This window comes from Thioclava marina (genome assembly GCF_002020135.1).
Classification (GTDB): Bacteria; Pseudomonadota; Alphaproteobacteria; order Rhodobacterales; family Rhodobacteraceae; genus Thioclava; species Thioclava marina.
The window spans coordinates 225,564-626,739 of the sequence record NZ_MPZS01000003.1 but is presented as its reverse complement, the minus strand read 5'-3'; the positions used below and the strand labels follow the sequence as shown (position 1 = coordinate 626,739).

353 protein-coding genes, 6 tRNA genes and 1 riboswitch (1 of these 360 running past the window's edge) are annotated in these 401,176 nt (G+C 64.4%); of the genes, 150 read left to right on the top strand and 209 right to left on the bottom strand.

From position 1 onward, the window contains the following. From BMG00_RS17150 to BMG00_RS17125, 6 genes are all read right to left on the bottom strand, one after another. Window positions 1-77 (bottom strand) — tRNA-Asp (locus BMG00_RS17150). 313 nt (window positions 78-390) lie between these two features. Beyond that, entirely contained in the window at window positions 391-1,332 is a 942-nt protein-coding gene (locus tag BMG00_RS17145) for a pirin family protein (RefSeq protein WP_078575254.1), read from the bottom strand. 143 nt (window positions 1,333-1,475) lie between these two features. After that, window positions 1,476-1,551 (bottom strand) — tRNA-Val (locus BMG00_RS17140). Between the two features lie 136 nt (window positions 1,552-1,687). Then, window positions 1,688-2,638: a lipoyl synthase gene (gene lipA, locus BMG00_RS17135; RefSeq protein ID WP_078575253.1), complete on the bottom strand. Its 951-nt coding sequence runs from the start codon at window positions 2,636-2,638 to the stop codon at window positions 1,688-1,690. Window positions 2,639-2,704: 66 nt separating this feature from the next. Further along, window positions 2,705-3,598: a hydrogen peroxide-inducible genes activator gene (locus BMG00_RS17130; protein WP_078575251.1), complete on the bottom strand. Its 894-nt coding sequence runs from the start codon at window positions 3,596-3,598 to the stop codon at window positions 2,705-2,707. 238 nt (window positions 3,599-3,836) lie between these two features. Continuing rightward, window positions 3,837-4,964 carry a DUF6456 domain-containing protein gene (locus BMG00_RS17125; protein WP_078575250.1) on the bottom strand — a complete coding sequence of 376 codons (1,128 nt, stop codon included), beginning with the start codon at window positions 4,962-4,964 and terminating at the stop codon, window positions 3,837-3,839. 218 nt (window positions 4,965-5,182) lie between these two features. Between BMG00_RS17125 and BMG00_RS17120 the strand changes: the two genes are divergently transcribed. Further along, on the top strand, window positions 5,183-5,491 hold the full coding sequence (locus BMG00_RS17120) for a DUF6477 family protein (protein ID WP_078530500.1): 309 nt from the start codon (window positions 5,183-5,185) through the stop codon (window positions 5,489-5,491). Here BMG00_RS17120 and BMG00_RS17115 read toward each other — a convergent pair. Then, window positions 5,478-7,058, bottom strand: a complete 1,581-nt coding sequence (locus BMG00_RS17115; protein WP_078575299.1) for a helicase HerA-like domain-containing protein — start codon at window positions 7,056-7,058, stop codon at window positions 5,478-5,480. The genes BMG00_RS17120 and BMG00_RS17115 overlap by 14 nt on opposite strands. Window positions 7,059-7,555: 497 nt before the next feature. Here BMG00_RS17115 and BMG00_RS17110 point away from each other — a divergent pair, with 497 nt between their 5' ends. After that, window positions 7,556-8,281 carry an invasion associated locus B family protein gene (locus tag BMG00_RS17110; protein ID WP_078575249.1) on the top strand — a complete coding sequence of 242 codons (726 nt, stop codon included), beginning with the start codon at window positions 7,556-7,558 and terminating at the stop codon, window positions 8,279-8,281. 68 nt (window positions 8,282-8,349) lie between these two features. Here BMG00_RS17110 and BMG00_RS17105 read toward each other — a convergent pair whose 3' ends face one another. Genes BMG00_RS17105 through BMG00_RS17090 form a run of 4 tightly spaced genes read right to left on the bottom strand, consistent with a single transcriptional unit; the run spans window position 8,350 to window position 12,636 of the window. Further along, complete coding sequence (locus BMG00_RS17105; protein WP_078575248.1) at window positions 8,350-9,555, bottom strand: beta-ketoacyl-[acyl-carrier-protein] synthase family protein; 1,206 nt, start codon at window positions 9,553-9,555, stop codon at window positions 8,350-8,352. Next, window positions 9,555-9,836 (bottom strand): acyl carrier protein, encoded by a 282-nt coding sequence (locus tag BMG00_RS17100; RefSeq protein WP_078530503.1) that lies wholly within the window; start codon window positions 9,834-9,836, stop codon window positions 9,555-9,557. Before BMG00_RS17100 ends, BMG00_RS17105 begins: the two co-directional genes overlap by 1 nt. A gap of 8 nt (window positions 9,837-9,844) precedes the next feature. Beyond that, the gene (locus tag BMG00_RS17095; protein ID WP_078575247.1) at window positions 9,845-10,945 is read right to left on the bottom strand and encodes a UDP-3-O-(3-hydroxymyristoyl)glucosamine N-acyltransferase; all 1,101 of its coding nucleotides are present in this window, start codon (window positions 10,943-10,945) and stop codon (window positions 9,845-9,847) included. A gap of 50 nt (window positions 10,946-10,995) precedes the next feature. Further along, window positions 10,996-12,636 carry a L,D-transpeptidase family protein gene (locus BMG00_RS17090; RefSeq protein ID WP_078575246.1) on the bottom strand — a complete coding sequence of 547 codons (1,641 nt, stop codon included), beginning with the start codon at window positions 12,634-12,636 and terminating at the stop codon, window positions 10,996-10,998. A 343-nt stretch (window positions 12,637-12,979) separates the two neighbouring features. On the opposite strand from BMG00_RS17090, the gene mepK reads away from it, so the two are divergent. After that, the gene (mepK, locus tag BMG00_RS17085; RefSeq protein ID WP_078530506.1) at window positions 12,980-13,534 is read left to right on the top strand and encodes a peptidoglycan L,D-endopeptidase MepK; all 555 of its coding nucleotides are present in this window, start codon (window positions 12,980-12,982) and stop codon (window positions 13,532-13,534) included. A 360-nt stretch (window positions 13,535-13,894) separates the two neighbouring features. On the opposite strand, the gene BMG00_RS17080 is transcribed toward mepK, so the two are convergent. From BMG00_RS17080 to hemA, 4 genes are all read right to left on the bottom strand, one after another. Further along, the gene (locus tag BMG00_RS17080) at window positions 13,895-14,593 is read right to left on the bottom strand and encodes a DUF1236 domain-containing protein (RefSeq protein ID WP_078530507.1); all 699 of its coding nucleotides are present in this window, start codon (window positions 14,591-14,593) and stop codon (window positions 13,895-13,897) included. Window positions 14,594-14,746: 153 nt separating this feature from the next. After that, window positions 14,747-15,868, bottom strand: a complete 1,122-nt coding sequence (ispG, locus tag BMG00_RS17075) for a flavodoxin-dependent (E)-4-hydroxy-3-methylbut-2-enyl-diphosphate synthase (RefSeq protein WP_078575245.1) — start codon at window positions 15,866-15,868, stop codon at window positions 14,747-14,749. 101 nt (window positions 15,869-15,969) lie between these two features. Further along, a complete protein-coding gene (locus BMG00_RS17070; protein WP_078575243.1) occupies window positions 15,970-17,223 on the bottom strand; it encodes a helix-turn-helix domain-containing protein in 1,254 nt (417 codons plus the stop codon). A gap of 107 nt (window positions 17,224-17,330) precedes the next feature. Beyond that, window positions 17,331-18,560, bottom strand: coding sequence for a 5-aminolevulinate synthase (hemA, locus tag BMG00_RS17065; RefSeq protein ID WP_078575241.1), 1,230 nt, complete (start codon window positions 18,558-18,560; stop codon window positions 17,331-17,333). Between the two features lie 223 nt (window positions 18,561-18,783). Between hemA and BMG00_RS17060 the strand changes: the two genes are divergently transcribed. Beyond that, window positions 18,784-20,160: a dipeptidase gene (locus BMG00_RS17060; protein ID WP_078575239.1), complete on the top strand. Its 1,377-nt coding sequence runs from the start codon at window positions 18,784-18,786 to the stop codon at window positions 20,158-20,160. Window positions 20,161-20,533: 373 nt separating this feature from the next. On the opposite strand, the gene BMG00_RS17055 is transcribed toward BMG00_RS17060, so the two are convergent. The 8 genes from BMG00_RS17055 to BMG00_RS17020 all read right to left on the bottom strand — a co-directional run bounded on the left by BMG00_RS17055 (window position 20,534) and on the right by BMG00_RS17020 (window position 29,174). Beyond that, window positions 20,534-21,184: a cytochrome b/b6 domain-containing protein gene (locus tag BMG00_RS17055; protein WP_078575238.1), complete on the bottom strand. Its 651-nt coding sequence runs from the start codon at window positions 21,182-21,184 to the stop codon at window positions 20,534-20,536. Continuing rightward, window positions 21,177-22,889 carry a tetrathionate reductase family octaheme c-type cytochrome gene (locus BMG00_RS17050; protein ID WP_078530583.1) on the bottom strand — a complete coding sequence of 571 codons (1,713 nt, stop codon included), beginning with the start codon at window positions 22,887-22,889 and terminating at the stop codon, window positions 21,177-21,179. The genes BMG00_RS17055 and BMG00_RS17050 overlap by 8 nt, the downstream gene beginning before the upstream one ends. A 502-nt stretch (window positions 22,890-23,391) precedes the next feature. Beyond that, window positions 23,392-23,754, bottom strand: a complete 363-nt coding sequence (locus BMG00_RS17045) for a cytochrome o ubiquinol oxidase subunit IV (protein WP_078530513.1) — start codon at window positions 23,752-23,754, stop codon at window positions 23,392-23,394. Further along, window positions 23,751-24,383, bottom strand: a complete 633-nt coding sequence (locus BMG00_RS17040) for a cytochrome c oxidase subunit 3 (RefSeq protein WP_245795075.1) — start codon at window positions 24,381-24,383, stop codon at window positions 23,751-23,753. The genes BMG00_RS17045 and BMG00_RS17040 overlap by 4 nt, the downstream gene beginning before the upstream one ends. Continuing rightward, window positions 24,380-26,443, bottom strand: coding sequence for a cbb3-type cytochrome c oxidase subunit I (locus BMG00_RS17035; RefSeq protein WP_078575236.1), 2,064 nt, complete (start codon window positions 26,441-26,443; stop codon window positions 24,380-24,382). Before BMG00_RS17035 ends, BMG00_RS17040 begins: the two co-directional genes overlap by 4 nt. Continuing rightward, window positions 26,440-27,390, bottom strand: a complete 951-nt coding sequence (locus tag BMG00_RS17030; protein WP_146642688.1) for a cytochrome ubiquinol oxidase subunit II family protein — start codon at window positions 27,388-27,390, stop codon at window positions 26,440-26,442. The genes BMG00_RS17035 and BMG00_RS17030 overlap by 4 nt, the downstream gene beginning before the upstream one ends. Before the next feature lie 363 nt (window positions 27,391-27,753). Beyond that, window positions 27,754-28,413, bottom strand: coding sequence for a Crp/Fnr family transcriptional regulator (locus BMG00_RS17025; RefSeq protein ID WP_078575231.1), 660 nt, complete (start codon window positions 28,411-28,413; stop codon window positions 27,754-27,756). A 134-nt stretch (window positions 28,414-28,547) separates the two neighbouring features. Further along, window positions 28,548-29,174, bottom strand: coding sequence for a Crp/Fnr family transcriptional regulator (locus BMG00_RS17020; protein WP_245795078.1), 627 nt, complete (start codon window positions 29,172-29,174; stop codon window positions 28,548-28,550). Window positions 29,175-29,613: 439 nt separating this feature from the next. On the opposite strand from BMG00_RS17020, the gene BMG00_RS17015 reads away from it, so the two are divergent. Continuing rightward, window positions 29,614-30,000, top strand: coding sequence for a response regulator (locus BMG00_RS17015; RefSeq protein WP_078530518.1), 387 nt, complete (start codon window positions 29,614-29,616; stop codon window positions 29,998-30,000). A 207-nt stretch (window positions 30,001-30,207) separates the two neighbouring features. Continuing rightward, window positions 30,208-31,725: a succinyl-CoA:acetate CoA-transferase ScpC gene (gene scpC, locus BMG00_RS17010; RefSeq protein WP_281251076.1), complete on the top strand. Its 1,518-nt coding sequence runs from the start codon at window positions 30,208-30,210 to the stop codon at window positions 31,723-31,725. A 266-nt stretch (window positions 31,726-31,991) separates the two neighbouring features. Here scpC and BMG00_RS17005 read toward each other — a convergent pair whose 3' ends face one another. Both BMG00_RS17005 and BMG00_RS17000 read right to left on the bottom strand, forming a co-directional pair. Beyond that, entirely contained in the window at window positions 31,992-32,912 is a 921-nt protein-coding gene (locus BMG00_RS17005; RefSeq protein ID WP_078530519.1) for a manganese-dependent inorganic pyrophosphatase, read from the bottom strand. A 305-nt stretch (window positions 32,913-33,217) separates the two neighbouring features. Then, window positions 33,218-34,219, bottom strand: a complete 1,002-nt coding sequence (locus BMG00_RS17000; protein WP_078575226.1) for a TraB/GumN family protein — start codon at window positions 34,217-34,219, stop codon at window positions 33,218-33,220. 201 nt (window positions 34,220-34,420) lie between these two features. Here BMG00_RS17000 and BMG00_RS16995 point away from each other — a divergent pair, with 201 nt between their 5' ends. The 12 genes from BMG00_RS16995 (at window position 34,421) to BMG00_RS16940 (ending at window position 44,378) form a co-directional block, all read left to right on the top strand. Beyond that, window positions 34,421-35,164 (top strand): amidohydrolase family protein, encoded by a 744-nt coding sequence (locus tag BMG00_RS16995; protein WP_078530521.1) that lies wholly within the window; start codon window positions 34,421-34,423, stop codon window positions 35,162-35,164. Between the two features lie 29 nt (window positions 35,165-35,193). Beyond that, window positions 35,194-35,940 carry a hypothetical protein gene (locus tag BMG00_RS16990; protein WP_078575224.1) on the top strand — a complete coding sequence of 249 codons (747 nt, stop codon included), beginning with the start codon at window positions 35,194-35,196 and terminating at the stop codon, window positions 35,938-35,940. A gap of 230 nt (window positions 35,941-36,170) precedes the next feature. Continuing rightward, on the top strand, window positions 36,171-36,458 hold the full coding sequence (groES, locus tag BMG00_RS16985; protein WP_038078462.1) for a co-chaperone GroES: 288 nt from the start codon (window positions 36,171-36,173) through the stop codon (window positions 36,456-36,458). Between the two features lie 67 nt (window positions 36,459-36,525). Then, window positions 36,526-38,169 (top strand): chaperonin GroEL, encoded by a 1,644-nt coding sequence (gene groL / locus BMG00_RS16980; protein ID WP_078575222.1) that lies wholly within the window; start codon window positions 36,526-36,528, stop codon window positions 38,167-38,169. 190 nt (window positions 38,170-38,359) lie between these two features. Beyond that, window positions 38,360-39,115, top strand: a complete 756-nt coding sequence (locus BMG00_RS16975) for an SDR family NAD(P)-dependent oxidoreductase (RefSeq protein WP_078575219.1) — start codon at window positions 38,360-38,362, stop codon at window positions 39,113-39,115. A 90-nt stretch (window positions 39,116-39,205) separates the two neighbouring features. Then, window positions 39,206-40,351, top strand: a complete 1,146-nt coding sequence (locus BMG00_RS16970; RefSeq protein ID WP_078575217.1) for an acyl-CoA dehydrogenase family protein — start codon at window positions 39,206-39,208, stop codon at window positions 40,349-40,351. Continuing rightward, window positions 40,351-41,397 (top strand): enoyl-CoA hydratase/isomerase family protein, encoded by a 1,047-nt coding sequence (locus BMG00_RS16965; RefSeq protein WP_078530528.1) that lies wholly within the window; start codon window positions 40,351-40,353, stop codon window positions 41,395-41,397. The genes BMG00_RS16970 and BMG00_RS16965 overlap by 1 nt, the downstream gene beginning before the upstream one ends. Next, a complete protein-coding gene (mmsB, locus tag BMG00_RS16960; protein WP_078575215.1) occupies window positions 41,394-42,266 on the top strand; it encodes a 3-hydroxyisobutyrate dehydrogenase in 873 nt (290 codons plus the stop codon). Before BMG00_RS16965 ends, mmsB begins: the two co-directional genes overlap by 4 nt. 149 nt (window positions 42,267-42,415) lie before the next feature. Beyond that, on the top strand, window positions 42,416-42,613 hold the full coding sequence (locus BMG00_RS16955) for a YgaP family membrane protein (protein WP_078530530.1): 198 nt from the start codon (window positions 42,416-42,418) through the stop codon (window positions 42,611-42,613). A 171-nt stretch (window positions 42,614-42,784) separates the two neighbouring features. Beyond that, on the top strand, window positions 42,785-43,201 hold the full coding sequence (locus tag BMG00_RS16950; RefSeq protein ID WP_245795074.1) for an excinuclease ABC subunit A: 417 nt from the start codon (window positions 42,785-42,787) through the stop codon (window positions 43,199-43,201). 240 nt (window positions 43,202-43,441) lie between these two features. Continuing rightward, window positions 43,442-43,795 carry a hypothetical protein gene (locus tag BMG00_RS16945; protein WP_078530531.1) on the top strand — a complete coding sequence of 118 codons (354 nt, stop codon included), beginning with the start codon at window positions 43,442-43,444 and terminating at the stop codon, window positions 43,793-43,795. A gap of 91 nt (window positions 43,796-43,886) precedes the next feature. After that, window positions 43,887-44,378, top strand: a complete 492-nt coding sequence (locus BMG00_RS16940) for a hypothetical protein (RefSeq protein ID WP_146642686.1) — start codon at window positions 43,887-43,889, stop codon at window positions 44,376-44,378. A gap of 3 nt (window positions 44,379-44,381) precedes the next feature. On the opposite strand, the gene uvrA is transcribed toward BMG00_RS16940, so the two are convergent. Next, window positions 44,382-47,237 (bottom strand): excinuclease ABC subunit UvrA, encoded by a 2,856-nt coding sequence (uvrA, locus tag BMG00_RS16935; protein WP_078575213.1) that lies wholly within the window; start codon window positions 47,235-47,237, stop codon window positions 44,382-44,384. Window positions 47,238-47,594: 357 nt separating this feature from the next. Between uvrA and BMG00_RS16930 the strand changes: the two genes are divergently transcribed. Further along, the gene (locus BMG00_RS16930) at window positions 47,595-47,966 is read left to right on the top strand and encodes a rhodanese-like domain-containing protein (protein WP_078575211.1); all 372 of its coding nucleotides are present in this window, start codon (window positions 47,595-47,597) and stop codon (window positions 47,964-47,966) included. A gap of 82 nt (window positions 47,967-48,048) precedes the next feature. Here the strand turns inward: BMG00_RS16930 and lpdA are convergent, their stop codons facing one another. From lpdA to BMG00_RS16905, 5 genes are all read right to left on the bottom strand, one after another. Further along, window positions 48,049-49,443, bottom strand: coding sequence for a dihydrolipoyl dehydrogenase (lpdA, locus tag BMG00_RS16925; RefSeq protein WP_078575210.1), 1,395 nt, complete (start codon window positions 49,441-49,443; stop codon window positions 48,049-48,051). Between the two features lie 36 nt (window positions 49,444-49,479). Next, on the bottom strand, window positions 49,480-50,064 hold the full coding sequence (locus BMG00_RS16920; protein ID WP_078575208.1) for a DUF924 family protein: 585 nt from the start codon (window positions 50,062-50,064) through the stop codon (window positions 49,480-49,482). Between the two features lie 75 nt (window positions 50,065-50,139). Then, a complete protein-coding gene (locus tag BMG00_RS16915; protein ID WP_078530537.1) occupies window positions 50,140-51,408 on the bottom strand; it encodes an MFS transporter in 1,269 nt (422 codons plus the stop codon). A gap of 106 nt (window positions 51,409-51,514) precedes the next feature. After that, complete coding sequence (gene queA / locus BMG00_RS16910; RefSeq protein WP_078575206.1) at window positions 51,515-52,576, bottom strand: tRNA preQ1(34) S-adenosylmethionine ribosyltransferase-isomerase QueA; 1,062 nt, start codon at window positions 52,574-52,576, stop codon at window positions 51,515-51,517. Window positions 52,577-52,587: 11 nt separating this feature from the next. After that, a complete protein-coding gene (locus tag BMG00_RS16905) occupies window positions 52,588-56,019 on the bottom strand; it encodes a YhdP family protein (RefSeq protein WP_078575205.1) in 3,432 nt (1,143 codons plus the stop codon). A gap of 146 nt (window positions 56,020-56,165) precedes the next feature. Between BMG00_RS16905 and BMG00_RS16900 the strand changes: the two genes are divergently transcribed. The 3 genes from BMG00_RS16900 (at window position 56,166) to BMG00_RS16890 (ending at window position 58,796) form a co-directional block, all read left to right on the top strand. After that, window positions 56,166-56,669 carry a peroxiredoxin gene (locus BMG00_RS16900; RefSeq protein WP_078575204.1) on the top strand — a complete coding sequence of 168 codons (504 nt, stop codon included), beginning with the start codon at window positions 56,166-56,168 and terminating at the stop codon, window positions 56,667-56,669. Between the two features lie 296 nt (window positions 56,670-56,965). Continuing rightward, entirely contained in the window at window positions 56,966-58,282 is a 1,317-nt protein-coding gene (locus tag BMG00_RS16895) for a M23 family metallopeptidase (protein WP_093470181.1), read from the top strand. Next, complete coding sequence (locus BMG00_RS16890) at window positions 58,272-58,796, top strand: bactofilin family protein (RefSeq protein WP_078530542.1); 525 nt, start codon at window positions 58,272-58,274, stop codon at window positions 58,794-58,796. Before BMG00_RS16895 ends, BMG00_RS16890 begins: the two co-directional genes overlap by 11 nt. A 97-nt stretch (window positions 58,797-58,893) precedes the next feature. On the opposite strand, the gene mfd is transcribed toward BMG00_RS16890, so the two are convergent. Together mfd and BMG00_RS16880 are read right to left on the bottom strand one after the other, a co-directional pair. Beyond that, window positions 58,894-62,346: a transcription-repair coupling factor gene (mfd, locus tag BMG00_RS16885; protein WP_078575203.1), complete on the bottom strand. Its 3,453-nt coding sequence runs from the start codon at window positions 62,344-62,346 to the stop codon at window positions 58,894-58,896. Between the two features lie 42 nt (window positions 62,347-62,388). Further along, complete coding sequence (locus BMG00_RS16880) at window positions 62,389-62,922, bottom strand: hypothetical protein (protein WP_078530544.1); 534 nt, start codon at window positions 62,920-62,922, stop codon at window positions 62,389-62,391. Window positions 62,923-63,071: 149 nt separating this feature from the next. On the opposite strand from BMG00_RS16880, the gene hemB reads away from it, so the two are divergent. Both hemB and BMG00_RS16870 read left to right on the top strand, forming a co-directional pair. Beyond that, entirely contained in the window at window positions 63,072-64,073 is a 1,002-nt protein-coding gene (gene hemB / locus BMG00_RS16875; RefSeq protein WP_078530545.1) for a porphobilinogen synthase, read from the top strand. Between the two features lie 169 nt (window positions 64,074-64,242). Further along, complete coding sequence (locus tag BMG00_RS16870) at window positions 64,243-64,800, top strand: lipid-binding SYLF domain-containing protein (RefSeq protein ID WP_078530546.1); 558 nt, start codon at window positions 64,243-64,245, stop codon at window positions 64,798-64,800. A gap of 105 nt (window positions 64,801-64,905) precedes the next feature. Here the strand turns inward: BMG00_RS16870 and BMG00_RS16865 are convergent, their stop codons facing one another. The 4 genes from BMG00_RS16865 to BMG00_RS16850 form a co-directional block, all read right to left on the bottom strand. Next, on the bottom strand, window positions 64,906-65,517 hold the full coding sequence (locus BMG00_RS16865) for a lytic transglycosylase domain-containing protein (protein ID WP_078575201.1): 612 nt from the start codon (window positions 65,515-65,517) through the stop codon (window positions 64,906-64,908). A gap of 118 nt (window positions 65,518-65,635) precedes the next feature. Next, entirely contained in the window at window positions 65,636-66,175 is a 540-nt protein-coding gene (locus BMG00_RS16860) for a helix-turn-helix transcriptional regulator (RefSeq protein WP_078530548.1), read from the bottom strand. Between the two features lie 6 nt (window positions 66,176-66,181). Beyond that, window positions 66,182-66,775, bottom strand: a complete 594-nt coding sequence (locus tag BMG00_RS16855; RefSeq protein ID WP_078530549.1) for a cytochrome b/b6 domain-containing protein — start codon at window positions 66,773-66,775, stop codon at window positions 66,182-66,184. Between the two features lie 87 nt (window positions 66,776-66,862). Then, window positions 66,863-67,120 (bottom strand): PepSY domain-containing protein, encoded by a 258-nt coding sequence (locus BMG00_RS16850; protein ID WP_158521760.1) that lies wholly within the window; start codon window positions 67,118-67,120, stop codon window positions 66,863-66,865. A 258-nt stretch (window positions 67,121-67,378) separates the two neighbouring features. On the opposite strand from BMG00_RS16850, the gene ssb reads away from it, so the two are divergent. Further along, window positions 67,379-67,897: a single-stranded DNA-binding protein gene (gene ssb / locus BMG00_RS16845; RefSeq protein WP_078530551.1), complete on the top strand. Its 519-nt coding sequence runs from the start codon at window positions 67,379-67,381 to the stop codon at window positions 67,895-67,897. A 281-nt stretch (window positions 67,898-68,178) separates the two neighbouring features. On the opposite strand, the gene BMG00_RS16840 is transcribed toward ssb, so the two are convergent. Beyond that, entirely contained in the window at window positions 68,179-69,090 is a 912-nt protein-coding gene (locus BMG00_RS16840; protein ID WP_273072672.1) for an NAD(P)-dependent oxidoreductase, read from the bottom strand. Window positions 69,091-69,188: 98 nt separating this feature from the next. Between BMG00_RS16840 and BMG00_RS16835 the strand changes: the two genes are divergently transcribed. Continuing rightward, entirely contained in the window at window positions 69,189-71,669 is a 2,481-nt protein-coding gene (locus BMG00_RS16835) for a penicillin acylase family protein (RefSeq protein ID WP_078575198.1), read from the top strand. Between the two features lie 414 nt (window positions 71,670-72,083). Here BMG00_RS16835 and BMG00_RS16830 read toward each other — a convergent pair whose 3' ends face one another. The 3 genes from BMG00_RS16830 to BMG00_RS16820 form a co-directional block, all read right to left on the bottom strand. Beyond that, window positions 72,084-74,648: a penicillin-binding protein 1A gene (locus tag BMG00_RS16830; protein WP_078575197.1), complete on the bottom strand. Its 2,565-nt coding sequence runs from the start codon at window positions 74,646-74,648 to the stop codon at window positions 72,084-72,086. Between the two features lie 173 nt (window positions 74,649-74,821). Beyond that, complete coding sequence (locus BMG00_RS16825; RefSeq protein WP_078575195.1) at window positions 74,822-76,036, bottom strand: N-acetylmuramoyl-L-alanine amidase; 1,215 nt, start codon at window positions 76,034-76,036, stop codon at window positions 74,822-74,824. 144 nt (window positions 76,037-76,180) lie between these two features. Beyond that, window positions 76,181-77,326 carry a pyridoxal phosphate-dependent aminotransferase gene (locus BMG00_RS16820; protein WP_078575193.1) on the bottom strand — a complete coding sequence of 382 codons (1,146 nt, stop codon included), beginning with the start codon at window positions 77,324-77,326 and terminating at the stop codon, window positions 76,181-76,183. Between the two features lie 166 nt (window positions 77,327-77,492). Between BMG00_RS16820 and BMG00_RS16815 the strand changes: the two genes are divergently transcribed. After that, window positions 77,493-78,248: a DsbA family protein gene (locus BMG00_RS16815; RefSeq protein ID WP_078530557.1), complete on the top strand. Its 756-nt coding sequence runs from the start codon at window positions 77,493-77,495 to the stop codon at window positions 78,246-78,248. Between the two features lie 75 nt (window positions 78,249-78,323). Here the strand turns inward: BMG00_RS16815 and BMG00_RS16810 are convergent, their stop codons facing one another. Further along, complete coding sequence (locus BMG00_RS16810) at window positions 78,324-79,217, bottom strand: GNAT family N-acetyltransferase (protein WP_146642684.1); 894 nt, start codon at window positions 79,215-79,217, stop codon at window positions 78,324-78,326. Between the two features lie 420 nt (window positions 79,218-79,637). On the opposite strand from BMG00_RS16810, the gene BMG00_RS16805 reads away from it, so the two are divergent. The 8 genes from BMG00_RS16805 (at window position 79,638) to BMG00_RS16770 (ending at window position 87,098) form a co-directional block, all read left to right on the top strand. Next, window positions 79,638-80,729 (top strand): OmpP1/FadL family transporter, encoded by a 1,092-nt coding sequence (locus tag BMG00_RS16805; RefSeq protein ID WP_078575190.1) that lies wholly within the window; start codon window positions 79,638-79,640, stop codon window positions 80,727-80,729. A 114-nt stretch (window positions 80,730-80,843) separates the two neighbouring features. Further along, a complete protein-coding gene (locus BMG00_RS16800; RefSeq protein ID WP_078575188.1) occupies window positions 80,844-81,770 on the top strand; it encodes a DMT family transporter in 927 nt (308 codons plus the stop codon). A 51-nt stretch (window positions 81,771-81,821) separates the two neighbouring features. Then, complete coding sequence (locus BMG00_RS16795) at window positions 81,822-82,676, top strand: ATPase (protein WP_078575186.1); 855 nt, start codon at window positions 81,822-81,824, stop codon at window positions 82,674-82,676. Between the two features lie 52 nt (window positions 82,677-82,728). Continuing rightward, complete coding sequence (locus BMG00_RS16790; RefSeq protein ID WP_078575184.1) at window positions 82,729-83,649, top strand: homoserine O-succinyltransferase; 921 nt, start codon at window positions 82,729-82,731, stop codon at window positions 83,647-83,649. Next, window positions 83,624-84,577, top strand: coding sequence for an alpha/beta fold hydrolase (locus BMG00_RS16785; protein WP_078575182.1), 954 nt, complete (start codon window positions 83,624-83,626; stop codon window positions 84,575-84,577). The genes BMG00_RS16790 and BMG00_RS16785 overlap by 26 nt, the downstream gene beginning before the upstream one ends. Window positions 84,578-84,733: 156 nt before the next feature. Then, a complete protein-coding gene (gene ppk2, locus BMG00_RS16780; protein ID WP_078575180.1) occupies window positions 84,734-85,630 on the top strand; it encodes a polyphosphate kinase 2 in 897 nt (298 codons plus the stop codon). Further along, window positions 85,623-86,231, top strand: coding sequence for a TetR/AcrR family transcriptional regulator (locus BMG00_RS16775; protein WP_078530565.1), 609 nt, complete (start codon window positions 85,623-85,625; stop codon window positions 86,229-86,231). Before ppk2 ends, BMG00_RS16775 begins: the two co-directional genes overlap by 8 nt. 24 nt (window positions 86,232-86,255) lie before the next feature. Next, on the top strand, window positions 86,256-87,098 hold the full coding sequence (locus BMG00_RS16770; protein ID WP_078530566.1) for a TPM domain-containing protein: 843 nt from the start codon (window positions 86,256-86,258) through the stop codon (window positions 87,096-87,098). 66 nt (window positions 87,099-87,164) lie between these two features. Here BMG00_RS16770 and BMG00_RS16765 read toward each other — a convergent pair whose 3' ends face one another. Then, a complete protein-coding gene (locus BMG00_RS16765) occupies window positions 87,165-87,773 on the bottom strand; it encodes an outer membrane protein (RefSeq protein ID WP_158521759.1) in 609 nt (202 codons plus the stop codon). Between the two features lie 238 nt (window positions 87,774-88,011). Between BMG00_RS16765 and BMG00_RS16760 the strand changes: the two genes are divergently transcribed. The 3 genes from BMG00_RS16760 (at window position 88,012) to BMG00_RS16750 (ending at window position 90,164) form a co-directional block, all read left to right on the top strand. Continuing rightward, entirely contained in the window at window positions 88,012-88,758 is a 747-nt protein-coding gene (locus tag BMG00_RS16760) for an SDR family NAD(P)-dependent oxidoreductase (RefSeq protein WP_078575179.1), read from the top strand. Window positions 88,759-88,868: 110 nt separating this feature from the next. After that, window positions 88,869-88,958 (top strand) — tRNA-Ser (locus tag BMG00_RS16755). Between the two features lie 411 nt (window positions 88,959-89,369). Continuing rightward, window positions 89,370-90,164: a glycosyl hydrolase gene (locus BMG00_RS16750; protein ID WP_245795073.1), complete on the top strand. Its 795-nt coding sequence runs from the start codon at window positions 89,370-89,372 to the stop codon at window positions 90,162-90,164. A gap of 108 nt (window positions 90,165-90,272) precedes the next feature. On the opposite strand, the gene BMG00_RS16745 is transcribed toward BMG00_RS16750, so the two are convergent. From BMG00_RS16745 to BMG00_RS16730, 4 genes are all read right to left on the bottom strand, one after another. Continuing rightward, a tRNA-Val gene (locus BMG00_RS16745) sits at window positions 90,273-90,347 on the bottom strand. 15 nt (window positions 90,348-90,362) lie between these two features. Beyond that, window positions 90,363-90,725 (bottom strand): HU family DNA-binding protein, encoded by a 363-nt coding sequence (locus BMG00_RS16740; protein WP_078575293.1) that lies wholly within the window; start codon window positions 90,723-90,725, stop codon window positions 90,363-90,365. 182 nt (window positions 90,726-90,907) lie between these two features. Next, entirely contained in the window at window positions 90,908-93,322 is a 2,415-nt protein-coding gene (gene lon, locus BMG00_RS16735) for an endopeptidase La (protein ID WP_078530577.1), read from the bottom strand. A gap of 221 nt (window positions 93,323-93,543) precedes the next feature. After that, window positions 93,544-94,878 carry an ATP-binding protein gene (locus tag BMG00_RS16730; RefSeq protein ID WP_078575174.1) on the bottom strand — a complete coding sequence of 445 codons (1,335 nt, stop codon included), beginning with the start codon at window positions 94,876-94,878 and terminating at the stop codon, window positions 93,544-93,546. A gap of 36 nt (window positions 94,879-94,914) precedes the next feature. On the opposite strand from BMG00_RS16730, the gene BMG00_RS16725 reads away from it, so the two are divergent. Together BMG00_RS16725 and BMG00_RS16720 are read left to right on the top strand one after the other, a co-directional pair. Continuing rightward, entirely contained in the window at window positions 94,915-95,787 is an 873-nt protein-coding gene (locus BMG00_RS16725) for an MBL fold metallo-hydrolase (protein WP_078575172.1), read from the top strand. 71 nt (window positions 95,788-95,858) lie between these two features. Then, window positions 95,859-95,933 (top strand) — tRNA-Asn (locus tag BMG00_RS16720). A 649-nt stretch (window positions 95,934-96,582) separates the two neighbouring features. Here BMG00_RS16720 and BMG00_RS16715 read toward each other — a convergent pair. The 7 genes from BMG00_RS16715 to BMG00_RS16685 all read right to left on the bottom strand — a co-directional run bounded on the left by BMG00_RS16715 (window position 96,583) and on the right by BMG00_RS16685 (window position 101,572). Further along, window positions 96,583-96,783 carry a hypothetical protein gene (locus BMG00_RS16715; protein WP_078575171.1) on the bottom strand — a complete coding sequence of 67 codons (201 nt, stop codon included), beginning with the start codon at window positions 96,781-96,783 and terminating at the stop codon, window positions 96,583-96,585. Beyond that, the gene (locus tag BMG00_RS16710; protein WP_146642682.1) at window positions 96,776-97,078 is read right to left on the bottom strand and encodes a hypothetical protein; all 303 of its coding nucleotides are present in this window, start codon (window positions 97,076-97,078) and stop codon (window positions 96,776-96,778) included. The genes BMG00_RS16715 and BMG00_RS16710 overlap by 8 nt, the downstream gene beginning before the upstream one ends. Beyond that, window positions 97,075-97,464 carry a hypothetical protein gene (locus BMG00_RS16705; protein ID WP_146642680.1) on the bottom strand — a complete coding sequence of 130 codons (390 nt, stop codon included), beginning with the start codon at window positions 97,462-97,464 and terminating at the stop codon, window positions 97,075-97,077. Before BMG00_RS16705 ends, BMG00_RS16710 begins: the two co-directional genes overlap by 4 nt. Beyond that, complete coding sequence (locus BMG00_RS16700; RefSeq protein WP_211274154.1) at window positions 97,461-97,910, bottom strand: DUF5681 domain-containing protein; 450 nt, start codon at window positions 97,908-97,910, stop codon at window positions 97,461-97,463. The genes BMG00_RS16705 and BMG00_RS16700 overlap by 4 nt, the downstream gene beginning before the upstream one ends. Window positions 97,911-97,935: 25 nt before the next feature. Then, a complete protein-coding gene (locus tag BMG00_RS16695) occupies window positions 97,936-98,682 on the bottom strand; it encodes a hypothetical protein (RefSeq protein ID WP_078575166.1) in 747 nt (248 codons plus the stop codon). A 342-nt stretch (window positions 98,683-99,024) separates the two neighbouring features. Continuing rightward, window positions 99,025-101,106: an AAA family ATPase gene (locus BMG00_RS16690; RefSeq protein ID WP_078575164.1), complete on the bottom strand. Its 2,082-nt coding sequence runs from the start codon at window positions 101,104-101,106 to the stop codon at window positions 99,025-99,027. A gap of 142 nt (window positions 101,107-101,248) precedes the next feature. Next, on the bottom strand, window positions 101,249-101,572 hold the full coding sequence (locus tag BMG00_RS16685; RefSeq protein WP_078575162.1) for a helix-turn-helix transcriptional regulator: 324 nt from the start codon (window positions 101,570-101,572) through the stop codon (window positions 101,249-101,251). Window positions 101,573-101,918: 346 nt separating this feature from the next. Here BMG00_RS16685 and BMG00_RS16680 point away from each other — a divergent pair, with 346 nt between their 5' ends. Beyond that, complete coding sequence (locus BMG00_RS16680; RefSeq protein WP_078575161.1) at window positions 101,919-102,656, top strand: type II restriction endonuclease; 738 nt, start codon at window positions 101,919-101,921, stop codon at window positions 102,654-102,656. Here the strand turns inward: BMG00_RS16680 and BMG00_RS16675 are convergent. Then, the gene (locus tag BMG00_RS16675) at window positions 102,618-103,550 is read right to left on the bottom strand and encodes a DNA adenine methylase (RefSeq protein ID WP_245795072.1); all 933 of its coding nucleotides are present in this window, start codon (window positions 103,548-103,550) and stop codon (window positions 102,618-102,620) included. The two genes, BMG00_RS16680 and BMG00_RS16675, sit on opposite strands and share 39 nt — an antisense overlap. Before the next feature lie 91 nt (window positions 103,551-103,641). After that, entirely contained in the window at window positions 103,642-104,955 is a 1,314-nt protein-coding gene (locus tag BMG00_RS16670; RefSeq protein WP_078575159.1) for a tyrosine-type recombinase/integrase, read from the bottom strand. A gap of 839 nt (window positions 104,956-105,794) precedes the next feature. Between BMG00_RS16670 and BMG00_RS17760 the strand changes: the two genes are divergently transcribed. After that, a complete protein-coding gene (locus BMG00_RS17760; RefSeq protein WP_281251078.1) occupies window positions 105,795-106,103 on the top strand; it encodes a DUF4145 domain-containing protein in 309 nt (102 codons plus the stop codon). A 390-nt stretch (window positions 106,104-106,493) separates the two neighbouring features. On the opposite strand, the gene BMG00_RS16660 is transcribed toward BMG00_RS17760, so the two are convergent. From BMG00_RS16660 to pcaD, 10 genes are read right to left on the bottom strand one after another with little or no spacing between them, the layout of a single operon-like run. Continuing rightward, window positions 106,494-107,852, bottom strand: coding sequence for a TRAP transporter large permease (locus BMG00_RS16660; RefSeq protein WP_078530347.1), 1,359 nt, complete (start codon window positions 107,850-107,852; stop codon window positions 106,494-106,496). After that, the gene (locus BMG00_RS16655) at window positions 107,852-108,334 is read right to left on the bottom strand and encodes a TRAP transporter small permease (RefSeq protein ID WP_078575158.1); all 483 of its coding nucleotides are present in this window, start codon (window positions 108,332-108,334) and stop codon (window positions 107,852-107,854) included. Before BMG00_RS16655 ends, BMG00_RS16660 begins: the two co-directional genes overlap by 1 nt. 18 nt (window positions 108,335-108,352) lie before the next feature. Then, window positions 108,353-109,402 carry a TRAP transporter substrate-binding protein gene (locus tag BMG00_RS16650; RefSeq protein WP_078575157.1) on the bottom strand — a complete coding sequence of 350 codons (1,050 nt, stop codon included), beginning with the start codon at window positions 109,400-109,402 and terminating at the stop codon, window positions 108,353-108,355. Between the two features lie 48 nt (window positions 109,403-109,450). Further along, window positions 109,451-110,620, bottom strand: a complete 1,170-nt coding sequence (pobA, locus tag BMG00_RS16645) for a 4-hydroxybenzoate 3-monooxygenase (RefSeq protein ID WP_078575155.1) — start codon at window positions 110,618-110,620, stop codon at window positions 109,451-109,453. Next, window positions 110,617-111,939: a lyase family protein gene (locus BMG00_RS16640; protein WP_078575154.1), complete on the bottom strand. Its 1,323-nt coding sequence runs from the start codon at window positions 111,937-111,939 to the stop codon at window positions 110,617-110,619. The genes pobA and BMG00_RS16640 overlap by 4 nt, the downstream gene beginning before the upstream one ends. After that, window positions 111,936-112,778, bottom strand: a complete 843-nt coding sequence (locus BMG00_RS16635) for a 3-oxoadipate:acetyl-CoA acetyltransferase (RefSeq protein ID WP_078575153.1) — start codon at window positions 112,776-112,778, stop codon at window positions 111,936-111,938. The genes BMG00_RS16640 and BMG00_RS16635 overlap by 4 nt, the downstream gene beginning before the upstream one ends. Window positions 112,779-112,781: 3 nt before the next feature. Then, complete coding sequence (pcaG, locus tag BMG00_RS16630; RefSeq protein ID WP_078575152.1) at window positions 112,782-113,381, bottom strand: protocatechuate 3,4-dioxygenase subunit alpha; 600 nt, start codon at window positions 113,379-113,381, stop codon at window positions 112,782-112,784. Further along, window positions 113,381-114,103, bottom strand: coding sequence for a protocatechuate 3,4-dioxygenase subunit beta (pcaH, locus tag BMG00_RS16625; protein ID WP_078530340.1), 723 nt, complete (start codon window positions 114,101-114,103; stop codon window positions 113,381-113,383). Before pcaH ends, pcaG begins: the two co-directional genes overlap by 1 nt. Further along, a complete protein-coding gene (gene pcaC / locus BMG00_RS16620) occupies window positions 114,100-114,474 on the bottom strand; it encodes a 4-carboxymuconolactone decarboxylase (protein WP_210401966.1) in 375 nt (124 codons plus the stop codon). The genes pcaH and pcaC overlap by 4 nt, the downstream gene beginning before the upstream one ends. Beyond that, a complete protein-coding gene (pcaD, locus tag BMG00_RS16615) occupies window positions 114,467-115,252 on the bottom strand; it encodes a 3-oxoadipate enol-lactonase (protein ID WP_078575151.1) in 786 nt (261 codons plus the stop codon). The genes pcaC and pcaD overlap by 8 nt, the downstream gene beginning before the upstream one ends. A gap of 76 nt (window positions 115,253-115,328) precedes the next feature. Here pcaD and BMG00_RS16610 point away from each other — a divergent pair, with 76 nt between their 5' ends. Beyond that, entirely contained in the window at window positions 115,329-116,246 is a 918-nt protein-coding gene (locus BMG00_RS16610) for a LysR substrate-binding domain-containing protein (RefSeq protein WP_078575150.1), read from the top strand. A 92-nt stretch (window positions 116,247-116,338) separates the two neighbouring features. On the opposite strand, the gene BMG00_RS16605 is transcribed toward BMG00_RS16610, so the two are convergent. Further along, window positions 116,339-117,010, bottom strand: coding sequence for a response regulator transcription factor (locus tag BMG00_RS16605; RefSeq protein WP_078575149.1), 672 nt, complete (start codon window positions 117,008-117,010; stop codon window positions 116,339-116,341). A 205-nt stretch (window positions 117,011-117,215) separates the two neighbouring features. Then, on the bottom strand, window positions 117,216-118,694 hold the full coding sequence (locus BMG00_RS16600) for a sensor histidine kinase (protein ID WP_158521758.1): 1,479 nt from the start codon (window positions 118,692-118,694) through the stop codon (window positions 117,216-117,218). Window positions 118,695-118,945: 251 nt separating this feature from the next. Here BMG00_RS16600 and BMG00_RS16595 point away from each other — a divergent pair, with 251 nt between their 5' ends. The 4 genes from BMG00_RS16595 (at window position 118,946) to BMG00_RS16580 (ending at window position 130,841) form a co-directional block, all read left to right on the top strand. Continuing rightward, window positions 118,946-125,755, top strand: coding sequence for a peroxidase family protein (locus tag BMG00_RS16595; RefSeq protein ID WP_078575147.1), 6,810 nt, complete (start codon window positions 118,946-118,948; stop codon window positions 125,753-125,755). 72 nt (window positions 125,756-125,827) lie between these two features. Next, complete coding sequence (locus BMG00_RS16590) at window positions 125,828-127,606, top strand: type I secretion system permease/ATPase (RefSeq protein ID WP_078575145.1); 1,779 nt, start codon at window positions 125,828-125,830, stop codon at window positions 127,604-127,606. A 3-nt stretch (window positions 127,607-127,609) separates the two neighbouring features. Then, window positions 127,610-129,511, top strand: a complete 1,902-nt coding sequence (locus BMG00_RS16585) for a cadherin-like domain-containing protein (RefSeq protein WP_078575144.1) — start codon at window positions 127,610-127,612, stop codon at window positions 129,509-129,511. A 34-nt stretch (window positions 129,512-129,545) separates the two neighbouring features. Continuing rightward, on the top strand, window positions 129,546-130,841 hold the full coding sequence (locus BMG00_RS16580; RefSeq protein ID WP_078575143.1) for an HlyD family type I secretion periplasmic adaptor subunit: 1,296 nt from the start codon (window positions 129,546-129,548) through the stop codon (window positions 130,839-130,841). 181 nt (window positions 130,842-131,022) lie between these two features. On the opposite strand, the gene BMG00_RS17895 is transcribed toward BMG00_RS16580, so the two are convergent. Continuing rightward, a complete protein-coding gene (locus BMG00_RS17895) occupies window positions 131,023-131,151 on the bottom strand; it encodes a hypothetical protein (protein WP_281251075.1) in 129 nt (42 codons plus the stop codon). A gap of 632 nt (window positions 131,152-131,783) precedes the next feature. Here BMG00_RS17895 and BMG00_RS17680 point away from each other — a divergent pair. Continuing rightward, window positions 131,784-131,960 carry a hypothetical protein gene (locus tag BMG00_RS17680; protein WP_158521757.1) on the top strand — a complete coding sequence of 59 codons (177 nt, stop codon included), beginning with the start codon at window positions 131,784-131,786 and terminating at the stop codon, window positions 131,958-131,960. 91 nt (window positions 131,961-132,051) lie between these two features. On the opposite strand, the gene BMG00_RS16570 is transcribed toward BMG00_RS17680, so the two are convergent. Next, window positions 132,052-132,465 (bottom strand): RrF2 family transcriptional regulator, encoded by a 414-nt coding sequence (locus BMG00_RS16570; RefSeq protein WP_078530329.1) that lies wholly within the window; start codon window positions 132,463-132,465, stop codon window positions 132,052-132,054. A gap of 295 nt (window positions 132,466-132,760) precedes the next feature. Here BMG00_RS16570 and ubiT point away from each other — a divergent pair, with 295 nt between their 5' ends. The 3 genes from ubiT to ubiV are packed head-to-tail and all read left to right on the top strand — an operon-like array spanning window position 132,761 to window position 135,202. Then, the gene (gene ubiT, locus BMG00_RS16565) at window positions 132,761-133,267 is read left to right on the top strand and encodes a ubiquinone anaerobic biosynthesis accessory factor UbiT (RefSeq protein WP_078575140.1); all 507 of its coding nucleotides are present in this window, start codon (window positions 132,761-132,763) and stop codon (window positions 133,265-133,267) included. Between the two features lie 19 nt (window positions 133,268-133,286). Then, window positions 133,287-134,285 carry a ubiquinone anaerobic biosynthesis protein UbiU gene (gene ubiU / locus BMG00_RS16560; RefSeq protein ID WP_078575138.1) on the top strand — a complete coding sequence of 333 codons (999 nt, stop codon included), beginning with the start codon at window positions 133,287-133,289 and terminating at the stop codon, window positions 134,283-134,285. A gap of 5 nt (window positions 134,286-134,290) precedes the next feature. Beyond that, window positions 134,291-135,202 (top strand): ubiquinone anaerobic biosynthesis protein UbiV, encoded by a 912-nt coding sequence (gene ubiV, locus BMG00_RS16555; protein WP_245795071.1) that lies wholly within the window; start codon window positions 134,291-134,293, stop codon window positions 135,200-135,202. Window positions 135,203-135,384: 182 nt separating this feature from the next. On the opposite strand, the gene BMG00_RS16550 is transcribed toward ubiV, so the two are convergent. The 5 genes from BMG00_RS16550 to BMG00_RS16530 all read right to left on the bottom strand — a co-directional run bounded on the left by BMG00_RS16550 (window position 135,385) and on the right by BMG00_RS16530 (window position 143,301). Beyond that, a complete protein-coding gene (locus BMG00_RS16550; protein ID WP_078575136.1) occupies window positions 135,385-135,627 on the bottom strand; it encodes an acyl carrier protein in 243 nt (80 codons plus the stop codon). After that, window positions 135,624-136,805 carry a dihydrolipoamide acetyltransferase family protein gene (locus tag BMG00_RS16545; protein WP_078575134.1) on the bottom strand — a complete coding sequence of 394 codons (1,182 nt, stop codon included), beginning with the start codon at window positions 136,803-136,805 and terminating at the stop codon, window positions 135,624-135,626. The genes BMG00_RS16550 and BMG00_RS16545 overlap by 4 nt, the downstream gene beginning before the upstream one ends. A gap of 6 nt (window positions 136,806-136,811) precedes the next feature. Beyond that, complete coding sequence (gene pdhA / locus BMG00_RS16540) at window positions 136,812-138,809, bottom strand: pyruvate dehydrogenase (acetyl-transferring) E1 component subunit alpha (protein ID WP_078575130.1); 1,998 nt, start codon at window positions 138,807-138,809, stop codon at window positions 136,812-136,814. After that, the gene (gene acsA, locus BMG00_RS16535; RefSeq protein ID WP_078530322.1) at window positions 138,806-140,545 is read right to left on the bottom strand and encodes an acetate--CoA ligase; all 1,740 of its coding nucleotides are present in this window, start codon (window positions 140,543-140,545) and stop codon (window positions 138,806-138,808) included. The genes pdhA and acsA overlap by 4 nt, the downstream gene beginning before the upstream one ends. Before the next feature lie 119 nt (window positions 140,546-140,664). Further along, the gene (locus BMG00_RS16530) at window positions 140,665-143,301 is read right to left on the bottom strand and encodes a cation-translocating P-type ATPase (protein ID WP_078575128.1); all 2,637 of its coding nucleotides are present in this window, start codon (window positions 143,299-143,301) and stop codon (window positions 140,665-140,667) included. A gap of 528 nt (window positions 143,302-143,829) precedes the next feature. On the opposite strand from BMG00_RS16530, the gene BMG00_RS16520 reads away from it, so the two are divergent. Then, window positions 143,830-144,375 carry a cysteine hydrolase family protein gene (locus tag BMG00_RS16520; RefSeq protein ID WP_245795070.1) on the top strand — a complete coding sequence of 182 codons (546 nt, stop codon included), beginning with the start codon at window positions 143,830-143,832 and terminating at the stop codon, window positions 144,373-144,375. Between the two features lie 123 nt (window positions 144,376-144,498). Here BMG00_RS16520 and BMG00_RS16515 read toward each other — a convergent pair whose 3' ends face one another. Further along, window positions 144,499-145,041 carry a flavin reductase family protein gene (locus BMG00_RS16515; RefSeq protein WP_078575124.1) on the bottom strand — a complete coding sequence of 181 codons (543 nt, stop codon included), beginning with the start codon at window positions 145,039-145,041 and terminating at the stop codon, window positions 144,499-144,501. A gap of 584 nt (window positions 145,042-145,625) precedes the next feature. Here BMG00_RS16515 and BMG00_RS16510 point away from each other — a divergent pair. From BMG00_RS16510 to BMG00_RS17735, 3 genes are read left to right on the top strand one after another with little or no spacing between them, the layout of a single operon-like run. Continuing rightward, a complete protein-coding gene (locus BMG00_RS16510; RefSeq protein ID WP_078575123.1) occupies window positions 145,626-146,567 on the top strand; it encodes a sulfurtransferase in 942 nt (313 codons plus the stop codon). A 1-nt stretch (window position 146,568) separates the two neighbouring features. Then, window positions 146,569-147,699 carry a YeeE/YedE thiosulfate transporter family protein gene (locus tag BMG00_RS16505; RefSeq protein WP_078575122.1) on the top strand — a complete coding sequence of 377 codons (1,131 nt, stop codon included), beginning with the start codon at window positions 146,569-146,571 and terminating at the stop codon, window positions 147,697-147,699. Continuing rightward, on the top strand, window positions 147,696-147,860 hold the full coding sequence (locus BMG00_RS17735) for a hypothetical protein (protein WP_169836829.1): 165 nt from the start codon (window positions 147,696-147,698) through the stop codon (window positions 147,858-147,860). Before BMG00_RS16505 ends, BMG00_RS17735 begins: the two co-directional genes overlap by 4 nt. 7 nt (window positions 147,861-147,867) lie before the next feature. On the opposite strand, the gene BMG00_RS16500 is transcribed toward BMG00_RS17735, so the two are convergent. The 8 genes from BMG00_RS16500 to BMG00_RS16465 form a co-directional block, all read right to left on the bottom strand. After that, window positions 147,868-148,665 (bottom strand): COG3904 family protein, encoded by a 798-nt coding sequence (locus BMG00_RS16500; protein WP_078575121.1) that lies wholly within the window; start codon window positions 148,663-148,665, stop codon window positions 147,868-147,870. A 3-nt stretch (window positions 148,666-148,668) separates the two neighbouring features. Beyond that, entirely contained in the window at window positions 148,669-149,991 is a 1,323-nt protein-coding gene (locus tag BMG00_RS17840; RefSeq protein ID WP_245795069.1) for a hypothetical protein, read from the bottom strand. A 557-nt stretch (window positions 149,992-150,548) separates the two neighbouring features. Continuing rightward, window positions 150,549-151,607 (bottom strand): ABC transporter ATP-binding protein, encoded by a 1,059-nt coding sequence (locus BMG00_RS16490; RefSeq protein ID WP_078575120.1) that lies wholly within the window; start codon window positions 151,605-151,607, stop codon window positions 150,549-150,551. Between the two features lie 3 nt (window positions 151,608-151,610). Continuing rightward, window positions 151,611-152,399: an ABC transporter permease gene (locus tag BMG00_RS16485; RefSeq protein ID WP_078530314.1), complete on the bottom strand. Its 789-nt coding sequence runs from the start codon at window positions 152,397-152,399 to the stop codon at window positions 151,611-151,613. Continuing rightward, a complete protein-coding gene (locus tag BMG00_RS16480) occupies window positions 152,396-153,250 on the bottom strand; it encodes an ABC transporter permease (protein WP_078530313.1) in 855 nt (284 codons plus the stop codon). The genes BMG00_RS16485 and BMG00_RS16480 overlap by 4 nt, the downstream gene beginning before the upstream one ends. A 73-nt stretch (window positions 153,251-153,323) precedes the next feature. Further along, on the bottom strand, window positions 153,324-154,430 hold the full coding sequence (locus BMG00_RS16475) for an ABC transporter substrate-binding protein (RefSeq protein ID WP_078575119.1): 1,107 nt from the start codon (window positions 154,428-154,430) through the stop codon (window positions 153,324-153,326). Window positions 154,431-154,785: 355 nt separating this feature from the next. Further along, window positions 154,786-156,129, bottom strand: a complete 1,344-nt coding sequence (locus tag BMG00_RS16470; RefSeq protein ID WP_078575118.1) for an ATP-binding protein — start codon at window positions 156,127-156,129, stop codon at window positions 154,786-154,788. Next, window positions 156,126-156,785, bottom strand: coding sequence for a response regulator transcription factor (locus BMG00_RS16465; RefSeq protein WP_078575116.1), 660 nt, complete (start codon window positions 156,783-156,785; stop codon window positions 156,126-156,128). Before BMG00_RS16465 ends, BMG00_RS16470 begins: the two co-directional genes overlap by 4 nt. A gap of 144 nt (window positions 156,786-156,929) precedes the next feature. On the opposite strand from BMG00_RS16465, the gene BMG00_RS16460 reads away from it, so the two are divergent. The 6 genes from BMG00_RS16460 (at window position 156,930) to BMG00_RS16435 (ending at window position 162,190) form a co-directional block, all read left to right on the top strand. After that, window positions 156,930-157,247 (top strand): PepSY domain-containing protein, encoded by a 318-nt coding sequence (locus tag BMG00_RS16460; protein ID WP_078530309.1) that lies wholly within the window; start codon window positions 156,930-156,932, stop codon window positions 157,245-157,247. After that, window positions 157,240-157,917: a cytochrome b/b6 domain-containing protein gene (locus tag BMG00_RS16455; protein ID WP_078530360.1), complete on the top strand. Its 678-nt coding sequence runs from the start codon at window positions 157,240-157,242 to the stop codon at window positions 157,915-157,917. The genes BMG00_RS16460 and BMG00_RS16455 overlap by 8 nt, the downstream gene beginning before the upstream one ends. 175 nt (window positions 157,918-158,092) lie before the next feature. Continuing rightward, on the top strand, window positions 158,093-158,482 hold the full coding sequence (locus tag BMG00_RS16450) for a PepSY domain-containing protein (protein WP_078530308.1): 390 nt from the start codon (window positions 158,093-158,095) through the stop codon (window positions 158,480-158,482). 38 nt (window positions 158,483-158,520) lie between these two features. Beyond that, window positions 158,521-158,991: a DUF2271 domain-containing protein gene (locus tag BMG00_RS16445; RefSeq protein WP_078530307.1), complete on the top strand. Its 471-nt coding sequence runs from the start codon at window positions 158,521-158,523 to the stop codon at window positions 158,989-158,991. A gap of 12 nt (window positions 158,992-159,003) precedes the next feature. Continuing rightward, window positions 159,004-161,211: a PepSY domain-containing protein gene (locus tag BMG00_RS16440; protein WP_078575114.1), complete on the top strand. Its 2,208-nt coding sequence runs from the start codon at window positions 159,004-159,006 to the stop codon at window positions 161,209-161,211. Beyond that, on the top strand, window positions 161,192-162,190 hold the full coding sequence (locus BMG00_RS16435; protein WP_078530305.1) for an FAD:protein FMN transferase: 999 nt from the start codon (window positions 161,192-161,194) through the stop codon (window positions 162,188-162,190). The genes BMG00_RS16440 and BMG00_RS16435 overlap by 20 nt, the downstream gene beginning before the upstream one ends. Before the next feature lie 153 nt (window positions 162,191-162,343). On the opposite strand, the gene BMG00_RS16430 is transcribed toward BMG00_RS16435, so the two are convergent. Further along, window positions 162,344-162,565, bottom strand: a complete 222-nt coding sequence (locus BMG00_RS16430; protein WP_146642678.1) for a hypothetical protein — start codon at window positions 162,563-162,565, stop codon at window positions 162,344-162,346. Window positions 162,566-163,052: 487 nt separating this feature from the next. On the opposite strand from BMG00_RS16430, the gene BMG00_RS16425 reads away from it, so the two are divergent. After that, window positions 163,053-164,126, top strand: a complete 1,074-nt coding sequence (locus tag BMG00_RS16425) for a site-2 protease family protein (RefSeq protein ID WP_078575112.1) — start codon at window positions 163,053-163,055, stop codon at window positions 164,124-164,126. A 7-nt stretch (window positions 164,127-164,133) separates the two neighbouring features. Here BMG00_RS16425 and BMG00_RS16420 read toward each other — a convergent pair whose 3' ends face one another. Continuing rightward, entirely contained in the window at window positions 164,134-165,810 is a 1,677-nt protein-coding gene (locus tag BMG00_RS16420; RefSeq protein ID WP_078575110.1) for a thiamine pyrophosphate-binding protein, read from the bottom strand. 267 nt (window positions 165,811-166,077) lie between these two features. Here BMG00_RS16420 and BMG00_RS16415 point away from each other — a divergent pair, with 267 nt between their 5' ends. Beyond that, window positions 166,078-168,372, top strand: a complete 2,295-nt coding sequence (locus tag BMG00_RS16415; RefSeq protein ID WP_078575108.1) for an arginine/lysine/ornithine decarboxylase — start codon at window positions 166,078-166,080, stop codon at window positions 168,370-168,372. 39 nt (window positions 168,373-168,411) lie between these two features. On the opposite strand, the gene pstB is transcribed toward BMG00_RS16415, so the two are convergent. The 4 genes from pstB to pstS all read right to left on the bottom strand — a co-directional run bounded on the left by pstB (window position 168,412) and on the right by pstS (window position 172,161). Next, window positions 168,412-169,221, bottom strand: coding sequence for a phosphate ABC transporter ATP-binding protein PstB (gene pstB, locus BMG00_RS16410; protein WP_078575107.1), 810 nt, complete (start codon window positions 169,219-169,221; stop codon window positions 168,412-168,414). Next, entirely contained in the window at window positions 169,221-170,051 is an 831-nt protein-coding gene (gene pstA / locus BMG00_RS16405) for a phosphate ABC transporter permease PstA (RefSeq protein WP_245795068.1), read from the bottom strand. The genes pstB and pstA overlap by 1 nt, the downstream gene beginning before the upstream one ends. 12 nt (window positions 170,052-170,063) lie before the next feature. Next, window positions 170,064-171,032, bottom strand: a complete 969-nt coding sequence (pstC, locus tag BMG00_RS16400) for a phosphate ABC transporter permease subunit PstC (RefSeq protein ID WP_078575103.1) — start codon at window positions 171,030-171,032, stop codon at window positions 170,064-170,066. A 76-nt stretch (window positions 171,033-171,108) separates the two neighbouring features. Then, the gene (pstS, locus tag BMG00_RS16395; RefSeq protein ID WP_078575102.1) at window positions 171,109-172,161 is read right to left on the bottom strand and encodes a phosphate ABC transporter substrate-binding protein PstS; all 1,053 of its coding nucleotides are present in this window, start codon (window positions 172,159-172,161) and stop codon (window positions 171,109-171,111) included. A 503-nt stretch (window positions 172,162-172,664) separates the two neighbouring features. On the opposite strand from pstS, the gene BMG00_RS16390 reads away from it, so the two are divergent. Next, window positions 172,665-174,227, top strand: coding sequence for a PhoX family protein (locus BMG00_RS16390; protein ID WP_078575100.1), 1,563 nt, complete (start codon window positions 172,665-172,667; stop codon window positions 174,225-174,227). A 75-nt stretch (window positions 174,228-174,302) separates the two neighbouring features. Then, window positions 174,303-175,916 carry a hypothetical protein gene (locus BMG00_RS16385; RefSeq protein ID WP_078575097.1) on the top strand — a complete coding sequence of 538 codons (1,614 nt, stop codon included), beginning with the start codon at window positions 174,303-174,305 and terminating at the stop codon, window positions 175,914-175,916. A 30-nt stretch (window positions 175,917-175,946) separates the two neighbouring features. Here the strand turns inward: BMG00_RS16385 and BMG00_RS16380 are convergent, their stop codons facing one another. The 3 genes from BMG00_RS16380 to BMG00_RS16370 are packed head-to-tail and all read right to left on the bottom strand — an operon-like array spanning window position 175,947 to window position 179,418. Further along, window positions 175,947-176,750 carry a 3-hydroxybutyrate dehydrogenase gene (locus tag BMG00_RS16380; RefSeq protein ID WP_078530295.1) on the bottom strand — a complete coding sequence of 268 codons (804 nt, stop codon included), beginning with the start codon at window positions 176,748-176,750 and terminating at the stop codon, window positions 175,947-175,949. Further along, entirely contained in the window at window positions 176,747-178,255 is a 1,509-nt protein-coding gene (locus BMG00_RS16375) for a class I adenylate-forming enzyme family protein (RefSeq protein ID WP_078575095.1), read from the bottom strand. Before BMG00_RS16375 ends, BMG00_RS16380 begins: the two co-directional genes overlap by 4 nt. Beyond that, entirely contained in the window at window positions 178,252-179,418 is a 1,167-nt protein-coding gene (locus BMG00_RS16370) for an acetyl-CoA acetyltransferase (RefSeq protein WP_078575094.1), read from the bottom strand. Before BMG00_RS16370 ends, BMG00_RS16375 begins: the two co-directional genes overlap by 4 nt. Before the next feature lie 92 nt (window positions 179,419-179,510). On the opposite strand from BMG00_RS16370, the gene BMG00_RS16365 reads away from it, so the two are divergent. The 5 genes from BMG00_RS16365 (at window position 179,511) to BMG00_RS16345 (ending at window position 185,775) form a co-directional block, all read left to right on the top strand. Further along, window positions 179,511-180,071 (top strand): PAS and helix-turn-helix domain-containing protein, encoded by a 561-nt coding sequence (locus tag BMG00_RS16365; protein ID WP_078530292.1) that lies wholly within the window; start codon window positions 179,511-179,513, stop codon window positions 180,069-180,071. A gap of 81 nt (window positions 180,072-180,152) precedes the next feature. Further along, window positions 180,153-180,827, top strand: coding sequence for a TetR/AcrR family transcriptional regulator (locus BMG00_RS16360; RefSeq protein ID WP_078575092.1), 675 nt, complete (start codon window positions 180,153-180,155; stop codon window positions 180,825-180,827). Next, entirely contained in the window at window positions 180,824-182,128 is a 1,305-nt protein-coding gene (locus tag BMG00_RS16355) for a phenylacetate--CoA ligase family protein (RefSeq protein ID WP_078575090.1), read from the top strand. Before BMG00_RS16360 ends, BMG00_RS16355 begins: the two co-directional genes overlap by 4 nt. Beyond that, window positions 182,125-182,886: an enoyl-CoA hydratase/isomerase family protein gene (locus tag BMG00_RS16350; RefSeq protein WP_078575089.1), complete on the top strand. Its 762-nt coding sequence runs from the start codon at window positions 182,125-182,127 to the stop codon at window positions 182,884-182,886. Before BMG00_RS16355 ends, BMG00_RS16350 begins: the two co-directional genes overlap by 4 nt. A gap of 195 nt (window positions 182,887-183,081) precedes the next feature. Next, complete coding sequence (locus BMG00_RS16345; protein WP_158521756.1) at window positions 183,082-185,775, top strand: DUF2339 domain-containing protein; 2,694 nt, start codon at window positions 183,082-183,084, stop codon at window positions 185,773-185,775. Between the two features lie 119 nt (window positions 185,776-185,894). Here the strand turns inward: BMG00_RS16345 and BMG00_RS16340 are convergent, their stop codons facing one another. The 5 genes from BMG00_RS16340 to BMG00_RS16320 all read right to left on the bottom strand — a co-directional run bounded on the left by BMG00_RS16340 (window position 185,895) and on the right by BMG00_RS16320 (window position 190,626). Continuing rightward, window positions 185,895-186,878 (bottom strand): branched-chain amino acid ABC transporter permease, encoded by a 984-nt coding sequence (locus BMG00_RS16340; RefSeq protein ID WP_093470174.1) that lies wholly within the window; start codon window positions 186,876-186,878, stop codon window positions 185,895-185,897. Between the two features lie 12 nt (window positions 186,879-186,890). Continuing rightward, complete coding sequence (locus tag BMG00_RS16335) at window positions 186,891-187,796, bottom strand: branched-chain amino acid ABC transporter permease (RefSeq protein ID WP_078530287.1); 906 nt, start codon at window positions 187,794-187,796, stop codon at window positions 186,891-186,893. Window positions 187,797-187,843: 47 nt separating this feature from the next. Continuing rightward, window positions 187,844-188,566, bottom strand: coding sequence for an ABC transporter ATP-binding protein (locus BMG00_RS16330; protein ID WP_078575087.1), 723 nt, complete (start codon window positions 188,564-188,566; stop codon window positions 187,844-187,846). Continuing rightward, window positions 188,563-189,333 carry an ABC transporter ATP-binding protein gene (locus BMG00_RS16325; protein ID WP_078530285.1) on the bottom strand — a complete coding sequence of 257 codons (771 nt, stop codon included), beginning with the start codon at window positions 189,331-189,333 and terminating at the stop codon, window positions 188,563-188,565. Before BMG00_RS16325 ends, BMG00_RS16330 begins: the two co-directional genes overlap by 4 nt. A 75-nt stretch (window positions 189,334-189,408) precedes the next feature. Further along, window positions 189,409-190,626 carry an ABC transporter substrate-binding protein gene (locus tag BMG00_RS16320; RefSeq protein WP_078530284.1) on the bottom strand — a complete coding sequence of 406 codons (1,218 nt, stop codon included), beginning with the start codon at window positions 190,624-190,626 and terminating at the stop codon, window positions 189,409-189,411. Window positions 190,627-190,990: 364 nt separating this feature from the next. Between BMG00_RS16320 and BMG00_RS16315 the strand changes: the two genes are divergently transcribed. Continuing rightward, window positions 190,991-192,328 carry a Glu/Leu/Phe/Val family dehydrogenase gene (locus tag BMG00_RS16315; protein WP_211274152.1) on the top strand — a complete coding sequence of 446 codons (1,338 nt, stop codon included), beginning with the start codon at window positions 190,991-190,993 and terminating at the stop codon, window positions 192,326-192,328. A gap of 7 nt (window positions 192,329-192,335) precedes the next feature. Here the strand turns inward: BMG00_RS16315 and BMG00_RS16310 are convergent, their stop codons facing one another. Continuing rightward, window positions 192,336-193,949, bottom strand: a complete 1,614-nt coding sequence (locus BMG00_RS16310; RefSeq protein ID WP_078575086.1) for a Na/Pi cotransporter family protein — start codon at window positions 193,947-193,949, stop codon at window positions 192,336-192,338. A gap of 510 nt (window positions 193,950-194,459) precedes the next feature. On the opposite strand from BMG00_RS16310, the gene BMG00_RS16305 reads away from it, so the two are divergent. Together BMG00_RS16305 and katG are read left to right on the top strand one after the other, a co-directional pair. Continuing rightward, window positions 194,460-196,316, top strand: coding sequence for a heavy metal translocating P-type ATPase (locus BMG00_RS16305; RefSeq protein ID WP_078575085.1), 1,857 nt, complete (start codon window positions 194,460-194,462; stop codon window positions 196,314-196,316). A gap of 305 nt (window positions 196,317-196,621) precedes the next feature. Next, window positions 196,622-198,796 carry a catalase/peroxidase HPI gene (katG, locus tag BMG00_RS16300; protein WP_078575083.1) on the top strand — a complete coding sequence of 725 codons (2,175 nt, stop codon included), beginning with the start codon at window positions 196,622-196,624 and terminating at the stop codon, window positions 198,794-198,796. A 119-nt stretch (window positions 198,797-198,915) separates the two neighbouring features. Here katG and BMG00_RS16295 read toward each other — a convergent pair whose 3' ends face one another. Then, complete coding sequence (locus tag BMG00_RS16295; protein ID WP_078575082.1) at window positions 198,916-199,785, bottom strand: MurR/RpiR family transcriptional regulator; 870 nt, start codon at window positions 199,783-199,785, stop codon at window positions 198,916-198,918. Between the two features lie 98 nt (window positions 199,786-199,883). On the opposite strand from BMG00_RS16295, the gene BMG00_RS16290 reads away from it, so the two are divergent. The 6 genes from BMG00_RS16290 (at window position 199,884) to BMG00_RS16265 (ending at window position 206,229) form a co-directional block, all read left to right on the top strand. Then, window positions 199,884-200,414: a TRAP transporter small permease gene (locus tag BMG00_RS16290; RefSeq protein ID WP_245795067.1), complete on the top strand. Its 531-nt coding sequence runs from the start codon at window positions 199,884-199,886 to the stop codon at window positions 200,412-200,414. Continuing rightward, a complete protein-coding gene (locus tag BMG00_RS16285; RefSeq protein ID WP_093470172.1) occupies window positions 200,414-201,697 on the top strand; it encodes a TRAP transporter large permease in 1,284 nt (427 codons plus the stop codon). The genes BMG00_RS16290 and BMG00_RS16285 overlap by 1 nt, the downstream gene beginning before the upstream one ends. 40 nt (window positions 201,698-201,737) lie before the next feature. Next, window positions 201,738-202,775, top strand: coding sequence for a TRAP transporter substrate-binding protein (locus BMG00_RS16280; protein ID WP_245795066.1), 1,038 nt, complete (start codon window positions 201,738-201,740; stop codon window positions 202,773-202,775). Between the two features lie 87 nt (window positions 202,776-202,862). Continuing rightward, window positions 202,863-204,098, top strand: coding sequence for a diaminopropionate ammonia-lyase (locus BMG00_RS16275; RefSeq protein WP_078575080.1), 1,236 nt, complete (start codon window positions 202,863-202,865; stop codon window positions 204,096-204,098). Then, window positions 204,095-205,327, top strand: a complete 1,233-nt coding sequence (locus tag BMG00_RS16270; protein ID WP_078575077.1) for a Zn-dependent hydrolase — start codon at window positions 204,095-204,097, stop codon at window positions 205,325-205,327. The genes BMG00_RS16275 and BMG00_RS16270 overlap by 4 nt, the downstream gene beginning before the upstream one ends. Beyond that, the gene (locus tag BMG00_RS16265; RefSeq protein ID WP_078575075.1) at window positions 205,324-206,229 is read left to right on the top strand and encodes an N-carbamoyl-D-amino-acid hydrolase; all 906 of its coding nucleotides are present in this window, start codon (window positions 205,324-205,326) and stop codon (window positions 206,227-206,229) included. The genes BMG00_RS16270 and BMG00_RS16265 overlap by 4 nt, the downstream gene beginning before the upstream one ends. Window positions 206,230-206,478: 249 nt before the next feature. Here the strand turns inward: BMG00_RS16265 and BMG00_RS16260 are convergent, their stop codons facing one another. From BMG00_RS16260 to BMG00_RS16215, 10 genes are all read right to left on the bottom strand, one after another. After that, on the bottom strand, window positions 206,479-206,712 hold the full coding sequence (locus BMG00_RS16260) for a hypothetical protein (RefSeq protein WP_146642677.1): 234 nt from the start codon (window positions 206,710-206,712) through the stop codon (window positions 206,479-206,481). An 81-nt stretch (window positions 206,713-206,793) separates the two neighbouring features. Next, window positions 206,794-208,149: a TRAP transporter large permease gene (locus BMG00_RS16255; RefSeq protein WP_078530275.1), complete on the bottom strand. Its 1,356-nt coding sequence runs from the start codon at window positions 208,147-208,149 to the stop codon at window positions 206,794-206,796. Window positions 208,150-208,152: 3 nt separating this feature from the next. Then, entirely contained in the window at window positions 208,153-209,475 is a 1,323-nt protein-coding gene (locus BMG00_RS16250) for a TRAP transporter small permease subunit (RefSeq protein WP_078530274.1), read from the bottom strand. Between the two features lie 92 nt (window positions 209,476-209,567). Then, the gene (dctP, locus tag BMG00_RS16245; protein ID WP_078530273.1) at window positions 209,568-210,665 is read right to left on the bottom strand and encodes a TRAP transporter substrate-binding protein DctP; all 1,098 of its coding nucleotides are present in this window, start codon (window positions 210,663-210,665) and stop codon (window positions 209,568-209,570) included. 308 nt (window positions 210,666-210,973) lie between these two features. Further along, complete coding sequence (locus BMG00_RS16240) at window positions 210,974-212,176, bottom strand: M24 family metallopeptidase (protein ID WP_078575069.1); 1,203 nt, start codon at window positions 212,174-212,176, stop codon at window positions 210,974-210,976. Window positions 212,177-212,366: 190 nt separating this feature from the next. Next, window positions 212,367-213,644 carry an amidohydrolase family protein gene (locus BMG00_RS16235; protein ID WP_078575067.1) on the bottom strand — a complete coding sequence of 426 codons (1,278 nt, stop codon included), beginning with the start codon at window positions 213,642-213,644 and terminating at the stop codon, window positions 212,367-212,369. Then, window positions 213,644-214,588 (bottom strand): ABC transporter permease, encoded by a 945-nt coding sequence (locus tag BMG00_RS16230; RefSeq protein WP_078575065.1) that lies wholly within the window; start codon window positions 214,586-214,588, stop codon window positions 213,644-213,646. The genes BMG00_RS16235 and BMG00_RS16230 overlap by 1 nt, the downstream gene beginning before the upstream one ends. Then, on the bottom strand, window positions 214,588-215,637 hold the full coding sequence (locus BMG00_RS16225) for an ABC transporter permease (protein ID WP_078575061.1): 1,050 nt from the start codon (window positions 215,635-215,637) through the stop codon (window positions 214,588-214,590). The genes BMG00_RS16230 and BMG00_RS16225 overlap by 1 nt, the downstream gene beginning before the upstream one ends. Then, the gene (locus tag BMG00_RS16220) at window positions 215,627-217,177 is read right to left on the bottom strand and encodes an ABC transporter ATP-binding protein (protein ID WP_078575059.1); all 1,551 of its coding nucleotides are present in this window, start codon (window positions 217,175-217,177) and stop codon (window positions 215,627-215,629) included. The genes BMG00_RS16225 and BMG00_RS16220 overlap by 11 nt, the downstream gene beginning before the upstream one ends. A 3-nt stretch (window positions 217,178-217,180) precedes the next feature. Further along, the gene (locus BMG00_RS16215; RefSeq protein WP_078530267.1) at window positions 217,181-218,209 is read right to left on the bottom strand and encodes a BMP family protein; all 1,029 of its coding nucleotides are present in this window, start codon (window positions 218,207-218,209) and stop codon (window positions 217,181-217,183) included. Here BMG00_RS16215 and BMG00_RS16210 point away from each other — a divergent pair. Further along, on the top strand, window positions 218,208-218,396 hold the full coding sequence (locus BMG00_RS16210; protein WP_078530266.1) for a hypothetical protein: 189 nt from the start codon (window positions 218,208-218,210) through the stop codon (window positions 218,394-218,396). The genes BMG00_RS16215 and BMG00_RS16210 overlap by 2 nt on opposite strands. 63 nt (window positions 218,397-218,459) lie before the next feature. Here the strand turns inward: BMG00_RS16210 and BMG00_RS16205 are convergent, their stop codons facing one another. The 8 genes from BMG00_RS16205 to BMG00_RS16170 all read right to left on the bottom strand — a co-directional run bounded on the left by BMG00_RS16205 (window position 218,460) and on the right by BMG00_RS16170 (window position 225,559). After that, the gene (locus tag BMG00_RS16205) at window positions 218,460-219,680 is read right to left on the bottom strand and encodes a 3-hydroxybenzoate 6-monooxygenase (RefSeq protein ID WP_078575058.1); all 1,221 of its coding nucleotides are present in this window, start codon (window positions 219,678-219,680) and stop codon (window positions 218,460-218,462) included. Window positions 219,681-219,753: 73 nt separating this feature from the next. Beyond that, a complete protein-coding gene (locus BMG00_RS16200; RefSeq protein WP_078575057.1) occupies window positions 219,754-221,016 on the bottom strand; it encodes a TRAP transporter large permease in 1,263 nt (420 codons plus the stop codon). Then, window positions 221,013-221,507: a TRAP transporter small permease gene (locus BMG00_RS16195; protein WP_078575056.1), complete on the bottom strand. Its 495-nt coding sequence runs from the start codon at window positions 221,505-221,507 to the stop codon at window positions 221,013-221,015. The genes BMG00_RS16200 and BMG00_RS16195 overlap by 4 nt, the downstream gene beginning before the upstream one ends. Next, on the bottom strand, window positions 221,504-222,493 hold the full coding sequence (locus tag BMG00_RS16190) for a TRAP transporter substrate-binding protein (RefSeq protein WP_211274151.1): 990 nt from the start codon (window positions 222,491-222,493) through the stop codon (window positions 221,504-221,506). Before BMG00_RS16190 ends, BMG00_RS16195 begins: the two co-directional genes overlap by 4 nt. Before the next feature lie 46 nt (window positions 222,494-222,539). After that, complete coding sequence (gene maiA / locus BMG00_RS16185) at window positions 222,540-223,187, bottom strand: maleylacetoacetate isomerase (protein ID WP_211274150.1); 648 nt, start codon at window positions 223,185-223,187, stop codon at window positions 222,540-222,542. Further along, a complete protein-coding gene (locus BMG00_RS16180) occupies window positions 223,184-223,879 on the bottom strand; it encodes a fumarylacetoacetate hydrolase family protein (RefSeq protein ID WP_078575055.1) in 696 nt (231 codons plus the stop codon). Before BMG00_RS16180 ends, maiA begins: the two co-directional genes overlap by 4 nt. 35 nt (window positions 223,880-223,914) lie before the next feature. Next, on the bottom strand, window positions 223,915-224,478 hold the full coding sequence (locus tag BMG00_RS16175; protein WP_158521755.1) for a maleylpyruvate isomerase N-terminal domain-containing protein: 564 nt from the start codon (window positions 224,476-224,478) through the stop codon (window positions 223,915-223,917). 1 nt (window position 224,479) lies between these two features. Further along, entirely contained in the window at window positions 224,480-225,559 is a 1,080-nt protein-coding gene (locus tag BMG00_RS16170; RefSeq protein ID WP_078575053.1) for a cupin domain-containing protein, read from the bottom strand. 147 nt (window positions 225,560-225,706) lie between these two features. On the opposite strand from BMG00_RS16170, the gene BMG00_RS16165 reads away from it, so the two are divergent. Next, the gene (locus BMG00_RS16165) at window positions 225,707-226,186 is read left to right on the top strand and encodes a MarR family winged helix-turn-helix transcriptional regulator (protein WP_078530259.1); all 480 of its coding nucleotides are present in this window, start codon (window positions 225,707-225,709) and stop codon (window positions 226,184-226,186) included. Here the strand turns inward: BMG00_RS16165 and BMG00_RS16160 are convergent. After that, on the bottom strand, window positions 226,183-226,731 hold the full coding sequence (locus BMG00_RS16160; protein WP_078575052.1) for a flavodoxin domain-containing protein: 549 nt from the start codon (window positions 226,729-226,731) through the stop codon (window positions 226,183-226,185). The two genes, BMG00_RS16165 and BMG00_RS16160, sit on opposite strands and share 4 nt — an antisense overlap. 127 nt (window positions 226,732-226,858) lie before the next feature. On the opposite strand from BMG00_RS16160, the gene BMG00_RS16155 reads away from it, so the two are divergent. Next, window positions 226,859-227,779 (top strand): endonuclease/exonuclease/phosphatase family protein, encoded by a 921-nt coding sequence (locus BMG00_RS16155; RefSeq protein ID WP_078575051.1) that lies wholly within the window; start codon window positions 226,859-226,861, stop codon window positions 227,777-227,779. A gap of 5 nt (window positions 227,780-227,784) precedes the next feature. Here the strand turns inward: BMG00_RS16155 and BMG00_RS17435 are convergent, their stop codons facing one another. From BMG00_RS17435 to atpD, 17 genes are all read right to left on the bottom strand, one after another. After that, window positions 227,785-227,949, bottom strand: coding sequence for a peptidase M23 (locus BMG00_RS17435; protein WP_096349015.1), 165 nt, complete (start codon window positions 227,947-227,949; stop codon window positions 227,785-227,787). Further along, complete coding sequence (locus BMG00_RS16150; protein WP_078575050.1) at window positions 227,946-228,446, bottom strand: hypothetical protein; 501 nt, start codon at window positions 228,444-228,446, stop codon at window positions 227,946-227,948. The genes BMG00_RS17435 and BMG00_RS16150 overlap by 4 nt, the downstream gene beginning before the upstream one ends. A gap of 3 nt (window positions 228,447-228,449) precedes the next feature. Further along, window positions 228,450-229,724, bottom strand: a complete 1,275-nt coding sequence (locus BMG00_RS16145; protein ID WP_093470170.1) for an agmatinase family protein — start codon at window positions 229,722-229,724, stop codon at window positions 228,450-228,452. 103 nt (window positions 229,725-229,827) lie between these two features. Continuing rightward, on the bottom strand, window positions 229,828-230,613 hold the full coding sequence (locus BMG00_RS16140) for an ABC transporter ATP-binding protein (protein WP_078575049.1): 786 nt from the start codon (window positions 230,611-230,613) through the stop codon (window positions 229,828-229,830). After that, a complete protein-coding gene (locus tag BMG00_RS16135; RefSeq protein WP_078575048.1) occupies window positions 230,610-231,422 on the bottom strand; it encodes an ABC transporter permease in 813 nt (270 codons plus the stop codon). The genes BMG00_RS16140 and BMG00_RS16135 overlap by 4 nt, the downstream gene beginning before the upstream one ends. A 55-nt stretch (window positions 231,423-231,477) precedes the next feature. Then, window positions 231,478-232,545 carry a putative urea ABC transporter substrate-binding protein gene (locus BMG00_RS16130; RefSeq protein ID WP_078575047.1) on the bottom strand — a complete coding sequence of 356 codons (1,068 nt, stop codon included), beginning with the start codon at window positions 232,543-232,545 and terminating at the stop codon, window positions 231,478-231,480. A 96-nt stretch (window positions 232,546-232,641) separates the two neighbouring features. Beyond that, window positions 232,642-232,751: riboswitch (guanidine-I (ykkC/yxkD leader) on the bottom strand. A gap of 254 nt (window positions 232,752-233,005) precedes the next feature. After that, window positions 233,006-234,385 (bottom strand): MBL fold metallo-hydrolase, encoded by a 1,380-nt coding sequence (locus BMG00_RS16125; protein WP_078575046.1) that lies wholly within the window; start codon window positions 234,383-234,385, stop codon window positions 233,006-233,008. Then, window positions 234,354-235,358, bottom strand: a complete 1,005-nt coding sequence (locus tag BMG00_RS16120) for an LOG family protein (protein WP_078530250.1) — start codon at window positions 235,356-235,358, stop codon at window positions 234,354-234,356. Before BMG00_RS16120 ends, BMG00_RS16125 begins: the two co-directional genes overlap by 32 nt. A gap of 16 nt (window positions 235,359-235,374) precedes the next feature. Then, on the bottom strand, window positions 235,375-236,223 hold the full coding sequence (locus BMG00_RS16115; protein WP_078575045.1) for a F0F1 ATP synthase subunit gamma: 849 nt from the start codon (window positions 236,221-236,223) through the stop codon (window positions 235,375-235,377). Next, window positions 236,220-237,758 carry a F0F1 ATP synthase subunit alpha gene (locus BMG00_RS16110; protein ID WP_078575044.1) on the bottom strand — a complete coding sequence of 513 codons (1,539 nt, stop codon included), beginning with the start codon at window positions 237,756-237,758 and terminating at the stop codon, window positions 236,220-236,222. The genes BMG00_RS16115 and BMG00_RS16110 overlap by 4 nt, the downstream gene beginning before the upstream one ends. Further along, window positions 237,751-238,485, bottom strand: a complete 735-nt coding sequence (locus BMG00_RS16105; protein ID WP_078530247.1) for a F0F1 ATP synthase subunit B family protein — start codon at window positions 238,483-238,485, stop codon at window positions 237,751-237,753. Before BMG00_RS16105 ends, BMG00_RS16110 begins: the two co-directional genes overlap by 8 nt. Before the next feature lie 10 nt (window positions 238,486-238,495). Then, complete coding sequence (locus tag BMG00_RS16100) at window positions 238,496-238,744, bottom strand: F0F1 ATP synthase subunit C (protein ID WP_078530246.1); 249 nt, start codon at window positions 238,742-238,744, stop codon at window positions 238,496-238,498. Continuing rightward, entirely contained in the window at window positions 238,741-239,448 is a 708-nt protein-coding gene (locus tag BMG00_RS16095) for a F0F1 ATP synthase subunit A (RefSeq protein WP_245795065.1), read from the bottom strand. Before BMG00_RS16095 ends, BMG00_RS16100 begins: the two co-directional genes overlap by 4 nt. Continuing rightward, complete coding sequence (locus BMG00_RS16090; RefSeq protein ID WP_158521754.1) at window positions 239,448-239,717, bottom strand: N-ATPase subunit AtpR; 270 nt, start codon at window positions 239,715-239,717, stop codon at window positions 239,448-239,450. The genes BMG00_RS16095 and BMG00_RS16090 overlap by 1 nt, the downstream gene beginning before the upstream one ends. Next, window positions 239,714-239,998 (bottom strand): AtpZ/AtpI family protein, encoded by a 285-nt coding sequence (locus tag BMG00_RS16085; protein ID WP_078575043.1) that lies wholly within the window; start codon window positions 239,996-239,998, stop codon window positions 239,714-239,716. Before BMG00_RS16085 ends, BMG00_RS16090 begins: the two co-directional genes overlap by 4 nt. Further along, window positions 239,988-240,464 (bottom strand): F0F1 ATP synthase subunit epsilon, encoded by a 477-nt coding sequence (locus BMG00_RS16080; protein ID WP_078530243.1) that lies wholly within the window; start codon window positions 240,462-240,464, stop codon window positions 239,988-239,990. The genes BMG00_RS16085 and BMG00_RS16080 overlap by 11 nt, the downstream gene beginning before the upstream one ends. Further along, a complete protein-coding gene (gene atpD / locus BMG00_RS16075) occupies window positions 240,461-241,903 on the bottom strand; it encodes a F0F1 ATP synthase subunit beta (RefSeq protein WP_078575042.1) in 1,443 nt (480 codons plus the stop codon). The genes BMG00_RS16080 and atpD overlap by 4 nt, the downstream gene beginning before the upstream one ends. Window positions 241,904-242,148: 245 nt before the next feature. Here atpD and ppsA point away from each other — a divergent pair, with 245 nt between their 5' ends. Further along, window positions 242,149-244,542: a phosphoenolpyruvate synthase gene (ppsA, locus tag BMG00_RS16070; RefSeq protein WP_078575041.1), complete on the top strand. Its 2,394-nt coding sequence runs from the start codon at window positions 242,149-242,151 to the stop codon at window positions 244,540-244,542. A gap of 67 nt (window positions 244,543-244,609) precedes the next feature. Here the strand turns inward: ppsA and BMG00_RS16065 are convergent, their stop codons facing one another. The 6 genes from BMG00_RS16065 to BMG00_RS16045 are packed head-to-tail and all read right to left on the bottom strand — an operon-like array spanning window position 244,610 to window position 252,066. Then, window positions 244,610-245,650, bottom strand: a complete 1,041-nt coding sequence (locus tag BMG00_RS16065; protein WP_078575040.1) for a sugar-transfer associated ATP-grasp domain-containing protein — start codon at window positions 245,648-245,650, stop codon at window positions 244,610-244,612. A gap of 3 nt (window positions 245,651-245,653) precedes the next feature. Then, window positions 245,654-246,952: a lipopolysaccharide biosynthesis protein gene (locus BMG00_RS16060; protein ID WP_078575039.1), complete on the bottom strand. Its 1,299-nt coding sequence runs from the start codon at window positions 246,950-246,952 to the stop codon at window positions 245,654-245,656. Then, window positions 246,949-247,779, bottom strand: a complete 831-nt coding sequence (locus BMG00_RS16055; protein ID WP_158521753.1) for a sulfotransferase family 2 domain-containing protein — start codon at window positions 247,777-247,779, stop codon at window positions 246,949-246,951. The genes BMG00_RS16060 and BMG00_RS16055 overlap by 4 nt, the downstream gene beginning before the upstream one ends. Continuing rightward, window positions 247,776-249,119: a hypothetical protein gene (locus BMG00_RS17675; protein ID WP_158521752.1), complete on the bottom strand. Its 1,344-nt coding sequence runs from the start codon at window positions 249,117-249,119 to the stop codon at window positions 247,776-247,778. The genes BMG00_RS16055 and BMG00_RS17675 overlap by 4 nt, the downstream gene beginning before the upstream one ends. Next, the gene (locus BMG00_RS16050) at window positions 249,116-251,386 is read right to left on the bottom strand and encodes a GumC family protein (protein ID WP_078575037.1); all 2,271 of its coding nucleotides are present in this window, start codon (window positions 251,384-251,386) and stop codon (window positions 249,116-249,118) included. Before BMG00_RS16050 ends, BMG00_RS17675 begins: the two co-directional genes overlap by 4 nt. Then, complete coding sequence (locus BMG00_RS16045; protein WP_078530235.1) at window positions 251,383-252,066, bottom strand: sugar transferase; 684 nt, start codon at window positions 252,064-252,066, stop codon at window positions 251,383-251,385. Before BMG00_RS16045 ends, BMG00_RS16050 begins: the two co-directional genes overlap by 4 nt. A gap of 94 nt (window positions 252,067-252,160) precedes the next feature. Between BMG00_RS16045 and BMG00_RS16040 the strand changes: the two genes are divergently transcribed. Continuing rightward, window positions 252,161-253,426 (top strand): glycosyltransferase family 4 protein, encoded by a 1,266-nt coding sequence (locus BMG00_RS16040; RefSeq protein WP_078575036.1) that lies wholly within the window; start codon window positions 252,161-252,163, stop codon window positions 253,424-253,426. After that, entirely contained in the window at window positions 253,423-254,304 is an 882-nt protein-coding gene (locus BMG00_RS16035) for a sulfotransferase domain-containing protein (protein ID WP_078575035.1), read from the top strand. The genes BMG00_RS16040 and BMG00_RS16035 overlap by 4 nt, the downstream gene beginning before the upstream one ends. Here the strand turns inward: BMG00_RS16035 and BMG00_RS16030 are convergent. Continuing rightward, window positions 254,287-255,516, bottom strand: a complete 1,230-nt coding sequence (locus BMG00_RS16030; RefSeq protein ID WP_078575034.1) for a glycosyltransferase family 4 protein — start codon at window positions 255,514-255,516, stop codon at window positions 254,287-254,289. The two genes, BMG00_RS16035 and BMG00_RS16030, sit on opposite strands and share 18 nt — an antisense overlap. A gap of 151 nt (window positions 255,517-255,667) precedes the next feature. On the opposite strand from BMG00_RS16030, the gene BMG00_RS16025 reads away from it, so the two are divergent. Together BMG00_RS16025 and BMG00_RS16020 are read left to right on the top strand one after the other, a co-directional pair. Further along, window positions 255,668-256,771, top strand: a complete 1,104-nt coding sequence (locus BMG00_RS16025) for a glycosyltransferase family 4 protein (RefSeq protein WP_078575033.1) — start codon at window positions 255,668-255,670, stop codon at window positions 256,769-256,771. Then, complete coding sequence (locus BMG00_RS16020; protein WP_078575032.1) at window positions 256,768-258,243, top strand: hypothetical protein; 1,476 nt, start codon at window positions 256,768-256,770, stop codon at window positions 258,241-258,243. Before BMG00_RS16025 ends, BMG00_RS16020 begins: the two co-directional genes overlap by 4 nt. Window positions 258,244-258,246: 3 nt before the next feature. On the opposite strand, the gene BMG00_RS16015 is transcribed toward BMG00_RS16020, so the two are convergent. After that, on the bottom strand, window positions 258,247-259,011 hold the full coding sequence (locus tag BMG00_RS16015) for a DeoR/GlpR family DNA-binding transcription regulator (protein WP_078530229.1): 765 nt from the start codon (window positions 259,009-259,011) through the stop codon (window positions 258,247-258,249). A 372-nt stretch (window positions 259,012-259,383) separates the two neighbouring features. On the opposite strand from BMG00_RS16015, the gene BMG00_RS16010 reads away from it, so the two are divergent. From BMG00_RS16010 to BMG00_RS15985, 6 genes are all read left to right on the top strand, one after another. Then, window positions 259,384-260,643 (top strand): imelysin family protein, encoded by a 1,260-nt coding sequence (locus BMG00_RS16010; protein WP_245795064.1) that lies wholly within the window; start codon window positions 259,384-259,386, stop codon window positions 260,641-260,643. Window positions 260,644-260,702: 59 nt separating this feature from the next. Continuing rightward, window positions 260,703-262,262 (top strand): di-heme oxidoreductase family protein, encoded by a 1,560-nt coding sequence (locus BMG00_RS16005; protein WP_078575031.1) that lies wholly within the window; start codon window positions 260,703-260,705, stop codon window positions 262,260-262,262. Then, entirely contained in the window at window positions 262,262-263,242 is a 981-nt protein-coding gene (locus BMG00_RS16000; protein WP_078575030.1) for an imelysin family protein, read from the top strand. Before BMG00_RS16005 ends, BMG00_RS16000 begins: the two co-directional genes overlap by 1 nt. 4 nt (window positions 263,243-263,246) lie before the next feature. After that, entirely contained in the window at window positions 263,247-264,323 is a 1,077-nt protein-coding gene (locus tag BMG00_RS15995; RefSeq protein ID WP_078530226.1) for a DUF1513 domain-containing protein, read from the top strand. Window positions 264,324-264,405: 82 nt separating this feature from the next. Beyond that, the gene (locus BMG00_RS15990) at window positions 264,406-265,095 is read left to right on the top strand and encodes a DUF2927 domain-containing protein (RefSeq protein ID WP_078575029.1); all 690 of its coding nucleotides are present in this window, start codon (window positions 264,406-264,408) and stop codon (window positions 265,093-265,095) included. A gap of 245 nt (window positions 265,096-265,340) precedes the next feature. Then, the gene (locus BMG00_RS15985; RefSeq protein ID WP_078575028.1) at window positions 265,341-267,170 is read left to right on the top strand and encodes an SLC13 family permease; all 1,830 of its coding nucleotides are present in this window, start codon (window positions 265,341-265,343) and stop codon (window positions 267,168-267,170) included. Between the two features lie 398 nt (window positions 267,171-267,568). Here the strand turns inward: BMG00_RS15985 and BMG00_RS15980 are convergent, their stop codons facing one another. Beyond that, window positions 267,569-267,880 carry an ETC complex I subunit gene (locus BMG00_RS15980; RefSeq protein ID WP_078530223.1) on the bottom strand — a complete coding sequence of 104 codons (312 nt, stop codon included), beginning with the start codon at window positions 267,878-267,880 and terminating at the stop codon, window positions 267,569-267,571. Between the two features lie 353 nt (window positions 267,881-268,233). Between BMG00_RS15980 and uvrB the strand changes: the two genes are divergently transcribed. After that, window positions 268,234-270,417, top strand: a complete 2,184-nt coding sequence (gene uvrB / locus BMG00_RS15975; RefSeq protein WP_078575027.1) for an excinuclease ABC subunit UvrB — start codon at window positions 268,234-268,236, stop codon at window positions 270,415-270,417. Between the two features lie 462 nt (window positions 270,418-270,879). Here the strand turns inward: uvrB and BMG00_RS15965 are convergent, their stop codons facing one another. Continuing rightward, window positions 270,880-271,461 carry a rhodanese-like domain-containing protein gene (locus BMG00_RS15965; protein WP_078575025.1) on the bottom strand — a complete coding sequence of 194 codons (582 nt, stop codon included), beginning with the start codon at window positions 271,459-271,461 and terminating at the stop codon, window positions 270,880-270,882. Between the two features lie 77 nt (window positions 271,462-271,538). Here BMG00_RS15965 and BMG00_RS15960 point away from each other — a divergent pair, with 77 nt between their 5' ends. Next, a complete protein-coding gene (locus tag BMG00_RS15960; RefSeq protein ID WP_078530219.1) occupies window positions 271,539-272,003 on the top strand; it encodes a YdcF family protein in 465 nt (154 codons plus the stop codon). Window positions 272,004-272,016: 13 nt separating this feature from the next. Here the strand turns inward: BMG00_RS15960 and BMG00_RS15955 are convergent, their stop codons facing one another. The 3 genes from BMG00_RS15955 to BMG00_RS15945 all read right to left on the bottom strand — a co-directional run bounded on the left by BMG00_RS15955 (window position 272,017) and on the right by BMG00_RS15945 (window position 273,885). Then, window positions 272,017-272,289: a hypothetical protein gene (locus tag BMG00_RS15955; RefSeq protein ID WP_078575024.1), complete on the bottom strand. Its 273-nt coding sequence runs from the start codon at window positions 272,287-272,289 to the stop codon at window positions 272,017-272,019. Between the two features lie 104 nt (window positions 272,290-272,393). Next, the gene (locus BMG00_RS15950) at window positions 272,394-272,711 is read right to left on the bottom strand and encodes an antibiotic biosynthesis monooxygenase family protein (protein ID WP_078530217.1); all 318 of its coding nucleotides are present in this window, start codon (window positions 272,709-272,711) and stop codon (window positions 272,394-272,396) included. Window positions 272,712-273,015: 304 nt separating this feature from the next. Beyond that, window positions 273,016-273,885, bottom strand: coding sequence for a MurR/RpiR family transcriptional regulator (locus BMG00_RS15945; protein WP_078530216.1), 870 nt, complete (start codon window positions 273,883-273,885; stop codon window positions 273,016-273,018). A 129-nt stretch (window positions 273,886-274,014) separates the two neighbouring features. Here BMG00_RS15945 and BMG00_RS15940 point away from each other — a divergent pair, with 129 nt between their 5' ends. From BMG00_RS15940 to BMG00_RS15910, 7 genes are all read left to right on the top strand, one after another. Continuing rightward, entirely contained in the window at window positions 274,015-274,785 is a 771-nt protein-coding gene (locus BMG00_RS15940) for an N-formylglutamate amidohydrolase (protein WP_078575022.1), read from the top strand. Further along, window positions 274,785-275,291 carry a TRAP transporter small permease subunit gene (locus tag BMG00_RS15935; RefSeq protein ID WP_078530214.1) on the top strand — a complete coding sequence of 169 codons (507 nt, stop codon included), beginning with the start codon at window positions 274,785-274,787 and terminating at the stop codon, window positions 275,289-275,291. The genes BMG00_RS15940 and BMG00_RS15935 overlap by 1 nt, the downstream gene beginning before the upstream one ends. Next, window positions 275,291-276,616, top strand: coding sequence for a TRAP transporter large permease (locus BMG00_RS15930; protein WP_078575021.1), 1,326 nt, complete (start codon window positions 275,291-275,293; stop codon window positions 276,614-276,616). The genes BMG00_RS15935 and BMG00_RS15930 overlap by 1 nt, the downstream gene beginning before the upstream one ends. A 49-nt stretch (window positions 276,617-276,665) precedes the next feature. After that, window positions 276,666-277,700: a TRAP transporter substrate-binding protein gene (locus BMG00_RS15925; RefSeq protein ID WP_078530212.1), complete on the top strand. Its 1,035-nt coding sequence runs from the start codon at window positions 276,666-276,668 to the stop codon at window positions 277,698-277,700. Window positions 277,701-277,820: 120 nt separating this feature from the next. Beyond that, window positions 277,821-279,185 (top strand): glutamine synthetase family protein, encoded by a 1,365-nt coding sequence (locus BMG00_RS15920; RefSeq protein ID WP_078575020.1) that lies wholly within the window; start codon window positions 277,821-277,823, stop codon window positions 279,183-279,185. Window positions 279,186-279,233: 48 nt separating this feature from the next. Then, window positions 279,234-280,622 (top strand): aldehyde dehydrogenase family protein, encoded by a 1,389-nt coding sequence (locus tag BMG00_RS15915; protein ID WP_078575019.1) that lies wholly within the window; start codon window positions 279,234-279,236, stop codon window positions 280,620-280,622. After that, window positions 280,619-281,767: an iron-containing alcohol dehydrogenase gene (locus BMG00_RS15910; RefSeq protein ID WP_078530209.1), complete on the top strand. Its 1,149-nt coding sequence runs from the start codon at window positions 280,619-280,621 to the stop codon at window positions 281,765-281,767. The genes BMG00_RS15915 and BMG00_RS15910 overlap by 4 nt, the downstream gene beginning before the upstream one ends. A gap of 52 nt (window positions 281,768-281,819) precedes the next feature. On the opposite strand, the gene BMG00_RS15905 is transcribed toward BMG00_RS15910, so the two are convergent. Then, window positions 281,820-282,329 (bottom strand): hypothetical protein, encoded by a 510-nt coding sequence (locus BMG00_RS15905; RefSeq protein WP_210401961.1) that lies wholly within the window; start codon window positions 282,327-282,329, stop codon window positions 281,820-281,822. 357 nt (window positions 282,330-282,686) lie between these two features. Between BMG00_RS15905 and BMG00_RS15900 the strand changes: the two genes are divergently transcribed. Then, the gene (locus BMG00_RS15900) at window positions 282,687-284,777 is read left to right on the top strand and encodes a YjbH domain-containing protein (RefSeq protein ID WP_078575018.1); all 2,091 of its coding nucleotides are present in this window, start codon (window positions 282,687-282,689) and stop codon (window positions 284,775-284,777) included. Then, window positions 284,774-285,469 (top strand): YjbF family lipoprotein, encoded by a 696-nt coding sequence (locus BMG00_RS15895; protein ID WP_078575017.1) that lies wholly within the window; start codon window positions 284,774-284,776, stop codon window positions 285,467-285,469. The genes BMG00_RS15900 and BMG00_RS15895 overlap by 4 nt, the downstream gene beginning before the upstream one ends. Before the next feature lie 155 nt (window positions 285,470-285,624). Here BMG00_RS15895 and BMG00_RS15890 read toward each other — a convergent pair whose 3' ends face one another. Next, window positions 285,625-285,813, bottom strand: coding sequence for a hypothetical protein (locus tag BMG00_RS15890; RefSeq protein ID WP_206198354.1), 189 nt, complete (start codon window positions 285,811-285,813; stop codon window positions 285,625-285,627). A 310-nt stretch (window positions 285,814-286,123) separates the two neighbouring features. Between BMG00_RS15890 and BMG00_RS15885 the strand changes: the two genes are divergently transcribed. Next, on the top strand, window positions 286,124-287,428 hold the full coding sequence (locus BMG00_RS15885; RefSeq protein ID WP_078575016.1) for a UDP-glucose dehydrogenase family protein: 1,305 nt from the start codon (window positions 286,124-286,126) through the stop codon (window positions 287,426-287,428). Window positions 287,429-287,540: 112 nt separating this feature from the next. Here BMG00_RS15885 and BMG00_RS15880 read toward each other — a convergent pair whose 3' ends face one another. Then, a complete protein-coding gene (locus BMG00_RS15880) occupies window positions 287,541-288,731 on the bottom strand; it encodes a BaiN/RdsA family NAD(P)/FAD-dependent oxidoreductase (RefSeq protein ID WP_078575015.1) in 1,191 nt (396 codons plus the stop codon). Window positions 288,732-288,831: 100 nt separating this feature from the next. Here BMG00_RS15880 and BMG00_RS15875 point away from each other — a divergent pair. Then, window positions 288,832-288,906 (top strand) — tRNA-Gln (locus BMG00_RS15875). Between the two features lie 214 nt (window positions 288,907-289,120). On the opposite strand, the gene BMG00_RS15870 is transcribed toward BMG00_RS15875, so the two are convergent. The 3 genes from BMG00_RS15870 to secG form a co-directional block, all read right to left on the bottom strand. Continuing rightward, window positions 289,121-289,318 (bottom strand): hypothetical protein, encoded by a 198-nt coding sequence (locus BMG00_RS15870; protein ID WP_078575014.1) that lies wholly within the window; start codon window positions 289,316-289,318, stop codon window positions 289,121-289,123. A gap of 503 nt (window positions 289,319-289,821) precedes the next feature. Beyond that, window positions 289,822-291,465, bottom strand: coding sequence for a CTP synthase (locus BMG00_RS15865; protein ID WP_078575013.1), 1,644 nt, complete (start codon window positions 291,463-291,465; stop codon window positions 289,822-289,824). Window positions 291,466-291,634: 169 nt separating this feature from the next. Then, a complete protein-coding gene (secG, locus tag BMG00_RS15860; protein WP_078530763.1) occupies window positions 291,635-292,093 on the bottom strand; it encodes a preprotein translocase subunit SecG in 459 nt (152 codons plus the stop codon). A 295-nt stretch (window positions 292,094-292,388) separates the two neighbouring features. Here secG and BMG00_RS15855 point away from each other — a divergent pair, with 295 nt between their 5' ends. Together BMG00_RS15855 and BMG00_RS15850 are read left to right on the top strand one after the other, a co-directional pair. Beyond that, window positions 292,389-293,684, top strand: coding sequence for an adenylosuccinate synthase (locus BMG00_RS15855; protein ID WP_078530762.1), 1,296 nt, complete (start codon window positions 292,389-292,391; stop codon window positions 293,682-293,684). A gap of 4 nt (window positions 293,685-293,688) precedes the next feature. Further along, on the top strand, window positions 293,689-293,925 hold the full coding sequence (locus tag BMG00_RS15850) for a DUF2842 domain-containing protein (RefSeq protein ID WP_078575012.1): 237 nt from the start codon (window positions 293,689-293,691) through the stop codon (window positions 293,923-293,925). A 171-nt stretch (window positions 293,926-294,096) separates the two neighbouring features. Here BMG00_RS15850 and BMG00_RS15845 read toward each other — a convergent pair whose 3' ends face one another. Beyond that, the gene (locus BMG00_RS15845) at window positions 294,097-296,970 is read right to left on the bottom strand and encodes a hypothetical protein (protein WP_078575011.1); all 2,874 of its coding nucleotides are present in this window, start codon (window positions 296,968-296,970) and stop codon (window positions 294,097-294,099) included. Between the two features lie 141 nt (window positions 296,971-297,111). Here BMG00_RS15845 and BMG00_RS15840 point away from each other — a divergent pair, with 141 nt between their 5' ends. Next, window positions 297,112-297,765, top strand: coding sequence for a thiamine diphosphokinase (locus BMG00_RS15840; RefSeq protein ID WP_078530776.1), 654 nt, complete (start codon window positions 297,112-297,114; stop codon window positions 297,763-297,765). Window positions 297,766-297,774: 9 nt separating this feature from the next. Here BMG00_RS15840 and BMG00_RS15835 read toward each other — a convergent pair whose 3' ends face one another. Then, window positions 297,775-298,725: a LysR family transcriptional regulator gene (locus BMG00_RS15835; protein ID WP_078575010.1), complete on the bottom strand. Its 951-nt coding sequence runs from the start codon at window positions 298,723-298,725 to the stop codon at window positions 297,775-297,777. Window positions 298,726-298,871: 146 nt separating this feature from the next. Between BMG00_RS15835 and BMG00_RS15830 the strand changes: the two genes are divergently transcribed. Then, entirely contained in the window at window positions 298,872-300,230 is a 1,359-nt protein-coding gene (locus BMG00_RS15830; RefSeq protein WP_078575009.1) for an aminotransferase, read from the top strand. A 25-nt stretch (window positions 300,231-300,255) separates the two neighbouring features. Next, window positions 300,256-301,155 (top strand): HNH endonuclease, encoded by a 900-nt coding sequence (locus tag BMG00_RS15825; protein ID WP_078530757.1) that lies wholly within the window; start codon window positions 300,256-300,258, stop codon window positions 301,153-301,155. Window positions 301,156-301,206: 51 nt separating this feature from the next. Here BMG00_RS15825 and BMG00_RS15820 read toward each other — a convergent pair whose 3' ends face one another. Both BMG00_RS15820 and BMG00_RS15815 read right to left on the bottom strand, forming a co-directional pair. Continuing rightward, window positions 301,207-302,580, bottom strand: a complete 1,374-nt coding sequence (locus tag BMG00_RS15820; protein WP_078575008.1) for a DEAD/DEAH box helicase — start codon at window positions 302,578-302,580, stop codon at window positions 301,207-301,209. 474 nt (window positions 302,581-303,054) lie between these two features. Next, window positions 303,055-304,434 carry an L-serine ammonia-lyase gene (locus BMG00_RS15815; protein ID WP_078575007.1) on the bottom strand — a complete coding sequence of 460 codons (1,380 nt, stop codon included), beginning with the start codon at window positions 304,432-304,434 and terminating at the stop codon, window positions 303,055-303,057. Between the two features lie 149 nt (window positions 304,435-304,583). On the opposite strand from BMG00_RS15815, the gene BMG00_RS17945 reads away from it, so the two are divergent. The 7 genes from BMG00_RS17945 to BMG00_RS15780 all read left to right on the top strand — a co-directional run bounded on the left by BMG00_RS17945 (window position 304,584) and on the right by BMG00_RS15780 (window position 312,164). Next, on the top strand, window positions 304,584-305,279 hold the full coding sequence (locus BMG00_RS17945) for a Hint domain-containing protein (protein ID WP_078575006.1): 696 nt from the start codon (window positions 304,584-304,586) through the stop codon (window positions 305,277-305,279). Between the two features lie 139 nt (window positions 305,280-305,418). Further along, complete coding sequence (gene rpiA, locus BMG00_RS15805; protein ID WP_078530753.1) at window positions 305,419-306,204, top strand: ribose-5-phosphate isomerase RpiA; 786 nt, start codon at window positions 305,419-305,421, stop codon at window positions 306,202-306,204. 696 nt (window positions 306,205-306,900) lie between these two features. Further along, window positions 306,901-308,253, top strand: a complete 1,353-nt coding sequence (gene gorA, locus BMG00_RS15795) for a glutathione-disulfide reductase (RefSeq protein WP_078575004.1) — start codon at window positions 306,901-306,903, stop codon at window positions 308,251-308,253. Between the two features lie 55 nt (window positions 308,254-308,308). Beyond that, window positions 308,309-309,466, top strand: coding sequence for an FtsH protease activity modulator HflK (gene hflK, locus BMG00_RS15790; RefSeq protein ID WP_078530751.1), 1,158 nt, complete (start codon window positions 308,309-308,311; stop codon window positions 309,464-309,466). Further along, window positions 309,463-310,374 (top strand): protease modulator HflC, encoded by a 912-nt coding sequence (gene hflC / locus BMG00_RS15785; RefSeq protein WP_078530750.1) that lies wholly within the window; start codon window positions 309,463-309,465, stop codon window positions 310,372-310,374. Before hflK ends, hflC begins: the two co-directional genes overlap by 4 nt. After that, the gene (locus BMG00_RS17420) at window positions 310,374-310,565 is read left to right on the top strand and encodes a DUF2065 family protein (RefSeq protein WP_093470167.1); all 192 of its coding nucleotides are present in this window, start codon (window positions 310,374-310,376) and stop codon (window positions 310,563-310,565) included. Before hflC ends, BMG00_RS17420 begins: the two co-directional genes overlap by 1 nt. A gap of 135 nt (window positions 310,566-310,700) precedes the next feature. Beyond that, window positions 310,701-312,164 carry a DegQ family serine endoprotease gene (locus BMG00_RS15780; protein ID WP_078575003.1) on the top strand — a complete coding sequence of 488 codons (1,464 nt, stop codon included), beginning with the start codon at window positions 310,701-310,703 and terminating at the stop codon, window positions 312,162-312,164. 47 nt (window positions 312,165-312,211) lie between these two features. Here the strand turns inward: BMG00_RS15780 and BMG00_RS15775 are convergent, their stop codons facing one another. Then, window positions 312,212-313,450, bottom strand: coding sequence for an MFS transporter (locus BMG00_RS15775; RefSeq protein WP_078575002.1), 1,239 nt, complete (start codon window positions 313,448-313,450; stop codon window positions 312,212-312,214). Between the two features lie 106 nt (window positions 313,451-313,556). Next, complete coding sequence (locus BMG00_RS15770; protein ID WP_146642675.1) at window positions 313,557-314,117, bottom strand: peptidoglycan-binding domain-containing protein; 561 nt, start codon at window positions 314,115-314,117, stop codon at window positions 313,557-313,559. Between the two features lie 157 nt (window positions 314,118-314,274). Here BMG00_RS15770 and BMG00_RS15765 point away from each other — a divergent pair, with 157 nt between their 5' ends. Further along, complete coding sequence (locus tag BMG00_RS15765) at window positions 314,275-314,598, top strand: 2Fe-2S iron-sulfur cluster-binding protein (RefSeq protein ID WP_078530745.1); 324 nt, start codon at window positions 314,275-314,277, stop codon at window positions 314,596-314,598. Beyond that, window positions 314,598-315,356 (top strand): FG-GAP repeat domain-containing protein, encoded by a 759-nt coding sequence (locus tag BMG00_RS15760; protein WP_078575000.1) that lies wholly within the window; start codon window positions 314,598-314,600, stop codon window positions 315,354-315,356. Before BMG00_RS15765 ends, BMG00_RS15760 begins: the two co-directional genes overlap by 1 nt. Here the strand turns inward: BMG00_RS15760 and BMG00_RS15755 are convergent, their stop codons facing one another. After that, the gene (locus BMG00_RS15755) at window positions 315,357-315,626 is read right to left on the bottom strand and encodes a DksA/TraR family C4-type zinc finger protein (RefSeq protein ID WP_078574999.1); all 270 of its coding nucleotides are present in this window, start codon (window positions 315,624-315,626) and stop codon (window positions 315,357-315,359) included. 196 nt (window positions 315,627-315,822) lie between these two features. Here BMG00_RS15755 and purU point away from each other — a divergent pair, with 196 nt between their 5' ends. Continuing rightward, the gene (gene purU / locus BMG00_RS15750) at window positions 315,823-316,719 is read left to right on the top strand and encodes a formyltetrahydrofolate deformylase (RefSeq protein ID WP_078530742.1); all 897 of its coding nucleotides are present in this window, start codon (window positions 315,823-315,825) and stop codon (window positions 316,717-316,719) included. Here the strand turns inward: purU and BMG00_RS15745 are convergent, their stop codons facing one another. Both BMG00_RS15745 and mgtE read right to left on the bottom strand, forming a co-directional pair. Further along, complete coding sequence (locus tag BMG00_RS15745) at window positions 316,720-317,256, bottom strand: 5-formyltetrahydrofolate cyclo-ligase (RefSeq protein WP_078530741.1); 537 nt, start codon at window positions 317,254-317,256, stop codon at window positions 316,720-316,722. Continuing rightward, complete coding sequence (mgtE, locus tag BMG00_RS15740; RefSeq protein ID WP_078574998.1) at window positions 317,253-318,638, bottom strand: magnesium transporter; 1,386 nt, start codon at window positions 318,636-318,638, stop codon at window positions 317,253-317,255. The genes BMG00_RS15745 and mgtE overlap by 4 nt, the downstream gene beginning before the upstream one ends. Before the next feature lie 144 nt (window positions 318,639-318,782). On the opposite strand from mgtE, the gene guaD reads away from it, so the two are divergent. Next, window positions 318,783-320,066: a guanine deaminase gene (guaD, locus tag BMG00_RS15735; protein ID WP_078574997.1), complete on the top strand. Its 1,284-nt coding sequence runs from the start codon at window positions 318,783-318,785 to the stop codon at window positions 320,064-320,066. Between the two features lie 9 nt (window positions 320,067-320,075). Here the strand turns inward: guaD and BMG00_RS15730 are convergent, their stop codons facing one another. From BMG00_RS15730 to BMG00_RS15715, 4 genes are all read right to left on the bottom strand, one after another. Next, a complete protein-coding gene (locus BMG00_RS15730) occupies window positions 320,076-321,281 on the bottom strand; it encodes an ABC transporter permease (protein ID WP_078530738.1) in 1,206 nt (401 codons plus the stop codon). Then, window positions 321,281-321,985, bottom strand: coding sequence for an ABC transporter ATP-binding protein (locus tag BMG00_RS15725; protein WP_078530737.1), 705 nt, complete (start codon window positions 321,983-321,985; stop codon window positions 321,281-321,283). The genes BMG00_RS15730 and BMG00_RS15725 overlap by 1 nt, the downstream gene beginning before the upstream one ends. Next, window positions 321,982-323,232: an efflux RND transporter periplasmic adaptor subunit gene (locus BMG00_RS15720; RefSeq protein WP_078574996.1), complete on the bottom strand. Its 1,251-nt coding sequence runs from the start codon at window positions 323,230-323,232 to the stop codon at window positions 321,982-321,984. The genes BMG00_RS15725 and BMG00_RS15720 overlap by 4 nt, the downstream gene beginning before the upstream one ends. 161 nt (window positions 323,233-323,393) lie before the next feature. Next, window positions 323,394-324,584 (bottom strand): MFS transporter, encoded by a 1,191-nt coding sequence (locus tag BMG00_RS15715; protein ID WP_245795061.1) that lies wholly within the window; start codon window positions 324,582-324,584, stop codon window positions 323,394-323,396. Between the two features lie 220 nt (window positions 324,585-324,804). Here BMG00_RS15715 and BMG00_RS15710 point away from each other — a divergent pair, with 220 nt between their 5' ends. The 3 genes from BMG00_RS15710 to BMG00_RS15700 all read left to right on the top strand — a co-directional run bounded on the left by BMG00_RS15710 (window position 324,805) and on the right by BMG00_RS15700 (window position 327,464). Continuing rightward, window positions 324,805-325,971, top strand: coding sequence for a M24 family metallopeptidase (locus BMG00_RS15710; RefSeq protein WP_078574995.1), 1,167 nt, complete (start codon window positions 324,805-324,807; stop codon window positions 325,969-325,971). Beyond that, complete coding sequence (locus BMG00_RS15705) at window positions 325,968-326,708, top strand: maleate cis-trans isomerase family protein (RefSeq protein ID WP_078574994.1); 741 nt, start codon at window positions 325,968-325,970, stop codon at window positions 326,706-326,708. Before BMG00_RS15710 ends, BMG00_RS15705 begins: the two co-directional genes overlap by 4 nt. Window positions 326,709-326,789: 81 nt before the next feature. Continuing rightward, the gene (locus BMG00_RS15700; protein ID WP_078574993.1) at window positions 326,790-327,464 is read left to right on the top strand and encodes a class I SAM-dependent methyltransferase; all 675 of its coding nucleotides are present in this window, start codon (window positions 326,790-326,792) and stop codon (window positions 327,462-327,464) included. An 85-nt stretch (window positions 327,465-327,549) separates the two neighbouring features. Here the strand turns inward: BMG00_RS15700 and BMG00_RS15695 are convergent, their stop codons facing one another. The 10 genes from BMG00_RS15695 to BMG00_RS15645 form a co-directional block, all read right to left on the bottom strand. Beyond that, window positions 327,550-329,373 carry a dipeptide ABC transporter ATP-binding protein gene (locus tag BMG00_RS15695; protein ID WP_078574992.1) on the bottom strand — a complete coding sequence of 608 codons (1,824 nt, stop codon included), beginning with the start codon at window positions 329,371-329,373 and terminating at the stop codon, window positions 327,550-327,552. After that, the gene (locus tag BMG00_RS15690; protein ID WP_078574991.1) at window positions 329,370-330,329 is read right to left on the bottom strand and encodes an acetamidase/formamidase family protein; all 960 of its coding nucleotides are present in this window, start codon (window positions 330,327-330,329) and stop codon (window positions 329,370-329,372) included. Before BMG00_RS15690 ends, BMG00_RS15695 begins: the two co-directional genes overlap by 4 nt. Window positions 330,330-330,335: 6 nt before the next feature. After that, window positions 330,336-331,967 (bottom strand): ABC transporter substrate-binding protein, encoded by a 1,632-nt coding sequence (locus BMG00_RS15685; RefSeq protein ID WP_078575275.1) that lies wholly within the window; start codon window positions 331,965-331,967, stop codon window positions 330,336-330,338. 83 nt (window positions 331,968-332,050) lie between these two features. After that, window positions 332,051-332,971 carry an ABC transporter permease gene (locus tag BMG00_RS15680; protein ID WP_078574990.1) on the bottom strand — a complete coding sequence of 307 codons (921 nt, stop codon included), beginning with the start codon at window positions 332,969-332,971 and terminating at the stop codon, window positions 332,051-332,053. After that, window positions 332,971-333,858 (bottom strand): ABC transporter permease, encoded by an 888-nt coding sequence (locus tag BMG00_RS15675; protein ID WP_078530729.1) that lies wholly within the window; start codon window positions 333,856-333,858, stop codon window positions 332,971-332,973. The genes BMG00_RS15680 and BMG00_RS15675 overlap by 1 nt, the downstream gene beginning before the upstream one ends. After that, complete coding sequence (locus BMG00_RS15670) at window positions 333,836-334,444, bottom strand: ANTAR domain-containing response regulator (RefSeq protein ID WP_078530728.1); 609 nt, start codon at window positions 334,442-334,444, stop codon at window positions 333,836-333,838. Before BMG00_RS15670 ends, BMG00_RS15675 begins: the two co-directional genes overlap by 23 nt. Next, the gene (locus tag BMG00_RS15665; RefSeq protein ID WP_078574989.1) at window positions 334,441-335,547 is read right to left on the bottom strand and encodes a transporter substrate-binding protein; all 1,107 of its coding nucleotides are present in this window, start codon (window positions 335,545-335,547) and stop codon (window positions 334,441-334,443) included. Before BMG00_RS15665 ends, BMG00_RS15670 begins: the two co-directional genes overlap by 4 nt. A 528-nt stretch (window positions 335,548-336,075) precedes the next feature. After that, window positions 336,076-338,298, bottom strand: coding sequence for a choice-of-anchor F family protein (locus tag BMG00_RS15660; protein ID WP_078574988.1), 2,223 nt, complete (start codon window positions 338,296-338,298; stop codon window positions 336,076-336,078). Window positions 338,299-339,787: 1,489 nt separating this feature from the next. Further along, complete coding sequence (locus BMG00_RS15650) at window positions 339,788-340,414, bottom strand: hypothetical protein (protein ID WP_078574987.1); 627 nt, start codon at window positions 340,412-340,414, stop codon at window positions 339,788-339,790. A gap of 47 nt (window positions 340,415-340,461) precedes the next feature. Further along, window positions 340,462-342,930, bottom strand: a complete 2,469-nt coding sequence (locus tag BMG00_RS15645; protein WP_078574986.1) for a heavy metal translocating P-type ATPase — start codon at window positions 342,928-342,930, stop codon at window positions 340,462-340,464. Between the two features lie 184 nt (window positions 342,931-343,114). On the opposite strand from BMG00_RS15645, the gene BMG00_RS15640 reads away from it, so the two are divergent. From BMG00_RS15640 to BMG00_RS15620, 5 genes are all read left to right on the top strand, one after another. Next, window positions 343,115-343,510, top strand: a complete 396-nt coding sequence (locus tag BMG00_RS15640) for a MerR family DNA-binding protein (protein ID WP_078530723.1) — start codon at window positions 343,115-343,117, stop codon at window positions 343,508-343,510. Between the two features lie 50 nt (window positions 343,511-343,560). Continuing rightward, a complete protein-coding gene (locus BMG00_RS15635; protein ID WP_078574985.1) occupies window positions 343,561-343,893 on the top strand; it encodes a hypothetical protein in 333 nt (110 codons plus the stop codon). Window positions 343,894-343,984: 91 nt separating this feature from the next. Further along, window positions 343,985-344,419 (top strand): c-type cytochrome, encoded by a 435-nt coding sequence (locus tag BMG00_RS15630; protein ID WP_078575274.1) that lies wholly within the window; start codon window positions 343,985-343,987, stop codon window positions 344,417-344,419. Between the two features lies 1 nt (window position 344,420). Then, window positions 344,421-345,785 carry a multicopper oxidase family protein gene (locus BMG00_RS15625; RefSeq protein ID WP_078574984.1) on the top strand — a complete coding sequence of 455 codons (1,365 nt, stop codon included), beginning with the start codon at window positions 344,421-344,423 and terminating at the stop codon, window positions 345,783-345,785. Continuing rightward, complete coding sequence (locus tag BMG00_RS15620; RefSeq protein ID WP_078574983.1) at window positions 345,785-346,219, top strand: c-type cytochrome; 435 nt, start codon at window positions 345,785-345,787, stop codon at window positions 346,217-346,219. The genes BMG00_RS15625 and BMG00_RS15620 overlap by 1 nt, the downstream gene beginning before the upstream one ends. Window positions 346,220-346,401: 182 nt before the next feature. Here the strand turns inward: BMG00_RS15620 and BMG00_RS15615 are convergent, their stop codons facing one another. The 3 genes from BMG00_RS15615 to capB form a co-directional block, all read right to left on the bottom strand. Next, a complete protein-coding gene (locus BMG00_RS15615) occupies window positions 346,402-347,748 on the bottom strand; it encodes a purine-cytosine permease family protein (RefSeq protein WP_078574982.1) in 1,347 nt (448 codons plus the stop codon). 84 nt (window positions 347,749-347,832) lie between these two features. After that, window positions 347,833-349,959: a caprolactamase subunit alpha gene (capA, locus tag BMG00_RS15610; RefSeq protein WP_078574981.1), complete on the bottom strand. Its 2,127-nt coding sequence runs from the start codon at window positions 349,957-349,959 to the stop codon at window positions 347,833-347,835. A gap of 77 nt (window positions 349,960-350,036) precedes the next feature. Beyond that, on the bottom strand, window positions 350,037-351,785 hold the full coding sequence (gene capB / locus BMG00_RS15605) for a caprolactamase subunit beta (protein WP_078574980.1): 1,749 nt from the start codon (window positions 351,783-351,785) through the stop codon (window positions 350,037-350,039). Between the two features lie 133 nt (window positions 351,786-351,918). On the opposite strand from capB, the gene BMG00_RS15600 reads away from it, so the two are divergent. Then, entirely contained in the window at window positions 351,919-353,061 is a 1,143-nt protein-coding gene (locus tag BMG00_RS15600) for an AraC-like ligand-binding domain-containing protein (RefSeq protein ID WP_245795060.1), read from the top strand. Window positions 353,062-353,528: 467 nt separating this feature from the next. After that, the gene (locus BMG00_RS15590) at window positions 353,529-354,050 is read left to right on the top strand and encodes a hypothetical protein (protein ID WP_078574977.1); all 522 of its coding nucleotides are present in this window, start codon (window positions 353,529-353,531) and stop codon (window positions 354,048-354,050) included. 214 nt (window positions 354,051-354,264) lie between these two features. On the opposite strand, the gene BMG00_RS15585 is transcribed toward BMG00_RS15590, so the two are convergent. Next, entirely contained in the window at window positions 354,265-355,170 is a 906-nt protein-coding gene (locus BMG00_RS15585) for a LysR family transcriptional regulator (protein ID WP_078574976.1), read from the bottom strand. A 225-nt stretch (window positions 355,171-355,395) separates the two neighbouring features. Here BMG00_RS15585 and BMG00_RS15580 point away from each other — a divergent pair, with 225 nt between their 5' ends. The 8 genes from BMG00_RS15580 to BMG00_RS15545 all read left to right on the top strand — a co-directional run bounded on the left by BMG00_RS15580 (window position 355,396) and on the right by BMG00_RS15545 (window position 363,394). Continuing rightward, entirely contained in the window at window positions 355,396-356,184 is a 789-nt protein-coding gene (locus tag BMG00_RS15580) for a 5-oxoprolinase subunit PxpA (protein WP_078574975.1), read from the top strand. Between the two features lie 12 nt (window positions 356,185-356,196). Next, window positions 356,197-356,430, top strand: a complete 234-nt coding sequence (locus tag BMG00_RS15575; protein WP_078574974.1) for an acetyl-CoA carboxylase — start codon at window positions 356,197-356,199, stop codon at window positions 356,428-356,430. 4 nt (window positions 356,431-356,434) lie between these two features. After that, window positions 356,435-357,808, top strand: a complete 1,374-nt coding sequence (locus tag BMG00_RS15570) for an acetyl-CoA carboxylase biotin carboxylase subunit (RefSeq protein ID WP_078574973.1) — start codon at window positions 356,435-356,437, stop codon at window positions 357,806-357,808. A 9-nt stretch (window positions 357,809-357,817) separates the two neighbouring features. Then, on the top strand, window positions 357,818-358,693 hold the full coding sequence (locus BMG00_RS15565; RefSeq protein ID WP_078574972.1) for a 5-oxoprolinase subunit B family protein: 876 nt from the start codon (window positions 357,818-357,820) through the stop codon (window positions 358,691-358,693). Continuing rightward, window positions 358,683-359,651 carry a 5-oxoprolinase subunit C family protein gene (locus tag BMG00_RS15560; RefSeq protein WP_078574971.1) on the top strand — a complete coding sequence of 323 codons (969 nt, stop codon included), beginning with the start codon at window positions 358,683-358,685 and terminating at the stop codon, window positions 359,649-359,651. The genes BMG00_RS15565 and BMG00_RS15560 overlap by 11 nt, the downstream gene beginning before the upstream one ends. Window positions 359,652-359,732: 81 nt before the next feature. Continuing rightward, a complete protein-coding gene (gene torT / locus BMG00_RS15555) occupies window positions 359,733-360,803 on the top strand; it encodes a TMAO reductase system periplasmic protein TorT (RefSeq protein WP_078574970.1) in 1,071 nt (356 codons plus the stop codon). A 60-nt stretch (window positions 360,804-360,863) separates the two neighbouring features. Then, a complete protein-coding gene (locus BMG00_RS15550; RefSeq protein ID WP_078574969.1) occupies window positions 360,864-362,390 on the top strand; it encodes a sugar ABC transporter ATP-binding protein in 1,527 nt (508 codons plus the stop codon). Then, window positions 362,387-363,394: an ABC transporter permease gene (locus BMG00_RS15545; protein ID WP_245795059.1), complete on the top strand. Its 1,008-nt coding sequence runs from the start codon at window positions 362,387-362,389 to the stop codon at window positions 363,392-363,394. Before BMG00_RS15550 ends, BMG00_RS15545 begins: the two co-directional genes overlap by 4 nt. A 326-nt stretch (window positions 363,395-363,720) precedes the next feature. Here BMG00_RS15545 and fsa read toward each other — a convergent pair whose 3' ends face one another. The 5 genes from fsa to BMG00_RS15520 form a co-directional block, all read right to left on the bottom strand. Beyond that, window positions 363,721-364,377, bottom strand: a complete 657-nt coding sequence (gene fsa, locus BMG00_RS15540; RefSeq protein WP_078574968.1) for a fructose-6-phosphate aldolase — start codon at window positions 364,375-364,377, stop codon at window positions 363,721-363,723. Then, entirely contained in the window at window positions 364,374-365,060 is a 687-nt protein-coding gene (locus BMG00_RS15535; protein WP_078574967.1) for a nucleoside/nucleotide kinase family protein, read from the bottom strand. Before BMG00_RS15535 ends, fsa begins: the two co-directional genes overlap by 4 nt. 2 nt (window positions 365,061-365,062) lie before the next feature. After that, on the bottom strand, window positions 365,063-365,845 hold the full coding sequence (locus tag BMG00_RS15530) for an ATP-binding cassette domain-containing protein (RefSeq protein ID WP_078574966.1): 783 nt from the start codon (window positions 365,843-365,845) through the stop codon (window positions 365,063-365,065). Next, window positions 365,842-366,918, bottom strand: a complete 1,077-nt coding sequence (locus BMG00_RS15525; RefSeq protein ID WP_078574965.1) for an ABC transporter permease — start codon at window positions 366,916-366,918, stop codon at window positions 365,842-365,844. Before BMG00_RS15525 ends, BMG00_RS15530 begins: the two co-directional genes overlap by 4 nt. A 98-nt stretch (window positions 366,919-367,016) precedes the next feature. Then, the gene (locus BMG00_RS15520) at window positions 367,017-368,042 is read right to left on the bottom strand and encodes a sugar ABC transporter substrate-binding protein (protein WP_078574964.1); all 1,026 of its coding nucleotides are present in this window, start codon (window positions 368,040-368,042) and stop codon (window positions 367,017-367,019) included. Between the two features lie 318 nt (window positions 368,043-368,360). Here BMG00_RS15520 and BMG00_RS15515 point away from each other — a divergent pair, with 318 nt between their 5' ends. Further along, entirely contained in the window at window positions 368,361-369,590 is a 1,230-nt protein-coding gene (locus BMG00_RS15515; RefSeq protein ID WP_078574963.1) for an ROK family transcriptional regulator, read from the top strand. A 347-nt stretch (window positions 369,591-369,937) separates the two neighbouring features. On the opposite strand, the gene BMG00_RS15510 is transcribed toward BMG00_RS15515, so the two are convergent. The 9 genes from BMG00_RS15510 to BMG00_RS15470 form a co-directional block, all read right to left on the bottom strand. Then, window positions 369,938-370,261: a 2Fe-2S iron-sulfur cluster-binding protein gene (locus BMG00_RS15510; RefSeq protein WP_078574962.1), complete on the bottom strand. Its 324-nt coding sequence runs from the start codon at window positions 370,259-370,261 to the stop codon at window positions 369,938-369,940. Then, on the bottom strand, window positions 370,258-371,505 hold the full coding sequence (locus tag BMG00_RS15505) for an NAD(P)/FAD-dependent oxidoreductase (RefSeq protein WP_078574961.1): 1,248 nt from the start codon (window positions 371,503-371,505) through the stop codon (window positions 370,258-370,260). Before BMG00_RS15505 ends, BMG00_RS15510 begins: the two co-directional genes overlap by 4 nt. A gap of 58 nt (window positions 371,506-371,563) precedes the next feature. Continuing rightward, the gene (gene cynS / locus BMG00_RS15500) at window positions 371,564-372,016 is read right to left on the bottom strand and encodes a cyanase (protein ID WP_078574960.1); all 453 of its coding nucleotides are present in this window, start codon (window positions 372,014-372,016) and stop codon (window positions 371,564-371,566) included. A 37-nt stretch (window positions 372,017-372,053) separates the two neighbouring features. Further along, window positions 372,054-372,911: a sulfurtransferase gene (locus tag BMG00_RS15495; RefSeq protein WP_078574959.1), complete on the bottom strand. Its 858-nt coding sequence runs from the start codon at window positions 372,909-372,911 to the stop codon at window positions 372,054-372,056. Window positions 372,912-373,025: 114 nt separating this feature from the next. Further along, complete coding sequence (locus tag BMG00_RS15490) at window positions 373,026-374,135, bottom strand: acyl-CoA dehydrogenase family protein (protein WP_078574958.1); 1,110 nt, start codon at window positions 374,133-374,135, stop codon at window positions 373,026-373,028. Window positions 374,136-374,226: 91 nt separating this feature from the next. Continuing rightward, complete coding sequence (locus tag BMG00_RS15485; RefSeq protein ID WP_038074067.1) at window positions 374,227-374,790, bottom strand: OsmC family protein; 564 nt, start codon at window positions 374,788-374,790, stop codon at window positions 374,227-374,229. 35 nt (window positions 374,791-374,825) lie between these two features. Continuing rightward, window positions 374,826-375,647: an ABC transporter permease gene (locus tag BMG00_RS15480; RefSeq protein WP_078574957.1), complete on the bottom strand. Its 822-nt coding sequence runs from the start codon at window positions 375,645-375,647 to the stop codon at window positions 374,826-374,828. Then, on the bottom strand, window positions 375,644-376,918 hold the full coding sequence (locus BMG00_RS15475) for an ABC transporter substrate-binding protein (RefSeq protein ID WP_078574956.1): 1,275 nt from the start codon (window positions 376,916-376,918) through the stop codon (window positions 375,644-375,646). The genes BMG00_RS15480 and BMG00_RS15475 overlap by 4 nt, the downstream gene beginning before the upstream one ends. Before the next feature lie 15 nt (window positions 376,919-376,933). Further along, window positions 376,934-377,803, bottom strand: a complete 870-nt coding sequence (locus BMG00_RS15470) for an ABC transporter ATP-binding protein (RefSeq protein WP_245795058.1) — start codon at window positions 377,801-377,803, stop codon at window positions 376,934-376,936. Between the two features lie 389 nt (window positions 377,804-378,192). Between BMG00_RS15470 and BMG00_RS15465 the strand changes: the two genes are divergently transcribed. Further along, window positions 378,193-378,747, top strand: coding sequence for a TetR/AcrR family transcriptional regulator (locus BMG00_RS15465; RefSeq protein WP_158521749.1), 555 nt, complete (start codon window positions 378,193-378,195; stop codon window positions 378,745-378,747). A gap of 383 nt (window positions 378,748-379,130) precedes the next feature. Here BMG00_RS15465 and BMG00_RS15460 read toward each other — a convergent pair whose 3' ends face one another. Beyond that, window positions 379,131-381,395 (bottom strand): adenosylcobalamin-dependent ribonucleoside-diphosphate reductase, encoded by a 2,265-nt coding sequence (locus BMG00_RS15460; protein WP_078529982.1) that lies wholly within the window; start codon window positions 381,393-381,395, stop codon window positions 379,131-379,133. Between the two features lie 160 nt (window positions 381,396-381,555). Here BMG00_RS15460 and BMG00_RS15455 point away from each other — a divergent pair, with 160 nt between their 5' ends. Further along, a complete protein-coding gene (locus BMG00_RS15455; protein ID WP_075777174.1) occupies window positions 381,556-381,984 on the top strand; it encodes a DUF1489 family protein in 429 nt (142 codons plus the stop codon). On the opposite strand, the gene BMG00_RS15450 is transcribed toward BMG00_RS15455, so the two are convergent. The 7 genes from BMG00_RS15450 to BMG00_RS15420 form a co-directional block, all read right to left on the bottom strand. Further along, on the bottom strand, window positions 381,981-382,301 hold the full coding sequence (locus BMG00_RS15450; RefSeq protein WP_075777173.1) for a hypothetical protein: 321 nt from the start codon (window positions 382,299-382,301) through the stop codon (window positions 381,981-381,983). The two genes, BMG00_RS15455 and BMG00_RS15450, sit on opposite strands and share 4 nt — an antisense overlap. Before the next feature lie 81 nt (window positions 382,302-382,382). Continuing rightward, complete coding sequence (gene pgi, locus BMG00_RS15445; RefSeq protein ID WP_078574954.1) at window positions 382,383-383,990, bottom strand: glucose-6-phosphate isomerase; 1,608 nt, start codon at window positions 383,988-383,990, stop codon at window positions 382,383-382,385. 3 nt (window positions 383,991-383,993) lie between these two features. Next, on the bottom strand, window positions 383,994-384,665 hold the full coding sequence (gene pgl / locus BMG00_RS15440) for a 6-phosphogluconolactonase (protein WP_078529985.1): 672 nt from the start codon (window positions 384,663-384,665) through the stop codon (window positions 383,994-383,996). Then, window positions 384,662-386,116, bottom strand: a complete 1,455-nt coding sequence (gene zwf, locus BMG00_RS15435) for a glucose-6-phosphate dehydrogenase (RefSeq protein WP_078574953.1) — start codon at window positions 386,114-386,116, stop codon at window positions 384,662-384,664. Before zwf ends, pgl begins: the two co-directional genes overlap by 4 nt. Before the next feature lie 106 nt (window positions 386,117-386,222). Continuing rightward, entirely contained in the window at window positions 386,223-386,723 is a 501-nt protein-coding gene (locus tag BMG00_RS15430; RefSeq protein WP_078529987.1) for a DUF2478 domain-containing protein, read from the bottom strand. A 229-nt stretch (window positions 386,724-386,952) separates the two neighbouring features. Beyond that, a complete protein-coding gene (locus tag BMG00_RS15425; RefSeq protein ID WP_078574952.1) occupies window positions 386,953-387,498 on the bottom strand; it encodes an RSP_2648 family PIN domain-containing protein in 546 nt (181 codons plus the stop codon). Beyond that, entirely contained in the window at window positions 387,498-388,691 is a 1,194-nt protein-coding gene (locus tag BMG00_RS15420; RefSeq protein WP_078529989.1) for an RSP_2647 family RNA methyltransferase, read from the bottom strand. The genes BMG00_RS15425 and BMG00_RS15420 overlap by 1 nt, the downstream gene beginning before the upstream one ends. Before the next feature lie 212 nt (window positions 388,692-388,903). Between BMG00_RS15420 and edd the strand changes: the two genes are divergently transcribed. Together edd and eda are read left to right on the top strand one after the other, a co-directional pair. Then, the gene (gene edd / locus BMG00_RS15415) at window positions 388,904-390,709 is read left to right on the top strand and encodes a phosphogluconate dehydratase (RefSeq protein ID WP_078529990.1); all 1,806 of its coding nucleotides are present in this window, start codon (window positions 388,904-388,906) and stop codon (window positions 390,707-390,709) included. Window positions 390,710-390,838: 129 nt separating this feature from the next. Further along, on the top strand, window positions 390,839-391,480 hold the full coding sequence (gene eda / locus BMG00_RS15410; protein WP_078529991.1) for a bifunctional 4-hydroxy-2-oxoglutarate aldolase/2-dehydro-3-deoxy-phosphogluconate aldolase: 642 nt from the start codon (window positions 390,839-390,841) through the stop codon (window positions 391,478-391,480). A gap of 6 nt (window positions 391,481-391,486) precedes the next feature. Here the strand turns inward: eda and BMG00_RS15405 are convergent, their stop codons facing one another. Further along, window positions 391,487-391,753 carry a hypothetical protein gene (locus BMG00_RS15405; RefSeq protein ID WP_078575269.1) on the bottom strand — a complete coding sequence of 89 codons (267 nt, stop codon included), beginning with the start codon at window positions 391,751-391,753 and terminating at the stop codon, window positions 391,487-391,489. A 15-nt stretch (window positions 391,754-391,768) separates the two neighbouring features. Beyond that, window positions 391,769-394,543, bottom strand: a complete 2,775-nt coding sequence (locus tag BMG00_RS15400; RefSeq protein ID WP_078574951.1) for a bifunctional [glutamate--ammonia ligase]-adenylyl-L-tyrosine phosphorylase/[glutamate--ammonia-ligase] adenylyltransferase — start codon at window positions 394,541-394,543, stop codon at window positions 391,769-391,771. 144 nt (window positions 394,544-394,687) lie between these two features. Here BMG00_RS15400 and BMG00_RS15395 point away from each other — a divergent pair, with 144 nt between their 5' ends. The 5 genes from BMG00_RS15395 to BMG00_RS15375 all read left to right on the top strand — a co-directional run bounded on the left by BMG00_RS15395 (window position 394,688) and on the right by BMG00_RS15375 (window position 399,449). Next, window positions 394,688-395,155, top strand: coding sequence for a YbaK/EbsC family protein (locus BMG00_RS15395; protein WP_078529993.1), 468 nt, complete (start codon window positions 394,688-394,690; stop codon window positions 395,153-395,155). A gap of 127 nt (window positions 395,156-395,282) precedes the next feature. Continuing rightward, on the top strand, window positions 395,283-395,738 hold the full coding sequence (locus BMG00_RS15390) for a DUF2852 domain-containing protein (RefSeq protein ID WP_078574950.1): 456 nt from the start codon (window positions 395,283-395,285) through the stop codon (window positions 395,736-395,738). Between the two features lie 138 nt (window positions 395,739-395,876). Continuing rightward, window positions 395,877-396,707 (top strand): arginyltransferase, encoded by an 831-nt coding sequence (locus tag BMG00_RS15385; RefSeq protein ID WP_078529995.1) that lies wholly within the window; start codon window positions 395,877-395,879, stop codon window positions 396,705-396,707. 243 nt (window positions 396,708-396,950) lie between these two features. Then, the gene (locus tag BMG00_RS15380) at window positions 396,951-398,048 is read left to right on the top strand and encodes a TRAP transporter substrate-binding protein (RefSeq protein ID WP_078529996.1); all 1,098 of its coding nucleotides are present in this window, start codon (window positions 396,951-396,953) and stop codon (window positions 398,046-398,048) included. A 288-nt stretch (window positions 398,049-398,336) separates the two neighbouring features. After that, window positions 398,337-399,449: a TRAP transporter substrate-binding protein gene (locus tag BMG00_RS15375; RefSeq protein WP_078529997.1), complete on the top strand. Its 1,113-nt coding sequence runs from the start codon at window positions 398,337-398,339 to the stop codon at window positions 399,447-399,449. Window positions 399,450-399,565: 116 nt separating this feature from the next. On the opposite strand, the gene BMG00_RS17730 is transcribed toward BMG00_RS15375, so the two are convergent. The 3 genes from BMG00_RS17730 to BMG00_RS15370 all read right to left on the bottom strand — a co-directional run. After that, complete coding sequence (locus BMG00_RS17730) at window positions 399,566-399,733, bottom strand: hypothetical protein (protein WP_093470165.1); 168 nt, start codon at window positions 399,731-399,733, stop codon at window positions 399,566-399,568. 89 nt (window positions 399,734-399,822) lie between these two features. Then, the gene (locus tag BMG00_RS17725) at window positions 399,823-399,993 is read right to left on the bottom strand and encodes a hypothetical protein (protein WP_169836825.1); all 171 of its coding nucleotides are present in this window, start codon (window positions 399,991-399,993) and stop codon (window positions 399,823-399,825) included. Between the two features lie 56 nt (window positions 399,994-400,049). Then, window positions 400,050-401,176 carry the 3' portion of a TRAP transporter large permease gene (locus tag BMG00_RS15370; protein ID WP_078529998.1) on the bottom strand. Its footprint extends 619 nt past the window's final position, so 1,127 of the gene's 1,746 nt are visible here — the last part of the coding sequence; its start codon lies off the right edge, out of view; the stop codon is at window positions 400,050-400,052.

The following is a 401,176-nucleotide window of genomic DNA, read 5'->3' as shown; positions in this document are numbered from 1 at the left end:
TGGCGCGGTTGACGGGGCTCGAACCCGCGACCCCCGGCGTGACAGGCCGGTACTCTAACCAACTGAGCTACAACCGCTCGCATCATCTTCCCGGATCGCCATCCGAGCGTGGGGAGCGTATTACGCGGGCCACCTGCCCCCGTCAAGCGGCACGAGACGAAAAAGTTTGACGTTTTTTCACCCGCCGTAGCGGCAAGGAAATCGCCGATGCTCGGGCGGCAAGGGTGCATGCCTCCGGCGGGGATATTTGGAGCTGTTGGAGGCGAAGGTTTCGCTTATTCGAACCGCATCAAATATCCCGGGCGAGACCACAGGGCGGGGACGGCGCCCCCTGCCCAGACAACATTCGTCGCCCTCCGGCGACGAGGCAGCGCCCCTGCCCGCTCGGGTTCAGCGCTCCGGTGCGGGAATGAACTCGGAATCATCGGCGGGCGGCAGGCGGAAGCGCCCATGTGCCCAATCGCCCGCACGCCAGGCCTCTTTCGCGGCCTCGATCCGGTCGCGCGAGGAAGCGACGAAATTCCACCAGATATAGCGCGGGCCGCCCATCGTGGCGCCTCCCAGCACCATCAGGCGCGCGCCCTGCCCACCTGCCTTGAGCGAAATCCGGTCTCCGGGGCGAAACACCAGCATCTGCCCCGCCTCATAGGTTTCGCCCGCAACGGAAACCGCGCCTTGCAATACATAGACGCCGCGATCCTCGTGGTTGTCGGGAAGCGGCAGTTGCGCACCGGGTTCGAGCCGGGCATCGGCGTAAAACATCTCGGAGGGCAGATCGAGCGGCGCGCGCGCACCCCAGGCGTCGCCCAGAACGAGTCGTACCGATTTCCCCTCGGCTTCAAGGTCGGGCAGTGCCTCGGCCCCGACATGCTCGAAGCCAGCCGCGCCCTCTTCCAACTCCTCGGGCAGCGCCACCCAGGTCTGGATGCCCGAGAGCAGCTGGCCACTCTCGCGCACGGCACCGTCGGTGCGCTCGGAATGGGTAATTCCATAGCCCGCATTCATCCAGTTCACCGCACCGGGTGTGATCCACTGATCCGTGCCGAGAGAATCGCGGTGATGCAGCCGCCCTTGCAGGAGATAGGTGACGGTCGCGAGGCCGATATGCGGATGAGGCCGGATGTCGATGCCGCGTTGGCCAGAGAGAAACTCCACCGGGCCGATCTGGTCGAAAAAGATGAACGGACCGACCATCTGGCGTTTCGCCGAAGGCAAGGCACGGCGCACCTCGAACCCGCCAAGGTCGCGGGCCCGCGGGGCGATGACGGTTTCGATCGCGTCGACCGCGTCGCCGATCGGGATCTCTGGGTCGAGGGCGGGGTTCCAGCTCATGGGGCGCTCCTTCCGTTGAGGTCAGGAGATAGCGCGGGGCAGCGGCGATCACAGCCCCAACCCGCGCGCAGAGTCCCTGCGAAAACTCACAGAGCCATGGTTGCGTGGCGCAAGAACCTGATAACAAATACATTTCAGGGAGGTGGTGGGCGGTGAGGGACTCGAACCCCCGACATTCTCGGTGTAAACGAGACGCTCTACCAACTGAGCTAACCGCCCCCGGACCCTCCTCTAGCCGGGGCACGCCGCCCGATCAAGAGGCATTGCGTACATGTCTCGTCCTCATCCACCCGCATCAGCGAAACGAAAAACCCGGCCGCGGGGCCGGGTCTGTCGGTAATCTCGCAGGTTCGGGTCAGATGCGGCCCAGTTTCTTAAGGCGGTTCTCGCGCAGACGGGCGAAATCGTCGCCTGCATGATAGCTCGACCGCGTCAGCGGCGTCGCGGAAACCATCAGGAAACCTTTGCCATAGGCGGCCTTCTCGTAATCCTTGAACTCTTCGGGCGTCACGAAACGTTCAACCGCGTGGTGCTTCGGCGTGGGCTGCAGATATTGGCCGATGGTCAGGAAATCGATATCGGCCGAGCGCATGTCGTCCATTACCTGGCGCACCTGCTCGCCGGTTTCGCCCAGGCCCACCATGATGCCGGATTTGGTGAACATCGCGGGATCGAGTTCTTTCACACGCTGCAAAAGGCGCAGCGAGTGGAAGTAGCGCGCACCCGGGCGCACGCTCGGATAAAGGCCGGGCACGGTTTCGAGATTGTGGTTGAACACGTCGGGACGCGCCTCGACGACCTTCTCCAGCGCTTCGGGCGCGCATTTCAGGAAGTCCGGGGTGAGGATCTCGATCGTGGTTTCGGGCGAACGGTGGCGCACGGCGCGGATGGTCTGCGCGAAATGCTCCGCCCCGCCATCCTCGAGATCGTCGCGGTCCACCGAGGTGATCACCACATGGTTCAGCCCCAGCGTCTCGACCGCATGGGCGACGCGGCCGGGTTCGAACACGTCGAGCGCATCGGGACGACCCGTCGCCACGTTGCAGAAGGAACAGCCGCGGGTACAGATCTCGCCCATGATCATCATGGTCGCGTGGCCGTGGCTCCAGCATTCGCCCACATTGGGACAGCCCGCCTCTTCGCAGACTGTCACCAGCTTGTTCGTCTTGAGGATCTCACGGGTCTGCTTGTAGCCCTCCGAGACCGGCGCCTTGACGCGGATCCAGCTCGGTTTCTTGGGCTGAGCATTATCGGCGCGATGCGCCTTCTCGGGGTGGCGTTCACCGGGGATCTTGAGATCGCGCATGATTGACCTTTCGGAATGCGGTTGACCGTCACATAGGCCGATTGCGCACGGGATGCAAATTTTCGCTCAGAACCGTTTGCGCGCCTGTGTGATCAGCCCCTCGCCCGCCGCCTTGAGAACCCGGACGAGCGGGTCGAACCATGCCTCGGGGTCAGAAGCTTCGCGGGCGCGCACGAGCCGTACCTGACGCGCCGGCTCATCGGCAAAGCGCAGAAGTGCGAGCGTCGGAAACGCGCGGCTCTCCTGCATCGCGGCGATCTCGGGCACGAGCGTCAGCCCCATCGCCTGCCCCGCCAGTGCGCAGAGCGTTGTCAGCGAGGAGGCCCCAAGATCGATCCTCTGCGCCGCCCGCGTGAGCCCACACAGCGCAAGCGCCTGATCGGCCAGGCAATGCCCCTCGTCGAGCAAAAGCAACTGATCGGGATTGATCGCCTGCGGCGCAAGTCCGCGATTCATCGCAAGCTGATCGGGCGTGCCTGCTAGCAGGAAACGATCCTCGAAAAGCGGAGCCTCGAAAAACTCGGGCGCGGGCGTTGCGATGATCGCGGCATCGAGCGTGCCCTGACCGACCTCCTCGATCAGTTCCTCGGTCGTGGCCTCGCGCAGTCGCAAAACGCCTTGCGCGCGCAGACCCGGAAGGGCCGCGGGCAGAAGATAGGGCGCGATGGTCGGAATGACGCCAAGATTGACCTGACCGAGCCCGCGCCGCGCCTCGGCCTGCAAAGAGCGCAGCTCAGCGGCGACCCGCTCGGCGGTCTCGAGTACCCGCCGCCCCGCCCGTGTCAGGCGCACATCGCGCGGACGGCGCTCGACCAGTGGCTGGCCGATCTGATCCTCGAGCTCGCGGATCTGAACCGAAAGCGCGGGCTGCGAGACGTGAACCATCTCCGCCGCACGCGAGAAGGAGCGCGCATGACCGAGCGCGCGCAGATAGGACAGTTGGCGCAAGGTGACATTCATAACGGCAGGTTATTCCGATCATAGAGTTTTACAATTTCCTTTTATGGCGCGGAAAAGGCATTTTCCACTCAAACGCCGCGGCGCAGAGCGCGACGGGATGACACACCCCGACGTCCGCCGCCGGGACGAGAGATCCGTTCACTCCCAGGAAACGCGCGAACGGAAAAAAGGCGCGAGGGGTTTCCCTCGCGCCTTCCATTTTCCCCAGCGAGCGCCCGGAGCGTCGCTCCCTACCCGTTCAGCCGATCATCGGGCTCGCCCCGCCATAGGTGTCGTCATAGTGGCGCTTGAGCCTCTGAAGCGCGATGCGCAGAACGATCTTGCCAGACCGCGCCGACCAGCCGAGCCGTTTCTCGGCCGTCTCCAACCCTTCGAGAAAACAGCAGCAGCGCAGCGCCATATCACCCAGTCCGGGACCGAGATCACGCAGCGCCAACGCCACACGCTCGCGCGCGCTTTCCGAGCCGCCACCCTGCGTCAGATCAGGGCGATACTGGCCGCGCCCGCCGCCGCCGGTCATGAAGCGCTCCCAGTTCTGCGCCACGCGCGGACCCATCTGCGCCAACTCGAAATCCTCGCGCAGCCGCTCTCCCGCCGCGACGAGATCGGCGCAGAGAAACGGAGCCCCGTCCTTGTCGCGCCGCCGTGCGAGCACCGCCAGCGGGCTTTCGGCAAGATTGGCGCGGATACGGCGCTGGCGCCCCTCGCTGTCCTCAAGATCCCGCTCCACGAATTCGCCATGCTGGGCGGCGAAAGGTTGGGGCTCATGCGCGCCACGGGCTGCGAGATCTGCCTCGAGGATACGCTTGAGCGCCGCACGCCCGGCCTGCGTGATCCGATAGCTCGTGACGCGGCCGGAATGGGCGACCTCGATCCAGTCCTTGAGCGCGAAAGCCTGCGCGACGGCGCGTTCGAGCACGGCGGTGCGCACCGTGCCGCGCAGCACCACCGCTTTCTCCATTTCGGAGGCGACGATCAGCAATGCCGCCGGCTCGGCCAGTCGGCGCAGGATGCGGCGCGCCTCGGCCTCGAGCAGGTGATCGTCTGCAGGAATTTCGGCGGTGCGGAAAGGTGCGGTCATGGCTGGCGTGTCCTCTTGGGGCACGGGCGCATCCGGTGCGAGGGGCGCATTGGCGACGACCTGCCCGGCCGCGCGGCCGAGATACTCGAGCGCCTCATCGATCAGCGGATCGTCCCGCCGCGCCTCGATCCGGCGCACGCGGCGCAGGATCGTCGAGGCCGCGCACCCTTCCGCCCTCGCCAATGCCCGGATCGGGATGCCCTGCTCCACATGGTGCAGGTAGAGTCGGGTATGGTCAGGCAGCCAGGCGGGCAACCCCGCCGTGACCGGTGCGATCGAAGTCATTTTGTCCCCCAGATGGCGCCGCACAGCGACGGCGAGTCTGTCCGAATACAACCGTGAGTTGGTTTGGTTACCCGTTCGTTAATAAACGGGACGCCAGCAAGATTTCCTTAAACTTCCTAAACAAACCTTTGGCGGGCGCGCGCATCTTCGGGACCGCGCGCAACACCCGCTTTGGTTGAATAATGATCGAGGCCTTCAATTCAACGGAGGTTTTCGTCATGCTGCATTCCCTGCCCGCCCCGACCATCGACCTTTCGCATATCAAGCGCCCGCGCCTGCTGGTGCGCGCGGCCCGGTTCGGGTTGGAGGGTTACAGCCGAAAGCGAGACCTCAAGCGCGTGCTGCGTTGCGCGGACCTTCCGCGCCCGGGCGCCGCGCTGCCGCTCCTGCTCGCCGAGGAGGAAATTCTCGATCACGCGCGACGCGACGGCGAAGCCACCTATAGCGTCGCGCGTCATGTCGAGATCCTGATTGCGGTGATGGCCGAGGCGCGGCTGCTGCCCCGGCCCGTTCTCAGCGCGATTTGAAGAGCGAGCCCAGTACGCCGCGCACCAGCGCCTGCCCGGTCTTCGTGCCGAGCTGGCGTGCGAGGCTCTTGCCGAAGGTCTCGACGATCGAATCCGACCGGCTCGAGCGCGTGGTCTTCATTTTGGTCTTCGTCGTGGGCTCGTAGCGACGCGCGTTGTTGAACTCATCGAAGCCCGCATCAAGCTCGGAGCGCCCGGACGCGGTCTTCGCCGCCTTCTCGCGCAGCTCCGCCTCGGCGGCCTCCCTGGCGGCAAGTTCCGCCCGTTTGGCCAGGATCTCCTGCGCCGACTCCCGGTTCACGGGCGTGTCGTATTTCGTACCCAGCGGTGAGGCCGCGATCACCTGCGCGCGTTCGGACGGCGTGAGCGGCCCGAGTCTCGATTGCGGCGGGCGCACGAGCGTGCGCTCGACCATCCCCGGCACGCCCTTCGCCTGAAGGAACGAAGTCACCGCCTCGCCGGTGCCCACTTCCTTGATCGCGATCTCTGTGTCGAAACGCGGATTAGCGCGGTAATTCTCGGCCGCCAGACGCAGCGATTTCTGGTCGCGCGCGGTGAAGGCCCGCAAGGCATGCTGCACCCGGTTACCGAGCTGGCTGAGAATGCCATCGGGCACGTCGGTCGGGTTCTGGGTGATGAAATAGATCCCCACCCCCTTCGAGCGGATCAGGCGCGCGACCTGCTCGACCTTGTCCACCAGCGCCTTGGGCGCGTCGTCGAACAGAAGATGCGCCTCGTCGAAGAAGAAGACGAGCTTGGGCTTGTCGGGATTGCCGACCTCGGGCAGCTCCTCGAACAGTTCCGACAGGAGCCAGAGCAGGAAAGTCGCGTAGAGACGCGGGCTCGCCATGAGCTTGTCGGCCGCGAGGATGTTGATCTGGCCCATGCCATTGGAATCGGTGCGGATCAGGTCCGACAGTTCCAGCGCCGGTTCACCGAAGAATTTCTCCCCGCCCTGGTTCTCGAGTACCAGCAATTCGCGCTGGATCGCCCCGATCGAGCGGATGTCGACATTGCCATATTGCAGCGAGATCTCGTCGGCGCGCTCGCCCACATGGCGCAGCATCGCGCGCAGATCGTCAAGATCGAGAAGCGCCAGCCCCTCTTCGTCGGCAATGTGGAAAGCGATATTCAGCACGCCTTCTTGTGCATCGGTCAGCCCGAGGAGGCGCGACAGCAACAGCGGCCCCATCTCGGAGACGGTCGTGCGCACGGGGTGGCCCTGCTCGCCGAACATGTCCCAGAACACGGTCGGATAAGAGCGATAGTCCAGGTCGAACCCGATCGTGGCGGAGCGCTCCATGAAGGGTTTGTGCAGCTTGGCGGTCTCCGACCCGCTGGCCGCCACGCCCGAGAGATCGCCCTTCACATCGGCCATGAAGACCGGCACACCCGCACTCGAGAAGCCTTCCGCGAGGATTTGCAGCGTCACCGTCTTGCCGGTGCCGGTTGCGCCCGCGATCAACCCGTGACGGTTGCCATATTTCAGCAGCAACTCCTGCGGACTGCCATAGCCCTCACCGCCGCCGCCGACGAAAACACCCTCTTCGGTCAAGACACCCGTCATGCCATCCCCCGTGAAATTCATTTGTCCCGACAATACTCATTTAACCCTTTTGCGCCAGTCTGTTCCTGTCCCGCGACGCGCTTCGTTTCCGGCGTGGGGCACTTCCTCCCTGTCAGACTGGCCGCGCCAATTCGGCGCGGTCTTTTTCGAGCCGCGGCAAGGGCTTGGGGGACCGTCACGAGTGTTCAATTTTGCCTGTTGACCTGTGAAAAATTCCGATCTAGCGTGCCCGCAATGATGAAGTCGGCCAGTCCGACAGGGGGAAACAAGGAAGGGGTTCCGCTTGGGGCCCCTTTCATATTTCCGGGGATTTCGCCTGTGCGATGCAGCCCCGGGCGCGCACCATGTTCCGCAGGCAGAAGCGGCTCTGAGTGGCAGCCTCACGAAACTGTGGCATCTTACCGCCGATCCGTGAACGCTGCGGCAGATTTCGCGCCTGACAGTCGCGTGCGCCCATGTTAAGCCTCTGGCCGAAGAGTTTCAGGAGAAGAGTTACCATGTCTCAACTGACGAAACCGCTCGCATTCGCGCTTGCCCTCGGCCTCGCTCAGGGTGCCTGGGCGCAGGACACGACCGCAACGCCCGACACGGCCGCCCCGGCCGCGAGCGGCGAGACGGCGGTCGATGGTGCGACGGCCCCGGCGCCCGAAGCCACGACCGAAGCGCCCGCCCCGGATGCGGCTGCGAACGGTCAGCCCGCCCCCGACGCGACCGTCGACGGCGCAACCGCTCCGCAACCGGCCGCCCCGGCCCAGCCGCAAAGCTACACCAAGGGCACCTATGGCGATTGGGAGCTTCAGTGCATCAAAGCGCCGGACGGCAAGGATCCCTGCCAGATTTACCAGGTGATCAAGAACAACCAGGGCGGCAATGTCGCGGATATCTCGCTCTTCGGTCTGCCCAAGGGCGGCAAGGCGGTCGCGGGTGCGACGATCATGGTCCCGCTCGACACGCTGCTGACCCAGAACCTGCTGCTCTCGGTCGATGGCGCCAAGCCGCAGGTCTACCCGTTCACCTTCTGTCAGCCGATGGGCTGCTTTGCCCGTATCGGCCTGACCCAGGAAGATCTCGACTCCTTCAAGAAGGGCAACAAGGCGACGATCACCATCGTGCCGCTGGCCGCCCCGACCGAAAAGGTCAGCGCGACGATTTCGCTCTCGGGCTTCACCGCCGGGTTCGACGCGGTCGTGAAGGCCAACGAGGAAAGCGGCGCGGTCAAGTGATCCGGGTGCGCTTTGCCTGACAAGGCATTGATAAGATTGAACGCCGCGCTGCACCCAGCGCGGCGTTTTCAGGTCCGGCGCAGCGCGAGCACCGCGTTGAGGCCACCAAAGGCGAACGCATTCGAGAGCGCAGCCCCGACATCCGCGCGCCGCGCGACATTCGGCACATAATCGAGATCGCACGCGGGATCGGGCGCGTCATAGCCGATCGTGGGCGCAATCACGCCCTCCCGCAGCGCCATCAGGCAGGCGAACAGCTCCACAGCGCCGGTCCCGCCGATGCAATGACCGTGCATCGCCTTGGTCGCGCTGATCGGCACATTCTCGGCTGACGGACCAAAGACCTGACGGATCGCTGCCGTCTCGATCCTGTCATTCGCCGCCGTCCCCGTCCCATGCGCATTGATATAACCGACTTCCTCGGGCGCCATCCCGGCATCGGCCAACGCCCCCGAGATCGCCGCCGCAGCGCCATCGAGCGAGGGCATCACCACATCGGTCGCATCCGAGGTCATCGCGAAACCTGCAATCTCCGCGAGCGGTTCCGCCCCACGAGCCTGCGCGTTTTCGAACGTCTCGATCACGAAGACGCCCGCTCCCTCGCCCTGCACCATCCCGTTGCGCGAAGCGCTGAACGGGCGGCAGCCATCGGGCGACATCACGCGCAGCCCTTCCCAGGCCTTGAGCCCACCGAAATTCAGCATCGCCTCGGCCCCGCCCGCGAGCATCCCCTCGACCATGCCCGAGCGCACCATCTGAAAGGCCAGCCCGATCGCGTGGTTGGAGCTCGCGCAGGCCGTGGATACGGTGAAACTCGGCCCCTGAAGCCCGAAGCGGATCGCGAGATGCGACGGCGCCGCATTGCCCATCAGCTTCGGCACGGTCAGCGGGTGGACCCGGTTCTTCCCTTCGGCAAAGACCGCGCGATAGGCGTTGTTCGCGGTCGTGTGCCCGCCACCTGCCGAGCCGATGATACAGCCCCAGCGGTTTGGGTCGGGCGCGCGCTCCAGCCCCGCCTGCGCCATCGCCTCGGCACCCGCGATCAGCGCATATTGAGTGAACGGGTCGTAAAGCGCGAGTTCCTGCGCGGTAAAGCGCGCGCTCGCGTCATAGCCCTTGATCTGCGCACCGATGCGGATGCTCAGCCGTTCGACGTCGCGAAACTCGAGATCCCCAATCGCGCAGCGCCCCGCTTCCATCGCGGCCTGCGTCTGCGCGACCCCTTCGGCAAGCGCATTGATCGTGCCTGCCCCCGAGATCACTACCCGTCGCATCAGGCGACGGCGCTGGAGGGGCTGTCACCCGTGATCAGGCGCTCGACCGCCGTCACGATCGCACCGACCGAGGACATGTCGAATTGGGTCGCGGCGGGCTCATTGGCGTTGAAGGGCACCGAGACGTCGAACGTCTCTTCGATGGCGAAGATCACCTCGACGAGCCCGAGGCTGTCGAGGCCGAGCTCTTCGAGCGTCATCTCGGCGCTCAGTTCACTGGGATCGCGAAGGGCTTCGCGAGCGATGATCGAGAAAACCTGGTCCTGCACGTCTGGCCTCATCTGTGGCGTTACTCCGTGCCGCCTTTCTGCGTGAGCTTCGTAACAGTTTCCCGAAGCTCGGCGATTTGTCCAAACAATCTTGGCAGACGCCGCAGCGATTTGTTGATCTCTAGCTGCGTTTCCATCTTCACCGCCGGGCTGCCCCAGATCGTGCGCCCCTTGGGGACGTTGGTGTAGATATTGGTGCCGCCTGCCGCGATCACGTCATCGCCGACGATGATATTGTCGGACACGCCGCATTGCCCCGCCAGCACCACCCGGTCGCCGATCTTCGTCGAGCCCGCGATGCCGACCTGACCGCAGAGCAGGCAATCCTCGCCCACCTGCACATTATGGCCGATATGGACCATGTTATCGAGCTTGCTGCCCGAGCCGATCGCGGTCGCGCGCACCGTGCCACGGTCGATACAGGCATTGGCGCCGATCTCGACATCGTCCCCGATCTCGACGGTTCCGAGCGAATGGATACGGGTCCATTTCTGCTCGGTGATTTCCGTGCGTTGTTCGAGGGTTGTGCGAATTTCTTCAACCCCCGAGGGCTCGGGCGTCACGAAGGAAAACCCGTCCGAACCGATCACCGCGCCGGGCTGGCAGATGAAGCGATCGCCGATCACCACCCGCGCCCCGATCCGCGCGCCGGGATAGATCAGCGCATCCGCTCCGATCCGCGCCTCTTCGGCAATCGTGACCTGCCCCACGATGCGGGCATTCGGCCCGATGGTCACGCCCTTGCCGATCACCGTGAACGGCCCGATCGCCGCGCCTTCACCAATCTCGACGGAAGGATCGATCACGCAGCTCGGATGGACGCCGGGGGCGACTACGGGACCGGGGTCGAAGGCTTTCGACAGCCCCGCCATCGCGAGCCGCGGCCGTGTGACGAAAATCGCCGCCTCCAGCCCGTAGCTGCGCCAGTCCGCGCCCTCCCAAAGCAGCGCCGCCCGTGCCTGACCGCTGCGCAGCCCTTCGGCATATTTCTCGCTCATCGCCAGCGCAAGCTGATCCGGGGTGGCGCTTGCAGGCTCGGACGCCCCGGTGACCGCGATCGACAGATCGCCCTCGGCCGTCGCCTCAAGCGCCTTCGCGATTTGCTCGATGGTCTGGGACATTGCCGATCCTCTCGTGGCTTGCGGGGCATTGCGCCCCGTTCGCCAGAGATTTAGCTGTCCTGCGCCGCCAATTCCACCCCGGCCTGCTCAAGTGCCTGGAACAGGGTCGCATCGCGCCCATAGACATCGCGCCGGTATTCGACATGGCCCGAGGCCGTCGGCCAGGCGGTGTAATAGACCAGGTGCACCGGAACATGCTTTTTCAAAGGCACCGTGGTCTCGCGACCCGTGTTCAGGATGCGCTTGAATTCGGCCTGCGGATCGTTGCTTTGCGCGCCAAGCAGCACATAGGCCAGATCGAAGGGATCCCCCACCCGGATACAGCCATGGCTGAAGGCACGGGTCTCTTTCTGGAACAGCGACTTCGAAGGCGTGTCGTGCAGGTAGATATTCCAGGGATTCGGAAACAGGAATTTCACCAGCCCCAGCGCATTGCGGCTCGAGGGCGGCTGTTTCATCGCGAAGGGAAAGTTCTTCGCATTATAGGCCGAGAAATTCACGGCGCCGCGCGGCACCACGCGCCCGCGCGAGTCGATCAGCTGCAACTGGCCCGCCGCGTTCGGATTGCGCTTCATCTGGGGCAGGTATTCCTTCGTCACGATCGAGCGCGGAACATTCCAGGTCGGGTTGATGACCATCATCTCCATCTCGTCGGAGAATTCGGGGGTGCGCCGGTCCGAACTGTTCTGCCCCACCACCGTCACCGAGCGGAAGGTCGTCTTTCCATCGTCGATCACCCGGACCGAGAAATCGGTGATGTTCACCCAGATATAGCGCCCCGAAAAATCGGTGCCATTCATCCAACGCAGGCGTTCGAGAGCGACGAGGATCGATTTCATCCGCTCTTCCGGCGAGCGATTGATTTCCGTCAGCGTGCCCGCCCCCGCGATTCCGTCAGGGCTCAGCCCCTGATCGGCCTGAAAGGCCTGCACGGCTTTCTGGATTTCGCCGTCATAGCTCGCCGAGGCCGAGCGCCCGAGATAGCCCATCGCCTGAAGCCGGTCGCGCAGCGCGATGACCGCTTCGCCGGTATCGCCGGGCTCAAGTTTCTTGCCGGGAACCGCCGGGCCCCAGCCGCCCGCCGCGATCTCTGCCTCGAGATCGAGCCGCGCCTTGATCAACTGGGCATATTGCGGCATCTGCGGTGCCAGCTCGCGCAGGAAGAGCGCGGGATTGCCGGAGGCTGCGAACCCCGCGATGCGCGCCTGCGGATCGCTGCGATGCGGCTCGCGCTTGATATCCGCGATCACCTTATGTGGCTCGAGCACGCCATGCGACACGTCATGGGCGTAATCGAGAAAAACCTTGCTCAGTTTCACCTCGAGCAGGCCGCGCTGGCGTTCGGACTGAACGGAGGCGAAATCGGCCCGCAGCGCGTCGGGAGCGTAATGAGCCTTGGGCAAGCCCTGCAGGTCCGACACGTCGAGCGCGCGCAGGAAGGCCGCGCGCCGTTCCGCGTCCGCTTCAGACGTCCAGATCGGGCGATAATCGCGCGCGGCGTAAAACGCGGCCAGCGCAGGCGTTTGTGATGCGGCTTCGGCGACGGCCTGTGTAAACCCCGACAGCTCGACCCCGGTCAGCGGCGACATCGCCCCCTGCGCGGCGATCTGAGCCGTGCCCTGCGCCCCGGCCGTCATCGCCAGCCCCGTGAGCGAAACCGCCAGACCCATCGATCGGAGAAATACCGTCATAAACCCCTACCCGCACAAAACCTGAAATCTCCTCCAGAATTTCCAGACTTCACCGCTGCTGTCCAGACAAGCTTTGGCACCGCCAGCCTCCGCCCCGGCCCCCGATCAAAAGATCAGCCGAGAGATGCAACGCCGCAACAGCCTGCGAGAGAGGCAAACGCCAATGGAACGAGCAGATTCTTGCCGATTTTCCGGGCGCGCGCCCCTCTGTGGCAAATCGATTCTTTATCCAGAGAAGTCGCTATGCCATAACAATCTCATGTTATGGGGTTAACAAGTCGATGTAGCCGCCCGGTACAGGGCGGAAGAAAATCGAGAGACAGGCGAACACAGGATTTTTGCGATGACGACGATCTCCCGGCGCGGCCTTTTGGGTGCATTTGCCGCGACCATGGTGACGGCAGCGCCGACCATGAGCAACGCTTTCGGTCTTCTGAAGGGTGCAGGCGACATTCGACGGATCCGGATGTATAACGGCCGAACCGGCGAAAGCCTCGACACCGTCTACTGGATCGAGGGCGAATATATCCCGGACGCTCTGAAAGAGATCTCCTATTTCGCGCGCGACTGGCGCACCAACCAGATCAAGACCATCGACGCTCGCACCATCGACATCGCGGCCGCCGCCCACAACCTGATGGATGTGAACGAGCCCTATATGCTGCTGTCGGGCTACCGCTCGCCGAAGACCAACGCGATGCTGCGCTCGCACTCGAAGGGTGTGGCGAAGAACTCGCTGCACATGAAGGGTCAGGCCACCGATCTGCGCCTGAAATCGCGCTCGGTGAGCCAGATGTTCAAAGCCGCGAGCGCCTGCCACGCCGGCGGCGTCGGCAAGTACTCGCGCTCGAACTTCGTGCATATGGATTGCGGCCCGGTCCGCCACTGGGGCGCCTGATCCAGGCCACCTCCGAAGATTACCCAACGCCGCCTCCGGGCGGCGTCGTTCATTCGACAACCCGAAAAAGGGGGCGCTGCCCCCTCTGGCCTTCGGCCATCACCCCCGAGATATTTTCATCAAGAAGAAGAGAAACCCGCTTCTTCTTGACCCAAATATCTCGGGGGAGTCTCCGCAGGAGACGGGGGCAGCGCCCCCTGACCGAACTTGATTGTCGCCATTCTGCGACGGGCGCAGCGCCCCGATTTCCCGACCCGATCCGCCAACGCGACACAACATCCCGCTTTCGAAGCATGAAGCCCGGAGCATGAAAAAGCCGGCGCGAGGGTGCGCCGGCTTTTCCGTTCTCATATCTGCCCTTTACTGGGCGGGGACGACATAGACGACCGCGCGGGTATCGGGGTTCACGAAGACGGTCTTGTCGTTGATGTTGACGTAGGAATAGGTGCTGTCGGGCACCGGGGTCAGCGCCACCACGTCGGGCACCACGACGCCGGGTTCCAGATCGCCGGTCAGGTAGACGGGGGCGACCGGGTGCTTCTCGACCCAGGTGATGGTCGCGGGTTCCGGTTTGGCGGCAGCCCCGACGGAGGCCGAGCCGACCAGAGCACCGATCACCGCGCCGACCGGACCACCCAGGGCCGCACCAGCGGCACCACCGGCCGCAGCGCCAGCGACAGCAGCCGCGCCCTGACCATCCTTGTTGGCCGTATCGGCGGGCACTTCGATCTGTTTGATCGTCACCGTCTGGGGAGCACTCGACAGAAGCGCAACCTGACCGTCAACCATCACCCCGAGAGCGGCCGCCGGCGCCCAGCCGGGCTTGCCATCGACATTGACCTTACAGGTCACGCCATCGGGAAGGCACCCTTCGACCATCACGGTCGAGCCTGCCTCGACGGTCTCGATGACCATGGATTGCGGGGCCGCACCCGAATGGAGCTCGAACGCGCCCTGGGCGGTCGCCATCAGCGGCGGATTGGACTGGGCGAATGCCGCGCCGGTGAGAAAGGTCGTGCTGGCCGCAGCCGCGAGAACGATACCGAGTTTACGGGTCATGGAATTTCCTCCGTTTCTACCCTGACCGCCAATGTGGGCGGCCGCTTTCAGTCTGTGAGGATCGAAATGAAGTCGGGCCCGGATCCGTTCCTCAAAAACGTGATCACGAGCCCGTGAAGAGAGGGGTTCCGACAGACCCCGGCGTGTATCCGCCTATTCCGCGGCGGCTTGCTCGGCCTCTATCTCGGCCGCCTTTTTCTCAACGATTTCAACGATATGGTCGATCATCTGGTCGTTGGAGAGTTTGTGATCCTGCTTGCCTGCGAGGTAAACCATGCCCGATCCGGCCCCGCCGCCGGTAAAACCGATATCGGTCATCAGAGCCTCGCCGGGACCGTTCACCACGCAGCCGATGATCGACAGGCTCATCGGAGTCTTGATATGTTCGAGCCGCTTTTCGAGCGCCTCGACGGTCTTGATCACGTCGAACCCCTGACGCGCGCAGGACGGACAAGAGATGATCTGGACGCCGCGTGTGCGCAGGCCAAGCGACTTGAGGATCTCGAAACCGACCTTCACCTCCTCGACCGGATCGGCCGAGAGCGAAACGCGCAGGGTGTCGCCGATGCCCATCCAGAGCAGGTTCCCGAGCCCGATCGCGGATTTGACCGTGCCCGCCATCAGCCCGCCTGCTTCGGTGATGCCAAGGTGGATCGGCGCGTCCGTGGCCTCTGCAATGCCCTGATAGGCAGCGGCGGCGAGGAACACATCCGAGGCCTTCACCGAGATCTTGTATTCGTGAAAGTCGTGATCCTCGAGAATGCGGATATGATCCATCGCAGACTCGACCATCGCCTCGGGGCATGGCTCGCCGTATTTCTCCAGCAGGTGTTTCTCGAGGCTCCCGGCGTTCACGCCGATGCGGATCGAACAGCCGTGATCCTTGGCCGCACGCACGACCTCGGCCACGCGCTTCTCGTCGCCGATATTGCCGGGGTTGATGCGCAGGCAGGCCGCCCCCGCCTCCGCCGCCTCGATGGCGCGTTTGTAGTGGAAATGGATGTCGGCCACGATCGGCACCGGGCTTTCGCGGCAGACCTCCTTGAGCGCGCGGGTGCTCGATTCATCGGGCGTCGAGACGCGCACGATATCGGCGCCCACATCGGCGGCGCGGATCACCTGCTCAAGCGTCGCGCGGACATCCGAGCTGTCGGTATTGGTCATCGTCTGCACCGAGATCGGTGCATCGCCCCCGACCGGCACGTTGCCGACCATGATCTGACGGGATTTGCGGCGGTAGATGTTGCGCCACGGGCGGACCGGGTTGAGAGACATCGTGAACGCTCCTTCGCGGGTTTCGCCTCTCTGATAGGCGAAGGCCCGCTGCTGTGCAACGGGCCGGGCTGGATCGTGACTGCGACCGATCGGGTCGGGGCTTATTGCGGATCGGCGGCGGGGGCTGCGGTATCGCCCGCATCGGCCACGGCGATCATCTTCGCAAGATCCTTATCCTGGTTGAGATCGGCCACCGGGTAGCTTTCATCGAGATGCTCGGGCGAAAGCGTGATGTTCTTGGTCACCTCGCCGCGCTTGCCGACCGGGCCATGGGTCACGCCGTTGACCGCAAAATAGATCGCGCCGGATTCGCCCGTGCGCATCGACGCGGGCTCTTCGAGCTTGGGCAGCACATAGCGCTCGCCCGCATCCATGACCTTCTCGAAGATGGTCGAACCATCGGCCGAGTTGATCCGCACCCAGGACGGGCGCACGGCCATCACGACGACCTCGGGCTTGTCCGCGCCGAGCGCCTTGGCGACGGCGGACTGGATCGCGTTCTCGGGGCCAGCCACGGAGGCAATCTGCGGCGCAGCCGAGTTTGTCGGGGTCATCGAGGCAAGGCTCGGGGTAAGAGCCGGGGCGGCAGCGCCCATGCCTGTCCCTGCCAGCGCGCCGGTCGCGTTCGGATCGATCGAGGCGATAGGCCCGTCGCGCGAGATCAGCACCGGCGCGTCGAGCACCGCCGGACGGTAGATACGGCTCGTCCGCTCGGGTTGGGCGATCACGGGCAAGGTGTCGTCGGCCTGAGCCATCTGCGGGCCCTCCTCGACCGAGTCGAGCGGATCGAGATCGGCCACCACGCCCGGGGCCTGATCGACCGGGGCGAGCTGTACGCGCTGGACCTCTTGCAGAACCGTCCAGCCGCCATAGCCGATACCGCCCGCAATCAGCGCAAGCACCATCAGCGCCCCGACCGCGCGCGGCTCGATCTTGGCAAGAAGAGATTCCTTCTTCGGAACGAAAGCCGGATTCGCGAGGGCTTCGGCCACATCTTTCGGGTGGCGCTGCGGCTTGGGACCGGAGGCGGCTTCGGACATGCCATGGGCGGGCGAATAGCCAGCCTCGGCGCAGAACCGCTGGAACGCCCATTCCGGGTCGAGCCCGAGATAGCGCGCATAGGAACGCACATAACCCGCGATGAAGGAGGGCGTATCGAACGCCTCGACATCACAGCTCTCGATGGCGGCGATATAGGCGGCCTTGATGCGGAGTTCACGCTGGACGTCGAGGAGCGATTTGGCGAGCGTTGCCCGCTCGCCGCGCATCACATCACCTAGGCGCAGCTCGAAATCGTCAAACCCTTTGGGTTTGAGTTCGTCCTGCGTCGAAGGTTTAGCCCTCCGCCCGATCATGCCGCCTGTCCCTGCCTTTTTTCGCCAGTCTCGATTCGCGGGCGTTACCCGTTTCGATTAAGAAAGACCTATCACAAGCCAGAGAGGCGCGCACGCGCCGATTGAGTTCACGCCGAGGCTTCGGCGCGATTTAGCTCACAGCGCGACCAGAGCGCGTCCATGCCCTTCACCAGCCCGTCGATCATGCCCGTATCGTGCACCGGCGAGGGGGTGAAGCGCAGACGCTCCGTCCCGCGCGGCACGGTCGGGAAGTTGATCGGCTGAACATAGACGCCGAACTCTTCCAGCAGCATATCCGAGAGCGCCTTGGTGTGCTTGGGGTCGCCGATGATGACCGGCACGATATGCGAGCCGTGGTCGATGATCGGCATCCCCATGCCTTTCAGGCGCATCTTGAGGATCTTCGCATGCAGCTGCTGCTTGTCGCGCAGCTCCTGCCCCCCCGCGGTCTTGAGGAAGGCGATCGAGGCGGCGGCACCCGCGGCGATCGCCGGCGGCAGGGACGTGGTGAAGATGAAGCCCGGCGCGTAGGAGCGCACGGCATCGACCATCTTGGCAGACGCCGCGATATAGCCGCCAAAGACGCCGAACGCCTTGCCCAGCGTGCCGTTGAAGATGTCGATGCGATGCATCTCGCGCAGCTTCTCGGCGATACCGGCGCCGCGCGGGCCGTACATGCCCACCGCGTGCACCTCGTCGAGATAGGTCAGCGCGTTGAATTCCTCGGCGAGATCGCAAATCTCCGAGATCGGACCGAAATCGCCATCCATCGAATAGACCGACTCGAAGGCGATCAGCTTCGGCGCTGCCGGATCATCGGCGGCCAGAAGCTCGCGCAGGTGGGCCACATCGTTGTGACGGAAGACGCGCTTGGCCCCGCCATTGCGGCGGATGCCCTCGATCATCGAGGCGTGGTTCAGCTCGTCGGAATAGATGATCAGGCCGGGGAACAGCTTCGGCAGCGTGCTCAGCGTCGCGTCATTGGCGATATAGGCCGAGGAGAAGACCAGCGCCGCCTCTTTCCCGTGCAGATCCGCGATCTCGCGCTCCAGCCGCTTGTGGTAAACCGTGGTCCCCGAGATGTTGCGCGTCCCGCCCGAGCCCGCACCGGTCGCATCGAGCGCCTCATGCATCGCGTTGAGCACGACCGGGTGCTGCCCCATGCCCAGATAGTCGTTGCCGCACCAGATGGTGATATCCTGCTTCGACCCGTCCGGCTTGGTCCAGACCGCGTGCGGAAAATTGCCCTTCTCACGCTCGATATCGATAAAGACGCGGTAGCGGCCCTCCTCGTGCAGCTTGCCAATCGCCTGATCGAGTGCGCGGTCGTAATCCATCTCGTACTTCCCTTGCATGACTGTTCGCTAGGTCTGCCCTACCGGGCGACGCAATGCGCGACATTGATAAATGTCAAATTCCTCTCCCTGAAGGGCCAAAATGTCGCAAAGAGACATTAAAAGCAAACATTCAGTTTTCACAATTTGTCCCGCCCTCGCGTCAGCCCCTCTGGACAGTGCCGCGCACAGCCCTAGGCTCTGGCCAAAACAAAGGAGGCCTGCAATGGCATTGAACGAGGTTCTCACCGAGATCGACACCGGATTGGACGCCGCGATGGAGCGGCTTTTCGCATTGCTGCGGATCCGCTCGATCTCGACCGATCCGGCTTACATGGCCGAGACCAGGGACGCCGCCGAGTGGCTGGTCAAGGAACTGGAATCGTTGGGTTTCGACGCCAGTCTGCGGGAGACGCCCGGCCATCCGATGGTGGTGGCGCATTCGCAAGGCGACGGCCCGCGTCTGCTGTTCTACGGCCATTATGACGTGCAGCCGGTGGACCCGCTGGAGCTGTGGAAGACCCCGCCCTTCGAGCCGGAATTGCAAGACACGCCGAACGGCAAGGTCATTCGTGCCCGCGGCGCCTCGGACGACAAGGGCCAGCTGATGACCTTCATCGAGGCCTGCCGCGCCTACAAGGCCGTGAACGGCGCCCTGCCCGGCAATCTCACGATCTTCCTCGAGGGCGAAGAGGAATCGGGCTCTCCCTCGCTCGTTCCCTTCATGGAGGCCAATCGCGACGAGCTGACCTGCGATCTGGCGCTGATCTGTGATACCTCGATGGTCTCGCCCGGTGTGCCCTCGATCGCGGGCAGCTTGCGCGGGATGCTCAAGGACGAATTCACGCTGCACGGGCCGCGCATCGATCTGCATTCGGGCCATTACGGCGGTCCCGCGCTCAACCCGCTGCGCGAGATTTCCAAGATCATCGCGAGCTTCCACGATGAAAAGGGCCGCGTCGCCGTCGAAGGCTTCTACGAAGGCGTGCACGAAGTCCCGCCCGAGCAGCTGGACGCCTGGAAGACCTGCGGTTTCGATGAAAAAGAGTATCTCGACCACGCCGGCATGACGGTCGCGCATGGCGAGACCGGCTACACCACACTCGAACAGCAATGGGCGCGCCCGACCCTCGAGATCAACGGGCTCTGGGGCGGCTATCAGGGCGCGGGCTCCAAGACCGTGATCCCGGCCGAGGCGCATTGCAAGATCACCTGCCGCCTCGTGGGCGACATGGATCCCGCCGAGATCCGCCGCAAGCTGCGCAAACATGTCGAAGACCGCCTGCCAGTCGATGCGACCGTCACCTGGGACAATGATCTCGACGGCGCCCCCGCCTCGGTAATGGACACCTCGCGCCCTGAATTCGAGGCCGCCCGCCAGGCGCTCTCGGACGAATGGAACCGCGAGGCGGTGATCGTCGGCATGGGCGGCTCGATCCCGATCGGCTATTACTTCAAGTCGATCCTGGGCATGGATGCTATGCTCGTCGGTTTTGCCAATGATGACGACGCGATCCACTCGCCGAACGAGAAATACGACGTGAAGAGCTTCCACAAAGGCATCCGCTCCTGGGCGCGCATCCTCGACCGGATCGCAAAGTAAGCAGCCTCCCGGGGGGCTCCGCACCCATTGCCGAGTATCGCGCAAACCATCGGAGCCCCTCTGCGAGAACGTCTCGTCCACCCACGACACGCCCCCCTTCTTCTTGACCCAAATATCTCGGGGGAGGCGCGCGCAAGCGCGACGGGGGCAGAGCCCCCTGCTCGGTCATGATTTGTCGCCTTCCGGCGACGGAGGCGGCACCCCCTCCCCGATCATGATTTGTCGCCCTCCGGCGACGGGGGCAAGCGCCCCCTCCCCGTCCCGATCTGCCGACATCCGGCGACCGATCTCGTCGCCTTCTCCACGGGGTCTGCAAAACGAAAAGGCCCCCGGAAATCCGGGGGCCTTCTCAGTGATCTGCGTTCGGAAACGCTCAGTCGAGCAGGCGGCCCTGTTGACGGAAATAGGCCTCGGCCTCCGGCGTGAGCTCCACCTTCTCGTAGCCCGAAACCATCGGGCGCACGTGCTGGCGGAACCCATGGCCGATCGTCAGCAGGTAGACGTGGATCACCACGAAGCTCGCGATCGCGAAGGCGGCGAGGACGTGGAAATTCGCGATGATCTCCAGCCAGAACGATCCACCGTCGAGGTGGTCCCAGAAGCCGTAGCTCAGATAGGCCAGTCCCGAGATCCAGATCGCCGGAAAGAGCATCATCTTGAGCGCGAAATAGGACGCGGCCTGGAGCGGGTTGTGACGCCGCTCGTAGCTTTTCACGTAAGGATGCTCTTCGCCCTTGAATACTCCATAGGCATAGAAGCGCCCGACCTCCCACATGCCCGCCAGACGCGGGATGAACTGCTTGTAGCCCCCCGTGGTGAAGAGCCAGAAGGTCGCGAAGGCCCAGAGCAGCAACAGCGCCAGCGCCACCACCGTATGCACCATGACCGCAAGCCCGAAGGGCATGATCGTGTGCAGGCCCAGAAGCCGCGCGCCGGTGAAGAACAGCAGCATGATCGAGCCGACCTGCGACCAGTGCCAGAGCCGGTTGAATCGGCTGTAAACCTTGACGCAATGCTCAGCCATGGTGGCCTCCCTTGTTCTTGCCGCGACTGATCACGCGCAGCGCCCCATGCCCGAGCACGCCCAGCAGCGCCAGCAGGAACACCGCGAGCCCGAGCTTGCCGCCGAGATTGATCCCGGAGCCCGGCACGTAGATACCGGCGAGATTGGCCATGCGGCCGTCCTGCGCGTGGCAGCTCTCGCAGACCAGCGCGTCTTCCTTGGGCGCGACCATATGGGTGATCGGCCAGTACATGTAGGTATGCACGAAGCCGAAATCGCCCGAATATTCGAGACCGACATAGTCCATCCCAGCCTGGAGCGATTTCTCCCAGTCGAAATAGGACCACAGCGCGGTGCCGTCGCCGGGCCCGTAGACGTGGTTGTAGAGAAGCACGTCACGCTGCTTGTCATAGGCTTGCGTGCCGACCATGCGCTTGAAGGGGAAGATCCGGCTGTCTTCGCCGCCCGGATTGCCGCCGATCTTGTTGATCTCGACGACTTTCGTGGGGTCGATCTTCTCTTCGGGCAGGGTGTAGGTCATCTCGCCATTCGACCAGGCGTAATAGGGCGTGACGTTCTCACCCCATTCGAAATCGCCCTTTTGCGACATGTAGGTGTGCAATTGCTTGCCGTCGGACTGGGTGAAACCCTCTTCGTGATAGGGCTTGCCGTCCTTGAGTTTGCCCGCCGTCGACCAGTCCCAGACCGTCTTCGTGGCGACGCCGCCGCGCGCGAAGCTCGGGATGTGGCAGGTCTGACAGGCGAGCGTATCGGTATGGTCGTTGAGCTTGGCCGCGATCAGCGGATTGGGGCCTTTATGCGGCGTGTCGGTGTGGCACGACTGGCAGGCCGCCGCATCATGGGCCGAGCCCGCCATGCGATCGGGATGCGGGTCCACGACATCGGTCTCGTAGCGCGAGCCCTCGAAGACGTGCTTGTCCGAGACGTGGCAGGTCTCGCAGGCGAAGTTCTCGCCGTCAGGGGACATGTGCACGTCGACATCGCGCGCAGGGTTGAACAGCGCCGAGCTGAGATCGCCATGCTTCACGTTGTCGCCGCCGCCGCCATAGAAGTGGCAGTTGCCGCAATTGTCGCGCCCGGGAGGCGGACCGACCGAAAGCGCGGCCTTCACCAGATCGACGGCTGTCGCCGTTGCACCGGTGATCGTCTTGGCACCTTCCGCGACCGGCTCGAGCGGCGGTTCGCCGGCGAGGTTGTCCTGTTTGGTGTACTGGCCCGATTTGTCATGGCACACGAGGCAGTCAACCTTGGTCGGGTCGTCCGGCATCGGCTGGCGCACATCGGTCCAGCCATAGCCCGTGTGACAGCTCGTGCAGCGCACCTCGTTCGAGGCGACGTTGCCGCAAAACGCATTCATCTCATGCGCCTTGCCGAGCGTCTGGCCGGTGACCTCGTTCTGGTACTCCCATTTCCAGTGCACCGAATGCATGACCTGATTGCCCGCTTCGGTGTGGCACGACAGGCAGGCCGCGGTCACTTCCGAACCAGAGGCGAAAGGCCCCTTGAGAATGTCGAATTTCGAGTGATCCGCAGTGAGATCTTTCACCGGATCGCTCATATGGGCGGCCTTCGAAGCGTCGGGCTTCGACTGGGCGCCGAGTGCGGGCGTCTCCTCCCCGGCCGAGCTTTCCTGGGCGTAAGCAGGAAACTGGGCCCAAATCACGGTCGAGACGATTGCCGTGATCCGCAACGCGGTCTGTCTCATCAGCACTCCGATAGGCTAAGCTTTCAGGCAGTACACTTTCCTTAGCGTGAACGATCGTATCACGGACATGCGACATATCGTGAAGCTTACGTGACTTTCTGTCGCATCAAGATTTACGAAATCCTACGTTCTCGCCCAGCCTTTGCTGACCTGCGGCGCGGCGCAGGCGGGCACCGGGCGTGCGCGGGCATCGCGACCTCACCGGCGCGGCATGCTCCGCCATGGATCATCCGAGCCCGTGCTGGAACGACGAAACCTTGGGAGGGCGGAAGCCGACGCCACCCTTGCCGACACGGCCCGACGACGGTGTCATCTTGGCCAGTCGATGCTCCCTGGGCGTCGAGGAAGCACCAGCGGAGTGGTCTGAGATCCCGGTTAGAGTAACGCAGGCCATCGGCTCTTCCCGCGGCAAGCCCCAGACCACAAAAAAACGCGGGCAGTTCCCCTGCCCGCGTTCGTCTTTTCTGCTCGGCAGGTCTCTGAGCCCTGCCCTTCTTGGGTTTTACATCCCGGTCATGCCGCCCGCGCCCATGCCCATGCGGCTCGCCAGATCGGCCAGAACCCAGACGGTGCCCGCGGCCATCAGGATGATGATCACGAAGGTGAACATCACCAGATAGAGATCCGGGCGCGCATCTTGCGACAGGTCCACGTGCATGAAAGCCCAGAACTGGATGACGAGCTGCGCGATGGCGAGGATGCCGACGATGCTCCAGGCGAGCGACGCCCCGAACACCCCGCCACCGGCGATCACGACACCTGCCAGCGTGAGCACCACCGAGAGCGCGAAGCCCCAGACATAGCGCGCCATCGCGTGCTTGTATTCGCCCGAGTCCATGCCCTTGTCGGAATTGATATGGCTCATGACAGCACCCCCATCAGGTAGACTTTGGTGAACAGAGCGATCCAGACGATGTCGAGCATGTGCCAGAACAGGCCCAGCCGCACGAGGCGCGATTTCAGCAGGTCATTCATCCCGAAATGCTTCATCTGGACCATCAGGATGATCCCCCAGATGATGCCCGAGGTGACGTGCAGACCGTGCAGCCCGACCAACGAATAATACGCGGTCAGGAAGCCCGACACCTGCGGCGTGTTGCCCTCGGTCCAGAACTCGTGGAACTCGTAGAGTTCGATGCCGAGGAAGATCGCGCCAAGCGCCAGCGTCAGCACCAGCCAACCGACCGTGCGCTTCATCGAGGCGCCGTATTTCATCCCCAACGTGCAAAGGCCGAAGGTGAAGGTCGAGATCAGCAGCGCCATGGTCTCGATCGTGGGCAGGCCAAGGCTGAACAGCTCATGCGGGCTCGGCCCGTTCGCGATGCCGTGCCATTCGGCATCGGCGTAGTTCGCGATCATAAGCGAGAAGGCGATGAGATCCGACATCAGGAAGATCCAGAAGCCGAAGATCACCGTGCTCGTCTTGTCGTGGTGGCCGTGATCGTGGGGGGCGGAGTGACCCGCCGCCCCCGTATTGGTCATCGTTGCGCTCATACCGCTTCCTCCAGGATCAGACCGCGATTTTTCGAGGTGAATTCATCGTCGAGCGACACTTTCGGCGTGGTTTCGACGAGGCGCTTATGGGCTTCGTAGCCCTCGCGCAGTTCCTCGGCGGTGATGGTTTCTTCCCAATCGGTGTCGTAGGAGCGGATCAGCACCAGCACCCACATCGCCACGAAGCATACCGCCGCGATCAGCCACATCTCGAAGATCAGGGCGAACGCGCCCACCGTCGCCACGCCAGCCACGAGGATCGGCATGCCGGTCGGCTTGGGCAGGTGGATGTCGACGAACTCGGTCGGATCCATCACGCGCTTGCCGGCGGCTTTCGCATCGACCCAGGGCTCACGCGAGGTGATGTGCGGAACGGTGGTGAAGTCGTATTCCGGCACCGGGCAGCCCAGCGACCATTCGAGGCCACGGCCATCCCAGGGATCGCCCGCAGGCACCATCAGGCTTTCGCGGTTCTTCACCGAGACCCAGATCTGGATGACTTGCGAGGTCAGACCCGCGAGCACGCACAGCGCCCCGATCATCGCGACAACGAGCCAGGGGAAATAGGCCGGATCGGTGAAGAAAGCCATGCGGCGCGGCGCGCCCATCAGACCGATCGCATAGAGCGGCATGAAGGCGAGGTAGAAGCCGATCATCCAGAACCAGAAGCTCCGGCGTCCCCAGGTCTCGTCCAGGCGGAAGCCGAAGGCGAGCGGGAACCAGTAGTTCACGGCCGCGAACATGCCAAACAACAGGCCCGGGATGAGCATGTTGTGGAAGTGCGCCACCAGGAACAGCGAGTTATGCGTCGCGAAGTCGATCGTCGGGTTGGCGAGCATGACGCCCGTGATCCCACCGATGACGAAGGTGAACATGAAGCCCGCCGAGAACAGCATCGCCGTCGAGAAGCGCAGCTTGCCACGCCACATCGTCAGCAGCCAGTTGAAGACCTTCACGCCGGTCGGCACACCGATCGTCATCGTGGCGATGCCGAAGATGGCGTTGAGGTTTGCCGTCTGGCCCATGGTGAAGAAGTGGTGCACCCAGACCGTGAAGGACAGGACCGCGATCGCGATCGTCGCCCAGACGAGCGAGGTGTAGCCATAGAGCTTCTTGCCCGAGAAAGTCGGGATCACGTGCGAGAACACACCGAAGGCCGGCAGGATCAGGATGTAGACTTCCGGGTGGCCGAAGAGCCAGAACATGTTGGCGAAATTCATCATGTTCCCGCCATTGCTGGCCGTGAAGAAATGGAAGCCCGCGTGACGGTCAAGCGCCAGCATGAAAGAGGCCACGGTCAGCGGCATCATCGCGAAGATCATCAGGATCGCCGTGCACAGCGTCGTCCAGGCGAAGATCGGCATCTTCATCAGGTCCATACCTGGGGCGCGTTGCTTGTAGATCGTCACCGCGAAGTTGATCCCCGAGAGCGTCGTGCCGACCGAAGTCAGCGCGAGCGACCAGATCCAGTAATCCACCCCCTCATTCGGCGAGAGCTTGATGCCCGTATAGGGTGGATAGGCCGTCCAGCCGCCGGTTTCGAAATGACCGACCACAAGCGAGGCCATGACCAGTGCGGCACCGCCCACCGACAGCCAGAGCGAGACCGCGTTCATGAAGGGGAACTCCATGTCACGCGCGCCGATCTGGAGCGGCATGACGACGTTGATCACGCCGGTCAGGAAGGGCATCGCCACGAAGAAGATCATGATCGTGCCATGGGTCGAGAACAGCTCGGCATGGTGTTCGACCGAGAGGAAGCCCGGTGCGGGCGAAACCTGCTGGGCCCGCATCACGACCGCCTCGAGCACGCCGCGGATCAGCATGATCGCGGCGAGTACGACATACATCACGCCGATCTTCTTGTGATCGAGCGAGGTGAGCCATTCACTCCAGAGCGGTTTCCACCAGCCCTTGACGGTGAGCAGCAGCGCCACGGCGAGCGCGCCGAGGACCACGATGCCCCCCGCCCCGGCGGCGATGCCGGTCGAGAGCGTCGGCTCCTTCAGAAAGGGAACGATGAAGACATCGTTCAGATCAAGGCTGCCAAGGATACTCATTGCGCGCCCCCGTTGAGTTGCGAAAGATGCAGATCCTGATTGATCGCCTTGTCGATGGCCTTCTGGGCGGGCGAGTTGTCAGGCAGGATCGCGGCACCGCCATCGGTCGCGATGGAGGGGTTCATCATCACTTTCATCCAGTAATCCTTCATCGGCGGCTCGAAGAGCTCGGGCCCCGACCAGGTCGCGGTTTTCTTGAACGCGGCTTCGAGCTGGGCCCAGGGATGCTTGGGCTCTTGCAGGAAGGCGTCGTACTGCTCCTTCGTCACGACATCGACTTCGAACTTGTCGAGCGGGAAGGCCGCACCATTGAACTGGCTGTTGAAGCCGAAGATCTCGGACGTGTCGCCGGTGGTGAGGTTCATTTTCGTGCCCATGCCGGGCATCGCGTAGATCTGACCGGCCAGGCGGGGGATCCAGAAGCTCTGCATCGCGCCGGTGGCGGTGATGTCGAACACGACCGGCGTGTGCTGCGGCAGGACCAGCTTGTTCACGGTGGCCATCTTGTCGGGATAGATGAACATCCATTTCCATTCGGAACCGATCACCTGAACATGGATCGGATCCTTGCCCGTGGGCTTGTAGGGATCTTCCCCCATCACGTGGCCCCAGGTGAGCCAGCCGACGATGAGGAAGGTGAGCGTGGCGCCACCCCAGATCGCGGTCTCGGCCGCGACCGAGTGCGACCAGTTCGGATCGTACTTGCCCTTGCCGCCGCGCCGGCGATAGCGCAGGGCGATCCAGGGCGTGCCGACCAGAAGCGGCAGAGAGATCGGCAACATCCACAGGAAGAAGCTGATCAGGTGCGAACGTTCCCCGGCCGCCACCGGGCCGAGCGGGGTCATCACCCCGTTTTCTGCGCAGCCCGAAAGCCACACGGCCGTCACGGCCATCAGGGCCGGAACAGCATAGCGGCTTGGCCGCTTGTATAGGTCATGGAACAACACGGAATACCTTTCCTATTCCCTCTTATTGGCGCGGGGCTGAAGAGCCGCGAGGGCTCCCGTCCCGCGCGATGTTTTTCGAGCTAGGGCGGGAAAAGGCAGGTCAAACGAACTTGACAAAATGTCGCACCTTGGCGCGTAAGCAATTGTTTTTACTACAACCTGTCGCGAAACCGTCTGCGACAGATTGTCAAAAGTGCAAGGAATCAAGGGGATCGGGGTTGCAATCTGTTCCCTCGATACAGGTCTGAATGCCCCATTCTCTCGTGCTTGTGAAACAGCCGTGAGCGATGCGTGAACGAAATGAGGACATTACGCCCCCTATCGCCTCCGACCTAAGTCGCAATCAACGGGTTCGAAATGCTCTCAGAGAGCCGCGGCCTGTCGCAGCTGAGCATGCGAGGGCACCTGTACCCGCCCGCGCGAGATCCGAAACAGCCCTTCCTCGCTCAACCGCCGCATCGTCTTGTTGGTATGGACCAGCGACAGGCCAAGGACATCGGCCACGACCTGCTGCGAGAAGGGAAACGGCGCGGTGCTGCGCAGGATCATTCCCGCCTCTTCGGCGCGCTGCCAGACATGGTGGATGAACCAGGCGATCCCCTCGGGCGCATTGCGCTGCCCCACCGAGGCGATCCACTGCGACAGAAGCACGACCTCGCGCGCAAGCAGCCACAGGAGATGTTCGGCCGGATGCTCGCCCGAACAGTTGCGCAGACGGGCGTCGGCAGGATCCAGCAGGCTGATTTCGAGCGCGGTCACCGCTTCGTAATAGCTGCCGCGCCCGCCGATGACGCTTTCGCACAGACCGCAAAGGTCGCCCGGATACAGCAGGCCCTCGATCTGGCGTCGCCCGTCTTCGAGCAGCGAATAGCGCATCACGATTCCGGATTCGATCAGCGCGAGCGAGGGCCGGCTCTCGGCCAGGCAGCTCGCTCCCGGCGCCACGATACGGCGCGCGGTCACCAGTTCGGCAAGGTAGCCGAAATCAGGCTGTTTCGTCAGATCTTCCAAACCGCGTCTCATCCTCTTCCGCCTGCGCGAAATTCGCGGCACCGCAGCAATCGCAAGAAGCCACGAATTCCGCTATGTCATAGATTAAAAAGACGATTTTTTTCGTCGCTACACCGTCAGGACGTGACGGCAACTACCCGAAACACTCAGAGAAAGAAGCGTGGCCGCATCTGTTCGCGCTCCACGAGGCCAATCTCTGCCAGCGCCTCGATATCGGGAAGCGCGAGCGTTCCTCTTGACCATTTCACCAAGCCCTGCGCGCGCAACTTCGCCAAGGTCTTGTTCGTGTGAACCAAAGACAACCCGAGCGCATCCGCCAGATCCTGCTGGCGCACAGGGAAGGGCATCTTGCCGTTTTGCACCAGCCCGGTCTGCACCCCGCGATCGAAAAGCGTAACGAAGGCCCAGGCCAGGGCTTCCTGCGCGCTACGCTGACCGACGGTGACCAGGGCATCGCCGAGGAAGTGCTCCTCGCGCGCGACCTGCCAAGTAAGCATCATCGCGCGGCGCGGCACTTTCGCGAAAAGGCTCCAAAGTTGACTGCGCTCGAACACACACAGCCGCACAGCACTCAAGGCCTCGGTCGTATGCGTCGTCTCGTCCAGTAGCGCCGACTGGAGCCCGATGAGGTCGCCCGGAAAGAGGAAATTGAGCACCTGACGCCGACCGTCCTCCAGAATACGGTACCGGATCGCCTGCCCTTCGAGGAGCGTGTAAAAGCGTTGCGGCGCAGAGCCCTCGGTCACGATCGGATGGCCGGCGCGCACCTGCATCTCCCCCGAGCGCGCCACACGAACGGCGTCACGCTCGTTTGCGTCGTGACGCTCGAAGGCCGTATTTTCGGCAAAGGGGCACTGATCGCAACTGCAGGGCATTTCAGGACGTTCTCTTTCCGGTTGATTTGTCATTTGCGAAACGCGGAATCACCGGGATGGTTCCCGTGATCGTGAGGTACGCCATACCGCCAGGAGCCCGGCGCAATCGCTGAATGCTTCGCCGAAACAGGCGAAAATCAACGCCCCGCAGGCAGTTGCGCGAATTCCCCTTTTCCGCGAGTCCTATGTCATAGTTAAATGACTTTGCCCCGGTCGGGGCGCAGAAGGAGTTGCGTCCGGTCCTCCCCGGACATGGTGTAACGGTGAATCGCAAAATGGTTCAGGACTTCTGCGGGCCTGGCTCGGAAGTTTCCCTCGAAAGCGAAAGAGTACACGGATGATCACGCCCGCCCTTCCCCGGATCGACGGGATCGCACTCGTGCTCGAAGATGCGATGATCGTCGCCTATGATGCTGCGGCCATGCTGTCCGAGTTCGGCGCGCTCGACGTTGTCGTCTGCGCCACGTTGAGCGACGCGATGGAGCGCATCCGGACAGGGCTTCGTCCCGCACTCGCGCTTCTCGATATCGATCTGGGTGGTGAGACCTCGCTCGAAGCGGCCTGCGCACTCAACGAAAGTGCCGTCCCGATCATTTATTCGACCGGATATGAAGCCGATTCCGAGCTGCTCACAGCCTTTCCCCGCGGCGAGATGCTCCTGAAGCCCTACACCGCCGAAGATATTGCGAAAGCGCTGCAATCCTTGGGCTTTCTGACCGCCTGAGCGGGCGCCGCCATTCGCCCCGCCACTATCCGCCATGCGCCATGTGCACCACGGTATGCAATTTTCGCATACCTGACAAACGTGGACTCTTTCCCCTCGAAGCCTTTCATCAGCGTCGGAATTTTCCGGTCCGGCGGGATCGGCCGGTGGGGTCACGCCTCGCCAACGCTCCGCCCGGATCTGCGAGCAGTAGCGAAGGAGGAGCGCGTGAACAGCATTGTCCGCAAACGTCATGCCGGACTGACCCACAAGGTCATGTCGGCCGAGGAAGCCGCTCAGCTGATCGACAATGGTGCGACGATCGGCATGAGCGGCTTCACCGGCTCGGGCTATCCCAAGGCCGTGCCGATGGCGCTCGCCGCGCGGATCGAGGCCGAGCACGCGGCTGGCCGCCCGTTCAAGGTGAAGATCTGGTCGGGCGCCTCGACAGGGCCCGAGCTCGACGGCGCACTGGCGAAAGCGGACGGGATCGAGTTTCGCCTGCCCTATAACTCCGACCCGATCGCGCGCGAGCGGATCAACAAGGGTCAGATGAAATATTTCGACATGCACCTGAGCCAAGTCGCGCCGATGGCGTGGATGGGGTTTCTGGGCAAGCTCGACACCGCGGTGATCGAGATTTCGGGCATCACCGAGGACGGCAAGCTGATCCCGTCCAGCTCGGTGGGCAACAACAAGACCTGGCTCGAATGCGCCGACAAGATCATCCTCGAGGTGAACCGCTGGCAATCGCCGATGCTCGAGGGGATGCACGATATCTATTACGGCACCGCCCTGCCCCCGAACCGCGTCCCGATCCCGCTGGTCAAACCCGATGACCGGATCGGCCAGCCTTATTTCGAGGTCGATCTCGAGAAGGTCGTGGCCGTGGTGGAGACCGATGCGCCCGACCGCAACGCGCCTTTCGCAGCCCCCGACGCGGTGGCCGAGGCGATTGCCGGCCATATCCTCGACTTCCTCGGAAACGAGGTGAAACAGGGCCGTCTGCCGCGCGGGCTGCTGCCGCTGCAATCGGGCGTCGGCAACGTGCCCAATGCCGTGATGGCCGGGCTGATCGAGGCCCCCTTCGACCAGATGACCGCATTCACCGAAGTCATTCAGGACGGGATGCTCGACATGATCGAGGCGGGCAAGCTGCGCATGGCCTCCGCCACCGCGTTTTCGCTCTCGCCCGAGAAGGCGCAGTATTTCAACGACAACGCCGCCTATTTCCGCGACAAGCTGATCCTGCGCCCGCAGGAGATCTCAAACCACCCCGAGCTGGTGCGCCGTCTGGGCTGCATCGCGATGAACGGGCTGATCGAGGCGGATATCTACGGCAACGTCAATTCGACCCATGTGATGGGCTCGAAGATCCAGAACGGCATCGGCGGCTCGGGAGATTTCGCGCGCAACGGTTATGTCTCGATCTTCATGACCCCCTCGGTGGCGAAAGGCGGCAAGATCTCCGCGATCGTGCCGATGGCCGCCCATGTCGATCATATCGCGCAGGATGTGCAGGTGATCGTGACCGAGCAGGGTCTGGCCGATCTGCGCGGGCTCTCACCCAAGCAGCGCGCCGAGACGATCATCGAGACCTGCGCCCATCCCGTCTACCGCCCGATGTTGCGCGACTATTTCACCCGCGCGCAAAAGGGCAGCTTCGCGAACCACGCGCCGAACCTGCTGGGCGAGGCGCTGAGCTGGCACCAGCGGTTTGTCGAGACCGGGACGATGGAAGTGTAAGGGCCGCGCCCGACCCTTGGGGGGATTGCGACTGCGCCCGGAGCGCGCCGAAGGCGCAGGGCGCGCGCCGGTCCGTCCCGACGGGCTGGCGCATGGTCACCCGCGCGAAACGCTCGAACAGTGGAGGGGCTTGGCCGGCATAAAGCACCTTCGTTCAAAACTCGGGCCGCGCCATCCCACGGACCGGCGCACGCCCTGCTCCGCGACCCTATAGAAAAAGGGGCGCCCGACCGGACGCCCCTTTCCCATTCCAAATCCCGAAAGGCTCAGACCTTGAGCGACGGGATGATCTGCTTTTTCCGGCTCATCACGCCCGGCAGAACAACGGTGTCGCCCGCAACGGTGGCATCGAAGCTCTTCTCGGCCACGCCCTTCACCAGATCGTTCGGCACCAGCAGCGTCGCTTCCTCGTTGAGGATATCGACCACGAACAAAAGCACCTGATCGACGCCATCCTCTTTCGCGACCGTCTCCATCGCGCCCATCAGCGAGGCCTTGCGATCGAGGATCATCTTCGGCGCGGTGGTCTCGAGGACCGAGACGCGGAACGAGGTGCCACCCACGGCATATTCCTTCGAATCCATGCGCAGCAGTTCCGCGTCGGAGAAGGCCGAGACGTCCGATTTCGCCTCGAACATCTTCGTCGCAAGCTCATGCATGTCGACGCCGAGATCCTTCGCCAGAGCCTCGCAGACGGCGCGGTCGTGATCGGTGGTGGTGGGCGAACGGAATTCCAGCGTGTCGGACAGGATGCAGCTCAGCATCGCGCCCTTCACCCCGCGCGGCGCCTTGGCCACGTCGTCGCCCATCAGGTCATACATGATGGTCGCGGTGCAGGCGAGCGGGCGCATCGTGATGTCGATCGGCGAGGTGGTCTCGATTCCGCCGGTCAGCTTGTGGTGGTCGATGATCTGGATCACGTTGGCCGAGTTGATGCTCGCGGGGAGCTCGGCCGGGTTGTTGGTGTCCACGATGACGACGCTCTCGCCCTCGGCCACGTCCGCGATGATCTCGGGCTTCTCGAGACCCCAATGCTCGATCACGAAGGCAGCCTCGGTGTTGGGCTCGCCAAGCAGGCAGGCCTTCGCGGGCGTGCCTTTGATTTCGCTGAGATACCACGCCCAGGCGATGGGCGAGCCGGTCGAGTCGGTATCGGGGGCCTTGTGGCCGAAAACCTTGGTCGTCATGGAGAAATCCCCTCGGATGTTCGTCTGTCGCGGCGGTTTATAGGGGCTGCGCAGGGGCTTGTCACCATCGGGAAAGGGCTGGAGGTGAGGAAGGCCGAAATGGGCTGCACCAGACCTTTGGGTGAGCGCTTTGACCCGCCTGCGGTTTGGCGCTTTTTACAACAGCCCGAAGGTCGATTGAACCCGCACTGACTTCGCCAATGCGCCCTCCCGGTGAGTGGTCAGGCGCGGTCCGGGTTGGACGCCCGGGCCAACAGGCGAAGGACGCGGATCCGTGAACGAAAGAGCGATAGAACCGAGCCGCCCTACCCGTCCAGCCGTTCGATCTTCCAGCCGTCATCCGCCAGCATCTTCAACAGCCCGTCATTACCCGACAGGTGCAGCGCGCCGACCGCGACCACCACCGGCCCCTTGGCGGCGGCAGCTTCGATCTTGGGTAGCCATTTTTGATTGCGCGCAACCATCAGCAGATCTTCCGACAGCTTCATCTGCCGCTCGACCTCGGCAGGGTCCATCCCGCCCGCGACCGCCTGATCACGCGCCAGTTCCCAGATGATCCGGGGCTCGCCGCGGAAATAGAGGTCCCCCATCGTCACGCCCATATCGTCAGCCAGGGGCGCGCCGATCACCGCAGCCCGCAGCATTTCCAGCGCCTCTTGCTCGGTGATCGCGTTGAACAGGGTGAAGACCGTGTCCCAGGGCTCTAGCGCCTGGATCGGCACGTCGCGCGCTTCGGCCCCGTCCATCAGCAGCTTGTCGAGCCCCTTGCCGCCTTTCGCGATATCCTCCACCGCACAAGGCGGCAGCGACAGCGTCATCGCAACGAAAGCCGGGCGCATCTTGGCCGCCAGAAACGTCGGCATACCGTGGCGCGCCAGCGCCGCCTTCGTCATTTGCCAGTCCTCTTCCGAGAGGAGGTCCGGCAGGGTCTTTCCGGTCGAGAACATCAGGCTCGGGTCGGTTGTCATCGCGCTTTGCAGCCGGGCCTCTTCCTCGGGCCCGGCCTCGACGAGCAGCGCCGTGGCCCGCGCGAGCGCATCCCCCACCTGCGCGCTCAACGCGTCATGGCGTGCGTCGGGCAGATGATACGTGCCCGCGAGCGTGATCTCCTGATCGCCCTTTGTGGCCCGAAACAGCAGCCCTTGTGCAAACGGCACCGAATGGGCCGCGGCCTCGAGACGCGCCTGCTCTGCCTTCGGCATCGCGTCGAAAAGATCGGTGCCGACACACTCGGCCGCGGCGGGCAAGGCAAAAGCAAGGGCCAGTGCGGGCGCCAGAAAGGGCTTGAGAAGCGATCTGAGTTTCATGATCGCGACAGTGCCACGCCGACGAGGGCGCGCAAAGAGGCAATCGGCGGGAAAGGCGCGCGTAACGGGCGATCGGTGCCGAAGGCGCCTCGACAGGGCCCGAACAACGGCTGAAGGCGCCGCTCAAAAGGAAGGGAAATCATGACTTTGAGCGCCATAATCCTCACCGTAGCGTGAGCGGAATTTCAAAAGGACGTCATTTTGGAAAACAACCTGACTCGCCGCGCCGTTTCCCTGCTTCTGCCCTTCGGTTTCCTCGGGATCACGGGCTGCGCGTTTGGCCCGCGGGCTTCCTACGCGCCCCGGCTCCCGACCGATGCCCGGTTTCAGGAGATGGTCAAGCACGCGATGCCGGACTATCGGCTGACCTCCGCGATCATTGGCCGCCCGGTTGTGCGTTCGCCGGGATTTGCCTTGCTACTGGTAAATATACACGATGATCCGCAAACGGTGCTGCGGAAGTTCCTGTCGCAATTCGAAGGCACTGGGCTGCCGCAGGTGAAACTTTACATAGATGGCGTCCCTTTGATTTCGCAGACCTGGCGCGTCGACTTTCCGGGCTGCGAACCGGGGCAATGCGTGGCGACGATGGAGCGCCTGCGGTTTGTTCCGATCTCGAAGGCCGAACATGACCGATACCGGGCCGACCGATCCGGGTTTGGTTTCGAGCGCCACACGATCAAGACCGCAACGCTCGATGGCGTCGCCTATGAAGCGGTCGTGGTCGTCGGATACGATTACCGCCACCGGGTCATCTCTTATTTTGTTGAGACCGACCGAGCGGCCATTAACGAGCGAGAGCGTGATTGGGCGGTCCTTAACGCTCGTAGAAATCTAAAATACCCAATTGAGGTGTTTCGATATTCTCGCAATCTTGCGCTCGGCGTGAGCGCTTTTTACGACGATGGTCCCCACATTGGGGGCGAACTTTCAAAAGGGCTTTGATGTGCGTTTCTTGAGCGTCGGAGGACGTCATGTCGGACAATAGATTTCGTCGCCGCGCCTTTTCCCTGCTCCTGCCCTTTGGTTTTCTGGGGTTCATGGGCTGCGCGTTTGGCCCCCGGGCCTCCTACGCGCCGCGGCTTCCGACCGATGCCCGGTTCCAGGAGATGGTCGAGCAAGCGATGCCGGGCTATCGGCTGACCTCCGCGATCATTGGCCGCCCGGTTGTGCGCTCGCCGGGGTTTGCCTTTCTCATTGTGGATATACGCAAGGACCAAGAGACAGAGTTGCGGAAGTTTCTGTCGCAATTCGAAGACACAGGGCTGCCGCAGGTGCGCCTCTATATCGCTGAGGTTCCCAAGGATCCCGATGTTTGGCGCGTTGACTTTCCGGGCTGCGAACCCGGGCAATGCGTGGCGACGATGGAGCGCCTGCGGTTTGTTCCGATCTCGAAGGCCGAACATGACCGATACCGGGCCAGCCGATCCGGATTTGGTTTCGAGCGCCACACGATCAAGACCGAAACGCTCGACGGCGTCGCCTATGAAGCCGTCGTGGTCGTCGGATACGATTACCGCCACCGGGTGATCGCCTATTCTGTCAAGACAAGCCGAGCAGCTGTCAACAATGTCGAGCGTGATTGGGCCATCCGGAACGCCCGCAGCCGTAGAAAATATCCAATCGACGTATTGCAGTATTCTCATAACCTCGCACTTGGTGTGAGTGGATTCTATGACAATGGTCCCCGGATTAGGCGGGACATGTCAAAAGGGCTTTGAGATGCCTTGCCCCGGCGGATTTGGCGATACCACAACCACCTTCCCTTCCCGCCTCTGACACACGGACACTGAGCACAACCCCATCTCCGCTCCGTCTCCGGAGACGAAAATTTTTCGCATCTCGCCCATTGACAGTTCCCGGCCCCAGTGACTAACTCCTGCGCCGTTAGCACTCACCAAAGACGAGTGCTAAAACTTTTCAAACCTGGAACCTTTAGGGAGTGAGCCAGATGGCATTCAAACCGCTTCATGACCGTGTGCTGGTCAAGCGCGTGGAGAGCGAAGAAAAGACCAAGGGTGGCCTGATCATCCCCGACAGCGCGAAAGAAAAGCCCGCCGAGGGCGAAGTTGTCGCAGTCGGCGACGGCGCACGCAAGGATTCGGGCGAGCTGATCGCTCCGGCAGTGAAGGCGGGCGACCGCGTTCTGTTCGGCAAGTGGTCGGGCACCGAAGTCACGGTCGACGGCGAAGAGCTGCTGATCATGAAGGAAAGCGACATCATGGGCATCATCTCGTAAGGCGCACCCTGCCCTTACCGAGACCCCATGATTTCCCAACGAATACCAAGTCAAGGAGCCAACAGACATGGCAGCCAAGGACGTTAAATTCTCCACCGACGCGCGCGACCGGATGCTCAAGGGCGTCAACATTCTCGCCGACGCGGTGAAAGTGACGCTGGGCCCGAAAGGCCGCAACGTCGTGATCGAAAAGTCGTTCGGTGCGCCCCGCATCACCAAGGACGGCGTGTCGGTCGCCAAAGAGATCGAGCTTTCGGACAAGTTCGAGAACATGGGCGCGCAGATGGTGAAAGAAGTCGCCTCGCGCACCAATGACGAGGCCGGCGACGGCACCACCACCGCGACCGTGCTCGCTCAGGCCATCGTGAAAGAAGGCATGAAGGCCGTGGCCGCGGGCATGAACCCGATGGACCTCAAGCGCGGCATCGACCTCGCCACCAACACCGTCGTCGAAGCCATCAAAGGCGCTGCGCGTCCGGTGAAGGACAGCGACGAAGTCGCCCAGGTCGGCACGATCTCGGCGAACGGCGAAGAGACCATCGGCCGCTTCATCGCTGACGCGATGCAGAAAGTCGGCAACGAGGGTGTCATCACCGTCGAAGAAAACAAGGGCATGGAGACCGAAGTCGAGGTCGTCGAAGGCATGCAGTTCGACCGCGGCTACCTGTCGCCCTACTTCGTGACCAACCCCGACAAGATGGTCGCCGAGCTCGATGACTGCCTCATCCTGCTGCACGAGAAGAAGCTCTCGTCGCTCCAGCCGATGGTGCCGCTCCTGGAGCAGGTCATCCAGTCGCAAAAGCCGCTCCTCATCATCGCCGAGGACGTGGAAGGCGAAGCGCTCGCGACCCTCGTGGTCAACAAGCTGCGCGGCGGTCTGAAGATCGCGGCCGTGAAAGCTCCGGGCTTCGGCGATCGCCGCAAGGCCATGCTGCAGGACATCGCGATCCTGACCGGCGGCCAGGTGATCTCGGAAGATCTCGGCATGAAGCTCGAGAATGTCGGCATGGACATGCTGGGCACCGCGAAGAAGGTCACCATCACCAAGGAAACCACCACCATCGTGGACGGTGCCGGTGACAAGGCCGAGATCGAAGCCCGCGTGGGTCAGATCCGCACCCAGATCGAGGAAACCACCTCGGATTACGACCGCGAGAAGCTGCAAGAGCGTGTCGCGAAACTGGCCGGTGGCGTTGCCGTCATCCGCGTCGGCGGCATGACCGAAGTCGAAGTGAAAGAGCGCAAGGACCGTGTGGACGACGCTCTGAACGCGACCCGTGCGGCCGTGCAGGAAGGCATCGTAGTCGGCGGCGGCGTGGCTCTGGTGCAGGGTGCCAAGGCGCTCGACTCGCTCACCGGCGCCAACAGCGACCAGGAAGCCGGCATCGCGATCGTCAAGCGTGCGCTCGAAGCCCCGCTGCGTCAGATCGCCGAGAACGCCGGTGTGGACGGTGCTGTCGTGGCCGGCAAGGTCCGCGAGAGCGACGACCTGAACTTCGGCTTCAACGCTCAGACCGAAGAATATGGCGACATGTTCAAGTTCGGCGTGATCGACCCGGCCAAAGTGACCCGCACCGCGCTCGAAGACGCGGCGTCGATCGCTGGCCTGCTGATCACCACCGAAGCGATGATCGCCGAGAAGCCGGAGCCGAAAGGCGCGGCCGGTGCCCCCGACATGGGCGGCATGGGCGGCATGGGCGGCATGATGTAATCAGCCGCTCCCGCTTCAGGGATACGGGAAAGGGCGTCCTCCGGGGCGCCCTTTTTCTTTTTGGACGGGACGGCGGCAGAGGGCCGCGCCCGACTGCGGGGCCGGAGCCCCTGCCCGCTCGTGTCCTTCTTTCCCACTTCCCCCGCCCCGCGCTCCGCGTTAGCGTCCTGTCGCAAAACGGGAGGACGACATGATCGAGATGGCATTGGTGACGGGTGCGGCCCGCGGGATCGGCCTGGCGACGGTGAAGCTGTTTCTTGAAATGGGCTGGCAGGTCGTGATGGTCGACCGCGACGAGGCAGAGCTCGAGGAGGCGAGCCGCGATCTCAACGGCACCCACCCGATCCTGTGCGATGTCGCGCAGCCCGATCAGGTCGCAATCCTGGCCGAAGAAGTCAGCCATATCGCGCAATACGGGCTCAAGGCGCTGGTCAACAATGCCGGCGTGGCCGAGTTCGGCCCGATCCGCGACACGGATTTCGCGATGTGGCGGCGCGTGATGGCGACAAATCTCGACGGCGTCTTCCTGATGAGCCAGGCCCTGACGCCATTGCTTGCCAAGGCCAAGGGGGCGATCGTGAACATCGCCTCGATCTCGGGCCTGCGCGCCTCGACGCTGCGCGTGGCCTACGGCACCTCGAAAGCGGCCGTGATCGCACTGACCGAGCAACAGGCGGTCGAGTTGGGCGAGCTGGGCATCCGCGCCAATTGCGTGGCCCCCGGCCCGGTGCGCACGACACTCGCGATGGCTGTGCATAGCCAGGCGATCATCGACGCCTATCACGACGCGATCCCGCTCAACCGCTATGGCTCGGAGCGCGAGATCGCCGAAGCGATCGCCTTCCTCGCCTCGGACAAGGCCAGCTATATCACCGGCCAGCTGCTTGCCGCCGATGGCGGGTTCGGCGCGACAGGGATCGGCCTGCCCGCTTTGCGCAAAGACTGATCGCCCCCCTTGCAAAACTCTTGCAAGGATTCGAAATTAAACGGGTGTTCAATTCATCCGGCCAGATGCCGAACTCGGGGGAGGAGTTTCATGGATTACGCGCTCAGCGAGGAACAGCAGGCCATTTTCGATATGGCCTATGCCTTCGGGCAGGATGAGATCGCGCCCAATGCGGTCGCTTGGGAAGAGGCGGGAACGATTCCCAAAGAGCTTTGGCCAAAGGTGGCGGAGCTCGGTCTGGGCGGGATCTATGTCTCCGAAGAGCAAGGCGGCTCGGGGCTGTCGCGCCTCGATGCGACTCTGGTCTTCGAAGCCCTCGCGATGTCGTGCCCCGCCGTGGGCTCGTTCCTGTCGATCCACAACATGTGCGGCGGCATGATCGACAAGTTCGGCTCGGACGAGGACAAGGCGCGCTGGCTGCCCGATCTCGTGAGCATGAACAAGATCTTCTCCTATTGCCTGACCGAGCCGGGCTCGGGTTCGGATGCGGCAGCGCTGCGCACCCGCGCAGAGCGCACGAACGAGGGCTGGAAACTCAACGGGACCAAGGCCTTCATCTCGGGTGGCGGCTATTCGGACGTCTATGTGACGATGGTGCGCACCGGCGAGGATGGCCCGAAGGGCATCTCGACCGTGGTGGTCGAGGATGGCACGCCGGGGCTGAGCTTCGGCGCGCTCGAGCGCAAGATGGGCTGGAAAGCGCAACCGACCGCTCAGGTCCAATTCGACGATTGCGTCGTACCGGACGAGAACCTTCTGGGCGAAGAGGGCAAGGGGTTCACCTATGCGATGGCGGGGCTCGATGGCGGGCGTCTGAACATCGCGGCCTCGGCCCTGGGTGGCGCGCAGGCCGCGCTGACCCAGACCCTGACCTATATGGGTGAGCGCAAGGCCTTCGGGCGTTCGATCGACCAGTTCCAGGCGCTGCAGTTCCGCCTTGCCGAAATGGAGGTGAAGCTGCAATCGGCCCGCACCTTCCTGCGTCAGGCGGCGTGGAAGCTCGACAACAAGACCCATGACGCGACGAAGTTCTGCGCGATGGCGAAGCTCTACGTGACCGATGCCGCGTTCGACGTGGCCAACCAGTGCCTGCAACTGCATGGCGGCTACGGCTACCTTGCCGATTATGGCATCGAGAAGATCGTGCGCGACCTGCGCGTGCACCAGATCCTCGAGGGCACGAACGAGATCATGCGCCTGATCGTGAGCCGCACCATGCTGGCGGAGCGCGGCTGATGTCCGACGAGACGATGATCGCGAGGAAGGAAGGCCGCGCCGGGCGGCTGACTTTCAACCGGCCGAAGGCTCTCAACGCGCTCGATCATGACATGGCAATGGTGATCGAGGCGGCGCTGGATCAATGGCGCGACGACGCGGAGGTCGACCTTGTGGTGATCGACGCGATCGGCGATCGCGCCTTCTGCGCGGGCGGCGACATCGCGGCCGTCTATCGCGCGGGGATGGCTGGAGATTCCCGTCCCGGTCAGGATTTCTGGCGCGACGAATACCGGATGAACGCGAAAATCGCGGAATATCCCAAGCCGATCGTCGCTTTCATGCAGGGGTTCGTGATGGGCGGCGGCGTCGGTGTCGGCGGCCATGCGAGCCACCGTGTCGTTGGCGAAAGCACACAAGTGTCGATGCCCGAAAGCGGGATCGGTTTGATCCCGGATGTGGGCGGCACGCTGCTGCTTGCCCGGGCGCCGGGCCATGTCGGCGAATATCTGGGGGTGACGGGTGCGCGGATGAACGCGGCCGATGCGCTCTATACCGGCTTTGCCGACTGCTTCGTGCCCGAGGCGGAATGGGAGGCGATCAAGGCGCGACTGATCGAGACCGGTGACATCACGAGCCTGCCCGCGAGCCAGACCCCGCCCGAGCCGGGCAGCCTCGCGCCACAACGCGCAGAGATCGACGCGGCTTTCGCCGCCCCCGACATCCACGCGATCGTCGAGGCGCTCGAGGTCGCAGGCGGCACGTTCTCGGAAAAGACCCTCAAGACGATCCGGCGCAATTCGCCGCTCTCGATGGAGGCGACGATCCGGCTCGTGCGCATGACGCGCGCGGCCAACACCATTCGCGCAGCACTCGAACACGAGTTCCGCTTTACGTGGCGCGCCGCGGAACTAGGTGACTTTCTCGAAGGGGTGCGGGCCCAGATCATCGACAAGGACCGCAATCCGCAATGGAAACACGCTCTGGACAGCCTGCCCGAGGAGGATGTGGCACGGATGCTGGAGCCGCTGGGGCCGGACTGGGCCATCTGGGAGGAGAGTAAATGAAAATCGCATTCATCGGACTTGGGAACATGGGTGGGCCGATGGCCTCGAACCTCGTGGCCGCAGGTCATCAGGTCGTGGGCTTCGACCCGGTCGCACCGCTGCCAGAGGGCGTGGCGCAGGCCACCAGCGCCGCCGCTGCCGCACAGGAAGGCGAAGTGGTGATCACCATGCTGCCCAACGGCCAGATCCTGCGAGATGTCGCCAAGGAGCTCATCCCGGCGATGCAGGAGGGCGCGGTGCTCTGTGACTGCTCGACCGTAGATGTGGACAGCACCAAGGCGGTCGCGAAAATGGCCGCCGATCGCGGTCTCGGAGCGCTCGATGCGCCGGTTTCGGGCGGCGTGGGCGGCGCGACGAACGGCACGCTGACCTTCATGGTCGGCGGCAGCCAGGCCGCCTTCGACAAGGTCAAGCCGCTCTTCGACATCATGGGCCAGAAGGCCGTGCATTGCGGCGACGCGGGCGCGGGTCAATCGGCCAAGATCTGCAACAACATGATCCTCGGCGTGACTATGATCGCCACCTGCGAAGCCTTCGCGCTGGCCGACAAGCTAGGACTCGACCGCGAGAAGATGTTCGACGTGGTTTCGACCTCCTCGGGTCAGAGCTGGTCGATGAACACCTATTGCCCCGCGCCGGGTGTCGGGCCGCAAACGCCCGCGGACAACGATTACAAACCCGGCTTCGCCTCGGAACTGATGCTCAAGGACCTGCGCCTGAGCCAGCAGGCAGCCGAGAGCGCCGATGCAGACACGCCGATGGGCAAGCTCGCCGCCGCCCTCTATGCCGCCTTCGTCGAGGCCGAGGATGGCAAGGGCCGCGACTTCTCGGCCATGCTCCCGCGTTTCGAGAAACGCGGCCGGACCTGAGCGATCGGCGCGGGCGGGCCTTCACTGCCCTGCCCGCGCCCTCATGTCACAGCCCCTCAATTCGTACCGAGGCGAGTTAATCCTTGCCGCGAACAACCGCGTATCGCTATCACAGTGGGTATACAGCGCGATAACCGAAGGGGTTTTCCATGTTTCAACGCAATGTCGGCGGCATTGACCGCATCCTGCGCATCGTGATCGGGCTTGGCCTGATCCTGGGCTATTTCCTGAACCCGGGCGCTCCCTATAGCTGGCTCTACTGGATCGGGATCATCCCGCTCGCGACCGGCCTGATCGGCAGCTGCGCGCTCTACTCGATCCTCGGAATCAACACCTGCAAGAAGTGATCCGGGCGCACAGCCCGCAACGCAGACCCGTCTTCCCCCGCCGAAGCCAACGCGCTTCGGCGGGGTTTTGCTTGCCGCTGCACCATCCGCCGCCGAAGGAAAATTCCTGCGATGGAACGAAAGGCCTCATCCGTTCATTACTCCAGCGAGACGAACGAAAGGAGAGTTCGCATGAAACATCTGACCCGCCTCACGCTTGCCGCCACGCTTGGCGCGAGCCTGCTGCCCGGCGTCGCGCTGGCCGACAATCCCGGCAACGGCGCTGCGAAGTGGAAGAAGGACAAGCCGCGCTCGGAATATGTAATCCGTGGTGCCCAGCACGATTACCGTGCCTGCCCGCCCGGGCTGGCCAAGAAGAACAATGGCTGCCGCCCGCCGGGACTGACCCAGGAGCATCACGAGCGCAAGCGCTGGCGTGAAGGCGAACGGATCACCGGCGATTACATCCTCGTGCGCGATCCGCGCCGCTTCGGGCTCGACCCGCGCAACACCTACTGGCGCTCGGACGGGTATGTCTACAGGGTCGATCGCAAGACCGGTGAAGTGCTCGCACTTATCGGTCTGGCGCAATCGATCCTCGGCAATTGATTTCGCAACTGCGAAAACGCCCCCGAAACTGACGTCACGGCAAGGCAAGGCCCGCGCAAATCGCGCGGGCCTTTAACGAATCATGGGGTACGTGTTCAATTTTTTGTTAGGCAATATCAAACACCTACAGTGCACTAATGTACACAGGCGCGCGCATAACGGAAATGCGGATTCTGCAATGGACCTTTTTGCCGCAATGCGGCATTTCCCTACCGAACGCAGAATAATAAGGAAACGCGCATGACCTATCTTCCCCGATATGCGCTGATCGCAGTGATCGGCGCGGCCCTGTCGCCCATCGCCGTTATGGCGGAAGGCCCCGCCAAGTGGCTGACCTCTGACAGCGCGGCTCAGATCACTCTGGCCAGCAGCGACATGACCGCCATCTCGACGCCTTCGGTGCGCAATGACCGGCTTTGGGAGCAGGGCCAGCGGATCACGCGCAACTATGTCCGCATCCGTCAGCCCGGCAATTTCGGCCTGAACCCGAATGCGACCTACTGGCGCTCCTACGACTATATCTACCGTGTTGATGCGCAGACCGGCGAAGTGCTCGCCCAGGTCGGCAAGGCGGACTCGATCATCGGCCACTGAGCCGCGCCTTTCGACAACCGGCATTCTTTTGGAAAACGGGCGGAACATTTTCCGCCCGTTTTGCTTTCTCCTGCACGAAGAGGGAGAATCGATGACTGCCATGCCGCGACAAATCTCACCCCGCCCGTTGCCGTTGCCGGTCATCAGCCCAACCGCTAGGGTTCATGGGATGAGAGTTTCCGGCCTGACAGCGTCGGCCTTGCTGGCCCTGGTTATCCTCGCCCTGCCCGCCTCGGCACAAGACGTCGAGGTGATGCGAGGCGGCAAGCGTGTGGTCGGACAGGCAGAGTCAAACGCAACCACCAAGCCAGAATGCAAGACGCTCTCGACGGGCGACACCTTTTGCAAGGTTGAGCGCAACGGCGTCTCGCGCTGGGTTCTCCAGGGCCAGATGCAACCGGATTTCAAAGTCGGTGAGATTTTCCCGGTCTATGACCATTCGATGGTGATGAATCTCAACCGCTATGACCTGCCGCCCGTGACGGGTGCGTGGCGCTATTACGTAGTGCGCGGCGTGATCTACAAAGTCGGCGCGGACAGCCACAAGGTTCTTGAAGTGATGGGCCGCGCGATCCGGCGCTGATCGCTATTCCGCAGCCTCCTTGAGCCCCAGCATCGGCGCGAGATACCGCCCGGTATGCGAGCGCGGATTGATCGCGACCTCTTCCGGTGTGCCCTCGGCCACGATCTCGCCACCGCCATCACCGCCCTCGGGTCCGATATCGATGATATGATCGGCGGTCTTGATCACGTCGAGATTGTGCTCGATCACCACAACCGTATTGCCCTGCTCGACAAGGGAATGCAGCACCTCCAGCAATTTTCGCACATCCTCGAAATGCAGACCCGTGGTCGGCTCGTCGAGGATGTAGAGCGTGCGGCCCGTCGCGCGTTTGCTGAGTTCTTTGGACAGTTTCACCCGCTGCGCCTCACCGCCCGAAAGCGTCGTCGCCTGCTGGCCGACCTTGATATAGCCAAGCCCTACCTCCATCAGCGCATCCATCTTCTCGCGGATCGCGGGCACGGCCTTGAAGAACTCCTGCGCGTCCTCGACGGTCATATCAAGAACGTCCGCTATGCTCTTGCCTTTATACAAGATTTCCAAGGTCTCGCGGTTATAACGCTTGCCCTTGCAGGTCTCGCATTCGACATAAACGTCGGGCAGGAAGTGCATCTCGATCTTGATGACGCCATCGCCCTGACAGGCCTCGCAGCGCCCGCCCTTCACGTTGAAGCTGAACCGCCCCGGCTTGTAGCCGCGCGCCTTGGCCTCGGGCAGGCCCGCGAACCAGTCGCGGATCGGGGTGAAGGCCCCGGTGTAAGTGGCTGGATTCGAACGCGGAGTCCGCCCGATGGGTCGCTGGTCAATGTCGATGACCTTGTCGAGATGCTCGAGCCCCTTCACCGTATCGCAGGGCGCGGGCGTCTGGCGTGCACCGTTGAGGCGCATCGAGGCGGTCTTGAACAGCGTCTCGATGGTCAGCGTCGACTTTCCGCCGCCCGAAACACCGGTCACGCAGACGAATTTGCCCAGCGGGAAATCGACCGTCACATTCTTGAGGTTGTTACCGCAAGCCCCGACAACGGTTAGCTTCTTCTTGTTTCCCTTGCGGCGATCCGTGGGCACGGCGATCTCGCGCGTGCCGCTGAGATATTGCCCTGTCAGCGACGCCGCGTCGGCCGCGATCTCCTCGGGCGTGCCGCGCGCGACAACCTGCCCGCCATGCACACCCGCCCCGGGGCCGATATCGAAGACGTAATCGGCATGGCGGATCGCATCCTCGTCATGCTCGACCACGATCACCGTATTGCCCTGATCGCGCAGGTTCTTGAGCGTGAGCAGCAGCCGGTCATTGTCGCGCTGGTGCAGGCCGATGGAGGGTTCGTCCAACACGTAAAGCACCCCCGTCAGCCCCGAGCCGATCTGCGACGCCAACCGGATCCGCTGGCTTTCGCCGCCCGAAAGCGTGCCCGCCGCGCGGCTCATCGTGAGATAGTCGAGCCCGACATTCACAAGGAATCCAAGACGTTCGCGGATCTCCTTGAGGATCGCATGGGCGATCTCGTTTTTCTGCTGGCTCAGACTGTCGGGCACGGTCGCCACCCAGTCATGCGCCTCACGGATCGACATCTCGACGATCTGGCCGATATGCTTGCCGCCGATCTTCACGGCAAGAGCTTCGGGGCGCAGACGGTAGCCCTCGCAGGCGTGGCAGGGGCGGTTGTTCTGGTAGCGCTCCATCTCCTCGCGCGACCAGGCGCTATCGGTCTCGCGGTAGCGGCGTTCCATATTGGGGATGATGCCCTCGAAGGTACGGCTGACCTCGTAGACACGGCCGCCCTCGTCGAAGCGGAACTTGATCTCCTCGTCGCCCGAGCCGCGCAGGAAGAGGTTTTGAACCTTCTCCGGCAGGTCTTTCCACGGCTTCTTCGGGTCGAACTCGTAATGCTTGGACAGTGCCTCGACGGTCTGGGTGTAATAGGGAGATTTCGAGCGCGCCCAGGGCGCCAGCGCCCCGCCCTTGATCGAAAGCGTTACATCGGGCACCACGAGGCGTTCGTCAAAGAACAGCTCGACCCCAAGCCCGTCGCAGACCGGGCAGGCCCCGAAAGGCGCGTTGAACGAGAACAGGCGCGGTTCGATCTCGGGAATGGTGAAGCCCGAGACCGGGCAGGCAAAGTTTTCCGAGAAGGTCGTGCGTTCTGGATCGCCCTCTTTCGGCGCGGACTCGAAAATCGCGATGCCGTCGGCCAGATCGAGCGCGGTGCGGAAACTGTCCGCCAGCCGCGTCTCCATCCCCTCGCGCACCACGACACGGTCCACCACCACGTCAATATTATGGCGGAACTTCTTGTCGAGCGTGGGCGGCTCTTCCAGTTCGTAGAACTCGCCATTCACCTTCACGCGCTGGAAGCCCTGCTTGCGCAGCTCGATGAATTCCTTGCGATATTCGCCCTTGCGGTCGCGCACGATCGGGGCGAGCAGATAGCCGCGCGTGCCCTCCTCCATGCGCATCACCGCATCGACCATATCCTGCACCTGCTGCGCCTCGATCGGCTCGCCGGTGGCGGGCGAATAGGGCGTGCCCGCGCGGGCGAAAAGCAGACGCATGTAGTCGTAGATCTCGGTCACGGTGCCAACGGTCGAGCGCGGGTTCTTCGAGGTCGTCTTCTGCTCGATCGAGATCGCGGGCGAGAGGCCCGAGATGTGATCCACATCCGGCTTGCCCATCATGTCGAGGAACTGGCGCGCGTAAGCGCTCAGGCTCTCGACATAGCGGCGCTGGCCCTCGGCATAGATCGTGTCGAAGGCCAGCGAGGATTTCCCCGAACCCGACAGCCCCGTGATCACCACGAACTGATCGCGCGGGATATCGAGATCCACGCCCTTGAGATTGTGCTCGCGCGCGCCGCGCACTTCGATGAACTTCTGCTCAGCCATCAATGCCCCCTGACATACCAGCCCTAGATAGGAGATGTCGGGCGAGTCTCCAATGAAAAAGAGCGAACGAAATGTGAACTTTTCAGGTTTCGTTGGGCCGCGCCAAATCTTTCGGCAGCATCGCAGGGCCGCTGAAGCGGCTGATCCGGTCCCGGGTACGCCTCCAACGTTCGCCTCTCTTTCCCGCCCGCTTCCCTCGCAGCAAGATCAAATTCGTGGCAGATCGGTCTCGAATTCCAAGTCTTGAATGTATTTTTGACGAGTTTCCCGTGAACCCACTTGAAAGACTCACTGGATTTGCCACATGAGGCTGGAACCGGGCCAAAGTGCCCATCCGAGTTTGCAAGAGGTATCGACATGCTGAACTTCCTTCGCCCCTCGGCCCATGGCGGTCGCGTCGAGCGGATCAACCCCAAGGATGCCGTGGCCAAGGCAAAAGCTGGCGAACTGACCGTGATCGACGTGCGCGAAGGCATGGAGGTCAAGAGCTCGGGCAAGGCCAAGGGCGCGCTGCACATCCCGCTCGCGACCATCCGCATGAAAGCCGATCCGTCCAGCCCCGAGAAGGATCCCAAGCTTGATACCGCAAAGCCCGTAGCGCTCTATTGCGCCTCGGGTGCGCGTTCGGCTGGCGCGGCCCAGATGCTCGCGCAAATGGGTTACGAACATGTCTTCAATATCGGCGGCCTCTATGACTGGCACGCCGCAGGCGGCGAGATCGAGCGCTGATCCGTCACATCCATCGAGCAGTCAAAAGGGGCCCCGAGGGCCCCTTTTTCATGTCTCGGTCTGACGGCTGGCGCGGGTGCGATCAGAAGTGGATCGCACGACCGTAAGCGTCGAGCACGGATTCATGCATCATTTCCGACAGGGTCGGATGCGGGAAGACCGTGTTCATCAGGTCTTCCTCGGTGGTCTCGAGCTGGCGGCCCACGACGTAGCCCTGGATCAGCTCGGTCACCTCGGCGCCCACCATATGCGCGCCCAGCAATTCACCGGTCTTAGCGTCGAACACGGTTTTGACCATACCCTCGGGTTCACCAAGCGCGATTGCCTTGCCATTGCCGACGAAGGGGAAGCGCCCGACCTTGACCTGATAGCCTGCCTCTTTCGCCTTCGCTTCGGTCATGCCCACCGAGGCAACCTGCGGCGAGCAATAGGTGCAGCCCGCGATCGAGCCAGGTTTGACCGGGTGGGCGTGCTTGCCCGCGATCAGCTCGGCCACCATCACGCCTTCATGGCTCGCCTTGTGCGCAAGCCAGGGCGCGCCCGCGATGTCGCCGATCGCATAGAGCCCCTCGACCCCGGTACGGCAGAATTCGTCGGTCACGACATGGGTGCGGTCGACCTTCACACCTGCTTCTTCAAGACCCAGATCCTCGACATTGCCGACGATCCCCACGGCCGAAATCACGGTATCGACTTCGAGCGTTTCGGTCTTGCCGCCCGCCTCAAGGGTCGCGATCACCTTGTCGGCCTTGCGGTCGAGCTTGGTGACGGTGGTCTTCTCGCGGATCTTCATCCCCTGCTTCTCGAACTGCTTCTTGGCGAATTTCGAGATTTCCTCATCCTCGACCGGAAGCACGCGATCCATGACCTCGACCACGGTGGTCTCGGCGCCCAGCGTGTTGAAGAAGCTCGCGAATTCGATGCCAATCGCGCCCGATCCGATGACCAGCAGCTTCTTGGGTTGATGCGGCGGCTGCAGTGCGTGCTTGTAGGACCAGACGCGCTTGCCGTCTGCCTCGAGCCCCGGCAGGTTGCGCGCGCGCGCCCCGGTCGCGAGCACGATGTTCTTCGCGGTCAGCTCTTCGGTGCCCTTGTCGGTCGCGACCGTCACCTTGCCCTTGCCGGCAAGTTTCGCCGTGCCCATGACGACATCGACCTTGTTCTTCTTGAGCAGGTGAGCGACGCCGGAGGAGAGTTGCTTGGCGACCCCGCGCGAGCGCTTCACCACCGCGTCGAGGTCATAGCCGATCTTCTCGGCGCTCAGGCCGAACTCCTTCGCACGTTCCATCAGGTGGAAGACCTCGGCCGAGCGCAGCAGCGCTTTCGTCGGGATACAGCCCCAGTTGAGACAGATGCCGCCCAGATGCTCGCGCTCCACGACCGCGACCTTGAGGCCCAGTTGCGCGCCGCGGATGGCACAGACATAGCCCCCCGGCCCTGCCCCGATCACGATCATGTCGTAGCTTTTCGATGCCATGTCTTCCCTCCGGTCAGAAACTGGTTTGGCATTAAACTATTTTACGGGCGCATTCAACTCACCCTGTGCGTTCAGCGCCTTTCCATAGCCTCCCTCACGCAGAAATGTCTCTTCTTCGGGCAAGGTCTCGCGTCCGAGCGCAGGATTACGCCACGGGAAACGCCCGAATTGTTCGATCACTGAACGATGTGCGCGGGCATGTTTCAGATTGTCCGGCGAATACCAGCGCTCGGAAAACAGCTGCACCGCGCGATCCTGATCCGCGAGCGCCTCGGAATGCATGAAAGGCAGGTAGAAGAATTGCTGCAAGGGCGGGCCGATCTGCATGTCGCAGCCTTCGGCGATTGCACGGCCCGCATGGTCGCGCGCAGCCGCATCGGTCTGGAAAGCGCGTGGGTCGTCGCGAAACATGTTTCGCGGGAACTGGTCGAGCAAAAGGATCAATGCCAGCGCCCCCGTCGGACAACGCTCCCACTCATTGAGCGCGCCCTGTGAAGCGACCTGCCAGAGCGGCGCGAAGCGGCGCCGGATGGCCGCGTCGATCTCCTCGGTGGACTGATACCAGTGCTTCTCGCCGACTTCCACGCGCCAGAAGCGCACAATCTCCTCGATACGATCCATAGAAAAACGGCCCTCCCCTGCCGCAACCCGGATCAATGGTAGGGCATGGCGCGCGATGGGCAAAGCCGAAACGGATCAGGCCGCGTCCGGGCGCGTCTCCTCGTCCGAGCTGGCCTCTTCCTGAGCGACCTCGAGGACCGCCTCGACCGCCACCGCCGTCGCCGTGGGCGAGAGAACCGCATAAGTGCTGGTGTCGTCTGCCGACGGGGCTGCGCGCCGTGTCATCCGCCAGACGGCATAGCCCGCGATCCCCGCGCAGAGAACCCCCATGTAGAGGAAGAACCCGCCCGGCCCCACGACCCCCATCAGCCAGCCGGTGACCATCGGCCCCGCGACCGCGCCCACCCCGTTGGTGAACATCAGCCCCGCCGAGGCAGCGGCCATGTCGGAATTGTCGAGATAGTCGTTCGTGTAGGCGATCAGCAGCGAATAGAGCGGGTTGGCCACGCCCCCGATCAGCGCGCCCGCAACCAGCAACAGCCAGAATGGCGGGCTGAAGATGAAGGCGGCGAGCATCACTACCGCGCCGCAAAGCGCCGTGCCTGCGATCAGCACGCGCCGGTCCATCCGGTCCGAGAAATAGCCGATGGGATATTGCAGGATCATCCCGCCCACATAGATCGCCGCGACGAAGGTCGAGATCTGCTTGACGTTGAGCCCTTCGGCAGTGCCCCAGACAGACGCCATGCCGAACATCGCCGAGAAGATCCCGCCGAGCAGGAAGATCCCCACCATGCCAAGCGGCGAAGCTTCCCAGAGCCGCTTGAAGGTCATGCGCTGGATCGTCTCGAAACTCGGCGCAGGCGAGGCCGACAGAAGGATCGGCGTGAACGAGAGCGACACCAGAACGGAGGGGATAACGAAAAGGAAATAGCCCGCCGGATCGCCCACGTTCAGCAGCGCCTGGGCTGCGACGATCCCGATCATCTGCATCATCATGTAAAGTGAAAGCGCCTGCCCGCGCGTCTCGTTCGTGGCACTTGCGTTCAGCCAGCTCTCGGCGGTGATGTAGACCCCCGAGAAGGAAAACCCGATCAGCACCCGCATCGCCACCCAGGCGGGCCAGTTCGGGAAGGCGGCATAGAGCACCAGCACCGCCGAGATCAGCGAGCCGAGTGCTGCGAAGACCCGCACATGTCCTACCCGCGCGATCATCTCGGGCACCATGCGTGAGCCGAACAGGAAGCCCGCGAAATAGGCCGACATCACGAGCGACATGTAGAAGGTGTCGATGCCCTCGATATTGCCCCGGATGCCGAGCAACGTGCCCTGCATCCCGTTGCCCACCATCAGGAGCATGATCCCAAGCAAAAGCGGCCAGGTCTGGCGCAGCACTAACAACATCGAAACGTCCCTCAGGTTTGGCCTGCGGTCAGGCGCGTGGGTCTGCGCCGTCCCGAGCCTCGGCATCTAGGGCGGCGCGTCGCGAAGAACAGGTCTGTATCCGACCTTACGGGATCAGAAGCGACGCATCGCCATAGGAAAAGAATCTGTAACGTTTTTCAAGCGCATGCGCGTAAATCTTTTGTATCCGCTCGCGTCCCATCAAGGCCGAGACCAGCATCAGCAGCGTGGATTTCGGCAGGTGGAAATTCGTCATCAGCGCGTCCGTGATGCGAAAGTCGAAGCCGGGATAGATGAAGATGTCGGTCGCGTCGCGAAACGGCACGATATGGCCCTTGGCGCCACCCGGCGCGCGCGCCGCACTCTCGATCAGGCGCAGCGCGGTGGTGCCGACCGGGATCACCCGGCCGCCCGCCGCTTTCGTTGCGTTGATCTCGGCGGCGGCGGCCTCGCTCACCTCGCCCCATTCGGCATGCATCTTGTGGGTGGTCACGTCCTCGACCTTGACCGGCAGGAACGTGCCCGCGCCGACATGGAGGGTCACCTCGGTGAACTCGACCCCTTTCGCGGCCAGCGCTTCGAGCAGTTCGCGGGTGAAATGCAGGCTCGCGGTCGGGGCGGCCACCGCACCGGAATGGCGCGCGAACACGGTCTGGTAGTCGCGCTTGTCCTCTTCGTCAGGCGCACGCAGTGCCGCGATATAGGGCGGCAGCGGCATCGCACCGGCCTCGGCGAGCGCTTCGTCGAAATCGTCGCCCTCGAGATTGAAGGCTATGCGCAGCTGCCCGTCCTCGATCGCGACGACCTCCGCCGAGAGCTTCTCGGAAAACACGATCGTCTCGCCATCCTTGACCTTGCGCAGGGGTTTGGCGAGCGCGGTCCATTCACCGCCCGGCGCTGGTTCCAAGAGTGTCACCTCGACCTTCGCGGTCACCTCGCCCTGAGCGCTCTGCCGGGTGCGCGTTCCCGAAAGGCGCGCCGGGATCACCTTGGTGTTGTTGAGCACCAGACGATCGCCGGGCCGGAAAATGTCGATCAGGTCGCGCACATGCAAATCAGTGATCGTGTCACCTTGAGCCAGCAGCAGGCGCGCCGCGTCGCGGGGCCGTGCGGGGCGCGTGGCAATCAGACCCTCGGGCAGGTCGAAGTCGAAATCCTCGAGTTTCATTGGAAAGAACCTTATTCGCTCAGCACTTCAGGCGGGCCGGAGCGGAACATCTCGCGCATCGCGCCCGGCGCGAGGACCGAGAGCGGGTTGATCGAGACCTTGGGCGCATCAGACGACCCGCGCAGCGAGTAGTTAAAGCCAAACAGCCCCTCGCCCGCCTTGGAAATGATCTGACCGATCCCGTTCACCAGATAGAACGGAGAGATCACCCCCTTCATGTTGAGCTTCTTGCTGTCCGGGTAATAGTTGCCCGTCATCGTCACACCCATCGAGGCCCCTACGGCGGCGCCCCTTGTGACGCTGACCCCGTTGGGCGTCAAGCGGAAGGCGCCATCCACCGTGGAGAAGACGATCCCCTCGCCATCGAGCTGCTCGAGAAGTCCCACGCCGGAAGCCGCCGACAGGAGCGAGGCGAGCACCGGTGCGTCCTTCACGCGAAGGTTGGCGATCTTAACCTCGCCGTCATAGCTCTTGCGATCGCGCGGGGTCAGAACGAGCGTCCCCTGCCCGCCGCGCGCCTTGGTGAAGATCCCCGAAGCCTTCAGCACCGCCCCCGCGTCGGATGCCTGCGCGCGGATCGCGACACGTCCCCCAGCCGCCGGGATCAACGTGCCCGCGATCGGCGCGCCGCCATTGACCAGCGCCTGGAAATTGCCCGCGAACCCGCCGCGGGTGGAGAAATCGCCACGGAACCCGGTGAGCGCGATTGCATCGGTGATCTGGACACGGTCGAGAGACGCGGTGATCGCGGTCCCTCCGCCGCCGCCCGAGCCTCCGCCCGAACCGCCAGCCCCCGAGCCGAAATCGGATTTCGCCAGATCGAGCCTGCCGGAATTGACCTGCACATTGACCGCGCGCCCCTTGCCCTGCCCCACAAGATCGGCGCTGCCGGCAAACCAGTTGCCGATGCGCAGATCGGAAAACCGTGCACGGTTGAGGCCGCCATCCCTGACGAGGCTCACATCGCCCGCCGCGCGCAACCCCGGCGCGGTATAGGCGAGGCTCTCGATCGCCGGAGGCTGACCGAGCGTGCCCGACAGTGTCAGTGATCCCTTCGTGCCCGGCCCCTTTGCGTAACCGATCTCGGGGAGCGACAGGCGCAGCCCCGCAAGGTCGCTCTCGAAGGTGAAGCGCGTCGCCTCGTCCTTGCGCAGCGCGAGGTCTATCTGCCCGTTGCCCTTGCCCGCCACCATGCCGCGTGGCAGGCCCACGCCGAAAGCATCGAGCGCATCGGGCGTCACCTCGATTACAGCCTTCACCTCCGAGCGTCCCTTGGCCTCGGGGCCGAAACGCTGGTCCCACGCGCCGTCGAAGGCCACGCCCGACAGCGTGCCCTTGCCGGAGATCACCATCCCCGCATTAACGGCCTTGAGGGTCAGCGCATCGGCGCGCAATTCGCGGCCCGGCACGAGAACGTCGCTCTTCACCTCGGTCATCCGCGCGGTCACGTCAAAGCCGATCTCTTCGGCCGGCACGCGCGGCTTGAGCGGCAGACGGATGACCGAACGCGCTTCGGCCCAGCCACTCGCGATATCGGTCTTCATCCCGGCTTTGCTCAGGAACTCGAAAGGCGGCTGGTCAAGCAACGACAGCGCCGCGGGGATTGGCGAGCGGGTGACCAGCGTCACCACGGCGGGCGCGGGCTTGATGCGGATATCGGGCACGATCAGTTCCGTCCCGGCGACCTCGATGCGCCCGCCCGAGGGCGCGGTGACATGGCCTTCCTCGACCTTCAGCGCCTGGCGCGTGTCGATGATGCTCGCGAACCCCTTGCCCTGCTGCACCGGCGGGAGGGTCTTGAGCACCCGCACATCGGCCCCGCGAAACTCGTAGCCAAGACCGAGCTTGGGCTCCTGTCCCGGCACCAGGCGCAACCCGGCATGGACATTGCGCAACTGACCCGTGGTCACGTTCTGCTCCAGCCAGTCGCGGGTCTTCGGCACGACCACCGGCGGCCAGAGCGCGAGCAGCTTGGTCTGGTCGATCTGGTCGATCCCGGCGTCGAGCGAGACTTTCCAGCCATCGGGCTGCGCCGAGAGCTGCCCCTTCGCGCTGATCGTCGTGTCGCCTTCGTCGTTGAGTTCGAGTTGCCCGACCTCGGCACGGAAAGGATCGAGCGCGAGCCGGAAATCGACCGCGCCCTGATCGAAACGCACAGGCGTATCGAAGAGGCCCGCGGGGTCGAGTTCGAGATTGGAGATCGCGATCTGGCCCAGCAATTCCTGCGGCACACCGTTGCGCAGGTCCCGCAGATAGGCCAGCCCGTCGGCATGCAGGCGAACCGCGCGGCTCTTGATTTCAAGGTTCGACACCTCGACGCGCTGCCGTAGGGGATCATAGCTGAGGTAAAGCTTGCCGCTTTCGATCGCGATCGGGCGCACGCCCTCATTGGGGCGGATCGCACCGGCGCCGATTTCGAGCATGGCGTTCATGCCGGTCAGCTCGCCCCTGTCGTCGAGACCCGAGCGCAGCGCCCCCGAGATCGGCGCGTTAAGCACACCAAGCGCGGCCAGCGCCGGCGATTGCACCGCGAGATCGCGTGCGGGAAGCGCCGTCACGGCGGCGCCGAAACTCGCCTCGCGGCTCGCCTTTTCGGTGGTCATCGAGACCGCGACCTGCGCGGGTTTTGAGGACTCACCGGCGACGTCGAAGCCGAGGGCGACGGAAATCTCTTCCGGCGTCTGGCTCAACTTGAACCGCCCTTGCGAAACCTTCCACAACCGATCGAGCCGTTCGTCCATCAGGCGCAACTCGACATCCTCGGCGGTCACCGTCTCGAGCTTGGACAGCGCCGGAACCTCGAACACCGTCTCGAAGGCCTCCACGGCGTCCGAGACATTGTTGAGATTGAGCGCCCCGAACATGTCGCCACCGCCGAGATCCAGATCCAGCCGTCCGTCGGGCAGGCGATGCAGCGCGAGGCTCGCGCCGCGGATCCGGAACGACCGCGGCACGACCTTGCCGCGCAGAAGCGGCTCGCTCCAGAGCGTCGCACGCAGCTCGGGCAGAACGGCGATCGGCAGGCCCGAGGGCCGGTCGAGCTGCACCATCTTGAACCGGACACGCGGCCGCAGCCCCTCGTCGACGAAGAGATCGATCCCGCCCGCGAGCGTCACTTTCATCCGCCCCTCGAGCGCCGCATTGGCGCGCGCCTGCAACTGCGCGACGATCCAGCCCGGCGCCGAGACAGGTTGATGGGTGATCACGAGCCAGGCGAAAATCGAGGCCAGAGCAAGTACCGGCAGCGTCAGGAGCAGAAGCAGACCGGTGCGACCGCGCCGCGCGGAGGACTCGAACGTCTCCTCAGAACTCTCTGACAAAACGGGATTTTCCAGAAGATACGCATCCGCCTTCGGCGGCATTCTCTCAGCCGCGGCAGCCGCGTCCTTGCGCGGCGACCCCATCGCGGGGTCAGAGGGGCGGTCTTGCTCCATCGCCTTCATTCGGGTGGCTCCCGTTCCTCCCGTGATTGCCCGATCGGGCCATCCAGCGGGGGCGGGTTGGCCTTGCCCCAGTCTCCTGCCTCGTGGTTAATTCTTGCCCAATGCGGGCACGAAAGTAAGCCCCGATCTGCGAAGGAGACATCAAAGTGATCCAGACAGGCGAAAAAGCGCCGGACTTCACCCTTCCCGCAACCGGGGGCAATGCGCTCGGAGCATTGGGAAATCTGATCACGGAAGACGGGATGCTGCGGCTTTCGGACGCGCTGCCCCATCCCGTCGTGCTGTATTTCTACCCCAAGGACAACACGCCGGGCTGCACCACCGAAGCTCTCGATTTCAGCCGGCTCGCGGGCGAGTTCGCCGCCGCAGGTGTCGTCGTGATCGGGATGTCGAAAGACAGCCTCAAGAAGCACGAGAATTTCTGCGCCAAGCACGACCTCGGGATTTACCTTGCCTCAGACGATGGCGGGGAGACCTGCGAAGCCTATGGCGCGTGGGCTGAAAAATCCATGTATGGCAAGACCTTCTGGGGCATCGTTCGCTCGACCATTCTGATCGGAAAGGATGGCATCGTGGCGCAGGTCTGGCCGAAAGTGAAAGTGAAGGGCCACGCTGAAGAGGTGCTCGACGCGGCGCGCGCGCTGGCCTGAGTCCATCTTTTGCCGACCCAAACTGCCGATCGCGCGAAGGTGAAAGTCGCGCGATCGGCACGGCGAAACCCGCCTGAAAAGGCACATTTTTCGGCAGAAAACCGCCCATCCCAAGCGCGTGAGGGAACTCCTGCCCGATGCTTGGGCAAAAGCGGTTGCCCGGGCCGCCCCCCCTTGCTAATCCCTCTTCAACCGGGCGGAGGAAGTTATCCCCAGCGACGACAGGTCCTCCCTGCCCATGTTTGCAGACGGCCTCCGTGCCTTCCTCGATCTGAAACAACACAGGACCGACCGGCTTGCCCAGACGCATCCTCGACCGCCTGAACACTCGCCTCGAGCGTTGGCTTCCCGAACAGCGACTGTTCATGAAATCGGACAGTGCGACCCGGTTCATCCGGTTGCGCCCCCTGACCCAGGCAAGTGTTCTCGCCGTAGGCTCCGGGCTGTTCCTGTGGTCGACCGTCGCCTCGGCGATGCTCTTCATCGACGGGATTTCCTCGGGCGGGGCCGCGCAGAACGACAAGGTCGCGAAGGTCGCCTTCGAGCGTCGCCTCGACATTCTCTCGAAGGAACGCGACAGCCGTGCCGCCGAGGCGCTGGCTGCGCAGGACCGATTCCAGACCGCGCTTCAGCAGGTCTCGAAGATGCAATCCGCCCTTCTCGCCTCGGAAGAGCGCCGCCGCGAGCTCGAGACCGGGATCAGCGTGATCCAGTCGACCTTGCGCCGCACCATGGACGAGCGTGACACCGCACGCCTCGCGCTAGCGAAGGCCGAGGGCAAGGGGGCCGACTCCGGCCCCACCCCCGTCGCGCGCGCCGAGGACATGGCCAAGACCGTCGACATGCTGACCGCAGCCCTCGGCGAGACCGCCAAGGAACGCGACACCGCGGCGCAGGACGCCCAGAGCGCCCAATACGAGATGGACAAGATCGCGCTTGAAAAGCGCCTGATGGAGCAGCGCAACGATGAGATCTTCACCACGCTCGAAGGGGCCGTGAAAATCTCGATGGAGCCGCTCGACAAGGTGTTCAAGCAGGCGGGTATGGACCCTGACAACGTGCTCGCGCAGATCAAGCGCGGCTATTCGGGCACCGGCGGCCCGCTGACCCCGGTCTCGCTCTCGACCAAGGGCTCGGCGGATCTCGACGGCGATACCGCGCGTGCCGAGTCGATCCTGCGCAAGCTCGATGAAATGAACATGTATCGCATCGCGGTGGACCAGTTGCCGTTCGCGATGCCGGTGAAATCCTCTTTCCGCTTCTCCTCGCCCTTCGGCTGGCGCTGGGGTCGGATGCATGAAGGCGTGGATATGGCCGCCCCGATCGGCACGAAGATCTACGCCCCTGCCGATGGTGTCGTGATCGCGGCCGAATGGGAACGCGGCTACGGCAACCTGATCAAGATCCGCCACGAGTTCGGGATCACCACCCGATACGGCCACCTGAACAAAATCCGCGTGAAAGTGGGGCAAAAGGTGTCGCAAGGGGACTGGATTGCTGATATGGGCAATACCGGGCACTCCACCGGACCGCATCTCCACTACGAGATCCGGATCAGTGGCAAGGCAATCAATCCGATGACCTTCATCAAGGCTGGTAAGAATGTTTTCTAAGAGCAAAATCCATGAGCCCGGCCCCAAGGCCGAGGGTGACAAACCCAAAACCCCGGAAAGCTCGGCTGCGCCCACGCGCCCCGCGACCGACTACACGCCCGGCGCCACGCCGCGCGCGAAGCCCGCGCCCTCGGTGCTGTCGTCGGACCTGACGATCACGGGCAACATCAAGACCACCGGCGACATCCAGATCGAAGGCGTGGTCGAAGGCGATATCCGTGCCCACCTGCTGACCGTCGGCGAGAGCGCCACGATCAAGGGCGAGATCACCGCCGATGACGTGGTGGTCAATGGCCGCGTCGTGGGCCGCGTGCGTGGCCTCAAGGTCCGCCTGACCTCGACCGCCCGCGTCGAAGGCGACATCATTCACAAGACCATCGCGATCGAGAGCGGTGCGCATTTCGAAGGTTCGGTGCAGCGTCAGGACGACCCGCTGCAAAACGGTCAGGGCACGCCCAAGCTCGCCCCTCCGATGGCCGAGCCCGCGCCCGCCCCGGTGGACGAAAAGAAATAATCTCCGGCAAGAGCCAGAGCGAACAGGGCGGCCCGCAGGCCGCCCTTTTTCGTATGTCATCCCCGGATCGATCATCCGCCTCAGGCGATGCGCGGCCTCAGTTTTTCTTCTGGACCGCGATGACCTTCTCGGCGAGATCACGGGCGATCGCAAAGGCCCCCTTGATCTTGTCCTTGTCGTTCTTCCAGTCGCGCCGAACGATCAGGCGATTGTCCTTCACTTTGGCCAGGTCGCGCTGTGCTGTCAGGAATTCCACGAGACCTGCGGGGTTCGGGAACTTGTCATTGTGGAACTGGACCGTCGCGCCTTTCGGCCCGGCATCGAGCTTGGCGATCATCGCGCGTTTGCACATCGCCTTGATCCGCACGACCAGCAGCAGCGTGTTGACCTCTTTGGGCAGCTCACCGAAACGGTCGATCAGCTCTGCGGCAAAGCCCTCCAGCTCGACCTTGGTGGTCAGGCTCGAGAGCCTGCGATAAAGCCCCAGTCGCACATCGAGATCGGGCACATAGCTTTCCGGGATCATCACCGGCACGCCGAGATTGATCTGCGGCGACCAGTCGCCATCCGCCGTCTCGGTCAGCTCGCCCGATTTCAGCTTGGCAATCGTCTCTTCCAGCATCGCCTGGTAGAGCTCGTAGCCGACTTCCTTGATATGGCCGGATTGCTCTTCGCCAAGCAGGTTCCCCGCCCCGCGCAGATCGAGATCCTGCGAGGCGAGGTTGAACCCGGCCCCAAGGCTGTCGAGCGATCCCAAGAGCCGCAGCCGCTTTTGGGCCTGCGGCGTCAGCGGCATGCGCGGCTTCGTCGTCAGGTAGCAATAGGCCCGAGTCTTTGCGCGTCCCACCCGGCCCCGGATCTGGTAAAGCTGGCTCAGGCCGAACATGTCGGCGCGGTGCACGACCATCGTGTTGGCGGTCGGGATGTCGAGGCCGCTCTCGACGATCGTCGTCGCGAGCAGCACATCGTATTTGCCGTCGTAGAAGGCGTTCATCCGCTCGTCGAGTTCACCGGCGGCCATTTGCCCGTGCGCCACGAGATATTTCACCTCCGGCACGTGGCTTTGCAGAAACTCCTCGATTTCGGGAAGATCGGAAATCCGCGGCACGACATAGAAGCTCTGCCCGCCGCGGTAATGTTCGCGCAAGAGCGCCTCGCGGATCGTGACCGTGTCGAACTCGCTCACATAGGTGCGGATCGCGAGGCGATCGACGGGCGGCGTGCCGATGATCGACAGATCTCTCACACCCGTGAGGCTCAGTTGCAGCGTGCGCGGGATCGGCGTGGCCGTCAGCGTGAGAACATGGATCTCGGAGCGCATCTCCTTCAGGCGTTCCTTGTGCTGCACGCCGAAATGCTGCTCCTCGTCGATGATCAACAGGCCGAGATTGGCGAATTTGACCGTCTTAGCCAGCACCGCATGGGTGCCGATCACGATATCGACCGTGCCATCGCGGAGCCCCTCACGGGTCTTCGCCGCCTCCTTGGCAGAGACGAAGCGGCTCAGCGGTTTGACGTTGAGTGCGGTGCCCCGGAAACGCTCGGCAAAGGTCTTGTAATGCTGGCGCGCGAGCAGCGTGGTCGGCGCGATCACCGCGACCTGCATGCCCGATTGCGCGGCCACGAAGGCGGCCCGCATCGCCACTTCGGTCTTGCCAAAGCCCACATCGCCCACCACGAGACGATCCATCGGCGTGCCCGATTTCAGATCGTCCACGACATCCTCGATCGCGGTCATCTGATCGTCGGTCTCGGTATAGGGGAAGCGCGCGGCGAAAGCCTCCCATTCGTGATGCGGGGCTTCCAGAATGGGCGCCTGCCGCAGATGCCGTTCTGCCGCGATCCGCATCAGCTTGTCGGCGATCTGGCGGATGCGCTCCTTCAGCTTGGCCTTCTTGGCCTGCCACGCGCCGCCGCCGAGCTTGTCGAGCAGACCTTCTTCATGGCCGTAGCGGCTGAGCAGTTCGATATTCTCGACCGGCAGATAAAGCCGATCCCCGCCCGCATATTCCAGCAGAACGCAGTCATGCGGCGCGCCGAGCGCGGTGACGGTTTCCAGCCCCTTGTAACGGCCCACCCCGTGATCGACATGCACAACCAGATCGCCGGGCGATAGCGTCGTGTGCTCGGTCAGGAAATTCTCGGCCTTGCGCTTGCGTTTGGGGCGCGAGACGAGGCGTTCGCCCAGCACGTCCTGTTCGGAGATGACCGTGAGGTCCTTGCCGTCGCGCATATCCTGATACGGCGCCTCGAACCCCTCATCGAGCGGCCAGACGGTGAGGTTCACCCCCGGCCCGATCTCGCGCGCGTCTGAGATCAGCTTCGCGCCGATCAGGCCCTCGTCCTCCATCAGGCCCTTGAGACGTTCGCGCGCACCCTCGGACCACGATGCAATCACCACCGGGCCATTGGCCAGACGCGCCTGAACATGATCCTTCAACGCGCTGAAAAGGCTAACATTCTCGACTTTACGTTCAGGCGCGAAATTGCGTCCGATCTTGCCGCCCGCGTTCAGCACGCCCGGTCCCGGCGGGGCCGGGATCACTTGCAGGCGCAGCACACGCAGCGGCTTCAACACCGCGCTCCAACCCTCTGGATCCAAATACAAAAGTTGCGGAGGCGCGGGCTTGTAGACCGAATCCAGCCGATCACGCCGGGTCATCGCCTCGCGGCGGGTATCGTATTGGTCCTCGATCCCCTCCCAGCGGCTTTCCTGCTGCGGCCCGATCTGGTCGTCGAGCATCACGGTCGCATCCGGCAGATAGTCGAACAGCGTCTCGAGGCGTTCGTGGAAAAAGCCCAGCCAGTGCTCCATGCCCGCCTGTTTGCGCCCAGCCGAGACCGCCTCGTAGAGCGGGTCTTCCGCGCCGCCCGAACCGAACTCGATGCGGTAATTCTGCCGGAAGCGCGTGATCGAGGCCTCGTCGAGAATGACCTCGGAAACAGGGGCCAGTTCGACGCCCTTCAGTTTTTCGGTCGTGCGCTGGCTCACCGGATCGAAGCGGCGCGCGTCATCCAGCACATCACCGAACAGGTCGAGCCGCACCGGCCCGCCCTCACCCGGCGGGAAGATATCGATGATGCCGCCCCGGATCGCGTAGTCGCCGGGCTCGGACACGGTCGAGGCTTGCGAGAAGCCCATGCGGACGAGGAAGTCGCGCAAGGCGCCCTCGTCGACGCGCTTGCCGACCTGCGCGGAGAAGCTCGCCCCCGCCAGTACCTCGCGCGCGGGCACGCGCTGCATCGCCGCCGATAGCGTCGTCAGCAGCACGAAAGGCCCGGGCATGCCTGCCGACAAAGCGGCCAGCGTCGCCATCCGCGTGGCCGAAATATCGGCATTGGGCGACACCCGATCATAGGGCAGACAATCCCAAGCCGGAAAATCGAGCACCACGGCATGAGGCGCGAAGAACGCTAATGCCCCGCGCATCGCCGCCAGCCGGCGGTCGTCGCGCGCGACATGGATGACCGATTTACCCTTGGCGAGTTCCTTGGCGAGCAGAGCCGCGTCGAACCCTTCCGGGGCGCCCGAGAGAAGAAAATGATCCATAGCCAAGCGAGGTATCGAGCCAGCGCCCGGAGTCAAGCCCGCTCAGACCAACAGGGAGAGACGCAGGTTCTGGAACATGCCCCAAAGCGACGTGACGATGATCGAGATCACACCGACGGTCTGAATGCTGATCCGGTGACGCGAAAGCGCCGCGATCACGAAATCCGCCCCTGCCCCACTGGTCAGCGCATCCTCGAGCCGCATCGCCAACCGCAAACTCAGGCCGAAGACGAGCATCAGCGGCACAAGCAGCAATGCGAAGGCCTGCGCGGTTTCGGAGCCATAGACGAAACCGGTGATGATGAGAAAGCTCAAGAGGAACGGGATCGAGACCGCCATCGACACGCCCGCATCGCCCCGGATCCGGTTGAGCCTGCGCGCGTTCACACCGGCGATCTGCACCAGATCCGCCGCCGCCTCATTCCCCTTGCGCCGCGCGCGGCCGACCATGTCCCAGGGAACGCCCATCACCCAATGCGAGGCCGAAGACCAGATCGCGGCGAGCGCGATCCAGTACCACAGGTTGGAGAAGCTCCGCAGATCGATCAAACGGGTGATCACATCGAAGATTTCCACGCGGTTGGCTCCTGCGACTTGTACCGGTTTTTCCATTGCATAGACCAGCGCGAAGCCGAGCGGAAGCCCGCAGCCGCGCCGACCTGCCGCGCTTGCCAGTCCGCGCGATCCATGGCACCCCTTGGCCCAAGCCAGAGGAGTCCCCAGCGATGAACCCGATCCTTCCGCCTTTCCCCCATACCCGCCTGCGCCGGATGCGCCGCTCTGCCGCGCTGCGAGATCTCGCTCAGGAACACCGTCTGAGCGTGAAGGACATGATCTGGCCGATCTTCATCACCGATGTCGCGGGCGCCGATGTCGAAGTGCCGTCGATGCCCGGCGTGTTCCGCCGCACTCTGGAGGGCGCGGTGAAGGCCGCGGAAGAGGCCGCCAAGCTCGGCATCCCCGCGATCTGCCTCTTTCCCTATACCGATCCGGCGGTGAAGACCGAGGCCTGCGAAGAGGCCTGGAATCCCGACAACATCACCAACCGTGTGATCCGCGCGATCAAAAAAGAAGTCCCCGAGATCGCGATCATGACCGATATCGCGCTCGATCCCTATAATGCCAACGGCCATGACGGGCTGGTGCGTGACGGGGTGATCCTCAATGACGAGACGGTCGAGTGCCTCGTGCGCATGGGGCTCGCGCAGGCCGAGGCCGGGGCCGATATCCTGGGGCCCTCCGACATGATGGACGGCCGGATCGGCGCGCTGCGGTCGGCGCTCGAAGCTGCGGGCCATGCCGACGTGACGATCCTGAGCTATGCGGCGAAATACGCCTCGGCCTTCTATGGGCCGTTCCGCGATGCGGTGGGCGCCTCGGGTGCGCTCAAGGGCGACAAGAAGACCTACCAGATGAACCCGGGCAATTCCGACGAAGCGATCCGGCTGGTGGCGCGTGATCTGGCCGAGGGCGCCGATATGGTGATGGTGAAACCCGGCATGCCCTATCTCGACATCTGTCGCCGGGTGAAGGAACAGTTCGGCGTGCCGACCTATGCCTATCAGGTGTCGGGTGAATACGCGATGATGATGGCGGCGGTGAAGAATGGTTGGCTCGACCATGACAAGGTGATGCTCGAGAGCCTGATGAGCTTCCGCCGCGCGGGCTGCGACGGGGTGCTGACCTATTTCGCTCCGCAGGCGGCGCGGTTGCTCGCGCAGGGGTGAGCGCGGAAAGAGGCGCGAAGGTAAGCAGGGATTCGCCACAAAGCCGTGACTTCCCTCAAGAATAAGTGACAGCGCGGGTTCCCTACGCTATAATTTGTGGCAATCGGTCAGGATAAGACTGTTGAGGGCCCGGCAGGTTCCGGGCGCAATCGAGCGGAGCAGATACAAGATGACGATGATTTCCAGACGGAACCTTCTGGCGATGAGTGGCGCGGGCCTGACGCTTGCAGCCTGCGGCAACGGGATCGGCAGCACGGGCGCGGCGAAGCTGGATGCGCGTGTCGACGCGACCCGGAACTACCTTCTCACGAAATTCCCCGGCACGAGCGATCTCGAGGCGAAATCGGTCGGCGTTCTCTGGATGCCTCTGGTGACCGAGGCGGGGTTCGGCTTTGGTGGCTCCTTCGGGCGCGGCGCGCTGCGCATCAACAACGTGACCGTCGATTACTACGCGGCTGCCGCGGCGAGCTTCGGTCTCCAGATCGGCGCGCAGCAATACGCCCATGCGCTGTTCTTCATGACCCCCGAGGCGCTTGCAGATTTCCGCAGCTCGGATGGCTGGCAGCTTGGCGCAGATGCGCGCTATGCGCTGCCCGATCGCGGCGGCGCAATCGCGGCCTCGACGCTTACCTCCACCGCACCGGTCATCGCACTGGTCTTCGGCCAGGCCGGCCTGATCGCGGGCGCCTCGCTCGCGGGCACCAAATACACCCGTGTGATCCCGTAATATCAAGGCGTTACGCGCCGATCTTCACGAAAAACAAACCCCGCAGAGGCGTTGCCCTGCGGGGTTTTTCCATTGTTATCGCTGTCAAAGCGACACCGCGTGCGATCAGCTGCCGTAGATGACCCGCACGTAATTGCGCGTTTCGCGATAGGGCGGCACGCCGTTATGCTTTGCCACGGCTTCGGGCCCCGCGTTATAGGCCGCCAGCGCGAGGCGCCAGCTTCCGAAGCGATCATACATCATCCGCAGGTAGCGCGCGCCGCCTTCGAGGTTCTGCGCGGGATCGCGTGGGTTGACCCCGAGCTTGGCCGCGGTTGCGGGCATCAGCTGCGCCAGACCCATCGCGCCCTTGTGCGAGCGCGCGTTCGGGTTCCAGCCGCTCTCCTGCTGCACGAGACGCAGGAAAAGGTCTTCGGGGATGTTGTGGCGCGCGGCAGCCGCCTTGGCTGTGCCCAGATACTGGCCACGATACCTGCCGGAATAGCTCGGCACCGTTTCGGGTTCGAGTCCGGCCAGGGATTTCGCGCCCGGCTTGAGGCGCGAGGAATGCTCGTATTGCTGGGCGGCGCGGGTATCGAGGATGTTGGTCTGGTTCCGAAACAGCATCGCCCGCGACTTCGAGGACGCACCGCTGAGCTTGAGCCCCTCGGCGTGCACGATCATCGGCGCGAGAGCGACCATCGCGCCCAGCCCGAGCCTCCCGACAATTTTACGCATCGGCACCCTACCGTTCACATCCACCCATTCTTGCGCAAAAACCTACACAGATTCCCCCGAAAGTTAAAGGAAAACACCCCCCGCATCGGCAATCGCCTGCCGACACGGGGGCGTGAGCTCACTTTACGATGGCCTGTTGCAGTGTCGCATCGGCTCGGATCGGGCCGTGAAACAGCTCCTCGACGAAGACCGAAACGAGCTGGGCGCGCCCGCTCACCCCGGCCTTGCGATAGACGGCGTTCAGATGGGATTTCACGGTCGCCTCCGAGGAGCCGCGCAGATCGGCGGTCTCGGCGATGGTGAAGCCCTTGATCGTGAAGCTCGCCACATCGGCCTCGGCAGCCGTCAGCCCCCAGTTGCGGAACTGCTCGACCATCAGTTCGGCCATCGCGCCCTGTGCCGCCGAAAGCGCCCGGTCGGCCATCGCCTGCCGGCGCAACAGCTTCCAGAGCACGACGGCTTCGACCGCGATCCCCGCGATAAGGCCGATATTGGCGAAAAGCTCGATATTGAGATGAAGCGTGATGTGTCCGGCTTCCTTGATATCATCGAACACGTCAGCGACGAAAAGGGATGTACAGGCGGCCTGAAACAGGATGAGCGCGACGAGCGCGCCCTCCTTGGTCCAGGCCGAGACACGCTCTCGCGTGATTTGCATCGAAGGTTATCTCCCGCTGCGTCCGAACACTTTCTTTCCGGTGATCATCGCGCGGGCGAGATTGACGCGCAACCTGCGGCTCTCGTAGATCACGGCAACGATATGGGCCGCGATCGAAAATTCAGCCCAGTCGACCGCCATCTCATGCACTTCCTGAGGCCATTTCACGCCCCAATAGGCATCGGTCGTCATCAACCAGCCCGACCCCGCGATCACCAGAAGCGTCAAAAGCAGGTTGTAGATCATCAGCGCCCCGAGCGGCGAATGCCCCAGATGCGCATGCCGGCGGCCCGTGGCCATGTCACGAAGCTGCGTCAGTGCCCCCGAGGGCGAGGGCGGAAAATCGGTAAAGCGCGCATGATGCGAACCCACCAGCCCCCAGATGATACGCAGGGTGACAAGCCCCGCCACGGTATAGCCGATATAGTGATGCAGATCATGCTTGGGCGAGGTGAAGAAGGCATTCGCGGTGAAAAGCCCCACGATCGACCAGTGGAAGATCCGCACGAATATATCCCAGACATGATGGGTTCCGCGCGGCGGTGCGTGCCGCTCCTCTTGATCGGAAAAATCGGTGAAACTGGCGTCTTCGATGGCCATGCGCAGGCTCCTTCTTCTGGTTCGGTATCAGCGAGGGCAGCTTGCGGGCCGGGAATGCCCCGGCCCGCGGCAGGTAGGGACCGGCGATCAGCCGTTGTCACCTTTGCGAGTCACCTGCTTGAGGTTGGAGTCGAAATACAGCTCCATGCGCTTGCCATCCTTGAGCGCGTAAACCTCGATATAGCCGTCTTCCATCTCCATCCGGCGCACCTCGTAGCCTTGCGCCTTCAGCTCGGCCCCGAGCTTGTCGGCCTTGTCCTGCGCGACGGGCTGCTCGGCCAGAACGGGCAGCGCGGAGGTGCCGGCGATCAGGGCAGCGGCAGCGATCAGGGTCAGTTTCTTCATGGGCTCAATCCTCATGTCTTGGGTGATGGGCCGGCCGGGATCATCCCGAACCGGTGTGCAACGATCTGCACCGCCAATCCGCCCCCCGCCATCGGAGCGAGGTTGCAGAGCGCCGCGAAATCGGCCTCTCAAACCAAAGATGCACGCGGGTTCTTGCCGGTTTCCGTCACGGTTGAGCGAGGCGCAGCCCCTAGGCGCTGCCGGAAGGCTGCTCTATACCCTTGAGGGTCAATTTGAGAATCGCAGGCGGAGGAACGCATGGCAGGCAGCGTCAATAAGGTCATCCTGGTCGGCAATCTGGGGCGCGACCCGGAAGTGCGGACCTTCTCGAACGGCGGCAAGGTGTGCAACCTGCGCATCGCCACCTCCGAGAACTGGCGCGACCGCAACACCGGCGAGCGCAAGGAGCGCACCGAATGGCATTCGGTCGCGATCTTCTCCGAGCCGCTCGCCAAGATCGCCGAGCAATACCTGCGCAAGGGCTCGAAGGTCTATATCGAGGGCCAGCTCGAAACCCGCAAATGGCAGGATCAATCCGGTCAGGACCGCTATTCGACCGAAGTCGTGCTGCGCCCCTATCGCGGCGAGCTGACGCTGCTCGACAGCCGCGAAGGCGGTGGCTCAGGCGGTGGTTACGGTGGCGGCTCGGGCGGCGGCTACGGCGGGCCGTCCTCGGGCGGCTATGACGAGGGCGGCGGCTATGGCGGCCCCTCCTCGGGCGGCTCGAGCGGCGGCGGCGGCGGTCGTCCCGATTTCGACGACGAGATCCCGTTCTGATGACGAAGGGCCCCGCGTGGGGCCCTTTGCTTTTGTGGCGACCTCAGGGCTTGCGTCCACCCTGCTCGGCAAACGATGCGGGGCGCAAAAAGGGGGCGCTGCCCCCTCGGCGCGTTCCGCGCCTCACCCCCGGGATATTTTGGCCAACTCGAAGAGCATCCGTCCCTGATCTTCTTCTTGATCGAAATATCTCGGGGGAGTCGCCCCTGGGCGACGGGGGCAGCGCCCCCGCCTTTGATAAAGATGTCGCCCCGGCAACGGGGCGGCCGCGCGCCTTGCCCTCAGCCCAGCTTGCGCAGCCGCGCGATCAGCGAGGACGTGTCCCAACGCTGGCCGCCCATCGCCTGAACATCCTTGTAGAACTGGTCGACCAGTGCGGTCACAGGCAGCGAAGCACCGATCTCGTCGCCCGTTTTCAGGCAGATCGCGAGATCCTTGCGCATCCAGTCCACCGCGAAGCCGAATTCGAATTCGTTCTTCGCCATGGTCTCGTAGCGGTTCGCCATCTGCCACGAACCTGCCGCGCCTTGGCTGATCACCTCGACGACCGCGGGAATGTCGAGACCGGCCTTCTCCGCGAAGTTCAGGCTTTCGGCCAGCCCCTGCACAAGACCCGCGATCGCGATCTGGTTGCACATCTTGGTCACCTGGCCCGCGCCGCTTTCGCCCAGGCGGCGACAGATCTTGGCATAGGCCGCGATCACCGGCTCGGCCTTGGCGTAAGCGGCCTCGTCGCCCCCGCACATGACAGAGAGCTGGCCGTTCTCGGCGCCTGCCTGACCGCCCGAAATCGGCGCGTCGATGAAGGCCACGCCATGCCCCGCAGCCTCGCCCGAAAGCTCGCGCGTCACCGCCGCCGAAACCGTCGTGTGATCGACGAAGACCGAGCCGGTCTTCATCCCCTTGAACGCCCCGTCCTTGCCGAGGCAGACCTCGCGCAGGTCATCGTCATTGCCGACGCAAGACATCACGAAATCGGCGCCTTGGGCTGCCTCACGCGGGGTTGCGGCCGCTGCCCCGCCATGTTCAGCCACCCATGCCTCGGCCTTCGCGGCGGTCCGGTTGTAGACCGTCACCTCGTGCCCCGCAGCCTTCAGATGCCCCGCCATCGGATAGCCCATGACTCCGAGCCCCAGAAATGCAACTTTTGCCATAGACCTCTCCCTTGCGTGATCGCGAAACCCCGCGTCCAATGGCGCAGGCGCGTTGATTGTGGTGTCGCGCTCAACTAGTAACGCCCCAACCGGGCACGTCAACCAGAGGCCGGGACGAACGAGGTCAGAGGAACCGGATGTACAAGGTCTTTCGCTGGGGCGTGCGGCTCCTCATCGCCGTGATCGCATGTGTCGTCGTGCTGGGCGGTCTCGTTTACTATTTCGCCTCGCGCTCGCTGCCTGATTACAGCGCCACCTATGAGGTGACGGGGCTGAGCGCGCCGGTCGAGATCGTACGCTCGACCGAGGATGTGCCGCATATCTTCGGCAAGGACGACCCGGATGTCTATTTTGCGCTGGGGCTTGCTCATGCGCAGGACCGGCTCTGGCAGATGACGCTACTGCGGCGCACGGTGCAGGGGCGGCTCTCGGAGGTCTTCGGAGCCGAGACGCTCAAGACCGACGAGCTGATGCGGCGGCTGGGTCTCTATGATGCGGCGCTGTCCTCGGTCTCGGCACAGGACGATTACACCCGCAAGGCGCTCGAGGCCTATGCGCGCGGGGTCAACCAGTGGATCGAGATCGTCAATCAGGGCGCGATGGGGCGCGGCGCGCCGGAGTTCTTCCTCTTCGACAACAAGATCGCCTATTGGACGCCCGCCGATTCCATCGCGATCATGAAGCTGATGGCCGTGCAGCTCTCGAGCCAGCTTCAGGACGAGGTGCTGCGCGCGCGTGTCTCGCTGGCCGGGCCCGATCTGGTGCGCGACGTGATGCCCGACGATCCGCAGCAGGCGGTGGCCGCCCTTCCCGCCTATGCGAGCCTCTTTCCCGAGATGCCCCGCGGGATCCAGACTGCGAGCACCGCTCCCGAGGGACTTTTGTCGCCTTTCCCCGGGCGCGGCATGGCGGGTGCCTCGAATGCCTGGGCGGCCGCACCCGACCGCTCGGCCGCGGGCGGCTCGCTCCTGGCCAATGACCCGCATCTGGGCCTGACTGCCCCTTCGATCTGGTATCTCGCGCGGCTTCAGCTGCAATCGGGTGGCGTGATCGGCGGCACCATTCCGGGGATGCCGCTGGTTCTCTCGGGGCGCAACAAGGATCTCGGCTGGGGGCTGACCACCGCTTACGTGGACGACCAGGATCTGCATATCGAAGAGCTCGACCCCGACGATCCGACGAAATACCGCACGGCCGATGGCTGGAAATCCTTCCGCACCAGGCGCGTGATCGTCAACGTCAAGGATGCCACCCCCGTCACGCTGACCCTGCGCTGGACCGACAACGGCCCCGTCCTTCCCGGCAGCCATTTCGACCTCGCCACGGTCACCCCGCCCAATTCGGTGGTGTCGCTCAGCTGGACCGCGTTTGAGCCCCATGACACGACGCTGACCGGTGCGATGGAGCTGATGCGCGCCCAGTCGATCCCCGAGGCACTCAAGGCGGCCGAGCAGGTCGTCGTGCCCGCGCAGAATATCACGCTCGCCGATCAGAACGGGGTGGCGCTGGTCACCGCCGGAAAGATCCCGCTGCGCGATCCGGCCAATGACACGCAAGGCCGAATGCCCAATGCCGGCTGGAAACCCGAGAACCACTGGAAGGGCTACCTGCCCTTCAAGGACAATCCGCAATTCATCGACCCCAAGGGCGGGATCGTGGTCAACACCAACAACAAGACGGTGGACCGGCCCTTCCCCTATAACGTCTCCTTCAACTGGGGGGATACGCAGCGCATCCAGCGGCTGAGCAAGCTCATGGGCGAGCGCGAAGTGCATTCGCGCGACAGCTTCATCTCGGCGCAGCTGGATACGGTTTCGCCCGCCGCGCGCGGGTTGCTGCCGCTCGTGGGCGCGAACCTGTGGTTCACCGGTGATCCCGCCCCCGAGGGCACGCCCGAACGGATGCGCCAGCGCGCCTTGGAGATGCTCGCGAGCTGGGACGGGGAGATGAGCGAACACCTGCCCGAGCCGCTGATCTACGCCGCCTGGATGCGCGAGCTGCAAAACCGGCTGATCCGCGACGAACTGGGGCCGCTGGCGAAGAAATTCGACCATCTCGAGCCGGTCTTCATCGAACGAGTCTTCCGTGACACGCAGGGGGCCAGCCATTGGTGTGACGTCATCCAATCCGCACCAAAAGAGACCTGCACCGATATCGCGCGCCAGTCCCTCGACGCGGCCCTTCTGGATCTGTCGAAGAAATATGGCCCCAATCTCGAGAGCTGGCGCTGGGGCGATGCGCATATGGCCGAACAGGACAATCCGGTACTCGGCAAGGTTCCGGGGCTGAAATGGTTCGTGAATATCCGGCAGTCGACCTCTGGCGGTGATTTCACCTTGATGCGCGGGCGCACGCGCGGCGGCGAGGGCCCTGACAGCTACGCCAATGTCCACGCTGCTGGCTATCGTGAAGTGCTTGATTTCGCCGACCCGGACAGCTCGGTTTTCATCATCTCGACCGGGCAATCGGGCCATCCCTTGAGCCGCCACTACGACGACCTGTCGGAGCTCTGGCGCTCGGGCGAATATATCCCGATGTCGCTCGATCCCGCGCTCGCCCGGGCGGCCGCGACTGGCATCACGCATCTTGTGCCGACGGAGCCGACGCCCGGCCGCTGAGCGCCCGTCAGGTTGGGGAGCCTCCGGCGGGGATATTTTCGCCAACGCGAAGAGCGGGCCGGAAGGGCCCTTCTTCTTGATCCAAATATCTTGGGGTGAATGGCCGAAGGCCAGAGGGGCAACGCCCCTCGCGGGGCCGGGTCTTGCGCACCCTCCGTTGGCCTTATGGGCTGCACCACCGGGCATCGGTTCGGGCGGGTTGCGATCACTCGCCCTGGCATTGAAGGCGCAAGGGGAAGAACACGTCGGTCAGGATCTGGCTCGCGTGCCGAACTCGCGGGCGCAGCGGCGCATGTTGCCCGTCCGAACACCCATCGGGCCGTTGACCTGTCTGACCCGCACGAGCACGATCAAAAAAGGGGCGCCCTTCCGGCGCCCCTTCGCAATGCCTTGCCGGCCCCCGCGCGGCGGCGGTCAGTAAAGCCCGCCAGCCGAAAGCGTGCCGAAATCGGCCTTCTTCGGGATCACTTTCTGTTGGCCGGTCGACGTCGTGACCGTGGTCGAGCCGCGATCGTCGGTCTCACCCCGGGCAAAGAGCGGCAGGTTCGCGCCCATCGCGAAACCACCATCGACGATCAGCGCGCCGAGGCCCGTCATGTCCTGACCCGGGCGCAGATATTCGGCCTGCACGAAATCGCCCGTCGCGCTGTCGGGAAGACGCTCGCCGGTGAAGCGGTTGAATTTCACCCAGTTGCCACCCGGCGGCACCTTGAATTTCGAGCCACCGAAATCCTTGATCGCCTCTTTCATGAACTCGTTGAAAACCGGGACGCAAAGCGTGCCGCCATAGGCATGCCGACCCAGCGAGCGCGGATTGTCATAGCCCATGTAGCACGAGGCCACGATATTGCTGGTGAAGCCGGTGAACCACACGTCCTTGGCGTCGTTCGTGGTCCCGGTCTTGCCCGCGACCGGGACGGGGAGTTTCACGCCGTAGCCCGAGCCGCGCTTCACCACGCCTTCCATCAGCGAGATCATCTGATAGGCGGTGATCGGGTCGATGATCTGCTCGCGGTTCGAGGTGATCTGCGGCCCCTGCCCCTCGGGAAGGTTCGGGTCCGAACAGTTGTCACAGCTCCGCTGGTCGTGGCGGTAGATCGTGCGGCCGTAGCGGTCCTGCACGCGGTCGACCAGTGTCGGCTCCACCCGCTCGCCGCCATTGGCGAACATCGCATAGGCCGAAATCAGGCGGAACATTGTCGTTTCCTGCGCACCGAGCGCATTGGCGAGGAAGCGGCGCATATGGTCATAGACGCCGAATTTCTCGGCATAGGCCGCGACCGTATCCATGCCGATTTCCTGCGCGATACGGATCGTCATCAGGTTGCGCGAATGCTCCAGACCCGTGCGCATCGGCGTCGGCCCGTAATACTTGTTGGACGCGTTCTTCGGGCGCCACAGGCCTTGCGGCGTGTTCACCTCGATCGGCGCGTCGATCACGATCGTCTCAGGCGAGAAGCCCGAATCCAGCGCCGCGGCATAGACGAAGGGTTTGAAATTCGAGCCGGGCTGGCGCATCGCCTGGGTCGCGCGGTTGAAGACCGAGGACTGGTAGGAGAAACCGCCCTGCATCGCGAGAACACGTCCGGTATTGACGTCCATCGCCATGAAGGCGCCCTCGACCTTGGGCACCTGGCGCAGGGTCCAGCGGATGAAGGAGCCGTCGGCGTCCTTCGTCATCGCGCGCACCTCGACCACATCGCCGATCTCGAGCAGATCCTGCGCGGTCTTGGCGCGGCCCGCGAGCTTGCCGTCCTTGAGCTGCTTGCGCGCCCAGGTCACATCCTCGGGCGGGATCCAGTGGCCGTCATTGTCTTCCTCGATGCCTTCAATGCCGATCCGGGCCGAGCCGCCCTCGAAGCCCAGCACCACCGCCGGATGCCAGCCGACGATATCGCGCGGCGCCTTGTCGGTGGGCACATCCGCAAGGGCGGCGCGCCAGTCGGCTTCCTTGCCCAGCTTGTCCTCGGGGATCTTCACCCCGGTGCCGCGCCAGATCCCCAGCTCGCGATCGTATTTCTCGAGCGCGTTCTGAAGCGCCTTGGCGGCCTGCGCCTGAAGGTCGGGGTTCACGGTCGCGCGGATCGTAAGGCCGCCGCCGAAGAACTCTTCCTCGCCGAAGCTTTTCGACAGCTGACGGCGGATCTCGTCGGTGAAGTAATCGCGCGGGGGCATCTGCGCGCGGAAGGGCGCATAATCGCCGTTCTGCACGCTCTTCAGCGGCTTTTGCTGCTCGGCCTCCATCGTGGCCTTGTCGATGCGCCCATCCTCGAACATCCGGCGCAGCACGTAGTTGCGGCGCAGGACGGCGGTCTCGTAATCGCGCACCGGGTGCAGATCGGCGGGCTTCTTCGGCAGCGCCGCGAGGTAAGCGGCTTCGCCGACGCTCAGCTCCGAGAGGGTCTTGTTGAAATAGGTCTGCGCGGCGGCGGCCACGCCATAGGAGTTCTGCCCCAGATAGATCTCGTTGAGATAGAGCTCGAGGATGCGATCCTTGCTCAGCACATGTTCGATGCGCGAGGACAGGATCAGCTCCTTGATCTTGCGTTCGACCGAGCGGTCCGACGAAAGCAGAAGGTTCTTCGTCACCTGCTGGGTGATGGTCGAGGCGCCGCGCACGTCACGCCCGCCCGATTTCATCGCCGTCACCATCGCCGCGATGATGCCGCGCGGGTCAAACCCCGGGTGGTAGTAGAAATTCTTGTCCTCGGCCGAGATGAACGCACCCTTCACCAGATCCGGCATGTCGCGGATCGGAACGAAGAGGCGGCGCTGGTCGGCGAACTCGTCGATCAGGCGGCCATCGCCATTATAGATCCGCGAGATCGTCTTGGGACGATACTGCGCGAGCTGGTCATAGCTCGGCAGGTCGCGCGAATAGATCCAGAAGATCGCCCCGATCGTGAGCGCGGCAAAGAACAGGCCTGTGACGACCCAGGAGAAAACGCCGCCGATCGAACCGAGAATGAAACGGATCACTGATGCCACCTTTTGTCTCGAGGCGCGCAGGTCCGCCCCGTCGCGCCTGCCTATACATCGCGCATTCGTGACGGTCAAAGTAATGTGCGCTCCCGCTTGCGAGAAGGGTTCAAGCGATCACTTTCCCGCTCGATGAGCGGATGGCCGCCCGTAAACCCCGTTTTCGCGGGTGATTACTGGCGCAGGAGTTTCGCTTCCGCGGCGTCCGATTGCGCCCAGCTCTCGATACCGCGGGTGATCGCCGCGGCCATGCGGGCGCGCCAGTCGGGATCCTGGAGACGCTTGCGATCGGCGGGCGAGGACAAGAACCCAAGTTCGATCAGAACCGAGGGAATGTCCGGGGATTTGAGCACCGAGAAATCCGCGCCCTGCACGGGATGCTTGTGCATATGCAGCCCCGCGCCCTTGATTGCGCCCGCGAGCACCTGCGAAAGCCGCAGCGAGCGCGGTTGCGTCTCGCGCCGCGCAAGATCGACGAGGACATGGGCCACCTGATCGCCCTGCCCGTCCAGATCGACACCAGCGAGGATGTCATCGCGGTCATGGCGCGCCACAAGCTTGCGGGTCGCGTCATCCTCGGCATGATCGGAGAGCCGATAGATACTCGAACCGCTCGCCTGCCCCTCCGCGATCGAATCCGCATGCAGGGAGACGAACAGATCCGCCCCGGCCGCCCGTGCGACCGTCACCCGCGTCTCGAGCGGCACGAAGACATCCTGATCGCGCGTCATCACAACCGTCATCCCGGCCCGGCGCAGCTGGTCGCGCAGCTGCCGGGCAAAGCCCAGAACGATATCAGCCTCGCGCGTGCCGCCATCCTCGGCGCCCGGGTCGATCCCGCCATGTCCAGGGTCGAGCACCACCACCAGCGGGCGCGCGCCATCCTGACGGCGATGCGCGTTCGACACCTGCGCGGGCTGTGGCAGATCCCACAGCGCGCTGTCGGCGGCGCCCTTGCGCGGGGTGAATTTCTCGACCGGCACAGGCTCGAGCTTGATGCGAATCTCGGTCTCGCCCTCGGTGCGCTCCTCGGAACTCACGAGCCGCACAGGACCGTCGAGCTCGGCCACCATGCGCGACCAGCCCGGACGAAACGCGCCCCAGCGCAGATTGGTGATCGCGTCGGCGCCGCCCAGAAGCTCCTGCGGCGTGCTGGTGCCGAAATTCACCTCGCGGAAATCCACGACGAGCCGGTAAGGCGCAGCCAGAAGAAAGACCCGGTAGATGACAGGCTGACTGATCCCGAGCGTGATTTCGGTCTGTCCGCCCTGCTGGGTAATCGCGCTACGCTCTGGCTCGTAACGCGCAAGCGCAGAGAAATCCTGCGCGCGCGCCGGCAGCGTCAACGCGAGAAGCGTCGCGAGAAGAAGAAGGAACCGCCCGACCATTCATGCCTCGTTTTTCGGGCACTATAGCGGCTGGCGGTGCGGCTGGAAAGCGACGTGGCGCGCAGCTTGTCCGGACGACCCGCCCGGGCCAGCCTCGCGCGTTCGCCGAAGCGTCCTTCCACTGGAAGGCCACTTTCGCCCGGCTCACCCGTTCCGCTTCGCCATGAACTCCCGCAACCGGCGGACGCCTTCCGCGACCCGTTCGGGGCTTTGCGCGTAGGAGATCCGGATCGTCTGCTTGCCGCGATGAGGGTCGAAATCCATCCCCGGGGTGACGGCCACGCCGACGCTTTCGAGGATCTCGCCGGCAAATGCCGCGCTGTCCTCGGTCAGCTCGGAGACATCGGCGTAAAGATAGAACGCACCGTCGGGCGGTGCGATCCGGGTGAAGCCCATCTTCGGCAACTCTTCGAGCAACAGCGCACGGCTCTCGGCATAGCGCGAGACATGGCCTTCCATCTCCTCAATGCTTTCCAGCGCGCCCAGGGCTGCCACCTGGCTCGCATGGGGAGCGCAGATGAACATGTGCTGGGCAAGGCGTTCGACGGTGCGCAGGTGGCTTTCGGGCACGACCATCCAGCCCACGCGCCATCCAGTCATCGAGAAATACTTGGAGAAGGAGTTTATCACGAAGACATCGTCGGTGATCTCCAGCGCCGAGACCGCGCGGGCGTCATATTGCAGCCCGTGATAGATCTCGTCCGAAATGAAGGCGATGTCGCGCGCGGCGCAATGCTCGATCAGCGCTTCCAGTTCGGGCTTGCCCAGCATCGTCCCCGAAGGGTTGCCGGGCGAGGCGACGATCAGACCTTGCAGATCGTCGGGGATTTCTTCCGGCGTGGGCTGATAGCGGTTCTGCGCCTCGGTCGGGATGCCGACGGGCTCGATCGAGAGGGCCTTGAGGATCTGGCGGTAGCTCGGATAGCCCGGCTCACCCAGCCCTACCTTGTCGCCCGCATCGAACAGCGCCGTGAACGCCAGCTGGAACGCGCCCGACGAGCCCGAGGTGATCACCACGCGCGCCGGATCGAGATCGACATTGTACCAACGCTTGTAGAGCCGCGCGATGCCCTCGCGCAGGTAGGGCAGACCAAGCGCCACCGTGTAGCCCATCGGCTGATGTTCGAGCGCTTCGGCCAGGCGACGCTTTGCGGCTTTCGGCGCGGAGGTCGAGGGCTGGCCCACTTCCATATGCACGATATCGCGCCCCGCGGCCTCGGCCTCGGCCGCCATGCGCAGCACATCCATCGCGATGAAGGGTTCCACCTGTCCGCGTTTCGACTGCCGCATGACCAAACTCCCGAATTCGTGACCGTTTCGCCTCGGGGGTTAGGGCACACGCCCCGCCCCGTCAATGCGACGCGACGCGGTGCCGCTCTCACAAGCCCTTGAACCTTGGCCGCCGAAACGCCAGTTTGCACGCAAGCGAAATTGCCCCGATCAAAGGAAACGCCTCATGCTCCGCACGCTTCTGGCCGCGACCGCCTTCGCAGCCCTCGCCTCTGCCGCCCCCGCGCAGGATTTCGATTTCTCGAAAATGAGCGACGCGCAGAAATCCGCTTTCGGCGAGGCCGTGCGCGACTACCTTATGAAGAACCCCGAAGTTCTCGTCGAGGCGATCAACGAGCTGGAAGCCAAGCAGCAGGCCCAGCAGGTCGAGAATGACGCGCAGCTCGTGAAGGCCAATGCGAAGGATATCTTCGAAGACGGCTACAGCTGGGTCGGCGGCAATCCCGAGGGCGACGTGACCATCGTCGAGTTCATGGATTACAAATGCACCTACTGCAAGAAAGCCTATGCAGAGGTCAGCGACCTTCTGAAAAACGACGGCAATATCCGCTTCATCGTGAAGGAGTTCCCGATCCTCGGTCAGGAATCCGAGCTTGGCGCGCGCTTTGCCGTGGCGGTCCAGCAAATCGCCGGGAACGACGCTTACGAGAAAGTGCATGATGCGCTGATGACGATGCGCGGCAGCCTCACCATCGAAAGCCTCACCGCGCTTGCGAAGGATCAGGGGCTCGATGCCGACGCGATCGTCAAGGCGATGAACGACGAAGCCGTGACCGATGTGCTGCGCCAGAACTACCAGCTCGCGCAACGCATGGCGATCTCGGGCACGCCCGCCTTCGTGATCGGTGGCCAGCTGCTGCGCGGCTATGCGCCCGAAGCGGCAATGGCGCAGATGGTGGCCGAAGAGCGCAAGGCCGAATGAAGCCACACCGTTCGATTTGATCACTTTTCGCGAAGGCGAGGCCCCGGCCTCGCCTTCGTGCATTTCGGGCAGGACTTAACCCGGCAATACCCAACAGGTTTGCCCGAGCCGCTCGGCCCGCGCCCCGGTGCCAAGCTTGAACCGCATCCGCCCCGTGCCTTCCTCACCATCGACGGCGCCGAGATCGAGCTGGCGCGCCCCGCGCGCCCGCAATTGCAACGCCGCCTGCCAGAGCATCAGGTTATGCGCGCTGCCCGCGCGACCGGTATCCGCGCTCCAGCCGATGTGATAGCTCGCCCCCGTTCCGTGGATCAGGAAGATCCCCGCCGCGATCCGCTGCCCGCCCGGGGTCTCGACACGCAGCGCCATTAGATCCTCCGGCGCGATCCGCGACCAGTTCCGGGTAAAGCCAGGTGGCAAAGCGCGATATCCCCGCGCGCGCTGCTGAGCCCTGTCTTGTTCCAGCACCCCGGCAAGGTCGGTCTCGCGGCACAGCACGAGGCCCGCCCGCTCCGCCGCCGAAAGCCTGTTGCGCCATTTCCCCGTGATCCCTGCGCGTAGCGCCTCGGGACCAAGCGAAAGATCCCAGATCGCCTGATGGCGCGACGTGACGAGCGGGATCAGCCCCGCCCCCGCGACCGGCAGCTCGGGCGTTGCAAGGACCACGCCCACGCGTTGCGCCAACGCGCGCAAGGCCGCCCGCTGTTGCACCGCCGTGAGATCGGGCGCAAAGACCGGCCCCCGCGAGATCAGCCAGAGCCCTGCCCGCCCGATCATCTGCACAAGCCCGATCTGCCTGCCGGAGCTCCGCAATTCCAGCCGCGCAACACGGCGGCCTGCTGCCTCGGCGATCGCGCCGTAGACCGCGCCTTGCTGGAACGCCGGCGCACGGACAGGCTCCAGCGCCTCGAGCGCCGTTTCCCAGTCCCGAGCGCTCTTGGCGCAAACCTGCCACGCAAACCGATCCATGTCTTTTGTTAACGCGGGCTTCACTAAGATGGGCTTAACTGGAGCGCGACATTCAACCGAAAGGCGAACCATGCGCTCAGACGAACCCGGCCGACGCCCTCGCCTTCCGGAGCAACGCGCAGACGAGTTCCCCAACCTCAAAGCCCCGCGCCTCACCCCATGGGTGCCTGCGGGTGTCGCCCTCATCGGTTCCGCACTGTGGTTGGGATTGCTCGCAATCACGCTTTATTCGGGGCTTTTCTGAACTCCCTGGTTCGAAAGTTGACGTAAGCGTCAAAAAACGTGGCGCGATGGACACAGGCTCCGTAGCGTCAACCCGCCCATACGCCACGTCAAACTAGAAGCCTGATTGATTCACATCCCTCGGATGATAGCGTCGGCTCAGGGAACCAGGACAACACGTTAGGGAAGAGGAACAATATGAAACGTGTTATGACTTCTGCGGCCGTGCTCGCGCTCAGCGCCGGCATCGCCCATGCAGGCGGGGTCGAACGCTCGACCCAATCGGCCGGCATTCTGTTTGAAAAAGGCAACTACCTCGAACTGAACTTCGGCGCGTTCAATCCGAATGTTTCGGGCAGCTTCGAGGCAAATCCGGCCGCGAAATCCGGCGACATGGCTCCGGGCTACGGGACGTTCAGCTTCGGTTACAAGCAAGCTCTCAGCGACAAGTGGGATCTGGCGATCGTCGTCGACCAGCCGGTCGGCGCGAAGGTGAACTATCCTTCGACCGCGCCCTACCCGCTCGCGGGTTCGAAAGCGGCCATCTACTCGTCGGCTGTGACGGGCTTGCTTCGCTACAAGCTTCCGAACAATTTCTCGGTCTATGGCGGCATCCGCAGCGAGAGCGTCAAGGGCAAGGTGACGCTGTCGAACGGTTACACGATGAACACCTCGTCGGACTCCGCCTTCGGCTACGTGATCGGCGCGGCCTGGGAAAAGCCTGAAATCGCGGCGCGCGTTGCGCTGACCTACAATTCGAAGATCAAGCACAGCTTCCGCGTGACCGAGATGGGCAACCCGAGCCTTCCGTTCTCGACGACCATTCCGGAATCGGTGAATCTCGAATTCCAGACCGGCATCGCGAAGGATACCCTTCTGATGGGCTCGGTGCGTTGGGTTCACTGGACGCAGTTCGACATCACGCCGGCAGGGTATTACAGCCAGACCGGCGCCTCGCTTGTCGATTATGGCGACAACACGGTCACCTATAACATCGGGGTCGGCCGTCGCTTCAACGAACAATGGTCCGGGGCCGTCATGTTCGGCTATGAAAAGCATACCGGCGAGCGTACTGGCAACCTCGGTCCGACCGATGGCTTCAAGTCCGTTTCGCTGGCTGCAAGCTATCAGGCAACCGACAATATCAAGGTTACCGGTGGCATCCGCTATGTCGATATCGGCGATGCGAAGACCAACTATTACACCGCAATCGACAACGTCCCGTATGGCGGCGTTTTCACCGACAACTCGGGCTGGGGCGCTGGCGTGCGCGTCGGGATCAACTTCTGATCCGCGTCCGATCCACAACGAACCGAAAAGCCCCGCCCTCGCGCGGGGCTTTTTCTTGACCAATGAGCAAAATCCGGGTGGCGCGGGACGCGGCTCGGGCTTATCGCTCGGGGCATGAAACAGACGCCCGATCCCCTCTCGATCTCTCCGCTCGCCTGGGCGCTCCTTGGTGGGCTCGCCCTGATCTGGGGTTCGTCCTTCCTGAGCAACCGCGCCGCGCTCGAAGGCGCAGGCGTGGCCACCGTGGTCTTCCTGCGCGTCTTGGGAGGCGCGGTCTTGCTCTGGATCTGGGTCGCGGTGCGAAACCTGCCGGTCCCACGCGATCCGCGCTATCTCGGGCGGTTCCTGATCATGGGGCTTCTCAACAACGCCATTCCCTTTTCCCTGATCGTCTGGGGGCAGAAACATATCGATAGCGGCCTCGCCTCGATCCTCAACGCCTCCACCGCCATCTTCGGCGCGCTGATCGCGGCCCTTGTCTTTGCGGACGAGCGGCTGAGCCCGCGCAAGATGACCGGCATCGCGATCGGCTTTGCTGGCGTCGTGGTGGCAATCGGGCCGGATGCGTTGCGAGGCTTTGACCTCACATCGGCAGGTCAGCTTGCGATCCTTGGCGCCTCGTTGAGCTACGGGTTCGCAGGCGCCTATGCGCGATTTGCGATCAAGGGGTTACGACCCGAAGTTGCTGCGGCCGGGATGCTCACGGGTGGAGCGATCTGGACCCTGCCGATCCTTCTGATCACCGAGGGCATGCCGAGCCTAGACTACGCGCCCTCGGTCTGGTTTGCGATGCTCTGGCTCGGCTTTGGCTGCTCCGCTCTGGCCTACCTGCTCTATTACCGCATCCTTGCGCTTGCGGGCGCGGCCAATCTGGCACTCGTGACGCTGCTGATCCCGCCGGTTGCCATCGTCGCGGGCTGGGCGGTCTATGACGAGCGCCTCGGATGGGCCGAGGGCGCGGGCTTTCTGCTGCTCGCGCTGGGGCTGATGATCCTCAATCGCCGCCCGAGCAAACGCGTCGCACCCGCCAAAACCCCGTGACGCGCCCGCGCGCGCAGGCTAAACCGGGGCCAAAGACCAATGAGGAACCGGATGATCTATTCCAATCGCGCAGAGTGGCTGGGCGCCGAAAAGAAGCGCGTCGCGCTCTTTGGCATGTCGGGGCTGGGCAAGACCTGGGCGGCGAACCTGCTGCGTGACGAGGGGTGGTTTCACTACTCCGTCGATTACCGCATCGGCACGCGCTACATGGGCGAGTATATCGCTGACAACTTCAAGCGCGAGGCGATGAAGAACCCCTTCCTCGCCGAACTTCTGCTGTCGGACTCGGTCTATATCGCCTCGAACATCACCTTCGAGAACCTCGCGCCGCTCTCGACCTATCTTGGCAAGCCCGGCGATCCGGCCAAGGGCGGCCTGCCCTTTGACGAATATCTGCACCGCCAGACCCAGCATCGCGAGGCCGAGATGGCGGCGCTGCTCGACACGAAGCATTTCATCGAGCGCGCCGAGGACATCTACGGCATCGGCAATTTCCTGTGCGATTCCGGTGGTTCGATCTGCGAGGTGGTCGATCCCGAAGACCCCGAGGACCCGATCCTCACCGCGCTGTCGCAAAATTTGCTGATGGTTTGGATCGAGGGCTCGGACGCACATACCGAAGAGCTGGTGAAACGTTTCGACCGGGCGCCGAAGCCGATGTATTATCAGCCGCAGTTCCTCGCCGCGAAATGGACCGAATATCGTGACCTGAAAGGCGTCGCCGAGGACAAGGTCGATCCCGATGACTTCGTGCGCTGGACCTATGCGCAGGCGCTCGCCCATCGTCAGCCGCGCTATGCGGCGATGGCAGAAAACTGGGGGGTGAAGATCCGCGCCGAGGATCTTTACCTTGTCCGCAACGGAAAAGATTTTACATCGCTGATCGCGGATACGCTTCCCGTCTGAGGCGTGCCGCGACGACTTTACTTGAACTTCGACCCGCAAGAGACTGAAAACAATGCCGATCACGCTTCCTGAGAACCTCCCCGCCTTCGACATCCTGTCGCGGGAAGGCGTGATGGTGATGACGCCCGAACGCGCGATGCGTCAGGAAATCCGGCCCTTGCGCATCGGGTTGCTGAACCTGATGCCGAAAAAGATCCAGACCGAGAACCAGTTCGCCCGGCTCATCGGCGCGACCCCGATCCAGATCGATTTCCAGCTGATCCGGATCACCGACCACCAGACGCGCAACACCGCGGCCGAGCACATGGAAGAGTTCTACCGGCCCTTCGAGGAGGTCGCGGCGACGGGCGAAAAGTTCGACGGGCTCATCATCACCGGCGCCCCGATCGAACATTTGCCTTTCGAAGAAGTGACTTACTGGGAAGAGCTCACTCGGATCCTCGAGTGGACGCAAAGCCATGTCTTCTCCACTTTCGGCGTCTGCTGGGGGGGCATGGCGATGGCCTATCACTTCCACGGCGTGAAAAAACACATGCTCGATCACAAGGCCTTCGGTTGCTTCCGACATCGCAATTGCGCGCCCGCCTCGCCCTACCTGCGGGGTTTCTCCGACGATCTGCTGATCCCGGTGAGCCGCTGGACCGAGATGAAACGCGACGAGCTGGAAGCCGCGGGCATGGTGACCTTGCTGCATTCGGACGAAACCGGCCCCTGTCTGGTCGAAGACCGCGCCCATCGCGCGCTCTATATCTTCAACCATTTCGAATATGACAGCGGCACGCTGAAGGAAGAATACGAACGCGACGTGGCGGCGGGAAAGCCGATCAACGTGCCGCTGAATTACTACCCTGACGACGATCCGAGCCGTGTGCCCACGAACCGGTGGAAGAGCCATGCCCACCTGCTCTACGGCAACTGGATCAACGAGATCTACCAGGGAACACCTTATGATCTGGAAGAGATTGGCCGCTAGTATCGCCCTCATCGCCCTCGCGCTCGGCGGGGCCACCTGGAGCGTCGCCTCCTGGCGCGCGAGCCGCGCCGAGGCCGCCTATCCGCCCGACGGGATCTTCGTCGAGGTCGGCGGCCAGCGCGTGCATATGGTCGTCATGGGCGCTCAGGGGCCGGATCTGGTCCTGATCCACGGCGCGTCGGGCTCGGCGCGCGCGCTGACCTTCGATCTCGCGCCGGAGCTGGCCAAGCGGTACCGCGTCTTCGTGCCCGACCGGCCGGGTTTCGGCTGGTCCGACCCGCTGGAGGGCGACTCGATCACCGCGCAGGCAGAGCTTCTCCAACGCGCCGTGGCCGAAGCCGGTGCCCGCGATCCGATCGTCCTTGGGCATTCCTATGGCGGGGCTGTCGCCATCGCCTGGGCGGTCACGCGACCCGGTACCCTGTCGGCGCTGGTTCCGGTGGCCGCCCCCTCGCAGACCTGGGAGGACCCGCTGCCAGCACTCTACCAGATCACTACGCCGCCGTTGGGCCAGGCGATCGCGGTGCCGCTGATCTCTGCCTGGACCCCCCCCGATCTCTTGCGCTCCGAGGTCGCCTCGGTCTTCGAGCCGCAAGACATGCCCGACGGCTATGCCGAGTGGTTCGGCCCCGGCATGACATTGCGCGCCCGGACGATGCGGGTGAATGCCCGCCAGCGCGCGTCGCTGAAAGACGAGATCGCGGCTCTAATACCGCATTACCCCGATCTCGACCTGCCGGTGATATCGCTTCATGGCTCTGCCGATATGATCGTGGGCGAGCAGATCCATGCCGTCCCCTTCACCCGCCAGGTCCCGGGGGCCGAACTGGTCTCTCTCCCGGGGGTCGGGCATATGTTGCCGCATGTCGCCCTGGAGGAAACCGTGGCCGCCGTCGACCGCGTCGCGGCCCGCCTCCACAACGACTGAGCAAGCGGAAGATTTGGGGTGGAACACAGGCCCCTCCCTTCTTCTTGACCCAAATATCTCCGCCGGAGGCATCGCCCCCGAACCAAAGGCGTCGCGTGCTGGCTTCTTGCGCCGCCCGCAACGCCACCCCATACTGCGCGAAACGAGGAGACGGCGATGGCCAAGGACAAGAACGAAACCCCCTTCGAGATCCCTTTCGTCGGCGATATCACTAAATTCCTCGAAACCGAGGCGCCGAAGGAAATTCGCGACGCGATCACGATGTCGGACAAGGATGATATCCTTTCCAAATCATACCCTTACGACGAAGAGTTGAAGGGCAAGAAATACGACCGCCACATGGAGGCGCTTCAGGTCGAGCTGGTCAAGATGTTCTGGGACGTCAAGGAGACCGGCAAGCGGCTCGCGGTGATCTTCGAGGGGCGCGACGCGGCCGGCAAGGGCGGGACGATCGGGCGGATGCGGGAGAACCTCAACCCGCGCTCGGCCTATGTCGTGGCGCTGCCCAAACCCACCGAGACCGAGGCCACGCAATGGTACTTCCAGCGCTATGTGGATTGGCTGCCCGCGGCGGGTCAGATCGCGATGTTCGACCGCTCGTGGTATAACCGCGGCGTGGTCGAGCATGTCTTCGGCTTCTGCACGCCCCAGCAGCGCGAGCATTTCTTCCACCAGCTCCCCGATTTCGAGAAGATGCTGGTCGAGGACGGGGTGACGCTGGCCAAGCTCTGGCTCAACGTGGACCGTGCCGAACAGCTGCGCCGTTTCCTCGCGCGCGAGAGCGACCCGCTCAAGCAATGGAAGCTGAGCTGGATCGATGTCGAGGGCCTCAAGCGCTGGGACGCCTATTCCGCCGCGATCCAGGAGACACTGGAGCGTTCGGACAGCAAACACGCACCTTGGACCGTGATCCGCTCGGACGACAAGAAGCGCGCGCGCATCGCGGCGATCCAGACGGTGCTGAACGCGGTCGATTACGCGCGCAAGGACAAGGATGCGATCGGCGAGATCGACAAGAAGATCTGCGGCGGCATCGACGTTCTGAATGTCTAAGCAAGGCTATCATCACGGCAACCTGCGTCAGGCGCTGGTGAGCGCCGCGCTGAAGCTGATCGAGGAAAAGGGCCCGACCGGGTTCACGCTTTCGGAGGCTGCGAAAAGCGCGGGCGTCACCCCGGCCGCAGTCTATCGCCATTTCGCCGGCCGCGAGGATCTGATCGCGGAATGCGCGCGTCAGGGATACTTGATCTTCGGTGACCTCCTGGAACACGCTTGGCATGAGGGAAAACCTTCGGCTCTGGCAGCGTTTTCCTCGGTCGGGCGGGCCTATCTGGCTTTCGCGAAGAAATATCCCGGTCACTACATGGCGATGTTCGAAAGCGGCATCTCGCCCAACCGCTCGCCCGAGATTTCCGCCGTGGCCTCGAAATCCAGCGCCGCGATGGAGCGGGCGACGCGCGCGCTGATGGAACATGTCCCGCCAGAAAAACGCCCGCCCGCGGCGATGGTGGCCGCCCATATCTGGGCGATGAGCCATGGTGTGGTCGAGCTGTACGCGCGCGAGGGCAACCGCTCCCCCTTCGCGCCCGAGGATCTGCTCGAAAGCGGGATCGGGGTTTACCTGCGCGGGTTGGGGCTCATCCCGCCGGGGTGACGCCCTCCAGGCACTGGAGGTATCATGCGCTTCGTTCTGACCTTTGTTCTGATCCTCTGGGCCGGCCTTGCAGCAGCGACGCCCTACCCCGCCTATGAAACCCTCGGGGTCAATGATTTCGCGAATGTCCTGGCGCCCGCGCAAAGCGATGCGCTCGATGCGAAGCTGTCCGAGCTGCGTGAAAAGACCGGGATCGAGTTCACCGTGCTCACCCTGCCGACGCGCTCCGATTACGACCCCGCGCCCTCCCTGGAGAGCTTCGCGACGCGGCTTTTCAACGGCTGGGGGATCGGAAATGCCGAGCGCAATGACGGCATCCTGTTGATGGTGCTGGTGCAGGATCGCGAGGTGCGCATCGAACTCGGCTCTGGCTACAGCCCCGAATACGACATCCCCGCGCAGGATATCATCCGCACCGTGATCCTGCCCGCGTTTCGCGACGGCGATCTGCCCACCGGCATCCTCGCGGGCAGCGACGAGATCATCACCCGGATCGCCGATCGCTGGGCGCAAGGTCTGCCGCCGCAGCCGTCGCCCGACCGGGCAGAAGGGGTTCTCGACAAGATCCTGCGCTACGCGGTGTTTGTCGTCTTCGGGCTCGCCGCGGCCGTGATCTTGCTCGGACGCCGATTGCGCGGGCGGTTCACGCGGTGTCCAAATTGCGGCCGTCGCGGCCTCGATGTCACGCGCGAGATCAGCACGCAGGCCACCCGGAAAACGACCGGTCAGGGCGTCTGGATCCGCCGCTGTCCGCATTGCGGCTGGACCGGGCGCGAGAGTTTCACGATCCCTACGCGCGGCCGATCTTCGGGCGGGAGTTTCGGTGGAGGTCACTCCTCCGGCGGCGGGGCCAGCGGGCGCTGGTAGCCGCGCATGAAAACGGGCAGAGACCATCGCCTCCGCCCGCCAATCTTGCTTTCAGATCGCCGAGGATCAGAACTTGTAGGACGCCGTCAGCGCGAGCGTCGTGGTGTTCAGATCGTTCGTGGTACCGTCGAAGTTGTTGCCGATGCGATGATCGAGCTCACCACCCACCGACCACTTGTCGTTGATGGCATATTTCATGCCCAGACCGACCAGCGGCACGGTATCCGAGTAGCTGGTGCCACCCACTTCGGCATCCACGTAGGAGGCGCCGAGCGTGCCGTAGAACAGCATGTTCTGGTAGGGAACGCCGCCGATCGCCTTGAGATCGGTCATGCTCTTGACCTTGGCGGTGGTCGTGGTTTCGCCGTCGTTGATCGTCTCTTTCAGGTTCGCGGCGTTATAGGCCAGCTCGCCACCGAGGACGAAATTGCCGAAATCCTTGAGGTAGCCGCCGTGGATACCGCCCACGACACCATCGGCCTCGATCGCGTCCTGCGCCTTGCCGTAGCCCAGCTGGGCACCGCCATAGAAGCCGCTCCAGTTGTAGTTGGCCGGAGCAACAACGACCGGTGCGGGCGTCACGACCGCCTCGGTCTGCGGAGCGGTATACCCGCCCGCCAGCGCCGCCGTGCCGGTCAGCGCCAGAATGCTCGAAGTCACGATAATCCGTTTCATGTTTCTCTCTCCTGTCTGAGGGTTCATCCCTCGTTCGAGATGTTTGGATCAGATCCGTTGCACGGACCTATGCTTCCTAAATTCACAGTCAATGCACCCGGTTCCGAGGCTCGGCGGGGACTTGCCGAAATGTGATCAATCCAGCGCTTTTCTGCGCATGTGAAAGCCTCTGCAATGACTGGACAAAAGACTGCGCGAGAGAGATTATTGAACATATGTTCATTTCTGGGAGGATCACATGGAGTTGACGGCACTCAGGGCGGTGGTGACAGGCGGGGCCTCAGGTCTCGGCGCGGCAACGGCACGCCATCTCGCCGAGTCGGGGGCAAAGGTCACGATTTTCGACCGTGACCGCGCTCAGGGCGAAACGATGGCGGGCGAGATCGGCGCGACCTTCGCCGAGGTCGACGTGACCTCCGAGGAGAGCGTCGCCGCCGGAATCGCCGTGGCGGTCGCGGCGATGGGCGGAATCGACGCGCTGGTCAATTGCGCGGGCATCGCCACGGGTGAACGCGTGGTGGGGCGTGACGGTCCGCACCGGCTCGAGAGCTTCCGGCGCACGATCGACATCAACCTCGTCGGCTCATTCAACGTGCTGCGCCTTGCCGCCGCCGAGATGGCAAAAAACGAGGGCCCCGAGCGCGGCGTGATCATCAACACCGCTTCCATCGCTGCATTCGACGGGCAGAAGGGCCAGGCCGCCTACGCAGCGTCCAAGGGCGGTATCGCAGGGATGACCCTGCCGCTCGCGCGCGATCTGGCCACGCAAGGTGTCCGTGTCTGCGCCATCGCGCCGGGGATTTTCGGGACACCGATGATGAAAGGCTTGCCGCAGGATGTGCAGGACAGCCTCGCCGCCGAGGTCACCTTCCCCAAACGCCTCGGAGAGCCGACCGAATACGCCGAACTGGCCGGTTTCATCATCCGCTCGGGTTATCTCAACGGAGAGGTGATCCGCCTCGACGGCGCGCTGCGGATGCGCTGATCCCCGAGAAAAACGCCCCGCGCGAACGCTTGCAAAAAATTTCCGAAAAACGGGTTGCAAGCCACCGCGCGGGGCGATAAATCCCGCTCTACCAAAACGACCACCGATGCGGAGAGGTGCCGGAGCGGTCGAACGGGGCGGTCTCGAAAACCGTTGTGGGTGTGAGCCCACCCAGGGTTCGAATCCCTGTCTCTCCGCCACTTCCCCTCACTCGTCCTGGGCATTCGCATTGGCGCGTCGCGCTTGGCACCTGCATCGCTCTAACGAAGCGCTGCGGAGGCATTGTTGGCTGCCTGCCTCATTGGGAAAATTGGGCCGATTCAACCAAGTTGCATCATGAATTGCAGGGGAATCGCGACTACCTCGGGAGACCGCGGCAGTTCCCATCACCCACAGCCACTCGTGGACGACGCCCTGACGCCCCACCAGAACTTGTGTCCTGCCTGATTTCCGGGCATTCCGCACCCCCGAGTCGGCGGGATCTTGCACGTCCGCTCGGCGCTCCGCAATTTCGCCTCAAAATCGGCAGAATTGCCCGCTAGGGTTGCAAAAAACGTGAGAGGCGACGTCGGCGGATGATCAGGCAATTCCTTTTGGCAGGACTCATGCTCATGCCCATGCAATCGAATGCGGCGCGGATCGGTGTCGGTGCCTGGGAAAATGCCAGCTACACGATGATCAACTGGATCGAGAACGCGCCCGCGGTGAGCTGGTATTACAACTGGCGTCCCGATCAGATGTGGAGCAAGTCGAACGCCAACCGCTCGGTCGAATTCGTGCCGATGATCCGCGATGTGGCAGATGTGAATGCCCGGATCGTGTCGGATACGCCGGTGCGCACGCTTCTCGGCTTCAACGAACCCGACAACGCAGATCTGAAAGCGGGCAGCGCGATCTCGGTCGCGAAGGCGATCAAGCTCTGGCCGAAACTCGAAGCGCGCGGGCTGCGCCTTGGTAGCCCCGCCACCACGCAAGACGGCACGCTCGGACCCAATTCCTGGCAGCGCCGTTTCATGGATGAGGTCGAGGTGCGCGGAATGCGGGTCGACTTCATGGCGGTGCATTACTATTCGACCAATGGCAACGTGGCCGAGTTCAAGCGGTGGCTCCAAAAGGTCCATGCCGAATACAAGCGCCCGATCTGGGTGACCGAATTCGCCTATGTCGACTGGAACCGGCCCGCCAAGGTCAGCTATGCGCAAAATGCGGCTTTTGCCGCAGCAGCGATCGAGATGATGGAGGGGCTGGCATTCATCGAGCGTCACGCCTGGTATGCCGCCAATCCCTATCAGTGGAACGGGCGCCAGCCGCAGATCAATCTCGTCAATGACAAGCTCGAGCCGACGCCGGTGGGCTATGCCTTTGACCGAACCGTGTCGCGCATCGGTCGCAAGCGAAGCCAGTAAGGCGAATTCGGGCGTACGCACCCTGCCCCAAACAGGTTCATTCCCGGCAGTGCGCGCGCGTGCAGCGCCGGGGCACACCCGTCGTTTCATAATGTGAAGGAGGGGGGATGGTGGGCGATGAGGGATTTGAACCCCCGACATCATCGATGTGAACGATGCGCTCTACCGCTGAGCTAATCGCCCTCCGTGGCGCGCGTTTTAGCGTCCCTCCCCGGGGTCCGCAAGAGGGTTTTGATCGCTTTTTTCAGACGCCCCCGCGTCAGTCGTATCCGCCCCCTTGCGGCGCAGCTTGACCACCAGGATCTCGTCGCCATTCTTCTCGAACTGGCGGTTGATCTTGAGCTTGCCAAGCGGCGGAATGTTGAGCTCTTCCCCCTCCGAGAGCGCCTCTCCCAGCACCTTCAGCACGGCCTCGGTCATCTGGCGCGCCTCGCCCTTCCTGACGCCGCCCTCGACCATGACGCGCTCCACGAAGCTCTTTTTCCGCAAGATGATGACCGGATCGGGCGCAGGCGCGGGTTGCGACGCAGGCGTGAGCGAGGCGGCAGATTTCGGGGCCATTTTGCGCTTCGTGCTCGGCCCTTTCGTTCGGCTGCGCGGTCTGGAGGTGCTGGGCGTGCTGCCCTTGGCCATTTCGGCTCCTGTTTTCGGCGCTTTTATAATAACTTAGCCATATCCGCACGAAAAAGCAAAACGCCCGTTGCGCGGGCAACGGGCGTTTCATTTGTCATCAGCGTGAGGGATCAGTGCGCGGTTGCGCCCTGCCCGTCCGTCTTGGCCGCCGCGGCAGCCGCAGCCGCGGCCTCCTCGGCTTCCTCATCCCAATGGACCGGCTCGGGCTGGCGCACCAGCGCGCGGGCCAGAACCTCTTTCACATGGGTGACGGGTACGATTTCGAGCCCTTCCTTCACGTTGTCGGGGATCTCGGCGAGGTCCTTCTCGTTCTCTTCGGGGATGAAGACGGTCTTGATGCCACCGCGCAGAGCCGCGAGCAGCTTCTCCTTCAACCCGCCGATCGGCATCGCATTGCCGCGCAAGCTGACCTCGCCGGTCATGGCGATATCCTTGCGCACCGGAATTCCGGTCAGCACCGAGACGATCGAGGTCACCATCGCCAGACCCGCCGAGGGGCCGTCCTTCGGGGTCGCCCCGTCCGGCACGTGAACGTGGATGTCCCACTTCTCGAAGCGCGGCGGCTTGATGCCGAATTCGGGCGCGACCGAGCGGACATAGCTCGACGCCGCGTCGATGGATTCCTTCATCACGTCGCCCAGCTTGCCGGTGGTCTTCATCCGGCCCTTGCCCGGCAGGCGCAACGCCTCGATCTGAAGCAGATCGCCACCAACGGAGGTCCAGGCCAGACCTGTCACCACGCCGACCTGGTCTTCCTTCTCGGCCAGACCGTAGCGGTAGCGCTTCACGCCCAGGTAGTCGCCAACCTTATCCTCGTCGATGGTGATCGACTTGACCTCGCCTTTCGACTTGATGATCTCGGTCACCGCCTTGCGGGCGAGCTTGGCGATCTCGCGCTCGAGGTTCCGCACACCTGCCTCGCGGGTGTAGTAGCGGATCACGTCGGTCAGGGCGCCATCGGTGATCGCGGTCTCGCCCTTCTTCAGCCCGTGCGATTTGATCTGCTTGGGGATCAGGTGCTGTTTCGCGATCTCGCGCTTCTCATCCTCGGTGTAGCCCGCGAGCGAGATGATCTCCATCCGGTCCAGAAGCGGGCCCGGCATGTTGTAGGAGTTCGCCGTGGTCAGGAACATCACGTTCGAGAGGTCGTATTCCACCTCAAGATAGTGATCGACGAAGGTCGCGTTCTGTTCGGGATCGAGCACTTCGAGCATGGCCGAGGCCGGGTCGCCACGGAAGTCCTGCCCCATCTTGTCGATCTCGTCGAGCAGGATGAGCGGGTTCGTGGTCTTCGCCTTTTTCAGCGCCTGGATGATCTTGCCCGGCATCGAGCCGATATAGGTCCGGCGGTGGCCGCGGATCTCGGATTCGTCACGCACGCCGCCGAGCGAGATGCGGATGAACTCGCGCCCCGTGGCTTTCGCGACCGAACGGCCGAGCGAGGTCTTACCCACGCCGGGCGGGCCGACGAGGCAGAGGATCGGGCCCTTCAGTTTGGCCGAACGCGCCTGCACCGCGAGATACTCGACGATGCGCTCCTTGACTTTCTCGAGGCCGTAGTGATCGGCGTTGAGGATCTCCTCCGCCTTGAGCAGATCCTTTTTCACGCGGGATTTGGTGCCCCACGGGATCGACAGCATCCAGTCGAGATAGTTGCGCACGACGGTGGCCTCGGCCGACATCGGCGACATCGACTTGAGCTTCTTCAGCTCGCCCTCGGCCTTCTCGCGCGCCTCTTTCGACAGCTTCGTGGCCTCGATGCGCGCTTCCAGCTCGGCGATCTCGTTCTGGCCGTCCTCGCCATCGCCGAGTTCCTTCTGAATGGCCTTCATCTGCTCATTCAGGTAGTACTCGCGCTGGGTCTTCTCCATCTGCGTCTTCACGCGCGACTTGATCTTCTTCTCGACCTGCAGAACCGAGACCTCGCCCTGCATCAGCCCGTAGACCTTCTCGAGGCGCTCGGAGACGTTGAGCGTTTCCAGAAGCTCCTGCTTCTGCTCCACCTCGAGGCCCAGATGGCCCGAGACGAGATCGGCGAGCTTGTCGGCCTCGGTAGCGTCGGCCACCGCCGAGAGCGCCTCTTCGGGGATATTCTTCTTGATCTTCGCGTAGCGCTCGAACTCCTCGGCGACCGAGCGCAGCAGCGCACGGATCGTCTCGGTGTCGCCTTCGGTCTCGATCAGAGCCTCGGCCTCGGCTTCGAAATAGTTGTCGTTGGGCACGAAATCGGTGATGCGCACGCGGCTCTTGCCCTCGACGAGCACTTTCACGGTGCCATCGGGCAGTTTGAGCAGTTGCAACACATTGGCGAGCACGCCCACGCGGAAGATCCCGTCAGTGTCAGGGTCGTCCTGCGAGGGGTCGATCTGGCTCGCGAGCAAGATCTGACGGTCCTCGGCCATCACCTCTTCGAGCGCGCGCACGGATTTCTCGCGCCCGACGAAGAGCGGCACGATCATGTGGGGGAAGACCACGATGTCGCGCAGCGGCAGGACCGGATGGGTGACTGAGGTGAATTCGGTCATCGGCGTTCCTTTTCTGGCAGAAGGGTCCGGCCCCGATTTTCGGCAGCCACGTCCCTTCCCTGTTCAACCCAATATCTAGGAGGCGTATGGCGCCCATTCAACTAGGCCATGTCACTCACTCGTCACAATGCGCGTCCCACGCACGGGTCGCAAGAGCGGATCGGGAGATAGCGGAAAGGCGCTCCGCAGGCCAGCGAAAGGGTTGGGTGCGCGGCCAGCGGTCAGCGCGGCAGGATCATTTCGGCCATCAATCCGCCAAGCCGTTCGGAATGCCCGAGTTTCAGCGACCCGCCATGGCTGCGCAGGATGTCGGCGGCGATCGAAAGCCCCAGACCCACGCCCTGCCCGCGATCCTGATTGCGCGCAGGATCGAGCCGGGTGAAGGGCCGCATCGCCTCGTCGCGCCGCTCCGGCGCGATGCCGGGCCCGTCGTCATGAACCGCGATTCGCCATCCCGTCTTGCCGATCGAGACCGTCACCTCTGCGCGCTCGCCATACCGATTGGCATTGCCGATAAGGTTTTCAAAGGCGCGGCGCAGCGCATCGGGCCGGAAAGTCGCGGTCTCGCCCCCCTCGCAGCCGACAAGCGTGACCTTTTGGCCCGCGCGCTGCGCATCCTCGACGACACCGCGCACGAAACCGCAAATCTCCAGCGTCTCGGGATTGCCCTGCGTCGCCCCTTCGCGGGCGAAATCGAGAAAGGCGTCGACGAGGCGGCCCATCTCGTCGACATCGCGCTCCATCGCCTCGACATCCGGGCTCTCGGGCATCATCGAGAGCGCCAGCCGCAGCCGCGTCAGCGGCGTGCGCAGGTCATGGCTCACCCCCGAGAGCATCAGCGTGCGCTGTTCGATCTGTCGCTCGATGCGCGCACGCATGTCGAGGAAGGCCGAACCAGCCGAACGCACCTCGGTGGCCCCCGACACCCGATAATCCACGTTGCGCCCCTTGCCGAATGCCTCGGCGGCCCGCGCGAGCCGCAGGATCGGCCGCAACTGGTTGCGCAGGAACAGATAGGCGATCAGCGTCATCAGGATCGACACGAAGACCATCAGCACCAGCAACTGATGCGGGTTCGAAGCCGAGACCCGCCCCCGCGGAAAGATCACCGACAAAAGCCCCTTCGGGGTCTCGAGCGCCACCGCGACCTTGTTGTCATCGCTCACAAGATCGATCGAGCGGATCGCGGGCAGGTTCTCGTGCAGGGTCGAGAGCACGACGATCCCGGTCAAGTCGAGAAACTTGCGCCGGTCACCGCGGTTTTTCGCCACCGAAGCGGGAGCGGGCAGCACGGTGATGAATCCAAGCGCTTCGTCGAGTTCTGCAAGGCGCTCGCGTGCGGCCTCGATCGTCGCGGCCTTCGTCACCACCTGATCGAGCAGGACGATCTCGCGCACCATGCCCTCGGTCATCTGCCGCGTGACGCGTTCGAAATGACGCTGGATGAAGACGACCGAGACGACGAGCTGGATCGTGACGACCGGCAAAATGAGGATCAGCGCGGCCCGCCCGTAAAGCCCGCGCGGCATCACCTGTTTGAGCCAGCGAAAATTCATGGCAGAACCCTAGCGTCGGCCAAAGCGGAGGGAAAGATGGAAGAACTCGAGCCGGGCCTGCGGCGGATCGTGGCGCCCAACCCCTCGCCGATGACCTATACGGGCACCTGCAGCTACGTGATCGGGACCGGTGCGGTCGGTGTGGTCGATCCCGGCCCGGCCGACCCCGCGCATCTTCAGGCGATTCTCGACGGTCTCGCGCGGGGCGAGCGCATCAGCCATATCCTCGTGACCCATGCCCATCTCGACCATTCTCCCGGCGCCCGGCTTCTTGCCGACGCAACGGGCGCCCCGGTTCTGGCCTTCGGGCCGCCCGAGGCCGGTCGCTCGCCGATCATGGCCGAATTGGCCGCGGCCGGCATGGCGGGCGGCGGCGAAGGCGTCGATCACGGGTTTCACCCCGACGAGCCACTCGGCGATGGCGAAACGCTGTCGCATGGCGACTGGCAGGTCACCGCGCTGCATACGCCGGGCCATTTCTGCAATCATCTGAGTTTCGTGCTGGGCGATGCGGTGCTCACCGGCGATGTGGTGATGGGATGGTCCTCGACGCTGATCTCTCCCCCGGATGGAGATCTGAGCGATTACTACCTCTCTCTGGAGCGTATCGACGCACTCACCCCCCGCATCCTCTACCCCGGCCACGGCGCGCCCGTTTCGGACCCGCGCGGGCTCATTTCCGAGCAGCGCGCCCATCGCGAGTCCCGAAGCGTCCAGATCCTGGAAAACTTGCGCCGGCGGCCTGCGACGCCCCACGCCCTCACGCAAGCCATCTACACCGATATCCCGCCCGCCCTCCTGCCCGCAGCCGAGCGAAACGTCTTCGCCCATCTCGTTGAAATGACGCAACAAACCCTGGTGACCCCTGCCCCACACCTGCATCCCAAGGCGCTGTTTTCGCTGACGTGACGAAAGGATGAATTTTTTCGCAAGAACCCTCTGGACAACCCAATTCGAGCTTTCTATACACCCCCTCGTGTTCCGGCGTAGCTCAGCGGTAGAGCAGTTGACTGTTAATCAATTGGTCGTAGGTTCGATCCCTACCGCCGGAGCCAAAAATCCCAATAAAAACAGCTACATACCGAGACCGCCACTGGCGGTCTTTGTAGTTCTAGACCTACCCCATAAGCAGGTCATAAGCACACGCGGCCACGCTGACTCGTTCAACAAAAAAGCGCCCCGAAACCCATGTTCCCGAGGCGCTTACAGGTCACGGGGAAAGGAGATACCCCGCCCTGACTGCGGCTGTTGCGTTTAACGAGGGACTGAACCGCTATGCCTCGGGCGGTTGGCGAGACCGCACCGTCGCTGCCACTCCGCGCGACGGTTATGGTGTTCGTCTCTGCCCCTTCGGGGGCGCTTTGCACTCGCCACACAGGCGTTGGCGGGTGGTGTCCTCACTCCAGAAAGGCTTGGCGCAGCACATGCACACGCGCCAGCCGACTTTCCTCACTACGCGCGGCGGGTTGTGGTCCAGATCAAGGACAGCTTCCCGTCGCTTGCCACCGTCGAAGCGCCATGCCTCGAACCCCGGTTCAGCGAAACCCGACGACCCCCGATTTGCGCCGTTTGCAGCGCGGGCTTGGGGTTTCGCGCGGCTACCCCCTTGAGCCACCCCGGCCAGCGGCTGTGCGCCGCGCTGTGCCGGGGCTGCGGGCGCGGTGCGCCCCTCGCGCCATGCCACCAGCCATGCAGGTTCGTCCGTCAGCACAGCTTCTCGCGCTCCCACCGTTCGAGGTGCGGAAGCGGAAAGTCGCGGTCCAGCACCCCGGCCTCCATGTCCCGGCGCACCTGCTCAGCGAAGGCGTCGAAGCTGCCGTAGGCCTTGGCGATGCGCGAGAGCTTGGGTGCGCGTGCTGCTTCAAGCCGAGCGACACGGGTCAGTAGTGACCGTGCGCTACTCATCGTCCGCCTCGCCCTTGAACACCTTGAGCGCGGCACCGAGGCACAGCGCGGCAGCAAGGTTGGCGTCTTTGTGGGCTTGCCGATCCCGCCCCGCGCCCGCGTGCAGTTCCCGCAGCGCGCGCATGTCGGCGGGCTGCACGGAATGGTCAGGGTCGCGGATGCTGGATTCGTTCAGATATGCCCGCCCCATGTGGTAGGTGACGCGCCGGTCTTCCTCTGGCACCTGTGCCCGTCGCTGCGCGGGGGCATCCCATGAGCGACCCGTAAAGGGGAGTTCGTTCGGTTCGCGCCTCATTGCACCGCTCCAAGCCAGCGCAGAACGTCATAGGCATCCGCCATGACGTGTGGGTCGCGGCACGTCTCAAGCGCCGCAATGCAGTTGGCGCGGATTTGCTCGCGAAGCTCGGCGTACTCGTGCGGGGCGAGGCTGCTGATGCCACCGCTGATGCCGAGCAGCTTGCGCGCTTCCCTGCCGCTGAGGGCGAGCACCTTGACCGTGAACGGTCGCTCGCTGCGGACCTTCGCCAGTTCGTTGGCGCGCCGCACTGCGCGGTCGTAGACGGTGATCGGTTCATAGGCCAGCACCCGGTCGCCCAGAAGAGTGAGCACGAACAGGTCGCCATGCCCCGGTGCGAGGGTCGCCACCCGTCCCTGAAACATCGTCGCACAGCTTTCCATCATCGAATCTCCTTGGCTTCCAGAATTGCCAACCTGCTTTCGAGGTCTTCCAGCGCACGGATGTTGCCCAGCGCGCTGATTGCCTCGATGAGCTGCTTACCCACATCGGGCGCGAGCTGCCCGGTGCTGATAGCGAGCAACACTTGCTCGACCTGGGCGGCCAGCGGCAGCGAGGGGTCGAGGTCGAACTGGACGGTCTTCATCTGGCTGCGGAGCGATGGCACGATGCGCGACAGCACCAGCGCGGCGGCGCTCGGGTCGCCCTCGTGTGCCTTGGCGATAACGGCGTCGAGGATGCCATTCGCCTCGTCCAGCATCTTGTTCAGAAGCGCTTGCTGCTTCGACGGTCCCGGTGGGCGACCGCGAGGGTTGCCGCTCCGACCCGGAAGGAAGCGTCCATCCGGGCCGTGGGTCGGCTCATGTGGTTCGGTCTGGTTTTCGTCAGTCATGGCAACCTGTTATCAACTGGGCAGATCAGGCGTGCTGCCGGTAGACCTTGGCAGAGGCGTTGCGCTTCTCGCGCACCTCGCGGGGCGTGACCTTCCCGACGATGCGCGTCACACCCGCCTTGTCCTGCTTGAGGACCGGGACCGTCCCGACTGCCTTCTCCATCTCACGCAGCACCAGCCCGCCCTTGTTCTCAAGCTGCGTGAGGGCAGCGGTCAGCGCGTTGAGGCGCTTGGTCGTCTCGGGCTTGCGCTGCTCGTTGTAGGCGCGGAGGAAGGTGGCGTGCAGTTCCTTGCTCAAGCCGCTGAGCATGGGCGGCGCGCCCAGCACGGCGGACAGCACTTCCTCGTCCTTCTCGGCCAGCGCCTTTTCAAGCAGCGCAACGCGGTCAGGGGACTTCTGCATCAGGGCGCGCACCTCGCCGCTCACCATCTTGCCCGCCTGCTCCTTCACGCTGGCGCTCAGGTCACTTTCCAGCGATTTGATGCTGCGGGTGAACTGCGCAATGGTGCTGTCGAACTTCTGCGTGACAGCGGCCAGCTTGGCGTTGGCGTGGTCGTCGGTGCGGAGCAGCGCAGCTTCGGGGGTCAGCGTCGGGTCGCTGAACGCGGCTTCGCGCACGGCGTAGATGCTGCCGAGGTAGGAATAGGCGCTCTCGAACGCCTCGACCGCCGGGGCGATGAAGGGTGCGGTGTCATCATCCACGCCGACCTGCGAACGGAAGGTGTCGGGGTGAAGGTCGGCGGTGATCGACGTGTTGATCTCGGTGGACATTTGATCCTCGTTTGTCTCAGTAGGGGCTTGTCGTAGGCTTACGCTACGGCGCCCTCTTCGGTCTCTACAAGCGAATTTGCATTTCATATCAATGTGTTATGTCTGATCCACATGGGTCGGAACAACTAACTCATGGTCAATGGGTCCACGCCATCGCCTGCTGAGGCGGGCAAGTTGCGGGCACAGGAGCGAGGCGTGCCGTTACGTTCCGACCCGGCGGAGTGGGGCACCACGCGCGCGCGTAGAGGGTGGCACCAAGCGGCACTGCACAGTGTCCCCCCTATATACCCCCGCACACTGTGTGCCGGGGCGCGGCACAGTGTGCACGCGCTGGCACAAAGCTTACCGTGTGCCACTGTGTGCACCGTGTGCGTTCCGTTCAAAGGGCTTGCTCGGGTCGCGCTGCACCATCCACCGCTCGCCGGTGGTCCGGTTCGGTCGCTTGTAGGGTTCCTTGGCAAGGATGCCGTCGCGCACCATGTCGCGCAGCACCTCATTCGTCTGCTTCGCCCTCCGCAGTTTGCGCGGCCACCGAGGGTCACCGCTAAGGCTGGCGTGCGCGCCGGTTGGTGCGTTCGCCGCCAAAGACGCGCTGATGAACTCCTCCCGTTCATAGTATTCGCGGATCAGCGTGGCGATCACCTCGCGCACGTCTTGTTGCTGCTCACCCGCCAGGTCGCCTCCAATGTGCACCCCTGCCTGCCACAGCCCGTTGTTGTCGCGCGCCAACTCGCGGTCTGGCACAGGCTTGCCATCGGTGTTCTTCATCACCCGGAGCAAGAAGCTCTCGCTGATGATCGACCCGTCATCGTCGTCCTTCTCGACCTTCTGTTGCAGATACATCCGGCGGCGGCACGAGTTGTGCCATTGCGCGCTGCCTGCATAGCCATCGTCGTTGGACCCGTAGCCGCGCGCACTGGCCCGGTCGATGTGGACCATCAGCAGCACTCCGATCTTCCGGGTCGGGTGCACCTGTCGCAGGAGCTTGATGAACGCGCGCACCTCGCGGCGGGCAATCTCGTTCCCGTCAAAGGTGTCGGACGCACCATCGACAATCACAAGCTGCGGGTCGAAGCGCTCGACCATCGCTTGCAGGTTGCGGAAGGTGCCTGTGTCCCCGAGGTTCTTCATCATAAGCACCCTGCCCGCCGTGCCCACGTCCCTCAGTTCCTCACCGTAGAGCGGTTCAAGCTCACTGGCATCGAGCACGAGGAGGTTGCCCTGCAACCCCTCGGGGTCGTAGTCGAAGGTCTCCGTGACCCGCCGCAGGCGGCGTTTCAGCCGTTTGCGACCGTCTTCGGCTGAGTAGTAGAGGACGCGTGCCTGCCGCGTATCGCAGCCAAGCACGGTCTCACCAAGCGCCACGGCGCACGCCATCTGCAAGGCGAGGAACGATTTGCCGACGCCACCGTGCCCGCCAAGCAGCGTCACGTCCTCGTCAGCCACCAGTCCGTCCACAATGTCGGGCACCTCGTCGTCCTCGTCGTCGGTCCAGTCCACGCTCAGCCGCGTCAGAAGGTCAGTGGCACTCTCAACGGGTGACGGGGCTGCGGCCGGTGCGCCAAGCTGGGCGGCACCGCTTGCCGGGTTCACCCACCCCTGCCGCTGCGCCTCAGCGAACACGGCCTGATAGCCTGTGCCAGTCGGGTTGAAGGTCTCCCACTTGCGGGCGGCCTGCTTCGGGTCGAACTTCTCCGAGGTGGCGGACCACTCAAGCCACAGTCCGCGCCCGGTCGCGCCAAGCTCGCGCAGTGCGATGCCGACCCGCACCCAGAGGTGATACTCGTCGGCGGGCATGTGCATGAGCGCGGAGCGCAGTTCCGTCACCGTTTTGGCATCGACAGGCACCGTCTCCACGTTCCCGGCGCTCTGTGCACGCGCGGCACCATGCCGAGGCGCAAGCGCCTGCTCAACATAGCTGGCCAGACAGACCGTGCCGCTATCCCTGATGGGGTGCTCGGTGACGGTGAAGTAGCGCCCCGCCGCGTATGCCTCGATCCCGCTGCCGTTGGACCCCAACGTAGTGAAGGACCGACCGTAGCCGATGGCGTGCGCGCCCTGACCGCTCGGGCTGACCTCGACGTATCCGGGGGCATCGTTCGCCAAACCCGCGAGGCGGTTCTGATCCACGCTGTCGAGGTCGATACCCTGCCAATGTCCGCCTGTGCCATCAGGACCGAGGGCGAAACCGAGCATCCAGCCTTCGCCCCTCGCGTCCCGTGCCGAGCGCGCTTCGCTATAGCTCACGAGTTGCTGCCAGTCGGCGGGCGTGTCCAGCGTGCCATGCCGCTTCGTCCCGTTGGCATAATGCGGCACCTTGTCGGGCGCGGCGATCAGCCAGCGGCGGACCGCCTGCATCGCGGTGAAGGTGGGGAAGGTTGCGTTCGTTTGCGGACCGATCGCCGGTTCTGTTACCGTGTCCATGCCGACCAGTCCTTCCTCGTATCAGGCTGTTGGCAGGGGTAGACGATCGACAGCCGGGTGTGCTCAGCGCCCGGCTGTTTTCGTGAAGTGGGCTTACGGCAGGCTTGCCGACGAACCGTCACTTCAAAGTTCGACAGCAATTTCATTCCGATGCACCGCCCGACTGGTTGACGTTGCGTTTCCCGTTCGTCCAAGGACCGGGGATTGCACCGGGCGCGACCTTCACCGGGGCAACGCGCATCGCGGCGGTCGCTTCGCTGGTGTTGCGGTAGGAGCGTTCAGCCAGCCAAGCCATGACTGCCGAGCGCAGGTAGCGGACGGGCGACTGCGGCACGTCACCGAGTTTCAGGAAGGGCGGTCCTTTCCCGAGGTAGCGCCACATTTCGAGGGTGGTGGGTTTGATGCCAAGGAGGCGCGCCGCGTCCTCATTGGTCAGCAGGTCGTTCAGATCAATCGTTTGGGTCATTCAGGTGACTCCGGCGACAAGTGTTGGCTTGCGCTGTGGTCACCAGCACCAGATCAGGCCGAATGCCGATCTGGCAGTGTCCGATGCCCTGGGGGACTGGCTACCCTTGCTTCATCGGATCTCGGAGACAGTATTCTTAGTGTGCCCCGTCTCCGGCACGACCCTCATTTAGCTGAGGGCATACGTACCTATACGTTGCCGCGACTAGGTCGAGCAAGCTCTTTCTGCACATGGATAAATCCCCTCCCATTGCGCCCATCACAGTGCTTCCGCGCTCGGTTCATTTTGACCCGACCAGCTTCCTTCGATAAGTCTTGAGAAAATAGATAGAATCTCGGAGGCTGAGGTGTCAGAACTACAGGAAACTTTGACGAACGAGCTGGACAAACTGGCTGACAGCTATGGCGTTTGCGGCATCGTGGATCAGTCCGGATGTGTATATCCGCTCGGCGCAGACACCAAGGTCCTGAGCACCATCTTCGAGTTGGTCAGCCGCCCCGCAGTCTATGCGACGGCGAAAGCGCTTGGGTATGAATGCCTCGAACCGACCGTGCAGAACCACTACCCGGACTTCACTTTCCACAGAGGCATTGGCGCGATGGGCAAGATCGCCGTCGACGTGAAGACGACCTACCGCATTCACGACGACGACAAGTTCAGCTATACCCTCGGCGGCTACACCAGTTTCATCCGGCCTGGAAACGAGAAGAAGAACATTGTCTTCCCGTTCGATCACTACGCGGAACACTGGGTGATCGGGTTCGTTTACAATCGGATCGCGGAGAAGAAAGCGCAAGCTGAGCACAAGTTCTCGGTCGACCAGTTAACCGACATTCCGCTGCCCTTCGGCAATGTCGAGGTGTTTGTGCAGGAGAAATGGCGCATTTCGTCCGACCGTGCGGGCAGCGGTAACACCACTAACATCGGCTCCATCAACGGCACGATTGAAGATTTTCGCGCGGGCAATGGGCCGTTCGAATCCGAGGACGAGTTCCTTGCCTACTGGCGCGCCTACGGTCGCACGAAAGCTGACCGCAGCGACTTTTCAAACATCGGTGAGTTCCGCAGCTTCAAACAGGGGTAGCGAAGACTCCTTCTGCGTCTCCTCAACAGGCTCAGCCGCCGCACACGTTGATAGGATCACCACTTCGGTCATCTCGTTCCGCAAGGCCTCTTGCGGACCGACATGATAGAAGTGCGACATGGTTCGCTGCGGGTGGCTTGAGAACCAGCGGTCGACATATTCGTTGCGGCGGTACTTATTCTCGAGCCAGTTCGACAGAGCGAAGGACGCATCGGTCGCGATCAGCGCCCGTGCAAGGTCGTCGGATTCCTCGTCGGTGAAGCCGTTGTAGTAGTCCGTGTGCCGGCCAACGTAAGGCGGATCGCAGTAGATCATGTCGCCGGGTTTCGCCGACGCAATCGTTGCTCGCCAGTCCTGCACAACAAAATCCCAGTCCTTGCCTTCCATCGCTCCCCGCGCCCACTCGACTTGGTTCACGATCTTGGTCACGAGCGCAGGCCGGAAGCGTTCGGGCTTTCGGCAGAAAGGCACGTTGAACCCACCCTTCTTGTTGAACCGCATCATGCCGTTGAAACAGGAGCGGCTCAGGAACACGAAGTCGAACGGATCGCCGTGCTCGTTGAAGCGTTCGCGCACTGCGTAGTAATGCGACTCGCCTTTGTCGAGTAGTTCGGAGCCTTCGCGTTCGAGGTACTGCCGCATCGAGCGCCCGTTGATCGCGCCATCTTGAATGCCGCGATAGAGGTCGATCATGTGCTCGTTGGTGTCTGCAAGAACGGCTCGTTGCGGGCCGATGTTCAGCGCCACGACGCCGGACCCAAGGAACGGCTCTATCCACCGTCCCTCACCATCCCACACGATAGAGCGGGCAATCAATGGTACGACTTTGGTTTTGATGCCTTGTGTCTTGATCGGCGGGGCTTTTGGACGAATCGCGCGCGGCAGGAACGACAAACTACTCTCCTATGTAGATCAGCACCTATACGACACTATCAGTAGTGGTTCAATTGAAGCTTGGAACAAATTGCAGCGCCGGGTTCACCCCTCACGAAGCCCGCAGCGACACCACGTTCTCGCCTGCCGCGACCCGACCTTTCTGCACGACCCACTCACCCACGGTCTCAATGACCGGGTGAAGGAACGTCAGGTCGGACAAGTCGGTGTAATAGCGCGCGGTCACGTCGCTCGCGTCCGGCTGGTGGCCGACCAGCATCTTGATGCGAAACCGCTCAATATCAAACTCCCTCTGCGCGACATTGACCAGCGTGCGCCGCAGCCCGTGTGCCCCGACCTTTCGCCCGGCCGCCTTGTCCACCCTGTCGAATGTCGCGCGAGGATCGCGGATGTGGCCGCTCTTACCCCTGCTCGGGAACACATGGTCATTCCCCTCGACCCGCTCGCAAGCGTCGAGCACCGCAATCGCAGCAGACGACAGGGGCAACCGCACCGGCTTGCCGAACTTCTGGTCCCGGAGGAACCAGTAAGACGCGGACGGGTCGTCGCGGTCGATGTGAACCTCGTCCCAACGGAGACTCTGCGCTTCCCCACGGCGTCGGCCAACCAGCATCAGGAACATGACGTAGTTGACCCCGGCGCGTGCATCCCGGTTGCGTGCCGTGGCGCGCGCCTCATGCAGCATGTTCCAGACCGCCCCGACCCGGTCGAAGGGGATATACCACTCGCTGCGGTCCCCTGCCGGTGCCCAGTGACGCTTCATCGCGCGAACCGGGTTAACGGGGATCAACGGCGTGCCATCGGCAAGCTCGTGCTCGTCGGCGGCGTAGTTGAGCAGGATGCGCAGCACGGTCATTGCGCTATTGGCGCTGGCCGGTGCCCCGCCCTTACGCTTCTTCCCCGGCAGGCCCTCGGCCATGATCTTGCCGTGCCGCTCCCGCACCATGTCGCGGGTGATCTCCACCACAGGGCGATGCTGCCAGTCAGCGAACACCTTGGTGACGTAGAACCCATACCACTGGCGGGTGCTCGCCTTGAGCTTGCCGGGTCGGCTGACGTAGCTGTCATAGACCTCCTTCAGCGTCACCCCCTCTGCCTGCTCCTGCTTCTTCACCGCGCGCGGGTCGATACCCTTGGCCATGTCGAGCAGGTATTCGCGGGCGGTGACGCGCGCATTGTCCACGGTGAACACGCCATAGGGACCAATGGTGATGCGGGCAGCGGGCTTGTCGGGGTTCGGGCGCCCCTGGACGACGAAGGTGAGCTTGCCTGTGGGGGTGCAGCGGACGCCGAACCCCTTGGTGTCGGTGTCCCAATGGAACTCGTCCTTGGGACCGGGCTTGATGCGGTCGACGTAGCCCTTGGTGAGCTTCACGGGCGGGTGTTTCGAGGTCGGCTTGGGCATGGTCTTGGCTCCTCATAAGCAAGTCGTAAGCACGAGCGATATAGCTACGAGCTATTTGCTTAGGGCTTATCGTTCGAGCCAAGCAACTGAAATCGTTAATAAATATAGCTACATATAGGAACATAGAGCTGGGTATAGCTCGCCCGCCCGATACTGTTAATCAATTGGTCGTAGGTTCGATCCCTACCGCCGGAGCCAAAATCTCAAATAAAAGCAGCTACTTACCGAGACCGCCACTGGCGGTCTTTGTAGTTCCAGACCTACCTAGCAACCAATTAGCAAGCAAACGTCGACGTTCGGTTTCGTTGCCACATCCAACGTGCTAGATTTCAGTAACCCTCGTTTCGATTCAGTGGCTTGCGCATGAAATACGTTTCCCCCTCGGTCAACGAGACCGCCTTCAACTGCCCGCACTGTAGCGCCCTGTGTACACAATTCTGGTACGCGGCCTTCGGCGAGCCCAGGAGCCGAGACTACCCCTTGCCCACGGTGGTAGGCGAAAAAGGGGCTAAGCAGTTCAACTTCGACGACATCGAGGACCGCGAATTCAAGCAGGAGATGACCGACTGGGCGAACAAGATGGGTAAGGGCTTCCCCTACCTAGAAAAAAGGAAGAAGAGCCAATACGTCGACTTCGACCTAAACAACGTCAGTATTTCGCGATGCTACAATTGCGACCAGATCAGCGTCTGGATCTATGACCGTCTAGTCTACCCTACGCGGGGGGAAGCACCGCCTGCCAACCCCGACATGCCAGAGGAAATTCGCCGGGACTACGATGAGGCCAGCACTATCCTTGACCTGTCGGCTAGAGGGGCGGCGGCTCTCACCGTCTCGGCATCCAGAAATTGTGCAAGCACCTCGGTCAGCCGGGCAAGAACATCAACGACGACATCAAAGCCCTTGTTGCAGGCGGCCTCGACCCTCGCATTCAGAAGGCCCTCGATGTGGTGCGGGTGGTTGGGAACAACGCTGTCCACCCCGGTCAGATCGACCTCAAGGACGATAGGGCGACCGCTGAAAGCCTCTTCCGGCTACTCAATCTGATCGTGGAAAAGATGATCTCCGAACCCAAGCACGTTGATGAGGTCTACGCGGCGCTCCCGGAAGATGCACGCAAAGCGATTGAGAAGCGCGACGGCAAGTAAAAGCGCCCCGGAAGCCATGTTCCCGAGGCGCTTACAGGTCACGGGGAAAGGAGTTACCCCGCCCTGACTGCGGTTGTTGCGTTTAACGAGGGACTGAACCGCTATGCCTCGGGCGGTTGGCGAGACCGCTCCGTCGCTGCCACTCCGCGCGACGGTTATGGTGTTCGTCTCTGCACCTTCGGAGGCGCTTTGCACTCGCCACACAGGCGTTGGCGGGTGGTGTCCTCACTCCAGAACGGCTTGGTGCAGCAAATGCACACACGCCAACCGACCTTCCTCACTGCGCGCGGCGGATTGGGGCGTCTTTCTCGTCTTCCGGTTTGCGCAACCGACACCCACAGCCCCTCCGATCCATGAAAACTCCGAGGGGCTGAGTGTTTGTCGAGGGACTCAGGCGCCCCCCAACAAGCGGGGCAACCAAAGTGTCAAAGCAGGGAATGCGAGCAATAGCGCCACGCGGACGAGCTCTGACAAGAAGAACGGGAATACGCCGCGGAAGGTCGTGCCCATCGGCACGTTCTTCGCGAGCGCGGAGATGACGAAGACGTTCATCCCGACCGGGGGCGTGATCAGCCCCAATTCCACCACCACGAGGGCAAGGATGCCGAACCAGACCTTCAGCTCGTCGGTCGAAAGACCGAAGCCCGAGCCATCGGCCATCTGGTAGAGCCCGCCGTTGATCTCGACGAGAACCGGCCAGAAGAAGGGCAGCACCAGCAGGATCATCGACATCGAGTCCATCAGACAGCCCAGCACGATAAGTGCGATCAACAAGATCGCCATCACGGCCATCGGCGGCAGACCGGAATTCACCGCCATATCCGCCGCAGCCTGCGGAACTCCCGCGCGCGACATGAAGATCTTGAGCAGTTCGGCGCCCAGCAGGATCAGGTAGATCATGCCCGTCGTGCCTGCCGTCTCGAGGATCGAGGAGCGCAGCGCCTCGCGGCTCATCAACCCGCGCGCAAGGCCATAGACGAAAACGGCAAAGACGCCGATCGCCGCGGCGGGCGTGGGGTTGTAGAGACCGGCATAGATCCCGCCGATCACCACCCCGAAGATGGCAAGCACCGGCAGGACGCCACGGGTCGCCGACCAGAATTCAGCCCGGTCGCTCACGCCTTGCGCGGGGCCTGCACCGGGTACGAGGCGGACATAGATCGCGATGGTCACGAGGAACAGCACGACCGCGATCAGGCCGGGGATCAGCGCGGCCATGAACATCGTCACGATATTGGCCTCGACGATCACCGCGTAGATCACAAGGATCACCGAGGGCGGGATCAGGATGCCCAGCACACCGCCTGCCGCGACCGAACCTGTCGCAAGCGCGGGCGAATAATTGTAGCGCTCCAGCTCCGGCAGGGCGACCTTGCCCATCGTCGAGGCGGTCGCGAGCGAGGAGCCGCAGACCGCGCCAAAGCCCGCACAAGCCGCGATCGCCGCCATTGCCGTGCCGCCGCGCATCCAGCCGAACCAGGCGTTTGCGGCGCGGAACATGTCGCGCGACAGGCCCGTCTTGGTCGCCAGCGCGCCCATCAGGACGAACATCGGCACGACCGAGAGGTCATAGATCGAGAACTGGCCGTAGCCGAGCGTCTTGAGCTGGCTGAGCAAGATGGCGGGGCCGTTGATGATCGCGGTGCCGCCGGCGCCCACGACGATCATCGCATAGGCAATCGGCACCCGTGCGACGATCAGGGCAACAAGGATGAGCAGGCCGAGAAGGCCCAGGGTGATCGGGTCCATCAGGCGCGCCCCGTCCAGTTGTCGCGCAGGCTCAGCCCCGCCGCGATGAAGAGAAGCGCAAGCGAGGCCAGCGCAGGAAGATAGGCCCACCAGACCGGGATCTGCAGGATCGTGGTGGCGAGCGAATAGGATTTCTGATCGAGCATTCCCAGATACATCCGCCATAGCAGCAGCGCCGCAAACGCAAGCGCCAGAACCGAAGCGATCGCAGAGAACCGGCGCTGCACCGCCGCGCTCAGCTTCGAGGTGAAGATGTCGGCGGTGACGTTCTGGTCTGCAAGCTGGCAGTAGGGCAGAAACATGAAGGCCGCGATGGCGACCCCCATTTCGGTCAGCTCAAAGTCCCCCGCGAAGGGAAGTCCGATGAAGCCGCCCAGCACGGTCCAGACATTCACGGCGACGATCGCGCCCAGCATTCCACCCCCGGCAAGGGCCCAGAAGTAGATCGTCTTGCGCAGGAAGGTTTCGATGGGAGAATGCATGATCGTCGCCGCTCCGTCTTATTGACCCGCGAGGGTCTTGGCTTCTTCGGCGGTCAGCTCACGCGCCTTCTGCACGAGGGCGGCACCGTCGATCCCCTGCCCCTTCACCTCGTCCTCCCAACGGGTGACCACAGGCTGCATCGCGTCCTTGAACGCCTGGGTTTCATCGGCGCTCAGAGTGATCAGCTCGTTGCCATCGGCTTCGGCGGCCTTGATGCCGTTGTCGTCGCTGGTGCGCCAGATCTGGCCGACTTGCTTGAGCCACTCTTCGTCGGAGGCTTTGCGGAACGCGTCCTTCACATCGTCGGGAAGGCTGTCCCATTTCGCCTTGTTCATCGACACCTGGAAGATCGAGGTGCCCAGACGCCAGTGATCCTGACCCTCGATCTGATACTTGGTCTGCTGCTGAAGCTTGAGCGCGGGGATGATTTCCCACGGGATCAGCGCACCGTCGACAACCTTCTTGGAAAGCGCCTGCGGCAGTTCGGGCACCGGCATCGCGACGGGCTGCGCGTTGAGCGCCTCGATCACCCAGGCACCGGTGCGCGAGGGCGTGCGCAGTTTCATGCCCTTGACGTCGGCGGGCGAATGCACGGGCGTATCGACCGTGTGGATGCCGTTGCCCGCATGCGCGTGCAGGAACATCACCTCGAGGCCCTTATCCTCGTATTCCTGCTTCAGGTCGCCGTCGAACATCGCGCGCATCGCGAGGTTGGTCGCGGCGGGGTCGTTGTCGAACACGGTCGGCAGCTCGAAGACCTCGGTGCGCGGGAACAAGCCCGGCGTGTAGCCATTGAGCGTCCAGACCAGATCGACGACGCCATCGCGCACCTGCTGCACCAGCTCGGGCGGGCGACCACCCAGCGTCATCGCCGGATAGATCTCGATTTTGACCTTGCCGTTGGAAAGCTCCTCCACATGCTTTGCCCACGGCTCGAGCATCTGCGTCTGCACCGGAGCCTTCGCGCCGAGGAAGTGATGCAGTTTCAATGTGATCTGTTCCGCCATCGCGCCGCTCGCCCAAAGGACGGCGGCAGCGGTCAGCCCGGCCAGTTTGAGATGTTTCATTCTTGTTTTCCTCCCTATATGCCCCTCGCGCGGGGGCGATTTCGCTTGTCAGTGAGGCAAGCCCACGTAGTTTTCAGCAAAACTCCTGCGCGCGGTCTCCGATTGCTGGAGATATTCGAACTCGGCGCGCTGCATCCGGCGCTCGAAGGCCCCGGTCTGCGGGAAATCATGCAGCATCGAGGTCATCCACCACGAGAAGCGCTCGCATTTCCAGACCCGCGAGAGTGCGGTCCCGGAATATCCGTCGATCCCTGCGGAATTGCCGTGATTGTAGAACTGATCGAAGGCGCGGTGCAGGTAATAGACATCGGACGCCGCCAGATTGAGCCCCTTGGCGCCCGTCGGCGGCACGATATGCGCGCTGTCGCCCGCAAGAAACAGCCGCCCGTGCCGCATCGGCTCGGACACGAAGCTGCGCAGCGGCGCGATCGACATCTCGAGCGGCTCTCCCGTCACCAGCCCCTCGGCCACATCTGCGGGGATGCGGGTGCGCAGCTCGTCCCAGAACCGCTCGGCGGGCCAGTCTTCGAGCTTTTCCTCGAGCGAGACCTGCACGTAATAGCGGCTCAGCGTGGGCGAGCGCATCGAACACAGCGCAAAGCCCCGGTCATGGGCGGCATAGATAAGCTCGGGTGCTGCGGGCGGCGTCTTCGACAGAAGACCCAGCCAGCCGAACGGATAGGCGCGTTCGAATTCGCGCCGATGGGGCGCGGGGATTGCTTGGCGCGAGGGGCCGTGGAAGCCGTCGCAGCCCGAGACGAAATCCGCGCGCAGCGTTTTTTGCTCACCTTCATGGGTGAAATGGATCGTGACGCCATCGCCCTCGATCCCCTCGATCGCGGTGACCTCGGCGTCGTGCAGCACGACCCCGCCCCGCGCGTCGCGCGCGTCATAGAGGTCATGGGTCACCTCGGTCTGGCCATAGACCATCACGCCGCGCCCGGTCAGATCCTTGATCGGAACATGCAGCCGCTCGTCATGCCACGAGATCTCCACCCCGTCATGGATCTCGCCTTCGCGATCCATCCGCGCGCCCACCTCGGCCGCGCGCAGCAGATCCACCGTGCCCTGTTCGAGCACACCCGCCCGGATCCGTGCGAGCACATAGTCGCGCGAGCGGCGTTCGAGCACGACGCTGTCGATCCCGTGCAGGTCGAGCAGTTGGGACAGAAGCAGCCCCGCCGGGCCGCCGCCGATGATGGCAACTTGGGTTTTCATGCGTCTCCTCCGCAAAAGTCCTTGCAGCGCCGCGCGAAGGCGCGGGCCTGCGCGGGTGCCTGCGCCGCCGCGGCCAGCGGATCGGTCAGGCGTCCGGCGTCGAGTTCGGGATAGCTGGCGCAAAGCGCGGCCAGCGGATCGGGCGTGGCCATCGCGGCCTGCACGGCCGCCTTCGCCTCGCTGCGCGGGATCGCCTGCGCCAGCGTGAAAATCGCGCGCTCGGCGTAAGGGCCGAACCCTTCGGCTTCGAGATTGGCGCGCATCCGGACGGCATCGGCTTGCAAGCCGCCCAGCATCTCGCCGCTCAGCCGCAGAGCTGCGCCGCAGGCCACGAGGATCGGGCGCAGGCTCATCCATTCGAGCCCCCAGGCCGCCCCGTCGCGGAACTGGCCATGGACCACCGCGCCCAACAGCCCCGCCTGCAGCTGCGCGCTGTGACGCGCCAGCGCCACCAGCGCCTCGGCGGCAACCGGGTTCGATTTATGCGGCATGGTCGAGGAACCGCCGCCCGCGATCGCCACTTCCTTGATGCCCGACTGCGCGAGCCAGATCACATCCGCACCGATCCTGCCCAGCGACGCCGCGAGGAGCGCCCCCTGCCCGCCGATTTCGGCCCAGCTGTCACGGCGCGTATGAGCGGGTTGTTCCTCGGCCCGAAGCCCGAGCGCAGGCCCCATCCACTCACGCACCGGCGCCGCCTTCTCGCCCAGGGCCGCATCGGTGCCCACCGCGCCATGCAACGCCACGCGACAGCATGCGGCGCGGGCCGTAGCGAGGCGGGACTGCGCATCGATCAACGGCTGGCCCCAGTTCGCCACCAGTGCCCCGAAACTGACCGGCAGCCCGATCTGGCTGCGGGTGCGCCCGGCCATCACGGTCTCGGCCTCGCGCTCGGCCAGGTTGCCGGTGACAGCAATCAGGTCGCGCAGCCGCACCGAAATCCGGTCGAGTGCCTCGCCCACCACCAGCGCCGTCGCGCTGTCGACGATATCTTGCGAAGTCGCCCCCCAATGCAGCGCATCGCGCGCTTCCTCGGACAGCTGCGCCTTCATCTCGGACAGCAAGGCGGGCACGGGCACGCCGTCACGCGCGGCCCCCTCGGCCAGTACGGCCGGATCGGGGCGATAGTCGGCGAAACGTTCGGCAATCTCACGCGCCGCCGCTTCGGGCACGATCTTTTCGGCCGCGCAGGCTTCTGCCAGCGCAACCTCGACCCGCACCATCGCGGCAAGAAGGGCTGCGTCTCCGAGCATCGCGCTCAGCTCCGGGTCGCCATAGAGGCCGGACCAGAGCGGGCTGTCGAGGGGCGAAAGGCTCATGCGACCTCCCGCAGCGGCAATGCAAGGCACTCTCGCGCCTGCTGCCAAGTCGCGACGGGACGGCCCGCCCTGTCGCACAGATCGACCACGCGCTTCACCAGCGCCGCGTTCGAGGGGGCGAGCGTGTCGCGATCAAGCCGGATATTGTCCTCGAGTCCGGTGCGGCAATGCCCGCCCGTCTCGACGCACCATTCGTTGATCGTGATCTGCCCCGGTCCGATCCCGGCGGCACACCACGTCGCCTCGGGCAAGAGCCGCGCACGGGTCTCGCGCATGAAATCGAAGGCCGCGCGATCCACCGGCATCGCGTTCTTCACGCCCATCACGAATTGCACATGGACATTGGCGGGCAGCCGCCCGTCACGCACCATCCTGGCCGCCTGGAAGATATGGCTGAGATCGAAGCACTCGATCTCGGGACGCACGTTGTAGGTCTTCATCTCCGCTGCCAGCCAGTCGACGAGATCCGGCGGGTTCTCATAGACGCGTGTCGGGAAATTGTTCGAACCGACCGACAGCGAGGCCATGTCGGGACGCAAGGGCAGCATCCCGCCGCGCGTCTTGCCCGCGCCCGAGCGCCCGCCGGTCGAGAGCTGCACGATCATGCCGGGGCAATGGTTGCGCAGCCCTTCCATCAGCCGCTCGAAACGGTCGGGGTCGGAACTGGGCGCGCCATCCTCGCCGCGCACATGGCAATGGGCGATCGTCGCGCCCGCCTCGAAAGCGGCATGGGTCGACTCGATCTGCTCGGCGATCGTGATCGGCACGGCCGGGTTGTCGGCTTTCTTCGGCACGGAACCGGTGATCGCAACGCAGATGATGCAGGGGTCTGGGGTCATGGCTCAGATGTCGAAGAAGACGGTTTCACCCGGGCCTTGCAGGCGAATTTCAAAGCGGTATTCGCCCGGGCCGGTGGCTTCGGCGACCATGGTCGCGATCCGGTCGCGATGCTCGATGCGACCCAGAAGCGGGTCGCCCGACAGATCGTCCTCGGGGAAATACATCCGCGTATGCAGCCCGTGATTGATGCCACGCGCGAAGATCCAGAAGGAGATATGCGGCGGGACCGCGCGATCCGCGCCGAGGCTCACCGCGCCCGGCTTGATCGTCTCGAAGGAGAACTCGCCCGTGCCGAAATCGGCGGCGATGCGGCCAAAGCCTCCTACCTCGGGATCGGCACCCGCATGACCGGAATAGATCCCCGAGGCATCTGCCTGCCAGGTCTCGATCAGGCAATCGCGCAGCGGCAGATCGCCACCATCGACGACGCGGCCGGTCACGGTGATCCGCTCGCCCTTCGCACCCGGCCCGGCGATCTCGCGGCCCAGCGTCGCAACGGGGGCATCCTCGATCCCGCAGGCTTCCGGCGCGAGGCCGATATGGACGTAAGGCCCCGCCGTCTGCGAGGGCGTGAGGATCAGTTTCTCGGGACGTTGCGCCATCACATGCCCTCCGGACGGTTCTCGAACAGGGTTTGGCGATGACCACGCAGCACGATGTCGAACCGGTAGGCGATCGCGTCCATCGGTTTCGTCTCGCTCATGTCGAGGCCCGCGATCAGGCGGTCGAGCGCGGCCTTGTCGGGAATGGTCTGCGCGATCGGACAGCGCGCGATCAGCGGGTCGCCCTCGAAATACATCTGGCTGATCAGGCGCTGGCCGAAGCTGTGCCCGAAGATCGAGAAATGGATATGGGCGGGGCGCCATTCGTTCGGCCCGTTCGGCCAGGGATAGGCGCCGGGCTTCACGGTGCGGAATGCATAAGAGCCATCCTCGCCGGTGATGGTGCGCCCGCAACCGCCGAAATCGGGATCGAGGGCCGCCAGATAGCCGTCCTTCTTGTGCCGGTAACGCCCGCCCGCATTGGCCTGCCAGATCTCGATCAGTGCGCCGGGGATCGGGCGGCCGTTCTCGTCCAGAAGCCGCCCATGCACGATGATCCGCTCGCCAATGGCGCTTGCGCCGGGGCGGGCATAGTTCAGCAGCAGGTCGTTATCGAGCGCACCGAGCTTCACATGACCGAAGGTCGGACCGGTTTCCTCGCTGGGCGAGCTGTCGAAGGAAATCAGCGCGCGCTGCGGGCTGCGCAGCACCGAGGTCTTGTAGGTGGGCGTGAAGGCGGGCGGGTGAATGCCCGCTTCTCGCGGGATCAGGCGGCCGGTCATTGTCCCATCTCCTTCAGCGTTTCCTTGATGATCTTGATCGCGTGATTGGCGCGCGGCACGCCCGCATAGACGGCGACATGCAGCATCGCCTCGCGCAGATCCGCGGGCGTCGCACCCGTGTTGGCGGTGGCGCGGGTATGCATCGCGATCTCCTCATGATTGCCCTGCGCGGCCAAGAGCGCGATCGTCACGATCGAGCGCTCGCGCGGGGTCAGATCGGGGCGCGACCAGACCGAACCCCAGGCGCCCTCGGTGATGAACTCCTGAAACGGCGCGTCGAACTCGGTCTTGCAGGCGTCGGCCTTGTTCACATGGGCATCGCCGAGCACACGGCGGCGCGTCTCCATCCCGGCTTCATAACGGTCAGACAAGATCGTGCTCCTTCAGAAATTCGGTGATGAGGCGGGCCACGTTGCCTGGCCGTTCGATTGCCGGAATATGGCCCGCTTCTTCGATCAGTTCGGCGCGCGCGCCGGGGATGAGCGCCGCCATCCCGAGCACCTGCTCGGGCGGCGTCGCGCCGTCATGGCCACCCGCGATGACCAGCGTGGGCGCCGCGATCTTCGGCAGCGCCGCGCGCAGATCGGCCCTCGCAAGCGCCTCGCAGGAGCCTGCATATCCATCGGGGTCGCAGCGCGAGACCTCGGTGGCCCAGAGCGCACAATCGGCGCTTGCGCGAAACCCGGGACCGAACCAGCGAGCGAGAATCCCCTCGGTCATCGCGGGCAGGCCCTGCTGATGCACCGCCGCGATCCGTTCGGCCCAGCTTTCTTCCGTCCCGATCTTTCCGGCGGTGTTGGTCAACACCAGCGCCGTAACCCGCTCGGGGGCGATGCGCGCGATCTCCTGCGCGATCATCCCGCCGATCGAACAACCGACGAAAACCGCCCGCGTGATCCCGAGATGATCGGCGACCGCCAAGGCATCGCTTGCGAGATCCGAGATCGTCGGTGCCTCTGGCGAGCGCGCGCTGAGCCCATGGCCGCGCTTGTCCATCCGCACCAAGCGATGCGCCCCAAGCGGCGCGACGAGCCCTTCCCACATCCGAAGATCGGTGCCGAGCGAATTCAGAAAAATGATGGGGAGTCCATTCGTAGTTCCGTCCTCACGGAAATGAACATGTCCCCAGTCGAATGTCAGCGCGTGCATTCTCTTCCTCCCCGCATAATATTTTCTCAAGTTTTCGCTTGAGCCAAATACAAAATGCACGCTAATCCATAACCCCATGACCATACATAAGGGTCTCAAGCTTCGTCACATCCGCGCCTTCCTCGACACGGTCGAGGCCGGGGGCGTCTCTGCTGCCGCGCGCAAGCAGGGAATTTCGCAACCGGCGCTGTCGAAGACGCTCTCCGAGATGGAGGAGATGCTGGGCGGGGCATTGCTGGAACGGCGTGGGCGGCGCTTGCACATGACCCCTGCCGGCGAGACCTTCCGTCGTCACGCGATCCAGGCGCTGCACGAGCTGGAGGCCGGGGCGGCCGCGCTGAGCGGCGATGGTGCGGGGGATGTGGTCAATGTCGGCGCCCTTCCCACCGTCGCGGGGTCGTTCTTTCCGGGGGTCGCATTGGCCTTCACCCGATCGCGCCCAGGCATCCGGCTTTCGATCAGCACCGGGCCGAACCTCTACCTGCTCGATAGGATCCGCTCGGGCGCGCTCGACCTGATGATCGGCCGGATGCCCGCCGCCGCCGACATGCCCGGTCTGCGTTTCGATTTCCTCTACGAAGAAGAGGTGATCCTCGCCGCAAGGCGCGGCCATCCTTTCGCGCAAGCGAGCGCCGCCGAGGCGCTGCGCCATTGCGACCTCATCCTGCCCACCCGCGGTGCGATCATCCGGCGGATCGTCGACGATTATCTGGGTGCACAGGGCATCACCGAGCCGCGCTGCACGATCGAGACCGTCTCACTCGCCACCGGCCTCGGCCTGCTCGAGAACTCCGACATGCTCTGGTTCATCTCGCGCGGGGTGATCGCCCGAGAACTCGATTCAGGGCAGCTGATCAGCCTGCCACTTACTGCTCAGTTCATGTCCGGCGCCGTGGGACTGACGATGAAACGCGAGATGACTGAGCGGCCCGAGATCGTGCATCTGACGGAGATGCTCCACGAGGCGGCACGTATTCGCGAGACCACGACATGAGCGGGCCGCACTCAGGGCGGCAATCACTCAGTCCGACCAGACGCCCGGCAAAGCACCCTTGCGTCATTGCAATGGTGGCAACGGAGCCGCGCCTATGACAGGCGCGTCTGTCCCGAGAGCGCGCGCTCATGCGCATGACGATGCGCGATCACCGCTTCGAGCCGGTTCTTCACCCCGTATTTCTGCATGATATTCGTCATGTAGAACTTGACCGTCTTCTCGCTGATCGCGAGGCGTTTTGCGATCTCGCGATTGGTCTTGCCACGTTCCAGCTCGCGAAGAACCTGCATCTCGCGATGCGTGAGAGCGCCCCCCTTGTCGTCCCTCTCCTGCCCCGAGAGCGCCGCTTGCAGAAGCGCCGCGGCAAAGTTGGGAGACACGAACGTGCCGCCATGAAGGATCGCGTCGATCGCCGCTTCCAGTTCCGCAACACCGACCCCCTTGAGGATGTAGCCCTTGGCCCCTGCGCTCATCGCCTCGATTGCGGTTTCGGGATCGTCGCAGGCGGTCAGCAGGATGCATTGCATCGACGGATCGCTTTCCATGATCGCACGCAGTGCATTCAGCCCGCCGCCGGGCATCGTGAGATCGAGGATCATGATATCGGGACTTTGGCGGCGCGTGAGTTCGACCGCGTCGGCTGCGCTCCCTCCCTGCGCAAGTACTTCGATTTCGAGCGTTTCATTCAAGACAGCGCAAAGACCCTGCCGAAAAATCGGATGGTCATCGACGATGCAAGCGGTCGTTCCCACAAAATGAGCCATTTCAAATTACCCCTTTGCGATGATCTCGCCGCAGCGTCACCCCAACGCGATCCGGCTCGTTCACCGGACTATTCGTAGCGAGATCATCTTTCCCCAGTCTCTCAAGAATGAAGCGACCGAGAATAATCTCAATTAAAAAAGACATTTGAAGGATATCTATTGGGGATTACCCGCATACGCCCTTCGATCTGTCCGGGCGAAAGATCTAGTCCGCTTCGGCCTCGATCGGAACGCGGCAGATCACCTGCGCGCCGCGCGGTGCGAGCTTGCGAAACTCCAGCGTTCCACCCAGAGATTGCGCACGGAAGGTCATCCCCGGAAGGCCAAGCCCGCCATCCCCGCCCTCGGACGGCTGCATGGCTTCGGCGGCCGCATCCGAGCCGCTATTGGAGACCCGGACGACGAACGAGCCATCACTCTGATATGTCTCGATTTTCGCGCTCGATCCGGGGGCGTGTTTCGCCGCATTGGTGAACGCTTCCTGCACGATCCGGCCAAGGGTCAATCGCGTGGTCTCGGGAAAGTCGGGCGGGTCCGGTGCAAGCTCCAGCGCGACCTCGGCACCGGTCCGGCGCTTGTGATCGCTCGCGATCGTTTCGAGCAGGACATTAAGGTCTTTCGCAGCGCCGAGATGCGGCGAGACGAGGCCACGCGAAATCGCACGAATTTCAGTCATCGTGTCGCGGGCGACCTTTCCGATTTCGTCAACGATCTTGCCCGCCTTCGAGGCATCGGCACCATTCGGCGAACGAATCACACGCTCGAGCCGGTCGATCTCCAAGACGAGATAAGACAGAAGCTGGCACGCACCGTCATGCAGCTCCAACCCGATGCGCCGCTTGGACAGTTCGTCAATGCCCGCGGCCTTTTGCGAAGCCTCCGCGATCGAGCGATGCAGCTCCGAATTGCGCATGAGCAGTTGCTCGCGCTCGCTGAACTGACGTCGCAGTTCGGCATTCTGGCGCTCGATGGTGAGGCTCCCCCGGCGCACGATCAGGAAGAGCATGGTGAAAACGGTCAGCGCGAGCGGCGCCACGAACATCCAGGTCCTGGTGGCCGAATTCACGAGCGCCGCGCGGATGACATCGGCATTCTGGTAGAACTCGCCCACCGCGAGGATCGAGCCGGTCTCGAGGTCGCGCAGCGGGGCGTAGATTTCATACAGCTTCACGCCGAGCGCACGCTCGGCATCATGCGCGGAATCGCCGAGATCGGGAAATCGGCCGAGCACATTGCCCTCCAGCGCCTCGAATATCTCGTTGTCGGGATGGGCTTCGACGACATGCTCCTTGGGCGAGAAGATCAGCTTGCCATCACGGCTCCAGATCTTGATCGCGAGGAAATGGCCCTGGTCGCGAAACGCGTTTGTCAGATTGTGCAGCGCCACCAGATCAACCGGGTGCAGCGGCTCGCCGCGCCCGAGCGTCTGAACATGCGGCTGCAACAGGTTCTGCATGTAGAAGGCCGCGGTATCGGCACTCGCATCCAGAAGTCGCGTCGTCGCGCGGGTATTGATCCAATAGGCGAGTGAGGCCAGCGCAAGGCTGAGGACGAGGCCAAGACCGACAAGGAATTGCGACGACAGGGAGATGCCGAGAAACCATCTCAGCGGGTTCCGTAACCAGCGGGCGAAACTGCCGGCAAATCCGACCTTCGCCGCATCGACACCAGACCTTAGTCGCATCGCCCCATCCGTCCTTTGGCGAAGACCGTTCCCGACCATAGGGGAAAAACTCGTTGGACCTAAGACAATTTTCGTCCCGGTCATTCCGTGGCGTCATGGAATACGGGAAAGCGCCGTGCTTGTGGGGGTGACGGCGAGATGATCGGCGCAGGAAGATGCGGCCGTCTCGTTTCAACTCTCCGACGATCAAGCATCCGGCGATGGGTGTATCTGGGTCTGCGATGCAGGCCCGCAGGTCTTAGGGGGTTACAATGATCAATCTTGCCGGAGCCGATCTCGACTATCTTCTGCAACAGGTGAATATCCTCAACGATTATTCACGGCTCACGAGCGCGCTCGACCCGAACGGTGTGCGCGAGGTCTCGGGGCAAAACAACAACCTCGCGGGCGGCTACACGGTGGCCGAAGACGGCACGATCGTCTGGAGCGGCGGCAATGTGCATCCCGACTGGGGTCAGGCCGATACCGAGTTCCTGCGGATGTTCGCGACGAACCATCCGACCGAACTGGAATACGGTACGAGCTATGCCACCGTGCAGAAGATGTGGATCACGCTGATCCTGCCTGACAGCGAGGGCCGGATGCCCGATGATCCCGATTACGTCGCGACCTCGAAAGACGTTCTGGTCGACAATCCGATGTCGATGGCGCCCTCGATGTTCGTGGCCGATAGCGAGGGCCGCATGCCCGGCGAGGCCGATTACGTGCCGACCGTCGACGCGATGTCGATGATGGCGCTCATGGCGGATGCCCAGGCGGAATACCAGTTCGCTCCCGACGGCTCGACGCAGGACATTCTCAACAGCTCGGTCGTGGTGGACAGCGCCCCGCGCCTGATCTCGCAACTCATCACCAGCTCGAATGTCGACACCTCCGATCCGAACTACAACCCCGCCGCCGTGGCCGCGATGAACAACCTGGGCGGCGAGGCCGTGGCGGTGTCGAACTCGGTCGTGGGCGATATCACCACCGCCTTCATGCCGAACCCCGGCATCCTTGGCGGCGTGACCTATAACGAATGGTTCGTGGCTTTCGGTCAGTTCTTCGATCACGGGCTGGACTTCATCCAGAAGACCGGCGGCGTGGTGATGATCCCGCTGAGCCCGAACGATCCGCTCTGGGTCGATCCCTCCGATCCGTCCTACATCTCGGGCGTGTCGAACATGATGATGCTGAGCCGGGCGAAGCTGTCGAACCCCGATACGGATTTCGACGCGAACGGCAACCTGCTGCCAGGCGTCACCCCGCTCTACAACAACAATACCGGCCTGATGATCGACCAGAGTCAGACCTACGGCTCGCACGAAGCGGTCAACGTGCTGGTGCGCCAATACGATGCCAGCGGCACGGTCACGGGGCTGCTGATCAACGGGGCCGAGGACGGGACCGTGCATCGCGCCGATGCCAGCGGCAATCTGGTCGCGCTCGACGTCTCGATGGGTCCGGCCATGGCGCCCGACGGAACGATGGTCGATGGCACGAACGAGCTGGCGAGCTGGGCCGACATGAAGGTCAACGCGACGCGGATCGGGATCGAGCTGATCGACACGGACGTACTCGACTGCCCGTGGATCAATGCCGATGCGATCGGGCGTCTCACCTACACGCCGCAAAGCGATTTCCTCTTCCGCTCGGATCAAAGCGTGGCCGATCTCGAGGCGATCGCCTCGACCACCGGGATCGAGATCGGGGGCGTAACCTACACCTCCTATGCGGATCTCGCCGCGGCAGGTTTCGACCCGTTCCTGCGCTGGACGCTCACGGATGCGATGGAGGGCCAATGCGCAGCCGCCGATATCGGCGAGGTGCGCACCACCAATCAGGCGATCTTGCTCGATATCGCGCATGGCGCGGCGCCGGGCTTCGACTCCCAGGGCCATGAGCTGGACCCGGCTTCCGACCCGGGCGCGGGCACCTTCACCTATGACGACGAACTGCTGGCCCGTCACAAGGTCTCGGGCGATGGCCGGGTGAACGAAAATATCACGCTCACCTCCGTCCACCATGTCTTCCACGAAGAGCACAACATCCAGGCGCTCAACGTAAAGATGGCGGCGGTGCGCGATGCGGTGGCGAGCAACGATCTCAGCGGGCTCAACGGCGAGAGCGCCGAGAACGAGGGCTGGCTGGCCGTCGATGTCGATCAGGCGACCTTCGACAGCTGGGCGGGCCTCGACATGACCGATGATGCGGTCGTGCAGGGCATCGTGGACAGCCTCACCTGGGACGGCGAGCGTGTCTATCAGGCCGCGCGCATCATCACCGAGAGCGAATACAATCACATCGCCGTCGACCAATACATGACGACGCTCTACCCGGCGCTGCCGGAATTCGTGTCCTATTCGGCCGATATCAACCTCAATATCAGCCTCGAATTCGCGCAGGCCGTGTTCCGCCTCGGCCATTCGCAGCTGCGCGAGACGGTGCAGATCGCCGTGACCGACGAGGCCGGCGTCAATCCGGGCGAGCCGGGCTATGTACCGACCTATGTCGAAAAGGGACTGTTCGACGTCTTCCTCAACCCCGATCAGTTCGACGTCTATGGCGCCTCGGGGATCGCGGCGGGGTTGCTGACCCAGCAGGGCAACGAGATGGACGAGTTCGTCACCGCCGCGCTGCAACAGTCTCTGGTCGGCGTGCCGCTCGACCTGCCCGCGCTCAATATCGCGCGCGGTCGCGATGTCGGCCTGCCCACGCTCAACGAGCTGCGCCAGCAGGTCTTCGACGGGCTGACGATGAACACCTCGAACAACACCAACGGCTCGGGCATCGCGCCCTATCACAGCTGGGAGGATTTCGGGGCACATCTGCGCACCCCGGAATCGCTGGTGAACTTCATCGCGGCCTATGGGCGCGACGAGGACGGCACGTTCGGGCTGCAGGCCGCGCGAGACGCCTATCAGGCGGGCACGGGCGAGCTGTGGCAGATCCGCGAGGCCGCGCAGGCGATCCTCGATGCGGCGGCGGATGCTTCCGATCCGATGCATGACGCGGCGCTGATGTTCATGCGCGGCTCGGGCGAGCCCACCTATACGCCGGGCGAGGGCTGGACGCTCTCGGATGGCGAGGGAGATCAGGGCTTCTGGGATATCGACCTCTGGGTCGGCGGTCTGGCCGAACAGGCGATGTTCGACGGCCCGCTCGGCACCACTTTCAGCTTCATCCTTCTAGACTTCACGCAGCGCCTGCAGGATGGCGACCGCTTCTATTATCTCTACCGGATGCCGGTCGGGCATCACCTGGGCGACCAGATCATCGGCGAGCAATTCGCCCATCTGGTCATGCGTACCACCGGGCTCGAGCATATCCCGGACGCCTTCGCGACGCCCTCGGCCACCTATGTGCTCGACGGCACGACCTCCGCCGGGACCATTCACGACAATGCCCGTGACGGTCTGGTCGCGGAAGGCACGGATAACTACGGCTACAACGACTATTTCAACGCCACGCTGGAACGCCTGCCCGACGAGGTGAAGGACGTGGCGCTCGCCAATGCTGGCTTCGAGGCCGAAGATTTCACCGGCCCCGGCGTCACCAGCAATGGTGCAGGCGTTCGGGTCGCAGGGACGCCCGAAGGATGGGAACTGGCGGTGGCCACGAATGGCAACCTCGCGCTTGGAGGCGGCGGGATCTGGGATCCCTCGACCAATGTGATGGATGAGGCAGGCCATGACGGCTCGCAGGCGGCCTATATCAGCTCCAACCGGATGCTGCGTCAGAATGGCGACGGACCGCTGGCCGAGGGCAACACCTATGCCCTGACCGTCACCATCGGCAACCGCGCCCAGAACAACGATTTCGACGTGACCGTGCGGATCGTGGCCGAGGATGGCTCGGTTCTGGCCGAGACGCATCTGATGGATGCCTCGCTCGATCCGAACGTGACCGTGGTCGGCTCGGGCGAATGGGCGACCGTGACGCTCGAGACCCTGCCCGTCAACGCGATGTATGACGGGATGGGCTATCGCATCGAGATCGTGAACGCGACGCCGAGCGGAAATATCGCCTTCATCGACAATGTCTCGCTGGTGAAGACCATCCCCGGCGGCCCGGCCAATGACGGCCATATCACCGTGATCGGCCTCTCGGGCGACGATTTCATCGTCGGCGCTCTGGGCGATGACGTGCTCTATGGCGATGAGGGCAGTGACCGCATCGAGGGCGCGCAGGGCAACGACCATATCTATGGCGGCGACGGCGACGACTACATCACCGATTACGAGAATGACGATTTCATCCTCGGCGGTGCGGGCAACGATACGATCTTCGCGGGCCCCGGTGTACTCGACACCTCGCATGGCAACGAGGGCGATGACGAGGTACATGGCGGCGACGGCATCGACGAGGTCTTCGGCGACGATGGCGACGACCGTCTCTATGGCGAAGGCGACACCGACCTGATGATGGGCGGAGACGGCAACGACTACATGGATGGCGGCGACAGCGTCGACGAGATGTTCGGCGGCAACGGCTCCGACTGGATGGTCGGCGGCGTGGGCGACGACAACATCAACGGCGGGTCGGGCAATGACCTGCTCGAAGGCGGGCTCGGGCCGACCGCGAACGATGGCGACCGTCTCAATGGCGACAGTCCGGCACAGTTGAACCCGGTGATCGAATTCAACGGCGACGGCACCGAGGGCGACATGGATATCGGCTCTTACGAGGACGCCTATATCAACGTGGTCGCGAACCTTCAGACTTCGAACAACGCGGGCACCGGATCGGTCCTGATGGACCAGTATGCCTTCCTCGAAGGCCTTGTCGGCTCGCGCTACAACGACGATCTGACCGGCGCGGATGAAAACGGCATCGGCTCGAACGGCGCCAACAACTACCTCGTCGGTGGCGGCGGCGACGATCGGATGACGGGCTTGGGCGATGGCGGCGACGAGAGCACCGGCCAAGCCGATTTCATCTTCGGCGACAGTGTGATCGTCGACTCGAACCTCTACTGGATCGGCGACAACCGTCACGACCAGTCGGTGACCGTCGATCACTACATCGAGAACTGGTATGGCACGGGCGACACCCGCGTCGTGTTCTCGGACGGCTCGCTAGGCCATATCCTTGGCGATACCGGCACGGACGGCACCGATACGGCGGTCTATACGGGTAACCGTGACGACTACCGGATCGAGCTGATCTCGATGAACGGTCATCAGGCGGTGAAGATCACCGATCTGCGCAGCCCGACCGACCAGAACGGCAACCCGGTCGCGACCGATGGCGTCGATATTCTCGTCGGTGTCGAATGGGCCGAGTTCGCCGATGGCGAGACGGTCTCGCTGAACGTCGATCCGATGTCGGACATCATGTGGAGCGCGACTGGCAGCAATGGCAGCGGTTTTGGCGGCGGCAGCACGATCGCGCGTCTGAGCGCAGATGTGCCCTTCGGCGCTCAGGCTGACTACGAAGTCGTCTCGGGCGATCCGCGCATCTACCTCGGCGGGTTCAATCAGGATCAGGTACGCGTCTCGGGGGGCTTGGGCAACAACGAGGCGCTGAGCGCCACGATCCAGGCGACCGATCCCTCGGGCACGCAGGTCACCGAGACCTTCGACATCGTCACCGGCGATGCCACCGATCAGGTGATCGACCTGAGCGCGTCCACCAACGACACCACGATCTATGGCCGCGAGGGCAATGACACGATCACCGGTGGCGCGGGCAATGACTCGATTGTCTGGAACGTGACCAATGGCAACTTCTTTAATCCGGCACGGCCCGACGGGCGCGACTTCGTCGATGGCGGGGCCAATGGCGCCGCGGGCGACCGGTTCATCGTGACGGGCAACAACTCGCGCGAGACCTTCGTGATCTACACGGTCGCGGCGGCAATCGCGGCGAACCTGACCGTGCAGAACGCGGCCGCCGAGATCGTCATCACGCGCAACGGAGACGTGATCGCCGAACTGGCCAATATCGAGGAAATCACCATCAACACGCTCGACGTGACCGCCGACAACGGCAATGGCGTGCCCGATGGCGGCAATACTGGCGGGTTCTTCGGCGACAATGTCTCGGTTGTCGGTGACTTCTCGGGCACCAGCCTGAACTACTCGACGATCACCGTGAACGGCGATGATGGCGACGACACCGTGGACATCTCCCAGCTGACCTCCGATCACCGGATCGTCTTCCGGGGCGGCGGCGGCGACAACGTCCTCGTGGGCGGCGAGCGTTCGCAGGACGTGCTGGTCGATGCGCGCCATGGCAGCGCGCAGGACGGCACCGATCCCGACAGCCCCGATGAGGACGAGAGCGCGATGCCCGAGGGGCTGGTGCTCGTGGGCGACGACACCAACGAGACCTTCATCGGCGCGGCCGGCAACGACATCATCTTCGCCGGGGGCGGCGCCGATAACGCGCTTGGCAATGAAGGCGATGACATGATCTTCGGCGACGGGGGCGCGGACCGGATCTTCGGCGGCGAGGGCAATGACGTGATCGAAGCCGGAAAGGGCGACGACATGGTCTTTGCCGATGCGGGCGACGACATGGTCATCGCGACCGAAGAGGACGGGCGCGACAGCTACTGGGGCGGCGAAGGCTCCGACACGCTGGACTATGCCGCGATCTCGCAATCGGTGGAGGTCGATCTGGGCCACGGCACCAACGGCCACGGCCAGGTAATGATCGGCGAGACCGCCGACCAGATCTACAGCTTCGAGAATGTCATCACCGGCAGCGGCGACGACACGATCATCGCGAACGGATCGGTCAACGTGATGGATGGCGGCGGCGGCCACGACACCTTCGTCTTCGCCTCGGCCGCCGATGCCGATGGCGACCGGATCAACGGCTTCGCACCGGGCGACAAGATCGACCTGAGCGGGATTGACGCCGATCAGGGCACGGCCGGGGCGCAATCCTTCGTGCTCTTCGCGGCGGGCGATTTCAGCGCGGCGGGCGAGCTGCGGATCTCTTACGAGATGCGCGACGACGGCGAGCACACGATCATCGCGGGCAATGTCGATGACGATCTCGAAGCTGATTTCGAGCTCGACCTCTCGGGCCGTCACACGCTCGACGCCTCTGATTTCAACGGGGTGAACTAACGAGTGACGCCCGGCGGTGGAAATCGCCGGGCACAGTTTTTTCAAGTCTCAAGATCTTGGTGGGAGGATCACATGAGCAACAAGCGTCGCCGTTTCCAGGCCAGCGAAGAGGTGGTCTCCGAGCGCCTCGGCCGATATCGCGGGCTGATCGCCTTTCTTCTGGGCCTGTCCTTCGTCATCAGCCTTCTGGCCCTGACAGGCTCGTTCTACATGCTTCAGATCTACGACCGGGCGCTGACCAGCGGGTCGGTTCCGACGCTGCTGGCGCTCTCGGTTCTGGCGATCGCGCTCTACCTGTTCCAGGGCTTGTTCGACGTGCTGCGCAACCAGATCCTCGTGCGGGTCGGCGCACGGATCGACAACCGTCTGGCCCCCCTCGCCCATCGCGTCGCGATCGAAATGCCGCGCTTTGGCTATTCCACCTCCGAGGCGCTCGAGCGTGGCCGCGACGTCGACACGATCCGCAGCTTCGTCTCGGGCGCGGGCGCAATCGCGCTTCTGGACCTGCCCTGGATGCCGCTCTTTCTCGGTTTCGTTTATATTCTGCACCCGCTTCTGGGCCTGATGACCATCGGCGGCGCCTGCGTGCTGATCACGCTGACGGTCATCACCGAGATCCTGTCGCGCCGCTCGGGACGCGATCTGCAAAAGGCCTCCGTCACCCGTGCGATGATCGCCGACACCAACACGCGCAATGCCGATGTGCTGCATGCGATGGGCTTCGGGCGCCGCGCGGTCGAACGGTTCGACACCGCCAATGCCGAGCACCTGCGCCTGCACGCCCGCACCAGCGACATCACCGGCACGCTCAGCGGGCTGTCGAAGGTCACCCGGATGATGCTGCAATCGGCGCTTCTGGGCCTTGGCGCCTATCTCACGATCGTGGGAGAGCTCTCGCCTGGCGCGATCATCGCCTGTTCGGTTGCCGCCTCGCGCGCGCTCGCGCCGGTCGAGATGGCGATCGGCAACTGGAAAGGCTTTGTCGCCGCGCGGCGCAGCCACATGCGGCTGCGCGACACGCTGGCGACCATCGAGGACGATGGCGAGATGGTCGAACTGCCCGCCCCGGTCGAGAACTTCTCGGTCGAGGGGATGACGGTCGTCGCACCGGGCTCTGGCGCCGTCCTGCTGGGCGATGTGAGCTTCGATCTGACGGCGGGCGACGGACTTGGCCTGATCGGGCCGAGCGGCTCGGGCAAGACCACGCTGGCCAAGGGGCTCGTCGGGGTCTGGCCGCTTCTGCGCGGGCATGTGCGCTTCGACGGAGCGGCGCTCGACCAATGGCACCCCGATCATCTGGGCAGGCATATCGGATACCTGCCGCAAGAGGTCTCGTTGATGGAGGGCACCGTTGCCCAGAACATCGCGCGCTTCGCCCCGGACGCAACTCATGAAGACATCGTCGCGGCGGCGAAAGCGGCGGGGGCGCATCAGACGATCATCCACCTGCCCGATGGCTACCAGACGCAGCTTGGCCCCTTCGGCAAATCCCTCTCGGCCGGCCAGCGCCAGCGGGTGGGTCTCGCCCGCGCGCTGTTCGGCAATCCGTTCCTCGTGGTGCTCGACGAACCCAATTCCAACCTCGACGCCGAGGGTGAAGCGGCGCTGAGCAAGGCCATCGCCTCGGTGCGCGCCCGTGGCGGGATCGTGGTGGTGATCGCGCATCGCCCGAAAGCGCTCGAGGCGGTGAACCTGGTGGGCTTCGTGCAGGGCGGCAGGCTCGTGGCGTTCGGTCCCAAGGACGAAATCGTGAATCGCTCCGTGGAGACGAAGCCGTTGCCGAAAGCCAAATCCAAAGCGCGCGCCACCCCTGCCCCGGTGCTTGATACGCGCGAACAGGCGGTGGGGTGAACCATGGACCGCGACTCTCTCGAACTCGGCATTCCGGACGACGAAGCGGCCACCGCTCCGCACCAGAAATATCGCACGGGCGAAGACCGGCGCGTCTGGACGGGTCGCGCCGCGATTGGCTTGCTTGCACTTGCCTGGGGAGTGGTTGCAAGCAAACTGTTCGTGCCCGAGGGCGCGAAGGCCGAGGGCGTCGAGGCTCATTCCGGGACCCCACCCCATGAGCCCGACGCCCCGGCCAGTCCAGGCGAGAGCGCGGTCTACCATCACATTCCTGAAATGCCTCCCACCCGGGATGCCGAGGGCGAGGAAGATGTGTATGAGGCCCTGCCCGACAACGTGATCCTCTTTCCCGGTGTCAAGCCTGCGCCCTTCGCACTGTCGCCTCAGCGCTGGCATGCCAAGCGCGCACCCGCGATCGAGGCAGGCGAGGATACGCTGTTCTTTCCCGATTCCATCGAGTTGGCGGAATTTGACCTTCCGAAATTGCCGGTCTTCACCTCGTCGCGCAGCGATGCGGCCCGCAAGTCGCAAAGAGGACCCGAAGGAAATGTCTCCACTCCGTCTGCGCCGGAGGGTCCGAATGCGCCCGACACCCAAGGCAACCGCGCCCCCGAAGCGAAATCGCCGCTGCGCCTGTCGCCTGGCTGGCGCGACGAGAGCTTCTTCATTCTCGCTGCCGTTCTGCTGACCGGGGTCACCGATCCCGACGGCGACCCGCTCTCGATCCTGTCGATGCGCGCGGAGGGTGGCGAACTGATCGCCCACGCCGAGGGCGCGTGGCTCTTCAAGCCCGATCAGGGCTTCGAGGGCGAGGCGCAGATCACCTATCTCGTCACGGATGGCGAATATGCTGTCGAACAGACCGCAATGGTGGAAATCCTGCCACCCAATTTCCACGATATCGCGGGCACGCCGGAGGATGATCTCCTTGTCGGCACGCCGGACCGCGATGCGATCCGGGGCCTCGAGGGCCGCGACATTCTCTACGGGCGCGAAGGCGATGACGTGCTCGACGGCGGCGCGGGCGATGACGTGCTGATCGGCGGCCTCGGAGCCGATGTGATCTATGGCGGAACCGGCAATGATATCGTCTTTGCCGGCGAGGGCGACGATCTCGTCTTTGGCGGCGCGGGCGATGACGCGCTGCATGGCGAGGCGGGCAATGACTATCTCGACGGCGGCGCCGGGGCGGACAGCCTCTTTGGCGGCACCGGGGCCGATCTGCTTCGCGGCGGAGACGGGGATGACTTGCTTGACGGCGGCGAAGGGGCGGACACCGTCTCGGGCGACGATGGTGCGGACCGGATCGTGCTCGCCGCTGCCGAAGAATGCGACGGCGACAGCTACGATGGCGGCGCCGATTGCGACACGCTCGATCTGAGCCGGATCGCTGAAGGTGCGCGCGTCGATCTTATGGCAGGCACGCTGTCGATCGGCGGGGCGCAGGCCACGATCTCGAACATCGAGAACGTCATGGCCGGGACGGGTGACGACGTGATCGTGGCGAGCGACAGCTGTAACGCCTTCACCGGCGGCGCGGGAGAGGATCTTTTCGTCTTCAACACCGTCGCCGCGGTCCAGAACAACGGCCAGGGCCATGACCGGATCACCGATTTCGAACCCGGCGACCGGATCGACTTCTCGGAGATCGACCCCGCAGGCGAAGGCTATGGCGATTTGCGCATGTTCTTCGCGGGCCGCGCCGGCGAGGTCGCAGAAGCCCGTGGCGGGGTCTTCATCGCCTTCGAATTCGACGAGGAGGACGCGCAGGAATTCACCATCGTGAAAGCCAAGTTCAGCCTCGACGAGGATGACGAGGACGATTTCGACTTCGAAATCGAACTCGATGGCCATCACGAGCTCGACGAAACCTGCTTCGTCTTCGACACCGAAGACAGCGCTTAACACCTGAACCGACATCCTGTGGGGGGATAAATCGATGACCAAGGTTGATACCGCAGAGACGCAACTCTTCTCGATCCGCGCCCGGATCCTTTTCGCGACCGCATTCCTCGGGGCTCTGATCCTCGTCGGCGGCGGCTGGGCGGCGCAGGCGAAACTCTCCGGCGCGGTAATCGCGCATGGACAGGTCGCGGTGAAATCCCAGCTCAAGGTGGTCCAGCATCCCGATGGCGGGGTGATTCACGAGATCCGCGTCGACAATGGTGATCGGGTTCAGGCGGGCGATGTGGTACTGCGTCTCGACGATACGCAGCTGAAATCCGAACTCGGCATCGTGGAGACCCAGATCCGCGAGCTCGCCGGCCGCAAGGCGCGGCTGATCGCGGTGCGCGACAGCACTGAGGATATCGTTTTTCCCGCTGGCTTCGGCGCCAGCCCCGAGACCGCTGCGATCGCCGAGGGCGAGCGTCGGCTGCTGCTCCATGACCGCTCGATGCAGGCCCTGCGGCGCGATCAGCTGCTGTCCCAGATCGACCAGTTCGATGATGAAATCCGCGCGCTGGAAGCTCAGAGCCATTCGAACGGCATCGAGCGCAAGCTGCGCGGCGAGGATCACACCCGCCTGTCCAAACTGTTGAAGAAAGGCCTGACCGAACAGGGCGCGATCACCGAGGTCGAGCGCGACATGGCGCGGCTTGACGGGGTGGCGGGCGAGATCGAAGCGAATATCGCCCGCGTGAAGGGCCAGATCAGCGAGTCCAACCTGCGCATTCTCGAGCTTGACCATCAAGCCCGCACCGCGGCGCAAAAGGAACTGCGCGACATCGACGCGCAACTGGCCGAGCTGCACGAACGCGCCGTGGCCGCGCGCGACCGGCTCTCGCGCACCGAGATCCGCGCTCCGATCGCGGGCGTGATCAACGAGCTGGGCGTGCATACCGTCAACGGCGTGATCGCGCCGGGCGAGCGCGTGATGGCGATCGTGCCCGATGGCGAGCTGATGGTCGAGGCGCGCCTGCCGATCACCGACATCGATCAGGTCATGCCCGGTCAGGCGGTCCGCCTGCGCTTCTCCGCCTTCAACCAGCGCACGACCCCCGAAGTCGCGGGGATGGTGCGCGTCGTGGCCGCCTCGGCCACCAAGGACGAATCCGGCGCAAGCTACTACCTCTGCACAGTCGCGATGACCGAAGCGGCGCAGCTGCCCGATGGCCGCAAGCTGATGCCAGGCATGCCGGTCGAGGTCTTTTTCCAGACCGGCGAACGCACCGCGATCTCCTACCTGCTCAAGCCGGTCGCCGATCAGGTGCACCGCTCGATGCGCGAGGATTGAGGCCGCAGCCGTCTTCGGCGGGCGTCAAACGCAAATGATGCGAACCCTATTTACCAGGGACGGCCGCGCGGCGTCTGCGGACTACCATGGGTTTTGAAACAGCCAAGGGTGCCGCCACGCACTTCCTTAGCCCCAGACTGATCCGCACCGAATTCTTGCCCTTCTATAGGCCTTGGGCAAATCACGCGCCGTCATCGGCAAGCGCTGCATTGCCGGTCACGCATGGCAGCAGCGGCGCGTAGAGACGCTCTTCGAGACGCCGGACCACGTTACCGAGTGCGCTTTGCAATGTCCCGGGGCCGACGGTCACGTGCGTCCTCTCTCGTTCTGGTCCCCGCGTGATCTGTGAAAATCCGACCGAGAGCCTTTCGAGCATTATTCCCCAATCCGGACCAGTCATCGGATCAGGCTCTTCCGCAAGCGTAACCGCCCCTCGGCAGGGTAGCTTCATACCTTTTTTCTTGTTCTTTTCAGAGCGGCCTCGCACCGCTTGTATCGGAGCGGCGCATTGAACTGCGGCGCCATGGAGACCTGCCCCCACGCTTCTGACAATGTCTTCCCCGCCGCCCCCCTCACCGGCTCTCTGATGATCGTCCTGGACCTGTCGATCATTTTCACAGGTCAGCCGGAGGGTGCGCGGACGTTGGCGTTTGGCCCGGTGGCGCTATCCGAGGTTCGCAACGCCTATCGGCTCAGCTTCGGGGGGCGATGCTGATGGCCGCACGGCTGTGCGATATCCTCGAACGGCGCGCGAGCGGCGCAAGGGAACGGCGCGACGATCCGCTCACCTGCGGAGTTTGCGGGTCTTTCCGCAACCTTCCGGGAAGGTGAAGGAGTTTCGCGCGCCTTGGTGTGATCTTCGCTGGTCGCCGGTGCAGGCGCACGTGTCGGGCCCGTGCTGGTGGTATCTTCGCGGGTCTCCTGAACTGGCGTCTTGGGTCGGTGACAAACGTTTCCGTCGGCCTCACCCTCTGCTTTGCGACCGGGCGCGTCATCGGCACAGGCGAGCGCCATGAGGGCCGAGCCGATATCTCGGGAGCAATCGTCTCGAGCGTCGGCACGACCGCGCTGACCTTCGTCACCGCGCCGCACGTACCACGCCTTGCACGCCCGATCTGACATGCCGCTGCGCTCGGACAGGCTTTCCTCGAAACGGTCGGCGCGATCCTCACCCTCGTCTGTATCTGCACCGACGAGCGTCGGCGGACCGTCAGACCTTGACGGGGGGATAGATGCAATCCGCAAGCGAACTGCGGTTGAGATCAGCGATGAAGGCAGCCTCGGCAGCGGCGAGGCGCGCCTTGAGGCGACAGTGCGGCGTCAATGTGCAGGCGGCGCCACCGGGCAGGAAACACTCGACCAGCGCCTGATCTGCCTCGAGATAGGCAACGACGTCGCCCAGAAGGATCTCCTCGGGCCGCCGCGCGAGCACCGCACCGCCGCCGCCGCCGCGCCGCGTTTCGAGATAGCCTGCAGCCGACAGCGACGAGATCACCTTTGCCAGATGATTGCGTGAAATACGGAACTCTTCCGCCAGCTCCGCGGCGGTGAACGGTCGATCAGGGGTGCCGGCCATCCGCATGAGGACGCGCAGTCCGAAGTCGGTGAAGGAGGTGAGACGCAAAGGCAGCTCCGTGGTTTGGTATTTACAATGCGCATTGAGCGGGTGTAATGCGTAATTCAAATACCAATTACCGAGAGAATCCGCAATCTCGGAAGCCACGCCATGACAGCCGCTCGCGGAAGATCTCGACGAACGCAGCGCTTCGAAAACGAGGGGCTCTTTTCACGGATCGAGGCAGCCATGCACTCGCTCGGACAAGAAACGGCAAGACGATGATCCACTCACTCCCTTCCGTCATTTTCGCCCGGCCGTCCCGGCTCGGATCGCCTGCGCGCGCAACCCGAAAGCCCCAGCCATGAGTACGGGCGACGATACACTCCCCCGCGCCGCCGACCCGGGCACGTCCGTGCTCGCTCGCCTCTCTTGCGTGATCGTGCAACCCGTCCTGACCCGGGTGGTCAAGCGTGTCGCCAAACAGCACCCGTCTCTTTTCTCGCGGCTCGGTCCACATCAGGGGACCGACTTCGTGATCGATCCGGTGGAATTGCCCTTTGCCCTTCACCTGCGACCAGATCCGCAAGCGCTGGTGTTCCGGGCCGTCCCGCGTAATGCGGCGCCCGAAGCGGGAGCCACAATTCGAGGGAAGTTCATGCTGCTTCTGGAGTTGGTCGACTCCGAAGAGGATGGAGATGCCGCGTTCTTCTCCCGCGATCTGGAGGTCACGGGCGACACCGAAGCCGTCGTGCGGCTTCGCAATGCACTCGACGATGTCGATGGGTCCATCGCCGAGGAAACCGCCGAGATGTTCGGCCCTGCTGGCCGCGCCATTCTGGCAAGACTACGCCGCGCCTATCCAACGTGAAGAAAGGACCTCTCGTCCCATGAGCCTCGCCGAACTGATCTGCCCGGCCGGCACGCCTGCCGCCCTGCGCACCGCCGTCGATGCCGGCGCCGATGCGGTGTATTGCGGCTTTCAGGATGCCACCAACGCACGCAACTTTCCGGGGCTGAATTTCACTCCGGACGAACTGGCCGCTTCGGTCGCCTACGCGCATGAGAAGGGCACCAAGGTTTTGCTGGCTTTGAACACCTACCCGCCTGCGGGCAAGGTCGATCTGTGGCGAGAGGCCGCCGATACAGGCGCGCGGCTTGGGGTCGATGCCTTCATCGTCGCGGATATGGGCGTGGCCGACTACATCGCGCGCACCCATCCCGGTGTCCGTCTGCACCTGTCAGTTCAGGCCGCCGCCTCCAGTCCCGAGGCGATCCGGTATTATTGCGAGAATTTCGACGTGAAGCGCGTCGTGCTGCCGCGCATCCTGACGATCCCCGAGATCCGCGAAATCCGCAAGGAAATCCCCTGTGAGATCGAGACCTTCATCTTCGGCAATCACGGGCTGATGGTCGAAGGGCGGTGCAGCCTGACAAACTACCTCACCGGACAATCGACCAACATGGACGGGGTGTGCTCTCCGGCATCGGACGTCGAATACAAGCGCCACGCGGATGGCTCGATGTCCTCGCAACTCGCGGGTTTCACCATCGACTGCTTCGGGGCCGACGAAAAGGCAGGCTACCCGACAATCTGCAAGGGGCGCTACACGGCGCCGCACCGCTCCGAGCCATATTATGCCTTCGAGGAGCCGATCAGCCTGAACCTTTCCCGGCTGCTTCCCGACCTGATCGACGCCGGCGTTCACGCCTTCAAGATCGAGGGACGCCAGCGCTCGAAGAGTTATGTCCGAGGTGTGGTGTCGGCCTTCCGGCAGGCCGTTGATGACATCCGCGCGGGTCGAGAGGCGAATATCGCCGATCTGGTCGCCCTGACCGAGGGCCAGAAACAGACCCAGGGCGCGTTCGAGACAAAGAAATGGCGGTAAACGATATGACGAAACTGACCCTTGGACCCATCGCCTATCACTGGTCCAACCAGACGCGGCGCGACTTCTACGCTCGTATCGCCGACGAGGCGCCGATTGACGAGGTCTATCTGGGCGAGGTCATCTGCTCGAAGCGCGCGCCGTTTCACGAGGCCGATCTGCCTGCCACGATCGAACGGCTGGAACGCGGTGGCAAGACGGTGATCCTGTCTTCGCTGGCCGAGGTGATGTTGAAGCGCGAACGCAAGGCCACAGCCGATCTGGCCGCCATGGAAGCGCCGGAGATCGAGATCAACAACGCAGCGGGCCTGTTTGCACGAGGCAAGCGCCCGCACCGCATCGGCCCGTTCATGAACGCCTATAATGAGGCGACCATCGCCTGGATGGCGGGCCGGGGCGCGACGCATGTCTGCCTGCCGACCGAAATGCCTGCCCCGGCGATTGCTGCGGCCGCTGCGGCGGCACGCGAGCTTGGGCTGGGGGTGGAGGTGCAGGTGTTTGGCCGTGCTTCGCTTGCGGTGTCCGCACGATGCTATCATGCGCGCGCCCATGGCCGGACCAAGGACAACTGCCAGTTCGTCTGCGAAGAGGATGCGGACGGCATGCCCTTGCGCACCACCGATGACCGCCCGATCCTTCGCGTGAACGGCATCCAGACCCAGTCGGAAAGCTACCTCGACCTCTTGCCCGAAGCCGGACAGATGATCGCGGACGGCGTCACCCATTTGCGGCTGATGCCACAGGCCGTGGATATGGTGGCGGTGGCCACGGCGTTCCGCGACGTTCTGGATGGCACCCGCAGCTTGACCGAGGCGGAGAGCATGCTGCGCCAGATTTGCGACGGGATTTCGTTCTCCAACGGGTTCTACCACGGTCAGGCGGGATATCGGCGCATTGCCGCTGCCGCGGCAGGCTGATCGCTGCAGGGTGCGAACACAGCTCGATCTTCGGAACGGCATCGGACGAAGTGTCATCGCGGGGCCGTTCGGCGACTCTCTGAATTCCTATGGGCGCGCCTGTCGCGACAGCCCGCCTGGCCAGCGCCAGCCCTACATGGCCCCCAACAGACGCCGGATGTCGGAACTGAGCCTTCCCCCCTTCAAACCCGCTTCGCGAGGAATGCCGCGGCAAGGTCGGGGGTGGCGATCTGGGGATAGTCCGCTTCGGCAATCGCGACACCGAAACGTTTGCTGAGTGCAATCACCAGGTTCAGGACATCCATCGAGTCGAGCTCGAGATCGTCCTGAAGATGGTCCGAACCCGCGATCTCGGCGGGATCGAGATCGGGGGCGACACGCACGAGCTCCTCGATATAGGCGCGACGGATTTCGTCTTCGGTCATAACTCCTCCGGTGTTTGCAGCTTCGCGTCGAGCGCGGTCAGGAATTTCGAGCCCAGTCGCCCGTCGCTCACGCGGTGGTCCGCCGCAAGCGTTAGCGTCACGGCCTGCGCGGCGATCACCTGTCCGTCGCGCACCAGCGGCTGGGCACCCGGTGCACCTGCGGTGACGATGGCGACCTGCGGCGGCACGATGATCCCCGCCATCGCCTCGACCCCGCTTTCGCCAAGCGCGGAGAAGGTGAGCGTCGCCATGCTCATCTCCGAGCTCTTGAGCCTCCCGGCACGGGCGCGCATGGTGAGATCGCGCATCGCCTCCATCAGCTCACGCAGGCTCTTCTGGTCGGCGTCGAGGATCGCGGGAGCGACGAGGCCACCACCCCGAAGCGCGATGGCGAGGCCGAGATGGATTGCCGCAGAGGGTATGAACCCATCCGCCCCATAATGGCCGTTCACTGCCTTTTCCTCGCGCGCCGCCAGCGCCACGGCCTTCATGAGGAGCGCGCCCATCAGGAGCCGTTCCTCCGGAGGGCGGTCCGCATTGGTGGCGCTCAGCCAGTCGGTCGCAGCGGTGAGATCGACCGTGTGGGTGACGTAATAATGCGGTATTTCGCGTTTGGACCGGGCCATCGCGGCGGCGATCGCCTTGCGCATCTCGGCGAGATAGGCGCCGCGCTCGGGCTTCGGGCTCGGTTGCGCAGCGCGCGCGACCGCCTCGACATCCGCCAGAACGATCGCGCCGCCCGGGCCGCTGCCGGTGAGGCTTTCCAGTGCGATCCCCAGTTCCGCAGCGCGCCTCTTCGCGGCAGGAGATGCGGGGATCCCTGTCGGCGCGGCGGCGGTTGGAACGACTGGGGGCACCGGCTTTGCAACGGGTGAAATCGCTTCCGCACCGGCCTGCGGCGCAACTGGCGCCGCGACGTCCGAAGGTTCTTCCCGCGTCTCTCCCGGCGCACGGATAATCGCGAGCGGCGCGCCCACGGGCAGGCTCTGCCCGAGTTCGGCCACCAGTTTTTCGACTACGCCATCCTCGAAAATCTCGATCTCGATCGCGCCTTTCTGGGTCTCGACCACGGCGACGATATCGCCGTGCTGAACCGGGTCTCCGGGTTTCACCAGCCATTCGACCAGCGTTCCCGCCTCCATATCCGCGCCGAGCGAGGGCATCTTGAAGACCGCCATCGCGCCTCACCCTTTCCCGAGCGCCGCCTTGGCGGCGGCGACGATCGCTGGCACCTGCGGCACGGAGGCATCCTCGAGATGCTTGGGATAAGGGATCGGCACCTCGACCGAACACACCCGCCCCACCGGCGCATCGAGATGCCAGAAGGCTTGCTCACCGATCCGGGCCGCGATCTCGGCAGACAGCGAGCCCGACCGCCAGCCCTCGTCCACGATCACCGCGCGGCGCGTGCGCGCAAGCGAGGCCATGATCGTCGCATCATCGAGCGGGCGCAGAGAGCGCAGGTCGATCACCTCAGCCTCGATCCCCTGCCCCGCCAGTTCCTCCGCCGCCTCCAGCGTCTTGAACAGCGACCCGCCATAGGTGATCAGCGTGATGTCGGTGCCCGGCCTGCGGATCGCGGCCTTGTCGATATCCACCGGCCCCGCATTCGCGGCGATCTGCCCGGTCATGTTGTAGAGCATGACATTCTCGAAGATCAGCACCGGGTCGGGATCCTCGATCGCGGTCCAGAGCATCCCGCGCGCGTCCTCGAGCGTGGCGGGCGCAAGCACCCGCAGACCGGGAATATGCGCATACCACCCTTCGAGCGAATGGGAATGCTGCGCGGCCAGTTGCTTGCCCGCGCCGGTCGCGAGACGGATCACCACGGGCGCGCCGAACTGCCCGCCCGACATATGCCGGATCGTGGCGGCGGTGTTCATGATCTGATCGAGCGCGAGCAGCGAGAAGTTCACCGTCATCACCTCGACGATGGGCCGCATCCCCGCCGCGGCTGCACCGATCCCGGCCCCGGTGAAGCCCGACTCGGAGAGCGGCGTATCGCGGATACGATCCTCGCCGAATTCGTCCATCAGCCCTTTCGAGACCGCGTAGCAGCCGCCGTAAGCCCCCACATCCTCGCCCATCAGGAAGACCCGTTCGTCGCGGATCATCGCGTCGCGGATGGCCTGTTTGACCGCCTCGCGATAGGTCATCTCTGCGGTCTCGGCGCCCTGTTCGGGCGGCGCGGGCGGCGCGGGGCGGTCCTCGGCCATGACGTGGCGGGTGAGCGTCTCGAGAGGTTCCCATTCGCTCGCCTCGGCATAGGCGACAGCGGCGGCGATCTCATCCTCGACGCCTGCCTCGATCTGCGCGACCTCTTCGGGATGCATCAGCCCGGTCTCATAAAGCCAGGACTGGAACCGCACGATCGGCCCCTTCTCGCGCCACTCGGCCACCTCTTCCTTGTCGCGGTAGAGCTGGGCGTCGAACATCGAATGCGCGCGAAAACGATAGGTCAGGCATTCGAGGAAATAGGGTTTGCCGGTCTCGCGGATCGCGGCGAGCGCGCGGCGCGTGGCCGCCTCGACCGCGACCACATCCATCCCGTCCACCTGCTCGGTCACCGTGCCATAGGCGGCCGCCTTGCGCCGAATATCGGTCTCGGACTCGGTGCGCGCCAGGGCCGAGCCCATCGCATAACCATTGTTCTCGCACACAAACAGGACCGGCAGCGACCAGAGCTGCGCGAGGTTCATCGACTCGTGGAACTCGCCCTCGGCCACCGCGCCCTCACCGAAGAAACAGGCGGTGACATTCGGCGCGCCCATCATCCGGTCGCGCAGCGCAAGCCCCACCGCCAGCGGCAGCCCGCCGCCCACGATCGCGTTGCCGCCATAGAAATTGCGCTCGGCGTCGAAGATATGCATCGAGCCGCCCCGCCCGCCCGAAGCGCCCGTGGCCTTGCCATACATCTCGGCCATCACGCGCTCCATCGGCACGCCGCGCACCAGCGCATGGCCATGCTCGCGATAGGTGGCGACGATGCGGTCATCGGGGCCAAGGCGCGGGATCACGCCCGAGGCCACCGCCTCCTCGCCGTCATAAAGATGCAGGAAGCCACGGATCTTTTCCTGCGTGTAGAGCTCGGCGCATTTATCCTCGAAATGACGGATGCGGATCATCGCCGTGAGCAACTCGCGGATGTGATCGTGGGTCAGATGCGGTTTGTCGGCACTCATGTCTCGTCACTCTCCAGCGTCGAAATATCACCCTCCGGCAGGCCCAGCTCGCGCGCCTTCAATAGCCGGCGCATGATCTTGCCCGAGCGGGTCTTGGGCAGGGTCTTTCGGAACACCACCTCGCGCGGAGCGACCGCCGCGCCAAGCTTCTTGCGCGCAAGCCCGCGGATGTCGCGTTCGAGATCTTCGGAGGGCTCGAAGCCAGGATTGAGCGCGACGTAAGCTTTCACCACCTCGCCCGCGGTCTCGTCGGGCAACCCGATCACGGCAGCCTCGGCCACCGCCGGGTGCTCGATCAGCGCGCTTTCGACCTCGAAGGGACCGATGAGGTGGCCCGAGGACTTGATCAGATCGTCGGCGCGCCCGACGAACCAGAAATACCCTTCACGGTCGCGCATCGCGAGATCGCCCGAGAGATACCACCCATCGACGAAGCACTTCTTGTAGCGCGCTTCTTCATGCAGATAGGCGCGCATCATCGAGGGCCAGCCCGGACGCAGCGCCAGCTCGCCGATCTCGCCGGGCGGGCATTCACGCAGCCCATCATCGACACGCGCGACGATGCCCGCCTCGATCCCCGGCAAGGGCCTTCCCATCGAGCCGGGATGCACATCCATCGCGCGGGTGTTGGCGATCATGATCCCGCCGGTCTCGGTCTGCCACCAGTTGTCGTGGAAGGGCCGCCCGAAGACCTCGTTGCCCCAGACCACGGCTTCGGGGTTCAGCGGCTCGCCGACCGAGGCCATGAAGCGCAGCTGCGAGAAATCGTGGGACGCGGCAGCCTCCTTGCCTGCGCGCATCATCATGCGGATCGCGGTCGGCGCCGTGTACCAGACCTCGATCTTCTCGCGCTCGAGAAGGCCGTACCAGCGTTCGAGGTCGAAATCCGCCTCGTCGATGACCATCCGTACCCGGTTCACCAAGGGCGAGATGATCCCGAAAGAGGTGCCCGTCACCCAGCCCGGATCGGCACTGCACCAATAGCGCGTGCCCGGCGTCAGTTCGAGCGCATAGCGGCCAGCGGCAGCGTGCATCACCACCGCATCATGCACATGGACCGCGCCTTTCGGGCGCCCCGTGGTGCCGGAGGTGAAATGGAACAGCGCAGGGTCTTCGGGCCGGGTGCGAACCGTCTCGAACCGCTCGGAGGCCGCCGCCATCGCAGGGCCGAGCGCGACGCAATCCTCGGGCGCCTCGTCCCCGATGATCAGCACCAGCTTCAGCGAGGGGATCTCGTCGCGCCAAGCCGCGATCTTGCGGCGATAGATCGACGCGGTGGTGATCAGCGCATCGGCCTCGCCGATCTCGAGCCGGGTGCGCAACGGCTCGGGCCCGAAGGCGGAAAAGAGCGGCGAGAAGATCATCCCGGCCTTCAGCGTGCCCAGTGCCGCGACGTAGAGATCGGGCACCCGCCCCGCGAGACCGAAAACCCGATCGCCGGCTTGCAGCCCGTGGCTTTTCAGAACATTGGCAAAGCGCGCGGTCCGGGTGGCGAGATCGCCATAGCTCAGGCTTTCCCGCTCGCCGTCCTTGCCAAGCCACAAGATCGCCTCATCAGCACCGTGGCCCGAGGCGACATGCCGATCCACCGCCTCGTGAGCGATGTTCAGCGCGCCATCGGGAAAGCCGTCGAGCATCGCTCGTGCGGTCTCCCAGGTAAAAGCCTCGCGGACCTCATCGGTCAGCGTCGCCGCTGCGCGTTCGGCGGCCGACTTCTGGATAATCGCCCAAGTCATCACGCCTCCTCCCAAGGTGATGCCAGTCGACTGACCGCCCATTTCAGGGGAAGCCATGGCCTTGCTTAGTCCATGGAAAGCGGCACTGCATTGATGCGGCTCAACGCGGAGGGCGGAATTTACCCGCGACTCACCCCGCGCACGACGAGAAATCCCAGCAGCGGCGGGAGAAGGCTCATCGCCCCGGCAAGCAGCAACCCCGCGGCACCCGGAGAGGGCAACTGAAGCACGTCCGAAAGCCCCGGCAGCCAAAGCGCTCCGGCGATCAGCACGAGACACAGCCCGAGCGCCCCCCAGACATAGCGATTGCGCGTCACGTCATTGCGCAGCGCGTGGGTGTCGGCTTCGCGCATGTTGAACACATTCCACAGCTGGCCCAGGGCGAGGGTCACGAAGGCCACGGTGACGGCGGCACCGGGTTCGAGCCGCAATCCGTAGAGCGCCCCCCCGAATGCCAGCATCGTCGCGAGGGTCACGATGGCCCCAAGCGCGACGATGCGCCCCCATTCCCGACGCGCGAGGATCGGCTCGGCGCGATCGCGCGGCGGGCGGCGCATCTCATGCCCGTCGCCCCGCCCCATCCCGAGCGCAAGCGCGGGGAAGACATCCGTGACGAGATTGAGAAACAGGATCTGCAACGGCAGGAGCGGCGCGGGAAGACCCGCTCCCACGGCGATCCCGACCACGAGGATCTCCGAGAGGTTGCACGACATAAGGTAAACGACGAACTTGCGGATATTGCCGAAGATCACCCTGCCCTGCCGCACCGCCTCGACGATGGTCGCGAAATCGTCGTCCTTGAGGACCATATGCGCCGCCTCGCGCGCCACTTGCGTGCCGCGCTGGCCCATCGCGATGCCGATATCGGCTTTCTTCAGCGCCGGCGCGTCGTTCACCCCGTCCCCCGTCATCGCGACGGTCTCGCCCTCGCGTTGGTAGAAACTGACGAGCGCCAGTTTCGTCGCAGGAGCAACGCGGGCGAAGACGCTCGCCTTGCGGAGCCGGTCGAGCGTTTCTTCCCCGGCGTCTTCCAGATCGATCCCTGCGAGTTCGCGTCCTTCGATCGCCACCACGCCATCCTCGCTGATCCCGGCATCTTTCGCGATGCGCGCGGCGGTCTCGGCATGATCGCCGGTCAGCATGATCACCCGGATTCCCGCGCTCTGGCAGGCCGCGATCGCGGGCGGCACGTCCTTGCGCAACGGATCTGCAAGACAGGCGATCGCGACAAGCGTCAGTCGTTCATAGGGCGCGTCCTGCGTCCCGTCCGACCGCTTCATCGCAAGCCCGATCCCACGCAGTCCTTTACCTGCGGCAGACGCATTGCGCGCGATCCAGCTCTCTTTTTCTCCGGCGCTCAAAGGTCGCGGGCCGTCTGCCCCCAGCACCTCGGAGCAAGACGCGATCACCGCCTCCGGAGCGCCCTTCACCGCATAGAGCACGCCGCCGTCGGGCAGCGCATGGACGGTCGCCATCATCAGGCTATCGGTCTCGAAAGCATGCTGGACAAGGCGCGGCTCGGCGCCGTCCAGTGAGAGCCCCGCCTCCCGCGCGGCACTCAGCAACGCAAGTTCGGTCGGGTCGCCGATCCGGCGATCATCGCTTCCGCCCAGTTCGGCATTGTTGCACAGCATGCCGATCTTCAACGCCAAACGAAGACGGTCTTGCTCGATACCGGAGACCGTCCCGCCCAGATCCACGCTTTCCCCATCGAGCAGCAGTTGCACCACGCTCATCCGGTTTTCGGTCAGAGTCCCGGTCTTGTCCGTCAGGATCAGCGTGGTCGCCCCGAGCGTCTCGACCGAGGAAAGACGGCTGATCAACGCATTGCGCTGCACCATGCGCCACATCCCCCGCGCGAGCGAGAGCGTGGCCACGACGGGGATGCCTTCGGGGATCGCGGCAACGGCAAGGGCGACCCCGGTCTGGATCATCCCCGTGAGCGGGTGACCCTGGGCCAGCCCTGTGACGATAATCGCGGCCGCAAGGACAATCGTCAGCCAGACCAATCGCTGGCCGAGCCGCGTCAATTGTCGCTCGAGCGGTGTGGGCTCCGTGCTGGCCTCCATCGCGAGCTGGCTGACCCTGCCGATCTCGGTCTCCATGCCGGTCCGAACCACCACGCCCGTCCCTGCCCCGCGCGTGACGGCGGCGCCCTTGAACCCCATGTTGGTGCGGTCCCCCAGCACCGCGTCGGATGGCAGCGGGTCGGTGCCCTTGAGCACCGAAAGGGATTCGCCGGTGAGAACGGATTCGTCGCAATAGAGCCCCGAGGCCTCGACGAGCCGCAGATCGGCGGTCACCACGTCGCCCGCTTCGAGCACGACAAGATCGCCCGGCACGACATCGCGCGCGTCGATTTCGATCAGCATCCCGTCGCGGCGCACGCGGGTGCGGACCTCCGCGATGCTGAACAATGCCTCCATCGAGCGGGTCGCGCGCAGCTCGGTGAAAAACCCGATCGCGCCATTCAGGAGCAGCACGACGAGGATCGCCAGCGCCTCGACGATATCGTTGATGACGAGAGAGAACACCGTCGCCAGAACGAGCAGAGCGACAATCACGCCCTGAAACTGGTGCACAAGGATGCGCAGCGCGCTTCGGGGCTTCTGACGGCGCAAAGCGTTCGGGCCGTGGAGCTCGAGGCGCGCGGCGGCCTCCTGCGCGGCCAGCCCGTTCGGGAACGGGACGGATAGACGCGTAAGCACCGCCGCGGCGGTTTCGGCATAAGCTGTCTCGGAATCGGTATCCTGCATCGCGGGCCTTCGGTCGTCCCGCGCCGATGGTAAGCCTTTCCGCAGGCCACGCAACCGCACGGCCTTGCGTAGTGATGCCGCAGAGCGCGCCCCTCGCGGCTAGGGGATCGGCTTCGCCCTCTCGTGGGTTGATGACTCGAAACCTGAGGGCACTGGAGAGAGGATCAAGACGGTGCAGAAAAAGCCCTTCGCGCGCCATCCGGCGGTCGTCCGTGCGCCTGCCGAAGATGCTGAGTAATACCGCCATTATCGAGGCGATGAATGCGCGCCGCCATCCCTTGGCCTTTCTCGGCCCCGCGCGAAAGACCGGACAGTACGCGATCTCGATAGAGGCCCCCATTGCCGATGACATGCAGCCGCAACGCCAACCCGACGCTGGCGCCCAGGTTTGGCAGCATTGCAAGCGGGTGCAGGGAGATGCCGGATCGAGCCCATAGGCGAGTGGCGAGTGCCGCGAGTTGCCCACGGGTCAGCTTTCCCATAGGCGTTAGCTCTTCGCGTGGATCGTTTCTCACTGAAGGGTTTAAAGTGAGCGCATTGATTCTCATCGACATTCAGGCCGGATTTGAAGATCCCGTCTGGGGCGAACGCAACAATCCTCAAGCAGAAGACCGCGCGCGTGACCTGCTTCAGAAATGGCGCGATTCAGGTTCGCCAATCATTCACGTCCGACATGTCAGCACGACGCCTGGCTCACCGCTCAGCGGATCGGGAACCGAGTTCAAGGCGCAAGTGCAGCCTTTGCCCGGCGAAACCATCATCGAGAAAAGTGTCAATTCGGCTTTCATAGGGACCCATTTGAACGACCATCTCAAGGAGCTTGGCGCAAATGCCCTGACAATCTGCGGTCTGACGACGCCGCATTGCGTGTCCACCACGGCCCGAATGGCCGCCAATCTGGGCTACAAGGTGCGCCTCGTCGCGGATGCGTGCGCGGCTTTCACCTCCAATGCCGATGTCAGCTTTGATGATGGGCCAACGCTGTCTGCGGAGGAAATTCATCGCTCGGCTCTGGCGCATCTCCACGGGGAGTTCGCGCAGGTTTGCCTGTCAACGCAGATACTGTCCGAATAGCACCACAGAACCGGCCATATGATCGGGCAGGATCAAAGGCAGCAATGTCCTGCCGATGAACGTCCGAATTGGGGCGCGCGCAAGCCGGGAGCGGGTCGAAAGAGGGCTTCGGCTCTCCTTCGCCTACAGACCGGCGGGGAGCTTGGCGCGCATGGCCTCGCTTCGGTCGAAGCGCTCTCCATCCGCGGTGAAGGTCCCGTCACCGACCGCATGAAGCAGGCGTTTATCCTCCCGATCGGGGTCGATATGGGCGGCGACGCCCTTGAGCAAGACAAGGTCGAGCCGTTCGACGATCTCCTCGACGCGACATTCGATATTGGCGAGGCACTCGCCGATCAGCGGCGCCCCGACATGGTGCGCGCGCAAGGGCGTCAGATCGAAACGCTCGAACTTGTCGGTATCAGCGCCCGAACACATCCCGATGCCGACGACCGTATCGATCATGTCGGCGGTGGGAATGGCGAGGACGCATTCACGGGCCTCGCACAATGCATGCCAGGAGTGGTTCCAAGGTCCGGTCGTGAGCGCGAAACTGGCGTCGAAGCCACGGACCATTGTCCAGGTAATGGTCATGATGTTGGCCCTCGTCCCGTCATGGGTCGTCACCAGAACCACCGGCCCGGGTTCGATCAAGGTGAAGGCGCGCGAAAGCGGTAGCGGAGTCATCGGCATATTCCTTTCGGTCATGGAGAGCTTAGACCCATCGTGGAAATTGCCTAGATGAAATGGCGCGCGATATCAGAATGTCCGTTGCAGCGTGGCTCCGAAACGGCGTTTGGCGTCCGGCTGCGGTCTCTTCATCCCCCCACACGTCGGAAGGCCGGATCGCCGCGCCGCCTGTATCAGGCCTCATGCGGCAAGACCTGAGCCTATCAGGCGCAAACGGTGGACGCGCCGCCCCAGCACGCAAAGGTGATCCGCCCGCATCGACAAGAAGGGCGCAGGCCGAGCCGTTTTCTGGCATTGCCCTTTTCGCTCACGCATCCCTGGCGGTGTTCGGAAAAATGACAAGCTGGCGGGCACGGGAGGCAACTCTCACGACTTTGCTCAAATAAGAACAGCGTCACGCCTAGCCCCGGCGTGCAGGGGCGGATGTTCGCGACAGGCGCGCGAGAAAGACGGCCTTGCCATCGCCGCCACGCAAATCGGAATGATTTCCCGCCACCCCTATTGTCAGAGACGACGCCGCCCCTTGATCTGGCGTTATTTTCGCCCGATCTGGGAGAAAATTCCATCTCGCGAGGTCACCCATGAACCTTCTCGCCACCATCGCCGCCACCACGCTCGTCGGCGCGAGCCTCCTTGGTGCAGCCCCTCTCGCCGCCGCGCATCTCGGCCCGCTCGTCACCCCCAGCGAGTTGAACGCGGAGCTGGCGGATCTCGATCCGGTGCTGCTCGATATCCGCGTCGGGGTCTATGAAAAGGGCCATGTCGAGGGGGCCGTCTACGCGCCTTATTCGATCTTTCGCGGCCCCGACAACAATCCCGGTCAAGTGCCGCCACTTGCCAAGCTCGAGGCCTCTTTCGAACAAATCGGGCTCGAGACCGACCGCCCGATCGTGATCATCGCGCAAGGCGATACCGATACCGATTTCGGCGCGGCGGCACGGGTCTACTGGACATTGAAGAGCACGGGTTTCACCGAATTGTCGATTCTCAACGGCGGCACGACCGCCTGGGCGAATGCGGGGCTGCCGATCTCGACCGCCACCGAGACCCTGATGCCCACCGATCTGTCGCTGAACTGGGACGATCGCTGGACCGCGGAAACGCCAGCGGTGCGCGGTATCGTCGACGGCAAGAGCCGCGCGGTCCTGGTCGATGCGCGACCGCCCGCCTTCTACAAGGGCAAATCCGCACATGGTGCTGCAGCCCGCCCCGGGACGCTGCCAGGGGCCGAGAACCTGCCCTATACCCAATTCTTCCGCCCCGGTGCGACGGTGATCGACCGCCAGGTCGATGCGGCGACGCTGAAGGCCAAGCTCGGGATAGCGGATGGCGAAGAGGTCGTCTCCTTTTGCAACACCGGACATTGGGCCGCGACCGAATGGTTCGCGCTCTCCGAGCTGGCGGGGATCGAGAACGTGAAGCTCTATCCCGGTTCGATGGTCGAATATTCAGCGACTGACGGCGCGATGGAGAACCAACCCGGCCTGCTGCGCAACCTGCTCAACCAGTTGACCGGGGGCTGAAATGACGAGCACGGTTCTTGAGGCGAGCAGCGGATCCGCCACGGCGCTTCGGCGGGCGGCGCTGGTGCTCGCCGCGCTGGTCGCGGTTGGCGCGCTCACGCTATTGGGCGGGGCGCGTTACGGCTTTCTGCTGGCCATCGGTCTGGGCTTCGGCATTGCTCTCGAGGGGCTGCGCTTCGGCTTTGCCGGCCCGTGGCGCGCGATGATCTTGCGGCGTGAACCGGCGGGGCTTCTGGCACAGCTTCTGGCGATCGCGCTGGTGTCCATCGTGGCGATCCCGCTTCTGTCGAGCCATCCGGGTGAACTGACCGGCGCTCAGGCGCCGATCGGCTGGGCCATGGTCGGTGGCGCCTTCGTCTTCGGCGCGGCGATGCAGGTGGTCCTGGGGTGCGGCTCGGGGACGCTGGTCAACGCGGGCTCGGGCAATCCGGTCGGCCTGCTGGCGCTTCCGTTCTTCGCCATCGGCAGCTTCTTCGGCGCCTACGGTCTGATCTGGTGGACCTCGCTCGGCGCATTGCCGATCCTGACCCTGCGCGGCACGACGGGGCTTGCGGTGACGCTGGTTCTGCTCGCGCTCGTCGCGGGCGTGGCCTTCGCGCTCGGCAAGCCCGGATCGCGCGCCCTGCCCCGGCGCTACGTGATTGCGGCGCTCGTGCTCGCCGCGCTCGCCATCGGCAACCTGGTCGTCGCGGGCCAGCCCTGGGGCGTGGTCTACGGGCTGGGACTTTGGGTCGCGAAAGGGGTCCAGGGCGCGGGCATCGATCTGTCCGGCTCGGCCTTCTGGAGCGCGCCGGGATCGGTCACCCGACTGCACGAGAACCTGCTGACCGATTACACCTCGCTCACCGATATCGGGCTGATTGCGGGGGCCTTCGGGGTCGCGGCATGGCGGCAAGGCGGTCTGTCGCAGGCGCTTCCGCGCTACCCGGCCCGCGCCTGGGTCGCAACTGTCGTGGCGGGCTTCCTGTTGGGATACAGCTCGCGGCTCGCCTTCGGCTGCAACGTCGGCGCCTTCTTCTCTGGCATCTCGACCGGCAGCCTTCACGGCTGGGTCTGGTTCGCGGCCGCATTCGCGGGCGCCTTCCTCGGCATTCGGCTGCGCCCGATCCTCGGGCTGGAGGCGCGCGCATGACCCGCAAGAGCACCGCCCTTATTGCAATCGCAGGCCTTCTCGCCCTGATCGCCGCCGACCTGCTCGCCGCGCCGCTCAACCCCTATCATGCCCCGCCCGCTTTCGCGTTGGGCTCGGGTCAGGTGGCCAGCGGCGGCTTCTGCGGCGCGCTGCCGGATTAAGCCGCGTCTAGTCGAGCATCTCGGTCGCGAGGCGGCTGTCGAGCAATTCCTCGGGCAGCAGGATGTAGATGTCTTCCGGCGGGGTGGTGAGCGAATAGATCATCACGCCGGGATCGACGCCCATGTCGATCAGATATTCCATCGTGCGCCCCTGTCCGCGCTGGATTTCCTCCACCGCGAAATAGGCGGGCATGTAAAGGTTCTCGTCGTAGTAATGCTGGTGCATCCCGACATAGCCCTCGGGGGAGACACGACGCTGTTCACCAGAGGCGAGGATATAGGGGCAAGCCGACATGCAGGCCATGCCCGGAAGGATCGCGGTGTTCTTGCCTGCCTCGCGCAACATGCGCCCGATGGCCAGCGCTTCGATCACCTGCCCGCCCGGGCTGCTGAGCGCGACGGTCGCGGGAAGATCCTCAGTCGACGCCCCGTCGAGATAGCTCGAGAGGCGATCCGCATCGCCCGTCGCGATCGAGCCGTTCAGGAGAAGCACATCTCCGAAACCCTCGATAGTCTTGCGCTCGAAGGTGAGACGGTCTGGGTAGGTCGAAGGCAGATCGATCCCCGGCGGCAGTGCAGGCGCATCCCGGCGCGGCACGGGCCGGTCGGGATCAAAGCGGCGGCGTTGATCGCCCGGCGCGACCGGGTCGCTCATGCCAGGCACGGATGAAGGCGCCCCGGGCGGATTGCGGCCCAGCCAATCACCCGCGATCATCACCGCGGCAATCGCGACCTGAAGCCACAGAACCATCATCAGCCCGCGCCTGATATCAAGATGCGCAAGCTTCGGAAACGACAGGCGCATCGCTCAACTCTCTGTGGCGCGGGGCGGCGCGTCGGGGGCGTCGGGCAGCTCGGTGTCGGAAAGCCCGGACACCCGCTTGCGGATCTCGGCATCGGCCCCGCCCATCGTCTGCTCGACGTCGCGCATCGCGTTGAGAGCGGCTTTCAAATCGGCCAGCGTCAGAGTCGCCTCGATCGGCAGACCGTCGCGGCCCGAACGGATCGCGGCCTGCGTCACCGCCAGAACGAAGACGAGAACGGCGGGCAGAAGGTCGATCGCGATCGCCCCCGCCCAGGAAGGCACGAAACTACCCGCATAGCGGATCACGGCCTCGGCGCTGGTGATCGGGTTGTAGGCGGTCTGGATCGGCGGATCGCGCGCCAGCACCTCATCGGCGGCGCGCTCCAGCGTGCGGCCGCGCTGGTCAAGCGCCTCCAGCACGGAATCGATGGTCGAGGATTGCGCGTCTCGGACATTGGTTGTGCGCCCGTCAAGTTCCGGCAGCACGACAGAAGCGGGCAGATCCTGCGCCGCCCGCGCCACCAGCGGGGCCACGGAGAGCTGGTCGAGCCGCGCGATCACGCCAGCAAGCCGCACGCTCTGTTCCGCAAACTCGACCGAGCGCTTCTCGACCGGACCGGGGGCCACGATCAGCGCGCGCATCCGTCCCAAGATCTGGTTGCCGGTCTCGAAGGCCTCGTCGATCTGCGGCTGCTGGGCGCGGATCTGCTCTTCGAGATTGGCAAGCTCTTCGGTTTTCTGGGTCAGAACGCGGAACACCGCGCCCCGGCCTGCCGCGCCTGACAACTGGCCCGATTGCTCCTGTTCGGCCAGCGCCTCGAAAGCGTCGCGCGCCCGTTCGACCTCGCGCCCCAGCGATTGCGCGGAAAGGGCGATGTCATGGGCCTGCTCGAGCGCGGATTGATAATCGCGCACCGTGGTATCGAGGTGCTGCTCGACCGCCGCCGATCCCGCCAGCGCCGCCGCGTTGAGCCAGCTCGACATCGCGACGATGGCGAGCGAGCCGACCATGGTCGAGACCGTCAGCCCGACGAAACCGCTCGCCGTACGCATCGCGGGCAAGAGCCGCAGCATGTAGCTCCAGAAGACGAAGATCCCGACCGAGACGGCAATCGAATAGGCAAGCGCCGCGAAAAAGCTCATCGCGCCGGTATCCTCGAGGATCGAGGAGACGCCTAGATAGGTGTAGATGCCCGAGGCGATCGCCAGCACGCCGAGTGCTGCGGGCGTGATCGTGTCGAGCCAGGCCAGATGGCCCTCCAGCTCCTTTGCGGTGCGCAGGCCCTTCGTTTCGGCCGCGCTCAGTCTTCTGGGGGTCTCTGTCATCGGCTTTCGCCCTCGTCACGATTGGGTTCGGGAACTGATCACAATTGGGGGATGAGGGCGCGAATTTTAAGGGTCACGACGGGTTTTGTTGCATAAATCAGGCTGATAGCCGCGCGCCCCCTTCCCCCGGACAGGGTGTTTCAACGGCCTCGGAGATCAGAGGGGTGCAAGCCGAAATCCACCGTCGCGGCGGCGGCGAGAGGCTGGACGGCACCGCCTGCCAGCAGGCACGGCATCCCTGTGCCTCTTGAGATCAATCGCGTTCGGCAGAGAGCCCTCGGCGCAACAGCGATCCCATGGACGAGCGCGTTCCCGATCTTGCAGCTCGGTGGGCAGTCGACACATACCGCTCGTCTACCCTGTTGGACACACGAAATGAATCCTTACACGGAATTTCGGGAACAGATCGAAGGTTCACATTGAGCCGGTGCGACGCCCCCTGACGGATGTGCCCAATCCCGCACCGTTTTCGCGCGATGCCTCGTCCATCCGTCCAACCGGTGAAGAAACAGGCCAGCCCGAAGGCAACTCCGCGCCAGAGGCTGGTCCCAGCGATCTCAGTCCGCGAGCACGAGCAGATCCCGGCTCGCGACACTCACCTCCGCCAGGGAGCCAACCTCGGGCGGCGGGTTTCCGGGGCGGTTGAAGGTGTCGAGCGCGATCGTCTGGCCTTCCACCTCCAGCTTCACGCGCAGGATCGAGCCGAGGAAATGCACCTCGGCGATCTTGCCCGAAAAGATCGTGTCGTTCCCCTCCCGGCGCCCCAGCGCCAGCACTTCGGGCCGCGCCGCCAGGGTCACCTCGGCGTTCGTGTCCGCCGAGACGGGTGCGCCGAGGATCACCTCGGTGCTGCCCACACGCAAAGCACCACGCGCGGGATCGGCCACCTGCGCGGTGAGCGCGTTGAGCGTGCCCACGAATTGCGCGACAAAGCGGGTCTTGGGCTGATTGTAGATCTCGAAAGGCGCGCCGATCTGTTCGGCCACGCCGCCATTCATCACCACGACCCGATCCGAGATCGACAACGCTTCTTCCTGATCGTGGGTCACGAAAATCGTCGTGATACCCAGGCGGCGCTGGATCTCGCGGATCTCTTCGCGCAGACTTACCCGGATCTTTGCGTCAAGCGCCGAGAGCGGCTCGTCGAGCAGGAGAACCCGCGGCTGGATGGCAAGCGCGCGGGCCAGCGCCACACGTTGTTGCTGCCCGCCCGAGAGCTGGAACGGATAGCGGTTGCCAAGATCCGGCAGGCCGATCAGGTCGAGCATTTCCGCCACGCGCGTCTTGATTTCCGCACGCGACCGTCCCGCCACACGCATCCCGAAGCCGACATTCTGCGCGACCGTCAGGTTCGGAAACAGCGCATAGGCCTGAAACACCATCCCGATATTGCGCTGGTTCGAAGGCAGCGCGGTCACGTCCTGCCCGCCGATGCGGATCGCACCGCCCGAGGGGTGCTCGAAGCCCGCCACCATCCGCAGAACGGTCGTCTTGCCGCAGCCCGACGGACCGAGCAGCGAGATGAATTCCCCCTCTGCGATGGAGAGGTTGAAATCCTTCACCACGCGGTTCGCGCCGAAGGATTTTTCCAGATGTTCGATCTCGAGAGAGGCCATGGGTTACCGCTTTGCATTCGTATGTTTGGAGAACCGGGTGACGAGCTGAATGAGCCCCATGCAGATCCAGGTGATCGAGAAGGCGATCACCGCGAGCGCTGCGGGCTCATAGGCCTTGTTCGCGCCGGTCAGCTGCATGTAGGGGCCGAAGGCCGGCCGGTTAAGAAGAGAGGCGAGGACGAATTCGCCGATGACGATGGCGAAGGTGATGAAGGCGCCCGAGAGGACCGCCACCAGCACGTTGGGCAGGATCACCCGTGCGAGGATCGTGCCCCAGCCCGCGCCCAAGCTTTGCGCCGCTTCGGTCAGGGTCGCCACGTCGATCGTGCGCAACCCCGTATCGACGGCGCGATACATGTAGGGCAGCGAGAGCGTCGCATAGCCCAGCATCAGCAGGATATTGGTCCCCGTGATCGAGCCGGTGAGCGGCAGGAAAGACGAGGTGTTGTAAAGCCGGATATAGCCGAACACGATCACGATGGGCGGGATCACCAGCGGCAGCAGGGTGATGAACTCGACCACGGGGCGCCATTTCGGCAGTTTGAGCCGCACCCAATACGCGGTCGGCACCACGATCAGCGCGCCGACGAGGATGGTGAAGATCGCCATCACCACCGAATAGGTGAAGGTCTCGCGGAATTGCGGGTCCGCGAGCACCGAACGATAGGCATCGAGCGAATAGACCCCGCGCCGTGCGCGCAGAGAGAACTCCAGAGTGCCCAGAAGCGGCAGGGCGAAATAGAGAATACCGAAGGCCAGCGCGAGCCAGGACCAGAACCGTTTGGAGATCATCTCATCCACCTCTCGGAGCGCACGCGCAGCCAGACATAAGCGAGATTGGCAAGCCCGGTGATTACGATCATCCCGAAGGCCAGCGCATATCCCAGATGCGGGTCTTGCAGCACGTCACCGCGGATTTGCGCGTAAAGCATGATCGGCACGATCGACATCGACGAACCGGTCAGCGCATAGGCGGTCGCCACCGCGCCGAAGCTGTTGGCGAAGAGAAGCGCCAGCGTGCCCAGCAGAGCGGGCCAGAGGATCGGCAGCGCCACGATGCGCCAGTACTGAAAGCCGGTCGCCCCGAGGATGCTGGCCGCTTCCTTCCATTCGCGCTTCAGACCGTCGAGGGCCGGGGTGATGATCAGCACCATCAGCGGGATCTGGAAGAACAGATAGGTCAGCGTCAGGCCGAAGAAGCTCAGCAGGTTGAAGCCATGAGCGTAGATGTTGAAACCGAACCATGACTTCAGCAGCACGGTGACGAGGCCCAGCCTCCCCAACGTGGCAAGGAAGGCGAAGGCCAGCGGAACGCCCGCGAAGTTCGAAGCCACGCCCGAAAAGGTCATCACCGGCCCGCGCAGCCACTTGGGCAAACCGCCCAGTGTGACGGCGGCGGCCAGCGCGAAGCCTACGAGACAGCCCACCAGCGCCGTGGCGAGGCTGATCTTGATCGAGATCCAGTAGCTCGCGAGGATCGTTGGCTGGAACAGATTCACCAGATTCGACAGCGTGAAGCCTCCGTCCACCGTACGGAAGGCCCCGATGACGATATACATCGTCGGCGCGATCAGGAACAAAAGCGCGAACAGAGTGAAGGGAACCATCCCCACCCAGGTCAGCGGCAGCTTGCGGCTATGCATCGAGCCTCGTCTTGCAGAAATGTCGAAAAATTCACCCCGCGCACCATGGCGCGGGGTGAGAGAAGAGCCTCGATTACTGGACGTTCGCGCCGACGACGCTGTCCCAACCGCCGGTCACGACTTCCTTGTTCGCAGCCTGAGCGTCGAGCGACGGGAAGACCGCCTTGGCATAGCCTTCCGCGGGCGGCATGGCGTCGAGCATCTTCTGCGGGACCTTGCCGTTGGCCGACAGGTCGTTGAAGCGGATCGGGTGGCAATAGCCCTCGAGCCAGCCAAGCTGACCCTCGTCCGAATAGAGATACTCCATCCACAGTTTCGCGGCGCTCGGGTGCGGCGCATAGGCCGAGATCGCCTGAACGTAGACGCCCGCGACGACGCCCGATTGCGGCACGATCACGTCGACCGGCGGGTTGCCGTTGAGCGTGTCACGACCGGCCAGCGCGTTATAGTCCCACTCGATCACGATCGGCGTCGCGCCCTGCGCGAGCGTGCCGGTCTTGCCGATGACGGGGACGAAGTTCCCGTTCTTGTTCATCTCGGCGAAGTAGTTGAGGCCGGCTTCGCCCGAAGCCTTGCCCGGCTCGCCGCCTGCGGCCACGCCCGCGGCCAGAACGCCGAGGATCGCCTGGTTCGACGCACGCGGATCGCCCGCCAGCGCCACCGAGTTGGCGTATTCGGGCTTGAGAAGGTCCGACCAGTCCTGCGGAACATTGTCGACGAGGTCCTTGTTCACCGCGAAGGACAGCACGCCGTAATAGTCGCCGTACCAGTAGCCTTCGGCATCCTTCGCATCGGCGGGGATCGTGTCCCAGGTCGAGACCTTGTAGGGCTGGATCAGCCCCTCTTCCTTGGCCGCCGGGCCGAAGGACAGGCCGACATCGATCACGTCGGGAGCCTGCGGGCCCTTGTTGTCCTTGTTCGCGCGGATGGCTTCGAGTTCGTCGGCCGAGCCCGCATCAGGGTTGAGCTCGTTCACGGTGATGCCCGGGTACTTCTGCTTGAAGCCCTCGATGACGCCGGCGTAGTTGCACCACGAATGGGGCAGCGCGATCGTGGTCAGGCTGCCTTCCTCTTTCGCGGCGGCATAGAGGTCATCGAGGCTCTCGGCGAAGCTGGTGCCGGCGCTCGCCGCCAGAGCCACAGCGCTGACTGCCGCGAGGTATTGGAATTTGAAGTTCATTTTCAGGTCTCTCCCCGTTCATGAAGAGCGGTGCCGCACCTTGCGGTCCTGTCTCTCCGAATCTGACGTCTCTCGACGGATGTGCCCTGCCAGTTGGCTCCGGCATCGGCGACCCTTTATGCGGATCATGTAACAGGACTTTGGCAGACTGGACCACGTAGTCAATTTTCTTTTGATAATCCGCGATGCTCAAGTGAACATATCCGTGAGGCAATGATCACGCGATCGCCACATGCGCCGAAATCAAAGGCAAATTTAAAGAAATCCGGGGCGCAGATCGCGCCGACAACGGGCTTTCATTTGAGCGAAACCCGGCAAACCCGCGCCTCCCCCGCTCCGGAAATGCCGCAAAAGCTCACTTTGCCCAAGCGGAGTTCACGGGGAGTTGTATCCGCACCTCAAGACCGGACACGCTCCCGGGCGGGGGTGAAGTCAGCGAAAGCGGGCTTCCGATCCGCTTGGCGATCACCGCGACAATCGCAAGCCCCAATCCGCTGCCGTCATTCGTACTTCCGGCGCGCTCGAACCTCGCGGTCAGGCGCGAAAGCGTCTCCTGGGGAATGACGGGGCCGTCATTCGTCACGCTCAGAACGCCGTCCGGGGTCAGGCGCACAGAGACGGGTTTGTCCCGCGCCCCGTGTTTGAGGGCATTTTCGACGAGATTGCGGCACACGATTCCGAAGGCGTCGGGATCGAGGTCTGAAATGACCGGCGCGTTCGGCAGATCCAAAGCGATGCGTCCCAGTTCGAGACCGCGGGCGAGGTCTTCGACGACGAGCCGGGCTGCGACGCGCAGATCCGCGCTTCGGTCCAGTCGCAGGGGGCCGCCCTCCGCACGCGCCAGCTGCAACAGGCGCTCGGAGAGCCGTGTGAGCCGCTTGAGCGTCGCTTCGATATCCGAGGCACGCGCCTTTGCGACGGGATCGCTGGTTTCCGCGCTCAGGCGTTGCGTCTGCGCAATGGCGCCCGCAAGGGGTGTGCGCAGCTCATGCGCAGCGTTGGACGCAAAACTTCGTTCGGCTTCGAAGCCTTCACGCAACCGGCCCAGAAGATTGTTGAGCGTGGCCGCGACAGGGGCGATCTCGGTTTGCAGATCATCGGTCGGAATGGGGGTGAGATCGCGCGCGCTGCGCGCTTCGAGGCTGGTGCGGAATCGCCGCAAGGGACCGAGGTTCGTCCGCACCGCCAGAATGACCGCCGCCAAGGCAAGCGGGACCACGATCAGCAGCGGCAGCCCGAGGCCGAGCGCGATCTCCCGCGCAATCCGCGCCCGATGAGAAAGCGGTTCCGCGACGGTGATGCGAACCGTGTCCCGAAGCGCCGCGTCGCTGTAGAATCGATGCGTGGCCGTCTGGCTGAATCCGCGCTCGGCGTAGTCGGGGAAGATGGAGGGGTCAGCTGCGTGGGACTGCAGGAGGATATGCCCCTCCGCGTCGCGCACGATATAGGTGAAGAATTCCTCGTGGTCGCGCAGGCTCGCAAGGCGCTGCGTCACGTTGTTGCCATCCCGGTTGACGATATCCATGACCGCAAGCGGCAGGATCCGTTGCGCCGTTTCCTGAAGCGTGGAATCGAAAACCTCGTCCATCTCCTTGCGCACGATCAGCGCGGTTGCCGTCGCGGCGACGATCCACATGAGCGTCAGAACGACCCCCAGCGAGAGCCCCAGGCGGGCCTGAAGGCTTCTGGGCAATCTCATGGCTTGCCCAGCCGGTAGCCAAGACCGCGCTCGGTCTCGATCACATGCGCTCCGAGCTTCTTGCGCAGGCGGCTGACATGGACCTCGATCGTGTTGCTCTCCACCTCCGCGTCGAAGGCGTAGAGCTTTTCCTCGAGCTGAGCCTTGGAAAGCAGCTGGCCTGGGCGCGAGAGAAAGGCCTCGAACAGCGCCCATTCGCGCGCCGTCAGCTGCACGGGTTTGCCGTCACGCAGAATGCTGCGCGCGGCAAGGTCGATCTCAAGCCCGGCATGGGTGACGATCGGATTGGGATTGCCGCTGTAGCGCCGCGCGACCGAACCGATGCGCGCGGAAAGCTCGGCGAGATCGAAGGGCTTCACCAGATAATCGTCGGCACCCGCGTTCAGCCCCTCGATCCGATCCGAAACCTGATCGAGTGCGGTCATGATGATCACCGGGCTCACATCGCCCCGGCTGCGCAGGGATTTCAGGAAACTCATGCCACGGCCATCGGGCAGCATGAGATCGAGCAGCACAAGATCATAGCCCGCACTGCGGATCGCCTCCCCCGCCTCGTCGAGCCGCGTAACCCAGTCCACGGAGTGGCCATCGCTGGCGATCTGATCGCGCACGGCGGCGCCCAGAATCGTGTCGTCCTCGATCAGCAGGATGCGCATTTCCGTTCCATCTCTTGTTTCGTTCCCTGTCTTGATCCGCCACGCTGACGCCAAGCTGACACGTCGCGCGGTGCGGCTTCAGGTTCCCGTCAGATTGATTGCCGAAGAAAGGCATCGAGTTGGCCGCGAACAGGAGTTTGGCCCATGAAGAAGACAGTGACAATTCTCGCCTTTCTCGCGGTGTTCCCTGCCGGAACGGCTCTGGCGGATGACGACTGTTTCGTCCCGATGGCGAATTGGCAGCCGCGTGATGCGGTGGCCGAGCTGGCCACGCAGAACGGCTGGACCGTGCGTCGTATCAAGATCGATGACGGTTGCTACGAGATCGACGGCAACGATGCACAGGGCCGCCGCGTCGAAGTGAAGGTTCATCCCTCGACGCTTCAGATTCTCGAGATCGAATACGAGGACGACGAACGGAGTCGTTCCCGTGAAGATGGTGAAGGTGGCAAACATGACTGACGCAACGTTTCACGACGAACCCCATCCCGGCGGAAGCGCCGGAGGCAAGGTGCGGGTCTGGGATCCGCTGGTGCGTATCTTCCATTGGGGCCTAGTCGCGGCCTTTGCGACGGCGTGGCTTACGGCTGACGAGTTGCAGCCGGTGCACGAGATCGCCGGCTACACAGTCGCGGGGCTGATCGCTTTCCGGCTGATCTGGGGGGTCGTGGGCGGGCGCTATGCCCGGTTCACCCAATTCCTCCGAGGGCCCGGGCCGACGCTGTCCTATCTTGGCGACATGCTGCGCGGGAAGGAGCGCCGCTATCTCGGTCACAACCCCGCCGGGGCCCTGATGATCGTGGCCCTGCTCATCTCGCTGTCGGGCACAGCCTTCACCGGCTGGCTCATGGCGGAACCTGCGCGTCTGGCAATGCTTCCCGAGCTGCCGCAGATCGCGACCCCGGCCTTCGCGGACGAGGATGGCGAATACGGCGAAAGCGGAGAAGGTGCGGAAGGCGGAGGGAATGAGGCCCTCGAGGAAGCGCACGAGGTTCTCGCCAATCTGGTCCTGCTGCTCGTCGCCTTGCATGTCGGCGGGGTGGTTCTGGCCTCCTTCCGGCATCGCGAAAACCTCGCCCGAGCAATGCTGACCGGCGACAAGCGTGCACCCGATCCCGGCGATATCGCCTGATCGTTCCTGATCGCGACCCCAAGGCCGTTTCGTCCTGCGGCCTCACTGGCCCCGCCCTCACAAGGTGGGGCCTTTTTTCCTGACGCGAAGCTGAAGCGGAAAGTGCCGGGCTGTCAGGAACCGCTCAGGTCGACACCCCAGATTGTCGGTAGCAGATGAAAAAGGAGACCCTGCCATGCGTAAGACCCTGACCGCAATTTCCCTCATCGCCCTGCTTCCCGCGGGCGTGGCCCTTGCCGATGACGACTATGAAAAAACCGCGCGCGGACAATCGCAGTCCCGCGATGCCGTGATGCAACTCGCGCGCGAGAACGGCTGGACTGTCCGCGAAATCGAGATGGAGGACGGCCGATACGAGATCGAAGGCCGCGACCGCGAGGGGCGCAAGATCGAAGCGAAGGTCGATCCGGTGACGCTGCGCGTCCTCAAGATGGAGCATGACGACGAAGAGGATGATGACGATTACGGCGCGTCCACGCGCAACCCCGCCCCTGCGGGCACGGTCGCCCCGCCCCAGAACGGCCTCTTCGGCAACGGCGCCCCGCCGAAGGTCCAGGTGAACTGAGACCCGCGCGACGCAACGCCTGAAAAAGGAAACCCCAGATGAAGTCACTTCTCGCAACACTGGCGCTGAGCACGGCGCTGACCCTTCCCGGCCTCGCTTCTGCGCGGCCGGTCACGCTGACGACGACGCTCAGCAATTACGGTGGCGACGGCGCCTATCTCGCGCTCTATGTCACCGACGCTTCGGGCGCCTATGCGGGCAGCCTCTGGATGGCGGGCGGCAAGTCGAAATATTACGAGCATCTGAGTGACTGGTATCGCGCGACCGGCGGCGATCCGGCGCAGATCAACGGCATCACCGGCGCGAGCGTCGGTGCGGGCCGCACGCTCGAGATCACGCTCGATCTGGCGGATGCCCTGTTTGACGCGGGCTACACGCTTCATATCGACGCCGCCGTCGAGGACATGCGCGACAGCCCCAACGAGGTTGCCGTCCCGCTCACGACCGATGGCATGGGCAAGCCGGTTGCCGGGCGTCGCTACGTCGCCAGCTTTGCCTACGACATGTGAGGTGACAGGGCCATGATCCGCGCGTTTCATCGCTGGCCGGGGCTGATCGCCCTCGCTCTTGTCACGGTGCTTGCGCTCAGCGGCGCGGTGCTCGCGGTCTATCCGGTCACGGAGCGGATCGCGGCACCGCAGGCCGAGGCGGGACTGAGCGTCGCAACGCTCGCCGAGCGCGTTCAGGCGGTCTATCCTGGGCTCGAGCAGATCCGGCGCGCGCCTTCGGGGCGGATCACGGCCTATTGGTTCGACTTGGGACAACCCGGCGCGGCGGTGATCGACCCCACGACCGGACAGGGCGTCGCTTCGGCCGATCCCGATCCCCTTCAGCGCTGGCTGACCAACCTTCACCGCGCCCTCTTTCTCGGAGATACGGGCCGCGTGATCAGCGCGCTCGGAGCGGCGGCGATGCTGGTGCTTTCGGTGTCCGGAGCGTTTCTCGTCGCGCGGCGTACAGGTGGCTGGCGTCACTGGTTCGCCAGTCTGCGCGGGCCCCTTCCCGGGCGCGTGCATGTCGAGATCGCGCGGGTCGCCGTGGTCGGTCTGATACTGTCCTCGGCCACGGCTCTGTGGATGACCGCCTCCACGTTCGAGCTGATCCCCGATGGCGGTCCCTCGCTTGCCATCCCCTCGCAGGTGAGCGGCGAGACCGGCGCACCGCTCGCCGAGCTTGCCTTGCTCGGGACCACGCCCGTATCGGAGCTGCGGAGCCTGAGCTTTCCCTATCCCGGCGATGCAACGGACGTATTCACGCTGAAGACCGATCGGGGCACAGGCTATCTCGATCAGGGCAACGGCGCGGTGCTCGCCTGGGCCGATCTCGGCCCGTGGCAGCGCATTTCCGAAACGATCTACACACTTCATACCGGTCAGGGTGCCGCCCTGCTGGGCGCGGTACTGGGGATCATGGCGCTTGGTGTGCCCGCGATGGGCGCCACGGGTGTCCTGATCTGGCTGGCGGGGCGGCGCGGACGTCCGCGCATTCGTGCCAACCAGCCGCCCGGACGCGCCGACACCATCATCCTTGTCGGCAGCGAAGGCGGCAGCACCTGGGGCTTTGCTTCGACGCTGCATCGGGCGCTCGGTGCTGCGGGGCAGAAGGCCCATATCGCGCCGATGTCGTCCTTCGCGCCCGAGCGCTATACCCGGGCCGAGCGGATCATCCTGCTCGCGGCCACCTATGGTGACGGCGTGGCACCCTCCTCGGCAAAGGGTTTTCTGGAGACACTTCCGGCCCATCGCGGCGCGCATGACATTCCGATCGCGGTGCTCGGCTTCGGGGACCGGACCTTCCCGGCTTTTTGTGCCTATGCCCAAGCGGTTGCCGATACCGCAGAAGCGGCGGGATGGCCGGTTCTGCTGCCATACGACACGATCGACCGGCAGTCGCCGCAGACCTTCGCGCGCTGGGGGCAGGCTTTGGGGGCGGCGCTCGGGGTCGAGCTCGATCTGTGCCACCAGCCCGTCCTCCCTTCCACCACCGACCTCACGCTTGTGTCGCGCCGCGATTTCGGGGCGGAAGTGCAGGCTCCGACCTCGATCCTGCGCTTTGCCCTGCCCCGCCCGACGCTGTGGCAAAAGCTGACGGGCACGGGCTTTGCACGGTTCAGCGCGGGCGATCTGGTTGCGATCGTGCCCGACGGCGCGCAGGCGCCGCGGCTTTATTCGCTCGCCTCTTCGCGGCGCGACGGGTTTGTGGAGATCGTGGTGAAGAAGCATCCCGGCGGCCTGTGTTCGGGCCAGCTGACCGCGCTTGAGCCCGGTGAGAGCGTGCGCGCCTTCATCCGGCGCAACCCCGCTTTCCGGCCGGACCGCTCACGCGCACCCCTGATCCTGATCGGCGCGGGCACGGGGATCGGGCCTCTGGCGGGGTTCGTGCGCGAAAACGCGAAACGCCGTCCGATCCACCTGTTCTTCGGCATGCGCGATCCGGACAGCGATTTTCTCTATGCGCAGGAAATCAGCGACTGGAAGAACGAAGGACGCCTGTCGCGTCTCGTCACCTCGGTCTCGCGCGCCCAGCGACCACGCTACGTGCAAGACGCAATGCGCGCCGATGCGCCCGAACTTGTGCGACTGGTCCAGAGCGGGGCGCGGATCATGGTCTGCGGCGGGCGGGACATGGCTGCGGGGGTCTCCGAGGCCCTGCGTGATATTCTCGCGGCGACCGGGTTGAGTCCGGCGAAACTGAAAGCGGAGGGACGCTATGTCGAAGACATCTTCTGATCTGGTGCGCCACGCTCTGCACGGCCCCACGATGGGCACCCGCTGGACGGCCCTGTTCTTCGCCCCGCCCGAGCGCGACCCCGCGCCGATCCGCGAAGCCCTTCAGGCGGCGGTCGAGGAAGTCGATGCCCAGATGTCCAGCTGGAAACCCGACAGCGATCTGATGCGGCTCAACGCGGCGGCGCAGGGTGAATGGGTGGCGGTGCCCGAGCGGCTCGCCGAAGTGCTCCGGCTCGGGCTCGAAATCGGCAAAGCCTCGGAGGGGGCGTTCGATATCGGTCTCGGGGATGCGGTCACCGCCTGGGGATTCGGCCCCGAGGATGCAGCCCCCGACCGGATCCGCGCCGCGATGAGCGCGCAGCGACAACCCGCCTTCGAGCGGCTTGAGCTCGACGATGGCAGGGCTCGCAAGCGCGGGCCTCTGGTTCTGGACCTGAACGGGATCGCGAAGGGCTACGGGGTCGACCGTCTCGCTCAGACGCTCGCTGCGCAGGGGATCGAGGCCGGTCTCGTCGGGATCGACGGCGAGATGCGCGCAAGCGGCCTGAGGCCCGATGCCACACCCTGGACGATCGCCGTCGAAAGCCCGGATCCGCTGCGGCGCACGCCGCATTCGATCCTCGCGCTCGAAAATGCATCCGTCGCGACCTCGGGCGATTACCGTCACTGGATCGACCTCGGCGCCCGCAGGCTCTCGCATACGATGGATCTTTCGCGCGGTGCCCCTTTGCTCTCATCGCCCGCGTCTGTGACGGTGGTCGCGCGCAGTTGTGCCGAGGCCGATGCGTGGGCAACGGCGCTGATGGTCCTCGGTCCCGAGGGAGGACGCACGCTTGCACGGAAATATCAGCTCTCGGCGCTTTTCCTGATGCGCGAGGAAGACGGAAGCGTCAGCAGCGTTGGAGAGGGCAGCCTGTTTTCCGTCAGCGTCCCGGACCCGTCTTCGACCTTGGAGGCCCGAGGGGCCGACGGCGTCTGAGTTCGCAAAGTGGGGAAGCGGCGGGCCGGACGCTCTTGCTAGGCTATCGCGCCGACGCGGAGACCCTCACAGGGACCGTCCCCCATCGACGCAGGACAAAAGGTGGCCATGGGGCCGCCTTTTGAACTGGTGCCGACCGTGTTGCGCGGAAGATCAGTCGGTCACCCAGAAGAACGTCACACGCCCGCCACCACGACCGGTCGTGTCGAAGTTCCACCCATCGACTTGCTTGAACTGCTTCAGAATCGTCTGTTTCCAAAGCCGGATATTGGTGGTGCCCGGCGTGATCGACTGGCAGCCGCGATGCGTCGGCTTGACCTCCTTGCGCCCCTGCCCGTTGACCGAGAAGGCCTTGACGTGGCGCGTGTTGTTCACGATGCACACCTCGAGCGTGCGCGCGCCGTTCGGATCGCGGTCGCGAGCCGTTATCCGGCGGCGCCCGTGTCGATCGATCTGCCGTAAGGCGACGCGCCGCTAAGGGCCCGTTTGTCGCAGCTTGGATTTACATCGGCTTTCGAGACGGCCCGGATGTATCGCGGCCCCGCCCCGAACACGAGCGCGTCCTTGCAAGCGATCGCCACCATGGAGCTCGGGTGATCGCGCGCGATGCGCGCCGGGAAGGCCACCGATTTCGTCTAGAACGCGGAAGTATCGAACGGGAATTCCAGTCTGGGTCGTTGGATCGACTCAGTCATCGCTTCATCCCCTCGGATGAACTTCAAACCGCAAGCGATTGATTTAAAAAAGATTATATCGAAATCCACCGAAACCCACAAACACTGTTCCCCTGCGGGGCTTGCACCCGGCGACCGAACGTGGCCTCCTCTCGCTACCGTCGCACCAGACCCAACGGAGAGCAGAGATGAGCTGGTCCTTTCCCATCGGCAAAGTTCGCGGCACCGAGCTGCGGGTGCATGTCACGTTCTTCCTTCTGCTGGCCTGGATCATGGTCGGCGCCTGGATGGCCGAAGGGCCGCAATCGGCGCTGGTGAACATGCTCTTCATCGTTTCGGTCTTCGCCTGTGTCATGTTGCACGAACTGGGCCATGCAACGATGGCGGCGCGGTTCGGGGTGAAGACCCCTGACATCACCTTGCTGCCGATCGGCGGGCTCGCGCGCCTCGAGCGCATCCCCGAAAACCCGAAACAGGAGATTATGATCGCGGTGGCGGGTCCGGCGGTCAATATCGTGATCTGGATCGTGCTCTCGGTGCTGATCGGGGTGCGCGGGCAGATCGCGGATCTGCAATCGCTCGAGAGCCCGACGCAGGATTTCTGGGCGCGGCTCGCCGTGGTCAACCTGCTGCTCGTGGCCTTCAACATGATCCCCGCCTTCCCGATGGATGGCGGCAGGGTGTTTCGCGCGGTCCTCGCGCTGTTCATGGACCGGGTGAAGGCCACGCAGATCGCCGCGCAGGTCGGGCGGGTGCTGGCGCTCGCGCTGGGGCTCTGGGGGGTGATGCAATCGAGCCCGATCCTCGTGCTGATCGCGGTCTTCATCTATTTCGCGGGCGGGGCGGAAAGCGCCGATGTCACGATGCGCGGGCGCGCGCGCGGCGCGCAGGCGCGAGATGCGATGATCACCGCATTCGCGAGCCTGTCGCCCGAGGACAGCCTCGAGGACGCCGCGCGTCTGATCCTGCGCACCACGCAATCCGAATTTCCGGTGCTGGGGCCGGATGGGGCCTTCCTCGGGTTTCTGACCCGCGCCGAGGTGATGTCCTTCCCCGAGCCTGAACACCGCGCCGAGCGCGTCTCGGACCACATGCTGACGGGCCTGCCCGCCCTGCCCTCCACCGCACCGCTTCAGGCCGTGCTCGAGGCGATGTCGGGGCGCCACGTTCCGGCCGTCGCCGTCACCGGCGATCACGGCCGGTTCATCGGCTATGTGAACCGCGAGAATATCGGCGAGTGGTTCATCCTCGCGCGGCGCTGAGCCGCGCTCAACGTCCCTTGCCCGCAGCCAGCGCCCCCTCGCGCATCTGCGAGAGCGTCTGGCGCGGGGTCAGCGCCTCGGGCGAGATCACCAGATCGAGCACGGCTCCCGTCGGTGATGCCAAGGCCCGCTCGAAGGCCGCCGCAAAATCCTCGGTACGCTCGACCCGTTCACCATGAAAGCCGTAAGCCCGCGCGAGCGCCGCGAAATCGGGATTGGCGGTCATCTCGGTGCCGGAAACCCGCGTGGGATAATTGCGCTCCTGATGGGCGCGGATCGTGCCATAGATGCCATTGTTGAGCACGAGAATGATCGGTTGCGCCCCGGCCTGCGCAGCGCTGGCAAGCTCCTGCGAGGTCATCTGGAAATCGCCATCGCCGGCGAAACACAGAACCGTCTTCGCGGGGTGGACCAGCTTCGCGGCGATCGCGGCGGGCACGCCATAGCCCATCGCGCCCGATTGCGGCGCAAGGAGCCGCGCCTCGGGCCCGAATTTCAGGAACCGCCCCGACCAGATCGCGAAATTTCCCGCGCCGTTGGTGACGATCATATCCTCGGGCAGCGTTGCGCGCAGATGGGCGCAGACCTTGCCCATATCGACCGGCGAGGGGAGATCGGGCAGATCGAACCCCGCCTCATAGGCCACGCGCCCCTCGGCACGCCACGCGCCCCACCTGCCCTTGACCGGCGCGAGCGCCCCGAGCGCCTCGGCAAAGGCGTTCGGCCCGGACTGAATCGCCAGCTCCGGGCAATAGACCTTGCCGATCTCGCGATCCGAGCCATGCACATGGATCAACCGCTGGCGCGGTTGCGGCACGTCGAGCAGCGTGTAGCCATCGGTCGCGTTCTCGCCAAAGCGCGCATTGATCGCGAGGATGACATCGGCCTCGCGGATCAGCGCCTTCACATGGGGCATCATCCCGACCCCGGCCTCGCCGCAGAAACTCGGCGAGTGATTGTCGAACTGGTCCTGATAGCGAAAGACCGAAACCACCGGGATATCCGAGGCTTCCGCAAAGCGCTGGATCGGGCGCGTGCCCTGTCCTTTCCAGTTGCACCCGCCATAGAGGATGAGCGGACGTTCGGCCCCTGCCAGCATCTCGCGAAGGCGCTCCATCGCCGCCGGATCGGGGTGGGGTTCGGTGATCTCGACGGGGCCGCGCAGAGGGGCGGCATCCGTCATCGAGGTCAGCATATCCTCGGGAAGCGCCACCACGACCGGCCCCGGACGGCCCGAGATCGCCGTGCTCCAGGCGCGGGCGAGGATTTCGGGGATGCGTTCGATCCGGTCGATCTCGACCGCCCATTTCGCCATCGTGCCGAAGACGGCGCGATAATCGAGTTCCTGAAACGCCTCGCGCCCCTTCATGTCGGTGCCGACCTGTCCCACGAAAAGGATCATCGGCACCGAATCCTGCATCGCCGTATGCACCCCGATCGCGGCATTGGTCGCACCGGGGCCGCGCGTGACCATGCACAGGCCCGGCTGCCCCGTCAGCTTGCCAAAGGCCGCGGCCATGAAGCTCGCCCCGCCCTCCTGCCGGCAGAGCACGTAATCGAGCTTCCCGTGCGTGTCATGCAGCGCATCGAGCACCGCCAGATAGCTCTCCCCCGGCACTCCGAAGGCCTTGCGCGCCCCGAGCGCCACCAGACATTCGACCAGCAGCTGTCCACCGTTTCGCATCGCGGATCCTTTCCCCCTACCCGGCGGCGACCGTAGCGCGAGCGATCGACGAAGGAAATGCGCCCGCTGAAAAGGGATGCGGTTTCGGCGCAAACGGCTGGCGCGATGCCCCCTGAGATCATCGGTTGCGGCGAAGCGCCGCCACCCCTGCCCGCGCATCGTCACAGCGCCTTGCGCAACCTCTCAATTCAAGGCATGGGCCTTGACGTGGCCCGCTTCGGACTGAGATGTACGAGGCAACCGGACGCTTTCGAGAAAGGACGCCCGATGAAATTCCGCTTCCCCATTGTCATCATCGACGAAGACTTCCGCTCCGAGAACACTTCGGGGCTCGGGATCCGCGCGCTCGCCCAGGCCATCGAGGCCGAGGGGTTCGAGGTTCTCGGCGTCACAAGCTATGGAGATCTCTCGCAATTCGCCCAACAGCAAAGCCGCGCCTCGGCTTTCGTGCTGGCCATTGACGACGAGGAATTCTCGGCTGGCCCCGAGCTTGATCCGGCGGTCGAGAAGCTGCGCACCTTCATCGAGGAAGTGCGCTGGAAAAACGCCGACGTGCCGATCTTCCTGCATGGCGAGACCAAGACCTCGCGCCACCTGCCCAACGATATCCTGCGCGAGTTGCACGGCTTCATCCACATGTTCGAGGATACGCCCGAATTCGTCGCCAAGCACATCATCCGCGAGGCCAAGAGCTATCTCGAAGGCATCCAGCCGCCCTTCTTCAAGCAGCTTCTCGATTATGCCGAGGATGGTTCCTATTCGTGGCATTGCCCCGGCCATTCAGGGGGCGTGGCCTTCCTGAAATCGCCGATCGGTCAGATGTATCACCAGTTCTACGGCGAGAACATGCTGCGCGCGGATGTGTGCAACGCGGTCGAGGAGCTGGGCCAGCTGCTGGACCATAACGGCGCTATCGGCGCGTCGGAGCGCAACGCGGCGCGGATCTTCAACTCCGATCACTGCTTCTTCGTGACCAATGGCACCTCGACCTCGAACAAGATGGTCTGGCACCACACGGTCGCGCCCGGCGACGTGGTCGTCGTCGACCGCAACTGTCACAAGTCGATCCTGCACTCGATCATCATGACCGGGGCGATCCCGGTTTTCCTCAAGCCAACACGCAATCAATGGGGCATCATCGGCCCGATCCAGCGGTCGGAATTCGAGCCGGACTCGATCCGCGAGAAGATCCGCGCCAATCCGCTTCTGAAGGATTACGACGCCGACACGGTGCGCCCGCGGATCATGACGCTGACGCAATCGACCTATGACGGCGTGCTCTACAATACCGAGGTGATCAAGGGGCTCCTCGACGGCTGGATCGACAACCTGCATTTCGACGAGGCTTGGCTGCCGCATGCCGCCTTCCACCCGTTCTACGGCCAGTATCACGCGATGGGCCGCAAGCGCGGGCGCATGGAGAAGTCGATCACCTATGCGACGCAATCGGTGCACAAGCTGCTCGCCGGGATTTCGCAGGCAAGCCATGTGCTCGTGCAGGATAGCCAGGAAGCCAAACTCGACCGGCATCTCTTCAACGAGAGCTACCTGATGCACACTTCGACCAGCCCGCAATATTCGATCATCGCAAGCTGCGATGTGGCGGCGGCGATGATGGAGCCTCCAGGCGGCACTGCGCTCGTGGAGGAAAGCATCGTCGAGGCGCTGGATTTCCGCCGGGCCATGGTGAAGGTCGAAGAGGAATACGGCCCCGAGGACTGGTGGTTCCAGGTCTGGGGACCGACCGATTTCCGCTCGGACGGCGATGGCATGGCCGAGACCCGCGACTGGGTGCTGAAGAAAACCGATGCCGAGGGCGTCGAAAGCACCGGCTCGGACAGCTGGCACGGCTTTGGCGACATGGCGCCGGGGTTCAACATGCTCGACCCGATCAAGGCCACGATCATAACACCCGGCCTCGATATCGAGGGGCGTTTCGACGAGACCGGCATCCCCGCCTCGATCGTGTCGAAATACCTCGCCGAGCATGGGGTGGTGGTGGAGAAGACCGGGCTTTACAGCTTCTTCATCATGTTCACCATCGGGATCACCAAGGGCCGCTGGAACACGCTTCTGGCCGCGCTCCAGCAGTTCAAGGACGATTACGACAAGAACCAGCCGCTCTGGCGGGTGATGCCGGAGTTCTCCGCCAAGCATCCGCGCTATGAGCGCATGGGCCTGAAGGATCTCAGCCAGCACGTCCACACGCTTTACGCGAAATACGACGTGGCGCGGCTCTCGACCGAGATCTATCTCTCCGACCACCTGCCCGCGATGACGCCTTCCGAGGCCTTCTCGCATATCGCGCGGCGCAAGACCCAGCGCGTGCCCATCGACGAGCTGGAAGGGCGCATCACGACGAGCCTCGTCACCCCTTACCCTCCGGGGATCCCGCTCTTGATCCCGGGGGAAGTGTTCAACGCGAAGATCGTGGATTACTTGCGGTTCAACCGGGAATTCGCCCGCGAATGCCCCGGTTTCGAAACAGACATCCACGGGCTCGTGGTCGAAACCGGGCCGGATGGCGAGACCTGCTATTTCGCCGATTGCGTGGCCGAATGAGGCGCGGGGGCGCGCGTTGCGCCCCCTGCCCAACCTTTGTCAGCCGAACCGGCCTGTGATGTAATCCGAGGTCCGCTCCTCGCGAGGCCGGGTGAAGATCTGCGCGGTCTCGCCTGCCTCGATCAGCTCGCCCAGATACATGAAGGCGGTGCGGTCGCTGACGCGGCTCGCCTGCTGCATGTTGTGGGTGACGATGGCGATGGTGAAGCTTTCCTTCAGTTGATGGATCGTTTCCTCGATCTTGCCCGTCGAGATCGGGTCGAGCGCCGAGGCGGGTTCGTCCAGCAAGATCACCTCGGGCTCCACCGCGATCGTGCGCGCGATGCAAAGGCGCTGCTGCTGGCCGCCCGAGAGCGACTGACCCGAGGCTTGCAGCTTGTCCTTCACCTCTTCCCACAGCGCCGCGCCGCGCAAGGCCGCCTCGATCCGGTCGTCGATTTCGGATTTCGCGGTGCCCATCAGTCGCAGACCGAAGGCGATGTTCTCATGGATCGTCATCGGGAAGGGCGTGGGCTTCTGGAACACCATCCCGACCTTGGTGCGCAGCCGGTTCAGGTCCGTGCCCTTCGCAAGGATGTTCTTTCCGTCGAGCAGCACCTCGCCCGTCGCGGTTTGGTTCGGATAGAGGTCATACATCCGGTTCAGCACCCGCAGCAGGGTCGATTTCCCACAGCCCGAAGGACCGATGAAGGCGGTCACGCGGTTTTCCGGCAGATCGAGGTCGATGCCTTTCAGCGCCCGGGTGTTGCCGTAGAAGAACTCGAGATTGCGGATCGCGATGCGCGGCTTCGGTGCCGGGTCGATGTCGTGGAACGTGAGCGGAGAGCGGTCGCGAATGAGCGTATCCATCAGGCTTTCTCCTTTCGGGAGGTGACGAGGCGGGCGATGATCGACAGCGCCAGCACCGCGACGGTGATGAGAAGCGCGCCTGCCCAGGCGAGGGATTGCCAGTTGTCGTAAGGCGACAGCGCGAATTGGAAGATGGTGATCGGTAGCGAGGCCATCGGCTGCGTGAGGTTCAGGCTGAAGAAGTTGTTCGACAATGCCGTGAACAGAAGCGGCGCTGTCTCACCCGAGATCCGCGCGATGGCGAGCAGCACGCCCGTCACCATGCCCGCGCGGGCGGCCTTGTAGGCAATGGTTCGGATCACCACCCAGCGCGGCGCGCCCATCGCAAGCCCGGCCTCGCGCAGTTGATCGGGCACCAGCAGCAGCATGTCCTCGGTGGTGCGCACCACGATCGGGATCACGAGGATCGCCAGTGCCACCGCCCCCGCCAACGCCGAGAAATGCCCCAGCGTGACGACAAGGAGCTGATAGACGAAGAGGCCCACGACGATCGAAGGCGCCGAGAGCAGGATGTCATTGACGAAGCGGATCACTTTGGTGAGCTTCGAGAACCGCCCGTATTCGGCCATATAGGTCCCTGCGAGGATGCCGATCGGCGTCCCAATCGTCACCGCGATCGCGGACATGATCAACGAGCCGAGGATCGCGTTGCGCAAGCCTCCCGCATCCATCGGCGCGGGCGTATCCTGCGTGAACACGGCGAGGTTCAGCGCACCCGCCCCCTTCGCGACAAGGTGGATCAGGATCACGGCAAGCACGAACAATCCCAGCGCGGCGGCCCCGGTGCTCAGCGCCATCATCACCGCGTTCACGGCTTTTCTGCGGGTCATGGAGGCCATCGCTCACACTCCCGATTTCTGCTTCATCCGGCGCAGCAGGAATTGGGCTGCGGCCAGAACGATGAAGGTGAGGATGAACAGCACCAGCCCCAGCGCGATCAGCGAGGCGGTGTAAAGCGGCGTCGTCGCCTCGGTGAACTCATTCGCGATCGCGGCCGAGATCGTCGTGCCCGGTTGCAGGATCGAGGCGGAAATCCGGTGCGCGTTGCCGATCACGAAGGTCACGGCCATCGTCTCACCCAAGGCGCGCCCAAGCGAGAGCATGATGCCCCCCACCAGCGCCGTGCGCACATGCGGGATGACGATATGGCGGTTGACCTCCCAGCGGGTCATGCCGAGCCCATAGGCGCTCTCGCGCAGCATGTCGGGCACGGTCAGGAAGATGTCGCGCGCCAGCGAGGCGATGAAGGGCAGAACCATTATCGCGAGGATGAGCCCGGCGGTCAGCATCCCGATCCCGTAGGGCGCGCCCGAAAACAGCGTGCCGATCAGCGGCACCTGCCCCAGCGTGTCGATCAGCGCGGGCTGCACCACCGATTGCATGAAGGGCGCGAAGACGAAGAGCCCCCAGATGCCGTAGATGATCGAGGGGATACCCGCGAGCAGCTCGATCGCGATCCCCAGCGGGCGGCGGAGGATGCGCGGGCACGTCTCGGTCAGGAAAATCGCGATCCCGAGCCCCACCGGCACCGCGATCAGCATCGCGATCACGGAGGTGACCACCGTGCCATAAAGCGGGGCCAGCGCGCCGAACCTGTCGGTCACCGGGTTCCATTTCGCCGTCACAAGGAAGCTCGCTCCGAAATGCTGGAAGGCGGGCCAGGCACCCATGGCCAGCGAGACGAACACGCCCAGCAGGGTCAACAGCACCACCACGGCGGCAGCAAAGGTCAGCGTGCCGAAGACCCGATCGGATCGCGCCGCCGGGTTGGCCGCGCGCGGACCTGCCTCAAACTCAGTCACGACGCTCATTCTGCACTCCCTTCAAAACGGGCAAAGGGAGGGCCGCCGAAACAGCCCTCCCGAGATCATGCGGGGGATCGTGCGATCAGTTGTTCATCGCCCAGACCGAGGCACCGTCCTTGCCCTTGATCTGCGTCCATTCCGCCTTGATCTGCGAAACGACCGAGGCGGGCATCGGGATATAGTCGAGTTTGGCCGCAGCCGCGCCGCCATTCGCATAAGCCCAGTCGAAGAACTTCAGGGCGTCAGCCGACGCCGCGCCGTCCTTGGCATCCGAATGCATCAGGATGAAGGTCGCTGCCGTCATCGGCCAGGTCGCCTCGCCCGGCTGGTTGGCGAGGATCACACCGAAGCCCGGCTGGCTCGACCAGTCGGCATTGGCGGCGGCCGCAGCGAAGGCGTCGGCCTTGGGCGCCACGCGCTTGCCGTCCTTGTTGATCATGTCCGTGTAGGTCATGTGGTTTTGCAGCGCGTAGGCATATTCGACATAGCCGATCGAGTTCTTCGTCTGATCGACGTTGGCGGCGACGCCCTGGTTGCCTTTCGCACCCAGACCCACCGGCCATTCGACCGCGGTCGAGACGCCGATATCGTCCTTCCAGCCCTGATCGACGGCAGCGAGATAGTAGGTGAAGTTGAAGGTGGTGCCCGATCCGTCCGAACGGTGGACGACCGCGATCGCCGCGTCGGGCAGCTTCACGCCTTCGTTGAGCTTGGCGATGGCCGGATCGTTCCACTTGGTAATCTTGCCTTCGTAGATCTTGGCCAGCGTCGCGCCATCAAGCACCAGCTCACCCGGCTTGATGCCGTCGACATTCACGACCGGGACGATGCCGCCCATCACGGTCGGGAATTGCACGAGCGTATTGGCCTTCAGCTCATCGCCGCCCAGCGGCTTGTCGGAGGCGCCGAAGGTCACGGTGCGGGCCTCGATCTGCTTGATGCCGCCGCCCGAGCCGATGGCCTGATAGTTGAGCCCGGTGCCGGTCTTTTCCTTGTAGGTTTTCGCCCAGTCCGAATAGATCGGATAAGGGAAGGTCGCGCCAGCGCCCGAGATGTCGCCAGCCTGCGCCGCGACAGCCGAGACCAGCGAAGCACCGGCGATCACGGCGGTGAGGGAAAGACGGGATTTGAACATGGGATAACGATCCTCGTTGTCTGTCATTTCACGCCGAAACGAGAGCACCCCGTTTCGTTGCCACCCGGTCTGGGCGCGCTTTCTGACAGCCATGTAACAATCGCGCAGCGGTGAACGGGCGTGATACTGCGCCGAGACTCACCGCGCAGAGCGTCGCCCCCAGATACCCATTGCGAAAGATTTTTTCCTGCCATTTCAATTCCCTGAGGGAACACGGAAGAGAACACATCCGATCTCATTTCCGGGAGGCCGCCAAAAAATCCGCAAGATCCCTCTGCCAAAGGCCGGGAAATCTCGTCGTTTTGTGATGCACAGGCGCAGGGTCGGGCCTCGCGAAAGCCGCTTGCCCGGCGATTTCCCCCTCGTGAAAGGCGGATCACCGCGCAGTTTGGCAAGCGCGTTTCCCCGTCCCTTGGGTTTCACAGTTCTGTTATCTGTTCGTGAGGAATCCGATACAATCGCCCCCTAAAGCCCCCCGTAGCGATAACTCTGGGAGCCGCATCATGAAATCCACTCTTCTTTCCTCGCTCGTCCTGTCGACCGCGTTGAGCACGCCGGTCCTTGCCGAGACCCTCACCCGCGTGGTCACCGTGCCGCTGGGCGGCGAGATCACCGGCATGTTCCTCGAAAAGGGCGACCTGTTCTTCAACGTCCAGCACCCCGCCGACGACATGGGCAACGAATTTGCCAAAGCGACGATCGGCGTCGTCTCGAATGCGGATTTCAAGGCCAAGGCGTCGGACGTTCCCGAAGGCGACGACAAGAAAGTCGTGAAGACCTCGCTGGGCAAATACCAGGTGCTGGTGCAGGAAGGCGACTTCGACAAGATCGGCAAGATCACCAACGCGGAAGGCGAGATCCTCTCGTCGAACGATCCCGACTTCAACGCCTTCGTCGCGACCGGCGAGGATGCGGGCTATCTCTTCACCAACTGGGAAGACCGTCCCGGCGGCATGTCGCGGGTGAAGCTGTCGCGTGCGGCCGACGGCACCTGGAGCGCGGACGCCAATGACGCGATGATGCTCGACTTCTCGGCTGTGCACGGCACCTGGGTGAACTGCTTCGGCACCCTCTCGCCCTGGAACACGCCGCTCAGCTCGGAAGAGCTGTATTTCGACGAAACCGCCGACTGGAACAACCCGAACTTCGAAGAGATCGGCGATGTGGCCGGGCTCGAGCAGTATCTGGGCCAGTATCCGAACCCCTACCGCTACGGCTTCATCGTCGAGATCGCCGATCCGGCGGGTCAGGCCACCCCGGTCAAGCGTTTCGCGATGGGTCGCTTCTCGCATGAGAACTCGGTGGTGATGCCCGATCGCAAGACGGTCTATCTCTCCGATGACGGCACCAATGTCGTGTTCTTCAAATTCGTCGCCGATGAGGCGGGCGATCTTTCGGCCGGCACGCTCTACGCCGCGAAGATGACCCAGAAGACCGCTCCGGGCACCGCCGCGGCCGAAAGCGGGTTCGATGTCGAATGGATCGAGCTGGCCCATGGCACCGAAGCCGATATCGCCGCGTGGATCGCGGACTATGACGGTATCACCCAGGCCGATTACGCCGAAGGCAAGAGCTCCTACATCTCCGACGAAGACGTCGTAGCCTGGGCGAAGGGCGAAGCGAAAGACGACCGCGCGGCCTTCCTCGAAAGCCGCAAGGCCGCCAAGGCCAAGGGTGCGACCGCCGAATTCCGCAAGATGGAAGGCGTGAACATCAACTTCGACGCGGCGGCCGACGGCTCGGTCCCCTACATGTACATGGCGATGTCGGAAGTCGCCAAGGGCATGGCCGATGACAAGGGCGACGTGCAGGTCGCCGAGAACAAGTGCGGCGTCGTCTACGAGATGAAGCTCGACGCGGCCTATAACGTCGCGACGATGATCCCGGCCGTGGCGGGTGGCGCGTATGACAAGAACGCCGAAACCAATGCCTGCGACGTGAACGCGATCTCGAACCCCGACAACATCGTCGTCCTGCCCTCGGGCCAGGTGCTGATCGGTGAGGATACCGGCCATCACGAGAACAACGCGATGTGGCTCTACACCCCCGATCGCAGCGCGATGTAAGCCTCGTCCGAAAACATCCGACCGGGGGCGGGCACGACCTGCCCCCGGTTATCATTTTCCAAGCCCGAGACTGTCATGCTGTATCGTCTGGCGAGCGCGCTTCTCGCCCTCTCCCCGCTCGCGGCCGCCGCGCAACCGCTCTCGAAGCTCGACACCGCCGCGCTGATGGCGCTGCGGCCTGCCTCCGAGGATCTCGCCGAGGCCGGACGGCGCTACAATCCCGAGGCCCCGATCCCGCCGCAATGCTACACCGAGATCGAGGGGCGCTATAATCCCTGCTATGTCTGCCACCAGTCGAACACCGACCGGGAGCGCCCCAATTTCATGCAGGACGGCGGTTTGCAGGCGGAATACGCTTTCTCGGAAGCGGGCATGACCAACCATTACGCCAATCTCTTCATCGACCGTTCGGCCAAGGTCGCGGCGATTTCGGATGCGGCGATCCTCGACTGGATCGGACAGGACAATTATTCCGATCTGGCCGGACGCCTGCGCGCGGAAGGCTTCGAGGGCTGGATCCCGGATCTGGATGGCTATGCCGACGGCGCAGGCGCCTTCGACGCCGATGGCCTCGCGCGGGATGGCTCGTGGTGGGTCGCGTTCAATTACAAACCGCAGCCCTCGACTTTCTGGCCCACGAACGGCTCGACCGATGACGTGCTGATCCGCCTGCCCGCGCCGTTCTACACGGACACGGACGGGCGCAAGAGCCGTGATCTCTACTTCGCCAATCTCGCGCTTCTGGAGATGGCCTTTCAGGACCGTGACGCGATCAGCATGCCCGAGGTCGATGAAGCCGCGCTCGGCGTGGATCTCGATGGCGACGGGACGCTCGGGAAAACGGCCACGATCAAGCGCAGCGCGCATTATCTCGGGGCGGCCTCGGATGAGCCCGTGCAGCGGATGCTCTACCCCGAAGGCACCGAATTCCTGCATTCCGTGCGATATGTGGGGCTTGGCGAGAATGACGCGATCACCACACCGCCGCGCATGAAGGAACTGCGCTACATGGTGAAGACCCGCGCCCTCTCGATCCCGCAGATCGCCTCGCGCTATGGCAATGAACGTCAGGAAAAGCTCGACGAGAATCTGCCGCGCTATGTCGACCTTGGCGACAAGGGGATGGATAACGGCATGGGCTGGACGCTTCTGGCCTTCATCGAGGACGAGACGGGCCGCCTGCGCCGCCAGACCAATGAAGAGCTGTTCTTCTGCCGCGGCTGCCACACTACGACGGGCGCCAATATCGACCAGACCTGGGCTTTCCCGCGCAAGATCACCGGGGCGAAGGGCTGGGGCTATATCGACCTGCACAGCCAGCGCGACGTGCCCAATCTGGGCGAGAGCATGGGCGAGATCGCGCAATATCTCGAACGCAGCGGCGGCGGGGATGAATTTCGCTCCAATACCGAGATGATCGCGCGCTGGTTCACGCCCGATGGCCGCGTCAACACCGAGGCGATGGCGGGCAAGACGGTCTATGATCTCATCACCCCCTCGCGCGAGCGCGCGCTGGCGCTGAACAAGGCCTATCGGGTGCTCGTGGTCGAGCAGAGCTTCCTCTTCGGGCGCGACGCGACGGTGACGCCGCCTGCCAATGTCCATGCCGAGATCGACGAAGCCACGGCGCCGACGCTGCCGCCGCAGTATCGCTACCGCCACGATATCCGGCTGAACTGGGGAGAGTGATCCGGGGGGCGCCTGCCCCCCGGCACCGCCCTACTGCGTCGTCCAGCCCCCATCGACCGGGATCGAGGTTCCGGTCACGTTATGGGCGATCGGCGCGCAGAGCCACAGCGCGAGCGCCCCGATCTCGGACGGGTCCGACATTCGTTGCGTCGGCTGCTTCTCGGCCAGAAGCGCTGCCACCCCCGCCGCGCGATCCCCGCCATGGGCAGAGGCCCGCTCGGCGATCTGGGGCGCGAGGATCTCGGTTTCGGTCCAACCCGGGCAGATGCAATTGACCGTCACCCCGCCAGAGGCCTTGCTGCCCGCGGTCGCATATTCCAAAGCCGCGACCCGGCTCATCCCGACGAGACCGAATTTCGAGGCCACATAGGGCGCCTTGTTGACCGAGGCCACAAGGCCGTGCACCGAGGCGATATTGATCACCCGGCCATAGCCCTGCGCCGCCATCTCGGGCAGCGCGCGACGCATCGTGTGAAAGGCGCCCGACAGGTTCACCGCGATCACCGCGTCCCAGATCTCTGGCGCGGCCTCAGCCAGGCTCACCGTGCGCTGGATGCCCGCGTTGTTCACGAGGATATCCGCCCCGCCCCAGTCCGCCACCGAATCCATCATCGCGTCGATCGCCGCAGGGTCGGCCATGTCGGCATCGAAGAACCTCACCTCCGGCGCGCCCGCAGCCTTGAGCTTTTGCGTAACCTCGAACACCTGTTCGGGACCGGCCAGCCCGTGCAGCGCGATCCGCGCCCCCGCCCCGGCCAGCGCCTCGGCGATCGCAAGCCCGATCCCCTGCACCGATCCCGTCACCAGCGCGGTCTTTCCCTGAAGCTGCGTCATTCTCTCTCCTCCTCGATGATCCGGCGCAGCTCTGTCTTGAGAACCTTGCCGTAATTGTTCTTGGGCAGCGCCGCGACGACGCGGTAAGCCTTGGGGCGCTTGAAACGCGCGATGCTCTCGCAGCAGTGGCGATCGAGCGTAGCAGGGTCGATCGCGCTCCCCGGGGCCGGGGTGACGAAGGCCAGAACGCTCTCGCCCCATTCCACGTCGGGCGTGCCGATCACCGCCGCCTCGTGCACGCTGGGATGCAGCAACAGCGCCTCTTCGACTTCGCGCGGGTAGATATTCGTGCCGCCCGAGATGATCACATCCTTCGAGCGGTCCTGAAGCGTGACGAACCCGTCCGCATCCATCGCCCCCATGTCGCCGGTCCACAGCCAGCCGTCGCGGATCGCACGCGCGGTCGCTTCGGGGTTCTCCCAATAGCCCGCCATCACCGCAGCGCCACGCACGAGGATCTCGCCGGTTTGCCCGTGTGGCAGCGGGTTGCCGTCGCCATCCGCGATCCGCACGCTGACCGGGCTATGGGCCAGCCCCACCGAAGCGAGCCGTTCGCGCCAGCGCGGATGGCTGCGATCGGCAACGATCTCGCGCGAGAGCGCTGTGATCGTCATCGGGCTCTCGCCTTGGCCGTAGATCTGCACGAAACGCGGCCCCATCACCTCGACCGCCTCGACGATATCGGCCAAATACATCGGTCCGCCGCCATAGACGATCGTCTTGATCCCCTCTCCGGTCGACCCGCTCGCCTTGGCGCGATCGACGAGTCGGCGGATCATCGTCGGCGCGGCGAACATCGAGACATTCCCGAGACGCGGTGCGAGATCCAGGATTTCCTCGGCCTCGAACCCGCCCGAGAGTGGCACCACATGACGCGCCGCGCGCATCACATGAACGAAATTGTAAAGCCCTGCCCCGTGCGACATCGGCGCTGCGTAGAGGATCGCATCCTGCTCCTCGACGCTGTCCACATCGGTGAAATAGCCAAGGCACATCGCCTGGAGATTGGCCGAGGTAATTTTCACCCCCTTGGGCCGCCCCGTCGTGCCGGAAGTGTAGAACAGCCAGACGGTCTGATCGGCCTCGATCGGCACGGGCGCGGCCATCGGCGCATGCTCCATCAGTGCGCGATAGGCGTGGCTTTCGATATCGAGCGTCTCGCTGTGCAGCTCGACCCCGGGATCGGCGGTGACGAAGGTCAGCTTCGCCCCCGAAGCCTCGATGATCCACTCGGCCTCGCGCGGATGCAGCTTGCCGTTGATCGGCACCACCACCGCGCCCGCGAACCACGCGCCGTAAAGCGCCTCGAGATATTCGGTGCGGTTCTTCATGAAGATCGCGACCCGGTCTCCGGGCGCAATCCCGCGCGCGCCAAGCCCCGTCCCGATCCGCGCGGCCCTGTCGGCAAACTGCGCGTAATCGGCCAGAACCTCCTCGCCACGCATCAGCGCAGGCGCGCGGGGGCGACGAATTGCGGTGCGGACGAGCCACTCCGCCGGGTTCATTCCGCGCGCTCCGCCTCGAGGATCGAGCAGTAATTCGCGACGCCCGACCCGCCCATGTTGAACACGCAGCCAAGCTCCGCGCCAGGCAGTTGCATCTCGCCCGCCTGCCCTGTGAGCTGCATCGCCCCCAGAACGTGCATCGACACGCCCGTCGCGCCAACCGGATGCCCCTTGGCCTTGAGCCCGCCCGAGAGGTTCACCGGCAGCGCCCCTTCGCGCGTCACCAATCCCTCATCGATCGCGCGGGCGCCCGCCCCGCGCGGCACCAGCCCCATGGCCTCATAAACAAGCAGTTCCGCGATGGTAAAACAGTCATGGATCTCCGCGAAGGAGAGATCCTTCACGCCGATTCCCGCCTCCGCATAGGCGCGCGCGAAGGCCTCTACCGGTCCTTCGAAAGCCAGAAGATCCCGGCGCGACATCGGCAGGTAGTCATTGACCTGCTGGGCGGCGCGGAACCCGATCCGATTGGCGAAATCGCCCGCGCGATCCTCGGCCACCATGACCAGCGCCGCCGCCCCGTCCGAGATCAGCGAGCAATCGGTCATCCGCAGCGGCGCGGCGATCATCGGGTTGCGCTCGCTCACGGTATTGCAGAACTCGAACCCCACCTCCTTGCGCATCTGCGCAAGCGGATTGGCCAGCGCGTTGTGGTGGTTCTTCGCCGCAATCCGGGCAAGCGCGGCAGAGCGATCCCCATGCGCCTGGAAATAGGCCTGGGCAAAGCGCGCGAAGATCTGTGGGAAGGAAACGCCTGCCTCTTCAGCCTGGTAGGACGCCCCGGCCAGAGCCTCGGTCACGCCCGCGGTGTCCTTCGCGGTCATCTTCTCCGCTCCGATCACCAGCGCGGCCTTCACCCGGCCCGAGCGGATTGCGTCGCGCGCGGCATAGATCGCGGCAGAGCCCGACGCGCAGGCATTCTCGACCCGCGTGGCCGGAGTGAAGCGCAGCCGCTCGTCAAGCCCCAGCGCGAGGGAACTGGGAAAACCATCGGGCACCAGCCCCGAGTTGAAATGGCCCAGCCAGATGCCGTCGATCTCGCCAGGGTCGATCCCCGCATGATCGAGCGCCTGCCCGCCCGCCGCGAGGATCAGATCCTCGAGCGTCTGCCCCTCGAGCCGTCCGAATTGCGTATGCCCCCAGCCCACGATTTTCGCGTCCATCTCATCCTCCTCCCGCGATTTCGCCGCAGACTAGCAACTGCAGCGTACCCGCTCTATTCGTAGAATTACGCAATCGGGGAGGCATTGCAGGGATGGGCAAGCAAGAGGAGGCAGAGGCAGCCGCGCTGGCCTTCGAGCACGCGCCGGTGGGCCTCGCACTCACCTGCGACCGGGTGATCGAGCGATGCAACGCGCGGTTTTGCGAGACCTTCGGCTATGGGGCCGAGGAGCTGGCGGGGCGTTCGCTGGCCGCGCTCTACCCTTCGGCCGAGGAGTTCCAGCGTATCGGCGAGATCGGTCGGCAGAAGATGCTCGACACCGGGCGCTATGCCGATGAGCGGATCATGCAGCGCCGCGACGGCGGGTTGTTCTGGTGCCGGGTCCGGGGCCAGTCGCTCACCCCCGACGATCCGTTCACCCGCGCGATCTGGAGCTTCGCCGATATCTCGGAATCGCGCCCCGTGGTGGATCTGACGGTGCGCGAGCGGCAGGTCGCGGCGTTTCTCGCCGAGGGGCGGACGAACAAGGAGATCGCCCGGCTTCTGAACCTTTCGCCGCGCACCGCCGAGGCCCATCGCGCGCGGCTGCAAGCCAAGCTCGGCGCGCGCAACGCAACCGAACTCGTGGCGCGGCTGACCGGACTGCCGGTCTGAACGCCGCCCTCTTCGTCCACGCTTGACGCTTGGGCATCTCTCATTTTATGAAAATGACGTCAGTTTCAGGAATCACCAGAGATGTATCCTCGCCCCGCCCCGAAGGATCTCCCGATCCTCTCCTACCCCACCCATCTCGCGACGATCAGCGCGGGCCGCCCCAAGGGCGAACGGACCCGCGCTCAGATCCAGATCGCGGCCTGTGCGGTGCTCGATGGCAGCGGACCGCAGGATCTGACCATCTCGGCGATCTGCGAAAAGGCTGGTGTGTCGAACGGCACCTTCTATCTCTACTTCCCCGACCGCGCGGTGTTGCTCGACACGCTGCTGAGCGATTTCGCCCTCTTTGTGCAAACGGCGATGCGCGCGGCGAGCGCGGCTCTGCCCGAGGCCGCCCCGCGCGCCGCCACGCGCGCCTATTTCGATCTGTTCGAGCAGAACCGCGGTCTCATGCGCTGCCTCGTGCATCACATCGACGCCTTTCCCGAGGCAAGCGCGGCCTTCCAGCGCCTGAACCGGGAGTGGATCGAAACCGTCGTGGCCGCCGTCGAGCGCCGGATGCGGCAAGATGGGCGGACCGAGACGATCCCACATGACGAGCTGATGCGGCGCGCCTATGCGCTCGGGGGGATGGTCGATCAGTATCTCTCGAGCCTTCTTTTGTCGCGCGACCCCACGCTGATCGCTCTCTCTAGCGACCGCGAGGCCACGCTCGAAACCTTGTCGCTGATCTGGGAACGGGGGATGATGCCATGAGCGCGATCAAGGGGGCCGAGCGCCTGTCGATGGCCGATCTCGCGCCACATATCGCGCAGACCTGGGAGACGCAGCGCGCCCATGTCGCGGCCCATTCGCCCTTCTATCAAACCCTCTGGGACGGGCACGAGCCGCCGCGCGACCTGCGCGATCTGCCCGAGCTCCCGCTTTCGGACAAAACCCAGCTGCGCCTCTCACAGGCCGCCCATCCGCCTTTCGGGGATTATCTCGCAGCTCCGCGCAGCCTCGCGAACCGGCTGCATCGCACCTCGGGTACGACCGGTCAGGCGATGAACCTCGCGCTCTCGGCCCGCGACGCGCAGGTGACGCAGGAGGTCGGCGGGCGCTGCCATGCCTCGGCGGGGCTTGGGCCCGATCATACGGTGGTGCATTGCCTCAATTACCAGATGTGGATGGGCGGGCTGACCGATCACATGACGCTGGAGGCGACCGGCGCGCTGGTCGTGCCCTTCGGCGTGGGCGCGACCGATCTGCTGATCCGCACGATCCGCGAGGTCGGCATCACCGCGATCTCCTGCACACCCTCCTATCCGGCGGTGCTCGAACGGGTCCTCGCCGAGCGTTTCCCCGGGCTGAAGCCGCGCGATCTTGGGCTGAAGCTCGGGCTTTTCGGAGGCGAACCCGGGCTCGACGACCCCGCCTTCCGCACCCGGCTGCGCGAGACCTGGGGGATGGAGCCGCGCAACGCCAATTACGGTGTCTCGGACGTGTTCTCGAATTTCGCCGCCGAATGCGCGCAGGACACGCGGCTGCATTTCATGGCTGCCGATGTTCTCCACCCCGAGCTGATCGAGCCTGAGAGCGGCACGCCCTTACCGCTGGAACCCGGCGCGCGAGGTGAATTGGTGCTGACCCACCTGGCACGCGATTGCCAGCCACTTGTGCGCTTTCGCACCGGCGACATCATCGAGATCGACGCGACCGAGCCCTGCGCTTGCGGCGGCACAGGCTTTCGGTTCTCGGTGGTCGGACGCTCGGACGACATGGTGGTGGTGCGCGGGCTCAACATGTTCCCCTCGATGGTAGCGGCCGTTCTCAACGAGATCGCGGAGCTCTCGGGCGACTATCGCATCACACTCGATGCGCCCCCGCCCCATGACACCCTGCCCGTTCAGGCCGAGCTTGCCGAAGGCGTGCCCGTCTCAGAGGCGCTGCGCTACAAGGTCGAGCAGGCGATCAAGACGCGCCTTGGCGCAAGCGCCACCGTCACCCTCTGCCCCGCGCACAGTTTCCCGCGCACCGAGGGCAAGACGAAACGCGTGATCCGGAGCTACCGATGACCGATTTCAGCTATGAAACCGTTTTCAGCACGCTCGGCGACCACGGCGTTCGCACCATTACGCTCAACCGCCCCGAGCGGCTCAACGCGATGAACCGCGCGCTGATCGACGATGTCGCAAAGGCGTTTGAGGATGCCAATGCCGATCGCGCGACGCGCGCGATCATTTTCACCGGCGCGGGCAAGGCCTTCTGCGCGGGCGACGACCGAAAGGCCCACACCCATCCCGAGAGCGAGGAAGACGCCCGCGATCTGGTGGAGGCGATCCAGCGCGCGACCCATGCGATCACGCTCGGTGCGAAACCCGTGGTCGGCGCGATCAATGGCTGGGCCGTGGGCGGTGGCTTCGAATGGGCGATCAATTGCGACTTCCCGATCTGGGCGCGCAGCGCGACGGGGTTCTTCCCCGAGGTCTCGCTCAATCTCTTTGTCACCGGCGGCGTCACGGCACTGCTGCCCGCGCTGGTCGGGCTGAACAAGGCGCGTGAGATGCTGATCTTCGGAGAGCGTTACAGTGCCGAAGAGCTGGCGCGGATCGGCGTGGCCTGGAAGGTGGTCGAGGATGAGGAACTGATAGAGCACGCCACCGAGGTCGCCGCACGTCTGTCCGCCTTGCCGCCCCTGGCGCTGCGCGCGATGAAGCGCGTGCTCAATGCGGTCGCGATGCCGGACCTGCATCGAGCCCTTCAGCTTGAGACCGACGCGACCGTGACCGGATTCCTCGATCCGGAAACCACGCAAAGGCTCAAGTCCTTCTGACCACGTATTTCGTTATAATTCATATATTTAATATGAACACTTAAAGCTGCCAGCGTAAAACGGAACCCCGCCACGGCTCCCGATCCCGCCTCTGTCCGCGCACGCGCCCACTCACCAATGCTTGATTTCGGGGCGGTCCCGCGCGAAGCTTTGCCAACTCAGGTGAACTTCGCCGCCCATCCAACGGAGAACACTATGTTTCTTCTCGGCCTGATCGGAGTGATCTACGGGCTGCTGATCCTCATCGGCCTGCCTTACGCACTGTTCACCATCCGAAGCCTGAAAGAGCGTATCGCACAGCTCGAAGCGAAGTTGGGAGAGCCCGAAGCGACGTCGACACCTGAGACCTCCGATCGGCAGTCCGCCACCCCGCCCCCGGTTCCGCCCCGCCCCGAAGCGACTGAAGGCCCCTGGCAGACTTCCGGGGTTTCGCCTCCTCCGATCATGCCCGAGACCCGGGAGCCGTCGAAGGCCTATGTCCTGCGCACAGAGAATTTCGCGCGTCTGGGGAACTGGCTGCGCACGAACTGGACACTGGCCGTGGCGGCGCTGTCGCTGATCTTCGGCGGTCTTTTCATGGTGCAATACGGCGTCGAGCGCGGGTTGCTGACGCCCCCTTTGCGGGTGATCGGCGCGCTGATCCTCGGGCTCGCGCTGATCGGCGGCGGCGAATGGCTGCGGCGCAAATTCGGCGATGTCTCGACACCCAGCACAAAGCACCTGCCCTCGATCTTTGGCGGGGCGGGCGTGGTCGTGCTGTTCATCGGGATTCTAGCCGCGAATGCGCTCTATGGTCTGATCGGCCCCGGCGCCGCGATCGGGGGCGTCGCGCTGGTTGCCGCGGGCGCTGTGCTGATGGGTTGGCTTTACGGCGCGGTCCTGCCTGCGGTCGGGCTGCTGGGTGCGACCGGCGCGCCCTTCCTCGTGAGCGCGAGCGACACCGACGCCACGCCCTTCTACGCCTATTTCGCGATCATCGGGCTTGCCGGGCTCGCGATCGACAGCTTTCGCCATTGGGCCTGGGTCTCGGCGCTCGCACTCGTGCTCGCCTGTACGGGGCTTTCGCTCGTGCATCTTGACGTGAGCTCCGCGCCCGGTCTGCTCGGGGCGGCTTTCGCGCTCGGGCTTGGCGCGCTCGTTTTGCCCGAACGCCACCTTGTTCCCGCCTTCGATGGCGTGCCACTTCACCGCTGGCGCAAGGATCAACGCCCGGACTTCCCGACCCTGCTCGGCGCGGCGGGCATCTTGATCGCGACCCTCGGGGCGAGCGTCATTGCGCTCGATCCCGGCTCCAACCCGACCGAGTTCGCCCTCGGGATGGGCGCGCTTACCGCGATCTTCCTTGCGATCACGTTCTGGCTCTATCGCGCCCCGACGCTGGATCTGACGATCGCCCTGCCCGGCATCGCCTTCCTTGCAGCGCTTGCCGTGCAACCCCGTCAGCAGGGCGAAATCTACCGGACCTTCCGTGCCTTCCTCGATGCGGCTCCCGAAACGCCGATGCCTGCGACGCTCTGGTGGCTGATGGGGGCGGTGGCGCTGATGGCGGCGACGGCGACCTGGCGGCTCAACCTGATCGCCACGCGCCCCGAAGTCGATGCCCCGGCTCGCGCCCTGCCCTGGGCGCTGGCAGCCTCGGCGATCGTGCCCGCGAGCGCGCTGGTGATCGAGTTCCTCTGGAACCCGCGCGCGGTGATCGGAAATTACCCCTGGGCGCTCGCGGCGATGGCGGGGGCGGCGATGATGGTGCTGCTTGCGCAACGACGCGGCGCACGGGCCGGCGCCTCGCGGCCACGCGATCTGGGGCTTCTCGCGGCAGCCGCGATCCTGATGATCGCGCTGGCTTTCTTCCTGCTGCTGACCAAAGCCGCGCTGACCCTCGCATTGGCGCTGCTGATGGTGCTTGCAAGCCTGATCGACCGGCGCTTCGACCTGCGCGTTCTGAGTTGGGTCGCGCAGCTCGGAGCGGCTGTGATCGGCTATCGGCTGCTGATCGATCCCGGTTTCTTCTACGCGATCGAGGATGCAAGCTGGGCAGAGTTCGCGCTCTCCTATCTTGGTGCAATGGCAGGGTTCGAGGCGACGCGACGGATCACCCGCAAGGGCCGTCCCGTCCTGATTGCGGTGGCCGAGTCCGCCTTGCTGACCACTCTGGCGATGACCCTGACGCTTGCCATTACCCGCTATGTCGATCTTGACGGGCATAATTTCTGGCTGCCCGGGCTTTGTGCGGCCTCATGGGCGGCCGTCGCTCTCGCTCAGGTCTGGCGGCTTCCCTCCTCGACACGCGCGGCGCGCGTGATCCGGACGGTCTTTGCCGCGATTTCCGGCGTCACCGCCGCGGGCCTTGCGGCCATCGAGATCGGCACGACAAGCTGGATGGCCAATTTCGCGACGGGCATCGAGGTCAACGGGCCGCCGGTCTTCGACGGGCTCGCGCTGGCCTTCCTGCCGCTTGCGCTGACGCTCGCGCTTGGCGCCTGGGCGATGGGGCGGCGGCAAGAACGGCTCGCTCGGCTGCTACAGCGCGTCCTCGTTCCGGGTGCGGCCGCGATAGCGCTGATCTGGGGATTTTTCGAGATCCGCAGGCTGTGGCGCGGCCGCGACCTGTCCGCGCCCGGCCCCTCCGACGGCGAACTCTACAGCTACACCCTGGCGATGCTTCTGGTCTCACTGAGCGTTCTCGCCATCGCGGTCATGCGTCGTTCCGAACCGTTGCGGCGACTGGCCATGGGCGGCGTTGCCCTGACCATCGTCAAGGTCTTCCTTCTCGACATGAGCGGGCTTTCGGGCCTGACGCGCGTGGCCTCCTTCGTCGGGCTCGGCCTCGCGCTGGCGGGGCTGGCCTGGATCAACCGCAAGATCGACGCGCGTTGGCGCGAGGGCTGAGAGCGGTTTCGCCGAAGCTTTCATCGCTCTCACTCGGACATGACGCCGGGCCGGAAACCGAAACGGCGGGAGCGATTGCCTCGCCCCCGCCGTTCGCGGTTTCAATGGCGGGGTTGGGCTCAGAGCCAGCCACCCACCTTCAGCATCCGGGCAATCTCGCCCACGATCCCGCGGCGGAACAGCAGCACGCAGGCGATGAAGGTGCCACCGATGACGACCTGCACCCACGATCCTATGCCGCTGAGCATATGCTGCAGCGCCACCACGATCACCGCACCCACGACCGGCCCGAAGATCGTCCCCATGCCGCCGAGCAGGGTCATCAGGATCACCTCGCCCGACATCTGCCAATGCGCATCCGTCAGCGAGGCGAACTGGAACACCAGCGCCTTGGTCGAGCCCGCAAGCCCCGCAAGCCCGGCCGAGAGCACGAAGGCCAGCAGCTTGAACCGATCCACGTTATAGCCCAGCGACAGCGCGCGAGGCTCGTTCTCGCGGATCGCCTGCAAGACCTGCCCGAAGGGCGAATGCACCACCCGGTAGATCACCGCGAAGCCGATCAGGAAGACGGCCGCCACGAAGTAATACATGTTGAGCGGCTGGCTCAGATCGATCACGCCAAGCAGGTGACCGCGCGGGATGCCCTGCAACCCGTCCTCGCCGCCGGTGAAGGGCATCTGCAACGCGAAGAAATAGACGATCTGCGCCAGCGCCAGCGTAATCATCGCGAAATAGATCCCCTGCCGGCGGATCGCGAGCATCCCGACCAGCCAGCCCAACGCGGCAGCGAAGACCGTCCCCGCCAGGATGCCCAGGATCGGCGGAAAGCCCCAGACCTTGATCACATGGCCCGCGATATAGGCCGCGCCACCGAAGAAGGCGGCATGGCCAAAGGACAAGAGCCCGGTGAAGCCGATCAGCAGGTTGAAGGCTGCCGCGAAGAGCGCGAAGCACAGCAGCTGCATCGCGAAGACCGGGTAGAGGAACGCCGGGGCGATCAGTACGGCGGCAAGCAGCACCGCCCAGGCGAGCCCTTGCACGACCCGGCCGCGCTTCACGGTCTCGGGGGCAGTTTCGGCTTCGAATTCAGCGATATCCGTCATGATGCGCCTCCCTTATCCGTGTTTTCCAAACAGCCCTTGCGGGCGCACCAGCAGAACGATGACCATCAAGAGGAAGATCACCGTGTTCGAGGCGGGCGCGTAGAAGACCTTGGTGATCCCCTCGATCAGCCCCAGAGAGAAGCCGGTGACGACCGCGCCCAGGATCGAGCCCATGCCGCCGATCACCACCACCGCGAAGATCACGATGATCAGGTTCGCGCCCATCAGCGGGCTCACCGAGTAGATCGGCGCGGCCAGAACGCCTGCGAGCCCCGCAAGCCCTGTGCCGAAACCAAAGGTCAGCATCACCATCAGCGGCACGTTGATCCCGAAGGCCTTCACCAGCTCGGGGTTCTCGGTGCCCGCCCGCAGGCGCGCGCCGATATGGGTGCGCTCGATGATGAACCAGGTTCCGAAGCAGACGATGATCGAGAAGACGATCACGAAGAGCCGGTATTTCGGGAACATCATGAAGCCGAGATTGACGACGCCTTTCAGGCTGTCGGGCATCCCCGGATAGGGCGTGCCCGAGGCGTTGAAGAAGTTGATGAACACGCCTTGCAGCACCAGCGTGATCCCGAAGGTCAGCAGCAACGAATAGATCGGATCGAGCTTGTAGAGACGGCGCAACAGGAAGCGCTCGATCAGCATCCCGAAAGCAGCGACCATCAGCGGCGCGAGCACCAGCGCGGGCCAGAAGCCGATATGCAGCGCGTCGATCCCGAGCCACGGCCCGAGGTTCGAATAGAGGATTAGCGCCAGGAACGCGCCCAGCATGTAAAGCGCGCCATGCGCGAAGTTCACCACGTTCAGCAGGCCGAAGATCACCGCGAGCCCAAGGCTGAGCATCGCGTAGAACACGCCGTTATTGAGGCCCAGCATACCCTGGGCGAGGATCAGTCGGATCATGGGATCCATCGGGTTTTTCCTCCCTGTCGGGTCCGGTTGCCCGGCCCGAATTCTCGTTACACGCTCAGGTAATGGTTGAGCCGGTCCATGCTGGCCTCGACCTCGGCCGCCTCGATCACGTCGATCACCTCGCCATGTTCGATGACGTAGTGACGGTCGGCCAAGGGGGCTGCAAAGCGGAAGTTCTGCTCCACCAGCACGATCGTGTAGCCGCGCGATTTTAGGTCTCGGATCACCCGGCCCAGCGTTTTCACGATGACCGGGGCCAGCCCTTCGGTAATTTCATCCAGCAGCAAAAGCCGCGCGCCGGTGCGCAGGATGCGCGCGATCGCCAGCATCTGCTGTTCGCCGCCCGAGAGCCGCGTGCCCATCCGCTTGCGCACATTGGCGAGGTTCGGGAACATCTCGAACAGTTCCTCGACCGACATAGCGTTCTCCCCCACCGTGGGCGGCAGCATCAGGTTCTCTTCCACGCTGAGCGAGGCGAAGATGCCGCGTTCCTCGGGGCAAAAGCCGATCCGCGCATCGGGCGAGATCCGGTGGGCGGGCTTGGTAATGAACTCTTCGCGATTGATCAGGATCGAGCCCTCTCGGCGATCCACCATCCCCATGATCGAGCGCAGCGTGGTCGAGCGCCCTGCGCCGTTGCGGCCCAGAAGCGTGATCAGCTGGCCTTCCGCCAGTTCGAGATTGATCCCGTGCAGCACGTGGCTTTCGCCGTACCAGGCATGGAGCCCTTCGATCTTGAGCATCGGTTTGGTCAGGGTCTGCGTGCTCATGCGCCGGCCTCCTGCTCTTCGGCGGAGACGCCCATATAGGCCTCCATCACCGCCGGGTTCTTCGAGACCTGATCATAGGTGCCCTCGGCCAGAACCTCGCCGCGCGCGAGCACGGTGATGGTGTCGGCCAGCTCGGCCACGACGCCAAGGTTGTGTTCGACCATGACGATGGTGCGGCCTTCGCGGACGCGCCCGATCAACTCGGTCACGGCGCCGACATCCTCGGTGCCCATGCCCTGCGTCGGCTCATCGAGCAGCATCAGCTCGGGCTCGAGCCCCAGCGTCGTCGCGATCTCCAGCGCGCGCTTGCGCCCGTAAGGCAGCTCCACCGCCTTGAGATGCGCATAATCGGCGAGCCCCACCTGATCGAGCCGCGCGATCGCCTGCGCGTCGAGATCATGCAGCACCTTGGTCGAGCGCCAGAACTGGTAGCTCACCCCGAGGCTCTTCTGCAGCGAGAGGCGGACGTTTTCCAAGGCGGTCAGGTGCGGAAAGACGGCCGAGATCTGGAACGAGCGCACGATGCCCATATTCGCGATCTCGGCGGGTTTGCGGCGGGTGATGTCGTTCCCGTTGAACAGGATCTCGCCCGAGGTGGGCGTGATGAACTTGGTCAGCAGGTTGAACATCGTCGTCTTGCCCGCGCCGTTCGGGCCGATGATCGCGTGGATCGCGCCGCGCGCGATGGACAGATCCACGCCGTTGACGGCAACGAAGCCGCCGAAACTCTTGGTCAGGTTGCGCGCCTCGAGGATGGTATCGCTCATGCAGGGCCCTTCGAACTGATACGTCAAGAGGCGGGGAGCACGCAGCCGCGCCCCCCGCCCTGTTTCTGGTTCAGATCAGTTGTTGACGAGCGGGCAGCCGCCGTCGGCGAGCGAGGCATAGGCCTCGTTGCCCGGGATCGTGCGGACCACGTCGGCCACGTCCCACGGATCGGTGCCGCCATCCTTGACCTTCAGGAGATACATGTCGTGCTCGAGCAGACCATCGGGACGGATCGTGCCGCCCTTCGCGAAGAAGTCGTCGATCTTCATCTTGCCAAGCTCGGCGCGGACCTTGTCGGGATCATCCGTGCCCGCCGCCTCGATCGCCTTCAGATAGGCCATGGTCAGCGAGTAGTCGGCCGCGTGCGGGAAGGTCGGGGCTTCGCCACCCGAGAACTTCTCGTATTCTTCCTTCCACTTGCGCGAGGCGTCGTCCTGGTTCCAATACCAGCCCGAGGTGAATTGCAGACCCTTGGCGACATCGGTGCCAAGCGACTTCACGTCCGAGATCAGCACCAGCATGCCCGCGAGTTGCTGACCGCCTTCGACGATGCCGAATTCATGGGCCTGCTTGATCGCGTTGACGGTGTCCTGGCCGGCATTGGCCAGACCGATCACCTTCGCGCCCGAGCTTTGCGCCTGAAGCAGGTAGGATGAGAAATCGGTCGTCGCCAGCGGCACGTCGGAGCTGCCCACGACCGAGCCGCCGAGCGTCTCGACGACGCTTGCGGTGTTGTCCTGAAGCGCGTGGCCGAAGGCGTAGTCGGCGGTGATGAAATACCAGCTGTCGCCGCCGTTCTTCACGACCGCCGTCGCGGTGCCCACAGGCAGCGCATGGGTGTCATAGCCGTAATGGATGCCGTAATTGGTGCACTCCTTGCCGGTCAGCGCCGACGTGGCCGCCCCCGTGGCGAAGGTCAGCGTGTGCTTCTCCGAAGCGAGCTGCTGCACAGCAAGCGCCACGGCCGAGTTGGTGAGGTCGGCGATCATGTCCACGTGATCCTGGTCGATCCACTGGCGCGCGGTCGCGGAGCCCACATCGGCCTTGTTCTGGTGGTCGGCCGAGATCACCTCGATCGGCTTGCCCAGCACCGTGCCGCCGAAATCGCGCACCGCCATCTTGACGGCATCGACCGCGCCCTTGCCCGAGAAACCGGTCGAGTAGACACCCGACATGTCGCCCAGCACGCCGATCTTGACGACACCGTCCGAGATCGCGTCCTGCGCCATCGCCGCCCCTGCGCCGAGGCTGATCGCGAGCGCGCTGACGCTTGCGGTGATTGCTTTCTTCATGAACCATCCTCCCTGGTTTTTCCGAAACACGCCTCCAGCCTTCCGCTCCGGTGATCCGTGCGGATGGGTGCAAGAGGCCTCGCCCCTAGGCCGAGCGCCCGGGGCTGTTTTCTGGTGTATTTCTCTGTCCTCCTGCCGAACCGGGCTGTCTTGCTCCTCCCCCGTTCGGTCGCCCCATCAGCTAGAGCCGGCGTCCGGCTTTCAACCCGTTGATCCGCACAGATCCATCACGTCAGGTAAACTTTTCTTGAGCGATCGTGAGCAAAGCGGAGTGCGACGCCGCTCGGGCTCGCTGCCGCCTAATGCCGCATGCATGCCAGATCGGGATGGACCCCCGCCCTGCCCCTCCTCTAGAGTTCGGGCCATGAACCGACCTGAGACGGAGCCCGACCCGATGCGCGCAAAGGACAGCCCTCCCGCAGAAACGACCACGCCGGAGCGGCCGATGCTCGCCAAGGCCCGCGAGAGCCTGCGCACGGCCTGCGACCAGCTCAACATCCACCCCGATGTGTTCGAGGAACTGAAATGGCCGCGCGAGACCCTGTCCGCGACCTTGCTGATCCGCATGGACGATGGCAGCCGACGCGCCTTCAAGGCCTGGCGCTGCCGCTATAACGACCGGCGCGGGCCGACCAAGGGCGGCATCCGCTTTCACCCCAACGTCTCGCTCGACGAGATCGAGACGCTCGCCTTCTGGATGACGTTCAAATGCGCGGTCGCGAACCTGCCCTTCGGCGGCGGCAAGGGCGGGGTCTGTGTCAACACCAAGGAGCTTTCACAGACCGAGCTCGAGCGCCTCAGCCGCGCCTATATCGAGGCCTTCGCCCCCTTCGTCGGTCCCGATCGCGATATCCTCGCGCCGGACATGTACACCAACGGGATCGTCATCGCCTGGATGGCCGATGAATACAGCTCGATCACCGGGCAAGCCTCGCCCAGTGCGCTGACCGGAAAGCCGTTGGCCTTCGGCGGCACGGTGGGCCGGGTCGATGCAACCGCGCGCGGCGGCTATCATGCACTGCGCCATCTCGAGAACTCGCTCGAGATTGACCCGGACAAATCCACCGTCGCGATCCAGGGCTTCGGCAATGTCGGATATCACTGCGCGAAGCTGCTGCATGCGGATGGCTACACCATCGTCGGCATCAGCGACTCTTCGGGCGGGATCTATGACGAGAAAGGTTTCGACCCGCTCGCGGTGATGCAGCACAAGCACGAGACGGGTTCGGTTCAGGGGGCCAAGGGGCACGGCAAGACCCGCAACATCACCAATGCCGATCTGCTGGAACTCGACTGCGACGTGCTGGTGCCGGCCGCGCTGGAGCGTCAGATCACGCTGGAAAATTGCGACCGGGTCAAAGCGCGGGTGATCCTCGAGCTTGCCAACGGACCGATCGCCCCCGCAGCCGACCGCAAACTCACCGAAGACGGGCGCATCATCATCCCCGACATCCTCGCCAATGCGGGGGGCGTGACGGTCTCGCATCTCGAATGGGTGCAGAACCGGTCCGGCTATTACTGGGATGCCTCGGAAGTCGCCGATCACCTGAAGAAAACGATGGAGCGCGAGACCCAGGCGATCTGGGCGCTGCATAACGAGATGAAGCTCTCGATGCGCGAAGCGGCCTATATCCACGGGCTGCGGCGGATTGCGGAATCGGTCGAGGCGCGCGGCACGCAGGCCTATTTCGACGGGGATTGAGGGAGTCTCAATCCTTCAACACCTCGACCGCGGCCTCGCGTTCGGGCGACACGGGCAGCTGGCTATCGCTGATCTTGGTCAGGTGATATTCGATCCGCCAGAGGTGATATCCCACCCGGTCGAGCCAGCGCATCGCATCGAGGCGCTCGCCCATCTCCTCGGCGTTCAGCCGCCCCGATCCACCCGTCACGATCCGGGCGCGATAGATCTCGCGTTGCTTGCGCAAAAGCCGGCTGAGCCGGTCCAGCCGATGCTCGAGCGCCGCGCGATCCACGTCCTGCGCGGCCAGTCCCGCGCATCCCGCCAGCAGCCCGGCCAGCCGCCGCAACCGCGCATCCCGGCGAAGGGTCGCAAGTCGTGGCTCCTGAGCGCAACGGAAATTCAGCCGCCGCAAGTGATCGAGCGCATGCAAGATCGAGGAGAGCCGCGCCGCATCCGGATCGGTCTTTTGCAGCGTCGGGACTGCCTCGACGAAACTGCGCAGCTCGGCAATCGCGGCGCGGATATCGCGCAGCTCCGCCTTCTCGTCGCGCGTATCCTCTCGGTGACGCAGCCGGTGCGCGAGGTAGGCAAATTGCGCCTTCGCGATCGCTTCATGCGTCGACACCGCCGCATCCATTGCAGCCCTGGGGTCGCTCAGCATTTCCTTGCCAAGGCTGCGGGTGAGCGAAAGCCCCCTGTCGCGCACGATCAAGGTCACGAGCCGCGCGAAAGGACGCGCGAAAGGCAGGATCAGCACCACGCCGAGGATATTGAACCCGGAGTGAAAAGCCACGAGGGCGATCTGGCCGTCGAGCCCGATCCCCTGGGGCCCGAGCGCCACGCTGACAGGCCCGAGCAGCAGAAACGCCATCACCCCGGTCAGGCAGTTGTAGATCACATGTGACAGCCCCGTGCGCCGCGCCGGGGTCGAGCCGCCGAGCGTCGCGAGCGCCGCCGTCCCCGTCGTACCGACATCCATCCCAATCACCAGCGCCATCGCCTGCGGCAGGTTGATCACCCCTGCGCCCAGCAGCGCAAGCGCCGTCGTCACCCCGGCGCTCGAGGATTGGGTCACGAGCGTGATCACGATACCGATGCCGATCAGCTGCAAACGGCCGAAAAGATCGTCGTTCGGGAAATCGGCCGGCGTCAGCACACCCTCGAGCCCCGAAAGGCTCGATTTCAGCACGTCGATGCCAAGAAATATCAGCGCGAACCCGGCAAGGGCCGTGCCGATCAGCGGCAGCCTCGCACCTCCGAAGAGCCGCGCGAACGCGCCAAGGAAGATGAGCGGCATGGTGATCTGGCCCAGATCGAGCTTGAACCCGAGGATCGCCGCGAGCCACCCCGTCATCGTCGTCCCGATATTGGCGCCGAAGATGATCCCCAGCGCCTGCGGAAAGCTCAGGAGTCCGGCGCTGACGAAGCCGACCGCCGTCACCGTTGTCGCGCTCGACGACTGGATCAGCGCGGTTGTCGCCGCCCCCGTCACCGCGCCGCTCAGCGGCGTATTGGTGAAACGGGCGAGAACGCGGCGCAGCGATTGCCCCGCGAGCCCCTGAAGCCCTTCGGTCAGCCAGATCATCCCGAAGAGGAACAACCCGACCCCGCCGAGCGCATTGACGGCGTTCCAGATCATGCGCCTACTATTCGCTCAGCCCTCGCGCTTCACAAGGGCCCAAAGCGCTCCGTTCACGGTCGGGGCACGGTCTGGGGATCACGCGTTTCTGTTTGCGCAATGGCTCGACGTTTCGGGGCATCACCCAAAGACGACACTTTAAAAACGAAACGCAACCTAATCTAAACGATGAATTATTACCGGACTCAGGTCGGGAAATATGGATTCTCCGCGCACGCGAGCGCAGACTGAACCTCATCGCCCTCCGTTTTCGGATCGCATTTGCAGCGCATAGCGCGGGCAAGACGAGCCCCCCGCGACGTTTCCGCGCGCAAGGGCTGAAGGTCCGAAATTTCCGCGCGCGGATCAGCGCTCCGCGCGACCCCACGCCTGACCCCGCGCCTCACAGCAAAAAGATCCGCCTGCGGCAAAGCTTGACCGGCGCCTGCTCTCGACGCAGGTTGCCCTTGGCCAGGCTCGGGCACATCGCCCGCATCCCGCGCCGGACGCAAGCGAAAGGGCGGCGCAGAGGTGGAGCATACGACGACTGACCGGTTGAAGGTCGCATTTCTCGGGATCGCGCTCGCGGGGCTGCTGGTCGGTCTGGGCCTGCATTTCGCGGGCCAGCCCGAGATCGCACGGCTCGTCTGGATCGCGGGGGTGTTGCCCGCGCTGATCGCGCTGGTGGTCGAGATCGTCTCGAGCATCGCGCAGGGCGAGGTCGGGCTCGATATCGTCGCCGCCCTGTCGATGAGTGCCGCCCTGGCCTTCGACGAGACACTCGCGGCGGCGGTGGTCGCGGTGATGTATTCGGGCGGCACCTTTCTGGAAAGCTTTGCCGAGGGGCGCGCGCGGCGCGAGATGCGTGATCTTCTCTCGCGCGTGCCGCGCACGGCGACTCGCCATCGCGATGGCGGGCTCGAAGAGATCCCGCTCGACGAGATCGCCCCCGGCGACCGGCTGCTGATCCGGCAGGGCGACGTGGTGCCCGCCGACGGCACGATCGCATCGCAGACCGCCTTTCTCGACACCTCCGCGCTGACGGGCGAGCCGATGCCAGTACGCAGCGCCCGAGGCGACGAGGCGTTGAGCGGGTCCACCAATGCGGGCGAGGCCTTCGATCTGATCGCGACGCGCATGGCCAGCGACAGCACCTATGCCGGGATCGTGCGTCTCGTCGAAGAGGCGCAGCGTTCCAAGGCGCCGATGTCGCGGCTCGCCGATCAGTGGTCGCTGGGATTTCTCGCCGTGACCGTCGCGATCGCGCTGGCGGCCTGGTGGTTCACCGGCGATCCGATCCGCGCGGTGGCGGTGCTGGTCGTGGCGACCCCCTGCCCGTTGATCCTCGCCGTGCCGGTCGCCCTCGTGGCGGGGCTGTCGCGGGCGGCGCAATTCGGCGTGCTGATCAAGGGGGCGAGACCGCTCGAAGCGATGGCGCGCATCCGCACGCTGATCCTCGACAAGACGGGCACCCTGACCGATGGCCGTCCACAGATCGTTTCGATCGACAGCCACGACGACATGGAGACCGCCGAGATCCTGCGCTTCGCAGCGGCACTCGATCAGGCTTCGAAACATCCCGTCGCCCAGGCGATCGTCGCGGCGGCACAGGAGCAGGGCCTCAGCCTTCCGTTGCCCAGCGAGGTCGCGGAAATCCCCGGCGAGGGCGTGATCGGAGAGATCGAAGGGCATCGTGTTCTCGTCGGCGGAGACGCCTTCGTCGCCAAACGCGTCGGGCGACCGGCGGGCGAGCATGGCGCGTTCCCCACCGGCTCGGTCCTCGTCGCGGTGGCAGTCGATGGGCATATGGCGGGCCATCTCGTCATGGCCGATCCGCTGCGCGAGGGCGCCCCGGAGATGATCGCACGACTGCGTCGGGAGGGGATCGAGCGGATCCTGCTTGCAACCGGGGACCGCGCCGAGGTGGCGCGCGTGGTGACCGCGGGGCTGGGGCTCGATGCACTGCGTGCAGGCCTCACGCCCGACCAAAAGGTGCTGACGGTGCTGACCGAGCGCAAGAACGGGCCGGTGATGATGGTCGGCGACGGGGTGAATGATGCGCCTGCGCTGGCGGCGGCGGATGTGGGCGTCGCGATGGGCGCGCGCGGGGCCGCAGCCTCGGCCGAAGCCGCCGATGTCGTGCTGCTGGTCGACCGGGTCGACCGGCTCGCACCGGGCATCGAGATCGCCCGCCGCGCACGCCGGATCGCAACCCAGAGCGTCATCGCAGGGATCGGACTTTCGGTGCTGGGCATGATCGCGGCTGCTTTGGGCTATCTGACGCCGGTCGAAGGCGCTTTGCTTCAGGAAGCAATCGACGTGGCGGTGATCCTCAACGCCTTGCGCGCGCTGCGAATTCGCCCCGAAACGCAAGACAGCGCGACATGACCCGGTGCCCCGAATGCGCATTTTGCCTGAGGATTGTCACGCGAATGGAAAGTTGTTCAGGTACTGAAACCAACGAAGCTCACTATGATTTCGCCGAAAAGGCTAACCGTCTGACTTCATTGATCGCGCAATCTCGATAAGGTTTTACTATACAGACGATTAGAATTTAGAATTTTTGTTTATGACGCAGCCTGATACAACCGTCGCACAGCTGCGGATGACGACCGCACTTCAAGATGATGGCACCCCGGGCCAGATCGCGCCCAGGACGACCAAGCGACAGCTTTTGCTAGGGAGAGATCCAGATGGACGGAAATGATGTGAACACTTCGGGCAAGTGCCCGGTGATGCATGGCAGCAATACTGCCATGGGCTCGAATGTGATGGATTGGTGGCCCAACGCCCTCAATCTCGACATTCTGCACCAACATGATACCAAGACCGATCCGCTCGGCCAGGCTTTCGACTATGCCAAGGAAGTCGAAAAACTCGATTTCGAAGGCGTGAAGGCCGATCTGCATGCGCTGCTGACCGACAGCCAGGACTGGTGGCCGGCCGACTGGGGCCATTATGGCGGTCTGATGATCCGTTTGGCCTGGCACGCGGCAGGCTCCTATCGTCTGGCCGACGGGCGTGGCGGTGGCGGCACCGGCAACCAGCGTTTCGCACCGCTGAACTCCTGGCCCGACAACGCGTCGCTCGACAAGGCCCGTCGCCTGCTCTGGCCGATCAAGAAGAAATACGGCAACCGCCTCAGCTGGGCCGACCTGATCATCCTCGCCGGCAATGTCGCCTATGAGAGCATGGGTCTGAAGACCTTCGGCTTCGGCTTTGGTCGCGAAGACATCTGGCACCCCGAGACGGACACCTATTGGGGCGCCGAGAAGGAATGGCTCGCCCCCTCGGACGCGCGCTATGCGGATGTCGACAAGCCCGACACGATGGAAAACCCGCTCGCCGCGGTGCAGATGGGCCTGATCTACGTGAACCCCGAAGGCGTGAACGGCCAGCCCGACCCGATGAAGACGGCAGCGCAGGTGCGCGAGACCTTCGCGCGCATGGCGATGAACGACGAGGAAACCGTCGCGCTGACCGCAGGCGGCCACACCGTCGGCAAATGCCACGGCAATGGCGACGCCTCGGCGCTCGGCCTCGAACCCGAAGCGGCCGATGTCGATCAGCAGGGCCTTGGCTGGTTCAACCCGAACATGAAAGGGCTGGCGACCAACGCGATCACCGGCGGTCCGGAAGGCGCGTGGACGACGAAACCGCTCGAATTCGACATGGGCTATTTCGACATGCTCTTCGGCCATGAGTGGGAAATCACCCAGAGCCCCGCGGGCGCGAAGCAATGGAAGCCTGTCGAGATCGCCGAAGAGGACATGCCGGTCGACACTTCGGACCCGACCCAGCGCCGGATGCCGATGATGACCGATGCCGACATGGCGATGAAGGTCGATCCGATCTACAACGCGATCTGCCAGAAGTTCATGGCCAATCCCGAGTATTTCAAGGACACCTTCGCCCGCGCCTGGTTCAAGCTGACCCATCGCGACATGGGCCCGAAGGTCCGCTACAAGGGCCCGTGGGTGCCTGCGGAAGACCTGATCTGGCAAGATCCGGTGCCCGCCGGTTCGACCGGTTGGGACGTGGATGCGGTGAAGGCGAAGATCGCAGCTTCGGGCCTGTCGGTGGCCGAGCTGGTCTCGACCGCCTGGGACAGTGCGCGCACCTATCGCGGCTCGGACATGCGCGGCGGCGCCAATGGCGCGCATATCCGTCTCGCTCCGCAAAAGGACTGGGCGGGCAACGAGCCCGCGCGCCTGCAAAAGGTGCTCTCGGTGCTCGAACCGATTGCGGCCGAAGCCGGGGCCTCGGTGGCCGACGTGATCGTTCTGGCGGGCAACGTTGGCCTTGAGAAAGCGATCAAGGCGGCTGGCTACGATGTCGCGGTGCCCTTCGCACCGGGTCGCGGCGACGCGACCGACGAGATGACCGATGCCGACAGCTTCGACGTGCTCGAACCGCTCGCCGATGGCTTCCGCAACTGGCTCAAGAAGGACTACATCGTCTCGCCCGAGGAGATGCTGCTCGACCGCGCCCAGCTGATGGGGCTGACCGCGCCGGAAATGACCGTCCTGATCGGCGGCATGCGGGCAATGGGCACGAACCACGGCGGCACCAAGCACGGCGTCTTCACCGACCGCGAAGGCCAGCTGACGAACGACTTCTTCGTCAACCTGACCGACATGGCCTATAGCTGGCACCCGGTGGGAAATGGCGCCTACGAGATCCGCGACCGCAAGACCGGCGCGGTGAAATGGACCGCCAGCCGCGTCGATCTGGTCTTCGGCTCGAACTCGATCCTGCGCTCCTATGCCGAGGTCTACGCCCAGGACGACAATGGCGAGAAATTCGTGAAGGATTTCGTGGCCGCCTGGACCAAGGTGATGAACGCCGATCGCTTCGACCTGGCCTGATCCGAACGGTTCGGAAAAAGACTGTCACCCCCGCCTGCGTGCGGGGGTGATTTCGTTTCGCGATCTCGAATGTCCGCCGCGCCCCAAGGGACAGGCGGCAAGCCAGATCTGACCGCGCCCTATTCCAGCTCGTTCAGATCCCCGCGCAGCGCCTCGACCCGGTCGAGATGCGCCCGCCCTGCCGCGCCCAGCTCACGCGCGACTTCCAGAGTGATCATCCGCAACAGCGTCATCGGAGCGGCGTAGCTGTCGAGGAATTGCACGGTGTCGACATGGCAGCTCAGCGTCCAGCGCGCCAGCGCCGGAGCCCCGCGCACGGTCGGATCGCTCACCAGAAGCACCGGCACGCCCTGAGCCGCAATCTGTTCCACAGTGCGCAGAAAATCCGCCGGACGCCGTCGCAGCCCGATCACGATCGCCAGATCCCGCGACCCAAGCCCCGCGATCGCCTCCGCGCGGGTCTGCCCCGGCATCAGCAAAGGCGCCACTCCGGGCCGGATCTGGGCCAGCTGCGCGGTCAGATATTGCGCGAGGAAATGGCTATTGCGAAACCCCAGCGTCCGGATCTGCCCCGCCCCGGCGATGGCCTGCGCGATCTCGGCCAGAAGCGGCTGCGGCACGCCGCGCAGTGTCGCCTCGAGCCGTGCCGCCTCTTCCTGCAAAAAGGCCGAAAGCGGATCGCCCGCAGGCGTGCCCTGCCCCGCCCCACCAGAGAGATAGAGCGGCGAACCGGTTTCGCGCAACCGCCGCGCCTCCTGACGGGCAGCATCGAAATTGCGATAGCCCAGCCGCTGGAAGAACCGGCTCACCGTCGCGTTCGAGACCCCCGCCTGCCCCGCAAGCTCAGACGCCGAGAGAAAGGCCAACTCGCCCGGGGCGGCCAGAACCTGATCGGCGATCCGTCTCTCGCCCTCGGAGAGTTCCGAAAATGCCCGGTGGATACGCTGTGAAACCGATCCGGGCACGGCGGATGCATATTTTTCGGGCATTTCCGGACTCCCTCTGTGGAAATCTATTTTCGCATTGTCAGTTTTTACGAAAATGGTTTTGCGTCGAGAGGACAGCACGGATCAAGGAGAATCGCAACGTGTCCGAGATTGCCAATACGGCGCGGCGCTGGAGCCTGCGGGTGAACCGCGTGGTCGAGATCGCCTGCGTGGTGCTGCTCGCGCTGCTGGTGCTCGATGTCTGGCTGGGTGTGCTGGTGCGCTACGTGATCCCGCTGCCGCTGACCTTCACCGAGGAACTCGCGCGCTACCTGATGATCTGGATGGCGCTGCTCGCGGTGTCGTCGGGCATCGCCTATCGCGAGCATATCGGGGTCGAATTCATCTTCGGCCGCCTGCCCGCGAAGATGCGTCGCTGGCTCGCCGTCAGCTTCGACGCGATGGCGTTCATCTTCTTCGCGCTGCTGTTTCTCTACGGGCTCGGCTTCACGATCCGCGGCTTCTCGCGCTTCACGATGATCAATGCGATCCCCAAGGCCTACCCCTTCGCGGGGGTGCCGCTCGCGGCCTTCATGGCCGCGCTGCAACTCCTGCTGGTCGGCATTCACGACTTCTTCTCCGCCCGCGCGCCCGAGCGCACCGGCGCCACCCTCGTTCAGGGAGAGGAATGATGGGCACGCTGTTCGTCGTCATCGCGTTTTTCGGACTGATGGCCCTTGGGATGCCGGTTGGGTTCTCCATCGGGATCGCGGGGATGATCGGGATCCTCGACATGGGACCGCGCTTTCTCGCGATGGCGCCGGATCGCGTCTTCGCGGGCCTTGATCTGTTTCCCTTCCTCGCGATGCCCTTCTTCATCCTCGCGGGCGAGATCATGAACCGCTCGGGGATTACCGAGGGGCTGGTGAAGCTGGCCGATGCGCTGGTGGGCTGGATGCGCGGCGGCATGGCGCATTCGAACATGGTGGCGAGCGTGATGTTCGCGGGGCTGACCGGGGCGGCCACGGCCGATGCGGCAGCCTTCGGCAATACGCTGGTGCCCGCGATGCAGCGCGCGGGCTATTCGCGCGGCTATGCCTGCGCGGTGACGGCGGCGGGCTCGATCATCGGGCCGACCATCCCGCCCTCGACGCTGGCGATCATCTACGGCTCGATCATGGGCGTGTCGATCGCGGGTCTGTTCGCGGCGGGTATCCTGCCGGGCCTGCTGATCTGCGCGATCTGCATGGGCGTGATCGCGGCCCATGCGAAGCGCAAGAACCTGCCCAAAGGTCAGGGCCGCCCGAGCATCCGCATCGTCTTCACCGCGCTGCGCGAGGGCTTCCTCGCGGTGCTGCTGCCGGTCTTCATCCTCGGCTCGATCCTGGGCGGATGGGCCACGCCCACCGAGGCCGCCGCCATCGCCGTGGCCTATGCGCTCTTCGTGGGCGGCGTGATCTACCGCGCACTGAGCTGGCGCGACCTCTACGAGATCGCCCTGCGCACCACCCGCATCACCGGCGTGATCTTCCTGATCATCGCCTCGGCCTCGATCCTCGGCTGGTGGATGACCTTCAACCGCATCCCGCAAGAGATCGCGAGCGGCATGCTGTCGTTCTCGTCGAACCCGCAGGTGATCATCGGCATGATCCTGTTGCTGCTGCTTGCGATCGGGCTGGTGATGGATATCAACGCGACGCTGATCATCCTTGCCCCCGTGCTCGCGCCACTGACGCTGCAGATCGGGATGGACCCGGTGCATGCGGGCATCATGATCATTCTCGCGCTCAATATCTCGCTGATGACCCCACCCGTCGGCGCCTGCCTCTTCGTGCTGGCCTCGGTCACCGGCGAGAAGGTCGAGGGTATCACCAAAGAGCTCTGGCCCTTCATCCTCGCCGAGGTCGCGATCCTCATCATGATCGCCTTCTGGCCGAGTCTCACCCTCTTCGTTCCCAGACTGCTCGGGCTATGAACCCGTGCGGCATCCAACCCAACAGGAAAGGATCCCCTCCATGAGTTTCATGAAATTCGCAGCGACGACGCTCGCCGCCGCCTGCATGGCGTTTCAAGCGCAGGCCGCCGATATCACGATCCGGCTGGCGCACCTGAACCCCGAAGACCCGTTCGGCAGCCATTCGGGCGCGATGGCGGCGGTGTTCAAATCGATCGTCGAGAGCAATTCGGGCGGCCGGATCGAGGTGCAGCTGTTCCCGAACGGCCAGCTTGGCAAGGATAACGAGGTGATCGACCAGGTCCGCAACGGGCTGGTGGAAAGCGTGATCTCGTCCTCGGGCGGCATCGCGCAGCACTACCCGCTCGTGGGCGTGTTCGACATTCCCTTCGCCTTCCCCAATATCGGCGTGGCCTCCAAGGTGATCACCAAGGACAGCTCGTTCGGCAAGAAGTTCACCGCCGATCTCGAAGCCAAGACCGGGCTGAAGGTTCTGGGGCTGCTCGACTCGGGCGGGTTCTTCGAATTCACCAACTCGAAGAAGCCGATCAAGACGGTCGAGGACATGGCGGGCCTGCGCATCCGCACGATGACCGTCCCGACGCAGGAGGCGCTGGTGAACTCTCTGGGCGCGAACGCGACGCCGATGCCCTGGGCAGAGCTTTACACCGCGCTTCAGACCGGCGTTGTCGATGGCGAGATGAACCCGGTTCCGATCATCGCGTTTGCGAAATTCGACGAGGTGCAGAAATACCTCTCGCTGACCAACCACCTCATCACCCCCTATGTCTGGACGATGAACGAGGACTTCTACAAAGGCCTGAGCCCCGAGGATCAATACCTGATCTCCTGGGCGGCTGACGTCGCCACCGATGCGGGCCGCTCGATGAGCCGCGTCATCGAAGCCTCCGACAAGGGTCTGCCGGCACTGGCGGCCAAGATGGAAGTCAACGCGGTCGATCCGGCCGAGCTCGAGAAATTCGCCGCCGCCTCGCAGCCTGCCGTGCGTGCGCTCATCGAAGAGAAATTCGGCGCCGAGGGCACCGAGATGCTCGACGCGATGATGACCTCGATCAACGAAGAGAAGACCGACTTCTGATCGGTCCGACTGGCCCGGGCGGCAGGGTTTCGCCCGGGCATTTTTCCCGCCAGACTGAGCGGGCTCGACATATCCAAAGGTTTACTGATGTCCACCGAACTCCACCACGCGCCGGGAACGGACGCGGCCTTTACCCTGCTGCTCAACCCCGAAGCTCGCAGCGACGGAAACTGGAGCCCCGCGCAGGATGCGATCCTGAGCGATGCGGGCCTCGCCGCTGCGCGCGCGACGATCTCGGGCTGGCCGGGCTATGCCCCGACGCCGCTGCATGCCCTGCCCGCGCTGGCCGCCGATCTTGGCGTTGCCGCGATTCATTACAAGGATGAGGGCGGGCGCTTCGGTCTGGGCAGTTTCAAGGCGCTCGGCGGCGCTTACGCGGTGGCGCGACTGCTGCAATCGGAACTCGGCAAGCGGCTGGGCCGCCCCGTTTCGATGGAAGAGATCACCTCCCGCGCGATCCCTCAGGCCCGCGAGATCACCGTCTGCTGCGCCACCGACGGTAATCACGGCCGCTCGGTCGCCTGGGGGGCGCAGAGCTTCGGCTGCAACTGCGTGATCTTCATTCACGCCACCGTCTCCGACGGCCGCAAGACCGCGATCGAAGCCTATGGTGCCGAGGTGCGCCGTTGTGCGGGCAATTACGACGATAGCGTTCGCGAGGCGCAGGAGACCGCAACGCGCGAAGGCTGGTTCGTGGTCTCCGACACCTCCTATCCGGGCTACATGGAGGTGCCCAAGGACGTGATGCAGGGCTATGAGGTGATGGCGGCGGAGGCCTTCGATGCGCTCGATCAGCCCCCCACCCATGTTTTCCTGCAAACCGGCGTGGGCGGGATGGCCGCTGCGGTCGCCGCGCAGGCCGTGCGCCGCTGGGGCGCGGCACGTCCCAGGATCGTCCTGTGCGATCCCGACCAGTCGGCCTGCTGGCTCGACAGCTTGCGCGCGGGCGAGCCGGTCGCGGTCGAGGGCGATCTCGATACGCTGATGGCGGGGCTGGCCTGTGGCGAGGTCTCCGCGCTCGCCTGGGAGATCCTGAAGGATCACGCCGATGCGGTGATGGCGCTGACCGATGCCGCCGCCGTGGCCGAGATGCGCCGTCTCGCCCATCCGCTGCCCGGCGATCCGCCGATCGTGGCGGGCGAGTCCGCCGTGGCAGGTCTTGCGGGGCTGGCCGCCGCGATGACGGTCCCCGAAGCCCGCGCGGCCCTCGAACTTGACGAGACCTCGCGCGTCGTCGTGTTCGGGACCGAAGGCGATACCGATCCGGCCCTTTATGAAGAACTCGTCGGCATGAGCGCCGGGGCCGTGAGGGCGCAAGCATGAGCGGACCGGAAATTTCCTCTAGCCGTCTTCTCGACCGGGTCGCCGGTCTGGGCCGCGTCGGCGCGCTGTCGGGCGGCGGGGTCTGTCGCCTCGCGCTCACCGATACCGACCGCGCCGGGCGCGACTGGCTGGTGGCACAGATGGAGGCCCTCGGGCTGACCGTCTCGATCGACGCGATCGGCAATATCTGGGGGCTGCGCAAAGGGTTAGTCGATGGCGCGCCTGTGATGATGGGGTCGCATATCGACACGGTGGCGACGGGCGGGCTTTATGACGGGGCGCTTGGCGTGCTGGCGGGGCTCGAGGTGATCGCGGCGCTCAATGAAGCGGGCATCACCACCCATGCGCCTCTGGCCGTGGCCGCCTTCACCAACGAGGAAGGCGCGCGCTTTGCCCCCGACATGATGGGGTCCGGCGTCTACACGGGCGCGCTCGACCGCGAGGAGATGCTGGCGACCGTCGCGACCGATGGCTCGGCGATCTTCGGAGAAGAACTCGACCGGATCGGCTATCGCGGCAGCGACATGCCGGTGACGCCCGCAGCCTATCTGGAGCTGCATATCGAACAGGGCCCGGTCCTTGAACGCGAAGGGATCCGCATCGGGGCCGTGACTGGCGTGCAGGGGATTTCCTGGACCGAATACACGATCTCGGGGCAGTCGAACCACGCAGGGACCACGCCGATGGCGCTGCGCCACGACGCGGGCGTTGTGGCTGCGAAAATCGCTCTGGCCGCGCATGAGATCGCCGCCGATCTCGGCCCGCCACAGGTCGCGACCGTGGGGGTGTTCGAGCTTTCGCCCGCGCTGGTCAACGTCGTGCCCGAGAAAGCGCGACTGACCGTCGATCTGCGCAACACCGACAACGACCTGCTCAAACAGGCCGAAGCACGGTTGCAAAGCGCCGCCGAAGAGGCCGCGAGCGCGCATGGCTGCACGATTGCGCGGCGCAGCCTCGCCCGGTTCGACCCGGTCGCGTTCGCGCCTCAGGTAATCGACCGCGTCGAGGCCGCCGCCAACGCACGCCAACTCAGCGTGAAACGGATGCCTTCGGGCGCAGGGCATGACGCGCAGATGTTCGCGCCCGCCTGCCCGACCGCGATGACCTTCGTGCCCTCGAAGGACGGGCTCAGCCACAATATCAACGAACATACCGAGGTGCAGGACCTCGTCGCGGGCGCGCAGGTGCTGCTCGACGTCGTGCTCGATCTCGCAGGAGGCAAATCATGAGCCGCAGTTTCATCGTCGCGGGCGCCCAGCTCGGCCCGATCGCCAAGGAAGAGACCCGTCCCTCCGTCGTCGCGCGGCTTTGCGCCATGATGCGCGAGGCGAAGGCGCGTGGTGCGGAACTCGTGGTCTTTCCGGAACTGGCGCTGACCACCTTCTTCCCGCGCTGGTGGCCCGAGAACCAGGACGAGATCGACCGCTGGTTCGAGACCGAAATGCCCGGGCCCGACACGCAGCCGCTTTTCGATCTGGCGGTGGAACTGGGGATCGGCTTTCACCTCGGCTATGCCGAGCTGACCCCCGAGGGACGCCATTTCAACACGGCGATCCTCGTCGGCCCCGATGGCGCGATCCTGGGCAAATATCGCAAGATCCACCTGCCCGGCCATCGCGACCGGCAGGATTGGCGGCCCTTCCAGCATCTCGAGAAATACTATTTCGAAAAGGGTGATCTGGGCTTTCCCGCATTCGATGCATTCGGCGGCAAACTCGGCATGTGCATCTGCAATGACCGGCGCTGGCCCGAGACCTGGCGGATGCTGGGGCTCAACGGAGCAGAGCTGGTGGTTCTGGGTTATAACACGCCCCTGCATTACCCGCCCGCGCCCGAACACGACCACCTGCAATATTTCCACAACGAGCTGTCGATCCAGGCGGGCTGCTATCAGAACGGGCTCTGGGCGGTTGCGGTGGCCAAGGCGGGCTTCGAGGAGGGGTGCGAGCTGATCGCAGGCTCGATCATCGTCGCCCCCACCGGCGAGGTGCTCGCCCGCACGCAAGGTTCGGACGACGAGGTGATCACCGCGCGGATAGATCTCGACCGCTGCTCGGAGATCCGGCGCAATGTCTTCGATTTCGCGCAGCATCGCGAACCCGAGGAATATCGCAAGATCGCCGAACGCTGAAAGCTTGGGGCGGCGGTTGCGCCGCCCGGGCTCACTTCCCCACATCCAGCTTCCGCAGCGCCTGCGAGACCGCGCCGTTGAGCGCGGAGCGGCAGGCGCCCAGAACCGCGATTCTCGGCCTTGGGCAGGTGATCCCAATCCCGCGCCGTCAGCTTGCCGGGAATGATCGCGCGCCCGGTGACCTGAACGCCCAGCGTGGCGCCCTCGCCGGTCGCGGGATCGACCAGCGCGGCCTGCAGCCCCACCGTGCTAGGCATTCTCGCCGATCCAGGCCCTGTCGGCCTCGGGATTGCGGATCCAGAGCACGAAGAAATCGCGCCTCGGATTGCAATCCTGTCCGAGCGTGTTGAGCGCCGCCTGCCATTTACTCGACACCACCCGGTCGCCCACGTCCGCGACAAGCCCGGCGCGCGCGTATTTCGCCTGCCCCCCGGCCGGAAGCCCCGTCTGCGAAGTCTCGACGCAAGCAGAGAGGACCGGCACGGCGAGCCGCGCGTCTTCAACAAAAGAAAACCCCGAGGCGCGGGTTGCGCCTCGGGGCAAGGATCAGACCTTTCCGGCCGATCAACCGTAGACCAGTTTTGGCAGCCAGATGATGATCTCGGGGAAGAACATGCACAGCAGCAAACCGACCACCTGAAGCGCCAGGAAGGGCAGCGCCGAGCGGAAGATATCCGCCATCGGGATCTCCGGCGGAGCGACCCCGCGCAGGTAGAACAGCGCGTAGCCGAAGGGCGGCGAGAGGAAGCTCATCTGCATGTTCACCAGGTAGAGAACCCCGAACCACAGCACCAGATCGTCCGGATCGCTCAGCCCGAAAGCCTCCGCGCCGAGCGCCCTGATGATCGGCACGAAGATCGGCACGCACAGAAGCAGGATGCCGACCCAGTCGAGGAACATGCCCAGGATGATCAGGACGATCTGCATGATGATCAGGATACCCCAGGGGCCGAGACCCGTCGCCTGCAACGCGTTCTGCACGAATTGCTGTCCGCCTTCGAGCACGTAGAGCCCGACGAAGATCGTCGCGCCGAACATGATCCAGATCACCATGGCCGAGGCCTTGAGCGTGGTGATCGCCGCCTCGCGGATCGTCTGCCAGTCGAGCTTGCGGTGGATCGCCGCCACGATGATCGCGCCGAAGGTGCCGATACCGGCGGCCTCCACCGGGGTTGCGACACCGGTGAAGATCACGCCCAGAACGATCACGATCAGCGAGATCGGCGCGGACATGTTGCCCATCAGACGCATCTTCTCGCGGCCCGTGATCCGCTCTTCCATCGGGATCGGCGGCCCCATCTCGGGGTTGATCGCGCAACGGACAAGCACATAGGCCACGTACATGCCCGAGAGCAGCAGGCCCGGAATGACCGCGCCGATGAACAGCTCGCCCACCGATTGCTCGGCCACGACCGCGTAGATGATCGCGAGGATCGACGGCGGGATCAGGATGCCGAGCGTACCGCCCGCCATGATCGAGCCCATCGCGATCTTCGGATCATAGCCACGCTTGAGCATCGCCGGCAGCGCGATTATGCCCATCGTCACCACCGCGGCGCCGATCACGCCCACCATTGCGGCGAGCACCGTCGAGGCGATGATGGTGGCCGCGGCCAGACCGCCGCGCACCCCGCCCAGCACCTTGTAGATGACGTCGAACATCTCGTTGATGATCCCCGCCCTCTCCAGCATTGACGCCATGAAGATGAACAAGGGGATCGCCGAGAGCTGATAATTCGTCATCAGCGGGAAGATCCGGCTTGGCACGATGTTGAGCGCGCGTTCGTCGCCCAGAATGAACAGGAAGACACAGGCCAGACCGCCCGTAACGAAGGCCAGCGGTAGCCCTGCCATCAGCAGGACGACCAGCGAGCCGAACATGATGAGTGTCAGCCACTCGATTCCAATATCAAGTCCCATTGATCAGCCCCTGCTCATCACGATCCGCAGATCTTGTGCGAATTTCGAAATGCCCTGCAAAACAAGCAGCAGAGCGCCGATCACCATGACCCATTTCATCGGCCACAGAGGCACCTCCCATTCGTTGAAGCTGATCTCGCCCCAGCGGATATTCGGATCGGTCCACTGCGCGAGGTTCCAGTTCGCCAGCATCTCGCCCGTGGGGATCTCGCCGCGTGCCCATTGCGAAATGAGCCCGTTGCCCGTCGGCACGGCGATCGCGTCCATCGCGAAGATCCACGAGGTCACCAGCAGGGTGCCCGCGAAGATGAAGAAGAAGACCGAGGTGAGCAGATCGACCCACGCCTTGCGCGGTTTCGACAGCGGCGCGTAGAAGATGTCGACGCGCACATGGCTCTCGGTCAGCATCGCATAGGCGCCCGAGATCAGGTATTGCATCCCGAACATCAGATACATCGCCTCATGCGCCCAGCTTGTCGGACTGTTGAAGACGTAGCGGCTGATGACCTCGAAATAATAGACGAAGACAGCGATGATCGCCCAGTAGCTGACAAACTCGCCCGCCTTGAGCGAGAGCCGGTCGATCCAGCCGGTCCAGCCTTGCGAGACATGGCGGGCGTCTTCCTTGCCCTCGGCCTCTTCGAGTTCCTCCAGACGGCGTTCGACCTCGCTTTCCTCTTCGTGCTCAGGCAGCGTGGCATTGGCGCGGCGCACCAGCATCGGCATCAGGAGCGCGTCAATCACGATCCCCGCCAACAGCACCCAGAAGGCATATTTCGAGATGCTGCGCCATTTCACGAGCATGGCGGAGGCGGTCTCCATCCGGGGCTGCGCCTCGGCGAGATCGGCCTTTGCCTTTTCGATCAGCGCCTCGCCCTCGGCGATCCGCTTTTCGGCCCGGTCGACGTTCCGCTGTGCGCGCTTCTGGGCGAAACTGCCCTCTTCGGTGGCGGCCAGCTCTGCGCGCAATTGCGGCAGATCCGCCTGCGCGCTTTCGAACCGTTCAGTCTCGCGGCTCAGGGAACGCTCCGCCACGCGCACGACGTTGTTCATGTCCGAGAGAACCCCGCGTGCCTCGTGGCCCTGCGAGTTCGCATAGAGGATGACGATGAATACCGGGATGAAGAGAAAGCCCAGAAGGCTCTTCACGTAGAAGCGATGCAGCCCCAGCATCCCACCGGTCACCAGAATGAAATAGCCAAGCGTAAGCGAATATCGCCGCTCGGTCTTGCGCGGCCGATTGGCCAGCGCCGCCGCAATGAGCGGGAACAGGATCAAACCCGCCCAATAGGCCCAATGCGGTAGAGTGAAGTCAATATTGGGCATTGCCCACCCCCTGTTGCCGGATCGCGCCCGGCTATAAGTTGAACCGGGCCCGCGCCAAAGGGCGGGCCCGTCCTCAGATCATGGAGATCCGCTCAGAGTTTCAGCTCGAGCCCGTCGACGAGTTCGGGCGTCACGTAGCCCAGCGAGCCGGACATCATGTAATCGAGCTGGATCTTGAAGACGCGCGCGCTGTCGGGATCGCGGTTCGCGTATTTGAACCAGATCGGCGCTGCGACTTCGGTCATCAGTTCAACATCGTCCTGGCTCAGGCGCGTGACCTCGGTGCCGTCGGCCTCGAACTTCTTCCAGGCTTCCTGGTCGGCTTCCTGGATCGCGGCGTAATGCATGTCCGAATAGACATGCGTTTCCATCTCGACGAACTGCTGCATCTGCGGGCTGAGCGCGTTCCACGCATCCATACCCACCGTCAGATCCATGATGTCGACCGGCTGGTAGAGCGACATGAAGCCGGGCGGGCCCATGACGATGTAGTTGGTCACCTGGCTGAACCCGAGCGCGTAGTTCACCGCAGGACCCACGTAATCGGCCACGTCGATCGTGCCCTTTTCGAGCGCCGGGAAGATCTCCGAGCCCGGAAGAACGGTGGTCTCGGCGCCGATTTCGCTGAACACTTCGGCAACCATGCCGCCGGGCAGGCGCATCTTGCGGCCGCGGAAGTCGTCGATCGAGCGGATCGGAACCTTCGAGTGGATGATATTGGCGTCGTGGTGGATCGGACCGACGAAATACATGCCCTGCTTGGCATAGAGCTCGCGTGCGATATCGAGCCCGCCAAGGCCATAGTAGAACGTGTCGAATTCCGACGGCTGACGCAGACCCAGCGGGATCGAGGTCAGGAAGGTCGCGGCGGGAATGATGCCCTGCGCGTAGATGGTGAACGGGTTCACCGCGTCGAGGACGCCGTTCTTCACCGCGTCGTAAAGCTGGAAATCACCCACGACGTCATTGGCGCCGAAAGGCTGGAACGCAAGCTCGCCGCCCGTCTTCTCGGCGATCGAGGCACACCAGTCCTTGAAGATCTGAAGCCCGACACCGCCGGGCCACGAGGTCTGGACCTTCCAGGTCGTGCCCTTGGCCTGCGCCCCTGCGATATGCGGTGCGGCGAGCGTTGCGGCCCCCGCAGCGGCCAGAGTGCGCAGAGCGTGTCTGCGATTCGTGATATGTTTCATGGTTCCTCCCCGTTTGAATGCGACACCGGTTGGCCCGGCACCTGCGATAAGGGGAGCAAAGATCACCGCGATTCTTGCCTTCAAACGAGATCGCGCGGCTGTGAGCCTTGGTGATAAGGTCACTCTCCGTTTCTCCTCAAAAACGGAAAGCCTCTTTTCTCCCCCTGTGATGCAAAGGTTTGCATGTGCCGTCGCATTTCGCAAGCGTTCACATGCACGGGAGGTTTCGTGAACATCACTTTGGCGATCTTCACTTTTTCAGCGGGATCCTTGGTGGCGCGGCACCAACGGCGCCGCGCCTTGCAGGCTTAGCCGACGACGTTGAAATCGGGGCCGTAGGGATAGCCGGTGATATTCTCGTTGCCCTCCTCGGTAATCACGAGGATGTCGTGCTCGCGATAGCCGCCCGCGCCGGGCTGGCCCTCGGGAATCGTCAGCATCGGCTCCATCGAGATCACCATGCCAGGCTCCAGCACCGTGTCGATATCCTCGCGCAGCTCCAGCCCCGCCTCGCGCCCGTAGTAATGCGACAGCACCCCGAAGCTGTGGCCATAGCCGAAGGTGCGGTATTGCAGCAGATCACGTTCGTCAAAGAAGGCATTGATCTTCTGGGTGATTTCCGCGCAGGTCGCGCCGGGCCTGAGCAAACTCATCCCGTATTCATGCGCCGCGACATTGGCCTCCCAGATCTTCAGGGACGCGTCATCGACCTCGCCCACGAAGAGCGTGCGCTCCAGCGCCGTGTAATAGCCCGAGATCATCGGGAAGGCGTTGAGCGAGAGGATATCGCCGCGCTCCAGCACCCGCCCCGTCACCGGGTTATGCGCGCCGTCGGTGTTGATGCCCGACTGGAACCAGACCCAGGTGTCGCGATATTCGGCCTCGGGGAAGCGCTTGGCGATCTCCAGCTCCATCGCGTCGCGGCCCGCCATCGCCACGTCGATCTCGCGGGTGCCTTCGCGGATCGCCTCGCGGATCGCGTAACCGCCGACATCGGCCACCTGCGCACCGTGACGGATCAGCGCGATCTCGGCGGGGGATTTGTGCATCCGCTGGCGCATCGTCGCGCCCGCGATGTCGCGGGTTTCGGCGGGGGCGAGGAACTCCTGCAAGAGCCCCGCCTGCGCCAGCGTCAGATGGTCGGCCTCGACCCCCACAACCTTGCCCGTGCCAATCACCGAGGCAATCGCGCGCCAGTAATTGTTCCGCGCCCAATCAGTATAGGTGATGTTGTCGCCATGACAGCGCCGCCAGGGCTGGGCCGCGTCGATCCCCGCCGAGATCGTGACGCTCTCACTCGCGGTCACGACCAGCCCGTAGGGCCGCCCGAAGCTGCAATAGAGAAAGCCCGAGTAATAGGCGATGTTGTGCATCGAGGTGAAAACGCAGGCCTCGACGCCCGAGGCCTCCATCGCGGCGCGCAGACCGGCAAGCCGCGCGTCATATTCCTCGGAAGCGAAGGGCAACACGCGGTCGCCCTGATGGAAACGGTAGAATTCGGGACGGTCCATCGACACTCTCCTTCACGAGGCCGCTCGGCCACGCGAGGGGCGATCTCCCCTCACCGCGGCAGCGGCAAAGCAAGATCCCGGCGTTCAGGACGGATCAACGGGCGCGCAAGCTGCGCTGGCGACGCCATCGCCTGCCCTCGGGAATGACACTGGCCGAGAAACGCGCCGCTGCCAAGCTCTCTCGCGCGGATCAGCGGCGCGGCGCGCGGCGGCGCACATTTTCCGGGCGACCGGGGATCGAAAGCCCGGAATCCCCACGAGGTGCGCGCGCGATCACCTTGCCCTTCGAGACCACCGCCAGCCGCGCGGGCCGCAGCCGGAGCGCATCGACCGGGCTTGCTGCATCCAGAACCACCAGCGAGGCTTTCGCCCCTTTCTTCAGCCCGTAATCCTCGAGCCCGATGATCCGGGCGTTGGTCTCGGTGACCATGGTGAAGCAGCGCGCCATTTCCTCGGGATGGGTCATCTGCGCGACATGCATCCCCATGAAGGCTACGTCGAGCATGTCCGCCGTGCCAAGGCTGTACCATGGATCAAGGACGCAATCCTGCCCCCACCCCACTGGGATCCCCATCGACTGCATCTCCTTCACCCGCGTTAGGCCCCGGCGCTTGGGGAAGGTATCGTGACGGCCTTGCAGCACGATATTGATCAGCGGATTGGGGATCGCCGAAATCCCGGCCTCCGCGATCAACGGCAGCAGTTTCGAGACATAGTAATTGTCCATCGAATGCATCGAGGTCAGGTGCGAGCCGACCACCCTTCCCTGCAAGCCCAGCCGCTGGGTCTCGAAGGCCAGCGTCTCGATATGGCGGCTCATCGGGTCGTCGGTCTCGTCGCAATGGATGTCGACGCGCAAGCCCCGTTCGGCGGCGATCTCGCACAGATCGGCGAGGCTCTCGGCCCCATCCGCCATCGTGCGCTCGAAATGCGGGATACCGCCCACCACCTCGACGCCCATGTCGAGCGCGCGGATCAGGTTCTCGCGTCCTGTCGGCGTGCGATAGAGACCGTCCTGCGGGAAGGCCACAAGTTGCAGGTCGATGTAATCCTTCACCTTCTCGCGCACTTCGAGCATCGCCGTCACGGTATTGAGGTGATCGGGCGTGGTATCGACATGGCTGCGGATCGCCAAGAGCCCCGTCGAGGCCGCCCAGTCGCAATATTGCAGCGCGCGCTCGACCATCTCCTCGACCGTCGCGATCTCGCGCAGCTCGCCCCAAAGCGAGATCCCCTCGAGCAGCGTACCCGAGGCATTCACCCGCGGCAGCCCATAGCTGAGCGTGGCGTCGAGGTGGAAATGCGGATCGACAAACGGCGGCGAGACCAGATCGCCCGAGGCGTCGATCACCTCGCGCGCCTCGCCCTCGATCTTCGGCGCGATCTCGGCGATCCGGTCGCCCGTGATCGCGATATCGGCGACGGTGCCATCGGGCAACGTACCGCCCTTGACGAGAAGATCGAACATCAACGTTCCCCTTTGTTGAACGGCACCATCAGGGCCGCAGGCACCTCGGCGCGGCGCGACATCAGCACGAGCGCGAGGATCGACAGGATATAGGGCAGCATCAGGAAGAGCTGATAGGGCACCACTGCGCCGATCGTGGTTTGTTGCAGGCGGATCTGCAAGGCGTCGAAGGCGGCAAAGAGGATCGCGCCGAGAAGCGCCTTGCCCGGCTTCCACGCGCCAAAGACCACCAGAGCGATGCAGATCCACCCGCGTCCGTTGACCATGTCGAAGAAGAAGCTGTCAAAAGCCGAGAGCGTCAGGAACGCGCCTCCCACCGCCATGAAGCCCGAGCCGACGATCACCGCGCCCATGCGGATCGCGGTAACCGACAGACCTTGGGCCGCGACCGCCGAGGGGCTTTCTCCGGCGGCGCGCACCGCAAGGCCCAGCGGCGTGCGGTAAAGGACGAGCGCGACGAGACCAACGAGGATAAAGGCTGCGTAGGTCAGCGGCGTCTGGTTGAACAGCGCAGGCCCGATCAGCGGGATTTTCGACAGGAGCGGGATCTCGACCGGCTGAAAGGCCGTGATCTTTGGCGGGGAGGAGACCTCGGGCAAAACCACGCGGTAGGTGTAGAAGGTCAGCGAGGTCGCAAGCAGCGTCACGCCAATCCCCACCACGTGTTGCGACAACCCGAACGGCACCGAGAAGATCCCGTGCAGCAAGCCAAACGCCATGCCCGTCACGAAGGCCACTGCGACGCCCCCCCAAAGCGGCAGACCCGCCCAGACCGCGATCCAGCCCGCGAAGGCGCCTGCGACCATGATCCCCTCGATCCCGAGGTTGAGCACGCCCGCACGCTCGCAGATCAACTCGCCCATCGTCGCGAAGATCAGCGGCGAGGCGATGCGGATCGCGGCGGCCCAGAAGGCAGCGGAAGTGAGGATCTCGAAAATGTCCATCAGTCCCTCACCACGCGGAATTTCGTCAGAAGGATCGCCAGCACCATCATCAGGAGCGCCGAGGCCAGCATGATATCGGCCAGATAGCTCGGCACATCGAGCGCGCGGCTCATCGCATCAGCCCCCACGAAGACCGCCGCGACGAACAGCGCCGCCGCCACGACCCCCAGCGGATGCAGCAGCGCCAACATCGCGACCACGATCCCGGTGTAGCCATAGCCGGGCGAGATATCGAGCGTGAGCGAGCCCTTCAGCCCCGACACCTCGGAAAAACCCGCAAGCGCGGCCAGACCGCCCGACAGAAGCGCGGTCTTGAGGATCACACCGGTCACCGGCATTCCGGCAAACCGCGCCGCTTCCGCATTCTGGCCCACCGCGCGCATCTCGAAACCAAGGGTCGTGCGCGTGTTGATGACCCAGAGCGCAATCGCCGCGATCAGCGCCAGCACGAAGCCCCAATGCAGCCGCAACCCGTCGATGATGCGCGGCAGGCGGGCCTCGGGGATCAGGCGCGGCGATTTCGGCCAGCCCATGCCCATGGGATCCTTCAGCGGCCCTTCGAGCAGGTAGCTGACGAAGAGCAGGAAGATGAAATTGAGAAGCAGCGTGGTGACGACTTCATCGACACCCAACCGGGTCTTGAGCAGCGCCGGGCCCAGCAGCAAGAGCGCCCCGGCCAGCATCGACAGCACCGCGATGGTTGGCAACAGCAGCGCGGCGGGCCATTGCAACATGCCAGTGCCGAGCACCGCGGTCACAACCGCGCCCGCGTAAAGCTGCGCTTCCGCCCCGATATTCCAGAGCTTCGCGCGGAAGGCCACCGCGACCGCGAGCCCGGTGAAAATCAGCGGTGTGGCGCGGTTGAGGGTCTCCAGCAGCGCGAATTTCGAACCCACCGCGCCCTTGATAATGGCCCCGAAGACCGCGAAGGGATTGCCACCGGCGATCAGCGCCAGAAGGCTCGCCACAAGGAAACTGCCCACAATGGCGAGCACCGGCGGCAAGAGCTTGCGCGCAAGGCTTGGGTCGGCGATCGGTTCAAGACGCATGGGCGGCCTCCGTCAGCGGGGCGAACCCCTCGCCCGCCATCCACTGGCCAAGCTCTTCCGCGCGCATCGTGCCGCGTGCGAAACCGGGGCTCAGGCGCCCCTCGGAAATCACGTGGATCACATCCGAAAGCTTCATGATCTCGTCGAGATCTTCCGAGATCAGCAGCACCGCCGCCCCCTTTTCGCGCGCCTCGGCAAGGCGTCCGTGCACGTAATTCACCGCCCCGATATCGAGCCCCCGCACCGGCTGGTTGGCGAGGATGATACGTGGCGCGGTCTCGAGCACGCGGCCGAGGATCAGTTTCTGCATATTCCCGCCCGAGAGCAGCCGAATGCGCGTATCGGGCCCGGGACAGCGCACGTCGTAGGTGGCGATCAACCCCTCGGCTTGCGCCCGCGCGCCCTTCCAGTCCATCCAGCCGTGACGGGCGAAATCGGAGGCGTAAGTCTCGAGAACCGCGTTCTCGGTCAGGTCGAAATCGGCAATCGTGCCAGTGTGGTGGCGGTCCTCGGGAATGCGCCCGATCCTACGGGCCAGAGCGCGGCGCGGCGACCAGTCGGCGACCGGCTCACCCGCGATCTCGAAGCTGCCCGCGACCGGATGGGCCAGCCCCGAAATCAGATCCGAGAGAGCCTTCTGCCCATTGCCTGACACGCCCGCGAGCCCGCTGATCTGGCCCGCATGAAGCGTCAGATCGGCCGCATGCAGCCCCGGCGCACGGCCCTCACCCCTGGTCGAGACGCCGGAAAGCCGCATCAGTGCGGGCCCCGGCGGCATCGCCTCGATCTTCGGCGCCGAAACCTCGCCGCCGACCATGAGCGCGGCCAGTTCCTCGCGCGATGTCTCGGCGGTCGCGTGCTCGGCCACCAGCTTGCCATGGCGCAGGACCACCGTGCGATCCGAGATCGCCATGACCTCGTGCAATTTGTGCGAGATGAAGACCACCGAAAGCCCCTGCCCCACCGCCTCGCGCAGCGTCGCAAAGAGCGCGTCGCTTTCCTGCGGCGTCAGAACGGCGGTCGGCTCGTCCAGGATCAGGATGCGCGCCTCGCGATAGAGCGCCTTGAGGATCTCGACCCTCTGCCGTTCGCCCACCGAGAGCCGCCCCACTTTCGCCTCGGGATCGACGGCGAGATGAAACCGCGTCGACAGGGCCTTGATCTTCGCCCGTGCCGCTTTCGCATCGAGCCGCAGCGCGCCCAGGGCCTGCGTGCCCAGCACGATATTTTCCCAGACCGTCAGGTTGCCTGCGAGGGTGAAATGCTGGTGCACCATGCCCACGCCCGCATCCAGAGCCGCGCGCGGATTGCCGGGCGGGAGAACCTGCCCGAACACTTCCACCTCGCCCGCATCGGCGGTGTATTGGCCGAAGAGGATGTTCATCAGCGTGGTCTTGCCCGCGCCGTTCTCGCCAAGCAGGGCAATCACCTCGCCCCGCTTCAGCTCGAAGCTCACATCGTCATTGGCCGTCAACGCGCCGAAGCGCTTGGTGATGTGGGAAAGGCGCAGAACGGTCTGCGCCTGCGCCTTGTCTGTCATGGATCAGGAGGATTTCGGCTCTGCGTCGTTGATCTCGACGGTGAAGCTGCCATCCATGATCTCGCCGCTGCGTTTGGCGACCAGATCGAGCGCCTCCTGCGGGATCTTGCCCTCGAAGGTGCCATAGGGCGCGAGCGAACAGCCGCCCTCCTTCATGAAGGAATAGATGCCGTAATCCTCGGCCGAGAAAGAACCCGCGCGCACCTGCTCGATCGCGTGATCAAGCGTCGGCTCGAAATGCCACAGCGCCGAGGCCACGACCGTGTCGGGGTAGTCGGATTGCGTGTCGATCACGTTGCCAATGGCAAGGATGCCCTTTTCCTTGGCCGCATCCGAGACGCCGAAGCGCTCGGCATAAAGCAGGTCCGCGCCGTTTTCGATCATCGCATAGGCGGTTTCCTTGGCCTTGGGCGGATCGAACCACGAACCGATGAAGGCGACCTGGAACTTGATCTCGGGGTTCATTTCGCGCGCGCCGGCCATGAAGGCATGCATCAGGCGGTTGACCTCGGGGATCGGGAAGCCGCCGACCATGCCGATATTGCCCGATTTGGTCATCGCACCCGCGATGATGCCCGACAGGTAGGAGGCGTCCTGGATGTAGTTGTCGAAGACCGCGAAATTCGGCAACGCCGCGTCGGGCTTGAAGGACGAGCCCAGCAGGAAGGCCACACCCGGATAGTCGGCGGCGACCTCGCGGGCCTCCTGCTCGACCGCGAAGGCCTCGCCGATGATCAGGTCGTAACCGCCCTCGGCATATTCACGCATCACGCGCGGATAGTCGGCATTCGCGGTGTTCTCGGAATAGGTATATTCGATATCGCCACGCTCTTGCGCGGCCATCGCGGCGATGTGGATGCGGCTGACCCATTGCTGCTCGACCGGAACGGTGTAGATGCCCGCGACCTTCAGCTTCTTGGCGTCCTGCGCGAGCGCGCGGCCCGGTGCGGTGCCGACAAGTGCGGCACCTGCAAGCGAGGACAGCAGGAAGGCGCGGCGCGAGGGCGAGAGAAAACGGGTCTTGGCAGCCATGGGTGATCTCCTGTTGATGGTGCGCGAAGTATTGCAGAGATTTGATCAAGTGGTGAAACTTTTTGCACAACCCGGTCAATTCTCTGACTTTCGCGAAGTCGCAAGGCGCGAAATTTTCGCGGCAGATGCCGCATTTCGGACCGGATTGCGCAAAAAACAGGCGACGATCTCGTGCCGCCGCACCTGAGTCACGAAAAACCCGGCCGCGCTGGGGGCGCGACCGGGGAATTTCCGTTCAATCCCGAGACGTTCAGGCGGCGTGCGCGTTGTGGGTCTCGGCCGAGACGGCACCCTCGAGACCGGTCGAGCCATAGAGCCAGTCGACGATGTCGTACCAGTTCTCAGGAGACTTGGCGCGCATCACGGCATTGCGCAGCTCGGCATGGGCCCCGGCGGGGTGATAGACATGCTGGCCGATCTCGCGCGATTGCAGCTGGACGCGGGCGGTGCGCAGCTCGCGCAGGTCCTGATAGCGGCGGAAGGCGACGTCGAGATCGCCATGCGCTTCCATGCAATGCGCAAGCGCCACGGCATCTTCCATCGCCATGCAGGCCCCTTGCGCGAAATATTGCAGCATCGGATGGGCGGCATCGCCCAGCAGGACCACCCGCCCGTCGACCCAGTTCGTCACCGGATCACGATCGCACAGCACCCAGCGTTTCCAGTTCTGGCCACGGTCGATGATCTGTCGCGCGACGGGGGCGACATGTTCGAAACCCTTCTTCACCTCTTCATGGGTGACCGAGACACCTGCCTCGGGCGACGGCGCGTCGTTGTGGTAGGTCACGACGAGGTTGAACATCTTCCAGCCCTTGAGCGGGTAATGCACGATATGGCATTTCGGCCCGGCCCAGAGCGTCGCGGCGTTCCAGCGCAGATCTTCGGGCATTTCCTCGGTCGGGATCACCGAACGGTAGGTGGTGTGACCCGAGACGCGCGGTGCGCCGTCGCCCACCACCTTCTTGCGGATATTCGACCACAGGCCGTCCGCGCCGACCAGCATCCGGCCCGTGACCCGCTCGCCGTTGGCGAGGATCGCGGTGGCCGAGCTGCCGTCCTGTTCGTAATCGACCACTTCGGAATTGGTCCGCAGGCCGACGAGCGGATGCACTTCACAGGCGCGCAGGAAGACGCTGTGCAGATCGCCGCGATGGATCACCGCGTAAGGGTTCTTGAAGCGCGCGCGGAAGGCCTCGTCGAGCGGGATGCGGGTGATCTCGGTGCCGTCGATCGCGTCCATCAGGCGCAGATTGTCGATATAGACCGCCATCTCGCGGGCCTGATCGCCCACGCCGAGATAGTCGAAGGCGTGGAAGGCGTTCGGGCCGAGCTGAATGCCCGCGCCGATCTCGCCAAGCTCGGGCGCCTTTTCCAGCACGAGCGAGCGAAAACCTTTCTGGGCAAGGCCGATCGCGGTGGCAAGCCCGCCGATACCGCCGCCCGCGATCAGGATGGGTTGGTCTTGGGTCATGACAAGTCTCCTCCTTTGGCCGCGGCGGAACCGGGCCCGGTGTCAGGGTAAGATGATGAAGGAATGGCCCGCCTCAGAACGGGTGGACCATCCAGGGCAGGAAGATCGTCGTGAGGATCACGAGGATCGTGGCCAGCACGTAAGGCATGACCAGTTTCGAGAGCTGAAGGATCGGCACGTTCGACAGCGCCGCGGCGATGTAAAGCCCCGTCCCCACCGGCGGGGTGAGCAGTCCCAGCACGAGCGTCAGGCTCATCATCACGCCAAACTGGATCGGGTCGATGCCGTATTGGTTCATCGCGACCGGCAGAAGGATCGGCGTCAGGATGATCAGCGCCGCCACCCCGTCGAGGAACATTCCCACCACCATCAGCGCGCCCATGATCAGCAGCATGAAGATCGTGGGATCGTCCGAGAGCGAGGTGATGAAGGCCGTAACCGCCTGGGGGACCTGATTGTAGGTCAGCACCCAACCGAAGACCTTGGCCGCCATGATCAGGAACAGCACGATCGCAGAGTTCGACACGGTCCGGTCGATGATCGCCGGGATCGCGCGCAGCGGCAGCTCGCGGAAGACGAGGCCGCCGAAGACGAGCGCCACCACGATCGCGGCCGCGGCACTTTCGGTCGGGGTGAAGATCCCCGCAGAGATCCCGCCGACGATGGTCAGCGGAATGAGCATCGTGGCCAGCCCCGGCAGCGTCGCCTTCCAGCGCGGGATATCGGGCAGCCCTGCGCCCGCGGCCGCCGGGTCGTGATTGCGCCCCGCCTGCCACATCGCGATCCCGACCATCAGCACGAACAGCATCAGCCCCGGCATGATGCCCGCCGTGAACATGTCCGCGATCGAGACCTGCGCGATCACGCCATAGATAATGAAGACCATAGAGGGCGGGATAATCGGCCCCAGCAGACCGGCCGAAGCCGTGATCGAGGCGGCATAGCCACGCTTGTAGCCGTCGCGCTCCATCTCGGGGACGACAACGCGGCTCATCACCGCCATCTGCGCTGTGGCCGAGCCCATGATCGCCGCCAGCGCGAGGTTCGAGACGAGGTTCACGATCACGAGGTTATGCGGAAGCCGTGTGAGCCAGACCCGCACCGCAAGGATGATACGCCGGGTCAGCCCGCTTTCATTCATGATCTCGCCCAGCAGAACGAAGAGCGGTATCGCGAGCAGGTCGAAATTCTCGACCGAGCCGAAGGCGATCTGCGGGATCGCCGAGAGGATCGCGGTGTTGCCCGAGAAGGCCACGAAAGCGAGGGTCGCGCCGATCAGCACGAAAGCGATCGGCATGCCCGTGAGCATCAGCGCAAGGAAAACACCGCCGGTCATGCGAGCCTCCCCGTGATCCGGGCCACGGCATCGCTCAGATGGCCAAGGACATGAATGAGCGCGGTCGCGCAGAAGATCGGGAAAATCCAGAAGAAAGGCCATTTCGGCCAGCCGGTGGTGATGACCTGCTCAAATCCGACCGAGGGACCGGTGACCCAGGCAATGCCGGCCTTGAGCAAGAGCCCCAACATCCCCGCGATCAGCGCCCAGATCAGCACATCGACCCAGAGCCGGGTCACGCGCGGCAGTTTGTCGACCATCAGCGTCACTCCGATCTGCGCCTTGTCTCGGATCGAGATCGAGACCGCGACGAGGGTCAGCCAGACCAGCAGGATCGCCGCGAGCTCTTCGGCATAGACGATCGGCTTGCCCGCGAGGTAGCGCATGGCGACATTCACCACGATCAGGCCCACGAACAGCACGACCAGGGCCCGGCTGGTCCAGCGTTCCAGCCGGACCAGCCCGCCCGAGAGAGCGGGAAACAGTCTCACTGACCTTGCTCCGCGGCGACTTCCTGCTGGAACGCGGCGATCAGCGGGTATTGCGCGAAGCTTTGCGCGACCGCGTCGTCGGCGGCGGCGAAGGCCTTGGCGCCATCGTCGAGATGCACGATCTCGAGCTTGCCCTCGAGGGCGGCGAGGTTCGATTTCTCCGCCTCGACCTGTTGGGCCGAGCCCCAGGCGAGCGCCTCGTCGACAACCTTCTGGAAGGCCTCCTGGTCGGCAACCGACAGGCTGTTCCAGGTCGGGTTCGAGACCATCATCACCGCCGGGAAGGCCATGTGATTGGTGATCGTCAGCCCCTTGGCCACCTCGTCGAATTTCAGGCCGACCAGCGCGTCGAGGTCGATGTCGATCCCGTCCAGAAGGCCGGTTTGCAGCGCCTGATAGACCTCGGTGAGGTTCACCGGGGTCGGCACCGCGCCGATCTCGCCCCACCAGACCTTCATCGCCGGGAAGGGCACGATGCGGATCTTCTTGCCATTGAGATCATCGACCGAGGTCGCGGGCTTGTCCTTCATCAGGATCTGGCGCATCCCGGCGAAAGTGTAGCCCATGCCGTGTAGGTTCGCGGCCTGGAGCTCGTCAAGCATCTGGCCTGCCGCCGGAAGGCTTGCGGCCTTTTCCGCCTCGGTCACGTCGCTGAACAGGTAGGGCGTGAACCAGCCCTGCATCGAGGGCGCGCGCAGCGAGGTGATCGCCGCCGTCATCAGGCCCGCATCCAGAAGACCCGCCGACATCTGCTGGAACATCTCCTGTTCCGAACCGAGCTGGCCCGCGGGGAAGACCGAGACAGTCAACTCGCCATTGGTGGCCTCGGGAAGCTTCTCGGCGATCCGGTTGGCGACCTTGGTCCAGACGTGGCTGGGCGGCGTGATCAGCCCCATGCGCAGGTCGCGCGCCTGTGCGACACCGGCGGCCACGGTGGCCATCAAGGCGCCGATCAGCGCGGATTTGGTGAGTTTGGCGAATGTCATGGCGTATCCTCCCTGTGCATGACGGTCTCGTTGGATGGGGCCCTCCTCAGGCCTCCCAGTCCGGTTGGTTCTTCGGATGCGCATCGGCAAAAGCCGGGAGCGCGTTGCAGGTCTGGGTGATGCGGCTGACGCGGGTCAGATCGGAGATGTCGACCTTGAAGCGGGCGGCGGAAAAGACCTGCGGGATCAGACAGATATCGGCCAGCCCCGGCGTGCCTCCGAAGCAGAATTCACTCTCGGGTCGCGCCGCGAGAAGCGCTTCGCAGGCAGCCAGACCGTCGTGAATCCAGCGCCCGCACCAGGCGTCGAGCGCGGCCTGATCGGCCCCGAACTCGGCCTTGAGATAATCGAGCACGCGCAGGTTCTGCAGCGGATGCACGTCGCAGGCGATGACCTGAGCAAAGGCGCGGACCTGCGCGCGCAGACCGGCATCGTCGGGCAGCAGTTTCGGCCCCGGCTTCACCTCGTCGAGCCACTCGATGATGGCCAGCGACTGGGTGAGGCGCAGATCGCCTTCCTCCAGCGTCGGCACCAGCGCCTGCGGATTGAGCGCGCGATAGCCCGGCGTCTTCTGCTGCCCGCCATCCTTCCTCAGATGTACGGAGGTGAAGTCATACTCCACCCCCTTGAGGTTGAATGCGATCCGGCAGCGATAGGCGCTGGAGGATCGGAAATATCCGTGGAAGCGGATCATTCCGCCGCCCCGATGGTGAGCTTGATCGGATCGAGCCCGTCGATCCCGCCGGTGATCACATCACCCGCGACGACAGCGCCGACGCCCGCGGGCGTGCCGGTCATGATCAGGTCACCCGGCTGGAGGTGATAGTAATGCGACAGGTGCGAGACGATCTCCTCGACCTTCCAGATCAGGTCGTCGAGCCGGGCCTCCTGGCGGGTCTCGCCGTTGACCTCGAGGTGAATGCGCTGCGGCCCCGGTGCGGCGAACTCGCCCGCCTTGGTGATCGGCGCGAAGACTGCCGATTGCTCGACATCCTTGCCCAGATCCCAGGGGCGCTGCTTGGCGCGCGCGGCCAGTTGCAGATCGCGGCGCGTCATGTCGAGCCCGCAGGCATAACCGTAGATCGCCTTCGCGGCACGCTCGGTATCGGCCTTGAAGACCGGCGCGCCGATCGCGATCACCAGCTCCATCTCGTAATGGAAATTCTCGGTGCCCGGCGGATAGGGAATGGTGGTGTCGGTCGCCTGCGCCATCAGCGCCGATTTGGTGAAGTAGAACGGTGCCTCGCGATCGACCTCGACACCCATCTCGGCGGCGTGGGCGGCATAGTTGCGCCCGACGCAGAAGATGCGGTGCACCGGATAAGCCGCAGTCTCACCCTTGACGGGAACGGTGGGCCACTGCGGCGAGGGAAAGAGGTTGGTCATCTGTCGTTTCCTTGTTTTTCAGATCGTTGCGCGGCTTAGTTCGCGCGCAGCTCGGGCGGCAGGTCGCGCATGCGCGCACCATTGCCCAGATGCAGGGCGCCATGCCAGAGGGCATGCGCGCGTTCGATTGCGGTGGCGCGCAGGGGGCGCATCCGCCCCGCTACGTCGGAGGCCTCGAGATCCCAGGCCGGGCCTGGCAGATCGCGCCAGACCACGTCGAGATGGATCGCGGAATGGTCGAATAGATGGCGCAGCGCACGCGGCGGCAGGGTCGCGCCCAGATCGAGATCCTCAAGCTCCGCCCATGCGGGATCGACCATCGGCGGGATCGCCTGCCCCGACGTCGCGGCCTCAAGCTGACGCGCCAGTGCGCGCGCCTGATAGGAGACCGCGCAGATCACATGCGCCCGGCTCTGCCCCGCGATCGCGGAAGGCTGATAAATCGCCGCGTCGCTCAACTCGTTGAGCTTGCGCGCGAAATAGGCCGTGCCGCTGCGGGCGAGCGCGAGCTCGGCGGCCGGAGCCTCGGGGGCATCGTAACGCGCCCCCATGCCCTGACGCTCGCGCAGCGCAGCGCGTGCTTGCTCGAGATCCGCCATATTATTCGGCCGGCTCGATCTGGGTGCGGTCGAAATGCAGCCGTTCCATGATCGGCGCATCCGAGAAGCGGAACAGGTCGAACTCGGTCTCGGCCTGAAGCGACCACGCCACCCACGAAGGGATCACGAAGATATCGCCCTTCTCGACCTTGGTCGTCTCGCCGCCCATGACCACCGCGCCCTTGCCTTCGAACACCTGGAAAACGGTGGATCCGACCTCGCGCCGCGTGGGCGTCTCGGTCCCTGCGCGCAGGCGGTGGAACTCGGCGCGGATCGTGGGCATCACGTCGCCGCCGGTCGTGGGGTTCACGTAGCGCACCGCTGCATGGCCTTGCTCGACCGTGGCCGGGTAGCCCTCTTCCTCGAGCAGCAACTGCTGGGTCAGCGCCGCGTCGGTATATTCCCAACGATAAGCGCCGATCGGCGAGGAAACGGTGTTTTGCAGCTGCGAGAGCGGGCGCAGTCCCGGATGGCACCAGAGCCGCTCGCCGCGCGAGAAATTGGGCGTCGCGTAATCGGTGACGCGATCCGAGCCGAACTCGAAGAAGCCCACGTCGTTCTGGTAGCTGAACGGAATGTCGAGCCCGTCGATCCAGGCCATCGGCTGGTCGGTCTCGTTGTGGTGGCCGTGGAAATTCCAACCCGGGGTGAGCAGGAAATCCCCGCGACTCATGCGCACCGGATCGCCGTTCACCACGGTCCAGACCCCCTCGCCTTCCACGACGAAACGGAACGCGTTTTGCGAGTGACGGTGCTCGGGCGCGGTTTCCTTGGGGCCGAGATACTGGATCGCGCACCAGAGCGTCGGCGAGACATAGGCGGCCCCGCCCAGCCCCGGATTGGCCAGACCGATCGCGCGGCGCTCGCCGCCACGGCCCACCGGCACCAGATCGCCCGAGGCTTTTGCCAGCGGGTAGAGATCGGACCATTTCCAGACATGCGCTTGCGCCTTCGGGCGCGGATGACGCGGCATCAGGTCTCCGGTCTGGGTCCAGAGCGGATTGAGGTGTTGAGCTTTGAAATCTGCGTAGAGCTGACGCAGGGCCGGACTATCGTCCGGCTGCATGGCGTTGGCGTCCATCGGCACTCCTCCCTAAAAAGCGACTCGATTTATAGGAAGTATGCTTATCATTAGTATACGTGTCAATCAAAGATGCGTATGCTTATCATGTTTGCATGGTGCGTCCCCCATCTTGTCTGGACCGGCCGGTTGACTTAGGCAGAAAGCATGAGCGTCATTCACGAATTGCCCGGCCACCTGATCCGGCGCCTGCATCAGATTTCCGTCTCCGCCTTCACCCAGGAGGTGGGCGCGGCCGGTTTCGACCTGACGCCGGTGCAATTCGCGGCGCTGCGGATGCTCAAGGAACACCCCGATATCGACCAGGCGACGCTCGCGGGGCTGATCGCTTATGACCGAGTGACGCTCGGGGGAGTGGTGAACCGGCTCGAGGCACGCGGATTGATCGAGCGTACGATCAGCGAAACCGATCGGCGCGCACGCCAGCTGCGCCTGACCGAGCGGGGCGAATCCGTCCTCACCACTGTCTGGCCCGCCGTTCGGCGCACCCAAGAGACGATCCTGAAGGATCTCACCCCCGAAGAGCAAGAAACGCTGCTGCGGCTTTTGCGCAAGATGGCCGATGCGAATAACGAATTGAGCCGCGCGCCGCTGCGCCCGACCCCGCCCAAGGCGCCCGCGCGCTAGGTCGCCTCTTTCGCCTGTCCGGAAATCCAGTCATCGACCAGCGCGTCGAGCGCCGCCCAGTCGGTATATTCTCGATCGGCGTCGAGATCGGCCTGCGGATCTTTCTTCGCCACGATCCGGCGCATCACGAAGCGGCGGAAGATATCATATTTCGAAGGCAGGTAAGCTCCGGCCACCTGCGCCACCCGCCCCGGATGCCAGCCGGTCGCGGCGATGAAATCCTCGAGAATCTGGTCGAGCCCGCGCCAATCCTCGGCATCATGCCCCGCAGCTGCGAGAGAGACCGAAACGAAGAGCGACGGCATCGCGGAAAGCGCCTTTCCATGATCGCCCGCGAATTCGCCGAGCGCGCGCTGGTATTGGCCGACATGCACCGATCCTGCGAGGATCACCCCGGAGAACCGCCCGAGATCGAGCGTTTCATCAGCCTCGGAAAGCGGCATCAATTCCACCCCCTGCCCGGCCCCGGCGATCCGGTCGGCGACATGGCGCGCGATCTTGCGAGTATGGCCCTCGCTGCTGGCATAGGCGATCAGGATCATCATCCCCTCCTCCTCTTTGCTGGCTTTTAACTTAGCCGAACTTGCATCGGCGCGCATTGAGCCGCATCAACCGCAGCGCGCGATTTCGCTCTACCCCTTTCCGCCTCGCCCATGCGAAAGTGCCGCCAAGATGCGTATCGCGAGCCTGAACACCCAGAACATGCGCCTACTGCCAAACCGGGAGGTGGGGCAGCTGCACGGCGCGTGGGACAGCGACGATCCCGAAGATCCGAGCCTCGACCGGATCGACCGGCGGCTCACCGCAGAGATTCTGCACGAAGCCGACGCCGATCTGATCGCGCTTCAGGAGGTCTTCGACTTCGCCACGCTGGAGCATTTCCACGCCCGTTACCTGCTTGCCAGTGGCGCGCGCCCCTACCCTCACCGGGTCTGCCTTCCGGGCAATGACGGGCGCGGGCTCGACGTGGCGATCCTGTCGCGCAGAGCGTTGGGAGAGGTGCGCAGCCATGCCACGCTCACCCCGGGCGATCTGGGGCTGCGCCTGCCCGAAGGCGTCGATCCCGAGATGCCGGTCTTCCGGCGCGATTGCCTGACGGCCGAAGTCGGCTCGCTGACGCTGTTCGTGACGCATTTCAAATCGCCCTATCCCGACGAGGCGGCGTCATGGCGCACCCGGAGCCTCGAAGCACAGGCGACGCGCGCGCTGATCGAGCGGCGTTTCGACAATCCCTCCCGAGCGCTGTGGCTGATCCTCGGCGATCTCAACGAGCCCGACGATCCGCAACTGGCGCTGCCGCGTGCGACCGCACCGCTCGAACAGGGGTTCAGCGTGGATCTGATGGCGCGCATGCCGCGCCCGGAACGCTGGACCTATTTCGATCCGCATTCGGGCCGCTATCACTGCCCCGATGCGATGCTGGCCTCGCCCGCGCTGGCCGCGCGCTACCCGGATGCGGTGCCCCGCATCCTGCGCAAGGGGCTGGGCGAAGAAGCCGCGCGCTTTGCGGGCGCGCGGCTCGACGGTGTGGGCTTTCACCGGCCCCATGCGAGCGATCACGCCGCCGTGGTGATCGACCTGCCGGGGTTGTGAGAGCGTCAGCGGCGCTGCTTCATCACCACGACCAGCCCCCAGACGGCGGCCGCGATAAGCGCGAGCGAGATCACGTTCTCGAAGCCATGCGGATGCATGTGCATCCCGTCATGGGCCAGTGCGGGGCCAGCAGCGAGCGTGGCGAGGAGGATGAAAAACAGCGGTTTCATTGGTCGATCTCTTTCTTGCGTTGGGTCAGGAAGTCGCGGATGTCGAGGACGGATTTCTCATCCATCGACACGTAGATCAGCGACATGTTGGTGCGTTCGCGGACCATCTCGCCCGGGAACGGAAGGTAGGAGAGCTCGCGCGAACCGAAGGAGGGCGAGGCGGTGCCCACCTGCCATTCGGTCTTCAGCTCCACATCCACCAGCTTGAGCGATTTCGGACCGCTGGCCGAGGCGCGCTCGAAGGGCACTCCGGCGAGCTTGAGATAGCTCGTCTTGTCGGAAGCCTGCACGAAACCGTCGATGAACTGGGTGGCGAGAACCTGCAGGTCGGCCGCCTCGTCCTCGTGATGCATGTGGCTGTGCAAGTGTTCGCCATGGGCGTGATTGTGGCCATGCCCGTGATGGGCGTGATCATGGCTGTGCCCGTGCGAATGGGCGTGCCCGTGATCGTGGTGGTGGTGATGATGGTGCCCGTGGGGGCCGTGATCATGCGGCATGGCTCAACCCACCTTATGCGGATCGGGGTTCGACCAGCGCTTGCCTTCGAACTCGCCATGCGGGATCGAGACCGGCTTGTCGATATGCTTCTTGTGCGCCCCGAGCTTGCCGTTCGACACGAGCGCCCCCAGCACATCCACGATCACGCGGGTGCCCATCAGCGCGGTGATATCGGAGGTGTCATAGGGCGGTGCGACCTCGACCAGCTCCATCCCGCAGATGCCTTCGGCGGCGATGCCCGAGGCCAGCGCCAGCGCCTCGCGGGGCAGGAAACCGCCCGGTTCGGGCCAGCCGGTGCCTGGCACGAAGCCGCAGTCGATGGAATCGATATCGAAGGACATATAGACCATGTCGACCCCGTCCCACGCCATCTCCAGCGCCATCTCGATCGTCTTGTCGATGCCCATCTTCTCCATGTCGCCCATGGTGATGATGTTGGTCTCGCGTTCGCGCGCGACCTTCACCGCCTCGCGCGGGACCTGCCAGCCGCCGATGCCGATCTGCACGAGGTTCTTCGCGGGCACATTGGGCAGATTGGTCGAGTGGAACCACGGGGTCGTGTGCATCCGCTCGTCGAGGTCTTTTTCCTGAATGTCGGCATGGCGGTCGAAATGGACGATGCCGATCTTCTTCGAGGTGCATTCGGCGATGCCGCGCACGCAAGGGAAGCCGATCGAGTGGTCGCCGCCGATCATGATCGGGAGCGAGCCCGACGAGAAGACGTGGGAAACGGCGCGGCTGATCTGGTCGAAGCTCTTCTCGATATTCGCAGGGATGGTGAATACGTCGCCCGCGTCGCACAGCGTCATCTGCTCGCGCAGGTCGACGCCGATCTCGTAATTGTAAGGCGTGTAGAGCGCCGAGATCTTGCGCACGCCCTGCGGCCCGAAACGGGTTCCCGCGCGGTAGGTGGTGCCGCCGTCGAAGGGGATGCCCAGCACGGTCGCGTCGTAATGGGCGACCTCCAGCACGTCCTCGGTATAGGGCGCCTTCAGGAAGGTGTTGATGCCCGCGTAATGGGGCAGCTCGCCGCGCGCGAAGGTCGGGATCGACTTGTCGTCGATGCTGTCCGCGCCGGTCAGCCCCATGCGCAGCGCCCAGGCCCGTTCCTCGGCCCAGCGGCCCTCGGGCAGGTCGGCTTCCTTGCGCATCGCCTTCCAGCCCGCGAGCTTCGTCAGGTCCGGGTGATGCTGGCGGCGCGCGCGCTGGACGCGCGCCGAAATAGCCGCTTGCGGGTGATGCGGGCGCGAGCGCCCGCCTGGCAGATCATGGAACATCGCTGTCTCCAATCTATCGCCCCTCTGTCGGGGCAAGCACTTTCTGGACCTTGGCGGCGGCCCGCGCGCGGGGCCCAGCGGCGCGCGCGGTGAAACTTGGGCCTCAGGCGGGCGGCGGGGTCGCGGCGGCGGCCAGAGACGGGATCTTGTCGAGGATGTGCTGGTAGGGGATGCCGTGATCGCGGGCGTCGAAATCATAGGTGATCGTCGCACCGTAGCGTTCGGGATAGTCCGGGTCCCAGCGGGTCTTGTCGAAAACCAGAACGCGGTCGCCCAGCTTGAACCCCTCGCCCAGATCATGCGTAACCATGAAGACGGTCATCTTGGTCTCGGCGCGCAATTGGGTGAGGAATTCATGCATCGACAGCCGTGTACCGGGATCGAGCGCGCCGAAAGGCTCGTCGAGCAACAGGATGCGCGGGCGCGCGTGCAGCGCCTGCCCGATGGCGAGGCGTTGCTGCATCCCGCCCGAGAGCGTCGCGGGGTAATTGCCCGCGACATGGGCGAGCCCGATCCGTTCGAGTACCTCATCGGCTCGTGCCCGCGCCTCGCGCAGCTTCGCACCGTGAAACCAGCCCCAGCCTTTCGGGAAGCTCTCGGCAGCGACGATGTTGTCGCGCACCGTCATATGGGGAAAGACCGAGTATTTCTGGAACACCACGCCGCGCTCGCGCCCCGGCTCTCGTGCGGGCTTGCCGCCATCGACGGTGATGCGACCGCGCGTGGGGGTCTCGTCGGCCAAGAGCAACCGCAGGAAGGTGGATTTGCCGCAGCCCGAGGCGCCGACGATCGAGACGAACTCGCCCTCGGCCACGTCGAGATTGACCCGCTCGATGATCGGGCGGCCGTCATATTCCTGAAACACGTCGCGAACGGTGACGAAGCTCATAGCCCACCTCCCAGCCAGGGGAAGGCTTTGCGCGAGAGCGTCTTGAGCGCGAAGTCGATCAGGAAGGCGAGCAGCGTAATCCAGATGACGTAGGTGAGGATGATGTCCATCGCGAGATAGCGGCGCACGAGGAAGATGCGGTAGCCCAGACCCACCTCGGCCGCGACGGCCTCGGCGGCGATCAGGAACAGCCAGGCGGAGCCGAGCGACAACCTTATCCCCGCGATCAGGCGCGGCAGGATTTGCGGCAGCACAACGCGCAGCGCGATGACCCAAGTCGAGGCCCCGAGCGTCTGTGCCTTCACGATCTCTTCGTGCGGAATGTCGAGCACCCGCTGCGAGAGGTCGCGGGTCAGGAAGGGCGTGATGCCGATCACGATCAGCACGACTTTCGAGGTCTCGCCCAGTCCGAAAACGATGAACAGGATCGGCAAAAGCGCCAGCGGCGGCACCATCGAGAGCACCGCGACGAAGCTCGACACCCCCCGCCGCACGTAAGGCAGCAGCCCGATCCCCACGCCCACCGTCAGCGAGATCAGCGCCCCGATCCCGACGCCAAGCGCCAGCCGCCGCAGGCTCGCCCATGTATCGGCCCAGAGCAGGATCTCGCCCGTGCGCTTGTTGGGCTCGGTGAAGAGCCCGCCAGCGGTGTTCAGGATCGTCGCGGGCGCGGGAAGGAGTTTGTCCTGCGGGTTCGCCGCCAGCCGGATTTCCGAGCCGATCCAATAGGCGATCAGCACCGCCACGAAAGGCAGCGCGGCAAGCAGGACGCCTGCGGGTCGGGTCGGACGTCGGTTGAGAAGGCGCATAGGCGGTCCCGTGCTGTCGGCAAAAAGACCCGGCCCGAAGGCCGGGCAAGTCAGCTCAGAGTTTGCCGTCGGCAGCCATCTGCATGTAGGTGGTGTCGAAGCGGAACTTCACATTGGCCGGATCGCCGGTGACCTTGCCATCGGGATATTCGACGCCCACGAAATCGGCCGAGGGCGCATCGACGCCGAGGATCCCCTTGTCGAAGAGGAAATTCGCGACCATCGTCATCGTCTCGGGCATTTCGGCGCTCGTCGCCTGCGCGACCGCCTTGGCCGGGTCGTAGAACATCGCCGTGGCGGCCAGCTGGGATTTGTAGCCCTCCAGATCGGTCCCGGCGGCCTCGGCCATCGCGCTCAGCGCCTCTTCGTCGCCCGCGGCCATCTTGGCCATCACCTCATACCAGGCACCGGCCACGGCCTTGCCGAAGTCGGGATTGTCCTTGAGCGTCTCGGTATTGACCACCATCAGGTCGAGGATCTCGCCCGGGATCTGCGAGCTGTCGAAAAGCTTGATCGCATCGGGGTTCGAGCCGAGAATTTCAGACACGAGCGGGTTCCAGGTCACCACCGTCTCGACCTCGGGGGTCGCGAAGGCCGCGATCATGTCGGCGTCGGAGGTGTTCACCACACCGGCCAGATCCTTCTCGGCCAGCCCCGCCTTGTCGAGTGCGCGCGCCAGCAGGTAATGCGAGACCGACAGCTCAACGAGGTTCACCTTCGTGCCCTTCAGCTCCTCGACCGTTTTCGCGCTCTTCGAGATGATCGCGTCATTGCCGTCGGAATAATCGCCCACGATCAGCGCGGTCGTATCCACGCCACCGCCCGAGGGAATCGAAAGCGTGTCCATATTGGTCGCCGAGACGCCATCGAAGGCGCCCGCCGTATATTGGTTGATCGATTCCACGTAGTCGTTGATCTGCACGATATCGACGGTGATGCCGTATTTCTCGGCCCATTTGTCCATGATGCCCGAGCTGTCCAGATAGCCCCAGGGCATCCAGCCAGCATAGATCGACCAGGCGAGTTTGAAATCGGTTTTCTTCTCGGCCATCGCGGGCGAGAAGGAGGCGGCGAGAATGCCCAAGCCGAGGGCCGTGGCGGACAGGAATTTCGTTCTGGTCATGGTCTTCCCCGTTGGCATGCGTCCCGCCGTATTTTGGCGTAGAGGCCGACCCGCTGGCGGAACAAGAGATTAGGCGCGGGTCAGACCTGCGCAGTAATCTCCCGGGATTTTGGCCCGCCGTGTGCCCGTCGCGGATTTTGCCGCAAGGGTGGCACTTCTCGGACCAGACCTGCCGTATCGGCAACGGAACCCTAAGCGCCCTGCCCTTTCATCAAAAACCACTCCGCCGCGCTTCTCAAAGCGAGGCCTCGCTCTTTTGCGCCCCGAGACTCCAGCTGCCCAAAAAACAGGCGCGCATCCCGGCGGGATGATCGCGGAAGTGACTCCCTCGCGGGCGAAACCGCCGATCTCAGCCGCGCCATCGCAACGTATCGCATCGCCGCTTCGCGACAGCGCGGGCTGTCGTGATGCCTGCTCCCGGCGGATGACCGGGCACCCAGTGCACCCGGTTCGCCACCCTTCAGAGCTCGAAGCTCTGTCCGGCTTTCGGCATCTCGACCCGCTCCGGCCCGATCGCCTTGGCGAAGCTCTCCATGGCACGGGTCTCGCCATGCACGAGAAAGACCTTCGAGGGGTGTCCGGTACGGCTCAGCCATTCGATCAGATCGTCGCGGTCGGCATGGGCCGAAAAGCCGTTGATCGTGTGGATCTGCGCCTGAACCGGGATCTCCGCGCCGAAGAGTTTCACATGTTTCGCCCCGTCGATGATGATCCGCGCAAGCGTACCCTCGGCCGCATAGCCCACGAAGATCACGCTCGCATCGCGCCGCGCGAGATTGTGGCGCAGGTGGTGACGCACCCGCCCGCCCGTGCACATGCCCGAGCCCGCCATGATCACCGCGCCCGCGCGGATCTCATTCAGCGCCATTGATTCCTGCGTCTCGCGGGTCATGTGCAACTCGGGCAGCTGGAAGGGATCGCGGCCATGGGCGATCATCTTCGCCAGTTCGGGCCGCAACGCCTCTTCATGACGCGCGAAGATCCGCGTGGCGGAGATCGCCATCGGCGAGTCGAGAAAGACCTTGAGCGACTTGCGGATCTTGCCCGCCTCCATCCCCTCGCGCAGGAACCACAGGATTTCCTGCGCGCGCTCAAGGGCGAAGGTCGGGATGATCACATTGCCTCCGCGCCGTTCGGTCGCGGTGATGGCGTGGGTGAACTCTTCGACCGAGGCTTCGAGGCTGCGATGGGTCCGATCGCCATAGGTCGTTTCCATCACCACCACATCGACACCGGAGGGCGGGTCGAAATCATTCAGGAGCGGCCGCCCCAGCGGTCCAAGATCGCCCGAGAACAGCACGCGCCGGGTTTTGCCGTGTTCGCTCAGGCTCAGCTCGATCGAGGCCGAGCCGAGGATATGCCCCGCCTCGTGATAGGTCGCGGTGATGCCGGGAAAGAGCTCGATCGGCTCGCGATAGCTTGCATTGCGGCCGAACCGGTCGACCGCGTCGAGCGCATCCATCTCATCATAAAGCGCTTCATCGGCGCGCCCATGCTGACCATGGCGATGGTGATGGCGCTCCTCTTCCATCTGAAGATGCGCCGCGTCGAGCATCACCAGCCGCGCCAGATCGCGCGTGGCCGAGGTCGCGATGATCTCGCCCTTGAACCCGCGCTTGACCAGTAGCGGCAGACGCCCGCAATGGTCGAGATGGGCGTGGGTAAGCAAGACCGCGTCGATCTGCGCGGGTTCGAAGCCGAATTTCGCCGCATTGGCGTCGGTCAGTTCCGCACGCCCCTGGAACATGCCACAATCGATCAGGATGCGCTTGCCGCAGCACTCGACCAGATGGCACGAGCCCGTCACCTCATGTGCGGCACCGTGAAATGAAATCTTCATAGCTTTCTCCTCCCTCTTGCGTCTCGACGATCTCGCGCCCGATGCGCGCGTACCAGCGACGGATATCCTGCCAGATCTCCTCGGCGCTCTCGGCATACCAGAAGAGTTCGCGATCCTCCGGGTCGATCACCCCCTCGGCCACGAGGAAATCGGGATCGAAGGCGCGCTTCCAATAGTCGCGCCCCACCAGGATCACCGGGACGGGGCGGATCTTGCGCGTCTGGATCAGCGTGAGCGTCTCGAACAGCTCGTCGAGCGTGCCATAGCCGCCCGGAAACACGACGAGCGCCCGTGCGCGCATCAGGAAATGCAGCTTGCGCAGGGCGAAATAGCGAAAGCGAAAGCACAGCCCCGGCGTGATATAGGGGTTGGGAAACTGTTCGTGCGGCAGGGTGATATTGAGCCCGATGGTCTTCGCGCCCGCCTCGCATGCGCCGCGATTGGCGGCCTCCATCATCCCCGGCCCGCCACCGGTGACGATCACGAGACGGTTGTCCTCGGGACCTTCCTGCGCCCCCACGATCTGTCCGAATTCCCGGGCGACATCGTAATACCGGCTCTTCTCGACGATCCTCTCGGCAATCGCGACCCGGGTGCGCAGCCCCTCGTCTGCCGGATGGGCCGCAGCCTGCGCGGCAATTTCGGCCAGACGCTCCTGCGCGACCGAGGGCTCGGGGATGCGTGTGCCGCCGAAGACCACGATTGAATGGGCGATGCCGTGCTCGTTGAGCAGCGTCTCGGCCTTCTGATAATCCATCTGGAGCCGCGTGCCGCGCATGTCGTCACGGTTGAGAAAGCCCAGATCGGCATCCGCTTCGAGATAGTTCGGATGCTCCATGATCTCGCGCAGCAGATCGGGGGCGCGCACATCCTCCTGGTCGGTTTTCGGCTGGCTCCAGGGCAGCTCGATCACGCGCTCGATATCGGGCGCGGGTTCGGGTTTTTCGGATGCGGAAAGCGGGTCGCTTGCCATGGTATTCCTCGCAAGGTCAGGACTGGGTTAGGCTTGACGTTGCAAGCTCGACGATTTCCTCGGTGATCTCTTCCTGACGCAGGCGGCGCGCGCCGCGCACCATCTCGTCAAGCGTGTCCGAGGTGTTCTCCTGCGCCGCGATCATCGCCCGCATCCGCGCCTCGTTCTCGGCGGCGAAGGACAGGATCACGGCCTCGCTGATCTCGGCGAAGACATGTTCTTCGATCAGGCTTTGCAGGAGCTGTTCAGGCGGCAGGGTCATCAGGGGCGCGATCCGCGTCTTCGGGGGCGGGAAGCGCGTGAAGTCAAAGGGCATCAGGGTCTTGGTCTCGATATGGACCGGCTCGGCGCCGTCGGGGCTGGCATGGACAAGCGTGACACGGGTGATCCCCGCGCCCGCGATGCGCGCGAAGATCGCGTCGGTGATCCGGGTCGCGAGCCCTGCGGCCTGCATCGGATGGGCGATCATCGGCACGGACCAATCCACCGAGAGCCCACGTTCGGCCGCGACCAGCAGCCCGCGATCGCCGACGAGGAACAGCTCCCCTCCGCGTTTGAGCTGCGCCTGCGCCACATCGAAGAGCTTCTCCGAGAAGCTGCCCGCGAACCCCTGCTCGGCGGCGAACAGCAACAGGAGCTGGCGTTCATCCTGCGGCGCGTCGACGCCACCGCCCGCAGGATCGAGCCCCGCGAGCACTTCCGAGATCGCCGCGCCGATCGTGGCGGCGAAGGTGCGGATGCTATCGAGGTGCTGATGCGCCTCCTGCACCCGCGAGGCCGCGATCCCGCGCATCGCCGAGATCACCGTCTCGAGCTTGTGGACCGTCTCGATCCGCTCGCGCAGTTCCGCGGCCCGTCCGCTCATGACGCGCCTTCCGTGTCGTTTGCGGGGGCCAGTTCCTCTGCTAATGTCCTGAGCGCCGCCACGAGCGCCGCGCGCGTCTCGTCGGTCAGCTCGCCGCTGCGCGCAAGTTCGGCCACTGCCTCCCCCGCATGGGCATCCAGCCAGCCCGCAAGCCGCGCGCGCAGATCGGGGATGATCGCGACCGGGAAGGCATCGAGCACCCCATCGGCCAGCGCCGCAAGCAACGCCACCTGATCGGCCAGCCGCAACCCCGAATAGCGCGGCTGGGCGAGAAGCGCTCGAATCCGCTCGCCCCGCGCGATCTGCGCCTTCACCCGCGCATTCGAGATCCCGCCGAAACGCGTGAACATCTCAAGCTCCTGAAACTGCGCGTAATCGAGACGCACCCGCCCCGAGACCGCCCGCAGCGCAGGTTTTTGCGCCTTGCCGCCCACCCGGCTCACAGAGAGCCCGACATCGACGGCGGGCCGGTGATTGGCCGAGAAGAGATGCGTGTCGAGCACGATCTGCCCGTCGGTGATCGAGATCAGGTTGGTCGGGATATAGGCCGAGAGGTTGCCCGCATCGGTCTGTGCGATGGGCAGCGCGGTGAGCGAGCCGCCGCCCAGTTCGGGCGAGAGCTTCGCGGCGCGCTCCAGAAGCCGCGCATGGAGGTAGAAGACATCGCCCGGATAGGCCTCGCGTCCGGGCGGCTCGCGCGTGAGCAATGCAAGTTCCCGGTGGGTCGCGGCATGCAAGGTCAGATCGTCGATCACGATCAGCGCGTCCTGCCCCTTGTCACGGAAATACTCGGCCATCGTCATGCCCGCGAAAGGCGCGATCCATTGCAGACCCGGCGGGGCCGCGGCGCTGCCCACGACGAAGATGCACCGCTCGGGCGCGCCATGTTCGCGCACCGCCGCCACGACCCGCTCGACCGCCGTGGCGCGCTGGCCGACCGCGACATAGATGCAGATCACGTCGGAATTCTTCTGGTTGATGATCGCATCGACCGCGAGCGAGGTCTTGCCCGTGGAGCGGTCGCCCACGATCAGCTCACGCTGGCCGCGCCCGAGGGCAAAGAGACTGTCGACCACCAGCAGGCCCGTCTCAAGCGGGGCCGAGACCAGATCGCGCTCGATGATCGCGGGCGCCGGGCGCTCGACGGGCATCCGTGCGGTCGTCTCGGGCACGGGACCGTTGTCGAGCGGGCGGCCAAGCGGGTCGATGACCCGGCCCAGCAGAGCCTCGCCGACCGGCACGCGCAGCACGTCGCCCGTATCCGTCACCCTCTCCCCCACGCTGACCGAGGTCGCCGCATCGAGAAACACCGCGTCGATCGCCTCGCGTCCGAGACTGTGCGCGAAAGCGTAGCCGCCGCTCTCGAAGCGCAGCAGCGCACCCAGCGGCGCCTCGGGCAGGCCCGCGACCTGCGCGATCCCGTCGGCCAGATGGGTGATCCGGCCAACCGCCTCGGCCTCGGGGGCAAGCTCTGCCCTCGCCAGACGCGCGCGGCGGGTTTCGAGCCAATCGGGGGGCAATGCGCGATCAGTCATCTTGCGTCACCTCCGCCTTGATCCGGTCGAGATCGGCGCGCAGGTGGTTGCGCACCACCGCTGTCGCCGCATCAAGCTCGAGCCCCGCCAGCAGGCCCTCGTCCACGCTGAGATCCACCGTGACAGGCCCGCCAAGCGCCTCGGAAAGCTGCGCTTCGATCCGGGTGGTTTCCTCGGCACTCGGCGCACGCGCAGCGCGCAGCGCCAGCTTTCCTTGTGCAAGAAGCGCCTCTCGGGTCGGCTCGGGCAGCTTGCGCACCGCCTCGACGAGTCCGGGCACGAAACCGTCGATCCGGGCGCCTTCGGGCAGGCGCGACAGCAGGCGCGCGGCGATGTCGCTCGCCAGCACCCCCGCCTCGCGCGCCATCTGCGTCTGTGCCGCCTCGCGCTCCTTGGCGATCTCGGCCTCGGTCTGCGCCCGCAATGCCGCGACCTCGTTATGGGCCTTCGTCAGAAGCCGTGCGCTTTCCTGTTTCGCCGCCTCCTGTGCCTGCGCGAGTTGCGCCACGCGCGCGCTTGCCTGTTCGGCGGCTTCCGATTTCGCTTGCGCCCGCGCCGCTTCAGCCTCGGCCTGTGCCGCCTTCGCGGCATCGAGCGCCGATTGCGCCGCCGCCTGCCGCTCGGCGATGATCCGGCTCACCGGGCGGAACAGGAACCGCGCCAGCAGCCAGACGAGGACGACGACGTTGATCGTCTGAAGCCCCAATGTCCACCAGTCGATGGTCATCGCCGCCCGCTCAGGCGAAGGGGTTGGCGAAAAGGACGAGCAGCGCGATTACAAGCGTGTAGATCGCCATCGTCTCGATCATCGCAAGCCCCACGAAGAGGGTGCGGCTGATCGTGCCCGCAGCTTCGGGCTGGCGGGCGATGGCATCCATCGCGGCGGCCACCGCACGGCCTTCGCCCAGTGCGGGCCCGATGGCTCCGAAGCTCACCGCAATCGCGGCGGCAAGGATCGAGACGATATGGACGAGATTTCCGGTCATGGTTGGGGGGTCTCCTTGTCGGATGTGTCGGAGGGCGCTCGCGCGGGCCCGTCGCCCACGGCCGCGCCGATGAAGACGGTGGCGAGCACCGCGAAGATATAGGCCTGCACGGTCCCGGTCAGCAGATCGAGCGCCATCAGCGGGATCGGCACGAAAAGGCCGGCGAGCGAGAGCACGATCCCGACCACGAAGACCCCGCTCATCACGTTTCCGAAGAGGCGCACCATGAGCGAGAAGGTCCGGGTGATCTGCTCGATGATATTGAGCGGGATCATCACCCAGCTCGGCTCGGCGAAGGTCGCGAGATAACCCTTGAGACCGCGTTGCGCGATTCCGAAGGAAATGGTCGCGGCGAAGACCACGACGGCGAGCGCCGCGTCGGTTTCCAGATGCGCGGTGGGCGGTTCGATCCCGGGGACCAGCGAGGACCAGTTCGCCACGAGCACGAAGAGGAAGATCGTCCCGATCAGCGCGCGATAGGGTCCGGGCTCGCGGTTCATCGTGTCCCGGATCTGCGCCTCGATTGTGGTGACGAACAGTTCCAGCACGGTCTGGGTCTTCGACGGCGTGAGGCTGAGATTGCGCGTGAGCAGGATCGAGCCGAGCGTGAGGATCGCGATCAGCGCCCAGCTGATCACAACCGGCGATGTGATCGGCACGGGACCCAGATGAAACAGCGGCTGAAGGGTCAGCGGGTTTTCCATCACGCCTCCTTCCCGGCCAGCCGCAGCACAACGATGCGAGCGAGGATCACGCCCAAGGCCCCTGCCAGAAGCGGCAGCGCCCCGGCCTTCGCCAGCCAGACCATCATCACCACTAGGATCGCGAGACGGATCAGTTGCAGCGCGATCGGCCAGCCCACCGAGCCGCCCAGATAAAGCGCCGCGACCCGCTTGAGCGAAAGGAAATGCACCAGCCCGACGGCAAAACCGAGCAGAAGGGCAAGAGCGGCGAAGACGAAAGGCGAATTCATTGGTGATGCATCCATTTCCAGGCCGCGTGCAGCCCTATGGCCGCACCGAGGAAGATCGCAGGCGCGGTGAAGAAGATGCCGGTCCCGAAGGCCCGGTCGGCCAGCCGGCCCAGCACGATCCCTAGAAGAATCGGCGTCACGATGGCCCAACCGAGGATACCGATCTGCCCCAGCCGTGACCCTAAAGAGGGTTCGGGCGTTTCGATCCCCATCTTCTCGCGCGCCTCGGCGCGGCGGGTGGCCTCCTCGACCGGATCCTCGTTCTTGCGCTCACCAGCCATCGCCATCGCCCTCCACGCTGACGCCGATCGCTGGCGGATGATCGAAGGCACCGGGGCGTGCGGGCCGCAGGAAGCGCATCATCTGGCGCACGGCCTGGGCATGAAGGCGCAGATGCTCGACCCGGGCGCGGCGGTCCTCGTCGGTTGCGTCCTTGCGCAGCGCGCGCAACTCGGCCCGGAGCGCCTCGAGATCAGCCCCGAGGATCCCTTCGCGACACGCCACCGCGACCTTGGTGCCCCCCGTGACCGTCATCAGCCCCGCCCGGATCGCGCAATAGCGCGGCGCCGCATCCGCGCTCTCGCGCCAGCGCAGCACCGAAGGCGGCAAAACGGTCAGGAAATCGGTATGGCCGGGCAAAATGCCGAAGCTGCCGCTTGCATCCTCGGCCCGGATCGCGACCACAGGCAGATCCTTCACGAGAACCTCCATCGGGGTCGATACGGTCAGATGCAAAGCGCCGCTCATGCCCCCGCCTCCGCCTTGCGCGCGGCGTCTTCCTTGGCGCGCGCCTCCTCGAAATCGCCCACCATGTAGAGCGAGCCTTCGTCCCAATCGTCGGCCTCGCCCGCGAGAATCGCGCGACAGCCGTTGATCGTGTCTTCCAGCGCGACCGAGCGCCCCTCGATCCCGGTGAATGCCTCGGTCACGGTGAAAGGCTGGGTCAGGAAGCGTTGCAGGCGGCGGGCGCGCTCGACCATGCGCCGATCGTCGCGGCCCAGCTCTTCCATGCCCAGAAGCGAGATCACATCCTGCAATTCGCGATAATGTTCGATTGCCCGACGCACCTCGGTCGCCACATCGACATGGTCCTGCCCCAGCACCAGCGGGTCGAGCAGCACCGAGGAGGACGCGATCGGATCGATCGCCGGATACATCCCGTCGGCCGCCATCGCGCGCGAGAGCACGACCATCGAATCCACATGGCCCGCGATCGCCATCACCGCCGGGTCGGTGAAGTCATCGGCCGGCACATAGACCGCCTCGATCGCGGTCACCGAGGCATCGCCCACCGAGGCGATCCGCTCCTGCAACTGCGCGACCTCGGTGGCCAGCGTCGGTTGATAGCCCACCCGGCTCGGCAGCCGCCCCAGAAGCCCCGAGACCTCCGAGCCCGCCTGCACGAAGCGAAACACGTTATCCATCAGCAAGAGTACGTTGCGATGATCGACGTCGCGAAAATGTTCGGCGATGGTGAGCGCTGTCAACGGAACCCGCCAGCGCGCGCCGGGTGGCTCGTTCATCTGGCCATAGACCAGAACCGTGCGGTCGAGCACCTTGGCCTGCGTCATCTCCAGAAGCATCTCGTGGCCCTCGCGTGAGCGCTCGCCGATGCCGGAAAAGACCGAGATGCCGTTATAACCTGCGACCATGGCGTGGATCAGCTCCATCACCAGCACGGTCTTGCCCACGCCCGCGCCCCCGAACATCGCCGCCTTGCCGCCTTGTGCTAGCGGCGTGAGCAGGTCGATCACCTTGATACCGGTGCGGAAGATCTCGGCGCGCCCGCCCCGGGTCCGCAGTGGCGGCGGCGCGCGGTGAATCGGGCTCAACGGCACGTCTGCGGGCAAGGGACCTCCCTTGTCGCCGGGCGTGCCGGTCACATCGAGCAACCGCCCCATCACCGCCTCGCCCACCGGCACCGCGATCGGCCCGCCAAGCGGTTCGGCCCGGGCGCCGCGTCGCAACCCGTTGGTGTTCTGCAAGGCGATCGTGCGCAGGCTTTGCGCGTCGAGCTGCGCCTGCACCTCGAGAAGAACCGGCGCACCGTCGCCGCGTTCGACCCGCAGCGCCTCGTTGATCGCGGGCAAGGGACCGGAGGGAAAGAGCACATCGACAACCGCGCCGCGCACGGCGATCACTTCTCCCGCAGTCGCGGCGACCGTTTCTTCGGGCCTCTCAGTCATCCGCTTCACTCCGCTCTCCGACCTCGTGGCAATACATCACTGGATTGGATCATTTCACATGATCTCTGACAAGTGCAGCCGCGAATTCGCGAAATTGCTCAGAGATTTGCGCGGTTTTTCAGCCCGCCTTTATCCTGAGGACAATCACGATCGAGTGACTGACCTGTCGCGGAAAAATTGACTCGGATCATTGCGCTTCGCCGAGGTCGGCCTAACCTGCCGCCACCGGGAGAGGAGAAACGATCATGAAAAACGGGACGAGCGACACGCGTCTGATCTGGTTCGAAGAGCTGCGCCGAACCGATGTCGCCAAGGTGGGCGGCAAGAATGCCTCGCTGGGCGAGATGGTTCAGGAGCTGGGGCAAAAGGGCATCCGCGTCCCTCCCGGGTTCGCGACCACCGCCGACGCATATCGCGAATTCCTCGCCGAGAACGATTTCGGCGCGAGCCTGAAAGACGCGCTCGACAAGATGGCCGACGGGCGCGCGAGCCTGTCCGAAACCGGAACTTCGATCCGCACGACGCTTGCCTCGGGTCAGTGGCCTGCCGCCCTCGAGGCCGATATCCGCTCGGCCTATCGCGAGCTTGCGAAACGGTCCGGGCGCAACGATCCGGCCGTCGCGGTGCGTTCGTCGGCCACCGCCGAAGATCTGCCCGATGCGAGCTTCGCAGGCCAACAGGAGACCTTCCTCAACGTGGTGGGCGAAGAAGCGCTCCTGAGCGCGTGCCGCCGGTGTTACGCGTCCCTCTTCACCGACCGCGCGATCACCTATCGCAACCTGCGCGGTTACGATCACATGGAAGTGGCTCTCTCGATCGGCGTGCAATTGATGGTGCGCTCGGATCTGGCGGGCTCGGGCGTGATGTTCTCGCTCGACACCGAAAGCGGCTTCGACAATGTGGTGCTGATCAATGCCGCCTGGGGTCTGGGCGAAAACGTGGTGCAAGGGGCGGTCAGCCCCGACGAATACCAGGTCTACAAACCATTCCTCAACAGGCCCGAGACCACGCCGATCCTGCACAAGGGCCTCGGCGCGAAGGCGATCAAGATGATCTACGGGCGCGAAGGCGAGCCTGCCACGCGCAACGTCCCGACCTCGAAAGCCGAGCGCGAGAGTTTTGTGCTGAGCGATGCCGAGATTCTCGAGCTGGCGCAGATGGCACGCGTGATCGAGGATCATTACGGCTGCCCGATGGACATGGAATGGGCGCGCGACGGCGAAGATGGCAAACTCTACATCGTGCAGGCGCGGCCCGAGACGGTGCAGTCACGCGCTGGCGCCGGAGCGATGAAAAGTTACACGCTCGGCCATCGCGGCAAGCTGCTTGCGACCGGGCTCAGCGTGGGCGGTGCGGTGGCGACCGGCGAGGTCTGCATCATCGAGAGCGCCGAGCATATCGACCGCTTCGTCGACGGCGCGGTGCTGGTCACCTCGAACACGGACCCCGACTGGGTGCCGATCATGAAACGCGCCTCGGCCATCGTGACCGATCACGGCGGGCGCACCTCGCATGCCGCGATCATCAGCCGCGAGCTGGGCGTGCCCGCGATCGTCGGCACCGGCAATGCGACCCATGTGCTGCACGATCACCAGATGGTCACCGTCTCCTGCGCCGAGGGCGAGGATGGCGCGATCTATGAGGGCAAGGCCGAGGTCACGGTCGAAGAGCTGCATCTCGACGCGGTGCCGCACACCCGCACCAAGGTCATGCTCAACCTCGCCAACCCGGCGGCCGCGATGCGCTGGTGGCGACTGCCCGCCGATGGCGTGGGGCTTGCGCGGATGGAATTCGTGGTCTCCAACGAGGTGAAAGTGCACCCGCTGGCGCTGACCCGCTACGATCAGGTGAAAAGCGCCGAGGATCGCAAGGCGATCGACGCGCTCACCAGGGGCTATGCCGAGCGCGAGGCCTATTTCGTCGAGAAACTCGCAATGGGCCTCTCGCGGATTGCCGCGATCTGGTATCCCAACCCGGTCATCATCCGGATGAGCGATTTCAAGACGAACGAATATGCCGATCTTCTGGGCGGGCGCGGTTTCGAGCCTGCCGAGGAAAACCCGATGATCGGGTTCCGCGGCGCCTCGCGCTACTACTCGGAGGCCTATCGCGACGGGTTCGCGCTCGAATGCCGCGCGATCCGGCGGCTGCGCGAGGAGATCGGCTTCGACAATGTCATCGTGATGATCCCCTTCTGCCGCACGCTGGGCGAGGCAGATGATGTGCTCGACGTCATGCGCGACAACGGCCTCAGGCGCGGGGAGAACGGATTGAAGGTCTATGTGATGGCCGAGATCCCCTCGAACGTGATCAGCGCGGAAGGCTTCGCCGAGCGCTTCGACGGGTTCTCCATCGGCTCGAACGACCTCACCCAGCTCACGCTTGGCATCGACCGCGACTCCGAGGCCTTGGCGCCCCTGTTCAGCGAGCGGGACCCGGCGGTGGTCTGGATGATCGAGACGCTGATCACGAAGGCCCATGCGGCAGGACGCAAGGTCGGCCTCTGCGGTCAGGCGCCGAGCAACGATCCGGGCTTTGCCGAGCTTCTGGTGAAAGCGGGGATCGACACGATCTCGGTGACGCCCGACAGCTTCCTTGCGGTGAAGGCGACGGTTGCGAAGGCGGAAGCGAAGGGTTGAGCGCGGCGCGGCTTTTCAGGCGCTTTCCCCGGCGGCTTTATTAAGATCAGGGCGCTGGCGTGACCTCTCATGCCAGCCCCGGCCAGCCAAGCCCCTGAAAGCACGGACCCTGCGTGGCCTCAGCGAAGCTGACCACCCCGCCCTCCCATTCCAGAAGCCGCACACGTTCGGCCTCGTCGATCGCGAAATCCCAGCAGATGAAACGTGCCAGGGGCAATTGCCGATGCAGATGGAGAGCGGTCTGCACTGCCTCGCTGATGGCGGGCACACGGTGGCCCGCGAAAGGCCCCGCGCCTTGCGCCCCTGTCGCGGGTCGCCAGTCGGCGTGAAAACCCTCGGCGGCCAGTTCACCGCTCTCCGGGTCCACCGCCACGCGCAGCTGATCTCGCGCGAGCACATGCGCCTGCCCCGGCTGGCCGATCTTCAGATAGCTTGACCGGATCAGCGGCGCGCCGGTCTGAGCCAGAACGGTCGCTACGCGCAGGGTGGCCAAGGCGGGCGAGCCGAAGCGCGCAAGCTCGGGATGCGGTCGCAGCAGCGGCTGGAACACGCCATTGCCGAACCCGTACAGCGTCGCGGCGTCGAGATCCTTGACCGCCACGCTTCGCACCCCTTTGCCGAAGGCGGAATGATCGGCCTTGAATACCAGTGTCTCGCCCCCCGCACGCAGCCGCTCAAGCGCTGCGGAAGGCTCGATCGCGACCTTCTGCGGGGTCAGGATACGCCCGTTGATCAGATAGAGCAGGTCACAGATCGCGGGGCTGTCGAAAAAGACCGGGTTGGTCGCCTGCACGCGGCTGAGGTGATGGGCAATCCCGTTGACCTGCGGCATCAGGTTTTCGGCATAGAAGCTCTCGGGGAGCCAGCCTTCCAGATAATCGCCACGCGCGGCGGCATAGAGCATCAACCAGGGCGCGTGCCGTTCGTGCCCGAATTTCTGCTTTGCCTCCTCGCGCGCGCGTCGCCGGGCCGCCTCCGAGATCTTGCGCCCATTCGCCGCGAGCACGCGCAGCCCGGCCTCGGCTTCACGACGTTTACGCCACCGCAATTCATTGAGCGTGAGCGATGCGATCGCGGCCTTGGCCACGGGTTTCAGACCCGCCCGCATCCGTCAGACCTTCCTGGCGCGGGCGATGAGCAGGCGGCAGGCGCCCCAGGACATCAAGAGGCTCACCGCGCTGGAGGCCAGAAACGCCACGGCGCCGCCCAGTGCGCCATGCGAGGGCACAAGCGCCAGCGCGACCGCAAGCCCCGCGAGGAAACTTGCCCCGGCAACCGCGACCCGCCAGCCGAAGGCGTGAAGCGCGGTGATCGCGGTGTTGAGCGTAGCCGCCACCAGCGCGAGGCCCGATGCGCCCACGATCACCGTGAACAGCTCCCGATCCGCATAATCCGGGCCGAAGACCAGCCCCAATACCGGCGCGCCGATGATCCATGCCAGCACAAACGCCCCGAGCCCAAGCCCGCCCGACAAGAGCATCATCTTGCGCGTCAGGGTGCGGAACGCGCCCATCTGCCTCTTGCGCGCATAGCGCCGCAACCGCGCCGCCGCCGCCCCGGCCATCGCGTTCGAGACCATCGACATCAGCGTATGCGCATAGGCCAGCGCCCCGAATATCCCTACCGCGCCAAGCCCTGCGTAATGTTCGAGCATCACCGGCGGGATCGAGCCAACCGCCCGCATCAACCACAGCGCAAGGCCCATCGGCAGCACCCAGAGCGTCAGCGCCCAGATCCGGCGCGGCGTGGTCTGGCGCAGGATGGCGAACGGGATCTCCATCCCGAGCCGCGCCAGCAGCCGCGTGTCGATCAGCCAATAGCTCGCGAACCACAAGGCGGCCTCGCAAAAAAGGGCCAAGGGCAGATCGCGGCTCCACCAGAAGGCCAGCGCAAAGGCCGCCAGTCCTGCCGTGGCTCGGGTAAAGATCGAGGCGGCGACATAATCGAGCCGCTCGGCGCGCTGGAAGATCGCCTGATTGAGCGCCGCCTGCGCACCGAAGAACCGGACCAGCGCCACCCCGGCGACCGAGGCGATCACCAGCCAGCCCCGATCGGGATAGATCAACGCCACGGTCAGCATCGAGGCCGCAAGCGCAAGCAAGCCTCCGGCAAAGCGCAGTCCGACATAATCGGCGCGGGTGAACCGGTCGAAATCATCGACCGTCATCACCGTCTTCGCTCCCATCGAGGTGAAGAAGAACAGCGGTGTGACAAGCGCCGTCGCCAGCGTCAGTGCGCCGACATCCGAAACCGAGCCGAGCCGCGCGGTGATGGCGATGATCAGGAACTGCGTGACCGCGTAATAGCCCCGCCCGACCATCGCGTAGACGATATTGCGCCGCAAGGAGAGCTCGGCGACAGGGAGGGATGCGACGGCCGCAGAGACGGCCGGTCGGGGAAGATCGGTCATGGCGCCGCCTCCCACACCGCGAGATCGGGAGCACAAAGCGCGCGCACGCGGGTAAGTTGCGCCTCGCTCAGATCGTGGGCCCGCAGCCCGGGACGCGCACCGCCCGCACGGTTTTCGTGACCGATGCGCACCCGCAGGGCCAGCTCGCGCCGGATCGCCTCGGCAAAACCCTTCTGATCGTCGAGCCGCCCCACCACGGCAAAGCGCGACAGCGCCGCGATCGCCTTGTCGATCGAGGCATCCGCGCTCAGATCCGCCTCCTTGGGCAGGCCAGAGAAGAACTCGACATAGCTCGCCCCCAGCCGCGCCGCGCGGGGCGTGTCGAGGAAGGCATCGAACCTCTCGCGGATCTCGGCATGGGCGCCGCTGCGGCCATGACTAAAGGCGTAATGGGACAGGAAACGAGAGACCGGCTCGCGCAGGATGGTGATGAACTTGTAGCGCTCGGCGAAGCGTTCATAGGCGGTTTCGGAAAAGCGCACATGGGCCGAGATGCAGCGCGTGTCGGCGAACATCAGGTAGAGCAGCATCTGCTCGCGCAGGTCTAGCACATCGACGAGCATCCGCTCGGTATCGCCTTGGCCCATGAAGGCCTCGAACGCGCGGTAACTTGCCTCAGGCAGAACCGTTCCCTGGCTCAGGATACAGCGTTTGCGCAAAGCGCGGCCAACCGAGGTGCCGCCGCATTTGGGCACGTGATGGAAGACGAAACGTTGCGGGATGGCGCGGTCCAGCACGCGCTCTCGCACGCGGCGCAAGCGGCCCACCGCGCCGCCGCTTTCGCGATGCCAGTCCGCGCGCTGGCCCTGTGGCAGACCCGAGCTCATGCGAAAGCCTCCCGCGCGACCGGATAGCTCGCCCTGCGCGCAACGGGGCGGCGTGCCTGCGCATTGGCCAGAACCAGCGCGAAGAAACCGGTGATCGAGATCCATTCGGGATAGCCCGGATGGCCCGCATCCCCCGCGATCCAGACCCGGAAGAAAGCCAAGACCGGCAGCATCGCCACCCATTCGGCTCGCACAGGCAGCAACCAATAGCCGCGCTGGGTCACGATCCGCGCCACGAAGCGCCCCCAAAGCCCGATCATCGCGCAATAGCTGAGCAGCACCAGCAGGAAGGCCAGCAACCCGCCATGAAGCCACGCGCCGAGAAAGAGGTTATGCACCAGCAGGCCGTTGATCTCGTGCAGGCCAGAGCCCGCAATCACATGCCGCTCGATCCCGGCGAGCGCGAAGGAGAACTGTGCGAAACGTCCTCCGGTCGAGGCATCCTCGAAGGTGAAACGGCTCTCGATCAGATCGGTCGCGGCCGAGCCGTTGAGCAGCATCATCGCCCCGAGCGCCAGTGCAAGCGCGCCGATCAGGAGCTTCACGACCAGCCGGTTGGCGCTATGGCTCGGGCGGCGCAGCGTGGCGATGATCGCAGCTCCCGGCAGCACCAGCGCCGCGATCAACAGCACGGAGCGGGTATTGAGCAATACGAGGATCACGAGCGTGATCAAGGTCACGACCCACCCCCGGCTGTCGCGCGCCGCGCTTTCATGGCCCGCGCGGAAGAGGACAAGCGCGATCAGCATCCCGCCCGAGACCGCGTTCTTGAGCGAGGCGGGCACCTCACCCGGATCACCGCTCGCGGATTGGAAGATCGGGCGCAAGAATTTGTAGATGACGAAATTCAGATCGCCCGAGAGAAAGCGGGTCACCGCGTCGAGCCAACTCATCCCCAACTGGCGGGCATGGATCTCGGCGACCACCACGAACCCCGCCAGCGCCGCGAACCCGCCCCGACGCAAGAGACGCGCCTCTCCCCCGCAAAGCAAAATTGCTGTCGCGATCGTTCCGCCACAGGTGAGAAAGAAGAGCTGGCGCAGGATCATGCCGTTATCGGGCAGCCCCGCAAGATGAAGTTTCAGCACGAAGAGATAGGCGAGATAAGGCACGAGCCAGAGCGTCACCGCTGGGATCAATGCGCTGGCGGCAAGCATAGCACGCAAAACCCGCAGCAGCAGCGCCGCGCCAAGTGCGATACTCAGCGCATAGGGTAACGTGAGGTCGAACCCGCCAAGGCTCGCCAGCGGGATCCAGGTCAGCGGCAGCCCCGCCAGCGCTAGCACGAGCGCCCAGCCGATCAGACGCATGCGCACGCCGTCAGGGCGCGCGGCGCTCATGCCGGCTCCTGTTTGCGCGCTTTCGCGATCGCGCTCGCGGTTGCGGGGCTGACCCGGCGGGGCTCGGTCGAGACGGCGCGGATCGCGCTTGAGGTATAGCCCCCGCCAAGGCTCCAGCGGCCGGCCGGATCCTGCGGCGGCACGCCCGTCACGATCACCCCCGCCAGTTTCTGGCGCGGCAATTGGCGGATCGCGGCGCGCATCACGTCGCGCGAGGTTCGCCCGACCCGCATCACGACCCCGACGGCCGAACATTCGCGCGCGAGAATGCGGCAGTCTGCGAGATTGGCGACGGGAGGACCATCGACCACCACGAAGTCATATTCCGCCGCCGCCGCACGCAGGAAGGTGCGCAGGTGCGGCGTCTCGAAATAGCCCGAGGGCTGGCGCCCCCGCAGAGCGCCCGCAGGCATCACCTCGAGCGAGCCCCCCTCCGGCGGCTCGATATCGGGCAACCAGTTCTGGCCGCGCAGGATCTCGCACAGGCCGGGGCTGTCTTCCATGTCGTAAAGCGCCGTGAGACCCGCGAAGCGCAGGTCGGCATCGACGACCAGAACCCGCTTGCCCGCCGCACTGGTCGCCTCCCCCAGCGAGGCCGCGACGGTGGTCTTGCCGACATTGTCCTCGGCCGAGGTGATCAGCACGACCGGCGCGCCCGTTCCCGCGCGCATCTCCTGCGCGCTGGCCATCACGCTCTGGCGCAGCACCGACACCGTTTCGCTGAAATCCGAGAAAGGTTCGCGGCGGATGACGTCTGGACCCGACTGGCGTTCGCTCAGCAGCGGCAGCGCCGAGAGGACACGCAGTCCGAGCTCGTTTTCGACCTCCTCGATCGAGGCAAAGCCGCGCCCCAGCGCATTGCGGACGAGCGCCGCGATCAGGACAAGTGCTACCCCGCCGAGAAACCCGAGGATCATGAACACCTTGGTGGGCGGGTAATAGGGCTCCAGCGGCAACGAGGCAGCGCTGACGATCTGCGTGCCGCTGGTGTCGAAACTTTGCAGCTCGCTCGCAAGCCCCGCATTGTTGAGATAGCGCTCATAGCGGGTGCGATAGGCCTCGACGATCCGTTCGAGCTCGCGCAGCTTGAGCGCATCGCGGCTTTCCTGCCCGGTCTCTCCCCCGGCCAGCGCCAACGCCTCCGAGAGAAGCCGCGCGCGGCTTTCCAGCGCCTCGGTTTCATTGGCAAGCACCTGCGCGATGCGCCCGATCTCGTCGCGGCGTTGCTGTTCGACCGCCGCGATTTGGCGCTGGATCTGGCTCAGGCGGGGATTGTCCTCACGCCCGATCCGCGCGGCATCCTCGGCGCGCAGCTCCAGCTGCATCTGGGTTTCGCGCAAGGCCTGGATGATCGGCGAAGCCTGCACTTCGGGCAGGCTCGCGGGGTCACCACCTCCTGAAAGCACCTGTTGCGCCTGTTCGAGAGAGGCGCGTTTCTGCGCGAGGTCGGCACGCGAGCGGATCAGTTCGGCATTGAGTTCGGTCAATTGCTGGCCGCCCAGCCCCGTGCCCTGCGCATCACCGATCAGGTTGTTCTCGATGCGGTAGGCGGTCGCGGCGCGTTCGGCCTCGGAGAGCTTGTCGCGCAACTCGGAGGCGCGCGCGTCGATCCAGTCGCTCAGGCCCCGCGCCTCGGCCTCACGCTGATCGAGCCGCAACGTGATATAGCTTTGCGCCAGGGTCTGCGCGATGCGCTGCGCCAATCGCGGCGAGGTCGCGCTGGCGCGGATCGTGACGACATTCGTCTCGCCCTCGCGATCCACGCTGACCAGATCCGACAGCGTGTTCACCGCCGAGATCATCCGGCGTTCCTCTTCCGAGGCCGCAGGGGCGGAGGCCGCCGGAGCAGGCACCAGCGATTTCACCCAATTGATCCCCTGACGCAGCAGGCTCGGCGGTTGCGTCTGAAAAGAGGGCTCTTCGAGCAGATCCGCCTGCTCGACCACCTTGCGCAGCATGTCATCGGATGAAAGCAGCAACACCTGCCCCTCGACATAGCCCGCGTCAATGCCCCCGGTCCCGCCCTGCTCGACCTCGATCGGGCTTGAAACGGGGCGCTCGATCATCAGCTGGGTGCTCGAGCGGTAGAGTTTGTCGACACGCTGCGCCATCACCAGCCCCAACGCGACAAATACGAGCCCTGTCAGCACCATCGCCCAGAGATTGCGCCGCAACAGCATGGCTGCGGCGCGCAACACCTCGGCCAGCTCCGGGTCGCGATATGGATCACGACCCCCATCGGGCGAGAAGGCGGGAAGGTGTTTCAACTGCCCGACCTCCGCAACACCACTTCGGCGGTCTGGAACATCAGTTTCAGATCGGTGAACAGGCGGATTTTGCGGATATAGGCCACGTCCATCTCGACGCGCTCGGAAAACAGCGTCGTGCCGCGGCCATGGACCTGCCAGAGCCCCGTCACGCCGGGGCGCACTGCGAGATAGGCCTGCAGGAAACGGCCATAGCGCGGCAGTTCCCGATCAGTCACCGGGCGCGGCCCGACCATGCTCATATCGCCACGCAATACGTTGAAAAGCTGTGGCAATTCGTCAAGGCTTGTCTTGCGCAGGAAAAGCCCGATCCGGGTCACTCGCGGATCGTCGAGCAGCTTCTGCGCGCCCGCCCATTCCTCGGCCGCCGCCGGATCGGTCCGCAGGACAAAGCGCAGCACGCGCGAGGAATCCTTGCGCATCGTGCGGAACTTGTAGCAGCGAAACGAGATCCCGTCGCGCCCGACCCGGCGATGCGCGAAGACCGGCGTGCCGCCCGTCAGCATCAGCCCGAGCGTGATTGCCACCATCAGCGGCGCACTCAGCATCAAAAGGAATGCGGCGCAGGAAATGTCGACAGGACGTTTGCCGAAGCGCTCGTAAACGGAACCACTCGGCAAAGCCTCTCGGCCATGACCTGAAAAGCCGATGAAATCGGCCTGATACGACTGATCTTGCATGTTCTCCCACCCCCAGAAAGGAGGCCGGCGCACTGCCCCTTACAGCTCATCCGGCATCACATTTTTGACACAATTCCGTCAAAAAGTCAGGTGAATGTTCTTCATATCCGGGCTCTGTGCACTCGAGCCCGACAATTTGACCTCTTTTTCGGCATTGTGCGCCAAGTGCGGAGAGAAGCGGCGCGTCGCTGCGCAAAATCAAGCAACTCCCCATCGCTTAGGTGTAAAGCTTCCCAATGGCGTCGCTGAAAGGTTGTGCAATTTGCCCGAATCGTCTTCTCGAAAACGCATCCTGAGCCTTTGCGAGACCGCTCTGGGCGGGGTCGGGCGCTATCAAGACAGCCTGCGCGCGCTTGCCCCTCATGGTTATGATCTGAACATAGTGATGCCGGAAGAAGACGCCCGCATCCTTGCGGACCGAACCGGCGTGATCGGGTTCCGGCGCGGTGGGCGCACCCTCGGTGCGCTAGGCCGGTTCCTGCGCGCATTCCGCACCGCCCGGCGCGAGATCCGCCCTGATATCTATGTCTTCAACAGCACCTTCTCGCTGCTGGCACTCCTCGCCTTGCGGGCGATGGGCGATCGGAGCCCCGCGCTCTATTGCGCCCATGCCTGGGCGATCAGCAATTACGATCCGGCATCGCCAAAGGGCCGGATCGTGCGCGCGATCGAGGGGCGGCTGAGCGGGCTTGCCGATCTCGTGGTCAATGTCTCGCAGGGCGATCTCGCGCTCGCGCGGCGCCATGGCTATCGCGGGCGGCACGTCGTGGTGGAAAACGCCGTGACCGATCGCGCGCCGGACACGGCCCCTGCCCCTTTCGCCCGTGGATCCGAGGACGAGATCCATCTGCTGTTCGTCGGCCGCTTCGACCATCAGAAGGGGCTCGATATCCTCCTGCCCGCCTTCGCAAGCGCCCGTCGCGCAGGGCCGCATTTGCATCTGCACCTCGTGGGCGGGCCGGTGCGCGGAGGAGTGACGCCGGATTTGCCCGAGGGCGTCACGATGCATGGCTGGCAGCCACCCGAGGCGCTTAATGGATATTACGCGGCGGCCGATGCGCTGATCGTACCCTCGCGCTGGGAAGGCCTGCCGCTGATCGTGCCGGAGGCGTTGCGCAATGGGACGCCGGTCCTTGTCTCCGATCGCAGCGATATGGGCGCGCTGGTGGCTTCCGGCAGGACCGGGTTCGTCTTCGCACTCGAACCGGACGCCCTGGTCGGGATGCTTGCCTCGCTCGACCGTCACGCCCTGCAGGCGATGCGCGGTCCAGCGCGCCAAAGCTACGAAAACCGATTCACGCTGGAGCGCTTTGCCCGCGAGATGGCAGTTCATCTGGCAGAGTTGGAGGCGCGGCGATGAGCGCACCGATCCTCTTTCTCGCCGGCGTGCCGAAGGCGGGCACCTCGTCGCTTTTCGGTTGGCTTGCAGATCATCCGCAGGTGCAGGGCTCGCACGAAAAGGAGAGCTGTTTCTTCGCCGATCCCGGCAGCCATGTCTTCCGCCCGACGTTCAACGCCGGTCAGGGGATCGAGAGGTTGGCCGACGCCTTCCCACCCCTAGATGCAGCGACCCGCCTGCGCGTCGAGGGTACGCCCAGCACGATCTATTCCCGCACAGCGCTCGCCCTGATCCCCGAACTGCCCAAGGCGCGCGCGCTCTTCGTGCTGCGCGAACCGGCAAGCCAGATCCGCTCCGGGTATGATTACTTCCGCGACAACTGGGATTACATCCCCGCCGGAATGAGTTTTCCCGACTATCTCGCGGCGGTTCGCGCGGGCACGCAGGTCTTCGGTGGCAACGAGCTGGCGGCGAACGCGCTGGCCTGCGCCGATTACCTGCCCTGGCTGGAGCGCTGGCGCGACCGGCTGGACCCCGCACGGATGAAGGTGGTGACCTTCGACCGGCTGCGCACCGATCCCACCGGGCTTGTGACGGAGATTGCGGATTGGTGCGGAATCGACCCGGCTTTCTACGCCGCTTATGCCTTCCCGGTCGAGAACGAGAGCTACACGCCGCGCAACCGCGCCCTGCAACGGCTCAATATCGCGGTGCGGGGCGCATTGCCGAAGGGGCGGGTCTATTCGGCCGCGCGCGCGCTCTATCGCACACTCAATACCCGCCCGCCCGAGCGCGACGGCGATGCGGCGTTTATGGTGGATCTGCGCCGGGGTTTCGCGGAAAAGAATGCGCGGCTGGCCGAGGCCTTCGACCTCGATCTCTCAGGCTGGGCGCCCTAGCATCTCCTCGCAGATCGCGATGAGGCTTTCGACATGTCGCGCGGGCGAGACCGCTTCGGCGAGGCCCGCGCTCTCGAATGGACCGATCCGCTCCACCCGGCCCAGCGCCTCGGCCAGCGTCTGCGCATCGGGGCGGTCATAGATCACCCCGTTCACCCCGTCCTCGACGACCTCATGGGCCGCACTCCAGCGCCCCGTCACCACCGGCACCCCTCGCAACAGCGCCTCGATCGGCACGAGGGGCTGGCATTCATACCAGAGGCTCGGGAAGACGACCGCGCGGGCGCGCGCAAGATGTTGTTGGACCTCGTCTGGCGTGACCCAGCCGGTGATCTCGGCCTGCGGGTTGATCGCGCGGATGTGGGCCGCCTCGGGCCCATCGCCCACGAAAACCGCGCGCAGCCCAGCGCGCCTTGCGGCCTCGGCGAAGATCGCACCGCCTTTTTCTGGAGAGAGCCGTCCGACGAAGACGAAGGCGTCATTGGCGGTTGCGTCCACCGGGGGGGCATCGCTCGCAACCGGGTTGGCCAGATGATGGAGCCGCGCGTCTCGTGGTAGGTAAGGCGCCATCGCGGCGCACTGCGTCCGTGAGATATAGGCAATGTCGCTCAAGCCGCCTGGCAGCCGTCCCGGGCCGCGCGCCAAAGCCTGCCGCGCGACGCGCCAGCCTTTGTGAACCGCGTGGCGCGCATCGCAATTGCGGGTCAGGCACGCCGCGCCCAGAGGTTTGCGCGTGCAGATCTCGCCCGCGCGGTAGTCGTAGAATCCGCCGTTGGGACAGGCGAGAAAATATTCGTGCATCGTATAGAGGCAGCGGAGCCCGCCCCCGGTCAGCACCGGCCCGATCGCCGGTGAGAGCGCCTTGGCCCAGCCGTGGCACAAGATCACCGTGTGCGCCGGGTCATGGCGCGCGATCTCGGCGCGCAAGGCCTGCGCGGCGGCACGGTTCCACAGCCCGGAGAGCATCGCGCGCATCCGGCTCGGATTGTCGAGCAGCGTATGCTGGCCAAGACAAGCCACGCGGATCTTCGGATGGCTGAGCAGCGGGCTCACCGGCCCGGTCGCTGCGAAGAACGACACCTCAAGCCCGGCCCCCGCCAGAAGCCGCGCCGTGTCGATCGCGACCTTCGCCTGACCCCCGGTCACATCGGCGAAATCGCTCACGATCAGGACATGCGTCAGCCGAGGATCGCTTCGCTCCGCAGTTTGCACGCCCGCTCCTTCGCCTCCGGATCGCCATTCGGTGTGATTGCCACCCCTCTCTCATACGCCAACTTGACGGATCGCGCGAGGGCGGCGCAGGCTGGGAGCCACAGGCGTTCGATGGGGACGGACGCCACGCCTTGGTGGGGCAAGGGATCTGATGGCGAAGACGCATATTCTCTTCGTGGCCAATGACGTGCTGGGCTGGGCGACCTATGCGCGCCAGCTCGAGGCCGCGCTGCGCATGCGCGACGACCTGCGCGCAACCGTGCTGCACCGCGCGCCGCCCCGGATTGCCATGCAGCTTGCGCGCCGCCATGCCGACGGGGCTCTCGGCCGCGCCTTGCGGCCCTTTGATCCGATCGCGATGCATGAGGGGATGCTCGGGCGCGATATCCGGGCCGCCATCGCGCGCCATCGCCCCGATATCATCCACGTCGCCGCTCATTGGCCCGCCGGCGCGGTCACCGGGGGCGACATCCCGGTGACACTCGCCCTCGACACGACGCGCCCCGCGCTGACGCGCGACCTGCCCTTGCCGGGATGGAGCGCGGCCGAGATCGAAACCGAAGCGACGCTGTGCCGCAAGGCCGCGCATCTCTTCCCGATGAGCCATTGGGCCGCGGATTCGCTCCGCGAGGATTTCGGGATCGGGATGGACAGGATCACGATCCAGCCGCCCTCGCTCGATCCCGCTCAATGGCCACCACCTGCGGGCGGGGCGGTGAACGCGGTGCCGCAAATCCTTTTCGTGGGCAACAACCTGCTGCGCAAAGGGGCGTATCGTCTGGCCGACTGGGTCGGCGGGCCCCTGTCCGGGCGGTGCCATCTGCATATCGTCTCGGGCGACAGCGCGCCACCACCGAAAGGCCCGCACGTCACCTGTCATGGACCTCTGTCACATGCGCAGCTGATGCAGGAACTGTTGCCACGGATGGATCTCTTCTGCCTGCCCACCCGGCTTGACATGTCGCCCTTCGTTCTCGTCGAGGCGGCGGCGGCGGGTCTTCCGGTCGTCTCCAGCGCGCTTGGCGGCATCCCTGATCTGGTCGAGGACGGCGTGACCGGGCGACTTGTCGCCCCCGAGGACGATGCGGGCTTTGTCGCCGCCCTTTCGGCGCTGCTCGAGGATCCTGCCCTGCGTGCGAGAATGGGCGAAACGGCCCGCGCCCGTGCCGCGCAGCGCTTCGACGGCAGACGTAATTTCGATGCTCTGATCGACCGGCTGATCGCGCTCGGGCAACCGGGGAAGGTCGCGGCATGACGAAAACCACCCTGCCCCGTGCCGCGCTCGAGACCCGGATCGACGCCTTTCTCGCGCAACAGATTGACCCCGTACGGACCGAGCTGCCGCTGAAAACCTACGTCCCGACCCCGAGCTGGAACCGCTTCGATCTTGGCTTCAAGCTCTTGTGGCTCGATGGACGGCGCGCGGGTGGCTCGCCTTTCGCCGATCGGCTCTATGAAGAGCATATCGCGGCCTTCTCGCTGGGCGACATGATCGAGCCGGGCAGCGATGGCAAGACGGGGATCGCGCGCTATCGCGATGATTTCGACGCATTGATGGAAAGCATGGAAACCAGCGGCTTCGATCCTATGCGCAGCCTCGTCCCGCTCGCCTCGGACGGCAGCCTGCTCAACGCAGGTCACCGCGCGGCCTGCGCCATCGCGCTTGGAACGACGGTGACGGCGGTCGAGACGGGGTTGGAGCCGAAAGTTTTCGATTACCGCTTCTTTGCCGGACGCGGCATGGCCGAGGCCGATCTCGACGCATCCGCAATCCGCTTGGTCGAGGCGATGCCCCATGCCGCCGTCGCGCTCCTGTGGCCCGCAGCCAAGGGGCGCGAACGCGAGGTCGAGCAGCTGATCGGCCCACTCACCTATCGTCGCGCCTTGCAGCTGTCGCTTCACGCGGGCCATACGCTGCTCACCCGCGTCTATCCGAACGAGCCCTGGATCGGCCCGTCCGAGGAGAACTTCCCCGGCATCCGGCGCAAGTTGTTGGAGTGTTTCTCCGGTCCCGGCCCGCTACGGGTTCTTGTCTTCGATGCCCCGCCCGACCTCGACCGGGTCGCGCTGAAAGACGAGATCCGCGCGCTCTACAGGATCGCGAAAAGCTCGGTTCATATCACCGATACCCATCGCGAGGCGGTGGAGCTGGCGCATCTGCTCTTGAACCCCAATGCGCGGCATTTCCTCGAACATGGCCATCCGATGGCTTTCGCCGAGACCCGCGCCCATCTCGAGACGCTTGCGACCTGGCGCGATGCGCGGGGGCTGACAGCGGATGCGTTTGCGGTGGACACCGGGATGGTGATGGGGCTCTACGGGGTGCGCCCACCCACTGATATTGACGTGATCGCGCCCGCACCATTGCCTGAAGGGGCGCCCGGCACCACGATCGAGCAGCATGAAGGCGGCTATCACAGTGCCCCGCCCGCCGAGATCCCGCGCAATCCGGCGCTCCATTTTCGCTATGCGGGGCTGAGCTACGTGAGCCTTCCGGAGGTCGCGGCTCTCAAGGCACGCCGCCTTGCCGGACAGGATCGCGAGGATCTGTTGCGGATCGAGCCGTTGCTCGTGGCGCAGGACAAGCGCCCCGCGCGCCGCCCTCTGTCTCTGCGTGCCCGATTTGCCATGCTGAGGTTGCGGCGCAGCCTGATCCGCGCCCTCATGGGGACCGGGCTTGGCCAGCCCCTGCGCAAGGCCTACCGCAAGACGCTCCGGCGCGGGTGAAGATTACGACCCGACGACGGTGACCTCGGTCTCGGCCTCAGCGCAAAGCTGCGCGAGATCCCCGGGCAAAGGCGCATCGATGAAGACCCGGTCGAGTTCGCTCAGCGACGCCAGCCGCACCGGGGCCGAGCGCGCGAGCTTGGAGGCATCGGTCACGAGGAATTTCGTGCGCGCCTGACGCAGGATCGTGCGGCTTACCCGAACCTCGGCCAGATCGTAATCGAGAAGATCGCCGTCCGCGTCGAGCCCCGAGGCCCCGATCACCGCGAAATCGACCTTGAACTCGCGAATGAAATCCGCCGTCAGATCGCCCACCAACCCGCCATCCGAGCGCCGCAGGTTCCCGCCCGCCACGAGGATCTCGCAACTCTCATTGGCCAGCAGGATATTGGCGACGTTGATATTGTTGGTCACCACGGTGATGTTGCGATGGCCGAGCAATTCGCGCGCCACGGCTTCGGTGGTGGTGCCCAGATTGAGGATGATCGAGCTGTTGTCGGGGATCGCCTGCGCGCAGGCCCGCCCGATCGCGGCCTTCGCCGCCTCGTTCATCCGACGGCGCTCCTCATAGGCGAAATTCACCACGCCGGTGCGGATCACCGCGCCGCCATGCACCCGCTCCAGATGGCCCGCATCGGCCAGATCGGTGAGGTCGCGCCGGATCGTCTGCAACGAGACGTTGAAGCGTTCGGCCAGTGCCTCGACACCCACGCGCCCCTCGTTGCGCGCGATCTCGAGAATCTCGCTTTGTCGAAAATTCAGTGCCATCGCCCCCCCCGTCTTTGCCCTTGCTGCCACAGCTTCGCGTTCTTGTCATCCGACAGTTTCGTCAAGCTGCCCAAGCGGCTCTTTCGCTGCGTGATAGGGCGCGATTTTGATCGTTTCACGACGAAAAGCACCTCTCTCCCGCTTTTTGACGCCCTGCCGGGAAGAAAAACCACAGCATTCCAAAACCCCGATTGACATATCCGAGCAATTCAATCAGGTATTGCCGCATCCTCTTAGCCACCCGAATTTTGCACCTCGGGAAGCCCAGAGACACGGACATCGGCCAGAGCGGTTCGATGCCCTGTCCGGGCATCCAAACCTGTCGGCCGCAACAGACGCGCGAAAGGACAGCGACACATGATGAAATCCTTGATGGCAACGACCTACCTTGCCCTTTGCCTCTCCCCCTCTCTGGCACAGGCCGAGGCCGCGGCAAGCCCGGCTGCGGTGCTCGACACCTATGCCGATATCGCGGAGGCGAAATACGCCGACAGCCTCGCCACTGCCCGCGCGCTGCAAGCGGCGGTCGATGCGCTGATCGCCAGCCCCTCGCCCGAAACGCTGGAAGCGGCGAAAACCGCGTGGCTTGCCGCCCGTGTGCCCTATCAGCAGACCGAAGTTTACCGGTTCGGCAATGCCATCGTCGATGACTGGGAGGGCAAGGTGAATGCCTGGCCCCTCGACGAAGGGCTGATCGACTATGTCGATGCATCCTATGGTGGACCGAGCGATGCGAATGAACTGGCCGCACTGAATGTGATCGCCAATCCGCAGATCACCATTGCGGGCCAGCAGGTCGACGCGACCGAGATCACGCCCGAGTTGATCGGTGAGACCCTCAACGAGGCCGACGGGATCGAAACCAATGTCGCGCGCGGCTATCACGCGATCGAATTCCTCCTCTGGGGGCAGGATCTCAATGGCACCGGCCCCGGCGCCGGCGCGCGCCCCTATACCGATTATGTCACCGGCGAGGGATGTACGGGTGGCAACTGCGACCGCCGCTCGGCCTATCTGAAAGCGGCGACCGACCTGCTGGTGGCCGATCTCGAAGAAATGGCCGCGAACTGGGCCGAAGGTGGCGACGCACGCCAGTCGGTCACGGCCGATGAAGGTGCGGGCCTTGTCGCGATCCTGACCGGCATGGGTAGCCTTTCCTATGGCGAACAGGCCGGCGAGCGGATGCGTCTCGGGCTGATGCTGAACGATCCCGAGGAAGAGCATGATTGCTTCTCCGACAACACCCATAACAGCCATTACTATGACGGGCTCGGCATCCGGAACGTCTATCTCGGCCGCTACGAGCGGATCGACGGCTCGGTGATCGAGGGTGCGTCTCTCTCGGATCTGGTGGCTGCGAAAGACCCCGCGCTCGATGCCGAGATGCGCGGCAAGCTCGACACCACGATGGACGCGCTCGGCGCGATCAAGGCTGCGGCCGAAGATGGTTTCGCCTATGACATGATGCTCGCTGCGGGCAATGCCGAAGGCGAGGCGCTGATCATGGGTGGCGTGAACGGGCTGATCGACCAGACCCGCTCGATCGAACGGGTCGTCCGGACGCTGGAGCTCGACCAGATCGCCTTCGAAGGCTCGGACAGCCTCGACAATCCGAACGCCGTTTTCCAGTAAAACCAAAGCGGTGCGACATGAAGTTAATGTCGCACCGCGCAACCTTCGAATAGCAAGCGATGCCCTCCTCACGCCCAGCCAACCCCCTCCGCCACCTTTCGTGCCGCGCTCTGGCCGCGGCGTGTCTTTGCGCCGGTCCCGCGGCGGCCCTCACCCTCGACGATCCGCATCTCGCGGTGGTCGCGCGCACGCCCGAAGAGGCTGCGCGGATCGAGGCGGTCACCGCCCCGACGCATGATTTCTCCAAGCCCGAGCGCTTCGAGGAAATGCCTGCCGGAGCTGCCACCGTGCGCGCTCGGCGCAATGCCGATGCGTTCTCGCAGCCTTCGGGCAATATCGACTTCGCGCGCGAACTGGACTTCAAGGTCGGCAACGGGCTCTTTCGCAAGATCTGGGTCGAGGCCCCCGCCTCGACGCGCGCCTCCGACGGGTTGGGCACGCTCTACAATGCGCGGGGCTGCCAGAATTGCCATATCAAGGACGGGCGCGGCCATCCGCCCGAGGGCCCCGAGGATACCGCCGTGTCGATGTTCCTGCGGGTCTCGGTGCCGGGCGACCGGGCCGACCTGAATGCGCAGATGGCCGAGATCGAGGATTATATCGCGAGCGCCCCCGACCCGATCTATGGCGGCCAGCTGCAGGATTTCGCGACGACCGGACATGCGGCCGAATATCGGCTGGATATTCGGTATGAAGAGGTCGACGTGGCGCTGTCCGAAGGCGAAACCGCGACGCTTCTCAAGCCCCACTACCGCGCGGCCGATCTCGGATATGGTCCGTTGGCCGAAGATGCGATGCTCTCGCCGCGCGTGGCGCCGCAGATGATCGGGCTTGGCTTGCTCGAAGCGATCCCGGCGGCGGACATCCTCGCTCTGGCCGATCCCGAGGACAGTGATGGCGACGGGATTTCGGGGCGTCCCAATATCGTCTGGTCGATCGAGCTGGCCCGCCCGATGCTGGGGCGTTTCGGCTTGAAGGCCGGTGTGCCGACGGTGAAGGAACAATCGGCTGCCGCTTTCTCCGGTGACATGGGGATTTCCTCGCCGCTCTTTCCCGATCCCTGGGGCGATTGCACCGCGGCGCAAGCTGCGTGCCGCACCGCGATCCATGGCGGCGATCCGGAAGAGGACGGCTTTGAAATCGACGCGGAAGGTCTTGATCTTGTGAGCTTTTACAGCCGCAACCTCGCCGTTCCCGCGCGCCGCGACGCCGCCGATCCGCAGGTATTGCGCGGCAAGCAGATCTTCTACGAGACTGGCTGCACCGCCTGCCACAAACCGAAATTCGTCACCCACCGGCTCGAGGGCCAGCCCGAGCAGAGCTTCCAGCTGATCTGGCCCTACACCGACTTGCTGCTGCATGACATGGGCGAGGGTCTGGCCGACAATCGCCCCGAGGGTCGCGCGACGGGACGCGAATGGCGCACGCCGCCGCTTTGGGGGATCGGCATGACCGAGACGGTCAGCGGCCATACCCGTTTCCTGCACGACGGTCGCGCGCGCAACCTGCTGGAGGCGATCCTTTGGCATGCTGGCGAAGCGGACCCCGCGAAGACCCGCGTGATCGAGATGCCGAAAGCCGACCGCGACGCCCTGATCAAATTCCTGGAGAGCCTGTAATGCGCCTGCCCGCCCTTCTGCTATCGCTCACGCTTGCCGCGCCCGCATTCGGCGGCGTCTCTGAAGCGCTTGAGCAAGACATCCTGCCAGGGTTTGCAGGCTTTGCCGAAGCCGCCCGGACGCTGGCCGAGACAGCAGAGGCCGATTGTACCGCACCTTCGGTCCGCCCTGCCTATAACGCCGCCTTCGATGCCTGGCTTGCGGTGGGGGACCTGCGCCTCGGGCCATCGGAGACGGCGGCCCTGTCGATTGCCTTCTGGCCCGACGATCGCGGTTTCACGCAGCGAACAGTCACGAAGATGGTCGCACAGCAAGATCCGGTGGTCGATGACCCTGCACGCTTTGCCGAGGCTTCGATCGCGGCCAAGGGTTTGTTCGCACTCGAGATGCTGCTCTACGACCCCGCTTTCTCGGGCTATGACGCGCATAGCTACAGCTGTCGCTACGTGCAGGCCGCGAGCATTGAACTGGCGCGTCAGGCACAGGCGCTCAACGCCGATTGGGAGGAGTTCGCGAAGGTTCTGGAAACCGCCGGGGCGCCCGACAACGCGACCTATATGAGCGATGACGAGGCGATCCGCGCGCTTTACACCCAACTGCTTTCGGGGCTCGAATTCACCGCTGACAGCCGTCTCGGGCGCCCCCTTGGTACCTTTGACAAACCCCGACCCAAGCTTGCCGAAGCACGGCGCTCCGGTCGCAGCCTGCGCAATGTTCTCCTGTCGACGGAAGCCGCCGAGCAGCTTGCCCATGCGCTTGTCGACCACGATCTTCCGCAGGTGGACGCAGCGTCGGACAACATCAAGAAAGCCGCTCAGTCGATTGACAAAAAAGACTTATCTGGCGTGAGCGATCCGCAATCCCGGCTCCGCGTCGAGATCCTCCAACAACAGGTGCAGTCCATGCGCCGCGCGGTCGAGACCGAGATCGGCACCGCGCTCGGCATCTCGGCCGGATTCAACTCGCAAGACGGAGACTGACCCCATGACCACCCGCCGCTTTTTCCTCGCCGGTCTTCTCGCCGCCTCGGCCGCGCCGAACCTGAGCTGGGCCGCCGCCGGTGACCCCGCCTATATCGCCGCCGCGAAAACCCCCGACGGGCGCTTCGCGCTCTTTGGCCTCGATCCCGAAGGCGCGACCCTGTTTCAACTTCCCCTTCCCGCGCGCGGCCATGCGGGCGCAGGCCACCCGACCCGCGCAGAGGCCGTGGCCTTCGCCCGCCGTCCGGGCCATTTCGCGCTGGTCATCGATTGCGTGGGCGGCGCGGTCATCCGTACGCTCACGCCACCCGAGGGACGCCAGTTCAACGGCCACGGCGTCTATGTCGAGAATGGCGCGCGTCTCCTCACGGTCGAGCAGATGGCCGACACCAGCGCCGGCGTCATCGGGATCTGGGATGTCGAGGCGGGCTATCTGCGCGTCGGGGAGTTCGCGACCCACGGCATTGGCCCGCATGACCTGCGGCTGATGGGGGATGGGCGCACGCTGGTCGGGGCGAATGGCGGGATCGCGACCGATCCGAGCGACCGAACGAAGCTGAACATCGACACGATGCGCCCGAACCTGAGCTATTTCGATCTCGACGGGCGGCTTCTGGAGACAATCGAGCTGGAGCCCGAGCTTTGGCAGAACTCGATCCGTCACCTCGCGCTCGGTCCCGACGGACAGGTGGGTTTCGCGATGCAATGGGAAGGCGCGCCGGATGCCGCCACGCCCCTTCTGGGCCTGCATCGGCGGGGCGAGGCCCCGGTGCTTGCCTCAGCCCCGCTTGCGGACGAGCTGGCGATGAAGGGCTATGCCGGCTCCATCGCTTTTTCGGGCGATGGTTCGGAAATCGCGATCAGCTCACCGCGCGGGGGGAGGCTCCATCGCTTTGCGCCCGACGGGAGTTTCCTCGGCGCGGTCTCGCGTGCCGATGTCTGCGGGCTCGCGACCCACCCGGCAGGCTATCTGGCCAGCGACGGGCTGGGTGGGCTGATCGCGGTCGGCGCGCAAGGCACGCGACCGCTCGGGCGGCAGGACTGCGCCTGGGACAACCACATCGTTTCGCTGCAAAGCTGAGGCGAATCGCTCAAATCGCTTGACGCATCCGAGGCCCCCGGTGAACCCTGTGAGCATCGTCTCACAGCGCCCGGGAGCCTCCATGCGCCACGCCCTCACCGTCGCCGCCCTGATGACCGCGCTTAGCGCACCACCGCTCTTCGCCGAAGGACTGGTGCGTTGTGAAGGCAAGTTGAGCGACCGCGATCTCTATCGTGCCGTCGCCTGCGAAGCGCAGCCCGGAGGCGCCTGCAAATTGCCGATGCGCAAATGGTTCGCGCCGAAACGCAGGAACCTTACCGTGGCCATCAAGTTCGTCTCCCCGCATTTCCCGGACCGTACGCGGCGCGAAATCCATAATGCGCTTCTCGACTCCACGCAGGAGATCAACGCCGCCGGGGCCGATCTCCGAGTGACCTATGTCACGGGCAAGCGCGCCGATATCGAGATTTTTCTCAGCGCCACGAAAGAAGGCGGCATCGTGCGCGATACGGGCGACCGGATGGTCGACGGAACGCGCATGGAAAAAGGCAGCGTCGCGCGCGTCACCTTCTTCTGGCAGACGAATACCGGCCGGATCAGCGAAGCCGATATCGTCTTCACCCGAGATATCCTGTCGCGCGACATTCGCTCGATCGTGCTCGAGGAACTCACCCAAAGCCTCGGATTTTCGACCGATATCGTGAACCCCTATTACACGCAGCGCTCGATCTTTTCCGAGGACGGGAATTCCGTGACCAGGTTGGGCGGGCAGGACATGATCGCCCTGCGCACCCACTACCCTCCGCAGTGATCGAGACGCTGACACGATCGAGTGCAATGCCCGCGTAGGCTAAGTGGGCCCACGGCCGCCCCGGGGAGCGGATCGGTGCGTGATCCGATTGCTTTTCGAGACACCCGTTTCGCCAAGTGACCTTTCATCTGCCCGCGAAGGTCTGCAAGATGGGTTTCAGGAAAACCTTCCCTCCCCCCTGAGGTGATCGTGTTGCGCATGCCGATGACAACAGGACATCGTCAAACCCGGAAATCGGAAACCTGATGACATTCGAGCTCGCATCCGTCCTGGTCCTTCTCATTATCTCGCTTGCGCTCTTCGTCCTGGGAAAACCGCGCATGGATGTGGTCGCGGTTCTGCTCGTGATCGCGATGCCCTTCACCGGGCTGATTTCCGTCTCCGAGGCGCTCAAGGGATTTTCCGATCCCAGCGTCATTCTTATCGCGGCCTTGTTCGTCGTGGGCGAAGCCCTGGTGCGAACCGGCGTTACCCAGTGGATCGGCGATCAGCTCAGCCTCCGCTCGGGCGGCAGCGAGGCCAAGATGCTCGTTCTGCTGATGCTGTTTGCCGCCGGGCTCAGCGCCTTCATGAGTTCGACGGGCGTTGTCGCGATCTTCATTCCGATCGTCCTGAGTGCAGCGCGCAAGGTCCATATTCCGCCAAACCGACTGATGATGTCCCTTTCGATCGCGGCGCTCATTTCGGGCATGCTCACGCTTGTCGCAACCCCGCCGAACATGGTGCTCAATGCCGAGCTGATCCGGCAGGGATATGACGGTTTCGGGTTCTTCGATTTCTCTCTTTTCGGCGTGCCTGTCCTGGTCTTCGCGATCCTCTACATGCTGTTCATGCGTCGTTTTCTTGGCCCGGGGAAACAGGCATCGACCTCTGCCAGCCTGCGACCGAGGTTTCGCGATCTGCTTGAACGCTTCGGCCTGGCTGATCGGATCGCGCGCATTGCCATCCCGGCCGCGAGCAACATCACGGGACATCGGCTCGACGAGCTCGGTCTCTTCGGACGCGATGGCGTCGCCATCTTCGCGCTCGAGCGCCGCAGGCGGCACGGGAGGGAGTTTCTGCTTCCGCAGGCCCATGAACAGATTGTCGCCAACGACCGTCTCATCGTCATCCTGTCGTCCCCCTCTTTCGACCTCGATGGGTACATTGCGTTGCACGATTTGCAGCGATGCGCCTCTTTCGAAAACTCCACCCCCCTTCCCAACCGTGACGTGGGGCTCGTCGAAGCGATGGTTCCGCCGAACTCGCCTCTGGTGGGCAAATCGCCCGTCGAGGCAAACCTCAGGACCATTTCGGAACTGAGCGTCCTGGGCATCTGTCGCAGCCAGCAACCCGTTACGGGCGACGTGGCCAATACGCAGCTGAAAGCAGGCGACACGCTCCTGCTCAGCGGTCCGTGGAGGACGATCCAGCGTTTGCAGGAGCATCGGCGCGATCTCGTCCTTCTCGAACTGCCCGAGGAGGCCGAGGAATATGTGCCCGAACGCAAGCGAGCGAAGACCGCAATCGCCGTCCTTGCCGCCATGGTGCTCGCGATGACATTCGGGGTGCTGCCGAACGCGCAGATCGCACTGATAACCTGCATCGCGCTAGGGGTTTTCGGCTGCATTGATCTTCCGTCGGCCTATCGCGCGATCAACTGGCAGACCTTGGTGCTCATCGCCGGCATGATACCCTTCGCGCTGGCGCTTGAACGCGCAGGCGGCGTCGATCTTGCGGCCGCGACCGTCCTTGATACCTTTGGAGAAAGCGCCCCGCGCGTCGTGCTCGGAACGCTGTTTCTGGTGACGATGACGTTGAGCCTGTTCATGTCCAATACCGCGACAGCCGTGCTGATGGGGCCGATCGCGCTTGCGATCGCGAAGGGCATGGGCGCTTCGCCAGAGCCCTTCATGATGTGCGTGGCGCTGGCGGCTTCGACGGCGTTCATGACGCCCGTCGCCTCGCCCGTGAATCTCCTCGTGCTGAGCCCCGGGGGTTACCGTTTCGTCGACTTCCTGAAAATCGGGACGCCGCTCGCGCTTTTCACCTTGCTGGTCGCGGTGGGGCTTTTGCCGATCGTTTACGATTTCTGACGGCGCCCGCCGGACACGCGAAAACCGGCGATTGAAGTCGCAGGCGAGTCGTCCTGCGTGTGCTCGAGAACGAAACGCAGATCATTGGTGCGAAGGTCATCAGCCAGCGTTTCAACCGCGATCAGTTCGGCCCGTTGGAGGAGCCAGACCGATCAGAAATCTCATGGCGTCAGTACTGGGCAACACAAGAGCGCGTCGCGAGCGGGAGCCCCCCTCACCGCCCCTCAAAGCGCCCATACCCCGGACCGTCTTTGGCGAGCGACGCGCGATCGCGCGCCACCTTGCGTGACACAAAAAAGCCTACGAAAACGAGGCGCAATCCCCAGCCGCGCCCACGCCGTTTGACCCAAGGCAAAACCCGGCCTCCCATCGGGAGACCTCAGGTGTGCTATACGGGATCAATGCGTCCAGTTGGCACGCCGGTCGGTAGCGAAGTTCTCGCCATAGCCGCGCGGGCGGATATTGGCGGAGCGCTTGTGCGGCTCGGTCACCAGATAGTCGATGCCCTTTTCCTTGGCATAGGCCTCGGCCGCCTCGCGGCTCTCGAAACGCAGACGCACCTGGGTCTGGGTGTCATCCGAACTCGTCCAGCCCATCAGCGGATCGATCTCACGCGCGTCGGCGGGAACGTAATCGAGATACCAGAACTTGGTTTTCGCGGTGCCCGACTGCATGGCGTTGCGGGCGGGTTGGTAGATGCGCGCGCGCATGGACAAACTCCTCAGCGATGCTTCCCCTTCCTCTTAGAGCATCGGAAACAAATCGCAAGCCTTCAAGCCACCAGAAACCGCCCACGCGTCGTAGATCCCCATTGAGAGCCAAAGGTTTCTGCCAGCCGGCTGGGGAGCGAGGGGTGAAGTGGTACGCCGGCCGGCAGATCTACACTGCTTGCCCGCTCACCTTGCATGGTCCCAGGATCTGAATCAAGCAAGTTCCGGCCATAACAAATTGATAAATATGTAAAATTCAGAACCATCCAGAAACCCTTCCTTAACCCTGTGCGCAACCCCTTGAACGCGAACGAAAAGAGGACAAATCTAGGGTCCAGCGAAAGGTCTGCGCGATGCCCCACAACAATACGAACCTGCCCACCGAACGTCCCGACGTGCTCACACGCCCCAAGCTCGAAGGCGGCAAGCGGTTCGTGATGAAGACGGATTTCGCACCCGCAGGCGACCAGCCCACCGCGATCGCGGAGCTGTCGGAGGGCGTCAACGCGGGAGAGCGCGACCAGGTGCTGCTCGGCGCGACGGGCACGGGCAAGACCTTCACCATGGCCAAGGTCATCGAAGAGACGCAGCGCCCTGCGATCATCCTTGCGCCCAACAAGACGCTGGCTGCGCAATTATACGGCGAATTCAAGGGCTTCTTCCCCGACAACTCGGTGGAATATTTCGTCTCCTACTACGACTACTACCAGCCCGAGGCCTATGTTCCGCGCTCGGACACCTATATCGAGAAGGAATCGCAGATCAACGAGCAGATCGACCGGATGCGGCACTCGGCAACGCGGGCGCTGCTCGAGCGTGACGACGTGATCATCGTGGCCTCGGTGTCGTGCATCTACGGTATCGGCTCGGTCGAGACCTATTCGGCGATGACGCAGGATCTGAAGGTCGGCGACCTGATCGAACAGCGCAAATTCCTCGGCGATCTGGTGGCGCAGCAATACAAGCGTCTCGATGCGGCCTTCCAGCGCGGCGCGTTTCGCGTGAAGGGCGACACCGTGGACCTGTGGCCCGCGCACCTCGAAGATCGCGCGTGGCGCTTCAGCTTCTTCGGAGAAGAGCTTGAAGCCATTACCGAATTCGATCCGCTGACCGGGGCGAAGACCGACAGTTTCGAGCAGATCCGCATCTACGCGAACAGCCACTACGTCACGCCCCGCCCGACGCTGCAGCAGGCGACCAAGGGCATCCGCAAGGAGCTGACGCAGCGGCTCAAGCAGTTGCAGGACGAAGGCAAGCTGCTCGAGGCGCAACGCCTCGAACAGCGCACGAATTTCGATCTTGAGATGCTGGAGGCCACCGGCGTCTGCAACGGGATCGAGAACTATTCGCGCTATCTCACCGGCCGCGCGCCCGGTGAGCCGCCGCCCACCCTGTTCGAATTCATCCCCGACAACGCGATCGTCTTCGCCGACGAATCCCACGTCACCGTGCCCCAGATCGGCGGCATGTATCGCGGCGACTACCGGCGCAAGTTCACGCTGGCCGAACACGGCTTCCGCCTGCCCTCCTGCATGGACAACCGCCCACTGAAGTTCGAGGAATGGGACGCGATGCGCCCGCAATCGGTCTTCGTCTCGGCCACGCCTGCCGCGTGGGAGCTGGAGCAGACCGGCGGCGTCTTCACCGAACAGGTCATCCGCCCGACCGGCCTTCTCGACCCGGTCGTGGAGATCCGCCCGGTCGAGACTCAGGTGGACGATGTGCTGGATGAAATCCGCACGGTCGCCGCGCGCGGCTACCGGACGCTCGTCACCACGCTGACCAAACGCATGGCCGAGGACCTGACCGAATACCTGCACGAACAGGGCGTACGGGTGCGCTACATGCATTCCGATATCGACACGATCGAGCGGATCGAGATCCTGCGCGACCTGCGCCTTGGCGCTTTCGACGTGCTGGTGGGGATCAACCTGCTGCGCGAGGGGCTCGACATCCCAGAATGCGGTCTGGTCGCGATCCTAGATGCCGACAAGGAGGGCTTCCTGCGCTCGGAAACCTCGCTGATCCAGACCATCGGCCGCGCCGCGCGCAACGCCGATGGCCGGGTCATCATGTATGCCGACAAGATCACCGGCTCGATGCAGCGCGCGATGGACGAGACCGACCGCCGCCGCGCCAAGCAGATCGCCTATAACGAGGAGCACGGCATCACGCCCGCGACGGTGAAGAAGAATGTCGAGGACGTTCTGGCCGGGCTCTATCAGGGCGACACCGACATGTCGCGCGTCACCGCCAAGGTCGATGCGGTCAAGCCCGGCGCCAACCTCGCCGCCCATCTCGACGATCTGCGCGCCAAGATGCGCAAGGCCGCCGAGGATCTGGAATTCGAGGAAGCCGCCCGCCTGCGCGACGAGGTGAAACGGCTGGAGGCGGTGGACCTCGCCGTTCACGACGACCCGCTCGCGCGGCAATCGGCCGTGGAGGCCGCGAGCGAAGCGGCGGTGAAGGCGAAAGGCCGGTCGACGGCGGGGCGGCCGGGGCAGAGAGGTGGTGTGAAGCGGAGGAAGGGGCGGTGATGCAAGACGCTCCTAACTTCCCATTGAATGACTTTCAAATTGGGCCAGAGTGGGAGAAAGCAGTCAGAGTTTCGTGGGCTGCACTTGCAGAATGGCGCTCTTTCATCATCGGAGTGGATGGACGGGCGGGAATTGGAAAATCGGTATTTGCGAGATACTTGAGCTTCCGCCTCAATATGCCAGTCATAGAACTTGACAATTTCAAAACAGGCAACGGGTTAATTGCGCACTCTGCTTGTGCAAACGAACTCGTTTCGCGGAGACATGAGAGGAATCGCCCGGTTATCATAGAGGGTGTCCTACTACAGGACATCCTCGCCACTATGGGCCGGTCAGCAGATTTTCTAATTCGTTTTGTGAAGCCGGAAGACGACGGGCCAGACGAGTTTCTTTCCGCATGCGAAGATTACGAAATGAGAACTTCGCCTGACCTAATTGTCTCAGCAACTCACTTGGACTAACTCACTCCGTCACCGTCAGCCCCAGCAGACGCCATTGCTGCATCCCGCCGCGGTAGTAGTAGATCTTCTCGGCCGGGAAGCCCGCCTCGATCATCCGCCGCGCGGCCGTGGGGGACTGGCCGCACCACGGGCCGTTGCAATAGAGCGCGGCCGATTTCACATTCTCGCCGGAGCAGTCGAACCCCTCGAAATCGGGCTCGCAACCCAGCTCGCCCAGACGGTCGGCGGCTTCCGTATAGGGCACGTTGACAGCCCCCGGGATCGCGCCGCCGTCGAAATCGGACTTCACCCGTCCGTCGATCACCACGACATTGGGATCTTGCAGAAATTGCAGCATCTCCAGCTCGCCGATCGGGGACACGCCCTCGGCGGGCACCATCGGCTGGATACAGAAATTCGGACAGGGTCGCGAGGTCTTGGCCCAGTCGCCCTCCAGCTTGTTCTCATTGTCCTGGATGCGGCTGATCTCGACTGGGCCATTGGCGGTCTCGACAGTGACCGACATCATGTCCGGGCGGATATTGACCGGATCGGCGAAAGCCGGAGCTGCGGCAAGAAGCGCCGCGATGATCGTAATGCGCATGAAAACCTCCCATTTTTAAAATTATAGCATGCGCATTCCGGCTTGTCCTGCAAGAGGCCAGCGCCTAGCTCGGAAGGATGAGCACCATCCTGATCCTCGGCGCGGCCGTCTGGCCCGGTGGCGCCCCCTCGCCCGCTCTGGTGCGACGCACACGCCACGCGGCGCGACTTTTCCACGCCGGGAAAAGCGATCGGGTGATCTGTTGCGGCGGGCTCGGGCGGCATGAGCCGAGCGAGGCGCAGGCCATGGCCGCGATCCTGCGCGACGCAGGGGTACCGGAGGCTGCGATCGCGCTCGAGGATCGCTCGACCAGCACCTATGAGAATGTCGCCTTCGCGCGCGAGATGCTTACAGCCCGCGAGGTCGTCATCGTCACCGATCCCTATCACGCACCGCGCGCCATCGTCATTGCGCGGGCAATGGGGCTGATGGCACGGGCCGACTGCCCCGACCACCGCGCGAGCGCGAAGGCCCGCGCCCGCGAAGGATTTGCCTATCTCAAGCTCGGATGGTGGCTTTTGCGCGGGGCGCCGGCCCCGTGAGGCCGAAGCGCGCTCAGTCGAGGATGAGCTTGCCGATGACAAGCACCACGACTGCCCCCACCAGCGCGATCCCGACAATCGCGAGCAAACCGCCCGCCGCGAGAACCGCACCCCCCAGCAGCGCCGCGATGAAGGGGGTTATCAGCGCGCCGATGACGCCGATCGCGAGATAGGCGCCCGTGTGACGCCCGCCCGAGACGAGGCTCGCGAACCAGCCCGCAAGCAGCCCCGCGATGACCAGCAGCACCATCCCGACCGTCCCGATGGCTTGAAGAACATCTTCCATGTCACTCTCCGCTATGTCTTTTCACATCAACGCGGATATGGGGGTGCAAGTTCCCATCCGTCCAGCGCTACCGCACGAAAAACCGCGGGCCGCGCAGGCGCCGCTCAGAAATCTGCCGCGACCTCGTACATCACCGGCTCGAAGCTCCGGCAAAGCGTGTTGATCACCCGGTTGCGGGCGATCATCTCGGGGCTGCGCAGCATTGCCTGATAATCCCCGCGCTCTGCCCATTTCGAATAGGTGGCGATGCGGGTACGTGCATCATTCATATGCAACCCCGCGCCAACGAAGCCGGGCGCTTTCGAGATCACTTCCGAATAGGCCGACTGAAGCTTCTCCATCAGTTCGTCGGCGGTGGCGGGGGTCATCTCGAAGGTGCAGATCACGGTCTGCCCGTTGAAATCGCTGGAAATCTCGGTCATGGGCGGTCCTCCTCCGGCTCATGCTCGCACAGATGCGCGTGAAAATCACCGCTCTTTTCGCACGCCTGCAGCGGCAGCAAAGCCCGCGCCGGGATCGGCACGATCAGAACGATGCGGATCAGCTCGGCACCGACGAACCAGCTCGCCGCGCCCGGCGAATTCGCCTAGGGGGCGCTGCCCCCTCTGGCCTATCGGCCATTCACCCCCGAGATATTTTCATCAAGAAGAAGATGCGGTCCGTTCCGCTTCTTCTTGATCTAAATATCTCGGGGGAGGCTCCGAAGGAGACGGGGGCAGCGCCCCCTTACTTCCGCCGGAAGAAGCGCGCGCGGTCGTAGAGCTCTTCGAGGCGCTTCATCCGCGCTTCGGTCTCTTCCCAGGTGAGCGATTGCACGGCGGCCATCAGCGTCTCGACCAGCACCTGGATCGCGACGGTCGAATCCCAGGCCGAGGGCACCTCGATCTGGGCAGAGAAACGGAACCGGGCATGGGCGGCGGCGGGGCTGACCCAGGGGTCGGTGAACAGGATCACCTCGACGCCCTGATCGGCCGCCATTTCCACCAGTTGCAGCACCGTGTTCTCGTAACGCCGGATATCGAAAACGAGAAGCGCATCCCCCTTGCGCATTTCCAAAAGCGCGGGCGGCCAGGCGTTCGACACCGGTTCGAGCAGTTCGACGCCGGGCCGGATCACCTTCATATGCGAGACGAAATATTGCGCGATCGGCAGGGTGATGCGCCCGCCCGTGGCAAAGATGCGGCGGTTCGGATCGGCCAGAAGGGCGGCGGCCGCATCGAATTGCGCATGGTCGATCTGTTTCAGCGTGGCTTGCAGATTGCCCAGCACCGCATCGGCGAAACGGTTGAGCATATGGGTCTCGGGCGCGTCCCCGGCCCAGCGGTCGTGTTTCACCAGCGGCGAGACAAGCTGCGCCTCCAGCTCGTCGCGCACCGCCTGTTGCAACCCGGGATAGCCGCCGAAACCCATCTTCTGCGCGAGCCGCACCACGGTAGGCGACGACACCTCGGCGGCGCGGGCGAGCTGCGTCACCGAGCCCAGAAGCGACATCGGGTAATGGCGCAGGATATGGCTGGCGAGCTGCTTCTCGGCCCGGGTCATCTCTTCGATGGCGCCCGAGATCTGGTCTTCGATGCTTTGCGAGACTGCCGCCAAATTGTGCACTCCTTGCCCAAAAGGATCGAACAGATCGTAACAGAAAAACAAATTCTGAAAATATCTTGACACAAAAGGGCACGCGAGGCGAGCCTGAATGCGAGTTGCAAGCGGGAATCGGGGACTGGGGTGAGCGGGAGTATAGCACCGATCCGGATCGAAGGGGCTGCCCGGAAGGGGCGCTGCGTCGTGATCTGCGAACATGCCTCGAATTCCTTCCCCGCGCCCTGGGGCGATCTGGGGCTGAGTGCCAAGCAGCGCGACGCGCATATCGCGTGGGATCCGGGTGCGCTGGCGCTGGCGAAAGGGCTGGCCGAGGCACTGGATGCGCCGCTGGCCCATGCCTGCCAATCGCGGCTGATCTATGATCTCAACCGCCCGCCGCAGCACGCGGGCGCGATGCCGGAACGTTCGGAAGTCCATGATATTCCCGGGAATATAGGACTGACGCGGGCCGCGCGTGCGGCGCGGACAGAGGCGCTCTACCTGCCCTTCCATGCCGAGCTGCGCGCGCTGATCGCGGGAAGGCTTGCGCGCGGTGCTGCCCCTGTGATCGTGACGGTGCATTCCTTCACGCCGGTCTATTTCGGGCAGCGCCGGGATGTCGAACTGGGTATGATCCACGATGCCGATGCCACTCTCGCAGAGGCCGTGCTGGCGGAGGCGCAGGCGCGAACGGGCCTCGATGCGCGGCTCAACGAGCCCTATTCGGGCGCCGATGGCGTGACCCATACGCTCGCGTTGCAGGCGACCCCGATGGGGCTTCCGAACGTGATGCTGGAGCTGCGCAACGACCTGATCGCGGATGCGAACGCGCAGGCTGCGATGGCCGCGACCCTCGCGCCGGTGCTGCAAGCTGCGATCGCGCGCATCGAAACTCAGACCGGGGAGGCCGCCTGATGCCGGGATGGATCCGCGCCTATGTCCGCTTTGTCGAGGGGTTCAACCGTCGCCTCGGGAAAGTGGCGATGTATCTGCTCTACGTGATCATGGCGATCATGCTGTTTTCGTCGGCGACGAAGATCCTGCATATCCCCGCGCTCTGGACGCTGGAGATGGCCCAGTTCACGCTGGTGGCCTATTACATGCTCGGCGCGCCGTGGTCGCTGCAGGGGGACGCGAATGTGCGCATGGACCTTCTCTATTCGCGCTGGTCCCCGAAAGGTCAGGCCTGGTGGGATGCGTTCACCGTCTTCGCACTGATGTTCTATCTCGGGATCATGGTCTACTCGGCCTTCGATTCCACGGTTTACGCGTTCGAATATAACGAGCGGAACCCGACCGCCTGGCGGCCCTATCTCTGGCCGATCAAGACGATCATCACCTTCGGTTTCGCAATGATGCTGTTGCAGGCGAGCGCTCTTCTGATCCGCGACATCGCGACGATCCGCGGGGAGGAAATCTGATGGATCACAACACCATCGCCCTACTGATGTTCTCGACGATGCTGTTGATGATGCTGACCGGTCAGCGGGTCTTCGGCGCGATCGGCTTCGTCGCGGTCGTGGCGGCCTTCGCGCTCTGGGGGCCCGGCGGCACGCAGATGGGCTTCGGCTCGGTGATGAAGCTGATGAAGTGGACGCCGCTGCTGACGCTGCCGATGTTCGTCTACATGGGCTACGTGATGTCCGAGAGCCGGCTGGCCGAGGATCTTTACCGGATGTTCCACGTCTGGTTCGGGCCATTGCCGGGTGGGCTCGCGATCGGGACGATCCTGCTGATGGTGATGATTTCGGTGATGAACGGGCTGTCGGTCGCGGGCATGGCGATCGGCGCCACGATCGCGCTGCCGGAGCTGCTGCGCCGGAATTACGACAAGCTGATGATTTCAGGCGTGATTCAGGCAGGGTCGAGCCTTGGCATCCTGATCCCGCCCTCGGTCGTGCTGGTGCTGTTCTCGCTGATCGCGCGCCAGCCGGTGTCCGAGCTGTGGCTCGCGGGCGCCATTCCGGGGCTGCTGATGGCGGTGCTGTTCGTCGCTTACATCGTGATCCGCTGCAAACTGAACCCCGATCTCGCGCCGCCGATGGATGCCGAGGAACGCGCCGCGATCACCATGCGCGAAAAGCTGCGGCTGCTGCGCGCGGGCCTGATGCCGGTCTTCATCTTCGTGGCGATGATGGTGCCCTTCCTGAAGGGCTGGGCGAGCCTGACCGAAGCTTCGGTGATCGGTGCGCTCTCGGCCGTGCTGGCGGCGGCGGTGAAGCGCCGCTTCACCTGGCAGGTCTTCAAGGTCTCGACCGAGAACACGCTCAAGATCACCGTGATGTTCATGCTGATCATCACCGCGGCGCTGTCGTTCGGCGCGGTGTTCGATGGCTTGGGCGCTGGCCGCGCGATCGAGGATTTCTTCACCGAGAGCCTCGGCCTTGGCCCGTGGCAGATCCTGATCCTGATGCAGCTGAGCTTTCTGGTGATGGGGATGTTCCTCGACGACACGGCGATGCTGGTGATCGTGGCGCCGGTCTATGTCAGCCTCGCGCGGCATCTGGGCTTCGACATGATCTGGTATGGTGTCCTTTATACCATCACCTGTCAGGTTGCCTATCTGACGCCGCCCTTCGGCTATAACCTGTTCCTGATGAAGGCGATGGCGCCGAAGGAGTTCACCTTGCCGGTGATCTATGCCTCGGTGATCCCTTTCGTGGGCGTCATGGTCCTGACGCTGATCCTCGTGATGATCTTCCCGCAGCTGGCGCTTTGGCTGCCGCATGCGGTTTTGGGACGATAACCAGAGCCCGGACAAACCGGGCCTTTCCTACCAACAAGGAGAATGAAAGATGACGACAAGACGTAAGTTTCTGACCACCGGGGCGGTGGGGGCGGCGGCAGCCGGTCTCGCGGCGCCCGCGCTCGCGCAATCCAAGATCAAGTGGCGGATGCAGACCTATGCAGGTCCGGCACTCGCCGAACAGGTCGTGGACAACTGCATCAAGACCTTCAACGAGATCGCTGACGGTCAGATGGAGATCGAACTCTATTACGCCGACCAACTCGTGCCGACCTCGGAGCTGTTCCGCGCGATGCAGTCGGGCACGATCGACGCGGTCCAGTCGGATGACGACTCGATGGCCTCGCCGACCGAAGTGACCGTCTTCGGCGGCTACTTCCCCTTCGGGCTGCGTTATTCGCTCGACGTGCCGACGCTGTTCAACGAATGGGGTCTCAACGAGATCTGGGACGAGCAGTATTCGGCCGTCGGCATCAAGCACATCTCGGCGGGCTCGTGGGATCCGTGCAACTTCGCGATGAAAGAGCCGGTGAAGTCGCTGGCCGATCTCAATGGCAAGCGGGTCTTCACCTTCCCGACCGCGGGGCGCTTCCTCGCGCAATTCGGCGTCGTGCCGGTGACGATCCCGTGGGAAGACGTCGAAGTCGCGCTTCAGACCGGCGAGCTCGACGGTGTCGCCTGGTCGGGCATCACCGAGGATTACACCTCGGGCTGGGGCAAGAACGCGCCCTACTTCCTGACCAACAACATCTCGGGCGCGTGGATCGGGCATTTCTTTGCCAACATGGATCGCTGGAACGAGGTCCCGGATCGTCTCAAGACGCTGATGAAGACCTGCTTCGACCAGTCGCATTACCACCGCCAGTACTGGTACTGGTCGGGCGAAGCGAAGCTGCGCGTGGACGGCACCGAGATGCAGCTGACCACGATCCCCGATGCCGAGTGGAAACAGGTCGAAGACGCCGCCCACAAGTTCTGGGACGAAATCGCTGCCGAAAGCCCGCTCAAGGCGAAGGTCGTGGACATCTTCAAGAAATACAACGACACCATGGCGAAGGCAGGCCCGCCCTACCGCTACGGCTGACGACATCGCGGGCGCGCGACGCTTTGATCGGTTCCGCGCGCCCTGCCCCACGTCCGGCTCTTGCCGGGCGCCTCGCCTCGCGGCAGTGTCGCGGGGCGCATTCAAACCCCGGAGGAGCCAATGACCGCCAAATTCTCGTTCGACGCGCTCAAGAAGGCCGTGAAGGCCGGCGAGATCGACACCGTGATCGCCGCACTGGTGGACATGCAGGGCCGCCTTCAGGGCAAGCGTTTCCACGCCCAACATTTCGTGGATAGCGGCTGGCAGGAGACGCATTGCTGCAACTACCTGCTCGCCACCGATCTCGAGATGGCCACGGTTCAGGGCTACGAGGCCTCGAGCTGGGAGCGTGGTTACGGCGACTATGTCATGAAACCCGACATGGAGACGCTGCGCCTGATTCCCTGGGTGCCGGGCACGGCGCTGGTGATCTGCGATCTGCTCGACCATCACACCCATCAGCCGGTGCCCCATGCGCCGCGCTCGGTCCTCAAGCGCCAGATCGGGCGCGCGAAGGAGATGGGCTATGACGTGATGATGGCGACCGAGCTGGAGTTCTTCCTGTTCGAGGAAAGCTACCCCGAGCTGTTCGACGCGGGCTATCCCGACCCGACCCCGGTGGCGCGCTACAATGTCGATTACTCGATCTTCGGCAATTCCCGCTGCGAGCCCGCGATGCGCGACATGCGCAATGCGCTTTACCGCGCGGGCATCCCGGTGGAGTGCTCGAAGGGCGAGGCCGAGCGCGGTCAGGAAGAGCTGAACGTGAAATACTCGGGCGGGCTCGAGACCGCCGACATGCATGTGCTGGTGAAGCAATGCGCGAAGGAAGTGGCGCAGTCGCATGGGCTCTCGGCGACCTTCATGGCGAAATACCACACCGACAAGGCGGGCTCGTCGAGCCACGTGCACCAGTCGCTGTGGAAAGCTGGCAAGCCCGTCTTCTTCGATGCGGAGGCGCCCAACGGCATGTCCGAGCTGATGCATCACTACCTTGGCGGGCAGCTGGCCCATGCCCGCGAGATCACCTATTTCCTCGCCCCCTACACCAACAGCTACAAGCGTTTCTGCGAGGGGCTTTTCGCGCCGACGAAAGCGGTCTGGTCGCTCGACAACCGCACCGCGGGCTTCCGCATCTGCGGCGAGGGCACCAAGAGCATCCGCGTGGAATGCCGGATCGGCGGGGCAGACCTAAACCCCTACCTCGCCTGTGCCGCGCTGCTCGCGGCGGGGCTTGCGGGGATCGAGGGCGAGATGGACCCGGGGCCGGAAGCCGCAGGCGATATCTACAAGGCGGGCGAAGTGACCGAGGTGCCCAAATCTCTGGGCGAGGCGCTCGGCGCGCTGGAAGGCAGCGCGATGCTGAAGGAGGCCTTCGGCCCTGAGGTGGTCGCCCATTACGCCCGTGCCGCGCGCTGGGAGCTGGAAGAGCAGAACCGCGTCGTGACCGATTGGGAACGGATGCGCGGCTTCGAGCGCGCCTGAGTTTTTGAAAGTGAGACCGCGGGCCGTGGACGCCCGCAAGGAGACATGATGTCGAAAGTGATCCAATGCATCTCGCCCGTCGACGGGCAGGTCTATGCCGAGCGCAAGACGCTCTCCCACCCGGAGGCGCAGGCGATGGTCGCGCAGCTCAAGGCGGCCCAGGCCGATTGGGCGGCGCGTCCGCTGGCCGAGCGGATCAAGCTCGTCGAGGCTGGTATCGCCAAGCTCAACGAGAAGAAGGACCAGGTCGTCGAGGAGCTGGCCTGGCAGATGGGCCGCCCCACCCGCTATGGCGGCGAATTCGGCGGCATGAACGAGCGCGCGGGCTACATGGCCTCGATCGCGGAAAGTGCGCTCGCGCCGATGGTGGTCGAGGAAAGCCCGGCCTTCCTGCGCCAGATCACCCGCGAGCCGGTGGGCCTCGTGCTGATCATCGCGCCGTGGAACTACCCTTACATGACGGTCATCAACTCGCTCGTGCCGGCGCTGATCGCGGGCAATACGGTGATGCTGAAACACGCCACGCAAACGCTGATGGTGGGCGAGCGCATCGCCGAGGCCTTCCACGAGGCGGGCATCCCGCAGGACGTGTTCCAGAACGTCTTCCTCAGCCATGAGGTGACCGAGACGCTGCTGGGCGAGCGCGCCTTCGACTTCATCAACTTCACCGGCTCGGTCGGTGGCGGGCGCAATATCGAGAAAGCCGCGGCGGGTACCTTCGTGGGCATGGGGCTGGAGCTGGGCGGCAAGGACCCGGGTTATGTGGCCAAGGATGCCGATCTCGATGCCGCAGTCGACGGGCTGATGGATGGCGCGCTGTTCAACGCGGGCCAGTGCTGCTGCGGGATCGAGCGGATCTATGTCCATGAAAGCCTGTATGACGCCTTCGTCGAGAAGGCCGTGGACTGGGCGAGCAAGCTGAAACTCGGCAACCCGTTCGAGCCGGAAACCACGATCGGCCCGATGGCGAACAAGCGCTTTGCCGATGTCGTGCGCGGCCAGATCGAAGATGCGATCACCGACGGGGCAAAGCCGCTGCTAGACCCGGCGCTGTTCCCGGCGGACGATGGCGGCGCCTATCTCGCGCCGCAGATCCTCGTCGATGTGAACCACGAGATGCGCGTGATGCGCGAGGAGAGCTTCGGCCCCGTCGTCGGCATCATGTCGGTGAAGAACGACGAGGAAGCCATCGCCGCGATGAACGATTGCGACTACGGGCTGACCTGCTCGATCTGGACCGCCGATCCGGTGCGCGCCGAGGCGATCGGCGCCCGGCTGCAGACCGGCACGGTCTTCATGAACCGCTGCGACTATCTCGACCCGGCGCTGTGCTGGACGGGCTGCAAGGAAACGGGCCGTGGCGGCTCGCTCTCCGTGCTCGGCTATCACGCGCTGACCCGACCCAAATCCTACCATCTCAAGAAGGTGACGAAATGAGCGCCCCCACCGCCAACTGGTCCTATCCGACCGCGATCAAATTCGGCCCCGGCCGGGTCAAGGAACTGGCCGATCACTGCAAGGCCGCAGGCATCACCAAGCCGCTTCTGGTGACCGACAAGGCGCTGGCGAGCCTGCCGATCACCGCGCAGGCGTTGGAAATTCTCGACTCCGCAGGTCTGGGCCGCGCGGTCTTCTCGCAGGTCGATCCGAACCCGAACGAGAAGAACATGGAAGACGGGCTCAAGGTCTATCGCGCGGGCGGGCATGACGGGGTCGTGTGCTTCGGCGGCGGCTCGGCGCTCGATCTGGGCAAGATGATCGCGCTGATGGTGGATCAGTCGGTAAGCGTCTGGGATCTCGAGGATATCGGTGACTGGTGGACGCGGGCCAACCCCGACACGATCGCACCGATCATCGCGGTGCCGACCACGGCAGGCACCGGTTCTGAAGTGGGGCGCGCGGGCGTTCTGACCAACTCCGAGACCCACAAGAAGAAGATCATCTTCCACCCGAAACTGCTGCCGGTGGTCACGATCTGCGACCCGGAGCTGACGGTGGGCATGCCCGCCTTCATCACGGCTGGCACCGGGATGGACGCTCTGGCGCATTGCCTCGAGGCGTTCTGCTCGCCCTTCTACCACCCGATGAGCCAGGGCATCGCGCTCGAAGGCATGCGGCTGGTGTTCGAGAACCTGCCCAAGGCCTACGCCACCCCGACCGATATCGAGGCGCGCGCGCATATGATGTCGGCGGCGGCGATGGGGGCGGTCGCGTTCCAGAAAGGGCTTGGCGCGATCCATTCGCTCAGCCACCCGGTCGGGGCGGTCTACGGCACCCATCACGGCACGACCAATGCCTGCGTGATGCCGATGGTGCTCGATTTCAACCGCGACGCCATCGAGGAGAAGATCACGCAAGCGGCGGCTTACCTAGGCATCGCGGGCGGGTTCGAGGGCTTCAAGGCGCGCGTCGAGAGCCTGCGCACCGAGCTGGGTATCCCCGCCAACCTCACCGCGATGGGCGTGAAAGCGGAAGACCTCGACATGCTGACGGATATGGCGCTGGAAGATCCCTCCTGCGGCGGCAACCCGGTCGAGATGACGCGCGAGAACACCCGCGCGCTGTTCGAGTCCTGCATTTAAGAAATAAGGGCGGATCCGGCGGCACTAGGGACGCAGCGTGCCGCCGGATCGCTCACCCGACCGGTGACGAGCCGGCCATTCGGATATAGGCGTCGGGCAAGGGGCTCTCGTGAGCCGCGACCTTTGCTCCGCCTTCGACGAAGCCCGAGACCACCGCGCCATGCGCGTGGATCAGGATCGCCACATTCGGATCATCGGACCGCTCGATGACGCGCACGCCATCGGGCAGCAATTCGATCTGCATCTCGACCTTGTCGGCCTGCGCGAAGATCTCGGCGAAAGCCGGATCCCAGTTGCGCAAGCCAAGGCCCTTCTCCATCCGCTCATGCATCGAGACCGCGTGTTTGCGGATCAGCGCCGCGATCTGCGGATCGTGCGAACGCGTGGTGGCGATGATGCCGTCAGGGGTCTCGGTGACCTCGCGGGCGATCTGGGCGTGATGCTTCAGAAGCGTGTGGAAATCGTGCTGGTCCTGCTGATGCCGCGCGGCATGGGCGGGGCCATGGCCCTTGCCATGACCATGGCGGCGCGCGTTCGGCATATGCTCGGCAGGTTGCGACATCGGGCTCCTCACTTCGTTATGTTATCAGATAACATATATTTTCGAGAGATCATTCTGACAGATTGCCGCAGGGGGCAGGTCGGGGCCAATCGCCCCCCAGCCGCAGGACGCCCCGGCGAACGCGTGTACATCGCGAACACCGGACTGGCGCAGCCCCATCGCGGATCGCCCCGCCTCAAGGGGTGGCCGCAGATGTTGCGCTCAGGGTGATTGCGCTCGCATTGAGGGCGCAGATCGACTGCCCCCATGCCGCCAAACTGCAACGCCCGTTCACACATCTTCACTCGCCTCTCGCGCGCGCGTGCAAAAGCGGTTACGAAAGGCCTCAGACTGGGAACGAACCTTCGGGGAAGACGGATGAAACGGATCACGGGCGGCATCGCGACGACGGCGCTTCTGGCGGGCATGGGGCTCGCGCAACCGGCGGGGGCGGAATCGACCATCGCCTGGAGCGTCGGAACGCTTGGCGCACCCGGTGCGATCGACACCCCCACCGCCGAGGTCTTCCGCGATGGCGAATTGGTGGGCTCGCTCTCGGGCTATCAGGGCAGCCAGCGCGCGAACTTCTCCTTTCAGGTCTTCCCGCGCCTGACCGCGACCGTGCGTTACTCGCGCGAGCAGGGGCTCGATGCGGGCGATACGCTTAAGGATCGCAGCCTCGATCTGCATCTCCAGGTGCTGAACGAAAAGGGCTGGCGCCCGGCCTTCGCCGTCGGCCTGCGCGACATCTTCGACAATGGGATCTACGCCTCGGAATATGTGGTCGCGACCAAGACCATCACACCACGCCTGCGTGCCAGCATCGGTTGGGGCTGGGGTCGGCTCGGTTCGGACGGCTCGGGTGGCGGCACGCGCCCTGCCCCCTCCACGACGGGCGGGTTGAACTCGGAGGCCTGGTTCAAGGGCCCCTCGGCACCCTTCGCGTCGATCGCCTGGCAAGCCACCGAAAAGCTCACGCTGAAGGCGGAATACTCCAAGGACGCCTATTCGGCGCAGGAGGCCGCGGGCGAGATTGACGTCAAGACGCCGTTCAACTTCGGCGTCGATTACAGGATCAACCAGATCGCCTCGGTCTCGGGCTATGTGCTGCATGGCGACAAGCTGGGGCTGCAATTCAACATCGCGCTCGATCCGCGTCATCCGGTCGCCCCCTCGGGGCTTGAGCGCGCCCCGATCCCCGTCGCGCCGCGCTCCGCACGCGCGGCCGACCCGGAGACCTGGTCGACCGACTGGGCCAATGACTCGACCGCCCGCCCCGCGATCCAGACCGCGATCGCCGATGCGCTGCGCAAGGACGGGCAGGTTCTGGAATCGCTCAAGCTGAGCCCGACCTCCGCCGATCTGCGGATCTCGAACGAGACCTATCGCGCCAACCCGCAGGCGATCGGCCATGCCGCGCGCATCGCGACGCGCGCCCTGCCCGCTTCGGTCGAGACGATCAAGATCACGCTGGTGGAGCGCGGCATGCCCGCCTCGACGACGACCCTCTCGCGCAGCGATATCGAGCGGCTGGAAAACGGCCCCTCGACCCAGATCGCGGCTGTCGCGCAGATCGGCGAGGCCGAGCGCGGCAATCAGGGCTATGTACAGACGGCTGGGCTCTATCCGCGCCTGCTCTGGGGCATCGGCCCCTACCTCGAGCTGTCGCCCTTCGATCCGGGCGAAGGGCTGCATGCCGATATGGGCTTTGCGATCAAGGCACGTTACGAATTCGCGCCCGGGCTCGTGCTTGCGGGCGAGGTGCGCCAGAAGGTTCTGGGCAATCTCGACGAGGTTACCACCACCTCCACCTCGACCGTGCCGCATGTACGCAGCGACATCTACGAATACCAGAAACACGGCGATCTCGCGCTTCAGAACCTGACCTTCGCGGCCTATGGACGCCCGGGCAAGGATCTCTATTCGCGCGTCACCGTGGGCTATCTCGAGCGGATGTATGGCGGCATTTCGGGCGAATTGCTGTGGAAGCCCGTCGACAGCCGCCTTGCGCTCGGGGCCGAGCTGAACTGGGTCAAGCAGCGTGATTTCGACCAGCGCTTCGGCTTCCAGGATTACGACACGGTCACCGGCTTCGTCTCGGCCTATTACGACTTCGGCGACGGGTTGACCGGCCAGCTCGACGTGGGTCGCTACCTCGCAGAGGATTGGGGCGCGACGATTTCGCTCGACCGCGAGATGGCCAACGGCTGGAAGATCGGCGCCTTCGCGACCTTCACCGACATGTCGGAAGAGGAGTTCGGCGACGGCCACTTCGACAAGGGTATCCGCCTGACGATCCCGCTGGGGTACGCGACCGGCCAGCCCTCGCTCAAGAGCTTCTCGACGACGATCCGGCCGTCGGTCGGCGATGGCGGCGCTCAGGTGAATGTCGACGGGCGGCTCTACGAGACGCTCGAGGGCAGCCACCAGGGCGGTCTCTATCGTGACTGGGGGAGGTTCTGGCGATGAGCGGGGCCCCTCGCGCCCTGTTCGGGGCGGTTCTGGGCCTCGGCCTGCTTGCGAGCTGCTCGAACCACGACAGCGCCGGCGTGCAGGAAGGCGGCTCGGTCGGCGGCACGATGGTGAAATCGGCCTTCGGCAAGATCCTTCCCGGCAAGAAAGCGGACGCGGCCCCGGCAGCACCCAGCGACCCGGCAAGCCTCGCGGCGGCGGCTCTGCAATCGATCCAGGGCCCCGTCATCCTCGTGACCTTCGAGGCGGGCAACGCCTCGACCGTGGGCGCGATGCGCGGCGAGAACGGGGCGATGCGCACCTACCAGACGCCCGATGCCCGCGCCTTCATCCTGCGTGACGGGCTGCTTGCGGGCACGCGCGGCCTCGGGCGCGACCTGATGTCGGCCGATACGTCTGCGGCAGGCGCGCTGATCCATGCGCGCAAGGCAGGCACCGCGAAACGAACCTTCCGTTATCTCGACGGCGACGGGGCGGAACGCCCCCTGCCCGTCACCTGTACGATCCAGCCCGCGGGCATCGTCGATCAGGGCGGGATCTCGGCCCGGCAGGTAGCCGAACGTTGCGAAGGCTCTGGCGTCACGCTTGACCTGAGCTATCTGGTGGACGGCAACGGCACGATCCTCGCGTCGCGCCAATGGATCGGGCCTGCGCTTGGATACGTGGCGATCCAACAGCTGCGCAACTGAGCGCCCGCCTCCCTCTTCCGAAACGAAAAAAGCCCGCGCAAAGACGCGGGCTTTTTCCAGTCCCCGGACTGTCAGGCCCTACCCCTCCTGTCCGGATATGAAAGAGGGCCGGAACGCATGCGTCCGGCCCCTTCCAAAATCGGTGTTAGCCGAAATTAGTTGTTCGACGCAGCGACAGCCACGGCAACCAGCAGCAGGATCGGAACAACGATCGCCGGGTTCGAGGACGACGACTGCTGAACCACAACGGGCTCGGGCTCAACGACCGGAGCGGTGTAGCCGCCGGCGAAAGCGGTCGAGCCGGTGAGGCCGAGGGCGAGAGCGATGGTAGCGATCTTTTTCATAGTAATCTCCGTCATTACCGTAAGGAGCCACCCATAACTGGCAGCTTCCGGGCGAGATTTACACAGCTAATCTTGATTGCAAAGGGGGAAATTCGTGACCTCATCACGTGGCATTAAAGACTGTTGCAGTTTGGCACTTTTCTTGCATGAAATGGCCAGAATTTCGCCGCAACCAACCCGGGGCGGCGTTTCGCCTCTCGTTTTATCGTCCGGATTCTGAGAAGAAACACGAGGGGTTGCCCGATCCGGTCCAAGGACGGCGCGGAGCGGGAATCACGAAAGACAAGGCAGCCACAAGGGGCGTCACACTATGAAAATCGCAATGATCGGCACGGGCTATGTCGGGCTCGTCTCCGGGGTATGTTTCTCGGATTTCGGCCATGAGGTGGTCTGCGTCGACAAGAACCCCGAGAAGATCGAGATGCTGCTCAAAGGCGAGGTCCCGATTTACGAGCCGGGGCTCGATGCGCTGCTGGCCAAGAATGTCGAGGCGGGCCGTCTGAGCTTTTCCACCGATCTCAAATCCGCCGTTGCGGGCGCCGATGCGGTCTTCATCGCGGTGGGCACGCCCACGCGGCGCGGCGACGGTCATGCCGATCTGACTTACGTGATGGCGGCCGCCGAGGAGATCGCGAACGCGCTGACCGGCTATGCGGTGATCGTGACCAAGTCGACCGTTCCGGTGGGCACCAACCGCCAGGTCAAGCAAACCATCCGCAAGGCCAATCCGAATGCCGAGTTCGACGTGGCCTCGAACCCCGAATTCCTGCGCGAAGGCGCCGCGATCGACGATTTCATGCGTCCTGACCGCGTGGTCGTCGGCACCACCTCGGAGAAGGCCGAAGCGGTGATGGGCGAGATCTACCGCCCGCTCTTCCTGCGCGAATTCCCGATCCTCTACACGGATCTGGAGACCGCGGAGATGATCAAATACGCTGCCAACGCCTTCCTCGCGACGAAGATCACCTTCATCAACGAGATCGCGCGGCTGTGCGAAAAGACCGGCGCCGATATCAAGCAGGTCTCGCGCGGGATGGGGCTCGACGGGCGGATCGGCAACAAGTTCCTGCATGCGGGTCCGGGCTATGGCGGCTCGTGCTTCCCGAAGGACACCGCGGCGCTGGCGCGGATCGGTCAGGACTATTCCTGCCCGATGGAGATCGTCGAGACCGTCATCAAGGTCAATGACGACATCAAGCGCCGGATGATCGAGAAGGTCGTCGATCTTTGCGGCGGATCGGTGAACGGCAAGACGATCGCGGTCTTCGGAGTGACCTTCAAACCCAACACCGATGACATGCGCGAAGCCCCTGCCCTGACCATCGTGCCCGCGCTGGTGGGCGGTGGTGCCAAGGTGCGCGTGGTCGACCCGCAGGGCCAGCGCGAGGGCGAGGCCCTGCTGCCGGGCGTGCAATGGGTCGATGACGCCTACAAGGCCGCCGCCAAGGCCGATTGCGTGGTGATACTGACCGAGTGGAACGAGTTCCGCGCCCTCGATCTCAAGAAGCTCGCGAAGAAGATGGAGACCCCGCGCATGGCCGACCTGCGCAACATCTATTCCGATAAGGACGCCAAGCAGGCCGGGTTCGAGGCCTATGTGGGCGTCGGGCGGTAAGACCCGATACCGCGCAAGGGGGAAACGGAATTGGGGGGCGCTGCCCCCCCTCTTCGGCTTTCGCCGAATTCACCCCCCGAGATATTTTCATCAAGAAGAAGAGGCGCGCCTTTCAGACCGCCTGCCCTGCCGCCCAACCCGAGGCCCAGGCCCACTGGAAATTATAGCCGCCGAGCCAACCCGTCACATCGACCACCTCTCCGATGAAATAGAGCCCCGGCACGCGGCGGGCCTCCATCGTCTTTGCGTCGAGTTCATCCGTCGCGACACCACCCAGCGTGACCTCGGCCGTGCGGTAGCCCTCCGAGCCCACCGGGCGCACCTGCCAGCGATGCATCTGCTCCGCCAGACGCGCCAGTGCCTTGTTGGATTGATCCGCCAGCCGGCCCGTCAGCCCCGCCTCGGCCACGACGAATTGCGCGAGTTTCTCGGGAACATGGCGCGCAAGCGCGTTATGGAGCGCCTGCCTGCCTGCCTCGGCGCGCTGCGCGGCCAGGAGCGCCGCAATATCTCCCTCCGGCATGAGGTCGATCGTGATTGCATCGCCTTCGCGCCAGTAGCTCGAGATCTGCAGGATCGCCGGGCCAGAGAGGCCGCGATGGGTGAAGAGCAAATCCTCGTCGAAGCGGGTCTTGCCGTGGCTCACGCGGGCGGCGCGGGCGAGCCCGGCCAACGGCGCGGTGCGCGCAAGATCCTGCTCTGCGAAGGTCAGCGGCACCAGCGCGGGACGTGTCTCGACGATCTCGATATCGAAGCTTTTGGCGATTTCGTACCCAAGCCCGGTGGCGCCCATTTTCGGGATCGATTTGCCGCCGGTCGCCACGACCACCGCCTCTGCCGCGATGGGGCCCGCCGACGTCTCGACGACGAATCTCTCACCGACGCGTCGCAGGCTCTCGATCGATGTCTCGAGCTGGAGGCGCCCCCCTGATGCACGCAGATCCTCGACCAGCATCTGCACGATCTGCGTGGCCTTGCCGTCGCAGAAGAGCTGGCCCAGATGTTTCTCGTGCCAGGCGATGCCCGCGCCCTCGACCCGCGCGATGAAATCGGCGGGCGTGTAGCGAGACAGTGCGGAGAGTGCGAAGCGGGGATTGCGGGACAGGAACCGCTCGGACGCATTCTGGCGCGTCAGAAGCCGGTTGGTGAAATTACACCGCCCCCCGCCCGAAATCCGGATCTTTTCGCCGGGGTTGCGCGCATGATCGAGCACCGTGACCGAACGCCCGCGGCGCCCTGCCTCGATCCCCGCCATCAGCCCCGCCGCGCCCGCACCGAGGATCACCACATCACTTCGTTCCATGCCCCGCCTCCTGCCCGAGAGCCGATCTGCACGCAATCGAAATTTCTTCCGATTTTCCTCTTGAAGCCCCGCCCGAGCTTGGCTAAACACCGCTCCACGTTGGGGCGTAGCCAAGTGGTAAGGCACCGGTTTTTGGTACCGCGCACCGTAGGTTCGAATCCTACCGCCCCAGCCATCTCTCCTTTTGCAGAGCATAGCTTCCGTGCAACGCGCTGACTTTAAAGCGTTTTGGGCGCGCAGTCTGAATTTGCGACGTTTGCTCGAAGCCAACGGTTGAAAGCCTTGGCGCGTTGCCTGTCGAGGGGCACCCCTCTCAGGCCGATGCCGCAAGACAAGGCGTCCCCCGAAGCGCATCGGCTCGGGGCGGGATTGTCCGGGCAGTCAGCCGATCAGAACGTGTGGGACAGGCCGAGACTGACGACGGGCTGAAGATTCGTGTCGAACTTTTGGGGCGCGTTCGGGTTCGGGGTGGCGCTCCAGTCCCCATCCCGTTGCTTGGCGGATTCGAAGCGGCCTAGGCTCACCAGACCGACATTGCCCAGCACCTTGATGTGCTCGCTCAGCTTGTAGCCGAGACCGGCGCTCACCTTATGGGCAGACTACCTCTGTGCGGTGGGCCGAACTTCTGCATAGGTCCCTTCCGTGGCGCGGTGGAACTTGGTGCGCGACACGCCGACCGCCACGCCGAATTGCCGGTTCCAGTTGGGTGCGAAATCCTGCAAGTAGTTCACGCCGACAAAGAGCATATCCGACGAGAATTTGCCCGAGAAAGGCGTTGCACTTGCAAAGCTGTAGGTGCCGGAAAAATCGGTTCCCCAGTCGGTGTCGCCATAATCATATTCGCATAGCTCACCTCGACCGGAAGGTTCGGGTCGAGCTGATAGCCGACGGCGATCTCGAAATTTCTCTTTGTGCCGGTATCGAGTTCTCCCAGCGCGCCATGGGGCGCCGCGGGAGGATTGGCACGCACTTAGTTTGATATGCTGGAGATCGTTGAAGTCCTCTTTGTTTCGACCTGCCGCCAAGGACGAAAAGGAAAAGGGCGACCGCATCGCTGCGATCGCCCCTTTTGCTGCATGTCGCTGCCAGCTCAGACGAGGCGGCTTTGCTCCAGCGCGGCCTTGATGAAGCCCGCGAACAGAGGGTGCGGCGCGAAGGGTTTGGATTTCAGTTCGGGGTGGAACTGCACACCGATGAACCACGGATGTCCCTTGTGCTCGACGATCTCGGGCAGGCGGCCGTCGGGGGACATCCCCGAGAAGGTCAGGCCGCAGCTCTCCAGCGGTTCGCGATACTTGATATCGACCTCGTAGCGGTGGCGGTGGCGCTCCTCGATATCGGTCGAGCCGTAGACCTCGGCGACCTTCGAGCCCTCCTTGAGCGCGGCCGAATAGGCGCCCAGGCGCATCGTACCGCCCTTGTCGTCGGTCACCTTGCGCTCGACGCGGTGATTGCCCTGCACCCATTCCTTGAGGTGGTAGACGACGGGGGTGAAGCGTTTCTTGCCCGCCTCGTGATCGAACTCTTCCGAACCTGCATCCTTGACGCCGGCGAGGTTGCGCGCGGCCTCGATCACCGCCATCTGCATCCCGAGACAGATCCCCAGATAGGGCACGCCCTTCTCGCGCGCAAACTGCGCCGCGCGGATCTTGCCTTCGGTGCCGCGCTCGCCGAAGCCGCCGGGCACGAGGATCGCGTGATAATTCTCCAGATAGGGCGCGGGGTCTTCATGCTCGAAGATCTCGGCGTCGATCCATTCCGCCTTCACCCGGACGCGGTTCGCCATACCACCATGGGTCAGCGCCTCGGCGATCGACTTGTAGGCATCTTCAAGCTGGACATATTTGCCCACGATCGCGACGCGCACTTCGCCCTCGGCATTGTCGAGGCGGTCCATCACGTCTTCCCAGCGGCTCATGTCGGGCTTCGGCGCGGGCGAGATACCGAAGGCGTCCAGCACCGCCTGATCGAGACCGACGCGGTGATAGGCCAGCGGGGCCTCGTAGATCGACTTCAGGTCATAGGCCGGGATCACGGCATCGGGGCGCACGTTACAGAACAGCGCGATCTTGGCGCGTTCCTTGTCCGGGATCGGCTGCTCGGAGCGGCAGACCAGCACGTCGGGCTGAAGGCCGATCGAGCGCAGCTCCTTGACCGAGTGCTGCGTGGGCTTGGTCTTCAACTCGCCCGAGGCCGCCAGATAGGGCAGCAGCGTAAGGTGCATGAAGATCACCTGGCCGCGCGGACGATCCTGCGCAAATTGGCGGATCGCTTCGAAGAAAGGCAGCCCCTCGATATCGCCGACGGTGCCGCCGATCTCACACAGCATGAAATCGACCTCGTCGTCGCCGACCGAGATCCAGTCCTTGATCTCGTTGGTGACGTGCGGGATCACCTGGATCGTCTTGCCAAGGTATTCACCGCGACGCTCCTTCTCGAGCACGTTGGTGTAGATCCGCCCCGAGGAGATCGAGTCGGTCTTGCGCGCGGACACGCCGGTGAAACGTTCGTAATGACCCAGGTCGAGATCGGTCTCGGCCCCGTCATCGGTGACGAACACTTCGCCATGCTCGAACGGCGACATCGTGCCGGGATCGACATTCAGGTAAGGGTCGAGCTTGCGCAGCCTGACCGAGAAGCCGCGCGCTTGCAGCAATGCCCCCAGGGCGGCCGATGCCAAGCCCTTTCCGAGCGACGAGACGACGCCGCCGGTAATGAAGACATAACGTGCCATGAAGACCCCCGTGATCTGCGAAATTCGAAAGGTTTCCCTGACCGAGGAAGGTCAGGATCACGGGATTTAATGCTTACACGATTCGCGGCCCGCCCGCAACCGGACCGCAAGCTATTGGGTTAAGAAAGCGGAGAGCCTCAATCGCTTGTGGCTCGCCCAGTGTGCTGGATCAGTTGGACGCAGGCGGCGTTACCGGGCCGGCAGGCGTCTCGGTGGTGGTTTCGCCCGAAGTGCCGCCGGTCGAGGCCTCCGACCCGCTCGGCGCAGGCGGCATCACCACATCAAGCGCGGGCGGGGTCGCCGGGGCGTCGTTTGCGGGCGTCGCGGGCGCAGTTGCTGCCGGCGCGCTCTGCTCGGTGGTGGCGCTGTCGACGACCGACTCGTTGCGCGCCTTCTGCGCGGCCAGAACGGTCAGCGTCACCGACGTCGCGAAGAAACCGGCGGCGAGGATCCAGGTCACGCGGGTCAGCGCGTTGGCGGCCTGGCGACCGGTCATCAACCCGCCCACACCGCTCGAGCTGCTCGAAGATCCCATGCCGAGACCACCCCCTTCGGAGCGTTGCAGCAGCACCACGCCAATCAGCAGCAGTGCGAGGATCAGATGGATCGAGAGAACGACGTTTTCCATGAACGGGTCCGGGCCTTCTTTCTTGCGACGCGCCTATCTAGGCGGATGAGGCAAAAGGCGCAAGGCCGGTCTGCCCGTTTTTCGGATTTCGCGGGGTCAAATCCGCGCAGTTCCCGTTTCCGGAGCCCCCGCCCCTTCCTCTTGGTCCAAATATCCCCGCCGGAGGCTCCCGCAGGCGACACCCGCGCACCGGCCGGGCAAGACGCGCCCGACGCCTCCACAGAAATGCGGGCTTTCGCCCCGCGCGCCGAGCCGCTATACCTCGCGCGGTTTCATACCTGCCAAGGAGAGAGCAATGGCCAATGTCGTCGTCGTCGGCGCCCAATGGGGTGACGAGGGGAAAGGCAAGATCGTGGACTGGCTGTCCGAACGCGCGGACGTGATCGCGCGTTTTCAGGGTGGACATAACGCGGGCCATACGCTGGTGATCGACGGCAAGGTCTACAAGCTCAACGCGCTGCCTTCGGGCGTGGTGCGCGGCGGCAAGCTCTCGGTGATCGGCAACGGTGTCGTGCTCGACCCGTTCCACCTTCTCAAGGAGATCGAGAAGATCCGCGAACAAGGCGTCGAGATCACGCCCGAGACGCTGATGATCGCGGAGAACACGCCGCTGATCCTGCCGATTCACGGTGAGCTCGACCGCGCCCGCGAGGAAGCGGCCTCGAAGGGCACCAAGATCGGCACGACCGGCCGCGGCATCGGCCCGGCCTATGAGGACAAGGTGGGCCGCCGTTCGGTGCGCGTGGCCGATCTGGCCGACGAGGCGACGCTGATCGCACGCGTCGACCGCGCGCTCCAGCACCACGATCCGCTGCGCAAGGGTCTCGGCATCGAGCCGATCGACCGCGACGCGCTGATCGCGCAGCTCAAGGAAATCGCCCCCGAGATCCTGAAATACGCAGCTCCCGTCTGGAAAGTGCTCAACGAGAAGCGCAAGCAGGGCAAACGGATCCTTTTCGAGGGCGCGCAGGGCTCGCTTCTCGATATCGATTTCGGCACCTATCCCTTCGTCACGTCCTCGAACGTGGTCGCGGGTCAGGCGGCGGCGGGCACCGGCATGGGGCCGGGCGCGATCGATTTCGTCCTCGGCATCGTCAAAGCCTACACGACGCGCGTCGGCGAAGGCCCCTTCCCGAGCGAACTCGACGACGCCGACGGCGAGCGCCTCGGCACGCGCGGTCATGAATTCGGCACCGTCACCGGCCGCAAGCGCCGCTGCGGCTGGTTCGACGCGGCTCTGGTGCGCCAGACCTGCGCGATCTCGGGTGTGAACGGCATTGCGCTGACCAAGCTCGACGTGCTCGACGGGTTCGAGACGATCAAGATCTGCGTGGGCTACGACCTCGACGGCAAGCGTCTCGATTACCTGCCTACAGCGGCAGAAGAGCAAAGCCGCTGCGTGCCGGTCTATGAAGAGATCGAAGGCTGGAGCGAATCCACGGAGGGCGCGCGCAGCTGGGCCGATCTTCCGGCCGCGGCGATCAAATATGTGCGCCGGGTCGAAGAACTGATCGACTGCCCCGTTGCGATGCTTTCGACCTCGCCGGAGCGTGACGACACGATCCTCGTGACCGATCCCTTCGCGGACTGATCCGATGGCGCTGAGCTACAAGGCCCGCCGCCGACTGTCGGTTCTGGCCCTCGTCGTGGGCCTGCCCGCCTATATCGTCATTGCCGTCACGGTGGTGAACTGGGCGGGCGCGCGCTGGGGCCGGCTGCCGATCTGGGCCGAGTTCTGCGTCTATAACGGGCTCGGGATTTTGTGGATCCTCCCGCTCAAGCCGATCTTCACCGGGGTCGGCAAGGAAGATCCCGACGCGCCGAAAGAGTGAGGGCGGGGCTCCTGCCCTAACCTGCCTTCGGGTCGCGTCATCTCGTGACCCAGTTGGCTTGACCTCTGCCGCAACGGCTTGACCGGCGTCGGGCGCAAGCGAGCCACGCATCTCTTGAACGAAAGCGGGCGGCCCCTCGGGACCGCCCGTTTTCAATCTCATTCTCCGCGCTTACTGGTTCGACGCGATCTTCGCCTCGTCCCAGTAGCGCGATGCCGCGGTGATGGCGTATTGACCGCGCTTCACCTTGGTGATCTTGCCCTGGCGCAGCAGGCGACCGAAGACGCGCATCCGCTCTTCGCGCGGCACTTCCGCGGTTTCCTCGAAGGATGCGAGCTTGCGCATGATCTGCGGCGGCGAGAAATGCGGACGCCCCTCGACAGCAGCCGTATAGGCGGCGGCGGCCTCGAGCAGGTCCGACAGGCCCTGCGTGCCGAGGCTTTCGGCGAATTCGGTAAAGCTCGTGGCCTGCTGCGGATCCATCGGCGCGACTTCGGCCTCTTCGGCGGCGGCGATCTGCGCGGCCGAGATGCGGCGCGGGCGGATCACATGGGTCTTGCCGACGGGGGCTTCCTCTTCGCTCGGAGCTTCCGAAACGGGCTCGGAATCGATGCGCTGTTCGGAGACCAGAACGAGCGGCGCGGGGCGCATCGGCTCGGGGCGGCGCGAATGCGTCTCCCCCGAGTTCACCGGGCGGCGCGGGCGCACGGCCTGGGTGAGATCGGCGCGGTAAGGCTCGCTCGCATCGGATTCGGGCGCGCCGCCCGAGGCCGTATCCTGCCCCTTGGCCAGGCGATCTGCAACGGTCGCGGCCACGGCGGCCTTGAGATGGGCGATCGCGGAGAAACGACGACGGGTCTCGACGCCCTTGGCCTGCTTGTCAGCTTCGGCGAGAAGGCGCGACATCTCGGCCTCGCGGTCATCTTCCGAAACCGGCGGGAGCGGCAGAGGCGTGGTTTCGCGCGCGGCGATCGCGGGCTCTTGCTGTGCAGCGTCTTCCTCTGCGAGTTTTTCCGCTGCGGCCTCGATCTCTTCGGAAAGCTCTGCGGCATCTTCCTCGTGATCGAACGTAACTTCGTCTTCCTCCGGCTCGGATGCGAGCGCCTCTCCCAGGATCAGAACGTCCGGGCGCGAGGGGGTTTCGTCGGGCTCCTCCGAGAGCATTTCGGGCTCTTGCTCGGCCTCGGCATGTTCTTCTTCCGCGACGACCGGCTCTTGCGCTTCGCTCGCTTCGTCCGTGAACAGCGCCTCTTTCGGTTCGGCGATATCTTCGGCCTCGATCACATCGCCGATCCCGGCGAGCGTTTCCTCGATTTCCTCGACTTCGGCGGCGACTTCGGCGACGGGCGCCTCTTCCTCGGCGGCCTCGTCCACGATCTCGACTTCGGCCTCGATTTCGGCCTCAGCGGGCTCTTGAGCGATCGGCTCGAAGCTCAGGCCGGAAAGGTCGATCTCGGGCATGTCAGCCGCAATTTCGGCATCCTCGACGGCAGGCGCCTCGGCGGTGTCATCCTCTTCGAGCGCGGCCAGCTCGCGCATCAGATCTTCTTCGTCCTCGGGCGAGAGGCTGCCAGGCATGCCCATGACCGGCGCTTTGTCCTGCGCTTCCTCTTCGGCCCCCAACTCGGCGGCGAGACGCGCGGCGAGATCGTCCTCTTCCTCGTCCTGCTCCGCCACGACCGCTTCGGCCGTTTCCGCAACGGCGGCCTCGGTCACGGCGACCGCCTCGCGGCGACGCACCTTGATCACGCGCGCACGCAGCGGCGGGGTCTCGGCCGCGGCTTCTTCCGCAGGAGCTTCGGCGATCTCTTCTGGTTCGATCGCGATCTCATCAATCGTTGTGGAAATCTCTTCTGGTTCGATCGCGTCTTCGGAAAGCTGTTCGGGCTCCTCGGCGGCGAGGTCCTCTTCCGAAGAGGCGTCATCCACGACAGCTTCTTCGTCAACAAGCTCTTCGGAAAGCACGCTGAAGGCTTCAGCCGCCTCTTCGATCGCCGGAGCCTCTTGAGTAACCTGCGCTTCTTCGACCTCGGGCGCCTCTTCGGCCATCTCGAGCGCCGGCACGGCCTCATCCTCGGAGACTTCTTCCTCGGACAGCTCTTCGGCCATAGCCTTCAGTGCAGCAATGCGTTTCTGACGTTTGGCAGCGCGCCGGGCACGGCGAAGCGCCTGGCGCTTCTCAGCCTCGGGATCGGTGGCGTCGGCGGCTTCAGCCGTTTCTTCAACGACTTCCTCTTGGTCTTCGGCCACAGCCTCAACCGTCGTCCCGGCGGTTTCAGCTTGAGCGATCTCTTCCGCGATCACTCCTTCTTCGGCTTCAACCGAGACGGCAGGCGCTTCGATCGCCGCTTCAGCTTCGGGGGTTTCGACCGGACCGGACAGCTCTTCCGCTTCATCCGCGGCAATCTCATCGATGCTCAGCGGGCCCGAGATATCGAGCTCATAGCCGAAATCCTCGGATTCCGCAGGCGTCTGCGCGTCGAACTGCCCCAGCAGGGCCTCGGGCTCCATCACGGGTGCGGGTTCGTCTTCTTCGGCGAAGCTTTCAGTCTGGGCGGCACGGGCACGGGCCACCGCCTCGCGGATGCGTTGCAGCTTGGCGGCCACGGAATCGGAGGCGGGCTCGCCCGCAGCCGGGGCGACCTCGGGCGCGGGTTCCGGCGTGACTTCGGCGGCAACCGATTGCGGCGCGGGCTCCTCCGCGACGGGTACGGGCGCTTCGGTCACAAGAGGTTCCTCGACGGGCGCGGCAGGCGCTTCCGCAGCCTCGGCCTGAGCGCCGAGCAGCGTATCCTGGGCGCGCAGGACAACACCGTTTTCCTGGATCTTCGCCTCGACACGGCGCTGGATCTCGCGCTCGGCGATGCGGTGGAGCATCTCTGCGTCGGGCTGCGGAGGTTCGGCCCCGAAATAACGGTCGTCGGCAGCCAGATCGCGGAAATATTCCGCAATCGCCTTCATCGTGTTGAACGGCTCGTCGAACCCTTCCAGGGTGCACGAAAAGGTGCCGTAGGATACGGTCAGGATCTTGTTCGCACCAACCATGGACCACTCGCTTTCATTTGGACCTCTTTGAACGCACTTTCCGGGCCAACTGGTTCTTTCGCGTGAACGAATAATGGCAATTGAAAGGTATTTTATCGGTCTCGATTGCGTTTCTTTGCCATATTCGTCATCAATCATGGCATGTTCACCGGGATTGTCCATTCATCCACCGGGGTCACGCTCTTGGGCGCCGGGGCAATCAAGCACAGCGATGTTGACGAAGCGTTGACAATCGCGCCGTGCCTCGTCGCGGCCGATGGCGGCGGCGATCGCGCCCTTGCGATGGGGCTGGAACCCGAGGCGGTGATCGGCGATCTCGATTCGCTCTCGCAGGGCGCACGTGAGCGGCTCGGGGCGCGGGTCCATCACATCGCAGAGCAGGACAGCACCGATTTCGCCAAATCCCTTCAGCTGATCGAGGCTCCATTCGTTCTGGCGCTGGGGTTCACCGGGTTGCGGCTCGACCACACATTGGCGGCGATGACCGACCTGATCCGCAGCGCGCATCGCGTGGTGATGCTGGCCGAGGAAGAGGTGATCTTCCGTTGCCCGCCGCGGCTCTCGCTCGATCTGGCAGAGGACACGCGCGTGTCATTGTTTCCATTTGGCGAGGTAAAGGCGCGCTCCAAGGGGCTCTATTGGCCGCTCGACGGGATCGACTTCACGCCGTCGGAGCGGGTTGGAACGTCGAACCGCGCGACCGGAGCGGTCGATATCGCCCTCGAAGGCCCGGCGCTGGTCATGCTTCCGCGCGAAACGTTGGGTGCGGCGCTCACCGGTCTGGGGATCGGCTGACCGACAGGTTCAACCCGTCTCGACCCGCAGCGCCCCTTCCAGCCAGGGAGCGTCGGCCAGCGCGGGCTGCACCACCCGCGCTGCCAGCAGTTTGCGCAACCGACCCGCCACTTTCGCGGGCCAATCGCCCATCATCCCCTCGCGCGCGGCCAGCACGATGCGCCGGGTGAGCGGCGCGCCTTCGAGCGGCGAAAGCGCGAGACCTGCGCGCGGCGCGTGGCGCACCGCCGAAGGGGTCAGGATCGTCCAGCCCCGCCCCGCCGCGACCAGCGCGAGGATCGCGGGATAGCTGTCGAGTTCCAGCCGATGCCCGGGCACTCCGCCCGCGTGCAGAAGATGGGACGCGATCTGCCGCCCCATCAGCGTGCGTTGCGAATAATGGATCAAAGGCAGATCCATCCCCCCGCCCGCAGATGCGATCGCCGGGTGTACGGCAAGAAAAGGCTCGATCAGCAGGGGATGTACCTCGATCCCTTCGAGCGCCGCGCCTTGCGGCTCGGCCACCACCGCCACATCGAGCCCACGCGCCTCGAGCTTCGAGAGAAGCCGGTGGCTCGGTCCGGTTTCGAGCTCGAAGCGGCAGGCGCTGAGTTCATCGGCCATGTCCGCAAGGAGAAGCGGCGTCACCTCGGCCTCGAAATCCTCGATCATCCCCAGCCTGAGACTGCTCAGCCCCGCCGGATCGGCCTGCCCCACTTCGGCACGCCCGCGCGCAAGTTCATCAAGCATCCCCTCGGCATGGGGCAGGAAAGCCCGCCCCGCCGCGGTCAGTGCGAAAGGCCGGGCCGAGCGGTCCACCAGTTCCGCCCCCAACGCCGCCTCCAGCGTGGCAAGCTGCTGACTGACCGCCGGGGCCGACACGCCAAGACGGCGCGCGACGGCGGTAATCGCACCTTCCTCGGCCATGGCCACGAAGACCTCGACCGCCCAGAGACTGATGCGGGGATGGGCGGCGGGCATGGGGAGGCTCCGTTGAGGGATCTGTTCCGAGGCGCAGACTGCCCTGCCCCGCCTTCTCGCGCAAGCCACCCCTGCGCGTTCGCTAACCATTGACGCCGCCGATACCGTGGATAGCCTCTTGGCCAGACAAGACGAGGAGTCGCAAGATGAAAGACCAAAGCTGGCAGGCCCGCGCCGACGCGCATAGCTTCTACGGCTTCACCGATCTGCCCACGATCCACGATCGCGGCACGGTCGTGGTGACGCATGGCGAAGGCCCCTACATCTTCGACACCGAGGGCCGAAAGTATCTCGACGCGAATTCGGGGCTCTGGAACATGGTCGCGGGGTTCGATCATCCCGGTCTGATCGAGGCGGCGCAGGCGCAATATGCGCGCTTTCCCGGCTATCACGCCTTCTTCGGGCGGATGTCGGACCAGACGGTGATGCTGTCGGAAAAGCTGATCGAGGTTTCGCCCTTTGACGACGGGAAGGTGTTCTACACCAACTCGGGCTCCGAGGCGAATGACACGATGGTCAAGATGCTGTGGTTCATGCATGCCTCGGAAGGCAAGCCGCAGAAGCGCAAGATCCTGACCCGCAAGAATGCCTATCACGGGGTGACGGCGGTCTCGGCTTCGATGACCGGCAAGCCCTATAACGCGGTCTTCGGCCTGCCGCTGCCGGGCTTTTTGCACCTAACCTGCCCGCATTTCTGGCGCGAGGGTCAGCCCGGCGAGACGGAAGAGCAATTCACCCAGCGCCTCGTAAACGAGCTCGAAGCCACGATCATCAAGGAAGGCGCCGACACGATCGCGGGCTTCTTCGCGGAACCGGTGATGGGCGCGGGCGGGGTGATCACGCCGCCGAAGGGCTATTTCCAGGCGGTGTCGAAGATCCTCAAGAAATACGACATCCCGCTGATCTCGGACGAGGTGATCTGCGGCTTCGGGCGCACCGGCAACACCTGGGGCTGCGAGACCTACGAGTTCATGCCCGACGCGATCATCTCCTCGAAGAACCTCACCGCCGGGTTCTTCCCGATGGGCGCGGTGATCCTCGGGCCGGAACTGGCGGGGCGGATGCAGGCGGCCTCGGAAGTGATCGAGGAATTCCCGCATGGCTTCACCGCCTCGGGCCACCCAGTCGGCTGCGCGATCGCGCTCAAGGCCATCGACGTGGTGATGAACGAAGGGCTGGCGGATAACGTCAAACGCCTCAGCCCCCGCCTCGAGGCCGGCCTCGCCCAGATCGCGCAGAACCCCAATATCGGCGAGCTGCGCGGCGTGGGCTACATGTGGGCGCTGGAGGCGGTGAAGGACCGCGAGACCAAGACCCCGTTCGACGGCTCGCTCTCGGTCTCGGAGCGCATCGCCAATGCCTGCACCGATCAGGGGCTGATCTGCCGCCCGCTCGGGCAATCGGTGGTGCTCTGCCCGCCCTTCATCCTCACCGAGCCGCAGATGGACGAGATGTTCGAGAAGCTGGAGACGGCGCTGAAGAAGGTGTTCGCGGAGGTGGGGTGAAGGCTACCTAAAGAGAACGAGTTGCATGACAATTTCCAGCGGCCTCAACTGGAATGACACGCGCTGCATCGTTTGCATGCAAGAAGCGGATCTCTCCATCGAACATATTATTCCCCGAAGTATTGGCGGGATACTGACGTGTAGTTTTCTGTGCAAAAGCTGCAACGAGCGGTTCGGCGCCGGGTTCGAAGCCGATACTCGGATTGCCCCCGAGATACGCAAAGCTGCGGGACAGCATGGCGAAAGCATCAGCGACTTGCGCGACAGGCTCGAAGTTGGAGCGAGATACAAGCAAAGTTTCGGCGATAACGACAGAACGGCAGAGCTGCGAAAAGATCGTGTGCTTGGAGCAGCGAAATTAAAGGACAGCTCTCTCATTGTTCCTGAGAAGGAAGCTGAACAAAAAATCCGGTCCATGCTGGGGAAAAGTGGCGCCTCAGATCGCGAGATAAATAGTGCTGTGAAAAGTTGGGAAGAAGCTCCGCCAAACACGGAGGTGGATCTCGGACACGGAGTCGTCATCAAAAAATGGCAAAATCACCCGGCTCACCCAACGTACGATGAGCCAGCCCTAAGTCCACTTGTGCCGTTGAAGATTGCGTTTGAATTTGTCTCCCTCATTCTTGGCGGAGCCGTTTATCAGCGCAACCATACACTTCAAGAAGTCAGACGTATCCTGACCGATCAAGATGAAGCCAGCGCAGATGCCCTGATTGAGGTGGGATTGGCTACCGCAACCGCCCCATTTCACGGAATTGCGTTTCAAGGAAACCGACCAAATGCTCAGGTCCAAGTCCGTTTGTTTGGGACCCTCAGATTCATCGTGGAGTTTCCCAGTTTAGGCATCAAGACGGCGCCGATAACTTACACCCATGACCTTCGCACCGGGGTTGACGAAATACGCAGCAGAGCCCGCGCCAGCTGACGGCGCCTTTGTTAACAAAAGGCCGCGTCCTTCGACGCGGCCTTTCCTCATTTACGCGCTCGTAGCGCCCGCATTGCGCCGGCGCGGGCGGCGGCGCTTGGGCATGGCGTTGCCGCCCGCTTCGACCTTGGGTTTCGCCTCGCTGCGCGGTTTGGCGCGGACCTGACCTTGCGGTTGACCCTGCCCCTGCGGTTTGCCCTGAGGCTTGCCGCCGCGGCCCTTGTTGCCACCGGCGCGCGGGCCGCCGCGACCACGGCCACGGGCTGCGCGGGCGGAGGGGCGCACGGCTTCGGCCGGGCGCTCGCCGCTCGCGGTCGGGATCTCGATCTTCATCAGCTTTTCGATCTGCAGGAAGTTATCGGCCTCGTCGGGGCAGCAGAAGGCGATCGCCTCGCCCTCGCGACCGGCACGCGCGGTGCGGCCGATCCGGTGGACATAGGCGTCGGGCACGTCGGGCAGGTCGAAGTTCACCACATAGGCCACGCCCGGAATGTCGATGCCGCGCGCGGCGACATCGGTCGCGACCAGCACGTTGACCTTGCCATCGCGGAAGCCCTTGATCGCGCGGTCGCGCTGGCCCTGCGATTTGTTGCCGTGGATCGACTCGGCGTTGAACCCGTCGGCGCGCAGGCCCTTCATCAGCTTCTCGGCGCCATGCTTGGTGCGCGCGAAGACGAGCGTCAGCGCGCCCATATCGGCGGCAAGGATATCACGCAGCTTGCGGGCCTTCTCGGCCTTGCTGTCGAGGAAATGCACCGACTGGGTGATCTTGTCGGCAGCCTTGCCGGGGGGCGAGACCTGCACGCGCTTGGGATCGGTCAGGTAAGCCTGCGAGATTTCCTCCATCTGCTTGGGCATCGTGGCCGAGAAGAGCAGCGTCTGGCGCGGCGTGCCAAGGCGCGGAGCGATCTTGCGCAGCGCGTGGATGAAGCCGAGATCGAGCATCTGGTCGGCCTCGTCGAGCACCAGATGGCGGGTGTAGCGCAGGTCGACCGCACCACGGTCCATCAGGTCGATCAGGCGGCCCGGGGTCGCGACGAGGATGTCATTGCCGCGATGCATCAGGCTGATCTGACGGTTGATCGACTGGCCGCCGACGACGGTGGCCACGTTCATCTTCGTGCCCTTGACGAGGTTCGCGAGGTTCTCGGCGATCTGGTTCACCAGCTCGCGGGTCGGTGCAAGGATCAGCGCCTTGCAGGTCTTGGGCGAGGGCTTGCCCTGTTGCGCCATCAGCTTGTCGATGAGCGGCAGGCCGAAAGCCAGCGTCTTGCCGGTGCCGGTCTGGGCGAGGCCCAGCACGTCATGGCCCGCCAGAACGAGCGGGATCGCCTGCTCCTGGATCGGGGTCGGCTGGGTGAAATTGGCGCGCGAGAGCGACTTGAGGATGGCCGGGGAAAGCCCCAGCGAGGAGAAATCGGACAATGCCTATCCTTTATGACCGTGGTGCCCGACGCGGGCGACGCACGGAGATCAGCCCGGGCGGGATTGCCCGGAGCGCAGGTTGACGCAGACCTCAAAGACAGGCGGGCGGTTCCCGCGCGATCCGGTCTTGCGTGTCAGAACCCTGCGTGAATGGGAACTTAGGGAGGTATCGCCGATGCGCCTCTTCGGGGCGCGGCTAGCTCACGCGGCAGCGCGGCGATGAGCGCTAAATGCGCGTGATGAGGGGAAAAGTCAAGGGGGCGCGCGTTTTTACGAATGCGCGATACGCGACGAGGGCTGCGCCCGACCTCGGGTGGGCGCTGGCGCGAGTTGGGTGGTTTGCGCTTTATCAGGCCACATCCGACCAAGGACGGTGCGCGCATCAACGTCGCAAAAGCGCCCTCCCGGGGGGAGGTCGGGCGCTGCCCGGGGCTGGTCGCCCCGGGCGGGTTCAAGCAAGGGCGGGCGGCACCCTCAGCAATTCGGCACGTTCACCGCTAGCCCACCGAGGCTCGTCTCCTTGTAATGCTCGTGCATGTCGCGCCCCGTCTGGCGCATCGTCTCGATCGCGGCGTCGAGCGGCACGAAATGCGTCCCGTCCCCGCGCAGTGCCAACGAGGCCGCCGAGACCGCCTTGATCGCGCCCAAGCCATTGCGCTCGATGCAAGGGACCTGCACCAGCCCTTTCACCGGATCGCAGGTCATGCCGAGGTGATGCTCCAGCGCGATCTCGGCCGCGTTCTCGATCTGCTCAGGGCTTCCGCCCAGCACGGCCGCCAGCCCCGCCGCCGCCATCGCCGCCGCCGAGCCGACCTCGGCCTGACAGCCACATTCCGCCCCCGAAATCGAGGCGTTGGTCTTGATCAGCCCCCCCACCGCGGCCGCGGTCAGAAGGAAATCGGGGATCTTGGCCGAGGACGCGGTCGGCACATGATCGAGCCAATAGCGGATCACCGAAGGCAGCACGCCCGCCGCCCCGTTCGTGGGCGCGGTGACGACCTGCCCGCCCGCAGCGTTCTCCTCATTCACCGCCATCGCATAGGCCGAGATCCAGTCATTGATCTGATGCGGCGGCGCGAGGTTCTGCCCCCAATCGGCCTTCAGACTTTCATGGATCGCCTTGGCGCGGCGCTTCACCCGCAAGCCGCCCGGCAACTCGCCCTCGGTGCTCAGACCACGCTCCATGCAGTCGCGCATCGTGGCCCAGATCTTCGCGAGCCCTGCGTCGATCTCCTCCTGGCTGCGGAACCGCGCCTCGTTGCGCCGCTTCATCTGCGCGATCGAAAGCCCCGAGGCATGGGCCATCGCGAGCATTTCCTCGGCGGTCTTGAAGGGAAACGGCACCGGGCTCGGCGCGTCGCGGGCGGCATCATCCACGGCGGCCAGCTCGGCCTCGGTGCGCACGAAGCCGCCGCCGATCGAGTAATAAACCTCGTGCATCAGCACGTCGCCCTGCGCGTCGAGCGCCTCGATCACCATGCCGTTCGCATGGCCCGGAAGCGGCACGTCATAGTCGAAGATCAGATCGCGCGCGGGATCGAACGCCAGCGGCGGCAGCCCCTCGGGTTTCAGCACGTGATCGCGAGCATTCGCCACCAGCACCTTCTCGGCGTAGTCATTGTCATAGCTCTCGGGCTCGATCCCGGCGAGCCCTAGGATCGAGGCGCGATCCGTCGCATGTCCCTTGCCGGTGAAGGCCAGCGAGCCGTGCAGTCGCACCCGCACCCCATGCGCGGAGAAGGGCGAGGCACGCAGAGCTTTCAGAAATCGCGCGCCCGCCACCATCGGCCCCATCGTATGCGACGAGGACGGCCCGACGCCGATCTTGAAGATATCGAAGACGCTCAGAAACATGCCGCACTCCCTGCCCTGTCCCGCCCAGACTGGCGCGGGCAAGGCGCGAGTGACAGCCCCAAAACGACCTTGGCGAGACAAAACCAACATCGTTGACGCGATCTTCACCCTTTGCGCGAAGATTGACGTCGGGCTGGCTGGAGGCTGCAATGGATGTCTGGGGCGATGAAAGTTGGACGGGCGATGCCCTGTGCGTCCCCGCGCAGGGGCATGGCATATCCGAAAGGCGCGATAACCGTGCGAAGACCTGGGACAGCGGCTTTGCGCGCGGCACGCGAATGGCGACGAAGGCAGGTGCCTGCGCGGTCGAGGATCTGAAACCCGGCATGCGCCTTCTCACCGCCGATCACGGGTATCGCGACCTGCTTGGGGTGATGCCACGGCCGGAATTGGCAGTCACGACAATCCGGATCGCCGCCGGAGCCCTCGGAAATGAGCGCGCGCTGACCCTCCCGCCCCGCCAACGCCTCGTCTTGCAGGCTGGTCGCGGGATGCGTCACGGGCGCGAGGTTCGCATCGCGGCACAGGATCTCCTGGGAAGACCCGGCATCACCCGCGCGGAAGAAGCAATCGACACCTGGTGGCAGCTGCGTTTCAAACGAACAGAGATCGTCTTTGCCGAAGGGCTGCGCGTCGAAAGCCTCCGGTCGGGGGTGCGCGACCTTCGCGTCCTCGCGCGGCACGCTTCTCCCCTCGCCGCGAATGGAGAGACCGCCCTTCGCCCAGTCGGCGCCATTGCGCGCGATACATGCGCATTGCAGGTTCAGCCTGCCAGCCCCTCTCCTTCCCAAGCGCGTCCCACCCTGCCACGTACCGGAGGGATCGCCCGTTTTCTGGCGGGCTGACTTCGTGCACGACACCTCGCGATGCCCCGCCCCTCGCGTCCGATTTGCGACAGAGCCGCACCGCGCACCAGAAAGCCCCTCGCGCCTCCGCGCGCGATTGCCTATAAGCGTCGCGAAATGCTGCTTCATGGAGTGACCGATGGCTGCCGACCTCTCCCCGATCGACAAGGCGAAATTCGCCGCTGCCCGCTGTGCCGTTGACCTTATCGAGGACGGGATGCGCGTGGGCCTCGGCACCGGCTCGACCGCTGCGTGGATGGTGCGCTGCCTAGGCGAGCGCGTCCGCGAGGAAGGGCTCAAGCTGATCGGCGTGCCCACCTCGACCCGCACCGCCGATCTCGCCCGCCAGGTAGGCATCGAGGTGGTGACGCTCGACGAGGCGAAATGGCTCGACATCACGATCGACGGCGCCGACGAGTTCGACCCGGACCTGAACCTGATCAAGGGCGGCGGCGGCGCGCATCTGCAAGAGAAGATCGTCGCGACCGCCTCGGACCAGATGGTCGTGATCACCGACGCCTCGAAGGAAGTGAGCCATCTGGGCGCCTTCCCGCTGCCCGTCGAAGTCGTGCCCTTCGGCTGGCAGGTGACCCGCGCGCTGATCGAAGAACTGCTTGATTCGATGGATGTTCTGGGCCGCCAGACCTCGTTGCGCCTCAATGGCGAGCAGCCCTTCATCAGCGATGAGGGCAATTACATCGTCGACCTGCATCTCAACCGCATCGGCAATCCGCGCCAGTTGGCGCTGGTGCTCAACCAGATCCCTGGCGTGGTCGAGAACGGGCTTTTCATCGACATCTGCGACAAGGTCATCATCGGTGGCACCGATGGCCAGGTCGAGATCCGCGACATCAACGAGGGCACGATCGCCAATGAGCAGATCGAGTTCGTCGAGGATGAAAACATCTTCCGCGACCTGGACTGATCCGACCTGAACGGTCGATGCGAGACGCATGCGTCTCGCGATCGGCGGCGCGGATTACATGTAGAGCGAATGCGCAGCACAGCCATGCGCGTTCGCCGCCCGTAGCGCGGCACTACGAGGCACATCCTCGGGCCGCGCCGCGACGGGATTGCGGTTCGAACGATCCACCGCCCGCGCCTCCTGTTGAGCAACGAGCAGCCGGGCATTGCGCAGCCCTGCGGGCTGACCGGCCGCCACGCTGACAGGGAGCAGATCTTGCCCCCCAGCGCCACGATCCCGCAGCACAATGTGAAAACGATGCGTCGGGTCTGCAAACCGGCCCTCAGCAGAGCTATCGGCTGGACGCGGGCGACACGACAGCACACGTCTTAGTACACCTGCGTCTCACCGACCTGCCTCCACCGTTTCGAACCCGGCGTGACATGAGGCCGCGCCCGAGCCCGCTCTCATCCCCCTTCTTCCGGTTCAGTCGACGACCCGGCCAATATCACCTTCGGCACCCGAACCCCCATCTCTGCCTAGGGACTACGAGCAGCCCGAGCGACGCACGAAAATTTCACCTGACCCCGACCCGTCTCAGGGAGGCCGAAAACCTCGCGCTTCGCATAGCGGAACCGATCCGCCGTGCCCCGTGGCTTGCCGATGGCGGCGCGGAGCGCTAACCAAGGGACGCAGGATTTTCAGGAAGGGCGCGCCATGAGCTTCGACTACGACCTTTTCGTCATCGGCGGCGGCTCGGGCGGGGTGCGTGCTGCGCGCATCGCCTCGACCCACGGCGCGAAGGTCGCGCTGGCCGAGGAATACCGCATGGGCGGCACATGCGTGATCCGTGGCTGCGTGCCCAAGAAGCTGATGGTGTTTGCCTCCACCGCCCCCGGCGCGGTGGAAGAGGCCCGCGCCTATGGCTGGGAAGCGGCGGTCGGCGCCTTCGATTGGACGGGTTTCCGCGCCAGGCTCGACGCCGAACTCGACCGGCTCGAGGCGATCTACCGCAAGGGCCAGCAGGGCGCGGGCGTCACCGTCTATGACCAGCGCGCCACCGTCGCGGGCCCGCATGAGGTGCGCCTCGCCGACGGCACCACCGTCTCGACCAAGCATATCCTCGTGGCGACCGGCGGGCGGCCCTTCGTGCCCGAGTTCGAGGGCTGCAAGCATGTGATGACCTCGAACGAAATCTTCAAGATGGAGCATCTCCCCGAGCGCATCCTGATCGTCGGCGGCGGCTATATCGCCTGCGAATTCGCCTGCATCCTCAACGGTCTGGGCGTGAAGATCACGCAATATAACCGCTCGCCCCTGCTGCGCGGCTTCGACAGCGAAGCGCGCGACCTGATCGTGGATCAGATGGCGGCAGGCGGCATCGACATCCATACCCATGTGGTGATCTCGAAGATCGAGAAGGACGGCGCGGATCTCGTCGTCACCTGCGGCGATGGGCGGGTCGATCGGTTCGACGCAGTGCTCTACGCCACGGGTCGGGTTCCCAACACCGATGGGCTCGGGCTCGCGGAGGCCGGTGTGACCCTGGGCGAGCGGGGCGAAGTGATCGTCGATCAATGGTCGCAGACCAATATCCCCTCGATCTACGCGGTGGGCGATGTGACCGACCGCATCAACCTTACCCCGGTCGCGATCCGCGAGGGCCATGCATTCGCCGATACCGTCTTCGGCGCGCATGCCCGCCCCTCCGATCACGAGCTCGTGGCTTCGGCCGTGTTCACCCAGCCCGAATTCGGTACCTGCGGGATCACCGAGGAAGAAGCCGAGGAGCGCGGCAATACCGAAGTGTATGTCTCGAGCTTCAAGCCGATGCGCTCGGGCTTTGCCGGATCGGACGCGCGGGTGCTGATGAAACTGATCGTCTGCCGTGAGAGCCGGAAGGTTCTGGGCTGTCATATCGTGGCCCCCGAAGCGGGCGAAATGATACAGATGGTGGCAATCGCAATGAAGATGGGCGCGACGAAGGAACAGTTCGACGCGACCTGCGCCGTGCATCCCACGATGGGCGAAGAGCTCGTAACCATGCGGAACCCGGTGCGACATTATTGAAATCGTGAAACGAATACCCAAGTCACCGACAAGATAACGGAAAGGTGAGGACCATATGAGCAATGGAGGCCCCTGGGGTGGCGGCGGTGGCGGCGACGACCGCAATGACGACCGCGAAGACAAGCGCCCCGGTCAGCGCCGCCCCGGTGAGGGCGGACAAATCCCCGAGATCGAGGAATTCATGCGCAAGGGCTCCGAGCAGCTCAAGGTGCTGATGGGTGGCAAGGGCGGCGGCAGCCGTCCCGGCAGACCCGCGGGCGGCGGCTCTGGTGGCCCCTTCCCGACCAAGATCGCCGTGGTGGTCGGCCTCGTCGCGGTCGTCGCGATCTGGCTGGGCTCCTCGCTCTACAAGGTGAACCCCGAAGAACGCTCGGTCGAACTGATGTTCGGGCGCTATTACGCGACCAAGGGTCCGGGTCTGAACCTCGCGCCCTGGCCCTTCATCACCTACACCAAGGTTCCGGTGACGCGCGAACAGACCGTCGATATCGGCTCGGGGCGTGCGGGCACGAACGATACTGGGCTGATGCTCACGGGCGACCAGAACATCGTGGATCTCGAATTCCAGGTGGTCTGGAACATCAACGATCCGGCGAAATACCTGTTCAACCTGACCGACCCGCAGGACACGATCCGCGCGGTGTCGGAATCGGCGATGCGCGACATCATCGCGCGCTCGAACCTCGCGCCGATCCTGTCGACCGCGCGTGGTGAGATCGCAGCCGATCTGCGCGAAGCGGTGCAAAATACGCTCGACAGCTATGACGCGGGCATCAACATCGTGCGCGTGAACTTCAACCGTGCCGACCCGCCGCGCGAAGTGATCGACAGCTTCCGCGAAGTGCAGGCCGCCCAGCAAGAGCGTGACCGCCTTGAAAAGGAAGCCGACGCCTATGCCAACAAGGTGACGGCAGGCGCACGCGGTGAGGCCGCCCAGCTCAAGGAAGAGGCCGAGGGTTACCGCGCCAAGATCGTGAACGCCGCTGAAGGTGACGCCGCGCGCTTCACCTCGATCCTTGCGGAATACGAGAAGGCACCGGACGTGACCAAGCGCCGTATGTTCTACGAGACGATGGGCCAGGTGCTCTCGGGCGTGGACAAGGTCGTCGTGGACACCAAGCCGGGTGACGGGGGCGTCGTGCCTTATCTGCCGCTCGATCAGCTGCGCAAGAGCACCCCCACGACCAACAGCAACACCGGAGGGAACAACTGATGCGCGGACCTATCGCACTTGCCGTTCTCGTCATTCTCGTCGCGCTGGGGCTGAATTCGGTCTTCGTGGTGGACGAGCGTGAGAAAGCTCTCGTGCTGCGCTTCGGTGAGGTGCAGCAGGTCAAGACAGAACCCGGTCTCGGCTTCAAGATCCCCGTGGTCGATACGGTCGTGAAATATGACGACCGGATCCTGAGCCTGACCACCCAGCCGCTCGAAGTCACCCCCGAGGACGATCGTCGTCTCGTGGTGGATGCTTTCGCACGCTGGCGCATCGTCGACGTGGTGAAATTCCGTGAGGCCGTGGGCGCGGGTGGCGAGCAGATCGCCAAGAACCGCATCGACGGCATCCTGAACAACGCGATCCGCGAAGTTCTGGGCTCGGTTCCCTCGACGGCCGTGCTGTCGGATGACCGCACCCCGCTGATGAACCGGATCCGCGATCTGGCGCGGCGCGAGGCCTCCTCGCTGGGCGTCGACGTGATCGACGTGCGCCTGACCCGCACCGACTTGCCCGAGCAGAACCTGGCAGCGACTTACGGCCGGATGCGCGCCGAGCGTGAACGTGAGGCCGCAGACGAGCGCGCCCGCGGCGCCGAGGCCGCGCAGCGCGTGCGCGCCACCGCCGACCGGACCGCAGTCGAGGTGACCTCGCAGGCCAAGAAGGAAGCCGAGATCGTGCGCGGTGAAGCCGATGCGCAGGCGAACAAGATCTATGCCGACGCTTACGGCAAGGATCCCGAGTTCTTCGCCTTCAACCGGGCGCTACAGTTCTACGCGCAGTCGATGAAGACGCAGACCTCCTCGCTGGTGACCCAGCCGGACAGCCTCTATTTCGACTATGAACGCTTCCTGCGCTCGATCGGCGAGAAGCCGGGCGCCGGGGTCGCGAACGCGGCTGGCCAGTGATGGCGATGCTCTTGACCGGTCTTGGACTGGTCCTTGTGATCGAGGGGCTGGCGCTTGCGCTGGCCCCTTCTCGTATCGAGGAGGCGCTGGATCTGTTGCGCGCCATGACGCCCGGCCAGCGCCGGATGCTGGGCCTTGCGGGACTGGCGGCGGGCGTGGCGCTCCTCTGGGCGATCCGTCTCTGGGGCTGAGATCGCCCCCCTGCGACGGAATTTCCCGCTTGCGGGGAACGTAAAAACTTCCCATCCGGCATCCCCGCTCCTACATTTCAATCAAACGAGAGGAATACGCTGGCCCTGCCGCCGGCGGAGCCAAGGGAGTGCCACATGAATTTCTTCACCAGACCCGGATCCTCGCTGCGTGCCGGGATGGGCGCGGCCATGCTTGCCGTCGCGCTCGCCTGCGCCCCGCTTGCAGGCCCCGCCTATGCCCGCGGCGCGCCGGAGAGCTTTGCCGAGCTGGTCAATCAGGTCTCGAACTCGGTCGTGAACATCACCACGTCGACGACGGTGGCGGCGCCCACGGGCAACATTCCCAATTTCCCGCCCGGCTCGCCCTTCGAGGATCTGTTTCGCGATTTCGGCCTGCCCGGCCCCAACGGCCCGAACGGACGCGGCGCACCACGGCGGTCGAACGCGCTCGGCTCCGGCTTCGTCATTTCGGAAGACGGCTATATCGTGACGAACAACCACGTCATCGAGGATGCCGACGAGATCGAGATCGAGTTCTTCTCGGGCAAGCGGCTCGATGCGACGCTCGTGGGCACCGACCCCAAAACCGATATCGCGCTGCTGAAGGTCGAAAGCGACGAGCCCCTGCCCTTCGTCACCTTCGGCGATTCCGACAAGGTCCGCGTTGGCGACTGGGTGATGGCGATGGGCAACCCGCTCGGCCAGGGATTCTCGGCCTCGGCGGGCATCATCTCGGCGCGCAACCGCGAGCTCTCGGGCAGCTATGACGACTATCTGCAAACCGACGCGGCGATCAACCGGGGCAACTCGGGTGGTCCCCTGTTCGACATGGAGGGCGAAGTCGTCGGCGTGAACACCGCGATCCTGTCGCCCAATGGCGGCTCGATCGGGATCGGCTTCTCGATGGCCTCGAACGTGGTCTCGAAAGTGGTCGACCAGCTCAAGCAATTCGGCGAGACCCGCCGCGGCTGGCTTGGGGTGAAGATCCAGGACGTGACGCCCGACATGGCCGAGGCGATGGGTCTTGAGACGCCCGAGGGCGCTCTGGTCTCCGAGGTGCCCGAAGGGCCTGCAAAAGAGGCCGGGATCGAGGCGGGCGACGTGATCACCTCCTTCGATGGCGGCGAGGTGAAGAGCACCCGCGATCTCGTGCGCCGCGTGGCCGATGCGCCGGTGGGCGAAAAGGTCCGCGTGACGGTGCTGCGCGATGGCGAGAGCAAGACGCTTCTGGTGACGCTGGGCCGGCGCGAGCTGGCCGAGGGCGAAGAACCGCCCAAGGCGGTGCAGGCCCCGCAGGAGGTCGAGAAGGACATGCTCGGGCTGACGGTGACGCCGCTCACGGACGAGCTGCGTACCGAGATGGGCCTGACCAAGGATGCACAGGGGCTCGTGATCAAGTCGATCGACGAGACCTCCGCCGCCTATGAAAAAGGTCTGCGCGCGGGCGATCTGATCACCGAGGTCGGCCAGAAGCCCGTCTCCTCGGTCGATGATTTTGAAGAGCGCGTGCAGGCGGCGAAGGATGCGGGGCGCAAATCGGTGCTCTTGCTGATCCGCCGTGGTGGCGAGCCGCGTTTCGTGGCGCTGCCAGTCGAGTGATCAGCGAAACCGAATGACACGGAAAGGCGCCCCCCGGGGCGCCTTTTTCATGGGCGGACCTCACGCGCGCGCACCCGCCACGATGCCAGCGTCAACACCGCAGCGGCAATCACGCACCACGTCGCCATGCCGAACATCTGCGTGGGGAGATCCACCCCCATATCGATGAGCACACCGGTGATCCCCGGCCCAACCGCGGTCGAAAGCACCATCGCCGCGACCACGAGCGCCCGGATACCGCCGAGGTTCTTCACCCCGTAGACCTCGGGCCAGAGCGCCCCCATCAGCGTCCCGGTGAACCCGTTCGAGACCCCGAGCAGCGCCATGAACGCATAGACACCCCAGACCGGCGTGACGGCGGCCACGCTCAGCGAAGCCAGTGCCAGCGGGATCAGCACGAAAGGCAACAGCCGAAGCGCCCCGAACCGGTCGATCAGCCCGCCGCAGACGAAACCGAAGCCCACCGTGGCCACCGACATCACCGGGAAAGCCGCAGCAAAAGCCAGATCGGAATAGCCGCGCAGCTCTGTCAGGTAGCCCTGATGAAAGAAGATCACCGTGGCGATGAAAGGTGGCGCGAGCAGACCGGCCAGCAACATGTAGAAGACCGGATCGCGGATCACCTCGGCACGGGTCCAGTCGCGCGCGGTGCTGGCGGTGCTCGATTGCGCTTCTGCGGCAAGCGGCACGCGCTCGACCTTCATCAGCGTCACCACCAGCGGCAACGCGATCCCCACCAGCAGTCCCGCCGACAGCCACCAGGCCAGTTGCCACGTCCCGCTCGCCTGATCGACCAGCACGACGATCACCGGAAGCACCGCCGATCCGAAGGGCTGGCCCGGGACGATCAGCGACATCGCCTTGCCGCGACTGGCAATGAACCAGCGCCCGATCTCGGTGAAGGCGATCTCGGTCATCATGCCCTGCCCAAAGAGCCGCAGCATGTAGATCGCGAGCGTAAGCACGACCAAATTGGGCGCCAAAGTGATCCCGATGCAGGCCAGCGCCAGAAGCGGAATGGTGAAGCGCACCACCTTCCAGCCGGGCATCAGGTCAAGCGTACGCCCCAGAAAGGGCAGCGTCGAGGCCGAGGCGAGCGTGGCCAGCATGTAGAGCGCACCGAAAGCTCCGCCCGATAGACCGAAGCTCGCCCGGATCTCGTTTCCGGACAGGCCGATGAAAAAGGTCTGCCCGAAAGAGGAAAACAACGTCAGCAGGAAGCCCGCCGCCAGCCAGCGGGCATTGTCGCGCAGAAAACGCAGGTTGCTGTCGAAAAAGCCGGACATCAGGGTTCAAAGAATAGGTGAATTCATCCCGTTTAGAGACGAGCCCGCCCGCCGACACAAGCCCCGCCCCCGCCAGCATTGGCGAAATCGCGATCCACCGGGTCGCTCAATTGCCCCAGATATACAGTCCCAGCTCCTGCGCCGCGCGCACCGAAAGCGTCGGGCTGTCGAGCCCGCGCGGACCCTGATAGGCAGAGATCGCGCGCCCCGTCGCCGGGTCGAGCTTGCCGTCGGCCGGCCCGGAATAGAGCCCGCGCACCTTCAGCGCACGTTGCAGCATCGCGACGAATCCGGGCGTCAGATCCCCCGAACAGACCGATTGGAAATAGCGTGCGCGCGAGGCCTCGACGATGCGCTGCGCGCTGACCTCCCGATAGACGGCAGGCTGCGTGATCTCGCCTGTCCCGGGATCGCGCTGCTCGGGCACGACCTGCACCTGTTCGGTCACCGTCTCCACCGTCGCGGGCGCTTTCAGCTCGGCATAACAGCCCTGCGCGTCATCGGCGGGTTTGCGTTCCATCAGCACCTCGGAAAGCGTCTGTGCGGGCGGACGGGAGGGCTTGCCTTGCGACGCGGTCTCTTCCTGACATCCCGCAAGCGCAAGGAGACCCGTGAACACCAGTGCCACGCGCCCGGCCCTGCGGGTCGATGAGGTATCATGGCTCACGCGCTGCTCCTTTGCCTGCCTGCCCGCGAGATTAGCGCAATCGCGCCGCGCGGCAATCCCCGGCCGCCCCCCTCTGGTCAAACTGGGCAAAGAGGCTTAGATCGGTTTCGTCCGGCGGCGACCGGCACGGAATTCAGCGATGAAGAGGCCCCGAGAAATGGCGAAAATCACCTATGTCGAATTCAACGGCACCCGTCACGAGATCGACGTGAAGCCCGGGATGACCGTCATGGAAGGCGCGCGCGACAATGGCGTGCCCGGCATCGACGCGGATTGCGGCGGCGCCTGCGCCTGCTCGACCTGCCATGTCTATGTCGACAAGGACTGGGTGGAAAAGCTGCCGCCGAAGGACACGATGGAAGAGGACATGCTCGATTTCGCCTATGAGCCCGACCCCGTCACCTCGCGCTTGACCTGCCAGATCAAGGTCACCGACGACCTCGACGGGCTCGTCGTCAACATCCCCGAAAAGCAGATCTGATGCTGCGCGCGGCGTTCACGACCCTGTTGCTGATCGCCGCCGCCCCGCCCGTTTGGGCCGAGGTCTCGGTCACGGCGCGCTATGCCGATCCGACCGATCGCTACGGGCATGACGCGCTCGGCCCCGGGCAGGAATTCGCCACGCTCTTCATCGAGATTGCCCGCAAGGCGGGACCGGAAGGCGGGCTGTTCAGGGGTCGGAGCACCCTCACCTATCGCCTGCCCGCCGATGCGGACATGGTCTTTGAGGACACCGCGCCGCGCATCGCCGATCTCGATGGCGACGGGCTTCCCGATGTGGTCGTGGTGCAGTCCAACCTGAAACGAGGTTCGCGCGTGTTGGTCCTGAGCGCGAAGGACGGCGCGCCTGCCTATCTCGCCTCCACCCCCTTCGTCGGCGAGCCGAACCATTGGGTCGCCCCCATCGGGATCGCGGATTTCAACGGCGACGGCCATCAGGAGATCGCGCTGATCGACGCCCCGCACAGGCTGGGCATCCTGCGCCTCTACCAGTTCGAGAATGGCACGCTGCGCGAGGTTTTCTCGGGCGGCAAGCTGACCAATCACCGTTTCGGCGCGGACCGGATCATGGGCGGCGTGCGAGATTGCGGCGAAGGCCCTGAAATGATCGTGGCGAGCTTCGACTGGTCGCAGCTGCGCGCGATCCATCTGGATGCCGAGGCCAATGTGATATGGAAAAGCCTCGGGTCCGACACCTCGCCCGCCGCCTTCGACAAGGCGATGGCCTGCGCGCTCTGATCACTTCAGCTGGCTGTCCTTCGAGCCGCGCCGGTTGATGCCCGCATGCGGGGCGCGGCGCGCATCGCGCTCGGAGGCGCACTCCACGCACAGCTTCACCCCGGGGATCGCCTCGCGCCTCGCCTGCGGAATCTCTTCGCCGCAATCGGCGCATTCCGTGAGGCTCTCGCCCACCGGGCCGCGCCGCGCCTTCAGCCGGTCAAGCTCGTCGCGGATCGAGGCTTCGATCTGCTCGCTCACCGCTCCGTCTTTCGCCCAGCCGCCTGCCATGAACGCCTCCTGCGCCGATCACGCGAATCTAGCGCGCCTGCGCCCTTGGGTCAAAATCTCGCATCACTCTCGCACCACGCCGCTTTTTCCCCCCGCGCCGTCGCTTTCCCGTCAGCTTGCGGGCGTGCAAACCCCGATTGTGCCTCCAGCCCGCGCGGGGTAAGCCAACGCGCGAAGATGCGAAAGGACGCCAGCCATGACCGAGACCGCCAAAGCCTACGTTCTCACCGTTGCCTGCCCCTCGACGCGGGGGATCGTCGCGGGCATTGCCAATGTGCTGGCCGATCAGGGCTGCAACATCACCGACTCGCATCAATATGACGACCCGAAGACCGGGCAGTTCTTCATGCGTGTGAGCTTCGTGTCGGAAAAGGGTGCCGATGCGGACGCGATCCGCGCCGCCTTCGAGCCCGTCGCAACGGATTTCCAGATGGACTGGGCGGTGCGCGATGCCACCGAGAAGATGAAGGTCCTGCTGATGGTGTCGAATTTCGGCCATTGCCTGAACGACCTGCTCTATCGCTGGCGCATCGGCGCGCTGCCGATCGAGATCGTGGGCGTGGTCTCGAACCACATGACCTATCAGAAGGTCGTCGTGAACCACGACCTGCCCTTCCACCACATCAAAGTGACGAAGGAGAACAAGCCCGAGGCCGAAAAGCGCCTGCTCGACGTGGTCGACGAGAGCGGCGCCGAGCTGGTCGTTCTGGCGCGCTACATGCAGATCCTCTCGGATGCGCTGTGCCAGAAGATGTCGGGCCGGATCATCAACATCCACCACTCCTTCCTGCCGAGCTTCAAGGGCGCGAACCCCTACAAGCAGGCCTATGAGCGCGGCGTGAAGCTGATCGGGGCGACCTCGCACTACGTGACCGCCGATCTCGACGAGGGTCCGATCATCGAGCAGGACACCGTGCGCGTCACCCATGCGCAGAGCCCCGAGGATTACGTCTCGCTGGGTCGCGATGTCGAGGCGCAGGTGCTGGCGCGCGCGATCCACGCCCATGTGCAAAGCCGCGTCTTCCTCAATGGCAACAAGACGGTGGTCTTCCCGGCTTCGCCCGGCGCCTACGCCTCCGAGCGGATGGGCTGATCAGAAGCGGCGCACGCCCGCCTCGGTCACGATCATGTCGAGCGGCTGGTCGGTCGGCTCGGTCGGCACCTGCGGCACTTCCTGCGCCGCGAAGGCAAAGCCGATCGCGGTGACCGGGCCGCGGGCGCGCAGGCCCTCCAGCGTGCGGTCGTAAAAGCCGCCGCCATAGCCCAAGCGATAACCGAGCGCATCGAAGGCCAGGAGCGGCACGATCAGCACCTCGGGGATGATCTCCTCGCCATTGGCCGGGACATGCGCGCCATAAGCGCCTTCGATCATCTCGGTTTCGGGGCTCCAGCGGTGAAAGACCAGCGGCTGCCCCTGCCCCATCACGACCGGCAGGCAGAGCGGCCCGCCATGGGCCACCATCGCCGGGCGCGGATCGGGCTCGGTTCGGATCGGCCAGTATCCTGCCAGAACCTTGCCCGCAAAGGGCTCCAGCGCCGCCGTCAGCGCTCGCGTAGCCGCGCCATCATCCGCCGCATGCGCCACCTTTCGCGCGGCGAAGGCATCCTTGCGGGCGAGGTCCTTGCTCACAGCAGCAGGACCGAGGCGAGCCCGAGGAAGGCGAAGAAGCCCACCACATCGGTCATCGTGGTCACGAACGTCCCCGAGGCCAGCGCCGGGTCAGCCCCCAGTTTCTCCAGCGCCAACGGGATCAGAATACCCGAGAGCGCCGCGACGACGAGATTGATCACCATCGCCAGCCCGATCACGATCCCGAGCTGCGCGCCCGAGAACCAGAAGGCGGCCACGATCCCCATCACCAGCGCAAATGCCAGCCCGTTCAACAGCCCCACGACCGCCTCGCGTCGCACAACGCGCCAGACGTTGCTCTCGGTGAGGTCACGCGTCGCGAGCGCGCGCACCGCAACGGTCAGGGTCTGCGTGCCCGCATTGCCCCCCATCGAGGCCACGATCGGCATCAGCACCGCCAGCGCCACGAGCTGCTGAATCGTGCCCTCGAAAAGCGAAATGACCCCCGAGGCCAGAATCGCCGTCAGCAGGTTCACGAAGAGCCAGGGCAGTCGCTGGCGAACGGTCTCCATCACCGTATCCGAGATTGCCGATTCCTCGCCCACACCGGCCAGACGCAGGATGTCTTCCTCGTGCTCTTCGTCGAGCACGGACATCGCGTCGTCGATGGTGATGACGCCGACGAGCCGGTCATCCTCGTCCACGACCGGGGCCGAGATCAGGTGATACTGGTTGAACGCATAGGCGACGTCGCCCTCTTCCTGATAGGCCGAGATCGTGCGGAATTCCTCTTCGCAGATATCGATCAGCTTCGAGGCGCGCGGAGCCGAGAGGATCCGTCCGAGGGTGATATTGCCCAGCGGATGATAGGCCGGATCGACAAGGATCACATGGTAAAACTGGTCGGGCAGCCATTCGGCCGAGCGCAGATAGTCGATCGTCTCGCCCACCGTCCAATGTTCGGGCGCGGTGACGACTTCGCGCTGCATGAGGCGGCCGGCGGAATATTCGGGATAGGCGAGCGATTTCTCGACCGCGGCACGGTCCGGCTCGTCGAGCGCTTCGAGGATGGCCTCCTGCTGCGGCTCTTCGAGGTCTTCGATGAGATCGACCACGTCATCGGAGTCGAGCTCGCGCACCGCCTCGGCCAGAACTTCCGGCGGCAGGCTTTCAAGCACCTCTTCGCGAATGCCCTCGTCGATCTCGGTGAGGATCTCACCGTCGATCTCGCGCCCCCAAAGGCGCAGGATCGCGCGACGCTCGCTGCCGGAGACCTGTTCGAGAAGGTCGGCGATATCGGCCGCGTGGAGCGGTTCGAGCAGTGCGCTCAGCCTCTCCGCGTCACCCTGCTCGGCGGCATCGAGGATCGCCTCGACGACCTCCCCGTCAAGCCGGTAGTCCTCTTCCTCGCGGTCATGTTCTTCGGCAAGTGCTTCGGCCATGTCGCCCCCATTCCGATCGCGCGGAAAACATAGACGAATTCGCGCGGATGGACAGGGGGCGCGCGGAAAAAACCGGTCCGCTCCGCCAGAGATTTACCTTGTCGCGGCGTCGCCCTAGCATGGTGCGTCGGACAGGAGAGAGTAATGGCTGAGCTGCATCTGGGTCAGGTTCTGGAATATCGCGGAGATGCGCTGGTCGAGGGGCCCGAGGCGGTCACCCATCGCCGCCATGGCGCGCTGCTCATCGAGGGCGGCAAGATCGCGGTCGTCGGCGAGGCCGATGAACTGCGCGCGGCCCACCCCCAAGCGCGCGTTACCGATCACGGAGCGAATCTCCTTTCGCCGGGGTTCATCGACGCGCATGTGCATTATCCGCAGACGGCGATCATCGCGAGCTGGGGCAAGCGACTGATCGACTGGCTCAATCACTACACCTTCCCCGAGGAGATCTCCTTCGCCGATCCCGCCCATGCGACGCAGATCGCCAATCTCTATCTCGATCTCGCGCTCGAGAACGGCACCACGACGATGTGCAGCTATTGCACGATCCATCCGGGCAGCGTCGACGCCTTCTTCACCGTCGCACAGGCGCGCGGAATGCGGGTGGCGGCGGGCAAGACCTGCATGGATCGCAACGCCCCCGACGGCCTGCGCGACACGCCGCAATCGGCCTATGACGACAGCAAGGCGCTGCTGGGGCGCTGGCACGGGGTGGACCGGCTGTCCTATGTGATCACGCCGCGCTTTTCGCCCACCTCCTCGGCCGATCAACTGGCCGCGCTCGGGGCGCTTTGGGCCGAACACCCCGACTGCCTGATGCAGACCCATCTGTCCGAGCAGGTGGACGAGATCGCCTGGGTACACGAGCTTTACCCGACCGCGCGCGACTATCTCGACACCTATGAGACCTATGGGCTTCTCGGCCCGAACGCGCTTTACGGCCACGCGATCCATCTCGAGCCGCGCGAGGCCGACAGGATCCAGGAGGTGGGCGCGGCGCTGATCCATTGTCCGACCTCGAACACCTTCATCGGCTCGGGGCTCTTCGATTGGCCCAAGAGGCTGGCGGAGGGGCAGCGGATCGGACTTGCGACCGATACCGGCGGCGGGTCGAGCTTTTCGATGCTGCGCACGATGGCTGCGGCCTATGAGATCGGCCAGCTCACGCACAAGCCGCTCCATCCCGCCCAGCTCTGGTGGCTCGCCACCCAAGGCTCGGCGCAGGCGATACGGATGGGCGACAGGATCGGCGCGCTGGCGCCCGGCATGGAAGCCGATTTCATCGCCGTCGATCTCGCCTCGACCCCCGCCATCGCCCAACGCGCGGCGCGTGCCGAGGATATCTGGGAAGCGATCTTCCCGACGATCATGATGGGCGATGACCGTGCCATCGCCGGCGTCTGGACGCTGGGCGAGAAGCGGCGCTGAGCGCGCGCCTCACTGGTAGTGCAGCGCCTCGATCGGATCGAGCCGGGCCGCCGCACGGGCCGGGAAATAGCCGAAGACCATGCCCACCACCGCCGAGAAACCGAAGGCCAGCGCAATCACGTCGAGGCTGGGCGAGAACGGGATCGCCATGATCTGCGCCGCGACATAGGCGAGCCCGAGCCCCGCAAGGATGCCGATCACGCCCCCGAGAAGCGAGAGCACCACCGCCTCGACGAGGAACTGCATCAGCACCTGGCTTGCCTGTGCGCCCACCGAAAGGCGGATGCCGATCTCGCGGGTACGCTCGGTCACCGAGACCAGCATGATGTTCATGATCCCGATGCCCCCCACAAGCAGGCTCACCGCCGCGACCGAGGACAGCAGCCCCGTCAACACCGAGTTGACCGAGTTCAGCATCGAGGCGAGTTCCTTCATGTCATTGACCGAGAAATCATCCTCCTCGCCGATGGCGATGCGGCGGCGGTCGCGCATCAGGGTCTTGATGTCCGAGATCGCGCGCTCGGAAGACACACCGGAGGCGACCGTCATCGAAATGGAGGACACGTCCTGGCTGCCCAGAAGTCGACGCTGCACGGTGCGCACCGGCATGATCACCAGATCATCCTGATCCTGCCCGAAAGAGCCCGCCCCCTTGGCGACCAGAAGGCCGATCACCTCACAGGAGATGGATTTGATGCGGATCTTCTCGCCCGTGGGATCTGTCGAGCCGAACAGCGCGGTGCGCACCGTCTCGCCGATGATGCAGACATTCGCTCCGCTACGATCCTCGGCGGTCGAAAAGCTGCGTCCGCGTGCGATCTCCCAGCCGCCGATCTCGAGATAGGCCGAGGTCGTGCCGGTGATCGTGGTGGAGCGGTTTGAATTGCCGTAAACAGCGGTTTCCGAACTCGAAACAGTCGGAGCGACCGCGGAGAGAGAGGTCAGATCCTGAAGCGCCTCGACATCCGCGAGCTTGAAGGACGGGGCGTTGTCGCGCGCCCCCGGCCCCATCATCTGCGCACCGGGACGCAGCACCAGAACGCTTGTGCCGAGCGATTCCACATTGGCCGAAACCTGCTCGGACGAGCCCTGCCCCACCGTCACCATCGCGATCACCGCCGCGACGCCGATCACCACGCCGAGCACCGTCAGGAAGGAGCGCAGCGCATTGCGGGTGATCGCGGTGAGTGCAAGGCGAACCGTTTCCCAAAGCATCACGACGCCCTTTCCTGCATCAACTCGTCACGCACGACCTTGCCATCGGTGAAGACGACCAGCCGCGAGGCATAGGCGGCCATGTCTTCCTCGTGGGTCACCATGACGATGGTCAGCCCCGCCTCGCGATTGAGCTTCTGCATCAGTTCCATGATCTCGACGCTGCGTTTCGTGTCGAGGTTGCCCGTGGGCTCGTCGGCGAGCATCACCATCGGCTCTCCCGCGAGCGCCCGCGCGATCGCCACCCGCTGTTGCTGACCGCCCGAGAGCTGCGAGGGCGTATGATGCTCGCGCCCTTCGAGCCCGACGCGCTGCAGCGCCTCACGCGCCCGCACCAGCCGCTCGGCCTTGCGCTGGCCCTTGTAGATCAGCGGCAGTTCGACATTCTCGATCGCGGTTGTGCGCGGCAGAAGGTTGTAGCCCTGAAAGACGAAACCGAGGTAGTTGCGGCGCAAGAGCGCGCGCTGGTCCTGATCGAGCGTCGCCACCTCGACCCCGTTGAAGCGGTAATGCCCGCCACTCGGACGGTCGAGACAGCCGATGATGTTCATCGCCGTCGACTTGCCCGACCCCGAGGGCCCCATGATCGCGACGAACTCTCCTTTCTCCACGGTCAGATCCACCCCGTCGAGCGCGCGCACCAGCGCCTCACCCGAGCCATAGGTTCGCGTGATGCCTTCCAGCTCGATCAGAGGCGGGCTCATTGCGCGCCGTCCCGCTGGTCGGTGATCACCTGATCGCCCTCGGCCAGATCCCCCTCGGTGATGATCGTGAGTTTGCCGTTGGACGCTCCGGGCGTGACCGCCACTTCGACCGGGGTCCCGTCGCGCAGCACCCAGACGGATTTGCCCGTCGCGGTCGCGCTGTCCGATCCGGGCCGGGACGGCATGATCAGCCCGATCAGTCCGCCCGCGCCATTGCCCGTATCCTCGACCACCTGCGGCGGCGCGTAGCGCAAGGCCGCATTGGGCACCAGAAGCGCGCCGGTTTCTTCATCGACGGTGATCGTCGCGGTGGCGGTCATGCCGGGACGCAGCATCATCTCGCCGTTATCCACGGCAAGAACGCCTTTGTAGGTGACCACGTCATCGGTGGTTTCTGGCGCATAGCGCACCTGAGTGATCGTCGCGGGAAAGATCTCTCCGGGATAGGCGTCGACGGTGAAGCTGGCCCGGTTGCCGACCTCGACCTGCCCGATATCGGCCTCGTCGATATCGACCAGAAGCTGCATCTTGCTCAGATCCTCGGCCAACGTGAAAAGCGTCGGGGCAGAGAGCGACGCCGCCACGATCTGCCCGGCCGAAACGTCGCGATCCAGCACCACGCCCTTGATCGGGGAACGGATCACCGTCTTTTCCAGATCGTCCTTTTCCATCGCGAGATTGGCTTCGGCCAGGGTGAGCGAGGCCTGCGCCGCCTGAACCGCGGCCACCGCCCGGTCACGCGTGGCAACGTAGCCCACGAAATCGCTGTGGTTCACCACCCCACGCCGCTCAAGCTCGGCCTGCGCGTCGTAAAGCTCGGTTGCCTCGCGCTGCGTGGCTTCGGCCTGCAAAAGCTCTGCCTTCGCCGCGGCCAGAGCGGCCTCGGCATTCGCGACCTGCGCATTGAATTTCGTGTCGTCGAGACGGGCGAGAACCTGCCCCACCTCGACCGCATCGTTGTAATCGACCTCGATGCTCGCGAGCGTGCCCGAAAGCTCGGAAGAAACCTCGACCTCGGTCGTCGGCTCGACCGTGCCGGTTGCGGTCACCGTCACCGTCAGGTCACCGCGCGTGACGGCCTCGGTCACGTAAGTCACGCCCCCCGATTGCTGGGAACGCGCGAGCCAGAACCAGGCCCCCGCCGCGCCGAGCACTGCGACCACAACGACCGCCCAGAGCCAGCCCCTCTTGCGGTGCTTGGCCCCTGCGAGCATCCGTTCGATCTCTTCGCTGCTTCGATCCGCCATCTGGGTCGTCCTTCACTCGTCGCGCCATCGCCGCATCCTGAACGATGCTCTGGATTGATACGTGTGACAATCAGAGCTCCGTCGCAGCACGAACGCATTGAGGCAGAACAACTTAGTCTTGAATAGAAGGTATGTTCCCAGCGAATGGCTGAAAACCCGGATTACCTGGCCGGCGCCTTGGCTGCGGCCTTTCCGTCGAGGCGATGGCGCAGCGGCAGCAAACTCAGAAGCGCCATTCCCGCGAACCCCGCTCCGGCAAGGAAGGTCCATTGCGGGCCCCACACCTCCCAGAGCGCGCCCGCGACCACGCTTGCCACCAGAAGCGCGATCCCGGTAACGAGGTTGAACATGCCGAACGCGGTGCCGCGCAGCTCGGCCGGGACCGCCTCGGCCACCAGCGTCGAGAGCAGCCCCTGCGTGAACCCCATATGCACACCCCAGAGCAGCACGCCAACCGCAAGGTTCGTGATCCCGCTCGAGAGTGCCAGCACGACATCGGCCGCGATCAACAGACAAAGACCCACGATCAGAAGCCAGACCCGACCGATGCTGTCTGAGAGCACCCCGACCGGATAAGCGGTGAGCGAATAGACGAAATTCATCCCCACGAAGACCAGCGGCACCAGCATGATCGGCACGCCTTCGCCCTCAGCACGCAGGATCAGGAAGGCCTCGCTGAAACGTGCCAGCGTGAAGAGCGTCGCCACCACCACGACCCACCAGTAGACCCCGCCCAGGAGTTTCAGCTCGGAAGGCGCGAGCGGGTTGCGCACCCGGCGGAGCCCCTCGGGGCGCGCGGGCTCCTTCACCGCGAACAGGATCAGCCCCAGCGAGAGGAAGGCCGGGATCACCGCAACCCAGAACACGGCACGGAAATTGTCGGAGAACAGCCACATCAGCAAGATCGCGGCGAGCGGGCCCACGAAGGCGCCGACCGTGTCGAGCGACTGGCGCAGCCCGAAGGCCGCGCCGCGCAGCCCCTCGGGCGCGAGATCGGCCACCAGCGCGTCGCGCGGCGCGCCGCGAATACCCTTGCCGACGCGGTCGATGAAGCGCGCCGCGACCAGCCAGCCGAAGCTGGGCGCGAGCGGAAAGATCGGTTTCGTCACGGCGGCAAGCCCGTAGCCCAGCGCCGCGAGCAGCTTGCGCTGCCCGATCCTGTCCGACAGCGCGCCGGAGAAGACCTTGGTGATCGCGGCAGTCGCCTCGGCGATCCCCTCGATCACGCCGACCGCCAGTGTCGAGGCGCCAAGCCCCACCGTCAGATAGACCGGCAAAAGCGCGTGGATCATCTCGGAGGAGACATCCATGAAAAGCGAGACGAAGCCGAGCGCCCAGATCCCTGCGGGCAATGACCTTTTGTCCGATGCGTGTGGATTTCTCACGCGCGCTCCTTTCCATGAGCCCGACGGTCGCGGGCACGGCCCGCTGTCGCGATGCGCTATCGTGGCGCGTAAACGGGCAATGGCAAGCCTTTGGAGGCAGTCTCTCTACCGAAGAGGTCGAAAAGCACACACACAGTCGCGTGATCCGCGCTAGGGTTCGCGGGGTGACAGCGAAAGGCGCGACGGCATGACCGAGAAATCCCTGATCTTTCCCGCGCAGGAATATCGCGACCGCGTCACGCGGCTGCAAGCGGGGATGGCTGCGGGCGGGCTCGACGCGCTATTGCTGAGCGCGCCCGCCGATATTTTCTACACGGCCGGGTTTCTCACCCGTTTCTGGGAGAGCCCCGCCCGTCCGTGGTTCGTCGTTGTGCCGCAATCGGGCGAGCCCGTGGCGGTGATCCCAGCGATCGGGGCCGAGCTGATGGGGCGCTGCTGGATCCCGCAGATCCGCACATGGGACGCCCCCGATCCGCGTGATGACGGGGTGAGCCTGCTGGCCGGGACGCTGGCGGATCTGGTGCCCGAAAGCGGACGGATTGGTCTGCCGATGGGATTGGAGACGCATCTGCGCATGCCCTTGGCCGATTTCGAGGCCCTGCGCACCCGCCTCGCCCCGCGCGCCCTCGTGGACGCCACCGCCTGCGTGCAGCGGGTGCGCGAGATCAAGTCCGAAGCCGAGATCGCGAAGATCCGCACGAGCTGCGAAATCGCTGCGCGCGCGTTCGATCGGGTGCCGGAATTTGCCCGAGCGGGGCGGAAGCTCGACGCCGTGTTCCGCGATTTCCAGATCGCACTGCTCGACGAGGGCGCGGATTGGGTGAGCTATGTCGCGGGCGGAGCCGGGTGCGATGGTTATGGCGATGTGATCTCGCCCGCCGGCCCAGAGCCCTTGCGCCCCGGCGATGTGCTGATGCTCGACACCGGCGCGGTGCGCGAGGGCTATTTCTGCGATTTCGACCGCAACTGGGCGATCGGTCCCGCCTCGGATTGCGCCCGGCGCGCCAATGACGCGCTCTGGCAGGCGACCGAAGAGGTGATCGCCACCCTGCGCCCGGGTCACCGGGCCTGCGACGTCCATGCGATGCTCTGCGCCGGGCTGCGCCGCCATGGTGCCACGCCCTCGGGCGGCAGGCTCGGCCACGGGCTCGGGATCACTCTGACCGAATGGCCCTCCTTCACGCCTCTCGACACGACGCCGCTGCGCGCGGGCATGGTGCTTACGCTGGAGCCGGGCTGCGAGACGCGCGACGGGCATATCCTCGTGCATGAAGAAAACATCGTGCTGCGCGAGGACGGGGTCGAGCTTCTGTCGCGCCGCGCGCCCGCAGAATTGCCGGAGATCGTCGGATGAGCGCCTTTCCCTATGAGTTGTTCGAAGAGGCCCTGCCCCGGCTCGGTCTTGTGGTGCTTCAGGTCGATGAGACGATCGAACAGGATTTCCGCCGTCTCTTTCCGCCCGAAGCGGCGCGGATCCATGTCAGCCGCGTGCCTTCGGGGGCCGAGCTGACCCCCGACACGATCGCCGAGATGGAGGCCACGCTACCTGCGGCGGCCGCGCTACTGCCCCCGGCCGCCCGGTTCGATGCGGTGGGCTATGCCTGCACCTCCGGCACGACGCTGATCGGGGCCGCGCGTGTGGCGGAGCTTGTCTCGGGTGCAGTGCAAAGCCGCGCCGTGACCGATCCGCTCAGCGCCGCGCTGGCGGCCTGCCACGCGCTGGGGCTGGAGCGTGTGGGGATCGTCTCACCCTATATCGCCCCGGTCGCGGGGCCGATCCGGCAGGCCTTCGAGGCGGCGGGGCTGACCGTCCCCGACACGCTCTCCTTCGGTGAAGAGGTGGAGGCCCGCGTGGCCCGGATCGCGCCCGCCTCGATTGCCGAGGCCGCGCGCACCCTCGCCCGTCGCAACAGGATCGACGGGGTCTTCCTGTCCTGCACCAACCTGCGCACGCTCGATATCATCGCCCCGCTCGAGGCCGAGCTGGGAATGCCGGTGCTCAGTTCGAACCAGGTGCTCGGCTGGCACATGGCGCACCTGTCGGGCGCACGGATCGCGGCGGCGGGTCATGGAAGGCTGCTTGCGACTTGACCCGGCGCGTGATCAGCCTTGACGCAACAGCGCAAGGCGCGCATTGGACGCCATCTGGTCCTTGCCCGAAAGCGCCGCACGATGTCCCACAACCCTTACGAAGCGGCCGGTTTCTACGATGCGGCCATTGCCGCGGGGCGTCATCGCGCCGTGGTGGGCGGACGTTGGGACGAGACCGGGCGCATCCAGATGGAGGTGCTGCGCGCCGCCGGATTGCAGCCACATCATTACCTTCTCGATATCGGGGCCGGATCGCTGCGGCTGGGCTGCAAGGCGGTGCCCTATCTCGAGCCCGGTCACTATTGGGCCACCGACGCCTCGCGTGCGATCATGCTCGCGGGCCATCGCGAAGAACTGGCCGAGCCGGAAAGGCTCGATCCCGCCCAGCTGATCGAGGATCCCCGTTTCGAGTTTCCGGGTATCCCGCAGACCATCACCCATGCGATCGCCTTCGCGGTCTTCCCGCATCTGCCGATGGCTTACCTGCGCCGCGCGCTCACCAACCTGCGCCAGTTCGAGCGGCTGGAGCGGTTTCTCTTCACCGTGTTCCTTGCCCCCGACGCCGTGCAGGCCGCGCACCCCTATCGCCAGCCCGACGGGGTGGTCACCCATGACATCCGACCGCCCTATCATGTGCTGGCCGACGACGTGGAACATCTCGCCCGCTGCACCGGATGGCAGGTGGCGCGCCACGCGGTGATACTGCCGCGCGGTCAGGTGCTCTACAGTGCTACGCGGCAGGCCGCCGAGGACTGAGCGTCGGGCCACCTTCAGGCCGAAAGCTCGGGGCGCAGCGTGGGGCCGGAACGCCCCTTCCGTTCGCCGCGATCAGACCGCCGCTTCAATGGGCGATGCTGCCAGGAGCCGTCGCCTCGACATTGGGATCCGCCACGAGATGGCCGTTCCCGATGTTGCGCAAGGCCAGACGTTGCGGTTGCTCTCCGAACTTGTAGACCGGGCTTGGCACCTCGCCGGACAGGCGCGGTGTAGGGGCGCGAACCCTGTCGGGATCGGGGATCGGTACGGCTGCCATCAGGCGCTTGGTATAGGGATGCTGCGGCGCGCCGAAAATCTGCGCCCGCGTCCCCATCTCGACGATCTGGCCCATATACATCACCGCGATCCGGTCCGAGATATTCTCGACCACGGCCATGTCATGGCTGATGAACAGGTAAGCGATGCCAAACTCGCGTTTCAGGGCGTCGAGCAGTTCCAGCACCCGCGCCTGAACCGAAACGTCAAGCGCCGAGACACTTTCATCCGCGACGATCAGCTTGGGTTGCAGCGCCAGCGCACGCGCGATGCAGATCCGCTGACGCTGACCGCCCGAGAACTCGTGCGGATAGCGGTCGAGCTGATCGCGGGTGAGCCCCACCCGCTCGAAGAGGCCCGCGACCTTCTCGCGCTGCTCCTCGGGCGTGCCGATGCCGTGAATGACCAAAGGCTCGGCCACGAGATCACCCACCCGCATCCGCGGGTCGAGCGCGGCCATCGGGTCCTGGAACACGATCTGCACGTCGCGCCGCATCTCTTTCATCTTCGCGCCGCTCAAGCCGCCCATCGTATGGCCCGCGACCTCGATCCGGCCCTGATGGGGCACGAGCCCCGTGAGCGCCTTCGCGATCGTGGACTTCCCGCAGCCGCTTTCGCCGACGAGCGAGAAGGTCTCGCCCTCCATGATGTCGAAACTGACGCCCTCGACCGCGTGGACCCGGTGCGTCACCTGCGAGAGGATCCCGCCACGAATGTCGAACCGCACCTGCACGTCACGCAGCTTCGCGACCGGTTTTGCCTGTGGATCGGCCACGGGCGCGCCGCTGCCGTCGCCCATGCGCGGTACCGCTGCCAGCAAATCCTGCGTGTAAGCCTCGCGCGGGGCAGTGAAAATTTGCGCAACCTTGCCCGTCTCGACGGCCTGCCCCTGTTTCATCACGATCACCCGCTCGGCCATCTCGGCCACGACGCCCATGTCATGGGTGATCAGGATGATCGCGGTGCCCATCTCCGCTTGCAGATCGCGCAGCAGGTCGAGCACCTCGCGCTGCACCGTCACGTCAAGCGCGGTCGTGGGCTCATCCGCGATCAGCACGTCGGGGCGCAGCGCGAGCGCCATCGCGATCATCACGCGCTGACGCATCCCGCCCGAAAGCTCGTGAGGATACTGGCCCATCCGTCGTTCGGGTTCGGAGATCCGCACGCGGCGCAGCGCCTCGAGCGCGCGGGCGCGGGCCTCGCGTTTTGAGACCGGCTCATGGGCGCGGATCGCCTCGGCCAGTTGCAGGCCGATGGTCAGAACCGGGTTGAGCGAGGTCATGGGCTCCTGAAAGATCATTGCGATGCGATTGCCGCGAATGGCGCGCATCCGGCTCTCGGGCAGGCGCGTGAGATCTTCGTCGTGGAACCGGATCGCCCCGGCGCTGACGCGCAGCGCGGGCGGCGGCAACAGCCCCATGATCGCCAGAGAGGTCAGCGACTTGCCCGACCCGCTCTCGCCCGCGATCGCGATGGTTTCCCCGCGCGCGAGCGTGAAGCTGAGGTCGCGCACCAGCGGTCGTTCGCGCCCTTCCGAGCGCACCGAGATCGTGAGCCCGTCGACCGACAGCACCGGCTGGGACGCCTCCGGGGCCATATCGGCCCCGGCGTTTATTTCTTTCACTTCGATCATTCGAACACGTTTCTCGGGAAATAGAAGCTGACGACCCAGTTCGGCATGTCCACGATCTCGGAGATCCGCAGATCGCCGCAGGTCGAGACCAGCATATAGGCATCGACCGCCGACATGCCGCGCGTCTTGCACAGCAGGTCGATCATGCCGGAAACCGCATCGCGCGCGCCCGACATCAGATCCGGGCCGATGCCCGTGGTGACCTCGTAGCCCGCCGTATCGAGATGGCGCGTGACCGGCCCCGGCGTGGTGAAGCGAGGGAATTTCAGCGTCTCGTTCTTGATCAGATCGAAGCTGAGCACGCAGTTCATCGGGCTCTCGATCGCGGTGCCGCAAACCTCGCCATCGCCCTGCGCGGCATGGGTGTCGCCTACGGAGAACAACGCGCCCTCGACCTCGACCGGAAGGTAGAGCGTGGTGCCCGCCGCCAGATCGCGGATATCGAGATTGCCGCCGACGCGGCGCGGCGGGACGATGGAATGCAGACCCGCCTCGGCAGGGGCTACGCCGATCGTGCCGCAGAAGGGCTTGAGCGCGACCTTGCCCTCGGAGCCCCAGAGCGCCTTGTCGGGCGAGGTGGCATCGTATTTCCAGATGTTCAGCGCCGGATCTTCAAACTGATCCGCCAGCAGACCGAAGCCGGGGATATTCGCGGTCCAGCCCCAGGCCGAGCCCTCCTGCTCGCGCGGGGTAAAGCTGTCGATGGTGACTTTCAGAACATCGCCGGGCTGCGCGCCTTCGACATAGATCGGCCCGGAAACCGGATTGATCTTGCCGAAATCGAGCGTCTTCACATCTTCCACCGTCGAGGACGGCCCGAGCTGTCCGGCCGAGCTGTCGTGGCAATGGAACTCGATGGTCGATCCGGGAGCGACCGTCTCGGCCGGGACAAGCGAGTTGTCCCAGCCGAAATGGTGCTGTGCGCCGTGGATCGTGTAATCACAGGCTTTGCACATGCGCGTTTACTCCGTCACGTAGACGTAATCGTAGTTCACCGGGATCGAAACCGGATCGACATAGAGCGCATCGGCGCCGCCCATGCGGGTCGACTTCATCGTGTAGCGGTTCTCGTTGAACACCGGGACCCAGGGCGCGTCTTCCATGACCTTCATGTAGACGTCCGACCATTTCTGCAGGCGCTCGTCCTGCTTGGCCGGATCGGTGATCGAGTCCGCCTCGGTGGCCATCGCGTCGAGATCCTTGTTGCAATACCACGACCAGTTCCAGCCGCCCTCGACCGCACCGGCGCAGCCCAGGATCGGGCCGTAGAAGTTCGACGGATCGGGGAAATCCGCGATCCAGGCCATGCCGCCCGACCAGATCATCGGCGCGGTCTTCGGCGTGCCGCCCGCCTCGATCACGTTGGCCTGCGCCAGCGCCTTGATATCGGCCTTCACGCCGATCGCCGCCAGATCCTGCTGGATCGCCTGCGCGATGCGCGGGTTGGGATCGGTGTTCATCACGTAAAGCTCGGTCTCGAACCCGTCAGGCAGACCGGCCTCGGCAAGCATCTCCTTGGCCTTCGCGGGGTCGAAGGGGTAGCCCGCGTAATCCTTGGTGTAGCCCGGCATCGAGGGCGGCAGCGGCTGGGTCGCGGGGGTCGCGCGGCCGTTGATCATCTGCACGATGCGATCCTTGTTGATCGCCATGTTGATCGCCTGACGCACCTCGACCTTGTCGAAGGGCGCCATCTCGACGTTGAGCGTGATGTAGCCGGTATGCAGCTGGCCACCCACGACGACCTGCTTGGCCTCGTCGGGATTGCCCATCACCTCGTTGAACTTCGCGGGCGGAATGCCGTCGCCGGGCACGTCCACCTCACCCTTCTGCAGACGCAGGAGCGCCACGATCGGTTCCTGGCCGACCTCGAAGGTGATGCTGTCGAGGTACGGCACGCCCGGACGCCAGTAATCGGCGTTCTTTTCAAAGACGAGCTTCTGCCCGATGGTCCAGTCGGCAAGCTTGAACGCGCCGGTGCCCACGGGATGCTTGCCGAAATCGGCGCCGTATTCGTCCACCGCTTCCTTCGGCACGACCGAGGCGAAGTTCAGCGCCATCACGTGCAGGAAGGTCGCGTCGGGGCGCGAGAGCTCGATCTTGACGGTATAGGGATCGACCACGGTAACGCCTTCGAGGCTGGTGGCCGAGCCATCCGCCATCGCGTCATAGCCCTTGATCGAGCCGAAGAAGCCCGCGCCGGGCGACTGGGTGGCCGGGGTGGTCACGCGGTCGAGCGAGTATTTCACGTCCTCGGCGGTCATCTCGCGGCCGTTGTGGAACTTCACGCCCTCGCGCAGCTTGAAGGTGAAGGTCGTGCCATCCTCGGAAATCTCGTAGCTCTCGGCGAGGCCGGGGCGCAGTTCGGTGGTGCCGGGGACGTAATCCATCAGCCCGTCGAAGACCGATTTGATCATCGACCAGTTCTGCCAGTCATAGCCGATTGCCGGGTCGAGGGTGGCCACATCGTCCTTGTAGGTGACGATGATATTGCCACCGGACTTGGCGTTCGGGTCGGGCTGGTAGTCCTGCGCCGAGGCGAGGCTCGCAAGGCCAAGCGAGAGCGACAGCGCGCTGGTGGCAAGGATGTTTTTCATCAGGCTCATTTTGAGTTTTCTCTCCGTCTGTTGAATTTTTCTTTTCGTTTGCTCCCCGGTTGGCCCAGGGTATCTGGTTGCGATCAGCGCAGCTTGATGCGCGGGTCGATGAAGGGGGTGATCAGATCGGCGAGCAGGTTGCCCAGAACGATCGCGCAGGCCGAGACCAGCGTGACGCCCATGATGATCGGGATGTCGACGCGCTGGATCGCCTGCCACGCCAGTTGCCCGATGCCCGGCCAGCCGAAGACGCTTTCCACCACGACGATGCCCGACATGAAGATGCCGATATCGATCCCGATCATCGCGATGATCGGCAGGATGGCGTTGGGCATCGCGTGCAGCGCCAGCACGCGGGCGCGGCGCAGCCCCTTGGCGCGCGCGGTGCGGATATAGTCCGAGCGCAGCACGTCGATCATCGAGGAGCGCATCATCCGGCTATACCAGCCCGAGCCCATGATCCCGAGCGTGAGCGCGGGCAGGACAAGGTTCGAGAAGCTGCCGTAGCCGCCGATCGGGAACCAGCTCAGCTTGACCGCGAAGACATAGAGCAGCAGCAGGCCGACCACGAATTGCGGCGCCGAGACCGCGACGAAAGAGGTGATCATCAGCGACTGATCGAGCGCGCCCCCGCGCCGGATCGCAGCCACGATGCCCAGTGTGAGCCCCATGACCAGCTCGGCCACGATCGCGCCCAGCATCAGCAAAAGCGTCGCGGGCAGACGCGCGGTGATCAGCGTGGCCACTTCCGTCTTCTGCAGGTAGCTGCGGCCCATGTCGCCCTGGAAGAGCCCCGTCAGGTAGCGCCAGTATTGCGCCACGAAGGGCTGATCGAGGCCAAGCTGATGCCGGATATTGGCCACCGTCTCGGGCGTGGCGGAACGGCCCGCGATCTGGCGCACCGGGTCGGCCGGCAGCACGAAGAGCAGGAAGAAGGTGATGAAGGACACGCCCAGCAGGATCAGGGCGGCCTGGATCAGGCGACGGATCAGATAGGCCAGCATCACTCACGCCCTCTTTGCGTCGGGTCGAGCACGTCGCGCAGCGCGTCGCCCACGAGGTTGAAGGACAGCGCCAGAGCCAGGATCGCGGCGCCCGGAATGAAGACGAGCCACGGGGCCGCCTGGAAATAGGTCTGGTTCTCGAAGATGATGTTGCCCCAGCTCGGCGTCGGGGGCTGAACGCCCACACCAAGATAGCTCAGCGTCGCCTCGAGCAGCACGGTGGTCGAGATGCCCAGCGTGCCCCAGACGATGATCATCGGCACCAGATGCGGCAGGATGTGGCGGAACAGGATGCGCGCGGTCCCTGCCCCCAGCGTCTTCTCGGCGGCGACGAATTCCCGCTCGGCCAGCGCCGAGGTCTCGGTATAGACCACCCGCGCCGTCTGCACCCAGTTCACCAGCGCGATCACCATCGCGACGATCCACAGCGAAGGCGTGAAGATCGCGGCAAGGCAGATCGCCAGCAAGAGCGCCGGAAACGCCATCATCAGATCGGTGAAGCGCATCAGCACCGCGCCGATCCAGCCGCGGAAATAACCCGCCGTGACTCCGATCAGCGTGCCGATGATCAGCGCCAGCCCGTTCGCCACGACCCCGATGATCAGCGAGGTCCGCGCGCCATAAAGGATGCGCGAGAACAGGTCGCGCCCGAGCAGGTCGGTGCCCAGCCAGAACTTCTCGCCCGGCGGCATCGGTGCGCCTTCCAGCGTCAGCCCGTCGAACATCTGTTCCTGCGGAGCGAAGGGCGCGATCCAGGGTGCGAAAATCGCCCCGAGCGTCACGATCGCGATGATCGCCATCCCCAGGATCGCGAGCTTGCGCCGCAGCAGACGGCGCAACGCGCTTTGCGGGCGGGTCGGCCCCTCAGCCAAGGTCGCGTCGGTCATCGGAGCCCCCCTGCTCTTCGTGGTTGGCGACGATGCGGCGCGCGGCATCCTCGAAACTGACGCGCCAGGCCATCGCCATCTGACGCAGCTGGTCATAGGCCTCGGCTTCGGTCTTGCCGCGCGCGGCCAGAAGCGTGACGGCGCGCACGACCGTCTGGCGTTCATCGAGCCTGCGGCGCAGATCCGCGATCTCGGCCGAGAGCGACTGGCGCGCCTCGAACGCGAGCCGCGCGATCAGCAGCGCCGAGTAGACCCCGCCATCGCCCACCGGCTTGAGAAGCTGCGCATGCGCCCCCGCCTCGAGCGACCATTCGATCCGCCCCGGTGCTTCCGAGCCGATCAGTGCGATCATCGGCATCGGGCTCTGACCCGGTTTCCACGGGAATTGCTCGTCATAGCCCTGATCGGCATCGAAGAAGATGAAATCGCCCGAGAGCGCCTCGGCAGGCAGTTCGGGCCAGCAATGAACGACCGTCAGGCCGATCGCGCGCAATTGCCGGTCAAGCGCCTGCAAGGTCGGGTGCGGGCGATGCAGGATATAGGCGTGTGCGCCGCCGAGGTTCGGGATGCGGATCTTGCGCTTCATGACACCACCTTCAGACGCGGCGCCCCGGGTGCGACCGCTTCGCGGCCATGCGCGAGATAAGGATCGCCGGCCACCGGCGCGAAGCTCTCGCGAACCTTGAAAGCGCCGTTCTCGACCTGCGCGATCAGCACGGGCAGAGCGGTGTGGTGGGTCGCAAGATCGATGCCCTCGCTGCCTGCGGGCGCCTCGGCCAGAAGCTGCGCGAGGCTTTGCTCGGGTGCGCCTTCATGGCCAGAAAGCAATCGGGCCAGACGATAGACCGAGGACCAGGCGGCCGCCTCGTGCGAGGAGCCGAAATTCCGGTTCACGGCGTCGGGCCAGCCCGTAGCCCCCCGGAAATAGGGCCCCGCCGCGACCAGCCCCTCGGCCGCCGCCGGATGGATCGCCGGCACTTCGCATTCGGTGAGATTGCACGACAGGATCGGGCAGGTCTCGGGGCGGAAATGCGGGTCTTCCTGACCGAGGCGGTGATAGGCTTCGAGGAAGGCGTATTGCGACGGACCGATCAGGTTGTTGAGCACGAAATCGGGGCGCGTGGCGCGGATCTCGTCGATCATCCGGTCGATCTCGAGCGAGCCGAGCGGCAGATAGCGTTCGCCCAGAACCTCCCCTCCCGCCGTCGAGATCACATCGCGTGCAAGCCGGTTCATCTCCCAGCCCCAGATATAGTTCGACCCGGTCAGGAAGCCCCGGCGCCCGAGCCGCGCGAAGGCCCAGCCCAGCAGCGGCAGCAGGTGCTGGTTCGGGCAGGCATGGGTGTAGACGATGTGATCGGAAGCCTCGAACCCCTCATAGGGCACGGCATACCAGAGCGTCCCACCCGCCTTCTCGAGCGTCGGAATGACCTCCTTGCGGCTCCACGAGGTCACACAGCCGATCACGTGCCGGGCACTGCTGTCGCGCAGGATTTCCTCGCAAAGCGGGCCATAGGCGTCGATATTGCCCTGCGGATCGCGCTCGACGGGGATCAGGCTCAAGGGAAAGTCCGCGATGGCGTTGATCTCGGCAATCGCACTCAGCGCCCCTGTCCGGCACGCCTCGGAGATCAACGAATAACTCCCCGAGCGAGAATAGAGCAGGCCAAGTTCGATCCGTTTTTTCATTTTCACTCCGGCAGACATTTCGGGCCCAAAACGCAAAACGCCTCGCTGACGGGCCGCAGATGCGCGGTGTCAAAGCGAGGCGTGATTGCCATTCGGGTCGTTCCGATGTGCTGGAAGAATTGCAGCGCGGGGTGGCGGTCGACAAGAATAAAACTTGCCATCCTTCCGGCTCATGCGCTCAACGACAGTCCATCACGGAATTTTGCACAAATTTTGAGCACAAATCCCGGATCAAAAGCAAAATTCAGTCATGTTGCGACAAGAATCACCGTCACTGAAGGGCGCCGAAGCCACGACACTACCGGCGGGAACAGCGATCCTTTCGAGACTAGCCGTGAAAACCATCTCGTGCGGGCAGAGACGTGACCGCTGGATTTCGCTTTTGCCATTTGCTTTTCGGCGGCCACTCGCGCGAGATCGTGAGGTCCGGTCTTCCCTCACGGCGGATGGCGCGGATCCGGGGTGAGCTATAGCGATGCACCACGGCGCTGAAAAACGCCGTAGTGCCATTCGGTTTCGTGCGTTGGCTCAGAACTTCGCGTTGAACGAGAACTGCACCGCGTGGTTTTCGTAGTCGCTCGAGAACGAACCCGAGATCCCGGCATGAAGACTGGAAACGAACTTTCCGGTCTGGCCAAGCGGCACGTCGATCCCGAGATCGGCGCTCACCCAGTTCATGTCGAAACCATCGGCCGGACTTGCGCTGGACGGCAGGCCGACGAAAGCCACCTGCACCAGTTCGTCGTCTCCGCTGACCTTGTTGTATTTGATCGTTCCGGACAGGGTCGGTGCCTGCGGGCCGGAGGAAAGCGCGTATTCGCCGCGCATCCCGGCGGAGGCGACAACCACATTCCCGGATTGATCCCCGACAGACAGATTCCAGGCGCCGGCTCCGGTTTCGTCGAAACCGTCAACCGACAGGTGGTACATTTCGAGCGACCCCGTCGGCCCGAAGCGGAACCGGTTCTTCCCGAACATGTATTCCGCATCGAGCGCCGCGAAGACCTGATGGCCGCTCGTGCTCGCCTTGGCGGTCTCGCCCATGACGTTGCGCTTCATGTCGTAGGAGAGGTCCTGATAGCCCAGCACGAACTGTGCGGCCCCCCCCGTCCCGAAGGCCGCGCGCGCGAAGCCGCCGATGAAGCCGCCGGAGCCGTCGATGCTTCCGCGATCCTGGTTCGCGTCAGAGGTCCCGCTCGCATAGCCACCGAAGAGGCCGACCGAGAAGAGAGAGCCGACATGCTTTTCTGCACCGAACATGAGGTAGTAGGCGTTGACGTCATACCCGATCGCATTGACCGTGCGATCATAGCTGGCTTGCTGCGCGCCGGTGGAGACGAAGGCATAGGTATTGTCCCCAATCTTCCAGGTCGTGGGCCCGCCCATCGTGGAGATCGTGACCGATCCATTCTGCGATTGTGCCACCGGCTTGCCGATCCCGTTCGTGATGCTTTGCCCGAACTCGAAGCCGACAGCCTTGAACGCGGGCAGGAAACTGAAGCCCGTGGTTTCAAGCAACTCGTTTTGCGCCACCGGATCCTCGACCGCCAGGATATCAGCGATCGCGGTCTGGTAGGTGCCCGCATTCCCGATATCGAGATAGGGAATGTTGGCCGCGGAATCGAGGCGACCGGCCGTCGTGAACTGATAGGGCGTCAGGGTTTCCGCAACGATCGGGGCGAAGATGGGCGTGAGGCGCATGGTCACGCTGTTGCCCGCCACATCTCCGAGATCGATCATGTAGTTCAGGTTCAGGTTCCGCAGGTCCTCGATCACGTCTTCCGCGAAGAGACCGTTGGCCTGCATCGCCGCGACGATATCGGCAGGCACCGTGTCACCGCCCGAGGTATAGCCGAGATCGGCCACCGAAACGCCAAGCGTGTCGGCCAGCGCCTGAAGCTTGTCGGTCAGATATTGGTCGCCGCTGACGCCCAGGTTCCCATACTGCCATTGATCCGTGCTCACGTTGTACCAGGCCACGAGCAGGTCTTCATCCGAGGCGACCGGCGTGCCCGTCGCGTCCCAGAAGAAAGCCTGGGGCAGCATGCTGTCGTCGATCAGCGAATTGCCGAAATAGGTTCCAAGAACGGAATTCGACAGGTTGGTCGCATCCAGCGTGATGAGCGAATTCGTGATCGTCATCTCGGCCGAGCTGCTGTCGAAGAAACCGACACCCGCGCCTTCCTGCCCCCCATCGCCGAAGAGGCCATCGGGGAGGTTGAACTTCGGATTGTAATCGGCGTCAAAGAGCGCCGCGGTCGACGGATCGTTCGGGTCAAACGCCGTGAAACTGTCCCCCGTCCCCGTCCCGAGTGCCACCTCGAATCCCAGGATACGGGCTCCCGTGAGGTTCGAGGTCTTGCCGTAGGTGTAGTATTCCGTGATGCCGTTGCTTGCCTGCGTCGAGAGCAGGATCTCCAACGGGGTCGGTCCGGTGAGCCGCGTCTTGACCCGCTTGCCCGAGCCCGAAGGGGCGGTGCAAATGAAATCCGGCGTGTTGGCCATCAGGCAGTTGGTAATGCCACTGGGATTTGAGGTGTTCGGAAAATCGGCATTCACCTCGCCCGTGACCGCCTTGAGACCGGGGGGCTCAACCCCTTCCGCTGGATCAGCAAAGATATAGCCGTCACCGGTGACGCTGATGACAGGAGCATCGTCGAATGTTCCGGCCCAGGCCGCCTGCCCCATGCACAGCACCAATGTGGCAGGCGCGACGGTTCGTTTCAGGTTTGCAAGAAGTGTCGTAGGCATTGTGTCCCCCTATGCCCCAAAATTGATCGACAAAACGAACTCAACGTTCAAAAAAAGATCTTCACTCAATCTTTAGCGGCGACACGCCCAAGCGTTTGCCACGGTGCTTTTCTTCAGAAGTTTCGTTCGCGCGGTTTGTAGAGGCGATCTGACGCGCCCCGCGCCGAGCTTCATTGATTTCTGTCAATTACTTGCACGTCGTCCCCTGCGCTGTTGCAGGAACGCTGCGCGACCGAGCGGCTTTCAAACCGCCACGACAACCTTTCCCAAGCATTCGCCGCGAAGACGTTTCATCCCCGGGTGCGGCCCGCCGGCTCCGGGCCGTGCCGTGCCGCGAATCCGAGCGTCATGCCAAAGCAGACAGTTGCGATCGCGCGCGAGGGCAGCGTTCGGTCGGCGCCGCTCATCGCAGTCCTTCGAATGGAGGACGAGACGCGCAGGTCAAAGACCATCGCAATCCATTTCAACTGTTACTCAACCAAGATCTCGCAAAAAACTTCCATGCCTCATTTTCGACACAATTGCGCGCAAGGCTACCACTCAGGGTTGAGTCCCTGTTCGCTCGGAAGAGGCTCGCATGGTCATCGCATATATTACTATCGGTATGGTGGTCGGTTTTTCTGTGACATTGGCAGCAATACTCGCGGGCGCCCCGATATGGCTTGCGATACTCATCTACAGCGTTTCGGGATCGCTCGGGACTTTGTGCGCCGCGATGGTGCTCTACGCGGTGGCGTCCCTGCGCCCTCGCCTGTCCCATCGCGTCTCTCAGCTTGTCCCGAATTTTCGATAGGCTATCGCGCGCGATCTTGACCAAAATGCGGTCCGCGCTGTCGCGCCATCGCGGCTATCGGTGACCCGCTTTCACCCCTCAAGCGGTTCTATCGAGCACCTCCGATAAGGCAAGGCCTTCGTGAAGCGGCAAGGCAGCCGGACCGCATCGGCAGGTTGCACCCCGATCTACAGTCCCGGAACCGAGCGAACCAATTGCGTCACGCTCTGGTGTGACCTCGCAAGAGGCGCGCAATGCGCTCATCGCTCGCCCACGCCATTCAGGCTCGTAATCGACCGCAAGGCCGACCAGCCCACGCACATCGCAATCACGGTGCAAATACGCAGATCAGCTCGGCGATTGAGAGACGCGCAGCCGATGATCGGCCCGGTCGGCATTCGGCCCGACCGATTTCTCGAACGCCTCCCCTTGGCGAAGCGGCAATATGTCTGCCTGGCGCGGGAGTGTGCGCGCCCCGCCGTTCTCGCGCTCGCTCCCCATTTTCAAACGTCGCACCAAGGGCGCCAATCTACAAAAGACGGGGATTGCGCGAGCCATTTCGGCTCGCCTCAGGCGCGAGGCGCTCTAAAACGCTGTGTCCCATCCAAATGTCGAGTTTGTGAAAGCGCGCGTGATCCCGGAAAGTTCGGCATCTGAACAATCAGGTCTGCCCTCACGCCGACCCGACGCGGCAATTCATCGGCGCTCCTCAAGGCCTCAATGACCGTGCATCGCGTCGCCCGTCGCAATCGCCAGATGGTGCGCCTGATGATGCGCGCCGACCGTCAACACACCGATGAACCCGAGCGCGCGGATCTTCTGCGCATCCGCCCCGGTCACGGTCAGGGCGCTGCCGCCGGGGATTTCCTCGGCGCTCATGGTCCAGCCTTCGACCCCGTTCATCGTCGCGACATGGGCGCGCACCATTGCACGGATCGAGGCAGTGACCGCTGGATCGTCGGAGGTTGCCTCGAAGCGCGCGCCGCCGGGACTGTCGCGCTCGGCGACCCGTGCGTGCAGGGTGACGTTGTCCATGTCGATCAGATGCTGGCGCAGGGCCTCGATATCGACGCGTCCCCAGTCCGTCTCGGGATCGGCGAGCAGATGCGCCACGATCTCCTGTATCGCCGCGAAGGCGGATTGACCCGGTTCGGTGATGGCATCCCCGGCGCCTCCGGGTTGGGTTTCGCTCATCATCGCCTCGTGGCCCACCATATCCGTGCCATGCATCATCGCATGATCGCCCGACATCATGTCGTGACCGTCCATGGTCTGCGCATGGGAGATGGCGGGGGCGAGAACCGGGGCCGCAATCAGCGCGGCGATAGCAAGATGGCGTTTCATGTGATCTCCAGGCTTTTGGTTCAGCCTAGCATCTCGACGAGCGCGCGTCACAGCTTCAGCCTCCGCAACCGCAAGGCGTTCCCGATCACCGAGACCGAGGAAAAGCTCATTGCAAGCGCCGCGATCACCGGCGAGAGCAGCACACCGAAGACGGGGTAAAGCACGCCCGCCGCAATCGGCACGCCCGCCGAGTTATAGGCGAAGGCGAAGAACAGGTTCTGGCGTATGTTGCGCATCACCCCTTCGGCCAGGCGACGGGCGCGCACGATCCCGGTCAGGTCGCCCTTGACCAGCGTTAGCCCCGCGCTTTCCACCGCCACATCGGCACCGGTGCCCATGGCGATCCCGACATCGGCGGCAGCCAGCGCGGGGGCGTCGTTCACCCCGTCGCCCGCCATCGCGACCGAGGCGCCGCCCTTGCGCAGTGTTTCGACCAGTGCGGCCTTGTCCTCGGGCGAGACCCCGGCATGGACCTCGTCGATGCCCAGCTCGCGTGCGACGGCCCGCGCGGTTGCCTCGCTGTCGCCGGTGGCCATGACGATGCGCAACCCCTCGGCATGAAGCGCGCGGATCGCCTCTTGCGTCGTTTCCTTGATCCGGTCGGCCACCGCGATCACGCCGATCACCGCCCCGTCGCGGGCGAGATACATCGCCGTTTTGCCGTCCGATTGCAGGCGCTCGACCGTCTCGGACTGACGCGCGACATCCGCACCGATCTGCGCCATAAGGGCGGCGTTGCCGAGCGCGATCTGCGCGCCGTCCACGCGCCCCGTGACGCCTTTGCCGATCACCGCCTCGAAGCCATCCACGTCGCGCTTCGGCGCATCCTCCGCGCCTTGCACGATGGCCTCGGCCAGCGGGTGCTCCGAGCCGCGCTCCAGCGCGGCGGCGAGCGACTTGACCTCTTCCTCCGAGGCCTCGTCCGCGATCACATCGGTCAGCGCGGGCTTGCCCTCGGTCAAAGTGCCGGTCTTGTCGACGATCAGCGTGTCGACCTTGGCGAACCGCTCCAGCGCCTCGGCGTCGCGGATCAGCACGCCCGCGCTCGCGCCCCGTCCGGTACCGACCATCACCGACATCGGCGTGGCGAGGCCCAAGGCGCAGGGACAGGCGATGATCAGGACGGAGACCGCGGCGACCGTCGCATAGCCCAGCGCCGGCGGCGGCCCGAAGGCCAGCCATGCGAGGAAGGCGAGCAGCGCGCAGATCACCACGGCAGGCACGAAGTAAAGCGACACCCGGTCTGCCAGCCCCTGGATCGGCGCGCGCGAGCGCTGTGCCTTGCCGACCATCTCGACGATGCGCGACAGTGTGGTTTCCGCGCCCACCGCCTGTGCCTCCATCACGAAACTGCCCTGCTTGTTCAGCGTGCCACCGGTGACCGCATCGCCTTGGGATTTCTCGACCGGTACCGGCTCGCCGGTGATCATGCTCTCGTCGATGGACGAAGAGCCCTCAGACACCACGCCATCCACCGGCACTGTCTCGCCCGGGCGCACGCGCAGCTTGTCGCCGGTCTGCACGAGGTCGAGCGGCACATCCTCGTCGCCGGTCTCGCCCACCCGGCGCGCGGTCTTCGGCGCGAGATCCATCAGCGCGCGGATCGCATCGCCGGTTCTCTCGCGCGCCGTCAGCTCCATGATCTGGCCGACCAGCACCAGCACGAGGATCACGGCCGAAGCCTCGAAATAGACCGGCGGCAGGCCGTGCGCGTTCAGCATCTCGGCCGGGAAGACGCCCGGCACCAGCAGACCCGCGAGCGAGAACAGGTAAGCCGCAAGCGTGCCGAGCGCGATCAGCGTCCACATGTTGGGTGAGACGTTGACCACCGATTTCCACCCCCGCACGAAGAAGGGCCGCGCGAACCACAGCACCGGCGTCGCCAGCGCGAATTGCAGCCAGAGGAAGGCTTTCGGCCCGACCCACTCGGCGAAGGGCAGCCCGATATGCGCGCCCATCTCGAGCACGAAGACCGCCGCCGCGAGCGGCCCCATGATCTTCAGCCTGCGCCGGAAATCGACCAGCTCGGGGTTCGGGCCCGCATCGGCCGTGGGGCTCATCGGCTCCAGCGCCATGCCGCATTTGGGGCAATCACCGGGCTTGTCTTCGATGATCTCGGGGTGCATCGGGCAGGTATATTGCGTGCCCTCGGGCATCGGCTTCGCCACAGGACGGACGCCCAGATAATCCTCGGGCCGCGCTTCGAACTTGTGCTGGCACCCGGCGGAGCAGAAATAGAACCGCTCGTCGTCGAGCTTGCCCATATGCTTCGCCGTGGCGCGCTCGACCGACATGCCGCAAACCGGATCGGTCGCCTTGATGTAGGCGTCAGGCTTGGCCACGAACTTGTCGTGACAACCCTGTGAGCAGAAGTGGTAACGATGCCCGTCATGGTCATGGCTGGGCTTGTCGGCATTCGGGTCCACGGTCATCCCGCAGACCGGGTCGCGCGTGATCGTGTCGGGGGCGTCATGGGCCGCGTTACGGGCCGTGCCATGGGCGTGGTGCGATGTCATCCGGTCATCCTTTCGGTAACGTCGCCCGATCAGATAGGGCCTCCAGCCGCTGGAGGGTCAAGCGTTGGGCCGATATTTTCTTTAACCTGACTCCACGCCGGGCTGTTCCCGCGACGCTCACGCAAGCGTGACTTTTGCCTCCCGTGGCTGGAGGGTTTATCTTGCGCACAGGAGGCAAGCGCAGATGAATATCGGAACCGCCGCGACGCAGACCGGGCTGCCGGTCAAGACCATTCGCTATTACGAGGAGATCGGCCTCGTCACGCCGGATCGGCGCGCGAACGGCTATCGCGATTTCTCCGATACCTGCGTGGAGCAATTGCGGCTTCTGGCGCAGGCGCGGCACCTCGGCTTCTCGCTCGAGGAATGCCGCCGCCTGCTTGCCCTCAGCGCCGATGAGGGGCGGGCGAGCCGCGACGTGCGGGCGCTGGCGCAGCAAAACCTCGAAGCCGTGCGCGAGAAGATCGCGTCGCTGACCGCGCTCGAGACCCAGCTCGAAGGGCTGATCGCGCAATGTCATGGCGATGATGATCCCGATTGCGCGATCCTCGACGACCTGATGGGGCTGCGCGGGAATTGACAGCCGCGCGCGCACCCACCAGATAGAAGAGAGCGAAAAACGGGAGAGCCATGCGCAAGGCGCTGCATATCTTCATGACCGGGCTGGTCCTGCTGATCGGACTTTCGCAGCTGAGCGCGCCCGCTGCCGCGATGGCCCATGCCCGCGCGATGGATGCGGATGTGATGAGCGATTGCGCGGCCTGCCCCGACAGCCATCACGATGCAGGCCCGATGCAGGACCAGTCCTGTCCCCATGCGCAGATGATGGTCTCGGCCACGCTCGATCACGCGCCGGAATTCTCCCTGAGCCGTGCCGACCTCTCGCTATCGCTTCGGCCCGCGAATACGCCCGCGCCATTGGCGCACGAGCCGCAGCTCGATCTGCCACCACCCCGTATCTGATTGATCGCACCGTCGCAGGCCCCGCCCAAGTGGCGTCGGGGCCCGTCTGTCGCACCCGCGAGCCGGGCGCATGATCAAACTGGATACGATAATGAAACGCTATATTCTTTCCGCCGCCGTCGTCGCGGCGCTCGCTGCGGGCGGATGGCTCGCGATGCGTCCTGACACCCTGGACACCGCCGAGGCCGCAACGCCTGCCCAGGGCGATCCACTCGTCTCGATCTCCCTGCCGGGTGCGCTTTCGGCACAGGCACAGATGGGCAAGCGCGCCTTCGACGCGACCTGTGCGACCTGTCACGGCGCGAATGCCACCGGCAAGATGGGGTTCGGCCCGCCCCTCGTTCACAAGATCTACGAGCCGTCGCATCATGGCGACATGGCCTTCCTCGCCGCCGTTCAGGCGGGCGTGCGCGCCCATCACTGGTCATTCGGGAACATGCCGCCGCAGGAAGGTCTCACGCGCTCTGACGTTGCCAATATCGTGGCTTACGTGCGCGAATTGCAGCGCGCCAACGGGATCAACTGAGATGCAGAGCTTCCAACCGACCCGCCGCGCCGTTCTTGCCGGGATGGGCGCGAGCGCGCTTACGGCCCGCGCGGGCTTTGCCGAGACCGTGCCGATCCCGCTCACCGCGCAGCGCGCGATGGCGCAGATCGCCCCCGAAGGTTACCCGCAAACCGAGGTCTGGTCCTATGACGGCACTCTGCCGGGGCCGGAGCTGCGCCTTGCGCAAGACACGCGCCTGCAGCGGCGTTTCGTCAATCAGCTCGACGTGCCCAGTACGGTGCATTGGCACGGCATCCGCATCGACAACGCGATGGATGGCGTGGCGGGGCTGACGCAGGACGCCGTGCCGCCCGGCGCGAGCTTCGATTACGACTTCCTCGTGCCGGATGCGGGCACCTATTGGTATCACGCGCATACGAACTCGATGGAGCAGGTCGCGCGCGGGTTGTCGGGCGCGTTGGTCGTCGAGGAACGGCACGCGCCGGATGTCGATCGCGACGAGGTGCTGATGCTCGACGATTGGCTGCTCGATCCCGAGACGGCGCAGATCGCACCGGATTTCAACCATCCGATGGATCTCAGCCATGGCGGGCGGTTCGGCAACCTGATCGGGACGAACGGGCACTATGCCCTGACCCTCACCGCGAAACGTAACGAGCGCTTGCGGCTGCGCCTGATCAACGCCGCGAACGCGCGGATCTTCGTGCTGCGTCTGGCGGGTCTGTCGGGCTGGCAGGTAGCGCTGGACGGGATGCCGCTGCCCGCGCCGGAGCCTGTTCCGCAAGAGCTCGTGCTTGCGCCCGCGCAACGTGTCGACCTGATCGTCGATGTCATCGCTGAGGATGCCGCGATCGAACAGCTCGGCAATGACCAGGAATGGCACCGGCAGGTCGGGCTCGAGATTTCCGGCCAAGCCAGCAGAACACGCCGCGCGGCGCCCGCTTCGCTCCCAGCGAACCCGAATATGGACGCGCCCGTTCTCGCACAGGCACGCGCGCTCGAGATGAAGATCGAGGGCGGCGCGATGGGCCGGATGCCGATGAGCCGGATGCGCGGGATGATGCAGGACGGCAAGTTCTGGACCCTCGGCGGTCAGGCCGGTCCCGCCGCCGCCCCCTTCGCGCGGCTCTCGCAGGGCGAGCCGGTGCGGTTGCGGATGATCAATGACACGGCTTTCCCGCACGCGATGCACCTGCACGGGATGCATTTCCGCGAGGTGCTGGCGGAGGGGCAGCTTGGTCCCATGCGCGACACGTTTCTGACCGATGCCGGGGCGAGTCACGAGATCGCCTTCACCGCCGAAAATCCCGGCAAATGGCTGCTGCACTGCCATATGCTGGCCCATGCGGCGGCGGGGATGACGTCCTGGATCGAGGTGGCGTGATGAACCGGAAATTACTCTGCGGTGCTCTGATCGCTCTCACTGCTGGCCTTTTACAGGCATCTGCCAACCCTCTCGACGGTCGCGACATCGCGCGCGGCGAGAGGCTTTACGCTGAGAATTGCGCGAGTTGCCACGGCGCCGATCTCGAAGGTCAGCCCGACTGGCGCGAGCCGGGACCAGATGGGGTCCTGCCCGCACCGCCGCATGACGGAACCGGCCATACCTGGCACCACGATACGGCCCTGCTCTTCGACTATGTGAAACAAGGGGGCGCGGCCGCTCTGGCCGCACGCGGGGTCAGCGACTTTGCAAGCGGCATGCCCGGATTTGGCGGAACGCTCGATGATGCGGAGATCCTCGATATCCTTGGATATATCCGCTCGACTTGGCCAGAGCGGATGCAGGCGGTGCAAGCGGCGCGCGACGGGAATTAGAACGTGCAGCCGCATCTCGGCGCGGCGTGTGTTGCCGTGACGGACCGGGGCGCGCACAGGTGCGCCCCGCTCTTTTTTGAAAAGGCCCGATGGCCGCAATGTCTCGCTCCCCTCCCCCTGCACGATCTGTCGGGCATGGGGACAAGCAAGAGCGCTGCGGCCCTTGGGACGCGGCGTTGATGTCAGGCGTTACCGATCGGGGTCCGAATGCGAAAACGGGGACAAAGGATACGATAGGTAACGGCGGCGACAACGAAGGTCGCAGGCGCCGAGAACGAGGCCAAGCTGCCGCCGAGGACGTGCAGGACAAGTCCAATCCCGGCACCCAAAAGCCAAGCGCCCATGCCTGCCCCGTTCACGTTGGGCGTCTCGGCGAGGCCGGAATGCGCACCATCATAGCTGGCGTCGTTCTTCCCTTCGCTCAGGATATGGGTCAGCGCGACCGCCACCCATGCGACGACGAAGATCCCCTGCCACGCCAGAGCCTGAAGGATATAGGCAAAGACATCGGCCATCATGAGCAGATAGACCGCCACGCCGACAACGCAGGCCCAGAGGAAGCGCGGCAGATGCAGCCGGAAGGTGGTTTCCGCAAAGCTCTCCATGTTGACCGCTGCGAGGTAATAATTTGCCGTGTTGATCCGGGTCTGCGAAATCCAGACGAACACGAGCCCCGCAAGCCCCATGAGCTTGATCAGCGCGAGAACCACCGAAACCTCGGTCACCCCGCCCTCGGTGGGCAGGCTCGCGGCGAGGAAGATGCCCGCGAGCCCGTTCAACAGGAAAGCAACCGCATAGAACGGCGCGCCGAAGTTGAAGGTGGCGTGATAGGTGATGTCCTCTTCGCGGCCGAAACGCGCATAGTCATAGGTGTACATCATCAGCACCCAGACCCCCATATAGGCGACGAAACAGTGCCTCCAGCCGGAGGCGGTGGCGCCGTTCTCGGGGCCAAGCTCGAGCCAGGCGCTCGAATAGCCGTATTCCGCGATCGCGAGGCCGATCGCGGCAAACAGACCGATCAGATAGAACGGCAGAAGGACGCCGTTGAACTTGTCGAGCCAGTTCTGGATCGAGCCGAAGATCAGCGCGACCGAATAGACGACCACGATCGCTGCCGCGAGCGGATAGGACAGCCCGGCGTAATCCTGAAGCGCGAGCGCGATTACCGAGCCCTCGAAGACGGCGTAATAGATCGCCGTGGCGAAGAAGATCAGCGTGGCGACCGCCGCCCCCGAACGCCCCAAGAGGATGCGCGAGAACAGCGACACGCTCAATCCGGTGCGGATCGCGTGACGCGACAGGACCGCGTTGACCGCGCCATAGGCGATCACCGACAGCACAAGCCCGATGATCGCGTTGCGCGAGCCATAGGCCAGCGCCAGCGAGGCCGCGACGACGAGATAGAACATCGCCGAGCAGACCGACCACCACGCCATCGTCAGGGGCAATCGCCCCATCCTCTGATCATGCGGGACGGGACGGTCGGAGAATTCGAGATCTTCCGTAGTTTCCATGGTTCCAGCCATTTTTGTCTCCCTGTTGGTTCTGGACTTTGTTTTCATCTGGAAGTCGTTTGCGCGAGGCCGGTCGGCCCCGCGCGGTCATGCGTTTCAGGCGTCCTCGGTTTGCGCGAGCGCGTCGGCCGCATCCGCGCCAGCCGTGACATGCTGGGTCAGGACATAGACGCCCGTCGCGTCGAGCTCGGCATGCCAGCCGGGTTCGATCACGATCGTCGTCGTGACCTCCTGGATCACCGCCGGACCCGCGATCCGGTCGCCCGCGCCAAGGGCTGCGCCGTCATAGACCGGCGTGTCCTGGCGCGTGCCGTCCGCCGTGAAGATCATCTCGCGCGTGCCGCTGAGCGCCGAATGCGCGCCCTTGCCGGGCGCGATTAGCATCCGCTCGGGCTTGTCCACAGCGCCGGTCAGCGCGCTTTCGACATTCACCACCTCGACCGTGCTGTTGGGCTCGGAATAGGTGTAGAGCTCTTCATGGCGGGCGTGGAACGCGGCCTTGAGCGTTTCGAGCGCAGCCTCGTCGACGGTGAAGGGATCGACATCGACGGTGCATTCATGCACCTGCCCGACATAGCGCATGTCCAGCGCGCGCCGCACACCGATGCGCTCGGGGGTGAAACCGTCTTCCGCCAGATCCGAGCGGCCGCGATCTTCCAGCCCGTTGAAGAGCGCATCCAGCTTTGACGCCGCCTCGGCGCCCTCAAGGCGCACAGGCGCGGGTGCCATGTAGTTGTATTTCACGTCCGAGATGATCTGGCCGAAGGCACAAAGCCCCGAGGCGAGCTTGGAGATCAGGATCTTGCGAATTCCCATCTCGCGCGCCAGCGCCGTGATATGGGCCGAGGTCGCCCCGCCCGCACAGTTCAGCACGAAATCGCGCGGGTCATAGCCACGCTCGACCGAGACGCGCCGGATCGCGTTGACCATGTTGTTGTTGACGATGGTGAACATGCCATAGGCGGCCTTCTCGACGCTGATGCCCAGAGGCTTGGCCAGATGCGTCTCGATCGCGCTGCGCGCCTTCTCGACATTCAGCGGCAGCCGCCCGCCGACGAGCCCATCGGGATTGAGATAGCCCAGCACGAGGTTCGCATCTGTCGTGGTGGGCCGGTCGCCACCCTGGTCGTAGCAGGCCGGACCGGGTTCCGAGCCCGCCGATTGCGGCCCCATCTGCATCAGCCCCATCGAGTCGATCCAGCCGATCGACCCGCCGCCCGCGCCCAGCGTTTCCACCTGGATCATCGGAATCCCGATCCGGTAGCGCAGGAAGTCGATGTTCTTCGACACATTCGCCCGCCCGTAATGGGTCAGCGTGATGTCGAAGGAGGTGCCGCCCATGTCGACGGTGATGATGTCCTTCATGTTCCACGGCGCACCGAGGTAAAGCGCCGCCTGCGGTGCCGAGGCCGGGCCGGAATTGATCGCATAGACCGACTGGTCCGAGACCACGCGGCCCAGCGCGAGCCCGCCGTTCGACTGGAAGTAGCGCACCGGCGCGCGGGCCCCGAGCGACTGGAAGTAGCCGTCGACCCTCTCGACATAGTTCGACAGGATCGGCGCGAGATAGGCGTTGACGATCGCGGTCGAGGTGCGGGTGTATTCGCGCACCTGCGGATAGAGCTGGCTGCCGACCGTCAACCGGATACCGGGCATCATCTCGCGCACGATTGCAGCCGCGCGCGCCTCATGTTCGGGGTGCAGCACCGACCAGACGAAGGAAATCGCGACCGACTCGACGCCTTCGGCTATGAAATGGCGGCAGGCCTCGCGCACGTCCTCTTCGTTCAGAGGCGTGTGGACGGCGCCCGTCGACAGGACGCGCTCGTGCACGCCGCGGCGCAGGTAGCGCGGCACCAGCATCGTCGCGGGCGGATAATCGGGGTCGTAGCGGTAGCCGTCTTCCTTGTGGCCAAGACGGATCTCGATGCTGTCCTCATGCCCCTTGGTGGCGATCAGCCCGGTGCGCGCGCCCTTGTGCTGGATCAGTGCGTTGAGACCGACGGTCGTGCCGTTGATGCACAGATCGGCGTTCGAGACGATCTCGCGCGGCGAGATGCCGGTCTCTTCCTCGATCAGCGCGAGGCCGTTGCGGATGGCAAGCGTCGGGTCCTGCGGCGTCGAGAGCGCCTTGAAGATCCGCACGCCGCCGCTGCGGTCTGCAAGAATGAAATCGGTAAACGTGCCGCCGGCATCGATGCCAAGACGATATTGGTTCTGCATGGGTCTGTCCTGCGAATGAAGGGATAAGGGGCCCGACCACGAGGGCCGGGCAGTTGGCGGCCAAGGGCCGCGGGGGATCAGGCCGAGCGCAGCGCGCGCGTCGCCTCGGCATCGACGGCAAGCGTCTCGCGGTCGGAGATGACGACGCCATAATCGAGCCGCGCGCCTTCGAGGCTGACGAGGCCGTTGCGCACGTCTTCGACCACGCGCGAGACGTCGCGCTCGAAGGGGTGGCCATAGCCGCCCCCGCCGGGGTTCATGTTGGCGGCACGCTCGCCGGGGCGGATCGTCTCGATCACGTTGTCGGTGATGATCTGGGTCGCGCCATTGCGCGTCACCTCGAGCCGACCGACCTTCGGCTGAACCAGCGCAGAGTGCGCACCCGAGGCCCCCATCGCCGGGATCCGCCGCCCCTCGCCGAAGGTGATCAGCGTCATCGGCGTTTCGAGCGGCTCGACCTCCCAGCGGGTGCCCGAGCCGCCGCGATTGCGTCCGGCACCGCCCGAATCCTCCATCAGCCCGTATTCATGGATGATGATCGGATAGCTGTGCTCCAGCATCTCGATATCGCCCGAATGCAGCGCCCCGAAACAGCATTCGGGCCCGCAGGCGTGCCAGCCGTCCTGCGTCGCCGTGGCGCCCGCGCCCGAGATGATCGAGGCAAGCACCATGGTGACGTATTCTTCTTCGTGACGCTTGTCCCAGCCCGCGATGTTGCAGCCGTTCGCATGGCCCCAGCTGGCCGCGACCTTGGCCGGCGCCGCCTGTTCGAAGGCCAGACGCACCGCATCGGTCAACGTCTCCATCGGGGTCGTCGTGCAGTTCATGTGCGGCGCGGGGCTTTGCGCATTGCACAGCGTGCCCTTGGGGCCCATGTCCGTCGTCACGCAGCGATAGAGCCCCTCGTTATAGGGCGGCGGGAGCTGCGCGAACATCATCAGCCCGAGATAGACGCCCGAATGGCTGTTGCCCTCGTAGGAATTGATGAAATAGGGCACCTGCGGCGGCGAGGAGATCGCGATGTGGCAGCCGTCGCCCGCGATCGTCAGCGTCGCGGTGATCTCGAAGTCACCCAAGCCGTGGCCTGCATCCTCAAGAATGGCCGTGCCCGTATAGGTTCCGTCAGGCACGTCCGAGATCAGCTTGCGCATATGCACTTCGGCCATGTCCAGAAGCTCGGCGATGCAATCCTGAACGACGTTCTTGCCGTATTTGTCCATCAGGTTCTTCAGGTTACGCGCGCCGACCTGACACGCTCCGATCAGCGCGTTGAAATCGCCCTCCTGGTCGCGGCGGGCGCGCATGTTGGTCAGGATCATGTTCATCACGTCACGCCGCGGCGTGCCCCGATCCCACAGCTTGACCGGCGGGATCCGCAGGCCTTCGGCGAAGATCTCGGTCGCATTGGGGTTGTAGCCCGCGGGCACCGGACCACCCACGTCGGTCAGGTGGCCCTTGCAAACCGTCCAGAATACCAGCTCGCCCTCGTAGAAGACCGGGTAATACATGCAAGTGTCGATGATATGCGATCCGCCATAGGCCGGATCGTTGTGCAAGATCAGGTCGCCCTCGTGAATGTCCCCTTCGAAGAAATCCGCCACCGACTTCATCGCCGGTATCAGCGAGCCGAGGTGAATCGGGATGTCCTGCCCCTGCAGGATCATCTCGGGCGTGTGGTCGAACAGCGCTGTCGAATAGTCATGCGCCAGATTGAAGACGGAGCTGCGTGCCGTCTGCTCGAGCGCGAGCGTCATCTCGCGCTGCGTGGTTTCCAGAACACCGCGCACCACGGAGAGCGTGATCGGGTCCACCTTGCGTTTCGTCATTCCCTATCGGTCCTTTTTTCAGGGACAGACGGGTCGCAACGACAGGGCCGCCGGGGCGGTTGTTTGATGTCTCCCTGTTCTGCGAGCCGCTGTCCGGCCTCACGTTATAAGGGATGAGCGTGGCCCGAATCCGGTGAGGCGATCTTGCACGGCGGCGTGGAAAAATTTGTTTCCAAGCGCGGAAAATCAGGCGTTTTGCGAATCCGTGCGCCAATATTTGTTACTGAGCGCACCGGGCAGTCCCTTCGTGCGAAAATGTCTTGCTCCATGCGGCGCGCGCCCGCTATCGATTCGAAATGGGCTCAAGGGAGGCACCATGGAGAGTAGCGCCCACAGAACGGACCAGATCGCACCGGAAGCCCGCGCCGCCTACTGGAAGCGAGCGATCGCGGAGACATATTTTCCGCTCAGCCTGACCTTTCGCGACCCTGCCGCCTTCAACGGTCGTCTCAAGTGCCGAGACATCGGCGCGATCTCGCTCTCTCGACTGAACACCGAGGCATTGCTCTATGAACGGCTGGAGCAGCATTTGCGCACGGCCGGGGAAGAGGAATATCTCGTCGCCATTCCCTCCCTCAGCCCCGTCGAGTTTCATCAGCTCGGGCGCGAGGTGCGCTGTGATCCCGGCGGCTTCATCCTGGAGCGCGGCGACGAGCCCTATCGCTTCTCCTACGCCACGACCAACGAACTCTATGTCCTCAAACTGCCGAAGCGGGTGCTGTCGGAGAAATTGCGCAATCCCGACAGTTTTTGCGCCCAGGTCATCGATGCGCGCACGGGAATAGCGCATCTGTTTTCCGAGACCGTTCGGCAACTCGAGAGCCTGCCCTTTGGGGCGGGACGCGAGGCGGCGATCCTCGGGCGGCAATTGGTCGAGCTTTTGGCGCTCGCGCTCGAGCAGGAGACGGGAAACAACGCGCAGGTGCAAAGCGCCGTTCAGGCTGCGCATCTGCGCCGCGCGGAAACGGTGATCCGGGACAATCTCGCGAACCCGGCGCTCGATCCGGAGATGGTCGCCGAGGCCTGTGGCATTTCGAAACGATACTTGCACGAGTTGTTCAACGGCTGGAACACCACCGTCTCGCGCTTCATCAGGGAAGAAAGGCTGATCGCGGCGCGCGACGCGCTACAGGCCGCGCCGCACCTGCCGATCGCGGACGTCGCCTATCGTTTCGGCTTCTCGGATCAGGCGCAGTTTTCCCGCCTGTTTCGTGGCAAGTTTGATCAGACGCCCTCGGCTTTCCGTGCGCAACAACGGGAATGGAGCGCGTCCTGAGCGTTTGCGGGTCTCACGCCACGCTGTGCACCGAGCCGGTCGGCTTGGGACATTCGACCATCTTGCCCCCCCGGTCGATTTCTTCGCCCCCCAAGCGGGTGATGATGGAGCACCTGCCCCGTTTGCTGACCGTCTGGCCGCGCGATGCGATGCACGGCAGTCTCATTTGCGAAAGCGATGCTCTCACCCTCGGTGCGTTCCAGGTGACCGGCCACGAACTCGGGCGACGATATTTCCAAATATATGGCGGAGACGGGTTTCGGCGCGCTATCCCGATGCCATTGCCCAAACGACGCGCCAGGACCTGTCGTCGGTCTTTCAACGAGATGGCCGAGGATTTCGCCGAAATGTTCGAGAGTAGCGAAGACCGCGACAGACGGCCCGAGGGTTGCAATTCGGGGGCGTTTCGCGGGAGATGGCGATCCGACGACTTCGCGCGAAACGTCCATTGATAATCGAAAGCCACGATGCCCCAGCCCGACCGTCTCAAGACTGACTGTTCGAAATGCGCGGCCCTTTGCTGTATCATGCTGGCCTTCGACAAGGGCAAGGATTTCGCGTTCGACAAGAACCCGTGCGAAGCCTGTCGGAACCTCTCGAGACACAGTTGCACGATCCACGACAAGCTGACGCAGGAAGGGTTTCCCGGATGCGTCGCCTATGATTGCCTGGGCGCTGGCAACCGTGTCATTCAGGAGGTCTTCGCAGGTCAGTCCTGGCAGGACGAGCCGAGGCTGATACCGGTGATGATGGAAGCGTTTTCCGCCATGCGCGAGGTCCACAAGCGGATCGATCTGCTGCGTGCCGCCGAGATCCTGCCGCTGGAGCAGCAGGAAGATCAGACGCGGAGGGACTTCCTCGACCACCTGGAACAGCACCACTGGAGCGGAACCGAGCTCAATGAGTTCGAGTTCGGGCTGGCACTGGAAATAGACATCTTCTTGCACGGAATCAGCAAGTATCTAACCGCAGCCTCTTACGAGAAGTGACCTTGCAACGTAATGGGTTGCGCTGGTGTGACGGCCCCAATGACGCGCCCTGCCCCAAGCCACTTCACCGAGGATCAAGCCTGATTTGGAAACCGGGAACGCGGACGCGCGATTGGCAGGAGAACGGGCAGGAAGACCATCCAATGGCATGCCATTGTTGATGTCAGGAGCCGCCCGCTCAAAGTCCCCACAACGGTCCGCCGGTCGAGTCCGCTTAGCCGTTCAGTGACAACGAACTGTCGAATGTAAGCCTGAAATAATCGTATAGCGCGACCGCACCCGGAGAAAGTTCGCCTCCGCGACGCCAGGCGAGACCCACATCCATCGTCGGAACCGGCGGGTCGGTTTCGACCGTGACGATGCGTTTGCCCTCGAGCGACCATGGTCGATAAACCATGTCGGACAACACCGTCACCCCCTGCCCGTTTGCCACCAGCGATCGGACCGCCTCGATCGAGGAGGTGCGCAGCTTCACGCGTGGCTGGGTCGAGCCGAAACTCCAGTATTTCATCGTCGTGTTCGCCGCCTCATCCACGGTGAGCATGATATAGTCCTCGTCGGCGATCTCCTTGAAATCGACGCTGCGCAGATGCGCCAGCCGATGGCCCTGCGGAAGCCAGAGCCTGCGGGGCGAGCGCATCAGCGTCTCACTCTCCAGCTCGGGGTTCATCACGTTGGAGGTCAGCAGGATCGCGATGTCGAAGCGGTTCGACAGCAACCCCTCTTCCACGGCCTCGCGGTTCAGCTCGTGTAGCTGGATGTCGAGATTGGGATGCAGCCGCGCGAGCCGCCCCAGATGATAGGGCAGAAAGTAGCCGATCACCGTATAGGTGGTCGCCACCGTCACGCGCCCGGTCACGCCGCTGCTGCGCTCGCGGATATTCACCGCCTCGTCGAGCTTGGTCAGGATCTCGTAGGAGAGGCCCAACAGCTCGCGCCCGGACTGGGTCAACTCCATCCCGTGCGACGTGCGGGTGAAAAGCTCGGTATCCATCTCGGCCTCGAGCTCGCGGATCGCGGTCGTCACGGAAGACTGCGAAATCGAGAGTTCGTTGGCCGCACGGCTGACCTGCCCGGTCTCGGCGGTGGCCACGAAATACTTGATCTGACGGAAGTTCATGCCTCCTCCTTTCGGATTTTCCGATAATGTCGATACGGAATTTCAGATAGCAAAGGTTCGCAATTCGCATAGATCGCAAGCATATTCATATTTTTCATAGACTTGCGACATTACCTGCAACACAACTCCATCGGATATCACGATAATGCTGTGCGCGATATTAGAATTTTACATGATGGTCACATTGTCGAAAGCTGATCGAGAAACAGAGATCTGGAAAGAGACATGCCGAAACTCATCGACCTGAACTGTGACCTCGGAGAAGGCTTCGGCCATTGGGCCATGACGGGCGCACCCGATGACCAGCTGATGCCGCTGATCTCCTCGGCCAATGTCGCGACGGGTTTTCATGCAGGCGATCCGATGCAGATGAACCGGGTCGCGAAGCTCTGCCACCAGCATTCCGTAGGTCTCGGCGCGCATCCCGGCTATCGCGATCTGGTCGGGTTCGGCCGCCGCCACATCCACGCGACCTCCGAGGAACTGGTGAATGACATAATCTATCAGGTGGGCGCGATGCGCGAATTCGGCCGCCGCTACGGGGTGCCGCTGCAGCACATCAAGCCGCATGGGGCGCTCTACATGGAAGCCGCGCGCAACGAGGATCTCTCGCGCCATCTGGTCGAGACGCTACAACGCTATGCGCCGGGGCTGATCCTGTTCTGCATGGATATCTCGAAGACCTATGAGGTCGCCAAGCGCCTCGGTCAGCCCGTCGTGCGCGAGTTCTATGCCGATCGCGACTACGACGACAGCGGCTCGATCGTGTTCGCCCGCCATGTCTCCGCGCCCGATCCGAAGAAGCTCGCCGCGAAATGCGTGCGTGCCTGCCTCGAAAACAAGGTCGAGACGGTCACCGGAAAGACGATCACCGTGGAATTCGAGTCGATCTGTTTCCATTCCGACACGCCGGGCGCGCTGGAAATCGGCCAGACCATCAAGACTGCCCTACAAGAAAACGGCGTGACCATTGCCCCCGCGGCCATGGTTCTCGCCGAAAATGAAAAAGCCTGACAGGAGAGAACCATGACCGATATCGTTTCCCCCCTTCCCGGAACTTTCTACCACAAGCCCGACCCGAATTCGGCGCCCTTCAAATCCGCAGGCGATACGGTCGCGGTTGGCGATACAATAGGGCTGATCGAGGTGATGAAGACCTTCATCGAGGTGAAGGCCGAGGCCGAGGGTACCTTCGCCGATTATGTAGCCCCCGACGCCTCACCGGTTTCGGCGGGCGATGTGCTCGCGAAGATGGGCTGATCCGATGGCGATCGAAACGCTTTTCATCGCGAACCGGGGCGAGATCGCCGTGCGGATCATCCGCGCCGCGCAGTCGCTCGGGCTTAAGACGGTGCAGGCCCACTCCGAGGCCGACGCCGAGATGCTGGCGGTGCGGCTTGCGGACAAGGCAGTCTGCGTGGGCCCTGCCCCGGCTGCCAAATCCTACCTGAACATCGCCGCCGTGGTCGCCGCCGCGAAAGAGGCGGGCGCCGATGCGATTCATCCGGGCTACGGATTTCTGGCCGAGAACGCCGATTTCGCGCGCGCCGTGGAAGAGGCGGGGATGATCTTCGTCGGCCCCACGGCCGAGACGATCGAGCGGATGGGCGACAAGGTTGCGGCCCGGATCGCGGCAAAGGCGGCGGGCGTGCCGACGGTGCCCGGCTCTGACGGGCGCATCTCGGCGGACGAGGCGCTGAGCGTGGCCGAAGAGATCGGCTATCCGGTGATGATCAAGGCCGCAGCCGGCGGCGGCGGTCGCGGCATCCGGATCGCGCAGGACGCGGCCGAGCTGGCCCGTCTCGCTCCGCAGGCCCGCGCCGAGGCCGAGGCGGCTTTCGGCGATGGCGGGCTCTATCTGGAAAAGGTGATCGTCAATCCGCGCCATATCGAGGTGCAGATCCTCGGCGATGGCACAGGGGCCGCGGTTCATTGCTACGAGCGCGAATGCTCGCTGCAGCGCCGCCGTCAGAAGGTCTGGGAAGAAGCCCCCGCCTTCGGCCTGCCCGAAGCGACGCGCGAAGCCCTGTGCAACTCGGCGGTGGCTCTGGCTCAAGCCGTGAACTATCGCGGCGCGGGCACGATCGAATATCTCTACGATGCGGCGGCCGATGAGTTCTACTTCATCGAGATGAACACCCGCATTCAGGTCGAACATCCGGTGACCGAGATGATTACCGGGCTCGATCTGGTCGTGATGATGCTGCGCATCGCGGGCGGCGAGACGCTGCCCGTCACGCAGGACCAGATCACCTGTTCGGGCCACGCGATCGAAGTGCGGCTGAATGCCGAAGACCCGCTGATGCAATTCCTGCCCTTCCCCGGCAAGGTGGCGTCGCTCTCGATCCCCGAAGGCGAGGGTCTGCGCTTCGATCACTTCCTTTACGAAGGCTACCAGATCCCGCCCTTCTACGACTCGCTTCTGGGCAAGATGATCGTCCATGCGAGCGACCGCGAAGCGGCGATCGAGCTGATGGCCGAGACGCTGAAGGATCTGGACATCGGCGGCCTCAAGACCACCGCGCCCCTGCATCTGGCGCTCGCCGCCGATCCGGGCGTGCGCGCCGGCGACTTCCACACGCAATGGCTCGAGCCCTGGCTCGATGCCGGCAATCTCACCGCAACCGACGCAGCATAGGAGATCCCCATGAAGACAAGGTATTCCTTTGGCGGCGACGAGCATGTCTATGTCGAGGTCGACGAAGAGATGTCGCTCGAAGCCTTCTTCGTAGCACTGTCTCTGCGCAACGCCGTGGCCGAGGCGAACATTCCCGGCGTGACCGAGATCTGCCCGGCCAATGCCAGTTTCGAAGTGCGCTTCAACCCCGATGTGATCTCGCCCGACGAGATGATGGCGCGCATCAAGGAGCTCGAGCACAAGGCCGAGGCGGGCGAGAAGCGCCTCGACACGCGGATCATCGAGATCCCGGTCTATTTCCAGGATCCCTGGACCCACGAGACCCTGATGCGGTTCCGCGAACGTCATCAGGACCCGGAGGCGACCGATCTCGAATATGCCGCGCGGATCAACGGCTATGACAGCGTCGAGGCCTTCATCGAAGCCTTCCACGGGCAGCCCTGGTTCGTGTCGATGGTGGGTTTCGTGGCGGGCTTGCCCTTCCTCTACCAACTCGTCGAGCGGGAAAAGCAGATCGAGGTGCCGAAATACCTGCGGCCCCGGACCGACACGCCCAAGCACACGGTCGGCATCGGCGGCTGCTTCGGCTGCATCTACTCGGTGCGCGGCGCGGGCGGCTACCAGATGTTCGGCATCACCCCGATGACGATCTTCGATCCCACCCAGACCGTCTCCTATCTCCAAGACTTCATGGTCTTCTTCAAACCCGGCGACATCGTGAAATGGAAACCGATCGACCGCGCCGAGTTCGACCGGATCGAGGCCGCCGTGAAAGACGGCAGCTATACCCCCCGCATTGCCCAAGTGACCTTCGATCTCGAAGCGTTCAATGCCGATATGGCGAGCACCAATGCGAAACTGATGGAGGCCCTCAATGGCGTTTAAGGTTGTCAAACCAGGCCTGTCGACGACGATCCAAGATCTTGGTCGTCCGGGCTATTTCCATCTCGGCATTCCCGAAGGCGGCGCGATGGATCGCTTCGCGATGCGGGTCGCCAATATGCTGGTCGGCAATGACGAGGCCGAGGCCGGTCTGGAAGCCGTCTTCATGGGGCCCGAGCTGAGTTTCGAGGACGACACGCTTGTCGCCGTCACCGGGGGCGAGATGCCGATCCTGGTCGATGGCGAGCCGCGCGAGAGCTGGACCTCCTTCGTCGTGAAGGCGGGGCAGGTGCTCAGTTTCGGCTTCCTGAAATCCGGCGCGCGGATCTACATCGCCTTTGGCGGTGGGATCGCGACGCCGAGCGCGCTTGGTTCGCGCTCGACCTATCCGATCGGCGCGCTTGGCGGGGTCGAGGGCCGCGCCATCGCGGCGGGCGACGTGATCCCGGTGGGCAAAGCCACGGACATGACCGAACGCAGCCTCGACAAGGCTCTACTCGCCCCGGTCGAGACCCCGGTCAGCCTGCGCGTGTTGCCCGACCTCTACTGGCACCGGCTGACCCCGGCCTCGCAGGCGCAGTTCTTCGCCGATGAATGGACCGTCGCCCCCGAGGCCGACCGGATGGGCTATCGCTTCCGCGGTGGCGCGCCGATGGAATTCGTCGCACGCGACCAGCCCTTCGGCGCGGGCTCCGACCCGTCGAACATCGTCGACGGCTGCTACTCCTACGGTTCGATCCAGGTGCCGGGCGGGCAGGAGCCGATCGTGCTGCATCGCGACGCGGTCTCGGGCGGGGGCTACTTCACCCTCGGCGCGGTGATCTCGGCCGATATGGACCTGATCGGACAACTGCAACCCAACACCAAGGTTCGTTTCGTCGAGGTGACGATGGAACAGGCGCTCGCCGCACGCACCGCGCGCCGCGAACGGCTCGACAAGATACGCGCAGCGCTCGGGTGATCCCGGGCGCTCCGCGCCGAATTACCACCACAAGCGGGATCAACCCGCGATCAAACCAAGCAACAGAGAGGTCTCTGAACGATGAAACATGTCCTGACATCCGTCGCGCTTCTGGGCGCTTCGCTTGCCGCGCTTCCGGCCATGGCCGAAGACGCGTGGTTCCCTTACCCCGCCGAGGAGGTCGTGCCGCCGTTCTCCGCCGATGGCACCACCCAGCCGATCCAATACGAGGCGCTGGCCAAGGCCGACAAGGATTACAAGATCTGCGTCTCCTTCCCGCATATGAAGGATGCCTATTGGCTGGGCGTCGATTACGGCGTGACGGAGGAAGCCAAGCGCGAAGGCGTCAGCCTGAACGTGGTCGAGGCCGGTGGCTACACCAACCTCGCCAAGCAGATCAGCCAGATCGAGGACTGTGCCGCTGGTGGCGCGCAAGCCGTGATCATCGGCGCGATCTCCTATGACGGGCTGAACTCGGTGGTGAAGGAGTTGCATGACAAGGGCATCCCGGTGGTCGATCTCGTCAATGGCATGTCCTCGCCCGACATCGCGGCCAAATCGCTCGTCTCCTTCGAGACGATGGGCAAGGAAATTGGCGCCTATCTTGCGAAGAAGCACCCGGCAGGCACCGACGAAGTGACCGTCGGCTGGTTCCCGGGGCCTGCTGGCGCGGGCTGGGTGGAAGCCGCGAACAAGGGCTTCATGGAAGCCGTGAAGGGCTCGGCCGTGAAGGTGCTCGAGCCGCGCTACGGCGATACCGGCAAGGAAGCCCAGCTCAAGCTGGTCGAGGACGTGCTGCAGGCCAATCCGGAGATCAAATATATCGCGGGCACCGCAGTGACGGCGGAAGTGGCGCAGGGCCTGCTGCGCGAGCGCGGCCTGACCGACAAGGTCGGCAACCTCGCATTCTACCTGACGCCCGGTGTCTATAGCGGCATCCAGCGCGGCTTCATCGAGGCGGCCCCGGCGGACTCGATGGTGATCCAAGGCCGCATTGCGGTCGATCAGGCGGTGCGGATCCTCGAAGGCAAGGACTATGTCAAACATGTGGGTCCGAAGATCTTCGTCATCACCAAGGACAATATCGGTGACACGCCCCGCTCGGCTGTGCTGCCGCCGGACGGTTTCCAGCCGGTCTTTTCGGTGAACTGACGACGCGCGGCGCCGGTCAACCCCTCCGGCGCCGCGATTTCCTGCCTTGGGAGACAGGCAATGACGAGCAAACCGCTTCTGCAGGCGCGCGGGCTGAGCAAGGCCTATCCGGGCGTTCTCGCCCTCGATGCCGTCGATTTCGACCTCTACGCGGGCGAGCTGCATGTGCTGTTCGGCGAGAACGGCGCCGGCAAATCGACGATGATCTCGCTTCTGGCGGGCGCCAACACGCCGACCTCCGGCACGATCGAGATACGCGGCGAGCCGGTCCAGTTCGCATCGGTGGCCGATGCGCAGGCCAAGGGCATCCATACCGTTTTTCAGGAATTCTCGCTGATCCCGACGATGAGCGTGGCGCAGAACATGTTTCTCGGCCACGAGCCGGGTTTGGGCCCGTTCCTCTCGCCCCGCGCGATGCGCCAGCGGGCAAAGAAGATCCTTTCGGATCTGAGCTTCGACATCGACCCGGACATGACCGTGGCGCGCCTGTCGCGCGCTCAGCAGCAGATGGTCGAGATCGCCAAAGCGATGCAGGGCGATCTGTCGGTACTGATCCTCGACGAGCCCACCGCCTCGCTGACCGATCGCGAGGTCGATCAGCTTTTCGAGGTGATCGCGCGGCTCAAATCCGAGGGCGTGGGGATCATCTACATCTCGCATCGCGTGCATGAATTCGAGCGCATCGCCGAGCGCGTGACGGTGCTGCGCGACGGAGCGCATATCGGCACCGCGCCGATGGCTGACATGACCGAGCAGTCGCTCGTGGACATGATGGCCGGGCGCGAAATCCGCGACATCTACCCGACCATTGCCCATCGGCCCGGCGAGGTCATCCTCGATGTGCAAGGCCTCGGCGCGCCGGGCATAGAGCACGCCTCGTTCCAGGTGCGGCGCGGCGAGGTTCTGGGCGTCGCGGGCCTCGTGGGCTCGGGCAAGTCACGGCTGTTTCGCTCGGTGATGGGGCTCAACCCGACCCACGCCGGACAGGTCCGCTTCAAGGGCCAGGACGTCACGGGTGCGCAGACGCGCAAGCTGGTGAAGGCGGGCGCATGGTATCTCTCGCCCGACCGCAAGCACGAGGGGCTGATCCTCGCCGAGACGCCGCAGGTCAATCTCGTTATGGACCTGATGGCCGAGGGCGGCCCCCTGCTGCGCCTGCGCCAACTAGGCACCCGCGCGGCCGAAATCTTCGGTCACGTCGAACTGCCCGAAAGCTATCGCGCGCGCGTCGTGGGCAAGCTCTCGGGCGGCAATCAGCAGAAGGTGCTTTTCGGCAAGGCATTCGGGCATGAGGCCGACCTCTACATCTTCGATGAGCCCACCGTGGGCGTCGACATGGGCACCCGCGCGGCGCTCTACCGGCTGATCGCGGAACTGGCCGAGGCCGGGAAAGCCGTCGTGGTGATCTCGTCGGATCTGCCCGAGGTGATGAACCTCGCGCATCGCGCCATCGTGCTCGCCAATGGCAAGATCACCGCCGAGCTGCCGCGCGAGGATCTGCGCGAGGACATCGTCCTGCGCTATTTCTTCGACCAGCCCGGCGCCTCCCAACAGACACAAAAAGACACAGAAGGAAGCCCCGCATGATGCAGGCCAATTCCAAGCCGTCGCTGGCGGCGCTGCCGCTGCGTATCTTCATCAAGCTCGGCGTGCTGCCGTTCTTCCTCATCGCCGCCATCGTGATCTTCACGATCGCCGCGCCGAATTTCCTCTCGCCGCAGAACCTGATCAACGTGGCACGGCAATCCGTCTACCTGGTGCTGGTGTCGCTGGGTCAGATGCTGGTGCTGATCTCGGGGGGGTTCGATCTGTCAGTGGGCACGGTGATCGCGCTGAGTTCCGTCGTCTCGGCGCTGGCGATGACATGGGCGGCGCAGATCTTTCCCGATACTGTCTGGCTCGTGATCCTGATCGGTGCCTCCGCGGGTTTTGCGGTAGCGCTGATCGTGGGGGCGGTCAACGGGATCGGCGTCGCGCTCTTCGACGTCTCGCCCTTCATCATGACGCTGGGCGTATCGTCGGTGGGGACCGGGCTGGCGCTGTTCCTGACCGGTGGCGTGCCTGTCTCGGGCCTGCCCTTCGCCTTCGGGGACACGTTCGGCTTCGGTCGGGTGTTCGGTGTGCCCGTACCCGTGGTGATCGCCGTAATCGCGATCCTTGCGATGTGGGTACTGATGGCGCGCACCCGCGTCGGCGCCCGGATCTATGCCGTGGGCGGCAATATCAAGGCGGCGCATCTCTCGGCGATCAACACCCGCGGCGTTCTGATCCTCGTCTACGGCCTTTGCGCGGTGATCGCGGCGCTGACCGGCCTGCTGCTGACCGCCCGCGTCGAGAGCGGCGACGCAAACCTCGGCGGCACGATCGCGATGGAGAGCATCGCGGCCTGCGTCATCGCCGGGGTATCGCTGCGCGGCGGGATCGGCCGGGTGGAGAATGTGGTGCTTGGCGCCTTCTTCATCATCCTCGTGCAAAACGGGATGAACCTCGCGCAGGTCAGCTCCTACATGCAGATGGTGCTGATTGGGCTGTTGCTGATCCTCGCGGTGATCTTCGACCAGCTTCGCTACCGGATGATCGTGAAGGGGTAAGCAGACTTGGCCAGCTATGCGCGAGCACTTTGCTCGCGCATTTCGCTTGGCCTCAGATACACGGTGCAGAGGTAAAATTCCGCCCCCCGTCGGATGACAGCTCCCCTCCCCGAGCGCGGAAAGGCTCCTCTACGCGAAGTGGAACCTGAGGCACTCCGACAATTGGTCAGGTTCCGACGTTCAGCACGCCCACCATGCGCTCTCGATCGGCGAGCATCGGAAGACCTTCCCGAGAGGGAAATGGGCAATGCGCTCAGAAGCCAAGAAAGCCGAAGGTCACGAACCGATTTCTTGAAGCGGGTTTGGTTCGGCGGGGGCCACCGTACCTAAAGAATGCTTTGCCCCGTCGAAGCCCAGTCAGCCATGAAACCCTGCAGGCCTTTGTCGGTCAAAGGGTGCGCAACGAGCGCCTCGATCACACCAGGCGGGAGCGTTGCGGCATTCGCGCCCGCCAGCATCGCTTCTGTCACATGATTTGCCGAGCGCAGGGAAGCTGCGAGTATCTGCGTATCAAGCTCGGGATAATTGTCGAACACCGTGCGGATATCGCGCAACAGCTGCGCGCCGTCGAGATTGATATCATCGAGTCGGCCAACGAAGGGCGAGACATAGGTCGCACCCGCCTTCGCTACGAGCATCGCCTGATTGACCGAGAAACAAAGCGTCACGTTGGTCTCGCGGCCCTCTTCCCGCAGCGTACGACAAGCGCGAAGCCCGTCCATCGTTAGCGGTAGCTTGATGCAAATGTTCGGTGCGATTTTTCCGAGCACCGCTGCCTCGCGCATCATGGTGTCGTAATCGGTCGCGGCGACTTCGGCGGAAACCGGTCCGTCCACGATCGCGGCGATCTCGGCGACCGCCGCGAGGATATGGGCGCCGGCCTTGGCGATCAGGCTCGGATTGGTGGTCACGCCGTCGATCAGCCCAGCCTCGGCGAGTGATCGGATGGCCGCGATATCGGCGGTATCTGCGAAGATCTTCATGTCTGGTTGCTCCTTTCCATCTCGGCCGCGACTTCGGCCTCGGGCAGCGTCAGGATGAGGTCGGCCCGAGCGCTCTGCTCGAACACCCGGCGGGCATTCGTCAGGTCGTTGCCGCGGGCGCGGCTGCGGGCCTGATCGGGGGCGAGCCCATGCTCGAGCCAGCGAGCGATGAGCCGTCGCTCAAGCACGTCCATTGGCGGTGCAAGCATCACGGTCGCGTCGAAAAGCGCCTTGAGCTTCGACCATCCCCCATCGCTTAGCAGCAGGTAATTCCCCTCGACCACGACGACCCGCGTCGCTGCGGCAACCGATCCCGCGCCCGGCAGGGTGCGATCCTTGGCGCGGCTGAACAGCGGATAGGCGATATCGGCGCTGTCGTCGCGCAACCGCGTCACCAGATCCACGAAACCCTCGACATCGAAAGTTTCGGGCGCGCCCTTAACCATACGCCAGCCGCGCGCGTCTAGCTCGGCATTGTCGAGGTGGAAACCATCCATTGGCACCAACCGCGCCGAACAGGCTGGGTCCGCCCGGGCGTTGAGCGCCTCGACGACCAGTTCGGCGAGCGTCGACTTGCCCGAGCCGGGCGGGCCCGCGATCCCAATGACCGTGCGCGACGCCGTCCGATGGACACGATCGACCAGATCGAGCACCGCCTGTTTATGGGCCGCGAGCACCTCCATTTTCAGGCGGCCTCGTTCACGTCATCGGGCTGCTTGGCGCCGGTCATGTAGGCCACCGCATCCGACATTGTGTGTTTCTTCGGATCGATCGTGCACAAGCGCTTGCCGAGCCGGTGGACATGAACCCGGTCGGCGACTTCGAAGACGTGGGGCATATTGTGTGAAATCAGGATAATCGGCAGCCCCTTGGCCTTGAGATCGAGGATCAGGTTGAGAACCTGTCGGCTCTCCTTCACGCCGAGCGCGGCGGTGGGCTCGTCCATGATAATCACCTTCGAGCCGAAAGCGGCAGCGCGGGCGACCGCCACGCCTTGGCGCTGACCGCCCGAAAGCGTCTCGACCGCCTGATCGATGTCCTGAATCGTCATCAACCCCAAATCATTGAGCTTTTCACGCGCGAAAGAGCGCATCGCAGGCTTATCGAGCATCCGGAACCATTGCCCCATCACGCCCTGCTTGCGCAGCTCACGACCCACGAACATGTTGTCGACGATCGACAGTGCCGGAGAGAGCGCAAGTGTTTGATAAACGGTCGCGATCCCTGCATCCTGCGCCTCAAGCGGAGATTTGAAGCTGATTTTCTGACCTTCGAGCCGGATCTCGCCCTCGTCGACCTGCACGGCTCCGGAAATCGCCTTGATCAGCGAGGATTTCCCCGCTCCGTTATCGCCGATTACCGCCAGAATCTCGCCCGGGTAGAGGTCGAAATCGCAATTGTCGAGGGCCGTGACGCGGCCATAGCGCTTGACCAGACCGCGCGCGGTAAGGATGGGTTCGCGTTTCATGCCGACACCTTTCTGATCCATTGGTCGATCGCGACCGCGATGATGATGAGCCAGCCGATCGCGAAGACCTGCCAAAGCACGTCTACATCCGCAAGCCGCAGCCCAGATTGGAACACGCCCACGATGAGCGCGCCGAAGAGTGCGCCGAGGATCGAGCCGCGCCCACCGAAGAGCGATATCCCCCCAATCACCACGGCGGTGATGGAATGCAGGTTCGCCTCGTAGAAGGCCTGCGGCGAGATCGAACCGACGCGACCAATCGAGGCCCAGGCCGCGATGGCGCAGACCAGACCAGCCAAGCCATAGACCGACAGAAGCGTGCGATCGGTGCGGATACCGGCAAGCTCCGCCGCGTCCTTGTCATCGCCCACGGCGTAAACATGGCGGCCCCAGGCGGTCTTGTTCAGCAGATACCAGAGCGCAAGGAATACCACGACCATCAGGATCGAACCGTAGGTAAGCCGCGCATTTCCGATGGCGATCGTATTGCCGAAGAATTTCAGCAGCGGCGCGGCCTTGTCGATATCCTGCGAGCGTATCGACTGCGCGCCCGACAGCCACAGGTTCAGTGCATAGAAGATAGACCAGGTGCCCAGCGTCGTGATGAAGGGCGGCAGCTTCACCTTGGTCACCAGGAAGCCGTTCATCAGCCCCGCTCCGGTGCCGCCCGCGAAGGCCACCAAAAGCGCCAGCGGCGCGGGCACGCCCATATAGACGGCGAGATTGCCCGCGATCACCGACATCAGCACCATGATCGCCGCGACCGACAGATCGATGCCCGCGGTCAGGATGATCAGCGACTGCGCCGCGGCGAGAATCCCGATGATGGAGACCTGCTGCATGATCAGGGTCAGGTTGAATGCCGAGAAGAACTTGCCACCCGCGATCAGCCCGAAAGCCGCAACCGAGAGCAACAGGACGATCACCGGGACCAGTGTCGGATTGCCATGCAACCCGTGCTGGATCGAACCGATCAGTCCGCGCTTCTTTTTCTCAAAGGCGGCAACCGTCTTGTCGCTCTTGTCGAGGTCGTGTTCGAAGGACTGCCCGCGCGGCGGTACGGTCTGAGTCATGTCCGTCATCCTCTTTCTCCGATGTGTGTCAGGCCGTCAGACGGCACCAATGCGGGAAGGGCCACACGCTGCGGCCCTTCCGATCGGTTTACCGAGGTTCAGCCCCAGCACTTCTTGAGACCCTCTTCCGAGGAGATCGAGGGAATGCCGTCGACCGGCTGATCGGTGATCAGCTCGACGCCGGTATTGTAGAAGTCGAGCCCGTCAGAGTTCTGCGGCTTGGTGCCGTCCTTGGCGAAAGCGGCGATTGCCTCCACCCCTTTCGAGGCCATCAGCAGCGGGAACTGCATCGAGGTCGCACCGATCACGCCGTCCTTGACGTTCTGAACGCCGGGGCAGCCACCGTCGACCGAGACAATCGTCGCTTGGTTTTCGAGGCCAACAGCCTTGAGCGCCTCATAGGCACCGGCGGCGGCAGGCTCGTTGATCGTGTAGACGACGTTGATACCCGGATCCTTCTGCAGAAGGTTTTCCATCGCAGTGCGGCCGCCCTCTTCATTGCCGTTGGTCACGTCATGACCAACGATGCGCGGATCGTCCTCGTCACCGATCTTCTTGGGATCCTTGATGTCGATGCCGAAGCCTTTCATGAAGCCCTGATCACGCAGATAATCGACCGAGACCTGGCTCGCGTTCAGATCGAGGAAGCCGATCTTTGCGTTGGCTGCATTGTCGCCGAGCTTCACCTTGGCCCATTCTCCGATCAGTTCGCCCGCCTTGAAGTTATCGGTGGCAAAGGTCGCGTCGGCCACGCTGGCCGGTTCGAACGGGGTATCGAGCGCAATCACCAGCGCACCCGCGGCGCGGGCCTTCTCTACGACGGGTGCGAGCGCCCGGCTGTCGGAGGGGGTAATCAAGATCCCCTTGGCACCGGCAGCGATGCAGCTTTCGACCGCTGCGACCTGGCTCTCGACATCGCCGTCGAGCTTACCGGCATAGGTGTTCAGCTTTATGCCCAGCTCATTGGCCTTCGCGACAGCACCTTCCTTCATTTTCACGAAGAACGGATTCGTATCAGTCTTCGTAATCAGACAGGCGGATGTCTGAGCTGAAGCCCCGCTGGCGACACCGACCAGAGCGACTGAAGCACAAAGACCGACGACGCATCTCTTTGCGAATTTCATTACCTTCTCCCTTGCTGTTAAGCATCCTGAGCAATCGATGAAAACTTCATGGAAAAGTTTTTTTCCGTCCAATCGATTCGATCGAAGCATCAGCATCCTGACCGATGCGCCGCGATGACTGGACCCTCCTCCCCTTCCCGAAGCTGAAAAAGCACTACTCTCCCGAACTTCAATCTGTCAATAAAAACTTCCGAATGAAGTTTTATTGCGATAGAATTTTCCAGAACGCTTGCACCCGAAACGCCCGCCGCGTAGCATCCGGGCACCCTTGAGCCACGCGACGCCGCACCTCCGCGCCGATCTCCAAAATGGTGAACGATGACCCCAAGACGCCGAGAAAGCCCTCTGAAATCCGTGCCCCTCAAGGGTTCCAACCAATCGACCGTTAGAGACGTAAACGAGCGCCTCGTGCTCCATCTAATTCGTCGCCACGGCACGCTCACCAAAGCTGAGGCAACCCGCGCCACCGGGCTGTCGGCAAACGCAGTATCAGAGATATTCAAGGCGCTGGAGAATGACGGACTACTGCTCCGCGGAGCCCCTATTCGGGGACGCGTTGGCCAACCGTCCGTGCCGATGCGCCTCAATCCCGAAGCAAGGCACTACCTCGGCCTGAAAATTGGCCGGCGAAGCTTTGACATGGTCGTTATAAACTTCATAGGCGGGGTTGCCGCGCGACGCACGGCAACACACGAATACCCCAGCCCGCAAGGCCTGATCGCCTTCATCAAGGAAAGTTTTCGACCGCTGCTTCGTTCGGCCAAGCTCAAACGCGAAGATCTGGCGGCGAGCGGAATCGCGATGCCCTCGGAACTCTGGCACTGGGCCGAGGATTTCGTCGCGCCACGCGAAGAGTTAGAGAAATGGCGCACCTTCGACGTCAATGTCGAGCTAGCCGCTCTTCTCCCCGGCCCGATCTCCGTAGAGAATGACGGCACCGCCGCCTGCCGTGGCGAGCTTGTATTCGGCCCACCAACCGAAAAGCAGGATTTCATCTATTTCTTCATCGGCACATTCATCGGGGGTGGTGTCGTTCTCAATGGCAGCGTCTTTCCGGGGCGATGGGGGAATTCAGGCGGCTTCGGGCCGCTACGGATTCCCGACGAACCCGGCGGCCATCGCCTGATCGACCATGCTTCACTCTCCGTCTTCGCAAATCTTCTGACCGAGCAAAACCTCGACACAAACCTGCTATATGACGACAATGCGGACTGGTCGGCATTCGAACCCACACTTTCGCACTGGATCACCCGAGCAGCCAGAAGTCTCGCTCACGCTATCGTCTCGGCACAAGCCGTGATCGATTTCGAAGCCGTGATCATAGACGGCGCCCTTCCCAACGCCGTCCGCGACCGCCTCGTCGCCGAGGTCGACCGGCATTTCCATCGCCTGGATCTCAGAGGGATCTATCAGCCCGATATTTGCGCCGGTCATTTCGGCTCGATCATTCGTGCCTTGGGCGCTGCGGCCTACCCGATTTCCAATGACTTCATGATCGACCAAAACACGTTGTTGCGCAGAGAACCCTCCGCTCAACTGGCTCGGTGACGCAAAGCCCAACCATTGGAAAGCCCCCTATATCGTGGGTGCTCCAAGCGATGTTGTCTCGATTTTTGCCCTCTATCTCGAATAGTGGACGTTTCAGCACGGCGCGGGGAACGACCGCCTTTTTTGGTGATCGCGGCACTTCATAACCAGGAACTTCGGGTAGCCATAGTCGAAAGGGATGGCGGCAAGCTCCATGCGGCGAAGTCATTCGAAGCGCAGTTCTCAGGATAAGCTCTCTGGACCGCCCCCAATCAGCGAACCGGGAAGCTTTGGGCGAAAATTGGTGGCAGCGTGGAGCACGAGAGACGCCGACAGGTCGGCCATCAGCCGAATGAAGGGGCGTGGATCTAACCCTGCCGCTCCGGAACACGTGCGACGAGCCCCTCGAGCGCCTCGTTCAGCACGATTTGGCAGGACAGTCGCGAACTCGCAGGATCGGGCTCCCAGGCGAAATCCAGAAGATCCAGCTCCATCTCGCCCGCCGGTTCCAGCAGGTCGAAGAAATCCGGAGCCACGTAGACATGGCAGGTAGAGCACGAACACGCCCCACCGCATTCAGCAAGAATGCCCGGCACCGAGGCCGCGCGGGCGGCTTCCATCAAGGTGGTGCCCGGCCGGGCTTTTGTGGTGATGCGGGAGCCGTCGGCTCCCTCGAAAGTCACGGTGATCATGGAGCCTCTGCAAGTTCGGTTTGCGGCGCCGCGAGCGGCACGGATTTGAGCGGGATTGCGGGATCGGCCAGCGACGCGGGTTCGGGCGACTGGCCGGCCTCGATCCAGCGTTTAGCGGTCATGTAAGCGCGCGGATCGTTCATCGCGTCGACGGCCAAAAGGCGCGTGCCTGCGAAATACCAATGCGAAACCGTGCCAAGCTTGTCGCCTTGCCGCACGATCACCCGGTCATGGCCGGTGTTCAGCCCCGCGATCTGGAGTTTCACGTCGAACTGGTCCGACCAGAACCACGGCTTTGCGACATAGGGCGCGCCCTGACCCAGCATCGCCGCAGCCACGGCCTCTGCCTGATCGATCGCGTTGGGCACGGATTCCAGCCGGATTCGGCAGCCCTGAAACGGGAAGGAAGCGCAATCGCCCGCTGCCCAGATACCTGGGGCCGAGGCCGCGCCGAACGCATCGGTGCGGATCCCGTTCTCGATAGCCAGCCCCGCAGCTTCGGCAAGCGCTACGCCAGGACGCACACCGATCCCGACGACAACGAAATCGGCTTCGATATCGGAGCCATCCGACAAGCGTGCGCGCGCGACGCGACCGCCCTTCCCGGTCAGTTCCGACAGGCCAATCCCCTCGCGGATATCGACGCCATGGCTCTGGTGCAGGGCCTTGAACCAGGTGGCGGTTTCGGCACAGGCGACCCGTGCGAGAATGCGGGGCGCCATTTCGACCAACGTCACCTGCAAGCCTTTCGCGGCAGCGACCGCGGCGGCCTCGAGGCCGATATACCCCCCGCCGACGATCAGGACGCGCGCGCCGGGGCGGAATTCATCGGCCATCGCATCGGCATCGGCGAGGTTGCGCATCGTGTAGACGCCCGCCAGATCACCGCCGATCGCCGCAGGCAGCCGGATCGGATCGGCCCCGGTGCAAAGCGCGATCTGCGAAGCTGCGATCCGGGTGCCGTCATCCAGCACGACGATCTTTTCGGCAGCCTCGATGGCGGCGACGCATGTGCCGGTGATCAGCTCGATCGCGTTCTCGGCGTAGAAGGTTTCGGGGCGCAGGTAGAGACGCTCGCGGTCGAGCTCTCCGAACATGTATTTCTTCGACAGCGGCGGGCGCTGGTAAGGCGGAGCGGGCTCGGCCCCGATCAGCTTGATCGGCGTCTCGCAGCCAAGGGCGCGCAGCTTCGCGGCCAGGGCGAGGCCTGCCTGCCCTGCGCCGATGATGACGATCGGTTTCATGGATTATGCCTTTTCAGGGGCGATCGGGGCGGGCAGCAAAGGCCCGCCCCCTTGCCGGTCAATACATCTTGTAGCCGAGGAACTTGCCGTCGAGCACGATCTGCACGCGGTCGCCCTTGGGATCGGCCTTGCGGGTGATGTCCATGGTGAAGTCGATCGCCGACATGATGCCGTCGCCGAATTCTTCCTCGATCAGCGCCTTCATAGTGGTGCCGTAGACGTTCACCACTTCGTAGAGGCGATAGATCAGCGGATCGGTCGGCACCGCGGTCGGCAGCGAGCCGCGATAGGGCACGGTCATCAGCAGCGCGATCTCCTCGTCCGAGAAATTCAGTCCAAGCGCGTTGCCCGCGGCATAAGCCTGCTCCTTGGACAGAGAGATCTGGCCCATCAGCGCGGCGGTGGTCCATTCCTTGGACTGGCCGACGGCGGCAGCGACATCGCTCCACTTGATGTCGTTGAAGGTCTTGTGAGCGACGATCTTCTCGGTGAGTTCGGCACGGGTGGTCATCTTGATATCTCCTTGTCAGATGATGGGGATTGCAGGGTCAGGCGCCGTAGGGCAGCCCTTCCTCGATTGGCAGGGACGGATCGCGGGACCATTCGTTCCACGAGCCGAAATAGATCGCGACATCCTTCACCCCGGCCTCTTTCAGCGCGAGGAAGGTGTTCGAGGCGCGGGCGCCCTTGAAGCAATAGAGCTTGACCGGTGTATCGGGAGTGATGCCGACGGTGGCGCATTCGGCCAGAACCTCGGCGCCCGATTTCATCTGCGGGCCATGGGGGCCGGGTTTCATCATGCGATACCACTCGATCCAGACCGCGCCGGGAATGCGACCCTTGCGCGGGCAGAAATCCTTGCCATAGGGCGAGGAGCTTTCGGCGATCCATTCGTCGATGTCCCGCTCGTCGAGGATCACCGCCTCGGGGTCGTCGATCGCGGCCTTCATGTCGGCGACATCCATCATGATCGCGGCGGCGGCCGGGCCTATCTCGAACCCACCGGGTGTGGGCGCGACGGGCGCGGTCGAGATCGGCAGCCCTTCCGCGGCCCAGGCGGCAAAGCCGCCATGCAGAACCTTCACCTTCGGATAGCCGAGGAAGGACAGCAGGAAGAAGCCGCGGCAGGACTGGCCGAAGCCGGTATTCATCGATGCCTCGTAGATCACGGCGGTCTTTTCGCCATCCAGCCCGGCCGCCGCGAATTCGGCGGCGAACTTCTCCTTGAGCGTCTGCATGCCGGCGGCATCCGAGGTGGCGAGGAAGGTGAAGATGTCATGCATGTTCACAGCACCCGCAATGTGGCCGGCGGCAAAGCTGTCGGCATCGCGCGTGTCGATCACGACAGCCAGACCGGCTTCGTTCAACGCATGAAGTTCCGCGGGGGTAACAAGTGTCGTTTCCATTGGACAATACTCCCTGTTCACGCCGTCCCTGAACGGCGCCTTGTTGTTGGATCGTCGGACAATCGCGAGAGTGGAGTGACGCGTGAAATTCTCCCCGCGCCACGTCCGGTCGTGTCAGGCTTCGAGTTGATCGATCAGCATCCGCAAATGCTTGGTGGCGGGTGTCACGATGCCGATAAAATAGGCTTCCCGCAGGCGGCGCTGTGCCGCGCCATGGGTGACATAGCCACGCGCACCCTGATGCAGCTGCGCCCAATGCGCCGCCTTCATCGCCAGTTCCCCGCCCGCAAGGCGGGCCTTGAGAACGCGCAGGTAAAAGGCGTCGCTCTCATCGTAGGGCGTGGCGCAGAGCTCGACGACCTCGGCGACCAACGCGTCATACTCGGCCTCGAGATCGGCGGCCTGCGTCGGCAGATATTTGTTGACGTGACCGAGCGGGGTTTCGACCTGCTTGATGAGGTCAATGCAGTTCTTGATGATCCCGGCGGCCATCCCGCATTGCAGCAGGGTGAAGCCCGAGCGCATCCGCTTGACGAAGGGCTCGGCCGGATCAGCGAGCACCCAGTCATCGGAGACGAAGACATCGCGGAACTGCACATTGCAGGTCGCGGTGCCGCCCATCGCGACGAATTCGTGGTCGAGCTTGAGCTTGATGCCCTCCCAACCCGCATGGATGATCGCCATCACCCGCTTCGGTTGGACCTGGCCTTCGACCTCGACATGGAACATCGTGCCGAAATAGCCGTCCTCGGGCAGGTTCGAGACCCAGGGCAGCAGGCCCTTGACCTTGTAGCCACCCTCGACGCGCTCGCCCTTCAGGCGCATCGGCTCGATTTCGCCGAGCGCCTTCATCGGGTTCGACATGCCGGTGCCGCCCAGGGCTTCGCCGCGCGCAACCTGGGGCAGCAGTTCGGACTTGAGGTGGTCGTTGTCGGAGCTCGCGATATACCAAGCCAGCGTATCCTGCGCCCAGAGGCAGAAGCCGGTGGAAAGGCATTCCTCGGAGGCGCGCGCCATCGCGAGCACCGCTGTCGTCAGGTCGACATCCGCGTCCTTGCCGCCGATATGCGTGCCATAGGCGCCTGCCGCGCCGTAGGCGCGCACGACATCCTCGGGATAGATCCGCTCATCATCGATCTTGCGTGCGAGCGGGGCCAGCATCTCGACCGAGACGCGCTCGACCTCGGCGGGATCATAGGCGGTGATGGGGGCTGCAACATTCATCGGTTCGGGTCCTTGGTTGATGGAGAGGAGGGCCGCGCCCGCCCGAAGAGGGCGCGGCGCCTTGTATCAAAGCGCGTTTCCCTACGCCGGATCAGACGGATTCCGCGACCATGTTCACGGGGCGCGAGAAGGTGTTGAAGACCGGCGACCACTGCGTCACATGGGTGATCAGCGCGTCGATCTCTTCTTGCGGGCAATCCGCCTCCATATCGACCTTGATGCGCACGTCGGTAAAACCGACCGGCTTCTCGGACACGTCGCCCGTGCCCCAGACGGCGGTGATGTTCAGGTCACCTTCCAGCTCCAGTTCGAGCTTCTGGATCGTGATGCCGCGGGCGATGGCGTTGGCGTGCAGCCCCACCGCGACGCAGGAGCCGAGCGCGGCCAGCGAGGCCTCGGAAGGGTTCGGCGCGGTATCGTCGCCCAGCAGCCCCGGCGGTTCGTCGACGATGTAGGGCTCGAGGTTGCGGATATAGTTCGCGTGACGGAAACGGCCCTCGGCGACGGTCTTGCACTTGAGCGTCTTGACGGCTTTCGGATCGGCTTTGCCCTTGGCGATCAGGTCATCGAGACCTTCCTTCGAGATCGGCGCGAGGCACGAGGTCTCGGCGGTGGGGGCAAGGCAGCCGGTGAGTGCGGTGGCGGGTTCAGACATGGGAATACCTCCTGTTGCTGTCTGTGAATTGCAGGTCAGTGCGCGGCGGCGCGGACCCAGTTGAACTTCTTGACGAGCTGGCCGATGGCGGCGTCGAGGGCGAAACCGATCACCCCGATCACCACGACCGTTGCGGCCAGACGGGAATAGTCGAGCGTGTCGCGAGCATCGTTGATCGCGAAACCAAGACCCGAGGTGACGCCGAGATATTCGGCAGGCACAAGCACCACCCAGGCCACACCCAGCGCGAGCCGGATCCCCTGCATCACGTCGACCGCGATTGCGGGCAGGATCACCGTGCCCAAGAGGTGCAGCGGACCCGCCCCGAGGTTACGGGCGACCTTGAGCCAGGCCGGATCGATCCGGCGGACGCCCGCGGCGGTCGAGAACAGGATAGGCCAGACCGCGGCCATCGCGATCAGGAACACGATCGCCCCGTCCCAGGTATCGAACGCCATGACGGCGATCGGCATCCAGCTCAGCGGCGAGATCATCCGCAGGAACTGGAACGGCACGTTGGTGACCTCGTGGATCCTCGGCGCCCGGCCGATCAGGATGCCGACCGGCACCCCGAACGCTGCGGCGAAGAGAAGGCCCAGCCCCACCCGTTGCAGCGACGGGCCCGACATCGTGAGCACCTCGCCGGAGACGATCATCTCCCAGAGCCGCTCGAGCGTGGGGGCCGGCGCGAAATCCGAGAAGGCATAGAGGTCGGGATCGTTCTCGACGATGAAGCCGCCGAGCCACCAGACGCCCATCAGCGCGGCAATACCGATCAGCGCGTTGATCAGGCTGCGCGCCGAGCCGAGGCGCGGGATGCGCAGGATCGTGGAAGGGAGCTGGACCGCGTCACTCATAGCTTGAAGATCTCCTCGCGGGTGTAGGGATCCGCGCCGCCCGCAACGGACGGGTCGGCCTTCCACTCGGGGTATTTCTCGAGCGCGGCTTTTACGTAGTCGTAGTTGACGAGGTCATTGGCCACGAACTCCGGGTCGAGCCCTTCGAGGAAGGTGGTCTCGCCCGCCACGACTGTCTCGTTCATCGCCTTGACGATCAGCTTGGTCGCGGAGGGATAGGGCCAGGGCTGAAAGTCGATCCGGCCGTTATGGAATTCCGCCTCGTTCTTGATCGCGCCTTCCTCGATATACTCGGGATGATCGGCATAGAGTGTCATCGCGCGCGTTACGACCGGGGCCGGCGCGGGCAGGTAGCCTGCGCCATCCTTCGACAGAAGCTCGGCCACCTCGGCCTTGTTCTGGCTGGCATAGATGGCGGCCTTGACCACGGCATTCATCACGCCTTGCGTCCATTCGGGCTTGGCGGCGGTGTCTTCCTCGTGCATGCACACGACGCAGCAGGGGTGGTTCTTCCAGATATCGCCGGTGAAGCGCAGCATCCGCGCGCCCGCCTTCAGCTCACCCAGCGCGTTGAACGGCTCAGCCACGATATAGGCGTCGATCTTCTTCGCCGCAAGCGCGGGCGGCATGTCCGGCGGCGGCAGAACCTGCAGGTTGCACTCGTCGGGCGCCAGCGCCTCGCCCTGCGCCTTGATCACCGGTTTGATGCCATTGGCGCGCAGCGCGTATTGCAGCACGATATTGTGCATCGAATACCAGAACGGCACCGCGACCTGCTTGCCGCCGAGGCCCGCGAAATCGGTCACGTCGGTATGCTTGCCGACCACCAGCGCCGAGCCGTTGGTATGCGCCCAGGCCATGATCTTGACCGGTACATTGTTGTTGTAGCGCATCCAGACCGGGATCGGTTTGAGGAAGTGCACGAGGTTGAACTTGCCCGCGACGAAGCCCTCGATCAGCGCAGGCCACGACCGGATCAGCGTCGGCTTTTCGGCCTTGATGCCCTCTTCCTCGAAGAACCCCTTGGCATGAGCGACCAGCAGCGGCGTCGCGTCGGTGATCGGAAGGTAGCCGATGCGTAGAACATCATCGGACTGCGCGCGCGCCATCTGCGGCAGGCCAGCGGCCACCCCGCCCAGCATGGCCGCGAGCCCGCCCTTGGCCAACAGATCGAGCGTCTGACGGCGGCCCGGATCAAACCCTTCCTCGCCACCGCAGCAGGCGGCGTGCAGGTCGTGAGGGTGATTATGAGAGCAGGTTTTCTTCGTCATCGGTCGCGTCTCCGTTCAGATCTGGGTGAAGTCATTGGGGGTTTCGGTCTCCTCGCCCGGCGCGTCCGCGGCCTGCGAGTAGATGTTCATCAGGCGGCTGTGTTCGGCCTGGAATTCGTCGGAGCCGCCGCTGCGCTCCTCCTCCGAGAGCGTGATCACGGTGTCCTCGAAGACCCGACCCGGATTGGCCTTGAGCACGATGACGCGGTCGGCCATGCGGACAGCCTCGCCCACATCATGGGTCACCAGAACGAGCGTCAGCCCGAGATCGCGGGCGATCTGGCGCACATCGCGTTGGAGGTTGCGCCGGGTGAAGGCGTCGAGCGCCGAGAACGGCTCGTCGAGCAGCAGCATCTCGGGTTTGGGGGCGAGAGAACGGGCCAGTGCTACGCGCTGCTGTTGGCCGCCGGAGAGCTCTTGCGCATTGCGATCGGCGAAGGCGCCAAGATCGACAAGCTCGAGGATCTCGGGGATGCGCTTCGCGATCTGGTCATTGCGACGGGTGAATTTCAGCCCGAGCGCCGCGTTCTGGGCCACGGTCATCCACGGAAACAGCGAAGGCGCCTGGAACATCATGACCCATTTCGGCGAGGGCTCATGGATCCTGTTGCCGTTGATAACGACCTCGCCCTCGGACGGGTGGGTCAGGCCCGATAGCATATGCAGCAGCGTGGACTTGCCGCAGCCCGACCGGCCCAGCAGCGCCACGATCTCGCCGGCCTTGATCTCGAAGTCGATCCCGTCCAGCACCTTGCCGTCGTGGCGGCGATAGGCATGGCTCAGCCCCTTGATCGCGACATGGGCCCCGACCGGAACAGCGCGGCGATGCGGGGCGTCTTGTGCGCCTTGCGCAGCGCTGTCGGACAGGGTGAGCGTCATGGCCATCGGATCTCCTTCCAGGACAAAAACGAACAGGTCTGTCTATTCACCGCACCGTGAGACAGGATCGTCAATCGAAGTGAAGCACTCGGCCGCAAGAAACATGGAATGCAAAAAATATGAGCAAAAATTGTGGTAGACTGACCGCATTCGGGCGGCTGATACCGCGTTCTGCGAAAATTCAGCGGTTTCCAGGCAGGGTTTCCCTGCGACAAAATGGACCAATCTGTCTTGCAATTTTTTGTGAGTCGTGCGAGCCAAACACAGAGTTATTATGAATTGCATCCAAGCGATAAGGTGATGTCATGGAAGACGGTCTGCAAAATCTCTGCCCCAATGGCAGCCTGAGTTGGAGTTTTGCCGCTCGTCCTTCGAAAAATGCACGCGAGCGCCTGATGCGCGCCGCTTCCTACCTGTTTTGCAATCACGGCTTCGCCGCGACCGGCATTGACACCATCCTTGCACGCGCGGAGACGGCGAAAGCCACGCTCTATAATCACTTCGCCTCGAAGGAAGAGCTGATCGCCGCGGTGCTGCAGGCCGAGGGCGAGACATGGCGCGAATGGTTCTTCGGTCGGCTCGCACAAGTTGAGGGCTCGGCGCGCGACAGGCTTCTCGCCGTCTTTGACGTGCTTCAGGACTGGTTCGCGGATCCCGGCTTCTACGGCTGCCCGTTCATCAACGCGGTGGCCGAGTTCGATACCGGAAATGACGCGGTGCGCCGCGCGGCCGAATTGCACAAGGAGCACTTGATCACCTGGCTCAAGGCGCAGGCGATCGAGTTGCAGGCGCGCGACGTGGCCGAGGTCGCACGCAGCTTCGCGGTGCTGATCGACGGGGCCATCGTTGCAGCCCAGCACAGCCGCGACCCAAGTTTCGCGCGCAATGCGCAGGCGCTTGCCGCGCTCTATCTCGATAGTCTGGGGGCTCCCTCGAGCCGGAATGGCTGAAGGTAGACAGCAAAGCCCCGGCGCGATCACGATCTCCGAATCTTGCGCGATGGAGCGAGAAGGGCCGACCGCCACGGGCCGCCGAGAATGACCGATGGTCTTCTGCCATACTCAATCTCGGCAAAACAACCGCCGTGATGATTGGAAACCCGTGTTTGGGTGGAGGTTAAGTCGATTTCCCGAGGCGACGTCAACCGGGCCGGAGTGCCGGAAAACGGGTCAGAAAGCCCTACCGCAGAAAAACAGACAAGGCATTGAAACGAAATAAAAACCATCGAAGGCAGAGCCTTCGATGGTCACTTTATGCTTGCCGGAATGGACAAAAACCTACCGGAATGGACATTTTATGCGGCGCTCAATAATAACTCCGCCCCTCGCCCGTGTCACCCGCACTTGCTGTGGCCGCAATCGGCGCAGGTCATGCAGCCTTCGACCATCCGCATCGCGTAGCTGCCACAGGACGGGCAGGCTTTGCCGCGCGGGGCTTCACCGACGATCATGCGCTCGGCTTCGGGGTCGGATTTCAGGCCCATTCCCTCGCCTTCGATGAAGCCCGTCGCGATCATGTGGCGCTCGATCACACCGCCGATCGCCGCGAGGATCGAGGGGACGTATTTGCCCTGCATCCAAGCGCCGCCGCGCGGGTCGAACACGGCTTTCAGCTCTTCGACCACGAAGGACACATCCCCGCCGCGGCGGAACACGGCCGAGACCATGCGGGTCAGCGCGACGGTCCAGGCGAAATGCTCCATGTTCTTGGAGTTGATGAAGACCTCGAAGGGACGGCGATGGCCGCCTTGGACGATGTCATTGATGGTGATGTAGATCGCGTGCTCGGAGCCCGGCCACTTGATCTTGTAGGTCGAACCTTCAAGCGCGGCGGGACGGTCGAGCGGCTCGGTCAGGTAGACCACCTCGGCGCCCTGATCGACTTCCGGCGCCTTCTCCTCTTTCTCGGAGACGCTGAGAACCGAGCCCGTCACATCGTTCGGGCGGTAGGTGGTGCAGCCTTTGCAGCCCGTGTCCCAGGCCTCCATATAGACCGATTTGAACTCCTCGAAGGCGATATCCTCGGGGCAGTTGATGGTCTTGGAAATGCTCGAGTCGATCCATTTCTGCGCCGCCGCCTGCATCCGGACGTGATCGAGCGGCGCGAGGGTCTGGGCGTTGACGAAATAGTCGGGCAGCGGGGTGTCGCCGAACTTGTCGCGCCACATCTGCACGGCGTAATCGACCACCTCTTCCTCGGTGCGTGAGCCGTCGGGCTGCAGCACCTTGCGGGTATAGGCATAGGCGAAGACCGGCTCGATGCCGCTCGACACATTGCCCGCGTAAAGTGAGATCGTCCCGGTCGGTGCGATCGAGGTCAGCAGTGCATTGCGGATGCCGTGGGTGCGGATCGCCTCGCGCACATCATCATCCATCTGCAACATATTGCCGGAGTTGAGATATTTCTCGGCATCGAAGAGCGGGAACGCGCCCTTTTCCTTCGCCAGATCGACCGAGGCGAGATAGCTCGCCCGCGCGATCAGCTTCATCCAGGCCTCGGTCTGGGCGGCGGCCTCTTCCGAGCCATAGCGCAGGCCCAGCATCAAAAGCGCATCGGCCAGCCCCGTCACGCCAAGACCGATACGACGCTTGTTCTGCGCCTCTTCGCGTTGCTGTTCCAGCGGGAAGCGCGAGGCGTCGACCACGTTATCCATCATCCGCACGGCGAGCCGCACCAACTCGTCGAGCTTGGCCGGATCCAGTTCGGCATTGCCTTCGAACGGGTTGGTCACCAGACGTGCGAGGTTGATCGAGCCAAGCAGGCAGGCGCCATAGGGCGGCAGGGGCTGCTCGCCGCAGGGGTTGGTCGCGGCGATCTGCTCGACATAGTTGAGATTGTTCATCTTGTTGATGCGGTCGATGAAGATCACGCCCGGCTCGGCGTAATCGTAGGTCGCGCGCATGATCTTGTTCCACAGATCACGGGCGTTGAGCGTGTGATAGACCTTGCCGCCGAATTGCAGATCCCACGGCTTGTCGGCCTTCACGGCTTCCATGAAGGGATCGGTCACCAGCACCGACAGGTTGAACATGCGCAGCCGCGCCGAATCCTGCTTGGCGGTGATGAAATTCTCGATATCGGGGTGATCGCAGCGCATCGTCGCCATCATCGCACCGCGGCGCGAGCCCGCCGACATGATCGTGCGGCACATCGCATCCCAGACATCCATGAATGACAGCGGGCCCGAGGCATCGGCGGCCACGCCCTTCACCTCGGCGCCGCGGGGCCGGATGGTGGAGAAGTCATAACCGATTCCACCGCCCTGCTGCATCGTCAGCGCGGCTTCCTTCAGCATATCGAAGATCCCGCCCATGTTGTCCGGGATCGTCCCCATGACGAAGCAGTTGAACAGTGTCACCGCGCGGCCCGTCCCCGCACCTGCGGTGATCCGTCCAGCCGGGAGATATTTGAAATCTTCCAGCGCGTTGTAGAACTTCTCTTCCCACTCCGCAGGCTCGTCCTCGACCTCGGCCAGTGCCCGCGCGATGCGTCGCCAGCTATCTTCCACCGTCGCGTCGATGGGCGTGCCGTCCTGTTCTTTCAGGCGGTATTTCATGTCCCAGATCTGCTCGGCGATGGGGGCGGCAAAACGGCTCATTCGGTCCTCTCGACGGTCGGTGCGGATATGCTCAGAAATCAGACGCCCCCGCCGCATATCGTGCGCCGGGGGCGGATAAACACTATACCTAAGGCCCCTCGTCCTGACCAGACGCAAATCGGACATTGCCGCGACGGGATCAAAATCCTAACTAGAAACCATGGGAAAGAATGACACCGTCAATCTGATCAAACTTTGCGTGGGCGCCGAGAAGGTCGAGGACCTGATCGCGTGGCAGGCCAGCCGCTACGGCAAGGGCCCGGCGATGCATGTCACGCGGATGTGGCCGAAACGCGCGGATGAGATCCTGAACGGCGGCTCGCTCTACTGGGTGTTCAAGGGGGCCGTGCTGGCGCGACAACGCGTGCTGGAACTGTCGGAAGTGATGGGCGCAGACGGGATCGCCCGTTGCGCGATCGTGCTCGACCGGGAGGTGGTGCGCACCGAGGCACTGATGCGCCGTCCGTTTCAGGGCTGGCGCTATCTCAAACCCGAGGACGCGCCGCGCGATCTGCCCCAAGGGCGTGCCCGAGAGGACGCCCTGCCCCGCGAGCTTGCCGTGGCGCTCGCCGAGATCGGTCTGCGTTAAGAGGCAAGCCAGCTTTCTGCGGCTTCTCGTGCGGTGAAAATGCGCAGACCGTCGCCCTCGCCCTGCATCGTCGCCTCGTCGCGCATGTCTTCCGGCACTACCAGCGCGCAGCGTTGTGCCTGCCCGTCGCGGCACGCGCGGCGCATCCCGCCTACAAGCTCGGCCATATACCCATCGAAGCGCGGCGCAACCTCAACCAGCAGGCTTTCGGTTGGCGCAACCATGCGCAATGCCTCGGTCACATCGCGCGCCAGAACCGTGCCGGAGACATCGAGTCCCGCGACGCCCGCAGGGCTGTTGTCCATCTTCTCGATCATCGGCCCTCTCCTTCAACAGATTACAGTCCAGTCAGGAAAAACGCCCGAGCAGAGGGACCGTTCCGTCACAAGCGTGGGATCTCAGCCCCGCAAGGCACGGATGCGGGCGACGAGCTGACGGGTCGAGCCGTCCTTGCCCTCCCCGGAATCCTCGCCGCTCAGCACCGGGGCCAGTGCAAGCGCCAGTTCCTTGCCAAGCTCCACCCCCCATTGGTCGAAGCTGTTGATCCCGAGGATCACGCCCTCGACGAAGACGCGGTGCTCATAAAGCGCAACAATCCCGCCGAAGACCTCCGGCGTCAGTTTGGGATAAAGCAGAGTCGTCGATGGCCGCGAGCCGGGGAAAACACGGTGGCGCGCCTGACGGTCGCGCTCGGCCCCATCGAGCCCTTTCTTGCGCATGATCGCGGTAGCCTCGTCGAGCGAACGCCCGCGCATCAACGCCTCGGATTGGGCAAGGCAGTTGGCCACGAGCAGCAGGTGCTGATGCGCCAGATCGGGCTCGTGCCCTTCGGCGGCGACCATGAATTCACACGGGATCACCCGCGTGCCCTGATGGATCAGCTGGTAGAACGCGTGCTGGCCGTTGGTGCCGGGCTCGCCCCAGACGACGGGGCCTGAATGATAGGGCAGGTCCTTGCCATCCATGCTGACGCGCTTGCCGTTGCTCTCCATCTCGAGCTGCTGGAGATAGGCGGGCAGACGCGCAAGCCGTTGATCGTAGGGCAGAACCGCGCGGGTCGCGTAGTCGCAGAACTGGTTATGCCAAATGCCCACCAGCGCGAGCAGCACCGGCAGGTTCTCGGCGTAGGGCGCTGCGCGGAAATGCGCATCCATCACAGCCGCGCCCTTGAGGGAATCGGCGAAATCCTCAGGCCCGATCGCGATCATCAGCGACAGCCCGATCGGCCCCCACATCGAATAACGACCCCCGACCCAATCGGCGAAGCCGAAGACGCGCGACGCATCGATCCCGAAGGCGGCGGTTTTCTCGGCGGAGGTCGAGAGCGCCGCGAATTGCTGTGCCGGGTCCGCGACCTTCGCGGCCATCCAGCGCTTCGCCGTCTCGGCATTGGTCATCGTCTCGATGGTGGTGAAGGTCTTCGAGGCCACGATCACCAGCGTCGTCTCGGGGTCCAAATCGGCCAGCGTGTCATGGATATGCGCGCCATCGACATTCGAGACGAAATGGCAGCGCGGCCCGTCGTGATAGGGCGCGAGCGCGAGCGTGGCCATCGCCGGGCCGAGATCGGAGCCGCCGATACCGATATTGACCACATCGGTGATCGCACCCCCCTGCCCCGTGAACTTGCCCTCGCGCACATCGCGGGCGAAATCGACCATCCGCGCATAGGTCGCGCGGACCTCCGGCATGACGTTTTCGCCATCGACGAAAACGTCCGTGTCGAGGTTACGCAGCGCCGCGTGCAGCACGGCGCGGCCTTCGGTCTCGTTGATCTTCGCGCCCGAGAACATCGCTTCGGCGCGAGCGGCCACGTCTTTTTCCTCGGCCAGTTCCACCAGCAGATCCAAGGTCTCCGCGTCGATATTCGTCTTGGAGAAATCGAACAGGAACGGCCCGCTCTCGCGACTGAACCCTGCCGCGCGGTTTTCATTTTCGAACAATTCCGCGATCTGGCGGTTTTGTACGGATTGCGCCTTGTCGAGGAGGTCTTGCCAGATGGTCATCGTTTACTCAGCCCAGTGAACGGTCGCGTCTTTGAGAACGGCGCGCACCGGCGCCTGTTCCACGGGAAGTTTCTCGGCGGCTTCGATGGCTTTGCGCTTCTCGTTGCCGGTGATCAGGATATGGGTGTGCATCGCGTCGCGCAGCACGGGCGCCGAGAGCGTGATGCGCGGCTCGCCCGCAGCCTCGGCCCGCATTGGCAGCAGGATCGGCGCATCGTCCGACAGTGCCTCGGCCAACCGGTCCGCGCCGGGAAAGAGGCTCGCGGTATGCATATCCGCGCCCATGCCCAGAAGCAGGACCGAAATCGGCAGATGCGGCTTGATACCCTCGGCCAGTTCCTCCATCCGGTCTTCGGGCCGCGGAGCGTCGGCATAAAGCGGCACAAGCGTCGCTTTCGCCGCGCGCCCGGTCAACAGACGTTCGCGGATCAGCCGGGTGTTCGAGCGCTCGGAACTTTCGGGCACCCAGCGCTCGTCATTGAGCAGCACAGCGACCGACCCCCAATCGAGATCGACACCCGAGAGAATATCGAAGATCGGCCCCGGCGTGGTCCCGCCGGGCACCGAAAACGTGGCATGCCCCTGCGTCTGGATCGTCTCGCGCAGCTGGCTCGCGATGCGATCGGCGAGCCCCATCATCAGGAACTCGCGATCGGGGTAACTCTTGAAAATCATTCGCGGATCTCCCGCCAGCGGCGCCCGTCTCGATGCATCAGCATCAGCGCGTCATCGGGCCCGGAGGAGCCACTGTCATAAGGCTGCGGCTTGTCGCCCCGCTCTTCCCAGCCCTCGATGATCGGATCGGTCCAGGCCCAGGCGGCCTCGACCTCGTCGCCACGCATGAACAGAGTCTGGTTGCCCCGGATCACATCCATGATCAGGCGCTCATAAGCATCGGTGATGTCCGCCTCCTCGCCGAGGGCTTCGGCGAAGGACATATCGAGCGGAACCTGCACGAGGCGCATCCCGCCCGGCCCCGGCTCCTTGATCATCATCTTGAGGTTCATCCCCTCGTTGGGCTGGAGCCGGATCACCAGCACATTCTCGCGCCATTCGCCCTCGGCCTCGTCGAAGATCAGATGCGGCGGCTCCTTGAAGGTGATCGCGATTTCGGACGTTCGCGCGCGCAGGCGCTTGCCGGTTCGCAGATAGAATGGCGTATTCACCCAGCGCCAGTTCGCGATATGGCATTTCATCGCGATATAGCTCTCGGTCTTGGAAGCCGGGTTCTCGGCATCCTCGAGATACCCCGGCGCATCCTTGCTCGCCTGGTATTGCCCGCGCACCATATCGGCCGGCGCGACGGGTTGAAGCGCGCGGATCACCTTGAGCTTCTCGTCGCGCACCGCGTCCGGGTCGAAGTGATAAGGCGGTTCCATCGCGATAAGGCATAGAAGTTGCATGAGGTGGTTTTGCACCATGTCACGCATTGCGCCCGACTTGTCGTAATACGATCCGCGCCCCCCCACGCCGACCGTTTCGGCCACGGTGATTTGCACATGGTCGACGAACTGGCTGTTCCAGAGCGGCTCGAAGAGGATGTTGGCGAAACGCACGGCCATCAGGTTCTGAACCGTCTCTTTCCCGAGATAGTGGTCGATCCGATAGATCTGCGTTTCATCGAAATGCTTGGCCAGCGTCGCGTTGAGCGCCCTGGCCGACGCGAGATCGCGGCCGAAAGGCTTCTCGACGACGATCCGCGAGTCCTTGCCGGCGATCCCGCGCTTGTGCAGCCGCTCGGCGAGATCCCCGAAAAGCGCAGGCGCCACCGAGAAATAGAAGGCATTGATCTCTTCGGGGCGCACCTTGGATTTCAGGGCCTCCCAGCCCTGCTCCCCCTTCGCGTCGATCGGCACGTAATCAAGAAGCGCGAGGAACCCCTTGAGGCTTTCCCGATCCCCCGACTGCTTGCCGCCGAACTCGGCGATCGCCGCCGCGGTCTGCTCGCGGAATTCCTCGGGGCTCATCTCGGAGCGCGCGGCCCCGATGATCTGTGAGCCTTCGGGGATCTGGCCCGCGCAGAAGCGACGGAAGAGACCAGGCAGGATCTTGCGGTTGGCGAGATCGCCGGTTGCGCCGAAGATCACCAAATCGAACCGGTCGACGGGAATGACGCGCGAAACCATGGGCTGCTCCGTGTTTGAGATCCGTTAGCGCTAACGCGCCCCTTCTACTCACCTTCGCCCTTCGAGTCTAGCATTGCCAGCCTCTCAAACAATGTCACAGCTGCGATTAAGCGGCCTCGCGGGAGAGAAACGCCTCAAGCGCCTGAATATCCGGCACGATTTCTTCGGCGAGCCCCTCTGCGAAGGCGTCGAATTCCGCTCTCGTCTCCGGCGGGACCGACAGGAGCACCGGCAGATCCGACACCATGGCCTGCGCAATCAGTTCACGGCACCCCCGACCGGCAGCCTCCTGCTTGCCAAACTTGTTGAGCACGACCACAGTCTCCGGCCCTGCACGTTCCAAGGCTGCGGCCACCCGCGCGACCACCTCTTCGAGCGCACCAGCGTCGAGCGAGCACCCCGAAGCGCCCTTGCCCAGGTCCTGCGAGATCGCGCGGATTTCGCCCCCCGGCAGCAGCCGAAGATGCATTTCGCATTCGAAGCTCTGCGGAGCTTGCGCCCGCACCATGCCGATCACCGGTCGCCCCGCTTGCACGAGCCGGTCAGCGAGGTCAGCGAGCAGGCGATCCGCCGTGCCACGGGTCTGGCAAGTGATGAAACCGATCATGACCCTTCAATGACCCCGCCATCGCAGCCGGTCAAGAGGGCGAAAGGGGGCGCCGCCCCCTCTTTCCTTGCGGAAATTCACCCCCGAGATATTTGCATCAAGAAGAAGAAAAGAAACCGCCTTCTTCTTGATCGAAATATCTCGGGGGAGTCCTCGAAGAGGACGGGGGCAGCGCCCCCAGCCAGGTCACAATTTGTCGCCCTCCGGCGACGGGGGCAGCGCCCCCTCTTCAGCCCGCCAGAGCCTTGCCGAAGCGAGGAAGGCGCGCACGTTTCATCAGGGCACGGATCGGCTGGGGTTCGCCGGACAGCCGCTCGGCTTCGGCACGCACGACCTCGGTCACTTGCCGCATTTCCTCGGGATGTTCGGAGAAGAGTTGCCACAAGAAGCCGTCCGGATCGCGCCGGTCCAGACCTTCGCCGGCCAAGGTACCGCGCGGGAAGTCCTGCGCGTTGAAGGTGACGATGGCATCGGCACTCCCCGCGATGGCCGCCGCAAGCACATGGATGTCGTTGTCGTCGGGCAGGACAAGGCGCTGCTCGATCCCCGGTTGCGGTGCGATCTCCGCTTTGGGAAAGGATGCCCGAAGCAGTGCGATTTCACCGCGCGCAATGGCCTCGTCGGCGGGCGCTCGGCGCGCGGCGGCCCGGGCCCATTCCTCCAGAATGCGGGCCGACCAGAGCGGGTGGTAGAGCCCCGCCTTCGCCGCCCCGATCAGAATTTCCCGCAGAACCGTCGGATAGAGAACGCAGGCGTCGAGCAGGATCTTCTGCATCAGTCGAGCCGGAAGAAAAGCGACTTGAGATAGCCCGACTCGGCCAGTTGAGGCAGCATCGGATGATCGGGTCCGGCATAACCGGTATGGATCAGCTGCGCGCTACGGCCCGCCTTGCCGATGCCGCGCGTACAGGCGGCGCGGAACTGCGCCAGATCGGCGGCGTGCGAACATGAGCACAGCACGAGATAGCCACCGCTTTCCACGAGGGGCGCGGCCATCCGCGCGATGCGCTCATAGGCGCGCAGTCCGGCTTGCAGCGCGGGCTTGGCAGGCGCGAAGGCAGGAGGATCGCAGATCACGAGATCGAAGCGCGCGCCTTCCTGGCCCAACGCGTCGAGCTGATCGAAGGCATCGCCCTGACGGGTCGAGAAGCGATCGCCCGCCCCCATCGCCTGCGCACCCTTGGTCGCGAGGTCGAGCGCCGGCGCCGATGCATCGACCGAGATCGCCGAGTGCGCGCCCCCTGCCAGCGCCGCCAGAGCAAAACCGCCAACGTGGGAAAAGACGTCGAGCACCCGCACGCCCTGCGCCAGTCGAGCGGCAAAGGCGTGGTTCGGACGCTGGTCGTAGAAGAGCCCCGTTTTCTGCCCGCCCAGCAGGTCCGCCATGTAGATCGCGCCGTTCATCGGCACCTCGACCGGGGCATCGACACCACCACGCAGCACGAGCGTCTCCTCGGTAAGGCCTTCAAGGTTGCGCGCCCGGCCCGAGCCATTCTTGATGATCGTCGTGACGCCCGTGACCTCGGCCAGCGCAGCCTCCAGATCCGCGATCATCACCTCGGACCAGGCGGCGTTGGGCTGAATCACCGCCGCGTCCCCGAAGCGGTCGATGATGACGCCGGGCAGCCCATCCGCCTCGGCATGGATCAGCCGGTAGAAAGGCGTCGCGAACAACCGCGCGCGCATCTCCTGCGCCCGGCTCAGTTTCGCCGCGATCCAGGCGCGGTCGATCTGTGCCTCCGCATCGCGGCTCATCACCCGCGCGATGATTTTCGAGTTCGGGTTCACCGTGACCGTGGCCAGCGGGCGACGATCGGCGTCCTCGAGCGTGGCGATCGTTCCGGGCGCGATCGTCTTGGTGCGCCGGTCGACGACAAGCTCATCGGCATAGACCCAAGGGAAGCCGTGGCGAATCGCGCGGGCTTCGGCTTTGGGACGCAGGCGGACAACGGGACGGGGCTGGCTCATAGGGCACTCCTTGATCTTGGGCCTTCCTAGCGCCAAGCGCCTGAGCGCGAAAGCCCCGATCCTTGCCAGCGCCCTGCCCCGCCCCACATAAACAGGTAGCTTTCCGGGTTGCGACGTTAGCGCTAACATGCTAGAGGACGCGCATCCCTTCGATCCACGCTGTCCGCCACGCCTCCCACAGGCGGCCGCAGAGCAAGGAAAGGCCCAAGCCGATGACCCTCGACGCCACAATCGCCCGTGTAACCGATCGTATCCGTGCCCGCTCGGAAGGCCCGCGCGGCGCGTATCTCGCCCGGATGCGCGAAGCGGCAGAGGCCGGACCCGCCCGCGCCCACCTGACCTGCGGCAATCAGGCCCATGCCTATGCCGCGATGGGCGACGACAAGGACGCGCTCGCCGAAGGGCGCTCACCGAATATCGGGATCGTCACCGCCTATAACGACATGCTCTCGGCCCATCAGCCCTACGAAACCTATCCGCAGCTGATCAAGGCGGCGCTTCGTGAGGTTGGCGCCACCGCGCAGGTCGCCGGCGGAGTGCCTGCCATGTGCGATGGGGTCACGCAGGGCCAGCCGGGGATGGAGTTGTCGCTTTTTTCGCGCGATGTGATCGCACTCGCGACGGGTGTGGCGCTCAGCCACAACACTTTCGATGCGGCGCTTTATATGGGGGTTTGCGACAAGATCGTGCCGGGCCTGATCATGGCGGCGGCCACCTTCGGCCACATCCCCGCGATCTTCATTCCCGCCGGGCCGATGACCTCGGGCCTGCCCAATGACGAAAAGGCCCGCGTGCGCCAGCAATTCGCCGCGGGCGAAATCGGCCGCGACGAGCTGATGAAAGCCGAGATGGCCTCTTATCACGGCCCCGGCACCTGCACGTTCTACGGCACCGCGAACACCAACCAGATGCTGATGGAGTTCATGGGGCTGCATCTGCCCGGCAGCTCCTTCGTGAACCCGAACACCCCACTGCGCGAGGCGCTGACGGTTGCTGGCGCCAAACGCGCGGCCGAGATTACAGCGCTTGGCAACGATTACCGCCCGGCCTCGGAAATCCTCGACGAGAAGGCCTTCGTGAACGGGCTCGTGGGGCTGATGGCCACGGGCGGCTCGACCAACCATATCCTGCACCTGCCCGCGATGGCGCGCGCGGCAGGGATCATTCTCGACCTCGAGGATTTCGACGATGTGTCCTCGGTGGTGCCCCTTCTGGCGAAGGTCTATCCGAACGGTTTGGCCGATGTGAACCACTTCCATGCCGCCGGCGGGCTGCAATTCATGATCCGCCACCTGCTGAAATCGGGGCTGCTGCATGAGGACGCCAAGACGGTCGCGGGCGATGGGCTGACGCGCTACACGCAGGACGCCAAGCTGACCGAAGACGGTCTCGTCTGGGTCGAGGGGCCGGAAGACAGCCTCAACGACAAGATCCTGCGCAAACCCGCCGATCCGTTCCAGAAGACCGGCGGCTTGAAGCAACTCAATGGCAATCTCGGGCGCGGCGTGATCAAGGTCTCCGCCGTCGCCGAAGAGCGCCGCCAGATCGAGGCCCCGGTGCGGGTCTTCCACGATCAGGCGGACGTCAAGGAAGCCTTCAAGCGCGACGAGTTCAAGCAAGACACGATCGTCGTCGTCCGCTTCCAGGGCCCCAAGGCGAACGGGATGCCGGAGCTCCACTCGCTCACCCCCACTCTCTCGGTGCTGCAAGATCGCGGGCTGAAAGTGGCGCTGGTGACCGATGGCCGGATGTCTGGCGCGTCGGGCAAGGTGCCCGCCGCGATCCATGTCTCGCCCGAGGCGGCTGATGGCGGCCCGCTCGCCAAGCTGCAGGACGGCGATATCGTGCGGCTCGACGCGGTGACGGGCGAGCTGACTTGCCTCACTGAAGGGTTCGACGCCCGCAGCCCCGTCCAGCCCGATCTGAGCGCCAACCAGTTCGGCATCGGTCGCGAGCTCTTTGCTGCCTTCCGTGCCCATGTCGGCCCCGCGACCTCCGGGGCCTCGGTGGTGCTTTGATTTCTTGCCTCCGGAGGAACTTCTCGGGCTGTTGGAACTCAGAACGCTCTGTCCAATTGCCTCAGATATCCATGCCGGAGGTATTCTGCCCTTTCCGCCCGCGCGGACGTCCAAGACTGGAGTGATCCCATGACCCCTTCCGAACAATCCGCCGCCGCCCGCAAGGTCTGCGAACTCGCCCCGATCGTGCCGGTGATCGTGGTCAAGGACGTGGCCCATGCGGTCCCGCTTGCGAAAGCTCTCATCGCGGGTGGCCTGCCCGCGCTGGAAGTAACCCTTCGCACGCCCTGCGCGCTCGATGCGATCCGCGCGATGGCGGATGTCGAGGGGGGCGTTGTCGGGGCCGGAACGTTGCTCACGCCTGCGGATGTGAAAGCCGCGAAAGCGGCGGGTGCGAAATTCGGGGTCTCACCCGGGGCGACGGATCGTCTTGTGAAAGCCTGCCAGGATGAGGGGCTGGCCCTTTTGCCCGGCGCTGCCACCGCCTCCGAGGTGATGAAGCTTTACGAGATCGGCTACGACGTGCTGAAATTCTTCCCTGCCGAAGCCTCGGGCGGCGCGCCCGCACTGAAGGCCATCGGCGCGCCGATCCCGCAGGTAAGCTTTTGCCCCACGGGTGGGGTCAGCATAAAGAATGCCAATGATTACCTGAGCTTGCCGAACGTTCTTTGTGCAGGCGGATCCTGGGTCGCGCCCGATGCGATGGTGCAGGCGGGCGATTGGGCGGGGATCGAAGCGCTCGCGCGCGAGGCGGCCGCTCTGCCACGCTGAGCGACCCTAGAAGCGCCGTCCGCGCGCGCCGCCGCGCCGCATGGGCGCTCCGCTCTCGCGGGTCAGCCCTTCGCTGAGGACCCGGCTCATCGGGTGCTCGGGCGGCCCTTGATACCCCACCAAAACCGTCCGGATCGCCTCTTTCGCATCCAGACCCGGAGCAAGGCTCAGCGCCCAATCCATGAAGATCGACCGGCATTCGGCCTCGCCGATCCCGTCGATCTTGTAGCTCTCGCGGATCAGCCCTTTCGGATCCGCCTCGTTCATATCCATCAGTTTGCGCCCCATTCAGCCCCCCAAAATCCGATCGACGATGGCCGCGACCTCGGCTGTCGCCGTCTCGAGCCGCGCGCTAAGCGCTTCGAGCGTCTCCATGCCCGTCTCGCGCAGCATGAAGGCGGTTGCCCCCTCGCCCAACGCCTCAAGATCGCGCGCGTCGTCGCTCAGCAGTTTCTCGCCCGCGCGCAGTCTCCACAAGAAGCGATAGGCCGAGGCGAGCGCCTCCCCCGTCGGCTTGTCGACCAATCCCGCACGCGGTCCGATCCTGAGCTGCGCCTCGACCCGGCGCGCCGGCGCTCCCTCGTGGAGCGCGAACCATTGCGCAAGAAGTTCGATATCCTGCAACCGCCCCGCTCCGATCTTGGCTTCCCAGCGCCCTTTCACGGGCTTGGCCGCGAAAATCCGGGCGCGCATTTCGGCGAGATCGGGCAATACCTTTTCCGCCTTGCCCTTGGCCGCAAGCACCTCGAGCCGGATCGCCTCGACCTCGGCGGCCAGATCCGCGCATCCCGCCACCGGCCGCGCCCGGGTCAACGCGAGATGCTCCCAGGTCCAGGCCTCGTTCATCTGGTAATCGGCAAAACTCGAAAGCGCCGTCGCGACCGGCCCTTGGCGCCCGGACGGGCGCAGTCGCATATCGACCTCATAAAGCATCCCCTCGGGCATTTGCGCCGAGAGCGCCGTGATCAGCGCCTGGGTGAGCTTTGCGTAGTAAGCCCTTGTCGCAAGGGACTTCTTGCCTTCGGAATAGTCCTGTCCGGCGGGATCGTAGATAACGATGAGATCCAGATCCGAGCGCGCATGAAGCCGCTCCGCCCCGAGGCTGCCCATCCCCAGAACCACCGCCCCCTTGCCCGGGCATGGCCCGAAACGGCGCGCGAATTCCTCCTGGACCGCGGGCCAGAGCGCTGCAAGTACCGCACCCGCCACATCGGCATATTGGCCCGCCGCCTCGGACGCATCGACCAGTCCGCGCAGGTGATGAACGCCAACGCGGAACTTCCATTCCTTCGCCCAGCGACGTGCCGCGATCAGCGCCGCCTCGTAATCGCCTGCCTGCGTCAGAAGCCGCTCGAGATCGACCGTCAGCGCATCGCGCCCGGGCCAGGGCGAAAAGAAGCTGCCGCCCAGAACCGCATCAAGAACGCCCGCATTGCGCGAGAGATAGCTCGCAAGCCCCGGCGCTGTTGCGCAGATGTCGACAATCAGATCAATCAGCTGCGGGCTAGCCTCGAAGAGCGAGAAAAGTTGAACCCCGGCAGGCAGCCCTTTGAGGAAGCCGTCGAACTGGGTCAACGCCTCATCCATATTGGCCGCCCGCGCCATCCGGCCCAGCAATTCCGGTTCAAGCCGCTTGAAGATCGTGCGCGCGCGTTCGGAGCGCAGCGCGGGATAGCTGCTCCAGCCTTCGACGATCTGGCGCGCACTCTCGGACAGTTCTGGCCGCTCGCTCGCCTCATCGGGCGCGAAGAAATCATTGGTCAGGGCTTCTACCCGCTCAAGCCGCGCGCGCAGCCGCTCGGACCAGCGCGCGACATTCCCCTCGCCCATCATCGCCGCGATCCGCGCAAGCGCGTCCTCGTTCGTGGGCAGGAGCTGGGTCTGAGCATCGTTGACCATCTGGATGCGGTGCTCGATCTCACGATGCTCGCGGTAATGGGCAATCAACTCTTCGGCCACATCACCCGGCACCCAGCCCTTCGCGGCAAGCGCGCGCATCCCGCCGACGGTGGTGCGATCGCGCAAGGATTCGTCACGCCCGCCCGCGATCAGCTGGCGGGTCTGGGTGAAGAACTCGATCTCGCGGATGCCGCCCTGGCCGAGCTTGATGTTGTGGCCCGGCACTTCGATCGGCCCGTGCAGCCCCTTATGCTCGCGGATGCGCAGCCGCATGTCATGCGCGTCCTGGATCGCCGCGAAATCGAGATGCTTGCGCCAGACGAAGGGGCGCAGCGTTCCGAGAAACCGTTCTCCGGCCGCGATATCGCCCGCGCAGGGGCGCGCCTTGATATAGGCCGCGCGCTCCCATGTCCGCCCCTCGGATTCGTAATAGAGTTCGGCCGCCCCCATCGAGATGCAGACCGGCGTCACGCTCGCATCCGGGCGCAGGCGCAGATCGGTGCGGAAGACATACCCTTCGGCGGTGCGGTCATTGAGCATTCCCGCCATCTTCCGCGTCGCCCGGATCAGCGCCGCGCGCGCCTCCATCTGGTCGATCGAGTCGTAGCGGGTCTCATCGAAGAGGCATATCAGGTCGATATCCGATGAGTAGTTCAGTTCCCCCGCCCCCATCTTGCCCATGGCGAGCGCGACCATCCCGGCGGCGGTCTCGGCGTCCTCTTCGGTCGCGCCGGGGATCTTGCCGCGCCGGATCTCTTCGCCGACGAGCCGTTTCAGGGCGAGATCGACCGCGAGATCGGCCAGCCGCGTCAACGCTCCGGTCACCTCTTCGAGACACCAGACCCCACCGAGATCGGCCAGCCCCGCAAGCAACGCCACCCGGCGCTTGGCGCGGCGCAGCTCGTTTGGCAGATCAGGCAGCGCGACCGGACCGAGGCGCGCAAATTCCTCGGCCAGCGCGGCCTCGGGGTTGCCCGCAAGCGCGGGGCGCAACCAGTCTGCCTCCTTCTCCATCAAGCCCTTGAGATAAGGGCTGCACCCGGCCGTTCCGGCCAGAAGCTCACACAGCTCGGGCGCCAGATCGCCAAAGAGCGCGCGCGCTTCCGCGGCACGTTCGGGCTCGAACGGGAGCGGGGCACGGGTGAGACGGGTGGCGAAAGGCATGGCGTCATGCTTACCGTGCCCCGCGCGCGGGTCAATGGGGATCGGGGGGATTGGATCGGGGCGGCATCTCGTCCTAGATGTCCCGGCCGGGGTGCGAAAGAGAGATGCCGGATGCCTCCGGCGGGGATATTGGGAGCAGTTGGAATGAGCAAATCACTCAAACGGGTCCGCGCGGCGCTCGAGGCGGCGGGAGCTGAATTCGAGATTTCCGAACCGGGAGAGGCGCGCACCGCCCAGATGGCCGCCGACGCGGTGGGCTGCGAGGTCGATCAGATCGCCAAGTCGATCATCTTCCGCGGTGAAGAGAGCGGGCATGTCGTTTTGTTCATCACCGCGGGCGCGAACCGGGTCAGCGCCGAGAAGGCAAGCGCCGTCGCGGGCCAACCGCTCGGCAAGGCCGATGCCGGCCTGATCCGCGCGGAGACGGGCTTTGCCATCGGCGGCGTCGCCCCGGTCGGTCATATCAGCCCGATCACCGCCTTTCTCGATCCACGGCTTTTCGATTTCGACACGGTCTGGGCCGCGGCGGGCACGCCGCGCCATGTCTTTTCGATCACGCCTTTCGATCTGGAGCGTATCAGCGGCGCGAAACGGGCCGACTTCATCGAATAAACACACGTGATTCCGGTGCTTTGCGCGAAGGATGTAAAAAACATTCACATACCCTCTTGCAAAGCGCTTGCCCGCTTCCGATCTTGGGGATGTGAAAAGCATTCACATACTCAACCCGGAGGTTCCGATGTCCGCCTATTCCACCAACACGATTCCCGCTCCGCGCGGCAATTGGTTCACTCGTGCGATCGAGTGGATGGATGGGAACGGCCCCGGCGCGTGGATCGCGCTGATGGTGGCCGGTTTCATCTTCGCCGGCCCGCTGGGCCTGGTTCTGTTGTTCTTCATTCTCTTCACCGGTCGGTTCGGGCGCCGCTGGCGCACCGGCGAGGCCACCCAGCGCCGCGCTTTCGGTTGCTGCGGTTCGACCCGCCTGCATGTCTCGCGCACGACCGGCAACGCTGCCTTCGACGCCTACAAGGCCGACACGCTTGAGCGTCTCGAGCGCGAGCAGCAAGAGTTCGAAGACTTCCTGCGCCGTCTGCGCGAGGCCCGCGACAAGGCCGAGTTCGACCAGTACATGGACGAACGCGCCAAGGCGGCTGCTCAGGAGGACGATGCCGAAGTGAGCGAACGCGCCTGATCGCGCCTCCCTTCCCGACTTCCCTCGGCGCCCCGGTTGACCTGACCGGGGCGCCTTCTATGTGTGGAGAAGGAAACACTTGGCGGGTGCGAGCCTCTTTGCTAGCCTTCGAGCCAACCCGCCCCGATCGAGGCATTCATGCGCCATTCGCTTCCGCTCGCTCCGCAGTTCTACGTGACCGCGCCGCAGCCCTGCCCCTATCTGGATGGCAGGTCAGAGCGTAAACTTTTCACGGCCCTGCAAGGGGAAGGTGCGGAAAAGCTTAACAACGCGCTGTCGCGGCAGGGATTCCGGCGTTCGCAGAACGTGCTGTACCGGCCATCCTGCGCCGATTGCATGGCCTGCCTCTCGGCCCGGATCCGAGTCGCGGATTTCGTGCCGACGAAATCGCAGCGCCGCGTACTCAAGCGCAATACCGACCTGCGCCGCACCGCGACCAGCCCCTGGGCCACCGAAGAGCAATTCGCCCTCTTCCGCCGCTATCTCGACACGCGCCATGCCGATGGCGGCATGGCCGATATGGATATCTTCGAGTTTGCCGCGATGATCGAGGAGACGCCCGTCAAATCGCGCGTGATCGAATATCGCGAGAGCGCCGAGACGCCGGGCTCGATGCGCGCGCTGATCGCGACCTGCCTCACCGATGTGCTCGATGACGGGCTGTCCATGGTCTATTCCTTCTACGAGCCCGAACGGATCAAGGACAGCCTTGGCACCTATCTGATCCTCGATCATGTCGAGATCGCGCGCCGCGTCGGCCTGCCCTATGTCTACCTGGGCTATTGGGTGCCGGGCTCGCGCAAGATGGGCTACAAGGCGAATTTCAGTGCGCTCGAAATCTACAAGGGCGGAAACTGGATCGATATCGGGGACCCGGCCAGCCACGAAACCGAGACACATCCGCTCTCGGTCGACCCGATCGCCGAGCAGGTCGCCCGCATCCAATTGCCCGATACACGCGGAAGCTGAAGGCTTCGGGCCGGGACCCGTCGCCGGATTCGCAGGCAGCTGCCCAACCCTTGTGCAGCCCTCCCGCGTCAAACCATTTCTGAGAATTTTTTTTGTGATCGTAAGCGTTTGAGCACGCGCCATCACTGGACAGTTTCGGTCTGTGGTGAAACGGTCCCCACAGGCCCGCGATATCATTGGAGGATGCGCGGGCGGCGGGGACAATGCTCCCCGCATCTCGAAGCAAACATGGGAGGATCCATCATGGACCGTCGTTCCTTTCTGACGAAAGCTGCGCTGGGTGGTGCGGCTGCGAGCACCTTGGCTGCGCCCGCGATCGCACAGAGCAACCCTCAGATCACCTGGCGCCTCGCCTCGTCCTTCCCCAAATCGCTCGACACGATCTATGGCGGCGCGGAAGTGCTCTCGAAGATGGTCGAAGAAGCCTCGGACGGCAATTTCAAGATCCAGGTCTTCTCCGCGGGCGAGATCGTCCCCGGCCTGCAGGTCGCCGATGCCGTGATGAATGGCACCGTCGAGGCCTGTCACACCGTGGGCTACTACTTCTGGGGCAAAGACCCGACCTGGGCGCTCGGCGCGGCGGTGCCCTTCTCGCTCAACGCACGCGGCATGAATGCCTGGCACTATCACGGCGGCGGCATCGAGCTTTATAACGAGTTCCTGGGCAAGCAGGGCCTCTACGGCCTTCCGGGCGGCAATACCGGCGCGCAGATGGGTGGCTGGTTCCGCAAGGAGATCAACTCGGTCGAAGATCTCAAGGGTCTGAAGATGCGTGTCGGCGGCTTCGCGGGCAAGGTGATGGAAAAGCTCGGCCTCGTGCCGCAGCAGATCGCCGGCGGCGACATCTACCCGGCGCTGGAAAAAGGCACCATCGACGCGACCGAATGGGTCGGCCCCTATGATGACGAGAAGCTCGGCTTCTACAAGGTTGCGCCCTACTACTACTACCCCGGCTGGTGGGAAGGTGGCCCGACGGTCCACTTCTTCTTCTCGAAAGAGAAGCTGGAAGGTTTGCCCAAGCAATACCAGGCGCTGCTGCACACCGCGGCGCAGGCGGCTGACTCGGACATGCTCCAGAAGTATGACATGAAGAACCCGGCAGCGCTGAAGACGCTGGTGGCCAACGGCACCCAGCTGCGTGCCTTCTCGCCCGAGATCATGCAGGCCTGCTTCACCGCAGCCAACGAGGTCTATGCGGAAATGGAGGCCAACAACGCCGAGTTCGCGAAGATCTGGGGGGCCATCAAGGACTTCCGCAAGGACTGGTTCACCTGGGAACAGCTGGCCGAGTTCAACTACGATTACTTCATGATGAGCCAGGCGAACCAGGGCAAGCTCTGACCGTCCCGGCCTGACCGGTCGCCTCGACTGGTCAATCCAATGATCCGGCCCCGGCGCAGCGATGCGCCGGGGCTTTTTTCTGACCATTCGAAATGTGTGTGCGAAACCTTATGCCGCAGGCTCGGCACGCGAGGATTTGACCAAAAACCGGGAAAAGCCGGAAAAGGCCGGTTTACAGGTGCAATCGGTCAAGTAAAGTGACCGCCATGGACGCCCGCGGAGGGAGCCTTCGGGCTAGGAGCGGGCGGAACCTGTCAAGACGAGAACCAAAACCGGGAGGAATACCATATGGATCGTCGCTCTTTCCTGCGCAAAGGCGCACTTGGCGGGGCTGCCGCGGCTGCGGGCAGTGCGCTTGCCGCACCGGCCATTGCGCAAGAAACCCCGACCGTGACCTGGCGCATGACCTCGTCCTTCCCCAAATCGCTCGACACGATCTACGGCGCGGCCGAGACGATGGCGAATTACGTCAAGGGAATGACGGACGGCAAATTCAACATTCAGGTCTTCGCGGCTGGCGAGATCGTCCCGGGCTTGCAAGCCATGGACTCGGTTTCCAACGGCACCGTCGAGGCTTGCCACACCGCATCCTACTACTACTGGGGCAAGGATCCGACCTTCGCTTTCGCGACCGCTGTGCCCTTCGGCCTCAACGCGCGCATGCAGAACGCCTGGTTCTACTATGGCGGCGGCAATGATCTGATGAACGAGTTCTACGCGAACTACGGCATCACCGCTTTCCCGTGCGGCAACACCGGCGCCCAGATGGGCGGTTGGTTCCGCAAGGAAATCAACACCGTGGAAGACCTCAAGGGCGTGAAAATGCGCATCGGCGGCTTCGGCGGCAAGGTCATGGAAAAGCTCGGCGTCGTGCCGCAGCAGATCGCCGGCGGCGACATCTACCCGTCGCTCGAGAAGGGGACAATCGACGCCACCGAGTGGGTCGGCCCCTACGATGACGAGAAGCTCGGCTTCTACAAGGTCGCGCCCTACTACTACTACCCGGGCTGGTGGGAAGGCGGCGCTTGCCTGCACGCCATGTTCAACAAGAACGCCTATGACCAACTGCCCGAGGCCTACAAGGTCGCGCTGCAGGCGGCGACCCAGGCGGCCAACTCGGACATGATGGCGTCCTATGACGCGAAAAACCCGACCGCACTCAAGACGCTTCTCGCGCAGGGCACGCAGCTGCGTCCGTTCTCGCAGGACATCCTCGACGCCTGCTTCAAGGCCGCGCAGGAAGTCTATGCCGAGATCGGCGCCTCGAATGCCGGGTTCAAGAAGGTGCATGACCACATCTTCGCCTTCCGCAATGACGCGTATGGCTGGTGGCAGCTGTCGGAGTTCAACTTCGACTACTTCATGATGCGCCAGCAGGCGGCGGGCAACCTCAAGCTCTGAGAGCGCCCCTGAGACAACGAGAAGGCCCCGGATCACTCCGGGGCCTTCTTCGTTTCTGCCGTGGGGCCTTGGTCGGGGGCGCAGGAAGACCCTACATCAGCGCACCGCCCCTCGCGTTACTGCGTCGTGACAGCCCCGGCGGTTGCCCCGGCCACCGCACCCACGGGACCCGCCACGACAAGCCCGCCCACGCCACCGGTCGCGGCGCGTTCGGTCACGGTATCGCCACAGGCCGCAAGCGTGCCCACGAGGCCCATCGCCATCAAAAGTGCTAGACTACGCATCTCATTTTCCTTTCCGGTCAATCAGCCGCGAAGGCGGCCAGCCATCAGGAAGACGCGCGATCCCCTCTCCCGGTTCCCCGGCTCAGGGGTCAGTTGGTCTTGGTGACGACGCCAAGCCCGGCCCCGACGACCGCGCCCACGGGCCCCGCCACGACCAGGCCACCCACACCGCCCGTCGCCGCGCGCTGCTCCGTGGTGTCTCCGCACGCCGCCAGCCCTGCCAGCACGGCCCCCACGAGAAAGTATCGAACGATCCGCATCTCAGTCTCTCCAGTTACAAGAAAAGGGCGGCCCCGCAGGGCCGCCGCTTGATCTCTTAGTTGCCACCCGGCGTCGGCAGCGGCGGCAAGCCGCCCGGTGCGGGCGCACCCGGAGCGGGCGCTCCACCCGGCGCACCGAGCGGCGGCAAGCCACCGAACCCGGGAAGACCGCCACCATCCAGACCCGGCATGGTCGGCAGCTTGATCTCGACCGTGGAAGGATCCACGACCTTGCCCTTGTAGTGCATCACCATGCCCGGGAAGGCGATCACGATGGCGATCATCGCGATCTGGATGAACACGAAGGGAATGGCGCCCCAGTAGATCTGCGAGGTCTTCACAGGCTCCATCTTCTTGCCGGTGACCTTGTCGATATAGGGCACCTTGGCCGCGACCGAGCGCAGGTAGAATAGCGCGAAGCCGAAGGGTGGGTGCATGAACGAGGTCTGCATGTTCACGCCCAGGATGACGCCGAACCAGATCAGGTCGATCCCCAGCTTCTCGGCGGCGGGCGCCAGAAGCGGCACGATGATGAAGGCCAGTTCGAAGAAATCGAGGAAGAAGGCCAGGAAGAACACCAGCAGCGAGACCACGATCAGGAAGCCCAGCTGGCCGCCCGGAAGCGAGGTCAGCAGGTGCTCGACCCAGATCTGCCCGTTCACGCCGTAGAAGGTGAGCGAGAAAACCCGCGCCCCCAGCAGGATGAAGAGCACGAAGGCCGACAGACGGGTCGTCGCGGCCAGCGCGTCGCGCACCACCTGATAGGACAGGCGTTTCTTCACTGCCGAGAGCACGAGCGCACCCACCGCGCCCATCGCACCACCTTCGGTCGGCGTCGCCACGCCGAGGAAGATCGTGCCAAGCACGAGGAAGATCAGCGCCAGCGGCGGGATCAGCACGATGACCACCTGCTGCGCCAGACGGCTCATCAGGTTGGTCTTCAGCCCCTTGTCGAGCAGTGCCACGACATAGATCGCGATCACCGCCACGCCTGCCGCGATGATCTCGGCGTTGTTGACGCTCGACCCGCTCGCCTCGAAATACTTCTCGGCGAAGATGTAGATGGCCACGGCGCCCGCAAGCGCCACGATCAGCGACATCACGCCAGAACCCAGCGTGCGCGCCTCTTTCGGCAGCGCGGGCATCGAGTGCGGTTTGATGATCGACATCACCAGCACGTAAC

What these genes read in the sequence shown, in the direction of transcription:
- BMG00_RS16145 (WP_093470170.1), bottom strand. Translation starts at nt 229,724, where the DNA reads ATGTTCCATGATCTGCCAGGCGGGCGCTCGCGCCCGCATCACCCGCAA.
- BMG00_RS16480 (WP_078530313.1), bottom strand. Translation starts at nt 153,250, where the DNA reads ATGCATAGCCGCAAGCTGCCGCTGACCTGGGTGGGGATGGTTCCCTTC.
- BMG00_RS15780 (WP_078575003.1), top strand. Translation starts at nt 310,701, where the DNA reads ATGAATTTCTTCACCAGACCCGGATCCTCGCTGCGTGCCGGGATGGGC.
- BMG00_RS17120 (WP_078530500.1), top strand. Translation starts at nt 5,183, where the DNA reads ATGCTGCATTCCCTGCCCGCCCCGACCATCGACCTTTCGCATATCAAG.
- hemB (WP_078530545.1), top strand. Translation starts at nt 63,072, where the DNA reads ATGAACCCGATCCTTCCGCCTTTCCCCCATACCCGCCTGCGCCGGATG.
- BMG00_RS16280 (WP_245795066.1), top strand. Translation starts at nt 201,738, where the DNA reads ATGAGTTTCATGAAATTCGCAGCGACGACGCTCGCCGCCGCCTGCATG.
- ubiT (WP_078575140.1), top strand. Translation starts at nt 132,761, where the DNA reads ATGAGTACGGGCGACGATACACTCCCCCGCGCCGCCGACCCGGGCACG.
- BMG00_RS15865 (WP_078575013.1), bottom strand. Translation starts at nt 291,465, where the DNA reads ATGGCACGTTATGTCTTCATTACCGGCGGCGTCGTCTCGTCGCTCGGA.
- BMG00_RS16860 (WP_078530548.1), bottom strand. Translation starts at nt 66,175, where the DNA reads ATGCAAATCACGCGAGAGCGTGTCTCGGCCTGGACCAAGGAGGGCGCG.
- BMG00_RS16340 (WP_093470174.1), bottom strand. Translation starts at nt 186,878, where the DNA reads ATGACGGATATCGCTGAATTCGAAGCCGAAACTGCCCCCGAGACCGTG.
- BMG00_RS16700 (WP_211274154.1), bottom strand. Translation starts at nt 97,910, where the DNA reads ATGACTGACGAAAACCAGACCGAACCACATGAGCCGACCCACGGCCCG.
- BMG00_RS16775 (WP_078530565.1), top strand. Translation starts at nt 85,623, where the DNA reads ATGTCTAAGCAAGGCTATCATCACGGCAACCTGCGTCAGGCGCTGGTG.
- BMG00_RS16105 (WP_078530247.1), bottom strand. Translation starts at nt 238,485, where the DNA reads ATGACCATCGACTGGTGGACATTGGGGCTTCAGACGATCAACGTCGTC.
- BMG00_RS17080 (WP_078530507.1), bottom strand. Translation starts at nt 14,593, where the DNA reads ATGACCCGTAAACTCGGTATCGTTCTCGCGGCTGCGGCCAGCACGACC.
- BMG00_RS15550 (WP_078574969.1), top strand. Translation starts at nt 360,864, where the DNA reads ATGACGAGCAAACCGCTTCTGCAGGCGCGCGGGCTGAGCAAGGCCTAT.
- BMG00_RS15430 (WP_078529987.1), bottom strand. Translation starts at nt 386,723, where the DNA reads ATGATCGGTTTCATCACTTGCCAGACCCGTGGCACGGCGGATCGCCTG.
- BMG00_RS15675 (WP_078530729.1), bottom strand. Translation starts at nt 333,858, where the DNA reads ATGACCGACGCGACCTTGGCTGAGGGGCCGACCCGCCCGCAAAGCGCG.
- BMG00_RS17435 (WP_096349015.1), bottom strand. Translation starts at nt 227,949, where the DNA reads ATGAAACCGCTGTTTTTCATCCTCCTCGCCACGCTCGCTGCTGGCCCC.
- torT (WP_078574970.1), top strand. Translation starts at nt 359,733, where the DNA reads ATGAAACATGTCCTGACATCCGTCGCGCTTCTGGGCGCTTCGCTTGCC.
- BMG00_RS15535 (WP_078574967.1), bottom strand. Translation starts at nt 365,060, where the DNA reads ATGGAGGTGCTCGCGGCCCATAAACAGGCGGTGCTCGATCTGGTCGAT.
- BMG00_RS16965 (WP_078530528.1), top strand. Translation starts at nt 40,351, where the DNA reads ATGTCCGACGAGACGATGATCGCGAGGAAGGAAGGCCGCGCCGGGCGG.
- BMG00_RS16485 (WP_078530314.1), bottom strand. Translation starts at nt 152,399, where the DNA reads ATGATCTCCAAACGGTTCTGGTCCTGGCTCGCGCTGGCCTTCGGTATT.
- hflK (WP_078530751.1), top strand. Translation starts at nt 308,309, where the DNA reads ATGAGCAATGGAGGCCCCTGGGGTGGCGGCGGTGGCGGCGACGACCGC.
- BMG00_RS15460 (WP_078529982.1), bottom strand. Translation starts at nt 381,395, where the DNA reads ATGAGCCGTTTTGCCGCCCCCATCGCCGAGCAGATCTGGGACATGAAA.
- BMG00_RS15645 (WP_078574986.1), bottom strand. Translation starts at nt 342,930, where the DNA reads ATGACATCGCACCACGCCCATGGCACGGCCCGTAACGCGGCCCATGAC.
- BMG00_RS16165 (WP_078530259.1), top strand. Translation starts at nt 225,707, where the DNA reads ATGAGCGTCATTCACGAATTGCCCGGCCACCTGATCCGGCGCCTGCAT.
- BMG00_RS16515 (WP_078575124.1), bottom strand. Translation starts at nt 145,041, where the DNA reads ATGACTCCGCTACCGCTTTCGCGCGCCTTCACCTTGATCGAACCCGGG.
- BMG00_RS16505 (WP_078575122.1), top strand. Translation starts at nt 146,569, where the DNA reads ATGACGAGCACGGTTCTTGAGGCGAGCAGCGGATCCGCCACGGCGCTT.
- BMG00_RS15760 (WP_078575000.1), top strand. Translation starts at nt 314,598, where the DNA reads ATGCTGCGCGCGGCGTTCACGACCCTGTTGCTGATCGCCGCCGCCCCG.
- BMG00_RS16710 (WP_146642682.1), bottom strand. Translation starts at nt 97,078, where the DNA reads ATGAGGCGCGAACCGAACGAACTCCCCTTTACGGGTCGCTCATGGGAT.
- BMG00_RS16975 (WP_078575219.1), top strand. Translation starts at nt 38,360, where the DNA reads ATGATCGAGATGGCATTGGTGACGGGTGCGGCCCGCGGGATCGGCCTG.
- BMG00_RS16215 (WP_078530267.1), bottom strand. Translation starts at nt 218,209, where the DNA reads ATGGCTGCCAAGACCCGTTTTCTCTCGCCCTCGCGCCGCGCCTTCCTG.
- BMG00_RS16425 (WP_078575112.1), top strand. Translation starts at nt 163,053, where the DNA reads ATGAGCTGGTCCTTTCCCATCGGCAAAGTTCGCGGCACCGAGCTGCGG.
- BMG00_RS17000 (WP_078575226.1), bottom strand. Translation starts at nt 34,219, where the DNA reads ATGAAACTCAGATCGCTTCTCAAGCCCTTTCTGGCGCCCGCACTGGCC.
- BMG00_RS17125 (WP_078575250.1), bottom strand. Translation starts at nt 4,964, where the DNA reads ATGACTTCGATCGCACCGGTCACGGCGGGGTTGCCCGCCTGGCTGCCT.
- atpD (WP_078575042.1), bottom strand. Translation starts at nt 241,903, where the DNA reads ATGACTGAGAGGCCCGAAGAAACGGTCGCCGCGACTGCGGGAGAAGTG.
- BMG00_RS16610 (WP_078575150.1), top strand. Translation starts at nt 115,329, where the DNA reads ATGACCATACATAAGGGTCTCAAGCTTCGTCACATCCGCGCCTTCCTC.
- BMG00_RS15730 (WP_078530738.1), bottom strand. Translation starts at nt 321,281, where the DNA reads ATGCTTTGGGAAACGGTTCGCCTTGCACTCACCGCGATCACCCGCAAT.
- BMG00_RS16730 (WP_078575174.1), bottom strand. Translation starts at nt 94,878, where the DNA reads ATGAATTTTCGCTGGCTCAAACAGGTGATGCCGCGCGGGCTTTACGGG.
- BMG00_RS16390 (WP_078575100.1), top strand. Translation starts at nt 172,665, where the DNA reads ATGAAATCCACTCTTCTTTCCTCGCTCGTCCTGTCGACCGCGTTGAGC.
- BMG00_RS16060 (WP_078575039.1), bottom strand. Translation starts at nt 246,952, where the DNA reads ATGACCGATCTTCCCCGACCGGCCGTCTCTGCGGCCGTCGCATCCCTC.
- BMG00_RS16945 (WP_078530531.1), top strand. Translation starts at nt 43,442, where the DNA reads ATGACCTATCTTCCCCGATATGCGCTGATCGCAGTGATCGGCGCGGCC.
- BMG00_RS15640 (WP_078530723.1), top strand. Translation starts at nt 343,115, where the DNA reads ATGAATATCGGAACCGCCGCGACGCAGACCGGGCTGCCGGTCAAGACC.
- BMG00_RS17035 (WP_078575236.1), bottom strand. Translation starts at nt 26,443, where the DNA reads ATGAGTATCCTTGGCAGCCTTGATCTGAACGATGTCTTCATCGTTCCC.
- BMG00_RS16690 (WP_078575164.1), bottom strand. Translation starts at nt 101,106, where the DNA reads ATGGACACGGTAACAGAACCGGCGATCGGTCCGCAAACGAACGCAACC.
- BMG00_RS16500 (WP_078575121.1), bottom strand. Translation starts at nt 148,665, where the DNA reads ATGCGCCTGTCGTTTCCGAAGCTTGCGCATCTTGATATCAGGCGCGGG.
- BMG00_RS15705 (WP_078574994.1), top strand. Translation starts at nt 325,968, where the DNA reads ATGAGCGCCTTTCCCTATGAGTTGTTCGAAGAGGCCCTGCCCCGGCTC.
- BMG00_RS16375 (WP_078575095.1), bottom strand. Translation starts at nt 178,255, where the DNA reads ATGAACCCGGCGGAGTGGCTCGTCCGCACCGCAATTCGTCGCCCCCGC.
- BMG00_RS15575 (WP_078574974.1), top strand. Translation starts at nt 356,197, where the DNA reads ATGACCGATATCGTTTCCCCCCTTCCCGGAACTTTCTACCACAAGCCC.
- BMG00_RS17105 (WP_078575248.1), bottom strand. Translation starts at nt 9,555, where the DNA reads ATGCGACGGGTAGTGATCTCGGGGGCAGGCACGATCAATGCGCTTGCC.
- BMG00_RS15900 (WP_078575018.1), top strand. Translation starts at nt 282,687, where the DNA reads ATGAAACGGATCACGGGCGGCATCGCGACGACGGCGCTTCTGGCGGGC.
- BMG00_RS16940 (WP_146642686.1), top strand. Translation starts at nt 43,887, where the DNA reads ATGACTGCCATGCCGCGACAAATCTCACCCCGCCCGTTGCCGTTGCCG.
- BMG00_RS17730 (WP_093470165.1), bottom strand. Translation starts at nt 399,733, where the DNA reads ATGCGTAGTCTAGCACTTTTGATGGCGATGGGCCTCGTGGGCACGCTT.
- BMG00_RS16080 (WP_078530243.1), bottom strand. Translation starts at nt 240,464, where the DNA reads ATGAGCGGCGCTTTGCATCTGACCGTATCGACCCCGATGGAGGTTCTC.
- BMG00_RS15620 (WP_078574983.1), top strand. Translation starts at nt 345,785, where the DNA reads ATGAACCGGAAATTACTCTGCGGTGCTCTGATCGCTCTCACTGCTGGC.
- BMG00_RS15700 (WP_078574993.1), top strand. Translation starts at nt 326,790, where the DNA reads ATGTCCCACAACCCTTACGAAGCGGCCGGTTTCTACGATGCGGCCATT.
- BMG00_RS15690 (WP_078574991.1), bottom strand. Translation starts at nt 330,329, where the DNA reads ATGTGCAAAGCCTGTGATTACACGATCCACGGCGCACAGCACCATTTC.
- BMG00_RS16155 (WP_078575051.1), top strand. Translation starts at nt 226,859, where the DNA reads ATGCGTATCGCGAGCCTGAACACCCAGAACATGCGCCTACTGCCAAAC.
- pgi (WP_078574954.1), bottom strand. Translation starts at nt 383,990, where the DNA reads ATGACCATCTGGCAAGACCTCCTCGACAAGGCGCAATCCGTACAAAAC.
- BMG00_RS15835 (WP_078575010.1), bottom strand. Translation starts at nt 298,725, where the DNA reads ATGCCCGCCGCCCATCCCCGCATCAGTCTCTGGGCGGTCGAGGTCTTC.
- BMG00_RS16725 (WP_078575172.1), top strand. Translation starts at nt 94,915, where the DNA reads ATGGAAGAACTCGAGCCGGGCCTGCGGCGGATCGTGGCGCCCAACCCC.
- BMG00_RS16320 (WP_078530284.1), bottom strand. Translation starts at nt 190,626, where the DNA reads ATGAAGAAAGCAATCACCGCAAGCGTCAGCGCGCTCGCGATCAGCCTC.
- BMG00_RS16660 (WP_078530347.1), bottom strand. Translation starts at nt 107,852, where the DNA reads ATGGACCCGATCACCCTGGGCCTTCTCGGCCTGCTCATCCTTGTTGCC.
- BMG00_RS16550 (WP_078575136.1), bottom strand. Translation starts at nt 135,627, where the DNA reads ATGACCGAAGACGAAATCCGTCGCGCCTATATCGAGGAGCTCGTGCGT.
- BMG00_RS16825 (WP_078575195.1), bottom strand. Translation starts at nt 76,036, where the DNA reads ATGGTCGGGCGGTTCCTTCTTCTTCTCGCGACGCTTCTCGCGTTGACG.
- BMG00_RS16220 (WP_078575059.1), bottom strand. Translation starts at nt 217,177, where the DNA reads ATGACAGACAAGGCGCAGGCGCAGACCGTTCTGCGCCTTTCCCACATC.
- BMG00_RS16335 (WP_078530287.1), bottom strand. Translation starts at nt 187,796, where the DNA reads ATGGATCCCATGATCCGACTGATCCTCGCCCAGGGTATGCTGGGCCTC.
- BMG00_RS16100 (WP_078530246.1), bottom strand. Translation starts at nt 238,744, where the DNA reads ATGACCGGAAATCTCGTCCATATCGTCTCGATCCTTGCCGCCGCGATT.
- fsa (WP_078574968.1), bottom strand. Translation starts at nt 364,377, where the DNA reads ATGAAGATCTTCGCAGATACCGCCGATATCGCGGCCATCCGATCACTC.
- BMG00_RS15565 (WP_078574972.1), top strand. Translation starts at nt 357,818, where the DNA reads ATGAAGACAAGGTATTCCTTTGGCGGCGACGAGCATGTCTATGTCGAG.
- BMG00_RS15710 (WP_078574995.1), top strand. Translation starts at nt 324,805, where the DNA reads ATGACCGAGAAATCCCTGATCTTTCCCGCGCAGGAATATCGCGACCGC.
- BMG00_RS16005 (WP_078575031.1), top strand. Translation starts at nt 260,703, where the DNA reads ATGCCCTCCTCACGCCCAGCCAACCCCCTCCGCCACCTTTCGTGCCGC.
- BMG00_RS16435 (WP_078530305.1), top strand. Translation starts at nt 161,192, where the DNA reads ATGTCGAAGACATCTTCTGATCTGGTGCGCCACGCTCTGCACGGCCCC.
- BMG00_RS15510 (WP_078574962.1), bottom strand. Translation starts at nt 370,261, where the DNA reads ATGATCACCGTGACTTTCGAGGGAGCCGACGGCTCCCGCATCACCACA.
- BMG00_RS15950 (WP_078530217.1), bottom strand. Translation starts at nt 272,711, where the DNA reads ATGACCGAGATTTCCAGCGATTTCAACGGGCAGACCGTGATCTGCACC.
- BMG00_RS16190 (WP_211274151.1), bottom strand. Translation starts at nt 222,493, where the DNA reads ATGACATTCGCCAAACTCACCAAATCCGCGCTGATCGGCGCCTTGATG.
- BMG00_RS16160 (WP_078575052.1), bottom strand. Translation starts at nt 226,731, where the DNA reads ATGATGATCCTGATCGCCTATGCCAGCAGCGAGGGCCATACTCGCAAG.
- BMG00_RS17040 (WP_245795075.1), bottom strand. Translation starts at nt 24,383, where the DNA reads ATGAGCGCAACGATGACCAATACGGGGGCGGCGGGTCACTCCGCCCCC.
- BMG00_RS15375 (WP_078529997.1), top strand. Translation starts at nt 398,337, where the DNA reads ATGGATCGTCGCTCTTTCCTGCGCAAAGGCGCACTTGGCGGGGCTGCC.
- BMG00_RS16460 (WP_078530309.1), top strand. Translation starts at nt 156,930, where the DNA reads ATGAAGAAGACAGTGACAATTCTCGCCTTTCTCGCGGTGTTCCCTGCC.
- BMG00_RS15685 (WP_078575275.1), bottom strand. Translation starts at nt 331,967, where the DNA reads ATGAAAAACATCCTTGCCACCAGCGCGCTGTCGCTCTCGCTTGGCCTT.
- BMG00_RS16110 (WP_078575044.1), bottom strand. Translation starts at nt 237,758, where the DNA reads ATGACTGATCGCGCATTGCCCCCCGATTGGCTCGAAACCCGCCGCGCG.
- BMG00_RS16695 (WP_078575166.1), bottom strand. Translation starts at nt 98,682, where the DNA reads ATGTCCACCGAGATCAACACGTCGATCACCGCCGACCTTCACCCCGAC.
- BMG00_RS15890 (WP_206198354.1), bottom strand. Translation starts at nt 285,813, where the DNA reads ATGAAAAAGATCGCTACCATCGCTCTCGCCCTCGGCCTCACCGGCTCG.
- BMG00_RS16015 (WP_078530229.1), bottom strand. Translation starts at nt 259,011, where the DNA reads ATGGCACTGAATTTTCGACAAAGCGAGATTCTCGAGATCGCGCGCAAC.
- BMG00_RS16650 (WP_078575157.1), bottom strand. Translation starts at nt 109,402, where the DNA reads ATGAAACATCTCAAACTGGCCGGGCTGACCGCTGCCGCCGTCCTTTGG.
- BMG00_RS16235 (WP_078575067.1), bottom strand. Translation starts at nt 213,644, where the DNA reads ATGTTCGATCTTCTCGTCAAGGGCGGTACGTTGCCCGATGGCACCGTC.
- maiA (WP_211274150.1), bottom strand. Translation starts at nt 223,187, where the DNA reads ATGATCCGCTTCCACGGATATTTCCGATCCTCCAGCGCCTATCGCTGC.
- queA (WP_078575206.1), bottom strand. Translation starts at nt 52,576, where the DNA reads ATGAAACTCGAGGATTTCGACTTCGACCTGCCCGAGGGTCTGATTGCC.
- BMG00_RS16865 (WP_078575201.1), bottom strand. Translation starts at nt 65,517, where the DNA reads ATGCGTAAAATTGTCGGGAGGCTCGGGCTGGGCGCGATGGTCGCTCTC.
- BMG00_RS17070 (WP_078575243.1), bottom strand. Translation starts at nt 17,223, where the DNA reads ATGATCGGGCGGAGGGCTAAACCTTCGACGCAGGACGAACTCAAACCC.
- BMG00_RS16715 (WP_078575171.1), bottom strand. Translation starts at nt 96,783, where the DNA reads ATGAGTAGCGCACGGTCACTACTGACCCGTGTCGCTCGGCTTGAAGCA.
- BMG00_RS15615 (WP_078574982.1), bottom strand. Translation starts at nt 347,748, where the DNA reads ATGGCTGGAACCATGGAAACTACGGAAGATCTCGAATTCTCCGACCGT.
- BMG00_RS17115 (WP_078575299.1), bottom strand. Translation starts at nt 7,058, where the DNA reads ATGACGGGTGTCTTGACCGAAGAGGGTGTTTTCGTCGGCGGCGGCGGT.
- purU (WP_078530742.1), top strand. Translation starts at nt 315,823, where the DNA reads ATGACCGAGACCGCCAAAGCCTACGTTCTCACCGTTGCCTGCCCCTCG.
- BMG00_RS15885 (WP_078575016.1), top strand. Translation starts at nt 286,124, where the DNA reads ATGAAAATCGCAATGATCGGCACGGGCTATGTCGGGCTCGTCTCCGGG.
- mfd (WP_078575203.1), bottom strand. Translation starts at nt 62,346, where the DNA reads ATGGATCATTTTCTTCTCTCGGGCGCCCCGGAAGGGTTCGACGCGGCT.
- BMG00_RS16025 (WP_078575033.1), top strand. Translation starts at nt 255,668, where the DNA reads ATGGCGAAGACGCATATTCTCTTCGTGGCCAATGACGTGCTGGGCTGG.
- BMG00_RS15380 (WP_078529996.1), top strand. Translation starts at nt 396,951, where the DNA reads ATGGACCGTCGTTCCTTTCTGACGAAAGCTGCGCTGGGTGGTGCGGCT.
- BMG00_RS16230 (WP_078575065.1), bottom strand. Translation starts at nt 214,588, where the DNA reads ATGGACATTTTCGAGATCCTCACTTCCGCTGCCTTCTGGGCCGCCGCG.
- BMG00_RS17015 (WP_078530518.1), top strand. Translation starts at nt 29,614, where the DNA reads ATGATCACGCCCGCCCTTCCCCGGATCGACGGGATCGCACTCGTGCTC.
- BMG00_RS17050 (WP_078530583.1), bottom strand. Translation starts at nt 22,889, where the DNA reads ATGAGACAGACCGCGTTGCGGATCACGGCAATCGTCTCGACCGTGATT.
- BMG00_RS15680 (WP_078574990.1), bottom strand. Translation starts at nt 332,971, where the DNA reads ATGCTGGCCTATCTGATCCGTCGCCTGATCCAGGCCGCCCTGATCCTG.
- BMG00_RS15960 (WP_078530219.1), top strand. Translation starts at nt 271,539, where the DNA reads ATGAGCACCATCCTGATCCTCGGCGCGGCCGTCTGGCCCGGTGGCGCC.
- BMG00_RS16415 (WP_078575108.1), top strand. Translation starts at nt 166,078, where the DNA reads ATGAAATTCCGCTTCCCCATTGTCATCATCGACGAAGACTTCCGCTCC.
- BMG00_RS15670 (WP_078530728.1), bottom strand. Translation starts at nt 334,444, where the DNA reads ATGAAGCGCAAGATCCGCATCCCGAACCTCGGCGGCGCACACGCCTAT.
- BMG00_RS15925 (WP_078530212.1), top strand. Translation starts at nt 276,666, where the DNA reads ATGACGACAAGACGTAAGTTTCTGACCACCGGGGCGGTGGGGGCGGCG.
- BMG00_RS16045 (WP_078530235.1), bottom strand. Translation starts at nt 252,066, where the DNA reads ATGCAAGATCAGTCGTATCAGGCCGATTTCATCGGCTTTTCAGGTCAT.
- lpdA (WP_078575210.1), bottom strand. Translation starts at nt 49,443, where the DNA reads ATGGCATCGAAAAGCTACGACATGATCGTGATCGGGGCAGGGCCGGGG.
- BMG00_RS15930 (WP_078575021.1), top strand. Translation starts at nt 275,291, where the DNA reads ATGGATCACAACACCATCGCCCTACTGATGTTCTCGACGATGCTGTTG.
- BMG00_RS16275 (WP_078575080.1), top strand. Translation starts at nt 202,863, where the DNA reads ATGTCCACCGAACTCCACCACGCGCCGGGAACGGACGCGGCCTTTACC.
- BMG00_RS16705 (WP_146642680.1), bottom strand. Translation starts at nt 97,464, where the DNA reads ATGATGGAAAGCTGTGCGACGATGTTTCAGGGACGGGTGGCGACCCTC.
- BMG00_RS16930 (WP_078575211.1), top strand. Translation starts at nt 47,595, where the DNA reads ATGCTGAACTTCCTTCGCCCCTCGGCCCATGGCGGTCGCGTCGAGCGG.
- BMG00_RS15560 (WP_078574971.1), top strand. Translation starts at nt 358,683, where the DNA reads ATGGCGTTTAAGGTTGTCAAACCAGGCCTGTCGACGACGATCCAAGAT.
- BMG00_RS15580 (WP_078574975.1), top strand. Translation starts at nt 355,396, where the DNA reads ATGCCGAAACTCATCGACCTGAACTGTGACCTCGGAGAAGGCTTCGGC.
- BMG00_RS15850 (WP_078575012.1), top strand. Translation starts at nt 293,689, where the DNA reads ATGGCGCTGAGCTACAAGGCCCGCCGCCGACTGTCGGTTCTGGCCCTC.
- BMG00_RS15980 (WP_078530223.1), bottom strand. Translation starts at nt 267,880, where the DNA reads ATGCGCGCGCGCATCTACCAACCCGCCCGCAACGCCATGCAGTCGGGC.
- BMG00_RS15490 (WP_078574958.1), bottom strand. Translation starts at nt 374,135, where the DNA reads ATGAATGTTGCAGCCCCCATCACCGCCTATGATCCCGCCGAGGTCGAG.
- BMG00_RS15505 (WP_078574961.1), bottom strand. Translation starts at nt 371,505, where the DNA reads ATGAAACCGATCGTCATCATCGGCGCAGGGCAGGCAGGCCTCGCCCTG.
- BMG00_RS15405 (WP_078575269.1), bottom strand. Translation starts at nt 391,753, where the DNA reads ATGGATATGAACGAGGCGGATCCGAAAGGGCTGATCCGCGAGAGCTAC.
- BMG00_RS16795 (WP_078575186.1), top strand. Translation starts at nt 81,822, where the DNA reads ATGATCTATTCCAATCGCGCAGAGTGGCTGGGCGCCGAAAAGAAGCGC.
- BMG00_RS16785 (WP_078575182.1), top strand. Translation starts at nt 83,624, where the DNA reads ATGATCTGGAAGAGATTGGCCGCTAGTATCGCCCTCATCGCCCTCGCG.
- BMG00_RS16445 (WP_078530307.1), top strand. Translation starts at nt 158,521, where the DNA reads ATGAAGTCACTTCTCGCAACACTGGCGCTGAGCACGGCGCTGACCCTT.
- BMG00_RS16950 (WP_245795074.1), top strand. Translation starts at nt 42,785, where the DNA reads ATGAAACATCTGACCCGCCTCACGCTTGCCGCCACGCTTGGCGCGAGC.
- BMG00_RS15985 (WP_078575028.1), top strand. Translation starts at nt 265,341, where the DNA reads ATGACATTCGAGCTCGCATCCGTCCTGGTCCTTCTCATTATCTCGCTT.
- BMG00_RS16270 (WP_078575077.1), top strand. Translation starts at nt 204,095, where the DNA reads ATGAGCGGACCGGAAATTTCCTCTAGCCGTCTTCTCGACCGGGTCGCC.
- BMG00_RS16475 (WP_078575119.1), bottom strand. Translation starts at nt 154,430, where the DNA reads ATGAACTTCAAATTCCAATACCTCGCGGCAGTCAGCGCTGTGGCTCTG.
- BMG00_RS16130 (WP_078575047.1), bottom strand. Translation starts at nt 232,545, where the DNA reads ATGACCAGAACGAAATTCCTGTCCGCCACGGCCCTCGGCTTGGGCATT.
- BMG00_RS15385 (WP_078529995.1), top strand. Translation starts at nt 395,877, where the DNA reads ATGCGCCATTCGCTTCCGCTCGCTCCGCAGTTCTACGTGACCGCGCCG.
- ppsA (WP_078575041.1), top strand. Translation starts at nt 242,149, where the DNA reads ATGAAAAACGGGACGAGCGACACGCGTCTGATCTGGTTCGAAGAGCTG.
- BMG00_RS15855 (WP_078530762.1), top strand. Translation starts at nt 292,389, where the DNA reads ATGGCCAATGTCGTCGTCGTCGGCGCCCAATGGGGTGACGAGGGGAAA.
- BMG00_RS16805 (WP_078575190.1), top strand. Translation starts at nt 79,638, where the DNA reads ATGAAACGTGTTATGACTTCTGCGGCCGTGCTCGCGCTCAGCGCCGGC.
- BMG00_RS15650 (WP_078574987.1), bottom strand. Translation starts at nt 340,414, where the DNA reads ATGAAACGCCATCTTGCTATCGCCGCGCTGATTGCGGCCCCGGTTCTC.
- BMG00_RS17130 (WP_078575251.1), bottom strand. Translation starts at nt 3,598, where the DNA reads ATGAATGTCACCTTGCGCCAACTGTCCTATCTGCGCGCGCTCGGTCAT.
- BMG00_RS15895 (WP_078575017.1), top strand. Translation starts at nt 284,774, where the DNA reads ATGAGCGGGGCCCCTCGCGCCCTGTTCGGGGCGGTTCTGGGCCTCGGC.
- groES (WP_038078462.1), top strand. Translation starts at nt 36,171, where the DNA reads ATGGCATTCAAACCGCTTCATGACCGTGTGCTGGTCAAGCGCGTGGAG.
- lon (WP_078530577.1), bottom strand. Translation starts at nt 93,322, where the DNA reads ATGACCGAATTCACCTCAGTCACCCATCCGGTCCTGCCGCTGCGCGAC.
- BMG00_RS16040 (WP_078575036.1), top strand. Translation starts at nt 252,161, where the DNA reads ATGTTCTTCATATCCGGGCTCTGTGCACTCGAGCCCGACAATTTGACC.
- BMG00_RS15395 (WP_078529993.1), top strand. Translation starts at nt 394,688, where the DNA reads ATGAGCAAATCACTCAAACGGGTCCGCGCGGCGCTCGAGGCGGCGGGA.
- BMG00_RS16295 (WP_078575082.1), bottom strand. Translation starts at nt 199,785, where the DNA reads ATGCCCGAAAAATATGCATCCGCCGTGCCCGGATCGGTTTCACAGCGT.
- BMG00_RS15905 (WP_210401961.1), bottom strand. Translation starts at nt 282,329, where the DNA reads ATGTCGCAACCTGCCGAGCATATGCCGAACGCGCGCCGCCATGGTCAT.
- BMG00_RS16360 (WP_078575092.1), top strand. Translation starts at nt 180,153, where the DNA reads ATGTATCCTCGCCCCGCCCCGAAGGATCTCCCGATCCTCTCCTACCCC.
- BMG00_RS17045 (WP_078530513.1), bottom strand. Translation starts at nt 23,754, where the DNA reads ATGAGCCATATCAATTCCGACAAGGGCATGGACTCGGGCGAATACAAG.
- BMG00_RS16760 (WP_078575179.1), top strand. Translation starts at nt 88,012, where the DNA reads ATGGAGTTGACGGCACTCAGGGCGGTGGTGACAGGCGGGGCCTCAGGT.
- capB (WP_078574980.1), bottom strand. Translation starts at nt 351,785, where the DNA reads ATGACGAAACGCAAGGTGGACCCGATCACGCTCTCCGTGGTGCGCGGT.
- BMG00_RS15625 (WP_078574984.1), top strand. Translation starts at nt 344,421, where the DNA reads ATGCAGAGCTTCCAACCGACCCGCCGCGCCGTTCTTGCCGGGATGGGC.
- BMG00_RS17025 (WP_078575231.1), bottom strand. Translation starts at nt 28,413, where the DNA reads ATGAGACGCGGTTTGGAAGATCTGACGAAACAGCCTGATTTCGGCTAC.
- BMG00_RS16010 (WP_245795064.1), top strand. Translation starts at nt 259,384, where the DNA reads ATGGCAACGACCTACCTTGCCCTTTGCCTCTCCCCCTCTCTGGCACAG.
- ppk2 (WP_078575180.1), top strand. Translation starts at nt 84,734, where the DNA reads ATGGCCAAGGACAAGAACGAAACCCCCTTCGAGATCCCTTTCGTCGGC.
- BMG00_RS15390 (WP_078574950.1), top strand. Translation starts at nt 395,283, where the DNA reads ATGTCCGCCTATTCCACCAACACGATTCCCGCTCCGCGCGGCAATTGG.
- BMG00_RS16140 (WP_078575049.1), bottom strand. Translation starts at nt 230,613, where the DNA reads ATGAGCTTCGTCACCGTTCGCGACGTGTTTCAGGAATATGACGGCCGC.
- pobA (WP_078575155.1), bottom strand. Translation starts at nt 110,620, where the DNA reads ATGAAAACCCAAGTTGCCATCATCGGCGGCGGCCCGGCGGGGCTGCTT.
- BMG00_RS16740 (WP_078575293.1), bottom strand. Translation starts at nt 90,725, where the DNA reads ATGGCCCCGAAATCTGCCGCCTCGCTCACGCCTGCGTCGCAACCCGCG.
- BMG00_RS15815 (WP_078575007.1), bottom strand. Translation starts at nt 304,434, where the DNA reads ATGTTTCTGAGCGTCTTCGATATCTTCAAGATCGGCGTCGGGCCGTCC.
- pcaD (WP_078575151.1), bottom strand. Translation starts at nt 115,252, where the DNA reads ATGCACGCGCTGACATTCGACTGGGGACATGTTCATTTCCGTGAGGAC.
- BMG00_RS15915 (WP_078575019.1), top strand. Translation starts at nt 279,234, where the DNA reads ATGTCGAAAGTGATCCAATGCATCTCGCCCGTCGACGGGCAGGTCTAT.
- BMG00_RS17725 (WP_169836825.1), bottom strand. Translation starts at nt 399,993, where the DNA reads ATGCGGATCGTTCGATACTTTCTCGTGGGGGCCGTGCTGGCAGGGCTG.
- dctP (WP_078530273.1), bottom strand. Translation starts at nt 210,665, where the DNA reads ATGAAACATATCACGAATCGCAGACACGCTCTGCGCACTCTGGCCGCT.
- BMG00_RS17840 (WP_245795069.1), bottom strand. Translation starts at nt 149,991, where the DNA reads ATGACAGAGACCCCCAGAAGACTGAGCGCGGCCGAAACGAAGGGCCTG.
- ubiV (WP_245795071.1), top strand. Translation starts at nt 134,291, where the DNA reads ATGACGAAACTGACCCTTGGACCCATCGCCTATCACTGGTCCAACCAG.
- ubiU (WP_078575138.1), top strand. Translation starts at nt 133,287, where the DNA reads ATGAGCCTCGCCGAACTGATCTGCCCGGCCGGCACGCCTGCCGCCCTG.
- BMG00_RS16285 (WP_093470172.1), top strand. Translation starts at nt 200,414, where the DNA reads ATGGGCACGCTGTTCGTCGTCATCGCGTTTTTCGGACTGATGGCCCTT.
- BMG00_RS16585 (WP_078575144.1), top strand. Translation starts at nt 127,610, where the DNA reads ATGGACCGCGACTCTCTCGAACTCGGCATTCCGGACGACGAAGCGGCC.
- capA (WP_078574981.1), bottom strand. Translation starts at nt 349,959, where the DNA reads ATGCAGAACCAATATCGTCTTGGCATCGATGCCGGCGGCACGTTTACC.
- BMG00_RS15450 (WP_075777173.1), bottom strand. Translation starts at nt 382,301, where the DNA reads ATGATCGAGAAGATGGACAACAGCCCTGCGGGCGTCGCGGGACTCGAT.
- mgtE (WP_078574998.1), bottom strand. Translation starts at nt 318,638, where the DNA reads ATGGCCGAAGCACTTGCCGAAGAACATGACCGCGAGGAAGAGGACTAC.
- zwf (WP_078574953.1), bottom strand. Translation starts at nt 386,116, where the DNA reads ATGGTTTCGCGCGTCATTCCCGTCGACCGGTTCGATTTGGTGATCTTC.
- BMG00_RS15825 (WP_078530757.1), top strand. Translation starts at nt 300,256, where the DNA reads ATGACAATTTCCAGCGGCCTCAACTGGAATGACACGCGCTGCATCGTT.
- BMG00_RS16810 (WP_146642684.1), bottom strand. Translation starts at nt 79,217, where the DNA reads ATGGATCGGTTTGCGTGGCAGGTTTGCGCCAAGAGCGCTCGGGACTGG.
- BMG00_RS16530 (WP_078575128.1), bottom strand. Translation starts at nt 143,301, where the DNA reads ATGCAGGATACCGATTCCGAGACAGCTTATGCCGAAACCGCCGCGGCG.
- BMG00_RS16920 (WP_078575208.1), bottom strand. Translation starts at nt 50,064, where the DNA reads ATGGATCGTATCGAGGAGATTGTGCGCTTCTGGCGCGTGGAAGTCGGC.
- BMG00_RS16325 (WP_078530285.1), bottom strand. Translation starts at nt 189,333, where the DNA reads ATGAGCGATACCATCCTCGAGGCGCGCAACCTGACCAAGAGTTTCGGC.
- ispG (WP_078575245.1), bottom strand. Translation starts at nt 15,868, where the DNA reads ATGTCTCTCAACCCGGTCCGCCCGTGGCGCAACATCTACCGCCGCAAA.
- BMG00_RS16065 (WP_078575040.1), bottom strand. Translation starts at nt 245,650, where the DNA reads ATGCGGGCGGGTCTGAAACCCGTGGCCAAGGCCGCGATCGCATCGCTC.
- pstC (WP_078575103.1), bottom strand. Translation starts at nt 171,032, where the DNA reads ATGAGCGTCGTGACTGAGTTTGAGGCAGGTCCGCGCGCGGCCAACCCG.
- BMG00_RS15840 (WP_078530776.1), top strand. Translation starts at nt 297,112, where the DNA reads ATGTTCACCGGGATTGTCCATTCATCCACCGGGGTCACGCTCTTGGGC.
- BMG00_RS16850 (WP_158521760.1), bottom strand. Translation starts at nt 67,120, where the DNA reads ATGAAGAAACTGACCCTGATCGCTGCCGCTGCCCTGATCGCCGGCACC.
- BMG00_RS16955 (WP_078530530.1), top strand. Translation starts at nt 42,416, where the DNA reads ATGTTTCAACGCAATGTCGGCGGCATTGACCGCATCCTGCGCATCGTG.
- BMG00_RS16635 (WP_078575153.1), bottom strand. Translation starts at nt 112,778, where the DNA reads ATGACCCCAGACCCCTGCATCATCTGCGTTGCGATCACCGGTTCCGTG.
- BMG00_RS16420 (WP_078575110.1), bottom strand. Translation starts at nt 165,810, where the DNA reads ATGCGAAACGGTGGACAGCTGCTGGTCGAATGTCTGGTGGCGCTCGGG.
- mmsB (WP_078575215.1), top strand. Translation starts at nt 41,394, where the DNA reads ATGAAAATCGCATTCATCGGACTTGGGAACATGGGTGGGCCGATGGCC.
- pstB (WP_078575107.1), bottom strand. Translation starts at nt 169,221, where the DNA reads ATGGATACGCTCATTCGCGACCGCTCTCCGCTCACGTTCCACGACATC.
- BMG00_RS17675 (WP_158521752.1), bottom strand. Translation starts at nt 249,119, where the DNA reads ATGAGCGCCGCGCGCCCTGACGGCGTGCGCATGCGTCTGATCGGCTGG.
- BMG00_RS15520 (WP_078574964.1), bottom strand. Translation starts at nt 368,042, where the DNA reads ATGAAATTCGCAAAGAGATGCGTCGTCGGTCTTTGTGCTTCAGTCGCT.
- BMG00_RS16640 (WP_078575154.1), bottom strand. Translation starts at nt 111,939, where the DNA reads ATGAGCCTTTCGCCCCTCGACAGCCCGCTCTGGTCCGGCCTCTATGGC.
- BMG00_RS15720 (WP_078574996.1), bottom strand. Translation starts at nt 323,232, where the DNA reads ATGGCGGATCGAAGCAGCGAAGAGATCGAACGGATGCTCGCAGGGGCC.
- BMG00_RS16855 (WP_078530549.1), bottom strand. Translation starts at nt 66,775, where the DNA reads ATGGCCATCGAAGACGCCAGTTTCACCGATTTTTCCGATCAAGAGGAG.
- pstS (WP_078575102.1), bottom strand. Translation starts at nt 172,161, where the DNA reads ATGTTCAAATCCCGTCTTTCCCTCACCGCCGTGATCGCCGGTGCTTCG.
- BMG00_RS15830 (WP_078575009.1), top strand. Translation starts at nt 298,872, where the DNA reads ATGAAAGACCAAAGCTGGCAGGCCCGCGCCGACGCGCATAGCTTCTAC.
- BMG00_RS16240 (WP_078575069.1), bottom strand. Translation starts at nt 212,176, where the DNA reads ATGGACCGTCCCGAATTCTACCGTTTCCATCAGGGCGACCGCGTGTTG.
- BMG00_RS17090 (WP_078575246.1), bottom strand. Translation starts at nt 12,636, where the DNA reads ATGACGGTATTTCTCCGATCGATGGGTCTGGCGGTTTCGCTCACGGGG.
- BMG00_RS16915 (WP_078530537.1), bottom strand. Translation starts at nt 51,408, where the DNA reads ATGTTGTTAGTGCTGCGCCAGACCTGGCCGCTTTTGCTTGGGATCATG.
- BMG00_RS17055 (WP_078575238.1), bottom strand. Translation starts at nt 21,184, where the DNA reads ATGGCTGAGCATTGCGTCAAGGTTTACAGCCGATTCAACCGGCTCTGG.
- BMG00_RS15755 (WP_078574999.1), bottom strand. Translation starts at nt 315,626, where the DNA reads ATGGCAGGCGGCTGGGCGAAAGACGGAGCGGTGAGCGAGCAGATCGAA.
- acsA (WP_078530322.1), bottom strand. Translation starts at nt 140,545, where the DNA reads ATGACTTGGGCGATTATCCAGAAGTCGGCCGCCGAACGCGCAGCGGCG.
- BMG00_RS17735 (WP_169836829.1), top strand. Translation starts at nt 147,696, where the DNA reads ATGACCCGCAAGAGCACCGCCCTTATTGCAATCGCAGGCCTTCTCGCC.
- BMG00_RS16265 (WP_078575075.1), top strand. Translation starts at nt 205,324, where the DNA reads ATGAGCCGCAGTTTCATCGTCGCGGGCGCCCAGCTCGGCCCGATCGCC.
- BMG00_RS15635 (WP_078574985.1), top strand. Translation starts at nt 343,561, where the DNA reads ATGCGCAAGGCGCTGCATATCTTCATGACCGGGCTGGTCCTGCTGATC.
- BMG00_RS16125 (WP_078575046.1), bottom strand. Translation starts at nt 234,385, where the DNA reads ATGAAGATTTCATTTCACGGTGCCGCACATGAGGTGACGGGCTCGTGC.
- BMG00_RS16970 (WP_078575217.1), top strand. Translation starts at nt 39,206, where the DNA reads ATGGATTACGCGCTCAGCGAGGAACAGCAGGCCATTTTCGATATGGCC.
- BMG00_RS15455 (WP_075777174.1), top strand. Translation starts at nt 381,556, where the DNA reads ATGGGAAAGAATGACACCGTCAATCTGATCAAACTTTGCGTGGGCGCC.
- BMG00_RS16790 (WP_078575184.1), top strand. Translation starts at nt 82,729, where the DNA reads ATGCCGATCACGCTTCCTGAGAACCTCCCCGCCTTCGACATCCTGTCG.
- BMG00_RS15465 (WP_158521749.1), top strand. Translation starts at nt 378,193, where the DNA reads ATGCGCGCCGCTTCCTACCTGTTTTGCAATCACGGCTTCGCCGCGACC.
- BMG00_RS15630 (WP_078575274.1), top strand. Translation starts at nt 343,985, where the DNA reads ATGAAACGCTATATTCTTTCCGCCGCCGTCGTCGCGGCGCTCGCTGCG.
- BMG00_RS16750 (WP_245795073.1), top strand. Translation starts at nt 89,370, where the DNA reads ATGCCCATGCAATCGAATGCGGCGCGGATCGGTGTCGGTGCCTGGGAA.
- mepK (WP_078530506.1), top strand. Translation starts at nt 12,980, where the DNA reads ATGACGACGATCTCCCGGCGCGGCCTTTTGGGTGCATTTGCCGCGACC.
- BMG00_RS15995 (WP_078530226.1), top strand. Translation starts at nt 263,247, where the DNA reads ATGACCACCCGCCGCTTTTTCCTCGCCGGTCTTCTCGCCGCCTCGGCC.
- katG (WP_078575083.1), top strand. Translation starts at nt 196,622, where the DNA reads ATGGACGGAAATGATGTGAACACTTCGGGCAAGTGCCCGGTGATGCAT.
- BMG00_RS15400 (WP_078574951.1), bottom strand. Translation starts at nt 394,543, where the DNA reads ATGCCTTTCGCCACCCGTCTCACCCGTGCCCCGCTCCCGTTCGAGCCC.
- pdhA (WP_078575130.1), bottom strand. Translation starts at nt 138,809, where the DNA reads ATGAGTGCCGACAAACCGCATCTGACCCACGATCACATCCGCGAGTTG.
- BMG00_RS16115 (WP_078575045.1), bottom strand. Translation starts at nt 236,223, where the DNA reads ATGAGCGGACGGGCCGCGGAACTGCGCGAGCGGATCGAGACGGTCCAC.
- BMG00_RS15475 (WP_078574956.1), bottom strand. Translation starts at nt 376,918, where the DNA reads ATGACGAAGAAAACCTGCTCTCATAATCACCCTCACGACCTGCACGCC.
- BMG00_RS16310 (WP_078575086.1), bottom strand. Translation starts at nt 193,949, where the DNA reads ATGATCTGGAACGCCGTCAATGCGCTCGGCGGGGTCGGGTTGTTCCTC.
- BMG00_RS16905 (WP_078575205.1), bottom strand. Translation starts at nt 56,019, where the DNA reads ATGAAGGCGATGGAGCAAGACCGCCCCTCTGACCCCGCGATGGGGTCG.
- BMG00_RS17945 (WP_078575006.1), top strand. Translation starts at nt 304,584, where the DNA reads ATGGATGTCTGGGGCGATGAAAGTTGGACGGGCGATGCCCTGTGCGTC.
- BMG00_RS16180 (WP_078575055.1), bottom strand. Translation starts at nt 223,879, where the DNA reads ATGACCAACCTCTTTCCCTCGCCGCAGTGGCCCACCGTTCCCGTCAAG.
- BMG00_RS16470 (WP_078575118.1), bottom strand. Translation starts at nt 156,129, where the DNA reads ATGAGATTGCCCAGAAGCCTTCAGGCCCGCCTGGGGCTCTCGCTGGGG.
- BMG00_RS16890 (WP_078530542.1), top strand. Translation starts at nt 58,272, where the DNA reads ATGTTTTCTAAGAGCAAAATCCATGAGCCCGGCCCCAAGGCCGAGGGT.
- BMG00_RS15545 (WP_245795059.1), top strand. Translation starts at nt 362,387, where the DNA reads ATGATGCAGGCCAATTCCAAGCCGTCGCTGGCGGCGCTGCCGCTGCGT.
- BMG00_RS15515 (WP_078574963.1), top strand. Translation starts at nt 368,361, where the DNA reads ATGACCCCAAGACGCCGAGAAAGCCCTCTGAAATCCGTGCCCCTCAAG.
- BMG00_RS15470 (WP_245795058.1), bottom strand. Translation starts at nt 377,803, where the DNA reads ATGGCCATGACGCTCACCCTGTCCGACAGCGCTGCGCAAGGCGCACAA.
- BMG00_RS17110 (WP_078575249.1), top strand. Translation starts at nt 7,556, where the DNA reads ATGTCTCAACTGACGAAACCGCTCGCATTCGCGCTTGCCCTCGGCCTC.
- BMG00_RS15765 (WP_078530745.1), top strand. Translation starts at nt 314,275, where the DNA reads ATGGCGAAAATCACCTATGTCGAATTCAACGGCACCCGTCACGAGATC.
- BMG00_RS15660 (WP_078574988.1), bottom strand. Translation starts at nt 338,298, where the DNA reads ATGCCTACGACACTTCTTGCAAACCTGAAACGAACCGTCGCGCCTGCC.
- eda (WP_078529991.1), top strand. Translation starts at nt 390,839, where the DNA reads ATGACCCCTTCCGAACAATCCGCCGCCGCCCGCAAGGTCTGCGAACTC.
- BMG00_RS17020 (WP_245795078.1), bottom strand. Translation starts at nt 29,174, where the DNA reads ATGCAGGTGCGCGCCGGCCATCCGATCGTGACCGAGGGCTCTGCGCCG.
- BMG00_RS16835 (WP_078575198.1), top strand. Translation starts at nt 69,189, where the DNA reads ATGTACAAGGTCTTTCGCTGGGGCGTGCGGCTCCTCATCGCCGTGATC.
- BMG00_RS15910 (WP_078530209.1), top strand. Translation starts at nt 280,619, where the DNA reads ATGAGCGCCCCCACCGCCAACTGGTCCTATCCGACCGCGATCAAATTC.
- BMG00_RS16250 (WP_078530274.1), bottom strand. Translation starts at nt 209,475, where the DNA reads ATGCCCAATATTGACTTCACTCTACCGCATTGGGCCTATTGGGCGGGT.
- cynS (WP_078574960.1), bottom strand. Translation starts at nt 372,016, where the DNA reads ATGACCACCCGTGCCGAACTCACCGAGAAGATCGTCGCTCACAAGACC.
- BMG00_RS16020 (WP_078575032.1), top strand. Translation starts at nt 256,768, where the DNA reads ATGACGAAAACCACCCTGCCCCGTGCCGCGCTCGAGACCCGGATCGAC.
- BMG00_RS16815 (WP_078530557.1), top strand. Translation starts at nt 77,493, where the DNA reads ATGCTCCGCACGCTTCTGGCCGCGACCGCCTTCGCAGCCCTCGCCTCT.
- BMG00_RS17060 (WP_078575239.1), top strand. Translation starts at nt 18,784, where the DNA reads ATGGCATTGAACGAGGTTCTCACCGAGATCGACACCGGATTGGACGCC.
- BMG00_RS16770 (WP_078530566.1), top strand. Translation starts at nt 86,256, where the DNA reads ATGCGCTTCGTTCTGACCTTTGTTCTGATCCTCTGGGCCGGCCTTGCA.
- edd (WP_078529990.1), top strand. Translation starts at nt 388,904, where the DNA reads ATGACCCTCGACGCCACAATCGCCCGTGTAACCGATCGTATCCGTGCC.
- BMG00_RS16135 (WP_078575048.1), bottom strand. Translation starts at nt 231,422, where the DNA reads ATGCGCCTTCTCAACCGACGTCCGACCCGACCCGCAGGCGTCCTGCTT.
- BMG00_RS16175 (WP_158521755.1), bottom strand. Translation starts at nt 224,478, where the DNA reads ATGGCGGATCTCGAGCAAGCACGCGCTGCGCTGCGCGAGCGTCAGGGC.
- BMG00_RS15965 (WP_078575025.1), bottom strand. Translation starts at nt 271,461, where the DNA reads ATGCGCATTACGATCATCGCGGCGCTTCTTGCCGCAGCTCCGGCTTTC.
- BMG00_RS16210 (WP_078530266.1), top strand. Translation starts at nt 218,208, where the DNA reads ATGGGTGATCTCCTGTTGATGGTGCGCGAAGTATTGCAGAGATTTGAT.
- BMG00_RS16120 (WP_078530250.1), bottom strand. Translation starts at nt 235,358, where the DNA reads ATGGCAAGCGACCCGCTTTCCGCATCCGAAAAACCCGAACCCGCGCCC.
- BMG00_RS15585 (WP_078574976.1), bottom strand. Translation starts at nt 355,170, where the DNA reads ATGAACTTCCGTCAGATCAAGTATTTCGTGGCCACCGCCGAGACCGGG.
- BMG00_RS16605 (WP_078575149.1), bottom strand. Translation starts at nt 117,010, where the DNA reads ATGGCTCATTTTGTGGGAACGACCGCTTGCATCGTCGATGACCATCCG.
- BMG00_RS16035 (WP_078575035.1), top strand. Translation starts at nt 253,423, where the DNA reads ATGAGCGCACCGATCCTCTTTCTCGCCGGCGTGCCGAAGGCGGGCACC.
- BMG00_RS16095 (WP_245795065.1), bottom strand. Translation starts at nt 239,448, where the DNA reads ATGGAAAACCCGCTGACCCTTCAGCCGCTGTTTCATCTGGGTCCCGTG.
- ssb (WP_078530551.1), top strand. Translation starts at nt 67,379, where the DNA reads ATGGCAGGCAGCGTCAATAAGGTCATCCTGGTCGGCAATCTGGGGCGC.
- pstA (WP_245795068.1), bottom strand. Translation starts at nt 170,051, where the DNA reads ATGACCCGCAGAAAAGCCGTGAACGCGGTGATGATGGCGCTGAGCACC.
- BMG00_RS16255 (WP_078530275.1), bottom strand. Translation starts at nt 208,149, where the DNA reads ATGGGACTTGATATTGGAATCGAGTGGCTGACACTCATCATGTTCGGC.
- BMG00_RS16510 (WP_078575123.1), top strand. Translation starts at nt 145,626, where the DNA reads ATGAACCTTCTCGCCACCATCGCCGCCACCACGCTCGTCGGCGCGAGC.
- hemA (WP_078575241.1), bottom strand. Translation starts at nt 18,560, where the DNA reads ATGGATTACGACCGCGCACTCGATCAGGCGATTGGCAAGCTGCACGAG.
- BMG00_RS17100 (WP_078530503.1), bottom strand. Translation starts at nt 9,836, where the DNA reads ATGAGGCCAGACGTGCAGGACCAGGTTTTCTCGATCATCGCTCGCGAA.
- BMG00_RS15725 (WP_078530737.1), bottom strand. Translation starts at nt 321,985, where the DNA reads ATGAGCCCGCCTCTGATCGAGCTGGAAGGCATCACGCGAACCTATGGC.
- BMG00_RS16170 (WP_078575053.1), bottom strand. Translation starts at nt 225,559, where the DNA reads ATGGACGCCAACGCCATGCAGCCGGACGATAGTCCGGCCCTGCGTCAG.
- BMG00_RS16350 (WP_078575089.1), top strand. Translation starts at nt 182,125, where the DNA reads ATGACCGATTTCAGCTATGAAACCGTTTTCAGCACGCTCGGCGACCAC.
- BMG00_RS15590 (WP_078574977.1), top strand. Translation starts at nt 353,529, where the DNA reads ATGCCCCAGCCCGACCGTCTCAAGACTGACTGTTCGAAATGCGCGGCC.
- BMG00_RS16315 (WP_211274152.1), top strand. Translation starts at nt 190,991, where the DNA reads ATGAACCGACCTGAGACGGAGCCCGACCCGATGCGCGCAAAGGACAGC.
- BMG00_RS16670 (WP_078575159.1), bottom strand. Translation starts at nt 104,955, where the DNA reads ATGCCCAAGCCGACCTCGAAACACCCGCCCGTGAAGCTCACCAAGGGC.
- BMG00_RS16490 (WP_078575120.1), bottom strand. Translation starts at nt 151,607, where the DNA reads ATGGCCTCTCTCGAGATCGAACATCTGGAAAAATCCTTCGGCGCGAAC.
- BMG00_RS17145 (WP_078575254.1), bottom strand. Translation starts at nt 1,332, where the DNA reads ATGAGCTGGAACCCCGCCCTCGACCCAGAGATCCCGATCGGCGACGCG.
- BMG00_RS15480 (WP_078574957.1), bottom strand. Translation starts at nt 375,647, where the DNA reads ATGAGTGACGCGGTCCAGCTCCCTTCCACGATCCTGCGCATCCCGCGC.
- BMG00_RS16090 (WP_158521754.1), bottom strand. Translation starts at nt 239,717, where the DNA reads ATGAATTCGCCTTTCGTCTTCGCCGCTCTTGCCCTTCTGCTCGGTTTT.
- BMG00_RS17420 (WP_093470167.1), top strand. Translation starts at nt 310,374, where the DNA reads ATGGCGATGCTCTTGACCGGTCTTGGACTGGTCCTTGTGATCGAGGGG.
- BMG00_RS15955 (WP_078575024.1), bottom strand. Translation starts at nt 272,289, where the DNA reads ATGGAAGATGTTCTTCAAGCCATCGGGACGGTCGGGATGGTGCTGCTG.
- BMG00_RS16380 (WP_078530295.1), bottom strand. Translation starts at nt 176,750, where the DNA reads ATGACGCAGCTTCAGGGAAAGACCGCGCTGGTGACGGGATCGGTGCAG.
- BMG00_RS16330 (WP_078575087.1), bottom strand. Translation starts at nt 188,566, where the DNA reads ATGAGCACGCAGACCCTGACCAAACCGATGCTCAAGATCGAAGGGCTC.
- BMG00_RS15420 (WP_078529989.1), bottom strand. Translation starts at nt 388,691, where the DNA reads ATGAGCCAGCCCCGTCCCGTTGTCCGCCTGCGTCCCAAAGCCGAAGCC.
- pcaH (WP_078530340.1), bottom strand. Translation starts at nt 114,103, where the DNA reads ATGACCGGCCGCCTGATCCCGCGAGAAGCGGGCATTCACCCGCCCGCC.
- BMG00_RS15845 (WP_078575011.1), bottom strand. Translation starts at nt 296,970, where the DNA reads ATGGTTGGTGCGAACAAGATCCTGACCGTATCCTACGGCACCTTTTCG.
- lipA (WP_078575253.1), bottom strand. Translation starts at nt 2,638, where the DNA reads ATGCGCGATCTCAAGATCCCCGGTGAACGCCACCCCGAGAAGGCGCAT.
- BMG00_RS15525 (WP_078574965.1), bottom strand. Translation starts at nt 366,918, where the DNA reads ATGACTCAGACCGTACCGCCGCGCGGGCAGTCCTTCGAACACGACCTC.
- BMG00_RS15695 (WP_078574992.1), bottom strand. Translation starts at nt 329,373, where the DNA reads ATGATCGAAGTGAAAGAAATAAACGCCGGGGCCGATATGGCCCCGGAG.
- BMG00_RS16870 (WP_078530546.1), top strand. Translation starts at nt 64,243, where the DNA reads ATGACGATGATTTCCAGACGGAACCTTCTGGCGATGAGTGGCGCGGGC.
- BMG00_RS16345 (WP_158521756.1), top strand. Translation starts at nt 183,082, where the DNA reads ATGTTTCTTCTCGGCCTGATCGGAGTGATCTACGGGCTGCTGATCCTC.
- BMG00_RS15425 (WP_078574952.1), bottom strand. Translation starts at nt 387,498, where the DNA reads ATGCAGAAGATCCTGCTCGACGCCTGCGTTCTCTATCCGACGGTTCTG.
- BMG00_RS15530 (WP_078574966.1), bottom strand. Translation starts at nt 365,845, where the DNA reads ATGAAACGCGAACCCATCCTTACCGCGCGCGGTCTGGTCAAGCGCTAT.
- BMG00_RS15665 (WP_078574989.1), bottom strand. Translation starts at nt 335,547, where the DNA reads ATGAAAAAACGGATCGAACTTGGCCTGCTCTATTCTCGCTCGGGGAGT.
- BMG00_RS16370 (WP_078575094.1), bottom strand. Translation starts at nt 179,418, where the DNA reads ATGGACGCGAAAATCGTGGGCTGGGGGCATACGCAATTCGGACGGCTC.
- BMG00_RS16000 (WP_078575030.1), top strand. Translation starts at nt 262,262, where the DNA reads ATGCGCCTGCCCGCCCTTCTGCTATCGCTCACGCTTGCCGCGCCCGCA.
- BMG00_RS16355 (WP_078575090.1), top strand. Translation starts at nt 180,824, where the DNA reads ATGAGCGCGATCAAGGGGGCCGAGCGCCTGTCGATGGCCGATCTCGCG.
- uvrB (WP_078575027.1), top strand. Translation starts at nt 268,234, where the DNA reads ATGCCCCACAACAATACGAACCTGCCCACCGAACGTCCCGACGTGCTC.
- BMG00_RS16990 (WP_078575224.1), top strand. Translation starts at nt 35,194, where the DNA reads ATGTCGGACAATAGATTTCGTCGCCGCGCCTTTTCCCTGCTCCTGCCC.
- BMG00_RS16765 (WP_158521759.1), bottom strand. Translation starts at nt 87,773, where the DNA reads ATGAAACGGATTATCGTGACTTCGAGCATTCTGGCGCTGACCGGCACG.
- BMG00_RS16655 (WP_078575158.1), bottom strand. Translation starts at nt 108,334, where the DNA reads ATGCATTCTCCCATCGAAACCTTCCTGCGCAAGACGATCTACTTCTGG.
- BMG00_RS17095 (WP_078575247.1), bottom strand. Translation starts at nt 10,945, where the DNA reads ATGTCCCAGACCATCGAGCAAATCGCGAAGGCGCTTGAGGCGACGGCC.
- BMG00_RS16440 (WP_078575114.1), top strand. Translation starts at nt 159,004, where the DNA reads ATGATCCGCGCGTTTCATCGCTGGCCGGGGCTGATCGCCCTCGCTCTT.
- BMG00_RS16055 (WP_158521753.1), bottom strand. Translation starts at nt 247,779, where the DNA reads ATGAGCTCGGGTCTGCCACAGGGCCAGCGCGCGGACTGGCATCGCGAA.
- BMG00_RS16580 (WP_078575143.1), top strand. Translation starts at nt 129,546, where the DNA reads ATGACCAAGGTTGATACCGCAGAGACGCAACTCTTCTCGATCCGCGCC.
- secG (WP_078530763.1), bottom strand. Translation starts at nt 292,093, where the DNA reads ATGGAAAACGTCGTTCTCTCGATCCATCTGATCCTCGCACTGCTGCTG.
- BMG00_RS15935 (WP_078530214.1), top strand. Translation starts at nt 274,785, where the DNA reads ATGCCGGGATGGATCCGCGCCTATGTCCGCTTTGTCGAGGGGTTCAAC.
- BMG00_RS16150 (WP_078575050.1), bottom strand. Translation starts at nt 228,446, where the DNA reads ATGCCGCATGATCACGGCCCCCACGGGCACCATCATCACCACCACCAC.
- BMG00_RS16465 (WP_078575116.1), bottom strand. Translation starts at nt 156,785, where the DNA reads ATGCGCATCCTGCTGATCGAGGACGACACGATTCTGGGCGCCGCCGTG.
- BMG00_RS16685 (WP_078575162.1), bottom strand. Translation starts at nt 101,572, where the DNA reads ATGACCCAAACGATTGATCTGAACGACCTGCTGACCAATGAGGACGCG.
- BMG00_RS16590 (WP_078575145.1), top strand. Translation starts at nt 125,828, where the DNA reads ATGAGCAACAAGCGTCGCCGTTTCCAGGCCAGCGAAGAGGTGGTCTCC.
- BMG00_RS16085 (WP_078575043.1), bottom strand. Translation starts at nt 239,998, where the DNA reads ATGGCTGGTGAGCGCAAGAACGAGGATCCGGTCGAGGAGGCCACCCGC.
- BMG00_RS17005 (WP_078530519.1), bottom strand. Translation starts at nt 32,912, where the DNA reads ATGACGACCAAGGTTTTCGGCCACAAGGCCCCCGATACCGACTCGACC.
- BMG00_RS16600 (WP_158521758.1), bottom strand. Translation starts at nt 118,694, where the DNA reads ATGCGACTAAGGTCTGGTGTCGATGCGGCGAAGGTCGGATTTGCCGGC.
- pcaG (WP_078575152.1), bottom strand. Translation starts at nt 113,381, where the DNA reads ATGGCGCAACGTCCCGAGAAACTGATCCTCACGCCCTCGCAGACGGCG.
- BMG00_RS16365 (WP_078530292.1), top strand. Translation starts at nt 179,511, where the DNA reads ATGGGCAAGCAAGAGGAGGCAGAGGCAGCCGCGCTGGCCTTCGAGCAC.
- BMG00_RS16820 (WP_078575193.1), bottom strand. Translation starts at nt 77,326, where the DNA reads ATGCGGCAGTCGAAACGCGGACAGGTGGAACCCTTCATCGCGATGGAT.
- BMG00_RS15880 (WP_078575015.1), bottom strand. Translation starts at nt 288,731, where the DNA reads ATGGAACGAAGTGATGTGGTGATCCTCGGTGCGGGCGCGGCGGGGCTG.
- guaD (WP_078574997.1), top strand. Translation starts at nt 318,783, where the DNA reads ATGGCTGAGCTGCATCTGGGTCAGGTTCTGGAATATCGCGGAGATGCG.
- pgl (WP_078529985.1), bottom strand. Translation starts at nt 384,665, where the DNA reads ATGATTTTCAAGAGTTACCCCGATCGCGAGTTCCTGATGATGGGGCTC.
- BMG00_RS15775 (WP_078575002.1), bottom strand. Translation starts at nt 313,450, where the DNA reads ATGTCCGGCTTTTTCGACAGCAACCTGCGTTTTCTGCGCGACAATGCC.
- gorA (WP_078575004.1), top strand. Translation starts at nt 306,901, where the DNA reads ATGAGCTTCGACTACGACCTTTTCGTCATCGGCGGCGGCTCGGGCGGG.
- uvrA (WP_078575213.1), bottom strand. Translation starts at nt 47,237, where the DNA reads ATGGCTGAGCAGAAGTTCATCGAAGTGCGCGGCGCGCGCGAGCACAAT.
- BMG00_RS15495 (WP_078574959.1), bottom strand. Translation starts at nt 372,911, where the DNA reads ATGGAAACGACACTTGTTACCCCCGCGGAACTTCATGCGTTGAACGAA.
- BMG00_RS16545 (WP_078575134.1), bottom strand. Translation starts at nt 136,805, where the DNA reads ATGGCGGTCTTCAAGATGCCCTCGCTCGGCGCGGATATGGAGGCGGGA.
- rpiA (WP_078530753.1), top strand. Translation starts at nt 305,419, where the DNA reads ATGGCTGCCGACCTCTCCCCGATCGACAAGGCGAAATTCGCCGCTGCC.
- BMG00_RS16800 (WP_078575188.1), top strand. Translation starts at nt 80,844, where the DNA reads ATGAAACAGACGCCCGATCCCCTCTCGATCTCTCCGCTCGCCTGGGCG.
- BMG00_RS16455 (WP_078530360.1), top strand. Translation starts at nt 157,240, where the DNA reads ATGACTGACGCAACGTTTCACGACGAACCCCATCCCGGCGGAAGCGCC.
- BMG00_RS15920 (WP_078575020.1), top strand. Translation starts at nt 277,821, where the DNA reads ATGACCGCCAAATTCTCGTTCGACGCGCTCAAGAAGGCCGTGAAGGCC.
- groL (WP_078575222.1), top strand. Translation starts at nt 36,526, where the DNA reads ATGGCAGCCAAGGACGTTAAATTCTCCACCGACGCGCGCGACCGGATG.
- BMG00_RS15485 (WP_038074067.1), bottom strand. Translation starts at nt 374,790, where the DNA reads ATGTCTGAACCCGCCACCGCACTCACCGGCTGCCTTGCCCCCACCGCC.
- BMG00_RS15570 (WP_078574973.1), top strand. Translation starts at nt 356,435, where the DNA reads ATGGCGATCGAAACGCTTTTCATCGCGAACCGGGGCGAGATCGCCGTG.
- BMG00_RS15990 (WP_078575029.1), top strand. Translation starts at nt 264,406, where the DNA reads ATGCGCCACGCCCTCACCGTCGCCGCCCTGATGACCGCGCTTAGCGCA.
- BMG00_RS16450 (WP_078530308.1), top strand. Translation starts at nt 158,093, where the DNA reads ATGCGTAAGACCCTGACCGCAATTTCCCTCATCGCCCTGCTTCCCGCG.
- BMG00_RS16205 (WP_078575058.1), bottom strand. Translation starts at nt 219,680, where the DNA reads ATGACCCAAGACCAACCCATCCTGATCGCGGGCGGCGGTATCGGCGGG.
- BMG00_RS16225 (WP_078575061.1), bottom strand. Translation starts at nt 215,637, where the DNA reads ATGCGTCTTGAACCGATCGCCGACCCAAGCCTTGCGCGCAAGCTCTTG.
- BMG00_RS16200 (WP_078575057.1), bottom strand. Translation starts at nt 221,016, where the DNA reads ATGACCGGCGGTGTTTTCCTTGCGCTGATGCTCACGGGCATGCCGATC.
- BMG00_RS16595 (WP_078575147.1), top strand. Translation starts at nt 118,946, where the DNA reads ATGATCAATCTTGCCGGAGCCGATCTCGACTATCTTCTGCAACAGGTG.
- BMG00_RS16385 (WP_078575097.1), top strand. Translation starts at nt 174,303, where the DNA reads ATGCTGTATCGTCTGGCGAGCGCGCTTCTCGCCCTCTCCCCGCTCGCG.